General features: G+C 65.6%; 414 protein-coding genes, 1 tRNA gene, 2 rRNA genes, 5 pseudogenes and 3 riboswitches (2 of these 425 only partly in view). Of the genes and pseudogenes, 227 read left to right on the forward strand and 195 right to left on the reverse strand.

The window, feature by feature from the left end:
• Positions 1-1,080: the 5' portion of a ferredoxin reductase gene (locus ACTAQI_RS13365; protein WP_307423376.1), read on the reverse strand. 18 nt of this gene lie to the left of the window's left edge; the window shows 1,080 of its 1,098 coding nt (coding positions 1-1,080); the start codon lies at positions 1,078-1,080; its stop codon lies off the left edge, out of view.
• Positions 1,081-1,223: 143 nt separating this feature from the next.
• Complete coding sequence (locus ACTAQI_RS13370) at positions 1,224-2,249, reverse strand: LLM class flavin-dependent oxidoreductase (RefSeq protein ID WP_457946498.1); 1,026 nt, start codon at positions 2,247-2,249, stop codon at positions 1,224-1,226.
• A gap of 54 nt (positions 2,250-2,303) precedes the next feature.
• On the opposite strand from ACTAQI_RS13370, the gene ACTAQI_RS13375 reads away from it, so the two are divergent.
• The 8 genes from ACTAQI_RS13375 to ACTAQI_RS13410 all read left to right on the forward strand — a co-directional run bounded on the left by ACTAQI_RS13375 (position 2,304) and on the right by ACTAQI_RS13410 (position 6,968).
• Positions 2,304-2,663 (forward strand): YnfA family protein, encoded by a 360-nt coding sequence (locus tag ACTAQI_RS13375; protein WP_457946499.1) that lies wholly within the window; start codon positions 2,304-2,306, stop codon positions 2,661-2,663.
• A gap of 66 nt (positions 2,664-2,729) precedes the next feature.
• Positions 2,730-3,932, forward strand: a complete 1,203-nt coding sequence (gene lhgO, locus ACTAQI_RS13380) for an L-2-hydroxyglutarate oxidase (RefSeq protein WP_457946500.1) — start codon at positions 2,730-2,732, stop codon at positions 3,930-3,932.
• Between the two features lie 327 nt (positions 3,933-4,259).
• The gene (locus tag ACTAQI_RS13385) at positions 4,260-4,805 is read left to right on the forward strand and encodes a hypothetical protein (RefSeq protein WP_457946502.1); all 546 of its coding nucleotides are present in this window, start codon (positions 4,260-4,262) and stop codon (positions 4,803-4,805) included.
• 15 nt (positions 4,806-4,820) lie between these two features.
• The gene (locus ACTAQI_RS13390; RefSeq protein WP_457946504.1) at positions 4,821-5,390 is read left to right on the forward strand and encodes an RNA polymerase sigma factor; all 570 of its coding nucleotides are present in this window, start codon (positions 4,821-4,823) and stop codon (positions 5,388-5,390) included.
• The gene (locus ACTAQI_RS13395; RefSeq protein ID WP_457946505.1) at positions 5,387-5,977 is read left to right on the forward strand and encodes a hypothetical protein; all 591 of its coding nucleotides are present in this window, start codon (positions 5,387-5,389) and stop codon (positions 5,975-5,977) included. Before ACTAQI_RS13390 ends, ACTAQI_RS13395 begins: the two co-directional genes overlap by 4 nt.
• A 13-nt stretch (positions 5,978-5,990) precedes the next feature.
• Positions 5,991-6,173 (forward strand): hypothetical protein, encoded by a 183-nt coding sequence (locus ACTAQI_RS13400; protein ID WP_457946506.1) that lies wholly within the window; start codon positions 5,991-5,993, stop codon positions 6,171-6,173.
• A 108-nt stretch (positions 6,174-6,281) separates the two neighbouring features.
• Positions 6,282-6,632 carry a YidH family protein gene (locus ACTAQI_RS13405; RefSeq protein ID WP_457951058.1) on the forward strand — a complete coding sequence of 117 codons (351 nt, stop codon included), beginning with the start codon at positions 6,282-6,284 and terminating at the stop codon, positions 6,630-6,632.
• A 3-nt stretch (positions 6,633-6,635) separates the two neighbouring features.
• Positions 6,636-6,968 (forward strand): DUF202 domain-containing protein, encoded by a 333-nt coding sequence (locus ACTAQI_RS13410; protein WP_457946508.1) that lies wholly within the window; start codon positions 6,636-6,638, stop codon positions 6,966-6,968.
• Here ACTAQI_RS13410 and ACTAQI_RS13415 read toward each other — a convergent pair.
• Entirely contained in the window at positions 6,965-7,363 is a 399-nt protein-coding gene (locus ACTAQI_RS13415; protein ID WP_457946509.1) for a hypothetical protein, read from the reverse strand. The genes ACTAQI_RS13410 and ACTAQI_RS13415 overlap by 4 nt on opposite strands.
• Positions 7,364-7,448: 85 nt before the next feature.
• Here ACTAQI_RS13415 and ACTAQI_RS13420 point away from each other — a divergent pair, with 85 nt between their 5' ends.
• The 3 genes from ACTAQI_RS13420 to ACTAQI_RS13430 all read left to right on the forward strand — a co-directional run bounded on the left by ACTAQI_RS13420 (position 7,449) and on the right by ACTAQI_RS13430 (position 10,122).
• Positions 7,449-7,685, forward strand: coding sequence for a DUF2630 family protein (locus ACTAQI_RS13420; protein ID WP_141945842.1), 237 nt, complete (start codon positions 7,449-7,451; stop codon positions 7,683-7,685).
• Positions 7,685-8,479: a carbon-nitrogen hydrolase family protein gene (locus ACTAQI_RS13425; RefSeq protein WP_457946510.1), complete on the forward strand. Its 795-nt coding sequence runs from the start codon at positions 7,685-7,687 to the stop codon at positions 8,477-8,479. The genes ACTAQI_RS13420 and ACTAQI_RS13425 overlap by 1 nt, the downstream gene beginning before the upstream one ends.
• Positions 8,480-8,802: 323 nt before the next feature.
• Positions 8,803-10,122: an ammonium transporter gene (locus tag ACTAQI_RS13430; protein WP_457946512.1), complete on the forward strand. Its 1,320-nt coding sequence runs from the start codon at positions 8,803-8,805 to the stop codon at positions 10,120-10,122.
• A gap of 3 nt (positions 10,123-10,125) precedes the next feature.
• Here ACTAQI_RS13430 and ACTAQI_RS13435 read toward each other — a convergent pair whose 3' ends face one another.
• Positions 10,126-10,752 (reverse strand): PadR family transcriptional regulator, encoded by a 627-nt coding sequence (locus ACTAQI_RS13435; protein WP_457946514.1) that lies wholly within the window; start codon positions 10,750-10,752, stop codon positions 10,126-10,128.
• Positions 10,753-10,930: 178 nt separating this feature from the next.
• On the opposite strand from ACTAQI_RS13435, the gene ACTAQI_RS13440 reads away from it, so the two are divergent.
• Positions 10,931-13,102, forward strand: coding sequence for a transglycosylase domain-containing protein (locus tag ACTAQI_RS13440; protein ID WP_457946516.1), 2,172 nt, complete (start codon positions 10,931-10,933; stop codon positions 13,100-13,102).
• On the opposite strand, the gene ACTAQI_RS13445 is transcribed toward ACTAQI_RS13440, so the two are convergent.
• Positions 13,017-14,636, reverse strand: coding sequence for an HNH endonuclease (locus tag ACTAQI_RS13445; protein ID WP_457946517.1), 1,620 nt, complete (start codon positions 14,634-14,636; stop codon positions 13,017-13,019). The genes ACTAQI_RS13440 and ACTAQI_RS13445 overlap by 86 nt on opposite strands.
• 97 nt (positions 14,637-14,733) lie before the next feature.
• Here ACTAQI_RS13445 and ACTAQI_RS13450 point away from each other — a divergent pair, with 97 nt between their 5' ends.
• The gene (locus tag ACTAQI_RS13450) at positions 14,734-15,312 is read left to right on the forward strand and encodes a GNAT family N-acetyltransferase (RefSeq protein WP_457946518.1); all 579 of its coding nucleotides are present in this window, start codon (positions 14,734-14,736) and stop codon (positions 15,310-15,312) included.
• Here ACTAQI_RS13450 and ACTAQI_RS13455 read toward each other — a convergent pair.
• The 3 genes from ACTAQI_RS13455 to ACTAQI_RS13465 all read right to left on the reverse strand — a co-directional run bounded on the left by ACTAQI_RS13455 (position 15,309) and on the right by ACTAQI_RS13465 (position 16,900).
• Positions 15,309-15,902, reverse strand: a complete 594-nt coding sequence (locus ACTAQI_RS13455) for a DnaJ family domain-containing protein (protein WP_457946520.1) — start codon at positions 15,900-15,902, stop codon at positions 15,309-15,311. The genes ACTAQI_RS13450 and ACTAQI_RS13455 overlap by 4 nt on opposite strands.
• Before the next feature lie 155 nt (positions 15,903-16,057).
• On the reverse strand, positions 16,058-16,555 hold the full coding sequence (locus ACTAQI_RS13460) for an SRPBCC family protein (protein WP_457946521.1): 498 nt from the start codon (positions 16,553-16,555) through the stop codon (positions 16,058-16,060).
• A gap of 12 nt (positions 16,556-16,567) precedes the next feature.
• Positions 16,568-16,900, reverse strand: coding sequence for an ArsR/SmtB family transcription factor (locus tag ACTAQI_RS13465; RefSeq protein ID WP_457946523.1), 333 nt, complete (start codon positions 16,898-16,900; stop codon positions 16,568-16,570).
• A gap of 94 nt (positions 16,901-16,994) precedes the next feature.
• Here ACTAQI_RS13465 and ACTAQI_RS13470 point away from each other — a divergent pair, with 94 nt between their 5' ends.
• Entirely contained in the window at positions 16,995-17,723 is a 729-nt protein-coding gene (locus tag ACTAQI_RS13470; RefSeq protein ID WP_457946524.1) for a Type 1 glutamine amidotransferase-like domain-containing protein, read from the forward strand.
• 44 nt (positions 17,724-17,767) lie between these two features.
• Here ACTAQI_RS13470 and ACTAQI_RS13475 read toward each other — a convergent pair whose 3' ends face one another.
• The gene (locus ACTAQI_RS13475) at positions 17,768-18,502 is read right to left on the reverse strand and encodes a GAF and ANTAR domain-containing protein (RefSeq protein WP_457946526.1); all 735 of its coding nucleotides are present in this window, start codon (positions 18,500-18,502) and stop codon (positions 17,768-17,770) included.
• Positions 18,503-18,877: 375 nt separating this feature from the next.
• Here ACTAQI_RS13475 and ACTAQI_RS13480 point away from each other — a divergent pair, with 375 nt between their 5' ends.
• The 13 genes from ACTAQI_RS13480 to ACTAQI_RS13540 all read left to right on the forward strand — a co-directional run bounded on the left by ACTAQI_RS13480 (position 18,878) and on the right by ACTAQI_RS13540 (position 25,684).
• Positions 18,878-19,129: a hypothetical protein gene (locus tag ACTAQI_RS13480; RefSeq protein ID WP_457946527.1), complete on the forward strand. Its 252-nt coding sequence runs from the start codon at positions 18,878-18,880 to the stop codon at positions 19,127-19,129.
• The gene (locus ACTAQI_RS13485) at positions 19,126-19,932 is read left to right on the forward strand and encodes an ANTAR domain-containing protein (protein WP_457946528.1); all 807 of its coding nucleotides are present in this window, start codon (positions 19,126-19,128) and stop codon (positions 19,930-19,932) included. Before ACTAQI_RS13480 ends, ACTAQI_RS13485 begins: the two co-directional genes overlap by 4 nt.
• A gap of 186 nt (positions 19,933-20,118) precedes the next feature.
• Positions 20,119-20,313, forward strand: coding sequence for a hypothetical protein (locus tag ACTAQI_RS13490; RefSeq protein WP_457946530.1), 195 nt, complete (start codon positions 20,119-20,121; stop codon positions 20,311-20,313).
• Between the two features lie 212 nt (positions 20,314-20,525).
• Positions 20,526-21,005, forward strand: coding sequence for an Asp23/Gls24 family envelope stress response protein (locus ACTAQI_RS13495; RefSeq protein WP_457946532.1), 480 nt, complete (start codon positions 20,526-20,528; stop codon positions 21,003-21,005).
• Positions 21,002-21,193 (forward strand): DUF2273 domain-containing protein, encoded by a 192-nt coding sequence (locus ACTAQI_RS13500; RefSeq protein ID WP_457946534.1) that lies wholly within the window; start codon positions 21,002-21,004, stop codon positions 21,191-21,193. Before ACTAQI_RS13495 ends, ACTAQI_RS13500 begins: the two co-directional genes overlap by 4 nt.
• A complete protein-coding gene (locus ACTAQI_RS13505; protein WP_457946535.1) occupies positions 21,190-21,570 on the forward strand; it encodes a hypothetical protein in 381 nt (126 codons plus the stop codon). Before ACTAQI_RS13500 ends, ACTAQI_RS13505 begins: the two co-directional genes overlap by 4 nt.
• A complete protein-coding gene (locus ACTAQI_RS13510; RefSeq protein WP_457946537.1) occupies positions 21,567-22,136 on the forward strand; it encodes a hypothetical protein in 570 nt (189 codons plus the stop codon). The genes ACTAQI_RS13505 and ACTAQI_RS13510 overlap by 4 nt, the downstream gene beginning before the upstream one ends.
• Entirely contained in the window at positions 22,133-22,756 is a 624-nt protein-coding gene (locus tag ACTAQI_RS13515; protein ID WP_457946539.1) for a hypothetical protein, read from the forward strand. The genes ACTAQI_RS13510 and ACTAQI_RS13515 overlap by 4 nt, the downstream gene beginning before the upstream one ends.
• A 36-nt stretch (positions 22,757-22,792) precedes the next feature.
• Positions 22,793-23,023 carry a CsbD family protein gene (locus tag ACTAQI_RS13520; protein ID WP_457946541.1) on the forward strand — a complete coding sequence of 77 codons (231 nt, stop codon included), beginning with the start codon at positions 22,793-22,795 and terminating at the stop codon, positions 23,021-23,023.
• Between the two features lie 90 nt (positions 23,024-23,113).
• A complete protein-coding gene (locus tag ACTAQI_RS13525) occupies positions 23,114-23,698 on the forward strand; it encodes an RNA polymerase sigma factor (protein ID WP_457946543.1) in 585 nt (194 codons plus the stop codon).
• Positions 23,695-24,276: an Asp23/Gls24 family envelope stress response protein gene (locus ACTAQI_RS13530; protein WP_457946545.1), complete on the forward strand. Its 582-nt coding sequence runs from the start codon at positions 23,695-23,697 to the stop codon at positions 24,274-24,276. Before ACTAQI_RS13525 ends, ACTAQI_RS13530 begins: the two co-directional genes overlap by 4 nt.
• A complete protein-coding gene (locus ACTAQI_RS13535; RefSeq protein WP_457946546.1) occupies positions 24,273-24,584 on the forward strand; it encodes a hypothetical protein in 312 nt (103 codons plus the stop codon). The genes ACTAQI_RS13530 and ACTAQI_RS13535 overlap by 4 nt, the downstream gene beginning before the upstream one ends.
• A gap of 62 nt (positions 24,585-24,646) precedes the next feature.
• Complete coding sequence (locus tag ACTAQI_RS13540) at positions 24,647-25,684, forward strand: nitronate monooxygenase (RefSeq protein WP_457946548.1); 1,038 nt, start codon at positions 24,647-24,649, stop codon at positions 25,682-25,684.
• A gap of 85 nt (positions 25,685-25,769) precedes the next feature.
• On the opposite strand, the gene ACTAQI_RS13545 is transcribed toward ACTAQI_RS13540, so the two are convergent.
• The gene (locus tag ACTAQI_RS13545; protein WP_457946549.1) at positions 25,770-26,810 is read right to left on the reverse strand and encodes an NAD(P)-dependent alcohol dehydrogenase; all 1,041 of its coding nucleotides are present in this window, start codon (positions 26,808-26,810) and stop codon (positions 25,770-25,772) included.
• Between the two features lie 154 nt (positions 26,811-26,964).
• Positions 26,965-27,981 (reverse strand): zinc-dependent alcohol dehydrogenase family protein, encoded by a 1,017-nt coding sequence (locus ACTAQI_RS13550; RefSeq protein ID WP_457946550.1) that lies wholly within the window; start codon positions 27,979-27,981, stop codon positions 26,965-26,967.
• A 140-nt stretch (positions 27,982-28,121) separates the two neighbouring features.
• Between ACTAQI_RS13550 and ACTAQI_RS13555 the strand changes: the two genes are divergently transcribed.
• Positions 28,122-29,033, forward strand: coding sequence for a helix-turn-helix transcriptional regulator (locus ACTAQI_RS13555; RefSeq protein WP_457946551.1), 912 nt, complete (start codon positions 28,122-28,124; stop codon positions 29,031-29,033).
• A gap of 13 nt (positions 29,034-29,046) precedes the next feature.
• Here ACTAQI_RS13555 and ACTAQI_RS13560 read toward each other — a convergent pair whose 3' ends face one another.
• Positions 29,047-29,454: a VOC family protein gene (locus ACTAQI_RS13560; RefSeq protein WP_457946553.1), complete on the reverse strand. Its 408-nt coding sequence runs from the start codon at positions 29,452-29,454 to the stop codon at positions 29,047-29,049.
• 58 nt (positions 29,455-29,512) lie between these two features.
• On the reverse strand, positions 29,513-30,259 hold the full coding sequence (locus ACTAQI_RS13565; RefSeq protein ID WP_457946555.1) for a hypothetical protein: 747 nt from the start codon (positions 30,257-30,259) through the stop codon (positions 29,513-29,515).
• A 136-nt stretch (positions 30,260-30,395) separates the two neighbouring features.
• On the opposite strand from ACTAQI_RS13565, the gene ACTAQI_RS13570 reads away from it, so the two are divergent.
• The gene (locus ACTAQI_RS13570) at positions 30,396-30,818 is read left to right on the forward strand and encodes a universal stress protein (protein WP_457946557.1); all 423 of its coding nucleotides are present in this window, start codon (positions 30,396-30,398) and stop codon (positions 30,816-30,818) included.
• A 76-nt stretch (positions 30,819-30,894) separates the two neighbouring features.
• Here ACTAQI_RS13570 and ACTAQI_RS13575 read toward each other — a convergent pair whose 3' ends face one another.
• The 6 genes from ACTAQI_RS13575 to ilvD all read right to left on the reverse strand — a co-directional run bounded on the left by ACTAQI_RS13575 (position 30,895) and on the right by ilvD (position 37,173).
• A complete protein-coding gene (locus tag ACTAQI_RS13575; RefSeq protein ID WP_457946559.1) occupies positions 30,895-31,290 on the reverse strand; it encodes a (R)-mandelonitrile lyase in 396 nt (131 codons plus the stop codon).
• A 45-nt stretch (positions 31,291-31,335) separates the two neighbouring features.
• Positions 31,336-32,571 carry an MFS transporter gene (locus tag ACTAQI_RS13580; RefSeq protein ID WP_457946560.1) on the reverse strand — a complete coding sequence of 412 codons (1,236 nt, stop codon included), beginning with the start codon at positions 32,569-32,571 and terminating at the stop codon, positions 31,336-31,338.
• A gap of 70 nt (positions 32,572-32,641) precedes the next feature.
• Positions 32,642-33,538 carry a DUF817 domain-containing protein gene (locus ACTAQI_RS13585; RefSeq protein ID WP_457946561.1) on the reverse strand — a complete coding sequence of 299 codons (897 nt, stop codon included), beginning with the start codon at positions 33,536-33,538 and terminating at the stop codon, positions 32,642-32,644.
• Positions 33,531-34,349 carry an oxygenase MpaB family protein gene (locus ACTAQI_RS13590; RefSeq protein WP_457946563.1) on the reverse strand — a complete coding sequence of 273 codons (819 nt, stop codon included), beginning with the start codon at positions 34,347-34,349 and terminating at the stop codon, positions 33,531-33,533. Before ACTAQI_RS13590 ends, ACTAQI_RS13585 begins: the two co-directional genes overlap by 8 nt.
• A gap of 83 nt (positions 34,350-34,432) precedes the next feature.
• On the reverse strand, positions 34,433-35,209 hold the full coding sequence (locus ACTAQI_RS13595; RefSeq protein WP_457946564.1) for a hypothetical protein: 777 nt from the start codon (positions 35,207-35,209) through the stop codon (positions 34,433-34,435).
• A 104-nt stretch (positions 35,210-35,313) separates the two neighbouring features.
• On the reverse strand, positions 35,314-37,173 hold the full coding sequence (gene ilvD / locus ACTAQI_RS13600) for a dihydroxy-acid dehydratase (RefSeq protein ID WP_457946565.1): 1,860 nt from the start codon (positions 37,171-37,173) through the stop codon (positions 35,314-35,316).
• An 85-nt stretch (positions 37,174-37,258) separates the two neighbouring features.
• Here ilvD and ACTAQI_RS13605 point away from each other — a divergent pair, with 85 nt between their 5' ends.
• Positions 37,259-38,095: a helix-turn-helix transcriptional regulator gene (locus ACTAQI_RS13605; protein ID WP_457946567.1), complete on the forward strand. Its 837-nt coding sequence runs from the start codon at positions 37,259-37,261 to the stop codon at positions 38,093-38,095.
• Here the strand turns inward: ACTAQI_RS13605 and ACTAQI_RS13610 are convergent.
• From ACTAQI_RS13610 to ACTAQI_RS13620, 3 genes are all read right to left on the reverse strand, one after another.
• Positions 38,092-39,324 (reverse strand): amidohydrolase, encoded by a 1,233-nt coding sequence (locus ACTAQI_RS13610; RefSeq protein ID WP_457946568.1) that lies wholly within the window; start codon positions 39,322-39,324, stop codon positions 38,092-38,094. The two genes, ACTAQI_RS13605 and ACTAQI_RS13610, sit on opposite strands and share 4 nt — an antisense overlap.
• Before the next feature lie 134 nt (positions 39,325-39,458).
• Positions 39,459-40,406 carry a polysaccharide deacetylase family protein gene (locus ACTAQI_RS13615; protein ID WP_457946570.1) on the reverse strand — a complete coding sequence of 316 codons (948 nt, stop codon included), beginning with the start codon at positions 40,404-40,406 and terminating at the stop codon, positions 39,459-39,461.
• 54 nt (positions 40,407-40,460) lie between these two features.
• Complete coding sequence (locus ACTAQI_RS13620) at positions 40,461-42,026, reverse strand: purine-cytosine permease family protein (RefSeq protein WP_457946572.1); 1,566 nt, start codon at positions 42,024-42,026, stop codon at positions 40,461-40,463.
• Positions 42,027-42,132: 106 nt separating this feature from the next.
• Between ACTAQI_RS13620 and ACTAQI_RS13625 the strand changes: the two genes are divergently transcribed.
• Positions 42,133-43,734 carry a PucR family transcriptional regulator gene (locus ACTAQI_RS13625; RefSeq protein WP_457946573.1) on the forward strand — a complete coding sequence of 534 codons (1,602 nt, stop codon included), beginning with the start codon at positions 42,133-42,135 and terminating at the stop codon, positions 43,732-43,734.
• Between the two features lie 212 nt (positions 43,735-43,946).
• Here the strand turns inward: ACTAQI_RS13625 and ACTAQI_RS13630 are convergent.
• Positions 43,947-44,470, reverse strand: a pseudogene (locus ACTAQI_RS13630) (recombinase family protein).
• A gap of 257 nt (positions 44,471-44,727) precedes the next feature.
• Here ACTAQI_RS13630 and ACTAQI_RS13635 point away from each other — a divergent pair.
• Together ACTAQI_RS13635 and ACTAQI_RS13640 are read left to right on the forward strand one after the other, a co-directional pair.
• Positions 44,728-44,952 (forward strand): hypothetical protein, encoded by a 225-nt coding sequence (locus ACTAQI_RS13635; protein WP_457946574.1) that lies wholly within the window; start codon positions 44,728-44,730, stop codon positions 44,950-44,952.
• A gap of 434 nt (positions 44,953-45,386) precedes the next feature.
• Positions 45,387-45,806 carry a hypothetical protein gene (locus ACTAQI_RS13640; protein WP_457946575.1) on the forward strand — a complete coding sequence of 140 codons (420 nt, stop codon included), beginning with the start codon at positions 45,387-45,389 and terminating at the stop codon, positions 45,804-45,806.
• 233 nt (positions 45,807-46,039) lie between these two features.
• Here ACTAQI_RS13640 and ACTAQI_RS13645 read toward each other — a convergent pair whose 3' ends face one another.
• From ACTAQI_RS13645 to ACTAQI_RS13680, 8 genes are all read right to left on the reverse strand, one after another.
• On the reverse strand, positions 46,040-46,708 hold the full coding sequence (locus ACTAQI_RS13645; protein WP_364398761.1) for a hypothetical protein: 669 nt from the start codon (positions 46,706-46,708) through the stop codon (positions 46,040-46,042).
• Positions 46,705-47,283, reverse strand: a complete 579-nt coding sequence (locus ACTAQI_RS13650) for an RNA polymerase sigma factor (protein ID WP_364398763.1) — start codon at positions 47,281-47,283, stop codon at positions 46,705-46,707. The genes ACTAQI_RS13645 and ACTAQI_RS13650 overlap by 4 nt, the downstream gene beginning before the upstream one ends.
• A gap of 169 nt (positions 47,284-47,452) precedes the next feature.
• Positions 47,453-47,938: a hypothetical protein gene (locus ACTAQI_RS13655; RefSeq protein WP_457946577.1), complete on the reverse strand. Its 486-nt coding sequence runs from the start codon at positions 47,936-47,938 to the stop codon at positions 47,453-47,455.
• A 91-nt stretch (positions 47,939-48,029) separates the two neighbouring features.
• The gene (locus tag ACTAQI_RS13660) at positions 48,030-48,515 is read right to left on the reverse strand and encodes a hypothetical protein (RefSeq protein WP_457946578.1); all 486 of its coding nucleotides are present in this window, start codon (positions 48,513-48,515) and stop codon (positions 48,030-48,032) included.
• Positions 48,516-49,283: 768 nt separating this feature from the next.
• Positions 49,284-49,616 (reverse strand): hypothetical protein, encoded by a 333-nt coding sequence (locus tag ACTAQI_RS13665; RefSeq protein ID WP_457946579.1) that lies wholly within the window; start codon positions 49,614-49,616, stop codon positions 49,284-49,286.
• A gap of 162 nt (positions 49,617-49,778) precedes the next feature.
• Positions 49,779-50,642, reverse strand: a complete 864-nt coding sequence (locus ACTAQI_RS13670) for a hypothetical protein (RefSeq protein ID WP_457946581.1) — start codon at positions 50,640-50,642, stop codon at positions 49,779-49,781.
• A gap of 2 nt (positions 50,643-50,644) precedes the next feature.
• Complete coding sequence (locus ACTAQI_RS13675; RefSeq protein WP_457946582.1) at positions 50,645-51,253, reverse strand: RNA polymerase sigma factor; 609 nt, start codon at positions 51,251-51,253, stop codon at positions 50,645-50,647.
• 165 nt (positions 51,254-51,418) lie between these two features.
• On the reverse strand, positions 51,419-51,973 hold the full coding sequence (locus ACTAQI_RS13680) for a GNAT family N-acetyltransferase (RefSeq protein WP_457946584.1): 555 nt from the start codon (positions 51,971-51,973) through the stop codon (positions 51,419-51,421).
• 166 nt (positions 51,974-52,139) lie between these two features.
• Here ACTAQI_RS13680 and ACTAQI_RS13685 point away from each other — a divergent pair, with 166 nt between their 5' ends.
• The 4 genes from ACTAQI_RS13685 (at position 52,140) to ACTAQI_RS13700 (ending at position 54,858) form a co-directional block, all read left to right on the forward strand.
• Complete coding sequence (locus tag ACTAQI_RS13685) at positions 52,140-52,439, forward strand: PASTA domain-containing protein (protein ID WP_457951059.1); 300 nt, start codon at positions 52,140-52,142, stop codon at positions 52,437-52,439.
• A gap of 128 nt (positions 52,440-52,567) precedes the next feature.
• Positions 52,568-52,963, forward strand: coding sequence for a hypothetical protein (locus tag ACTAQI_RS13690; protein ID WP_457946586.1), 396 nt, complete (start codon positions 52,568-52,570; stop codon positions 52,961-52,963).
• Positions 52,964-53,214: 251 nt separating this feature from the next.
• A complete protein-coding gene (locus ACTAQI_RS13695) occupies positions 53,215-54,162 on the forward strand; it encodes an alpha/beta fold hydrolase (protein ID WP_457946588.1) in 948 nt (315 codons plus the stop codon).
• A gap of 273 nt (positions 54,163-54,435) precedes the next feature.
• Positions 54,436-54,858: a GNAT family N-acetyltransferase gene (locus ACTAQI_RS13700; protein ID WP_457951060.1), complete on the forward strand. Its 423-nt coding sequence runs from the start codon at positions 54,436-54,438 to the stop codon at positions 54,856-54,858.
• Between the two features lie 38 nt (positions 54,859-54,896).
• Here ACTAQI_RS13700 and ACTAQI_RS13705 read toward each other — a convergent pair whose 3' ends face one another.
• The 5 genes from ACTAQI_RS13705 to ACTAQI_RS13725 all read right to left on the reverse strand — a co-directional run bounded on the left by ACTAQI_RS13705 (position 54,897) and on the right by ACTAQI_RS13725 (position 57,460).
• Positions 54,897-55,406 carry a hypothetical protein gene (locus ACTAQI_RS13705; RefSeq protein WP_457946589.1) on the reverse strand — a complete coding sequence of 170 codons (510 nt, stop codon included), beginning with the start codon at positions 55,404-55,406 and terminating at the stop codon, positions 54,897-54,899.
• Positions 55,407-55,568: 162 nt separating this feature from the next.
• Positions 55,569-56,306, reverse strand: a complete 738-nt coding sequence (locus tag ACTAQI_RS13710; protein WP_457946590.1) for a Pr6Pr family membrane protein — start codon at positions 56,304-56,306, stop codon at positions 55,569-55,571.
• 213 nt (positions 56,307-56,519) lie between these two features.
• On the reverse strand, positions 56,520-56,663 hold the full coding sequence (locus tag ACTAQI_RS13715; RefSeq protein WP_457951131.1) for a hypothetical protein: 144 nt from the start codon (positions 56,661-56,663) through the stop codon (positions 56,520-56,522).
• On the reverse strand, positions 56,603-56,890 hold the full coding sequence (locus ACTAQI_RS13720; RefSeq protein ID WP_457946591.1) for a DUF2306 domain-containing protein: 288 nt from the start codon (positions 56,888-56,890) through the stop codon (positions 56,603-56,605). The genes ACTAQI_RS13715 and ACTAQI_RS13720 overlap by 61 nt, the downstream gene beginning before the upstream one ends.
• A gap of 69 nt (positions 56,891-56,959) precedes the next feature.
• Entirely contained in the window at positions 56,960-57,460 is a 501-nt protein-coding gene (locus ACTAQI_RS13725) for a MarR family winged helix-turn-helix transcriptional regulator (protein ID WP_457946593.1), read from the reverse strand.
• Positions 57,461-57,550: 90 nt separating this feature from the next.
• Between ACTAQI_RS13725 and ACTAQI_RS13730 the strand changes: the two genes are divergently transcribed.
• Both ACTAQI_RS13730 and ACTAQI_RS13735 read left to right on the forward strand, forming a co-directional pair.
• The gene (locus ACTAQI_RS13730) at positions 57,551-58,483 is read left to right on the forward strand and encodes an NADP-dependent oxidoreductase (protein ID WP_457946594.1); all 933 of its coding nucleotides are present in this window, start codon (positions 57,551-57,553) and stop codon (positions 58,481-58,483) included.
• Positions 58,484-58,568: 85 nt separating this feature from the next.
• Positions 58,569-59,318, forward strand: a complete 750-nt coding sequence (locus tag ACTAQI_RS13735; protein WP_457946595.1) for a VOC family protein — start codon at positions 58,569-58,571, stop codon at positions 59,316-59,318.
• A 36-nt stretch (positions 59,319-59,354) separates the two neighbouring features.
• On the opposite strand, the gene ACTAQI_RS13740 is transcribed toward ACTAQI_RS13735, so the two are convergent.
• The 3 genes from ACTAQI_RS13740 to ACTAQI_RS13750 form a co-directional block, all read right to left on the reverse strand.
• The gene (locus tag ACTAQI_RS13740) at positions 59,355-60,191 is read right to left on the reverse strand and encodes an IclR family transcriptional regulator (RefSeq protein ID WP_457946596.1); all 837 of its coding nucleotides are present in this window, start codon (positions 60,189-60,191) and stop codon (positions 59,355-59,357) included.
• Positions 60,192-60,264: 73 nt separating this feature from the next.
• On the reverse strand, positions 60,265-61,521 hold the full coding sequence (locus ACTAQI_RS13745) for an aminopeptidase P family protein (RefSeq protein ID WP_457946598.1): 1,257 nt from the start codon (positions 61,519-61,521) through the stop codon (positions 60,265-60,267).
• Between the two features lie 91 nt (positions 61,522-61,612).
• Positions 61,613-62,983, reverse strand: a complete 1,371-nt coding sequence (locus tag ACTAQI_RS13750) for an MFS transporter (protein ID WP_457946600.1) — start codon at positions 62,981-62,983, stop codon at positions 61,613-61,615.
• 269 nt (positions 62,984-63,252) lie between these two features.
• Here ACTAQI_RS13750 and ACTAQI_RS13755 point away from each other — a divergent pair, with 269 nt between their 5' ends.
• From ACTAQI_RS13755 to ACTAQI_RS13770, 4 genes are all read left to right on the forward strand, one after another.
• On the forward strand, positions 63,253-63,735 hold the full coding sequence (locus ACTAQI_RS13755; RefSeq protein WP_457946602.1) for a hypothetical protein: 483 nt from the start codon (positions 63,253-63,255) through the stop codon (positions 63,733-63,735).
• A complete protein-coding gene (locus tag ACTAQI_RS13760) occupies positions 63,732-65,480 on the forward strand; it encodes a DUF5671 domain-containing protein (protein WP_457946604.1) in 1,749 nt (582 codons plus the stop codon). The genes ACTAQI_RS13755 and ACTAQI_RS13760 overlap by 4 nt, the downstream gene beginning before the upstream one ends.
• A gap of 51 nt (positions 65,481-65,531) precedes the next feature.
• Positions 65,532-66,992, forward strand: coding sequence for a hypothetical protein (locus ACTAQI_RS13765; RefSeq protein WP_457946605.1), 1,461 nt, complete (start codon positions 65,532-65,534; stop codon positions 66,990-66,992).
• Between the two features lie 135 nt (positions 66,993-67,127).
• Positions 67,128-67,292, forward strand: coding sequence for a hypothetical protein (locus ACTAQI_RS13770; RefSeq protein ID WP_457946606.1), 165 nt, complete (start codon positions 67,128-67,130; stop codon positions 67,290-67,292).
• A 140-nt stretch (positions 67,293-67,432) separates the two neighbouring features.
• Here the strand turns inward: ACTAQI_RS13770 and ACTAQI_RS13775 are convergent, their stop codons facing one another.
• From ACTAQI_RS13775 to ACTAQI_RS13790, 4 genes are all read right to left on the reverse strand, one after another.
• Positions 67,433-67,681, reverse strand: coding sequence for a hypothetical protein (locus ACTAQI_RS13775; protein WP_457946607.1), 249 nt, complete (start codon positions 67,679-67,681; stop codon positions 67,433-67,435).
• A gap of 64 nt (positions 67,682-67,745) precedes the next feature.
• A complete protein-coding gene (locus ACTAQI_RS13780; protein WP_457946608.1) occupies positions 67,746-69,683 on the reverse strand; it encodes an ATP-binding protein in 1,938 nt (645 codons plus the stop codon).
• A 91-nt stretch (positions 69,684-69,774) separates the two neighbouring features.
• On the reverse strand, positions 69,775-70,182 hold the full coding sequence (locus ACTAQI_RS13785; protein WP_457946609.1) for an SRPBCC family protein: 408 nt from the start codon (positions 70,180-70,182) through the stop codon (positions 69,775-69,777).
• Positions 70,179-70,493, reverse strand: coding sequence for an ArsR/SmtB family transcription factor (locus tag ACTAQI_RS13790; RefSeq protein ID WP_457946610.1), 315 nt, complete (start codon positions 70,491-70,493; stop codon positions 70,179-70,181). The genes ACTAQI_RS13785 and ACTAQI_RS13790 overlap by 4 nt, the downstream gene beginning before the upstream one ends.
• 160 nt (positions 70,494-70,653) lie before the next feature.
• Here ACTAQI_RS13790 and ACTAQI_RS13795 point away from each other — a divergent pair, with 160 nt between their 5' ends.
• Positions 70,654-71,610, forward strand: coding sequence for a zinc-binding dehydrogenase (locus ACTAQI_RS13795; RefSeq protein ID WP_457946611.1), 957 nt, complete (start codon positions 70,654-70,656; stop codon positions 71,608-71,610).
• A 164-nt stretch (positions 71,611-71,774) separates the two neighbouring features.
• Positions 71,775-72,482 carry an EAL domain-containing protein gene (locus tag ACTAQI_RS13800; protein WP_457946612.1) on the forward strand — a complete coding sequence of 236 codons (708 nt, stop codon included), beginning with the start codon at positions 71,775-71,777 and terminating at the stop codon, positions 72,480-72,482.
• 18 nt (positions 72,483-72,500) lie between these two features.
• On the opposite strand, the gene ACTAQI_RS13805 is transcribed toward ACTAQI_RS13800, so the two are convergent.
• Positions 72,501-72,809, reverse strand: a complete 309-nt coding sequence (locus tag ACTAQI_RS13805; RefSeq protein ID WP_457946613.1) for a hypothetical protein — start codon at positions 72,807-72,809, stop codon at positions 72,501-72,503.
• 47 nt (positions 72,810-72,856) lie between these two features.
• Between ACTAQI_RS13805 and ACTAQI_RS13810 the strand changes: the two genes are divergently transcribed.
• Positions 72,857-73,216: a VOC family protein gene (locus ACTAQI_RS13810; RefSeq protein ID WP_457946614.1), complete on the forward strand. Its 360-nt coding sequence runs from the start codon at positions 72,857-72,859 to the stop codon at positions 73,214-73,216.
• Positions 73,217-73,306: 90 nt separating this feature from the next.
• Positions 73,307-73,591: a DUF427 domain-containing protein gene (locus ACTAQI_RS13815; RefSeq protein ID WP_457946616.1), complete on the forward strand. Its 285-nt coding sequence runs from the start codon at positions 73,307-73,309 to the stop codon at positions 73,589-73,591.
• A 113-nt stretch (positions 73,592-73,704) separates the two neighbouring features.
• On the opposite strand, the gene ACTAQI_RS13820 is transcribed toward ACTAQI_RS13815, so the two are convergent.
• Together ACTAQI_RS13820 and ACTAQI_RS13825 are read right to left on the reverse strand one after the other, a co-directional pair.
• Positions 73,705-73,848 (reverse strand): hypothetical protein, encoded by a 144-nt coding sequence (locus tag ACTAQI_RS13820; protein WP_457951132.1) that lies wholly within the window; start codon positions 73,846-73,848, stop codon positions 73,705-73,707.
• Positions 73,849-74,123: 275 nt separating this feature from the next.
• Positions 74,124-75,041 (reverse strand): patatin-like phospholipase family protein, encoded by a 918-nt coding sequence (locus ACTAQI_RS13825; RefSeq protein ID WP_457946618.1) that lies wholly within the window; start codon positions 75,039-75,041, stop codon positions 74,124-74,126.
• A 189-nt stretch (positions 75,042-75,230) separates the two neighbouring features.
• On the opposite strand from ACTAQI_RS13825, the gene ACTAQI_RS13830 reads away from it, so the two are divergent.
• Together ACTAQI_RS13830 and ACTAQI_RS13835 are read left to right on the forward strand one after the other, a co-directional pair.
• The gene (locus ACTAQI_RS13830) at positions 75,231-75,704 is read left to right on the forward strand and encodes a GNAT family N-acetyltransferase (protein WP_457946619.1); all 474 of its coding nucleotides are present in this window, start codon (positions 75,231-75,233) and stop codon (positions 75,702-75,704) included.
• 270 nt (positions 75,705-75,974) lie between these two features.
• Positions 75,975-76,202 carry a DUF2188 domain-containing protein gene (locus tag ACTAQI_RS13835; RefSeq protein ID WP_457946620.1) on the forward strand — a complete coding sequence of 76 codons (228 nt, stop codon included), beginning with the start codon at positions 75,975-75,977 and terminating at the stop codon, positions 76,200-76,202.
• A gap of 119 nt (positions 76,203-76,321) precedes the next feature.
• Here the strand turns inward: ACTAQI_RS13835 and ACTAQI_RS13840 are convergent, their stop codons facing one another.
• The 5 genes from ACTAQI_RS13840 to ACTAQI_RS13860 all read right to left on the reverse strand — a co-directional run bounded on the left by ACTAQI_RS13840 (position 76,322) and on the right by ACTAQI_RS13860 (position 81,984).
• Complete coding sequence (locus tag ACTAQI_RS13840; protein WP_457946621.1) at positions 76,322-76,804, reverse strand: SRPBCC family protein; 483 nt, start codon at positions 76,802-76,804, stop codon at positions 76,322-76,324.
• Between the two features lie 177 nt (positions 76,805-76,981).
• Entirely contained in the window at positions 76,982-78,022 is a 1,041-nt protein-coding gene (locus tag ACTAQI_RS13845) for a hypothetical protein (RefSeq protein WP_457946623.1), read from the reverse strand.
• A gap of 174 nt (positions 78,023-78,196) precedes the next feature.
• On the reverse strand, positions 78,197-79,039 hold the full coding sequence (locus ACTAQI_RS13850; protein ID WP_457946625.1) for a hypothetical protein: 843 nt from the start codon (positions 79,037-79,039) through the stop codon (positions 78,197-78,199).
• A gap of 372 nt (positions 79,040-79,411) precedes the next feature.
• On the reverse strand, positions 79,412-80,275 hold the full coding sequence (locus ACTAQI_RS13855) for a phosphatidylinositol-specific phospholipase C/glycerophosphodiester phosphodiesterase family protein (RefSeq protein WP_457946626.1): 864 nt from the start codon (positions 80,273-80,275) through the stop codon (positions 79,412-79,414).
• Positions 80,276-80,538: 263 nt separating this feature from the next.
• Positions 80,539-81,984 (reverse strand): DUF222 domain-containing protein, encoded by a 1,446-nt coding sequence (locus tag ACTAQI_RS13860; protein WP_457946628.1) that lies wholly within the window; start codon positions 81,982-81,984, stop codon positions 80,539-80,541.
• A gap of 294 nt (positions 81,985-82,278) precedes the next feature.
• Between ACTAQI_RS13860 and ACTAQI_RS13865 the strand changes: the two genes are divergently transcribed.
• From ACTAQI_RS13865 to ACTAQI_RS13875, 3 genes are all read left to right on the forward strand, one after another.
• Complete coding sequence (locus ACTAQI_RS13865; protein WP_457946629.1) at positions 82,279-82,869, forward strand: hypothetical protein; 591 nt, start codon at positions 82,279-82,281, stop codon at positions 82,867-82,869.
• A 125-nt stretch (positions 82,870-82,994) separates the two neighbouring features.
• Positions 82,995-84,098, forward strand: a complete 1,104-nt coding sequence (locus ACTAQI_RS13870; protein ID WP_457946630.1) for a type I restriction endonuclease — start codon at positions 82,995-82,997, stop codon at positions 84,096-84,098.
• 64 nt (positions 84,099-84,162) lie between these two features.
• Complete coding sequence (locus tag ACTAQI_RS13875) at positions 84,163-84,441, forward strand: YciI family protein (RefSeq protein WP_457946632.1); 279 nt, start codon at positions 84,163-84,165, stop codon at positions 84,439-84,441.
• A gap of 33 nt (positions 84,442-84,474) precedes the next feature.
• Here the strand turns inward: ACTAQI_RS13875 and ACTAQI_RS13880 are convergent, their stop codons facing one another.
• The 4 genes from ACTAQI_RS13880 to ACTAQI_RS13895 all read right to left on the reverse strand — a co-directional run bounded on the left by ACTAQI_RS13880 (position 84,475) and on the right by ACTAQI_RS13895 (position 89,828).
• Positions 84,475-84,780: a hypothetical protein gene (locus ACTAQI_RS13880; protein WP_457946633.1), complete on the reverse strand. Its 306-nt coding sequence runs from the start codon at positions 84,778-84,780 to the stop codon at positions 84,475-84,477.
• Positions 84,781-84,968: 188 nt separating this feature from the next.
• Positions 84,969-86,996, reverse strand: coding sequence for an ABC transporter ATP-binding protein (locus tag ACTAQI_RS13885; protein ID WP_457946634.1), 2,028 nt, complete (start codon positions 86,994-86,996; stop codon positions 84,969-84,971).
• Positions 86,993-88,741 (reverse strand): ABC transporter ATP-binding protein, encoded by a 1,749-nt coding sequence (locus ACTAQI_RS13890; RefSeq protein WP_457946636.1) that lies wholly within the window; start codon positions 88,739-88,741, stop codon positions 86,993-86,995. The genes ACTAQI_RS13885 and ACTAQI_RS13890 overlap by 4 nt, the downstream gene beginning before the upstream one ends.
• Positions 88,742-88,877: 136 nt before the next feature.
• Positions 88,878-89,828 (reverse strand): GlxA family transcriptional regulator, encoded by a 951-nt coding sequence (locus tag ACTAQI_RS13895; RefSeq protein WP_457946637.1) that lies wholly within the window; start codon positions 89,826-89,828, stop codon positions 88,878-88,880.
• A gap of 136 nt (positions 89,829-89,964) precedes the next feature.
• Here ACTAQI_RS13895 and ACTAQI_RS13900 point away from each other — a divergent pair, with 136 nt between their 5' ends.
• The 3 genes from ACTAQI_RS13900 (at position 89,965) to ACTAQI_RS13910 (ending at position 91,398) form a co-directional block, all read left to right on the forward strand.
• The gene (locus ACTAQI_RS13900) at positions 89,965-90,603 is read left to right on the forward strand and encodes an isochorismatase family protein (RefSeq protein ID WP_457946638.1); all 639 of its coding nucleotides are present in this window, start codon (positions 89,965-89,967) and stop codon (positions 90,601-90,603) included.
• Between the two features lie 115 nt (positions 90,604-90,718).
• Positions 90,719-91,075, forward strand: coding sequence for a DMT family transporter (locus ACTAQI_RS13905; protein WP_457946639.1), 357 nt, complete (start codon positions 90,719-90,721; stop codon positions 91,073-91,075).
• Positions 91,072-91,398: a DMT family transporter gene (locus ACTAQI_RS13910; protein WP_457946640.1), complete on the forward strand. Its 327-nt coding sequence runs from the start codon at positions 91,072-91,074 to the stop codon at positions 91,396-91,398. The genes ACTAQI_RS13905 and ACTAQI_RS13910 overlap by 4 nt, the downstream gene beginning before the upstream one ends.
• 27 nt (positions 91,399-91,425) lie before the next feature.
• Here ACTAQI_RS13910 and ACTAQI_RS13915 read toward each other — a convergent pair whose 3' ends face one another.
• Entirely contained in the window at positions 91,426-92,517 is a 1,092-nt protein-coding gene (locus ACTAQI_RS13915; protein WP_457946641.1) for an SDR family oxidoreductase, read from the reverse strand.
• A gap of 342 nt (positions 92,518-92,859) precedes the next feature.
• Here ACTAQI_RS13915 and katG point away from each other — a divergent pair, with 342 nt between their 5' ends.
• The gene (gene katG / locus ACTAQI_RS13920) at positions 92,860-95,154 is read left to right on the forward strand and encodes a catalase/peroxidase HPI (protein ID WP_457946643.1); all 2,295 of its coding nucleotides are present in this window, start codon (positions 92,860-92,862) and stop codon (positions 95,152-95,154) included.
• A 66-nt stretch (positions 95,155-95,220) separates the two neighbouring features.
• On the opposite strand, the gene ACTAQI_RS13925 is transcribed toward katG, so the two are convergent.
• On the reverse strand, positions 95,221-96,459 hold the full coding sequence (locus ACTAQI_RS13925; RefSeq protein ID WP_457946644.1) for a GAF domain-containing sensor histidine kinase: 1,239 nt from the start codon (positions 96,457-96,459) through the stop codon (positions 95,221-95,223).
• 120 nt (positions 96,460-96,579) lie between these two features.
• Between ACTAQI_RS13925 and ACTAQI_RS13930 the strand changes: the two genes are divergently transcribed.
• Both ACTAQI_RS13930 and ACTAQI_RS13935 read left to right on the forward strand, forming a co-directional pair.
• On the forward strand, positions 96,580-97,098 hold the full coding sequence (locus tag ACTAQI_RS13930; protein WP_457946645.1) for a GNAT family N-acetyltransferase: 519 nt from the start codon (positions 96,580-96,582) through the stop codon (positions 97,096-97,098).
• Between the two features lie 36 nt (positions 97,099-97,134).
• Positions 97,135-97,434: an antibiotic biosynthesis monooxygenase family protein gene (locus tag ACTAQI_RS13935; RefSeq protein WP_457946646.1), complete on the forward strand. Its 300-nt coding sequence runs from the start codon at positions 97,135-97,137 to the stop codon at positions 97,432-97,434.
• A 189-nt stretch (positions 97,435-97,623) separates the two neighbouring features.
• Here ACTAQI_RS13935 and ACTAQI_RS13940 read toward each other — a convergent pair whose 3' ends face one another.
• The 4 genes from ACTAQI_RS13940 to ACTAQI_RS13955 all read right to left on the reverse strand — a co-directional run bounded on the left by ACTAQI_RS13940 (position 97,624) and on the right by ACTAQI_RS13955 (position 101,569).
• Positions 97,624-97,809 carry a hypothetical protein gene (locus ACTAQI_RS13940; protein WP_457946647.1) on the reverse strand — a complete coding sequence of 62 codons (186 nt, stop codon included), beginning with the start codon at positions 97,807-97,809 and terminating at the stop codon, positions 97,624-97,626.
• 103 nt (positions 97,810-97,912) lie between these two features.
• Positions 97,913-99,526, reverse strand: coding sequence for an AMP-binding protein (locus tag ACTAQI_RS13945; RefSeq protein WP_457946648.1), 1,614 nt, complete (start codon positions 99,524-99,526; stop codon positions 97,913-97,915).
• Between the two features lie 71 nt (positions 99,527-99,597).
• Positions 99,598-100,257: a response regulator gene (locus ACTAQI_RS13950; RefSeq protein ID WP_457946650.1), complete on the reverse strand. Its 660-nt coding sequence runs from the start codon at positions 100,255-100,257 to the stop codon at positions 99,598-99,600.
• Positions 100,250-101,569, reverse strand: a complete 1,320-nt coding sequence (locus ACTAQI_RS13955) for a sensor histidine kinase (protein WP_457946651.1) — start codon at positions 101,567-101,569, stop codon at positions 100,250-100,252. Before ACTAQI_RS13955 ends, ACTAQI_RS13950 begins: the two co-directional genes overlap by 8 nt.
• 166 nt (positions 101,570-101,735) lie before the next feature.
• Between ACTAQI_RS13955 and ACTAQI_RS13960 the strand changes: the two genes are divergently transcribed.
• From ACTAQI_RS13960 to ACTAQI_RS13985, 6 genes are all read left to right on the forward strand, one after another.
• Complete coding sequence (locus ACTAQI_RS13960) at positions 101,736-102,839, forward strand: ABC transporter permease (protein WP_457946652.1); 1,104 nt, start codon at positions 101,736-101,738, stop codon at positions 102,837-102,839.
• Between the two features lie 31 nt (positions 102,840-102,870).
• Positions 102,871-103,584: an ABC transporter ATP-binding protein gene (locus ACTAQI_RS13965; RefSeq protein WP_457946653.1), complete on the forward strand. Its 714-nt coding sequence runs from the start codon at positions 102,871-102,873 to the stop codon at positions 103,582-103,584.
• A 135-nt stretch (positions 103,585-103,719) separates the two neighbouring features.
• The gene (locus tag ACTAQI_RS13970; RefSeq protein ID WP_457946655.1) at positions 103,720-104,196 is read left to right on the forward strand and encodes a sensor histidine kinase; all 477 of its coding nucleotides are present in this window, start codon (positions 103,720-103,722) and stop codon (positions 104,194-104,196) included.
• 175 nt (positions 104,197-104,371) lie between these two features.
• The gene (locus ACTAQI_RS13975) at positions 104,372-107,011 is read left to right on the forward strand and encodes an exo-rhamnogalacturonan lyase family protein (protein ID WP_457946656.1); all 2,640 of its coding nucleotides are present in this window, start codon (positions 104,372-104,374) and stop codon (positions 107,009-107,011) included.
• Between the two features lie 249 nt (positions 107,012-107,260).
• Positions 107,261-107,992: a polysaccharide deacetylase family protein gene (locus ACTAQI_RS13980; protein ID WP_457946657.1), complete on the forward strand. Its 732-nt coding sequence runs from the start codon at positions 107,261-107,263 to the stop codon at positions 107,990-107,992.
• A 137-nt stretch (positions 107,993-108,129) separates the two neighbouring features.
• A complete protein-coding gene (locus ACTAQI_RS13985; protein ID WP_457946658.1) occupies positions 108,130-109,098 on the forward strand; it encodes an SRPBCC family protein in 969 nt (322 codons plus the stop codon).
• Positions 109,099-109,171: 73 nt separating this feature from the next.
• Here the strand turns inward: ACTAQI_RS13985 and ACTAQI_RS13990 are convergent, their stop codons facing one another.
• The 3 genes from ACTAQI_RS13990 to ACTAQI_RS14000 form a co-directional block, all read right to left on the reverse strand.
• On the reverse strand, positions 109,172-111,166 hold the full coding sequence (locus ACTAQI_RS13990; RefSeq protein WP_457951061.1) for a rhamnogalacturonan lyase: 1,995 nt from the start codon (positions 111,164-111,166) through the stop codon (positions 109,172-109,174).
• Positions 111,167-111,446: 280 nt separating this feature from the next.
• A complete protein-coding gene (locus tag ACTAQI_RS13995) occupies positions 111,447-112,742 on the reverse strand; it encodes an MFS transporter (RefSeq protein ID WP_457946659.1) in 1,296 nt (431 codons plus the stop codon).
• Between the two features lie 16 nt (positions 112,743-112,758).
• The gene (locus ACTAQI_RS14000; protein WP_457946661.1) at positions 112,759-114,189 is read right to left on the reverse strand and encodes a M20 family metallopeptidase; all 1,431 of its coding nucleotides are present in this window, start codon (positions 114,187-114,189) and stop codon (positions 112,759-112,761) included.
• Positions 114,190-114,316: 127 nt separating this feature from the next.
• Between ACTAQI_RS14000 and ACTAQI_RS14005 the strand changes: the two genes are divergently transcribed.
• Positions 114,317-115,213 (forward strand): LysR family transcriptional regulator, encoded by an 897-nt coding sequence (locus ACTAQI_RS14005; protein ID WP_457951062.1) that lies wholly within the window; start codon positions 114,317-114,319, stop codon positions 115,211-115,213.
• Between the two features lie 4 nt (positions 115,214-115,217).
• Here the strand turns inward: ACTAQI_RS14005 and ACTAQI_RS14010 are convergent, their stop codons facing one another.
• Positions 115,218-115,700 (reverse strand): Lrp/AsnC family transcriptional regulator, encoded by a 483-nt coding sequence (locus ACTAQI_RS14010; RefSeq protein WP_457946662.1) that lies wholly within the window; start codon positions 115,698-115,700, stop codon positions 115,218-115,220.
• 83 nt (positions 115,701-115,783) lie between these two features.
• Here ACTAQI_RS14010 and ACTAQI_RS14015 point away from each other — a divergent pair, with 83 nt between their 5' ends.
• The 3 genes from ACTAQI_RS14015 (at position 115,784) to ACTAQI_RS14025 (ending at position 118,285) form a co-directional block, all read left to right on the forward strand.
• Positions 115,784-116,887: a histidinol-phosphate transaminase gene (locus tag ACTAQI_RS14015; protein ID WP_457946664.1), complete on the forward strand. Its 1,104-nt coding sequence runs from the start codon at positions 115,784-115,786 to the stop codon at positions 116,885-116,887.
• Between the two features lie 53 nt (positions 116,888-116,940).
• Positions 116,941-117,573: a YitT family protein gene (locus ACTAQI_RS14020; RefSeq protein WP_457946666.1), complete on the forward strand. Its 633-nt coding sequence runs from the start codon at positions 116,941-116,943 to the stop codon at positions 117,571-117,573.
• Between the two features lie 70 nt (positions 117,574-117,643).
• Positions 117,644-118,285, forward strand: coding sequence for an NADPH-dependent F420 reductase (locus ACTAQI_RS14025; protein WP_457946668.1), 642 nt, complete (start codon positions 117,644-117,646; stop codon positions 118,283-118,285).
• A 90-nt stretch (positions 118,286-118,375) separates the two neighbouring features.
• Here ACTAQI_RS14025 and ACTAQI_RS14030 read toward each other — a convergent pair whose 3' ends face one another.
• A complete protein-coding gene (locus ACTAQI_RS14030; protein ID WP_457946670.1) occupies positions 118,376-119,290 on the reverse strand; it encodes a hypothetical protein in 915 nt (304 codons plus the stop codon).
• 156 nt (positions 119,291-119,446) lie between these two features.
• On the opposite strand from ACTAQI_RS14030, the gene ACTAQI_RS14035 reads away from it, so the two are divergent.
• Positions 119,447-119,797: a hypothetical protein gene (locus ACTAQI_RS14035; protein ID WP_457946672.1), complete on the forward strand. Its 351-nt coding sequence runs from the start codon at positions 119,447-119,449 to the stop codon at positions 119,795-119,797.
• Between the two features lie 65 nt (positions 119,798-119,862).
• Here ACTAQI_RS14035 and ACTAQI_RS14040 read toward each other — a convergent pair whose 3' ends face one another.
• Both ACTAQI_RS14040 and ACTAQI_RS14045 read right to left on the reverse strand, forming a co-directional pair.
• Positions 119,863-120,795, reverse strand: a complete 933-nt coding sequence (locus ACTAQI_RS14040; protein WP_457946673.1) for a threonine/serine dehydratase — start codon at positions 120,793-120,795, stop codon at positions 119,863-119,865.
• A gap of 2 nt (positions 120,796-120,797) precedes the next feature.
• Complete coding sequence (locus ACTAQI_RS14045) at positions 120,798-121,061, reverse strand: hypothetical protein (protein ID WP_457946674.1); 264 nt, start codon at positions 121,059-121,061, stop codon at positions 120,798-120,800.
• Positions 121,062-121,291: 230 nt separating this feature from the next.
• Here ACTAQI_RS14045 and ACTAQI_RS14050 point away from each other — a divergent pair, with 230 nt between their 5' ends.
• Together ACTAQI_RS14050 and ACTAQI_RS14055 are read left to right on the forward strand one after the other, a co-directional pair.
• Positions 121,292-121,876 (forward strand): thymidylate kinase, encoded by a 585-nt coding sequence (locus tag ACTAQI_RS14050; RefSeq protein ID WP_457946675.1) that lies wholly within the window; start codon positions 121,292-121,294, stop codon positions 121,874-121,876.
• A gap of 107 nt (positions 121,877-121,983) precedes the next feature.
• Positions 121,984-123,471, forward strand: coding sequence for a cation:dicarboxylate symporter family transporter (locus ACTAQI_RS14055; RefSeq protein ID WP_457946677.1), 1,488 nt, complete (start codon positions 121,984-121,986; stop codon positions 123,469-123,471).
• 89 nt (positions 123,472-123,560) lie between these two features.
• On the opposite strand, the gene ACTAQI_RS14060 is transcribed toward ACTAQI_RS14055, so the two are convergent.
• Both ACTAQI_RS14060 and ACTAQI_RS14065 read right to left on the reverse strand, forming a co-directional pair.
• Entirely contained in the window at positions 123,561-124,442 is an 882-nt protein-coding gene (locus ACTAQI_RS14060; protein ID WP_457946678.1) for a hypothetical protein, read from the reverse strand.
• Between the two features lie 116 nt (positions 124,443-124,558).
• Positions 124,559-125,326 carry an IclR family transcriptional regulator gene (locus tag ACTAQI_RS14065; protein ID WP_457946680.1) on the reverse strand — a complete coding sequence of 256 codons (768 nt, stop codon included), beginning with the start codon at positions 125,324-125,326 and terminating at the stop codon, positions 124,559-124,561.
• 242 nt (positions 125,327-125,568) lie between these two features.
• On the opposite strand from ACTAQI_RS14065, the gene ACTAQI_RS14070 reads away from it, so the two are divergent.
• The 3 genes and pseudogenes from ACTAQI_RS14070 (at position 125,569) to ACTAQI_RS14080 (ending at position 129,729) form a co-directional block, all read left to right on the forward strand.
• On the forward strand, positions 125,569-126,864 hold the full coding sequence (locus ACTAQI_RS14070; protein ID WP_457946681.1) for an MFS transporter: 1,296 nt from the start codon (positions 125,569-125,571) through the stop codon (positions 126,862-126,864).
• Positions 126,865-126,922: 58 nt separating this feature from the next.
• Positions 126,923-128,122, forward strand: coding sequence for an N-acetylglucosamine-6-phosphate deacetylase (locus ACTAQI_RS14075; RefSeq protein ID WP_457946682.1), 1,200 nt, complete (start codon positions 126,923-126,925; stop codon positions 128,120-128,122).
• A 95-nt stretch (positions 128,123-128,217) separates the two neighbouring features.
• Positions 128,218-129,729, forward strand: a pseudogene (locus ACTAQI_RS14080) (DUF222 domain-containing protein).
• Positions 129,730-129,814: 85 nt separating this feature from the next.
• On the opposite strand, the gene ACTAQI_RS14085 reads toward ACTAQI_RS14080, so the two are convergent.
• The 3 genes from ACTAQI_RS14085 to ACTAQI_RS14095 form a co-directional block, all read right to left on the reverse strand.
• Positions 129,815-130,642: an MBL fold metallo-hydrolase gene (locus ACTAQI_RS14085; RefSeq protein WP_457946684.1), complete on the reverse strand. Its 828-nt coding sequence runs from the start codon at positions 130,640-130,642 to the stop codon at positions 129,815-129,817.
• Positions 130,643-130,797: 155 nt separating this feature from the next.
• Positions 130,798-131,676, reverse strand: a complete 879-nt coding sequence (locus tag ACTAQI_RS14090; RefSeq protein ID WP_457946685.1) for a Rieske 2Fe-2S domain-containing protein — start codon at positions 131,674-131,676, stop codon at positions 130,798-130,800.
• A 93-nt stretch (positions 131,677-131,769) separates the two neighbouring features.
• Positions 131,770-132,069, reverse strand: a complete 300-nt coding sequence (locus ACTAQI_RS14095) for a putative quinol monooxygenase (protein ID WP_457946686.1) — start codon at positions 132,067-132,069, stop codon at positions 131,770-131,772.
• A 427-nt stretch (positions 132,070-132,496) separates the two neighbouring features.
• Between ACTAQI_RS14095 and ACTAQI_RS14100 the strand changes: the two genes are divergently transcribed.
• Positions 132,497-132,886, forward strand: a complete 390-nt coding sequence (locus ACTAQI_RS14100; RefSeq protein ID WP_457946687.1) for a hypothetical protein — start codon at positions 132,497-132,499, stop codon at positions 132,884-132,886.
• Between the two features lie 94 nt (positions 132,887-132,980).
• Here ACTAQI_RS14100 and ACTAQI_RS14105 read toward each other — a convergent pair whose 3' ends face one another.
• Positions 132,981-134,000, reverse strand: coding sequence for an Lrp/AsnC family transcriptional regulator (locus ACTAQI_RS14105; protein WP_457946688.1), 1,020 nt, complete (start codon positions 133,998-134,000; stop codon positions 132,981-132,983).
• A gap of 137 nt (positions 134,001-134,137) precedes the next feature.
• On the opposite strand from ACTAQI_RS14105, the gene ACTAQI_RS14110 reads away from it, so the two are divergent.
• The 5 genes from ACTAQI_RS14110 (at position 134,138) to ACTAQI_RS14130 (ending at position 140,370) form a co-directional block, all read left to right on the forward strand.
• Entirely contained in the window at positions 134,138-135,394 is a 1,257-nt protein-coding gene (locus ACTAQI_RS14110; protein WP_457946689.1) for a M20 metallopeptidase family protein, read from the forward strand.
• 69 nt (positions 135,395-135,463) lie between these two features.
• On the forward strand, positions 135,464-136,753 hold the full coding sequence (locus ACTAQI_RS14115; protein WP_457946690.1) for an MFS transporter: 1,290 nt from the start codon (positions 135,464-135,466) through the stop codon (positions 136,751-136,753).
• A 440-nt stretch (positions 136,754-137,193) separates the two neighbouring features.
• The gene (locus ACTAQI_RS14120; RefSeq protein ID WP_457946691.1) at positions 137,194-138,144 is read left to right on the forward strand and encodes a hypothetical protein; all 951 of its coding nucleotides are present in this window, start codon (positions 137,194-137,196) and stop codon (positions 138,142-138,144) included.
• Positions 138,125-139,123 (forward strand): JmjC domain-containing protein, encoded by a 999-nt coding sequence (locus ACTAQI_RS14125; RefSeq protein WP_457946692.1) that lies wholly within the window; start codon positions 138,125-138,127, stop codon positions 139,121-139,123. The genes ACTAQI_RS14120 and ACTAQI_RS14125 overlap by 20 nt, the downstream gene beginning before the upstream one ends.
• Positions 139,123-140,370, forward strand: coding sequence for an MFS transporter (locus tag ACTAQI_RS14130; protein ID WP_457951063.1), 1,248 nt, complete (start codon positions 139,123-139,125; stop codon positions 140,368-140,370). Before ACTAQI_RS14125 ends, ACTAQI_RS14130 begins: the two co-directional genes overlap by 1 nt.
• A 5-nt stretch (positions 140,371-140,375) precedes the next feature.
• On the opposite strand, the gene rsgA is transcribed toward ACTAQI_RS14130, so the two are convergent.
• Both rsgA and ACTAQI_RS14140 read right to left on the reverse strand, forming a co-directional pair.
• Positions 140,376-141,431, reverse strand: coding sequence for a ribosome small subunit-dependent GTPase A (gene rsgA / locus ACTAQI_RS14135; RefSeq protein ID WP_457946693.1), 1,056 nt, complete (start codon positions 141,429-141,431; stop codon positions 140,376-140,378).
• A gap of 223 nt (positions 141,432-141,654) precedes the next feature.
• Positions 141,655-142,536 (reverse strand): hypothetical protein, encoded by an 882-nt coding sequence (locus ACTAQI_RS14140; RefSeq protein WP_457946695.1) that lies wholly within the window; start codon positions 142,534-142,536, stop codon positions 141,655-141,657.
• 192 nt (positions 142,537-142,728) lie between these two features.
• On the opposite strand from ACTAQI_RS14140, the gene ACTAQI_RS14145 reads away from it, so the two are divergent.
• From ACTAQI_RS14145 to bcp, 7 genes are all read left to right on the forward strand, one after another.
• A complete protein-coding gene (locus tag ACTAQI_RS14145; RefSeq protein WP_457946696.1) occupies positions 142,729-143,529 on the forward strand; it encodes a hydroxypyruvate isomerase family protein in 801 nt (266 codons plus the stop codon).
• A gap of 51 nt (positions 143,530-143,580) precedes the next feature.
• Positions 143,581-144,459 (forward strand): 2-hydroxy-3-oxopropionate reductase, encoded by an 879-nt coding sequence (locus ACTAQI_RS14150; RefSeq protein WP_457946697.1) that lies wholly within the window; start codon positions 143,581-143,583, stop codon positions 144,457-144,459.
• Positions 144,460-144,628: 169 nt separating this feature from the next.
• On the forward strand, positions 144,629-146,419 hold the full coding sequence (gene gcl, locus ACTAQI_RS14155; protein WP_457946699.1) for a glyoxylate carboligase: 1,791 nt from the start codon (positions 144,629-144,631) through the stop codon (positions 146,417-146,419).
• A gap of 2 nt (positions 146,420-146,421) precedes the next feature.
• Positions 146,422-147,615 (forward strand): glycerate kinase, encoded by a 1,194-nt coding sequence (locus ACTAQI_RS14160; RefSeq protein ID WP_457946700.1) that lies wholly within the window; start codon positions 146,422-146,424, stop codon positions 147,613-147,615.
• Complete coding sequence (gene allB, locus ACTAQI_RS14165) at positions 147,608-148,951, forward strand: allantoinase AllB (RefSeq protein WP_457946701.1); 1,344 nt, start codon at positions 147,608-147,610, stop codon at positions 148,949-148,951. Before ACTAQI_RS14160 ends, allB begins: the two co-directional genes overlap by 8 nt.
• Before the next feature lie 9 nt (positions 148,952-148,960).
• The gene (locus tag ACTAQI_RS14170) at positions 148,961-149,611 is read left to right on the forward strand and encodes a winged helix-turn-helix domain-containing protein (RefSeq protein ID WP_457946702.1); all 651 of its coding nucleotides are present in this window, start codon (positions 148,961-148,963) and stop codon (positions 149,609-149,611) included.
• Between the two features lie 81 nt (positions 149,612-149,692).
• Positions 149,693-150,172, forward strand: a complete 480-nt coding sequence (gene bcp / locus ACTAQI_RS14175; protein ID WP_457946703.1) for a thioredoxin-dependent thiol peroxidase — start codon at positions 149,693-149,695, stop codon at positions 150,170-150,172.
• 54 nt (positions 150,173-150,226) lie between these two features.
• Here bcp and ACTAQI_RS14180 read toward each other — a convergent pair whose 3' ends face one another.
• On the reverse strand, positions 150,227-151,621 hold the full coding sequence (locus tag ACTAQI_RS14180; protein ID WP_457946704.1) for an MFS transporter: 1,395 nt from the start codon (positions 151,619-151,621) through the stop codon (positions 150,227-150,229).
• Between the two features lie 70 nt (positions 151,622-151,691).
• Between ACTAQI_RS14180 and ACTAQI_RS14185 the strand changes: the two genes are divergently transcribed.
• Entirely contained in the window at positions 151,692-152,261 is a 570-nt protein-coding gene (locus ACTAQI_RS14185) for an N-acetyltransferase family protein (RefSeq protein WP_457946705.1), read from the forward strand.
• 12 nt (positions 152,262-152,273) lie between these two features.
• Here the strand turns inward: ACTAQI_RS14185 and ACTAQI_RS14190 are convergent, their stop codons facing one another.
• A complete protein-coding gene (locus tag ACTAQI_RS14190) occupies positions 152,274-153,320 on the reverse strand; it encodes a LacI family DNA-binding transcriptional regulator (RefSeq protein ID WP_457951064.1) in 1,047 nt (348 codons plus the stop codon).
• 312 nt (positions 153,321-153,632) lie between these two features.
• On the opposite strand from ACTAQI_RS14190, the gene ACTAQI_RS14195 reads away from it, so the two are divergent.
• The 5 genes from ACTAQI_RS14195 to ACTAQI_RS14215 all read left to right on the forward strand — a co-directional run bounded on the left by ACTAQI_RS14195 (position 153,633) and on the right by ACTAQI_RS14215 (position 158,803).
• Positions 153,633-154,853, forward strand: coding sequence for a sugar ABC transporter substrate-binding protein (locus ACTAQI_RS14195; RefSeq protein ID WP_457946706.1), 1,221 nt, complete (start codon positions 153,633-153,635; stop codon positions 154,851-154,853).
• A 62-nt stretch (positions 154,854-154,915) separates the two neighbouring features.
• Positions 154,916-155,875, forward strand: a complete 960-nt coding sequence (locus ACTAQI_RS14200; RefSeq protein WP_457946707.1) for a carbohydrate ABC transporter permease — start codon at positions 154,916-154,918, stop codon at positions 155,873-155,875.
• A 9-nt stretch (positions 155,876-155,884) separates the two neighbouring features.
• A complete protein-coding gene (locus ACTAQI_RS14205) occupies positions 155,885-156,754 on the forward strand; it encodes a carbohydrate ABC transporter permease (RefSeq protein WP_457946708.1) in 870 nt (289 codons plus the stop codon).
• 82 nt (positions 156,755-156,836) lie between these two features.
• Positions 156,837-157,625, forward strand: coding sequence for a ThuA domain-containing protein (locus ACTAQI_RS14210; protein ID WP_457946709.1), 789 nt, complete (start codon positions 156,837-156,839; stop codon positions 157,623-157,625).
• A complete protein-coding gene (locus ACTAQI_RS14215; RefSeq protein ID WP_457946710.1) occupies positions 157,622-158,803 on the forward strand; it encodes a Gfo/Idh/MocA family protein in 1,182 nt (393 codons plus the stop codon). The genes ACTAQI_RS14210 and ACTAQI_RS14215 overlap by 4 nt, the downstream gene beginning before the upstream one ends.
• A gap of 498 nt (positions 158,804-159,301) precedes the next feature.
• Here ACTAQI_RS14215 and ACTAQI_RS14220 read toward each other — a convergent pair whose 3' ends face one another.
• Positions 159,302-159,583 carry a hypothetical protein gene (locus ACTAQI_RS14220; protein WP_457946711.1) on the reverse strand — a complete coding sequence of 94 codons (282 nt, stop codon included), beginning with the start codon at positions 159,581-159,583 and terminating at the stop codon, positions 159,302-159,304.
• Positions 159,584-159,850: 267 nt separating this feature from the next.
• Between ACTAQI_RS14220 and ACTAQI_RS14225 the strand changes: the two genes are divergently transcribed.
• From ACTAQI_RS14225 to ACTAQI_RS14260, 8 genes and pseudogenes are all read left to right on the forward strand, one after another.
• On the forward strand, positions 159,851-160,963 hold the full coding sequence (locus ACTAQI_RS14225) for a PP2C family protein-serine/threonine phosphatase (protein WP_457946712.1): 1,113 nt from the start codon (positions 159,851-159,853) through the stop codon (positions 160,961-160,963).
• The gene (locus tag ACTAQI_RS14230; RefSeq protein ID WP_457946713.1) at positions 160,960-162,918 is read left to right on the forward strand and encodes a glycosyltransferase family 2 protein; all 1,959 of its coding nucleotides are present in this window, start codon (positions 160,960-160,962) and stop codon (positions 162,916-162,918) included. The genes ACTAQI_RS14225 and ACTAQI_RS14230 overlap by 4 nt, the downstream gene beginning before the upstream one ends.
• Positions 162,918-163,250 carry an STAS domain-containing protein gene (locus tag ACTAQI_RS14235; protein ID WP_141945622.1) on the forward strand — a complete coding sequence of 111 codons (333 nt, stop codon included), beginning with the start codon at positions 162,918-162,920 and terminating at the stop codon, positions 163,248-163,250. Before ACTAQI_RS14230 ends, ACTAQI_RS14235 begins: the two co-directional genes overlap by 1 nt.
• Positions 163,243-163,671 (forward strand): ATP-binding protein, encoded by a 429-nt coding sequence (locus ACTAQI_RS14240; RefSeq protein WP_457946714.1) that lies wholly within the window; start codon positions 163,243-163,245, stop codon positions 163,669-163,671. Before ACTAQI_RS14235 ends, ACTAQI_RS14240 begins: the two co-directional genes overlap by 8 nt.
• A gap of 167 nt (positions 163,672-163,838) precedes the next feature.
• Positions 163,839-164,336, forward strand: coding sequence for a 2-oxo-4-hydroxy-4-carboxy-5-ureidoimidazoline decarboxylase (gene uraD, locus ACTAQI_RS14245; RefSeq protein ID WP_457946715.1), 498 nt, complete (start codon positions 163,839-163,841; stop codon positions 164,334-164,336).
• The gene (uraH, locus tag ACTAQI_RS14250; protein ID WP_457946717.1) at positions 164,333-164,671 is read left to right on the forward strand and encodes a hydroxyisourate hydrolase; all 339 of its coding nucleotides are present in this window, start codon (positions 164,333-164,335) and stop codon (positions 164,669-164,671) included. Before uraD ends, uraH begins: the two co-directional genes overlap by 4 nt.
• 82 nt (positions 164,672-164,753) lie before the next feature.
• Complete coding sequence (locus ACTAQI_RS14255) at positions 164,754-165,563, forward strand: IclR family transcriptional regulator (protein WP_457946719.1); 810 nt, start codon at positions 164,754-164,756, stop codon at positions 165,561-165,563.
• 245 nt (positions 165,564-165,808) lie between these two features.
• Positions 165,809-166,063 (forward strand): annotated as a pseudogene (locus tag ACTAQI_RS14260) (BCCT family transporter); the annotation flags it as partial.
• 96 nt (positions 166,064-166,159) lie between these two features.
• Here ACTAQI_RS14260 and ACTAQI_RS14265 read toward each other — a convergent pair.
• Both ACTAQI_RS14265 and ACTAQI_RS14270 read right to left on the reverse strand, forming a co-directional pair.
• Positions 166,160-166,441, reverse strand: coding sequence for a hypothetical protein (locus ACTAQI_RS14265; RefSeq protein WP_457946720.1), 282 nt, complete (start codon positions 166,439-166,441; stop codon positions 166,160-166,162).
• Positions 166,442-166,571: 130 nt separating this feature from the next.
• A complete protein-coding gene (locus ACTAQI_RS14270) occupies positions 166,572-167,252 on the reverse strand; it encodes a GntR family transcriptional regulator (protein WP_457946722.1) in 681 nt (226 codons plus the stop codon).
• A gap of 123 nt (positions 167,253-167,375) precedes the next feature.
• Here ACTAQI_RS14270 and purU (ACTAQI_RS14275) point away from each other — a divergent pair, with 123 nt between their 5' ends.
• The 6 genes from purU (ACTAQI_RS14275) to ACTAQI_RS14300 all read left to right on the forward strand — a co-directional run bounded on the left by purU (ACTAQI_RS14275) (position 167,376) and on the right by ACTAQI_RS14300 (position 177,138).
• Positions 167,376-168,281, forward strand: a complete 906-nt coding sequence (gene purU / locus ACTAQI_RS14275) for a formyltetrahydrofolate deformylase (protein WP_457946723.1) — start codon at positions 167,376-167,378, stop codon at positions 168,279-168,281.
• A gap of 50 nt (positions 168,282-168,331) precedes the next feature.
• Complete coding sequence (locus ACTAQI_RS14280) at positions 168,332-170,824, forward strand: GcvT family protein (protein WP_457946724.1); 2,493 nt, start codon at positions 168,332-168,334, stop codon at positions 170,822-170,824.
• Between the two features lie 4 nt (positions 170,825-170,828).
• Positions 170,829-171,455 (forward strand): cyclodeaminase/cyclohydrolase family protein, encoded by a 627-nt coding sequence (locus tag ACTAQI_RS14285; protein ID WP_457946725.1) that lies wholly within the window; start codon positions 170,829-170,831, stop codon positions 171,453-171,455.
• Positions 171,452-172,357 (forward strand): bifunctional 5,10-methylenetetrahydrofolate dehydrogenase/5,10-methenyltetrahydrofolate cyclohydrolase, encoded by a 906-nt coding sequence (locus ACTAQI_RS14290; RefSeq protein ID WP_457946726.1) that lies wholly within the window; start codon positions 171,452-171,454, stop codon positions 172,355-172,357. The genes ACTAQI_RS14285 and ACTAQI_RS14290 overlap by 4 nt, the downstream gene beginning before the upstream one ends.
• 605 nt (positions 172,358-172,962) lie before the next feature.
• Positions 172,963-174,375 carry an MFS transporter gene (locus ACTAQI_RS14295; RefSeq protein WP_457946727.1) on the forward strand — a complete coding sequence of 471 codons (1,413 nt, stop codon included), beginning with the start codon at positions 172,963-172,965 and terminating at the stop codon, positions 174,373-174,375.
• A 255-nt stretch (positions 174,376-174,630) separates the two neighbouring features.
• Positions 174,631-177,138: a GcvT family protein gene (locus ACTAQI_RS14300; RefSeq protein ID WP_457946728.1), complete on the forward strand. Its 2,508-nt coding sequence runs from the start codon at positions 174,631-174,633 to the stop codon at positions 177,136-177,138.
• Between the two features lie 184 nt (positions 177,139-177,322).
• Here the strand turns inward: ACTAQI_RS14300 and fdhA are convergent, their stop codons facing one another.
• The 6 genes from fdhA to ACTAQI_RS14330 form a co-directional block, all read right to left on the reverse strand.
• Positions 177,323-178,537, reverse strand: coding sequence for a formaldehyde dehydrogenase, glutathione-independent (gene fdhA, locus ACTAQI_RS14305; RefSeq protein ID WP_457946729.1), 1,215 nt, complete (start codon positions 178,535-178,537; stop codon positions 177,323-177,325).
• A gap of 128 nt (positions 178,538-178,665) precedes the next feature.
• Positions 178,666-180,066 (reverse strand): ferredoxin reductase, encoded by a 1,401-nt coding sequence (locus tag ACTAQI_RS14310; RefSeq protein ID WP_457946730.1) that lies wholly within the window; start codon positions 180,064-180,066, stop codon positions 178,666-178,668.
• Positions 180,063-181,367 carry an aromatic ring-hydroxylating oxygenase subunit alpha gene (locus ACTAQI_RS14315; protein ID WP_457946731.1) on the reverse strand — a complete coding sequence of 435 codons (1,305 nt, stop codon included), beginning with the start codon at positions 181,365-181,367 and terminating at the stop codon, positions 180,063-180,065. Before ACTAQI_RS14315 ends, ACTAQI_RS14310 begins: the two co-directional genes overlap by 4 nt.
• Positions 181,368-181,722: 355 nt before the next feature.
• Entirely contained in the window at positions 181,723-184,077 is a 2,355-nt protein-coding gene (locus ACTAQI_RS14320; protein ID WP_457946732.1) for an FdhF/YdeP family oxidoreductase, read from the reverse strand.
• A 104-nt stretch (positions 184,078-184,181) separates the two neighbouring features.
• Positions 184,182-184,802, reverse strand: coding sequence for an MBL fold metallo-hydrolase (locus ACTAQI_RS14325; RefSeq protein WP_457946733.1), 621 nt, complete (start codon positions 184,800-184,802; stop codon positions 184,182-184,184).
• Positions 184,802-185,887 carry an S-(hydroxymethyl)mycothiol dehydrogenase gene (locus tag ACTAQI_RS14330; protein WP_457946734.1) on the reverse strand — a complete coding sequence of 362 codons (1,086 nt, stop codon included), beginning with the start codon at positions 185,885-185,887 and terminating at the stop codon, positions 184,802-184,804. The genes ACTAQI_RS14325 and ACTAQI_RS14330 overlap by 1 nt, the downstream gene beginning before the upstream one ends.
• A 325-nt stretch (positions 185,888-186,212) precedes the next feature.
• Here ACTAQI_RS14330 and ACTAQI_RS14335 point away from each other — a divergent pair, with 325 nt between their 5' ends.
• From ACTAQI_RS14335 to purM, 3 genes are read left to right on the forward strand one after another with little or no spacing between them, the layout of a single operon-like run.
• Complete coding sequence (locus ACTAQI_RS14335; RefSeq protein ID WP_457946735.1) at positions 186,213-186,527, forward strand: hypothetical protein; 315 nt, start codon at positions 186,213-186,215, stop codon at positions 186,525-186,527.
• Positions 186,528-186,585: 58 nt separating this feature from the next.
• The gene (gene purF / locus ACTAQI_RS14340; RefSeq protein WP_457946736.1) at positions 186,586-188,256 is read left to right on the forward strand and encodes an amidophosphoribosyltransferase; all 1,671 of its coding nucleotides are present in this window, start codon (positions 186,586-186,588) and stop codon (positions 188,254-188,256) included.
• The gene (gene purM / locus ACTAQI_RS14345; protein ID WP_457946737.1) at positions 188,253-189,398 is read left to right on the forward strand and encodes a phosphoribosylformylglycinamidine cyclo-ligase; all 1,146 of its coding nucleotides are present in this window, start codon (positions 188,253-188,255) and stop codon (positions 189,396-189,398) included. The genes purF and purM overlap by 4 nt, the downstream gene beginning before the upstream one ends.
• A 25-nt stretch (positions 189,399-189,423) precedes the next feature.
• On the opposite strand, the gene ACTAQI_RS14350 is transcribed toward purM, so the two are convergent.
• Together ACTAQI_RS14350 and ACTAQI_RS14355 are read right to left on the reverse strand one after the other, a co-directional pair.
• A complete protein-coding gene (locus ACTAQI_RS14350; protein ID WP_457946738.1) occupies positions 189,424-190,200 on the reverse strand; it encodes a VOC family protein in 777 nt (258 codons plus the stop codon).
• Positions 190,201-190,365: 165 nt separating this feature from the next.
• Complete coding sequence (locus tag ACTAQI_RS14355; protein WP_457951065.1) at positions 190,366-190,599, reverse strand: DUF3073 domain-containing protein; 234 nt, start codon at positions 190,597-190,599, stop codon at positions 190,366-190,368.
• Positions 190,600-190,871: 272 nt separating this feature from the next.
• Between ACTAQI_RS14355 and ACTAQI_RS14360 the strand changes: the two genes are divergently transcribed.
• Complete coding sequence (locus ACTAQI_RS14360) at positions 190,872-191,552, forward strand: septum formation family protein (protein ID WP_457946739.1); 681 nt, start codon at positions 190,872-190,874, stop codon at positions 191,550-191,552.
• Positions 191,553-191,596: 44 nt separating this feature from the next.
• Here ACTAQI_RS14360 and clpB read toward each other — a convergent pair whose 3' ends face one another.
• The 5 genes from clpB to ACTAQI_RS14385 all read right to left on the reverse strand — a co-directional run bounded on the left by clpB (position 191,597) and on the right by ACTAQI_RS14385 (position 197,601).
• Positions 191,597-194,239: an ATP-dependent chaperone ClpB gene (gene clpB / locus ACTAQI_RS14365; RefSeq protein ID WP_457946740.1), complete on the reverse strand. Its 2,643-nt coding sequence runs from the start codon at positions 194,237-194,239 to the stop codon at positions 191,597-191,599.
• Positions 194,240-194,394: 155 nt separating this feature from the next.
• On the reverse strand, positions 194,395-195,453 hold the full coding sequence (locus ACTAQI_RS14370; protein WP_457946742.1) for a sulfate/molybdate ABC transporter ATP-binding protein: 1,059 nt from the start codon (positions 195,451-195,453) through the stop codon (positions 194,395-194,397).
• The gene (locus ACTAQI_RS14375) at positions 195,450-196,337 is read right to left on the reverse strand and encodes an ABC transporter permease (RefSeq protein WP_457946744.1); all 888 of its coding nucleotides are present in this window, start codon (positions 196,335-196,337) and stop codon (positions 195,450-195,452) included. Before ACTAQI_RS14375 ends, ACTAQI_RS14370 begins: the two co-directional genes overlap by 4 nt.
• Positions 196,334-197,194 (reverse strand): molybdate ABC transporter substrate-binding protein, encoded by an 861-nt coding sequence (gene modA, locus ACTAQI_RS14380; RefSeq protein ID WP_457946746.1) that lies wholly within the window; start codon positions 197,192-197,194, stop codon positions 196,334-196,336. The genes ACTAQI_RS14375 and modA overlap by 4 nt, the downstream gene beginning before the upstream one ends.
• Positions 197,191-197,601 carry a TOBE domain-containing protein gene (locus tag ACTAQI_RS14385; protein ID WP_457946748.1) on the reverse strand — a complete coding sequence of 137 codons (411 nt, stop codon included), beginning with the start codon at positions 197,599-197,601 and terminating at the stop codon, positions 197,191-197,193. The genes modA and ACTAQI_RS14385 overlap by 4 nt, the downstream gene beginning before the upstream one ends.
• 117 nt (positions 197,602-197,718) lie before the next feature.
• On the opposite strand from ACTAQI_RS14385, the gene ACTAQI_RS14390 reads away from it, so the two are divergent.
• From ACTAQI_RS14390 to ACTAQI_RS14400, 3 genes are read left to right on the forward strand one after another with little or no spacing between them, the layout of a single operon-like run.
• The gene (locus ACTAQI_RS14390; protein WP_457946749.1) at positions 197,719-198,588 is read left to right on the forward strand and encodes a DUF4031 domain-containing protein; all 870 of its coding nucleotides are present in this window, start codon (positions 197,719-197,721) and stop codon (positions 198,586-198,588) included.
• Entirely contained in the window at positions 198,585-199,394 is an 810-nt protein-coding gene (locus ACTAQI_RS14395) for a 2-phosphosulfolactate phosphatase (protein WP_457946751.1), read from the forward strand. Before ACTAQI_RS14390 ends, ACTAQI_RS14395 begins: the two co-directional genes overlap by 4 nt.
• A 55-nt stretch (positions 199,395-199,449) precedes the next feature.
• Positions 199,450-199,833 carry a VOC family protein gene (locus ACTAQI_RS14400; protein ID WP_457946753.1) on the forward strand — a complete coding sequence of 128 codons (384 nt, stop codon included), beginning with the start codon at positions 199,450-199,452 and terminating at the stop codon, positions 199,831-199,833.
• Here ACTAQI_RS14400 and ACTAQI_RS14405 read toward each other — a convergent pair.
• On the reverse strand, positions 199,830-200,246 hold the full coding sequence (locus ACTAQI_RS14405) for a YccF domain-containing protein (RefSeq protein WP_457946754.1): 417 nt from the start codon (positions 200,244-200,246) through the stop codon (positions 199,830-199,832). The two genes, ACTAQI_RS14400 and ACTAQI_RS14405, sit on opposite strands and share 4 nt — an antisense overlap.
• Positions 200,247-200,372: 126 nt before the next feature.
• Positions 200,373-200,984, reverse strand: coding sequence for a phosphoribosylanthranilate isomerase (locus tag ACTAQI_RS14410; RefSeq protein ID WP_457946755.1), 612 nt, complete (start codon positions 200,982-200,984; stop codon positions 200,373-200,375).
• A gap of 105 nt (positions 200,985-201,089) precedes the next feature.
• Between ACTAQI_RS14410 and ACTAQI_RS14415 the strand changes: the two genes are divergently transcribed.
• The 5 genes from ACTAQI_RS14415 to ACTAQI_RS14435 all read left to right on the forward strand — a co-directional run bounded on the left by ACTAQI_RS14415 (position 201,090) and on the right by ACTAQI_RS14435 (position 204,181).
• On the forward strand, positions 201,090-201,659 hold the full coding sequence (locus ACTAQI_RS14415) for a HutD/Ves family protein (RefSeq protein ID WP_457946756.1): 570 nt from the start codon (positions 201,090-201,092) through the stop codon (positions 201,657-201,659).
• Positions 201,660-201,729: 70 nt separating this feature from the next.
• Positions 201,730-201,795: riboswitch (guanidine-III (ykkC-III) riboswitch) on the forward strand.
• Between the two features lie 10 nt (positions 201,796-201,805).
• Positions 201,806-202,129, forward strand: coding sequence for a DMT family transporter (locus ACTAQI_RS14420; RefSeq protein WP_457946757.1), 324 nt, complete (start codon positions 201,806-201,808; stop codon positions 202,127-202,129).
• The gene (locus ACTAQI_RS14425; protein WP_457951066.1) at positions 202,129-202,488 is read left to right on the forward strand and encodes a DMT family transporter; all 360 of its coding nucleotides are present in this window, start codon (positions 202,129-202,131) and stop codon (positions 202,486-202,488) included. The genes ACTAQI_RS14420 and ACTAQI_RS14425 overlap by 1 nt, the downstream gene beginning before the upstream one ends.
• A gap of 13 nt (positions 202,489-202,501) precedes the next feature.
• Complete coding sequence (locus ACTAQI_RS14430; protein ID WP_457946758.1) at positions 202,502-203,128, forward strand: nucleoside/nucleotide kinase family protein; 627 nt, start codon at positions 202,502-202,504, stop codon at positions 203,126-203,128.
• Positions 203,129-203,167: 39 nt separating this feature from the next.
• Complete coding sequence (locus tag ACTAQI_RS14435) at positions 203,168-204,181, forward strand: aldo/keto reductase (protein ID WP_457946759.1); 1,014 nt, start codon at positions 203,168-203,170, stop codon at positions 204,179-204,181.
• Positions 204,182-204,192: 11 nt separating this feature from the next.
• On the opposite strand, the gene ACTAQI_RS14440 is transcribed toward ACTAQI_RS14435, so the two are convergent.
• The 3 genes from ACTAQI_RS14440 to betT are packed head-to-tail and all read right to left on the reverse strand — an operon-like array spanning position 204,193 to position 209,464.
• Complete coding sequence (locus ACTAQI_RS14440) at positions 204,193-205,788, reverse strand: GMC family oxidoreductase (RefSeq protein WP_457946760.1); 1,596 nt, start codon at positions 205,786-205,788, stop codon at positions 204,193-204,195.
• A gap of 5 nt (positions 205,789-205,793) precedes the next feature.
• Entirely contained in the window at positions 205,794-207,293 is a 1,500-nt protein-coding gene (locus ACTAQI_RS14445; protein ID WP_457946761.1) for an aldehyde dehydrogenase family protein, read from the reverse strand.
• Positions 207,290-209,464 (reverse strand): choline BCCT transporter BetT, encoded by a 2,175-nt coding sequence (betT, locus tag ACTAQI_RS14450; RefSeq protein ID WP_457946762.1) that lies wholly within the window; start codon positions 209,462-209,464, stop codon positions 207,290-207,292. The genes ACTAQI_RS14445 and betT overlap by 4 nt, the downstream gene beginning before the upstream one ends.
• 299 nt (positions 209,465-209,763) lie before the next feature.
• On the opposite strand from betT, the gene ACTAQI_RS14455 reads away from it, so the two are divergent.
• Both ACTAQI_RS14455 and ACTAQI_RS14460 read left to right on the forward strand, forming a co-directional pair.
• Positions 209,764-210,066: a putative quinol monooxygenase gene (locus tag ACTAQI_RS14455; protein ID WP_457946764.1), complete on the forward strand. Its 303-nt coding sequence runs from the start codon at positions 209,764-209,766 to the stop codon at positions 210,064-210,066.
• A 20-nt stretch (positions 210,067-210,086) separates the two neighbouring features.
• Positions 210,087-210,737, forward strand: a complete 651-nt coding sequence (locus ACTAQI_RS14460) for an MBL fold metallo-hydrolase (RefSeq protein WP_457946766.1) — start codon at positions 210,087-210,089, stop codon at positions 210,735-210,737.
• Between the two features lie 87 nt (positions 210,738-210,824).
• Here ACTAQI_RS14460 and ACTAQI_RS14465 read toward each other — a convergent pair whose 3' ends face one another.
• Positions 210,825-212,711, reverse strand: coding sequence for a DEAD/DEAH box helicase (locus ACTAQI_RS14465; RefSeq protein WP_457946768.1), 1,887 nt, complete (start codon positions 212,709-212,711; stop codon positions 210,825-210,827).
• 317 nt (positions 212,712-213,028) lie between these two features.
• On the opposite strand from ACTAQI_RS14465, the gene ACTAQI_RS14470 reads away from it, so the two are divergent.
• On the forward strand, positions 213,029-213,778 hold the full coding sequence (locus ACTAQI_RS14470; RefSeq protein WP_457946770.1) for a class I SAM-dependent methyltransferase: 750 nt from the start codon (positions 213,029-213,031) through the stop codon (positions 213,776-213,778).
• On the opposite strand, the gene ACTAQI_RS14475 is transcribed toward ACTAQI_RS14470, so the two are convergent.
• The gene (locus ACTAQI_RS14475) at positions 213,775-215,217 is read right to left on the reverse strand and encodes an MFS transporter (RefSeq protein ID WP_457946772.1); all 1,443 of its coding nucleotides are present in this window, start codon (positions 215,215-215,217) and stop codon (positions 213,775-213,777) included. The genes ACTAQI_RS14470 and ACTAQI_RS14475 overlap by 4 nt on opposite strands.
• A gap of 9 nt (positions 215,218-215,226) precedes the next feature.
• A complete protein-coding gene (locus ACTAQI_RS14480; protein WP_457946773.1) occupies positions 215,227-216,573 on the reverse strand; it encodes an MFS transporter in 1,347 nt (448 codons plus the stop codon).
• A 137-nt stretch (positions 216,574-216,710) separates the two neighbouring features.
• Between ACTAQI_RS14480 and ACTAQI_RS14485 the strand changes: the two genes are divergently transcribed.
• Positions 216,711-217,190, forward strand: coding sequence for a hypothetical protein (locus ACTAQI_RS14485; protein WP_457946774.1), 480 nt, complete (start codon positions 216,711-216,713; stop codon positions 217,188-217,190).
• Between the two features lie 77 nt (positions 217,191-217,267).
• Positions 217,268-218,191: a tRNA (guanosine(46)-N7)-methyltransferase TrmB gene (gene trmB, locus ACTAQI_RS14490; protein ID WP_457946775.1), complete on the forward strand. Its 924-nt coding sequence runs from the start codon at positions 217,268-217,270 to the stop codon at positions 218,189-218,191.
• Between the two features lie 20 nt (positions 218,192-218,211).
• Here the strand turns inward: trmB and ACTAQI_RS14495 are convergent, their stop codons facing one another.
• Both ACTAQI_RS14495 and ACTAQI_RS14500 read right to left on the reverse strand, forming a co-directional pair.
• Entirely contained in the window at positions 218,212-218,658 is a 447-nt protein-coding gene (locus ACTAQI_RS14495; RefSeq protein ID WP_457946777.1) for a hypothetical protein, read from the reverse strand.
• 5 nt (positions 218,659-218,663) lie between these two features.
• Positions 218,664-220,244 (reverse strand): hypothetical protein, encoded by a 1,581-nt coding sequence (locus ACTAQI_RS14500; RefSeq protein ID WP_457946779.1) that lies wholly within the window; start codon positions 220,242-220,244, stop codon positions 218,664-218,666.
• 296 nt (positions 220,245-220,540) lie between these two features.
• Between ACTAQI_RS14500 and ACTAQI_RS14505 the strand changes: the two genes are divergently transcribed.
• Complete coding sequence (locus ACTAQI_RS14505) at positions 220,541-221,359, forward strand: DUF1206 domain-containing protein (RefSeq protein WP_457951067.1); 819 nt, start codon at positions 220,541-220,543, stop codon at positions 221,357-221,359.
• Between the two features lie 27 nt (positions 221,360-221,386).
• The gene (locus ACTAQI_RS14510; RefSeq protein ID WP_457946780.1) at positions 221,387-221,905 is read left to right on the forward strand and encodes a type II toxin-antitoxin system RatA family toxin; all 519 of its coding nucleotides are present in this window, start codon (positions 221,387-221,389) and stop codon (positions 221,903-221,905) included.
• Here the strand turns inward: ACTAQI_RS14510 and ACTAQI_RS14515 are convergent.
• Both ACTAQI_RS14515 and ACTAQI_RS14520 read right to left on the reverse strand, forming a co-directional pair.
• Entirely contained in the window at positions 221,902-222,558 is a 657-nt protein-coding gene (locus ACTAQI_RS14515) for an anti-sigma factor family protein (protein ID WP_457946782.1), read from the reverse strand. The two genes, ACTAQI_RS14510 and ACTAQI_RS14515, sit on opposite strands and share 4 nt — an antisense overlap.
• A complete protein-coding gene (locus ACTAQI_RS14520; protein WP_457946783.1) occupies positions 222,555-223,058 on the reverse strand; it encodes a sigma-70 family RNA polymerase sigma factor in 504 nt (167 codons plus the stop codon). Before ACTAQI_RS14520 ends, ACTAQI_RS14515 begins: the two co-directional genes overlap by 4 nt.
• Before the next feature lie 252 nt (positions 223,059-223,310).
• Between ACTAQI_RS14520 and ACTAQI_RS14525 the strand changes: the two genes are divergently transcribed.
• Complete coding sequence (locus ACTAQI_RS14525) at positions 223,311-223,880, forward strand: COG4315 family predicted lipoprotein (RefSeq protein WP_457946785.1); 570 nt, start codon at positions 223,311-223,313, stop codon at positions 223,878-223,880.
• A 7-nt stretch (positions 223,881-223,887) separates the two neighbouring features.
• On the opposite strand, the gene ACTAQI_RS14530 is transcribed toward ACTAQI_RS14525, so the two are convergent.
• The 4 genes from ACTAQI_RS14530 to ACTAQI_RS14545 form a co-directional block, all read right to left on the reverse strand.
• Positions 223,888-224,634: a hypothetical protein gene (locus ACTAQI_RS14530; protein ID WP_457946786.1), complete on the reverse strand. Its 747-nt coding sequence runs from the start codon at positions 224,632-224,634 to the stop codon at positions 223,888-223,890.
• Entirely contained in the window at positions 224,627-225,205 is a 579-nt protein-coding gene (locus tag ACTAQI_RS14535) for an RNA polymerase sigma factor (protein WP_457946787.1), read from the reverse strand. Before ACTAQI_RS14535 ends, ACTAQI_RS14530 begins: the two co-directional genes overlap by 8 nt.
• 169 nt (positions 225,206-225,374) lie before the next feature.
• On the reverse strand, positions 225,375-226,076 hold the full coding sequence (locus ACTAQI_RS14540; RefSeq protein ID WP_457946788.1) for a protein tyrosine phosphatase: 702 nt from the start codon (positions 226,074-226,076) through the stop codon (positions 225,375-225,377).
• A 145-nt stretch (positions 226,077-226,221) separates the two neighbouring features.
• Positions 226,222-226,836, reverse strand: a complete 615-nt coding sequence (locus ACTAQI_RS14545; RefSeq protein WP_457946789.1) for a DMP19 family protein — start codon at positions 226,834-226,836, stop codon at positions 226,222-226,224.
• Positions 226,837-227,055: 219 nt separating this feature from the next.
• Between ACTAQI_RS14545 and ACTAQI_RS14550 the strand changes: the two genes are divergently transcribed.
• From ACTAQI_RS14550 to ACTAQI_RS14565, 4 genes are all read left to right on the forward strand, one after another.
• A complete protein-coding gene (locus ACTAQI_RS14550; protein WP_457951068.1) occupies positions 227,056-230,538 on the forward strand; it encodes a DEAD/DEAH box helicase in 3,483 nt (1,160 codons plus the stop codon).
• A gap of 134 nt (positions 230,539-230,672) precedes the next feature.
• Positions 230,673-231,128, forward strand: coding sequence for a hypothetical protein (locus ACTAQI_RS14555; RefSeq protein ID WP_457946790.1), 456 nt, complete (start codon positions 230,673-230,675; stop codon positions 231,126-231,128).
• Positions 231,086-232,138, forward strand: coding sequence for an IS3 family transposase (locus tag ACTAQI_RS14560; RefSeq protein WP_457946093.1), 1,053 nt, complete (start codon positions 231,086-231,088; stop codon positions 232,136-232,138). The genes ACTAQI_RS14555 and ACTAQI_RS14560 overlap by 43 nt, the downstream gene beginning before the upstream one ends.
• A 113-nt stretch (positions 232,139-232,251) precedes the next feature.
• Positions 232,252-233,283, forward strand: coding sequence for a family 43 glycosylhydrolase (locus ACTAQI_RS14565; RefSeq protein ID WP_457946791.1), 1,032 nt, complete (start codon positions 232,252-232,254; stop codon positions 233,281-233,283).
• A gap of 100 nt (positions 233,284-233,383) precedes the next feature.
• Here the strand turns inward: ACTAQI_RS14565 and ACTAQI_RS14570 are convergent, their stop codons facing one another.
• Positions 233,384-234,676 (reverse strand): ammonium transporter, encoded by a 1,293-nt coding sequence (locus ACTAQI_RS14570; RefSeq protein WP_457946792.1) that lies wholly within the window; start codon positions 234,674-234,676, stop codon positions 233,384-233,386.
• 449 nt (positions 234,677-235,125) lie between these two features.
• Here ACTAQI_RS14570 and ACTAQI_RS14575 point away from each other — a divergent pair, with 449 nt between their 5' ends.
• From ACTAQI_RS14575 to ACTAQI_RS14590, 4 genes are all read left to right on the forward strand, one after another.
• The gene (locus ACTAQI_RS14575; protein ID WP_457946793.1) at positions 235,126-238,674 is read left to right on the forward strand and encodes a discoidin domain-containing protein; all 3,549 of its coding nucleotides are present in this window, start codon (positions 235,126-235,128) and stop codon (positions 238,672-238,674) included.
• 186 nt (positions 238,675-238,860) lie between these two features.
• Positions 238,861-239,859 carry a LacI family DNA-binding transcriptional regulator gene (locus ACTAQI_RS14580; RefSeq protein WP_457946794.1) on the forward strand — a complete coding sequence of 333 codons (999 nt, stop codon included), beginning with the start codon at positions 238,861-238,863 and terminating at the stop codon, positions 239,857-239,859.
• 141 nt (positions 239,860-240,000) lie between these two features.
• Complete coding sequence (locus ACTAQI_RS14585; RefSeq protein WP_457946795.1) at positions 240,001-241,131, forward strand: Gfo/Idh/MocA family protein; 1,131 nt, start codon at positions 240,001-240,003, stop codon at positions 241,129-241,131.
• Positions 241,131-241,880 (forward strand): ThuA domain-containing protein, encoded by a 750-nt coding sequence (locus tag ACTAQI_RS14590; protein WP_457946796.1) that lies wholly within the window; start codon positions 241,131-241,133, stop codon positions 241,878-241,880. Before ACTAQI_RS14585 ends, ACTAQI_RS14590 begins: the two co-directional genes overlap by 1 nt.
• Here the strand turns inward: ACTAQI_RS14590 and ACTAQI_RS14595 are convergent.
• From ACTAQI_RS14595 to ACTAQI_RS14610, 4 genes are read right to left on the reverse strand one after another with little or no spacing between them, the layout of a single operon-like run.
• Complete coding sequence (locus tag ACTAQI_RS14595; RefSeq protein ID WP_457946797.1) at positions 241,877-243,784, reverse strand: DUF2264 domain-containing protein; 1,908 nt, start codon at positions 243,782-243,784, stop codon at positions 241,877-241,879. The genes ACTAQI_RS14590 and ACTAQI_RS14595 overlap by 4 nt on opposite strands.
• 17 nt (positions 243,785-243,801) lie before the next feature.
• Complete coding sequence (locus tag ACTAQI_RS14600) at positions 243,802-244,515, reverse strand: ThuA domain-containing protein (RefSeq protein WP_457946798.1); 714 nt, start codon at positions 244,513-244,515, stop codon at positions 243,802-243,804.
• Positions 244,512-245,660, reverse strand: a complete 1,149-nt coding sequence (locus ACTAQI_RS14605) for a LacI family DNA-binding transcriptional regulator (RefSeq protein ID WP_457946799.1) — start codon at positions 245,658-245,660, stop codon at positions 244,512-244,514. The genes ACTAQI_RS14600 and ACTAQI_RS14605 overlap by 4 nt, the downstream gene beginning before the upstream one ends.
• On the reverse strand, positions 245,657-247,615 hold the full coding sequence (locus ACTAQI_RS14610) for a heparinase (protein WP_457946800.1): 1,959 nt from the start codon (positions 247,613-247,615) through the stop codon (positions 245,657-245,659). Before ACTAQI_RS14610 ends, ACTAQI_RS14605 begins: the two co-directional genes overlap by 4 nt.
• A 159-nt stretch (positions 247,616-247,774) precedes the next feature.
• On the opposite strand from ACTAQI_RS14610, the gene ACTAQI_RS14615 reads away from it, so the two are divergent.
• From ACTAQI_RS14615 to ACTAQI_RS14655, 9 genes are all read left to right on the forward strand, one after another.
• Positions 247,775-248,788 carry a hydroxyacid dehydrogenase gene (locus ACTAQI_RS14615; RefSeq protein ID WP_457946801.1) on the forward strand — a complete coding sequence of 338 codons (1,014 nt, stop codon included), beginning with the start codon at positions 247,775-247,777 and terminating at the stop codon, positions 248,786-248,788.
• A 54-nt stretch (positions 248,789-248,842) separates the two neighbouring features.
• Positions 248,843-250,120: an ABC transporter substrate-binding protein gene (locus ACTAQI_RS14620; RefSeq protein ID WP_457946802.1), complete on the forward strand. Its 1,278-nt coding sequence runs from the start codon at positions 248,843-248,845 to the stop codon at positions 250,118-250,120.
• 8 nt (positions 250,121-250,128) lie between these two features.
• Positions 250,129-251,055, forward strand: a complete 927-nt coding sequence (locus tag ACTAQI_RS14625) for a carbohydrate ABC transporter permease (RefSeq protein WP_056330962.1) — start codon at positions 250,129-250,131, stop codon at positions 251,053-251,055.
• A complete protein-coding gene (locus ACTAQI_RS14630) occupies positions 251,055-251,987 on the forward strand; it encodes a carbohydrate ABC transporter permease (RefSeq protein WP_457946803.1) in 933 nt (310 codons plus the stop codon). Before ACTAQI_RS14625 ends, ACTAQI_RS14630 begins: the two co-directional genes overlap by 1 nt.
• Positions 251,988-251,992: 5 nt before the next feature.
• The gene (locus tag ACTAQI_RS14635) at positions 251,993-252,712 is read left to right on the forward strand and encodes a DUF624 domain-containing protein (protein WP_457946804.1); all 720 of its coding nucleotides are present in this window, start codon (positions 251,993-251,995) and stop codon (positions 252,710-252,712) included.
• Complete coding sequence (locus ACTAQI_RS14640) at positions 252,709-254,460, forward strand: glycoside hydrolase family 35 protein (RefSeq protein ID WP_457946806.1); 1,752 nt, start codon at positions 252,709-252,711, stop codon at positions 254,458-254,460. The genes ACTAQI_RS14635 and ACTAQI_RS14640 overlap by 4 nt, the downstream gene beginning before the upstream one ends.
• Positions 254,461-254,630: 170 nt before the next feature.
• Positions 254,631-255,005 (forward strand): cupin domain-containing protein, encoded by a 375-nt coding sequence (locus ACTAQI_RS14645; protein ID WP_457946807.1) that lies wholly within the window; start codon positions 254,631-254,633, stop codon positions 255,003-255,005.
• A gap of 107 nt (positions 255,006-255,112) precedes the next feature.
• Entirely contained in the window at positions 255,113-256,099 is a 987-nt protein-coding gene (locus tag ACTAQI_RS14650; RefSeq protein WP_457946808.1) for an NAD-dependent epimerase/dehydratase family protein, read from the forward strand.
• Between the two features lie 174 nt (positions 256,100-256,273).
• Positions 256,274-256,450, forward strand: a complete 177-nt coding sequence (locus ACTAQI_RS14655) for a CsbD family protein (RefSeq protein ID WP_018770044.1) — start codon at positions 256,274-256,276, stop codon at positions 256,448-256,450.
• 81 nt (positions 256,451-256,531) lie between these two features.
• Here ACTAQI_RS14655 and ACTAQI_RS14660 read toward each other — a convergent pair whose 3' ends face one another.
• Together ACTAQI_RS14660 and gdhA are read right to left on the reverse strand one after the other, a co-directional pair.
• Positions 256,532-257,206, reverse strand: a complete 675-nt coding sequence (locus ACTAQI_RS14660; protein WP_457946810.1) for a DUF1345 domain-containing protein — start codon at positions 257,204-257,206, stop codon at positions 256,532-256,534.
• Positions 257,207-257,295: 89 nt separating this feature from the next.
• A complete protein-coding gene (gene gdhA / locus ACTAQI_RS14665) occupies positions 257,296-258,633 on the reverse strand; it encodes an NADP-specific glutamate dehydrogenase (RefSeq protein ID WP_457946811.1) in 1,338 nt (445 codons plus the stop codon).
• A 199-nt stretch (positions 258,634-258,832) separates the two neighbouring features.
• On the opposite strand from gdhA, the gene ACTAQI_RS14670 reads away from it, so the two are divergent.
• On the forward strand, positions 258,833-259,474 hold the full coding sequence (locus tag ACTAQI_RS14670; RefSeq protein ID WP_457946812.1) for an AmiS/UreI family transporter: 642 nt from the start codon (positions 258,833-258,835) through the stop codon (positions 259,472-259,474).
• Positions 259,475-259,486: 12 nt separating this feature from the next.
• Here the strand turns inward: ACTAQI_RS14670 and purU (ACTAQI_RS14675) are convergent, their stop codons facing one another.
• The 7 genes from purU (ACTAQI_RS14675) to glyA are packed head-to-tail and all read right to left on the reverse strand — an operon-like array spanning position 259,487 to position 268,390.
• A complete protein-coding gene (gene purU / locus ACTAQI_RS14675; protein ID WP_457946813.1) occupies positions 259,487-260,383 on the reverse strand; it encodes a formyltetrahydrofolate deformylase in 897 nt (298 codons plus the stop codon).
• A 3-nt stretch (positions 260,384-260,386) separates the two neighbouring features.
• Complete coding sequence (locus ACTAQI_RS14680) at positions 260,387-261,802, reverse strand: L-serine ammonia-lyase (protein ID WP_457946814.1); 1,416 nt, start codon at positions 261,800-261,802, stop codon at positions 260,387-260,389.
• Entirely contained in the window at positions 261,802-262,452 is a 651-nt protein-coding gene (locus tag ACTAQI_RS14685; RefSeq protein WP_457946816.1) for a sarcosine oxidase subunit gamma, read from the reverse strand. Before ACTAQI_RS14685 ends, ACTAQI_RS14680 begins: the two co-directional genes overlap by 1 nt.
• The gene (locus ACTAQI_RS14690) at positions 262,445-265,387 is read right to left on the reverse strand and encodes a sarcosine oxidase subunit alpha family protein (protein WP_457946817.1); all 2,943 of its coding nucleotides are present in this window, start codon (positions 265,385-265,387) and stop codon (positions 262,445-262,447) included. Before ACTAQI_RS14690 ends, ACTAQI_RS14685 begins: the two co-directional genes overlap by 8 nt.
• On the reverse strand, positions 265,384-265,788 hold the full coding sequence (locus ACTAQI_RS14695) for a sarcosine oxidase subunit delta (protein ID WP_457946819.1): 405 nt from the start codon (positions 265,786-265,788) through the stop codon (positions 265,384-265,386). The genes ACTAQI_RS14690 and ACTAQI_RS14695 overlap by 4 nt, the downstream gene beginning before the upstream one ends.
• A 29-nt stretch (positions 265,789-265,817) precedes the next feature.
• Positions 265,818-267,038: a sarcosine oxidase subunit beta family protein gene (locus ACTAQI_RS14700; protein ID WP_457946820.1), complete on the reverse strand. Its 1,221-nt coding sequence runs from the start codon at positions 267,036-267,038 to the stop codon at positions 265,818-265,820.
• Positions 267,035-268,390 carry a serine hydroxymethyltransferase gene (gene glyA, locus ACTAQI_RS14705; protein WP_457946821.1) on the reverse strand — a complete coding sequence of 452 codons (1,356 nt, stop codon included), beginning with the start codon at positions 268,388-268,390 and terminating at the stop codon, positions 267,035-267,037. The genes ACTAQI_RS14700 and glyA overlap by 4 nt, the downstream gene beginning before the upstream one ends.
• Before the next feature lie 124 nt (positions 268,391-268,514).
• Between glyA and ACTAQI_RS14710 the strand changes: the two genes are divergently transcribed.
• Positions 268,515-269,183 carry a GntR family transcriptional regulator gene (locus ACTAQI_RS14710; protein ID WP_457946822.1) on the forward strand — a complete coding sequence of 223 codons (669 nt, stop codon included), beginning with the start codon at positions 268,515-268,517 and terminating at the stop codon, positions 269,181-269,183.
• Between the two features lie 64 nt (positions 269,184-269,247).
• Here ACTAQI_RS14710 and ACTAQI_RS14715 read toward each other — a convergent pair whose 3' ends face one another.
• The 6 genes from ACTAQI_RS14715 to ACTAQI_RS14740 form a co-directional block, all read right to left on the reverse strand.
• Positions 269,248-269,514 carry a hypothetical protein gene (locus ACTAQI_RS14715; protein ID WP_457946824.1) on the reverse strand — a complete coding sequence of 89 codons (267 nt, stop codon included), beginning with the start codon at positions 269,512-269,514 and terminating at the stop codon, positions 269,248-269,250.
• 123 nt (positions 269,515-269,637) lie between these two features.
• Positions 269,638-271,335: a glycoside hydrolase family 43 protein gene (locus tag ACTAQI_RS14720; protein WP_457946825.1), complete on the reverse strand. Its 1,698-nt coding sequence runs from the start codon at positions 271,333-271,335 to the stop codon at positions 269,638-269,640.
• On the reverse strand, positions 271,332-273,812 hold the full coding sequence (locus tag ACTAQI_RS14725; protein ID WP_457946826.1) for a glycoside hydrolase family 3 C-terminal domain-containing protein: 2,481 nt from the start codon (positions 273,810-273,812) through the stop codon (positions 271,332-271,334). The genes ACTAQI_RS14720 and ACTAQI_RS14725 overlap by 4 nt, the downstream gene beginning before the upstream one ends.
• On the reverse strand, positions 273,809-274,705 hold the full coding sequence (locus tag ACTAQI_RS14730; protein ID WP_457946827.1) for a carbohydrate ABC transporter permease: 897 nt from the start codon (positions 274,703-274,705) through the stop codon (positions 273,809-273,811). The genes ACTAQI_RS14725 and ACTAQI_RS14730 overlap by 4 nt, the downstream gene beginning before the upstream one ends.
• On the reverse strand, positions 274,702-275,547 hold the full coding sequence (locus ACTAQI_RS14735) for a carbohydrate ABC transporter permease (RefSeq protein WP_457951069.1): 846 nt from the start codon (positions 275,545-275,547) through the stop codon (positions 274,702-274,704). Before ACTAQI_RS14735 ends, ACTAQI_RS14730 begins: the two co-directional genes overlap by 4 nt.
• A gap of 65 nt (positions 275,548-275,612) precedes the next feature.
• On the reverse strand, positions 275,613-276,914 hold the full coding sequence (locus ACTAQI_RS14740; RefSeq protein ID WP_457946828.1) for an ABC transporter substrate-binding protein: 1,302 nt from the start codon (positions 276,912-276,914) through the stop codon (positions 275,613-275,615).
• 240 nt (positions 276,915-277,154) lie between these two features.
• Here ACTAQI_RS14740 and ACTAQI_RS14745 point away from each other — a divergent pair, with 240 nt between their 5' ends.
• Positions 277,155-278,150: a LacI family DNA-binding transcriptional regulator gene (locus ACTAQI_RS14745; protein WP_457946829.1), complete on the forward strand. Its 996-nt coding sequence runs from the start codon at positions 277,155-277,157 to the stop codon at positions 278,148-278,150.
• Positions 278,151-278,647: 497 nt separating this feature from the next.
• A complete protein-coding gene (locus tag ACTAQI_RS14750; protein ID WP_457946830.1) occupies positions 278,648-280,762 on the forward strand; it encodes a beta-glucosidase in 2,115 nt (704 codons plus the stop codon).
• Positions 280,763-280,964: 202 nt separating this feature from the next.
• On the opposite strand, the gene ACTAQI_RS14755 is transcribed toward ACTAQI_RS14750, so the two are convergent.
• The gene (locus tag ACTAQI_RS14755) at positions 280,965-282,209 is read right to left on the reverse strand and encodes an ROK family protein (protein WP_457946831.1); all 1,245 of its coding nucleotides are present in this window, start codon (positions 282,207-282,209) and stop codon (positions 280,965-280,967) included.
• A gap of 90 nt (positions 282,210-282,299) precedes the next feature.
• Between ACTAQI_RS14755 and ACTAQI_RS14760 the strand changes: the two genes are divergently transcribed.
• From ACTAQI_RS14760 to ACTAQI_RS14785, 6 genes are all read left to right on the forward strand, one after another.
• A complete protein-coding gene (locus tag ACTAQI_RS14760; RefSeq protein ID WP_457946832.1) occupies positions 282,300-283,574 on the forward strand; it encodes an ABC transporter substrate-binding protein in 1,275 nt (424 codons plus the stop codon).
• A 40-nt stretch (positions 283,575-283,614) separates the two neighbouring features.
• A complete protein-coding gene (locus ACTAQI_RS14765) occupies positions 283,615-284,553 on the forward strand; it encodes a carbohydrate ABC transporter permease (protein WP_457946833.1) in 939 nt (312 codons plus the stop codon).
• Positions 284,550-285,452 carry a carbohydrate ABC transporter permease gene (locus ACTAQI_RS14770; RefSeq protein WP_457946835.1) on the forward strand — a complete coding sequence of 301 codons (903 nt, stop codon included), beginning with the start codon at positions 284,550-284,552 and terminating at the stop codon, positions 285,450-285,452. The genes ACTAQI_RS14765 and ACTAQI_RS14770 overlap by 4 nt, the downstream gene beginning before the upstream one ends.
• 55 nt (positions 285,453-285,507) lie before the next feature.
• Positions 285,508-287,223 (forward strand): glycoside hydrolase family 13 protein, encoded by a 1,716-nt coding sequence (locus ACTAQI_RS14775; RefSeq protein WP_457946837.1) that lies wholly within the window; start codon positions 285,508-285,510, stop codon positions 287,221-287,223.
• Positions 287,224-287,386: 163 nt separating this feature from the next.
• Positions 287,387-289,300: an alpha-amylase family glycosyl hydrolase gene (locus tag ACTAQI_RS14780; protein ID WP_457946839.1), complete on the forward strand. Its 1,914-nt coding sequence runs from the start codon at positions 287,387-287,389 to the stop codon at positions 289,298-289,300.
• A gap of 52 nt (positions 289,301-289,352) precedes the next feature.
• Entirely contained in the window at positions 289,353-290,207 is an 855-nt protein-coding gene (locus ACTAQI_RS14785) for a prephenate dehydratase (RefSeq protein ID WP_457946841.1), read from the forward strand.
• On the opposite strand, the gene ACTAQI_RS14790 is transcribed toward ACTAQI_RS14785, so the two are convergent.
• Entirely contained in the window at positions 290,180-292,102 is a 1,923-nt protein-coding gene (locus ACTAQI_RS14790; RefSeq protein WP_457946843.1) for an FAD-binding monooxygenase, read from the reverse strand. The genes ACTAQI_RS14785 and ACTAQI_RS14790 overlap by 28 nt on opposite strands.
• A 230-nt stretch (positions 292,103-292,332) precedes the next feature.
• Here ACTAQI_RS14790 and ACTAQI_RS14795 point away from each other — a divergent pair, with 230 nt between their 5' ends.
• The 6 genes from ACTAQI_RS14795 to ACTAQI_RS14820 are packed head-to-tail and all read left to right on the forward strand — an operon-like array spanning position 292,333 to position 298,708.
• A complete protein-coding gene (locus ACTAQI_RS14795) occupies positions 292,333-293,802 on the forward strand; it encodes a fumarylacetoacetate hydrolase family protein (RefSeq protein ID WP_457951070.1) in 1,470 nt (489 codons plus the stop codon).
• On the forward strand, positions 293,795-294,454 hold the full coding sequence (locus ACTAQI_RS14800; RefSeq protein ID WP_457946845.1) for a GntR family transcriptional regulator: 660 nt from the start codon (positions 293,795-293,797) through the stop codon (positions 294,452-294,454). Before ACTAQI_RS14795 ends, ACTAQI_RS14800 begins: the two co-directional genes overlap by 8 nt.
• Positions 294,455-294,501: 47 nt before the next feature.
• On the forward strand, positions 294,502-296,013 hold the full coding sequence (hpaE, locus tag ACTAQI_RS14805; RefSeq protein ID WP_457946847.1) for a 5-carboxymethyl-2-hydroxymuconate semialdehyde dehydrogenase: 1,512 nt from the start codon (positions 294,502-294,504) through the stop codon (positions 296,011-296,013).
• Positions 296,014-296,046: 33 nt separating this feature from the next.
• Positions 296,047-297,132 (forward strand): 3,4-dihydroxyphenylacetate 2,3-dioxygenase, encoded by a 1,086-nt coding sequence (hpaD, locus tag ACTAQI_RS14810; protein ID WP_457946848.1) that lies wholly within the window; start codon positions 296,047-296,049, stop codon positions 297,130-297,132.
• Between the two features lie 2 nt (positions 297,133-297,134).
• Positions 297,135-297,920: a 2-oxo-hept-4-ene-1,7-dioate hydratase gene (gene hpaH / locus ACTAQI_RS14815; RefSeq protein WP_457946849.1), complete on the forward strand. Its 786-nt coding sequence runs from the start codon at positions 297,135-297,137 to the stop codon at positions 297,918-297,920.
• Positions 297,905-298,708 carry an HpcH/HpaI aldolase family protein gene (locus ACTAQI_RS14820; RefSeq protein WP_457946851.1) on the forward strand — a complete coding sequence of 268 codons (804 nt, stop codon included), beginning with the start codon at positions 297,905-297,907 and terminating at the stop codon, positions 298,706-298,708. The genes hpaH and ACTAQI_RS14820 overlap by 16 nt, the downstream gene beginning before the upstream one ends.
• An 18-nt stretch (positions 298,709-298,726) precedes the next feature.
• On the opposite strand, the gene ACTAQI_RS14825 is transcribed toward ACTAQI_RS14820, so the two are convergent.
• The 7 genes from ACTAQI_RS14825 to ACTAQI_RS14855 all read right to left on the reverse strand — a co-directional run bounded on the left by ACTAQI_RS14825 (position 298,727) and on the right by ACTAQI_RS14855 (position 304,923).
• Positions 298,727-299,113: a hypothetical protein gene (locus ACTAQI_RS14825; RefSeq protein WP_457951071.1), complete on the reverse strand. Its 387-nt coding sequence runs from the start codon at positions 299,111-299,113 to the stop codon at positions 298,727-298,729.
• Positions 299,114-299,294: 181 nt separating this feature from the next.
• A complete protein-coding gene (locus tag ACTAQI_RS14830) occupies positions 299,295-299,720 on the reverse strand; it encodes a heat shock protein transcriptional repressor HspR (RefSeq protein ID WP_457946853.1) in 426 nt (141 codons plus the stop codon).
• A gap of 15 nt (positions 299,721-299,735) precedes the next feature.
• Entirely contained in the window at positions 299,736-300,707 is a 972-nt protein-coding gene (locus ACTAQI_RS14835) for a DnaJ C-terminal domain-containing protein (protein ID WP_457946855.1), read from the reverse strand.
• Between the two features lie 272 nt (positions 300,708-300,979).
• The gene (locus ACTAQI_RS14840) at positions 300,980-301,678 is read right to left on the reverse strand and encodes a nucleotide exchange factor GrpE (protein ID WP_457946856.1); all 699 of its coding nucleotides are present in this window, start codon (positions 301,676-301,678) and stop codon (positions 300,980-300,982) included.
• A gap of 2 nt (positions 301,679-301,680) precedes the next feature.
• Positions 301,681-303,552: a molecular chaperone DnaK gene (gene dnaK / locus ACTAQI_RS14845; RefSeq protein ID WP_457946858.1), complete on the reverse strand. Its 1,872-nt coding sequence runs from the start codon at positions 303,550-303,552 to the stop codon at positions 301,681-301,683.
• 234 nt (positions 303,553-303,786) lie between these two features.
• The gene (locus tag ACTAQI_RS14850) at positions 303,787-304,083 is read right to left on the reverse strand and encodes a hypothetical protein (RefSeq protein ID WP_457946859.1); all 297 of its coding nucleotides are present in this window, start codon (positions 304,081-304,083) and stop codon (positions 303,787-303,789) included.
• A 93-nt stretch (positions 304,084-304,176) separates the two neighbouring features.
• Complete coding sequence (locus ACTAQI_RS14855; protein ID WP_457946860.1) at positions 304,177-304,923, reverse strand: TetR/AcrR family transcriptional regulator; 747 nt, start codon at positions 304,921-304,923, stop codon at positions 304,177-304,179.
• A gap of 124 nt (positions 304,924-305,047) precedes the next feature.
• Between ACTAQI_RS14855 and ACTAQI_RS14860 the strand changes: the two genes are divergently transcribed.
• On the forward strand, positions 305,048-305,977 hold the full coding sequence (locus tag ACTAQI_RS14860) for an NAD-dependent epimerase/dehydratase family protein (RefSeq protein ID WP_457946862.1): 930 nt from the start codon (positions 305,048-305,050) through the stop codon (positions 305,975-305,977).
• Positions 305,978-305,996: 19 nt separating this feature from the next.
• Here ACTAQI_RS14860 and ACTAQI_RS14865 read toward each other — a convergent pair whose 3' ends face one another.
• Entirely contained in the window at positions 305,997-308,198 is a 2,202-nt protein-coding gene (locus ACTAQI_RS14865; RefSeq protein ID WP_457946864.1) for an MMPL family transporter, read from the reverse strand.
• A gap of 208 nt (positions 308,199-308,406) precedes the next feature.
• Here ACTAQI_RS14865 and ACTAQI_RS14870 point away from each other — a divergent pair, with 208 nt between their 5' ends.
• The 6 genes and pseudogenes from ACTAQI_RS14870 (at position 308,407) to ACTAQI_RS14895 (ending at position 314,704) form a co-directional block, all read left to right on the forward strand.
• On the forward strand, positions 308,407-308,907 hold the full coding sequence (locus ACTAQI_RS14870; protein ID WP_457946865.1) for a MarR family winged helix-turn-helix transcriptional regulator: 501 nt from the start codon (positions 308,407-308,409) through the stop codon (positions 308,905-308,907).
• Positions 308,908-308,943: 36 nt separating this feature from the next.
• Positions 308,944-309,762 carry a methyltransferase domain-containing protein gene (locus tag ACTAQI_RS14875; protein WP_457946866.1) on the forward strand — a complete coding sequence of 273 codons (819 nt, stop codon included), beginning with the start codon at positions 308,944-308,946 and terminating at the stop codon, positions 309,760-309,762.
• 41 nt (positions 309,763-309,803) lie between these two features.
• Entirely contained in the window at positions 309,804-310,427 is a 624-nt protein-coding gene (locus tag ACTAQI_RS14880; RefSeq protein ID WP_457946867.1) for a LysE family transporter, read from the forward strand.
• Between the two features lie 135 nt (positions 310,428-310,562).
• Complete coding sequence (locus ACTAQI_RS14885; protein ID WP_457946868.1) at positions 310,563-311,096, forward strand: low molecular weight protein-tyrosine-phosphatase; 534 nt, start codon at positions 310,563-310,565, stop codon at positions 311,094-311,096.
• A gap of 68 nt (positions 311,097-311,164) precedes the next feature.
• A pseudogene (gene pabB, locus ACTAQI_RS14890) lies at positions 311,165-313,281 on the forward strand (aminodeoxychorismate synthase component I).
• A gap of 151 nt (positions 313,282-313,432) precedes the next feature.
• Positions 313,433-314,704 carry a multidrug effflux MFS transporter gene (locus ACTAQI_RS14895; protein WP_457946869.1) on the forward strand — a complete coding sequence of 424 codons (1,272 nt, stop codon included), beginning with the start codon at positions 313,433-313,435 and terminating at the stop codon, positions 314,702-314,704.
• 30 nt (positions 314,705-314,734) lie between these two features.
• Here ACTAQI_RS14895 and cls read toward each other — a convergent pair whose 3' ends face one another.
• A complete protein-coding gene (cls, locus tag ACTAQI_RS14900) occupies positions 314,735-316,210 on the reverse strand; it encodes a cardiolipin synthase (RefSeq protein WP_457946871.1) in 1,476 nt (491 codons plus the stop codon).
• Positions 316,211-316,304: 94 nt separating this feature from the next.
• Between cls and ACTAQI_RS14905 the strand changes: the two genes are divergently transcribed.
• Both ACTAQI_RS14905 and ACTAQI_RS14910 read left to right on the forward strand, forming a co-directional pair.
• The gene (locus ACTAQI_RS14905) at positions 316,305-317,234 is read left to right on the forward strand and encodes an aminodeoxychorismate lyase (RefSeq protein WP_457946873.1); all 930 of its coding nucleotides are present in this window, start codon (positions 316,305-316,307) and stop codon (positions 317,232-317,234) included.
• Positions 317,235-317,293: 59 nt separating this feature from the next.
• Complete coding sequence (locus tag ACTAQI_RS14910) at positions 317,294-317,758, forward strand: pyridoxamine 5'-phosphate oxidase family protein (RefSeq protein WP_457946874.1); 465 nt, start codon at positions 317,294-317,296, stop codon at positions 317,756-317,758.
• 35 nt (positions 317,759-317,793) lie between these two features.
• Here ACTAQI_RS14910 and ACTAQI_RS14915 read toward each other — a convergent pair whose 3' ends face one another.
• Positions 317,794-318,498: a TetR/AcrR family transcriptional regulator C-terminal domain-containing protein gene (locus ACTAQI_RS14915; protein WP_457946875.1), complete on the reverse strand. Its 705-nt coding sequence runs from the start codon at positions 318,496-318,498 to the stop codon at positions 317,794-317,796.
• Positions 318,499-318,717: 219 nt separating this feature from the next.
• Here ACTAQI_RS14915 and ACTAQI_RS14920 point away from each other — a divergent pair, with 219 nt between their 5' ends.
• Positions 318,718-318,972 (forward strand): hypothetical protein, encoded by a 255-nt coding sequence (locus ACTAQI_RS14920; RefSeq protein WP_457946877.1) that lies wholly within the window; start codon positions 318,718-318,720, stop codon positions 318,970-318,972.
• Between the two features lie 127 nt (positions 318,973-319,099).
• On the opposite strand, the gene opgC is transcribed toward ACTAQI_RS14920, so the two are convergent.
• Positions 319,100-321,568, reverse strand: coding sequence for an OpgC domain-containing protein (gene opgC / locus ACTAQI_RS14925; protein WP_457946879.1), 2,469 nt, complete (start codon positions 321,566-321,568; stop codon positions 319,100-319,102).
• 166 nt (positions 321,569-321,734) lie between these two features.
• Positions 321,735-321,850, forward strand: a riboswitch (SAM riboswitch).
• Between the two features lie 13 nt (positions 321,851-321,863).
• Between opgC and ACTAQI_RS14930 the strand changes: the two genes are divergently transcribed.
• The 3 genes from ACTAQI_RS14930 to ACTAQI_RS14940 are packed head-to-tail and all read left to right on the forward strand — an operon-like array spanning position 321,864 to position 323,755.
• Positions 321,864-322,139, forward strand: a complete 276-nt coding sequence (locus ACTAQI_RS14930; RefSeq protein ID WP_457946880.1) for a DUF1737 domain-containing protein — start codon at positions 321,864-321,866, stop codon at positions 322,137-322,139.
• Positions 322,136-322,546: a rhodanese-like domain-containing protein gene (locus ACTAQI_RS14935; RefSeq protein WP_457946881.1), complete on the forward strand. Its 411-nt coding sequence runs from the start codon at positions 322,136-322,138 to the stop codon at positions 322,544-322,546. Before ACTAQI_RS14930 ends, ACTAQI_RS14935 begins: the two co-directional genes overlap by 4 nt.
• A complete protein-coding gene (locus ACTAQI_RS14940; RefSeq protein WP_457946883.1) occupies positions 322,547-323,755 on the forward strand; it encodes an O-succinylhomoserine sulfhydrylase in 1,209 nt (402 codons plus the stop codon). It begins immediately after the preceding gene.
• A 16-nt stretch (positions 323,756-323,771) separates the two neighbouring features.
• Here the strand turns inward: ACTAQI_RS14940 and ACTAQI_RS14945 are convergent, their stop codons facing one another.
• The 5 genes from ACTAQI_RS14945 to ACTAQI_RS14965 form a co-directional block, all read right to left on the reverse strand.
• Entirely contained in the window at positions 323,772-324,998 is a 1,227-nt protein-coding gene (locus ACTAQI_RS14945) for a glutamate--cysteine ligase 2 (protein WP_457946885.1), read from the reverse strand.
• Between the two features lie 68 nt (positions 324,999-325,066).
• A complete protein-coding gene (locus tag ACTAQI_RS14950; protein WP_457946887.1) occupies positions 325,067-326,590 on the reverse strand; it encodes a UDP-N-acetylglucosamine 1-carboxyvinyltransferase in 1,524 nt (507 codons plus the stop codon).
• 109 nt (positions 326,591-326,699) lie between these two features.
• Positions 326,700-327,500, reverse strand: a complete 801-nt coding sequence (locus ACTAQI_RS14955) for an energy-coupling factor transporter transmembrane component T family protein (RefSeq protein WP_457946889.1) — start codon at positions 327,498-327,500, stop codon at positions 326,700-326,702.
• Entirely contained in the window at positions 327,497-329,044 is a 1,548-nt protein-coding gene (locus ACTAQI_RS14960; RefSeq protein WP_457946891.1) for an ABC transporter ATP-binding protein, read from the reverse strand. Before ACTAQI_RS14960 ends, ACTAQI_RS14955 begins: the two co-directional genes overlap by 4 nt.
• A complete protein-coding gene (locus tag ACTAQI_RS14965; RefSeq protein WP_457946892.1) occupies positions 329,044-329,667 on the reverse strand; it encodes an ECF transporter S component in 624 nt (207 codons plus the stop codon). Before ACTAQI_RS14965 ends, ACTAQI_RS14960 begins: the two co-directional genes overlap by 1 nt.
• 66 nt (positions 329,668-329,733) lie before the next feature.
• Positions 329,734-329,874: riboswitch (TPP riboswitch) on the reverse strand.
• Positions 329,875-329,959: 85 nt separating this feature from the next.
• Between ACTAQI_RS14965 and ACTAQI_RS14970 the strand changes: the two genes are divergently transcribed.
• The 4 genes from ACTAQI_RS14970 (at position 329,960) to ACTAQI_RS14985 (ending at position 332,445) form a co-directional block, all read left to right on the forward strand.
• Positions 329,960-330,502, forward strand: a complete 543-nt coding sequence (locus tag ACTAQI_RS14970) for a heme-degrading domain-containing protein (protein WP_457946893.1) — start codon at positions 329,960-329,962, stop codon at positions 330,500-330,502.
• A 191-nt stretch (positions 330,503-330,693) separates the two neighbouring features.
• A complete protein-coding gene (locus ACTAQI_RS14975) occupies positions 330,694-331,749 on the forward strand; it encodes an iron-containing redox enzyme family protein (protein WP_457946894.1) in 1,056 nt (351 codons plus the stop codon).
• Between the two features lie 46 nt (positions 331,750-331,795).
• Entirely contained in the window at positions 331,796-332,044 is a 249-nt protein-coding gene (locus ACTAQI_RS14980; RefSeq protein WP_457946895.1) for a CDGSH iron-sulfur domain-containing protein, read from the forward strand.
• A gap of 137 nt (positions 332,045-332,181) precedes the next feature.
• A complete protein-coding gene (locus tag ACTAQI_RS14985) occupies positions 332,182-332,445 on the forward strand; it encodes a DUF4235 domain-containing protein (RefSeq protein ID WP_457946896.1) in 264 nt (87 codons plus the stop codon).
• A 9-nt stretch (positions 332,446-332,454) separates the two neighbouring features.
• Here the strand turns inward: ACTAQI_RS14985 and mnhG are convergent, their stop codons facing one another.
• The 6 genes from mnhG to ACTAQI_RS15015 are packed head-to-tail and all read right to left on the reverse strand — an operon-like array spanning position 332,455 to position 338,952.
• Entirely contained in the window at positions 332,455-332,859 is a 405-nt protein-coding gene (mnhG, locus tag ACTAQI_RS14990) for a monovalent cation/H(+) antiporter subunit G (RefSeq protein ID WP_457946897.1), read from the reverse strand.
• Positions 332,849-333,124, reverse strand: coding sequence for a monovalent cation/H+ antiporter complex subunit F (locus ACTAQI_RS14995; RefSeq protein ID WP_457951072.1), 276 nt, complete (start codon positions 333,122-333,124; stop codon positions 332,849-332,851). Before ACTAQI_RS14995 ends, mnhG begins: the two co-directional genes overlap by 11 nt.
• The gene (locus ACTAQI_RS15000) at positions 333,124-333,669 is read right to left on the reverse strand and encodes a Na+/H+ antiporter subunit E (protein WP_457946898.1); all 546 of its coding nucleotides are present in this window, start codon (positions 333,667-333,669) and stop codon (positions 333,124-333,126) included. Before ACTAQI_RS15000 ends, ACTAQI_RS14995 begins: the two co-directional genes overlap by 1 nt.
• Entirely contained in the window at positions 333,666-335,273 is a 1,608-nt protein-coding gene (locus tag ACTAQI_RS15005; protein ID WP_457946899.1) for a Na+/H+ antiporter subunit D, read from the reverse strand. Before ACTAQI_RS15005 ends, ACTAQI_RS15000 begins: the two co-directional genes overlap by 4 nt.
• The gene (locus tag ACTAQI_RS15010) at positions 335,270-335,875 is read right to left on the reverse strand and encodes a Na(+)/H(+) antiporter subunit C (RefSeq protein WP_457946900.1); all 606 of its coding nucleotides are present in this window, start codon (positions 335,873-335,875) and stop codon (positions 335,270-335,272) included. Before ACTAQI_RS15010 ends, ACTAQI_RS15005 begins: the two co-directional genes overlap by 4 nt.
• Positions 335,872-338,952, reverse strand: a complete 3,081-nt coding sequence (locus ACTAQI_RS15015) for a Na+/H+ antiporter subunit A (protein WP_457946901.1) — start codon at positions 338,950-338,952, stop codon at positions 335,872-335,874. Before ACTAQI_RS15015 ends, ACTAQI_RS15010 begins: the two co-directional genes overlap by 4 nt.
• Before the next feature lie 195 nt (positions 338,953-339,147).
• Between ACTAQI_RS15015 and ACTAQI_RS15020 the strand changes: the two genes are divergently transcribed.
• The 3 genes from ACTAQI_RS15020 to ACTAQI_RS15030 all read left to right on the forward strand — a co-directional run bounded on the left by ACTAQI_RS15020 (position 339,148) and on the right by ACTAQI_RS15030 (position 342,283).
• Positions 339,148-340,551, forward strand: a complete 1,404-nt coding sequence (locus ACTAQI_RS15020; RefSeq protein WP_457946902.1) for an MFS transporter — start codon at positions 339,148-339,150, stop codon at positions 340,549-340,551.
• Between the two features lie 62 nt (positions 340,552-340,613).
• On the forward strand, positions 340,614-341,096 hold the full coding sequence (locus tag ACTAQI_RS15025; RefSeq protein WP_457946903.1) for a cation:proton antiporter regulatory subunit: 483 nt from the start codon (positions 340,614-340,616) through the stop codon (positions 341,094-341,096).
• Positions 341,097-341,101: 5 nt separating this feature from the next.
• Positions 341,102-342,283, forward strand: a complete 1,182-nt coding sequence (locus ACTAQI_RS15030; protein ID WP_457946904.1) for a cation:proton antiporter — start codon at positions 341,102-341,104, stop codon at positions 342,281-342,283.
• An 86-nt stretch (positions 342,284-342,369) separates the two neighbouring features.
• Here the strand turns inward: ACTAQI_RS15030 and dcd are convergent, their stop codons facing one another.
• Entirely contained in the window at positions 342,370-342,945 is a 576-nt protein-coding gene (gene dcd, locus ACTAQI_RS15035; RefSeq protein ID WP_457946906.1) for a dCTP deaminase, read from the reverse strand.
• 142 nt (positions 342,946-343,087) lie between these two features.
• On the opposite strand from dcd, the gene ACTAQI_RS15040 reads away from it, so the two are divergent.
• Positions 343,088-344,797: a CAP domain-containing protein gene (locus ACTAQI_RS15040; RefSeq protein ID WP_457946907.1), complete on the forward strand. Its 1,710-nt coding sequence runs from the start codon at positions 343,088-343,090 to the stop codon at positions 344,795-344,797.
• Between the two features lie 15 nt (positions 344,798-344,812).
• Here ACTAQI_RS15040 and ACTAQI_RS15045 read toward each other — a convergent pair whose 3' ends face one another.
• Positions 344,813-345,274, reverse strand: a complete 462-nt coding sequence (locus ACTAQI_RS15045) for an SRPBCC family protein (RefSeq protein ID WP_457951073.1) — start codon at positions 345,272-345,274, stop codon at positions 344,813-344,815.
• A 239-nt stretch (positions 345,275-345,513) separates the two neighbouring features.
• Between ACTAQI_RS15045 and ACTAQI_RS15050 the strand changes: the two genes are divergently transcribed.
• The 3 genes from ACTAQI_RS15050 to ACTAQI_RS15060 all read left to right on the forward strand — a co-directional run bounded on the left by ACTAQI_RS15050 (position 345,514) and on the right by ACTAQI_RS15060 (position 346,999).
• A tRNA-Gly gene (locus tag ACTAQI_RS15050) sits at positions 345,514-345,587 on the forward strand.
• A 105-nt stretch (positions 345,588-345,692) separates the two neighbouring features.
• A complete protein-coding gene (locus tag ACTAQI_RS15055) occupies positions 345,693-345,833 on the forward strand; it encodes a hypothetical protein (protein ID WP_168223187.1) in 141 nt (46 codons plus the stop codon).
• Positions 345,830-346,999 carry a N(5)-(carboxyethyl)ornithine synthase gene (locus ACTAQI_RS15060; RefSeq protein ID WP_457946908.1) on the forward strand — a complete coding sequence of 390 codons (1,170 nt, stop codon included), beginning with the start codon at positions 345,830-345,832 and terminating at the stop codon, positions 346,997-346,999. Before ACTAQI_RS15055 ends, ACTAQI_RS15060 begins: the two co-directional genes overlap by 4 nt.
• Before the next feature lie 34 nt (positions 347,000-347,033).
• Here ACTAQI_RS15060 and ACTAQI_RS15065 read toward each other — a convergent pair whose 3' ends face one another.
• Positions 347,034-348,413, reverse strand: a complete 1,380-nt coding sequence (locus ACTAQI_RS15065; RefSeq protein WP_457946909.1) for an MFS transporter — start codon at positions 348,411-348,413, stop codon at positions 347,034-347,036.
• Positions 348,414-348,552: 139 nt separating this feature from the next.
• On the opposite strand from ACTAQI_RS15065, the gene ACTAQI_RS15070 reads away from it, so the two are divergent.
• Positions 348,553-349,407: a LysR substrate-binding domain-containing protein gene (locus ACTAQI_RS15070; protein ID WP_457946910.1), complete on the forward strand. Its 855-nt coding sequence runs from the start codon at positions 348,553-348,555 to the stop codon at positions 349,405-349,407.
• Between the two features lie 167 nt (positions 349,408-349,574).
• Complete coding sequence (locus ACTAQI_RS15075) at positions 349,575-349,889, forward strand: hypothetical protein (RefSeq protein ID WP_285247974.1); 315 nt, start codon at positions 349,575-349,577, stop codon at positions 349,887-349,889.
• Between the two features lie 119 nt (positions 349,890-350,008).
• Here the strand turns inward: ACTAQI_RS15075 and ACTAQI_RS15080 are convergent, their stop codons facing one another.
• Complete coding sequence (locus ACTAQI_RS15080) at positions 350,009-353,515, reverse strand: bifunctional proline dehydrogenase/L-glutamate gamma-semialdehyde dehydrogenase (RefSeq protein WP_457946911.1); 3,507 nt, start codon at positions 353,513-353,515, stop codon at positions 350,009-350,011.
• 512 nt (positions 353,516-354,027) lie between these two features.
• Positions 354,028-355,491: an amino acid permease gene (locus tag ACTAQI_RS15085; protein WP_457946912.1), complete on the reverse strand. Its 1,464-nt coding sequence runs from the start codon at positions 355,489-355,491 to the stop codon at positions 354,028-354,030.
• A 155-nt stretch (positions 355,492-355,646) separates the two neighbouring features.
• On the opposite strand from ACTAQI_RS15085, the gene ACTAQI_RS15090 reads away from it, so the two are divergent.
• From ACTAQI_RS15090 to ACTAQI_RS15105, 4 genes are all read left to right on the forward strand, one after another.
• The gene (locus tag ACTAQI_RS15090; protein WP_457946914.1) at positions 355,647-356,561 is read left to right on the forward strand and encodes a LysR family transcriptional regulator; all 915 of its coding nucleotides are present in this window, start codon (positions 355,647-355,649) and stop codon (positions 356,559-356,561) included.
• A gap of 85 nt (positions 356,562-356,646) precedes the next feature.
• Positions 356,647-357,072 carry an aspartate 1-decarboxylase gene (gene panD / locus ACTAQI_RS15095; protein ID WP_457946915.1) on the forward strand — a complete coding sequence of 142 codons (426 nt, stop codon included), beginning with the start codon at positions 356,647-356,649 and terminating at the stop codon, positions 357,070-357,072.
• Between the two features lie 51 nt (positions 357,073-357,123).
• Complete coding sequence (locus ACTAQI_RS15100; RefSeq protein ID WP_457946916.1) at positions 357,124-358,050, forward strand: AEC family transporter; 927 nt, start codon at positions 357,124-357,126, stop codon at positions 358,048-358,050.
• Between the two features lie 35 nt (positions 358,051-358,085).
• Positions 358,086-359,231, forward strand: a complete 1,146-nt coding sequence (locus tag ACTAQI_RS15105) for an FAD-dependent oxidoreductase (RefSeq protein ID WP_457946917.1) — start codon at positions 358,086-358,088, stop codon at positions 359,229-359,231.
• Between the two features lie 43 nt (positions 359,232-359,274).
• On the opposite strand, the gene ACTAQI_RS15110 is transcribed toward ACTAQI_RS15105, so the two are convergent.
• Both ACTAQI_RS15110 and ACTAQI_RS15115 read right to left on the reverse strand, forming a co-directional pair.
• Entirely contained in the window at positions 359,275-360,750 is a 1,476-nt protein-coding gene (locus ACTAQI_RS15110) for an MFS transporter (protein WP_457946918.1), read from the reverse strand.
• 1 nt (position 360,751) lies between these two features.
• Positions 360,752-361,741: an LLM class flavin-dependent oxidoreductase gene (locus ACTAQI_RS15115; protein ID WP_457946919.1), complete on the reverse strand. Its 990-nt coding sequence runs from the start codon at positions 361,739-361,741 to the stop codon at positions 360,752-360,754.
• Positions 361,742-361,880: 139 nt separating this feature from the next.
• Here ACTAQI_RS15115 and ACTAQI_RS15120 point away from each other — a divergent pair, with 139 nt between their 5' ends.
• Together ACTAQI_RS15120 and ACTAQI_RS15125 are read left to right on the forward strand one after the other, a co-directional pair.
• Positions 361,881-362,753 (forward strand): aldo/keto reductase, encoded by an 873-nt coding sequence (locus ACTAQI_RS15120; RefSeq protein ID WP_457946920.1) that lies wholly within the window; start codon positions 361,881-361,883, stop codon positions 362,751-362,753.
• Positions 362,754-362,800: 47 nt separating this feature from the next.
• Entirely contained in the window at positions 362,801-363,499 is a 699-nt protein-coding gene (locus ACTAQI_RS15125) for a type 1 glutamine amidotransferase domain-containing protein (protein ID WP_457946921.1), read from the forward strand.
• A 102-nt stretch (positions 363,500-363,601) separates the two neighbouring features.
• Here the strand turns inward: ACTAQI_RS15125 and ACTAQI_RS15130 are convergent, their stop codons facing one another.
• Complete coding sequence (locus ACTAQI_RS15130) at positions 363,602-365,935, reverse strand: chromosome segregation ATPase (protein WP_457946923.1); 2,334 nt, start codon at positions 365,933-365,935, stop codon at positions 363,602-363,604.
• Between the two features lie 324 nt (positions 365,936-366,259).
• Here ACTAQI_RS15130 and ACTAQI_RS15135 point away from each other — a divergent pair, with 324 nt between their 5' ends.
• The gene (locus ACTAQI_RS15135) at positions 366,260-367,237 is read left to right on the forward strand and encodes an ABC transporter substrate-binding protein (protein WP_457946924.1); all 978 of its coding nucleotides are present in this window, start codon (positions 366,260-366,262) and stop codon (positions 367,235-367,237) included.
• Between the two features lie 75 nt (positions 367,238-367,312).
• On the opposite strand, the gene ACTAQI_RS15140 is transcribed toward ACTAQI_RS15135, so the two are convergent.
• The gene (locus ACTAQI_RS15140; protein WP_457946926.1) at positions 367,313-368,011 is read right to left on the reverse strand and encodes a maleylpyruvate isomerase family mycothiol-dependent enzyme; all 699 of its coding nucleotides are present in this window, start codon (positions 368,009-368,011) and stop codon (positions 367,313-367,315) included.
• A gap of 330 nt (positions 368,012-368,341) precedes the next feature.
• Between ACTAQI_RS15140 and ACTAQI_RS15145 the strand changes: the two genes are divergently transcribed.
• From ACTAQI_RS15145 to catC, 4 genes are all read left to right on the forward strand, one after another.
• Positions 368,342-369,712, forward strand: a complete 1,371-nt coding sequence (locus ACTAQI_RS15145) for an MFS transporter (protein WP_457946927.1) — start codon at positions 368,342-368,344, stop codon at positions 369,710-369,712.
• An 80-nt stretch (positions 369,713-369,792) separates the two neighbouring features.
• Positions 369,793-370,737 (forward strand): LysR substrate-binding domain-containing protein, encoded by a 945-nt coding sequence (locus tag ACTAQI_RS15150; protein WP_457946929.1) that lies wholly within the window; start codon positions 369,793-369,795, stop codon positions 370,735-370,737.
• Positions 370,734-371,834 (forward strand): mandelate racemase/muconate lactonizing enzyme family protein, encoded by a 1,101-nt coding sequence (locus tag ACTAQI_RS15155; RefSeq protein ID WP_457946931.1) that lies wholly within the window; start codon positions 370,734-370,736, stop codon positions 371,832-371,834. Before ACTAQI_RS15150 ends, ACTAQI_RS15155 begins: the two co-directional genes overlap by 4 nt.
• Before the next feature lie 29 nt (positions 371,835-371,863).
• Positions 371,864-372,142, forward strand: a complete 279-nt coding sequence (catC, locus tag ACTAQI_RS15160; RefSeq protein WP_457946933.1) for a muconolactone Delta-isomerase — start codon at positions 371,864-371,866, stop codon at positions 372,140-372,142.
• A gap of 28 nt (positions 372,143-372,170) precedes the next feature.
• Here catC and ACTAQI_RS15165 read toward each other — a convergent pair whose 3' ends face one another.
• The 5 genes from ACTAQI_RS15165 to benA all read right to left on the reverse strand — a co-directional run bounded on the left by ACTAQI_RS15165 (position 372,171) and on the right by benA (position 379,543).
• On the reverse strand, positions 372,171-375,002 hold the full coding sequence (locus tag ACTAQI_RS15165; protein WP_457946934.1) for an AAA family ATPase: 2,832 nt from the start codon (positions 375,000-375,002) through the stop codon (positions 372,171-372,173).
• Between the two features lie 60 nt (positions 375,003-375,062).
• Positions 375,063-375,890: a 1,6-dihydroxycyclohexa-2,4-diene-1-carboxylate dehydrogenase gene (locus ACTAQI_RS15170; RefSeq protein ID WP_457946935.1), complete on the reverse strand. Its 828-nt coding sequence runs from the start codon at positions 375,888-375,890 to the stop codon at positions 375,063-375,065.
• A complete protein-coding gene (benC, locus tag ACTAQI_RS15175) occupies positions 375,890-377,461 on the reverse strand; it encodes a benzoate 1,2-dioxygenase electron transfer component BenC (protein ID WP_457946936.1) in 1,572 nt (523 codons plus the stop codon). Before benC ends, ACTAQI_RS15170 begins: the two co-directional genes overlap by 1 nt.
• A 124-nt stretch (positions 377,462-377,585) precedes the next feature.
• Positions 377,586-378,122: a benzoate 1,2-dioxygenase small subunit gene (benB, locus tag ACTAQI_RS15180; RefSeq protein WP_457946938.1), complete on the reverse strand. Its 537-nt coding sequence runs from the start codon at positions 378,120-378,122 to the stop codon at positions 377,586-377,588.
• A 35-nt stretch (positions 378,123-378,157) separates the two neighbouring features.
• The gene (gene benA / locus ACTAQI_RS15185) at positions 378,158-379,543 is read right to left on the reverse strand and encodes a benzoate 1,2-dioxygenase large subunit (RefSeq protein ID WP_457946940.1); all 1,386 of its coding nucleotides are present in this window, start codon (positions 379,541-379,543) and stop codon (positions 378,158-378,160) included.
• Positions 379,544-379,872: 329 nt separating this feature from the next.
• Between benA and catA the strand changes: the two genes are divergently transcribed.
• The 9 genes from catA (at position 379,873) to ACTAQI_RS15230 (ending at position 392,384) form a co-directional block, all read left to right on the forward strand.
• Positions 379,873-380,754, forward strand: coding sequence for a catechol 1,2-dioxygenase (catA, locus tag ACTAQI_RS15190; RefSeq protein ID WP_457946941.1), 882 nt, complete (start codon positions 379,873-379,875; stop codon positions 380,752-380,754).
• A 91-nt stretch (positions 380,755-380,845) separates the two neighbouring features.
• Positions 380,846-382,129 carry a benzoate/H(+) symporter BenE family transporter gene (locus ACTAQI_RS15195; protein ID WP_457946943.1) on the forward strand — a complete coding sequence of 428 codons (1,284 nt, stop codon included), beginning with the start codon at positions 380,846-380,848 and terminating at the stop codon, positions 382,127-382,129.
• A 376-nt stretch (positions 382,130-382,505) separates the two neighbouring features.
• Positions 382,506-383,087 (forward strand): TetR/AcrR family transcriptional regulator, encoded by a 582-nt coding sequence (locus ACTAQI_RS15200; protein WP_457946945.1) that lies wholly within the window; start codon positions 382,506-382,508, stop codon positions 383,085-383,087.
• A gap of 100 nt (positions 383,088-383,187) precedes the next feature.
• Positions 383,188-384,726 carry an aldehyde dehydrogenase family protein gene (locus ACTAQI_RS15205; RefSeq protein ID WP_457946947.1) on the forward strand — a complete coding sequence of 513 codons (1,539 nt, stop codon included), beginning with the start codon at positions 383,188-383,190 and terminating at the stop codon, positions 384,724-384,726.
• Positions 384,727-386,367 carry a GMC family oxidoreductase gene (locus ACTAQI_RS15210; protein WP_457946948.1) on the forward strand — a complete coding sequence of 547 codons (1,641 nt, stop codon included), beginning with the start codon at positions 384,727-384,729 and terminating at the stop codon, positions 386,365-386,367.
• Positions 386,368-386,513: 146 nt separating this feature from the next.
• Complete coding sequence (locus tag ACTAQI_RS15215) at positions 386,514-388,091, forward strand: APC family permease (protein ID WP_457951074.1); 1,578 nt, start codon at positions 386,514-386,516, stop codon at positions 388,089-388,091.
• Positions 388,092-388,234: 143 nt separating this feature from the next.
• Positions 388,235-388,798, forward strand: coding sequence for a hypothetical protein (locus ACTAQI_RS15220; protein WP_457946950.1), 564 nt, complete (start codon positions 388,235-388,237; stop codon positions 388,796-388,798).
• Positions 388,795-391,641 carry an ATP-binding cassette domain-containing protein gene (locus ACTAQI_RS15225; RefSeq protein WP_457946952.1) on the forward strand — a complete coding sequence of 949 codons (2,847 nt, stop codon included), beginning with the start codon at positions 388,795-388,797 and terminating at the stop codon, positions 391,639-391,641. Before ACTAQI_RS15220 ends, ACTAQI_RS15225 begins: the two co-directional genes overlap by 4 nt.
• Before the next feature lie 308 nt (positions 391,642-391,949).
• The gene (locus tag ACTAQI_RS15230; RefSeq protein ID WP_457946953.1) at positions 391,950-392,384 is read left to right on the forward strand and encodes a hypothetical protein; all 435 of its coding nucleotides are present in this window, start codon (positions 391,950-391,952) and stop codon (positions 392,382-392,384) included.
• A gap of 93 nt (positions 392,385-392,477) precedes the next feature.
• Here ACTAQI_RS15230 and metH read toward each other — a convergent pair whose 3' ends face one another.
• The 3 genes from metH to ACTAQI_RS15245 form a co-directional block, all read right to left on the reverse strand.
• Positions 392,478-396,140, reverse strand: coding sequence for a methionine synthase (metH, locus tag ACTAQI_RS15235; RefSeq protein WP_457946955.1), 3,663 nt, complete (start codon positions 396,138-396,140; stop codon positions 392,478-392,480).
• A gap of 247 nt (positions 396,141-396,387) precedes the next feature.
• Positions 396,388-397,506, reverse strand: a complete 1,119-nt coding sequence (locus ACTAQI_RS15240; protein WP_457946957.1) for a hypothetical protein — start codon at positions 397,504-397,506, stop codon at positions 396,388-396,390.
• Between the two features lie 383 nt (positions 397,507-397,889).
• Positions 397,890-398,996, reverse strand: a complete 1,107-nt coding sequence (locus tag ACTAQI_RS15245; RefSeq protein ID WP_457946959.1) for a hypothetical protein — start codon at positions 398,994-398,996, stop codon at positions 397,890-397,892.
• Positions 398,997-399,794: 798 nt separating this feature from the next.
• Between ACTAQI_RS15245 and ACTAQI_RS15250 the strand changes: the two genes are divergently transcribed.
• Complete coding sequence (locus tag ACTAQI_RS15250; protein ID WP_457946960.1) at positions 399,795-403,187, forward strand: hypothetical protein; 3,393 nt, start codon at positions 399,795-399,797, stop codon at positions 403,185-403,187.
• 312 nt (positions 403,188-403,499) lie between these two features.
• On the opposite strand, the pseudogene ACTAQI_RS15255 reads toward ACTAQI_RS15250, so the two are convergent.
• From ACTAQI_RS15255 to ACTAQI_RS15265, 3 genes and pseudogenes are all read right to left on the reverse strand, one after another.
• A pseudogene (locus ACTAQI_RS15255) lies at positions 403,500-404,125 on the reverse strand (ABC transporter ATP-binding protein); the annotation flags it as partial.
• 18 nt (positions 404,126-404,143) lie between these two features.
• The gene (locus ACTAQI_RS15260; protein WP_457946962.1) at positions 404,144-404,599 is read right to left on the reverse strand and encodes a hypothetical protein; all 456 of its coding nucleotides are present in this window, start codon (positions 404,597-404,599) and stop codon (positions 404,144-404,146) included.
• A gap of 96 nt (positions 404,600-404,695) precedes the next feature.
• Positions 404,696-405,727 carry an LLM class flavin-dependent oxidoreductase gene (locus ACTAQI_RS15265; RefSeq protein WP_457946964.1) on the reverse strand — a complete coding sequence of 344 codons (1,032 nt, stop codon included), beginning with the start codon at positions 405,725-405,727 and terminating at the stop codon, positions 404,696-404,698.
• Positions 405,728-405,916: 189 nt separating this feature from the next.
• On the opposite strand from ACTAQI_RS15265, the gene ACTAQI_RS15270 reads away from it, so the two are divergent.
• The gene (locus ACTAQI_RS15270; protein WP_457946965.1) at positions 405,917-406,894 is read left to right on the forward strand and encodes an alpha/beta fold hydrolase; all 978 of its coding nucleotides are present in this window, start codon (positions 405,917-405,919) and stop codon (positions 406,892-406,894) included.
• 111 nt (positions 406,895-407,005) lie between these two features.
• Here the strand turns inward: ACTAQI_RS15270 and ACTAQI_RS15275 are convergent, their stop codons facing one another.
• From ACTAQI_RS15275 to ACTAQI_RS15285, 3 genes are all read right to left on the reverse strand, one after another.
• On the reverse strand, positions 407,006-407,497 hold the full coding sequence (locus ACTAQI_RS15275; protein ID WP_457946967.1) for a nucleoside deaminase: 492 nt from the start codon (positions 407,495-407,497) through the stop codon (positions 407,006-407,008).
• A gap of 118 nt (positions 407,498-407,615) precedes the next feature.
• Complete coding sequence (locus ACTAQI_RS15280; protein WP_457946969.1) at positions 407,616-408,428, reverse strand: IclR family transcriptional regulator; 813 nt, start codon at positions 408,426-408,428, stop codon at positions 407,616-407,618.
• A 38-nt stretch (positions 408,429-408,466) separates the two neighbouring features.
• Complete coding sequence (locus ACTAQI_RS15285; RefSeq protein WP_457946970.1) at positions 408,467-409,300, reverse strand: NAD-dependent epimerase/dehydratase family protein; 834 nt, start codon at positions 409,298-409,300, stop codon at positions 408,467-408,469.
• Positions 409,301-409,400: 100 nt separating this feature from the next.
• Here ACTAQI_RS15285 and ACTAQI_RS15290 point away from each other — a divergent pair, with 100 nt between their 5' ends.
• The 7 genes from ACTAQI_RS15290 to ACTAQI_RS15320 all read left to right on the forward strand — a co-directional run bounded on the left by ACTAQI_RS15290 (position 409,401) and on the right by ACTAQI_RS15320 (position 417,794).
• The gene (locus ACTAQI_RS15290; protein WP_457946972.1) at positions 409,401-410,732 is read left to right on the forward strand and encodes an ABC transporter substrate-binding protein; all 1,332 of its coding nucleotides are present in this window, start codon (positions 409,401-409,403) and stop codon (positions 410,730-410,732) included.
• Entirely contained in the window at positions 410,729-411,676 is a 948-nt protein-coding gene (locus ACTAQI_RS15295) for a carbohydrate ABC transporter permease (RefSeq protein WP_457946973.1), read from the forward strand. The genes ACTAQI_RS15290 and ACTAQI_RS15295 overlap by 4 nt, the downstream gene beginning before the upstream one ends.
• On the forward strand, positions 411,673-412,584 hold the full coding sequence (locus tag ACTAQI_RS15300) for a carbohydrate ABC transporter permease (RefSeq protein WP_457946974.1): 912 nt from the start codon (positions 411,673-411,675) through the stop codon (positions 412,582-412,584). Before ACTAQI_RS15295 ends, ACTAQI_RS15300 begins: the two co-directional genes overlap by 4 nt.
• 41 nt (positions 412,585-412,625) lie before the next feature.
• A complete protein-coding gene (locus ACTAQI_RS15305; RefSeq protein ID WP_457946975.1) occupies positions 412,626-413,915 on the forward strand; it encodes a glucarate dehydratase family protein in 1,290 nt (429 codons plus the stop codon).
• Entirely contained in the window at positions 413,909-415,114 is a 1,206-nt protein-coding gene (locus tag ACTAQI_RS15310; RefSeq protein WP_457946976.1) for a hypothetical protein, read from the forward strand. Before ACTAQI_RS15305 ends, ACTAQI_RS15310 begins: the two co-directional genes overlap by 7 nt.
• 140 nt (positions 415,115-415,254) lie before the next feature.
• Positions 415,255-416,169, forward strand: coding sequence for a 5-dehydro-4-deoxyglucarate dehydratase (kdgD, locus tag ACTAQI_RS15315; RefSeq protein WP_457946977.1), 915 nt, complete (start codon positions 415,255-415,257; stop codon positions 416,167-416,169).
• A gap of 26 nt (positions 416,170-416,195) precedes the next feature.
• Positions 416,196-417,794: an aldehyde dehydrogenase (NADP(+)) gene (locus tag ACTAQI_RS15320; RefSeq protein WP_457946978.1), complete on the forward strand. Its 1,599-nt coding sequence runs from the start codon at positions 416,196-416,198 to the stop codon at positions 417,792-417,794.
• 103 nt (positions 417,795-417,897) lie between these two features.
• Here ACTAQI_RS15320 and ACTAQI_RS15325 read toward each other — a convergent pair whose 3' ends face one another.
• The 4 genes from ACTAQI_RS15325 to ACTAQI_RS15340 form a co-directional block, all read right to left on the reverse strand.
• Positions 417,898-418,812: an intradiol ring-cleavage dioxygenase gene (locus tag ACTAQI_RS15325; protein WP_457946979.1), complete on the reverse strand. Its 915-nt coding sequence runs from the start codon at positions 418,810-418,812 to the stop codon at positions 417,898-417,900.
• A 212-nt stretch (positions 418,813-419,024) separates the two neighbouring features.
• The gene (locus tag ACTAQI_RS15330) at positions 419,025-419,660 is read right to left on the reverse strand and encodes a GntR family transcriptional regulator (RefSeq protein WP_457946980.1); all 636 of its coding nucleotides are present in this window, start codon (positions 419,658-419,660) and stop codon (positions 419,025-419,027) included.
• Positions 419,661-419,701: 41 nt separating this feature from the next.
• Positions 419,702-421,165: an FAD-dependent tricarballylate dehydrogenase TcuA gene (gene tcuA / locus ACTAQI_RS15335; RefSeq protein ID WP_457946981.1), complete on the reverse strand. Its 1,464-nt coding sequence runs from the start codon at positions 421,163-421,165 to the stop codon at positions 419,702-419,704.
• Between the two features lie 129 nt (positions 421,166-421,294).
• Entirely contained in the window at positions 421,295-421,927 is a 633-nt protein-coding gene (locus tag ACTAQI_RS15340) for a GntR family transcriptional regulator (RefSeq protein ID WP_457946982.1), read from the reverse strand.
• Between the two features lie 353 nt (positions 421,928-422,280).
• Here ACTAQI_RS15340 and ACTAQI_RS15345 point away from each other — a divergent pair, with 353 nt between their 5' ends.
• The 5 genes from ACTAQI_RS15345 (at position 422,281) to ACTAQI_RS15365 (ending at position 428,487) form a co-directional block, all read left to right on the forward strand.
• On the forward strand, positions 422,281-423,372 hold the full coding sequence (locus tag ACTAQI_RS15345; protein WP_457946983.1) for a PrpF domain-containing protein: 1,092 nt from the start codon (positions 422,281-422,283) through the stop codon (positions 423,370-423,372).
• A 39-nt stretch (positions 423,373-423,411) separates the two neighbouring features.
• Positions 423,412-424,509 (forward strand): ABC transporter ATP-binding protein, encoded by a 1,098-nt coding sequence (locus ACTAQI_RS15350; protein ID WP_457946984.1) that lies wholly within the window; start codon positions 423,412-423,414, stop codon positions 424,507-424,509.
• On the forward strand, positions 424,506-426,290 hold the full coding sequence (locus ACTAQI_RS15355; RefSeq protein WP_457946985.1) for an ABC transporter permease: 1,785 nt from the start codon (positions 424,506-424,508) through the stop codon (positions 426,288-426,290). Before ACTAQI_RS15350 ends, ACTAQI_RS15355 begins: the two co-directional genes overlap by 4 nt.
• Before the next feature lie 33 nt (positions 426,291-426,323).
• Entirely contained in the window at positions 426,324-427,442 is a 1,119-nt protein-coding gene (locus ACTAQI_RS15360; protein ID WP_457946986.1) for an ABC transporter substrate-binding protein, read from the forward strand.
• Positions 427,443-427,521: 79 nt separating this feature from the next.
• A complete protein-coding gene (locus tag ACTAQI_RS15365) occupies positions 427,522-428,487 on the forward strand; it encodes a serine hydrolase domain-containing protein (protein ID WP_457946987.1) in 966 nt (321 codons plus the stop codon).
• 44 nt (positions 428,488-428,531) lie between these two features.
• Here the strand turns inward: ACTAQI_RS15365 and ACTAQI_RS15370 are convergent, their stop codons facing one another.
• On the reverse strand, positions 428,532-429,437 hold the full coding sequence (locus tag ACTAQI_RS15370; RefSeq protein WP_457946988.1) for a LysR family transcriptional regulator: 906 nt from the start codon (positions 429,435-429,437) through the stop codon (positions 428,532-428,534).
• A gap of 128 nt (positions 429,438-429,565) precedes the next feature.
• On the opposite strand from ACTAQI_RS15370, the gene ACTAQI_RS15375 reads away from it, so the two are divergent.
• The 3 genes from ACTAQI_RS15375 (at position 429,566) to ACTAQI_RS15385 (ending at position 433,491) form a co-directional block, all read left to right on the forward strand.
• A complete protein-coding gene (locus ACTAQI_RS15375) occupies positions 429,566-430,705 on the forward strand; it encodes a PrpF domain-containing protein (protein WP_457946989.1) in 1,140 nt (379 codons plus the stop codon).
• 56 nt (positions 430,706-430,761) lie between these two features.
• Positions 430,762-432,072: a C4-dicarboxylate transporter DctA gene (gene dctA, locus ACTAQI_RS15380; protein ID WP_457946990.1), complete on the forward strand. Its 1,311-nt coding sequence runs from the start codon at positions 430,762-430,764 to the stop codon at positions 432,070-432,072.
• Positions 432,073-432,234: 162 nt separating this feature from the next.
• A complete protein-coding gene (locus ACTAQI_RS15385; RefSeq protein WP_457946991.1) occupies positions 432,235-433,491 on the forward strand; it encodes an SLC13 family permease in 1,257 nt (418 codons plus the stop codon).
• A gap of 19 nt (positions 433,492-433,510) precedes the next feature.
• Here ACTAQI_RS15385 and ACTAQI_RS15390 read toward each other — a convergent pair whose 3' ends face one another.
• Genes ACTAQI_RS15390 through ACTAQI_RS15420 form a run of 7 tightly spaced genes read right to left on the reverse strand, consistent with a single transcriptional unit; the run spans position 433,511 to position 439,789 of the window.
• The gene (locus tag ACTAQI_RS15390) at positions 433,511-433,639 is read right to left on the reverse strand and encodes a hypothetical protein (RefSeq protein ID WP_457946992.1); all 129 of its coding nucleotides are present in this window, start codon (positions 433,637-433,639) and stop codon (positions 433,511-433,513) included.
• Positions 433,639-435,012, reverse strand: a complete 1,374-nt coding sequence (locus ACTAQI_RS15395; protein WP_457946993.1) for an NtaA/DmoA family FMN-dependent monooxygenase — start codon at positions 435,010-435,012, stop codon at positions 433,639-433,641. The genes ACTAQI_RS15390 and ACTAQI_RS15395 overlap by 1 nt, the downstream gene beginning before the upstream one ends.
• A gap of 10 nt (positions 435,013-435,022) precedes the next feature.
• Positions 435,023-436,090, reverse strand: a complete 1,068-nt coding sequence (locus ACTAQI_RS15400) for an LLM class flavin-dependent oxidoreductase (protein WP_457946994.1) — start codon at positions 436,088-436,090, stop codon at positions 435,023-435,025.
• Positions 436,087-436,923, reverse strand: coding sequence for a DUF1684 domain-containing protein (locus tag ACTAQI_RS15405; protein WP_457946995.1), 837 nt, complete (start codon positions 436,921-436,923; stop codon positions 436,087-436,089). The genes ACTAQI_RS15400 and ACTAQI_RS15405 overlap by 4 nt, the downstream gene beginning before the upstream one ends.
• Complete coding sequence (locus ACTAQI_RS15410) at positions 436,920-437,954, reverse strand: transporter substrate-binding domain-containing protein (RefSeq protein WP_457946996.1); 1,035 nt, start codon at positions 437,952-437,954, stop codon at positions 436,920-436,922. Before ACTAQI_RS15410 ends, ACTAQI_RS15405 begins: the two co-directional genes overlap by 4 nt.
• 9 nt (positions 437,955-437,963) lie before the next feature.
• Entirely contained in the window at positions 437,964-438,773 is an 810-nt protein-coding gene (locus ACTAQI_RS15415) for an amino acid ABC transporter ATP-binding protein (protein ID WP_457946997.1), read from the reverse strand.
• Entirely contained in the window at positions 438,773-439,789 is a 1,017-nt protein-coding gene (locus tag ACTAQI_RS15420; RefSeq protein WP_457946998.1) for an amino acid ABC transporter permease, read from the reverse strand. Before ACTAQI_RS15420 ends, ACTAQI_RS15415 begins: the two co-directional genes overlap by 1 nt.
• A 282-nt stretch (positions 439,790-440,071) precedes the next feature.
• On the opposite strand from ACTAQI_RS15420, the gene ACTAQI_RS15425 reads away from it, so the two are divergent.
• From ACTAQI_RS15425 to ACTAQI_RS15440, 4 genes are all read left to right on the forward strand, one after another.
• Positions 440,072-442,006, forward strand: a complete 1,935-nt coding sequence (locus tag ACTAQI_RS15425) for an FAD/NAD(P)-binding protein (protein ID WP_457946999.1) — start codon at positions 440,072-440,074, stop codon at positions 442,004-442,006.
• 21 nt (positions 442,007-442,027) lie between these two features.
• Entirely contained in the window at positions 442,028-442,567 is a 540-nt protein-coding gene (locus tag ACTAQI_RS15430) for a GNAT family N-acetyltransferase (RefSeq protein ID WP_457947000.1), read from the forward strand.
• 45 nt (positions 442,568-442,612) lie between these two features.
• The gene (locus ACTAQI_RS15435; RefSeq protein WP_457947001.1) at positions 442,613-444,364 is read left to right on the forward strand and encodes a helicase HerA-like domain-containing protein; all 1,752 of its coding nucleotides are present in this window, start codon (positions 442,613-442,615) and stop codon (positions 444,362-444,364) included.
• Between the two features lie 155 nt (positions 444,365-444,519).
• Positions 444,520-445,512, forward strand: a complete 993-nt coding sequence (locus ACTAQI_RS15440) for a hypothetical protein (RefSeq protein WP_457947003.1) — start codon at positions 444,520-444,522, stop codon at positions 445,510-445,512.
• Between the two features lie 58 nt (positions 445,513-445,570).
• On the opposite strand, the gene ACTAQI_RS15445 is transcribed toward ACTAQI_RS15440, so the two are convergent.
• The 6 genes from ACTAQI_RS15445 to ACTAQI_RS15470 form a co-directional block, all read right to left on the reverse strand.
• Entirely contained in the window at positions 445,571-446,092 is a 522-nt protein-coding gene (locus ACTAQI_RS15445) for an endonuclease domain-containing protein (RefSeq protein ID WP_457947005.1), read from the reverse strand.
• A gap of 515 nt (positions 446,093-446,607) precedes the next feature.
• Entirely contained in the window at positions 446,608-448,632 is a 2,025-nt protein-coding gene (locus ACTAQI_RS15450) for an NHL domain-containing thioredoxin family protein (protein ID WP_457947006.1), read from the reverse strand.
• Entirely contained in the window at positions 448,632-450,803 is a 2,172-nt protein-coding gene (locus ACTAQI_RS15455) for a cytochrome c oxidase assembly protein (RefSeq protein ID WP_457947007.1), read from the reverse strand. The genes ACTAQI_RS15450 and ACTAQI_RS15455 overlap by 1 nt, the downstream gene beginning before the upstream one ends.
• Positions 450,804-450,918: 115 nt before the next feature.
• Positions 450,919-451,203: an HU family DNA-binding protein gene (locus ACTAQI_RS15460; protein WP_011693739.1), complete on the reverse strand. Its 285-nt coding sequence runs from the start codon at positions 451,201-451,203 to the stop codon at positions 450,919-450,921.
• A 443-nt stretch (positions 451,204-451,646) separates the two neighbouring features.
• Positions 451,647-451,763 (reverse strand): 5S ribosomal RNA (gene rrf / locus ACTAQI_RS15465).
• 170 nt (positions 451,764-451,933) lie between these two features.
• Positions 451,934-453,633 (reverse strand): 23S ribosomal RNA (locus tag ACTAQI_RS15470); it runs 1,430 nt beyond the window's last position.

Here is a 453,633-nt window from a genome sequence, read left to right on the forward strand (position 1 = left end):
GGGTCCGGCGGCTGCCGAGACACACGTTTGGATCAGTTGGCCGGGTTCACCGTGGATTTCACCGGTGCGGAGGTCGCGGACCTGCCCTGCCAGCAGCGGGGTGAGGCAGCTGTGGCAGATACCCATGCGGCATCCGCTGGGCATCAGCACCCCGGCGTCCTCGCCGATGTCCAGGATGGGGGTGTCGCCGTCGGCCTCCACTTCCCGGTCCGAGGCTTCGAAGGTGACCAGGCCGCCGTCGTGCCCCACCCCGGCGTTGAATGTGGTGTTGAACCGTTCGATCATCAGGTTCCCGGCGTCTCCGGCCACGGCAACGTCGGTCCCGGGGGCGCGCGTGGTCAGGGCTGCCCGCTTCCACAACGCCTCGGCGTCATCCAGGAAACTGTCCGGGCCGCAGGCGTAGGCTGCCCGTTCCTTCCAGTCGGGGCAGATTTCGTCCAGTTCCCTGGTGCTGGAGAAGTCCATCCGGCCCTGCTCGCCGGTGTACCAGTGCGCCAGCCGGAAGTTGGGGAACTGGTCCGCGAGCTCCGCAAGTTCCTCACGGAACAGGCTGTCGCCGGGAGTGCGGGCCGAGTGGACCAGCACGACGTCGGCATCCGGACGCCGCGGCACAAGGGTACGGATCATGGACATCACCGGAGTGATGCCGCTGCCCGCGGTGACCATGAGAAGGGGGCGGGGATGCTCCGGCAGTACGAAGTCACCCTGTGGCGGGGCCAGGAACAGGACATCGCCGGGTTTGGTGGTGCGCACCAGGGTGCCGGAGACGGCGCCGACGTCGGTGACGGTGATGGCCGGGTCCTTGCCGGCGGGGGCGCTGAGCGAGTAGGAGCGCCAGTGGCGGACCCCATCGAGTTCGACGCCGATGCGGGCCCACTGCCCTGCAAGGTGGGCCTTCCAGCCGCGGCCGGGGCGGAAGAAGATGGTTGCCGACTGGGCGGTCTCCTGGACCACCCGGGTGACCACGCCTCTGAGCTGCCGGGCCGAGTAGACAGGGTTGAATAGCGAGAGGACGTCTTCTGGCGTCAAAGGCGTGGTGAGTACTGAAGCCGCCTGGGCCAGCTGTCGTAGCCGGATCATGCGTCTAAGCCTAGGGCGGCGCGAGCCATATTTCTCTCTCTCCGTCTTATGACCGTTCAGCAGTCACAGTGTAGTAAGGGCGCGAAGCCCCCACACCGCACTCTAAGAGTAACGGTTCGGTCTCGCAAAAAGTTCCCAGCGTCCTATCGGCTCCATCCCAGGGCCGGCGCCACGAACTGCGCAATGTTGCCCAGGAGCTTGGTGTTGAAGTCCACGCCCAGCTGGTTGGGGACGGTCAGCAGCAGCGTGTCGGCCGCCTGCACCGCGGCATCGGCTGCGAGCTGCTCCGCCAGGAGGTCCGGTGCGCCTACGTAGCTCTTGCCGAACCGGGAGGTCAGGCCGTCAATGACGCCCACCTGGTCGCGGCCGTCACGGAGGGCACTCCCGGCGAAGTAGTAGTTGTCCTCCTCATCCACGATGGGGAGGACGCTGCGGCTGACCGAAATCCTTGGCTGATGGGCATGGCCGGCTGCCTGCCACGAATCCCTGAACAGCTGGATCTGTTCCGCCTGGAGTTCGTGGAAAGGGACGCCCGTGTCCTCGGTCAGCAAGGTTGAGCTCATCAGGTTCATCCCCAGTTCCGCGGCCCAGATGGCGGTCTTCCGGGTGCCCGCACCCCACCAGATCCGTTCCGCCAGGCCCGGGGCCTGGGGCTGGATGGGGAGGAGCCCGGTGGCACCACCGGCGTAGCGGAGGTCGGCCTGGGCCATGCCCGCGCCGCTGATGGCTTTGCGGAAAACCTCGGTGTGCCGGCGGGCCATGTCGGCATCCGTCTCCCCTTCCCCGGGCACATAGCCGAAGGCGGAGGCGCCCTGGCGCGCCGGTTCGGGCGAACCGCGGCTGATGCCCAGCTGCAGCCTGCCGCCGCTGATCAGATCTGCAGCCGCGGCTTCCTCCGCCATATACAGCGGGTTTTCGTAGCGCATGTCGATCACGCCGGTGCCGATTTCGATGCGCCTGGTGCGGGCGGCGATGGCCGACAGGAGGGGGAAGGGCGACGCCTGCTGCCGGGCGAAGTGGTGGACCCGGAAGAACGCGCCGTCCACTCCGAGTTCTTCAGCGGCGACTGCAAGTTCGATGCCCTGGAGCAGGGCGTCCGCCGCCGTCCTGGTGCGGGAGCCCTGGCCGGGGCCCCAGTGGCCGAATGAAAGGAATCCGATACGTTCCATACCTCCCCCAACTGTCCGGCCAACAGCTGCATTCCCGGCTGGGATGATGGCTGCGTGGGTATTCCGGGCGAAACTGTCAATCTTGTCAAGACCATTGTGCTGTTCGTGCTGGCTGCTGCAGCTGAAATAGGGGGCGCCTGGCTCGTGTGGCAGGCCGTCCGCGAGGGCAGGGACTGGTGGTGGGCCGGTCTGGGCGTGGTGGCCCTGGGCGCCTACGGTTTCGTGGCCACGCTCCAGCCGGATGCCCATTTTGGCCGGATCCTGGCGGCCTACGGCGGAGTGTTCGTGGCCGGCTCCCTGGTATGGGGAATGGCCTTTGACGGCTTCCGCCCGGACCGGTGGGACATCGCCGGATCCCTGGTCTGCCTCCTGGGCGTTGCCGTGATCATGTTTGCACCGCGAAGCGGCGGATGAACAGCGGAGTGGAGCGTAAAACAGCAGGCCGTGGCTAAAATCTAGCCACAACGAAAGGCGGGCCCTGTGGAGCGGCTGGACTACTGCGTCATTGGCGGCGGAATCGTGGGGCTGGCAACGGCCTACCAGCTGCTCCAGAAGCAGCCGGGAGCCTCGCTGGTCCTGCTCGAGGCCGCGGCGACCCTTGCTTCACACCAAACCGGGCACAACAGCGGCGTGATCCATTCCGGGATCTACTACGCCCCGGACAGCCTTAAGGCCCGGTTCAGCAAGGCGGGGTCGCAACAGACCAAGGAGTTCTGCCGGGAGCACGGGATCAGGTACGCCGAGCCCGGCAAGCTGCTGGTAGCCACATCGGCCGTGGAGCTGGAGCGGCTCGATCGCCTGGAGGAACGCGCGGCCGTCCACGGGCTGGACTGCGAGCGCGTGGACCAGGCGGAACTCAACCGGCGGGAGCCCAACGTCTCAGGCCTGGGCGCGCTGTTCATTCCCAGCACCGGCATCGTGGACTACCGGGAAGTGGCGCGGAAGCTGGCCGGACTCATCTCCGCTGCCGGCGGCCGGGTCATCACCGGAGCCAAAGTGGACTCCATCGTGGAGCATTCCGACCGCGTGGAGGTTGGCATAGGCCATGCCCTGTATTCCTGCCGCCGCCTGGTGGCCTGTGCGGGCCTGCAGTCCGACCGCTTGGCGGAAATGGCCGGAATGGATATCGACGTCCAGATCATCCCTTTCCGCGGGGAGTATTTTGAGCTGCCGGAAAGCAAATCGGACTATGTCACCCACCTGATCTACCCCGTACCTGACCCGGAGCTTCCATTCCTGGGGGTGCACCTCACTCCCACCATCAACGGCAGCATCACCGTGGGACCCAACGCGGTGCTGGGCCTGGCCAGGGAGGGCTACCCCAAGTTCTCGGTGGACCTCAAGGACGTGGGCCGGTATCTGCGCTTTCCCGGACTGTGGCACGTGGCCAGGTCCAATACCGCCACTGCGGTGCGCGAAGTCCGGAACTCATTGTTCAAGGGAAGCTACCTGCAGGAATGCCGCAAATACGCCCCCGGCCTGGCCAAAGCGGACCTGCTGCCGTTCGAGGCAGGCATCCGGGCACAGGCGGTGCGCCGGGACGGCACACTCCTTCACGACTTTTTGCTGGCCGAGACGGACCGGATGATCCACGTGTTGAATGCCCCCTCCCCTGCTGCAACTGCCGCGCTGCCCATCGGGAACTACCTCGCCGGAAAAGCAATCTTCACCCGCGCCGGCTGATCACCAACCGCGGACGCTGCCGAGGAACCACAAGGCGCCCGTGCTGAAACCGAGTAGCCGGGATACCGGTGACGTGCTTGAGCCGGCCAAATCGGGTACCCGCTACTCGTTCGCCGGCCCTGCTCCCTTCGTAAGATCCGGCTACCGGGCGCGAAGTCCCGCGCCCGGGCATCACGATCAGAAAGGGATCCTGCTCTCGCCGCCTTGATCAAATCTTTCAGGTTCAGCCGCAGTTTTTTTGCTTTCCGCGTCAGGTTCGTCTCCGTCCGGCGATTACTTGGATATGGACCAGACGTCCAGGATCGCCAGTTCATATTGGAGGACTTCATGCCGTTCTTTACCGCATTCGTGACGAGCAAACTAGCGGCCGGGCTTGTGGCGGGCGCAACCATCGCCGCCGGCGGCGCGGCAACCGTGGCCTACACCACGGCACCTCCAGCTCCAGTGCTGCGGGGCGGTCAGGACGCCATTGCACCCCCGGCACCGGCGGCAGCACCCACGACGGCGGAGCAGCCAGATTATGCCCCCACGGGGAAGGAGAAGGCTGCCGAAGCACCGGGTCCGCATCCGGATGCAGCCCCAGTGGGCCCGGACGCCACCGGTCCAGCCGCATTCGGCCTTTGCACGGCGTTCACCGCCGGAGGGCTGGACTCAGGGTCAACGGCATACCAGGCCTTATCAGACGCGGCCAACGGCAGCGCGGGAATTGCCGCGTACTGCACGTCCGTTCCGGTTCCGGGCCAGTCAACCGGAAACCGCCCGAAAACCCCGGAGAAGCCGGGAGCCTCCGGCCCGTCGTCACCGAAGGAGACACCCTCCGCCCAGGCCGGCAAGGGACAAGCACACAAACCTGCCGCGGCAGGGAAACCCTAGAACCGGGGGCACAGGATGTCCTGGGGACCGGGAACGGATCCGAACACCGGCGGCTGGGTGGGAGCATTCCAGGGCGATCATGCGTCACTGTTTACCGCCGTTTACCGATCCCTGTCCGCTGCCGTCGCAGGCTACCTGCGGGCAGGAGGCGTGGAAGATTCCGATGCCGTTACCCACGATGTTTTCCTGGCGCTGTACCCGAGGCTGGTGTCGGTCCATGGCGGACAGGAGGGCTTGCGGGTCCTGGTCTTCTCCATCGCCCACGCGCGCCTGGTGGACCATCACCGGCGCCGCAGCAGGACAGCCGTCCCGATCGAGTACGACCCCGCACAAGACCACCGCCTCAGTGCGTCGGCTGAAGACCTCGTGGTGGACGGTGATGCCGAAGCGAACGCACTGGCAATGCTCGCAGGCCTCAGCGAGGACCACCGGGAAGTCCTTCGGCTGCGCATCATCGCGGAACTGTCCGTGAAGGATGTCGCAGCCATCATGCACAAATCACCGGCGGCCATTATGCAACTCCAGCACCGGGCGCTGGCCAGCCTCCGGAAACAGCTCAAGGTAAAAGAGGGGGTGCCGGGATGACCACAAGCCACACACCTCACGACGAACAAATCATCGAGGATCTGCTCCGTGAAACAAACAATGACGACGCACAGGACCTGAAAGCGGCGCTGCTGGACCTGCACCGCTTCGCGGAGGGGCCAACCGTGCTTCCCTCCGCCGGCCTGGCTGCCCTCATGGGGACAGCTCCGGCAAACATGGACGCGCTCCGGGAACGTAAGCGCCGCCGCACCGCACTTACGGCGCTGGCAGTGGCTGCGTGCATGGGCATCGGCACGGCGGCCGTCGCCGCGGCTGACCCAAACTTTCGCGGGAACGCCGAACAGGTCATCGCCTCCGTTGTGGAAGCGGTCACCCCGGGACATCCGGGAGAGCAGGGGCATCCCGGAGAACACGCACCCGGGCAGGGCCGTGACCCGGGTTCACCCCAGGCACCCGCGCACGTTCCGGACCTGCCCGCACCGGCACAAGGCACACCGGGCCGCTCCGGGGCTGAACCCGGACAACCGGCCGCCAATCCCGTCCCGGCACACAGGCCCGCGCAGCCAGGGCAGGACATTGGCGCTCCTGCCGGCAACGCAGCCCAACCCAAACCCAAAGCGCACTGAAAGGAGTCCCGGCATGGACAACCATGCGGAATACGAGTACATCACCGTCCCGGTGGACAATCGTCCACGGCAGCAGGCCAAGCAGCTGAAGAAACTGTCCAAAGAGGGCTGGCAAGTCCTGTCCGTCCGCCCCGGCACGATGTTTGCGGGCCTGAGCACGAACTCGCTGGCGCTCTGCAGGCGCGTCCTGGGCTGACAGCGGGAAGCTGAGAGCGGGGAAGCCGGAACCGGCCACGGCTAAACTGGCCCGGTGATCAACAGTGAGCAGCCGCCCGGGCCAACCGTCCCGCCGTCGCGCGGAAGAATGGCCGAACGGCTGCTGCCCGGCGGCGAGGAACCGGACCCGCGCTTCACCCTTGCCAACGAGCGCACCTTCCTGGCCTGGATCCGGACGTCGCTTGCGCTGCTGGCAGGTGGCATCGCCATCGAGGCGTTCACCTCCGGCCTCTTCATTGAGCCGGTCCGGAAAGGCCTGGCCGTCCTGTTGCTTCTGCTGGGCATGATGCTCAGCGGTGGTGCTGCGGTGCGGTGGCTCCGGGTGGAGCGGAGCATGCGCACCAAGGCCCCGCTGCCGCTGCCGCTCTTTGTGCCGCTATTGGCCGGGGCAGGCGCGCTGGCTGCCGCCGTCGTACTTGTCTTCATCCTCTGGCGCTGATCTGTGGCATCCCGCACCCCCCGCCCCCACGGCGATCCCGGCCTGCAGCCCGAGCGGACGGCCCTCGCATGGGGCCGGACCATGCTGGCGCTGGTGACCGCGAGCGCCTTCTTCCTACGCTGGCTCCCCACGTACGGGCCACCCATCCTGATGCTGCCGGTGGTTTCCGGTGGCGCAGCCCTCGCCATTTACCTCACGCAGCGCCGCCGGTACCAGGCCAGGTCCCACGGCCTTGCGGGCGAAAGCATCGAAGCCGACCTGCCCGCCGTGCTGTGGACCGCTTTCGCGGGAGTCGCCCTTGGATGCCTGGGCATCATGGTGGTCCTGGTCAGCTAGAACATCGGCAGGACGAAGCCGGCCAGCAGTGCCACCGTGCCGATCGCCGTCAGGCAGCGGCCCAGGACCGACGCCGTCCTGCCGGCTTCCTCCGGCGCGGTGGTCTGCCACTGCGTTGGGCGCTTGGGGTGGTAGTAGATGGGGAGGGTGTCCCCCACAGCCATGTCCCTGATGTCGTAAGGGGACATCGGCGCCTTGTGCACCTGGTGCTTCCGGTCGAACCAGCGGAACCCCACCCCGGTGGAATCCGAATACACCACGGCCTCGGCCACGTCCCAGGGGTGCACGAAGCGGCGGAGGAATCCGGTGTAGAAGAGCAGTCCCAGTCCGGCGGGCAGGCACAACCAGGTGAGCACTTCCAGGATGGGACCTGCCATATCGAGCGCAGTGGGCATGAAGTTGATGGTACAGCGCGGGGACTGGTGGCTTCAGCACCTGATCCGTACGCTGAAGGAGACCGGACCGGAGTAAGGGGAAGCCATGAATGATCAGGATATTTTGACGCACATCCAAGCCCTGGTGGAGGAGGAGCACTCGCTGCGCGAGGGCTCCGGAGACGGGCAGGCGCCAGACCAGGCGCGACTCAAGTACGTGGAAGAAAGCCTGGACCAGTGCTGGGACCTGCTGCGCCAGCGCCGGGCCAAGAAGGATTCCGGGGAAAACCCCAACGACGCCGAAGCCCGCCCCATCAGCGAGGTTGAGGGCTACAGGCAGTAATGCGTATTGCAGTAGCGCAGATCATCAGCAGTGCCGACACCGCCGCCAACCTGGAACTCATTTGGGAATATGCCTCCCAGGCCAAAAACGCCGGTGCGCAGCTGGTGGTCTTCCCGGAGGCCACCATGCGCGCCTTTGGCCATTCCCTGAAGGACATTGCCGAACCCGTTGATGGCCCGTGGGCCAGCGAGGTCCGCAGGATTGCCAATGAACTGGACATCACGGTGGTGGCCGGCATGTTCACTCCGGGGAAAGACGGCCGGGTCCGCAATACGTTGCTGGTCACCGGGCCCGGGGTGGAGGCGTCCTACGACAAGGTCCACCTTTTTGACGCCTTTGGCTTTACCGAATCCAAGACGGTTGATGCAGGGGAAGCGCCGGTGACTTTTGAGCTGGACGGGACCGTGTTCGGCCTGGCTACCTGCTACGACGTCCGCTTTCCGGACCTGTTCACGGCCAACGCCAACGCGGGCGCGCAGGTGAATATCGTGTGCGCTTCCTGGGGCGCCGGTGAAGGCAAGGCAGAACAGTGGGATCTGCTGGTGCGCGCCCGGGCGCTGGACAGCACCACGTTCGTGGTCGCCTGCGGACAGGGCGATCCCGAGACCGTTGGCGCCGGTCCCGCAGGCACGGCACCCACGGGAATCGGCCACAGCGCCGTCGTCACGCCCCTGGGTAAGGCGGTGGTGGCCCTTGGCGGGAAGCCTGAGCTCGCCGTGGTCGATATCGATCCCTCCGCCGTGGACGACGTACGGGCCAAACTGCCGGTGCTGGCCAACGCCCGCAGGTTCTGAGCTGGTGAGGTGCCGTTCATAGCTTCGAAACAGGCGGCAAGAGAGCGTACGACGGCGGGCCTCACCGGCCGCGGCCCGTTCCGGCCTGCGGTGGCGGGGAATTGGACGAGCGGGTGCGCGCGGACCCGGGCGCCGGAGGAGGCGCCGTTTACATGCCCGAAACATGGCTGATACGTGAACTTCACGCAGGACCGATTTGTGTAACGTGGCCGCAACTTTAAGCGGCATTGGCTGAAACACGCGACGCCAAGAATGGATCCCGGGGAAATGCCGCGGGGCCAAACGGGCCCGGCACCACGATCACGTTGCGAAGGGACCCACCGGTGGAAATCACTGCCCAACAAGTCTGGCTGATGATCTCGGCCGCAATGGTTCTGCTGATGACCCCCGGGCTTGGCCTGTTCTACGGCGGCATGACCCGCGCCAAGGCCGCCCTCAACATGATCATGATGAGCTTCATCTCGGCAGGCATTGTTGGCGTGGTCTGGGTCCTCTGGGGCTACTCGATGACCACCGGCAACGGCGTCCTGGGCCTCTTCGGCAATCCCTTCACCAGCTTCGGCCTGCAGAACCTCATGGGTTCACCGGACCTTCTCAAGGCCGGGTACAGCGCTACGTTCGCCATCATCACCGTTGCCCTGATCAGTGGCGCCATCGCAGACCGCGCCAAGTTCGGGGCCTGGGCCCTGTTCGTGCCTGTGTGGATCACGGTGATTTACTGCCCCCTCGCCTACATGATCTGGGGTGGCGGCCTGATGAGTGCAGGCGGCGCCGTCACGGATATTTTCGGACAGGTCATCGATTTCGCCGGCGGTGCCGTTGTGGAAATCAGTTCAGGAACGGCCGCCCTGGTCTTGGCCGTGATCGTTGGCCAGCGCCACGGCTTCGCGAAGGACCCCAACCACCGTCCCCACAACCTGCCCTTCATCATGCTCGGTGCGGCGATCCTGTGGTTCGGCTGGTTTGGCTTCAATGGCGGGGCCGCCACCAGCGTTGAACAGGCCGGCCTCATCTGGATCAACACCCTGGTGGCCCCTGCCGCGGCCATGCTGAGCTGGCTGGTCACGGAGAAGGTCCGCCACGGGCACCCCACCTCCCTGGGCGCCGCCTCCGGCGTTGTTGCGGGCCTGGTTGCGATTACCCCTTCCTGTGCCAACATCAGCCCTGTGGCAGCAATCGGCCTGGGCCTGGTGGCGGGAGCCGCATGCTGCGTGTTCGTGGACCTCAAGTACCGCTTCGGCCTTGATGACTCGCTGGATGTGGTGGGTGTGCACCTGGGTGCCGGCCTCATTGGCACCCTGTCGCTGGGCTTCATCGCCCTCCCCGTGAACGGCCAGGGCGGGGGCCTCTTCTACGGCGGCGGCGTCCAGCAGCTCATCGCCCAGACAGCCGCCGTCGTCATCACCCTGCTGTTGTCTGGCATCGGAACCGCGGTCATCGCCCGGATCATCAACAAGACGGTGGGCTTCCGCGTCAGCCACGAGGCCGAGACCGCCGGCGTGGACCTCTTCGAGCACGCGGAAACCGCCTACGCGTTCGGCGAGATCGGAGCGGGCTTCAATCCCCTGCGCCAGGCAGCGGCCCACATCCGCACCGCCGCAGCTCCCGCAGAGCGGCACGCCAAGGAAGACTCCTTCGCGTAGTTTCTAGTCCGCAAGGATCTTGTAGAGGGCGCGGCGCGTTTCGTCCATCTTTTCAACGGCGGCAGCGCGCTGTTCCTCCGTCACGCCGGTGCGGAACTGATGGATGGCACCCATGAGCTTGCCAATGCTTTGGTGGAAGTCCCTGTCCGCACTGTCCGGTTCAGCGTTCCAGGCGTTCTCCATTTCCTCAGCATGCTCCGCCACATAGGCCTTGCCGGCATCCGTGAGGGCAAACTCAGTCCCGCGGCCTTCACTGAGCGCCTCGATCAAGCCCTCATCCACCAACTGCTGGAGCGTGGGGTAGATGGATCCGGGGCTGGGCCGCCACATTCCGCCGGTCTTGGCGGCGATGGTCTTGATCAGTCCGTAACCATTGGACGGGGCCTCTGCCAGGAGCGAGAGGATGGCGGCGCGGACGTCGCCCCGGCTGGCCCTCCGGCCGCCGCGGCCGAAGCCCGGCCCGAACCCCGGACCAAAACCGGGACCGAATCCAGGCCCGAAACCGGGACCGAATCCGGGGCCAAAGCCGGGACCCCGGTGCCCGTGTGGCCCCCGATGGCCTCTCCCCCGCTCGAAGCGGCCCTTGCCGAACTCAGGGCCGGGATGTTTCTCGTCGAATATGCCTTTCATGGTGGCATCGTCCTTTCAATTTGAAGTACTCGCCTACTACTTCAGCGATAGTTAACGATATGTCGGTAACTATCGCTGGTCAATGGTTCGACGTGACCAAATCCTGATCTCTCCGCCTCTGGTTCGCCCCTCTGCGGAAGCGTATTCTGATGCCACCTCCTAGGACGAGGGCTCAGGAATGGTGAAGAGGCGGAAGCGCAGGCGCAGTTTTGGCGCGGCCTTGGGAGGGATCCTGGGATTCCTTGCAGCGAGTGTCCTGTGCGGCGTGCTGGCGGCCAGTCTTGTGATCCCGGCAGTGGCAGCGGCAGGAATAGGTGTCAGTTCCTCCATTGGCTTCTTCGAAAGCCTGCCTGCCGAGCTGACGGTGCAGCCGCCGTCGCAGGCCACTAGAGTCCTGACCTCCGACGGGCAGCCGATCGCCACCTTTTACGCGGAGAACCGCGTGAAAGTGCCGCTGGACCAGATGTCGCCCTTCATCAAGGACGGCATTGTCGCCATCGAGGACAGCCGGTTCTACGAGCACGCCGGTGTGGACCCGCAGGGAATACTGCGGGCGGTGGTGTCCAACCTGACCAAGGGCGGCGAGCAGGGTGCATCCACCCTCACGCAGCAGTACGTCACCAACATCCTGAACGAAGCGGAGCTTTCCCAGGACAGGCCGGACGCGGTGGTCCTGAACGGGCAGAAGAACCTTGGCGACAAGCTTCGCGAGATGAAGCTCGCCATCGCCTTGGAGAAGAAGTACACCAAGGACCAGATCCTTGAGGGATACCTCAATATCGTGTTCTTCAGCAGCAACGCCTACGGGATCGAAGCGGCAGCACGCTACTTCTTCAGCACCACCGCGAAAGACCTCACTCTTCCCCAGGCAGCCCTGCTGGCCGGCCTGGTCAACAGCCCAACCCTGTACAACCCGGCTACCAATCCGGACAAGTCGATAGTGCGCCGGAACCAGGTCCTGTCCGAGATGCTGCGCCTGCGCAAGATCACGCAGGTCCAGCACGACGAGGCCGTGGCCACCCCCATCCAGCTGAAGATCACGCCGCAACAGCAGGGCTGCGCCAATGCGGCCATGGCGCCGTACTTCTGCGATTACATCTCCCACCTGATCCTGAACAATCCCGCGTACGGGCCTACCGAGCCTGATCGTGAGCGGAGGCTGTTCCGCGGCGGCCTGACCATCGTCACCACCCTGGACAGCAGGCTCCAGGCCGCCGCCCAGGCCCAAGTGGACGGAACTGCGGCCGCCAATCCGGACCGGTGGGCAGCGTCACTGCTGACCATTCAGCCCGGCAGCGGGAAGATCCTGGCGATGGCGCAAAACACTGTGTTCCTCCCGCAACCCGGCAAGTTCGATACAAACCTGAACTTCAATGTTGACGCCAAGGACGCCCAGGGCAATGACCTGAACGGCGCCGGCGGGTTCCAGCCGGGGTCCACCATGAAGCCCTTCACGTTCGCGGAGTGGCTGAACGAGGGCAAGTCGATCACGGCCGAAGTGGACGCCTCGCGCCGGGTCTATCCCCTGGGCTTCGCGTGGAAGGACAGCTGCGGAAAGGTGCTGGGCGCCTACAGCACAGCGCAGGCTAACCCAGCCCTTGGTGCCGCCGATGACCTGCAGAACGCGGAGGACGGCTTCTACCGGCCCATGCCCGTCAATTACGGCCTGTATAACTCGATCAACACCGCCACCTTTGCGTCGGCATCCCAACTCGACTTTTGCGGCATCCAGAAGATGGTGGACTCCGTAGGCCTGCACAGCGGCCTGGACAGCACCCCGGTCAACATGCACCAGCTGGGCAATCTGCTGGGTGGCACCGGCGTGGCCCCACTCACCCTGGCCAATGCCTTTGCCACCTTCGCCACGGACGGCCGCTACTGTGCGCCCATTGGTCTTGTTGACGTTACGGATGCGGCAGGGGCAAAACTGCCCGCCCAGGCCCCCGACTGCCATGACGCCGTCAAACCGGATGTTGCCCGCGGCGTCAACTCGGTACTGCAGGACGTCCTGAAAAAGGGCTCCGGCGTCTGGATCAACCCGAAGGTGCAGGACAAGCTTCCTACCGCTGCCAAAACCGGCACGTCGAACAACAACGGGTCCACGTGGGTGGTGGGATACACCACCGGCCTGGTGACCGCGTCCTTCTTTGGCGATGCGCTGGAAGGCCAAAAGCGGGCAGGACAGAACGTAACCATCAACGGCACCTTCTACCCGAGCCTTGACGGGTACATGATTGCCGGGCCGCAGTGGGCCAACTACATGCTCAAGGTGGCGCCGCTCTATCCCGCAGCCCCGTTCGCGCCGCCGCCCGCTTCGATGATTGGGCCGAACCCGAACCCGAAGCCCTAGACCCGGCCCGTGAGCGCACCAAGCGGGCAGGCCCTGCCCCCGCCTGGGCCCCTTGCTCCCCGCGGTTACGACGGGCATTGAATGCACGACGGCGGTCCCGCGCGGCTGCGGGCACGGTCACCGCTGCTGGGGCACCGGTCCGTGTGCCGGGGAGTGGTGGTGCGGTGGAGTGGTAGGTGTGGCCGGTTGGGGTGGTGGTTGCCACGGTCTGGCGCGGGCCACGCACTGGTGTGGCTGTCCACCCGGGGTTTTCTTTGGTGTGGTTGCAGGCTTCGCAGAGCCCCTGGCCGTTATCGGCGCTGGTGGGTCCGCGATCGTGCCAGCCGGTGATGTGGTCGTGGTGGCGGATGGGTGCGTCGCAGTAGGGGGTGCGGCAGGTATCGTCCCGGACCTGCAGGAAGCGTTTGAGCCCCGGCGGGAAGAATCGGGCTTTGGACTCCATCGCCACCAGCTCCTCACTGCCCGGCGCGGTGTAGAGCCGCCGGACCCACACATTCAGGTCCTGGTGCGACTCGGCCTCCGGCGTTGCTGTTTGGGCGCCGGCCGCAGGGTTGGTGAGGGCAATGTTCCGCGCCCAGGCGGCGGGGATGGTGCCGTAGCCTGGCAGCCTTGCGGGCTCGGCATCGGCCTGCAGGAGGGTGCGGTCGGTCATGACGAGCTGGATCTCCACCCCGGTCACGCCACCCGGGGTGCCGGTGACGCGCTCGACGAGGGTGTCGGCCATGACCTGCCCCCGCGACCGGTCATCCCCGGCCGAGCGTGCCGTGTCGGCATCCTTGGTGAGGGCGGTGTAGGCCGCGACTCCCTGCGCGACCGGCAGCAACGCGGTCAGGTACGTCATGGTGTCCGGGGCCGGGCGCAGGCTCACGGTCCGTTCGGTCACGGCGCGTGCGGCCCGCTTCGCCACCGAGGCAGGGTCCCGCCGGTACGCCGCGGCCCGGACCGCGGCCACAATGGCCTTATCTCCCATCCCGTCCAGGGCGCCGGTGTCGGCTCCGAGTTCCTCATCCACCCCAGCCCGGTCCTCAGGGGTGAGGCAGATGGTTTCCTTCACGACCAGCGTGACCCGCCACTCATTCAACAACCCACTCCGGAACGCGGCGAAGGTGTGCGGCATCCCGGTCAGCGTTTTGGCCAGGCCCAGCAGCCGGGACCCCCGGGCCGGGGACTCCCGCCGGGCCAGCGCGATCTGCGCGGCGACCCCGGCGCCCTGCTCATCGGCCGGGACCCCGGCAACGGCCTGCTCCCGCCGCTGCTGACAATCAAACGCCACCGCGGTACCGGCCTGACGTGCCCCGGCAAAGCACTTCAGATCCTCCAGCCCGCGCATCTGGTCCATCATCCCCGCACCATCGGAAGCCAGCGGAACGGAACGCAACAGGGCCAGCACATCAGCAATCGAAGGCGCAGCAGCCGGGACCGGAAGCGCATCGTTGGCAGCCGGAACAGCAGACACGGATTGCGGCGGATCAGCAGGCGACAGCCTCGGAGGCTCTGCCTCCAGTACCGCCGCCGTCCCCACACCCACTTCCATAACCAAAGTCTTCCACCAGGGTGTGACAGTTACCGCGCACCAAAAGCCCTATGTGGAAAACAACTTTTGGCCGCTACTGTCACCACCCTCTGGCAGCATGGGGACCGTGAAGATCCTCGAGACCAAGCGGCTCATCCTGCGTCCATGGCAGCCGGACGACGCCGCCTTTGTACTGGACCTCTACTCCCGCTGGGAGGTGCAGCGCTTCATCGGCAACCATCCGCGGATCATGACCACTATTGCCGAGGCCCGGGAGCGCATCGATATCTGGCGCAGGCTGGACCATCCCGTCCACGCCGTCTGGGCCGTCCAGCTCAAGGACACTACCGAAAAACCAAAGCAGGACAAAGCCTCAGCCCAGCTCGCCGGGGCCCTGCTCCTCAAGTCCATACCGGCGTCGGGCTCTGAACTGCCCCTCCAACCTTCGGGTGATACGGAAATTGGCTGGCACTTCCACCCGGACCACTGGGGGAACGGCTACGCCACGGAGGCGGCACAGGCGGTTCTCAATCTCGCGTTCAGCAGCGGGCTGCCACGGGTTGTGGCGGTAACAAACCCCGCCAACACGGCATCGCAGCGTGTTTGCACCAGGATCGGGCTGGTTCACAGGGGGCAGACCGACAAGTACTACAACGCCCGCTGTGAGCTGTTTGAGCGGTGGAACCCCTTGTCCTAGGCTGGCCCCTTCCACAGACGCTTCCACCAGGAACGCTCCTGCTCCGGTTCGGCAGGAAGTTCCACAACCCGCGCCGCACGCCGGCTGCGCCAGCGCTCCACTTCCTCCTCCACGTCACGGGTCCTGGTGATCACGGGCGGCCCGCCCTGCAACTGCCGGCGGGCATCGATCACCCGCCGATTGAAATCCTGCAGGATGTCCCGGACCTGCTGTTCGGTGTATTGGGCGTCCAGCTTGGCATCAAGTTCGGCGTCCTCGCCGCGGAGCAGGATGGCCGCCGGGCCCAAGCCGCTGATGTTCTCCCGCTGGATCAGGCCCTTGACCCACCAGTCCGGATCGTAGGAATCGCCGAGGCCGGGAATCGGTTTGCCCGCGTACTTGAGGTTGTCGAACTTGCCCTGTGCCATGGCGTCGCGGACCAGGTATTCGGCACGGGCGGCGTCGCTGACTTTCCTGCGCTTCTCCCGCTCCTGCGCGTCGAGGGCATCCAGCTCGGCTTCTTCCTCGGCGCTGATGCCGGCGCCGCGGTATGAACGGACCTCTGCCGCCCGCTCCAGGCGCTTGCGGAAATCCCCTGCACCGCCGCTCATTGCCGCCACCGCCTTCCCTCGCTTGGTCCCCAGCTTCCAGTATTCAGCGGCGGGCTCGCGCGTTCAACGCCCAAGGTGGGCGTACGACGGCGGGACGTCCCGCCGTCGTACGCCCACCTGGCACAGTGGCAAAGATTGTGACAGCTGCGATGCGATCAGGCGTGGGCGTGCTCGGCCAGGATGCTGTCGATCTGGCCGACGGCCTCCTTGAGGCCCTCTTCCATGCCCATCGCCATGATCTGCTCAAGCTGTTCCTCAGACTCGAACGTGGACAGGATGGTCATGCGGGTCCGCACCCCCAGCGGCTCGAGGTTCACGGTTGCGTGGGAGATGCCCAGCTCGCCCGTGGGGTTGCCGTCGTTGTCCGCAAAACCGTCGTTGAACTCGAGCTGGCGCGGGGCGTCGATGCTGGTGAACTCCCACCAGCCGTGCGCCTTATCCCCTTCCGGCCCTGTCATGTAGTAGCTGGCCCTGCCGCCCGGCACGAAGTCATGCTTGTAGAAGGTCGCCGGATAGGTGGGCGGGCCCCACCAGCGCTCCAGCTGCCGCGGGTCCTCGAAGAGCTGCCAGACGCGTTCCACGCCGGCGTCGAACTCGGCAACAAGGGTAAGGCTCAGGGCCTCGGGGTTCTTTTCCGTACTGATGACTGTCATGGGAATACCTTCCTAACCTTCAGCGAGAATGTCTGCCATCCGGGCGGCGCGCTGCCGCCAGATGTGCTCGTATTCGTCGAGCAGCCGCCGGGCGTTCTGCAGGCCTTCATGATTACCCCGCACGATCTGCTCCCTTCCGCGCTTTTCCTTGGTGACCAGGGATGCGCGCTCCAACACCGCCACATGCTTCTGGACGGCGGCGAAACTCATGGCGTATAGGGCTGCCAGGCCGGAGACGGAGTATTCGCCGGCGGTGACCCGGCGGACAATGTCCCGCCGGGTGGAATCGGCGAACGCCTGGAAGAGGCGGTCAAGTTCGGTCCCGCTAAGCTGATCTACAACCATTTGGTTGTAGATTAGTCCTGCTGCGAGCCCAGGTCAATGGTTTCTTTCCTCCCCTCCCTGCTGGCCGGAGATGCCAGCCGGTATCTTGAAGCCCATGAGCATCTTCCTTGCCGGAGCGGGCCCGGATCCGATGGCTTTTCCGGACATCTTCGACCGGTTTGCGGGTGGCGTCCTGCAGCGTGCCACGCACGGCCGGACTCCCCGTATCGCCGTAGCCGTGCACCACGGCGGCGGAAGCCTGCAGGACCTCGTGGAGGCCTACGCGGGGCCGCTCCGCGCCCGGATTGGATGCGGGATCGTGGCTGTCCCGCTGGCGGCAGGCTGCCCGGCGGATCCCGCTGCCTTCAGCGATGTGGACGGCGTGGTGGTAGGCGGCGGTCTGACGCCGGCGTACTGGGACGGCCTGCGCCCAGCAGCCACTGCCATTTCCCGGGTGGTGACTGAAGGCGCGCCTTATCTGGGGTTCTCCGCAGGAGCCATGGTGACTCCAGGCCGGGCACTGATCGGCGGATACCGGATCAACAGAGTGGAAGTGTGCGGGGAGGAGTGCTCGGAGGGCCTCGATGCAGTGGACATCCGCGACGGCCTGGGGCTGGTCCCGTTCGCGGTGGATGTCCACGCAGCCCAGGCCGGAACGTTGAGCCGCGCGGTGGGTGCCGTGGCGTCAGGCCAGGTGGAATGGGCCGTCGCCATCGATGAGAACACGGCCATGGTGCTGGAATCAGCAGGAGCCAGGGACTACAGGGTCATCGGCACCGGCAACTGCTGGGATATCCGCGGAGTCAAAGGCGAAGCTGTCGTAGCCATCCGGGCAGCCGGCTGACCGCACCGGTCGGCATCCGGACCAATGGCCCCGGCGGTGCCGCGCTAGGAGTCGAAGTGGGTCTGGACGCTGCCGCCGGACAACTGCTCAATCAGCTCCTTGGCCACATCCCGCAGTTTCCGGTTGCGGTTGCTGGAGACCTTGGTGAGGATTTCCATCGCTTCTTCCTGCGAACACCGGTTTTGCGCCATGATCACGCCGCAGGCCAGGTTGATGGCGGTCCGGCTCTCAAGCGCCGCTTCGAGATCGTCGGCCCGGTTCTGCGCAGTGTGGATGCGGACCGAAAGGTGCAGCGTGTTGTGGGCAGCGGCGGCGAAGCCCACCGCCTTGTCATAGACGTCGGCGGTGAACATGCCCTGCTTGGTGGCGAAGAAGTTCAGGGCAGCACTGGCATCGCCACTGATTTCCAGTGGCACACCCAGGGTGCTCTGCACGCCCCGCCGGGCCAGTTCTTCGTTGTACTTGCGCCACCGGGGATCCCTCGCGACGTCGTCAACCAGCACAGGCGCCATCTCCCGCAGGGCACGGATACAGGGGCCATCCCCTATGGCCTGCTCGATTTGGTCCAGTTCAAGGGCGCGGGTACTGCTGCCCGCCGCGGTGGCGGGACGCCGCCGGAGTTTCAGGGTAACCGCGCACTCGATTTCATCGCCGGCAGCTTCGGATACTGCCGCTGCCGCCATTCCTGAGAGTCCAGACAGGAATTCCACGGCGTCTTCAGCACCCACCAGGACCTCCTGGAGGTGCTGGACGGTCTCATTGTCGGCAGGATTCAGCATGGGGTTCATCTTACGGTCACACCAGCGGCCTGCGTCAGCGTGTTGCACCGATCCGCAGCCTTAGCCTTCCAGGCCGGAAAGTCCCGTCATACCGCAAACGTTCGCAGGAGCGTAGTGTCAAAGGTAGGAGATTTCGGGATGGCGACAGGATCCAGGGGTTGAATGCACGGGCTGCCCGAGTTAAGAGCGGCCGCCACCAGCCGGGCACCCAGCGCCGGGCGCAATCCGGGATCGAGGCCTCATGGCCAACAACCGCCCACCGTCAATCATCGATGAGCACCAGAATCTTCCGGTACGAAACGCCGCCAAGGACTCCGGAATTTCAGCGTTGCCCCGCCGTGCGCCTTTCCGCGCACTGCCGAACGGAGGGCGGGGATGAACGCCGATTGGACCGGGGGCCCCGACCAGTTACTGGAAGCCGATGCACAACGGCGGGAAGCCGCCCAGCGTTTCCGTGACGCCCGGGTTCCGCTGATCGAACTGTGGACTTATTACTACGGCCTGGGCGGCGATGCCGACGAGGTGTCCCTGGACGCCTACCTCAACGAGGCACTGCATCTTCCAGCCGCCCAGGTGGGGCTGGTCACTACGGCCATGACGGAACTAACCGAAAATGAGGACGAATGACCGCCAAGGAGGGTCCATTCCAGGAGCCTGACGGCTTGGCTGCGGCAGAGGCGGACATATCGCTGCAGTATCTTGTCCTCGAAAGCCCGGACATCAAGGCGTTCCTCGGGGAACTGGCCACCGTGGCAGCCTCCCGGTTGTCCAGGCCCGGCAACTCCATCCACAGCGGCGTCACCGTCCTCCGGAAGAGGAAGCCCCATGCCGTGGCCGCGAGTGATGCCGCCGCCATGGCCCTGGATGAACTGCAGAACGGTTTTAGCCAGGGCCCGTGCCTCACGGCCCTTCGCCAGAGGAGCACGGTCCTGGTGCCCGACGTCACCGCGGAGACCCGCTGGGGACCCTATATCCGGACGGCGGAAGAGCACGGCGTGTCCTCGATCCTCGCAGTCCCGCTTGACCTCTCGGGGGACGCCGAGGCGGTGCTCAATATCTACTCGGGGTGCAGCAATGGATTTTCAAGCGGGGACGTCGCCGTTGCGGAGACATTCGCGCGGCAGGCGGCAAGCTCCCTGCGGCTGATCCTGCGAATTTCGCAGCTCAGCGAAGCCAGGGACGACCTGTCCGCGGCGACGCAGTCACGCACCGTGATCGACATGGCCATCGGGGCGATCATGGTCCGGAACCGCTGCGACCGGGACACTGCCTTCAGCATCCTGACGCGGACTTCGAGCGCAAGGAACCTCAAGCTCCGCGAAGTGGCCGCAACGGTCATCGCCGCCATCTCCGGCGAGGAAAGTATCACCACCCCTGTCGACGGGCAGGCCGTGTCGCCGCTCACACGTGATGAGAAACACTCGCAATAAATGCGCCATTTGGTTGAGTCGGTTCATTCGGCGCGGGCACTATGGATGTGCAGGGCCGGAACCATTCGCCCTTGACATCCTGGTGACGCAACGAGGCCCACCGGTGAGCACAGGCCACCGACCCTCCGAGCGCGGACAGGCCATTGCCGGACATCAAACCGGCTTGACACAGGAAAGTACTGAACAATGACGTTTAACACTGCCGAATCCGTGACGCTGAAGATCTGGGACCGGACCTCACTCCACGAAACCCTTGATTCCGCGGTCTCCGACCTCTCCTCGCGCCACAACACCACCACCTGCCGCATCGCCGTCACCTGCAGCGGCCCCAACACCTTCACCCTGAGCGTGCGCGGGGACGAGCCGGCACTGGCCCTCTAAGGCGCCCACCCTCTACGAGGTCCACCCCCAAGGGCGCGGACGACGACGGGACCCACCCGGCGTCGTCCGCGTCCTTTTTGCCGCCCCGGAGCAATAACGACGGTCATCACACAAATTCCTGCGTGAGGTTTTCCTTCCCCGCTGCGTCCTTACTTGTGAGGGCGGACAAGGCGCCCTGGAACCCTGTTCCAGAACGAAAGAGGAGCGACGAAATGACCACGCAGACCCAAAACCCCGCAACGGTCCAGCAGGCGAAGGCCGCTGCCGCCCCCACCCACGAGCTTTCCCCTGCCGACGGCAACGACGGCCGGGGACGGACCACCGTGGCAGACGGCGTGGTGGCCAAGATCGCCGGCATCGCCATACAGGAGATCGAAGGCGTGCATGCCCTTGGCGGTGGCGCAGCCCGCGCCCTTGGAAACCTCCGGGAAAAGGTGGGCCAGAAGGACCTCACCCAGGGCGTCAGCGTCGAGGTGGGCCAGACCCAGGTTGCCGTTGACGTGACCCTCGTGGTGGAGTACCCGCACCCCCTTCAGCAGGTGGCCGACAACGCCCGGGACGCCGTCTATTCCGCCGTTGAGGACCTGGTGGGCATGGAAGTCACCGAAGTCAACATCACCATCACGGACATCCACCTCCCGTCCGACGGCGACGACACGGACGACGCCGCCCGCGAACCGAGGGTTGCATGACCCCGGTGGTTGCCGGCGCAGCGGCCGGAACCATCCTGGCGCTGGCCGCGCTGACCTTCGGATTCTGGGGCTTCCTGCTGACGGCGATCTTCATGGGAGCCGGTGCCGCCCTGGGCAGGGCAGCCGAAGGACGGCTGGACCTCGCCGCGGTGCTGGACGCGCTGCGCGGCCGGCGCTCGTCGTCGTGACCGTGCAGGCGCACGCCCGCCGAGGTCACACCCGGATCGCGCAGGCCGCCCTGCGGCACACCATGGAAGCGGTGGCCGCCGACGCATTCGGAGTCAGGCGGGATGACGTCTTTGCGACCCTCAAGGATGACACGGGGAGGCTGGGAGTGGACCTCCTGGTCCGGCTCCCGCCTCCCCCGCTGACCAGACGCGTCCTTGGCGCACAGGAGCAGCACTCTGCATTCGAACGGGCCAGCATCGCAAGGCTGAGGATCTCTTCGATGGGTCAGCAGGTGACCGGCATGGAGTGCGGCCGGATCAATATCCGCCTCGCCGGGGCAGGCCGACCAGTCCCGGAAAAACGCGTGGACCACCGACAGGGCAGGAGGAAGCCGTGAACCAGACCCGTCTCACACAGCGGATCATCCGCCGGGAAACGCATTCATCCCGCGCCGCGCTGTCCGTGGTCACCGCAGCCCTGCTGTTGGCGGCTTGCCTGTGGCTGGGGACCGAAAGCACCCTCTGGCTGTTGGGGCAGCCCGCACTGTTGGCATCCCCCGGCGACGTGGCACGGCTCCTTGTTGGTGTGCCACAGGCAGGCCTGGTGGCAGGAGGTGCACTCCTCGCCGTGGCGGGCGCAGGCCTTCTGCTTGTCGCGGTCAAGGGTGGGCGCCGGGGCCGCCGCTCCATGGGCAGCGACCGCGCCGCGCTGGTGGTGGACGATGAAGCCATTGCCGCCGCCATCGCACGCAAGGTTCGCCTGGCCGCCAATCTTGCCCCGGAGCAGGTGGCCGCGACGGTGACCCGCCGCCGTGCGCTGGTAAATGTCCGGCCGACGTCGGGCGTCACCTTGGAGCGCAACGTCCTGGCAGAGGCGGCCGCGGGAGAAGTTGCCTCCCTCCGCCTCCACAAGAAACTTGCGGTGGAGGTCCGGGTTGCCGTGGAAGGAGCGGTGGGGCGATGAACAACACGAACCGGGCGATGAACCGGCTCTTCCTGGCCGCCGCCGGGCTGGTGCTGCTGTGCGCAGGTGCCCTGGCTGCAGGTGCCGGACTGGTCCCTGGCCTCCGGGAGCAATGGGGTGCCGTTGGCGCTGGCCTGCCGGACACCTGGCAGGCCCTGCTCCGCACGGCCCCGGCGCCCGAACCCCTGGGCAGCTGGTGGGCGCTCGGCGTGCCTGCACTGCTGCTCCTGGGCGCGGTGGTCAGTGTCCTCTGGATCGCCCGGCAGGGCGGCGGACGGACCGGCACTGCGGCGCAGGCACACGATCAGGAAGTCGGGGACACGGCAGTGGATGTCTCCTACCTGGCCGCAGCTGTGGAGGAGGCGCTGGAAGGCAGCCGGGCCGTCGTCGGAAGCTCGCTGACCGCGTGGCACGTCCCGGGAAAGCGGAGCGGATCCCAAGGCAACGGCCTCCGGCTCACGCTGCAGGCACGCAAGGGCGCTTCCCCGCGGGAAGTGGCGGACCTCGCAGAAGAACTGGTCAGTGCAATAGACGCGCTGCTGGGTCATCGCAGCACTGTTCTGGTCCGAATAGGAAGTGGAGCCAGGACAAAGCTGGCCGGCGCACACCGCGCGGGCTAGCGAAGAAGATACGAAACGACTGAAGGGAAAAGCACCATGGGACTCGATGACAAGCTCAACAACGCAGCCACCAACCACCTCGGCGCCGCCAAGGAAGGCGCAGGAAAGCTGACCGGCAACGGGGAACTGGAACGCGAGGGGCAGCGGGACCAGGCCCAGGCCCAGCTGCAGGACGCGGCAGAGAAGGTGAAGGACGCTGCCAAGGGAATCGGCAGCAACCTCAAGGACGCCGCGGCCAAGGTCAAAGAGGGCTTCAGCAAAGAGTAGCCCGTTGCCCCAGCGGCAGGCCTGTGCCGACTCCACGGCGCGGGCCTGCCGCCCGTCAGGCCTTCGCGCCGCAAATGAAAGCAGAATTCGGTGACAGGTTCACCCTTGGTGCGGGACCATCTGGACCTGGTCCCCGATGCCATCCTGGCCGGCAGGGCAGCCGACGGCGATATTGCAGCATTCGAGTCCCTGGCCCGCCGCTACGGTCCACACATGCGGGCATCCGCGCGCCGGCTGACCGGCTCGTACGCGGACGCGGACGACGTGGTGCAGGAGGTGCTGGTCCAGGCCTGGCAGCAGCTGGACACACTGCGGGAGCCCGCAGCCGTGAAGGGCTGGCTGCTGCGGCTCACCGGCAGCCGGAGCATCGACCTGTTGCGCAGGCGCAGGACCCATGCCAGCCTGGACGGTCCCGAAGAAGGCGCACCCTTGGACGCTGTATCCGCGGGAGCCGGGCCGGAAACAACGGCCGTGGCTGGCGCCGGCATCGAATCGCTGAAGGCTGCACTGGGTACGCTGCCCGAAGAGCAGCGCCGCTGCTGGATCCTGAAGGAAATCAACGGCCAGAGCTACGACGAGATTGCCCAGACGCTGAACATCAGCCCAGCCAGCGTCCGGGGGCGGCTTGCCCGGGCCCGGATTACACTGGTCCGCGAAATGGAAGGTTGGCGATGAGCATGCCCGACGACACGTTTGAGTGCGGCCACACGCTCGAGGAACTGAACCTCTACCTGGACACCGGCGAATTCCCCGACCTGCCCCACTTGGGCTCCTGCCCGGAGTGCCGAACCGGCCTCGATTCCCTCCGGCGGCTCTCGGCGGCCGGAGACGAGCTCTTTGCCAGCGACATCGCAGCGGCCGGCGGCGGCAGCGACGACTGGATGAAGGACATCCTGGCCAACCTGGCGCTGGAACTGCGGCCCGGACGGAGCATCCCCCTGCGCTCCGACGATCCTGCCGACACCCTTTCCGAAACCGAGGGTTCGGTCATTGCCCTGGTCCGGTCAGTGGCGGACAGCCTGCCCGGGGCGGTGGCCGGAAAGGTCCGGTTGGAAGGCGATGTCACCGTTCCGGGCGAACCTGTTGCGGTACGCCTGGACCTTGCGGTCCGGTTCGGCCATCCCCTTATGGCCAGCGCGGCCTCACTGCGGCAGGACCTGGCAGGGACGCTGGCCCGCCATACCGAACTGAACATCTCCGCGATCGACATCACCATCACCGACGTCATCGAAGCTCCCCGGGAGGAACTGTGACCACCGCTTTGCAGCAGGCCATCATGGCGGTCGACGGCGTTACTGAAGTCTTTCCCGCACAGAACCTATGGCAGCGCCTCCCTGGGCGTGCGGCCTCGCTGCTGCAGCGGAACAATGCTGATGCCGCGCCGCTGGTGGAAATCCGGGACGAAGGCGGCCGCGCCCAGGCCGTTGTCCGGATCGGCGTCAGCCCGGACGCCCGGACGCCGGAGGTGGTGCGGGCCGTGGCCGTCGCCGTCCGCAGACATTTCACTCCCGGGGAAGTATCCGCCAAGGTCACGGTGGTGCGGATTGCTTCCACACGATGACCCGCCACCTCGGAACGGCGTAGCATTCGTCAGGTATGCGCAGCCGGCCCGGGAGGGATTAGTTGAACAGCGAACGGAAACCACGTCGGTTCAGTCTCCAGTCCCTGGAGCTGCCCGTCATCCAGGCGCCCATGGCGGGTGGCCCCTCCACCGCGCAGCTGGCAGCGGCCGTGAGCGAAGGCGGCGGGCTGGGCTTCGTTGCGGCGGGTTATAAAACCGCGGCAGCCATGCGCGCTGAGATCGACGCAGTCAGGTCCCTTACGGACCGGCCTTTCGGGGTCAACCTGTTCGTCCCCCAAGCCTCTGTCATCAGCCACGCGGCCCTACAGCAGTACACCGAATCGCTGGCCCCGGACGCGGAACGCTTCGGCGTCAGCCTCGGCGAGCCACGGCACGACGATGATGGCTGGGACAAGAAGCTCGAGGTCCTGCTGGACCTGGCACCGGCTGTGGTGTCCTTCACGTTCGATTTTCCCGGCGCAGACGTTGTGGAGGCCCTGAAGAAACGGGGGGTTTACGTCATGGCCACGGTGACCAGCCGGGAAGAGGCCCTCCAGGCACTGACCCGGGGCGCTGACGCCCTGTGCGTCCAGGGCCCGGAAGCCGGCGGCCACCGCGGAACGTTCTCCGCAGCCGAAGCCCCTCCCGAGATGCCCCTGCACGGGATCCTCGGGGAACTGTCCGATCTGGAGATGCCCCTCATCGCAGCGGGCGGAATTGCCACCTCCGGGCACACCCGGGCTGCGCTCGCCGTGGGTGCCGCGGCGGTCCAGGCCGGCACGGCGTTCCTCCGGGCCGATGAAGCAGGAACCAAGCCGGCGCACCGGGCGGCGCTGGCGTCGCCGGAGCATTTCACCACCACCGCCGTCACCCGTGCCTTCTCAGGCCGCAATGCCCGCGGCCTGTACAACGAGTTCATGCGCCGCCACGATGGCGATGCCCCCTACGGCTACCCGGAAATCCACCACCTCACCACTCCCCTGCGTGCCGCGGCAGCGGTTGCAGGGGATCCGCACTGGCTGAACCTGTGGGCCGGCATCAACTACCGGAACACTGTTGAGGGCTCCGCCGCCTCAATCCTGGCGAGCCTTCGGCCCTGAGGCTTGGCCCGCCGTCGTCCGCTTTTTAAAGCCCGACGGCGGGCCGGCCCCTTTCGGAGCCGGCCCGCCGCGCGTGCGTGGTGCCTTAGAGGGTGGCGGTGTCGATCACGAAGCGGTACCGGACGTCCGAAGCGAGGACGCGCTCGTAGGCATCGTTGATCTTCTCGGCCGGGATGACCTCGATCTCGGCGCCCAGGCCGTGCTCGGCGCAGAAGTTGAGCATCTCCTGGGTCTCGCGGATGCCACCGATCATGGAACCGGCGAAGGAACGGCGTCCGCCGATCAGTGCGAAGGCGTTGACCGGAAGCGGCTCGGCGGGGGCACCGACGTTGACCATGGCGCCGTCAAGCTTGAGCAGGCCAAGGTAGGAGCTGATGTCGATTGAGGCGCTGACCGTGTTGATGATCAGGTCGAACTGGCCCGCGAGCTGCTCGAAGGTGGCAGGATCGCTGGTGGCGAAGTAGCTGTCGGCACCGAGGCGCAGCCCGTCTTCCTGCTTCTTCAGCGACTGCGACAGGACCGTCACGTCCGCGCCCATGGCGTGGGCGAGCTTGACGGCCATGTGGCCAAGTCCGCCGAGGCCGACGACGGCAACCTTCTTGCCGGGACCGGCACCCCAGTGCCGCAGCGGGGAGAACGTGGTGATGCCGGCGCACAGCAGCGGTGCGGCGACGTCGAGCTCGATTCCCTCGGGGATGGTGACGACGAAGTCCTCGGTCACCACAACGTGGGTGGAGTAGCCGCCCTGGGTGATGGTGCCATCACGGTCCACGGCGCCGTACGTGCCAACGTTGCCCTTAAGGCAGTACTGCTCCTCGCCCTTCTGGCAGTTGACGCACTCCTTGCATGAGTTGACCATGCAGCCAACACCAACGCGGTCACCAACCTTGTGCTTGGTCACCTCTGCGCCCACCTCAGTGACGATGCCCGAGATTTCGTGGCCGGGCACCAGGGGATACTGCTGCGGGCCCCAGTCGCCGCGGACGGTGTGGATGTCCGAGTGGCAGATGCCGGCGAACTTGATGTCGATCAGGACGTCATGGGGACCCACTTCGCGGCGCTCAATAGTGGTTGCCACCAGGTCCTCCGTGGCGGACGGGGATGCATAAGCCTTGACGGTAGTCATGGTTCTCCTGTGATCTGTTGGGGGATAGCTAAATGCTATAAGGGCTTGCCTGGTGAAACCCTGTGTATGGGCACAGCCAAGGTGGCCCTGTTGTAACTGGTCTTGTGAGTCCTACCCTTGGCGGCCATCGTGACCGGCCACGGCAGGACTGCGGTCACGGGCGGAGCAGCACCTTGATGGCGCGGCGTTCGTCCATGGCCTTGTACGCCTCTGCAGCCTGGTCCAGTGGCAGTTCGAGATCGAACACCTTCCCGGGGTTGATGTCACCACGGAGGATCAGGTCGATCAGCTCGGGCAGGTACTGCCGGACCGGGGCGGGCCCGCCGTGCAGGTGGACGTGCGAGTAGAACAGGTCCCGGCCGGGCAGCGCCACATCATGGGACACGCCCACAAAGCCGACGTGGCCTCCCGCACGGGTGGCATGAATGGCCTGCAGCATCGATTCCTGCGTGCCCACGGCTTCGATGACGGAGTGCGCACCCAGGCCGCCGGTGAGTTCCTTGATCTTCTGCACGCCGGCGTCCCCGCGCTCCTCGACGATGTCGGTGGCGCCAAATTCGCGGGCCAAGGCCTGCCGGTCGGCGTGGCGGGACATGGCGATAATCCGTTCGGCGCCCATCTGCTGTGCGGCCAGGACGCCCAAAAGTCCCACGGCGCCGTCGCCCACTACAGCCACGGTCTTCCCCGGTCCCACCTCGGCCGCCTTGGCGGCAAACCATCCTGTTCCCAGGACATCGGAGGCGGCAAGCAGCGACGGAACCTTGTCGGCGTCGGGCATTCCCGGCGTGGCCACCAGGGTGCCGTCCGCCAGCGGGACGCGCAGGTACTCGGCCTGCGCGCCGCCCACGCCCTGCCGGTGGATGCAGCCGCTTTGGTAGCCGGAGCGGCAGATCTCGCAGGTGTTGTCCGACGCAAAAAAGGATCCGACGACGAACTGGCCCGGCTTGACGTTCTTGACGTCGGCGCCGGTTTCCTCGACGATCCCGACGTATTCGTGGCCCATAGCCCGCGGCTCGTGCAAGGTATCCGCGCCGCGGTAGGGCCACAGGTCGGACCCGCACACGCAGGCGGCAACAACCTTAATGACCGCGTCTGTGGGCTGCTGGATGGCGGGCCTGTCCCGGTCCTCGACGCGCACGTCTCCGGGGGCGTGCATGATTGCTGCGCGCATTCTGGTCCTCCAAATGGTGTGATGGCTGAAAGCGGACCATCCCATCAAACCCCGCCGGCGGACCGTTAGCGAGGGCCCTGCTGTAACTGGTTCTGGCAGAACCTCCTTACGGTTCTGGCATTCGTCGTAACGTGTTCCCTATGGATAACCGAGCCGAGGTCCGGCAGTTCCTCTCCTCACGCCGTGGGCGGATCACCCCGGAGCAGGCAGGCATCGAACCCTACGGCGGCCGACGCCGCGTACCGGGGCTCCGGCGCGAGGAAGTGGCGCGGCTGGCAGGCGTCAGCATTGACTACTACACGCGCCTGGAACGGGGAAACCTCAGCGGCGTTTCGGACAGCGTCCTGGACGCCATCGCCGGCGCCCTGGAACTGGACCGCGCCGAGCATGACCACCTCTATGACCTGGCCCGGGCGGCCAACACGTCGGGCCGCAAGCGGGCCGCGAGCGCCGGCGGTTCCGCACCGTCAAAGGTCCGGCCCGAGCTGCAGTACCTCCTGGACGCCATCACGGACGCGCCTGCTTTCATCGGCAACAACCGCCTGGACATCGTGGCCGCCAACACCCTGGGCTACGCCCTGTACTCGGATATGTACCGCAACCCGTCACGGCCGGCCAACCATTCCCGGTTCATCTTCCTTGACCCCCGCGCGCACAACTTCTACACGGACTGGGACCGGGCGGCCAACACCAACGTGGCCATCCTGCGGCGGGAGGCCGGCCGCAATCCCCATGACAAGGGCATTGCAGAACTTATCGGTGAACTGTCCATGCGCAGCGACGAGTTCCGCACGCTCTGGGCAGCGCACAACGTCCGCCGCCATTACGCGGGGACCAAGTTCTTCCAGCATCCCGTGGTGGGACTCCTCGAGCTGAACTACCAGGTGCTGGGCCTGGAGGAGGACCCGGGACATACCCTCACCGTTTATCCGGCCACGCCCGGCAGCCCCTCGGCGGAGGCCCTCAAGCTCCTGGCCTCCTGGGCAGTAACCGAGAACATCGTGGAAACGGCGCAGGCAAAGGTAGGCAGCCAGAAGTTCCCGGCGGGCTGACTCGGAGGTGGCTCTATGAGTCGGCGCCGGGCTCGTAGCCAATGAGCCAGTGGAGTCCGTAACGGTCGATGACCTGGCCGTCGGAGGCGCCCCAGGGCTTGGCGGCAAGGGCGTCCACCACCTGGCCGCCGGCACTGAGTTTGTTGAACCACTCGTGGAGAACGGCAGGCTCGGCGGTACCGAGCAAGGAGAGCATTACGCCTTCAAGCCGGACGCTCTTGCCGCCCGGCGGGGTATCCGACCCCGCCAGCGCAACGGCGCCGCTGAGTTCGCCGTGCGCTATGGCATCCGGTGCACCATCCGTCCGGCCGAAATCCGCATTCGTGTGGAGGGAAAGCTCGCCGCCAAAAACGCCCGCGTAAAAGCCCAGGGCCTCACGGGCCGTGCCGGGAAAGCTGACATAGATCTGGGGTGCGGTCATGCGGCCAGCCTACAGACACCAAGCTTCGGTGTGACCGCGTGCTGCACAGGCGCGGGGGCTACGGAAGGTTCGACGTCGGCCCGGACGGCTCAGCGTCCGCCCGCCGTCGTCCTGCCAGCTCGCCGAAGCGGTCCACGGTCTGCTGGGCAGCACGGTACAGGGCGGGGTCCGACCACGGCGCCCGCGCCCAGGCGCCCACCGCAGCCAGGGCTTCGGCCAGCACTGTGGCGGCCTGCGGCCTTGCGGGCATTCCCTGCGCCAGGATCGCCGCCCGGTCTGCCTCCAAGGTGTCCGCCATGGTCTTGGTGCTGACCCGCTGCCAGATATCCGGGACCGCATCCACGTCCACCAGCCGATTCCGGAGAGGCCAGTTACCCACGAACCGGGCCACCCATGCCTGGTGCCGCTTTTCGTAATCCTTCCTGCGGTGCCGGTTCCTCCACTGCCGGTAGGCACCGAAGGCGATCCCGCACGGGACCAGGACAGCGAGCCATATGAGGGCCCGGCCGGCGTCCTCCGCCTGGCCATACCGCGCTGCGTCGGAGTACACGCTCAGCAGGCCGCCGGCAATCAACCAGGGCACGATCCAGCTGACGCCCAGGATGGCATGCCGCCGTTGCTGCCCCGTGGTGGCGAACATGGCGGGCGCCGGTTCTGCGGCATCCATTGCCTCAGCTTCGGTAAGGCCGGTGTTCAGCAGCCTGGTGGTGCCGGCACCCGGCATGCCCGATTTGTCCGGCACGTCCACGTAGACCGGCGGCAGGCCCGTCAGGTCCCGTGAAGCTTGGTTGACCAGCTCTCCCATGTTTCCCCCATCACCACCGCGGTTTTCCGTCCACCCCGTCCGGACTTTCAGAGTCTACGGTTACACGGGCTCCAGGCGGGTAGTCCTTAGACTGGCCAGTGGATGTTGTATGCCAGGACTGATGAAGGAGTAGAAAATGAGTGGAGTAGTTGTTGTAGGCGTGGATGCCAGCCCGTCGGCACGGAAGGCTGCAGAAGTAGCGCTGGGCCTGGCGGAGTCGTTGGGGGCGTCCCTGCATGTGGTGACGGCCTTCGAAATGGAGAACGCCGAAACCTTCGGCGTGGGCTCGGACAAGGTACGGATCTCCAACGCGGACAGCTCGGAGATGGTGGCAAAGTCCCTGGGCGCATCGCGCCCGGGAGTGGAGATCACGCACTTCGCTGCCCGCGGCAAGCCCGCTGATGCGCTGATCAAGGAAGCCATCCGCCTGGACGCCCGGGTGATTGTGGTGGGCAACCGCAGGATGCGCGGCATCGGCCGGCTCCTGGGGAGCGTCGCCAACAGCGTGGCGCACAACGCCCCGTGCGATGTCTACATCGCCAACACCTACGAGGACTGACCCCTCCCAAGGGGAAGAGCGGACGACGACGGAACTTCCCGTCGTCGTCCGCTCTCCTTGTCCGGGGCCGGGACGGTCAGGCGCCGTATTCCTCGTCGGTCACATGATCAAGCCAGGTGACAACCTGTCCGTTCGCGTCCGCCTCCTGCATGGCGACATGCGCCATGAACCGCTCCGGGGTGGCCCCGTGCCAGTGCTCCTCCCCCGGCTCGATGTAGACCACGTCGCCGGGACGGATCTCCTGGATGTCCCCGCCGCGGCGGGCTACCAGCCCGACGCCGTCTGTCACGTACAGGGTCTGGCCCTTGGGGTGGTGGTGCCAGGCGGTGCGGGCGCCGGGGGCAAAGCGGACGTGCGCGCACCCAATGGCTGACTGATCATCAGGGTTCCGGATGCCATCAATCTGCACCGTCCCCGTGAACCAGTCCTTCGGCCCGGCTGCTGTCTGCCCGCCGCTCTTGGTGTACTTCATGTTCTCCTCCTGCTGTTTCGGGTTACTGGTGAGTTTGTTGGTAGGTCATAACGTCCCGCGGGTGGCGGCCGCCGTGACCCGGGAGGTCACGAACGCGAGGACGGACGCCACCGCAAGGACCGCTGCGGCCACCAGGAAGGCGCCGCGATAGCCGGCGGAGTCGAACAGCACGCCCCCCAGGGTTGATCCGACAGCGATCGAGGTCTGGACAACTGCCACCATCAGGCCCCCACCGGCCTCAGCATCATCCGGCATGGCTTCCGCGATCCAGCTCCACCAGCCCACTGGCGCAGAGGTGGACATCAGGCCCCACAAGCCCAGGAGGACCACGACGGCGGCGATCCAGCCACCGGTGGGAACAAGGACAGCGGCGATGACCGCCATGAGCGCCGGAATGGTGATCAGCGTCCGGTACAGGCCCTTCCCGAGGAAACGGCCAATCAGCAGGGTGCCCGCAAAACCCGCCACACCGATCACCAGCAACACCAGGGACACCGTGGCCACGTTGACGCGGGTCACCGTCTCCAGGAATGGGCGGACGTAGGTGAACAGGACGAATTGGCCCATGAAGAAGGAGCCGCAGGCGGCCATCCCCCAGGCGATGGGCCGGCTTTTGAAGGCGGCAAAAATGCCGAAGACGTTCCCGGACGCCCGCGTGCGCTTTTCCACCTTCATGGAAGGAAGGCTGATCCATTGCCAGACCAGCGCGATCACCGCCACCGGAACCAGGGAAAAGAACGCTCCACGCCAGCCGATGACGGAGCCCAGGTAGCTGCCCAGGGGTGCCGCCAGCACCGTGGCCAGGGCATTGCCGCCATTGAAGATCGCCAGGGCACGCGGCACCTGGTGGGCCGGCACCAGCCGCATGGCGGTAGCTGCGGACATGGACCAGAACCCGCCGATCACCACCCCAATGAGGGCGCGGCCAACCATGAAGAGCAGGTACCCCGGTGCCAGGGCAACCAAGGCTCCGGAGACAGCCATCACCGCGGTCAGGCCCAGCAGCAGGGTCTTGCGGTTCATGCTGCCTGCGAGCGTGGACACCGACAGGCTGGTGAGGACGGCAAACAGGCCGGAGATCGCAATGCCCTGCCCCACCATCCCCTCGGAGACCTGGAGTTCGGACGCCATCGGGGTGAGCAGGCTGACGGGCATGAATTCGGAAGCGATCAACGCGAAGACGCACAGCGACATCGCGAAGACGCCGCCCCAGTGGGCCGGGCGCTGCACGCCTGCTTTTTGGGGCGCGCTGGTGCTGGTGACGGTTGTTTCGGGGGCCATGCCTTCCATCAAACCGTTCTCCCGGAGCCCTAGCGAGGGCCCTGCTGAAACGGGTTTTGGCAGACCCCCCTTACCGCGGCACTGACGACGCCGGAACCTCCCGCCGTCGTCCGCTATCCGCTTCCGGCGGCTGCGGCTTGTAAACCCAGGCAACCAACACCACGGAGATGATCATCAGCAGGAACCAGGCCACGAGTTTCTCCAGGCCCACAGGGTGCCAGCCGTCCACCTGACTGGGGTAGAGCCAGGCGCCGGACCACGTGGCGATGTTCTCGGCGAGCCAGATGAACAGCGCCACCAGCAGGAAGGACACCACGAGCGGCATCCGGAACTCCCGGCGGAACACGCGGAAGTGCATCACGCACCGGCCAAAGACCAGCACGACGGCGGCGAGCAGCACCCAGCGCAGGTCCCAGATGTAGTGGTGGGAAAAGAAGTTGGCGTAGATGGCCGCGGCGAGGATGGCGGTGACCCAGCGGCGGGGGTAGGCGGCGAACTTCAGGTCGAAGAGCCGGTACACGCGCACCATGTACGAGCCCACGGCGGCGTACATGAACCCGCTGAAGAGCGGCACGGCGCTGATGCGCAGAACGCCTTCGGCCTCGTAGGACCAGGAGCCCATGTCGGTCTTGAACAGCTCCATCACGGTCCCCACCAGGTGGAACAGGACGATGACCCGCAGTTCCCGCAGGGTTTCGAGCTTGAACGCCACCATCAGGATCTGGATGACGACGGCGGCGATGGTCAGGAAGTCGTTGCGCGCCAGCCCCGCGGAGTCCGGGTACCAGAGCCTCGCTGCCATGAGCACCGCCAGCAGCGCCGCGCCGAAGATGCAGGCCCAGCCCTGTTTGAGGCCAAAAACGACGAACTCGGTGAATTTTGCCTTGACGGCCCCGGCCGGAGCTGTGGCCAGGAAGCGGCGGGCGCGCTCGTCGATCCGCTGCTCCACGGGTGTGGAACTACGCACTGATCCCCTGACGCTGGCTAGGCTGGCGGTTCCTGTCCAGGTCCCTGCCGAGTTTGTTGAGGCAGTAGTTCTTGTAGGAATGCCGGAGCCGCTGCGGCAACCGCGGATAGGTGAGGGCAAGGATGCGCATGGTGCGGTGGAAGCGGCGCTCCTGCCTGCCGCTCCAGTCCAGGCCGAAGTCCTGCCGCAGCTGGCCTGGGAGGAGGCCGGCGGTCAGGAACCTCGCCGCGGGCATGATGCCCCGGTACCACCAGGGGACGTTGGCGGGGTGCAGCAGGTCCCTTGCGACCTGCAGCGCTGCCTCGCCTGCGCGCAGGCAGCCCAGCTGCTCTTCCCAGTAGCGGCGAAACGCTGCCCTGTCTTTCGGCCACATGTCCGGCGGCAACTGGAGGGCCGTGCCGAGCCGTGCGTAGTGCTGGTAGATGGCGTCGGCGGCGTCGTCGTCGAGCGGGCCATAGATTTTCCCGATCACGGTACTCGCCGTGTCGTATAGCGTGGCCGCCACCCATAACTGCAAATTGGGATCGAAGGCGCTGTAACCGTTGGAGGTCTGGTTTGCAGCCCGGCGGACGGGTGCGTGCGCGCGGTTGACCCGGCGGCGGACCTCGTTCGCCTGCTCTTCGCTGCCGTAAGTGATGGCGTACACGTACGTCAGCGTGCTGTTGAGCCTGTCCAGCGGATGTGCTGCGAACGTGCTGTTCTCGGCAACTCCGCGGCCTACTGACGGATGGGCGAGCTGCAGAAGGATGGCGCGTCCGGCCCCGGCAAGCAGGATGGCTTCCGCACCGTATTCAACCGCTCCGTCCGCCATGTGAAAAGGGTACCGTCAGGGGCAGGACAGTGGGACGGGGCCTTTGGCCCCTTGTCCCGGCGGACCCCTGCCCGCGGCATCAACTAGCGCTTAACCGGCCGCAGGGAAGTAATCATCTGCTTGATGTCCGAGTACTCGGCCGTTTCCCGGTACTTGCGGGCCAGATCCAGATAGGGCAACGACGGGTCGCCGGGCGTTGCGTTGTTCTCCGGGCTGTAGGAGGCGCCGAACATGGAAGCGTTCGGCGGCCACCGGAAGAACTGGAAGATGGGGCAGGCGTCAGGGCCGCTTGCCGCCGGGCCTGACGTGATGCCATAGCCGGCAGCCGGCGTGCGGTACATCCCCGGCGTCGCGGCGTTTCCGCGGGTTTCGAAAACGAACTGCGGCACCACCCCGCCCTGGACCAATACCGGGATGTCCACCGTGTCCAGGATCTCGTAGGGGTATCTCTCGGTGCACGTGGATCCGGTGGCCATGTTGGTCCGCAGCGTCGCCATCACCTTGCCTGCCTTGTTCCTTACCTCGGCGAAGGCCCCGCCGCCCTCGGCCAGTTCCCCCGCAGGGTCCTTGACGCGCCAGGCGGCAGGAAGGTCGAACGCCATGGTGCCGTCCGCCGTCGTAAACGTGGTCCACTCCGCCGCGGCGGTACTGGCGGGAGGCTTGCCGGAGGCGGAAGGAACGTCCGACGGCGTGGGCGCGCCTGCCTGACCGGCTTCCGTTGCGGAGGGGCTGGCAGGGCCGGACGTCGTTGGCGAGGGCGCCGGACTTCCGGCCTGCGGCGAGCACCCGGCCAGGACCGGCGTGAACAGGATGACGGCGGCCATTGACAGTCCGGGGAAAGCTTTGCTGAGCCTGCGCACCACACCCTCCTTTGGGCCTGACGGTGACCCTTCAAGTGTGATGCGGTATTCCCGGACGGAGGAGGGCCAATGGACCTGTCCCCTCCCCCGCCGGGAAAGCAGCGTTACCGCTCCAGCAGGGACACGTCGCGGACGGCGCCCTTGTCCGCGGACAGTGCCATCGCGGCGTAGGCGCGCAGCGCCGCGGACACCTGGCGGTCCCGGTCCTTAGGCTTGTACCCGCCGTTGACCAGGAGTTTCTCCCGGCGTTCGGCGAGGATCTCGTCGGAGACCTCCAGCTGGAGGGAGCGCTCACTGATGTTGATGCTGATGATGTCGCCGTCCTCCACCAGGGCGATGGCGCCGCCGGAGGCAGCCTCCGGGGAGATGTGCCCGATCGACAGGCCGGAGGTTCCGCCGGAGAACCGGCCGTCCGTGATGAGGGCGCACTTCTTGCCCAGGCCGCGGCCCTTGAGGAACGACGTCGGGTACAGCATTTCCTGCATGCCGGGACCGCCGCGCGGGCCTTCGTAGCGGATCACCACTACGTCGCCTTCCTTGATGGTCTTGTTCAGGATCTTTTCCACGGCTTCGTCCTGGGACTCGCACACCACGGCGGGGCCCTGGAACGTCCAGATGGACTCGTCCACGCCGGCGGTCTTCACCACGGCGCCGTCAACTGCGACGTTGCCGCGCAGCACGGCCAGGCCGCCGTCCTTGGAGTAGGCGTGCTCCACCGAGCGGATGCAGCCTTCTGCGGCGTCGGTGTCCAGGGATGTCCACTCGTTCGACTGGGAGAACGCGGTGGAGGAGCGGACGCCGCCGGGGGCCGCGTGCCACAGGGCCTTCGCTTCCTCGGTGGCCCTGCCGCCGCGGATGTCCCAGTCGTCCAGCCAGCCATCCAGGTCGGCGGAGTGCACGGAGTGGACGTCCTTGTGCAGGTGGCCTCCTCGGTTCAGCTCACCCAGCAGGGCGGGAATGCCGCCGGCGCGGTGCACGTCCTCCATGTAGTAGGTCTTGTCCTTGGCGACGTTCGGCGCCACCTTGGCCAGGCAAGGCACCTGGCGGGACTTCGCGTCCATCTCGGCCAGGCCGTAGTCCACGCCCGCCTCCTGGGCCGCGGCCAGCAGGTGCAGGATGGTGTTGGTGGAGCCGCCCATGGAGATGTCCAGGGCCATGGCGTTGTCGAAGGCCTTGGCGGTGGCGATGGAACGCGGCAGCACGGACTCGTCGTCGCCGTCGTAGTACCGCTTCACGAGCTCGACGACGGTGCGGCCGGCTTTCTCGTAGAGCGCCTTGCGCGCGGTGTGGGTGGCCAGCACGGAGCCGTTGCCGGGCAGCGCCAGGCCGATGGCCTCGGCAAGGCAGTTCATGGAGTTGGCCGTGAACATGCCGGAACAGGAACCGCAGGTGGGGCAGGCGTTCTCTTCGATGAGGTTGATGTCGGCATCGGAGATGGACTCGTCCACGGCATCGGCGATTGCGTTCACCAGGTCAAGCGAGCGCACGGAACCGTCGGTCAGGGTCACGCGGCCAGCCTCCATGGGGCCGCCGGAGACGAAGACCACCGGGATGTTCAGGCGCAGTGCGGCCATCAGCATGCCGGGGGTGATCTTGTCGCAGTTGGAGATGCACACCAGGGCGTCGGCGCAGTGGGCGTTGACCATGTACTCAACGGAATCGGCGATCAGGTCGCGGGACGGCAGCGAGTAGAGCATGCCGGAGTGGCCCATGGCGATGCCGTCATCCACGGCGATGGTGTTGAACTCGCGCGGCACCGCGCCGGCGGCGAGGATCGCATCGGAGACGATCCGGCCCACGGGAGCGAGGTGGGTGTGGCCTGGGACAAATTCGGTGAAGGAGTTGGCCACGGCGATGATCGGCTTGCCGATGTCAGAGTTGGCGACGCCGGAGGCGCGCAGCAGTGCGCGGGCGCCGGCCATGTTGCGGCCGTGGGTGACTGTTTTTGAGCGGAGTGCAGGCATGCTTACCATCCTCTGGCTTCGCAGGCCTGGGTGGAAGACAGCGCTGCTACTAGTAGTGGGAGTACCAGAGTAATAGTATTTTGGGGTGAGTAATCCCGGCCGCCGCAAAGAACTTGGCCTCTTCCTCCGTGCCCGCCGCGACCAGGCGCTGCGGGCGGACTATGGCCTGCCGCCCGTGGGCCGTAGCCGGGAGCGGGGGCTCCGCCGCGAGGAGGTGGCCTTCCTGTCCGGGGTCAGCGTCACCTGGTACACCTGGCTGGAGCAGGGCAGGGACATCAGTCCGTCCCGGCAGGTCCTGGAAGCCATCAGCCGCGCGCTGCATCTTTCAAGCACCGGCCTTAGCTATGTGCTGTCGCTGGGCGGGTACGCGTCAGCGGCGCCGGCCGGACCGGCAGCCGACACTGCCCCGCCCCACATCCAGCGCCTGCTGGACGCGCTGGACCCCAACCCGTCCTTCGCCCTGTTCCCGGACTGGGGCGTGGCCGGTTGGAACAAGGCGTACGCGGCGCTGTACCCCAATATCGCCACTGTGCCGGCGGCAGACCGGAACCTCTTGTGGCTGGTGTTCACCGACCCCTATGTCCGGAACCTGCTTCCGGACTGGGAGACCACCAGCAAGCGGTTCCTTGCCGAGTTCCGCGCCGAAACCGGGCAGCGGCTTGGCGATCCGGACATCCAGTACCAGGTGGAACGCCTCAAGGAAGCGAGCCCCGAGTTCAGGCAGGGCTGGGACCTGTACGACATCCTGGGTTTCGAGTCCCGCGAGCGCCTCTTCCACCACCCCGCCGTGGGGGTGCTCCAGCTGGAACACCACCAGGTGTCCCCGTCAGACCGGCCGGACCTGCACATCGTGGTGTACACGCCGGCCCCGGGCAGCGACGCCGCGGCGCAAATGAAGTCCCTGCTGTCCGTGACCGGCTAAACGGTCCCCGCAAGGAACGCGAGCGCGGCGACTGCCTGGGCCCGGGTGGCCACGCCGAGGGTGGGGTCCACGGCGGGCAGGAACGACGGCGAGTGGTTGGCTGGGACGTCCGCGTCCACCGTGCCGTTCGCCACGGCCCGCCGGTATGTTTCCAGGGGCACGGAGCCGACGATCCAGTAGACGTACGGGATTCCGAATGCGTCAGGGATGCGGCTGAAGTCCTCTGACGCCGTCTGAGGGGCGGTGCGGTAGACAGCGTCCGCGCCGAAGGTCGTGGTGAAGGCCGCAGTGACCCGTGCGTTGGCGTCCTTGTCGTTGCTGGTCAGCGGGTACTGGTCGTAGTACTCAAACTCCGGTTCCTGCGGACAGCCGGCGGCAGCGCACTCGCCGCGCACAATCCGCTCGATCGCGGCCACCATGCCCGCCCGCAAAGCCATGTCGTACGTGCGGAGGTTGAGCAGCAGCTCGGCCCGGTCCGGGATGATGTTGGCCGTGGTCCCGGCCGTCACGGAGCCCACGGTCAGCACCGCGAACTCCCCTGGCATGGTTTCGCGGGACACCACCGTCTGCAGGCGGAGGACAATCGAGGCGGCGAGCACCACCGGATCCACGGCCTTGTGGGGCATGGATCCGTGGGCGCCGCGGCCGTGGACGGTTATCCGTACAGAGTCGCCGGCCGAGAGCACCGGGCCCGGCGTGGTGCCGATGGTTCCCGCCTCGGTGGGCATGACGTGCTGGGCCAGCGCGACGTCGGGCCGCGGGACTCCGGCGGCCAGGCCGTCGTCGAGCATTGCCTGCGAGCCCGCCGCCGTCTCCTCCGCCGGCTGGAACAGGGCAATGTAGGTGCCTTGCCAGATGTTGCGGTGTTCGGCCAGGTACTTCGCCGCGCCCAGCAGAGCCACCACATGCATGTCGTGCCCGCAGGCATGCATCACGCCTGGGGTGGTGGAGGCGTAGCTTGCCCCCGTCGCCTCGGTGACCGGGAGGGCGTCCATGTCCGCCCGGGCCAGGACCCCGGGGCCGGCTCCGTTGGCAAGGACGCCCACCACGCCGGTGCCGCCGAAGTGCCGGACGTCGAAACCCCAGCCGGCCAGGTGCGCCGCAACGGCTGCGGAGGTTTGGTGTTCGGCAAGGCCGAGTTCCGGGTGCCGGTGGAACTGTTCGTAGAGCGGGACCTGCCAGGCCAGCTCCTGTTCGATGCCGTCCGCAGCGCTGTTCGCAATATCCATCGAAGGCTCCTCCCGGCCGGCTGCACCGGCCCTTCCGGCCACCATAGGCAGCGCCGGTGGATGGTGTCCATGGGCAACCAAAAGCGGCCGGTGGCGGGAATCCCCGCCACCGGCCGCGTCCGCGCCCAAGGACGCTAGGCCAGCACCCCCTGCCGCACCATGGCCGGCTGGAACTGTGCACCCGCGCCCGGGAATAGCGGCACCTCGATCCGCGCGTGGGTGTGGACCTCGGTGACCGTGGCCTTGGCGTGCCGGGCGATGTTCTCCATGGTGGTCACCCACATGCCGTCCATTGCCTTCACCCGCTCCATGAGCTGCTCCAGGGCCACCGCCTTGGACGGGCGGCCGGAGATGAACGGGTGGTTGGTGAGGACAAAGCAGCTTCCCTGGGAGTGGTGGGCCTCGGCTTCAAGCGTCCACATTTCCAGGACCTTGGCCGGGCTCTCGATCACGCCGCTGCCGGTGACGCCGGGGTAGAACGCGTACTGTTCCCAGTCGTCAAGGGTCCAGTCCACGGGGATCTCCACGATGTCCCGGGGATCATCCGCGGCCACGGCGAAGCGGTAGGGGACGTCGCCGTCGAGCAGGCTTGAATCGTAGAGGAAGCCGCGGTCCGCCAGCAGGCCCGGTGAGTGCCAGTTCAGCTCCCACCACGGCGCCCGGTACCCCACGGGCCGGACTCCGGCCACCTTGGCCAGCGCCTCCAGGCCGCGGTCAATGTAACCCGCCTCGGTGGCGGCGTCGATGCCCTGCATGGGTTCGTGCAGGTAGCCGTGGTGTGCCACCTCGTGGCCGCCGTCAACAATTTGCCGGACCGTGTCCGGGTAGGACTCGGCGGTGAAGCCGGGGATGAAGAAGGTGGCCTGGATGTCCTGGCGGGCCAGGATGGCCAGGAGCCGGGGCACCGCGATCTTGGGGCCGTAGGACTGGTGGCTCATCAGCGACATGCGCTTGGTGCTGGTGGGATTGTGCGCGATGGTGCAGGACTCAGCGTCCACATCGAAGGTGAAGGACGCGGCGGCTTTGAACCCGCTGGGCCAGGTGATGGGGTGCAGGGGGTCCGCGATGGCGGGCTTGTTCACGGGAAATCCTTTCGGCGGGCGCGGTGCGCCCGCCAGGTTCTGCTGGAAGGGAGGTTAGAGGGCGGGAAGGGCGGGCGTGCTGCCGGCCGTCTGGCCCTCAGCTTCTGGAGCGGTCGCGTCCGGAGCGGCGTCCACCGTCCGGGTGGCGCGGGGCTCCAGGGCGAGGTAGCGGATGTGCTGCCGCGGGCCGAGGATGGCGTACACCCCGGCGCTGGTCAGGCCGCCGGCCAGCCAGGACAGGTCCCAGCCGCCCAGGGCCACGGCGATGGGGCCCTGCATGATGGGGATCAGTCCGTACATGAACAGCCACGTTGCGAAGATGCCGGCCACGAGGGCAATGACGCCGGCCCAGTTGACGCCGGGCAGCCGCTTGGTGCCCACGCCGTCGAACAGGCGCTCCGGCTCACCGGGCCAGCGCTTGTCCAGCCAGAAGTAGTGCACCAGCATGATTCCGCCCCAGGCGGCCACCCAGGCCACCAGGCCGATCAGCCAGGCGTCGAGCACTGCGGCGAAGTCCTCCTGGAAGATGAAGAAGACGACGGCGGCGAGCGAGAAGACGCCGACGAACAGGTTGAGCTTGCGGCGGCTGATGGAGATGTCCAGGGCCTGGGTGGCCACGGAGAAGGTGTAGATGTTCAGGATGTTGGTGGCGATGGGTCCGTGGAGCACCATCAGCAGCACCGGCAGCGCCATGGCGCCGAAGTTGAGGACAATCAGCTTGCCGGGGTCGATTTCGCCGCTGTTGGTGGCCAGGCTGGCGCCCAGGACGCCGAGCCAGACCACGGGGATGAACTGGCCCAGCACGGAAGCCAGGTAGACCTTTTTCTTAGGGACGCTGGTGCTGACGAACCGGGAGTAGTCCGCGGCGTAGGTGAACCAGGTGATGCCCCAGCCGATGCCGATGGCGGTCATGACGGCGCTCATGGCGGCGATGCGCTCCGAGCCTTCGAGGATGGCGCCGGCCGGTCCGGCGTAGCTCCAGTCGATGTCCATGCCGAACCAGGCGACGGCGGACATGACGGCCAGGATGAGGATGGTGGGCGGTACGGTCCATTTTTCGAAAGCTGCGATGGCCTTATAGCCGAACCAGGCGATGGCCACCTGGAGAGCCATGATGAGGGTGGCGACGCCGATCTTCCAGGCGTAGTTAGGGGCTTCGGGGTCAACCCAGCCAAGGGTTCCGAAGAGCGCCATGACCAGGTCCAGGATGATCCAGGTGTTCACGGCGCACCAGCCGATGACCAGCAGGGCCTGGATGGCTGCCGGCAGGTAGTTCCCGCGGCGTCCGAATGCGGCCCGGGCCAGGACCATGCCCGTGGCTCCGGTCTTCTGTCCCAGGAGGACGAAGCAGCCAAAGAGCAGCATGCCGATCAGGTTGCCCAGCACCAGGACGGTGACGGTGTCCGCCAATCCGAGTCCCAGCTGGATCCCGAGTGCCCCCAGCACCCAGTTGATGGGTGCCAGGTTGGCGCCCGCCCAAATCCAGAACTGGCCGGATACCTTGCGTGTTCTCGCTGATTCGGGGATGGGCTGCAGCCAGGCTTCGTGGTCCACGGCGCTGTGGTCCTGTGTGGCCTGGTCAGGTTGGCCGTGCGTGGCTGTTGAAAGCTTTTCTTGCATGGGGGCCTCCGTGAGGTGGATAAGTACCAAAAGGCTATGTGGCCCTGATCACAACTAACAAGATACGATGTGTCGAACAGATCCTCCTACAACGTTACGGAACGTCGTGTCAGTGTTTCTTGGCGAAATACTCGCCCACCCTGCCCTCGCCGCTGCAGATCCCGTGGTCCACCCCTTGGGGGTGGTGGCCGATGCGCAGCCGGTCCGGTGGGTCCACTCCAGCGAGGTGCTGGACATCGCTCCCCTGCTCCGCGGCGGCGAGCTGCTGCTCTGCGGCGGGATCACGCTGGCCACCGCCGCCCCGGCCAGACGCGAAGCCTACGTCCGCGAACTGGCCCAGCGCGGCGTTGCTGCCCTGGCCATCGAGACCGGCGGTGCCCTGCCGGAGATTCCTGCCGACATGCTTCAGAAGGCGGAGGAATACGGCCTGCCCTTGGTGGAGCTGCGCAAAGTGGTCCCGTTTGTGGGCGTCATGCAGGCCATCAACTCCATGCTTGTCAGCGAGTCGGTGGGGCACCTGCAGCAGGCGGATGCCGCCACCCGCGCCATGGCTGCCGAGCTGGCCCACGGGGCCTCGCTGGACAAGATCCTGGGCGTGCTGGCAGGCATCACGGGCTCTGCCGTGAAGCTCAGCTCCCCCTGGGGAGTCACCATGGGCAGTGCAGTGCCGGAGGGCTGGAGCAGTGAGGTGGGCACGGAAGCCGGGGAAGGAGCAGCGGACGACGACGGCTCCGGGCCAAGCGGGCACGGCGGCTTTTACGCGGTGGCCGGGGGAACGGTGATCAGCGTGGACATCGCCGTGCGCGGGGTCCTCATGGGCCGGCTTGAGGTGCATGTCCCGGACGTTGCGGACACGGCGCTGGCCCAGGTGGCCGGGGAACGCGCCGTGGACATCCTGGGCCTGGCGCTGCTGCAGCACACACCTCCCGGGCTGCATGCCCTGGCGGGTGCGGAGCTGATGCGCGCCGTGCTAAATTCCGCCCCGGAGTGGCGCCTTGAGCAGCTCGCTCCCGGCGCCGGCTTTCCCGCTGACTCCCCCGCCGTGGTGGCTGCGATCCACGCAGCGGCACCCCAGGAGCTGCGCGGCGCCGTCGAAAACTTCCTAAGCTCACGCCGGATCCCCTGCGCCGCCTATCTGGATGACGCCGAGCTGGTGGTGATGATCGGCCTGCCCTGCACCGGGACCGCCGGGGAGCGGCGGCGGCTCCTGGAGTCCCTGCAGGGACTGGAGGGAGACCACGATGCCGTGATCGCCGTCGGACCGCTGGCAGGCGGGGTGGCGGAGGCAGCGTGGTCACTGGCGGAGGCCCGCCGCGCCCTGGAGGTCCGCCAGATCCGGCGGCGGAACGCATCGGCGCGCAGGCGGTATCCGGCCCGCGGCCTGGTGGTGGTTGACGCCCAGGACGCCGCCGTGGAAAGCCTGGCCCTGACCTGCCTCGACGCCTCGGCGCGGGAGGCATTCGTCAACCGGCAGCTGCGGGCCGTCCTGGAGCACGATGCACTGCGGCAGTCGCAGCTGCTGGAGACCCTGCAGGTGTGGCTGGATTCCGGCTGCAACACGGCCCAGTCGGCACGCGAACTGCACCTGGAGCGGCAGTCGATGCACCACCGGCTGCAGCGGATTTTCGAGCTGTGTGGTGGCGATCCTCGCGGCACCGGACGGCTCGCTGCGCTGCATCTGGCGGCGCGGATGGCGGGACTGCCCTGACCTGCGAATGGGGCGCGTCGGAGGGGTTAGCTGGTGCGTGGCGAAGTTGTGCGGGCAGAACGGGGCGGGACACCGACTCCCTTGCCTCGGTGCAGCCAATGAGAGGGCACTCCCGGATTCTGTTGGTCCAAGCATGTGACGTTCGACGGTAAATGGCGGTCTTTTTGCGGAGCTATTGGGCGCGTTCCTAGCAGTCGGTGCCGCGTCGGTCTTCAGATGGTGCGCCTTTGGAGCTCGCGGTACACAGTCGTCCGTGACACCCGGAACAGCTCGGCTAATTCAGCCTGCGCATGCTCGCCGGCGTCGTGCAGGGTCAGAAGATGCTTCCGCTGCGTCTTGGACAATTTTGGCTGCTTGCCCTTCAGCCGCCCCTTCGCTTTTGCGACCGCCATGCCCTCGCGGGTGCGCGCCCGGATCAGATCCGCCTCAAACTCGGCCACCATTCCCAGGACGTTGAACAGCAGCCGGCCTACCGGGTCAGCCGGGTCGTGGCTATCGCCGCCGAGACTAAGCACAACCCCCTTGGCTGTCAGCTCATCGGCAATGTCCCTGGCATCAGAAAGTGAGCGCGCCAACCGGTCCAGCTTGGTCACCACGAGCGTATCGCCGCCCCGGCACGCCGCCATCGCTTCACGGAGCCCAGGGCGCACCCGGTTCGCCCCCGTAAGTCCGTGATCGACAAAGATCAGTTTCTCTTCAACACCAAGGGCAAAGAGGGCATTGCGTTGGCGGTCAGGTCTTGGTCGTTCGCCTAGACCCGGGCATAGCCGATCTTCATTCCAGTCATAACAAAACATAGTTGCAGTAATCCCCCCGTCACCGTGCATTTGATCGTGCGGGTCTTACGTACACGGCCTGGGCCAGCAACCGCGCGGAACGTGGCGGTGGACTTCCTCGGAACGGTGATCGACCCTCCATCGGGCCCATCCGAAGTGCTACATCTTGAGCCGGGTTCGTCTCCTCATCTGTTCACGTCTTCGCTACGCTCAGGTCATGAGCACCAGGAACTGGAAGCAGCCAACCAAAGGTGGCGCCGTAATTATGGGCCTGATCGCGGTGATGTGGTTGGCGAACAACCTATACGCTGTGCTGGCCGAGGGATTCCGAGCGACCGTCTGGTACTGGATTATCCAGGTAATGAATATGGTTCTACTGGGCTTCAGCTTCTGGTGGTACCGCCAAGCAGCGAAGAAGGCACCCAAACAAAGCGAATCGTAGAACCAAGTCCGAAAGCCGATCCCCCAACGTGCGCCGCGCTGGTATGAGCCGAGTGGAACACAACGAGCCACGGCGGAGAATATGCGAGACGGGGTAGCGTGGGAGCGACTTTTGGGGCTGTCTGGAATCCGATCTTCAGGGTTAAGCTCGCGGACTGAAGCTCCGGGGGCCCGAAGGCGGCCTTCACGAGTGTGGTTGTCAGTTAGGGTCACAATGATGGATTTGAATAACGCGGCTTGGGAAATTTCACCACCTGCGTCCGAGTTGGGGCGGGGGGGTGCGCGGGTTTCCGCAAGAGATCAGGCGACATTTTCACCCGTCCGGTCACTGATGACATCCTCGGGTGGCTGGGCCTAAATAGGGCCGCGAGCCGCCAGAGTCCTCTCGTTGAGGTGAATCCCGTCGTAGGTGTCCGGCATGTAGCAGTCGAATCGATGGTTGCCGAGTTGCTGGGCGAGAAGCCGCGCGGCTACGCTCCGCCGACGCTCAGCGTCTCCCTCGGGTATGTGATGCCTGCCCGAAGTTACCGGGCTTGGGTGTTCACCGTAGACACGCCCGTTGAATCAGTGGCTGATGACCTAGTTGCGGCGGTCACTGACTATGGCATTCCATACTTTGGGAATCACGACTCGCTGGCTGCAATTGTGCAGGCCATGTCGGAAGGCGCTGGCTTCAGAGAGCACAACGTGTTCCGACTTCCTGTCGGTTATCTCCTGCTCGATGAGTTGGAGAAGGCTCAACAGACCATAACGGCGTCCGTAGACGAGATCGGGCAGCGACAGGATCTAGCGGCACACCGCCTCCGGGCGTTCGCCTCGGCATTTCAGCAAAGGTTGGATCGCTCGAGGGCCTGATCGCCAGGCCATCAACCGTGTGGCAGCGACACCACTAACCAGTTCCGCATCTCCGGGCTGAGCGCCTACTAAACGGGAATCATGAGTAAGTGTGGATCCGGCGGGAAATTGTGTGATTTTGTCACGACCAGGCGTCCGGCTGAGGATCGGGTAAAGGGCACCGAGAGTAAGACGATTCATAGCCTGGCGCCCGGCTACCCCTCAAGGAACCTGCGCAAGCCTAAGCAACGCGATTAGCGATTGTTGCGTACGAGGAAATTTGGGCCCTGCTGCAACCAGCCTCTTTCCTGCTTCACCGATTCGAGGCTTGTCTCTACAGCGGCCGGCACCACTAACCATCCTGCTTCTGTCCGGTCTGGGGTTTCGATCTTGAGTCCGTAAGATTCGAAGGTTTTCAGCAGGGTGCAGCCCAACGTGTCGCTTGCACCCGCGGCGGTGACGGGAATGATGCAGATCGTCTTGCCGGAAGGAGCGCCTGGGGTGGAGCTTTCGGCCCCCGGGGCACCGTAGTACCTGATCGTTGCGCTGTGCCCCAGTAGCCGTGTTTTGGAGGGATCGATTCCTGCCCCGTTCAGGGCCGGAAGCGCTCCAGGGGGAAGCCTGTCTGCATCTTCTTGAGGCTGCGTCAGTGCTGGGATAATTCTCGAAGGGTCTTCTGACCGGTCCTCCGGGGTGAGTCCCAGCGCCAGTGCGCCGAGGACCAGGCCACCTGCAAGAGTGCCGGCCGCCACCCGGAGGCCCCAGTGTTTCCGCCCTGCTGTGGACAGCTCATCCAGTCGGGCGTGGTTCTCGTGGGAGCGAGTGTTTCTTGTTTGCATAGGCTGCGAGGCCGCTGCAGGGAGCTGCACCAGTTGCCGACGCAGCGCGTCGCTGCGGTCCGCCTGGAAGTCGTGGGGAATCATACTGTTCGCCCTTCGGGAAGTGTGCGATCGGCTAGAGACTCGGACGGGATCAGTTCTTTATAGAGTTCGCCCAGCCGGTTCTTGGCCCGATGCAGTCGTGATTTCACCGTTCCTTCCGCGATCCCGAGGGCGGCGGCAACTTGTCCACGATTCAGTCCCTCGATGACGCACAAGGTAAGTACGTCGCGCTCCTGTGGCTTGAGTTGGGCAAACGCAGCCCGTAACGCTCTGGCCTGCTGTTCGCGTTCCTCGGCGTCGGCAATCTCGTCCGCTACATCTTCAGCTGCGGAAGGGGGAGGGAGCTGATCGAGGAAGGCGCTGTAGCGCCTTCGCTGCCTGTTGTGATTGCGGACGGTGTTGTTTGTTGTCACCAGGAGCCAGGCGACAATCGAGCCGTTGACGATGCGTACGTGCTTGCGGCGACGCCACGCTTCGTAAAAGGCAATGGCCGTGATGTCTTCCGCTTGATGAGGTGACCCAACGAGTCTCAGCGCATGGCGCAGTACATGGTCCCGGTGCCGGTCATAAAGCCTGCCGAACGCGTCACCATCACCGTCGATCGCGAGGAGCCACAAGGCCTCGTCTCCACACTTTGATCCCCCACTCATACTCAATAGTGTCCGGACCATCGATTTCGTTCCACGATTCCTTGCCAGAAAGTCTTCCCGGTACATGGCGCCGCGTGTTTACCCCATTACAACTCTGAGATGCCCGGTCAAGGATCCTCCAACGGGCGCTCGACACCTAAGCGAGCTCGACCTGGCACCTTTTGCCGGTCGACTCCCCGTGGAGCGTGAAATCGAGGCTGAGAGTACGAGCATTTTTGGGCGGCTTCGGTAGGAAGGTCCAGGATGCCGCCCATTCAGTCCCGTCCCCGGCAACTTGCCCGGACGCCCAGTGATATTCAGTTCCAGCGTCGTCTGAAACAACCATCTTGATCGGTTCCAAGGCCATCACGCCGGGCATGATCGGCCCGTCCCCGGCAACCTCAGGGCCATGTTCCTTCCTCCGCTCAACCCACCGGAGGCGGGCTTCGACAAAGCTTTGGTCGCGATGGGCGGTCTCATGGCTCCGAACCCCCTCAAGATTGACCCTTATGCCAGGTTCATCTTGCGCCGCTGAGATCTGGTTTGGTGTTTGGTCTGTAAGTTCGACGCCCGCGAAACGCACGGCGATGCCATCGCTTTCGGCAACAATGAGATCAGCGGGAGCAGAGACAATTGTCATCATGAGAGCCAGCCTAGCTTCCGTTAACCCTCATGAAAGCTTCGCGGCCGCGCCAGCAAGCGCGCTAGCCGATCCTCCAACGGGCGCTCGACACCTAAGCGAGCTCGACCTGGCACCTTTTGCCGGTCGACTCCCCGTGGAGCGTGAAATCGAGGCTGAGAGTACGAGCATTTTTGGGCGGCTTCGGTAGGAAGGTCCAGGATGCCGCCCATTCAGTCCCGTCCCCGGCAACTTGCCCGGACGCCCAGTGATATTCAGTTCCAGCGTCGTCTGAAACAACCACCTTGATCGGTTCCAAGGCCATCACGCCGGGCATGATCGGCCCGTCCCCGGCAACCTCAGGGCCATGTTCCTTCCTCCGCTCAACCCACCGGAGGCGGGCTTCGACAAAGCTTTGGTCGCGATGGGCGGTCTCATGGCTCCGAACCCCCTCAAGATTGACCCTTATGCCAGGTTCATCTTGCGCCGCTGAGATCTGGTTTGGTGTTTGGTCTGTAAGTTCGACGCCCGCGAAACGCACGGCGATGCCATCGCTTTCGGCAACAATGAGATCAGCGGGAGCAGAGACAATTGTCATCATGAGAGCCAGCCTAGCTTCCGTTAACCCTCATGAAAGCTTCGCGGCCGCGCCAGCAAGCGCGCTAGCCGATCCTCCAGCGGGCACTCAAGCGTCCACTGAGCCACCGGCTTACGGGCGCGACCCCGTAAGGAATCTCAACGGTGGATGCCCTCGCCTCCTTGCAGTCAGCGCGGGCGTATCCTGTGGACATGGCCATGGGGGCAGGCAAGAGCGATAACGGATACGAGTGGCAATCATGGCCGCCGGATTCCCTGGAGGGAATGCCCCCTAAGCGGAGGCGCTTGGCCGGCTGGGCAATTTTTTGGTTGCTTATCCTGGGATCACTGCTGGGATCGGTCCTCGAGGCATTCGGCGTTCCGGAACCGTGGCGCTCCGCGCTTGTAGCCGCCGTTTTGGCTGCCGTGTTCGTTCCCTTAATCCGGGCGGCAGCTTCGGAGGCTCGACAGCTCCGCGCCGACGGTATCGAGCTGCCTTCCTACCCGGTTACCCGCAAGTCGCTGATCGCCCTGGGCCTCGTCACTGGTGCTCTTTGGATTGCCTTTGCAGTAGTTGCATTAAGCGGGAGGCCCGTTTTCCCGCTAGTGCCGATTGCCGGCACAGCATGGTTGTTCTTTCAGGTCCGGCGGTGGAGAAAGCGATCAGCTGACGAAACCCCAAAGGGGCGCTCCTACCCGCCTCAGTCGCCGAGCTGACCACACCATCGGCTGCCGGTGAAGGATCCTTCACCGAACGCGGCACCGTTGCAGTCGGCAACTTCGGCCGCCGGCATCACGACACTGAGAACACTTCAAGCGCCTTCGGCCAAAGGACCACATAACGTTCTTCACCTACCGGCCTATACGCCGCCCGTATGCTGTCCCATCGCTGGTCAGTGCCCAGTGACGTCCTCACGTGCTGAAAGGCTTCTAGCGGTCGGTCGGTTTCAATAAAGATGTTCATCTCGCCGGCGCCAAAGTCGTGCCCGTCTACGACGCCATATGCATCCAGGAAATCAGACTGAAGCAGATCCTCCATTGAGATAAGCGCATCAAAGTCGCCCTCAGACGCTGCTGGCCACTGCAAAACCAGGATGTACTTCCGGATTCCCTGTCCGCTGGACATCGCACCACCCCTCCCAGTCCATAGCAATAGTGACTCATACCCAGCCTCTACGGGAAGCCTCGCGGGGAAAGGCGATCCCCTTAGAGCGGCGGAGTCCGCTCAGGGATCCCTAAGCGGGCGCTGCGCTATCGCAGAAAATAGTGCCGGTTTGAGAGATCGAGACTAGGGCAGTCTCACAAAACTGCCAAGGCTTTCCCAAGTTTTGGTCTCGTTGTTGAGGATGGTGGTGGCAGCACCGGATCCTTTTACTTCTCGGAAGCCATGCTGGAACCCCTGAATGGAATATTCCTCGGCCGTTCCATCGTTGTACTGCTGGGGCAGCAGGAGTGCGATGTAATCCTTCCCGACTGTGATTTCGGCATCCTCCGCATAGGTTTTTTTGACGTACTGGACTCCTGTTGGCTTCTGACCGCCGTTCAACTGTGCGAACTTGTCCTGCTGCTGGGGATTGAGGCTCTTCCAGTAGTCATCGAAAGAGACGATTCCACCGCCTTTGTTGTAAATCAGCTTGGCGCCCGGCTTCACGTCTCCCTTGTATACCGTTTGGATGGTCATCTTTCCGATGGTCTGGGGGAAGGTATATTGATCGAAAATGGGGCTGTAGGTGCGGCCGCCGTCAATTGAGTCGATATGCACGCGGGCCACGATGGGGAAGGTGTCGTAGCCGTAGTACGGGTTGGTCGCGTCCCAAATGAAGTCAGCGTCGCTTTCGGTGTCCTGAATTTGGTCACTTGGGATGGCGGCGTACGCATCGTGAGGATTTCCGGGTGCAGCCTGTTCCACCTGCTGGTTTAAGCCGTGATCGGCAGGGCTGGGCGGATTGTCTGTGCTGGGCATTTGCAGTGCTACGGCTCCTCCGCTGACGGCCAAGGCAATTGCGACGCCGGATAGCACAATCCGTTTGCCCCTGGCGTTTTGAAAGTGACGGTTTTCCGGGGTCCCGTGCTGCGCAACAGCTGTTACCAGCGCTTCAATGGCTGCGCTCCGGGCCGGTGTGAATTGCGGTGAGTCTGGTTTGTTGGTCATCGTTAGTCCTCTTCAGACGTCAATGCGGTCCGGGGCGGCAGGAGCCCAGCAGGTGGGTTCACCAGCCTTGAGAGTTTGCTCTTTGCGCGGGAGAGCCTGGATTTCACCGTGCCTGGAGGAATTCCCAACAGAGCGCTCACCTGCGACGTACTCATGTCCTCATAGACACATAGCGCGATGATTTCCTGGTCCTGCCGTCCCAGTGAGCGGTAAGCGCTATGCAGAAGCTTGGAACGACGGTCCTCGTCAACGGCTTCTGCGACGGAGTCACTGTGATCCGGCACGGCCGAGCTTTGGGGAAGTTTCCGCAACAGGCGTTCATAACGAAGTGTGGATCTGATCTTGTTCCTGGCAACATTTGTGGCAGTTAGCAATAGCCAGCCGAGCATAGACTCGTCCACCAGTCGCACCTTGGATCTGCAGCGCCATACTTCAAGGAACACCATTGCTGTTACGTCTTCAGCTTCAAATGTGGTCCGCACCAGCCGGAGGCTGTGCACAAAGACCCGGTCTCGGTGGCGTTTGAAAAGAGAAGCAAAAGCAGGGCCATCGCCGTCCGCGGCGCGCTGCCAAAGCTCCTTGTCTGTCGATGAGTCTTTGCTGTCCCCCATGTCTATAAGTGTCCGGCACCCCGGCCTGGGTTCCATCAAAATCGCGAGGCATTTCCAATCGCGCGCTAGCTGCGAGAATTCCGCAGTTGTTGTGGCTCAACGGTCGCCGCTGTGTCCGGTTGAGGATCCTCTACCGGACGCGGGAAGACGCTCTGAGTCATGATGTCACCAGGGCGTCCCTCGAAGATCGATGTCGCCGTCAGGCCACTCACTTGTATCGCAAGTAGACGAGCAGATGAGCGTTGGCCCTTCCTGAGACACGATGACTGATTTCTGGTCTGCGCGGGACAAGCACCGTTCCGTGGCGTGCACCTGAATCCACCCGGCCGACTCATAGAAGGGGACCACCTCCTTCCGGCATCCGAGGAAACCGAAGTGGGCTTCGGCCTCCTCGCGCATCGCCTTCTGAGCGTGTCTCATAGCTCGGCTTCCGAGACCAGTACCGCGAAAGCGTGGATCAACCAGCACTCCTCCCGTGCCAGCCACAAGGACGTCGTCGGCTCCTACTGAGATCACTCGACGCTGAAAGCCCACATGCGCCACCAACACAGACCCCTGGAACGCGAGCACATGGAAATCTGCCGGAGAATAGCCGTAAGGCATGTGCGGGTTCCACCGGCCGTAATCGCTTAGATACTCGGTGTCGAAAAGCTTTTGCATTGCGGCAAGTTCCATCACGCCGAGGTCTTCATGCCTCCGCAGCCTCAGGCCTTCCTTCATCGTTCGACCCTATTCCCTCACATCGATAACATCGGCACGATAGTCGTCCGGTAGCCGATCCCATACGGGACGCACCGAACACCGGCGCTAATCTGATGAATAGACGGTTCAGTTTGCCGTACCAGTTTTCGGGCGCAAAGGAGATGCCGAGGTGGTCGAACACCAGATGCTAAATGTTCCCGATCTGGTTGGGCAGCCTGTACATATCGCACAGGAGACTGCGGCGAACCTTGGGTTCGGTCTCGCAGCCGGGGACCCTGATGGTCCAGGCCTTCGCTCGCGCACGTGGCCAGGGCTATTCTGGGTGACCTCCCAAGATCCTCCGGCAGGGTCGGTCCTTGCGCGGGGAAGCCAAATTCAGATCACCTTCGTTCAGGACGGTCAAGCACGAAGCGACGTGCCGGAGCAGCCGGGCGGGGCGCCCCCCTCATTGCAAACTCATGCGGAGGGCGACACGGAGTCGTGAGTTTTCCGGTAATGGATCCTCCACTGGGCACCGCGGGGTGCCGTCCTTTCGTGTTGAGGGGATCCCTGTATTCTTGGGACTTCGCGGCCTAAATTGGCGCATGCTTGCTGAAGATTGGGGACTTCACAATGGATCACCGTGTCGACGACAGGAAGACAGGCACGGCGCCTGCCGTCCTTCGCGCATCAGCCTACTTTTGGCTGGCAAGCGCGTTGGTGTCCGGTGTCATTCCAGCCATTGTGATGTTCCTGCGGCCGCCGGACTCATCCTCGTTCGCTGTCAGCATGGGAATGCTGGTCCTTCTGACAGCCCTGCAATGCTGGGCGGCGCTCAGGCTTTTGCGGGGCGAACGCTGGGCCAGGTACGTCCTGACTGCCGTGGCTGTCCTGTCCCTTGCTGGTTTGGTTGCCTTGAATGATGTCCTGGTCGTTCTCGGTCTGATCCTAAGTCTTGCTGGTGCCGTGTTGATGTGGCTCCCGGCCTCCAGCGCCTACGTCAGGCGCAGCCGCTCACCCATCGGGTAGGCCAGTGCCCATCCATGAAGAAGGTGGCAGTGATTAATCGGTGCCGGCCGGGGATTCGGTCGTTCAGCCCGTGACTTCCGACGTGCTGGCCGCTTCCTATCACTAACCCAATAGCACAGCGGCCCAGCGGGTTCGTAACCCTAACAGCGCAAGTATCTTCACGTTGTGGGTGATACCTCGAGATGCCCGGTGAAGGATCCCCTAAAGACGCCCCTGCCGTGTGCCCTGCTGAATTCTCGTAGTCTTGGCAGATGGGGACTGGAGATTCACAGACCAGTACCGGTTGGGTGACGGTACCGGATGCGCAAATTTACTGGGAAGCCACCGGAGAGCCCTCAGGCATCCCGGTACTTTACCTTCATGGAGGACCAGGCGGTTCCCTTGGTCAGGGCGGCTACCGTCGGCGGCATGACCCTAGCCGCTTCTGGACCATCGGGCTGGACCAGCGTGGCTGCGGCAAAAGCATCCCCACTGCCCAAGACGACTTGAGCAACCTTTCAGGCAACACGACGCAAGCGTTGATCAACGACATCGAAGCCGTAAGAGTACATCTGGGCATTGAGAGCTGGATTGTAACCGGCGTCTCCTGGGGCAGCACCCTCGCGCTTGCCTATGCTCTGGACCATCCCACGCGTGTTCTCGGTATCGGACTAGTCGCAGTGACAACAAGCAGCCGGCCAGAGATCCAGTGGATCACCGAGGACGTAGGACGGATCTTTCCCGAAGCCTGGGCTGAGTTCAGGTTCGCGGCCTGCGCAGAACCGGGCGAACGTTTGGTCGAGGCCTACGCCCGACGTCTCGCAGGCCAGGACCGCGCCGACGCACGCTGTGCCGCCCTGGCCTGGGACCAATGGGAATCTATCCACATCTCATTGGACCCCAACTGGCAACCTGGGCCATTATTTGCAGACGAACGGGAGCGCATGACGTTCGCTCTTCTGGTGACGCATTACTGGGCCAACGACGGATTCCTGACCAATGAAAAGCAAATCATCCCCAGGATTCACCAGCTCAACGGTATCGAAGGTCATCTCATCCACGGTCGACGCGACATCAGCGGGCCGGCCGCCACTGCTTGGGAGCTAAATCAGCAGTGGGAGTCCAGTCAACTCATCATCGTTGAACACGAAGGGCACGGCGGCCCTTCATCCATGGACGCGCTGACAAAAGCAGTCCAAGAGATAGCCGCAGGCCTCTGAACCCAAACGAATCGATGACGGCGCAGTCCCCCACAACAGTCCGCGCGAATTTCTGGATGGAAGTGCCCGCTTGGGGATCACCTATCGAACGCAGGAGCCCCCGTTAGACCACCGGATTGCGGGGATCGGCGGGCCAACCCATATCCATTGTTTTCGCAGGAGTCATTGAATAATGAGGCGATGGATACCGAGCCTAACTCGCTTACCGTCCGCCCCGCGGATCTCAGCAGCCCTGACGCCAAAGCGGTAAGTCGGCTGGTGCGGGCATACCTGATGCAAACCGAACGTGAGAAAGCGACCTACTTGGGGCACACCTTCACAAACGCAGAACTTCCCGAACGCTATCGCCAGGAAGTCGAACACCCAGCGTGGGCTTACGAGAGGGCTACTGTGTACATCGCAGAACTAGGCTGTTCGCCGGTAGGTGTGGTGATCGTGCAGCAGACAGCAGGGGCACGTGAAATCAAGCGGGTTTGGGTTGACCCCAACGCGCGAGGACACAGGGTGGGCTCCGCCCTGGTCGATGCCGCACTCAGCCAGCTGGATCTGCCTATCCGTCTGACGGTCTGGGATTGGCGAGAGGATGCAATACGGCTCTACCGGAATCGTGGGTTCTTTCCTGTTTCATCCTGGGAAGATCGGCCGCGACTTCTTTGCATGGAGAACCGACCAGCGTCCCCTGAGAGTGCCCCATGAGGAATCCCTTACCGGGCGTGTGTACTTACTGGTGGGAATTAGTCCCAGCCGGCAGCTCGCCGAACAGCCACTGCAAGCTCAGCAGGTGGAATGTCCGATGAATCCAGTACTAGGTCATCTATGTGTGCAGCTTCAAGAATGTCCGAAAGTGTGGCGACTCGATCCAAATGCCAAATCAGTCCTTCAGGATCATCGCGGTAGCGGAAGCGCAAACGCGACTCGAACACGTCGGAACGAGCCACGAGACGACAGACAAACAATTCCTCAGAACCCAGCGCATCAAGGTAGCGAGCTAACTCGGCTTCTGCCTCAATGACCCCTGCGATGATGAATCGCTTTGCGCCCGCAGCTCGGTAGTTGCCCGCGAGGCTTTGGAGATTGAGCAATTCCAGTTCGTGGTTGAACCGATCCGAACTCGGCGCTGGGCGCAGCCTTCGAATCGCGTCCAAATCGATGACGGCGTGACTACCCAGTTCAGCAGCGCTTAGCGCATCGGCGAGGGTCGACTTTCCGACGCCGACTGTTCCATTCACGAAGATCGAATCCACGACCCGATCTTCTCAGGAAGCGCAAAGGATCTCTGTCTGGCATCACATTCATCTAAGGATCCCCTTCCGGGCGGCTTCATGCGTCAAGTCTTTTTTCGGAGGCACCACACGGCAGCTTGCGACGTCGGTGGCCCAGTAAATCTCCCGAGTGTGACGACGCATCTAGCCGGACGGGACTGCCGGCCGGGCAGGGGTTTCCTTTCCGGGTCCGCGGGCGAGACCCGCCCGGGCATTGCCGGCGAGGTGCACGAGTATACCGACCAAGAGAAACGCGGCGAGTACCAGGGCGCTGGTGGCGATGACCGCCGCCCAGCCGCCTTCGAGCCCTGGGTTGAGGAAGTCGTAGGGGTACCAGCCGTCGAAGGCACCGCGCACCCAGGAGAAAGTCAGGAACACCCCCGGGTAGCAAAGCCACACGAGGGGCCGCCGCCACGGGCCTCGGACGGTGCGCGTGACCAGGAGCCAGTCGAGCCCCGCGACCAGCGGTGCGATGCGATGGGTGACCATCCACGGCCAGTACATGTCCAGCGTCCACCACGGTTCGTCAGGCGGAGCCACGAGCACCACATAAATAATGCCCGTCATCACCAGGTAGAACGCGAGGGCACCGAAGAGGTGATCCCACCACTGCGGCAGCCGCGCACGCGGCCGCCCGGCGGACACAAGGAACACGAGCCCGAGGACGAGGTTTGACTGGAACGTGAACTGGGAGATCAGCTGGGGGATGTCGACGGAGTTGCCGGGCTGGGTCGCGTCGTAGAGCTCCTGGCCGAGGGCCGCGAGCATGGCAAGTCCGGCACCGCCGCGTACTAGACGGATCCAGAGACGGTCCGGATGCAGCGCCCGGTTGGCGGCCACGTTGCGTTGAACCGGAGGACTCAGCGTCAGCACGTCGCTCATGGCATCAGCGTAGTGTTGCGCCAAGCCGGGCCCCAGGGCCAAAAGGACCGGGTTGGCAACGAGACCGGCGCCTGATGCCGCGAAGCCATATGCGACGTCCCGGTAAACGATTGGCTTACGGAACTTCGATGTTCCAGGGATTCACTGACAGCCCTGTGGGTGAGGCAATGTCCCCTTCATGCTGTTGGCACTACCGCGAGCAGACGGCCAGGGCTAGGAGACGGGGACCGTCTGGGTTTTGCGAAGCTGGGCGATGCCGATGAGAACGAGTGCGGCCGTGCCCAGCAGGGTCATAATCAACAGCCCCAGCAGCGGGAGCTCATGGATGGCGAGCTGCGGAATGCGACCCGAGGGCACTGCCAGAACGCCACAAGGGCGCCGATTAGACCGAGGTAGCTGCCGGTCATGAAACTGCGGTGCGCCCTGATGTTTCTCTTCCAGATGGCCCACAGTCCCGCTGTCAGTGTGCAGAACGTCAGTACTGATAGGGCGTGAAGCCAATTGAACCCTCCGTCGATGGTTCTGATTCCGAACGAGGTCAGCACCACGACATACACGGAAGCAGCCCAGATTCGGCCCACCATCCGATGGACGCTGCCGCCTTTAGCTGCAATGATCGCTCACGCCGCCGTACACGACCGAAAGTCGCACCTTTACGGTGCCTTCCGCCGGCGGGGTGTGGCTGAGCGTGGCGGAGCTGCGCGGAGATGGGCGGCGGCCTGGCCAAGGATGCGCGCGAGATCGTCGACGTCCCCGTCCGAAAGAGCCGCGAACAGCAAGCTGTGCACGGCGTTGATATGGCCAGGGAACACTGCCGCGAGCACGGCGCGGCCGGCTTCGGTGAGGGTCAGGACGGTGCTGCGTTCGTCCTCGGGCGAGGGTGAGCGGGCGACGAATCCTCGTTGCTCCAAAGATTGCGCTTGGTACGTCAGTCCGCTGCGGCTATAGACCACACCGTCGGCGAGATCCGTCATGCGCCGTTGCCCATCCGGCGCGTCGCCCAGGCGGGCGAGGAGCTGGAACTGGACGTAGCTGAGGTCACCGGCATCGCGGAGCTGTTTCTCCACTGCGTGGCGCAGCAAGCTGCTCACCTCCATGAAAGAGAAGTACGCCCCAAGCTGCGTGGGGGTCAGGGACATGGGCGTTTCGTTCATAACCCCATCATAGGGGGTTGATTCGAATTCGAAGCAATGATAGCTTCATTCCATTGCTTCGAAATCGAAGCAAAAACGAGAGGAAGAATCATGAAGGCAGTGCGGTTTCACGAGGTGGGCGGACCCGAAGTTCTGCAGTTCGGGGAGGTCGAACAGCCAGTGCCCGTGGCCGGGCAGGTCCGGCTGCGTGTTGAGGCGTCCGCGTTCAATGCGGCTGACAACGGAATGCGGGCCGGGTTCTTGCCGATCCCGGTGGTGCTGCCGCATGTGCCCGGCTACGACGTTTCCGGCACCATCGACGCGGTCGGTGAGGGTGTCCAGGGCGCTGCGGTCGGCGACCGGGTCATGGGATTCCTGCCCATGGAACAGGACGGCGGCGCCGCCGAGTATGTGATCGCCCCTGCGGAAGCGGTTGTGGCTGCCCCGACGAGCATCCCGCTGGCCGACGCTGCAGCACTACCCTCGGTGGCGCTGACCGCTTGGCAGGCGCTTTTCGACGACGGCCGGCTCCAGGCCGGGCAGCGCTTGCTCATCGTCGGCGCGGGCGGTGTCGTGGGCAAGTACGCCATCCAGCTGGCGAAACGCGCCGGCGTGCAGGTCGTGGCGACTGCGAGCCCACGCAGCATCGACGCCGTCCGCGCGGCCGGCGCGGACGAGATCATCGACCACACCGACGCCGACCTGCTCAGCGCCGTCCATGGGCAGGTCGACGTGCTGCTCAACCTCGCTCCGATCGACCCGGAGCAATTCACCGCTCTGGTCGCGCTGGTGCGCGATGGCGGCAAAGTAGTCAGCACCACCGCCTTCATGGCGACTCCGGGCGACGAGAAACGTGGCGTGCGCGCCGCCACCGTATTCGTCCGGCCAAACCGCGAACGCCTCACCGAACTGGCGTCCCTCGTCGACGACGGAAAACTAACCGTCGAAGTCACCCGGCGCATCCGTCTCGCCGAGCTTCCTGCCCTCCACGCCGAAGCCAGCGCGGGCCGCGTGCCCGGAAAGGTCATCGTCCTTCCCGCCTGATCCGTGCAGCAAGAACCAGAAGTATGCTTGCCTGGCAACGCTCTATGGCCCGGCCGGGCCAGTCGGATTGGAAGAGGTGCCGTTTATGTCCAAGCGGGATACTTCCTCAGTGGGTGCGCCGTGCTGGGTGGACTCTTGGCAACCGGACCCCCGGGCCGCCAAAGAATTCTACGGCGCACTCTTCGGCTGGAGTTTCGACGAGGCAATTCCGATGTCGGGGTTCGACGGTGAGTACTACCCGGCCCGACTTGACGGACGTTTGGTGGGCGGCGTGGGGCAGTCCCCGCCGCAGTCGCCCGCCGGATGGCTGACACACATCCGTGTGGGTAATGTCGGGAACGCGTTAGCGCAGGTTGAACAGGCGGGAGGCAGGGGGCTCGGGACCTTCAGTGCCCTGGCCCAGGCGGCATTGGTTGCCGACTCCTCCGGCGTGCTGTTCTGCCTGCGGCAGGCGGGGGACCATGACGGCGTTGAGCTTGCCGATCAGCCGAACTCTTGGGCCATGAGTTCCCTGCATACTCCGGATCTGCAAAAAGCCCGGGAGTTTTACCAGGCGATGTTCACCTGGGAGCTGAAGTCACCGCCCGATACTCCCTTTTCACTATGGCTCCGCGAAGGCCAGGTGGTTGCAGTCGCCACCGGCACCGACGGCGTCAGCGTTCCTCCGCACTGGAGCGTGAACTTCGGGGTCACCAACGCAGACAAGACCGCTGACCGGGCCGTTGCTTTAGGCGGCGGCATCGTCATGGCGCCCTCGGATACCCCGGGGTTCAGGAGCGCGGTGCTCAGCGATCCCTGGGGCGGCGTCACCGCGGTCAGCGCGGTCACCGCTTGACCCGCATCCCGTCAGCATTGCCCTGACCAGGCAGCGTCAGCTTGCCGGCCGGCCGCCCAGCCGGGTGGTCACCTTGGCGGCGGCGGCAACGCAGGCCTCACCCAGGCTCTCGAACTGTTCCTTCGACACCCGGAAACGGGGGGCGGGGATCAGGACGGCGGCCACCACGTCGCCGCGGTGGTCGCGGACGGGGGCTGCCACGCCCACCTCGTCCATGGACGATTCACCGTAGTTTCCCGCCCATCCCCGTTGCGCCACGTCCCGCAGCCTTGCCTCATAAGCCGCCAGCCCGGCGTCGTCCAGTCCCGGGAAAGTGATGGTTCCGCTGCGCAGCAGTTCCCGCACCCGCTCGGCGGGCAGGGTGGAGAGGAACACCTGGACGGAGGCGCTCATGGCGTCCCGGTAGCGCGCGCCAAGTGGCGTGGTGTGCTTGATCTGGTGGTGGCTGGCGATCTGCTCCACGCAGATGGCCTCATCCCCGTTCCACAGCATGAGCGCGCTGGTTTCGCCCGTCTGCTCCGTCAACTGCCGCAGGACCGGGTAGGCAACACGGCGCTCCTCCATCTCCGCCAGCAGCGGCCCGGCGACGGCGATCAGGCCCAGTCCCAGCCGGAACCGCTTGGTTTCCGGGTCCCGTTCCACCAGGTTTTCCTGCTCAAAGGTGGCCAGGATCCGGGAGACGCTGCTTTTGTGCATACCCACCCGGTTGGCGATTTCGGTGACGCCCAGCAGCGGCTCATCCGCGGTGAAGGTGCGCAGGACGGCGATGGCATTGACGACGACGGAGGCGCCTTTCGCGTCCGTCCCGCCGTTGGTGCCGGTTCCGTTGCCGTTGCTGTCGGGGGTCTTTGCAGGAGTCATGGTGGACACCATCTTTCCCTATGGTTGGCGGGAGACGCCGAAAGCGGCGCCGTGGTCCACGGCGCCGCTCCGGCTGTTCAGTTGGTTATCCCTCGATGATGTTGTGCTCAGGACCGAACGGGAACTTGGTGATGTTCTCCACGGAGTTGTCCTCGCCGATGACCAGGATGTCGTGTTCGCGGTAGCCGCCGGCCCCGGGAAGACCGTCCGCCACAGTGATCATTGGTTCCATGGACACCACCATGCCGGGCTCAAGGACGGTGTCAATGTCCTCGCGCAGCTCCAGCCCGGCCTCGCGGCCGTAGTAGTGGCTGAGGACGCCGAAGGAGTGGCCGTAGCCGAAGGTGCGGTTGGCCAGCAGTCCATGGCTGATGTAGATCTCGTTGAGCTCTGCGGCAATGTCCTTGCAGACGGCACCGGGCTTGATGAGTTCCAGGCCGCGGCGGTGCACCTCCACGTTGATGTTCCACAGCTCCAGGGAGCGCTCGTCCGGCTGGCCCAGGAAGAGGGTGCGCTCCAGGGCAGTGTAGTAGCCGGAGGTCATGGGGAAGCAGTTGAGCGAGAGGATATCGCCCTGCTGCAGCTTGCGGGTGGTAGCCCAGTTGTGGGCGCCGTCCGTGTTGATGCCGGACTGGAACCACACCCAGGTATCGCGGACCTCGCGGTCAGGGAAGGTCTTGGCGATCTCGTGCACCATGGCCTCGGTGCCGATCAGGGCGACCTCGTACTCGGAGATGCCCTCGCGGATGGCGTTGCGGATGGCCTCGCCGCCGAGGTCGCCGATGCGGGCGCCGTGCTTGATGACCTCGATCTCCTCTGCGGACTTGATCATGCGCTGGCGCATGGCGTCCTGCGAGACGTCCAGGAGCGTAGCGCCCGGGAAAGCGGCGGCGATCTTCTCGCGGGTCAGGCCCGGGAGGAAGTCGTCCTCGACGCCCAGGCGGGTGGCCTTGACGCCGCGCTGGCGGAGAGCCTCCTGCAGGCCGAAGTAGAAGTTGTCGCGGCGCCAGTCGGTGTAGACGATGTTCTCGCCGTAGGAGGTGCGCCACGGCATGCCGGCGTCGATGTTCGCGGTCACGGTGACCGAGTCGTCAGCGGTGACCACCAGGGCGTAGTTGCGGCCGAACGTTGTGTACAGGAAGTCGGAGTAGTACTTGATGCCGTGGTAGCTGGTGAGGATGACAGCATCCAGGTCCTTGGCGGCCATGATCCGGCGGAGGCCGCCCAGGCGGCGCTCGAACTCTGCATCGGAGAACGTGAGCTTGCCCTTGGTGCCGTTGTGCAGGACCTTGAGGCGCTCGAGTTCGGCGATGGAGGAAGCGTTGTCGGCGGTGATAGTCACGAGGGTGGTGCCTTTCTAATGGGTGCAGCTGCCGTTGCGGCAGTTGGGTGTTGGTGCGTGTAGGGAGGTTGGTTTAGGGGCCTCTGGTTGCTCAGAGGTGCTTGAGGGGCTTCCGCGACGTTTCGGCGGCGAACAGCACAGCCACCAGGGATACGGCGGAGGCGGCCACCAGGTACCAGCCGGGGGCCAGCTTGCTTTGCGTCAGGCCGATCAGCAGGGTTGCCATGAACGGCGCGGTGCCGCCGAAGAGCGCGTTGGACAGGTTGAAGCTGACGGCGAAGCCGCTGTACCGGACCTTGGTGGGGAACAGTTCGGCGAGGAAGCTGGGCAAGGTGCCGTCGTTCAGTGTGAGCATGCCGCCCAGCAGGATCTGGACCAGAACGATGACCAGGAAGTTGCCCGTGTCCAGCAGCATGAACGCCGGAACGGTCAGGAGAATGAACAGGACGGACGCCGTGATCAGCATGCGCTTGCGGCCAAACCTGTCGGAGGCAATGCCGGTCAGGAAGATGAAACCGATGTAACTGGCAAGGGCGATGGTGGTGGCCAGGAACGATTCGGTGGGGCCGAATCCCAGTTCCTCGGACAGGTAGGTGGGCATGTAGCTGAGGATGACGTAGAAGCCGACGGCGTTGAGCAGCACCGCACCGCAGGCGATTACCAACTGCTTGCGGTAGGTCCGGAACATAGCCAGCGCGGGAGCTTTGGGCGCCGACTCCTCCTGCTCTGCCAGGGCGCGGAAGGCCGGGGTGTCCTCCAGCTTTGTCCGGATGTAGCGGCCGATCAGGCCCATGGGGGCCGCCAGGAGGAACGGCAGCCGCCAGCCCCACTCGTGCAGCTGTTCGGTGCTGAGCACCGAGCTGAGGAGTGCCGCGATCAGTGAGCCCAGGAGCAGGCCCGCTGCGGTGCTGGCCGGCACCACCGCGGCGTAGAGTCCGCGGCGGTTGGCCGGGGCGTATTCCACCAGGAAAGCTGAGGCGCCTGCGTATTCGCCGGAGGCCGAGAACCCCTGGACCACCCGGACCAGGAGCAGCAGGACCGGGGCCAGCATGCCGATGGTTCCGTAGCCGGGGATGAGGGCGATGCAGAAAGTGGAGACGGACATGATGACGATGGAGAGTGACAGGGCCTTGCGCCTGCCCAGCCTGTCACCGATGTGGCCCCAGAAGAAGCCACCCAGGGGACGGACGAAGAAGGAAACGGCAAAGACGCCGAAGGTTGCCAGCAGCGCGGTCTGCCGGTCCGCTTCGGGAAAGAAGACCGAGGAAATGACCGCCGCGAGGTAGCCGTACACGGCGTAGTCGAACCACTCGACGAAGTTGCCGATGAAGCTCGCCGTGACCACCCGGCGTCGTACATCCTTACTGGCCACAGGATTGCCGGCGCCGTGGCCTGCACCGGCGGGAACATTGTCGTCATTGGCAATGACTCCCGCGACGGGTGAGCTTGATTCGTTAATCATGGAACCACCAGTAAAAGTAGGAGTTGCATATGTTGCAACGCGGTTGTTTCAAGATAGGTCGTGACGCACACCACAGTCAATAGGTTGAGCGAGGATTTTGGAACGGGAATCTGGAGTTCTGGCAAGTTACCCTTGCTGGCTCTCGGGCGATAGGCAATCACCATAGATGTTGCAACCTATGCAACTGCGTTGTTAGCAATGTGAAAACGCTACGGGAAATGGGCCCAAAGGCACGGGCCAAAACGGCCGCGTTGCCCCATACTTGCGCCATGGACGACACTGCCGCCGCGGGCCACACCGGGAGAAAACCAGACCGGATCCTGCTCGCACTGGTGGGCGTGGTGGTACTGCTGGTGGCGGTGGCACTGGCAGTGGTCTTCACCCGCGGCGAGCCAGCCCCGCTGGATGAGGCAAGCCCCGCCGGCGTGGTCCAGCGGTACAGCAAGGCAGTGATCGACGGCGACAGCACCACGGCCCGGTCTTACCTCACGGCAGAAGCCAAGAGCCGGTGCCGCGGCGCCTATTACGGTGAGCCCTCACCCGCCCGCGTCGTGTTGGTTTCGACGACGGAACGCACCGAATCAGCTACCGTTGTGGTTTCAATTGTCCGGTCATCCCAGGGCGGACCGTTCGGCCCGTCGGAGTACGAAATGGAGGATTCCTTCTCGCTGCTCAAGGTGAACGGGACATGGATGATTGACCAGCCCCCGTACCCCCTGATGGCCTGCACCAACGGCCCGGTGAAGCAATGACGTCGCCGGCAACCCCCACGGTCTCCACGCCCACGAGCGCCCTGGCAACCCTCCGCCGGCTGATCCTGTACGTCCTGCTGTTCGCCCTGGTGGTGATCACCGCGTCAGGCCTGAGCGGACTGCTGGAGCGCCTGTTCCGCACCGCATCCACCCTGGTCTCGGGTGACGTCACCGGCCTGGCCCTGTCCCTGGCTTTCACCCTGATCGGCGGCCCCCTGGCCTTGTTGCTGTGGTGGTTCGTCTGGCGGCGCCTGGACGACGAATCAGAGCGCCGTGCGCCTGGATGGGGCCTCTACCTGACCGGGATGTACGCGGTCTCGCTCATCATCGCCACCACGTCGCTGCTGAATCTTGCCACGTCCTTCATCGGCGCGCAGGAACGCCAGTGGCCGTCCCCGCTGGCCAACGGCCTTGTCTGGGCGGCCATCTGGTGGTGGCACCGCTGGATGTGGAAGCACCCCCGCAAACCGTCGTCGCACCTCGACGACGTCCGGGCCGTCGTCGGCTCCGTGTTTGGCCTGCTCCTGGGCGCCGGCGCCGCCATCGCCGCGCTGAGCACCCTGCTGGACGTGGCGATCCGGGCTTTCGCGGCATCAGCTACCTATGAGCCCTGGTGGTTCCCCATCCTGCGGTCCCTGGTGTGGGCTGCCGGCGGGGCCGTTGTGTGGTGGTGGCACTGGTTCCGCGAGGGCGGCCGGCGCTTCCAGACAGGGTTGGTGGACGTCACCATCATTGCCGTGGGCATCTTCGTCGCCGGCATCACCGCACTGGGCGGGCTTGGGGTCATCCTGTTTGTGCTCCTGCGGCTGGCGTTCGACCGGAGCGACCCCTTGAACAACCTGCTCGAACCGCTCGCACCGGCCATCGCCGCCGCTGTCATCGGCGCCCTGGTGTGGCGCTACCACCGCACAGCCTCGGTCCACCGCTCCACCCGGACCCGCCGCGCCAGCCTGCTGGTGACGTCTGCGGTGGCGCTGGCCGCGGCGGCTTCGGGCATCGGCGTTGTGGTCAACGCGCTGCTGGCCGCGGCGGTTTCGCCGCTGGCCGGCGGGGCCACACGCACCCTGCTCCTTGGCGGCATCAGCTCCCTGGCGGTGGGGGCACCGGTCTGGTGGCTGGCCTGGAAGCCGAGGCACCAGCCGAGGACCGCTAATGACATTCCGCCCGGCCGGCGCGTCTACCTGGTGGCGTTTTTCGGCGTCAGTGCCGTGGTGGCCCTCATAACGCTGCTGGTCATCGGCTACCGGCTCTTCGAATTCCTGCTGGGAGAAGTCACCGGCGGAAGCCTCCTTGACCGGATCCGCGCGCCCCTGGGCCTCCTGGTGGCAGCGGGGCTCGTGGCCGGCTACCACTTCGCTCTCTGGCGGCACGACAGGGCACTGCTTGCCGCCGCGGCACCCATGCACAAACGGATGATCGAGCGGATCACCCTGGTCAGCGGGCACCCACCCGGTTCCGTGGATCCCGAGGCACTGGGGCGCCGGATCGCTGACGCTACCGGAGCCAAGGTGACCACTTGGCTAAGGGCGGACGACGGCGGCGCAGGGCTTCCGCCGTCGTCCGTCCCGCCTCCAGGGGTTGAGGAGGCCACCCGGGAGGTGGCGGCGGCCCTGGAAGGCGTCACGGCCCAGCACGTCCTGGTGGTTGCGGGACCGGCAGCGCGCATCGAAGTGATCCCGCTGGCCGCCACCGGCGGCGCTCCCGTCCTGGGCGGCCCTGCGCCGGGGCGGGCCCTACGGCCCTAGCTGGTCCAGCGGCCCGGAGCCTAGCGTTGGTGCTGGCAAAGGAGGCCGGCGATGGCTGCTGGTGGGATCGCGAAGCGTAGCGGCGCTGCTCCTGGAAATACCGGGCGGCGCGGGCTATGTTGCCTGGCGGCCATCCTGCTCGCTTTGGCGGGGTGTTCGTCCGGAGGCGGCGCGCCAAACAGCAGTCCTTCCGGCGGCAAGGAACCTGCTCCCCAAACGTCACCTGCCCAGGGCCCAGGTCCAACGGAATCGCCTTCCAAGGCGTTCACGGACGCGGAGCTCACGGCCATCATCAACGGAGTGGGCAAGACCCGCAACCTGCCATTTCCTGCAGCCCATGATTCAGCGTCCCTGCGCAGCGGCGCCGTAAGCGGGTCATTTCCCTCCACCGCAATGGAAACGACGCCCGGCGATTGCATCGCTTTCGTTCCGCAGGATCCCTTCACCCGATGGGCGGACAAGAACATCAACTTCGCGGAAGGCGGCATGCCTTCGGCCGGCGGCGAATCCGGACCTACCAGCACCATCATGATCGTGCTGCGGAGTGCGGAACGGGATGCCATCGCCAAAGCTGATTTCGGGTACGCAGATGCCCTGGTGTCCCACTGCAGCCAGTTCGACCTTTCCTACACAGAGTCAGGCCGGAGCTCCAGCTACGCTCTCCAACTGCTGGTTGCTCCCCCGATAGCCGACAGGCAGCACGCCTTGGTGCAGGTCACCAAGCCGAAGGGACCGGGGGACTTCGGCTCCGTCGGGTTGCGTGTCCTGAGCGGCACCTTGTCCATCACGCTGAGCCTTTCCGTTGCGACCTTGAATTCGCCGTCCGATGCCCAGCCGGCCCTTGACGCCATGGCTGCATTGGCGAAGGAGCTCATCGACCAGGCCAGGAAGAGCCCTCCGTCAATGGCGCCGCCACCCCCGAATTCCCTGACCCCTGACCAGTTGGTGGCGCTGTTCAACGGCATTAAAGGCCCCAACGGGGAACCCGTGACCCTGCCGCAGGCCACGCTCATCGGAGCGCCCCCGGGCTTCACGCCCGGCGCCTCCTCACAGCCACCGGACTCCCCCTGCACCTTCAACGAAGAGTCGTATGCCGCAGCACTGGCCGGCTCGGTATCCGGCCAAGGGCAGATTCAGGGTGCCAGCAAGATGGACTACATCGACTTCACAGTCATCAGCATGCCGTCGACGGCGGTCCCGCCCTATCCGTTCGACTCCCGGGCGGAGCATCTGCGGGGCTGCAGGAGTATCGAAGATAAATCGTTTGGCGGCCGCAGCCGGCCCTGGTTCCCGGTTTCCGAACTCACCACCGCCATCACCGCTGACTCGAGCTACGCCGTGGCCTACCAGCTCTCCGACGGTACAGGTGCTTGGCATGTCCGGAGCGGTGCGCGCAGGGGAACGCTGTCCATCGAGGCGGCCGGCACCGTGGCATCGCAGCCGGACACACAGGCTAAGGCCGACGCCCTCGAGGCCTTTTTCGGCGCTGTTTTCTCGCGATTCGGAAAGTAGGGCCACCGGTGCGTTCGCAGGGGAAAATCGTCGATCCTCAAGATTTGCGCAGTTTATCCGGCCGGTGGATTAACCCTCTTCCCTTGGCATTCGGTGGTGCCTAGTGTGGGCACACACGCTTTACAAGGGGGATATGTGAAAAGCTCAGTTGAAGGTCTTCAGGACGCCACAAACCAGGACGCGCAGCAGGTTGCAGCAGCGGATTCACTGGACGTACAGCGCAAGGCGGCGGAGTGGACGTCAGACTGCCTCCTCACCATGCGGAGCCCCATCCGCTTCACCCGCGCCGACTGGCCCTAGCCCGGGACACGCGCCGCCGGCCACGCTGACAGGACGGGCCACCTGAACCACCGGTATGACTCATAGAGCCATGCGCCCAACACGGCCAGCGCACTGGTCCAGGTTGTTACCCGCCGTTTCAGGCCCGTCCCGGCGGCTCTTCAGGTGGAGGCGTCCCGCTCGATTTCTTCGGCAAGGTCATCCACTTCTTCGGGCCGGGCCTCAATGCCCGCTTCCTCGAAGCGTTCCTCCAGGACGTGGGCTACGTCGTCCTGGACCTGGCCCAGCTGGATGTCGTGCCGGACATCTTCCGCGATGGTCTCGGGCGTCTCAAGGTGCCCGGTTCCGGCCACCATCTCGTCGCTGCCGTCAAAGGGATCGTTGGCGCCGCCGTCTCCGGTATCAGTCATACTCCATCGTTACCCTTCTCCTTTCGGCAGTAAACGCCCCGGCTTCGATGAGCCCTGCCCGGCCTCAGCCCAGGAAGGTGCGGTGCACTTCGCTGCCGTAGCGGCCAATGATGGCCCGCTTGGCGTTTCTGAAGGCTTCCAGGTCCCCGGCATGGCCATGCTGTTCAACGCGGCGCCTTGCCAGCTCGTCCGAGATCACGTCAAGGAAGAGCTCGGCGAGCAAGAGCCGGGCGGAGTCACGAAAGCGGCCCCGGCCGTCGACGTAGAGCTGGACGGTTGGGGCGGCGGTGTTGATGAGGACTTTTCGTTCCTCTTCGCTGTACACGGCACGGTCCGCGCTGTTGTGGAGGTTGCGGAAGTCGTAGCCGGTAAAGAGGTCCACGCCGTGGTCCCGGCTCGGGTGATGGACCTGGCGGTGCGGAACCGGATGCGTTCCGGCGGCGACGGCATGGTGCGGAGGCTGGTTTGCGCTGCGGCGTGACGCATGCTCGGCAATGACCACTTCGCAAAGCGCCCAGTAGTCCCCAGCCCGGGCGGTGATTTCCCCGTGGTCTCCAGCCCGGCCGCCTGTTGCTGTCCATTCGAGCCGGAGCGTCTCCGCCAAGGTGCTGACGGGAACCGGCGCAGGCAGCGGGTCCAGACGGATCGAGGGCGGAAGATCCAGATCGAACGCCAACGTTTCGGCCTCGGGCAGCTGGCGTGGATCCAGCAGCAAGGCCACGTGGAACGGATGCATTGGCGGACGGTAGTAGAAGGGCGTTGTGAACCGCAGCGCCGCCGGCAGTGGTGGCTCCGGCGCCTGCGAGCCGTCCCCGTTCCGGACAACAGGGCCTGTCTCCAGGCCCAGGTCCACGATGGCGGCCTCACTCATGTGCTGGAGCAGGTGCTCGATCATCCCTGCGGTTCGCCCGGACGTGGTGGCGCGTTCCAGATGGGCGAGTTTTTCTTTCTCGGCCTGGACGGCGGCCGCGATCATCCGGCTGACGGCGCGCGAGAACGCCGCAACGAACGGGTCCTTGGTGTTCAGGCCCTCGCGCTCATCACTGATGATGGCCTTGCCCCGGCCCAGCATTTCAGTGAGCGCCGGGCAGCGTACCGTCCCGAAAAGATACTCGGTGCCCACCTGGTTCTCGTACTCGAACATCTGGCAATCGAGCACGGCCATGCCGGACTCCACCACCAGGCCGGCGGTTCGTTCGTCACCCTTCAGCGTCAGTTCGACATCCTGGGCGCGCTTGAGCGTGACGGTGAAGGCGTACTCCGTACCGTCGACGCCGAAGCTGCCCGGCTCATCGGGGCCTACCAGCGTGATGGCCGGAGGTTCCCGGAACCGGATGCTGTCGCTGCCGTAGTCCTCGGCGCCGGGGTGTCCGTGTACCAGCTCCACGTTGCGCCGGTCCAGCACGTCCCGCAGGTAGACGTTGTCAGCAAGCAGTTGCAGCAGGGTTGCCTGCTGGGTGATGGTGGCATGCGGATTGTCGACGACGATGGTGACCCGGGTGCCGTTGCCGCCGTCGGAAAACCCCAGCCGGGCGTAATCCGCAGGGAACGCCGGGCGGTCAGCGCCGTCGTCGTCGTAAAGATAGCCGCCATTCTCGCCCCGGAAGATGTCGATCCGGGTGAACCGGCCGCTTTGAACGGTCTCGATCCAGCCATGGCCCAGGCCGAAGATGGCCTGTTTGAGTCCGCGCCCAAAGTAGCCGCGGCCTGCGCCCTCCCCGCGGGCCAGCGGGCTGTGGGCGCCGCCGTAGCTGAGGATCCGGCCGGCCTGCTCGAAGGACATACCCTCCGCCTGGTCGCTGACCATCAGCACCGCCCCTGAGTGGTGCCGCTGGTAACCGACCACGATCCTGCCGGTCACGGTGCCGCCGGCCCTTTCCAGCCGCGCGTAGCTGTCATCGCTGTTGGTGATGAGCTCCACGAGCGCCTTCTCAACCGAGGCGAAGCGCCGGGAATCAATCCCGATCACACGCTGGTCCACTTGGATCTGGGCAACCGTCATGGTGGTTCCTTCGCTCACGACTAAAACTGATGGTCAACCCGAAGGCGCAGCGTCGGGCCAACTACGTGGAGCGTAGCAGCAGCCGGAGAGGTCAGGACACCCCGGCAAGCACCCCGTCGATGCGGGCCAGCAGGCCCGGCCAGCCGTTGCCCATGCCTTCGATGGCGTGCCGGCCCATGGGGGTGTCCAGCTGGAAGCGCGCGTGCTCGAAGTGAAGGACGGTGCCGCCGGCCACGGGCTCCAGGTGCCAGGTGATGGTGGTGTCCAGCTGGCCCTCGGAGAAGAGGAAGCTGATGGACCTTCCAGGCTCCACGGCCAGGACCTCGCACTGTTGCTGGCCCCAGGACTCCATATCCATGGTGAAGCGGTGGCCTGCCACGGGTGCAATGTTGCCCGGCGCCCACCAGCGGGCCAGCAGCTCGGGTGTGGTCAGCGCGGCCCAGACCGCCTCGGCTGGGTGCGGGTAGCGGCGTTCCAGCCGGATGGCGTTTTCGGTCATGATGGTTTCTCCTCTTCCAGAAGGTCTCCCAGGGCATCCAGCCGCTGGTTCCAGTAGTGCTCGAAGTGCTTTACCCAGCCGCCAATCTCGGCAAGCCCGGCCGGCTGAAGGTGGTATACCCTGTTCCGGCCCTGCCGCTCCTCCCGCACCAGCCCCACCCCGCGGAGCACGGCAAGATGTTCGGAGGCGGCGGGGCGGCTGAGGTCCAGCAGGCCGGTGAGTTCCCCGGCCGTCCTGGGCCCCTGGCGCAGCTCGTCCAGGATGACGCGCCGCGCGGGGTTGGACACGGCGGCAAAGACATCAGGAAGCACGCTTTCAGTATAGGTCGGAAATATCCGACGCATCACTTCCCGCAGGCATAACATGGCAAGTTCCCCGCGTCACATCAGGGCCACGCTGGACCGAAACAGGCGTACGCTGTAATTGCATGCAAATGCATGAACTTATCCGACGATCCGAAGGAGATGCCCCATGAAGGCATGGCAGTTCACCGGCACCAACAACCCACTCACCCTCAACGAAGTGGCTGAACCGACCGCCGGTCCGGGTCAGGTGGTGGTGACCGTCAAGGCCGCCGGGGTGTGCCACTCGGACGTCACCGCCATCGACGACGCCGGCTGGATGCCGCTGTTCCCGGAACTTCCCCGCACCATGGGCCACGAAAATGCCGGCATCATCACCGAGCTAGGAGCGGGGATGGAGCACTGGAAGGTGGGCGACCGGGTCGGCCTCTCCCCTGTCATGAGCGACGGTGACGCCCTGGGCTATGGCAAGTGGGACGGCGGCTTCGGCCCCAAGCTGCTCGCCACTGACGACAACCTGGTGAAGCTCCCCGACGAGGTCTCGTTCGAGCTGGGCGCAATGGCCACGGATGCCGGACTTACCGCGTACCACGCGATCATGGCGGTGGGCGGGGCCAAAGCTGGCATGAAGGTAGGCGTGATCGGGCTCGGCGGCCTTGGCTACATCGGCGCCCGCGTGGCCGTGCTGGCAGGCGCAGAGGTGTATGGCGCCGAAGTGAACCCGGAGACGCAGAAGCTCGCGGACGAGATCGGCCTCGCCGGAGTGGCCGACTCCATCACGGAATTCAAGGACAAGAACCTGGACCTGGTCGTCGATTACGCCGGCTTCGGCACCACCACTTCCGCGGCGCTCGAGACCCTGGCCGAGTTCGGCACGCTGGTCCAGGTGGGCATGGGCCGTCTCGAAGCGACCATCAACACCTACCCGCTGATCATCAACCAGCTGTCCATCAAGGGCTCCAAGTCGGGTACCAAGGAGGACCTTGAGAACCTTTATACCCTCATGAAGTCCGGTGAGCTGAACCCGCCGATGAAACTCATCAAGCAGGCGGACATCCCGGGCGCCATCGACAAGCTGCGCAGGGGCGGCGTGGTGGGCCGCTTCATCGCGGTCTACGAGGACTAAGTCCGCCACGCACTGTCATAAGCGGACGACGGCGGGCGCGTCCCGCCGTCGTCCGCCGTCCGCCGAGCGCCCGTGGTGCCCTACTCTTGAGTAACCATAGAGAGGACCCCAACTTGGCATGTGACGGCTGCACCTCATCTTCACGGCTGGACTTCGATTTCAGCATGGCCTTCCAGCCGATCTACGACGCCGCAGCCGGTTGTGTTTGGGGCTATGAGGCCCTGGTCAGGGGCCTGTCCGGCGAAGGTGCCTACGACGTTCTGGCCAGGGTGACCCCGGAGCAGAGGTACCGCTTTGACCAGGACTGCCGCGTCAAGGCGATCGAGCTGGCCAGCCGTCTGTTTCCAGCGGGTGAGGATTTGATGTTGTCCATCAACTTCATGCCCAACGCAGTCTACGAACCGGCTGCCTGCCTTCGCGCCACGCTCCTTGCTGCCCGCCGGTGCAGCTTTCCAACGTCGTCCATCATGTTCGAGTTCACGGAAAACGAGGAAATTACCGACACCGTGCACCTGACGAACATCATCACCGAATACCGCAGGCAGGGGTTCACTACTGCCATTGATGACTTCGGTGCGGGCCATGCCGGGCTGGGGCTCCTGGCGGACTTCCAGCCGGACCTGATCAAGATCGACATGAAGTTGATCCGGGGCATCGACACCAGCAAGGCCCGGCAGGCCGTGGTTTCCGGCATCGTGTCCATCGCAAAGGAACTGGACATCGCGGTGCTCGCCGAAGGCATTGAGACCGAGGACGAGTTCCTGGTTTTGAAGTCCGCGGGCGTGCCCTTGTTCCAGGGTTACTGGTTTGCGAAACCGGCGTTCGAAGAACTGCCGGAGGTGCGGGTGCCGGGCGACCGCGCTGCCGGGTAGGTCCGCACTCTCCGACCTTTACTGCGGGCCGGGACTTGCCCGCCGGCCCAGCCGGTACCCCGCCCAGAAGGCGAGCACCAGCAGCCCCGCGACCATGATTCCCAGGCCGGCCTGCGTCCCTTGGCTCATGAACGTGATGCCATTCCCGGAAAAGACCTCGTTGCTCAACGGCGCGTACGCGAACCAACCCACGTAGCTGTTGCGGTTGCTCCACGCGACAAAGCAACCCGCCACCATAATGACGACGCCCAGCAAGGGCACGACGGCGGCGGGTACTTTGGCGCGTTTGGACGGTTGGACTTCATCAGGTGTGCTGTTCTCCCCCATGCCCGCGAGTCTAGCCGGGCTGCAGGGGGCAAGGTTAGGCTGGGCGGATGTTGACCATCGGCACCATTGTCCTCGGCGTCAACGACGTCGCCGCCGCCACTGAGTTCTGGCGTGACGCCATCGGCTATGTCCCCCGGGAACCCGGCGACGACACGTGGGTAACCCTTGTGCCGGCGTCGGGACCCGGCGCGGCACTGTCCCTCCAGCTCAGCGAAACGCCCGTCCAGGACCACCCGCGGATCCACCTGGACCTCTACGCGGATGACCAGGCCGCGGAGGTTGAGCGGCTGGTATCGCTCGGCGCCAAACGGGTGGACTGGGACATGTATCCCAAGGATCCCGACTTCGTGGTCCTGGCGGATCCGGACGGCAACCGGTTCTGCGTCATCGACAAAAGCCCGCGCTAACTCCCCGCTGGGGAACAAGCCCGCTTCCGCAGCCGTTGGCATCCGTACAGCCCGTCACCTTGGCGTGGCGGCAGGGACGGAAGGAACCTTATGGTCAGGGCTATCTGGAACGGAAAAGTCATTGCCGAATCCGCGGACACCGTTGTGGTGGAGGGCAACCATTACTTCCCGCGCGAGGCCGTCAACGCCGACTATTTGCGGGACAGCGGCAAGAACACGTTCTGCCCGTGGAAGGGCCAGGCCAGCTATCACACGCTGGAGGTGGACGGCGAGCTGAACGAGGCAGCCGCCTGGTTCTACCCGGAGCCCAAGCCACAGGCCAAGCACATCGAAGACCGGATCGCGTTCTGGCGGGGCGTCACCATCGAGGACTAGGCGGACAAGAAGGACGACGGCGGGTGGGCGCCCGCCGTCGTCCTTCCTGCGTCACTGCCGATTTTGCCTGCGCGGGCGGCGAGGCCAGACGCTCCAGCCGCCCACTGGCCCGGTCAGCGGGCGTTTTTGCGCGGCTTTACAAAATTGAGTACGCCGCTCTCATGCTTTGCCTTTTTGTCAGCCCGTTTTTCGAGAATTGACTTGCCGACCTTCTTGGCGGCGCTGCTTTTGGGGGATTTTCCGGACATCGGAATCACGCCTTTCCATGCTTGCGTACCCAAAACCCTACGCCCTTTTATTTTTTTGGCCAGTCCTCCGAAATCCGGCCGTCCAGCCCGCCACTCCTGCTACTTGGCTGCTTCATGACATGACAAATCCAGTTGCAAGAAAGTTCCCAGTTGACCCAGAGTCAGCAGTTCCAGGTTTTCTTGTCATTTCCTGACAATAGACAAAAACATTAAAGGAACTACTTTTCTGGATTATGGGCAGCAACGCCCGCTGTGTCCACAATTGACCGCAGGAATAAACGTCGTCAACGCCAGAATTCGGTGAGCTGCCGGGCCAAAAATTCTCCTTGGCTGTAACCCGCCCGGGCAGCTGCCGGACGCAGTGACAGATCCATGGCGTTGGCGCCGAACATGTACTCGGAGCCGCCGTCCGGGAAGACCGTTTCCACCCTGCTCCCGCCTGCCCGGAGCTCTTGCACCTGCGCGGCGAGCTGCATGCACCACTCCACTGGCGTCCTTGTTCTGCCGCCAAAGGGTGAGAGCACCAGGACGCGCCCGCACCCCGACGCAAGGTCGGCGTTCTCGTTACGCCGGTAGCCGCCGTCGATATATCGCCTGTCCCCGATCCAGTATGCGGACCCGCTCGCGCAGCTGGCGGCGACGGCGTCCACCAGGTCGACGCCACTGTTGCGATCGAACACGGCCGGTTCGCCGCTACGGGCATCGACGGCCGTGATGAGCAGCTTGCGCTCCGGCCAATCCAGGCTTGGCAGCCGCGCGGCGACGGTCTCGCGCCACCGTGCGGTCGCGTCATGCGCGGCAGCCAGGTCCAGGGCCAGCGCACCCAACCTGCGCCGCATGTCCGCCGCATCTTCCGAGGAGGCGATGATCCTTCCGGTCCGTTCCAGGTGGTCAGATACCGGCCTGGCAGGAGCGGCTCCGCCGCCTGATCCTGGCGGAGCGGTCCGGCCCTGGGGTGCAGCAAGGACGGCGGCATAGAGTTCGGAGGGCGCTGCGCCGGCGATCTGGGCTGCGGCTGTTGACCCGGCCGAGGTGCCGATGACCACGTCAGCGCCGGTCACGTCCAGGCCGGCTGCGGCCAGCCCGGCGAGGACGCCGATCAGCCATGCGTTGCCCGTTGATCCGCCGCCGCCGAGGACGAATGCGCGACCGGAATCCGCCGTCGGGGTGGCGCGCGGAGTTGAAGAAGGTGTTGTATTCATGGGAGTCGCCTTTCGCGAATAGCCTGTTCAGCGCTCCCGGTGGCGGCTGGTTCAGCCGCGCGATCGTGGACTGCGGGGAGCACCCATTGCGGATACAGCATTCATGGGTCTCACCTCCTGCGGTCGGGTCACGATCACCGGCATTTTGGCACAGCCGTGAAGTGGTACGCAACAGGTAAATTTGGGGCGATGATTTCCATTGACCGGGACAGCCCAACGCGCAACGATGTCCACCGCCTCCTCAGCGAGCACCTGGCAGACATGTTCGCCACCTCGCCCGCCGAGAGCGTCCACGCCCTGGACCATTCGGCGCTGGCCGCCCCGTCCATCACGTTCTGGACCGCCCGCGAGGACGGCAACCTGCTGGGGTGCGGCGCGCTCAAGCTCCTGGACTCCCCTGCCGGACCGGCAAGGCACGGCGAGATCAAGTCCATGCGCACCACGGCAACCGCGCGGGGACGGGGCGTGGCCACCCTCATGCTCCGTCACATCCTCGACGACGCCCGCGCCCGGAACCTTGAGCGCGTCTACCTGGAGACGGGAACCGAGGACTACTTCGCACCCGCCCGCCGCCTCTACGCCCGGCACGGTTTCACCGAGTGCCCGCCGTTTGCCGACTACGTGCTGGACCCCAACAGCGTCTTCATGGAACTACGCCTCTAGCAATGCGCGTCGCGGCCAGCTGGTTTGGCCACGTTTCGGTGCGGATACCGTCCTGCTCCCGCAAAACACAACTTAAGGCGCGAAGGCTCTAGCAGACTTGAAAGTAAGCATGCTTGCTATTATGGTGGAGTTCAGCTTCTCCGCCTGGCCCCCATCAGGCGGAGTGGTTGCCAGGAAGGCCCCGCTGTGCTCCAAGTGTTGCGGGGCTTTTCGCTATCTGCGCTCAGGCAGCAGGTGACCAAAATCCGTGACGGCAGAGGGAGTAACGCAATGGCTCAGGGTGACATCGAGACCTACCACGAAGACGGTGCGTGGAAGAACCGACGTGAGGGCACGAGCCGCGCATTCGGTGCGGGCTATGCCACGAAGGATGAAGCTGTCGCCGCAGGCCGGGCGGCTGCCCAGGCCGACAAGGTGGAGCACGTCATTAAGAACCAGGACGGCCAGATCGGCTCCAAGCACAGCTACGGCAACGATCCCAGCAACGTGGCGGGCTGACCCGACAGCCCAGCTCTTGGCCCCTGTGCACGGGTGAATCAACGAAGGGCCCGGCACACAAGGAATGCGGACGACGGCGGGTAGGCACCCGGCGTCGTCCGCTTCTGTTTGTCAGGTGTCTAGAACTGCCCGGTGGGTCCGCTGTCCTTGACTTCGCCGCGCCAGCTCCCGGTTTCGGTACCGCGCGATTCGATGAAGTCCTTGAACTTCCGCATGTCAGCCTTCACCTGCATCTCGTCGATTTTCAGTGCTGCGCCCGCTTTTTCGGTGACGGTTTCCGGCGCCCACTCGAAATGGACTTTGACCTTCGTGTGGGTGGCATCGAGCGGCGTGAACCGGATGATACCGGCGTGGGATTTTCCGTCGGTGCTGCGCCAGGCGATGCGGTCATCCGGCTCCTGGTCAACTATTTCGGTATCGAATTCCCGCTGGACACCACCCACCTTGGTCACCCAGTGGTTGGTGGTGTCGGTCAACTGGGTCACGGATTCCACACCGGACATGAACTGCGGAAAGGATTCGAACTGGGTCCACTGGTTGTATGCCGTCCGCACCGGGACAGCGACTTCAACGGTCTCTTCAACCTCTTCAACGTGTGCCATTTGCTGCCTCCTCATGATGGACGGCCGCAACAGCGGACCGGCAGAACTAGCCATCTTGTCAGTCAGGCAGCCGCCACCTTTGCACGATAAATCCGGCAGTTACCTGTGTCCAGACCCAAAAGTCCCATGCGGACGACGGCGGGTAGGCGCCCGCCGTCGTCCGCTTTCCATGGGTGCCTACTGGCTGAAGGGGACCTTTTCCCAGCTCAAGACGTCGGCGCCCGGGGCGCTGTTGCCGGCGACCGTGAAGCGGACGTAATCCACGGCGTTATTGGCGCCGTCCACGGTGATGCGCTGCAGGTTGTCAGCGGCCGGAGAGCCGTAGATGTCCAGCCACGGTGAGCCGGCGGCGAGGGGCTGGTTTTCGGCGAAGACGTGGCTGTCGCCGTTGACCAGGTAAACGGGAGCGTCGAATTGGTTGGTTTCGTCCACGATTGCCTGCGCGATGTCGCGGAAGCCCGAGACGGTGGCCGGGTTTGCGGTGGCGTCGGCCAGGAGCGACGGATCGAACATGTCCGCCTGCTGCATGAGCACCACCGCGCGGTCATTGCTGCGCTTGGCATCGGCGAAGGTCTGGTGGATCTGGGCGATGACGGCGTCCGTCCGGTGTTCCACCTCGGCGAGCTGTTCGGGCGTGGGAGCCGTCTTGCCCAGTCCCGTCCATGGCAGGAGGGAGTTGTTGCTGCCCTGGACGTTCAGTACGGAGAAGGCCACCCGGTTCCTGTCGAAGCGCACGTCCTCGGGCAGCCTCAGATTCTCCTGGCTCTTGACGGGCATGGTGGCGCCGAGGGTCTTGCCGGGCTCGTTGAAGAAGACCTCCCTGATCTTGTCCAGGCGCTCCAGCGGGTTGTAGGCCCCGTTGTTGGTTCGGTGGCAGTCCACCCACTCGTTGTCGCCAGGCGTGTAGACCAGCGGGTGGGCGAAGGTGTCGAACTGGGAGCGGATGTAGGAGAAGTACTCGTCGGAGCAGACGGACGAGCCGTTCTTGATATCGCCCACATGTGCTACAAACTTCAGGTCCTTGTCCGCGTTGAGGTCCTGGATGCGGGACTGGAACTTGGCGATCTCGGTGGCGCCGTAGGGGATGTCGCCGATGACGCCGAAAGTGAAGGCCTGGTTGCTGTCGCTGGTGCTGTCCGCCGCCTGGGCGGGAGCGGCGGCTGCTCCGGCCAGGGTGGCGAGGACGGCAAGCGTGGCGAGGGTGGATCTTACGAACACGAAGTACTCCTTGGACGGTAGGGGCCTTCCGCCCGGCTCATCAGGAGGCGCTGGACAGAGGGTGCCCGCCAAGACTGCTGGATCGGGGATAACGGTGAAGGGCTTCCCGGTGGCCACCCGGTAAACGCGGAGGGACGGGGGCGGGACGGCGCCAACTCCCCGCCGTCGACCTGGCTACTTCCCCGCAGGCATCTCCGCCCGTGCCGTCCGGTTTTGTGCCTCCTTTGTCCGGGGCCGTTTTCTTCGTCGCCGCTGGCCCTGAACGGCGAACGGCGGACGGGGCGCGCCCACCCGGGCTCCGGACCAGTACCGGCCGCCGATCAGGATGCCGGCGAGGACCCCAAAACCCCACGAATGGGGAAAGGCTATTTGGTCCGTGGCTCCGCCGATGAAACCAAACACAAAGAAGCCAACGGGTATCACCAGGAGCAGCAAGTTCCTGACCTGGAGGGGCGGGGGGAACCGGAAGAGAGCCCACCCGGCAACGAGTGAACCGGCGAGCACGGCAACGGCAGGGACGGTCGGCGAAAGCAGCATTAGTTGGGCTGCTCCCATGACGAGCAATACGAGCGCGCAGAGCCCGTTGATGACGGCCAGCCGGCGCCCGCCACTGAAACTTCCATCGGCTTCAGGTGTTCGGCGCTTGGCCTGGTTGAATTCCATTCCCGCACGCGGGCCGGACCAGGCATAACCACCCGCAATTGCGCCGACAATGAAGCCTATGAACCACGGACCCGCCGCGGGAATGCCCAAGCGCCCGGACACATCGATCGAGATCAGCGAGTAAAAGATGGCGAAGAATGCCCAGCTCATCACTGTGAATGCGCGGACGGACAGCGAGACCACGCGATACAGCAGGACCGCGTAGGCCACCGCAAGAAGCAGGAATGGTGCCGCCTCCAGGATCCGGCCGCGGGCCAGCCATGCGAAGACCCCCAGCATCAGTGCGATCAACGCGCCGTAGAAAACCCGGCCGCCGGACTCATCAAATTTCTTCAGTACATCCTTAGCCCCCATGGGTTCAAGAGTAGGTGACCAGCGGGCGGCAACCTGCCTGCCCCTCGATGTGGTTCGAGGCCCGTGGCCATAGGCTGGGAGGACGTAGCTTTCTTTGGGGGGACAGATATGAAGCACAGCATCACTTTGGGCGCTGCCGGGGCAGCCCGTCCTTTTCCTGGCGGTGTGTTCTGCTCAAGAACGCGCTCAGCCGGAAGTCGAAAATTCATCCCCTGCAATACAGCAGGAGCTCACCCGGAAGCTCCCTGGAGGGGAACCGGGTTCCCGCCAATGAGGGCGTGAGCATGTGTTTGAACTACGCCAGGCTCTTGTCCGTCGAAACAGCTGCAGTGGGCACCGGAGGCTAGTCACGGCCCCCCGGACCCGAATGGCTTAGGCTCCGCGAGCGGTGAGGAACTGCTGGAGTCCGGCGAGGTCGTCGGTGTTGATGTGGTCCACGCCGGCGTCTGCGAGTTCGGTCCAGACGGCGTCGCGGGCGGCACCGGGCTGGTCCGGGGTGGCCCAGAAGCGGACGCGGTAGCCGTTGGCGTGCGCCGTGGCCACGAAGGCGCGGAGCTTGGTGCGCTCGGCCTCGGGCATGGGGCCGACGCCCTGCCAGGTGAAGAGCTTGGTCCAGTTGTCACTGACCAGCGGCATCAGGGCGGCGGGCAGGCCTGAGGTGAGGTCGGCGGCGCGGCCGTCGTAGAAGCTGAAGCGCTGGGTCTGTGCCTGCATGGTGGCCAGCGGGCGGTTGCCGCTGATGACGGCGGTGACTGGGCCGGTCTTGACGTTGCCGTTGGTGTAGCGGCTCATGATGTCCCGGTGCTCGGACAGTTCCTGCTCGATGGCGGCGTAGGTGGCCTCGCCCTCGCTCTTGATGTCGATCAGGAGCTGCACGCTGCCGCCCCACTTCGGGTAGACGCTGTGGCCGGGCTGGCTGCGGACCAGGTCCTGAAGCGGGTCCAGGTAGAGGCTTTCGAGTGTGACGCCCTGTTTGGCGTCGGCCAGGTCGTGCGCCACCCGCAGTTCGCCGTCCACCAGCCATACGTCCGCCTCGACGCTGGTGAAGCCGCGCTCCAGCGCGTCATACAGGGGGCGGTCATGCTCGTAGTCGTTGTGGGCATGGGTGCCGGCGAGCGGCTGGCCGACGACGACGCCCGGTTTGGCTGCCTCGGCCCCGGCCTGGGCGGGGGCGACGGCTGCCCCGGCCAGGGAAGCGAGGACGGCGACGGCGGCAAGGGTGCTTTTAACGAACACGGAGTACTCCTGGTACCTCGGGGATGTCCTCCCGGCTTCGTGTTACCGCCGGGCGGAGGGGTGCGTGAAAAGACTGCGGGGCGCGCCGAAACGATGCAGGGCGTGCTGATTGCCGGTGGGTGAACGGAATGGGAAGGAACAAAGCGCTCGGACTATCAGCGGCCGTGCCTACAGGGTGCGAGCGTCAGCGAGAAACGCGAACCTACCAACTCACACGCCGGCAAAGTAGCGACTTGCTGCGCCCGGGCATGATCGCGCGACTCCTAGGCAACGAGATAGTCAACGATGAGTGTCTCCAGCGGGCTGCTTCCGTCCGGGAGGAAAGCTGGAGGCCACAGTGTCGGTTCACGGTCCGGTTGTTCGGCGTTGTAATGACGCCCGGTGGGTGAGATCCAGCCGGGTGGCTCATTGCTTGCCGCGGGTCCGGGACTCCAGCCCGTTCGATGCTTGAGCCGATGATGCTTGGGGCACAGCTGGCCCAAGTTGCTGATCCCGGTGGTTCCACCACGTTCCCAGGCCATGAGATGGTCGGATTCGTTGTCCTGACTGTGGTTGCTGCAGCCGGGAAAGGTGCATTTTCCATCACGCATCCGCAACCACCGCTTTAGCGATTCCGGGAGCCGGTAGCTGGTCCGGCCGATTTCCAGCGGCGCTCCGTCCCGCGGGTCCACCAGCACCCGGTAGAACGATCCGGCGCCTTCCGTGACGAGTTTGCGGGCCATCGATGCCGGGATCGGCCCGTAATTATCAAGGTCGGCAGGTTCGTCAGTGACACCAAAGAGGGAGAGGACCGGCACCGTGACCAGGACATCCGCTTTGAGGGATGGTCCGGCCCCGGCATTCTTGCCTGGGGTGCCAAGCAACAATCTGGCGGCCTCGTCGACCTTGATTTGAGTGAGGGTCCGCGTTTCTTCCGGCCCCTGCAGGCCACGGGCCAGGGCAGTGGTCTTGTTCCAAATGGCGCAGGCCTTGTCCGCAGGCATATATAGCGAGACCCACGCCATCCCGTTGCGGTCCGGGGAGTACTCCATCCGGCGCTCCTCAACCGACTTCACATGCCTGATCTCGAGGGATTCGGGATGATTGCGTTCCCGCCAAGCACGTACCTTCCGCCGGAAGCGGCCCGGGACCAGCTCTCCGGCAGATGCACCCCGGGCCGCGTTAGGCGCCTCTGGGTCCAGGAAGTGAGCTTCCAAGGCTGTTGCAGCTGCAGCGTCCAGGCTGCTGGTTTCATCGACCATGATCTGGGCATGCCGCCAGGAGATGGCGCCAGCCTCAATGGCGTTGAGCGTGGCCGGAAGAGAGGTGGTGAGCGCATGGGCGTCCTGCAACAGCGCGGATGCGGCTCCTTCGCCGATGGTGAGCGTGCAGGCGACTTCGGCGACGACACTCATTTCCCGCGCCGATGATTCATAGGCGCTGTCCGCGGGCGCTTCCATGGCGGCTGCGGCCTCCGAATACTCTGTGAGCAGCCGCACTTTCACGGCTGCAGTAGCAGCTTCGATTCGGGCCACGATGCCCAGGCCGTCCAGGCAGGAATCGGCAAGTTCCCGAAGCGGATCATGACTGTCGACACCGTGAGGATTATCCGCAGCTTCCGAAGAACCGCTCAGGGCTCCTGTTAGTTCGTCCACCAGCCCGGCCAGGGATGCGACGGCACCAGCGAGTCCGGCCGGTCCTATCGCATCCACAACCCTTCCGGTTTCCATAACCAAAGCCTGTCACGGGGGTCTGACATTTTGAGTTCGGCCCCAGTCACACCCCCGCAACCGTCATCGCACAGCTTCGGCGCGCCCCACGCACAGGTTTTACATCCCGGAAACTGGACCATCGCCGCGGCTGCCTCAACCCGCACCCACCGTCAACGCTTCACGCAAGCGGCGTATCGCCGTCGTACTTTCACCCGTGTCAGAGAAGTGCGGGCCGGACTCGGACCAGTAACGCGGAGTGCCTGCAATGTACGTGTTCGGGACCCTGTTCGGCGGGTAGCCGAGTCCTCGGCGGTGATCAAGCTGCCGCTATGGCTCTCACTGTCTGTGCTGACGGTTCTGGGTATTGGCACGGCGTCGATCGCCGCGAAGGGGTTCGACCTGACCATCGTGCTGGCGCATGTGGTCCTGGAGGCACTGGTCCTGGTGGGCATCGCTCTGGCGAAGGTCACCCGGAAGATCTCGGCCATCGTGTTCATCACGACCATCGGCGCGTACATCTCCAGCCTGTGGTTCTTCGGTGCAGAGGCGCTGAACGCGGCCGTCAAGACGGCGGACTTCCTGTCCAGCGCCACCGTGATGCTGCCCCTGCCCGGCCTCTCCCTGGGCAAGGACATCCCGCTGCTGAAGAACTTCGGCTGGAAGATCATCCCGGTTGGCTCGTGGCCATTACGGCTTCATTCCTGCTGTCCACGGTCATTGCCGAGTTCGCGCTGGGGCTGTGGCGCTGAGTTAGTTTGCGGCTGGTTCTTGGGCCGCCTTTGCGGCGGCTTGGGCGGAGCGGACGACGGCGGGTGGGCACTCGACGTCGTCCGCTTTCGCTTTCGCCAGGGATGGGGGTCAATTCCCCCGTCTGCTATTCGATTGGGACTGCGTGCAACATGACGGGCGCCCATCAGTCGGTTGCGTGTAAATGTCGCTCCTCGCATGTAAGTTTTGCTGCAGCAGCTTGAAATTGCTGTGGGGCACATGGTGGTGTCCTGCTAAAGAGAACTTACTGGGGGTAGAACATGGAATTCGCGGAGAAGCTTTCAGCTTTGGCGGCAAAGGTGCGTCAGCAGCGGGGTGTTATCCAGACAGAAGAGGCAACCAAGAATGCCTTCGTGATGCCTTTCATCTCAACGATTCTTGGCTATGACGTCTTTAATCCGTTGGAGGTCGTTCCAGAGTTCATCGCTGATGTGGGCCTCAAGAAGGGCGAGAAGATCGACTACGCCATCGTCAAGGACGGCGAGGTGCAGATCCTGATTGAGTGCAAGAAGTCCACGGAACCCGTCAAGATCGAGCACGCATCACAGCTCTTCCGCTACTTTGCTGTCACCAACGCGCGTATCGCCATCCTTACCAATGGCGAGGTTTATCAGTTCTTTACGGACCTCGATGCACCAAACCGGATGGATGCCAAGCCCTTTCTTGTGCTGGATTTGAATGACATTGACCAGTCTCTGATCCCTGAACTGCAGAAGCTGTCCAAGGACGTTTTCGACCTCGACTCGATCATCAGCGCAGCCGGTGAACTGAAATACATCGGCGAACTGAAGCGAACCCTGGCAGCACAGTTCAAGGAGCCTGAAGATGAATGGGTCAAGTTCCTGACAGCCAGGGTCTATACCGGGCCGTACACGCAGAAAGTGCGGGAGCAGTTCACCACCCTGGTCGGGAAGGCCACCAAGCAATTCCTCAATGACCAGGTCAACGAACGGCTGAAGAAGGCCCTCGGCAACCCTGCATTCCCGCAGACCGAGGACACAGCAGTGCCGACCGCTGTCACCAGCGCTCCGGTCGCGGAAGCGGATCTTGCCGAGGCTGATGGCCTGGAGACGACCCTTGAGGAAATCGAGGGCTACCAAATTGTGCGCGCGATCGTCTGCAGCGAGGTAAAGCCAATCCGTATAGCGCAGCGCGATGCCAAGTCCTACTTTGCAGTGCTCCTCGACGACAACAACCGCAAGCCCATCGCGCGACTGCACTTCAACCGAACCCAGAAATACATCGGCATCTTTGACGACAACAAGGAAGAAACCCGGGTCCCCATCAATTCCCTCGAGGAGATCTACGAGCACACCGAAGCGCTTCGGGCTACTGTGAAGAGCTACCTCCAACCGCAAACATAGGTTGCGGCATTGATTGAACAGCTCAGCACGTGAACTGATCTGCTCCCGCTAGGGGATCTTGCCTATGGAATTCGTGGTGTTGTACCGCCTGCGTGAGGGTACCGAGCGTGTGCGACTCCTCGAGGTCTACCCTCGGCACAAGGCCTATTACGAAGCCTTCCGTGCTGCTGGCGGCGGCCTGATCGCACTCGGCCCATTTCAGACACCGGATCCGGGAGGCAGTTCGATGGGGATTTTCAGCTCGCGCGAGGACGCCGAGCGCTTCATTGCCCAGGATCCCTTCGTCACAGAAGGACTTGCCGATCCACGGATCCTGGAGTGGAACGCCGTTCGGTTCGAGTAGGCGGATGACGGCGGGCCACCGTCTATTCTGCGGTCAGCCCGCGCCTTGGCCCTCGCGCGCCGTCTCCTCCAGAATCCTGGCTGAGGGCGCTGCGGTCATCAGTTGCCCTATCACGTCGGGGTTGTCCCACACGTCGCGGCGGAGCCCCTTCAGGAAGCCGTCCGCAGCATCCTTGGTATCGAAGTCAAGGAGTACGGCAACGCTGTTCTGCTCCTGGGTATCCCGGAAAAGCCGGACAGACTTGGCGCCGGAGGAAGCGCGGCCTGCAGGATCACTGTCGAATACCTTCTTGAAGGCCTCGTAATCCCGGACTGGATAGCTGATCTGCAAGGTGAACATCAATGTTCCTTTCCTTCGGGCTGGGTCAGGTAAAGATAGGCCTTCCCGTGTCATCCCGATAGGGCCGGAGGGCCCCGCTGCCCCGGCTGCCTTACCACCGCTCTGCAAGGCCGACCCAGCCGCCGTTGGACGCCAGAATGGGGCCTTTGATATTGATGCCCACCGCCGCGACGAGCGGAAGCGAATCCCTATACCTCCGCAACCGGCGCCGCGAACTGGGCCTCGTACAGCCGCGCGTAAGCTCCGCCGGCAGCCAACAGTGATGCGTGGTTCCCCTGCTCCACGATCTGCCCGTTTTCCATAACCAAAATGAGGTCTGCGTCGCGGATCGTGGACAGGCGGTGCGCGATCACGAAGGACGTCCGGTCGGACCGCAGTGCACTCATGGCCTTCTGCACCAGCACCTCGGTCCGGGTATCCACCGAGGACGTCGCCTCGTCCAGAATCAAAACAGAAGGCCGCGCCAGGAACGCCCGCGCAATCGTCAGCAACTGCTTCTCACCCGCGGACACGTTGGCGCCCTCGTCATCCAGCACCGTGTCGTACCCCTCAGGCAGGGACTTCACGAACCGGTCTACGTACGTCGCCGTAGCGGCCTCCATAATCTCGTCCGAAGAAGCAGCCGGCCGCCCGTACGCAATGTTGTCCCGGATGGTCCCGCCGAACAGCCACGTATCCTGCAGCACCATCCCCATCCGCGAGCGCAGGTCATCCCGGCTCATGGTGGTGATGTCCACGCCGTCCAGCGTGATCCGCCCGGCGTCCAGCTCGTAGAACCGCATCATCAGGTTCACCAGCGTGGTCTTGCCCGCACCGGTGGGCCCCACAATCGCCACGGTCTGGCCCGGCTCCGCCACCAATGACAGGTCGGAAATCAGCGGCTTGTCCGGCGAATACGAGAAGGAAACAGATTCAAACACCAGCCGCCCCCGCCCCGCACCATCAGGGCTCTGCAACGAAGCACCCACAGGATCAGCGGACTGCTCCTCCGTATCCAGCAGTTCGAACACCCGCTCGGCGGACGCCACACCGGACTGCAGCAGGTTGGCCATGGACCCCAGCTGCGCCAGCGGCTGGGTGAACTGCCGCGAGTACTGGATGAACGCCTGCACATCGCCCAACTGCATTGCGCCGGACGCCACCTGCAGGCCGCCCACCACGGCGATCCCCACGTACACCAGGTTCCCGATGAACGTCATGGCCGGCATGATCAGCCCGGAAATGAACTGCGCCCCGAAGCTCGCCTCATACAGCTCCACGTTCTTCTGCCGGAACCGCTCCCCCACCTCGCGCTGCCGGCCGAACACCTTCACCAGCGCATGCCCGGTGTAGGTCTCCTCGATCTGCCCGTTCAGCTCGCCGGTGTTCTTCCACTGCTGCACGAACAGCTTCTGCGAGCGCTTGGCGATCAGCGTGGTGATCCCCAGCGTGAGCGGTATGGTCACCAGCGCGATCAGCGCCAGCGTGGGCGACAGGATGAACATCATCACCAGCACGCCCAGCACCGTCAGCACCGACGTCACCGCCTGGCTGATGGACTGCTGCAGGCTTTGCGAAATGTTGTCCACGTCGTTGGTGACCCGGCTGAGCAGCTCACCGCGCTGGATCGAGTCGAAGTACCGCAGCGGCAGCCGGTTGATCTTCGCCTCGATCTTCTCGCGCAGCCCAAACACGGTCCGTTGCACCACGCCGTTGAGCACATACGCCGTCCCCCACATGAACGCCGAGCCCAGCACATACAGCACCAGCGCCCACGTCAGCACACTGGCCAGCGCCCCGAAATCGATCCCCATGCCGGGCGTCAACGTCATGGCGCTGAGCATGTCTGCCTTCTGGTTCTCCCCCGCCGCCCGCAGCTGCGAAATCAACTGCGCCTGCGTCATTCCCGGCGGCAACTGCTTGGACACCACCCCGGCGAAGATCAGGTTGGTGCCCTCGCCCAGCAGCCGCGGCCCGATCACCTGCAGCACCACGCCCGCCACAGCCATGACCAGCACCAGGATCAGCCACCCACGTTCCGGCCGCAGGGTGGCCAGCAGCCGCTTGGCCGAGCCCTTGAAGTTCATCGCCTTCTCGGCCGGGACGTTCATCCCGGCGAACGGTCCGCCGTGCCCGGGGCCGCCGCGCGGGCGGGGGATGCGTACGACGTCGGCACTTGAAGTTTTGGACGCAGGCCCGGCCTTGGTGCCGGCTTCACCAATACGTTCCCGGCTCATACCGTCTCCTCCGCTGCCAGCTGGGACGAGACAATCTCACGGTACGTCTCGGACGTCTCAAGCAACTCATGGTGCGTTCCGTGCGCAACGATCCTGCCGTCGTCGAGCACCAAGATCTGGTCCGCATCCACGATGCTGGACACGCGCTGGGCGATGATCACCAGCGTGGCGCCGGCAGTGCTGCGCTTGAGCGCCTGGCGCAGCCGGGCGTCGGTGCCAGTGTCCAGGGACGAGAACGAGTCGTCAAAGATGTACAGCTCGGGCCGCTTCACCAGGGCCCGGGCGATGGCCAGCCGCTGCCGCTGCCCGCCGGAGACGTTGGTGCCGCCCTGGGAAATGGACGCGTCCAGGCCCTCCTCCATCTGCTCCACGAAGTCCCGGGCCTGGGCGATCTCCAGCGCCGTCCACAGCTCGTCCTCGGTGGCGTCCGGGTTGCCGTACAGCAGGTTGCTGCGCACAGTGCCGGAGAACAAGTACGGCCGCTGCGGCACCAGGCCGATATGCCCCCACAGCAGGTCCGGGTCCAGCTCCCGGATGTCCACGCCGTCGATCAGCACCGCGCCGGAGGTGACGTCGAAAAGCCGCGGCATCAGGTTCACCAGGGTGGTCTTGCCCGCGCCGGTGCTGCCGATGATCGCCGTCGTCTGCCCTGCCTTGGCGGTGAAACTGATCCCGGACAGGACGGGCTGGTCGGCACCCGGGTAGGCGAATCCGACGTCGCGCATTTCCAGCTCGCCGCGCCGCTGCCTGCCTGCCATGGCCGCGCTGGTGACCGGGTTCGTTGGCGGCCGCACGCTGGACTCGGTGCCCAGCACCTCGCCGATCCGGTCCGCGGAAACCGAGGCGCGCGGGATCATTACGGCCATGAAGGTGGCCATCATGACGGACATCAGGATCTGCATCAGGTAGCTCAGGAACGCGATCAGGGTGCCCACCTGCATGGACCCGTCCTCGATCCGGAACGACCCGAACCAGATCACCGCCACGCTGGAGACGTTCAGGACCAGCATGACCACGGGGAACATCAGTGCCATCAGCCGGCCGGCGCGCAGGGCAACGTCCGTGACGTCCGTATTGGCGCGGGCGAAGCGGGCCGTTTCGATGTCCTCGCGCACGAACGCCCGCACCACGCGGATGCCGGTGAGCTGCTCGCGCAGGACGCGGTTCACGGTGTCGATCCTGGCCTGCATCTTGCGGAACAGCGGCACCATGCGCGTGACAATGAGCCCCACGGCGATCAGCAGCACCGGGACGCACACGGCAATGAGCCACGACAGTTGGGCGTCCTGCCGGATGGCCATGATCACCCCGCCGATGCTGAGCATGGGCGCGGCCACCATGAGCGTGGCGGACATCAGCACCAACTGCTGGACCTGCTGGACGTCGTTGGTGGATCTGGTGATCAGGCTCGGGGCGCCGAAGCGGGTGACCTCCTGCTCGGAGAACTCGCCCACCCGTTCAAAGATGGCGCCGCGCAGGTCCCGGCCCAGGCCCATCGCCGCCTTGGCACCGAAATACACGGCGATGACAGCGCACACGATCTGGACCAGTGTGATGAGCAGCATGACGCTGCCCGTGGACATGATGTAACCGGTGTCGCCCCGGGCCACGCCCTGGTCAATGATGTCCGCGTTCAGCGTGGGCAGGTACAGCGACGCGATGGACTGCGCCAGCTGGAACACCACGACGGCGGCGAGCAGCGGCCGGTGCGGCCGCAGGTATTCGACAAGCAACTTCCAGAGCAAGGCAGGGCTCCAACCTGACGGAGTGTCCACAAACGTGGTGCGAAGGTCAGTGTACGTCCGGAGGCTGGGACTTAACCCGGCCTTCTACGGGAAACCCGGCCAGTTCTCCAAGGGCGTACATCGGGTGCCGTTGCGGCTAGCCGCGCCGCGCGTCGAACCGCCGCCTGTAGTCCGTCGGGGTCGTGGAAAAGGCCGCAGCGAAGTTCTGGCGCAGGGTGACCGCGTTGCCGAATCCGCAGTCGGCGGAGATCTGGTCGATGGACAGGTCGGTGGTTTCGAGCAGCCGCCGGGCTGCGTCCAGGCGGCGGGCGCGGATCCAGGCCGAAGGCGTGGTCCCGGTCGCGGCCCGGAAGGCGCGGACAAAAGTGCGGCGGCTGAGGTGCGCTTGGGCCGCCAGCCGGTCGATGGTCAGCGGCTCGCCCAGACGGGCCAAAGCCCATTCAAGCAGCCGAGAGATTGGGTCGTCACTCGAACGCTGCGGCACGGGGTGCTCTACGTACTGCGCCTGTCCGCCCTCCCGGTGCGGAGCGATGACCAGGCTGCGGGCCACCTGGTTGGCTGCCTCCGCCCCGAGGCGCGCCCGTACGATATGCAGGCAGGCATCCAGCGCGGAGGCGGTTCCCGCAGAGGTCAGCACGTCGCCGTGGTCAATGTAGAGGACCGACTGGTCCAGCGGGACGTCGGGGTGCCGCGCAGCAAGGGAATCGAACGCCTGCCAGTGCGTGACGGCCGGACGCCCGGCGAGCAAGCCGGCGTCGGCTACGGGGATCGCGCCCAGGCACAAACCCAGAATGGTCGCCCCGCGCCCGTGTGCCTCTTGGAGCACCTGCCGCAGCGAATCGCCCAGCATGCGCCCGTCGTCGAACCATGAAGGCACCACCACGATGTCCGCATCCTTTGCGGCCGCAGGCCCGTGCACCTCCCCCAGCCGATAACACTCAGCTGTGGTGATCCCGCCTTCCTGGTCAGAAAAGAGAACCGTCGTCCAGCCGGCAAGGCGCTGGCGCGCCACCTCATCAAAGACCATCTGCGGAGCAGCGAGATGGAACATCGTCACCCCGTCGAAGGCGTACACCGCGATCCTCATCCTGCCCCCTTCCGGTACTTTGGCCCGAATCCATCGTACGTTCACCTTTGTGCCACTGTTGACCCGGATGCGCAGCGGGAAGACTGGAACCGTAGCCAATCGGCACCCGAACCAACCGCCAGGGAGAACCCCGACCATGAGCAGCCCCCGCCGCGCCCTCATCCTCATCGATGTGCAGCAGCAGTACTTCAACGGCCCCCTCGAAATCCAGTACCCGCCGCACCAGGAGTCCCTGCCCACTATTGCGAAAGCGGTTGACGCCGCCACCGCCGCCGGCATTCCCATCGCCGTGATCCAGCACTCCGCCGGTGAAGGCGCGCCCGTGTTTGCTCCCGGCACACCTGCCTTCGAGCTGCACCCGGAGATCGAACGGCGTATGACCGGCGAATGGAAGTCGCTGGTCAAGCAGTACGGCTCGGTATACGCCGGTACGGACCTCGCCGAGTGGTTGCGGAAGCACGACGTCGACACGGTCACCTTGGTGGGCTACATGACCAACAACTGCGTGCTCGCCTCCGCCGTGGAGGCAGAGTTCCTCGGCTTCAGCACCGAAGTCCTTTCCGATGCCACGGGTGCCATCAACCTCGCCAATGACGCAGGTTCCGCCGACGCAAAGACTGTGCACACGACGCTGCTCGCGCTGCTGAACTCGAACTGGGCAGCAGTAGCCGACACGGACACGTGGGCCAACGCCCTGGCCGCGCAGCAGCCACTCACCGGCAGTGACCTCGGCAGCTCCGCCGTGGCCGGGCTGGAACTGGTCCCGCAAACCTAGCCAGCCACCCTCGCTTCCCGCTTGTCCTGTACGGGTGGGAAGCAAGGAACACCTGGAGCAATCCCGGCGTTGCATCCACGGGAACCAGCCCAAACGACTTTCAAGGACTGCTTAGATGAAGTGGATTTTCCTCGCCGGCGCCATCCTGAGTGAGGTGACAGCGTCCCTCGCCCTGAAGGCGGCCCTTGATAATCCTGCCCTCTTCATCGTGGTTGTCCTCGGTTATTCCGCCTCCTTCGCGTTCCTCGCAGGAGTCCTCCGCAAAGGCCTGGGCCTCGGTGTTGCCTACGGCATCTGGGCCGCGCTGGGCGTAACCCTCACCGTGCTGCTGGCGGCCCTCATCTTCGGCGAGGCACTCACGCCGGTGATGATGATTGGCGTTGCCATGGTGATTGGCGGGGTGCTGTGCGTTGAACTCGGCTCACACAAGGTGCCCGCCGAGGACCCAGTGAAGGAAATGGTCAGCCAATGATGTGGCTGCTGCTGGCCGCGGCGATCCTGACTGAAGTCACCGCCACCCTGCTCCTGCGGGTCGCTTCCACCGGGAAGCGGCGCTGGTACGTACCTGTCGGCGTCGGATACGTCCTGGCGTTTACGCTCCTCACTCTGACCCTGGCCCAAGGCATGAGCCTGGGGGTTGCCTACGGCATCTGGGCCGCGGCCGGCGTCGCACTGACCGCCCTGGCCAGCCGCGTCTTCTTCAAGGAGGCAATCACGCCCGTCATGATGCTGGGGCTCGGCCTCATCATCGGCGGCGTCCTGCTCATCGAGCTGGGCGCAGCGCACCAAGCGTGATTTGCCGCACCACGGCGGGCGCCACCATCAGGGAATCAGCTTGTCGGCGCGGTAACGGTCAAAGAGCGCGGTGAAGGAGTCCAGCGTCCGCCGGTATCCCGTGAAGCCGGCGTCCCTGCTCTTGCCCATGTCCGTGACCACCTCGATGCCGCGCCCCAGGTCACCGTCTGTGTGCCACCAGGACGCCACCCGGTCCAGCTCCGGTTCGCTGAGGTTGTGGTCCGCGGCAATCCGCCGCCACTGGTCTTCACGGCCCGCCATGGACTGCTCGAGGGGTCGGGGCTCCCCCTGGTACCCCTCCCACTCGACGCCGAAGTAGGCGGCAAGTTTCGGCCACATCCAGCGCCAGCGGAACACATCCCCGTTGACGATATTGAAGGCCTCGTTCGCAGCTCCGGGAGTGGTGGAAGCCCAGAGCATGTGCTCGGCAAGCAGGCCGGCGTCCGTCATGTCGGTCAGGCCGTTCCATTGGGTTTCGGATCCCGGGAAGACGAACGGCTCCCCGCTGTCCCGGCACAGGGTGGCCTGCGCGGCGAGCGTGAGGCCCATATTCATGGCGTTGCCCACCGCATGCCCAATCACGGTGTGGGCACGGTGCACTGACCAGGTGAACCCCTGCCGCGCTGCTGCCGCCCAGAGTTCGTCCTCCTGGGCGTAATAGAAGTTGGGCACCGGAAGGCGCGGCTCCTCCTCACGGAAGGGCGTGTCCGGCATTTCCCCGGCGGCGTACGCCTCGAACGGTCCGAGATAGTGCTTGAGGCCAGTCATCAGCGCGACGTGGGCCACGTCCTTTCCGCTGAGGGCTGCGAGGAGGTCACGCACCATGCCCGCGTTGACGGCGATGTTCTCTTCCTCGGTGGCCCGCCGCGACCAGGCGGTGAAGTAGACATGTGAAGGGTTCTCCGGACCAAGCACGGCGGCCAGGGAGGACGCCGAGGTCAGGTCTGCGGAGAGCCACCTGACCCCGGGGCGTTCGGCTCCGGGCCTGCGGGACAAGGCAAGGACTTCCCAGCCTTCGCCAGTCAAGGTGTCCACCAGGGCGGACCCTGCAATGCCGGTGGCCCCTACTACCAGGGCGGTCCGTCCGTTGCCCGCTGCTGTTCCTGATCCGTTGGTCATAGTGCTCCTTCTGGTAGGTGCTGGGTGTGTCCGCGCGTCAGCACGGCCTTCCGCTGTGGCGGAAGGCCCGCGCGCTGGCTCGCGCCGGGGCGTTGGGCCGACATGTTTGTGCCTACGACGGCCCTTTAGCGACAAGCCACCGCGTCAGGCAGATATTCCGCCCCTATATCGTGGCCGTTCCTGAAACGTCGGGCCAGGCACGTTCGGCGAGCGCGATGACCGGCGGGTTTCACCCGTCGCGTAGGCGGGTCTTCTGCAGTCACCCGTCCATGTTCAAATAGGAGGGTTGCACCGGCTGCCCGAGTCCAACCGCGGCCTCGGCCCAACGGAAGGAATAAGCACATGACCGATCCCCAAGACCATCCCCCGGTCCCCACTCCCGGGAGCGCGCAGGGCCAGGACCAGAAGGCTGAGGGCGGGTGCCCGGTGGCCCATGGCAGTGCCACTGCGCAGGGAAGTGAAAGCGAAAACCCGGCGATCGATTCGCCGCAACCCAAGGGGACCCGGCCGCGGACCAACCAGGACTGGTGGCCCAACCAGCTGGACCTCTCCGTGCTGCACACGCACGGCCAGGCAAGCAACCCGCTGGGCCCTTCCTTCAGCTACCGCGAGGAATTCAAGAAGCTCGACGTCGAAGCCCTCAAGCAGGACATCAGCCAGGTCCTGACCACCTCCCAGGACTGGTGGCCGGCGGACTTCGGCCACTACGGCGGGCTGATGATCCGCCTCAGCTGGCACGCCGCCGGAACCTACCGAGTCCACGACGGCCGCGGCGGAGCGGGCGATGGCAGCCAGCGGTTCGCACCCCTGAACAGCTGGCCGGACAACGCCAACCTGGACAAGGCACGGCGCCTGCTGTGGCCCGTCAAGCAGAAGTACGGCCAAAAGCTCTCCTGGGCGGACCTGCTGGTCCTCGCGGGCAACGTTGCCCTCGAATCCATGGGTTTCAAGACGTTCGGCTTCGCCTTCGGCCGCGAGGACGTGTGGGAGCCCGAACAGATCTTCTGGGGTCCTGAAGACGCCTGGCTCGGCGACGAGCGCTACACCGGCGAGGGCACCATGGCGGACAGCGTGGGTTCCACCGAGATGGGCCTGATCTACGTCAACCCCGAAGGGCCCATGGGCAACCCGGACCCGGTGGCGGCGGCCGCGTTCATCCGCGAAACGTTCAAGCGCATGGCCATGAATGACGAAGAGACCTTCGCGCTGATCGCCGGCGGCCACACGTTCGGCAAGACCCACGGCGCCGGCCCTGCCGATGCGCACGTTGGCCCCGAGCCGGAGGGCGCGGACCTCGAGGCGCAGGGCCTGGGCTGGCTCAGCACCTACGGCAGCGGCAAGGGCGGCGACACCATCACGTCCGGCCTGGAAGTCACGTGGACTGACAAGCCCACGCAGTGGAGCAACCGCTTTCTGGAAATCCTGTTCGAGTACGAATGGGAACTGGTCAAGAGCCCGGGCGGCGCCCACCAGTGGGTTGCCAAGGATGGTCCCGAAATCATCCCGGACGCCCATGACCCGAACAAGCTGCACCGCCCCACGATGCTGACCACGGACCTGTCGCTGCGCTTCGACCCGACCTACGAGAAGATCGGCCGGCGCTTCCTGGAGAACCCGGACCAGTTCGCTCTTGCGTTCGCCAAGGCCTGGTACAAGCTGTTGCACCGCGACATGGGACCGGTGGGCCCGCACATGCTGGGCCCCTGGGTCCCGGAGGCGCAGCTGTGGCAGGATCCCGTTCCCGTCGTCGACCACGAACTGATCGGCGAGCAGGACATTACCCAGCTCAAGGCCAAGCTCCTTGACTCCGGCCTGACCATCCCGCAACTGGCGGGCACGGCCTGGGCGTCAGCTGCCACGTACCGCAAGACCGACCGGCGCGGCGGCGCCAACGGCGCCCGCATCCGGCTGGAGCCGCAGCGCAGCTGGGAGGCCTCCGAACCGGAGCAGCTGTCCACGGTACTTCCGGTGCTTGAGCGCGTGCAGGAAGAGTTCAACTCGGCACAGTCCGGCGGCAAGAAGGTTTCGCTCGCGGACCTGATCGTCCTCGGCGGCGCCGCAGCCGTGGAAAAGGCAGCAGCCGACGCCGGGTTCCCCGTCACAGTGCCGTTCCGTCCGGGCCGTACGGACGCCTCACAGGACCAGACCGACGTCGAATCCTTCCAGTACCTGGAGCCGCGGGCAGACGGTTTCCGCAACTACCTGCGACCGGGCGCCAAGATCCAGCCGGAGACCCTCCTGCTGGACAAGGCGTACATGCTGGACCTCTCCGCCCCGGAGATGACGGCGCTCGTGGGTGGCATGCGTGCACTGGGCACCAACGTGGCCGGCTCCAGCCACGGGGTGCTGACGGACAAGCCGCAGGCGCTGACCAACGACTTCTTCGTCAACCTGCTCTCGCCCGGCACCAAGTGGAAGGCGTCCGAGTCGGAGGAAAACGTCTACGAGATCACCGACGCTGCCACGGGTGAGCTGAAGTGGACGGCCACCCCGGTGGACCTGGTCTTCGGCTCCAACTCGCAGCTGCGGGCACTCTCCGAGGTCTACGCCAGCGAGGACGCCAGGGAGAAGTTCGTCAACGACTTCGTGGCCGCCTGGACCAAGGTCATGGAGCTGGACCGCTTCGACCTGAACTAGGTGATGTGACCACGCGTCCGGGCCGGCTGCATCCCGCAGCCGGCCCGGACCCTTTTAGGGCGTCTCCTAATGTTGGGCGGGAAAGCTGATCACCGCGCTGGTACCGCCGCCCGGTGTCTCTGTCAGGCTCAGCTCTCCCCCATGCGCTTCAGCAATCCGCCGGCACGTGGCCAACCCCAGGCCCGAACCCTGTCCGTCGCCCTCCCTGTGGAGCCGGACCAGGGGTTCCAGCACGCGCTGCCGGTCCGCCGGGGCAATGCCCTTGCCGTTGTCCGCCACCAACACGGTGGTCCCGTGATAATTGGAGGTGCCGCTGATCCGAACCTTGAGGTCCCGGTCCGGGCTCCGGTAGTTAACGGCGTTGGCCACCAGGTTCTGCAGCAGGATGCGCAGCTGGCCGGGGTCCACCTGCAGCTTCGAATCATCGCTGGCCAGCACCGAGCCAGGTCCGAAGGATAGTCCCAGGTCGTTGGCCACTTCGGCCGCCACAGTGTGGAGGGATACAAGCTGCCGCTGGATGGCGCCGCCCACCCTTGAGTAGTTCAGGACGTCCTCAAGCATGGCGAGCATTCGCTGACCGCTTGCGCCGACGAGCTGAAGGTACTCCACAGCCGGGTGGCCGCCGTCCACTTCATCCTCCGCCATCTCGACATACCCAAGCATGGTGGTCAGGGGTCCGCGCAGGTCGTGGCTGACGCGGCCGGCGAACTCTGCCAGTTTTGCGTTGCTTTCCCGCACTTCATCGAGGGCGCTGTTCAGCTGCAGCGTGCGCCGCTGGAGTTCGAGCAGTTCCACTGCCTGGCGGGCCAGGGTTTCCAGCATGCCCAGCTGGTCTCCGGTGGGGGACGCAGACGAATCGGAGAATACGCACAAGGATCCGATCACGAATCCTGATGAGGTTTCCAAAGGGACAGAGGCGTAAAAGCGTACGGCGGCTATTTCGCCCGTAACGAATGGATTCGAGGCGAACCGCGGGTCCTGGGAGGCATCATGAACAACAGTCGTTTCCCCCGTGAGGAAGACTTTCGCGCACATGGAGTCCTGCCGGGAACAGACGGCGGCTTCAAACCCGACGGCGGCCACCTGACGTTGCTCGTCGGACGTGACAACGTTGATCACGCCGTAGGGTACCCCGCAGAGTTTGGCGGCCAGCTCAACGAGGTTCTGAAGGGATTCCATTGACTGCTCGGCAGCGGTGACACGCACAGCGTCGCCGGTTGGGGATGCCAAACCGTATTCCTGCAGTAGTTCGTCCCGCCCGATCGGATCCCCGAGGGCTGCAGTTGCCGCGAGAGTGCGCACCATAAATTGTCCCCTTCCAGACCGCAACTTGGGTCCGGGGCGATAGTACAGGCCCGCAGGTATTTCCCGGGAATACGCTTCCCGTGCGACTGGCAGCCACCCCGGGCGACATAGGATCCTGTAATGGCCCAGCTCACCGCCCCAAACGTCAGCTTCCACTCATCCTGGCTCGAAGCAGCAGCAGAGTTTGCCGGTACCCGGCAGGACGGTGCGGGCGCAGACGGCTGGTCGGTGGAGGATCTCCAGGATGCCCAGGTGTTCGGCCGCTTCGTCGACGTCCTCATCAAGGACGCCCTGCCGGAGACGGCGCGGAAGCCCGGCTACGTGCCCTGCACCTACCTGTGGATTGTCGACGGCGGCACGTTCCTTGGGTCGCTGGCCATCAGGCACGAGCTTAACGACTACCTGCTCAACGAAGGCGGGCACATCGGCTACAGCGTCAGGCCCTCCGCCAGGCGCCGGGGTCACGCTGCGAAGGCTCTCGCTGACGCGCTTCCCCTGGCGCAGGCCCTGGGGATCGAGCGGGTTCTCCTAACCTGCGATGAGGACAACGCCGGCTCACGGGCAACCATCGAGAAGAACAGCGGCCGGTACGAGGACACGCGCAACGGCAAGCGCCGCTACTGGATCACCACCGATTAGCCAGGCGTTCGCGTGGCCATCTGCCAGACTTGCCGGGTGATCACAGAACATGCGCTGCTTCCGGTCATCCCGGGCCAGGAAGAGCAATTCGAGGCCGCGTTCGGCCAGGCCAAACCGATTATCTCGTCCATGCCAGGCTTCATTTCCCTGTCCCTGTCGCGCTCCATCGAATCTCCCAGCACCTACCTGCTGCTCGTGGAGTGGGAGTCGATGGAGGACCACACTGTCGGTTTCCGGGGATCCCCGGAGTACCAGCAGTGGCGCTCGCTGCTGCACCGCTCCTACGAGCCGTTTCCAGTGGTTGAGCACTACAACCTCGTGGCCACTGCGCGGTAGGGAAATCACGACAAGAGTTGGGGGGAAGCCCCCGCGCGAGTCTCGCTCCAGCGCGGGGGCTTCCAATGCTTCCCGCCGGGGAACTGACGTGGAAGCAAATAAGAAATTACCGGCCAGTAGCTTGGTCAGATGCCCGAAAACAGCGTTTTCGGGCAATCTTGATCCAACCTTGAGGGGCTTCCCGGACGTTCAGTCAGCGGGATCCGCCGCGGCGTCCGGATCTTCTTCGGGTTCAAAGGTGTTGGGCGCGGCACCATCAGAAATCCCGACGCCGTCCTTCCCGCCGGGGATCCCGCCGTCGGCACTGCCTTTACTGGGCGCCAAGCCCTCCTGCGGCTCATCCTCAGGGAGTGAATCAGGTGAATTGATGGACATCGCTCCTCCTTCGTTGGCTGGGCCTCCACGCTAACAGCCCCAAACGCAAAAGGCGCCGGAACAGGCTGAAGATTTCTGCCCGCCGTCGTCCGTACCCGTCCTGCTAACTGCCGGCTTCCGCGGCCCGCTGCTGCCGCAGGATGTAGCGCTGCAGCTTTCCTGATGGCGTCTTTGGCAAGTTCTCCACGAAGTGGATGCGGCGCGGATAGGCGTGTGCGGCGAACTGCGTCTTGACCATGGTCTGGAGTTCGGCCACCAGGGCATCACTGCCGGTGGTCCCGTCCGCCAGGACAACATAGGCCTCCAGCACTTCTCCGCGCAGTTCGTCGGGAGCGCCCACCACGGCAGTTTCCAGGACTGCCGGATGGGTGGCCAGGACGCTCTCCACATCGAAAGGGCCAATCCGGTATCCGGCCATGATGATCACGTCATCATCACGGGAGGAGAAGAAGTAGTAGCCGTCCGCGTCCATCATGCCCGCGTCCCCGGTCAAGTACCACTTACCATCCGGGCTGAATCGTTCGGCCGTCTTATCCGGCGCATCCCTGTACCCCGTGAACCACATCATGGGACTTTCAGCCACGTTGACGGCGACCCGGCCCAGTTCACCGGGCGCGGCCGGTTCATCCGCGTTGTCCTTGAGGACCGCGCAACTCCACCCCGGCAGCGGGCGGCCCATGGAACCTGGCCTGAGCTCCGTCCTCACGTCGTCGTGCCAGGCGTTGATGATCATCATTCCGTGTTCGGTCTGTCCGTAGTGGTCCCGCACCGGGACGCCCAGCACCTCCCGGGCCCAGCTGATCACCTCGGGGGTCAGCGGTTCGCCGGCCGATGAGGCGCGCCGAAGCCGGAAGGGGCCCGTTCCGGCGTCCGTTTTCGCGCGCATGGTGCGGTACACCGTGGGAGCAGCCGCGAAGTTGGTGACGGAAAAGGCCTCCAATACTTTGAAACTGAGTTCCGGGGAGAACCCGGGGCGCAGCAGGAGGTTCCGCCGTCCCGCCGCCATGGGACCCAGAATCCCGTAGTACAGGCCGTAGGCCCAGCCGGGGTCTGCGGCATTCCAGAAGACATCCTCTTCACTGACGTCCAGGCCCAGTTCGACGTACTGGCGGAAAGCCGCCAACGCCCGGAGAGGCACCGGCACACCCTTGGGGGCGCCCGTGGTTCCGGACGTGAAGATCAGCACCAGGGCACCGTCGCCTCCCACAGCTTCGGCCGCGATCCCCGGTTCCTGCCTGGCCAGGAGCGGCGTAAGCGCCAGGTTCGGCGCGGATGCTTCTGCACCGGCAACCACGACGGCGGCCGCGGTTTCCTGGATCTTGGCCCGCTGGTCGGCGTCGGTGATCACAGCCTTTGCGCCGGAGGCTGTGAGGCGAAGTTCGATGGCCGGCCACGCGAAGGCCGTGAACAGTGGCACGTGGACAGCCCCGCGCCGCCAAATGGCCAGGAGCATGACCACCAGGTCTGCCGACTTTCCCATCAGGGTGGCCACCGCATCTCCGGGACCGATCCCCAGCTCTGCCAGGGCAGCTGCTCCCCGTTCCGAGCGCTCCCGGAGCTCGCCGTAGGTGATGTCCTCCGCGGAGAGGTCGGCTGCGACCACCGTGAAGGCAACGGCGCTGGGATCGTGGCTGTCGCACAGGAGGTCGGCCGCGCAGGCGTCGGCCGCACCGTAGGTGGCAAGAAGGGCATCAACGGCTGGAACCGGATGGGACATTCATTCTCCTTTGAACAACGTGACCTTGAAATAACGGCACCTGAAACGCAGTGGAATAAACCTACTGCACCTCAGCCCTTGGCACCCGGCGGCCGGATGATGCGCCGCTGCGTTGCCGCGGCGATGGCGGCGGTGCGGTTGTCCACGCCAAGCTTGCCGTAGATGTGCACCAGGTGGGTCTTCACGGTGGCCTCGGAGATGAAGACCTGCTTGGCGATGGCCCGGTTGGACAGGCCCGTGGCCAGCAGTTCCAGCAACTGCACCTCGCGCGGCGTCAGGGAGGTCCCTGGGTTGCTGATCCGGTCCATGAGCAGCGCTGCGGCCCTGGGCGCCAGGACCGTGCCGCCCGCTGCGGCCTGCAAAACAGCCTGCCGCAGCTGTTCCGGCGGAGCGTCCTTGAGCATGTAGCCGCTGGCCCCGGCCTCCACTGCGGCCAGGATATCCGCGTCGGTGTCATAGGTGGTCAGGATGAGCACCGGCGGCGGCGCAGCGAGCTTCCGGATCTCGGCAGTGGCCGTGACCCCGTCCATCCCCTCCCCCATTTGCAGGTCCATGAGGACTACGTCCGGAGCCTCTTCCAACGCAGTCAGCCGGGCCAGTTCCCTCAGCGCAGCCGCCCCGTCAGCGGCCTCGGCGGCAATGGAAATACCCTCGAATCCGGTGAGCATGGCGCGCAGGCCCGCTCGGACCACGGGGTGGTCGTCCACCAGCAGGACGCGCACTTCACCCACGATGGCCCCCATCCACCGGCAGCCGGATGGCCACCACAGTGCCCTCGCCCGGCGTGGATTCCAAGGCCAGCGAGCCGTTCAACGCGGCCACGCGATCCCGCAGCGAGCGCAGCCCGAACCCGCTGCCGTCTGCTGTGTCCGCGGCACCTGCCGCAGCTGAGGGATCAAAGCCCGTGCCGTCGTCGTAAATGTCCATGGTCACCTCGGTGCCCAGGAAGGCAAGGGTGACGACGGCGGTCGCGGCCCGGGCATGTTCACGGACGTTTGCCAGGCTCGCCTGCGCCGCCCGCAGGAGGGTGACGCGGACCGGCTGGGGCAAATCCTGCGGTTCGCCGTCCACCTCAAGCCGGCACCGCAACGCCACCCCTGAGGCGGCAGCACCAGTCTGGGTGCTGTCGCACAGCCGCCGCAGCGCCTCCACCAGGGTGGTCCCCTCCAGCTGCGGCGAGGACAGGCCGCGGACAAAACTGCGGGCCTCCGCAAGGTTGTCCGCGGCGGTCTCCTGCACCAGCGCCAGCCGCGCCGAAGCTGTGGCTGCATCACCGTCCGCGAGCGACTGCTCCGCTGCCCGGCCCAGCAGCACGATGCTGGACAGGCCCTGCGCCAGGGTGTCATGGATTTCCCGGGCCAGCCGCTCCCGCTCCGCCAGCACACCGGCCTCATGCTGGGACCGGGCCAGCTCCTCCCGCGTCCGGCGCAGCTCGTCCGCCGCACGCCGCTGGTTTTCGGCCTCCCTGTAGAGGGCCGCGTAGGCCAGCCCGGTGATCACCGAGAACACTGCACCCAGCACGGGTCCCACCACAGCCGCCGCGTGCGGCACGGGCGTGCCGCTGGCAGCCCACTGGGACGCGACCACCGCCACGGTCATCAGCCCAATCGCCGGCAGCGCCGCCCGCCGGGGCAGCAGGTGCAGGTGCAGGAAGAAAATGGGAAAGGCCAGCCACGCGAAATCGGCGCTTCCGGCGAGCAGGAAGGCCCACAGGGCAGTGACCAGGCCAAGCCACAGCAGGCCGTAGCGGCGGGGGTTGAAGCCGATCCGGGCTTCGGCATGGCGCTTCTCGAGGACCGTGCCGGCCAGGTACACAGCGGCGAGGACGACGGCGGTGCACGCCCACAGCCAGCTCAGCGAACCGCCAGCCATCAGCATCCGGACCAGGGCCACAGCCAGCAGCACGGCGAACCCCGTGTGCAGGGTGACCCGCAGGACCCGCAGGATGGCCGCCGACGACGCATTTTCCAGGGCGTTCAGCGGTCCCTTTGCCGGGGCGCCGCCAGCTCTCTCAGGTGTTTGCGGCAGGGGCGTGGCGGGCATTTCATCAGCTTATGCCGGGACGGCCTGCCGCGGATCAACCGAAAGGTTGACTCCGGACTCAACCCTTCCATTCCCACGGATCAACCGTCCCGGCGATGCCACGGCCGGCCGCCGCGGGGAGAGTGGAACTACAGAAGAATCCACCCCTGCTGAGAGAAGAAACAACGTGTTCCTGGCAATCCGCGACATCCGCTTCGCCCAAGGCCGGTTCGCCATGATGGGCGGCGTCGTAGCCCTGATCACCCTCCTGCTGGTCATGCTGTCAGGCCTGACCGCGGGCCTCGCCGAACAGTCGACGTCCGCCATTGGCAGGCTTGGCGCATCAGCCGCCAGACCGGTAGACGCCATCGCCTTCGGTGCCCCCGGCTCCAGCACCCCCAAGGCGTCCTACACGGAAAGCTCCGTGACGGCCGGCCAGGTGGACAGCTGGAAGAACCAGCCCGGCGTCCAGTCCGCCGAGCCACTGGGCATCACCCAGACCCGGGCGCAGACGGCCACCGGTTCGGGCACGGCCAACGTTGCCGTCTTCGGTGTCTCGCCCGGCAGCCCGCTGGCGCCCGTCGAGGTCTCCGCCCGCACTGCCGTGGTGGGGACCTCAGTGGCGGAGGCGCTGTCCGTCGGCCAGGGGGACACGGTGTCCCTGGGCGGCGTGGAGCTTTCCGTCGCCGCGGTGGTGCCGGACCAGTGGTACGCGCACACCAGCGTGGTGTGGACGGCGCTGCCCGCGTGGGCCAAGGCAGCGCACGTGTCCGACGGCGGGCAGCTGGCTACGGTCGTTGCCGTTACCTACGCGGACGGGGCACGGGTCGACGAAGCGGCAGCAAACGCCACTGCCAACACGGTCAGCGAGTCCCGTACTGGTTCCTTCCAGGCGCTGGGCTCCTTCAAGAGCGAGAACGGATCGCTGACCCTGATGCAGGCGTTCCTGTACGGAATCTCAGCACTGGTGATCGTGGCTTTCCTGACCGTCTGGACCATCCAGCGCACCAGGGACATCGCGGTCCTGAAAGCCATGGGCGCGCCCAGCTCCTACATCCTCCGGGATGCCATAACCCAGGCCGCAATCGTGCTGCTGGCGGGAGCCGGAGTTGGCGGGGCCGTGGGCGTTGCCGCCGGTGCACTCGCGGCCCAGGCCGCCCCGTTCCAGCTGACCGCAGGCACCACGGTGGTTCCCGTCGTCGGAATCATTGCCCTGGGCCTGGCCGGAGCCGCGCTGGCCGTCCGCCGCGTCACCAAGGTCGATGCGCTCCTGGCGCTCGGCGGCAACTAACCCTCCTCCCATCCCCTGAAAGGAACCCTTCATGTCCACCTCTGCCCCCCTGAACCTGGTCAACGTCACCCTCGAATACCCCGACGGCGGCGGAACCACCACCGCTTTGGACCGCGTCAGCCTCACCGCCCAGGCGGGGCAGCTGGTCTCGCTCGTGGGCCCGTCCGGCTCCGGGAAATCCAGCCTCCTGGCCACCGCCGCCACCCTGGTCCGCCCCACCAGCGGGCAGGTGCTCATCGACGGCACCGATACCGCAGGCCTCAAGGACAGGGAACTCACCGCACTGCGCCGGGACAAGGTGGGCATCATCTTCCAGCAGCCCAACCTGCTCCCCTCGCTCACCGCCGTCGAACAGCTCATCATCAGCGACCACCTGCGCGGAAAGTCCGCCAAAGCCGCCAGGTCGAGGGCAGCCGAACTGCTGGACGTCGTCGGCCTTTCAGTGAGTGCCCGGAAGCTGCCGCACCAGCTCTCCGGTGGCCAGCGCCAGCGGGTGAACATTGCCCGGGCACTCATGGGCAGTCCCAAGGTGCTGCTGGTGGATGAGCCAACCGCCGCGCTGGACCACGAGCGCAGTGCCGCGATCATCGGCCTCCTGCGGCAGGTGACCACGGAGTTCGGGGTGGCCACGGTGATGGTCACGCATGACACCGAGTTCGTGCCGATGACGGATGCGGTAGCCACCATGCGGGACGGCCAGCTCACGGTACCGGTCCTGGCCTTCACCCCAACTGGTGCACCGTGAAACAAAGGCAGAATGCACCCCGTCACGCTCCGCGCGCAGAATTGATGCGATCTTGAGGCAAACCTTGCCCTCCCTAGACATTGCGGGTCCACGCTGGAGCTATCAGCCCAACCAGCTTGTGGGGAGCAGGAAGTCATGGGAAGCAGAACAGCGTTGGACACCGACGTCACAACCGTGGGAGGCGTGCTGACAGACCGGCAGCCGCTGGATTTCCACACGTTGGGGTTGGCAGGCTGCATCGACCGGCTGACGGCACCCCTGCGGCAGCGCGGGACCGCGGTCCACTGGGATACTCCGCACTGGGGCGTCGAGATCCCGGCGGACTGCGCGTCCCTCCTGTACCAGTCCGCGCGGGAGGCACTCAGCAACGCTTTCAAATACTCGGCCGCCTCCACGCTGAACATCCAACTGGCAGCCGTCGACCACGGCATCCGCCTGGTAGTGGCCGACGACGGCACGGGCTTTGACAGCAACCTCGCCACGTGCGGGCGGCACCACGGCTACGGCCTGCGGCTCATGGCGGTCGCCGTGCAGGAGGCGGGCGGGGCGGTGGACATCAGCGCCACCCCCGGTTTGGGCACCAGCGTGACCGTGACTCTGCCACTCGACTGACCCGCAGGCCCGGACATGCAGGCGCCAAGCAGGCCTGCCCATAGACTCGGATGCCCGCCGTTGCTGGGACGGTGGGCATCCGTATGTGGACCGCCCTTGCAGGGAAAGATCCACACGGCTATTTTGAAACGTATCAGAAAGCGTTTTCACTGCGCGGGACAATGGAGTTGGATACATGGCGGACACTCTCATCAGGTGGATCGATGGACAGGCCCCTAGGGAAATCAGCGGCGGAACCACCTGGGGCATGCCGTTCGCCCGCGGCACAGTGCCCGGGGTGGAGGCACTGGCAGTCGCGGATGCCACCGGCACCCACGTGCCCAGCCAGGCCTGGCCCCTGGCCACCTGGCCGGACGGATCCCTGAAGTGGGCGGGCGTCGCGCTCCCGGCCACAGGCTCGCCGCTGGACACCTACCATGTGACGTCCGACGCCGGCACAGCCATCGGAGCCGGCCAGCCGGCGTCGGGCAATGCCTCGGTCACGGTCACCGAAAGTGCCGACGCCCTCACCGTGGACACCGGCGTCCTGCACATGGTGATCGACCGCAGCGGCTCCACCCTGTTCCGCAGCCTTTCGCGCAACGGCAAAGCTGTTGCCCGCGACGCCCGGCTGGTCAGCCTGCTGCAGGACGGCATTCCGGAAGGCGCTGGAACGGTGGGGCGCCAGGCCTTCACCGGCGAGGTCACCGCCGTCGTCCTGGAACAAAGCGGCCCCGTGCGCGCGGTGGTTCGGCTGGAAGGCAACCACCGCCCGGACGCACCTGAGAGCGGCAAACGGAACTGGCTGCCTTTCGTGGTGCGCTTCTACTTCCACGCCAAGGCCCGCAGCGTGCGCATGGTGCATTCCTTCATTTGGGACGGCGACGCGGACCGCGACTTCCTGGCCGGACTCGGCGTCCGCTTCACCGTGCCGCTGGAGGCCGAACTGCACAACCGGCACATCCGCATTGCGGGGGCCGACGGCGGCTTCCTCACCGAGGCCGTCCGCGGCCTGACCGGACTCCGCCGGGACCCGGGCGGGGAAGTCCGGGAAGCACAGATCGCCGGACGCGCCACTCCCCCGCCGGAATCCTGGAACCCGGAGGTCTCCGAACGCCTGCACCTGATCCCCGCCTGGGGCGACTACACGCTGACCCAGCTCAGCGCCGACGGCTTCGAACTCCGCAAACGGACCGCCGCTGGCTACGGCTGGGTGGGAATCTCCGGCGGGACCCGCTCGGCCGGCTTCTGCTCGCTGAGCGATACCCGCGGCGGCCTTGGGGTTGGGGTGAAGGACTTCTGGCAATCCCATCCGGGGCAGCTGGATATCCGCGGCGCCGCCGCCGGCGAAGCAAACCTCACAGCATGGCTGTTCTCGCCCGAGGCGCAGCCCATGGACCTGCGGTTTTATCACGACGGCCTGGGCCAGGACACGTTCGAGGAACAGCTCGAGGGCCTTGAGATCACCTATGAGGATTACGAGCCGGGGTTTGGCAACCCCACAGGGATTGCCCGCACACATGAGTTGACTCTGTTCGCCTACGACGCCACGCCGTCAACGGAAAGCCTGGCAGCCGACGCCGCCTCCGCGTCCTCCCCCGCACTGCTGCAGGCCACTCCCGAGTATCTGCACTCGGCGGGCGTCTTCGGCGATTGGGCCCCGGTGGACCGCACCACCCCGGCGCGGGCACGCCTCGAGGACCGGCTGGACTTCCTGTTCGATTTTTATGCCGGCCAGGTCGAACAGCGGCGCTGGTACGGCTTCTGGAACTACGGCGACGTGATGCACACCTACGACTTCGACCGGCACGTGTGGCGGTACGACGTAGGCGGCTACGCGTGGGACAACTCCGAGCTCTCCCCCGATTTGTGGCTCTGGTACTCCTACCTGCGGTCCGGCCGGGCTGACATTTTCCGTTTTGCCGAGGCCATGACGCGGCATACGGGCGAGGTGGACGTCTACCACCTGGGCCCGTGGAAAGGCCTGGGCTCGCGGCACAATGTCCAGCACTGGGGCTGCAGCGCCAAGCAGCTGCGGATCAGCACTCCCGCATACCGCCGGTTCTACTACTACCTGACGGCGGACGAGCGCACCGGGGACCTCCTCACCGAACTGGTGGACAGTGACCAGAACTTCCTGGGCCTGGACCCGGTCCGCAAGGTCCGCCCGGATGCCGCCACCTACCGGCCCAACCGGGGTGCGTTAGGCGTGGGGCTGGGGACCGACTGGGGCTCGCTCGCGGCCACCTGGCTCACGGACTGGGAGCGCACGGGCAACCCCCGGTCCCGGGACCGGCTGCTGGGCACCATGGCGGACATCGGCGCGCTCAAATACGGCTTCCTCACCGGCGAAGCGTTGTACCACCTGGACAGGGGCCGGTTCGATACCGGCCGGGAGCAGATCTCGGTTTCGCACCTCAGCGCGGTGTTCGGGCTGGTGGAAATCTGCAGCGAACTGGTGGACCTGGGCGCTGATCCGGGGTTTGAGCGGGCCTGGCTGCAGTACTGCCGGCTCTTCCTGGCCACCAAGGAAGAGCAGGTGGAAGCCGTCGGCCAGCCGCTTGAGGGCATCTACCTCACCCAAGCGCACAGCCGCCTCACGGCGTACGCGGCGGCAAGGTTGCATGATCGTGACCTCGCAGCCCGGGCCTGGGAGAGTTTTGCCGAGGGCGGCGAGCACCTGAACCATGAATCAGCGTTCTCGCTGCGGAAGATCGAGCCTCCGTTCGTGCTGCTACCGGTGGATGAGGCGCCCACCGTCTCCACCAATGACACCGCGCAGTTTGGGCTCGCGGTCATCCAGAACCTGGCGCTCGTGGGCCAGTACCTGGACTGACGCAGCGCTCCCAAGCCAGAACCAACGACGGCGGCACCCGGCTTTCGATTCCATGGAGAGCCAGGCGCCGCCGTCGTCCGTTTATCCCCGCCTTGCGGGGCAGAAGGTAACGCCGGGATAACGGCGTTTTTGGGGGTCGAAGAAGTTACCCAGTCGCCGCCTGGCACCTGTTTACACCCGCTTTAAGCCCCCCGTAGGGTGCTACACCTAAACAAGGTTGAAAGCAACCTTGGGAAGGGAAAGAACACCATGAAAAGCAAGATTGCGGTCATGGCCCTGGCTGCCCTGAGCTTGATTCTGGCCCTGATCGCCGGAGGGCCGGCCGCGTCGGCCCAAGCTGCCGACAAACCACTAATCGGATTGACCTTCGATGACGGGCCTTCGGCCGAACGCACCGCTTTTGTCCTCGATGTCCTCAAGGCGAAGGGCGTCAAGGCCACGTTCTTCCTCCAGGGCTCCCACGCCCAGCAGTACCCCGATCTCGTCCGGCGGATCAAAGCCGAGGGACACGTGATCGGCAACCACTCGTGGGACCACGCCAACTTCCCCGACCTGACCCAGGCGAACCAAAAGCAGGAGGTTGACCGCACCAATGCCGCGATCAGCTCGATCACCGGCACCAAACCCACGCTGATGCGCTTCCCGTTCGGCAACAGCACCCCATACGCGCTCAAATACATCAGGAGCATCGGCATGAGCGGCGGCATCCAGTGGCACTGGGAGGTCGGCGAACCCGGCGACTTCGAGTGCCCCGGCGCAGCTGGAGTCCAGAAGTACGTGCTGGATGAGGTTGCCCCGGGTGCAATCATCCTGCTCCACGACGGCAACGACGTCCTGTCCTGCCCCGCATCTCAATGGGACTACCTGTCCAAGACCATCGACGCCATCCGGGCCAAGGGCTATGACTTCGGCGTGGTGGCTCCTTCCAACAAACCAAGCGCGCTCAACGAGGGCTCTTATGGCGTCGTGGTGGCGCCTTAGGTAGGCCGAGGCACCGGTGGTTTTCACCTTTCTCACAACCCGCTCTGGAATCCGAAGCAGCCAAAAGGTATGTTGGTAAGCATGCTGATGATTTTTCCCTGGTCGTCAGTCCCCGGTAACAAAGCGAAGGAGACGTTATGAGCACGAAGGTGGAAAAACGCATTCTGGTGAACGTACCGGTGAGCACCGCATACAACCAGTGGACCCAGTTCGAGGAGTTCCCGCACTTCATGGGCGGCGTCAAGAGCGTCACACAGCTCAGTGACGACAGGCTGGAATGGGTGGCCGAAATCGGCGGCGTCCGCAGGCAATGGGAAGCCAGGATCCTGGAGCAGGTCCCGGACCGCCGGGTTGCTTGGGCCGCCACCGAAGGCGCCACGAACGCCGGCGCCGTCGATTTCGAAGACGTTGGAGGCGGCCAGACCTCCATCCGCCTAAGCCTCGAATACGAGCCCGAAGGCCTCATCGAGAAGGTGGGCGACAAGCTGAACGTCGTTGACCGGCAGGCCGAATCGGACCTGCAGAAGTTCAAGGAATTCATCGAGGATGAGGGTTACGCCAGCGGCGCCTGGCGCGGCTCCGTCAACGCCGGCTCCGCCGTGGGAACGCCAGGTGTTGAGCATGCGGGTGCCTCCCGCGGCGATTCCGGCAAGGCCGGCGTTTCCGGCAAGGTTGCCGCCGGCGTTGGCATTGCGGCGGCTGCGGGCGCAGCAGCGGCGATGGCCGCCAGTGGCAACAAGGAAGAAACTGATCGGCGTGACGTGACGGTTACGGAGACCACCCCGGTGGTCCCGGCAGAGCCGATTGTTCCCGCCGAGCCCCTCACCACAGGCGCCACCACTGGTGCTGCGGACGCGGGCACGGGGATCTCTGGCACCACGGCAGCAGGCACGACGTCGGCAGCCGGCACCTCCGGCTCCCTCGCCGACCTCGATGACGGCAGGATCGGCCACACATTCGACCAGACCAACGGACTGGTAGACACCACCGGCGAGTCCGACGACACGCTGGAGGGCGAGAACCTGAGCGCCGGCGAACGCCGCCAGGACGACCGCCGTACTGACGGCGGACTGCCGCCCGTGGGCGGCAACCTCGGCGGCCACTGACCCGCACCGAACCAAAAGCAAGCGCCGCCCGCCTTCCCCCAAGGCGGGCGGCGCCTTCGCGTCCGCGGTCGGTTTACTTCGTCTTGCCTGCATAGAAGACGGCCGGCATGGCCGGGGCCTGCATGCCCTCGCCGATGAAGAAGCTCGGGTGCGGGGGCTGGTTGTAGCCCACCGTCTCGCGGGCCACGCCGGTCCGGTACATCGGATCATGCATCAGGGTGCGCAGCCGGACCTCGGTGGGTGAGGTGCTGGTGTAGATCCGCAGCTCGGTACTGTCGGTGGACGGGAACACCAGCTCCTCGCGCCAGTCGCCCAGCAGGTCCGCCTGCAGGGACGGGTTGCCCTTGGTGTAGTTGTTGGTCCGGGCACCGGTGGCGGTCTGCAGCCGGTCGCTGGTTTCGGTTTCCCAGTTCCACTTGGAGATGGTGGGCACACCCATGCCGGCGTCGGCGTTGAAGTCATGGTCAACGATCTCGCGCAGCAGGTCGCCGTCCCACCAGGCCATGAAGTTGGCTGCGGGGATTTTGTCCGAGATGCGTTCGCCCTTGGCCGACATCAGATAGCCCACCGAGGAGTTCCAGGCAGCGTCGCCGCCCACGGCCCAGCTCTCGGAGCCGGGGAAGCGGGGATCGATGTCCCCGGTGGCACCGCGTCCGGTGTCCTTGACGGCGGGAATGCTCCACAGCACTTCGCCGGTAGCGGCGTCGCGGAACGTTGCGCCGCGGTTGCCGCTGGCCGACATGCTCTCGTGCACGGCGAAGGTCTCCAGGCCGGGGCGGGAAGGATCCAGGTCGCCGGTGTGGATGGCGTCGCCATGGCCCAGCTTGGTGTTGTACAGGGGCGTGCCGTCGTCGTCGATGGTCATGGAGCCAAAGACAAACTCGTCCTTGCCGTCCTGGTCCACGTCCGCGACGGACAGGTTGTGGTTGCCCTGGCCCTTGTACTCGGCGCCGGCAATGTCGGAATCGAACTTCCAGCGCTTGGCCAGCTTGCCGTCCACCAGGTCGTAGGTGACCAGCACGGTTCGGGTGTAGTAGCCGCGGCTGAACATCATGGAGGGGTGTTCACCGTCCAGATAGGCAACCCCGGCGAGGAAACGGTCCACGCGGTTGCCGTAGCTGTCGCCCCACGCGGAAACGGCACCCCGCGGCGGGTCGTACGGGACAGTGTCCATGATGGTGCCGCTGGCGCCGTTGAACACGGTGAGGAATTCCGGCCCGGACAGGACGTAGCCGGCGCTGGTGCGGTAATCGGCGGCAGCATCACCAATAACGGTTCCCGCCGCATCGGTGGTGCCGTCTGCGGTCTTGAATGCCACCTCGGCCTTGCCGTCGCCGTCGAAGTCGTAGGCCAGCATCTGGGTGTAGTGCGCACCAGCCCGGATGTTGCGGCCCAGGTCGATCCGCCAGAGTTTGGTGCCGTCCATCTTGTACGCGTCAACGTAGACGTTGCCGGTATAGCCGGACTTGGAGTTGTCCTGCGCGTTGGACGGATTCCACAGCTGAATAATCTCGTAGGCGCCGTCCCCGTCCAGATCGGCAACGCTGGAGTCGTTGGCGCTGTACGTATACGGCTTTCCGTCCTTGCTGACGCCGTCGGCCGGCTTTTCCAGCTTGATGGGAAGGTAGTTCTGCGCCAGCGGGCTGAACTGCGCACTGAGCTTGTCTTGCCCGTTGCCGTTGCCCACGGTCTTGATCACGTACTTGGAGTCCGCCGTGCCCGCCGGGTCCACGTACGTTGTGGTGTTCCGGATGGGCTCGGGGGTGATGAGGACGCCGTCACGGAGGACCTGGAAGCCAACACTGTCCTTGTCCAGGCCAAGCATGCGCCAGCCCAGGCTGACGCCTTGGTCCGTCAGTACGGCAACCGGGGCACGGTCCAGGTTCTCCACTTGGCGCGTGAGGCCTGAAGCCGCCGGGGCTGCAGGACCGGCAGGGTTGCCCCGGCCGGGATCAGCAGCTGCCAGCGGGACGCCGGTGAAGGCCAGCGCCGCCGCGGTGAGCGTGGCAGCCGCAGCGGCGGGCGCGGCCTTCCATGCCCTGCCCGCTGGGGATTTCGGGGAACACATTGAGGGGTTTGGCAAAAGAACATCTCCTTTGATGCGGCGGCAGCTGAGTCTGCCGCACGACAGTTTTGGAACGTTTCATTCAAAGCGGCAGCACCCTCCCCGCGAGTGATTTTGAGGAGGTGCAAGCAACGAGGAAGCGCTTTCTGCCCTTTAGATCTATCAGTGCTTTACAAGAATGGTCAAGGGTTTGACCGTTAGTAATTGGGAGTATTTGTTCATCCGCGTTCGTCTGTGCACCCCGACGCCCGCTCACCCGTGACAGTGAGCGGGCGGCGTGAAGCTACCGGATTCCGCGGTATTTCACTCCTGCTGCCAGGGCGGCAAGGCTGATGACGGCAATGACCGCCAAGTAGTATCCGGGCGCCACCGCCTGTCCTGTTTGCTGCACCAGGTAGGCAGCGATCATGGGTGTGAACCCGCCAAAGGCCACCACTGCGGTGTTGTAGCTGAAGGACAGGCCGGTGGCACGGGTGCGGGGGCTGAAGGCGTCGGACATGACGGACGGGAGCGCCCCGAAGTAGGCCGCCTTGAGCAGGCCGAGGACAGCCATGACCACGGCCAGTACCAGGAAGGACCGGGCGCTGATCACCCACAGGAACAGGGGGACGACGGCGAGCAGCAGCACCACCACGGTGGGCACCATGATTGCCATGCGGCCGAACTTGTCCGAGAGGTGCCCCACAACGGGCGTTCCAAAGGTCAGGATGACGCCGGTGATGATCAGTGAGGTGAAGGAGATGCCTGGTTCGAGCCCGAGTTGCTTGATGGCGAACGTGGGCATGTATTGCAGGATGAAATTCAGTGCGGTGGAGACAGCCAGCGCGCCTCCCGCGATCAGCATTCCCACCTTTTGCGTGGCGAACACCTCCCTGATGGGCGAGTGCTTGTCGTCCTCAGCCTTTTCCGGAAGCGGGACCTCCTTCATTTCCTTGCGGATCAGAAAGCCGGCCGGACCCACCAGCAGCCCGAACAGGAACGGGATGCGCCAGCCCCATTCGGTCATTTGGGAGTCGGTGAGGACCGTGGTGAGGACTGCCACGAAGATCGCAGCCAGCAGACTGCCAAGCCCTTGGCTGGCGAACTGGAAGCTGCCCAGGAACCCTTTTCGCTTGCCGTTCTGCGCGATGAGGTAGGCGGTGGCAGCGCCGAATTCGCCGCCGGCGGAAAAGCCCTGGATGAGGCGGGCCAGGACGATTCCGATCGGGGCAAGGATGCCGATGGTTCCGTAGCCCGGCATAAAGGCCAGAAGGGCTGTCCCCAGAACCATGAGCCGGATGGTGACCGTAAGGCCCTTTTTCATGCCGTGCCGGTCAGCGAAGGAACCCAACACCAGTCCCCCGAGCGGACGGATCAGGTAGGAGACACCAAACACGGCGAAGGCCTGGATGAGTTCGACGCCGGGATCCTGGCTTGGGAAGAAGTTCCGGCCAATGTAGATGGCCAGGAGCGCGTAGATGGCGACGTCGAACCACTCAAGTGCGTTGCCGATGGTTGCGGCGACAATTCCCCGGGTGGCGGACTGAGTGGCCTCCGCCTGGACAGGAGCGGGCTGGTTCTTTTGCTGCGGGATAGTCATGGGGACTCCAAAGGATTCAGGAAGCAGGGCTGGCCGGTACGGCACTTTGGGAATGGGCGACGCCCGCGGGGGTTGCAGAGGTGGAAAGGTCGAAGAAGAGGCCGGCGGCAATCTGCAGCCCTTCACGGGCCACCGACTTGAGGAGGTGCTCATCGGGGGCATGCTGCTGGCAGCCGGGATGGGAATGCGGAACCCACAGCGTCGGCAGGCCAAGCACTTCGGCGAAGACAAAGCTCGGCAGCGAGCCGCCGATGTTGGGCAACAGCACGGGGGCCCGCCCGGTGGTGTTCCCCAGCGAAGCCAGCGCCCAGGAAACCCAGGGGCTGCCGGGGTCGAGCCGGCTGGCGGGGAAGGAATGGCCCACCCGGATGTCCACCATGCCGAACCCGGCGGCATCGAGGTGTCGCCGGACGGCGGATTCCAGGTTTGCTGTGTCTGTTCCCGGGACGAACCGGAGCTGCAGGCTGGCGCTGGCTGAGCCCGGTATGGCATTGACGGGCTTGGCCGGGTTGCCGGCTCCGAGCGCCAGGACTTCCAGGGTGTTCCAGGCGTACAAGCGCTCAGCGGGACTCAGGGAAACGTCTCCCCAAGTGGGGTCGGACTCGGGGTCACCGGGGTTGGAAACAACATCGACGAGTTCCAGGGCGGCGGCAACCGAGTCCGGAATTCCAGCTGGCAGCAGTTCCGGAAGCCTGATGATGCCGTGTCCGTCCACAAGGGAAGCCACGGCAGCTGCCACGGTGGTGGCGGGGTTGCGCAGCAGGCCGCCCCAGTTTCCCGAGTGGTAGGAACTGCTGCGCAGGTCTGCCGTGAGATGGAACGTCACGCCGCCGCGGGCTCCCAGGAACACCGTGGGACTGCCGGCTGCCAGGCGCGGCCCATCCGATCCGATGAAGACGTCGGCCTGCAGGGCATCGCTATGCTCACGCGCAAAATCCGCGAGATCGGGGGAACCAATTTCCTCTGCTCCTTCCAGGAGGAACACCAGGTTGAAGCCCAGCGTCCCCCGCTGCTCCAGGAGCAGCCGCAGTGCCACGATGTTGATCCAGTGCTGGCCTTTGTTGTCGGCCGAACCCCTGCCATACCAGCGGTCCCCCTCGTCTCTCAGCAGCCAGGGGCTCCGGCCGTTGGTCCAGGCCCCAGCCTGGCCGTCCACCACATCTGCATGGCCATAACAAAGAACCGTTGGCAGATCGGGGCCTTCGTTCCGCGTCGCCAGCAGGAATGAGTTGTTGCCGCCGCGCCAGGAGTCGAAACGTGCAACGGAGCAGCCCAAGGAGGTAAATGCCGGCTCAATCACCTCATCGAGGTATGACTTCAGCGCAACCCGGCCCTCCGCCGTCGAACTTTCCGACGGGTAAGAGACGATTGTCTCCAGATCCGCCTGGAAGCGGCCGGAGTCCACATACTCCCCTGCCATTGCCGTCAGTTGCTCGCGCTGCTGCATTGATAGCCACCCTCTGCTGTTGGAACGTGAGTTCCAAATTAGGGCCGGGGAGGGCAAACGACCAGTATCATTTTGTCGACGAGCTTTGACTTTTATGCAAACCAGCAGGAATGGGTCTCTATTGAACATGCTCACCCCGGCGCTGCTCTACTTCCATGCGGTAGCGCAGGAGGGCACGCTTACCGAGGCGGCCGGGAAGCTCCACGTCTCCGCCTCCGCCATCAGCAGGCAAATCAACAGGCTGGAGTCCTCTCTGGGCACCCCGCTGTTCAACCGCCACGCGCGGGGAGTGGAGCTGACCGAGGCGGGCCGGCTCCTGCTCGCCTATGTGCGCCGGGCCGAGGCGGAAGGGGCAGCCGTGCGCGAAGAGCTCCTGGTATCGATGCAGCGAAAAACCCGGACGCTGCGGGTGGCGTGCGCCGAAGGATTTGCCCGCATCTGGGTTCCTTCGGCCATTGCAAACTTCAGCCGCCAGCATGACGACGTGGAGTTCCATCTTGACGTCGTCTCCTCCTCTGAGGGCACGCGGCGGGTTGCCGAGGGCGAGGCGGACGTGGCCGCGGTCTTTTCCCTGGGGCCGCAGTCCAAGGTAACGGTGGAGCATTCAATGCCCACGCCGGTCGCCTTTGCCTTGGTTGCACCTGGCCACCCCTTGGCGGCCCAGCCCCGCGCCACGCTCCAGGACCTGTGCCGCTACAAGCTGGCCATCACCGCCCCGGGATCCAGCCAGCGGGAACTCCTGGACCTTGCCATGCAGATCGAAGGCCTCACCCCGTCCATCACCCTTCAAAGCGACCACATCAACCCGGTGATCCAATTTGCCCGATCGGGAACGGGGGTTTCACTGGTCAGCGGCTTGTCCCTGGACCGCCGGGACCGGGAGGACCTGGTGGCCGTGCCCGTTGATCACCCGGTGCTTCGCCAGCGGCAGGGCCAGATCCAGACCATGACGGGCCGGACCCAGCCAGCAATTCTGACCGCATTCGTGGACGCACTCATCGACGCCCTGGAGTTGTTCGACTAGCCCGTCACCGCCCCTTTGCTGCTGCCTGCAGCAGCGGCACCGTGCGGGTGGGCATCACTTCCACCAGGGACATGGCCGTGCTGGTGCGGACGACGCCGTCAATCGCCAGCATGGCGTTGGTGATGCGGTGAAGGTCGGCCGGGTCCCTCGCGGCCACCTTGGCGAGTAAGTCGGCATCGCCGGTGGTGGCGTGCATTTCGATGATCTCGGGGATGGTCTGCAGCGCTGCCACGGCAATATCGCTGGAGGACTGGCTGATGGAAATCGAGATGAACGCAATCAGCGGCAGGCCAAGCGCCTCGGTCCGCACCCGCTGGCTGAAGGGTGCCAGGCTGCCGTCGTTCGCCAGGCGGCGGAGCCGGGCGTGCACGGTATTGCGGGCCACGCCCAGCGTCCGGGAGAGGGACAAGACGGTAGCCTGCGGATCCCGGTCGAGTGTGAGGAGGATCTCTGCGTCAAGGGCATCAATGAGGTGCATAGTGAGCATTTTGCCACTTCATGGCGGCGCAGGGCCTTGATCTGTCCTGCACGTTTCCGTCCTGTTGCGCAGACGTCCTGAAGTCCCGCACCATGCTGTGCATGACCAGCACCCTTCCCGAAGCCGCAGCCCCAGAGGTCCGTGCCGCCGTCGCCCAGCTTCCCGCCTATGTGGCCGGCAAGAGCGCCCAGTCGGACCTCACGGCCGCACTTGCTTCGAACGAAAGCCACTTCACTCCCCTGCCATCCGTGATCACAGCGATTTCAGCTGAAGCAGGGAAGATCCACCGGTACCCCAGCATGGGCGCGGTGGAGGCACGGGAAGCGATCGCCGGGCATTTCGGCGTCACTGCGGACGAAGTTGCCGCCGGGCCGGGCAGCTCGGGGGTGCTGCAGCAGATCATTTCGACCGTTTGCGGGCACGGCGACGAGGTGGTGTACGCCTGGCGGTCCTTCGAGGCCTATCCCATCCTGGTGGCGGTGGCCGGCGCCGTTTCGGTCCCCGTGCCGCTGCTGGCGGACGAGCACCACGATCTTGCCGCAATGGCAGCAGCCATCACGGCCCGCACCCGGCTGGTGATCCTGTGCTCGCCCAACAACCCCACCGGCGTCTCCATCAGCCCGGCCGCACTGGAAGAATTCCTGAAGTCCGTACCGCCGCGGGTTCTGGTGGTACTCGATGAGGCCTACATCGAATTCCAGCGCGGGCCCGGTGTCGACTCGATGGGCTTCTACCGCCGCTACCCCAACCTCTGCATCCTGCGGACCTTCTCCAAGGCGTACGGGCTGGCAGGCCTGCGGATCGGCTACGCGATTGCCCGGCCGGAGATCGCCGAAGGCCTCCGGCGCACAGCCGTTCCGTTCGGCGTCAACAGGATGGCCCAGGCCGCCGCCGTGGCGTCGCTTGCTGCCGGGGACGAGATCCTCGAACGGACCGAGGCAGTGGTGCAGGAACGCAGCCGCGTCATCGGAATCCTCCGCGGGTACGGCTGGGACGTCCCGGACAGCCAGGCCAACTTCTACTGGCTCCGCGCCTCCGATGGGCTGCGGATGCAGCTCCTCGACGCGTTGTCCCAGGCCGACATCCTGGCCCGGGGCTACGCCGTTGACGGGGTCCGTATCACCCTGGCGGATGCGGCCACCAATGACCGGGTACTCGCCGTCCTGGCGGACCGCGAGCGGTTTGCTGCCCTGTGAGTACCGACGTAACTGCCCCGACCGCCGCAACCAGCGCCGACCCAGCCATGCACATGGAAGGCCCGACGGCGGCACCTTCAGCGCCGCCGTCGGCCGTCCGTCATTCCATGCTTGAGGACGTCCTGGGCATCCTCACGGGAACCTTCGCGGCCTCGCTGGGGCTGTTCCTCCTCAAGTCGAGCGGGGCCGTCACTGGGGGCACCGCAGGCCTGGCGCTGCTGCTCAGCTACTCGGTCGCGCTGCCGTTCGGCGTCATCTTCTTCACGGTGAACCTGCCGTTCTTCGCGCTTGCGGTCTGGAAGAAAGGCTGGAACTTCGCACTCCGCACGGGCGCCGCGATCACCCTGGTGTCCCTCATGGCCAGCCTGCACCCGGCTGCCCTTGGGTCGCTGCACCTTGACCCGGTGTATGGCGTGCTGGGCGGGAACCTGCTCGCCGGCGTCGGCCTCCTGATCCTGTTCCGGCACCAGTCCAGCCTGGGCGGCTTCAACATCCTTGCCCTGATCCTGCAGGAGAAGCTGAACTGGCGCGCCGGGTATGTGCAGATGGTGCTGGACGTGGCCATCGTCCTGGCATCGCTTGTCCTCGTTTCGCCGCTGATGGTGCTGCTGTCCGCTGCCGGCGCCACCCTCCTGAACCTCATCCTTGCACTGAACCACCGGCCCGGGCGGTACCTCGGAAAGTAGGCATGTACCCGGCCTTTTATTCCCCACAGCCACCTGAAATATCTGCGCCGAGGCCGGTGTTGCCGCCCATATGACAACAATCGGAATCATCGGTGCAGGACATATTGGAAGCCAGGTTGCACGGAAGGCCGTGGAGCTTGGCTACGACGTAGTGATCAGCAACTCCCGCGGGCCGGAGACCCTCCAGGACCTGGTGGCGGAGCTTGGCCCGAAGGCACGCGCGGCAACAGCAGCTGAAGCGGCAGCCGCCGGCGACTTCGCCGTGGTCACGGTGCCGCTGAAGAACTACAAGGACGTCCCGGCTGAGCCCCTGGCCGGCAAGATTGTGATCGATACGAACAACTACTACTGGGAGCGGGACGGCAGGATTCCGGCCCTGGACAACGGCGAGGCCACCACCTCGGGGCTGCTGCAGGAGCACCTGCCCCAGTCCAAGGTGGCCAAGGGGTTCAACCACATCATGGCCGCGGACATCACCACTGACGGGTCACCCGCCGGCACCGAAGACCGTCGCGCCCTGGCCACCGCCAGCGATTACCCGGAAGCTGCCGAACTGGTGACCCGCCTCTACGACGAATTCGGATTCGACACCGTCAATGTGGGACCGCTCTCCGAGAGCTGGCGCGTGGAGCGGGACCGTCCGGCCTACGTGAAGCGCCAGACCGCCGGCCAGCTGAAGGACAACCTGGCCAAGGCGCCGCGGACCCTCTGAGCCGCAGTACCCGTTTCACCCGCGCAAACAAGAAATTGGCTGGCAGTCGCTACTGCCAGCCAATTTCTTGTTTACTGCGCCACTGCGGCGCTACTTCCGGGCCGATACCAGCACCACTTCGAACGGGCTGGGCGGCTGGTTGAACTGGGCGTTCACGGCCGCCAGGGTGTTCCCGAACAGGGCAACGGTGGTGGGGACATTGAATGCGTCGCTCTTGATGGTGTTCTCCACCTCGCCGGAGGACAGGTCGCTGGACAAATCGACGCGCGCTATCTGGTTCAGCTGGTTCTGGACCGCCCAGAGGGTGTCACCGCGCACCAGGATGCCGTCCACGAAAGGAACGCTGACACCTTCAATTGCCGCGCTCTCCCCGGTTTCCGGGTTGACCGTGTACACCGCGCTATCGGCTGTGTGCGCCACAATCAGCACCTTGCCGTCATGTGCCGAGGCAATGCCGTTGAGGTTGAAGCCCGGGGTGAGGTCCGCTGCCGGGCCGCTCAGTTTCAGGGTTTTCACCATGCCCAGTTCGCCGTCTTCTCCCACGGGCAGGAAGTAGAGTTCCGCCGCGGACGAGTTGGTGAACCAGGCGCCCTCACTGGTGAGCGTGACGTCATTGATGAATCCCTTGGCCAGGTCAAAGTCGGCAACGGGTTTTCCGGTGTCGGTGTTGTAGACGAATGCCTTGCCGGTGCCGCCGCCTGCCACGAACAGCAGGTCATTGCAGGTATCGGCCTTCATTCCGACGGCGGCGCGCCCCTCGGGCGCGTGGATGAAGCGGGTGGCGGTGCCTTTGCGGATGTCACCGCGGAAGATGTCGCCGGTAGTGAGCTCCCCGGCATAGAAAGTCTTGCCCTCCCCTGCCGCGATGCCCTCGGCGGAGGTGGCGCCGTCGAGCACTATCTCCCCTGTTGGGGGCCCGGCCTGCGCCGGAAGGGCTGTGGGGAGGAGCAGTGAAAGTAGGGCGACAAGTCCTGCTGCGGCACGGCGGCGTACTGTTCGGCGCATGCTGGATCCTTAGTATGGGTTGATGCGCGCGGGGCCCATCTGCGGAAGCTCCGCACGATTGGTACTGCCAGTTTAGGCGCAGGTATTTGGCATGCGAAGGCATCCGGCTACCCAATCTGCTTACAATCGAAACCTCTGACCACTACCGAGGGACCCATGAAGAAATTCGCCACAGCCCTGTTTGCCGCCGGCCTCATCGCCTCCGCTACGGCGTGCACCGCCACACACCAACTGACCACCGCTGAAACCTGCGAGCGGATCCAGGCCGTTGTGTCGAACCCCGCCAACAACGCCGGCAAGACGGGCATGAACAACCTCGCCAACCAGATCCGCCCCATCCACGCCGTTGCCTCGGATGACCTCAAGCCCGCCCTCGCCTCGATCCTCGCGTACACGGACGAACAGGCCAAGGAAAACCCGGACAAGGACAAGCTGGCCGATCTGCAGTCGGGCTACCAGGAAGCCGGCAGCACCTACAGCAAGTTCTGCGGCCAGGCCGGCGGCTAGACACTTCGTTGAGGGGACCGGCCGCCTGTGGGACAGGCGGCCGGTCTTTTTTCGCGTCCGGGTGCCTAGAGCGTGGCCGGATCCGTGTTGGCGCCGCAAAGGATGACGGCAACGCGTTCATCCCTTCCCGGCACATACGCGCCGGAGGTCAACGCAGCGTAGGCGGCCGCGGCGCCGTGTTCCACCACCATCCGGTAGTCGTTCCACAGCGCGGAACGGGCTTGGATAATGTCCGCGTCCCTGACCAGGACGCTTTCGACGCCGCAGCGGACCGCCACGGAAAACGCGATGTCGCCTGCGCGCCGGGCACCCAGGGAATCGGCTGCGATGCCCGATACCGCGACATCCACCGGCTCACCGGCAGCCAGGGCAGCGTGCAGGGTGGGCGCGGTATCGGGTTCCACGGCCACAACTTTGGCAAAGCCTTCGACGGCGGCGGCTACTCCTGCCATCAGGCCGCCACCTCCCACTGCCACCAGGACAGTGTCCACATCCGGCACCTGCTCCAGCAGCTCGGAACCCACGGTTCCGGCACCCGCGGCGATTTCGGGCTGGTCGTAGGCGTGGCAGTAGACCGCGCCGGTCTCCTCTGCATGAGCCACGGCGGCCTGGTAGGCGGCCGCGTACTCGGCACCGCCCTGGACCACCGTGGCGCCGATGGCCCTGAGCTTGCTGACCTTGACGGCCGGCGCGGCTTCAGGAACGAAGACGGTTGCGGGTACCCCAAGCTGCTTCGCCGCATAGGCGTTGGCCAGACCCGCGTTCCCGCCGGAGGCCACTACTATGCCCACGTCTGCCCGCAGTTCGCCGCGCTCCTTGCTGGCCAGGATCCGGTTGAGTGCGCCCCGGGCTTTGAACGTGCCGGTGTGCTGCATGAACTCGCACTTGAACCAGACCGGGCCGTTGAACATGCCGGGGTCCGCCTGCATGACCGGCGTCCTGCGAATGAGGCCGGCGGTCCGGCGCGCCGCCTGGTCGATATCGGCGTGGCTGATCATGCCTAGACTTCGCCGTCCCAGGTGCCCGGCTCCTCCAGCGCCTCTTCCGGCTTGTGCTCCCGGGCAGCTTCTTCGCCCCCCACGTAGGACGCCGGCACAGTTCCGGCGGCATGGGTCTGCTGTTCTTCACGGATGTTCGCCGCGCCCGGCTGTTCCGGGTGCTGGCCGGCCTGCGGTGCCTTTTTGGCTTCGTCCTTGGCCTCGTCCGGGTCGCCCGGACCGCGGAGGTCTGCGGTGTTCTGGGGATCGTCGCTTGAAACGGTCATGGTCCTGCCTTTCACCTTGGGAACTGCTGTGCCGGATCGGGGAACTCCCGCCCGGCCTCCAGCCTACGGTCTGGAGGTAATCGCCGGCCCGTTCCCACGCGATTTCCAGCAGGGTTGCGTGACGGCCAGCTCCGATGGGAGTCCAGTCCTGTTTCCGGGCTGTGAATTGCGCCAGGGCCGGGACGTTGAGCCTGCACCGGGCGTTAAACGGAGCGGCGGAAGGAGGCAGGATGATCATTGTGCTGACGGGCATCGACGGCTCGGGGAAGTCGACGGCGGCCCGCGCCCTGGTTTCGTCGGTGCGGGCCCAGGGCGGCAGGGCGCTGCTCTTGAGCAACCATGCAGGCCGGCGGGTCATGTCCCTCCTCGCTGAACGGCTGGGAGTGCGGCTGCCCGCCCGGGTGGCGGACGCCGTCGAAACCGTTCTTCGGGTGGGCAACGTGCTGGTCTCGCACCTGCGCGCCAGCCGGTTCGACGGCCTGGTGGTCATGGACCGGCACCTCCACTGCCAGCTGGCACTGCGGCGCGCGAAGGGCCTTCCCCGCGGCCGCCTCCTTCCCTGGCTGCTGGCCCGCCTGCCCCAGCCGGAAGCCGTCTTCCACCTGGACCTGGACCACGCGGAGGCGCACCGGAGAATCCTTGCCCGCGGAACAGATTCCGAGAGCCTCGCCCACCTCGCCGCCTTCGACGCGGGATACCGGGAACTGCCGGAGTACGGGCGTTTTATGCGGGTTGATGCAACCGTCCCCGCCAATGAGGTGGCCGCAGAGCTGGCGTCACGGCTGGCCAGCGTCCCAGTCACAAAACCCAATTGACATTCCGCATTGTGGAAACTCATTTTCCTCTTGCGGAATTAGTGTGACGAGGATTACTTTGGAAATGGCCCCGTACACGGGCTGCTCCCAATTGATAGGCAAGGTCAATGAAGATCCCAAACCCTGAGGCACTGAAGGCGAGTTCGGTGCCCGCGAAGAGGAAGCCACTGTACAAGTCGCTCTTCTTCCAGATTCTGATCGCCGTCGTGGCAGGTGTCCTCATCGGGCATTTCTGGCCGGACCTCGGCTCCCAACTGAGGCCGCTCGGGGATGGCTTCATCAAGCTCATCAAGATGATCATCGCGCCGCTGATCTTCCTGGTGATCGTTACCGGAATTTCGGCCGTAGGCGACGTCAAGGCGGTTGGAAGGGTTGGCGTCAAGGCGCTGCTCTACTTCACGGCAGCAACGCTGTTTGCCCTGGTTTTTGGGCTGATCGTGGGAAATATCGTCCAGCCCGGGGCCGGCCTCAACATCGATCCGTCAACGCTGTCCCAGGCGGATCTGGACGCAAAGACCGGGACTGCGGTGCCCAAAGATGCCGCATCCTTCATCCTCGACATCATCCCCGCCAGCGTCATTGGGGCGTTCGCCAGTAACAGCCTCCTGCAGGTCCTCTTCTTCTCCGTCTTCTTTGGTGCTGCCATCGTAGTGATTGGGCGCGAGAAGTGCCTGCCGGTCATCAACGTCATGGAAACCGTCCTGGAACTGATCTTCAAGATCATGGCCTGGATCATGAAGGTTGCCCCGCTCGGCGCATTTGGCGCCATGGCGTTCATCATCGGCCAGTACGGACTGGATACCCTAAGCACCTACGCCGTCCTGATCGCAGCATGCTACGGCGCAGCATTGGTCTTCATCGGCCTGCTTTTCATCGTGGCGTGGGGGTTTGCCCGCGTGCCGCTGTGGCAGTTCCTGAAGTACACCCGGGAGGAATTCCTCCTGGCCCTGGGCACGGCGTCAACCGAGGCAGTGATGCCCAGGATCATGACCAAGCTGACCAATGCGGGCTGCTCCCGCGCCACAACGGGCCTGGTGGTTCCCACCGGATACTCGTTCAACCTCGACGGAGCGGCGATCTACCTCTCGATCTCCCTGCTGTTCCTGGCCCAGGCCTTTGGCCACCATCTTGACCTCGGCCAGCAACTGGCGGCCCTGGGCGTGCTGCTGCTGACCTCCAAGGGTATGGCCGGGGTCCCCGGATCGTCGTTCCTGGCCCTTTCGGCCACGGCCGCTGCGCTGGGCATCTTCCCAGTGGCCGGCGTGGCGCTCCTCCTCGGAGCAGACCGGCTCATGGACTCAATGCGCGTGGTGGTCAACCTGCTGGGCAACTGCGTGGCTACCTTCATTGTCTCCAAATGGGAGGGCCAGTTCGACCACAGCGTCATGGTCCGGGCCTTCAAGGGTGAGATCACCAACCATGACTCGGCCATCCTGCTGGGCAAGGAAGAGGATTTTGAGGGGCAGGAGCTGCAACGGCTCACCGAGGGCCAGGACCCCTCGCCGAAGTTCCGCGGCGCCCCCACCAGGGATGTCGTCTCAGAGCTTCCGGCAGATGACACTGCCCGCGTCGGATTGAGCGGTAAAACGAAGTAGGTTCCCGGCCACCTGCGGGACCTAAAACGGGGCGGTCCAGGACTCTATAGTCCTGGGCCGCCCCGGTTTAGTTACGGGAGTAGTTGCCGCTACCGCGAGGCGCTCGGAGAGGCCGACGACGAAGCGCCGCTGCCCGAGGACATGGTCGCCGACGACGTGGATGAGGCAGTTGACGAGGCCGAACTGCTCGGCGAGGACGTGCCTGCTGAACCGGACGAACGGGTGGAGGACGGGCTGGAAGTTGCGCCGCCGCCGTCGGCCTTCTTCAACACGTCGTTGATGAGGCCCTCAAGTTCCTTCTGGTCCTTGTCGCCCAGGTCGGTGCCGCTCTTGGTGGCCACCACCAGCAGGCGCCCCTGGGCAGCGGAAACCTGCATCAGCTTCTGCTGGTTGTCCCCGCTGCGGGTGCTGACGGTGGCGAACGTCTTATCCGCGTCAGTGTCCGCCTGAAGCTCCTGGCTGGAAACGTCGTACTTCTGGCCCAGTGCGGAGACCGAGAACTTTGCGCACTGATCCATCTTGCTGCTGATGTCGCTCAGCGTCTTGACGGCGTCGGGACCGTCGCTGCCGGACTGGGCAGACAGGGTGCGCGGCTGGTTACCCTCGGAAAGCGCCACGGCCACGTCACCGTTTTCAACCTTGTCCAGCAGGCCTGCGGTGGCGATATCCTTGCAGTCCTTGGGGTCGATGGTTGCCGTACTCATGAGCAGGTTGGCGATGTTTCCACCCTGGCTGACCTGCTCCTTCGAGTAGAGCTTGAGCTCGTTGCCATCGGCGTCCTTCATGCCCGAGATGAGGTCGCGGAGCTGGTCTTCCGAATACACCTTGGCGGCGGCGGTCTGGCTGGCCGAGGCTGTCGCAGACGTAGTTGCCGTGCCTGACGGGCTGGCAGTGCCGCCGCCCCCTCCGGAGCAGCCGGCCAACGCCAGCATCGCCGCAGTCACTACTCCAAGCGCAGAAACTTTTCGCATCAGGTTACCCTCCGAAATAGACAGCATACTTAGCACTTCCACTGTAGAGGTTCCCACTGGGAGTGAAAAATAACGTGCGGGACATTTGCGGGTGCCGGGCTTTTTCAGCCCTGCCCTCATCCAGGCTCCTGCTGCTGCGGGTGCCGCCATGCTCCGCTGGCTTTCGCCTGGTGGCCAAGGCTCCGGGAGATGGCGCGGGCGGCCGCGCGGACCAGGGGCACCAACTCGTGGGCCGGTGTTTCAGCGTCCGGGACCACGATAGACAGTGCGGCAACCACTTCGCCGTCGGCCCCGTGGATGGGTGCGGCAACGGAGACAGTGCGGGAGGGGCGGCTTCTACGGACTACCGCGACGCCGGACTGCTTTACATTTGCCAGGACAGCGCGGAGCCTTTCGACTGGAAGGGTTCCCGGGCCTGCTTCAGGTTCGGGGGGCCGGGCCAGCAGCTCGTGCAACAGTTCCGGACCGGCATGGGCAAGCAGGACCTGCCCGACGGCGGTGGTCCGCAACGGCATGCGTCCTCCAACGCGGTAGGCCACCTCAGTTGCGGTGCGGGAAGAGAGCCTGTCGATCAGAACCGCGTCCTTGCCTTCAAGGACTGAGAGCAGCACGTGATGCCTTGTCACCTCATACAGGTCTTCAAGGTAGGGCAGTGCGATCTGCCGGACCCCGTGGCCGCGCGGCGAAAGCGACGCGATTTCCCAAAGGCGCACTCCCACCACGTAGCGGCCGTCTTCGAGGCGTTCCAGCGCTCCCCACTCGGTCAGGTGCCGCACCAACCGGAGGGCAGTGGCGGGGGCGAGTCCAGCCATGCGGGACAGTTCGGACAGATTCAACGCCCTGCGCTGTTCGGTGAACTGGGCCAGCAGGCTAAGGGCCCGCACCACGACGGGCTGCCCCGGCAGCCCAGGGGCGGCAGCTGAAGGCGCGGATCGCGCCCTGCCCGGTCCGGACACCTACGTCTCCATCTGTTGTCTCCTATCAAGGCTCGTCGATGTGGACTGCGCCAAGAAGAGGAGTTTCACTGAGTGAAAAGACGGCTCACAAGGCTGTTGCCGGGGGCCAAGCTGGTGGACGTCCCCGCCGGCGGGTTGCCTGCGGTTCCCTGACCCGATTGGAATCAAAGATGACCTCCAATGCCTCCCGTAAGTCCCTTGCAGGCATCTTCGTGCTGTGCTGGCTCGGCCTGCTCGCCGACGGCTATGACCTCTATGTCTACGGCGCCACCCTTCCGGCCCTGATCGGCCAGCCCCCTTTCAACGCCACCCCTGCAACCGCCGGTGCCGTCGGTTCTTTAGCGCTGGTAGGAATGCTGCTTGGCTCGCTCATCGTGGGAACCCTGACGGACCGGCTGGGCCGCCGCCGAATCTTCGTCAGCGCCCTGGCTTTGTTTTCTCTGGCCATGCTGGCCTGTGCCCTGGCACCAACGTGGGAGGTCTTCGCGGCTTGCCGGTTCATCGCCTGTTTCGGTGTAGGTGGCCTGCTTCCTACCGCGGTGGCCCTCACCAACGAGTTCGCTCCGCCCGGCAGGAAGTCACTGGTCCTGGGAGCCGTCCTCACCGGACCGGCAACGGGAACTGTGGCCGCCTCCCTAACATCGCTTGCCCTGCTCGAATCCAGTGGCTTCCGCCCGGTTTACGCTATCGGTGCCGCCGGAATCCTTCTAACGCCCTTCGCATGGTTCCTGATGCCAGAGTCGCCGTCGTTCCTGCGAGCCCAGCTCCGTTCGGCCGAGGCGGACCGCGTTGAAGCGGCCTACGGCCTTCCGCAGACTTCAGAGATTTCCGCCGCCGTGAAGGTGTCCCCCACGCGTGCCCTTTTCGCCGACGCCACCGCCGGGACCACCGTCCTGCTGTGGGCCATCACCGCCCTGAGCCTGCTGACTATCTTTGGCGTCAGCACCTGGCTGCCTCAGATCATGCGGACCGCCGGGTTCGGCGTCGGATCCTCCGTGTCATTCCTGCTGGCCTACTCCGTAGGTGCAGTGGTGGGCACGGTGCTCGCATCTGTCGCCAGCCAAAAGTTCGGTCCAAGGCCGCTGGTAGTGGTGGGCTTCACCAGTGCGGCGGCTGCCCTGGTTCTAATGTCCCTCAATCCGCCCGCCGCGCTCATGGCGGTGCTCGCCGCCGTCGCCGGCTTTGGCGGCCTGGGCACGCAAAACATGATCAACGACTACATTGCACAGTTCTACCCTGCCGCCACGCGGGCAACAGGACTGGGCTGGGCACTTGCCGTCGGGCGCATAGGAGCCATCGCAGGCCCAACCTATGGAGCCTTGCTGGTGAGCTTCGGAGGTGGCGTCCCCGCGGCCGCCACGGCGTTCGCGGCACCCGCATTGCTCGGTGCCTTACTCATGCTTGCCCTGCGGACCAATGCCCTGCGCGGGCCTGCCCTGGCCCAGGACGCAGAACTGGTGGGCTGACTCGCCGACTTCTGGGTGCGCCCCTGTGGAATAATCCGTGGCGGGAGGCGAGTGAACCGTGAACAGCGAGTTGGTCCTCCGCGGGCGGATTGTCTCCGCCACCTTGGACGTTCCGGACGGTGTTGTAGCGGTCGACGGCGGCCTGGTCACCTTTGCCGGGCCAGCGTCCGAATTCCCGGGGGTTCTTCCGCACAGCGTTCCGGCCGGCAGGATTCTCTTGCCGGGCCTGGTGGACCTGCACTGCCATGGGGCGTCCGGTTCTGACTTCTCCGAAGGCGACCTGGCGGGTGCTGCCCGTGCCATCCGCTACCTGCACCGCCGCGGGACCACCACCCTGCTCGCCAGCCTGGTGACGGGCAAGCCGGCAAACCTGGTGCGCACCCTTGAAATGCTGAAGGAGCTGGCAGACCAGGGATTGATTGCCGGCTCGCATCTAGAAGGACCTTTCCTCTCCGGCCAGCAGTGCGGCGCCCACGATCCCGCACTGCTGCTGGAACCCGATCCCGACCTGCTGGCCCAGCTGCTGGCGGCGGCAGGACCCTCCCTTACATCCATGACGCTGGCAGCGGAACTTCCGGGCGCCCTGGAATCGGTTGATCAACTCACCGCCCGCGGCATCATTCCTTCCTTGGGGCACACCGCAGCAGACCATACGACGGCGGCTGCTTTCCTTGCGCGCGCGGCTGCCGGCCTGGGTTCTGCGGTTGATTCATCCGGCGGGACACGCCCCACGGTTACGCACCTATTCAATGCGATGCCTCCTCTGCACCACCGCTCCCCCGGCCCTGTTTCGGCCAGCCTCAGTGCGGCAAGGGCTGGAAAGGCGGTGCTGGAGCTGATTGCCGACGGTGTGCACCTGGCCGCGGAAACTGTGAAGTTGGTATTCGACCTGGTGGGTGCGGAGAACATCGCCCTGGTTACCGATTCGATGGCCGCCACTGGCCTGGATGACGGGCAATACCGGCTGGGTTCGCTCTCTGTGACAGTAAACGAAGGCGTGGCCCGTGTGGACGGCACGGGGGCCATTGCCGGCGGAACCAGTACGTTGCTTGACGTTGTCCGAACCACTGTTGCTGCCGGTGTTCCGCTGCGCCATGCCGTAACTTCCGCCACCGCCGTCCCCGCCGCCGTGCTGGGTCTTTCAACAAAGGCAGGCGACCTGCGTCCCGGGATGCCTGCCGACGTCGTGCTGGTTGATCACGACCTGAACCTGGCGGGCGTGCTGCGCAGGGGTGCCTGGGAATCCGCACCAAGCTGAGTGCCTGGCTGCGGCTTCTCCCAGCCGCCCCCGAAATTGTCAGTGCCTCGTTGGATGATGTTTCCATGGGAATCAGCAGCGGTGGCGGGGTGGCTATGGCGGGTGTTCGCGCCTCTGTTGCTGCCCTCGATGCGCTGGACCGTGAGGACGCTTTCCTGGCTGCCGGGGCAGGTGTCAGTGCTGATGTGGATGTGTTGCAGCGGCGGTATGAAATCCGGCTCGAGCGGCTCGAGGTCTCGTCCGGCTAAGGGCGCAGCTTGCCGCTGGGGAAGCCCAGGACGCGGTGGAGTGCATCGGGTTCCAGCAGGCCATGCTCGCCCCGGACGCGCCGGTGCATGAACGCACGTATGCGGAGATGTCAGCGGTGGAGGAGATCGCGGGGGTCCTGACCATCAGCTCCGGCGCTGCCGGGGCGTTCGTGGAGCAGTCCCGCCAAGTGTGTTCCCTGCCGCCGGTGACGGACGCTTTGGCCGCCGGGACCATTTCCTGGCAGCACGCGAAAATTGTTGCCGACGAAACCGAGGGCCTCACCCCGGCCGGTGCCGCCGCCCTGGCGGTGCACTTCTTCGACCCCGGTGCGCCCGACCCCGCCCGCGGCGCAGCCCCCGGCGAACTCGTTCCCTCCAGGTTCCGCGCCAAGGTCCGCGCCTGGCGGGAACGCCACCACCCCGAGACCCTTGAGAAGCGCCACGCCAAAGGCGTCGCGGACCGGCGGATGGAATACACCCCGGACCGGGACGGCATGGCCTGGATCTCCCTCTACCTCCCCGGCGACACCGCGTGTGCCATCTGGAACCGCAGCACCGCCATCGCCCGAGGCCTCCAAGGCCCCGGGCGAAACCCGCACCCTCACCCAGCTCCGCCCCGACATCGCAGCATCACTACTCCTCGGCACCGGAACCACTGCGGGCCACGCTAACCGAAGCACCGGTGAGATAGGCAAAGTCCCCACCCCGCGGGCCGATGTCCTGGTCACCGTGCCGGTCTGCTCCCTGCTCGGCCTGACCGACGAGCCCGCGGTACTGGACGGGCTCGGCCCCATCCCGGCATCGATGGCACGGCGGCTGGTCGCCGACGGGGCGGAGTCGTTCTACCGGGTCCTCGTCGACCCCCGCGACGGCGCGCCACTCGAGATCGGCCGGAAGAATTACCGGTTACCCGAGACCATCAAACGCTGGATCCGGATGCGCGACGGCAAGTGCACCTTCCCCGGCTGCAGCAACCGCACCCTGGACAACGAAACTGACCACCTTACGGCCTGGGAACACGGTGGAACCACCGGCACCAGCAACCTGGCACAGCTCTGCCCAAAACACCACCGGCTCAAACACGCCCGGCCCTGGCTCCCCACCCCAGCGGCGAAGAACGAGCCTCCCGGCTGGACCTCACCCGCAGGCCGCCACTACAAAGCCGAACACCCCGACCCCCAACCAACCCACTGGCCGCAATGGCTCACGCCCGCAGCAACCCTGGGAGAAGACCCCGGACTGGAAGAACTCCCCCAATGGGAACCAGACAACGACACCCTCATAGACCTCAACGACCTCTCACCAGAAGACCCCGCATGGGCAGAATTCTTCACAAAACCCTTCGTGCTATCCGGCTAACGCCCCCTCGCCCTGCCCCTGACACCACCATTTCGCCCGGCGGGATGACTGGGCACCCAGAGCGCGTAGGGAGAACTGCGCCTGGCTAAACCGCCGTAGGTGAACCCCCAGGCCGGCGTCGAAGTGAGGTCAGTTGCGGGCGCTCCCTGGTGGCCAAGGCCCTAAGCCGGGGAACAACTCCCATAGCCAAAGGTGGCCCATGACCGGGCGCCAGCAGCCGGGGGCCCAACTCCGCCAGGCGCACAGCCGAGTCCATGGACAGCTTCCAGTTCCACGTGGTGAACCTGGGCGGCCCGGACAAATCCGGCACCCCGAACAGGATGCCGCGGATGGAATTCATTTTGACCGTTACAACCGCATCGCCAGTGATCAAGACCCCGTCGCTGGAGCGCCAATACGCTACATGTCCGGCAGTATGGCCGGGCGTGGGAACGGCAGCCCAATCGGGTAAACCCGGCACCTTTCCGTCTCGAGGGAGGCTCTGCACCACGTCGGTGATGTCGCCTGCTGCTTCGATCCGTCGGCGTGCACGGGCCGGCAGGGACCACAGGAACGGTGCGATAATCCACCGGTCCAACGGCATGGAAAACTCAGGAACATACCTCCCCGCCGCCATAGGCAGGTCCGCCTGGTGGACATACACCGGGATGTCCCAAAGCCGCGCAAGGGCACCAGCAGAGCCAGAGTGGTCCGGATGGATGTGCGTCAGGAAGATGGCGGCGGGCGCGCTCCCGGGCCCGAGTATCTTCTCAACCGCCCCAAGGACCGGTTCCGCGTTGCCCGCCCAACCGCAGTCAACCATCGCCCAAGTGCTACCGGACCTGACCAGATAGAGGTTGGAGGCCATCGGCCCCGTGCCGGCGGTCACAAGCACAACGCCGGCAGCAATCTCCTGCGGTTCCGAAACGCGCATCACCGTACAGTCACACCGCCGGGCACACGCTCAACGTGCAGAACTAATCCAATGCACTGAAGCGAGGAGTGCCGGGACGGTTTCACACCACTGAACCTCGCCATGGACCCAGTTTTCCGCCAGCCAACACTGCCCGGTAGGGCCGAATGTCCTCTCTATCCGTCCGCCCCGGGCAGGCATACTTCCACCAGTTCCCCCGTAACGCGCGTCTCGAAAACCGGCTGCCGGGACGTGGCGGGGCCGGCCTTGACTTCGCCCGTCCGCAGCGCAAAAGTGCTCCGGTGCCACGGGCAGACGACGCACGCTTCCCCGCCTACGTCCTTGATCTTGCCTTCGTGCAGCGGCCCGGAAAGGTGGCTGCAGACGTCGGACAGCACGTTAACGGTGTCGCCCTCGCGGTGGACCAGTAGCGGGATGCCGCCCACGTCGCGCTTGTGGAGGCCGCCCTCGGGCAGTTCGGCCAGCGGTGCCAAAGGGTGCCAGCCGGACGGGAAGCGGTGTGGAATTTCCTCGCTGTGATTGACCCCCGCGGCCTGGCGGTAAGTGAGGTGTCCGCCAAGGAAGCCGCCGGCACTCACCGTGGCGAGCCCCAGGTACGCAAGCACCTTGCCGCTGCCCTGGCTGCCCCTTGCCCGCTGCACCAACGACGCAATGTAGAGGCTCGTTGCGGTGACATTGGCCGCCGCGTGCACCAGGCCCACCCGCTGCTGCTGCGGGTGCAGCTGCGACCAGTCCGTGAACCCGGCCAGTGCAGAGGGAAGCACGCTCGCGGTGCCCACGCCGATCAACAACCGGGCAGCCTTCTCGCCCCCGGGAAGGGCATCAAGCACCCCGGCGGACAGCCAGGCGCCGATTGGCACCTGGACGGCAAGCGGGTGCACCGGGTGGCCGATGGGAACGCCGTGCAGGATGTCCCGGGCCCAGCGGGCCGGGATGATCTTCTTAACGGCTTTCCGGACGCTCTTGGCCAGCGGGTCAAGCCATTCGGCTTCCTCGAGGCGGGTGACAAGCTCAAGTGCGGGCAACGGTTTCATGTGTCCTCCCTTACCCCAATCACCGGGATCCACTCGTCACAGAACACCCTGTTTAGGGAGCAGTTGTTGGGGCAGGCTCCCTCCGGCGCAGAATCACTGCAGCGGTGAACCCAGGACCGTGAACCGGTGGCCTCCCATCTCGCCTGACAGCAGCGGCATGGCCTCGGCGATCGCGGCCCTGGTGCTCGCCAGCTGCAGGGACGACTGGTGCGCCTCCGCGGATTCCCAAAGTTCGGAAACAAAGACTGTGTCCGGCATGTCATCGTTGATGCCCACTTCATACATGAGGCAGCCTGCTTCCTTCATCCCCGGCTTGGGACGGAGCAGGATGGCCACGAGTGCGTCGCGTTGGCCGGGCTTGGTTCCGAGCATTCCCAGGTTGGCAAAAGTCATAGGGACAGTGTGCAGCAGAGGCTGGCGGTCGGGAAGGAGCCGGCAGGAAACCGCATGCGCGACGGGCGCCGCAAATAACGCAGCGGCCTACCCCTTGATAAGCCGGCAGGCAGGGTACTTGCAACCCTTGGCGCGCCCTGGACACAGGCGGATGATTAAACCACCAGATCCCAGTCAACGAAAGATTTGGAGTCGAAAGCGCCCGCTCGACGGACGCGCTGTTTGAAAGAATGCAGGCAGACTGCTGCCGCCACACTGATCCACCTCAACACGCTCATCGATGACGGCCTCAGGCTGCCCACAAAGGTTAATCGCACCCTTTGAGGAGCAACAGGAGATGTCCAACAATTCAATAAGCCGCCCAACCCGTGCAAAGGCTGCCTTAGTTCCGGTCCTTTCACTGGGTTTGCTCGGGGTTTCCCTCGCAATGGCTGTACCGGCCCAAGCCGAAACCAGCAAGTACGGCTGCACCGTCGACCCGCGGGATCCGAAGGATCTCCGCGGCAACAAGGTCGACTTCAGGATCAAGGTGGACTGCAACGGCGAAAAGACCGTACAGATCCGCCAATTGCGCTACGAAGACGATCGTGGTCCGCGACGCACGGACGACTTCCTTGGCAAGACAGTCTTCACCGAGATGTTTGAACGCCACGACAGTTCACGGACCATAAGCAGCATTGACCGCGTGCCCAACCTTGACCGCAGGGGCGCAGAAGAGGTCTACCAGCTCGTCTCATTCCGTGTTGAGAACAACGGCGGACACTGGTCAGACTGGACCCCCTGGGAGAAGAGCGCCGTAGTGGAAGTCCACCGCTAAGGGAACAGACCCCCAGGATCCGCATGGGGAGGCACCAGGGGCAGGGCCCCTGGCGCCTCCCCATGTCCGGCACGCGGCCATGTCTTCATCCATATCACTCTGCGGCACCAAGACTGCCGGCATGCACCACGGCGCCACTCGCCGTCGTATCTTCCTTCAGCATCCAGCCCACCCGCTTGACCGTCCGCAGCATCACCGCGCTCTCCACGATGTCGATCCCGGGCACCTTCTGCTGCAGTGCAAGCTCGGCGGACATGACGTCCGCCAGCGTGTGCAGCCACATGATGATCACGAAATTGGTGGGTCCGGTAGTGGAGGCACTCAGCCGGACATTGCTGATGGTGCGGATCTCGGCTGCTGCTGCCTCATGCTGGCCCGCCGGGACGTTCACGAACCACTGGCACGTCACCGGGAACGATGAATAGCGCTGGGCGATTTCGCAGCGGAAAGACAGGATGCCGCTGGCCAGCACCCGGTTCAACTGGCGCTGCACCGTGGCCGGATGGCGGCCGAGGGCGCGGGCAATATCGGCCGCAGTGGCCCGTCCGTCCCGCGCCAGGAACGGCAGCAGGTCAAGGTGGCTCTGCGGCAGCTGGGCCGCCGGCGCTGACTCCTGTCCAGCCTGGGGCGCAAGCGTCCGGAGCGTAGCCAACTGGGAACGGTTCAGGACATTCAGCCGCCAGTCGTCCCCGCTGCTGTGCAGGCGGGTGCACAGGGCCACCTGGTACTTGGTGAGCCCCTCAACTGCCTTCAGCCGGGAAACGATCTTCTCGCTGAATTCCTCCAGCGAGCGCGTGATGACGGTCAGCATGAGGTCACGGTTGCTGGCGGCCTCCTCGACCGTGACGATCTCCGGGACCGCAGCAAGCTCCGCTGTGACGCTGTCCCGCCGGTTCATCTCGCAGTCAACGGCCACGTAGGCCAGGAGCATCTGCTTTGGGTCTCCCGCCAGGTGGGCCGTCACCCACGCCGCTCCGCTTGAGGTAAGACGTTCCCAGCGGGCGGCCAGCGTGGTTGGATGCACATCCAGCACTTTCGCAGCATCAGCCCAACCAAGCCGGGGCGAGGATTGCAGCACCTGGATCAGGGCAAGATCGTCCTCGCTGAGCTCCACCGAAGCCTCCTTCGTTCTTGCATGAATCCTGCTGTAAACCGGCAGTTGAAGAATAATTCCAGCGCTTTCCAGAAGTGTGAACCACGCCACTTCAGAATAGTCCACAAGCCCTGATGCCGATTGCCAAGGAGTTACGCGTGCCCATTACCGATGACGCCAAAGACCTGCAGGAGGATCTGGTCCGCCTGCGCCACGATCTTCACCGGCAACCGGAAATCGGGCTCCACCTCCCGCGCACCCAGGAGAAGGTCCTCGAGGCGCTGGACGGGCTCCCCTTCGAGATCACCCTGGGCAAAGAGACGACGTCGGTCACCGCGGTCCTTCGTGGCGGCCGCCAAGGCGCCGGTCAACGGAGCGCCGGGCAGCCGGGCGGCGACGACAACCAGGCCCGGCCGGCCATCCTACTCCGCGCCGACATGGACGGGCTGCCCGTCCAGGAGAAGACCGGTGTGGACTTCACCTCACAGGCCGACGGCGCCATGCACGCCTGCGGCCACGACCTGCACACCTCAATGCTCGCCGGAGCCGCCACCCTCCTGGCCGAGAAGAGGCACCAGCTGCAGGGCGACGTCGTCCTCATGTTCCAGCCGGGCGAGGAAGGCTGTGACGGGGCCAGCTACATGCTCCGCGAAGGCGTCCTGGACGCCGCCGGACCCCGCGTCCAGGCAGCCTACGGAATGCACGTCTTCTCCGCACTGGAACCGCACGGCACCTTCTGCACCAAGCCCGGCGTCATGCTCAGCGCCTCCGACGGCCTGGAAGTCACGGTGCTCGGCGCCGGCGGCCACGGTTCCGCACCGCACTCTGCGAAGGATCCCGTCACAGTGGCCGCGGAGATGGTGACGGCACTGCAGGTGATGGTCACCCGGCAGTTCAACATGTTCGACCCCGTGGTCCTGTCCGTCGGAGTTCTGCACGCCGGCACCAAGCGGAACGTCATCCCCGAGTCGGCCCGCATCGAGGCCACCATTCGGACGTTCTCTGAAGCATCGCGCCTGAAGATGATGGACGCCGTGCCGCGCCTCCTCAAGGGGATCGCGGCCGCCCACGGGGTGGACGTCGCCGTCGACTACCTCCAGGAGTATCCCCTCACCATCACCAGCGAGGACGAAACACACACCGCCGAAAAGGTGATCACCGGGCTCTTCGGCGAGCACCGCCTGGCACGTTGGGCAACCCCGCTCAGCGGCTCGGAGGACTTTTCGCGGGTGCTGGCCGAGGTGCCCGGCACCTTCGTGGGCCTCAGCGCCGTGGCCCCGGGCGGTGACCCGGACGCCTCCCCGTTCAACCACTCACCGTACGCGACGTTCGATGACGCCGTGCTGGCTGACGGGGCCGCGCTCTATGCGGAACTCGCCATCTCCCGGCTGGCCGCACTCTCCCAAACATCCTGAAAAAAATCCTCAAACCGGCAGCAGCGCCGCTGCCTCCTCTCCCAGACCCAACCGACCAGGAAGAAGACCATGTCCGTTGCAGCAACCAAGGCACAGACTGGACGCATGTCCACCGCCAAGACCGTCATCGGCACCGGCATCGGCAACGCCGTTGAGTGGTACGACTGGGCCATCTACGCCACGTTTACCCCCTTCATCGCCAACCAGCTGTTCAGCAAGGAGGACCCGGCGTCGGCAGTGTTGTCCACCCTGGCGATCTTCGCCGTCGGCTTCGTCGCCCGGCCCTTCGGCGGTTTCCTCTTCGGCTGGATCGGCGACCGGGTAGGCCGCAAGACGTCGATGACCTTCGCCGTCGGCCTCGCGTCGCTGGGCAGCCTGATGATCGGCGTCGCACCCACCTTCGCCAGCGTCGGGGCGTTCGCTTCCCTCATGCTGCTGGTGGCCCGGCTGGTGCAGGGCCTGGCGCACGGCGGCGAGCTGCCGTCGTCGCAAACGTACCTGTCCGAGATGGCACCCAAGGAGCACCGCGGCTTCTGGGCCACTCTGATCTACACGTCCGGGACTGTGGGCATCTTGTTTGGCACCCTGCTGGGCGCCGTCCTGAACATGGCGCTGAGCACGGAGGCAATGAACGCGTGGGGCTGGCGGGTACCGTTCCTGATCGGTGCGGCGATGGGCCTGTATGCGCTGATCATGCGGTCGCGGCTGCACGAAACCGACGCGTTCCAGGGCGAAGCAACCACCGAAAAGCGCGCCCCCATCTGGCCGCAGATTGTCCGTTACCGTAAGCAGGCGCTGCAGGTGATCGGGCTGACGGTGGGCCTCACGGTGATCTACTACATTTGGGGGGTCGTGGCTCCGAGCTATGCCACCACCGCCTTGAAGATCGACCGCGGCGAAGCACTCTGGGCCGGGGTAATCGCCAATATCGTGTTCATCGCCGCGCTGCCGGTCTGGGGCAAGCTGTCGGACCGGATCGGCCGCAAGAAGGTTCTCTGGGCCGGTGCCATCGGCTCCGCCGTGCTGCACTTCCCCATGACCTGGCTGCTGAAGGATTCCGCCTGGCAGCTGGCGGTCAGCATGTCCGTGATGCTGATTTTCGTGGCGGCGAGCGCCGCAATCGTGCCCGCGGTCTACGCCGAGCTGTTCCCGACGTCGATCCGCACCGTTGGCGTGGGCGTCCCGTACTCCATCTGCGTGGCAGTGTTCGGCGGCACCGCGCCCTACCTGCAGCAGTGGCTGGGGTCCTCGCTTGGCGCACCGCAGGTGTTCAACATCTACGCGGTGGCGCTCCTGGTGGTCAGCGCTGCGTTCGTCTTCACCATCCCTGAGACCAAGGGCAAGGACCTTACGCATTAGGCCGCCGGCAGCCACGTCAGGCAGCTGAGTTTCGACCATCCCCTGGGCCCAGCCCAGGGGATGGTCGCCGTTAAGGGAGTTGGACGAGCCGGGGCGGGCCATTTCCCACAACCCGCCTTGCTGTACTTTCCTGCATCCAGCGTTCAGCGCCAGTCAAATTTGACTTGACAATTCAGTCATAGTGTTTACTGCCAGATTAAATAAATCAATTTGACAAACTGGTATATAAGGCCGGTATTCTCGCAGGGGTAATGTATCTGCCGAAAAAAGGGGGAAAATGGAAAACGAAACCACTGTAGGCGACGTTGATTCATTGTTTGAGGTTGTTGTTGAAGAGGCGCCCGTCGTCTCTCCTCGGCAGGACGTAGGCCACTAACCGAATGGTGGGTTCCGGGCTTGCGTCCGGAACCCACCAGACCGTGCAGAACCATTGGGGAGTTTTGAGCCTTACAGACGAACTCAGGGTTGCGATCGACAGTGCCCTGACCTCTCAAAAAGCCGAGCCTCGGTACCGCGTGTTCAGGGACGGCAACCTTGACTACCGCGCTTGCGCGGACGTGGCCAAGCAGTGGCGGCAGGACGCCGGAAAGCCCCAGGACCAGTTGCGGGAGATTGCCGGGAGCGGCTCCGTACTGGCCCTCAACGACGTTGCTGCGTGGAACGACGGCATCCGTCGGCACCTCCTTGAAGACCAGCGGATTCTTCCCCCCGCAGTTTCCGGCGGCAATATCGAAGCTACCGACGTCTACGCGTTCATTTCGGCCGGTCCGGGCTGGACAGCTTTCGGGGCCCACGTTGATTTTGAGCACTCGATCATCCTGGATGCCGACGGAGCCGGGCGGGATGTCCTGACGTGGCCCGAGGGTGCGCAGTACGGGCAGAGAATGAACGAGGCAAAGTCCTTCTTCGGTATCTCCTTCGATTGGGAAAAGTACGCCGGAGAATCGACGCGCAACCGGCTCAAGCCTGGAGAGGTCGCCGTCATACGGTCCAGGCAGCCGCATATCTTCCACGCCAACGGACCCGGCCTGTTCCTGGGCATCAGCACCGAGGGGCAGAACGGGACGGGGGCGGGGTCCCCCATATCCCAGCTGGCCGCCGGCAAGGCATGGGTCCCCAAGCACGATTCAGCCCTCGTTCAGGCAATCATGACCTCACCAATTCCGCCGCCAATTAGTCTTTCGGCGAAGTCGGGAATTCACCATTCCAGCACAGGAATACACTTTCACGGCAATTCTGTGGCATTGTCGGCCCAAGAACACCGGATTGTCGAGTCTCAGACAATTGCGGGCATCGTTGCCTCCTACGGAACCGGTTCAAGCCCCGCCGTCCGCGCCCTTACCGCCAAGCTCGTTATGATCGGAGCAGCAATTGTCCCAACAGGTTCGTGAAAAAGATGAGCTCCTCGGGGCCCTCGATGACTTAGGCCTAGTCCACGACGGCGGCACGTACACCTCGCTGCGCCAGGCCCTCACCCCGGAAACATGTTCGCGGCTCGCTGGCGTCTTCTTCAAAGCCTTGGGCAACGTCGGCACGTCCCGGTTCTCGGTGCGCGTCATCCACGCAGGAAAAGATCTTCATCCGGCCCAATTCCTTGAAAGCCGCACCGGCGATGGCCTGATTGACCATGTGACCGTCAAGGACCGGGTCCTGCACCATTACCTGGAGCAGGGCGCAACGGTGGTTTTCGACCATGTGAACGACCACGTACCGTTTGTGCAGGCCATCCAGGACAGGGTTGAAGCCCTGACGGGGTCAAAGTGCTGGGTACAGTGCTACATCACCCAGGCCTCGAGCTCCGCTTTTGACATGCACCGGGACGATCACGCCTTCGTGATCGTCCAACTAGTCGGCAGTAAGGAGTGGCGCCACGCTGTCGAAACGGTACACGCGCCCGAGGCCACAGTGTACTCACCGGGGACGTTGTCTTTTTACCCCAAGGGAACTCCGCATGATGTCCACGGCCTCGGTGAAATCTCCATGCACCTCACCATCGCGTTTGAAGGATTCGACGGCCAGAGGTTCCAGGAACTTCCCGAGCAGAGCGCTGAAGCATTGATCGTCCGCCGCCGCGGGTCGGGGCTGCCTTACTCCATCAATACCGCTCTCATCAGCGAGGAGACGCCGGCACGCCTGGCGGTGAGCCACGTCCCTGACAAAGCGGAAAATTCGGCAGCCCTCCACATATGGTCCGGCGCCGGCAAACTCGCCGTCCCGGCAAAATTCGAAACGCTCCTCCACCATCTGGCAAGGCAACCTGCGCTGACGCCGACGCAGGCGGCAGAGTGGTCCGGCATCGGCCTTGGCGAGATCATGAATTTCTGGACCTTCGGGTTCAAGAACGGTCTTCTCCACAATCCGGCGCAGTGATGCTGCCAAAGCTGCTGCAGACTGCCGAACCGTTCAGGATCCACGGATTTCCCCGGCTCTTCTTTGCCACCTTCGTCTCAGGACTGGGCGGATCCCTCGTCCCCATTGCCTTCGCCCTGGAGAGCCACAGGATCGAGCCATCCGGCTGGGGACTTACAGTTGTGTTGCTCTCGCTGTGGTCCGGCCGGTTTGCAGGGATGTTCATCGTCCAGCGGAGCCGGCCCGCCCGCAATCCGCTGCGCGTCATGATCTTCTCGGACCTTGCACGCTTCGCCGCGCAGGCGGGCCTGCTGGCCTGGCTGCTCATCACGGGAAGCGGGGGAACGCCGGGCGAGACCATCACCGCACTGTCCATCTCATCGGGGATCTATGGCGTGGCCCTGGCCTTTTTCCAGCCGGCACGGTTCACGGCAATTCCTCGCCTGATCCCGGTTGCGCACCGGGGCCAGGTCAACGCCTGGCTTTCCGTTCTCGGCGATGCCTTCGCCATCATCGGGCCGCTCATGGGCTCGCTGATCTTCCTGTCGTTTGGGTTCCAAGCCATCCTGCTGATCGACGCGGCCGGATTCCTGCTGGGCATCGCCGTCCTCTCCGGCATCCGCCTGTCCGCCGGTTCCGGCGTACCGGCTGCCTCCTCCGAGGCGCCGTCCCCGGCCAAGCCCAGTCCCGGCCTGCCGCCAGGGACCAACATAGGGCTGCTGACATGGCTGTTTGTGGCCCTGACGATCGGTTTTCTGGGAACCGCCGGACCCACCCTTGTGATTGAGCAGAACTCGCCGGCAACCTGGGCAGTCACGGCGGCGTTCATGGCCGCCGGATCCCTGCTCGGTTCAGCATCATCCTTGATCGGGGTCCTTCGGAAAGTACCGTGGAAGTACCTGCACCTGTTGTGCTGCGCGGGTATCGCGGGCCAACTGCTCTGCTTCCTGTTTGTCCCCGTTCCAGCGCTGCTCTGGGCCGCGGGGTTCCTGGGGGCTGCACTGACCACGGCATCCGGGATCCATTGGGACACGTTGGGCCAGTCCCTGGGGGATGAACCGGAAGTGCACGCGTTTGCCGCGCGTGACCAGATCGTCAACACCGTGGGAGTCCCCGCAGGCATGTTGCTGTTCGGTGTTGCCGGCGCTTCAGGAGCCACGCTGTTCATTGTGGTAGCCGTTGCGGGCACCGTGGCGCTGATGGGCCTGCTGATCGTCTTTACCCGGCAACCGACGGTTGGGGAGGTCCATCCCGTCCCCGCGGGATGAGCCGCCTACCTGCGCTTCCTGCTCATTTTGGTTGCCTGTTTCCACTGCTTCCGCTGTTCGGCCATGGCCGCGGGGTTGTTCCGCCGTTCCTGGAAGGACAGCTCGCGCTGAACAGCCAGCCAGCTCTCCAGCCGCCGCGCAGGAATTTCCCCGTCAGTGATTGCAGCGGCAACTGCGCATCCGGCGATGCCGTCGTGGGTGCAGTCGCCGAACCGGCAGTACCGGGCAACGCCGGCGATGTCCTCGAACGTATCCGCAATTCCGTCCTGGGTAGCGTGCAGTGACAATGACCGGATCCCGGGAATGTCCAGCATGACGCCGCGTGGCCGCATAAAAAATAGGCGCCTCGTGGTGGTGGTGTGGCGGCCCTGCCCATCGCGCCGGACCGCCGCCACCGCCGCGTCAGCTCCGTCAAGGGCGTTGAGAAGCGAGGTCTTTCCAGCCCCTGAAGCGCCGAGCATTGTGGTGGTCCCATGCTGGATCAGGCCGCGCAAGTGGTCCAAGCCGCGCCCGTCGGCGCTGCTGCTCACTACTACCTCAATCCCGGCACTAACCGGCGCCACATAGTCCAGCAGTTCCTCGGGGTCCAAGCATTGGTCAGCCTTCGTCACAACCAATACCGGCTTGGCACCTGAGTCCCATGCCATAACCTGCATGCGTTCCACGGCCCTGAGGCTGGGCCGCGGAACGGCGGCAACAACTATCAGCACAACGTCGATGTTGGCCGCCAGCACCTGTGTCCGGTTGCCGTCCGGATCGGGGCGCTCCACCGCCGTCCTGCGGCTGGCCAAGCCCAGGATTTTTCCGTCCCGGACCGCCGCCCAGTCTCCGGCTACCGGAGTCGCGTCCAAAGCGGAACTGAACGTGACAGTCTCACTGGCCATGTCCCCGTCCGCAAGGAACATCACCTCTGCATATCCCCCATGGACAATGATCACCCGGGCGATCTGGGCGCCTTCATGCGCCAGCGCAAATGAGGAGTCGTCGTCAGGGGTCCAGCCAAGCCGTTCAAGCTGATGTCCATGCGAGGGCAGAGGGAGTTGGGGGAGGTCTTCCGACACGTTTCTTCCTTCGGCCTTTCAGCGGGGCCGGCAGACCGTTGACGGGCGCCGGCCTTCGGACGTAGATCCGATCCTATCGGCACGGTTCGGATACTTGGCTTCAACAATTGAGCGATGGCACCTTCCAGAAAGCAGCAGCCGGCTGGCGGTACCGGCTGCTGGTCCGGGGCAGGAAGGAAGTACCCAGCAACCACGGGCCTGAAGCTCCGGAGGGATATATGTCCTAACCCTTGGCAGCGACGGGCAGCACCAGCAGGTAGCCCGCAGCCAGGCCGCTGCTCCACCGGCGCGGCTCGCGGATCACGAACTGGGTGGCCAGCTGGTCTGGCGTGACCAGTGCATTGGGCGCCGGCGACGGACCCCACTGCCCGCTGCCATACGGATACAGCGGATCGAGGACGCGGATGCCGGTCACGGAGAATTCCGGGAACTGGCGGGGATCGCCCAGCGACTCGAATCCACTCATCACCCAGGCGTGCCGCCCACTCCACATGACCAACCCCACCGGCCGTCCCGTGTCAGCGATAGCCCGGGCAGCCGCCTTCAGGGCCTCGCCATAGTCGGGAATGCTGACCACCCGGTACGGCCCCATACCCGATTCAGTGAGCACCTGCGCCCAGCCAAACGGGTTGGCACCATTGAACGAGTCGGAGGAGCGGGCACGGGCCATCTCCCACAGTTCATTCTGCTGCGTCCGGTCGGCCCAGGTGCCCCCGCCGGTGTCGTCGATGAGGTTGTGGGCCATCTGGATGCTCGCCGCCACGCACCAGTCGAAGGTGTACTGCGGAACGAAGTCCCCCTCCCGGTACAGGTTGAGCGCGAACGGCTGTGGCGCGGCAACGGGAGCCGGTGCTGGAACGGGAGCCGGTGCCTGCTCGGGCGCCTGCGTGGGGACCGCGGTTGCCGGCTCAATGGGAGCCGGCGGCGCAGCAAGTGCCGTACCCGCCGCTGCCGGGCTGGCGCCTGGTGAGCCCGCATCAAGAGTGCCGGCAGTCGACGCGGGAGCGGTTGCGGTTTCCTGCAAGCCCGCCACGGGAACACAGGCCGTGAGGAATCCGGCCAGGGCCAGGAGCCAGGCCAAGAGGCGGAGGCGGGCAGCAGTCATGATCGCTCGGGTCCAATCCTGTAGAGCGGGCTTACCTGATACCAGTGTCCTGCCCACGCCTCCCCTTGACTACCCCGCCCCACCTTCCCTACACTTTTCATAAAGCAGAATCTAAATTCCACAAAGCGGAAACGGTGAGGAAGCCGGACGCAAGGGAAGATAGATCAAAGCCCCTCCTCGGAAGGACCTACGATGACGTACACAGTGAACTGCTCCATCCTCCTCACGGAGCTGCCCCTGCTTGAGCGCCCCGCCGCCGCAAAGGTAGCCGGCTTCGACGCCGTCGAGTTCTGGTGGCCCTTCGACACCTCCGTTCCGGCGGACAGCGAAATCACCAAGTTTGAGAACGCCATCACGGACGCCGGCGTGCAGCTCACCGGCCTGAACTTCAATGCCGGCAACATGCCCGGCGGTGACCGCGGCCTGGTTTCCTGGAAGGGACGCTGCTCCGAATTCAAGGACAACATCGAGGTTGTGGCCGGCATCGGCGAGCGCCTCGGCTGCAAGGCCTTTAACGCCCTCTACGGCAACCGGCAGGACGAATTCACCCCTGAAGAGCAGGACGAGCTCGCCGTCAAGAACCTGGCGGCAGCAGCCGAAGGCGTCGGCCGCATCGGCGGCACCGTCCTCCTCGAACCGGTCAGCGGCGCACCCAAGTACCCGCTCCTCACCGCTGATGACGCACTCAAGGTCATCGCCCGCGTCAAGGCGGAGGCCGGCGTCGGCAACATCAAGCTCCTCGCCGACTTCTACCACTTGTCCGTCAACGGTGATGACGTCGAATCCGTCATCGAAAACCACGCCAAGGACTTCGGCCACATCCAGATCGCCGACAACCCCGGCCGCGGCGCCCCCGGTACCGGTACCCTCCCGCTCGGCGAATGGATCGCCCGCAGCCGCGAACTCGGTTACGGGGGCTACATCGGCCTCGAATACAAGGAACCGCAGGAGACGGCCTTCAGCTGGGCCATCCGCGAGCGCATCGCACGCTGACCACAGAAGCACACCGGCAAGACCACAAAAGACTTCAGAAAGAGAACCATCATGAGCAACGTTGCAGTCATCGGCCTCGGAATCATGGGCCTGCCCATGGCCGTCAACCTGGTCAAGGCCGGCCACACCGTCACCGGCTTCAACCGCAGCCAGGACAAGATCGACAAGCTAGTCTCCGAAGGCGGCAAGGGCGCCTCCAGCATCGCTGACGCCGTGAAGGATGCCGACGTCGTCATCACCATGGTGCCGGACTCCCCGGACGTTGAGGGCGTCGTCAGCGGCAAGGACGGTGTCTTCGCCAACGCCAAGCAGGGCGCCCTGTGGATCGACGCCTCCAGCATCCGGCCCGATGTCGCCGTCCGCCTCGCCGCAGAGGCCAAGGAAGCCGGCATCCGCCCCCTCGACGCACCCGTCTCCGGCGGCGAACAGGGCGCCATCGACGCCGTCCTTTCCATCATGGTTGGTGGCGAAAAGGCAGACTTCGACGACGCCTCGGACGTCCTGAACGCGGTCGGCAAGACCATCGTCCACGTGGGCCCCTCCGGCTCCGGCCAGACGGTCAAGGCCGCCAACCAGCTCATTGTCGCCGTGAACATCGAGGTCCTCGGCGAAGCCATCGCCTTCCTCGAGGCCTACGGTGTGGACACCGACGCAGCCCTCAAGGTCCTCGGCGGCGGCCTGGCCGGCTCCAAGGTCCTGGACCAGAAGGGCCAGAAGATGCTGGACCGCAACTTCGACCCCGGCTTCCGCCTGGCCCTGCACCACAAGGACCTGGGCATCGTGACCTCCGCCGCCCGCGAAGCCAACGTCGCCATCCCGCTGGGCGCCGTCGTCGCACAGCTCGTCGCCGCCACCGTCAACCAGGGTGACGGCGCGCTGGACCACTCAGGACTCTTCAAGCAGGTCCTCCAGCTCAGCGGCCGCAAGTAACTCAGGCAGCAGCTAAACCAGCCGCCCCAAAACGGGGCACATCGACACGGACACGCCGGCCGCCGTCGTCAATTACGACGGCGGCCACCCCCAAAGTGCCCCACGACGGTTCGTGGGGGTACTTCAGCACACCCAAAAACAGACTTCCCAAGCTTGCAAGGAGCACCCCATGAGCAAGATGCGTACCGTTGATGCAGCGGTGGCCATCCTGGAAAAGGAAGGCGCCATCGAGGCGTTCGGCCTGCCAGGCGCCGCCATCAACCCCTTCTACTCCGCAATGCGCGCCCACGGCGGCATCCGCCACACCCTGGCCCGCCACGTTGAAGGTGCCAGCCACATGGCCGACGGCTTCAGCCGTGCCAAGGACGGCAACATCGGCATCTGCATCGGCACCTCCGGCCCCGCCGGCACGGACATGATCACCGGCCTGTACGCCGCCTGGGCAGATTCCATCCCGATGCTCTGCATCACCGGCCAGGCGCCGGTGGCCAAGCTGCACAAAGAAGACTTCCAGGCCGTGGACATCGAGTCCATCGCCAAGCCCGTCACCAAGATGGCCATGACCATCCTGGAGCCCGGCCAGGTTCCCGGCGCCTTCCAGAAGGCCTTCCAGCTGATGCGGTCCGGCCGCCCGGGACCGGTTCTGCTGGACCTGCCCATTGACGTGCAGATGGCCGAGATCGAATTCGACATCGACACCTACGAGCCGCTCCCCGTGGAAAAGCCCAAGGCCTCCCGCAAGCAGCTGGAGAAGGCCCTGGACATGATGCTCGCCGCCAAGCACCCGCTGATCGTGGCCGGCGGCGGCATCATCAACGCGGGCGCCTCCGCGGAACTGGTGGAACTGGCCGAAACCCTCAACGTTCCGGTCATCCCCACCCTGATGGGCTGGGGCACCATCCCGGACGACCACCAGCTGATGGCCGGCATGGTGGGCCTGCAGACCAGCCACCGCTACGGCAACGAGAACTACCTGCAGAGCGACTTCGTGATCGGCATCGGCAACCGCTGGGCCAACCGCCACACCGGTGGCCTGGAAACCTACACCGCCGGCCGGAAGTTCGTGCACATCGACATCGAGCCCACGCAGATCGGCCGCGTGTTCTCGCCGGACCTGGGCATCGCGTCCGACGCCGGTGCGGCGCTGGCCGGGCTGGTTGAGCTCGCCAAGGAGCGCAAGGCGGCCGGGTCCCTGCCGGACTACAGCGCCTGGGTTGCCGAATGCCAGGACCGCAAGGCCTCCCTGCACCGCAAGACCCACTTCGAAAACATCCCCATCAAGCCGCAGCGCGTCTACGAGGAGATGAACAAGTCCTTCGGCCGCGACACCACCTATGTGTCCACCATCGGTCTGTCCCAAATTGCCGGCGCCCAGATGCTGCATGTTTTCGGCCCGCGCAAGTGGATCAACGCCGGCCAGGCAGGACCCCTTGGCTGGACCGCCCCGGCCGCCCTCGGCGTCGCACGGTCCAACCCGGACCAGACGGTGGTGGCCCTCTCCGGCGACTACGACTTCCAGTTCATGATCGAAGAACTGGCCGTGGGCGCGCAGTTCAACCTCCCGTACATCCATGTGGTGGTGAATAACTCCTACCTGGGCCTGATCCGCCAGTCCCAGCGCGGCTTCAACATGGAGCAGAACGTGTCCCTGGCGTTCGAGAACATCAACAGCGCGCACCTGTCCGAGGACACCCGGGGCTACGGCGTGGACCACCTCAAGGTGGCCGAGGGCCTGGGCTGCAAGGCCGTCCGCGTGGAGGACCCCAACGACCTCGCCGCCGCGTTCGACAAGGCCAAGGCCCTGATGGGCGAATTCCAGGTTCCCGTGGTGGTGGAAGTGATCCTGGAAAAGGTCACCAACATCTCCATGGGTGTGGAAATCAACGCCGTGAACGAGTTCGAGGAACTGGCCGAAACCGCCGCGGACGCGCCCACCGCCATCCTGGCCCTGCAGGCATAACCATGCGCGTGGTTATTGCCCCGGACAAGTTCAAAGGTTCGCTGTCAGCCCCGGAGGTGTGCAGCCACCTGGAAAAGGGCCTGCAGCGCGGTGCCGGCGGGAACCTTGAGGTGGTCCGGATTCCGGTGGCCGACGGCGGCGAGGGCACCCTCGATGCCGCCGTCGGCTCCGGCTTCACCCGCCGGACGGCAACGGTCACCGGCCCTACCGGCCAGCCCGTGGAAGCGGACTTCGCCGTCCGCGGGCACGAGGCCGTCATCGAGATGGCCACGGCGTCCGGGCTGGCATTGGTCCCCCGGGTGCAGAACGGCGGCCTCCCTGACTCTGGGGATGCCACCACGGCCACCAGCCTGGGTACCGGCCAGCTCATCCGTTCCGCACTGGACGCGGGCTGCCGCCGGATCGTGCTTGGGGTTGGGGGCAGCGCGAATACCGACGGCGGTGCGGGGCTCCTGCAGGGGCTCGGCGCCAGGCTCCTGGACAGCAGGAACAACGAACTCCCACCTGGCGGGGCCGCGCTGGCGAACCTGCACAGCATCGACTTCACCGATTTCGAGCCCCGCCTGGTGGACACCCGATTCGTGCTGGCGTCCGACGTGGACAACCCGCTGCTCGGCGCCCAGGGCGCCGCGGCGGTTTTCGGTCCGCAAAAGGGCGCCGCATCACAAGACGTCGGCATGCTCGACGCCGCCCTGGCCAGGTTTGTCGAAGTCCTGGCCAGGGAAATCGGATTCCGCGCCGTCAAGGCTGCCGAGGCTCCCGGAGCCGGGGCAGCCGGCGGCGTGGGCTACACCGCCATCGCCGTCCTGGCCGCGACGCGGCGGCCGGGCATCGACGTCGTCCTTGAATTCACGGGACTGGCGGACCGCCTGGGCGGCGCGGACCTGGTGATCACCGGCGAAGGCAGCCTGGACGAGCAGAGCCTGCTGGGCAAGACGCCCATGGGCGTTGCCCGTGCAGCGGCGGCACAGGGTGTCCCGGTCGTCGCTGTCTGCGGACGGACCACCCTTGATGCGGACCAGGCGGCGGCTGCCGGGTTCGAGGACATTTATGCTTTGACGGCACTCGAAACCGATGTAAACAGGTGCATAGCAGAGGCAGGGCCACTGCTGGAGCAGCTGGGCACCCAAATCAGTGCGGGGCTGGCGGCCAACAGGCCTGCCGCCGCAAGTACCAAGGAGGACCTCCGTGTCTGAAGAACGTTTTGACCTCGTCATCCGGGGCCAGCGCATCCTGACCACCGCCGGCATCGCCCCCCGCGAGGTGGGCGTGCGCAACGGCAAGATCGTGGCCATCGAGCCGCTGGGCAACGGCCTGGCCGGCACCGAGGTCATTGAACTCGCCGACGACGAGACCCTGCTGCCCGGCCTTGTGGACACCCACGTCCACGTCAACGAGCCCGGCCGCACCGAGTGGGAAGGCTTCGCCTCCGCCACCCGCGCAGCCGCAGCCGGCGGCGTGACCACCATCATCGACATGCCGCTGAACTCCGTCCCGCCCACCACCACAGTGGAAAACCTCAAGCTCAAGCGCGAGGTGGCGGAGGACCAGGCCTTCATCGACGTCGGGTTCTGGGGCGGCGCCATCCCCGGCAACAAGGCAGACCTGCGCCCCCTCCATGACGAGGGCGTCTTCGGCTTCAAGTGCTTCCTCCTGCACTCCGGCGTGGATGAGTTCCCGCACCTGGACGCGGACGAGATGGAAGAGGACATGGCTGAGCTGAAGTCCTTCGATTCGCTCATGATCGTCCACGCAGAGGACTCGCACGCCATCGACCGCGCCCCCCACCCCGGTGGCGACCACTACTCCACCTTCCTGGCCTCCCGCCCCCGCGGCGCCGAGAACAAGGCCATCGCCGAGGTCATCGAACGGGCCCGCTGGACCGGTGCCCGTGCGCACATCCTGCACCTGTCGTCGTCGGACGCGCTGCCCATGATTGCCAGTGCAAAGCGCGACGGCGTGAAGCTCACCGTGGAGACGTGCCCGCACTACCTCACCCTGATGGCGGAGGAAATCCCGGACGGCGCCACCGCCTACAAGTGCTGCCCGCCCATCCGCGAGGCCTCCAACCGGGAACTGCTGTGGCAGGGCCTGCAGGACGGCACCATCGACTGCATCGTCTCGGACCACTCCCCCTCAACGCTGGACCTCAAGGACCTGGAGAACGGCGACTTCGCGGTGGCCTGGGGTGGCGTCTCGTCACTGCAACTGGGCCTGTCCCTGATCTGGAGCGAAGCCCGGCACCGCGGCATTCCGCTGGAGCAGGTGGTGTCCTGGATGGCGGAGAAGCCCGCCGGCCTGGCCCGCCTGACCAACAAGGGGCAGCTGGCCCTTGGCTACGACGCCGACTTCGCCGTCTTCGCCCCGGACGAGGCGTTCGTGGTGGACGTGTCCAAGCTCAAGCACAAGAACCCCATCACGCCATACGACGGCAAGACCCTCTCAGGCGTGGTCCGCAAGACTTTCCTCCGCGGCGCCGCAGTGGACGGCCAGACCCCCACGGGCAGGCTGATCCGCCGCGGCGGCGTATAAGGACGCGCCATGGCAGTGGAAGCCCACCATCCACGGGCGGCGGCGAGATTTGTTTCACACAAGGCCGCTGCCCGCGGTCTCGCCGTGTGGGTTGTTCCCGAGGAAGGGACCAGCCCCGAAGTCCTGCGCCACGCCGCCCAAATGGTCCTAGCCAGGGCCCTCGAAACTGCTCCGGAGGCGGAAGTCCATTGGCCTGCCGCCGGAGCCCCCACGTCCGGGGTCTCCGCCAATGCGGAAGGAGCCGCAGCCGACTCCTCTCGCGTTCCTTCCACGGCGGAGGACCCCGGCGCAACCGCGGCCGACGGCGGCACCCGCCTGCCGCCGTCGGCCGGCCCCGTCAGCAGGGTCGCCGTGGACCTCGCCGCCGACTCCGTCCTGCTGGACGGCAGGCCGGTGGCGCTGACCGGCGTCGAATACAAGGTGCTGCGCTACCTGGTGACGCACCTGTCCCGCACCGTAGGCCGCGAGGAACTGCAGGAGTTCCTGGAATCGCTGGATTTCCCCGGCGCCACCGCCCGTTCCATCGACGTTTACGTGGGCAGGATCCGCAAGAAACTGGGCAATGCCCGCCATGCCGTGGCCACCGTGCGCGGCGGCGGGTACCAGTTTGTGCCGGGTCCGCACGCAGCCGTTCGTGGCCCCGCGGAATACTGCATATGACGCGCTGGTTTGTATCACTAAGCGGCAACCCGCTTCACTAGATGTTTGGCCATCACTGACCGAGTCTTACAAAGGAACGCCATGAGCCCCACCCTGACCACCAAGCTTCAGCCCGGCACCCCGGCTCCTGAGTTCACCCTCCGGGACGCCCAGGGCCGCGAGACCTCCTTGGCCGATTACCGTGGCAAGAACGTCATTGTCTACTTCTACCCGAAGGCCGCCACCCCTGGCTGCACCACCGAAGCCTGCGACTTCCGCGACAGCCTTGCATCCCTGCAGGGCAAGGGCTACGAGGTCGTCGGCATCTCCCCGGATGCCCAGGAAGCCCTGGCCGGTTTCAGCGGCGACTTCTCCCTGACCTTCCCGCTGCTCTCCGACCCCGACCACGCCGTGGCCCTGGCCTACGGCGCCTGGGGCGAAAAGCTGGTTCACGGCGAAATCCACGAAGGCATCGTCCGCTCCACGGTTGTGGTGGACCCCGAAGGAAACGTCACCCTGGCCCAGTACCAGGTGCAGGCCGACGGCCACGTCGCCAGCCTCAAGGAAGCCCTGGGACTCTAAGACTTCCCCGCCTGTTCCCGGCGCCCCGGCACTTCCTGCCGGGGCGCCGGGCGTTTAACCGGCCGCCTTCGCGTCAACCGCAACCCGCGCATATGAAGCTGACACGCGGCGGTAGACCGGAGTCAGGAAGGCCAGCAGCGCGGCCGCGATCATGATGATCCCGGCCACCAGGAACACCAAGGCGATTCCGCGGGAGGTGCCCTCACCCAGCAGCGGTGCCAGGAGGGCGGTGCCGTCCGCGGACCGGGCGTAAGGGATGATCCAGAACTGCGCGATGGGGGCGATGAGGAACGCCGTGACAGGTGCGGCGGCGGACTCGAATGCCATGGCGAAGCCAAAGACGCGGCCCTGCCGTTCCAGCGGCACCACCCGCTGGATAACGGTTTGTTCGGCCGCCTCCACGAACGGGACCAGCACCAGGTACAACCAGATTCCAAGGATGTAGAGCCACGCCCACTCCCGCAGGGTGAAGACCGAGCCGAGCACCCCCATGGCCGCCACCGCTATCAGCAGGGTGCGCAACGGGTTGGCGCCGAGCCCGAACTTGCCGATCAGGGCACCGCCGAGGATGAAGCCCGTGGATCCAAGCGCAAAGACGGCACCCCACATCTCCACGGAGAACATCTCCAGCCCGTACGGATCCATCAGTGCCATGTAGACGCCGCCGATGAAGTTGTTGAACGTGGAAAACAGGATCAGCGCGAACAGCCCCGAGATGGCCAGTACGGCCGTGAACGAGCCCCGGAGGTCGAACGCGCCGTGGGCGTCCGTTGCCGCCACGCGAACTTCCTCAGGCATGCGGAGGGTCAGCAGGTGCGCGAAGGCCGCGGCCGTGAGCACCAGCGCGACGACGATGGTCCAGCCCATGCCCAGCAACCCGACCGACAGCCCGGACAACAGGGAGGTGACGATGAACATCAGCCCCTGCACCATCCCCACCAGGCCATTGGCGTGGGCGCGCCGGTCCGGCTCGATGAGAATGGTGACGGTGGTGGACAGCGCGATGTTCCGCATGTTCTCCACCACGGCGCCGACGAGGATCACCAGGGTGAAGACCCAGAACCACGGGCCCGCGAGGTCCAGCAGGGACGTGGCCGGCGTCAGCAGGAACATCACCCCGGACAGCACGAACATCACCAGGGTGAAGCCGGCAGCGAAGCGCATCACCGCCAGCTTGCGGCATCGGTCCACGAACGTGCCAAAGCTGACACTGGACAGGGCAATCAGCAGCATGTAGGCGCCACCCACCACCCCGGTGGCGATCACGTTCCGCGTCTCCAGGTACAACCAGAACGTCAGCGCGAACCACAGATAGCTGGTGGTGATGTTGGCCAGGGCAGTGTTGACCAGGATTCCGGCGAAGGTGCGGGCGCGCTCTGCCGGCGTTCGCAGGGAGGCGGCGGCGGTATCCGGATCCGCGGCAGCACTGCCCGGTTCCTGCTGGGTCATGCGTCCCAGTGTAGTGAGGGCGCTTCCCTTTTTGTCCCCCCGGTTTCGGCAGGAGTGACAGGATAGTGCCATGGCCATCGAGATACGTCCGGCAACAGTGTTCGAGGACGTGAAGACACTGGTGGGGCCCAAACGGCCGGACGCCACGGTCTGCTGGTGCCTGAGCTACCGCATTCCCTCGAAACAGAACCTGTCTTTGCGGGGGGAGGAGCGCGGGGAGTTGGTCAGGGAGTTGGTGGCGCAGGACCCGCCGCCCGGCGTTGTGGCGTACGACGGCGGCGAAGCGGTTGGGTGGGCAGCGGTCCACCCGCGTGCCGACACCAGTTTTGCCCGCAACCGGAAGATCCCGCACGTGGACAAACAGGACGCCTGGTCGGTCTGGTGCCTCCGTGTCCGTCCGGGCCACCGGGGCAAGGGGATCTCGCACCACCTGCTGGCCGGCGCCGTCGCCATGGCCAGGTCCTATGGGGCGCCCGCGATCGAGGGCTATCCCGTGGACAACGCCGGCAGCAAAGTAGACCTCACCATGGCCTACGTGGGCACCCGCAAACTTTTCGAGGACGCAGGCTTCACCAAGGCGGCGGACACAACCTCGGTGCTGAACGGCTTCCCCCGGGTGTTGATGCGGCTGGAGCTTTAAAGAAGGCCTCGCCTATCCCAGTTCCCCCTGAGCATCAGCGTCTTGCAAGTTCCAGTTCCGGGCAGGGCCCGTCGACTGTCCCTCTTCGAACGAGCACTTCACCAAAGCGTGCTGCATAGGCGCGCCCCGCTGCTCGAGTTGATCAATGAGCGTTTCCACTCCCATCCTGCCAAGCTCGGTACTGGGAAGGCTCATCACGGTAAGCCTCGGGTCCGTCGTCTCGGCAACGGCGGGCGACGCACCGATCAACAGAACCGATACATCAGTGGGAACCTCCAGGCCGTGTTTCAACAGCCCGTTGATCAAACCAAAGGATGCATTGTCATTCATCAGTATGATCGCGGTGGTATCCGGAGCGGCGGCGAGCAGGTGTTCAACAGCGGCCTGTCCCGAAATCGGCGAGTTCTCGCAGGAAATTTGTGCAGCGCTGTATCCGCGCCGCTGCATTTCTGCAGCGAAGGTTTCCCTGGTCCGGACCAAGGGACCGTACCCGGTGAGCGCGTACTCAACGTCGGCGCTGTCCACGAGGCAAAATGAGCGGTGGCCCAATCCTTCGAGATACGACACTGCCTCGACCACGGCATTTTCGAAGTCGACGTCGACGTACGGCACACTCCCCGACTGCCGGACCCGCCCAATCAGGGCAAACGGCATCGTGGAGTTTTGAAGGCACTTCACCCGGGGGTCGTCCAACTGCACTTCCATGAGCAGGACACCGTCAATGAACCCGCTCGATATGAGTTCCTCTACCTGCTCCGCCTCGTTGCTGATCGGCCACAGGACCAGGTTGTAGCCAAGCTCGCGGGCCCTCTGCGTCGCGCTGGTAAAGAACTTGACGGCAGTCTCAGTGAGCCGCCGCTGCAGCGCCGGGTACAGCAACGCAATGATTCGCGTCCGTTTACTCGCCAAGGCGCGGCCCAGGGCATTGCGGCGATAGTCGAGTTGGCGCATGGCATCCTCGACGCGGGCCTTGGTGGCAGGCGTCACCGGCTTGCTGCCATTGATCACGAAGGACACCGTCGCGACGGAGACGTTAGCCAGCCTCGCAACGTCTCTCATCGTTGGCACGGGTGCCCCTCCTCTGGTCTACCGGGGTTGGCTACCCCTTCAGTAAACCGGTTAAATTTTTCCTTGACAAGCCTTATTTCGGGCATGCAGAGTTGTTCCCAACAAACCCCTTCACCCTGAGGGAGTCAAACAGCAGCGGTGGTTAAGCGGTTAAATATCGATGCCGCCATCCTCGACAGCATCGGGTCTCTACCCTGGACCCGATTGCCCGGGCACGCACACGCAACCCCCGTTCCCCAGCACGGCTGCGCGAAAAGTCAAGCCGGCTTCAGTGGCACCACATAAGCAAAGGAGCTTTTGAACATGAAAACCAAAGGGAGAATTACGGCCGCTTTGGCGATGGCAGCGGTCCTGCCCCTGACGTTCACCGCCTGTTCAGGCGGGACTTCGAGCGCCGGCGGGGACGTAAAGACGCTCACGGTACTGGACAGCTACAACAACGAACCGGACAAGAGCATTCTTCAGGACTCCATCGACAAATGCGCCGCCGCTGTTGGGGTGACAATCGAACGCACCACCGTACCCGGCAAGGACAGAATGCAGACTGTGCTCCAGCGGTCGTCTTCCAAGACACTGCCTGATGTGCTGATGCTCGACAACCCGGAAGTTAAGGACGTCGCAGCCACCGGCGCCCTCGCTCCCCTGGGGGACTTCAATGTGGATACCTCACCCTTCGCCGGCAACAGCCTCGATGCCGTCACGCAGGACGGACAGGTCTACGGTCTACCCCTTCCGGCCGACACGTTGGGGCTTTTCTACAACAAGGAGGTCCTCGCGGCTGCCGGGGTGCAGCCGCCCAAAACATGGGACGAGCTTAAAGCTGCCGCTGCCAAGCTGACCAGCGGCGACCGGTACGGATTGGCGCTTTCGGCAGCAGCCACCTACGAAGGTTCGTGGCAGTTTCTGCCCTTCATGTGGACGAATGGCGGAGACGAGACGAAGCTGGACTCACCTGAGGTGAAGGAAGCCCTTCAGCTTTACGTCGATCTTGTCAACAGCGGCTCTGTGTCCAAGAGCATCGTCAACTGGACCCAGGCTGACGTTAAAGACCAGTTTGTGGCAGGCAAGGCGGCCATGATGATCAACGGGCCGTGGCAGATTCCCGCACTTGCCAAAGCACCCCAGGTGCAGTGGGACTCGGTCCAGATCCCGGTGAACAAGCCGGGCCAGACCGCCACCGCCCCGTTGGGGGGCATGGTGTGGACTGTGCCCCGGACCGGCGATGAAGCCAAGGAGAAAAAGGCAGCAGAGTTCGTGGCATGCACCGGCAGCGAAGACAGCCAGATGTCGCTGGGCAAGGCACGCAACACGGTACCCGTACGCGCCGGCCTGCAAGAGAAATACATCCAGCAGGTCCCGGCCATGAAGGCGTTTACCGAGCAGGTTGAAAATGCCAGGGCACGGACGGGAAAGCTCGGTACGGAGTGGCCGAAAGCGGCCACCACCATCTACACCGCGGTTCAACTTGCACTGACAGGCGGCGCGTCTGTCGATGAAGCATTCGCGCGGGCAGCAGCGGGCTAAGCCGTGACAGCGTGCTGGCCGGGTTGTTTTCGATTGCTGAGCCGGAAGGGCCGGTAAAACATATGCCAACCATTGAGCGTTCGCCGCTTCAGGCACCAGAAGTATCAAGCGTCGGGAACAAGAAGGCTGGCCGGAGGCGGTTCTCAGAGGAGAACATCTCCAAGGTTCTCTTCGTGGTTCCGGCCGGGATTTACCTGGCCCTGTTCTTTGGCTACCCGGTGCTGAAGAACGTCAGCATGAGTTTCCAGGCCTACACAACCAAGACTTTCTTCACGGGGGCTGCCCCCTGGGTGGGCCTGGATAACTACACCACGGTCCTTCAAAGCAACCTGTTCACGCCGGCACTGGTTAACACCGCGCTGTTCACGGTGGGATCGATTGCCGGCCAGTTCGTCATCGGCCTGGCATTGGCCTCATTCTTCAGGCGCCGCTTCCGCCTAAGTAACTTTCTGCGGTCGATGCTTCTCCTGCCATGGCTGCTGCCGCTCATCGTGGGCAGCGCCACCTGGCGTTCAATCCTCGACCAGGACAGCGGCATCCTCAACCGGTTCCTCGAGGCAACGGGGCTGATCCATGACCCGATACCGTGGCTTACAAGCCCGGCGGTCGCCCTCTCGGCAGTGGTCCTCGTCAATATCTGGGTCGGGATCCCCTTCAACGTCACCATCCTGTATGGGGGCCTGCAGGACATTCCGGAGGAGTTGTACGAGGCGGCGGCGCTTGATGGGGCCACCGGATGGAAAGCATTCCGCCATATCACCTGGCCCAACCTGAGGCCTGTCGTCAGCGTTGTTCTTGTCCTGGGCGTGGTGTACACCCTCAAAGTTCTGGACATCATTTTGGGCCTGACCAACGGCGGACCCGCAAACGCTACCCAAACGCTGGCCGTCCGCTCATACCAAACGTCCTTTGTCGACTTCCAATTCGGTGTTGGCGCCGCCTACAGCAATATCCTCATTCTCATTTCCCTGCTGTTCGCAATCATCTACCTCCGCGCCAATCGGCGAGCAGTTGACGAATAAGGGGTACCAGTGACAACCACAGCACCAGCCAAGCTTCGTCCTTCTATACGCGGGACTTCACCGGGCCCCGGCCGGGCCATGCATCAGAACCTCTTCACGGGGCTGGGGATCCTGTTCCTGGCCATCATGCTCTTTCCGGTCTACTGGATGATCAACGCCTCACTCCAGCCGTCCGGGAATACCCTCACGGCTGATCTCTTTCCGTCGAATCCCAGCTTTGCCGGCTACGAAACGGCTATCTCCCAGCAGGGGAAGAACCTGCTGACCAGCCTCATCGTTTCGGCGGGAACAGTGTTCTTCAGCCTGGCCATTGCAGCACCCGCGGCCTACGCCTTGGCACAGTTCCGGTTCAAATGGATCAACATCGCGCTCCTGGCCATCCTCGTGTCCCAGATGATCCCCGGGATCGTGATAGCCAACGCGCTGTACACCGCTTACAACGACCTGAAAATGCTCAACACTATTCCGGGGCTGATCCTCGCCGACTCGACGCACGCCATCCCTTTCGCCATCCTCATTTTGCGCGCTTTCATGATCGGCATTCCCCCTTCCCTGGTTGAAGCTGCGCGGGTGGATGGCGCGGGATTGGTAAGGGCATTCGTTTCGATCGTTCTTCCCATCAGCCGCAACTCGCTCATTACGGCAGGGTTGTTCTCCTTCCTGTTCTCCTGGAGCGATTTCCTGTTTGCACTCACCCTCACCACCAAGCAGGATGTCCGTCCGGTGACCCTTGGCATTTACCAGTACCTGGGCTCGGAGGTATCAAACTGGAGCGCCGTGATGGCCACCGCCGTACTCTCCTCGCTGCCAGCCATCGTCCTGCTCCTGATAGCCCAGAAGTACATAGCCGCCGGGGCAACAGGCGGCGCCGTCAAGTGAGCGCCTCGCCCTCCAACCCGTTCTTCGTCAATAAACCTCAAGCCACTTCCCCCTTTAAAAGTGCACAACAGTTAGGAATGCAATGTCGGAGCTCGAATCCCCAGCAGGACCAGTCAGGGTCGTTGTCTGGGGAGAAAACCGTCACGAACAGCTGCAGCCGGAGGTAGCCAAGATCTACCCCGAAGGCATGCATAACGCCATCCGCCAGGGAATCGAAGAGAACCTGGGCCATAAGGCCCAGGTGACCACGGTAACTCTCGACGACCCGGAGCATGGCTTAACGGAAGAAGTCCTTTCAGCAACAGATGTACTGGTGTGGTGGGGTCACGCCGCGCACGCAGAAGTCGCGGACGAAGTGGTGGACCGCGTCCATTCGCACATCCTGGCCGGGATGGGCCTCATTGTTCTGCACTCGGGGCACTGGTCGAAGATTTTCGGGAAACTCATGGGCACCAGCTGCACGCTTCGCTGGCGCTCCGAGCGGGACCGCGAAATCGTTTGGACGGTGGATCCAACCCACCCCATCGCACAAGGCGTCCCCCACCCGTTCATCATTCCCGAGCAGGAAATGTACGGTGAGTTCTTTGATATCCCGGCCCCTGATGAGCTGATTTTCCTCAGCTCATTCTCGGGGGGCGAGGTGTTCCGCAGCGGCTGCACATTCAAGCGCGGGTTCGGGAAGATCTTCTTCTTCAGCCCCGGTGACCAGGACTACCCCGTCTATCACCACAAGGACGTCCGCCGGGTCATCGCCAACGGTGTTGGGTGGGCAAGGACTGACCGGCCGGAACGGACCAGCCCGGTCCTTCTGCGCTACGAAACAGAAGACTTCTACAACGGGCACGGCTACAAGGGAGCGATGCACAGTTGAGATCCTTCGAAACACTCAAGGAAGACAATTCACCCATCCGCGTGGTTCTCATCGGCGCCGGGCTGATGGGCAGAAAGTGGATATCCGTCCTGACGGCATCCCCTGACGTTCACCTGGTGGGCCTGGTTGACATCAATCTGGAAGGGGCCAAAGAAGCACTGCGCGAAGCAGGCCTTGAAGGTGTGGCTACGGGGACAAGCCTGACGGAAGTAGCAGCCGCGACGTCGGCACAGGCTGTTGTTAATGCGACTGTTCCCGTGGCGCACCACGCTACCAACGTCGAGGCCCTGCTGGCTGGCCTGCCTGTTCTCTGTGAAAAACCCCTGGCCCCAACCGTCAGCCAGGGGCTGTCCCTGGCAGCCACGGCTGAGGTGAGCGGGCAACTGCTCATGATCAGCCAGTCCCGGCGCTACTACCGGAACCTCGCACACCTCAGGCAGCAGCTTCCATTGCTCGGTGATGTCGGGATCGTAACAACAGAGTTCTTCAAGGCACCCCATTTCGGGGGTTTCCGGGAAGAAATGGACCACGTGCTGCTCGTCGATATGGCCATCCATGCCTTCGACGTTGCCCGCTACCTGCTGGACCAGGAACCCACGTCTGTCTACTGCGAGGAGTACAACCCGAGCTGGAGCTGGTATGCCGGGGACGCGGCCACTACAGCCCTGTTCGAATTCAACGGCGGAGCACGCTACATGTTCACGGGAAGCTGGTGCAGCCCGGGCCTGGAAACATCCTGGAACGGCAACTGGCGAATCAGCGGAGCGCGCGGCACCGCAAGCTGGGACGGTGAGGGCCCAGCCCTTCTGGAGCTTCCAGGCCAGCCCCAACCGGCCGATAAGGGCGGGCAGCCGGGGAGCCGCCAGGATGCCGAGGAAATCGCCGGCTCACTTGCAGAGTTCGTCAATGCTCTCCGGACAGGCGCTACCCCTGCCAGCGAGGTGCATTCGAACGTGCTCAGCCTGTGCATGGTGGAAGCCGCAGTACTGTCAGCCGAAAAGAAGGAACGCATCGATATCGAGCACGTCCTGGCCTCGGCCTATGAAAATGCCCTCAACGAGGAGACCATCCCGGCCGTCAAGGCAACACTGCGCGCGTGGGGTTCCCCGTCAGCGTTGCTTGCCGATGCCGCCGGCAAGGGATCCCTGGCAACAGCCACCGGCAGCCCTGCACGCTAGCCTCAGCGGCGTCACCCACCTCGTTAGTTCGGACTTGCCCCGAGTTGCACGGCAGCGGTCAATCCAAGCAACAGGAAAGCGAAACTGGACGTCGTCGCGTTCAGCCAATCTGCGCCAGTCGGTATCAGTGTCTGCCCAACTCTGGCTTCGACTTCGAGGATATGAACGTGCTTCACTTCTACGGCGGAAGCGACGGTAGGCAACAGTCGGTTTACGCCGGATCATCGTCACGGAGCCGGAGCACCCGTACGTCGGGCGTTGGTGGGCGTGGAAACAAGCGCGGGGGCGGAATCGCGGTGGGAGCGCGTCTGACGCGCGCTTCCCCCAGATCTACTTCCGGCGCCAGTACTTGCCCCAATCGACTTCCATGGCCCACAGCGCCAGGAGCAACGCGTCCATGGTCATCAGCCCTGCCAAAAGGTACGCCCAACCTGCCAAAGAACCCACCGCAATCTCCTGACTATCCCCCAGCCAATCGATTGCTGCTAAGTGTGGCACCTAAAGCGCCGCTACGGAATGCCCTCCACCCGCAGTCTTGAAAAGGACTTCGAACCTGTGGTGCGCCTCGGTCTCCAGCTTGAGCCGCCGGGTCAGTCTCTCCACGTGCCGGGACATCTCCTCCCCCACCGGAAGCCGGTCTCCCGGCCAACTTGATACCTCCCGGGATTCGGCGAGCGCGTGCTCCAGGTCCCTGGCCGCTGCCCGCACCTTTCGTGAGTGGAAGTAGAGGCGGAGCAATGCTTTGGCTTTGTCCGTCCCATGCCTTTTAACCTGTTCCATCTGGCTTCCCCGCCTTCCGCATGCCGTATAGCTTCCGCGCGGTTCGTCGTCGGACCCTGATTCCTGGAAGCTGCTGCGTTCCTTCGAGTGTGACCGGCGTTCCTCAACGTCCTGGCAAGCAGATGCAAAGATTGCCGCAAGATCTGCTGTGTGGCGGGAGTCTCCTGGACGCATAGACAGGGCGGGCGGAACTTCTGTCAGCGAAGTCACCGAAAACTGTGAAGCCTAAGACATGCCCTGTGCGCCTTAATACGGTAGAAGTAGAGCATGGTCTCTCCCCCCGAATCCCGCCGTGCGGTGGTCATCGAAGATGACCCGGACATCCGCGGACTGCTGGTCCGCGTCCTGGTCAAGCAAGGCTTCGACGTCACCCAGGCCGGCGCGGGCCTGCCGGGCGTGGAGGAGGTCCGCCGCACCAAGCCGGACCTGGTGACGCTGGACCTGAACCTGCCGGACCTTGACGGGCTGGAGGTGTGCAAGCTTCTGCGGGAGTTCTCGGACGCGTTCATCGTCATGCTCACCGCGCGTGCGGATGAACTCGACAAGCTGACCGGCCTGGACAACGGCGCCGACGAATACATCAGCAAACCCTTCAGCCCGCGGGAACTGCAGTCCAGGATCAATGCCCTGTTCCGGCGCCGGCCCTCCGCCGCGGCGGAATCGGCTGCCCGGGGCGAGCTGGAACGCGCAACGGAGGTGCAGCAAAGCCTCCTGCCCAAAGAGGATATCCGGGTTGAGGGTTACGACGTCGCCGGCCTCTTCCGCCCGTCCCGCAGCGTGGGCGGGGACTTCTACGACTGGTACCAGACGCCGGAAGGTCTCCACCTCACCTTTGCCGATGCCATGGGCAAGGGCATGGGCGCGGCGCTGATCGCGGCAACAGTCCGCGCAGTGATGCGCTCCACCGGCCTGCGGCAGGACCTCGACTCCGGGTTCGCCGCCGCAAGCAAGGCGATCGCCGCGGACCTGGACTCCTCCAATTCCTTTGTCACCCTGTTCCACGCCCGCTTGGACGCGGCGTCCGGCAAGGTCAGCTATGTCGACGCCGGGCACGGCCTCGCGCTGCACGTCCAGCCAAGCGGCCCGGCAGACCGCCTCCCCTCCGCCGGACCGCCGGTGGGCGCGTGGCCAGGGACGCAGTGGCCGCAGGCGGACCTGGAGCTGGCCCCTGGCGATTCGCTGGTGGTGGTCAGCGACGGCGTACTGGATGTGTTCGAGTCAGTGGAGGACTTCACCGGCGCCGTACAGCAGGCAACGCAGTCGGCAGGTTCGGCGCAGGAAGCCAGCAACGCCATCCTGGCCCTGGCCCCGGCAGAGTCCGCCGAAGATGACGTCACGGTGGTTGTGGTCCGCCGCCTGCCCCAGGAGCTGGCCGCATGACCCGCTTCTGGACCCGCGTGGTGGTGGTCCTGACCGTCCTGACCGGCCTGAACTACATCGCCTGGCGCTGGGCCGCCTCCCTCAACTGGGACGCGTGGTGGATCGCCCTGCCCCTGGTGGCGGCAGAAACCTACAGCCTCATCGACGTCATGCTCTTCGGCATGACCGTGTGGAAACTGAAGATCCGGGAGGGCGCCCCTGAACCGCCTCACGATGCAACCGTGGACGTCTTCATCACCACCTACAACGAAGACCTGGACATGGTCCTCACCACGGCGCTGGCGGCGCAGAAGATCCGGCACCCGCACAGCACGTGGATCCTCGACGACGGCGCGCGGCCCGAGCTCAAGGCACTGTGCGAACAGCACGGCCTGGGCTACGTCACCCGGAGCGAGGACTGGACCAAGGACCTCCCCCGCCATGCCAAGGCCGGCAACCTGAACAACGCCCTCATGGTCACCCACGGCGAATTCCTGCTGATCCTGGACGCGGACCAGATCCCGGAGCCGGACATCCTGGAAAAGACCCTGGGCTACTTCAACAACCGCCGCGTGGCCCTGGTCCAGACGCCCCAATACTTCAGCAACGTCCCCGCCTCCGATCCGCTTGGGAGCCAGGCGCCGCTGTTCTATGGTCCCATCCAGCAGGGCAAGGACGGCTGGAACGCAGCCTTCTTCTGCGGCTCCAACGCGATCCTGCGCCGTGAGGCCCTGATGCAGCTGGGCCTGGTGGGGTACGTCAAGGAAACCGAGAAGAGCATCCGCCGCGCGCTGGCCGCATCCCGGGCAGCAATCAAGCAGGCCCGGAAGTCAGCGGATGTGGAGTCACCCCTGGTGGCGGAGGTCCTTGACGAGGTGGAGGCAGCCACCCGCCAGGCCCAGGAGGAAGTGGACGCCGGCCGGCCCCTCAGCGAGGTCACCTACCGGGTCCGCCGCCGCGTGGACGCCGCCGTGCAGACCCTGGTGATGGCCGACGTCGAAGCCCTCCAGGCGGACTTGGAAGAGATCGCTGCCATGGAACTGGCCCACGTGGGCGAGTCCGGCGTCCCGGTTGTGGCAGACGACGCCGTCCAGCGCATGTCCGCCCGCGACTGGTCGCCGCTGGGCGCCCTGGAGTCCGTCCAGGCCGTCCTGGATGCACTCACCGTGGAACGCAGCAACGAGGCCCAACCGGTCATGCCGCTGGCCACCATTTCCGTCACGGAGGACATGGCCACCGCCATGCGCATGCACGCGATGGGCTGGGAAAGCGTCTACCACCACGAGATCCTGGCCTACGGCCTGGCGCCGGAGGACCTGAAGACCATGCTCACCCAGCGCCTCCGCTGGGCGCAGGGCACCATCCAGGTCCTGCTCCGCGAGAACCCACTGGTCCAGAAAGGCCTCAAGCTCGGCCAGCGCCTCATGTACTTCGCCACCATGTGGACCTACCTCAGCGGGTTCGCCGCGGTCATCTACTTCGCGGCACCCATCATCTACCTGCTGCTGGGCATCCTGCCGGTCAGCAGCCTGAGCTGGGACTTCTTCATCCGCTTCATCCCGTTCATGGTGGTCAACCAACTCTTGTTCGCCGTGGCCGGCCGCGGCATCCCCACCTGGCGCGGCCAGCAGTACAGCCTGGCGCTGTTCCCCACGTGGATCAAGGCATGCACGACGGCGGCCCGCAACGTATGGTTCGGCCGTCCCCTCGGGTTTGCCGTCACCCCCAAGGCGCGCCAAAGCGGCGGACCCAGCTGGAGCCTCATCCGGCCCCAGATCGTGGTGTCCATCCTGCTGGCCGTCGCCGCCGTCGTCGGAATTATCCGCCTGGCCACCGGTCTGGCGGAACCGCTGGGCACCCTGGTCAATGTCGTCTGGGTGGTCTTTGACTTGGTGGTCATGAGCATCCTGGTCCGCGCCGTGCTCTACAAGGGGTACGAACCGGCCGCAGAACCTGCAAACAGAGAGGAATCCTGATGGAGTTCAGTTACGAGGTCAAAGATTCGTACGCGGAGGTCAAGGCGGACGGGCGGCTGAACATGGTCTCCGCGCCCAAGCTGCGCGAATTCGTCACGGACGTCATCGCCGGCGGGTCCAACCGGATCGTGGTCAACCTGGAAAACACGGCCTTCATGGACTCCTCCGGGCTGGGCGCACTGATCGGCTGCCTCAAGGCCGCCCGCCAGGCCGGCGGCGACCTGCGCATCGCCGCCGTGCAGCCGCAGGTGAACATGGTCCTGAAGCTGACCAGCATGGACAAGGTCCTCACCGCCTACCCCACGGCCGAGGAGGCGTTCAGCAATGACTGAGGTCCTGGCCTCGCGCAGCTTCCGCGGACCGGCTGCCGAAGACGCGATCGAAGCGGTCCACAACGATCTGGACAGCCTCTGGCTGGACGTCCCGTTCGTCAATGACATGGACCAGATGACGTTCACCACCGCGGTGATCGAGTCCGCGTCCAACATCGTCCAGCACGCGCAGCCTGCCGGGGAACGCGAGGTGGAGTTGGGCGTCGAAACAACCGTGCAACCTGCGCTGCTGCAGGCCCGGGTCAGCGCTTACCACGCCAAGCCGCCGTTTGGCCCCATGGAGCCTGCCGTTCCTGGCGAAGACGCCGAGTCGGGGCGCGGCCTGGCGCTGATCGAGGCACTGGTGACCACCGTGACCTTCGAACGCCAGGACGGCACCAACACCTGGGTCCTGTCACGGACGTCATCGCAGGACCAGTGAGCCCGCATTGCTTGACAGTGCCACGGGTCTACTCTTGAATATTACGTATGCTGAAATAACAGTTCCATGATGCGGAAGCCTGCGTAGCATTCGCAGGTGCCGGACAGTCTGGCATCCGCATAGCCGTCACCATGGATGCCAGCATGACCCCAAGGATTACGACCAGCATGAAGCTTGCCGAATTCAACAGCGCGGATCCCGCCGCCGCCCAGGCCACCCTCCGGCCGTGCATCGACATCAGCCGCTGGGTGGAGGCGGTGGCCGGAGCCCGGCCCTTCGCCGGCCGCAATGAGCTCTTGGAGTTCGCCGCCCAGGCCGCCATCCCGTTCACACCGGCCGAGGTGGAATCCGCCATGGCCCACCACCCCAGGATCGGGGAACGCCCGACGGCGGCCAGCACCGAGGCGTCCATGTCCCGTTCCGAGCAGGCCGGGGTGGACCCGGCAGATACTGCTGTCGCCGACGCCCTGGCACGCGGGAACCGGGAGTACGAGGAGAAGTTCGGCCGCGTCTTCCTGATCCGGGCAGCCGGACGCAGCGCGCAGGACATCCTGGCGGCGCTGAACCAGCGGCTCACCAACTCCCCCGAAGAAGAAGACAGCATCGTGGCCCAGCAGCTGCGCGAAATCGCCGTACTCCGGCTTGAAGGACTGATCAGCGAATGAGCGTCTCCCATGTGACCACCCACATCCTTGACACCGGTGCCGGTCGCCCGGCGGCGGGTGTCGCCGTCGTCCTTTCAAGGAACGACGCCGGCACCTGGCGTGCGCTGGCAACTTCCAGCACCGACGCCGATGGCCGGGCCAAGGACTTGGGACCGGAGCAGCTGGAACCCGGAAACTACAAACTGAACTTCGCCACGGGCGCCTACTACGCGGGCCTGCAGACGCAGACATTTTTCCCGGAAGTGGACCTCGTCTTCGAAGTCACCGGCCCCGAGCACTACCATGTGCCCCTGCTCCTGAGCCCGTTCGCGTACTCCACCTACCGCGGCAGCTAGCGGGCCCTCCCGGACTGCCGCAGCCCAGCCGGCCTGCCCCAATGTCACGGCCATCACATTAACCGGCATAGGATCAGGAAGTATGGCTTCGAATAAAGACACTGAATCCGATACCGAGGCGGAAGGCGGACAGTCCGGCGGCGTGCAGTCCGTGGAGCGGGCCCTGACCGTCCTGGAGATCCTGGCACGGGAGGGACACGCGGGCGTAAGCGAAATAGCCGAGGAAATGGGGATCCACAAGTCCACCGTGTCCCGGCTGATGGGTTCGCTGGTCACCCGCGAGATGGTCCATCAAAACAGTGAACGAGGCAAGTACCAGCTCGGTTTTGGAATTCTTCGCCTGGCCAGCTCCATTCCTGGCCGCCTGAGCCTGGTCCGCGAGGCGAGGCCCGTCCTGGAGAGCCTCGCGGAAGAGTTCAAGGAAACCGTCAACCTGGCTGTCCTGCGCTCCAACTACGCCGTGAACGTGGACCAGGCCATGGGCCCGTCCACCCTGGCCACCTACGACTGGGTGGGAAGCCTGACCCCGCTGCACGCGACGTCCAGCGGCAAGGTCCTCCTGGCGGCGCTGGAGGCTGACGACCGGGACCGTATTTTGAAGGAGACGGGCCTGACTGCCCGCACCGCACGCACCATCACCTCCCGCAAGGAGCTGGACGCACAGCTGCTCGAGGTAGCGGCCAAGGGGTACGCGGTGGTGCGGGAGGAGTTCGAGATCGGCCTGAATGCCGTGGCAGTGCCCGTCTACAACCACCAAGGCGTCGTGATCGGTGCCCTCAGCATTTCGGGGCCGGCATTCCGGTTCGACCCGGAGCAGATCCCGGGCCTGCTGGAAACCCTCAAGGACGCGGGACTCAAAGTCAGCGCCAACATGGGTTACACACAACGCTGAAAGCCCTCAGAGTTAACACGGCAATGACCCCGGGTCCGTTGGGACCCGGGGTCATTGCCGTGTTAATGGCGGCCTGCCCCTCTCCGCCCGCCTGAAGAATCCCCTTTCGCCGTGCACGGCGCCCTTGACTTTGCAAGTGACGTACAGCACTCTTGTTGCTTAGCGCGAACTCTGTTGATCTTTGCGGAACACCTCCCCCATGGGACTCAAGGCCGTGACCCCGCTGGCGACCGGCCAGGCGGCAATTCCTCCCCGGATTGCTGTTGCTCTGTTTTGCCATCACCAAGGACCTGCGCAGGGACCCTCTTTCCCTGCGCCGCCGGCTGGCGGACTCTGTGGTGGAGCGGGCTATCCGGACCGGCGTCGAGCAGCACCGGGGTGTCCAGTTTGAGCTTGTGACAAAGCATGAATGTGCCGAGGGCTGCGCCCAGGGCGCAAACTGCACCGGCGCAGGTTCGGACGTGGAAGAGCCGGAGCCGGAAAAGGCAGCCATGCGGTAGCAATATGGAACGGATGGAGCCCCGGCGCATGAAGCGGCGGGGCTCCATGATTATTGCCTGCATCGGGAACTGCAACTCCCAGGGCGCCAGGGAGGGCTAAACCCAGATTTGGTAGCCGGATGACTTGTCGAAGATGCGCCGGGTGCTGATGCCCTCGGCGGCTATCCAGAGCACCGAGCCGTCCTCCGCAGCCTGGTCCACCACCCCGCTGGCCACGCGCTCCCCCTTCAACCACACTTCGACGCTCCTGCCGGGCAGGCGCGCCCAGTCGGCCCGGAGCGCTTGAGCCTTTTTCGACGCGCCGCCGCCCTCCCCATCTTGGTCGAGGTCGAGGTCGGTGGCCCCGCGTCGGGCTTCAAGGGTTGCCTGGGAATTCACTGGTCACTCCGATCGCCGGCACCGTCGCCGCTCGAATCCATAAATGATATTTGATTGATATATCAATCTCGACTCAGTGTATGGTCCAGGTCACATGGCATGTCAACAGGCGCCCCTGGCACACCTGACACTAGGCCTTGAAAAGCGCCTCCCGGACCGCACGTTCGAATCCGCTGACGTGGACGCGGGCAAGCTCCGCGGCCCGCTCCTCATCCCCATCGATGACGGCGCGGAGCAGATCAAGGTGTTCACGCACATGGTGGGACAGGTCCGGCAGCCGGTCAATGACCATGCACCAGATGCGCGTTGCCAGGTTGTCATAGCGGATCAGGATGTCTTCCAGGTGCGGGTTGGCAGCGGCGGCGTAGATGCCCTGGTGCACTTGGGCATCCAGCTGCAGCGTCTCCGTCACGGTTGCCGACGACACGTCGAACGCCTCAACCTTTTCGAGTGTGGCACGCAGCCCGTCCCGGACCGCGGGGGAAGCCACCCGTGCGGCACGGGCCGCCGCGAGGGGCTCAAGCTGGGCGCGGATCTCCGAAATAAAGGAAAGGTCGGTCACGTCCACCCGGGTAGCGAAGGTGCCCCGGCGCGGGTAGGTCTTCACCAGCCGGTCCAGCTCCAGCCGCTTCAGGGCTTCGCGCACCGGAGTGCGCCCCACACCTAGATTCTTAGCCAGGAGTTCGTCATTCAGCAGCTCGCCGGGTTTGATTTGAAGGGTCAGCAACCAGTCGCGGATGGTCTCGTACGCGACGTCCGCCAGGGATTTCCTCCCCATGTCGTCCGCCACCGCTAAAGCTTCGAATGCCACGCTGAGCCCCTTCTTCCCCGACCAGAAAAAAACTATTGACCTCGCCTATGGACCAGTATACGCTGGCACCCAATCTAATATATCAGTCCGTAGCTTTTGAATATATCTAGAAGGAGGAGGGGCATGACCCTCATCGAAGCAGCCTCAGCAACCATCACCCTGCCGGCGCTCAAGGAAGAGCAGGCGCAGAAGTTCGTGCTGACCCTGTCCTGCAAGGAGCAAGCAGGAATTGTGCAAGCCGTCACCACGTTCCTGTTCGAGCGTGGTTTCAACATCGACGAGCACCAGCAGTTCGACGACAGCCTGCGCGAGACACTCCACCTGCGCACCGCGTTCTCCGGCTCCCCCGACTACACGGCTGCCATGCTCGAGGAAGAGTTCGCGGGCATCGCCAGCCGGTTCGACATGAAGTTCAGCTTCCACGACCAGACCCCCAAGCGCGTCCTGGTCATGGTGTCCAAGTTCGGCCACTGCCTGAACGACCTCATCTTCCGGTGGCGCGGCGGCAGCCTGGGCGGCGAACTGGTGGCAGTCGTTTCCAACCACGAGACCCACCGCGCAATGGCGGAAGCCGCCGGACTCCCCTTCATCTACGTCCCCGTCACCCCGGACACCAAGGCCGACGCGGAGCGCCGGCTGCTGGAACTGGTGGACGAGTACGAGGCAGACCTCGTGGTCCTGGCCCGCTACATGCAGGTGCTCTCGGACGACCTTTGCCGGGCACTGGAAGGACGGGCCATCAACATCCACCACTCCTTCCTTCCCGGGTTCAAGGGCGCCCGCCCCTACCACCAGGCCTACGACCGCGGCGTCAAGCTGGTGGGTGCCACCGCCCACTACGTCACAGCGGACCTGGACGAGGGCCCGATCATCGAGCAGGAAGTCATCCGCGTGGACCACACCTATGGCCCGGCGCAACTGTCCACCGTGGGCCAGGACGCCGAGGCGCTGGCCCTCTCCCGCGCCGTCCGCTGGCACTGCCAGCACCGGGTGCTGAAGGACCAGACCAGCACCGTGGTGTTCCGGTGAGCACCGGCGCCCACGCAGACAGAACCCGTAAAGCAGCAGGAGAGACCCCCTTGGAATCGTCGCCACGCATTGTCATTATCGGAGCCGGTATCGTCGGCACCAACCTCGCGGATGAACTCGTCACGCGGGGCTGGAAGAACATCACCGTCCTTGACCAGGGACCGCTCAACATGCCCGGAGGATCCACCTCGCACGCCCCGGGACTGGTCTTCCAGACCAACCCTTCCAAGTCCATGGCGCTGTTCGCCAAGTACACCGTGGAAAAGCTGCTGTCCCTGACTGAGGACGGAACCAGCTGCTTCAACCAGGTCGGCGGCCTCGAAGTTGCCACCACCGAGACCCGACTGGCGGACCTGAAGCGCAAGCTCGGCTACGCCGCCGCCTGGGGCATCGACGGCAGGATCCTCTCGCCGGCTGAGTGCAAGGAGCTTTACCCCCTTATTAACGAGGAGGAGATCCTGGGCGGCCTGCACGTCCCGAGCGACGGCCTTGCCAGCGCGGCGCGGGCCGTACAGCTCCTGATCAAGCGCACCGAGGCCGCCGGCGTAAAGTACATCGGCAACACCGAAGTCACCGGCATCGAACAGGCCGGCCGCCGGGTCACCGGCGTCCAGACGCCCGACGGCGTGATCCCGGCAGACATCGTCGTCTCCTGCGCCGGATTCTGGGGCGCCAAGGTCGGCGAGCTGATCGGCATGTCCGTGCCGCTGCTGCCGCTGGCGCACCAGTACGTCAAAACCACCCCGGTCCCGGCGCAGCAGGGCAAGAACGAACTGCCCAACGGCGCTTCGCTGCCCATCCTCCGGCACCAGGACCAGGACCTCTACTACCGCGAGCACGGCGACCGCTACGGCATTGGCTCCTACGCCCACAAGCCCATGCCCGTGGACCTGGACGAACTCGGGAGCTTCAAGCCGAACGAGATCAGCGAGCACAACATGCCGTCCCGGCTGGACCTCACCCTCGAGGACTTCCTCCCCGCCTGGGAGGCCACCAAGCAGATCCTGCCGGCCCTGCGCGAAAGCGAGATCGAGGACGGCTTCAACGGCATCTTCTCCTTCACCCCCGACGGCGGCTCCCTGGTGGGAGAGTCCAAGGAACTCGATGGCTTCTTCGTCGCCGAAGCCGTCTGGGTCACCCACTCGGCGGGCATCGCCCGCGCCGTCGCCGAACTCCTGGTGGACGGCAAGTCCAGCATCGACCTGGGCGACTGCGACATCCACCGCTTCGAGGACGTCCAGCTGACCCCCGAGTACGTCAGCGAAACCTCGCAGCAGAACTTTGTGGAGATTTACGACGTCCTGCACCCGCTCCAGCCCAAGCTCTCCCCCCGCAACCTGCGCGTGTCCCCCTTCCATGCCCGGCACAGGGAACTCGGCGGCTACTTCCTCGAAGGCGCCGGCTGGGAACGGCCCTACTGGTTCGAGGCCAACGCCGACCTGCTCAAGGAAATGCCTGCCGAATGGCAGCCGCCCGCCCGCGACGCCTGGTCAGGCATGTTCAGCTCCCCCATCGCCGCCGCCGAGGCATGGAAGACCCGTACCGCCGTCGCCATGTACGACATGACGCCCCTGAAGCGCCTCGAAATCTCCGGACCCGGCGCCCTGAAGCTGCTGCAGGAACTGACTACCGCGGAAATGAACAAGAAGCCCGGAGCCGTCACCTACACGCTCCTGCTGGACGAGCAGGGCGGGGTCCGAAGCGACATCACCGTCGCCCGCCTGGACGAGCAGACCTTCCAGCTCGGCGCCAACGGCAACATCGACACCGCCTACTTTGATCGGGCAGCCCGGCACCAGACAGCAAGCGGCAGCGCCGAAGACTGGGTCCAGGTCCGCGACACGACCGGTGGCACCTGCTGCATCGGCCTCTGGGGCCCGCTGGCCCGGGAGGTTGTCGGCGCGGTCAGCAGCGATGACTTCTCCAACGACGGCCTGAAGTACTTCCGGTCCAAGAATGTCGTCATCGGTGGCGTCCCCGTTACTGCCATGCGCCTGTCCTACGTCGGTGAGCTGGGCTGGGAACTGTACACCAGCGCTGACAACGGCCAACGCCTCTGGGATGCGCTCTGGAAGGCCGGCCAGCCGTTCGGCGTCATCGCCGCCGGGCGTGCCGCGTTCAGCTCCCTCCGCCTGGAAAAGGGCTACCGCTCCTGGGGCACGGACATGACCACCGAGCACGACCCTTTCGAGGCCGGCCTCGGCTTCGCGGTGAAGATGGCCAAGGAGAACTTCGTCGGAAAGGCGGCGCTGGAAGGCCGCACCGAGGAGAACTCCGCGCGGCGCCTGCGCTGCCTCACGGTCGACGACGGCCGCAGCCTGGTGCTGGGCAAGGAGCCTGTGTTCTACAAGGACCAGGCGGTTGGCTACGTCACCAGCGCCGCCTACGGCTACACGGCTAAAAAGCCGATCGCCTACTCCTACCTGCCCGCAGAAGTCTCCATCGGCGACTCCGTGGAGATTGAGTACTTTGGACGCCGGATCGTCGCCACGGTCACCCAGGACCCGCTGTACGACCCCACCATGACCCGGCTCCGCGGCTAGCAGCATGATCAGTTCAGAGACAGTCAGCAGCTACCTCACCCGGCTGGCCGCAAAGCAGCCCACGCCAGGCGGTGGTGCTGCCGCGGCCCTGCACGCCGCCCAGGGTGCAGCCCTGGTGGCCATGGTGGCGCGCTACACCACCGGCGCCAAATACGAACAGCATGCACCGCTGGTCCAGCGCATCGCGCAGGCCGCCGACGACCTTGTCGCCGAAGCACTGAGCTTGGCTGAAGCAGATGAAGAGGCCTTCCAGGCAGTCATCGACTCCTACAAGCTTCCGTCCGGCACTGATGACCTCAAGGCCGCCCGGGCGGCTGGGATCCAGTCCGCGCTCATCCAGGCGGCACAGACGCCTGCCCGGCTCATCAAGCTGTCGGGCGCAATCGTGGACCTTGCCACCGAACTGTTCGACGTCGCCAACGCCAACGTCATCAGTGACGTTGCGGCGGCCGCTGACGCCGCCCGCGCAGCTGCCACCACGGCGCGCGTCAACATCGACATCAACGTCGTAGCGGTCAAAGATACCGAGGCACGCGCACTGCTTGCCCAGCAGACAGACGGCATTGAAGAGAAAGTGGTCCTGGCGGCGGATGCCCTCTCGGCCCGCGTGAGGGAAAGGATCCTGGGTTGAGCACCGCAGTACTTTCCGGAAAGCCTTTGGCCGCTTTGATCCAGCAGGAAGTCCAGGACCAGGTCCGGTCGCTTGAACGGGACAGCGTCCGACCGGTCGTGGCAGTGGTCATGGCGACCGCCGATGAGTCAACGCGCTGGTACGTCCGTTCCATCGAGCGGGCAGCGGAGCGCGCCGGAGTCGGCTGCCGGATCATCGACCTGGGCCATGATGCAACGGAGCCGGTACTGGCCGGCGTCCTGCGGGACCTGAGCGCCGAACCGTCCGTGAACGGGATCATCCTGCAAACCCCACTGCCGCCCGGTGTCCGGACCGACAACCTCGTGGGCCTCATCGCCCCGGAAAAGGACATTGACGGCGCGAATCCGCTGAGCCTGGGACGCCTGGCCGTCGGGCAGCCGGCCTTTGCGCCCGCTACCGCGCGCTCCGTCGTCGAAATCCTGGACCATTACCGGATTCCCGTCGCGGGCAAGGCCGTGGTGGTGGTGGGCCGGTCCGCCGTTGTGGGCAAGCCGCTGTCCCTCCTGCTGCTGGCACGCGATGCCGCCGTGACGGTCTGCCATTCCAGGTCGGGCCCGCTGGAGCGGTACACGAAGGATGCCGATGTGGTGGTGGTCGCCGCCGGGCGCGCCGGGCTGCTGGCAGGCAGTCATGTCTCCTCCCAAACAGTGGTGGTCGACGTCGGCACGAACGTCCTTCCCGACGGCTCGCTCGTGGGTGACGTGGACGCAGCAAGTGTCACCGGGACGGCAGCGGGGCTCACCCCCGTTCCCGGCGGCGTCGGCTCAGTGACCACCGCACTGCTGCTCCTGCACACCGTGGAGGCCGCGCGCCGGCAACCGTCCTCCCTGCCGCTGGAGGCCGACGCCGTGGAGGCCCAGGTCCTGGAAGCGACGGGCTAGGAAAGGCACAGCGTCAGCAACGGGTGTCCCGTTTTTCGTAAAAGGTGCTTCGGTGGGCCTAAGACCTGGGGAGGTATTCCTCATCGAAGCACCGTTTTCGGAAAACGGGGCCCCGCAGCCGGCGTTTGCCGGTGAATCAGCAAGGAGGGGGCGCGGATGCCTGCCCCGGAGCACTAGGCAGGAACGCCTACATACTCTGCCTTCCACGGGTCACACTCTTGACATTGAGTGTGACCTGGCGCACGATTCTGTTGCATAGAGCGAACGTTGTTGATCATCACGGAACTAAGATCGCCCGGATATGCTCCTCCAGTCCCCCGATTCCACCCGTGATGGCCTTGGGAAAAAGACGAACGAATTCATGATGGCCGATCCGAAAGGGCCCTGGCCCGCGCATCGGCCGCTCAACGTTGCCAGCATCCATGCGGCAGCGCTAGATGACCAAAGGAAACTGTCTATGACTATCAGGGATGGCAGCACCATCGATCAAAGCAGCGCGGGGCGCCGGAACCGGGGAACGACGCCGAAGTCTGTCCGTGGGTCCAGGAAACAGCGCTCCGGCGCCTTCAGCGGTTTGCGCTGAAGCCAGAAGGGAACGAATCTCCATGATCAATCCGACCAGGACGACGGCCCCCGTCGGCACCTCCACATCAAAAGAGACCAGCTCCAAGTTCAAACGCCGCTTCATGGTGCGGCTTGTCGCGGTCTTCATCGGCGGGATGTTCCTCGACGGTTACATCCTCGGAATCATCGGCCCCGTCACCGGACCCATGCGGTCAGATCTCCAGCTCGACGCACTGTCGCTGGGCATGATCGCTGCAGGCCCCCTGGCAGGTATCTTCATCGGCTCCCCGCTGGCCGGCTGGGCTACTGACAAGTTCGGACGCAAGCCCATGTTCCTCGTGGACATGGGGCTGTTCCTGGTGGCCTCAGCTGCCCAGTTCTTCGTAACCTCCGGAGACGGCGCCGTAATCCAGCTGGCGCTCATCCGATTCCTGATGGGCGTCGCGATTGGCGGCGAGTACTCAATCGGCGGCCCACTGCTGTCAGAGTTCTCCCCTCCAAAGCTCCGCGGGCGGTTGCTCGGGCTGACCCTGATCGCCTGGTACGTCGGTTTCATGATGGCATTCATCATTGGCACCCTCCTGCACGACGCCGGCACCCCCTGGCGCCTTGTCATCGGCACGAGCACGATACTGGCATTCGTTCTGCTCATCGCCCGCATAGGCCTCCCCGAATCACCGAGCTGGCTCATCACGAAGGGACGGCGTGAGGAAGCACTCGCGATCGCCCACAAATACGTCGAATCGCCACAGATGCACAACAGCATCACCGAGGAGATCGATCTGAGGATGCTCCAGGAGGCCCAGGCCGCGAAGGGCAGGACCAAGATCAAGAACGCCTCCTTTGGAATGTTGTTCTCGAGGGAGCACTGGCGGACCACCCTGTTCACCGCGGGTTTCTGGTTCTGCGCGGTCACTCCGTACTTTGCGATCGCGACCTTCGCCGACGACGTGCTCAGCCAATTCGGCTTCGGCGGCGGCTGGGCAGGTGGAGTCGGCCTGTCCGCACTTGCGGCCGCGGGTGTTGTCACCACCGTGCTTCTGATTGACAAGCTGGGCCGCCGAATCCTCACCGTGCCCGGACAGTGGCTCTGCGCAGGCATCCTGCTGGTCATCGGCGTCTGGGCGGACGCACCGGCGATCCTCGTGCTCGCCCTGTTCCTCGCATTCTCCTTCTTCAATGCCGGCTACACCACATTGACCCAGGTCTATCCGGCCGAGGTATTCCCCGCCCCCCTGCGCGGCATCGGCATGGGCTTCGCCGCGGCTTTCAGCCGCATCGGAGCCGCACTCGGCACCTTCGCCCTGCCGTGGGCAATCAGCAACATCGGCTTGGGCCCAAGCATGGTGGTGGCCGCCGTCGTCGCATTGCTCGGCGCAATCCTCTCGCAATGGCTCGCGCCTGAGACGAAGGGGCGCACCCTTGCCGAGATCTCAGCAGACGTTTCCCACTGACCCCGGGACCGGACGGCCAAACGCCGCCGGATAACCGGAGATGCACCAAAGAGGCCTTCGCCGCACCAGCGGCGGGGGCCTCTTTGCCGCCTGCGGACACAGCGCCGCCCATCCCCGCAACAAAGCAGGAAACCCTTGACATCCCATGTGAGCTGAGACACCCTGTTGCATATAGTGATGCGCGTTGCTCATAGCGAAGCAAATTCCATCACCCGGTCAGGCGGATTCCAGCAGCAACCAGGAGAACCCAACATCATGAGCGCATCACCCCGCGTCGTCATCATCGGAGCCGGCATCGTCGGTACCAACCTCGCCGACGAGCTGGCAAGCCGCGGCTGGAACGACATCACCGTCGTCGAACAGGGCCCGCTGGAGCTCGCAGGCGGCTCCACGTCGCACGCCCCCGGCCTCGTGTTCCAAAACAATCCGTCCAGGACCATGACGGAATTCGCCACGTACACAGTGAACAAGCTCCTGGCCCTGGGCAAGGACGGCGAGTCATGCTTCAACCAGGTGGGCGGCCTGGAGCTGGCAACCACTCCCGAGCGCCTGGCCGACCTCAAGCGCAAGATGGGCGTCATGACCTCCTGGGGTGTCGAAAGCAGGATCGTCGACGCCGACGAATGCGAAAAGATCTACCCGCTGCTGAACACCGGCAAGCTCACCGGCGGCCGCGAGGTCCTGGGCGGCCTGCTCATCCCCACCGACGGACTCGCGCTGGCGGCACGGGCCGTGCAGCTGCTGATCGAACGCACGCGCGAGCGCGGCGTCACCTACCGCGGGTCCACCACCGTCACCGGCATCGCCCAGGAGGGCGGCAAGGTCACCGGCGTCGAGACCTCCGCGGGCGTGATCCCTGCCGACATCGTGGTGTCCTGCGCGGGGTTCTGGGGCCGTGAACTCGGCCGGATGGTGGGCCTGGAGGTGCCCCTGCTGCCGCTGGCCCACCAGTACGCCATCACCACACCCCTTGCCGAACTCGAGAACGTCAACGAGCTTCCGAACGGCGCCAGCAAGCCGATCCTGCGCTACCAGGACAAGGACCTGTACTACCGCGAATGGGGCGACCGCATCGGCATCGGCAGCTACGCACACCGCCCTATGCCCGTTGACATGTCGGCACTGCCAAAGGTCTCTGCCGAGGACATGTCCGACCACCGCATGCCCTCCCGCCTGGACTTCACCCTCGAAGACTTCGTGCCCGCATGGGAGGACAGCCGGGACCTGCTGCCGGCACTGCGCAGCACCGAAATCCAGGACGGTTTCAACGGCATCTTCTCCTTCACCCCGGACGGCGGCCCGCTCATGGGTGAGGCACCGGACCTCGAAGGCTTCTTCGTGGCCGAGGCCGTCTGGGTCACGCACTCGGCCGGCGTTGCCAAGGCCATGGCAGAGCTGATCATCGACGGCCAGCCGCAGACCGACCTGCACGGCTGCGAGCTGACCCGTTTCGAGAAGGTGCAGACCTCCGACGCGTACGTCAGCGAGACTTCACAGCAGAACTTCGTGGAGATCTACGATGTCATGCACCCGCTGCAGCCCCGCGAATCGCCGCGCGACCTGCGCGTCAGCCCGTTCAACGTCCGCCAGAAGGAACTCGGGGCTTTCTTCCTGGAGTCCGCCGCCTGGGAACGCCCGCACTGGTTCGAGGCCAACCGCGGACTCCTGGCCGAACTGCCGGAAGAATGGCAGGCGCCCGAGCGCGACGACTGGTCCGCCATGTTCCACTCCCCCATTTCCGCCGCCGAAGCCTGGAAGACGCGCACCGCCGTCGGACTTTTCGACATGACGCCCCTGAAGCGGCTCTCGGTGGTGGGCCCGGGCGCGCAGGCACTGCTGCACCGGCTCAGCACGGGCAACATCGCCAAGAAGCCGGGTGCCGTGACCTACTGCCTGCTGTTGGCGGACGACGGCGGCATCCGCAGCGACGTGACCGTGGCCAGGCTCGCGGAGGAAGAGTTCCAGCTGGGCGTGAACAGCAATGTGGACTTCGATTACCTCCGGGTGGAGGCCCGCCGGCAGTCAGCTGCCGATCCCGCCCAGTGGGTGCATGTCTCCGACATCACCGGCAGTACCTGCTGCATCGGCCTGTGGGGCCCGCTGGCCCGGGAGGTGATCGGCAAGGTCTGCCTGGATGACCTGACCAACGACGGCCTGAAGTACTTCCGGACCAAGGAGATCTCGGTGGGCGGCATCCCTGTCACGGCGATGCGGCTCTCCTACGTAGGCGAACTCGGCTGGGAGCTCTACACCACCGCCGAATATGGGCTCAAGCTCTGGGACCTGCTGTTCGAGGCCGGCCGGGAGCACGGCATCATCGCTGCAGGACGCGGCGCCTTCAACAGCATGCGCCTGGAGAAGGGCTACCGGCTGTGGGGCACGGACATGACGTCCGAGCACCACCCGTACCAGGCCGGCCTGGGCTTCTCGGTGGCCAAGGACAAGACCGGGTTCGTAGGCGCCGAGGCACTTGCCGGACTCAAGGATCAGCCGGCTGCCAAGACGCTGCGCTGCCTGACGGTCGACGACGGCACGTCAGTGGTGCTGGGCAAGGAACCGGTATTCGTGGCCGGGGAAGCCGTCGGGTACGTCACCAGCGCGGCCTACGGCTACACCGTCCGCAAGCCCATCGCCTACGCCTGGCTGCCCTCCGCGGTGGAGATCGGTGACTCCGTGGAGATCGAGTACTTCGGGCGCCGAGTGGCCGCCACCGTTTCCGCCGAGCCGCTGGTGGACCCCGGCATGGAGCGCCTCCGCGGCTGATCTGCCCCACCCACACCAGGTGGTTGAGCCTGCTTGAGACCGGCAGGCCCAACCACCTTTTTGTGCCCGCGAACACCCCTATGCCGAACCGCCCTATTGGCCCCGGCATGACAACGGCGGCACCCCGGACAGAGCGGGGTACCGCCGTTGGACCTTGCCGTTCTTCACAAACGGGAACCAGGCATCAGTTGTTGAGGTAGCCGTTCGGATCAAGGACATACTTCGTGGCAGCTCCGGCGTCGAACTCTGCGTACCCGCGCGGGGCATCATCGAGCGAAATGGCCGTGGCGTTGACCGCCTTGGCGATCTGGATCCTGTCGTGCAAAATCGCCATCATCAGCTGCCGGTTGTACTTCATCACCGGGCACTGGCCCGTGGTGAAGGACAGGGACTTGGCCCAGCCGGTACCCAGTGACAGGGACAGGCTTCCCTTCCGGGCGGCCTCGTCCGCAGCTCCCGGGTCGCCCGTGACGTAGAGGCCGGGAATGCCCACAGAGCCGCCGGCAGTGGTGAGGTCCATCAGCGAGTTAAGCACCGTGGCCGGTGCTTCCTGGGCGCCGTGGCCGTGTCCGCGGGCCTCGAAGCCGACCGCGTCGATGCCGGAGTCGACTTCCCGGACGCCGAGGATCTGCTCGATCTGGTCGGCGGGGTCGCCGTTGGCCACGTTGACGGTTTCACAGCCAAAGGACCGGGCCCGGGCCAGGCGGTCTTCGTTGAGGTCGCCCACGATGACCACCGCGGCTCCCAGCAGCTGGGCGCTGGCGGCCGCGGCAAGACCCACGGGTCCGGCGCCGGCAACGTACACGGTGGATCCAACGCCGACGCCAGCCGTGACGGCACCGTGGAAGCCGGTGGGCAGGATGTCGGAGAGCATGGTCAGGTCCATGATCTTCTCCAGCGCCTGGTCCCGGTCCGGGAACCGCAGCAGGTTCCAGTCGGCGTAGGGGACCAGCACGTATTCGGCTTGGCCGCCCACCCAGCCGCCCATGTCGACATAGCCGTAGGCGGAGCCGGGACGGTCCGGGTTCACGTTCAGGCAGATCCCGGTCTTGCGCTCTTTGCAGTTCCGGCAGCGCCCGCAGGAGATGTTGAAGGGGACCGAGACGATGTCCCCGACCTTGATGAACTCGACGTCAGGCCCGGTCTCGATGACTTCGCCGGTGATCTCGTGTCCCAGGACGAGGCCGGCAGGGGCGGTGGTCCGGCCGCGGACCATGTGCTGGTCGGACCCGCAGATGTTGGTGCTCACGGTGCGCAGGATGACGCCGTGCGGAACCTTCCGGCCAACATTGGCGGGATTGACGCCGGGGCCGGCTTTCAGTTCAAACGTGGGATACGGGGTGTCGATGACCTCGACGACTCCGGGCTCTTTGTAGGCAACGGCTTTGTTTCCTGACATGGGCATGGCTCCTATGGTTGGTCTTCGGTTGCCACGGAAGGCCTGACGCTGTGTGCCTCAGGCCTTCCGTGTGGTCTTACTTTTCACTTGCGGTGAATCTTGGGTGCGCCCACCGCTTGAGCGGGTGGCTACGCGTCGATCACCATGTCGGTGCGCGCTGTGGAGCAGCAGGGAAGGAACTTGCCGGCATCAATTTCCCGTTTGCGGATTCCGCCCTGGTGGTTCATGTCAATCTCCCCGGACAGCTTGACCACCTTGCAGGAGCCGCACATGCCTTCTTTGCAGTTGGCACCGATCCGGACACCGGCGCGCTGGGCGACCTCAAGGATGTGCTCCTCCGGGTCGATCCGCACGTTGATCCCGGTGCGCATGAAGGACAGGGTAAGGCTGCCCGTTCCCACGGTGTCGAAGCTTGAGGCGTCGGGGGTCTGCGCCTCCGGGGCCACAGCCGGGGTGCCGGCGGCGGCTTCCGGGGTGGCGGCTTCCAGCGCGAGTCCCGTGGCCTGCAGGGTTCCATCCTCGTCGTAGCCGGGCTCGTACATCCCGAACGCCGCAGGCTGGCTTTCGAAGTAGTCCTCGGCGGACTCGGCAATGTCCTCGGCGATCTCCCCGGCGATGTCCGCCGCCAGGGCGAGCTCGGCCTGGTATTCAAGGAGGGTCTGCCGGTCCCCGGAGAAGAACTCCATGTAGATGGAAGTGTCGTCGACGCCCACGCTCGCGAGCAGTTCAGTGGCGGTGTTCAGGTACCCCTCGGGTCCGCAGGCGTAGACCTGGCGGCCGTTGGCGTCGGGCGCCACCTCATCGATCATGGCTGAGGTCAGCCGTCCGCTGAAGCCTTCCCAGTCCTCGGGCCTGCCGCGGTCGCCCAGAGCGTAGAAGACCTTGATGCGCGAGTCCACGGAAGCGATGTAGGCCAGCTCCCGGTGGAAGGCAAAGCCGCCGGCTTCCGCGCCGTGGTACAGCACCACCACGTCGGCCGTTCCCGGCAGGGAGTGGATGGTCCGCACCATCGACATGATGGGCGTGATGCCGGCGCCGGCGGCCAGGAAGAGGTACCGGGCGCGCCGGTCGGCGTCAGGCAGGTGGAATGCCCCCACAGGTCCCAGCATGTCCAGGACGGCGCCGGGCCGGACATTCTGGTGCACCCAGGGTGAAACCAGCCCGCCGGCGTCGCGCTTGACGGTGACGCTGAAGGTCCACGGTTCCGTGGGCGAACTGGACAGCGAGTAGCTGCGGTCCACCGGTTCCTGGTCCTCGCCGTATACGGGGAAGGCGATGTTCACGTACTGGCCTGGACGGAACGCCAGCGGGGCACCGTCGCAGCGGCGGAACACGAACGTCATCATGCCGCCCGCTTCGGGAACGGTCTCGACGCATTCGGCCATGAACTCCTGCGGATGCCACGGGCCCAGGGCCTTGGCCGCGCTGGCCGGTCCTTCGATGCTGCCCATCACCCGGTTCCACGGCATTTCAAGGCCGCGGATGCGCTGTGGTTCCTGGACGGGCGTCTCAGTGAGGACCTCAATCATGCCAAGTGCTCCTGCACCCGCTGGACGTACCAGTTGATGAAGGCCTCCACCTGGTATTCGCTCTTCATGTAGGGGCCAGGTTCGTAGGCGGGGCTGGCGGCACCCTGCTGGCACAGCTCAACGAATGCCTTGTCCTGGATGTTGGTCTGCTTCCAGGTGTAGGTGAGCTTGTCGAGGTCGTAGTCGACGCCTTCCTCGGCGTCGTCGGCCACAAGCCAGGTGGTGCGGACCAGGGACTGGTGCTCGTTGATGGGGAAGACGCCGAACGTGATGACGTGGTCGCCCAGGAAGTGGAACCAACTGTTGGGCTGCAGGTGCATGGAGCAGCGGCCCAGGCGGAAGTCCCGCAGGTCCCCGAGCAGCTTCTTGGAAAGCCTGCGGCCGTCGGCCGAGAACGATTCGCCTTCTCCGTCAAGGGATTCCCGGGAAATTCGGATGCCCGCGATGCGCGTGTCCAGTTCCTCGACTACCTCGTAGGGGAGGCCGTAGCGGCGGCACCGCTCCTCGAGCGAGGACTGGGCTTCCTTGTTGCGGTCCCACACCTCTTCGAGGTGGGTGGGGATCAGGCCTTCCGTCAGGCCCCAGGTGGGGAAGAGGGAGCAGGCGAGTTCCGGGTGCCCGTCGCAGTGGTAGCACTCACGGTTGTTCTCCATGACCAGCTTCCAGTTGCCCTCTTCGATGATGTTCTGCTGGTAGGCAATCTTCGTCTTGGACAGGTCGTGGGGTGCGAGGTAGGGCTCGAAGATCTTGGCGGTCTCGTCGAAATCTGCGGGGGGTTGGTCAGCGATGCAGACGAAAATGAGCCCGGCAACCTCGCGGCTGTGGGCGCGCTTGAGCGCAAAGCAGTTCTTGTCGAACTTGGCTTCGCCGGGGGCAGAGGCGTGGATCAGGTTGCCCTCGGGGGAATAGGTCCAGGAGTGATAGCCGCAGACCAGGTTTCCGGTGGAACCGGCAGCTTCGGTCAGGACACGTGCACCGCGGTGGCGGCAGACGTTGTGCAGGACGTTGACGTCACCCTCGTCGGTTCGCAGCACGATCAGGGAGTAGGGGCCGTAGTCGACCGTGATGTAGTCGCCCGGCTCCGGCAGCTCGGCAACGCTGCCGGCAAAGATCCAGTGCTGGCCGAAGATGGCCTCCATGTCGAGCTTGAAGATTGTCGGATCGGTGTAGAACGGGGCATCGAGGGAGTAGCCAGTGCGCCGCAAGGCGAACAGCTCGGTAATTTCAGCCAGCTGCTCGGCAGGCATTGCTGAGGCGAGCTTTCCGCGTGCGCTGAGGGGCGCGTTCACTGAGGTAGTCATTGTGTTTCCTCCCGGTAGGGCTGGGTAATGAGCGATTTGCGGTGATTACGGAGCAGATGGGGCAACACGGGGTGTCCAAGACGTTCTGTTCCTGAATGTGGGGAGGTCCATCAGCAACAGAAGCGACGACTCCAGAAGGAAACTGGAAGCACCTAACGCAACACCGATCACCATATGCAACAGTGTGACTCCTGCCACGCTGGGCTGTCAATCAATTTCGGATATGACGAAAAAGCGTCGGACCGCGGCGCCCCACGCCACAAAAACCGCCACCCACCAGCATCAGAACGGCGGCACACCGGGCTACCGGTGTGCCGCCGTCGCGGGCCCGTTGTTGTGGAATGTAATCGCGCGGCTAAGCCGGCGTCCCTGCCAGCTCCCCTGCTGACGCCCGGGCCACCGCCGCGGCAGCCTTGTGGGGCTCGAAGCGGACGAACATGGCCTTGAAGCCGGGGGTGTTGGACACGCGGGCCACGTTCTCCTTGTGGACCAGTGCGTTGGCCTCCGGGAAGTACGCGGCGGCGCAGCCCTTTGCGGTGGGGTACGCCACCAGGCGGAACTTGTCCGCCCTGCGGTCCACGCCCTGGAAGGTGCTGACCACGTCCACCAGTTCCCGGTCCTGGAAGCCGGATTCGGCGAGGTCCTCGGGGTGGATCAGGATTACGCGGCGGCCATCCGAGATGCCGCGGTAGCGGTCGTCCAAGCCATAGAACGTGGTGTTGTACTGGTCGTGGCTGCGGATGGTCTGCAGCACCAGGTGCCCGGGCGGCGGGGTGAGGTATTCCAGCGGGCTGACGGTGAACCGGCCGCGCCCGATGTCCGTGGCGAACGAGCGGGTATCCCGGGGCGGGTTGGGCAGCACGAACCCGTTCTTCGTGCGGACCCTGGCGTTGAAGTCTTCGAAGCCGGGCAGGACGCGGGCAATGTGGTCGCGGATCACATCGTAGTCCTCGGCCATGCCCCGCCAGTCCACGGAGTGGTCCGGGCCGAAGGTCGCCTCCGCCATCCGGGCCACGATGACCGGCTCGGCAAGCAGGTGCTCGGAGACCGGTGTGAGGCGCCCCTGGGTGGAGTGGACCACGGACATGGAGTCCTCCACCGACAGGAACTGGGCGCCCTTGGGGTGCTTGTCGTCCTTGTCCGTCCGGCCGAGGGTGGGCAGGATCAGCGAAGTGCGGCCGTGCACCACGTGGGAGCGGTTCGGCTTCGTGGAGATGTGCACGGTCAGCCCAATTCGCTGCATCCCGGCTTCCAGCGCCTCGGTGTCGGAGCAGGCCAGCGAGAAGTTGCCGCCCATCGAAACGAACACGTCCACCTCGTCGCGCTCGAACGCCTCCATGGACTCCACGGCGTCGTAGCCGTGGTGCCGCGGCGACGAGATCCCGAACTCTGAATCCAGTGCCTCCAGCAGCCATTCCTTGGGCTTCTCCCAGATGCCCATGGTCCGGTCGCCCTGGACGTTCGAGTGCCCGCGGACGGGGCACGCGCCGGCGCCGGGTTTGCCGAAGTTGCCCTGCAGCAGCAGGACGTTGACCATCTCCTTGATGGTGTCCACCGAGTGCGGCTGCTGGGTGACGCCCAGCGCCCAGCAGAAGATGCTGGCTTTGGATGCCACCAGCATCCCTGCCACCTTTTCGATCTGGGTCCGGGTCAGGCCGGTGGCCCGCTCGGTCTCGTCCCAGTCCAGGGTGGCGCGCGCCTCGCGGTAGGCATCGAACCCGTCGGTCTGCGCGGTAATGAAGGAATGGTCGACGACGGTCCCCGGGTTGGCTTCCTCGGCCTCCAGCAGGAGGTGGCCGAGCGCCTGGAACAGCGCCAGGTCCCCGCCCACCTTGATCTGCAAGTACTCGTCGGCCAGCGGAGTGCCGCCGCCCACGACGCCCGAAACGGTCTGCGGGTCCTTGAAGTTGAACAGGCCGGCCTCGGGCAACGGGTTCACGGCCACCACCTTGCCGCCCTTGTCCTTGCACTCCTTCAGCGCGGACAGCATGCGGGGGTGGTTGGTGCCGGGATTCTGGCCCACCACGAAGATGAGTTCGGCGTCATGGATGTCATCCAGGGACACCGTGCCCTTGCCGATGCCGATGGTGGGGTTCAGCGCGGAGCCGGAGGACTCGTGGCACATGTTGGAGCAGTCCGGCAGGTTGTTGGTCCCCAGCGACCGTGCGAACAGTTGATAGAGGAACGCGGTCTCGTTCGCGGTCCGGCCGGAGGTATAGAAGACGCAGCGGTCCGGGGTGCTGGCGCGGATGTGTTCACCGATCAGCCCGAACGCGTCCGCCCAGGAGATGGGCGAGTAATGCGTCTCCCCCTCCCGGATGACCACCGGTTCAGCCAGCCGGCCCTGGTTGCCCAGCCAGTACTCGGTCTTCCCTGACAGTTCGGCAATGGAGTGCCTGGCCCAGAATTCCGCTCCAACGGTCCGCAGGGTGTTCTCCTCGGCCACGGCCTTGGCACCGTTCTCGCAGAACTCGGCCGTCTTGCGCTTCTTGTCCGACTCCGGCCACGCGCAGCCCGGGCAGTCGAACCCGCCGCGCTGGTTCAGCCGGAGCAGGGAATGTGCCGTCCGGGCAACCCCCGCCTGGGCCACCGCGCGTTCCAGGGCCACCATGACGGCCTTGACGCCGGCCGCCTCGGTCTTGGGCTTGTGGACTACAAGCTTGTCCTCATTGATGTCCGCGACGGGGGCGGGCTGTTTCCCGAACTTCATTGTCCATCTTCCTTACCGGCTTGCGCTGTTCGACAGCCAGTGAAAGGCGCGCCGGGTGTTCCCGGCGCGCCTTTCACTGGCATATTCCATAGATCTTCTGCTGGCTACTGCGGAACCTTCGCCAGTGTTTCCTGCTCCGCGGCGATGGTGGTGCTGTCACCGTGGCCGGTGCGGACCACGGTGCCGGCCGGCAGGGTCAGCAGCCGTTCCCGGATGGACTTCAGGATGGTGGGGTAGTCGCTGTAGGACCGTCCCGTGGCACCTGGTCCGCCGTTGAACAGGGTGTCCCCGGTGAAGACGGTGCCTTCGCTTTCCAGGTAGAAGCAGGTGGACCCCGGCGAATGGCCGGGAGTGTGGATGGCCTCCAGGCTTGCCCCGCCCACTTGGAACACGTCGCCGTCAGCGTGGTAGTGGTCCGGCTTGGCATCCAAGTACACCTGCTCCCACAGCACCAGGTCCTCCTGGTTCAACAGGATGGGAGCACCCACGGCATCCGCCACCTCACGCGCGGCACCGATGTGGTCGTTATGGGCGTGGGTGAGCAGGATGGCCTTGACCTTGCGGCTGCGGACCTGGTTGATGATCGCGGCGGCGTCGTGGGGCGCATCGATGATGATGCATTCTTCGTCGTTGCCCACGATCCAGACGTTGTTGTCAACGTCCCAGGTGCCGCCGTCGAGCGAAAACGTGCCCGAGGTGACCAGGTTCTCAATGGTGACCGCCATCAGATTTCCACCACGGAACGCAGCACCTTGCCCTCGTGCATCTTGCCGAAGGCCTCCTCCACCTGGTCGATGGTGATGCGCTCGGACACGAACGCGTCAAGGTCCAGGTTGCCCTGCTTGTAGTGCTGCACCAGCATGGGGAAGTCACGGGACGGCAGGCAGTCACCGTACCAGGAGGACTTCAGCGAGCCGCCGCGGCCAAAGACGTCCAGCAGCGGCAGTTCCAGCGTCATCTCGGGCGTGGGGACGCCCACCAGGACCACGCGGCCGGCGAGGTCGCGGGCGTAGAAGGCCTGCTTGTAGGTTTCAGGGCGGCCGACGGCGTCAATCACCACATCCGCCCCGTGGCCTCCGGTGAGGGCGCGGATGGCTTCCACCGCGTCCTCCTGCCGGGAGTTCACGCCATGGGTGGCGCCGAGGGACTTGGCCATCCCGATCTTGTTGTCATCGATGTCAACGGCGATGATCGTCGTCGCGCCCGCCAGCTTGGCGCCGGCGACCGCAGCGATGCCCACGCCGCCGCAGCCAATCACTGCCACGGACTCGCCGCGCTTGACCTCACCGGTGTTGATCGCGGCGCCAATGCCGGCCATCACGCCGCAGCCCAGCAGGCCAACTGCGGCAGCGTCGGCTTCGGGGTCCACCTTGGTGCACTGCCCGGCAGCCACCAGGGTCTTCTCCGCAAAAGCACCGATACCCAGGGCAGGCGAAAGCTCGGTGCCGTCCTCGAGGGTCATCTTCTGTGTGGCATTGTGCGTATTGAAGCAGTACTGCGGCTGGCCCTTGGCACACGCCCTGCACTCACCGCAGACGGCACGCCAGTTCAGGATGACCCGGTCACCCGGCGCCACCGACGTTACGTCCGGGCCAATGGCGCTGACAACGCCGGTGGCTTCGTGGCCCAGCAGGTAGGGGAAGTCGTCGCCGATGCCGCCCTGTTTGTAATGCAGGTCCGTGTGGCAGACGCCGCAGGTGATGATGTCCACCAGGGCCTCCCCCGGACCCGGATCCGGCACCAGGATGGTCTCCAGCGACACCGGGGCGTTCTTCTCCCGGACGATGACGGCTTGTACTTTGTGGACCATGGTTCTTGTGTTCCTTTCCTGGATCCGGCCGGATCCGGTGAGTCGGCACCAAGTGCCAATCTAGCTGACATGCCCTGCCAGGGGACCACATCATGCCGCCACGCTGGACGCTGCCAATTGCGTAATACACAACAAGATGCACATAGCGCCTACGGGAAAATATGACAGTGGCCACACTTTGGGTCAATAGATATATCAGTTGTGGCCCAGAGAGGGCATCAGCCCCCGGCCCCTTTCCCGGTGGAGTTTTTGGCCGGATAACTGGACTTCGCGGGGCCCGGCGTCCCGTTATGCGCCCAAAAACGCGGGCAGTAGGCTGGATGGCATGGCTTTTGAAGAAACCCCTGCCGAGCGGCGCGAAGTGACCGTCCGCCGTGCGCCCAAATATGTTCCTTTTTTGATTCTGGGTGCACTGGCGGGCATTGTTGCCGCCGCAGTGGTTGCTTATGCGGTGCCTGGCGATGCCACGTTCGACCCCGGGGCCGTCTTCGGATTCTTCCTGGTGATGTTCGCAGCCGCCGGCGCCCTCCTTGGCGCCGCGCTGGCGCTGGTCCTGGACCGGCGCAGCGTGAGGCGGCAGGAGCGGGCCGTCGTGGAGGCCGTCCCGGATTCGGAACCGGATACCGATCCCCAGGGCTAGCCGGGTCACAAACTGAAGCGGGGGAAAGTCATACCCCACAACGTGCGATAATCGATCAGTGGCACGCGGCGATGGAAAACTTTCCCATGATCTTCTTCCCGGCGAAAAAGGACCCCAGGACGCTTGTGGCGTCTTCGGCGTCTGGGCACCCGGTGAAGAAGTAGCAAAACTTACCTATTACGGGCTGTATGCACTGCAGCACCGCGGTCAGGAGTCGGCTGGCATAGCCACCAGCGACGGCAAGCGGATCAACGTCTACAAGGACATGGGCCTCGTGTCCCAGGTCTTCGACGAGACCACGCTCAACACCCTGACCGGGCACCTGGCCGTTGGCCACTGCCGCTACTCCACCACCGGTGCCAGCCACTGGGCCAACGCGCAGCCCACCCTGGGTGCCACCTCCACCGGCACCGTGGCCCTGGCGCACAACGGCAACCTCACAAACACCGCCGAGCTCAACGCAATGATCACCGAGCGCAACGGCGGCCAGCTCACCGGCGAAATGAAGCAGGGCAACACCTCGGACACCGCCCTGGTCACCGCCCTGCTGGAAGGTGAACCGGGCAAGACCCTCGAAGAGACCGCCACCGAACTCCTGCCCAAGATCAAGGGCGGCTTCTGCTTTGTCTTCATGGATGAGGGAACCCTCTACGCCGCACGCGACACCTTCGGCATCCGCCCGCTGGTCCTGGGCCGGCTGGAGCGCGGCTGGGTTGTCGCCTCCGAACAGTCCGCACTGGCCACCGTGGGAGCCAGCTTCATCCGCGAGATCGAGCCGGGCGAGTTCATCGCCATCGACGAGGAAGGCGTGCGGTCCAAGAAGTTCGCGGAGCCGACGCCGGCCGGTTGCGTTTTTGAATACGTGTACCTCGCCCGCCCGGACGCCGCCATCGCCGGCCGTTCCGTCTACGAGTCCCGCGTGGAGATGGGCCGCCAGCTGGCCCGGGAAAACACCCACGAGGCGGACATCGTCATCCCCGTCCCGGAGTCCGGCACCCCCGCAGCCGTGGGTTACGCCGAGGAATCCGGCATCCCGTTCGCGCACGGCTTCGTCAAGAACTCGTATGTGGGCCGCACCTTCATCCAGCCCTCACAGACCCTCCGCCAGCTGGGGATCCGGCTGAAGCTCAACGCCCTCGAGTCCGTAATCCGCGGAAAGCGCGTTGTGGTGGTGGATGACTCGATCGTCCGGGGCAACACGCAGCGGGCCATCGTCCGGATGCTCCGGGAGGCCGGCGCCGCCACGGTCCACGTCAAGATCTCCTCCCCGCCGGTGCAGTGGCCCTGCTTCTATGGCATCGACTTCGCATCCCGCGCGGAGCTGATCGCCAACGGCGCCACCATCGAAGAAATCTCCCAGGCCATCGGCGCCGACTCCCTGGCCTACATCTCGGAGGACGGCATGATCGGGGCCACCCGACAGCCGCGGGAACGCCTCTGCACCGCCTGCTTCACCGGCAAGTACCCCATTAAGCTTCCGGATGCGGACAAGCTGGGAAAGAACCTGCTGGAGCGTACCGACCTGGGCGGCCTCAAGCCCTCCCCGTCGGCTCTTCCCGGCGAAACCGCAGCCCTGGCCGTTGACGCCACCGAGGACCCCGCGGAGAAGGCCGGCGCCACCGGCTGCGATCCGGGCCCGGACTCCGAATTCGAGAACCTGCTGACCGAAGCCGACCTCGTGCCCGACGTACACGCCGCCACCCGCGCCGACAAGAAGGACTCCGTATGACTTCCGCCAACACCGCCGCAGAGAACTCCGGCATCACCTACGCCTCCGCAGGCGTGGACGTTGAAGCCGGGGACCGCGCCGTCGAGCTCATGAAGGATGCCGTCAAGGCAACCCACAACTCCTCGGTGATCGGCGGGGTGGGCGGCTTCGCCGGCCTCTACGATGTCTCCAGGCTGCTCACCTACAAGAGGCCGCTGCTGGCCACGTCCACGGACGGCGTGGGCACCAAGGTTGCCATCGCCCAGGCCATGGACATCCACGACACCATCGGGTTCGACCTCGTGGGCATGGTAGTTGACGACATCGTGGTGGTAGGCGCCGAGCCGCTCTACATGACCGACTACATTGCCTGCGGCAAGGTGGTCCCGGAGCGCATCGCCGACATCGTCCGCGGTATCGCGGCCGCCTGCTCCGTGGCCGGCACCGCCCTGGTGGGCGGCGAAACCGCGGAGCATCCGGGGCTGCTGGGTGAGCACGAATACGACGTCGCCGGTGCAGCAACCGGTGTTGTCGAGGCCGATGCACTGCTGGGCCCGGACCGCGTCCGCGCGGGCGACGTCGTGATCGGCATGGCCTCCTCCGGCCTGCACTCCAACGGCTACTCCCTGGTCCGCCGCGTCATCAACCACGCTGGCTGGGCGCTGGACCGCCAGGTGTCGGAACTGGGCCGCACCCTGGGTGAGGAGCTCCTGGAACCCACACGGGTCTACGCAGCCGACTGCCTGGACCTGGCCCGCACCTTCCCGGTCAGCGCCGGTGCGGCCGTCCACGGCTTCAGCCACGTCACCGGTGGCGGCCTGGCCGCCAACCTGGCCCGCGTCCTGCCGCAGGGCCTGGTGGCCACGGTGGACCGTGCCACCTGGGAACTGCCCGCCATCTTCAAGCTGGTGTCCGAACTGGGCAACGTTCCGCTGGCCGATCTGGAGCGCACACTGAACCTGGGCGTGGGCATGGTGGCCATCGTCTCCCCCGACGCCGCGGATGCCGCCGTCGCGCGCCTGAACGACCGGGGCCTGCCGTCCTGGATCATGGGCACGGTCACCGAGGATTCAGACTCCATCTCCAAGTCCGGCCCGGACTACGTCCAAGGCGCCAAGGGCGTGGACGGCGGCGCTGTCCGCCTGGTCAACGCCTACGCCTAAGACTCGATGTGTTTATGCGGCCGAATCAACCCCATGCCTGGATGAGGTTGAGGACGCCGCCCTGCGGGTCCTTGATGGTGGCCAGTGAACCGTCAGCGGGACGTTCGTCCGGCTCCACGACCACCTGGCCGCCTGCTGCCTGGGCGGCCGCTGCGGCCGCGGCAACATCAGCCACACCGTAGTAGATCTGCCAGTCCGCCTCCTCGCCGTCATCGGCAGGAACGACGCCGGCCACCTCGTTGCCGTCGATGAGCAGCGTACTGTAGCTGCCGCCGTCGTCCTGTGGATACTCAGTGACCCCGTGCCCGAAAAGCTGCTGGAAGAAGCCGACGGCGGCCTGCGGCTCGGGCGTGATGAGTTCCGCCCAGGCCAGCGCGCCCGGCTCGTTGTACAGGTGGCTGCCGTAGTGGCTTCCCGCCTGCCAAATACCTGTAGTTCCGCCGCCGGGAGGGGCGAGGAAGCCCAGCACACCGGCGTCGCCCACCTTCTCCGGCCCGAAGTGGGCTGTGCCGCCTGCATGGCCCGCTTCCGCAAGCAGGTCCGCAGCGTCCCCCGCGGAGAAATAGATGTTCCACTTCGCGGAGATGCCGGCCTGCAACTGCAGGGGGCTTTGCGGTGCAATGGTGGCCACCAGCTGCCCGCGGACAAAAGCCTGCGCATAGCTGCGTCCGTCCGGGGTGGGAAAGTCCTGGTAAGCCCAGCCAAAGAGCCGGTTGTAGAAATCCTTGGCGGCGGCAACATCAGGGGTCTGTAGATCGGCCCAGCAGGGCTCTCCGTTGGCATACGTGGTCCGGACACTCATGCGGTCACGTTACCAACCCGGGGCCCAAAGAAACACGGAAAGCCCGTTGCCTTACCGGTAATCCGGTACGGCAACGGGCTCCGTGATGTAAGCGGTCACCCGAAACCGGGTTACAAAAAGGAAATCACAGCAGCCGGGCCACTGGCCACGGCAAACTTGCGACAACTAGCCGATGCGACGGTTGTCAACCTCGTCGTCATCGTCATCCAAATCATCCGCGTACTTATCCACATAAGCCGAATAGTCCGGTTCGACCGGTTCATTCGAGTAATGGCTCGTTAAACGGCTGCCCGGGCCCGTCAGCTCCCGCTGAAGTGCCGAGTAGTCAGTGTTCGGGGAGTAGTACTTAATGTCCCGAGCCTGCTTGGTAGCTTTTGCCTTTTGACGGCCGCGCCCCATGGCGTGACCCCCTTTTGTACTTGGACCGGAGGTGGTCACCTTGGCGATCGGTGAGGCCCCGGAATGTTTGGTCAATTTGTCGTACACCTAGATTACATGCTTTCGGCGGGCCCCGCTTGCCGCCTGCCGGCCCCGACGGCCACGTGGGGTACCATGACGCACCTCCACCCGCAGGATTCCGGGTTTTTTCTTCGGTAGAGTCACTTAAGAACTGCCGATTTTGTGTGGCCTTTGGCGAGCCGCGGAACCAAAACCCAGGAGGATGCGCACCCGTGAACCACCAGGACATCCCGCCGAAGCCGGCCCTGCCACCGAGGACCGGAAGCCTCCCAGTAGTCCAACGCGGGGACAGTGGTTCAGCCCCCGCCCCGGAGTCCGTCACATGGGCCCGGCCGCGCCAGGACCCCGAGCCGGAAAAGCGGGCTAACAGGAGGCCGGCGTTCTGGAAGGCGTTTCTTGTCGTCGTCATCCTTGCCGTTGCAGGCTCACTGGTGTGGCTCGCCGTGTGGCTGAACTCTGGTCCTGGCACCGATACGGCGAAGAGCGCAACGCCGGGCGTGCTGCAGACCTCCGTCACCCCGCCCGCCACACCCCAGCCCCTGCCCAGGGAAGGGGTTGCACCCGCGGCGTACGCGGTAGGTGACTGCTTCAAGGACTTCGATCCCCAGGCCCTGACCTCCACAGTGGTGCCGTGCGACACGGGCCATTCAGCACAACTGGTAGCCACCCTCCATTACCCGGACAGCGCCAAATATCCGGGAGCCGACCCGCTCAAGTCCAAGGCGCTGGAAGTCTGCCAGGCAGCGAAACTCAGCCCGGCGGCAAAACAGTTCCAACTCAACTACCAGCGCAGTTTCCCCAGCAACACAAGCTGGGAGTCCGGCGACCGCAGGGTGGATTGCTACGTCACGGCCGATGGCGGCAACGTGATCAACGCAAGCGTGCTGCCCTGACGGTTCACCCGCCAGGGCAGCACATCTCCGGCCACGGCAGCCTGTTATTCCTTCCGCCGCACTGAGAGCCCGGAGCTCGGGGCACCCGTCAGCGCGTCGACATTGCCCTCGGTGAGTTCGCCAAGGTCCGCGGCGGTGTCAACAACCACGGTGTCGCCGTCGCTGATCCCACCGGCAAGGATGGCCTTGGCAAGCCGGTCGCCGATCTCACGCTGCACCAGGCGGCGCAGCGGCCGGGCGCCGTAGGCGGGGTCGTAGCCGGACAGTGCAAGCCATGCCTTGGCGCCTTCGGTGACTTCAAGGGTGAGGCGCCGCTCGCGCAGCCGCCGTCCCAGCTCTTCCACGTGCAGCTCCACGATGTGGGCCAGTTCGTCCACCGTGAGGGCGTCGAACAGCACCACTTCGTCGAGCCGGTTGAGGAACTCCGGCTTGAAGGAGGCGTTCACGGTGGCCATGACGGCGTTGCGCTTGGCAGTGGCGTCCAGGGTCTGGTCCACCAGGAACTGGCTGCCCAGGTTGGACGTCAGCACCAGGATCACGTTGCGGAAGTCCACGGTGCGGCCCTGACCATCGGTGAGGCGGCCGTCGTCGAGCACCTGCAGGAGGATGTCGAACACCTCGGGGTGGGCCTTCTCCACCTCATCCAGCAGCACCACGGAGTACGGCCGGCGGCGCACGGCCTCGGTCAGCTGCCCGCCCTCTTCGTAACCCACGTAGCCCGGAGGCGCCCCGACCAGCCGGGCGACGCTGTGCTTCTCGCCGTACTCGGACATGTCGATGCGCACCATGGCGCGTTCGTCGTCGAACAGGAAGTCCGCCAGCGCCTTGGCCAGCTCGGTCTTGCCCACGCCGGTGGGGCCCAGGAACAGGAAGGAGCCGGTGGGCCGGTTGGGGTCGCTGATGCCGGCCCGCGCGCGGCGGACGGCGTCGGACACTGCGGTGACGGCCTTGGCCTGGCCAATCAGGCGCCGGCCCAGCTCCTCCTCCATGTGGAGCAGTTTCTGGCTTTCGCCCTGCAGCATGCGGCCCGCCGGGATGCCGGTCCATGCAGAGATGACCTCGGCAATATCCTCCGCGGTCACTTCCTCCGCCACCATTTGCGCGGACTTGTCCGTCACGGCGGCCTCGGCCTCGGCAGCGGCGTTCAGCTCGCGCTCAAGCGCCGGGATTTCCCCGTACAGGATCCGGGAGGCAGTCTCCAGGTCACCCTCGCGCTGGGCCTTGTCCGCGGTGGAGCGCAGCTCATCCAGCTTGGCTTTGAGGTCACCCACCCGGTTGAGGCCGGCCTTTTCAGCCTCCCAGCGGGCGTTCAGGGCCGAGAGCTCCTCTTCCTTGTCCGCCTTGTCGGCCCGGAGTGCGGCCAGCCGCTCCACGGAGGCCGGGTCTGATTCGCCGGACAGGGCCAGTTCCTCCATGGTGAGCCGGTCCACCTGGCGCCGCAGCTGGTCAATTTCCTCCGGTGCGGAGTCGATTTCCATGCGGAGGCGGGACGCTGCCTCGTCCACAAGGTCGATGGCCTTGTCCGGCAGCTGGCGGCCCGAGATGTAGCGGTTGGACAGCGTGGCGGCGGCCACCAGTGCGGAGTCGGCGATGGACACCTTATGGTGTGCTTCGTAGCGCTCCTTCAGGCCGCGGAGGATGCCGATGGTGTCCTCCACGCTGGGCTCGCCCACGTACACCTGCTGGAAGCGGCGCTCCAGGGCCGCGTCCTTCTCGATGTTTTCGCGGTACTCGTCCAGGGTGGTGGCGCCGATCAGCCGCAGCTCGCCGCGGGCCAGCATGGGTTTGAGCATGTTGCCGGCGTCCATGGAGGAATCCCCGGTGGCGCCGGCACCCACCACGGTGTGGATCTCGTCGATGAAGGTGACGATCTGGCCCTCGGAGCCCTTGATTTCCTCCAGGACCGCCTTCAGCCGCTCCTCGAACTCACCGCGGTACTTGGCGCCTGCAACCATGGAACCGAGGTCCAGGGAGATGAGCGTTTTGCCGCGCAGGCTTTCCGGGACGTCGCCCGCCACCATCCGCTGGGCCAGCCCTTCGACGACGGCGGTCTTGCCCACGCCGGGTTCGCCGATGAGCACCGGATTGTTCTTGGTACGCCGGGACAGGACCTGCACCACGCGGCGGATCTCCGAGTCGCGCCCGATCACGGGGTCCAGCTTGCCGGCACGGGCCATCGCGGTGAGATCCGTGCCGTACTTCTCCAGGGCCTGGAAGGTGTTTTCAGGATCCGGGCTGTCCACCTTGCGGTCGCCGCGGACCCCCGGCAGCGCCGCGAGCAGCGCCTCACGGGACGCGCCCGCATCGCGCAGGAGGCGTGCAGCAGGATCGTTGCCGGCGGAGAGGCCAACCAGGAGCACCTCGGTGGACACGAAGGAATCACCCAGCCGGTCCGCTTCCTCCTTGGCGTGCTGGATGGCCTGCAGGGCGGGCCGGCTCAGCTGCGCCTGCTGGCTGGAACCGCCGGAAGTGGCGGGCAGGGCCTTGATGGCGCTGCTGGCCTGGACGCTGACGGCGTCCGGGTCCGCGCCGGTGGCCCGGAGGAGCGCAACGGCGACGCCCTCGCGCTGGTCCATCAGTGCTTTAAGGAGGTGCGCCGGCTCCACCTGGGGGTTGCCGGCCGTCGAGGCGTTCATTGCCCCCGCGGAAAGAGCCTCCTGGCTCTTGGTGGTGAATTTGACGTCCAAAGAGAGCTCCTTTCGGGGGCTGGTTGACTAAGTTGAGTGTACTACGCTCAACTTTGCGCCGCGAGGTTCTTTAGCCATGTTTGCCCACGGCGAAACGGCTGTCCAGAGCCGGAGGTCCCGCCGTGCACCCAACCCCGCACCGTACAGAACCGGCGCTACGTCCCGTATACCGACACAGCGGCCGCCTTGACCACGAAGTGCACCGTCATGCCGGGAACAAGGCCAAGGTCCGCTGAGGCTGCCGGGGTGATGTCGGCGGCCAGACTGCCGGCCCGTACCCGGATTTGGTCGCCGTGCGGCTCGAGGTCGGTGATGGTGACGGCAAACGAGTTCCGGGGGCTTCCGTGTGCGTCGTCAAGGAACACGGAAACGGCCGACGGCGGGAACACGGCAACGCCCGGACCACTAGGCGTTGGCAGCTGGCCGGGTTCCTCGTCGTGCCCGGCGATCCTCAGGCCCTGGCTGGTGCGCACCCCCGCGCCATCCAGGGCGCCAGGAATGAAGTTCAGGCCGGCGAGTCCGGCAGCAAAGGAACTGCGTGGACGTTCCAGCACGGCCCGCGTAGGCCCTTCCTCGGCGATCCTGCCGTCTTCCAGGATGACCACACGGTCCGCGAGCATCAGGGCGTCCAGCACGTCGTGGGTGACGATGATGGCCTGCCGTCCGGCAAGGACCCGCTTGAAGAGGCGGCGCAGGAGCGGGGCGGAATGGATGTCCAGGGCGGCCAGCGGCTCATCCAGCAGGAGGAGCGCGGGATCGGCGGCGAGCGCACGCGCCACGGCCACACGCTGGGCCTGCCCGCCGGAGAGTTCGGCGGGACGGCGTCCGGCCAGGTGCTCCGCTTCGACGTCGGCCAGCCAGCGCAGGGCCTGCTCCTTGGCGGCCCGCTTGGGGACACCGGCGCTGCGCGGCCCGAAGGAGACATTGTCCACCGCGCTCAGGTGGGGAAAGAGCAAGGGTTCCTGGGCGAGCAGCGCGGTGCCGCGGTGATGGGGCGGCACCCAGGCACCCTTTCCGCCGTCGAGGTCAAAGAGGGTTTTGCCGTTGAGTCCGGCGCGGCCGCTGTCCGGCCGCAGGAGGCCCGCGATGCTTGACAGCAGGGTTGATTTTCCGGCGCCGTTGGGCCCCATGACGGCCACGGTTTCGCCCGGCCGGACGGCCAGGTCCACGTCGAAGCCCCGCCCGGCCACGACCGCCTGGAAGGAGAGCGTCACCGGGCGTCCCCTCCTGCCGTTGCGGGCGGCGCCGTCCGTTTTCCGGCTCCGGTTCGGCCCGCTGCCGGTTGCCGGTACGCGAGGGCCACCACGGCGACGGCGACCGCCACCAGCACCAGGGACAGGGCGACGGCGGCGTCCGGGTCCGTTTCCCGCTGCAGGTAGATCTCCAGCGGCAGGGTCCGGGTCACCCCCTGGAGGCTGCCGGCGAAGGTCAGCGTGGCACCGAACTCGCCCAGGCTCCGGGCGAAGGAGAGGACAGCACCGGACGCCAGGCCCGGCAGGACGAGCGGCAGCGTGACGCGCCGGAACACGGTGCCGGGCCGTGCCCCCAGCGTTGCCGCCACGGCCTCGTAGCGGGAGCCCGACGTCCGCAGCGCCCCTTCCAGGCTCACCACCAGAAAGGGCAGCGCCACGAACGTCTGCGCCAGGACCACCGCAGTAGTGGAGAAGGCGATGCGGAACCCGAGCACTTCCAGGGTCTGCCCCAGCAGCCCCTGCCGGCCGAACGTGTAGAGCAGGGCGATCCCGCCCACCACCGGGGGAAGCACCAGCGGCAGGAGCACCAGCGAGCGCAGCAGCCCCTGGAAGCGGAAGGAGTCCCGGGCCAGGACCAGGGCAAGGGGGACCCCCAGCACGATGCACAGCAGGGTGCTCGCCGCAGAGGTCCGCAGGCTCAGTCCCAGCGCCGTCAGGGACGGCTCCGACGTCACCAGCGGAATGAACTGACCCCAGTCAACGCGCAGCACCATTGCCAGCAGCGGGAGCACCACGACGACGGCGGCCAGGACTGCCAGCGCGCGGACCCAGGCGGGGACGCCGGAGTAGGCCGCGGCTTGCGTGCGCGGCCGCGCCTGGGGCGGCGTCCCTGGCCGCCGTATCACTTGCTGCCTGAATGGGCATTGGCAGGGCCGAATCCCGCCACGGCAAGGACTTTCTGGCCCTCCGGGCCGGTGACCAGGTCCAGGAAGGCCTGGGCGGTGGCCTTGTTCCGGCCGCCGGCCACACCCGCAATCGGGTACGTGTTGACCGCACTCCCCGATTCCGGGAACTGGATGCCTGCCACCCTGGTTCCCGCGGCCTTAATGTCTGTTCCATAGACCAGCCCCGCGTCCGCCTCCCCGGAAGTGACCTTGCCCAGGACGTCCGTGACCGCGTTTTCCTCGCTGACCGGGCTCAGCGTAAGCCCCGCCGCCGCCGCCACCCTGGCCGTGGCAGCCCCGCAGGGGACCTGGCTGGCACAGGTCACCAGCTTGATGCCCGGCCGGGCCAGGTCCTTCAGTGCTGCAACCCCGGCCGGGTTGCCCGGCGGCACTGCGATGGCCAGGGTGTTGGTGGCAAAGTCCTTTGGCGTGCCGTCGGCGAGGCCCGCGTCCTGCACCTTCTTCATGTTGGCCGTGTCCGCGGATGCGAAGACGTCGGCCGGTGCACCCTGGTCGATTTGGCTGGCCAGGTCGGAGGATCCCGCGAAGCTCAAGGTGACCGAGGTGCCTGGATTTTCCGCTTCGAAAGTGCGGGCGAGTTCGGTAAAGGCCTGTTCAAGGGAGGCAGCCGCGAAAACGGTGATGGCGCCTGCCGGCTTGGTGCCGGAACCGGTGGCGGTGGCGCCGCCGGAACCTGTTCCCGCGTCCGGGCTGCCCGCCGGGGCACAGCCGGACAGGACGGCCAGCAGCAGCGCGGCCAGTGCGACGACGGAGGCCCGGAGGGTGGAAGCCGCGGATCGGAGGGGTTGCCGGCTCATGCCGTGACCCGGCCCTTCGGGGATTCGATGATGACGGTCGTTGCCTTGACCACGGCGGTGGCCACCGCCCCCGGTTCCAGGCCCAGCTCGCGCACGGCTTCGCTGCTCATCAGCGAGACCACCCGGAAAGGTCCGCACTGCAGTTCCACCTGTGCCATGACCTTGTCCGTGATGACATTGGTTACCAGGCCCACAAACCGGTTCCGCGCCGAACTGCTGCCGCTTTTCGGGTCGTCGGGGAGCTGGGCGAGCTTCTGGGCATGGGTTGCCAGTTCCAGGCCGTCGACTGCGAGGCGGCCGGAGGCGTCCCGGAGCGCGGTGAGGGTTCCCTGCTCCGTCCACCGGCGGACGGTATCGTCACTCACGCCCAGGAATCGGGCGGCCTCAGAAACGCGAATAAGTGCCATTCGCCGATTCTAGTCCGCAAATGCGGGACTATGTTGGCCCGTGGAGGCGCCATGGAGGTGGTGGCTTCTCCCCGCACTGCGCGGCGTGCCGGCGAAGGACAGCACTAGACTCCTTCCATGGCCATCTACATCGACCCGCCGCTGTGGCCTGCACACGGAACACACTTTTCGCATCTGGTCTCGGACAACTCCCTGGACGAGCTGCACAGGTTCGCTGCCGCCGCGGGGATCCCGGAACGGGCGTTTGACGGCGACCATTACGACGTGCCGGAACGCCGCTTCGATGGCCTGGTGGCGGCGGGAGCGGTTCCGGTGGAGGGCAGGGTGCTGGTCCGCAGGCTCATTGCAAGCGGGCTGCGGATCCCGGCCCGCCGGCGCAACAAATCGCTGAAGGTCCCGTTGCTGAACCGCTGGGAGGCCATCATGCCCGGCCACGACGCATTGTTCCTGGACCTGCTGGACCGGTGGAGCGAACCGCACCGCCACTACCACGGCTGCACCCATCTGCTCTCCGTGCTGGAAGCGCTGGACCTGCTCACCGAACCGGGAGAGCCGCCGCGGACGGTGCTGCTGGCGGCCTGGTTCCACGACGCCGTGTACCGCGGCGCGGCGGGCCAGGATGAGGAGGAGTCGGCCCGGCTCGCAGAGAGGCGGCTTGCGGAGGCCGGCCTGCCGGAAGCAGAGGTGGCGGAGGTGGCGCGGCTGGTCCGCCTGACCTCGGACCACCGGCCGGAGCCGGGTGACGACGACGGCGCCCTCCTCTGCGACGCGGACCTTTCAATTCTCGGCGGCGAACCGGAGGAGTACGCCCGCTACGTTGCTGCGGTGCGGAAAGACTACGCGCACATCGGCGACGCCGACTTCGCGGCCGGCAGGTCCGCCGTCGTCCGCCAACTGCTGGAACTGGACCCCATCTTCCACCACCAGCGGGCCAGGGAACTGTGGCTGGACGCCGCACACCGGAACCTTGAAGGCGAACTGAAGTGAACGCGCCCGGTTCCAGCCCACGGCACACGTACTCGGCCAATGCAGCGCACCGGCAGCTCCCCTTCACCGTCAGGATGGACTGGGGGCTGGAGGGGGCCAGGACCGTGGCGTCCGGGGCCGATATCGCCGTGGTGGTGGACGTCCTTTCCTTCAGCACCTGCGTCAGCGTGGCGCTGGACCGTGGCGCGGAAGTCTTCCCCTACCGGTGGCGGGACACCACCGGGGAGGACTTCGCCGCCCACCACCGCGCCCAGCTGGCCGGGCCCCGCGGGGGCGGCGGCCTGAGCCTGTCCCCCGCAAGCCTCCGCGCTGCGGAATCGCTGGAAAGGGTGGTCCTGCCCTCCCCCAATGGTTCCGAACTGTGCCACGCGCTTGCGGAGGAGGTGCCACTGGTGGCCGCGGTGTGCCTCCGGAACGCGGCGGCCACGGCGGACTGGGTAGCGGCCAACCTGCCTGCGGACGCCGTGGTGGCGGTGGTTGCCGCGGGCGAGCGCTGGCCGGACGGCTCACTCCGTCCTGCCGTGGAGGACCAGGTGGGGGCCGGAGCTTTCATCGCAGGGCTGGCGGCTGCCGGCAAGGGCGGTTACGAAGCCGGGGACGGCAGGCACGGCTACGCGCCGGAGGCGGCGGCAGCCATGGCTGTTTTCGAATCCGCCGAACCGCGGCTTCGCGAAATACTGCAGCACTGCTCCAGCGGCCGGGAGCTGTCCGGGGCGGGCTACGCAGCGGACGTGGACATCGCCGCTGAACTGGACCAAAGCGACTCGGTGGCCATCCTGCGGGACGGGGCGTTCCGGCCACTTTGAGGGCTGCGGCTGTGACGGGTTTACGGATCCCGGAACCGGATGCAAAACTGCACGGATGAGCCTGCGTATCCAAGCCCTCGCCATTGATTCGACCGACCCCCGGGTTCCTGCAGCCTTCTGGGAAAAGGCGCTCGGCTGGCGCCGCACCCATGAAGAAGGCGACGAGATTGTGCTGGAACCGCCGGCAGGCAGCGCCGAAGACGGCGTGCTGCCCGACCTGCTCTTCCTTCGGGTCCCGGAGCAGAAGGAACTCAAGAACCGCCTTCACCTGGACCTCCGCCCGGAGGACCAGGACGCCGAGGTGGCCAGGCTGGAAGAACTGGGGGCCCGGCAAATCTCCGTGGGACAGGGTGCGGCGGCAACGTGGGTTGTCATGGCTGACCCGGACGGCAACGAGTTCTGCGTGCTGCGCGCCCTGCGGCCCGATGAATCTGCCTAGCGGTAACGGCTGACGGGGTAGTTGCTCACAAAAGGCGTGCTGGTGGGCACGATCTGTTTGCCCAGCGGCATCAGGGATACCGGTATGAGCTTGAGGTTGGCGATGGCCAGCGGGATGCCGACGATGGTCACGGCCATGGCAAACGCGGTGACCACGTGGCCAATGGCAATCCAGATCCCGGCCACCAGCAGCCAGATCACGTTGCCCAGCAGTGAGAAGACGCCTGTGCCGCCGGGCTTGTCCACCACCATCCGGCCAAACGGCCACAGCGTGTAGGCGGCGATCCGGAATGAGGCAATGCCCCAGGGGATGGTGACGATCAGCAGGCAGCAGACCACGCCCGCGAGGAAATAGCCCAGGGCCAGCCAGAAGCCGCCGAAAACCAGCCAGATGATGTTCAGAAGTGTCTTCATGCACCCATTGTGCCCCCACCCCTCAGACAAAAAGCTGGGGGACATCCCTGATCCTGCCCTGATCCCGCTCCCGCGGCGGCCACTCAAGGCAGCGGCGGCCAAGCCGCGGCCGCTAAACCACGGCGGCTAAACCGCGGCGGGCGCCTTGGCAGCCTGGACGAAGGCGCGGATCTTGGCCAGGTCCTTTACGCCGCGGGACGCTTCAACGCCGGAGGAAACGTCCACGCCCCAGGCGTGCGCTGCGGCTGATGCCCGGCCCACGTTCGCCGCTTCGAGCCCGCCGGCGAGCAACCAGTTCCGCCCCTGGAGCACGGGCAGGGCCGCCACGGAGGCGTAGTCCCAGGACTCACCGGAGCCCGGCACGGCGGCATCGATCAGGAGCAGGTCCTCACCCCAGTCGTCGAACTCATCCTGGCCGGCACCCATGGTGATGGCCCTGACCAGCTTCATGCCGGCGTCGTGCACTGTTGCCACGTCTGCGCGTGACCGGTTTCCATGCAACTGGATCCATTCCAAGCCCGCGGCGCGGGCAATGGCAATGGCATCGGCGGTGGGCTCGTCGCGGAAAACCCCGATCGGGGAAACGCTGTCCGGAACCCCGGCCAGCAGGGAGGCTGCCTGCGACGGTGTGACAACCCGGGGGCTGGCGGTGAGGACGAATCCCACGGCGTCAGCGCCGGCGTCCACCGCTTCGCGGACCGATTCGGGCGTGCTGAGACCACACACTTTGACGAACATTCCCGGGCTCCTTCAGGCTGTTTTCGTGTTGACCCCCCGGAGGAGAGTAGCAGGGACGGGACACAACTGCGACGGCCGGCCCTGGTGGGGAACTAGGCTGGGCTGATGCAGATCATCCGCTTCGCAGAGCTCAAGGCCGAACCATGGCGCAACGGCGGCGGGGTGACCAGGGAAATAGCGCGCCAGGGCTCGGAAGATGGCGGCTGGGACTGGCGGGTGAGCATCGCGGACGTGGCCAAGGCAGGGGACTTTTCGGCGTTTCCCGGCATGGAGCGCGTCCTGACGGTCATTGAGGGGGAACTGCTGCTGCTCGCCGTGGACGGCGCAGAGCATCCCCTCGAGAAGTACCGTCCCTTCAGGTTCGACGGCGCCGCTGCCACCGGGGCCAAGCTGCCCACCGGGGATATCCGGGACCTCAACGTCATCACCCGCACGGCCGCCTACAGGGGCTACACGTCCATCATCGAGCTGTCCAAGAAGCGGGCCCACCCGGTGTTTGAGGGGCAGCTGGGGGTGCTGCTGCAGGGACAGGCGAAAGCCGGCGGGAGCGGCGCAGAGCCACTGGAACTGGACCGTTATGACGCCGTAGTGGGATCCGACACGGACTCCCCCGAGATCCTGGGCCGCGGCTTCCTGGCAGTGGTTTCCATCGACCGAGTGGATCCTTCACGCTAAGTACCTGGGCAGGCGGTGAGGTTGGGCACCAACGGTGGCCACCCGGCGTCGGGCGTTGCTACCTTGGAAGCCAAGGCTCCGCATCGGGGCCTCCGGACGACGGTTCAGTACCCGGTACGCGACAAGACTGGCCAAAGGATCTGGTCATGTCGTGGTTAATCCTCATTCTTTCCGGCGCGCTGGAGGCCGTCTGGGCAGCTGCCCTGCACCGGGCGTCCCGGGCTTCCGGACGCCGGCGCCTGGCCCCTGCAGCCCTGTTCCTGGTGGCCGTGGCCGCCAGCACCGGCGGACTGGCCGTGGCCATGCAGTCCATTCCCACGGGCACGGCCTACGCCGTGTGGGTGGGAGTGGGCGTGGTCCTGACCTCCACCTACGCGATGGCCACCAGGGTGGAACGTCCGACGGCGGCGCGCCTGCTGCTGCTCTCCGGCATCGCCGCGTGCGTGGTTGGCCTGAAGGTGGTGGCGTGATGCTGAACCGGTCTGCTCCGTGGCTGGTGCTCCTGGCCTCTGCGGTCCTGGAGGCGGTCTGGGCCACTGCCCTGGGCCTGTCGGACGGATTCAGCCAGCCCCTGCCAACCACCATCTTCGCCGTCACCGCAACCCTGAGCATGCTGGGCCTGGGCATGGCCATCCGGAGCATTCCGTTGGGCACGGCCTACGCGATCTGGGTGGGCATCGGCGCCGCGTTGACGGTCAGCTGGGCCATGGCCACCGGCGTGGAGCCCTTCAGCGTGGTGAAGCTGCTGTTCATCGCCGGGATCGTGGGTTGCGCCGCGGGCCTGAAGGCCCTCCCGGGCGGAAAAGACGCACCGCGCGCGCAACGGTGACTAGGCTTTTGCCATGGACTCCCCCGAGATCACCATGGCCGTGGACGCCCTCCGGCGCCGGCTGGTGCCCGGAACGCGGACCATCCTGGGCATCGCCGGGGCGCCGGGGTCCGGCAAGTCCACCTTTGCGGCCTGGCTGCAGGAGCAGTTCAGCCCAGGGACGTCGGTTGTGGTCCCCATGGACGGCTTCCACCTGGGCAACGCGATCATCGAGGGGACACCGCTCCGGCAGCGCAAAGGCGCCATCGATACGTTCGACGCCGGCGGTTACCTGTCGCTGCTGCGCCGCCTGGCGCGCCGGGACGAGGCAGTGGTCTACGCGCCGGAGTTCCGCCGCACCCTGGACGAGCCCGTGGCCGCCTCCATCGCCGTCCCGGCCGACGTCCCGCTGGTCATCACGGAGGGCAACTACCTGCTGGCGGAGCAGGAGCCGTGGAAAGAGGTGCGGGCGCAGCTGGACGAGGTGTGGTTCCTCGAAACGCCGCCCGCGCTCCGGCTGCAGCGCCTGGTGGACCGGCACGTGTCGTTCGGGATGGAGCGCGGGGCTGCGGTGGCCTGGGCCTCCGGTCCCGACGAAGCCAACGCCCGCCTGATCCAGGCCACCCGCCCGGCCGCGGACCGCATCATCCCCTGGCTGTAAACAACCAATTTCAAGAGCAGGAAACGAACAGGAGCACCCATGGCAAACGCACCCACCAACGCTGGCGGCACTGTCCAACTCGGCGACGGCCTGGCCGTCAGCCGCCTCGGTTTCGGCGGCATGGCCCTCACCCCCGTGTACGGCGACGTTGACCCCGTCGAGGCTCTGCGGACCCTGCACCATGCGGTCGACGCCGGCGTCAGCTTCATCGACACCGCGGACATCTATGGCGGCGGCAGCAACGAGGAGCTGATTTCGCAGTTACTCAAGGAACGGCGGGACGAGGTCCAGCTGGCCACCAAGTTTGCGCTGGTGGGCACCCCGACTGACGGCTACACGGACATCCGCGGCGATGCCGGGTATGTGCGTGAGGCCGTTGAGCGGAGCCTGCAGCGGCTGGGCACCGACGTCATCGATCTGTACTACATGCACCGCCGCGACGTCCGGGTCCCCATCGAGGAAACCGTGGGTGCCATGGCGGAGCTGGTGAAGCAGGGAAAGGTCAAGCACCTGGGCCTGTCCGAGGTGACAGCCCAGGAACTGCAGGACGCGGCAGCGGTCCACCCGATCGCCGCGGTCCAGAGCGAATGGTCCATTTGGAGCCGGGACGTGGGACGCAACGTTGTTCCCGCCGCCGCAGGCCTGGGCGTGGGCTTCGTCCCGTACTCCCCGCTGGGCCGCGGCTTCCTCACCGGAACCGTCGACACCGCAAGCCTGGGCGAGAAGGACTTCCGGCGGAACATCCCCCGCTTTGCCCCGGACGCCGCAGGCGCCAACCAGGCCGTGGTGGACGCTGTCCGGTCCGTGGCAGAACAGCTCGGCGCCACACCGGCGCAGGTCGCCCTGGCCTGGCTGTTCGCGCAAGGCACGCGGCTGGGCCTGCCGGTTGTCCCCATCCCCGGCACCCGCAAGGCCGCGCGGATCGATGAAAACCTTGGCGCACTGGCCCTGGACCTTACCCCGGCGCACCTTGAGGCCCTGGACGCGGCGTCGGACGCCGTCGTTGGTTCCCGTTCCGCGGACCCCAACTGGGTGTCCGAAGGGCGGGAATAGCACGCCACCGCCTACCTGACGAGGTCGGCGGTGCGTGCTTCACGGACCAGTTCGGCGCACCGTTCGCCGATCATCATGGTGGTGATGTTCGGGTTCACGGTGGTCAGCTCAGGCATGACGGACGCGTCCGCCACCCGGAGGCCGGTGACACCCTTGACCCGCAGCTCCGGATCCAGCGGTGACATGGCGTCGTCGTCCGCCCCCATCCGCACCGTCCCCGCGGGGTGGTACACGGTGTTGTGGGTCTTGCGGATGTAGTCCGCAATCTCCTCATCGCTCTGGATGGCCGCGCCGGGGTACAGCTCGGTGCCCACCCACTCAGCCAGCGCGGGCTGGGCGGCGATCTCACGGGCCTTGCGGATGCCCGCGGTCATGACGCGCATATCGTGGCCGTCGGGATCGGTAAAGTAGCGGGGATCCACCTTGGGCTTGTCGCGGAAATCCTTGCTGCGCAGCTTGACAGTGCCGCGGGAGCGGGCGTGCGTGACGTTGGGTGTCAGGCAGAAACCGTTCTCCGTGGTGGGGAAGCCCTGGCGCAGGGTGTGCATGTCGAACGGGACCGAGCCGTAGTGGAACATCAGGTCCGGACGGTCCAGGCCCTCTTCGGTGGTGGTGAAGATGCCGGCCTCCCACCACTGGGTGGAGGTCTGGGTCATGGGCTGCTTGGCCTCCCACTGGATGACGCCCTCGGGGTGGTCCTGCAGGTGCTCGCCCACGCCGGGGGAATCAACGTGCACGGGGATCCCGAACTCATCCAGCTGCGCGGCCGGGCCGATCCCGGACAGCATCAACAGCTTGGGTGAATCGATGGCGCCGGTGGAGACGATCACCTCGGACCTGGCGGTGAGCTGGTGGGTTTTGGCGAAGGCGTTGTCCACCACGGCCACGCCGGTGCAGCGGTTGGCGTCGTCGAACGTCAGTTCCTTGGCGCGCAGCCCGGTCAGCAGGGTGAAGTTCTTCCGGTCCATGACGGGGTGGATGTAGGACACGGAACTGGAGGACCGGGTGCCGTCAGCGCGGCGGTTGATCTGGAAGAAGCTGGCACCGTTGATCACGGTGTCGCCGGTGTTGAAGTGCACCTTGGGAATTCCGGCCTGTTCGCAGGCTTCCAGCATGGCGCGGCCGGTGGGATCCGTGGCCGGGACATTCATCAGGTGGACGGGACCGCTGTCACCGTGGTGCGGCGCGTCCGGGCCGGCGTCCTCGTTGGTCTCCAGCTGCTTGTAGAGGCGGTAAGCCATGTCCGAGTTCCAGCCGGCGGCACCGAACTTCTGCTCCCACTCGTCGATGTCTTCACGCGGCGCCCAGAAGGCGATGCAGGAGTTGTGGCTGGAGCAGCCGCCCATCACCTTGGCCCGGGCGTGGCGCATGAAGGAGTTGCCGTTTTCCTGCTCCTCGATGGGGTAGTCCCAGTCGTAGCCGGACTCCAGGAGTTCCATCCAGCGGTCCAGCTTCAGGATCTCGGGCAGATTCCGGTCATCGGGCCCTGCTTCCACCAGGGCCACCTCCAGCGAGGGGTCCTCGCTCAGGCGGGACGCCACGGCAGCCCCTGCGGACCCGCCGCCGATCACGATGTAGTCGAAATCAGTCTTCGTTCCGTGTGCCATGTGTCCTACTTCCCTTCTGCAGGTGCGGCGGAGTGGTCGCTGAACCAGCCGGTGACCTGCGGGTCGATGTTCTGGTAGATGTGTTTGGCTTCCTGGTACTCGGCCAGGCCGGAGGGCCCCAGTTCGCGGCCCACGCCCGACTGGCCAAAGCCGCCCCACTCCGCCTGCGGCAGGTAGGGGTGGAAATCGTTGATCCAGATGGTTCCGTGGCGCAGCGACCGGGCAACGCGCTGGGCCTTCCCGGCATCCTGGGACCATACGGCACCGGCCAGGCCGTAGTGCGTGTCGTTGCCGGTCTTCACGGCTTCGGCCTCGGTGGTGAAGGTCTCCACGGTGACCACGGGGCCGAAGGCTTCATCCACCACCACGGACATGCCGCTCTTCACCTGGTCAAGGACGGTAGGCAGGTAGTAGAAGCCCTTTTCCAGCTCGCCTTCGCCCCACTTGCCGCCGCAGCGCAGGCGGGCACCTACAGCAATGCCCTTCTCCACGTAAGCGGTGACTTTATCCCGGTGGACGGCCGAGATCAGCGGTCCGGTTTCGGCGTCGGGATCGAACGGGCCGCCCAGCCGGATCTGTTCGGCGCGGCGGACCAGCTCATCCACGAATTTCTCCGCGATGGACTCCTCAACGATCAGGCGGGCACCCGCGGAGCACACCTGGCCGGAGTGTACGAACGCGGCGTTGAGCGCGTTGTCCAGGGCGGCGTCGAAATTGGCATCCGCGAAAATGATGTTCGGGTTCTTGCCGCCGAGCTCCAGCGCCACCTTCTTGACGGTTCCGGCGGCCGAAGCCGCGATGGCCTTCCCTGTCTCCAGGCCGCCGGTGAAGGACACCAGGTCAACCTCCGGATGGCCGGACAGGACCGGGCCCACCACCTTGCCGTCACCCAGGACCAGGTTGGCGACGCCGTCGGGCAGTCCCAGCTCCTGGAGGACTTCCATCGTGAGGATGGAGGTGTGCGGCGTCAGTTCGCTGGGCTTGAGGACGAAGCTGCAGCCGGCTGCGAGTGCGGGCGCAATCTTCCAGGCGGCCTGCAGCAGCGGGTAGTTCCACGGTGCGATGAGGGAGCACACGCCTACGGGTTCGTACTCGATGCGGCTGACCACGGTGGGGCTGCCGGCGTCCACCACCCGGCCTGAGTCCTGGCCGGCCAGCTTGCCGAAGTACTCGAAGCAGTTGGCGATGTCATCCATGTCGATTTCGCTTTCCACCAGGCGCTTGCCGGTATCGAGCGTCTCTGCACGGGCGAAGTCGTCCTTGCGTTCACGCAGCCGGTTGGCCACCTGAAGCAGGAAGGTCCCACGCTCCAGGGGAGACTTCCCGGCCCACTCGCCGGCGTCGAAGGAAGCCCGTGCGGCGTGCACCGCGCGCTCAGCGTCCGCCGCTGTGGCTTCCGCGACAGAGCCAACCAGCTTTCCGTCCGCAGGGCAGTGGATGTCCCGGGTGCCGCCGTCGGACGCTGCGGTCCAGCTGCCGCCGATGAAAAGCGTAGACGTGCTCACTTTGTTTCCTCCTGCATGTCGAAGTCTGATTCCCAATTGTCTTTTGCCACCTGGTCCTCAACCAGCAGGGTGGTTCCCGGCGCAGCACGGTTGAGGTGCAGGAATTCCAGGTGCTGCTCGTAGTGGTCCAGGACGTCCGTGATGACCTGCTCCTTGGTGTATCCCATGAGGTCGTAGCCGTGGCTGCCCTCCAGGGAAAACACCTCCATCCGGTAATAGTGGTCGTCCGGGTCGGCGCGCCGGGTGGCGTAGCTGGGGGTCTCGTACTGGACCGGATAGATCTGGTACTTGAAAGCCCGCTCCTCCCCCATGGCCAGCTGCAGGTCGATGCTCGGAATCCCGCAGGCCTCCACCCTGGAGATGGCCAGTGTGGTCTCGGCGCCCTGTTCGCGCAGCTCCGCTTCCACCTCCTGCAGCGCCGGAACGGCGACGGTTTCGGCAAAGCGGGTGGTCTGCTTCCTACCGGGATAGCTCATGGCGCGGGAGAGCCGCTGGCGCCAGGTCCGGCCGGCGCGCTGGTCCGCTGCACGGCCGGTGATGATGCCGGGAAGGCTTGCGCGGTAGCTGTCGTTGAGTGAGTTCTCCACCCGCAACGCCTTGTAGAGGCCCAGCATGATCAACACCAGCAGCAGCGACAGAGGCAGCCCCATCACGATCGTGGCATTCTGCAGCGTGGTCACGCCGCCTACGGTCAGCATGGCCAGGGTCAGCAGGCCGGTGGCCACGGCCCAGAAGACCCGCATCCACTCGGGGCCGTCCGAGTCCGCATCCTTAAGGTGGGAGGTGAAGTTGGACATGACCAGCGCGCCGGAGTCCGCGGATGTCACGTAGAACAGCAGCCCGGTGAAGGTTGCCACCGCAGCGGTGACGGGAACGGCCGGGTACTGCGCCAGCAGGCTGTAGAAGCCGCGCTCCGGGTAGTTCATGGCCGTCTCGCCGAATGCGGCGTTGCCGTTCATGATCAGGTCCAGGCTGGAGTTTCCGAAGATCGAGATCCAGAGCACGATGAAGAGGAAGGGAACGGTCATGGTGCCCAGCACGAACTGCCGGATGGTGCGGCCGCGGGAGATGCGGGCCAGGAACAGGCCAACGTAGGGGGCCCAGGCGATCCACCAGGCCCAGAAGAACAGGGTCCAGGCGTTCATCCAGTCGGTTGGCCGGTCGTAGGCGAAGGTGTCCAAGGTCATGGCGGGGAACCGGCTCATGACGTCGCCGATGTTCTGAATGATTCCGTCCAGCAGGAAGTTGGTCTTGCCGGTCACCAGGATGAACAGCATCAGGGCCACGGCCAGGATGACATTCAGTTCAGACAGCCGGCGGATTCCCTTTTCGACGCCGGACACTACGGACACCGTTGCCATCACCACGGACAGCACGATCAGGCCGATCTGCACTGCGAGGTTCTCCGGGATGCCGAACATGAAGTTCAGCCCGTAGTTGAGCTGGACGACGCCGATGCCCAGGGACGTGGCGATGCCAAAGATGGTGCCGAGCAGGGCAGCGATATCGACTGCGTGCCCCATGGGTCCTTCGATCTTCTTGCCGAAGATCGGATACAGGGCCGAGCGGATACTCAGCGGAAGGTTGTGGCGGTAGGAGAAGTACCCCAGCGCCAGGCCCATGAGGGCGTAGAGCGCCCAGCCGGTGATGCCGTAGTGGAAAAGGGTCCAGACCAGCGCCTGCCGGGCTGCTTCGGCCGTTCCGCCTTCACCCTGCGGCGGCGCGAGGTACTGGCTGACGGGTTCGGATACGGAAAAGAACATCAGGTCGATGCCGATGCCCGCCGCGAAGAGCATGGCCGCCCACGTAAACATCCCGAACTGCGGCTTGGAGTGGTCCGGCCCCAGCTTCGTCCTGCCCACCCGGGACAGCGCGGCAATCAGGACGAAGATGACCACAGCGGTGACGATCAGGAAGTAGTACCAGCCCATATTGGTGGAAACCCAGCCCACCATGGCGCCGATGACGGCATCGGCGTTGTCCTTGGCGAGCATCGCCCACAAGGCGATGCCCACCACTCCGACGGCCGAGCCGAGGAAGACGGTCTTGTTCACGCGGGTTTTGGCTTCCGGGGCAGCCACGGAAGGGCCGGCTCCAGCGGCAGCCGGAGTCTTGCGTTCTGGTGTTTTAGGCCCCGCGGTGCCCGCAGGGGGTGCTGCTTTTTGGCTCATCGGATCCCATTTCAGTTTTGAGGCTGTGGTCCAGACGCCGGTCTCACGCGCCCCTTCGGGTACGGGCAAAAGCACTCAGCCCGGCGTCATGAAGAGTCTGGCTTGACTTTCGACGCTAGCAACTGGGTCAGCTAAAGGCCCACTTTTATGAATCTCCTCACTGCTTCTCCAGCCCAGGTCACAGCGGCTCCAACTGATTCAGCCGGGGGAAGAAAGCGCAGCGCGGCCATGTTGCACGCAGTGGGTACGGGTCAACCGTCCCTGATCCAACCACTGCCCAGCACATGCCAAGGAGCCCCATGACTGCCATCGTCCACTTTGAAGTCCAGATCGATCCCGCCCACCGGAAAGACGCCGCGAGATACCTCTCCGAAACGCTCGCCGCCACCCGCGCATGGCCCGGCAACCAGGGCATCGAAGCACTTGTTGATGACGCGGATCCCTGCCACATCCTGGTGGTGGAAACCTGGGCCACCACGCAGGACCATGACGACTACGCCGCCTGGCGGGCCACGCCGGAAGGCAGAAGCGGCCTGCATGAGATCCTCGCCGGCCCGCCGTCCAAGCAGGTCTACTCCACCACCATGCCGCTTGACCTGTAACCCGTCCCTAGACTGGGCCCATGGACTCTCTTCTCTACGACCTGCCGGCCCTGACCATCCGGAGCATTTCCATCAGCGAAATGGACAACAATGTGTACCTGCTGACGGCCAAGGACAGTGGTGCGCAGTTGTTGATTGACGCCGCGGACGACCTTCCGGCCATCGAGCGGTTGCTGGCGGACGGGGCTGCGGACACCTCGGCCGCGCCGCGGCTCGCGCTGATCGCCACAACGCACCAGCACTGGGACCATGTGCGGGCGCTGAAGGAACTGGTGGAAGCCACGGGGGCGCGGACCGCTGCAGGGGTGGACGACGCCGACGCGTTGCCTGTACCCGTCGACGTCCGGCTCAGCCATGGCGACGTTGGCAACTTCGACGGCTTCGATGTGACCGCCGTGCACCTGCGCGGCCATACGCCGGGCTCGGTCGCCTTCGTGTATGAGGACCCTGAAGGTCCTGCGCACATTTTTTCCGGCGACTCGCTGTTCCCCGGCGGCGTGGGAAACACGCAGAAGGACCCGGAACGCTTCGCCCAGCTCCTGTCCGACGTCACGGAGCGGCTGTTCGGCGCCTACCCGGACACCGCCGTCGTCCACCCCGGGCACGGCAAGCCCACCACGCTGGGTGCGGAGCGGCCGCACCTTGAGGAGTGGCGAGCCCGCGGCTGGTAGCCGTTAAAAGCACCGAGTGCTCCATACCTGTCGTTATGACGCGTCTAAACGACAGGTACGGAGCACTCGATAGGGAGCCAGTGGGGATTAGCGGCCGCGGCGTTCGTTCGACGCCGGGGCGGATGCGCGGCGGGGGCCGCTGCGGGCGGGACGGCCGGAACCGCCGTTGCCGGAGGCGCCGCTGCCCGAACCGTAAGAACCCCCGGAGGTTCCGCCGGTGTTGGAGGACCAGACGGCCTTGCTGCCGCCGGTCGCACCCGCGGAGCGCTGGCCGGACGTACCTGCTGCTGCGCGCTGGCCGGTTGCGGGACGCCCGCTGCGCTGGCCACCGCCCGAGGCAGGGCGTCCGGTGCCGCCGCGGGGAGCGTCGCTGCGGGTAATCCGGGAATCGCTGCGGCCCTCGGCTGCACGTCCGTTCGATCCGCGGCCGGCCGATGAGCGGCCACCTGCTGCGGGAACGTCGTTGCGGTGCGTGGAAGCCGTGCCGCGGCCACGTGCGTTGCGGCGGGCAGCGGCTGCTGCCACGGCGCGGTCCTCGTTCTGCTCTGCATTGCGGTCGAAGGCTGCGCGGGCTTCCGTGCGTCCTTCGAAGGCCGCGGCCCGGCGCTCGGCGCGGGGAACATCGGTGCGGGACGGTTCGGCGGAAACCTTGCCACGTCCACCACGGCCGCCACGCCCACCGGCAGACGGTGCAGCCTGGCGGCGTGCACGCTTGCGTTCGGCGTTGGCACCGGTGGAGGTGCCGCCGCCCTGCCTGGGGGCCTTGGCCGCCATCAGTGCGGCGCGGGTGCGGGGGTCCACCTTGTCGGCGATTTCGCCCACCAGGTCGGCCACGATCGGCGAGTTGGCCGTGACGCGCTCGAAGTTCACGTCGACGCCGGCGGCCTTCATGAGCTTCTTCACGTCAGCCTGCTGCTCGGGCAGGGTCAGCGTGACTACGGTGCCGTCGGAACCGGCACGCGCGGTGCGGCCGGAACGGTGCAGGTACGCCTTGTGCTCGGTGGGCGGGTCAACGTGGATGACCAGTTCGACGTCGTCAACGTGCACACCGCGGGCGGCGACGTCAGTGGCCACCAGGACGCGGACGTCGCCGTTGGAGAACTCCGCCAGGTTGCGGTCACGGGCATTCTGCGAGAGGTTGCCGTGCAGGTCGACGGCCGGAATGCCGGCATCGGTCAGGGTCTTGGCCAGCTTGCGGGCGTGGTGCTTGGTCCGCATGAAGAGGACACGGCGTCCGGCTCCGGAGGCCAGCTCCACGATCAGCTGCTTCTTGACGGTCTGGTCGTTGACCACCAGCACGTGGTGCTCCATGGTGGTCACCGCTGCCTGCGGGTCATCCACGGAGTGGGTGAGCGGGTTGGACAGGTAGCGCTGGACGATCTTGTCCACGCCGTTGTCCAAAGTGGCGGAGAAGAGCAGGCGCTGGCCCTGGCTGGGGGTCATGTCCATGAGCTTCTTGACCACGGGAAGGAAGCCGAGGTCGGCCATGTGGTCGGCCTCGTCCAGGACGGTGATCTCCACGGCCTCAAGGCTGAGGATGCGCTGGCGGATCAGGTCCTCCAGGCGCCCGGGGCAGGCGATGACGATGTCGACGCCGGCGCGCAGCGCCTTTTCCTGCCGGGCCTGGGAGATGCCGCCGTAGATCACGGTGGTGTTCAGGCCGGCGGCCTTGGCCAGCGGCTCGATGGTGGCGTTGATCTGGGTTGCCAGTTCACGGGTGGGTGCCAGGACCAGGCCCATGGGGCGGCCGGGCTTGCGGAAGTACTTGGCTTCCCGCTCAGCGAGTCTTGCTACAAGCGGGATGGCAAACGCAATGGTTTTTCCGGATCCGGTCCGGCCACGGCCCAGGACGTCACGGCCGGACAGCGTGTCCGGGAGGGTCTTGACCTGGATGGGGAACGGTTCAACGATTCCCTGCGCGGTGAGGGTGTCTGCAAGGGCCTTGGGAGTACCGAGGGCAGCAAAAGTAGTCATGTAGTTTTTTACGGTCTTTCTGGCGGTATCCGGGCGGATATCGGCCCCCGATGCCGGTTGGACCAGGGGTTTCGCCGAAGAAAAGTCAGGTGATCAAACCGGGCGCTGTAAATAGGGACAGCCGGCCGGGACCAAATGGAACGCGTTCATCGACGCAGGATGTGCCTCTCACATGAAGAAAGCCCACTCCCTGGAAAGGATCTCCAGTCAGGAGCAGGCGGCATCACTGCACATCAAGTTCCTCCAGTCTAGCATCCCGCCGCCCCACACCCGTCCGCGGCGTTGCCTTTGGGCACATGGCGGGGCAGTGTTGAGGCATGAGCGAAGACCCGGGGCGGCACCAGGACGCGCACCAGCACGAAGATCACGCGCACGACGGCGGCGGCCCACCGGAAGTGGTTGGCGGCGGCATCGATGCGGCATCCGCCTGGGACGGGCGGTACCGCACCAAAGCGAGGCTCTGGAGCGGGAAGCCGAACCCGCAGCTGGTCCGTGAGGCCGGTGGACTGCGGCCCGGAAAGGCGCTGGAACTGGGATGCGGCGAAGGCGCCGACGCCATCTGGCTGGCCCAGCAAGGCTGGTCCGTGACCGCCGTCGACGTTTCCGCCGTTGCCCTGGAGCGGGCCCGCTCCCACGAGCTGGCCGAGCTGGCGCGGGAAAGCGTGCACGCGTCCAACGGCGACATCAAAAGCCGGATCACCTGGCAACAGGCGGACCTGACACAGTGGCAGCCCGGTACTTCCTACGACCTGGTGACGTCGCAGTTCCTGCATTCCCGGGAGCTGGACTGGCGGATCCCGCTGCGCACGGCCGCCTCAGCCGTCAAGCCTGGCGGAACGCTGCTGGTGGTGGGCCACCACCCGGACCGGCTGCCGCCCTGGGGCAACGACCACCACAACCACCGGGAAATGTTCTACACCGCTGACGACCTGGTCCGCGAACTGGGGCTTGATGCTCCCGGGTGGCAGCTGGAGGTCCTCACCAGCCGGGAGCGGCCGGTGACCGGGCCGGACGGGCAGGAGGCCACGATTGCCGACGTCGTCCTGCGCGCCACCCGCCTGCCCTAGTTCCGTAACGGCTCCTGGGTGGTGACGCGCGGCGCCACCAGGGCCGCGGCGACCCCGATGGCCGCGGTAAAGGCGAAGACCCCTGCGAAGGACTGGACCGGCGTCGTAAATGCCGCGAAGACGATTCCTGTGGTGGCCAGCGACAGCGCGCCGCCCAGGGAGTCCGAAATGGACATCGCTGAGCTGTTGAAACCTTCATCCGCCTTAGTGGACAGTGCCAGGGTCATCACGCTCAGGCGCGGGTAGAGCAGGCCCATGCCGCCGCCTGCCAGGACCCAGCCGGCGATGGCGATGGCGGCCGGCCAGTGCAGCGCCGTGGTGGCCAGGGCCAGGAGCACGGCCGCCAGGACCATCAGCGACCCGGTCTGGACCGCACTTCGGTGGGGCAGACGTGAACCCAGCCGGCCCTGCACCGCGGCAGCACCGGCCCAGGCGAGCGCTCCGCCGGTGAGGGTCAGGCCGGCCAAGGTTGGCGGGAACCCGTACTGGTCGATCAGGAGGTACGGCAGATAAACTTCGGCGCCGAAGAATGATGCCGAGGCCAGTCCCCGCGCCAGGATCACGCTGGGCAGCCCGCGCCGGGCGGTGAGGGTACCTGCCGGCACCAGGGGCCGGACAGCCACCAGGGCAAGGACGACGGCGGCGACCGCCAGCAGTGCCGTGGCGGCGGGAAAGTCAGGGATGCTGGCGTCCGCGGAGAGGTTGAGCCCCAGCACCGCCAGCGCGGCAAGCACTGCCCAACCCAGCCGGCCCAGGGCCCACGGCGTCGCTGTGTGTCCAGATGCGGCGGTGTCTTGCGGCTGGCCTTTCTCTGCCGGAAGGCTTGTCTCTTCGGGCTCGTTCAGGCCGCGCAGCACCGGCACGATCATCACCAGCGCGGGAATGACCAGGCCCACCACTCCCAGGAACACCCAGTGCCAGCTGAAGACCTGGGCCACGACGCCGGCCGCGAAGGGTCCCACCAGCGACGGGATCACCCAGGCGGCCGAAAACGCAGCGAAGATCCTCGGATGCAGCGGTCCGGGGAAGAACCGCGCCACCAGCACGTAAAGGGCCACGGTGAGTGCGCCGCCGCCGAGTCCCTGCACCAGGCGGCCCCCGACGAGCATTGGCATGGACACCGACGTGCCAGCGATCAGCAACCCCAGCACGAACAGGGCCACGGAGCTGTACAGCGGCATTGCGGGCCCGCGGCGGTCTGACCAGTTTCCGGCCCCCACCATGCCGATCACGCCGGTGGCCAGTGGTCCCGCAAACGCCAGGGCGTAGAGGCTTCCGCCGTTCAGCTCCCGGCTGACCAGGGGCATGATGGTGGTCACCGCAAGGGATTCGAAGGCGGCAAGGAACACCAGGGCGCAGGTTCCCACGGTCACCCAGAGGTACGGGGGACTGAAGATCCCGGCAGTGGGGTGGGCGGCCGGAAGGGTGGAGTCCCGCACAGCGTTTCCCTACTCCACGAACCGGTTCCGGCCGGACCGGTAGCCGAAGACCGCCGCCAGCAGGCCCACCACCGTGAACAGGACTCCGGCAGGAACAAAGGAGCCTGTTGCCTGGTGCAGCTGCCCCACCATGAGCGTGCCCGTGGAGCCCACCCCGTAGCCAACACCCTGCATCATGCCGGAGAGGTGCGCGGCGGTGTGCCCGTCTCGGGTGCGGAGCATGATCAGGGTCAGGGCAGCGGCGGTGAGGCTTCCCTGGCCCAGTCCGAGCAGCCCGGCCCACACCCAAATGAGGTCCAGCGGGCCCAGGATGCTCAGCACGAACCCCCCGCCCGTCATCAGGGCCACCACGGTGTTGATGGCGCGCTGGTCCTGGAACCTCGCGGCCAGGGCGGGGGCGAACAGGGACCCCAGCATCTGCAGCACGATGCACACGGCAACAATCAGCCCTGCGGTGGCCCCGTCCACGCCCCTTTCACGGAGGATGGGCGCCAGCCATGCGAAGCCGCTGAAGGACATCATGGCCTGCAGCACCATGAAGATGGTGACCTGCCAGGCGACCGGTGAGCGCCACACGTTCACGCCGTCCCTGACCGCCTGGTGCCGGACAGTCCCCTGCCGCAGGGCCACCGGCAGGAACAGGAGAAGCACGACGGCGGCGGGCAGCGCCCAGACCCACAGCGCCCTGGTCCACTCCCCCGTCGCTGTGTAGACCGGGTAGGTGAAGCCCGCACCCAGCGCGGCTGACGCGCAGATGGCAGTGGTGTAGAGGCCGCCCATGAGTCCCAGCCGGTGGGGGAAGTCGCGTTTCACGAGGCCCGGGAGAAGCACATTGCACAGTGCGATCGCCGCGCCGCAGGCTGCCGTGCCAGCCAGGAGGGCAGGCAGGTGGCCGGAACCGCCCGTGACCGCCCCGGTGTCCACAGGCCGCAGCAGCAGCCCGGCGGTCAGCAATGCCATGGCCCCCAGCAGCACCCGCTCCGCCCCGAACCGGCGGGCCAGGACCGGCGCCAGCGGTGCGAACACACCCAGCAGTGTCACGGGAACGGTGGTCAGCACCACCACGGACCAGCCCGGCAGCGCCGCTTGGGAAGTGACCTCCGGCAGGACGGCGGAGAGGCTGGAAAAGACGCTGCGCAGGTTCAGGCCGATGAGGACCAGGCACACGCCAAGGTAGGCCAGGGCGCGGCGGCTGCCCACCCGGGTGGGTTCAGGTGCCGGAAGCTCATCGATTTCTGCATCCACCAGGGTGCTGATGTCCACCAGGCTGCTGCCCGTCCGGGTCCGGCCATGGGCGTCCCCGGAGGCAGCCGTTCGCTGCTGCTTCCCCGCTTCCGCATTCGTTGCGTCGGTCATCCGCCCATTCTTGCAGGCGAGCGCCGGACTGGAGTTTTCCACATACGGGAAGCGCTGCCTTCCGGCGATGCACCCGCCTTCGTACGTTGTTACCAGCCGCAGCCACGCACCTGGCAGCACCAACCAACGGGAGCAGCATGGAAACCACACCGTCACAGGACCCCCGCCCCACCCGGCCGGAGAGCCGGGCGCTGGAGGGTGGACCGCTGGAGGACGCATCGCCGGAAAATGCGCCGGCGGACGGGACGGGGCCGCCCCCCTCCCAAGCCGGGCCGGCCCAGCCGCCGGGAGCGCCCAGCCATAAAGCGACGAACAGCCTGGTCCTGGCGATCCTTGCCCCGGTCAGCATGTTCCTGACCGGGCCGTTCGCCGGGCTGGCCATGCTCCTGACCTATTCGGACAACGGCTACTCCCGCACCCCTTGGGCAGCTCCCTTCGTGCTGTTCAGCCTGCCTCTCCTCTTCGCCTCGCTCAGTCTCCGGCTGGCACTCCCAGCGCTGAAACAGTTGCCATGGGGATCGGGAAGCCGCGCCGCGGCGGCAGTTGCCCTCTGCATCTGCGGTGTTGTCTTCGCCTTGGCACTCGGTCCGGCACTCGACCTCATAGGCGTGTTCTGAGCGTCAGCGTGCTCCGGGCACACACTGTTCCGGGCGCTCCGATCTTCCGCGGTCCCTGCGGCGCTATTCTGGAAGGGATGAGCGAATCCCCTGAAAACCCCCAGCAGCCGCATGTCCCGCGGCCTGTCACGCCCGGCACCCAGGCCTCCTTCGGCACGTACGGCGGCCGCCCGGTCAGCTTCGTGCGCCGCGGTACCCGGCTGCAGGGCCGGCGGCAGGCTGCCTGGGCTGAACACGCCGAGCGGTGGGCAATCAACGTTCCACGGCACGTAGCCAACACCTCTGTGCACCCCGAGTACACCTTCGACGCCGCGGCGGAATTCGGCCGCGAGGCCCCGCTCATCGTCGAGATCGGCTCAGGACTTGGCGATGCCATCTGCCATGCGGCCGAACAGAACCCGGACACGGACTTCTTGGCCGTGGAGGTGTACACGCCCGGGCTGGCCAACACCATCATCAAGATCAACAGCCGGGGCTTGAACAACGTCCGCGTGGTGGAAGCGAACGCGCCTGAGGTGCTGGCCACCATGTTGCCCGAAGGCTCGGTCAGTGAACTGTGGGTCTTCTTCCCGGACCCGTGGCACAAGTCGCGGCACCACAAGCGCCGCCTCATCCAGCCCGAGTTCGCCGGCCTGGCGGCGCGCGCGTTGAAGCCCGGGGGCCTGTTCCGGATCGCCACCGACTGGTCAAACTATGCCGTCCACGTCAGGGATGTCATGGCGGGTTCAGAGGACTTCGAGAACCTGCACACCGGGGAGCGCCGCGGACCGGAAAGTCCGCTGACCCAGGTGTGGCAATCCGGCGTCGAATCCGTGGTGGGCGGGGCACCTGTGCGTGAGGGACGCGCGCCGGTGAGCACGGAACACACCGGGCCCAACGAAGGCGTGGACGAAACAGGCGGCTGGGCTCCCCGCTTCGAGGGCAGGATCCGGACCAGCTTCGAGGCGAAGGCCCACGAAGCCGGTCGGCTGATCTTCGATCTCTGCTACCGCCGCCGCTAAGCGGCGAGCCGGGAAAGCCCCTAGCCGACGTTGATGGCGGCCACGATCTCCTTGAGCATGTCCAGGCGCGGTTCCGCTTCGGGGTTCAGGTAGGGCCAGACCACCACGACGCCGATGAACCGGCCGCTTTCCCACACGCCCACTGTGGCGGCCACCTTGGCCGGCCCGCCGTCGTCGTCATATCCCACAACCACGGCGTAGGCGGCCTTGCCGGGCAGGTTCAGCTCACCCTCCGCCAGGAGGGTGCCGCCGCGGTCCTCAAGGTAGAAGTCCGACATCAGGTGGGCCCAGCCGTTGGCCTGCGGCGCATCCTGAACGGAGGTGTCGTCCTTGATCACGGTGACCAGGACGCCACCCAGCAGGCCGTACTGCTCGCTGTTGGGTCCGGCCGTGGAATCGTCCAGGACCTGGGTGTGCTCGGGAAAGTCTGCGGTGAAGCCCAGCGGGGATTCGATGTGCACTGACATTGGTTTCAGAGCCTCTCGAGCTTGGTGTCGTTGGGGACTTTATAGTACGTGGACACGTTGGTGGTGGCCTGGTTCTCGGTCTTGACGTCCACTTCACCCACCTTGACGTTGAACCCCGCCTCGTTGGTGGCCGTCACCACGGAGTTCACCTGCACGGTAGCGGAACCGGCCTCGTACAACCTTGCGGCATCACGCGCGGCGCCCGCGTCATTCCCCAGTGCCACGTTGCGCAGATAGCTGTCGATGACCGGGCGGTTCTCCGGGGAGTAATCGACATCGATCTTGACCGTGCCCTGGGTCCCTGCCGTGACTGTGGAATCGAACTTCGCCGCCTCCGTCTTCACACCCGACGTGACACCCTGGGCCACGGTCCCGTCCATGGAGACGGAGACGGAATCGATGTTGTTGTCCTTGTCCATATTGACCTGCAGGCCGCCTTTGCCGGAGGCCTCGAAGACCCGGCCGTCCAGCTTGAGCTGTCCCTGGGCAGAGACTTCGCCGCTGGCTGTGGAGGTACCGTCCGTCAGGTTCCGCTCGTAGGCAAGGTCCAGCTTCGCCCCACCGGACGCCGTGCCGGACTCGCCGCTGGCATCAAGCGAGAACGTTCCCTTGGCCTTGTCCGTCTGTCCGGTGGAACCGTTGTCCTTCGCCGCGTCATTAATGGTGTCCAGGATGTATCCGGGCGGGTTGCCGGCCACGTCCTTGATCTCACCAATGCTGTCCGGCGGAAGGTCGCGGTACATCTGTTCGCGGGCAGCCATGGCTTCCTCCACGCTGGCGAAGGTGTACTCGCGGGAGACTTCACCGGTCAGCGTGGCCCCCGCCGTGCCGGTTGTGTCATTGACGCCCAGGCCCATGTTTCCGTACACCTTCATGGTGGCGGAGCCGTCGGCGTTCTTCACCACTTCGGTCCCCACTTCGGCACCGCCGTGGACCCACGCAACCCGGGCTTCGATGGAGGCCTTGCCCGTTTCCGTGTAGACCGGAATGTCCGCCTTGGCCAATTCATGCAGGTGCTGCTTTGCCAACTCCTGCGCGGACGCGGGAATGCCGCCGTCCATGCGCATGAGGTCCTCCGCGAAAGGGCCATCGCTGCCCTCGCCCTGGATCAGGTAGCTCCGGTCAGCATCGGAGAGGCCGGCCCACCATTTGGCCTGCTCTTCCGGGCTGGCGTTGAGCATCCGGTCCAGGCCGGCCTCCAGCTCCCGGCGGTGTTCGGCGGCCGCCCTGGCTTCTTCGGCCCTTTCCTTGAACCACTCCTTCGCCTGCGTGGCCATCGAGGTGAGCCGGTCCCAGGTGCTGCTGCCGGCCCCACCGGTTCCGGCAGTCGACGCCTTTTCCTGCTCGTCGGCCTGCTTCATCAGGATTCTCGAGTTCTCCCGCAGGCTTGCCACCACTTTGTCCAGGCTGGGGCGGTGGCTGGCGCTCCACTCCTGGCGAAAGCGTTCACCGTCCCGGCCCTTCCATGGCGCGGCCAGGATCTGGCTGTGCAGGGACCCGGCGCGGCTGCTCAACAGCGTCGCTGCCTGGTCCGCGGCCTTGGCCAGTGCCCGCAACTGGCTGACGTCTGCGCCGTAAAAAGTCATGGTTTCCCCCGGAAAGAGTGCGGTACGTATCAATCGCTGGTCCTTATGGTTGCACAGGTATGAAAGCGCGGCGATGGGGATCCCTCCCCATCGCCAATGGACCTGACGCGCGACGCGGGACCAGCGAGCGGGACCAGCGCGGGCCCAAACGCAGGACCAACGCCGCATGAACGCTGGAGCAAGCCGGGGCCAACTGTTCGGGGCCCGCGCGGCGTGGCACGATTGCTTTTGTAAGAAGGGCACGCATCCCAGCGCACTACCGCGCCTGTCCAAAAGGAAAGACGATCAAAGAAGAACTGAAACAGGTGGCGGACAAGGCCGAGGACGTGACCAATTCGCGCGTCCTTGAGATCCTGGCCCGGTCAGGGTTTGCGGCCAGCGGTATCCTGCACCTGCTGGTGGGCGCCATATCCATCCGGCTGGCGGTGGGCGGCACGGGCAGCGCGGATTTCAGCGGCGCGGTGGCGGAGCTGGCCACCATGGCTGTGGGTCCGTTCCTGCTGTGGGGCAGCTTCGCGGCCTGCGCAGCGTTGTCGCTCTGGCAGGCGGGCGATGCGATCTTCGACTTCAACCACCAGGCCACCAAGACCAAGGTCAAGAACAAAGCCAAGGCCACCCTGCAGGCCATCGTGTACGCCGTCCTTGCCCTGACCCTGTGGCACTTCGTCACGGGCACCGGGACGGGCGGTGACAACCGCAAGGCCACGAGCGACTTCACCGTTTCCATGATGCAGGCCCCGGGCGGCGTGGCCCTGCTGGTCCTGATCGGCCTGGCGGTCGCCGTCACGGGCGTGGCCTACGGGATCCGGGGACCAAAAAAGTCCTTCCAGAAACAATTGCGGATGCCGGCTCCGGGGCCGGCCAGGACCGCCGTGACAGCACTGGGAGTGACGGGTTACCTGGCAAAGGGAACGGTGCTCCTCCTGGCCGGCCTGCTCATTGCCATCGCCACAATCAAGCAGCATCCTGAGGATTCAACCGGGCTGGACGGCGGCCTGCGGGCCCTCCGCGACCAGCCACTGGGCCCCTATCTGCTGGCCGCGGTGGGAGCCGGGCTGGTCTGCTACGGCGCGTACATGATCATGCGCGCGCGGCTGGCCAAAATGACCAAGTAGCAGTCATCCGCGTGGTTAGGTGGAGGCATGCCCCAGGTACGCGCCGAACGCTTGATCCGCATCGACCCGGAGACTGCGTTCGCCTTCTCCCAGACCACGGGGGACTTCCGGCTCAAGTGGGACCCCTTCATTTCTGCCCAGGGCTTCCTTGACGGGGCGCAGGCGCCGGGCAAGGGTGTCCGCACCCGCACCAGGTCGCGGCTGGGCTTATCCATGGTGAGCCAGTACGTCTCCTACGCACCGCCCCGGAACGTAGGGATGACCATGGTGGACGGTCCCTGGTTCTTCACGAATTTTGGCGGGGGTTGGCGGTTCACCGCTGACGACGGCGGCACCCGGGCAGTGTGGAAGTACACCTTTTCATGCCGCCCGGCTTTGCTCCGGCCCATCATGGAGCGGATCGGCAGCTGGCTGCTGGGCCACGAGATCGAACGGCGCATCGACGCCTTCGCGCGCGCCTGCGAGAACGAAGCCCTGGTGGCAGAGTTCAGGGCACTGGGTAACGCCGGGGAAGCACTCAACCAGGACGAGGCCCCGAAAATCTAGGGAACCGTAATGACCGCCACGGCCCGCTGGGCACCGTCGCGCAGCTCGACGCTCGAGATGCTGCCCAGCTGGATGGGCGTGGCGCCGGTGACCTTGACCTTTCCACTGGGGGTGGCGGTCCATGCGCAGGCGCGGTCCTCAGTGCCGGCACGGTCACGCACCCACAGCGAGAGCGTTCCTTCCGCCGGCAGGCTGCTGCCGCTCACCGCGAGCTCGGTTCCCCAGGTTTTCCGGGCCATATCGATGTTCACCTGCAGCCCTCCCCCGGATGCCACGGAATAGGTGGCATCCGGCTGCGGCGGCCTGACGAGCATGGGCCCCACCGCCAGGCCTATGGCCAGGCACGCAGCGGCAACAGCCCCCGCCAGCGCCGCCCACCGCCGTCGTAATGTCCGACGGCGGTGCGCCAGTTCGTCAAACAGGCGGCCGGGGACGCCCGCGTCGGCTGCCTCGCTGCCGCCGGGAGCGCCGCTGAGCGCCAGTGCGTCAGGGACGGGAAGAGCGTCCAGGAGCATTGGCACTTTCTCCAGCACCGCCAGTTCCTTCCGGCAGCCGGCGCAGTCCTGGAGATGGGCCTCGAAAAGGGTGAGATCGGCGGCGTCAAGGCCGCCGAGGACATAGGCGCCCAGCAAGTAGTGCGGGTTGGTGTTCACCGTTCCACCCCCATTTCGTCCAGGATGGTGCGTAATGCCCGGAGAGCGTAAAAAGCGCGGGATTTGACCGTGCCGCTGGGGATATTGAGCTGGACGGCGGCCTCGTTGACAGTGAACCGGCGGTAGTGCAGGGCCACCAGGACGTCCCGGTGTTCCTTGCTGAGCCGCAGCAGCGCTTCCTCCATCAGGACACGATTGAGCAGTTCGTCGACGCGGCCCATCACCTCGGCGGGTTCGGTGGGGCTGCTTTCCAGGGCGGCCTCATGCGGGCGGCGCTGGCTCCGGCGGTAGTTGTCGATCATGATGTTCCTGGCTGTGCGGTACAAGTAACTGCGGAAGCTGCCGTTGATCTCCGGGGCGTGCTGCCAGACGCGGAGCACGGTTTCCTGGACCACGTCCTCTGCAAGCTGCGGATCCCGGGTGGCGCTGAGCACGAAGCGGCGCAGCGCGCCGCCGTGTTCACGGTAGATGGCTTCCACCACGTTGTCGTCGAGCGGCATCCCGGTCCTCCCGCCACTGCCCTGTCCGCGATCACTGCCATGTCCACGTCACTGCCCGCGGGAACGCCACGGCATCCTGCGCTCCCGGCTGTTACCACGACAGGAATCAGGAATCGGTTCAATCGCACGGCGCCACAGCGTTCCTGTGAACCATTCTTTACCCGGAGGCGTCGTAGGGGTTAGCGTCCCGTGTTCCAGCGCGGGGCGCCCGCCAAATGGCAGCCAAGAAAGCACACAGCCAAGGAGCACACCATGAAACAGCATCTCGGGGCAGGCCTTGCCATCCTGGCCCTGGCGGCAGCCCTCACGGGTTGCGGCAGCAGCACCGGGACAACGCCGGCAGCCTCCAGCCCGGCCGCGGGCGGCTCCACCAGTGCGGCCGGCAGCACGGCCGGAACCTCTTCCGGGTCATCATCCTCAAGCCCCTCCGCCTCATCCTCGCCGGCAAGTTCCGCCGCCGAGCTTAAGACGGCGTCCTCCTCGGCGGGCAGCATCGTGGTGGATGCGAAGGGAATGAGCCTCTATTTCTTCACCAAGGACACCAAGGACTCCGGCAGCAGCGCCTGCACTGGCTCCTGCCTGGTCCAGTGGCCGCCGCTGACCACCACCTCGGGTTCGCCCACCGCCCAGGGAGTGACCGGGAAGCTGGGGACCATCACCACGCCTGACGGCAAGAAGCAGGTGACCTTGAACGGCATGCCCCTCTACTACTTCGCGAAGGACACAAAGGCGGGAGACGTCCTGGGCCAGGGCGTGGGTGGCGTCTGGTACCTGTCGGACCCGTCGGGCGCCATGATCAAGGCAGCCGGCCAGGGCTACTAGGTCTGGCCTACTTCAGGGGAACGTCCGGAGCCTTGCCCGGGAGCGGGACTTCCGTGGGCAACGGAACGGGCAGCTTGGGGCCCTGTTCCAGGCCCTTCCTGACCTCCCCTGGAACACCCGTAGGCAGTGCCGGTTCTGCGGGAACCTCCACATGCTTCTGCGAGGGCGCCCCGTGGGTGGGAGTATTTCCCTGCCGCGCCGGAACGCTCGACGGCGCCACCGCGGCAGGTGCCGAGGCGGGCGCGGGTGCCGCCGGAACGGCATCCGCGCTGCTGGTTGCCGACGGCCGGGGCGCTGCCGGCACGGGCACCGGAACCTGCTTGGTGCCGTTGCCGGCGGGAGCCACGGTGGAACCTGTCACGAACGAGGCGACGGCATGGTGCAGCTGGGTAATGGAGTCGCGGAACCCTTGGTCAGAGGCGGCAGCCACTGCGCCGCCGGCCGCGAGCGAGGCCGCCACGGAGAGCGTGGTGAGCGTGATGCGGCGCTTGGCCTTGCGCCGGGCTGCCAGCTCATCGGCCGGTCTTCCCGGGGCAGTTCCCGGGGCGGGTTCGACCGCGGGGAGCGGGGTGGTGGCGGCCGCTGACGGGCCTGCCATCAGCGCTGCGATTTCGGCGGAGGGTGCCGGGGCCTCTGCTGCCAGGGCACGCAGGTTGAGCAGGGCGTGACGGAGCTGGCCATCGTCGTCCACGCCTGCCTCCAGCAGAAGCTGGTCAACGGCCCCGTCGTTGCGGGATCCTGCGGTGTCACTCATGATGTGCCTGGTTTCTCTTGAGCGTTTGTGCCTTCAGGTTCTGCAGGGCGCGGCGCTGGAGCTGCTTGATGGCTCCGGCGCTCTTGCCCATGATGGCGGCCACCTGGTCGATGGAGAGGTCCGCCACGACGCGCAGGGCCAGGACCTCCTGGTGTTCCTCACTGAGCCCTTCCAGCATGGCTTCGGCTCCGCCGGTCAGTTCCACGGCGTGGTCCTCCGCCGACGGCGTGGTCCGGCCGTCGTGCTGGGGGTCGTACGGTGTCAGCTGCGGCCTCCGTTCCAGCCTGCGGTAGTGGTCCACCATGCGGGCGTGGGCGATCGAGAAGATCAGGGACTTTGCGCCCTGCCGGCCGCCGGTGAGGGTGCTGATCCTGGGGTAGAAGGCCATGAAGACGTCCTGGGTGACGGCCTCGGGGTCATCGAGTCCGCGCGCTTTGAGGTACCCCTGCACCGGGCCCGCGAAGGTTCGATAGGCAGCAGCGAACAACACGGCCGGATCAGTTCCGGCTGCGTTGTCGAATATGTCGATCTCTTCTTGGGCCAAAGTGTCCAGCACCAGCGGCTCCTCCATCCCGGGATCCGGCCCGCGCCTTGTCCCGGTTTCCGGTTCGGGCTACCGGTCTCCGTGGTCTTCCAACTGCCTGTTCGCGGGTCTGCCAGGGGCGCTCTTTCAGAGCTGCGCGCCCCGCCCGGCTGCCTGGACCGCGGCCGCAGCCGCAGTCCAGACTAGCCAATGTTCCTTAGCGCGCCGAAACTGACGGCGTGTGAACGGTGTTGCCGCCCACAGCGGGAACAGCAGGAACAGCAGGAACGGTCTTCGCGCCGTCGACACCCGGAACTGCCGGAACGGCGGGCACTGCCGGAGCGGACGGGACCTCGGGCTTTTCAGCCTCAACGGAAGCGGAACCCTTGGTTTCGGCACCGGCCTTGGCTGCGGCGTCGGCCTTGGCCACGACGTCGGTGCAGTAGCTCTTGATGTTCGTCTCACCGTGGGCCGCGATGGACAGCGAGGAGAACGCCTTGGAGGAAGCGTCCAGGCCGCCGTGGGTGAAGGCGGTGCAGAGGCCCAGGGCTGCGGGACCGGCAGCGTCAACGGCGGTGTTGGCCTTTGCGGACTCGGTTGCGTCGGCGGCGACCTTCTCATCGGAAGCCTCAGCCGTTGCGGAACCCTTGGCAGTGGCCTCTGCGGTGGCGTCGGCGCCCTTCAGGGCGTCTTCAACTGCGGCGGTAGCGGTAGGGGCCGGGGTGGCCTGGGCATCAGCTGCTGCTTCGGCTGCGAGCTTGGGAGCCGGTGCGCCGAAGGCGTCGTGCGCGGCCTGCTGGGCCTGCGTGGGGAGGACACCCGAGACGGCGGCGGCGCCGGTTCCTCCTACTGCCAGGGTTCCGGCAGCCAGGACTCCGGCGGCGACTTTGCTGGTGGCGAGAACGGTGAACACAGACATCTAACTTCTCCAAACCTAGACAACACATCAGAGAGGGCCCGCCGGGCGGACCCATCACGGACTACATCGCCTGCAGTGGGGGAAAGGTTACGGGTGTCCCGGAATTTCTTTTCCTGCCCTCAAACAGCTGGTGGCCGCTGCGCTGCTACAGCGTATGCGCTGTCCTGCGGGCCGGGGACATCCCGGCGTCTTCCAGGGCCGCGGCCGCCAACCGCTGGATGTACGGGCCCACTTCCTCGTCGTCCAGCACCAACAGGTCCGGCTGGCCGCGCAGCCAGCGGGCGTTGAGGGCCGTGATGTTCTCGTGTTCCAGCAGCTCCTCGAACTCGCCGTCGAGCTCCTCGACCCGGAGGACGGCGCCAGGAACGGCCCCGCTGTCGCCCGCACCGCCGTCACCGCCACCGGTGACCAGGTAGGACGCCGGAATCCCGGCGGACAGCACGCCGTAGGCCTCCACGGCCCGGTTGAACAGGTCCAGGTGTGCGGTGGCGCCCATTCCCGCCATGCCCTCGCGGACCAGCGGGTCCGTGGCGATCCGGCCACCGGCCATGACGGCATACTGCGCGAAGCCGCCCTCCAGCGCCTGGGAAAGGTAGAAATCCACCAGGCAGCTTCTGACGGCCACCGGGGACATGTCCTCCAGCCGCAGCATGGCCTTGCGCATGGCGTCGATGATGGCCGCGTTGGCCTCCACCACCTCCTCGTCCCTGCCTCCGATGCTGCTGCTGGTCAGGACGACGGGCGGGTGCGTAATGGTCATGGCGATCCTTGCTGGGCGGTGGTGTTGGTCCGGACGCTTTCACGCTACGACGGCCGGTTCACGGCAGCATCGCGAAGGAAATGAACGTCAAGCGAAGTTTTCGGGACTGCCAGGGAGGGCACCCGGCGGCGTGGGGCTGCCGCCGGGCGAACTAAGATGGATCAGATAACCACCCACCGGACCCGGCCCCGCCGCGGCCTGCTGAAAGTAGTGCGCACCATGCCATCCCAACCGGACGAAAGTGCGGAACTGGCAATACAGACACCCGCCATTAACGACCGCTCCCTGGCGGCCGGGCTGGCGTATGCCATGGCAAGCAGGGTGTCGGGCATATCGTTCGACGGCGGCACGGGGCTCATGCTGGGAAAGGTCCGGGGCGGCGCGGAGGTTCCTTACTCCACCACAGCCAAGCTGGTCCGGAGGGGCGGTGGCTGGAGCTGCACCGTGGGCGTGTGCAGCTGCCCGGTCCGCAAGGACTGCAAACACGTGGCCGCCCTGCTCTTCGCGGCCGAGGACAACCCGGCCATCCGGGTGCAGCTGCTGACACCGTCCACCTCCACGCAGGTGTCCCGCGCACCGTCGGCGGCCCTGTCCGACTGGGAACAGGCCCTCAGCCCGCTGATCTCCCAGCCCGGTGCCGCCCCCTCCACCAGCGGTGTTCCGTTGGCCCTGCAGTTCGAGGTGGAGGAACCGCCGCCGCACTTCTCCTATACAGGCCGCCGGGACCCGGTGCGCGGCGTCCGGCAGCTGAAGGTCCGGCCCGTGATCATGGGGGCCAAGGGCAAGTGGATCCGCGGCGACGTTTCCTGGAACACCCTGAGCTACCTGAACTTCCGGCGCGAATCGAACCAGGCGCATGTGGAGTGGCTGCAGGAGTTCCTGGCCGGCCATTCCTCCTCCGCCAGCCGGGTGCACAACTCCGCCGGCCTCTGGCTGGGCCTTAACGCCTACGCGGGCAAGAACCTGTGGAGCCTGCTGTCCGATGCCAGGAAGATCGGGCTCGCACTGGTCCACTCGCGCGGCGATGAGCCGGTCCGGGTCGCCGAGTCCCCTGCCGCCGTCGGCCTTTCCCTGAGCCGGTACGGCACGCCCGTGGGCGGCCCCTCAACGGCGGATCCCGGTGTAAAGGCCAGGGACGGGGAGTCCGACGGCGGCCTGGAGCTTTCGCCCACCATCACCGTTGAGGGTAACGAGGTTGATCCGGCTGCGGTGGGCACCATCGGCAGGCCCGCGCATGGCCTCTTTTTCACGGCCGGGGACGCTGCGCTGCCCGGTGTCCCCGACCCCAACGGGACGATTACGCTGGCGCCCCTCGAAAACGGGCTGAGCGAGGAGCTGCTGGCGTTCGTCACCGCGGGAAGCACCCTGCACATCCCTGCCCGGGACGAGTCGCGGTTCCTCACCGGCTTCTACCCGAAGCTGAAGCAGACGGCCCGGGTGACGGCGCGCGATGAGTCCGTGGAACTGCCGGAACTTGCCGTCCCCAACCTGTCACTGCTGGCCAACTACGGGGCGGACCACCGGGTGCGGCTGCACTGGGAGTGGCACTACAAGACCGGCAAGCTGGTCACCGCGCAGCCGTTGTGGCGGCACCCCGGCGATGCCGGCTACCGCGACGACACAGCGGAATCGCGCATCCTTGAGGGCATTGGCCGGCCGTGGGACGTGGTGCCCGCGCTGGGCGAATCCGCCACCGGTGGCTGGGGCACCCCCCGGCTGGCCGCCTCTGCCGAACTGGCGGGCCTGGACACGCTCGCCTTCACGGAGGAAGTGCTGCCCCGGCTGCGGGAAGCCCCGGACGTGGACGTGGAGACGGTGGGCGACATCGCCGACTACCGTGAGGCCGAGGAAGCCCCGGTGGTGTCCATCTCCACCAAGGCCACCGAACAGCGGGATTGGTTCGACCTGGGCATCCAGATTTCCCTGGAAGGCCAGCCCGTCTCCTTCGCCGCCGTATTCTCCGCCCTCGCCGCCGGCCAGACCAAGATGCTGCTGCCCAGCGGGGCCTACTTCTCCCTTGACCTGCCCGAGCTGCACCAGCTGCGGGCGCTCATTGAAGAGGCACGGTCGCTGCAGGACAACAAGGACGCGCCGCTGCAGATCAGCCGGTTCCAGGCGGGACTGTGGGATGAGCTGGCGCAGCTGGGGATCGTGGACGAACAGGCCGCCGCGTGGCGCTCTGCCGTGGGCGGGCTTTTGGAAGGCGGCACGGACGGGCTGCCGCTGCCGTCCACCTTGAACGCGGAGCTGAGGCCGTACCAGCTGGAGGGCTACAACTGGCTCAGCTTCCTGTACAAGCACGGGCTGGGCGGCATCCTGGCCGACGACATGGGCCTGGGCAAGACCGTCCAGGCGCTGGCGCTGATGTGCGCGGCGAAGGAGCTCGCCGTTGAGGCGGCTGCGTCCCTGGAAACGTCCGACGGCGGAGCTGCCGCCGGCCCTGGAGCCCGGCCGGCCGCCGTCGCGCCCTTCCTGGTGGTGGCGCCCACCAGCGTGGTGGGCAACTGGGCCCTCGAAGCGGCACGGTTTGCCCCGGGCCTCACCGTGCGGACCGTCGGCGAGACCTTTGGGAAGAGCGGCCAGGACGTGGCGGAGGCAATTGGCGGGGCCAACGTCGTCATCACCTCCTACGCCCTGTTCCGCATCGACTACGAGGCCTACGCCTCCCGCACCTGGAACGGGCTGGTCCTGGACGAGGCGCAGTTCGTGAAGAACCACCAGTCCAAGGCGTACCAGTGCGCGCGCAAGCTGCCGGCTGCGTTTAAACTGGCCATCACGGGCACCCCGCTGGAGAACAACCTGATGGAGTTCTGGGCCCTGACGTCCATCGTGGCTCCCGGCCTGTTCTCCAGCCCGAAACGCTTCGCGGAGTACTACCAGAAGCCGGTGGAGAAGAACGGCGACAAGGGGCAGCTGGAGAAGCTCCGGCGCCGGGTCCGGCCGCTGATGATGCGGCGCACCAAGGACCAGGTGATCAAGGACCTGCCGCCCAAGCAGGAGCAGATCCTTGAGGTGGTGCTCAATCCGCGGCACCAGAAGGTGTACCAGACGCACCTGCAGCGCGAGCGGCAAAAAATTCTTGGGCTGATCGAGGACGTCAACAAGAACCGGTTCACCATCTTCCAGTCGCTGACGCTCCTGCGGCAGCTCAGCCTGGATGTCTCGCTGGTGGACCCGGCACTGTCCGCCGTCCGGTCCAGCAAGCTCGATGTGCTGTTCGAACAGCTGGAGGACCTGGTGGCCGAGGGGCACCGGGCGCTGATTTTCAGCCAGTTCACGGGCTTCCTGGGGAAGGTGCGGGAGCGGCTGGACGAGGAGGAGATCGAGTACTGCTACCTCGACGGCGGCACCCGGAACCGGGCCGACGTGGTCAGTGAGTTCAAGAACGGCAGCGCGCCGGTGTTCCTGATCTCGCTGAAGGCCGGCGGTTTTGGGCTCAACCTCACCGAGGCCGACTACGTCTTCCTGCTTGATCCCTGGTGGAACCCGGCCTCTGAAGCCCAGGCCGTGGACCGGACGCACCGGATCGGCCAGGCCCGGAACGTCATGGTGTACCGGCTCGTGGCCAAGGACACCATCGAGGAGAAGGTGATGGCGCTGAAGACCCGGAAGTCGCAGCTGTTCGCGGATGTCATGGAAGGCGACGCCCTGGCCGGCGGGGCGATCACGGCCGAGGACCTGGCGGGGCTGTTCAAGGAGTAAGCTCCCCCGGCTTCGACGCGCAGCTGAAATTCCGACCCGCAGCTGCAATCTCGACGCGCAGGTTCCCTGGCGCATCCCATATTCCCTGTGTGTCAGCCTGTTGTGTGACACTTCGGGGCGGGGAAGGAACGCCCATGGAAATTCCGACTCGTCCCACAAAGTTTCATCGGTTCTCGGCCCAGCAGAAGTGGGATTTGTTGCTGGAATACGACAAGTGCGTGGACTGGGGTTCCAAGTCCGAGTTTTGCCGCCGGGTTCAGGTGCACTCCGCGACCTTCCGTGATTGGCTTGCTGCCCGGGATGAAGGGCGGCTCCTGCCGCCGGGGGTTCAACCCGGGACAGGTGAGGGGAAGACATGGATGACAGCGCGTGACAGGGATGAACTCAAACACCTTCGGACAGAGAACGAGCGGCTGAAGCAAAAGCTGGAGAAGTCGGAGGCCGCGGTGGAGATCCTGGGAAAAGCTGCCGCGCTCCTGGACGCTATGGCCCGGAGCGCGGCAGCAACAGATCCCCACTTGGACGAACCGGAACCAGGCCGGCCAGAGTGGCTGAAGAAGCCCGTCGACGGGACGTCCTCCTCGGAGTGATCACCGCGTTGAGTGGTGTCGGCTACGGAGTCCGCAGGGCCTGCAGCCTGCTGGGGCTCTCCCACGAGACCTGGTACCGGTATCGCAGAGGCACCAAACGCCCCGGTGTTGTCGTTGCACACCGTGACCGGTCCTATCCGAACAGGATCAGCCCCGAGGACGAAGAGAAACTGCTCCAAACCATTAACAACGAGGAGTATTCCGGGCTCTCCGTCACACAAGCCGTGAGGAGGATGGCTGATGCCGGGGACATCTATTGCTCGATGGCATCTGCCCACCGGATCGTCCGTCGGCATGGCCAGAACGGGGACCGACGCCGCCGAAGATCCGCTGGCGCCGCAACAACCTCCCGCGCGAAACCAGTCCTCCAAGCCACAGCGCCGAACCAGCTATGGTCCTGGGACATCACGATGCTTCGGGGACCCGGCAGACAACACCTCAAGCTCTACACCATCATTGACGTCTTCTCGCGGAAAGTCATGGGCCACCGAGTCGAGCAGGTCGAGGACACAGCACTCGCCCAGGACCTCATCCGCAGCGCAGTCCTGGCTGCCAGGACAGCCCCGAAAGTGCTCCACGCGGACAACGGAGGACCCATGAGGTCCGCCCGGACATGGGAACTGCTGCGCACCTTGGGGATCCGTCCCTCGCATTCCCGCCCGAGAGTCTCCAACGACAACCCCTACATCGAATCCCTCTTCAAGACCGTGAAGTACTCACTCGAATTCCCCGAGCGCTTCGAATCGCTCAAACAAGCTAGAGACTTTGCGCGCTGGTTCTTCGATGACTACAACAACAACCACCTACACAGTGGCCTGAACTGGTTCACACCCACTTCAGTGCACGATGGCAGCGCAGCAGACATCCGGAACCACCGCCAACACGCCCACGAGGCCTACTACCGCCGACACCCCGAACGCTTCCGCAGCCCCCCGGTCACTCCGGCACCGCCCGGGGAAGCCTGGATCAACCAACCCAACCAAACACCCAAACTGTCACAGACAGCTTGATTTATTCCGTATTTCGGTAGCGGCGATGAATGCGCACAGCGCGAATGCGTTTGCGCGGCGCCAACGGCGGCATATGCTGGTCACCAACCGAAAACTACAACGTTGGAGAAACTGTGCCGCACCGGTTGTCCGCCACGGAAAAATCCGCATCAACGCCCCTGCCGCCCCTGCGGCCGGACGCATTCGCCACTCCGTACCGTGACCCGGTCTGGGACGGGCCCACCGACCCGATCCTCGTCGCCGACCACCTCAAGGGCGAGTGGGTCCTCCTCTACACCCAGCGCCGCGCCACGGCTCCGGGGCTGGCCGGGGTGGAATGGGTGCACGGCACCGGCATCGGTGTCGCGAGATCGTCCGACGGCGGCGCAACCTGGCGCTACCAAGGCACCGTGGAGGGACTCATCCCGCCCGGAACGGAACTGCCGGCAACCCTCTGGGCGCCCGACGTCGTACGCATTGGCGGCCGATGGATCATGTACCTGACCGTCCTGGGCGGCAGGCGCACGGACTGGACCGGGAAGGCGGAAATCGTCCAGTTCGCCAGCACCGACCTCGAAAAATGGGAGTACCTGGGCCGCATCGACCTGGACTCCCCGCGGGTGATTGACGCTGCCGTGGCCCTGTGCGGGGACGGCCGCTACCGGCTCTGGTACAAGGATGAGACCCGCGGCTCCAACACCTACAGCGCGGTGAGCGACACCCCTGACGACCCGGCGTCCTGGACGATGGAAGGCGTCGCAATACCCGGCCGTCCCCACGAAGGACCAAAGGTCTTCCGGCTGGGCGGCAGCTACTGGATGATCGTGGACGAATGGCGCGGCCAGGCCATTTACCGCTCCCCCGATGCAACAGGCAACTGGATCCGGCAGGAGCACCTTGGCGGGCTGATCCTCACGGCGCCGGAATCGGTGGACGGAAGGGCCGTCGTCGGACGCCATGCTGACGTGGTGCCCCTTCCGGACGGGAAACCCGGAGAAACGTCCGACGGCGGCACGCAGAACGCGCTGTTGGTTTACTTCACGCATCCATACTGGGGCGGCGAGGACATCGATACGATGGCGCCGGACCCGCGCACCCGCCTCAGCCACATCCGGGCCGCCGTGCTGGAAGTGCGCGACGGAATCCTGGTGTGCACCGGGCACTAAGGCGGCCACGGAGAAGGGCCAAACCCCGGAACTATAAGCCGGCGGCTGCCGGCACCGGTCCAAGGTTTGGCCCTGATCCGTGCACTGGGAAGTGCCGGGGCTAGACCCGCTGCGGCGACCCCAGCTCCACCGGGTCCTCGTCCGTCAGGTACGCCAGTTCGGAGTGGGCCGCGAGGTCGATGCCGCGCAGTTCATCCTCGGGCTTGATGCGGAGGCCGCCCATGGCCTTGTCCAGGATCTTGGCGAGGATCCAGGTGATGCCGAAGGAGTACACCAGCACTGAGACGGTGGCGATCGCCTGGACGCCGAGCAGGTCGAACCCGCCGCCGTAGAACAGACCGCTGACGCCGTTCGGGGCCTTGTCCGTGGCGAAGAGGCCGATCAACAGGGTGCCCAGGATGCCGCCCACCAGGTGGACGCCGACGACGTCGAGGGAATCGTCGAAGCCCAGCCGGAACTTCAGCTCGATGGCCAGCGAGCAGACGGCTCCGGCGATGGCACCGATGGCCAGGGCACCCAGCGGGCTGACTGCGCCGCAGGCCGGGGTGATGGCAACCAGCGCGGAAATCAGGCCGGAGGCGGCGCCCATGCTGGTGGCAGCGCCATGGCGGACCCGCTCAACGAGGGCCCAGGCGAGCAGGCCGGCGGAGGCGGCCACGGCGGTGTTCAGGAAAACCACCGACGCCGACTGGCCGGCGGAGAGGGCGGAGCCGGCGTTGAAGCCGAACCAGCCAACCCACAGCAGGCCTGCGCCCAGCAGCACCAGCGGCCGGCTGTGCGGCTTGGCATGCTCTACCTTGGGCCAGCCGGAGCTCTTGCCCAGGACCAGTGCGAGCGCCAGTGCCGCGGCGCCGGCGTTCATGTGGACCGCGGTGCCGCCGGCGAAGTCGATGGCCTTGATGCCGTTGGCGATCCAGCCGCCAACGCTGCTGCCGTCCGCCGAGTTGAACGCAAACACCCAGTGGGCGATGGGGAAATAGACAACCGTGGCCCAGATGCCCGCGAACAGCATCCAGGCGCCAAACTTCATGCGGCCCGCGGCGGCACCGGCAACGAGTGCAGTGGTGACGCAGGCGAAGAACAGCTGGAATGCGGCAAACAGGATGACCGGAATGGACGCGGAATCGTCTTTGGCCAGCAGCTGCCCCATGCCGGGGAACTCGGTGACGTCACCAATGATTCCCAGGCCGCCCACGGAGTTTCCGAAGGCCATTGAGTAACCGAACAGTGCCCAGAGCACGGCGACCAGGCTGGCACCGCCGACGCACATCATCATCATGTTCAAGATGCGGCGGGACCCCACCATGCCCCCGTAAAACAGGGCCAGGGCTGGGATCATCATGCACACCAGCGCCGAGCTGGCCAATATCCAAGCGACATTTCCCGAATCCATGGGAAACCCCTTTCAAGATGCGAAGAGAGAACGGTTAATTGCCGTCAGAGCCGTCCGTGGGAGGGACGTGGACGGAGGGGCCACGTTCAGCGGAGGGGCGGCTGGTGCCGTCTGGTTCCAACTGTATGGCGGCTGTTTTGGGGTGGGTTTCCGGTGTGTTAAATGATCGTTTCGGTCATCCGCCACCGAGTTTCAGGCGTCCCACTGATCGCTCCCAAGCCCGTCCCACGCGTCGCGGGAATGGTGCAGGATCGCTGCCGGAGCACAGCAACAGGCGCTCGAACGGTGCCTCCTGCGAGCAGCTTTGGTCGAACACGAACGAGCGTGTTCGAGTGCCTTGTTGAAGAGGCCTGCCGCCCATAGTCTCGCTGTGCCGCAGCTTCCCGCTCCTTGCCTTCCGGAGCGGGCGCCGGCGCAAGCACCGCTTCTTCAGACTGCGAGGTACAACAATGACGTTCTCCCCCCGACCACCACGACGGCTGCGAAGGCCGGTGGCCGCCCTGGCAGCCGCCGTCACGGCAGCAGCCGGGCTGGTGCTGTTACCGGCAGGGCCGGCGGCAGCAGCCGAAGCCACTCCCGTGACCATCTCCCCCAACCCGGCCAGCCGCGGCGAGGCCTTCGAAGGCTGGGGCACCAGCCTGGTGTGGTTTGCCAACGCGACGGCTGGCTACTCCCCCGAGCTGCGGGAGGAGCTCTACCAGAAGGTGTTCGGCGAGGACGGGCTCAACCTCAACATTGCCCGCTACAACGTGGGCGGCGGCAACGCCTCCGACGTTACCAACTACCTCAACGACGGCAGCGCGGTGGAGGGATGGTGGAAGCCGGTCACTGAACCGGGCGTCGGCGAAGCGGCGTCCAACCTGTACAACCCGGACGGCTCGGTGGACCCGACGCAGGCCAACAAGCTCGCGTTCCTCAACCAGTGGAACCCGGATGACCCCGCGTCCTACAACCCGGACGCGGACCAGAACCAGCGCTGGTGGGTGGAACGCCTCGCGGCCGACCAGCAGATCACCCATTGGGAAGCCTTCAGCAACTCCCCGCCCTGGTTCATGACCAAAAGCGGTTACGTCTCAGGCCAGGTCAACACCAGCAAGGGGGAAAACCTGTTGCCCCAGGCGGAAGCCAAGTTCGCCGCCTACATGAAGCACGCGGTAGAACTCCTCGAAGACGGCAGCGGCATAACGGTGGACACCATCGATCCGTTCAACGAGCCCAACTCCGGCTACTGGGGCACGGACATCAACGCCGCTACCGGCAAGCCGCCCACCACCTATACCCAGAAGCAGGAAGGTGCACTGATCTACCCCGCGGCGCAGGACCGGGTGACCAAACTGCTCGCCGGGGAACTGGCGAAAGACGGCACCACCACGGACGCCGTCATTTCGGCTATGGACGAGACCGACCCCAGCAAGTTCATGACCAACTGGAACGGCTACAGCCAGCAGGCCAAGGACGCCGTCTCCCAACTGAACGTCCACACCTACGGCACCAATGACCGCCGCCGCGTCCGCGACCTGGCGAACTCTACGGACAAGCCGCTCTGGATGAGCGAAGTGGGCGGCTTCTGGACGGGCAACCCGGCGCTCGGTGACTCCACCAGCGGCTGGGACCGTTCCAACATCACCAACGGCCTGGGCATCGCCGGCCGCATGGTCAACGACCTTCGGGAACTCGAACCGGATGCCTGGGTGTTCTGGCAGCCGGTGGAGGACACCTACAAGCAGGAAAAGGCGGACAAGGGCTGGGGCTCCATCTACGTGGACTTCGACTGCAACTACGAGGGCCGCGAAGGCTTCTCCAACCGCCGGCTCAACGACGGCGCCAGCCCCCAGGACGCCAAGTGCAAGGTACTAACCAACCAGAAGTACAACACCACCCGGAACTTCACGCACTACATCCGCCCCGGTGACTTCCTCATCCAGAATGACAACGCCAAGACCGCGAGCGCCCTGGACGCGGACGGCAACGGGGCCACGCTGGTGCACTTCAACGACACCCCGACGGCGGAGAAGGTCACCATCGATCTCAGCCGGTTTGGCAGCATCGCTTCCGGCGCCACCGTCACCCCGGTGGTCACCACCAAGTCCCCGCTGGACGACATCGAACGGAACGCCCTCGTCAAGGGCGCTCCGGTCGCCGTCGACACCGCGGCCAAGTCAGCCACGCTGGAAGTTCCCGCCGCATCCGTGGTGACGTTCGTCGTCGACGGCGTCAGTGGGGTGGCGGGTGAGGCCGCCCCGGTGCAGGACGGCCACACCTACCACCTGACCGGCGAAGCCAGCGGAAAGTACCTGGCCGGCAAAGCCGACGGGTCCGCTGCGATCCAGGACCTGGGCAGCACGACGGCGGAGGTCACGCCGCAGCTGTGGACGTTCACCGCGGCGGGAGGCAAGGAGTTTGGGAACGACCGCCGCTGGGTGGTCACCAACAAGGACGGCCGCATGCTGACCGGTACTGGCGGCGTGCTCAACGCCAGCCAAACCGGCAGCGCGTCCCTGGCCACCATGTCCCTGGAGCAGGCCAAGTCTGATCCGGCGGCGCAGTGGATCGTCACCACTGAGAACGGAAAGCAGTGGTCGCTGGTCAACGCCGGAGCCGCCATTGCCCTGCAGGTCTCAGGAAACCAAACCGCTGCGGGAACGGGAGTATCCCTTGGATCCTCCACCGGAACCACGGCAACGGCAACCGCCAGCCCGCACCAGGCTTGGGGTTTCACGGACCTCGCTGACCTCAAACTGCTCGGAACCAAGCCCGTGGAACTGGCCACACCCATCGGGACAGCACCGTCCCTGCCGGCCACCGTCACCCCGCTGTATGTAAAGGGTGAAGGGCGTCCGGCAGCAGTCCAGTGGGACGCTGTGGATCCTGCCGTCTGGAAGAAGCGAGGCACGGTGACCATCACGGGGTCAGGCACTGATGTCTACGGCCAGTCCTTCACCGACGCCAAAGCCACCGTGACCGTTGGCAAGTACACGGCGACGGACCCCGTCTCGGTAACGGTCGGAGCGGGTGCCTCCCTGGACGAAGTAAAAGCGGCCGCGCCCGCCACCGTTCCCGGCCAGGTGGGAGCGGCAACAGCGCGGAACGATCTCGCTGCCACCTGGGACTGGAGCACCCTTGACCAGACGTCACTGAAAACGCCGGGAACCGCCACCGTCCGGGGCAAGGCCAGCACGGGTGTGGACGGCGACAAGCCGCTCGATGCCCTGCTGACCGTACTCGTGGTGGACCGCGTCCCGAGCAGCAACATCTGCAAGGACGATCCCGCCACGACGGTTTCGGCCACCTACACCGAGGGTTCATACGTCGCGAAAAACACCTGTGATGGCAACACCTCCACCAGATGGTCCAACTGGGTGAGCGGCGGACGCGGCGGCGACACCCTCACGTACGGCTTCAGCCGCGACTACACGGTGGACTCAGTGACGGTGACGCTGGCCGAGAAGGCAGCCCAAAGCCTCAAGGTCCAGTACCAGGATGGGGCCGGAGCATGGCAGGACACCTCAGCAGGAACTGTGACGGGGCTAAGCCTCACCGCGCCGGTCAAGGTCGTCTTCAACCCTGTCACCACGAGCGGTATCAGGGTTGTCCTGACCACCGGCGGCTCCTACACCAAGGTGGCCGAAGTGGCCATTGCCGGCACACGGCTGGGTGAAGCAGGCCTTGCCGATCTTGGCCGGTTGCTGGTGGACCAGAAGTCCGTGGTGGGCTTCGGTTCCGGCACAGGTGACTACACAGTCCTGACGACGTCGACCGTGGCGCCCACCGTTGCCGCCTACCCGCTGGACACGAACGCGAAAGCAGCGGTTGCCCAGGCCACAACCGAGCAGCCGACGGCGACAGTCACCGTGACTGCCCCGGACGGCACCACCCGCGAGTACACGGTGACTTTTGTAACGGGCAAGGCAGCCTGTGCCGGCGGCGGCTGGACCACCAACGTGGAACCGGGCTTCGCCAATGAAGGAGAGTGCGTGAGCTACTTCGCCTCAAAGTAGCCCACATATCAGTCCCCCACTTGCGGGAATCACGCGAACGGCCGTTGCGGCCGCCGGGCAACTGGCGGCTGCAACGGCCGTTCCGTTTTTGGCCTCCGGGCTAAGCTGGGGAAACCCGCCACGGCATACCCCCACTCGGCGATGCAGCGGGGACCTACGCCAGTGGCCGCGGAAGGACAAACGAAAATGGCTCGAGCAACCGTGCAGGACGTCGCCAAAACGGCGGGAGTGTCCGTCGGCACGGTGTCGCGCGTCCTGAACGGCAGCCCGGCAGTGAGCGCATCGAGCAGGGAAAAGGTTGCGGGCGCCATCCGGCAACTCAACTACCGGCCACTGGCGTCCGCCCGCGATCTTCGCCGTGACCGCACCATGCGCATCCTGGCCATCTCGAAGAACCTTGAATCCCCCGTCATCAGCGAGGCCTTCCGCGGGTTCGGGGATGCCGCCGCAGAAGCCGGCTATGTCAGCCTCATCGCCCCCACGTCCGGGGACCTGGAACGCGGACAGCAGCTGGTGGACATGCTGCGCAACGGATCAGTGGACGGGTTGATCCTGTTTTCGCCCACCATGCCCGATGAGGATGTTGAAGCGCTGGCGGAGCAGCTGAGCGTTGTCCAGGTCTGCGAAATCGTCGATTCCAAAGCAGCATTCGGTGTATCCATCGACGACCGGCAGGCGGCCTACGACATCACGCGGCACCTCATCAGGACCGGCGCCCGGCGGCTGGCCATGATCGGCAACCAGGCCGCCCGCTCCGGCCGGCTGCGCGAACAGGGGTTCCGCGACGCCCTGTCCGAGGCCGGCCTAACCGCGGAACAGACCCTTTTCGTCAGCGGCACTTTCGACTTCCACGCCGGCCGGCGCCTCACCCGGGAACTCCTGGCCATGGACCGGCTGCCCGATGCCGTGTTCTGCGGCAGCGACACGGTGGCGGCGGGCTGCGTCCGGGAAATCACCGACGCTGGCCTGCGCGTGCCGGAAGATCTTGCCGTTGCCGGTTTTGACGATTCCATCCAGGCAGAGATGTGCGTCCCGGAACTCACCACCATCCGGCAGCCCGCCTACGACATCGGCCGGGTGGCCTTTCAGGCACTCTTGGAACGGATGACCGGACCGGGGGCACACCGCCGGGGCCGGACCTTCCTCCCGCATGAGCTCGTTATCCGGGATTCCACAAAGAACTAATAAGGGGTTGACGTCACCCAGTCATGCCTGAAAGGATTTTGGAATCGATTCCAAATCTAGAAGCGCATTGTCTTTCGACACCGATGGAATCGATTCCAGAAGGCCTCTCCCCGACCCCCATATGAAAAAGGAAGCATCCCTTTGAACAACCAGCAGTCCATCGCCCGGCAGGCACCCACGCCCGGAGACAAGTCCCAGGACCTGCGGGTGGGTGTGGTCGGCATCGGCTGGGCCGGCCAGCAGCACCTGAAAGCCTATTCCGAGCTGGACGGTGTACGCATCGCGTCGCTGGCGGGAATGGAGCAGGAACTCCGTGACTCCCTGCAGGCCGAGTACGCCATTCCCAACGGTTTCGCTGGCTGGGAAGAGATGCTGGACCACGGCGGCCTGGACGCCATCAGCGTGGCAGTGCCCACCTTCCTGCACGCCCCCATCGTCATCGCCGCCCTGGAAAGGGGAATCCACGTGCTGAGCGAGAAGCCCATCGCGCGCAACGCCGTCGAGGGCCAGGCAATGGTGGATGCAGCCCGGAAGGCCGGACGCGTCCTGGACGTGGCCTTCAACCACCGCCGCCGCGGTGACATCCAGGCCCTCAAGGAAGTGATCGACGACGGCGGGCTGGGCCGGCCCTACTATGCCAAAGCATCCTGGCTGCGCCGCTCCGGAATCCCCACCCTGGGCAGCTGGTTCACCAACCCGGAGCTCGCAGGCGGCGGACCGCTGGCGGACATCGGCGTGCACGCGCTGGACTACGCCCTGCATCTGCTCGGCGAACCGAAGGTGGTGGCGGTTTCGGCCGCGACCCACTCAGAGCTGGGCCCGCAGGGCAGGGGCGGCGGAAGCCGGTATTCGGCCCAAGCCACCAGCCACGCGTTCGAGGTGGAGGACTTCGCGTCAGCGTTCCTCCGGCTTGAAGGCGGCGGGACACTGCTCATCGAGGCGGGCTGGGCCACCTACCGGGAAACGGATGACCTGCTCGACTTCACGGTCTACGGCACCGACGGCGGTGCAGAACTCAAGGTGCATGGGGCACCCTTCCCACCGGTTGGCAAGCTGCGGGTGTTTACGGACAAGGACGGCGAATCCGCCGATTACGTGCCAACCGTGCTGCCGGGCCGCGCCCATGACGCAGTGGTGGAAGACTTCGTAACGGCGGTGCGCGGCGGCGAAGCAGCGTGGGCCGGGCACGACGGTTCCCTGGCCCTGTACCGTGCACAGATCATTGACGCGTGCTACCAGTCCGCGCTGGAGCAGAGGGAGGTTCGACTCTAATGAACGGAAAACTGAGGATCCGGGTGTGGAACGAGGGCGTCCACGAGGCCATCAACGAGCCCTCCCATATCGGGGAGATTTACCCTGATGGCATCCACGGTGCCATCGCCGCAGGCCTTCGTTCCTACTTTCCGGACGCAGGGATTACGACGGCGGTCCTGGCCACCGACGATGAACACGGCCTGGACGAGGAGGTGCTCGCGGAGACGGATGTCCTGCTCTGGTGGGGCCATATCGCCCACCACGAGGTGAGCGACGCCGTCGTCGAACGCGTCCACCGGCACGTGCTCGGCGGAATGGGACTGATCGTGCTCCATTCCGGACACTTCGCGAAGATCTTCACCAAACTCCTGGGCACCAGCTGCTCGCTGGCCTGGCGCAATGACGGCGAGCGCGAGCTGGTGTGGACCGTCAAGCCATCGCACCCCATCGCCGAGGGCGTGGACAGCCCCATCGTCATCCCCGAACAGGAGATGTACGGGGAACTGTTCGACATCCCGGACCCGGACGACCTGATCTTCATCAGCTCGTTTGCCGGTGGTGAGGTTTTCCGCTCCGGCGTCACCTTCACCCGCGGCAAGGGCCGCATTTTCTACTTCAGCCCGGGCGACCAGGAGTACCCGGTGTACCACCACCCGCAAATCCAGCGGGTGCTGGCCAACGGCGTGAAGTGGGCCGCGCAACCGGGGCTGCACCGTTCAGCCCCGGAAGTGACCAACCCTGCCCGGGAGTGGTTCGGGAAAGCCTAGAAACTGTCCAGGATGTCTGCGGGGTTTACCGGCGGGCCGTCGGAAAACGCAAAGCGCCCGTCCGGCAGGAAGTGCGCGCCGTCCAGTTCAGCGTCCAGGCCTTGTCCGCCGAGGCCGACGACGGCGGCATAGTCGCCGTCTTCAACCCCGCCCGAAGTGCCGATCCAGGGGATGGTCAGGTGTGATCCCGTAGGGTGCGGTGCCTGCCGGCCCCAGGTCCCGCAGTTGTCGAGCGTCCCTCCCCAGGGGACGGGCCTGACCTCGGAGGCAAGCGCAGAGCCGGCCTCGATGGGCCACCCGCCGATCCTCATCCTGGCGGCAAGGCCGGCGCCGCCGCGCACCCGGACCAGCCGCAGCTCCACGGCACCGCGCGTCAGGGACACCACCGTAGCTTCGGGGCCTGGAGTTGCGGTCCCGGCGGCGCCGCTGCCGTGGTCGGGACCGCCGTCGGGATCAAGGGCGATCCAGCTGGTGGCGGCCCGGGAGGCTCCCACCTGGATACCGTCCAGCGTGAGCTGCCCCAGGAATTTAAATCCCGTGCGGTGCGTCAGCCGGCCGCCGGCATCTTCGAAGACCACCGCGTTATCCAGTGACTCCGGCTCCAGGTCCGGAAAGGTGGCGGTGGAATAGCCCAAGCGGGCATACAGCGGCGAGTCGGCTACCCGGACGCCGGTGTTGGCGTGGTCGGTTCCGTGGTTGCGGACCCGGACGACGCCGTCTGCCACGGTCCCGTCCACTTGCCAGCCCGGCGCAGCAACGAAGCGCTGCGTGTCTCCAACCTCCACCGGCAACGGCTCCTCCACTGCCGTCCAGACCGGATGGTCTGCCGGCAGGGCCAGGCCAATCATCCCCTTGGCCGCCCAGTAGGGCGAGCCGGCCCCGGAGTAGGCCTGCTTCATTCCGGGGAACTCGCCGTGGAACCCGATGGTCAACAAACCCTCGCGGTTCACTGCCCCGCGTTCGAGAAAATAGCCCAGGATCCCGGACGCGGCCCGCCGGGAGACGCCAGGGCTGAGCCGGGTATGGCCCAAAAGCTGGCCGGACCAGAACGGCGCCGCCGCCGCAAACCGGTAGATCAGGCTCCGGCCCTGGACCAGTGGAGCGCCGTTGGCCCCCACCAGGTGCACGGCGTCGTCGAGGAAATCGGCAAGGCGCTCGCCGTCAGGGGCACTTCTGGCCCGGACGCGGGGATCCTCCGGCGCCATCAGCTGCAGCAGTTGCGGATACACCTGGAAGGCCCAGCCCACATAGTGGTCGTAGGCCCGCTCCGGGCCGTCGGCGAACCAGCCATGGCCCCGGTACAGCGAGTCGTGGATGGCCAGCCCTGCGTCGATGTCTGCGTCGGAGAACCGGCCGCCCACGCTGGCCAGGAACATCTCCACAACGATCTGGAACCAGACCCAGTTGATGGGCGGGTACTGCCCGCCGATCACGGTTTCGAACCAGGCAATCAGCTGCTCCTGGACCCGCTGCGGCAGCTTGTCCCACAGCAGCTCCCGGGTAAGCGCCAGGCCCACGGCGAGCGAGGCGGCTTCCACCTTCGCCTGGCCCAGCTCCCCCGGCGTGGGCCAGCGGTCAGGGTTGGCAGGGTCGGTTCCAGCGTCAAGCCCCTGCGCGTACCACTCCACAAGCCATCCGGTGTCCTCCGGGCTGCCGGCGATCCGGAAAGACGCCAGCAGGAACGTCCGCGCGAAGGCCTCCAGGGAATCGCTGCTGGGGCCATAGTTGCTGGTGGCGCCGGGCAGGTACAGGTTGGCATGATCATCAGTGGCGTAACGGTGGGCGGCCCGCAGCAGGTGGTCGGCGCAGGCGCACCAGTGCTCACGGGTCAGGCCGGTGAACGGGGAGAGCTCGCGGTCCAGCGGCGGAAGGACCAGGGCAGCGGGAAGTGCGGAAGTGGTCATGGGTTCCTTGGGTTGTCTCAGTTGCCACCGAGCCAGGCGATGGCCCGCAGCAGGATGGCGCGGTGTTCAGGGGACCGGTACGAGGCGGCGTCGTGGCCCAGGGCGTCATAGAAGGTCCGGCCCCGCCTGCCGCCCGTGCCGGTCCCCCGCTGCAGGGACCACATCAGCGGATGGTCGCGTCCGTCGTGGCTGTGGGTGGCGTGAACGGTGATGCCGCGGCCGGTACGAAGATAGCTGTAGCGCTCATCCGGAAGCACGAAATCCGGGATGCCGGAAACCACCGGCCCGGAGCCGTGAAGGAGATGGACGGCAGCCGGGCCGTAATCCGGGTGCATGGACGTGCCCCTCACCCAGCGGCCGCCCATCCCGTCCTCCCAGGCGGCCAGGTCAACAAAACTGGTGGAGCTTGAATGGGCAACCAGCAGTGGCCGGTCCGAGCCCAGCCACCGCGCCAGCCCTGCCGAGGCCTCCGGCGTTCCCGGCGATGGGCGGCCGTCACGGGGCAGGCCCACGTTCACGGCCAGTAAGGAAGGAAGGCCGGCGGCATCCGCATGGGCAAGGCCAGTCAGGGCGCCGTCAACATCGCCGGACATGACGACGTCGAAGCCCGCGTCCCGCAAGAGGCCCGCCAACGCACGGGAGGTGTCAGCGAACGGATGCCACGGATCCTCGTAGCGTCCCTCACCGGTGAGGAGCAGGGCGGTGGGCGCACCGCCCTGTGGGGCGGTCACAGCGAATCCTGGAGCACGCCCATGGCAGGTAGCCGCGGAGCGCCTATGGAGGAGTCCCGCAGGATCAGTTCGGGGTTGAGCTCCACCCGGTGAACCGGACGCATGCGCCCTTCGGCAAGCCGGGCTGCCATGAGCTGCACGGCCACCTTGCCCACGTACTGCTTGGGCGGACGGACGGCAGAGATGGCGGGCTCCGCCAGGTAGGCCACCTCGTCGTCGTAGCCCACCACGGCAATGTCACCGGGAACTGCCAGTCCCCGGTCCACGCAATGCTGCACAAAGGCCACTGCCTGGGTGTCCGAATGCACCAGCATGGCCGTGGTTCCGGTTTTGCGGCAGAGCTCCAGGACATGGTCGAAGTGCGCGCTGCGCCCGCCGTCCACCTGTTTGACGGAATCCTCGTGGACGGTTTCCTGGAGCGGAATTTTCAGCGCCGCCAGGGCCTGCTGCCAGCCGCGCACCACATGCGGGCTGGTGGGGCTGGACGAGTCGGTCAGGCAGCCGATCCGCCGGTGCCCCTCCTGCCACAGGTGGCGCACGGCCATGCCGGCACCGAACGCGTGGTCCGTGGCCGCCCATTCCAGGCGGTGGGCGGGAACTTCTGCGGGTGCGCGCCGTTCGGCCAGGACCACGGGAATGGGAAGCGCGTTCAGCCACCGCAGCAGTTCCTGGCCGTGTTCCCCTCCCATGTCGGGCGCCACGATCAGCCCGTCGATGTTCTGGGTGTCCAGCAGGGCCTGTACCTGGCGGCGGTTGTCCGCGGCATCGTACGTCGAACCCCGGACCATGATCCGCAGGTTCTGCTCTTCCGCCTCGGCACGGGCGCCGCTGATGACTTGCGGCCAGTAGTAATCCAGCGACGGCACCACCATGCCGATTGAGTAGCTGTGGGCTGCTGCGCGCCCGGCCGCGGTCCGGTCCAGCGGGCTGGGGAGGGTGGCCCCGCCGTGCACGCGGGACACCAGGCCCTCATCTGCCAGGAGGTTGACGTCGCGGCGGATGGTGAGTTTACTGACGCCCAGCTTGCCGGCGATGTCCCGGACGGTGATGGCGCCGTGGGCCCGCAGTTCCTCCATGAGCCGCTCCCTGCGCTGAAGCGAGAAGAGTGATTTTCCTGCGGGCTCGGCGGGTTGGTCAGGACTCATGATGCTGCCTCCACGGTGAGGGTGAATGCGCCGTTGGCGCGGGTTGCTGCGGGCATGCGGAAGCGAAGCCGGGTCAGGGACTGTCCCCAGATGTCCGCCAGCAGCGGATCGTCCAGGTGCCATTCATCCACCAGCACGACGGCGGTGGCCGGGTCCCAGCGCAGTACGGCTCCGCGGCCCGCCGGTTTTCCCGGGGGTGCGGCGGTGGGGATTCCGTCGGGATGCACAGTGGCCGTCCCGTCCGGTCCACGGCGCAGGGTGCCGGCCGTGAGGTAGGTGATGTCGACGTCGGCCGTCCCCGGTGGCGCGGACACCGGAAGGTCCCAGCGGTCCCCGATGGTGACGCGGCGGGTATTCCTGTCCAGGTGGGAGGTGCGCACCCACTGCCCCGAATCGAAACCGTACGCGGCGCCGAGGGCCAATTCCAGCCGCGGCTGAACGGCCGTCGGGTGCTGCAGGACGTGGGCGGTGAACTCGCAGCCGGTGCCCTGCTCAAGCCCAAGTGGCGCCGGGACGCTGTGCCACGCGCTCTGCATGGCGGGGATGTCGTAGCGGTCCGGGCCGAAGGTCTTGGCCGTGTAGGTGGGTTGGCCGGCGTCCACCAGGAGGGGTACGCCATCCACGGCCACCACCACAGAACCAACATCCCGGTGGTTATGGTGCTCGCCGTTGTGGCCGCCCTTCGCCGCCAGGAGCAGCCCCTCCGCGGACCCTGCCTCCTGGCGGGCCACCATGATCTGGACGGACGGGAGGTAGGTGAAGGAAACCAGTGGCGGGGTCCCTGCGGGCCTCGGCGAGGCGGCGAGGAGCGAGTGCAGGACGCGGCCCAGCCCGGCGGCGGCCGCGGGCTCCCGGGCGAGCATCGACGCTGCATGGTCCGCCGCATCCTGGTCCCCCAGCCGCTTCGCCCAACCGTGCAGCATGTCCCAGGGGAGGGCGTCCGCCGCCCGCGCCGGCCCGTCTGCCACGTTCAGGAACCAGGAACCTCCGACGTGCATGCGATGCGGGAAGGCCACCAGTTCACGGACCACTGGCAGTCCGGCGTCGAGGACTCCTCCGGTGGCCTCCTCCAGCAGCTTGAGCCCCTCCAGCGCCCGCCCCGCGCCGTTCCACCAGTAGGCGAATCCTTCATCGATGGCGCCGTCAGCCGGGATTGAGGCCAGGAAGCGGTCCAGGCCCTCGATGCACCGTTCCATGATCCTTGCCTGGAGGTGGGGATCCTCCACCAGGAACAGTGCGGCGGCGACCAGGTTCGAGTGGATCCATGGGTTCCAGTTGTGGACGTCCCCGTCCAGGCCCAGCCAGTGCCAGTCCAGCCGCTCAAGGAACGGCTGGAAGACGCGTGCGGCCGCCTCATCGCGCAGGCGCCGCCGCAGGCCAGGGGCTCGCGCGTCGAGTTCACTGCCCAGCACGTGGTCCAGCCAGCCCAGTTGGGCAGCCACCTCGCCGGCGCCCAGGTCCAGGAAGGGCCTTGCCAGGTCCGGGATGACTTCTCCCGAGCGGCTGTGGACATCGTCATGGGCCGCCCAGCTCCAGGAACTCTGTTCGCACAGGAGGTAGGCACCGTCGATCACTTCGTCGAGCCACAGGTCGGCAGCCTCACGGTCCGCTGCCGTCAGGGCCATGACCACCGCGCGGGTGAGCCTCTGCTGCCGCGCACCCACCAGGTTTTCGTACACGGTCCGGTTCCCGTCGCGGAAGAAGCGCGCGTAATGGGACACCAGGGGCTGCGGCCACGGGGTTCCCCGTTCCCTGCCGGCCTGCTCCCGGATCATGCCAAGAGCGTCACCTGGAACTCCACTCCATGCGGACGCCTCAGCGGGCGGGACGGACAGGCGCTTAGTTGCGCCCTGAAGTGACGTGGCCAACTCCGCACTGGTGGCAGCCTGGGCCCACGCGGAGATGAGCGGGGATGAGCGCTCGGAAGCGAGGGAATGGCCAGCGCTGTGTGACATGGAAAACCAGTTCTCTTGTTCGATTACGATCGTTTTAGACCGATTAGGAGCAGTTTGGATGTTCTGTCTTGTTCATGAGTATCTACTGATTGTTAGATGTGATGCAAGACATGGAACGCGGATTCCCGCATTTCGCTTCACGGAAGAAAGGAGGCCCGGATGGGGCGGAAACCCAAGGCCCTGCTGGTCATGAATCAGGGAACATTTGCCGACCAGTTCGATTCCACGCGGCTGGAACGCTTGGCGGGCCTGGTGGACCTCGGCCAGGAACCATGGACCGAATCCCTTGAAGGGCCAGCGATGGCCAGGCGCCTGGCCGATGTTGAAATCCTGCTCACAAGCTGGGGCGTGCCGCGGCTGGACGGGGCCACGCTGGAACGCATGCCAAAGCTGCGGGCAGTGTTCCATTGCGCCGGCACCGTGCGCAGCTTTGTCACTCCCGAACTGTGGGAACGGGGCATCCTGGTCACCAACGGGGCAGATGCCAACGCCATCCCGGTTGCCGAATTCACCTTTGCGTCCATCGTGCTGGCCGGAAAAAAGGCACACGTGCTGGCCAACGATGCCCGCATCTACCGGGACGACTGGAGCTACAGCACCCAACGCGGTGAGCTGGGCAATATTGGACGGGTCATTGGCGTCATCGGGTTCTCCCGCATTGGGCGCCGTGTGGTGCACCTTGTCCAGCAGTTGCAGGATGTCCGGTGCCTGGTAAGCGATCCCTACGCTGATCCCGCCGCCGTGGCAGCGGCGGGAGGGCAGCTGGTATCCCTTCCGGAGCTGATGGCCACTTCGGACGTGGTGACGGTGCATGCACCTGCCCTCGCCGAGACCAGGCACATGATCGGCGCGGCTGAACTGCGTGCCATGAAGGACAACGCAACCCTGATCAACACGGCCAGAGGATCGCTTGTGGACACCAAGGCCCTCGAAGCCGAATGTGCCACCGGACGCATCCAGGCCCTGCTGGATGTGACCGAACCCGAACCGCTGCCCGCGGATTCGGTGCTGTACGACCTCCCCAATGTCGAGATCACCCCACATATCGCCGGTTCACTGGGCACCGAAACCCGCCGCATGTCCGACGCCGCCCTGAACGACCTGGAGCGGTACCTGACCGGTCAACAGCTGGCAGCCCAAGTGGTGTCCGCGGACCTTTCACTCAGCGCCTGACAACGTAACCGCCGCAGCCCGCGGCACATTTGAAACCCTAGTAAGGAGACCGCAATGAAGCGCACAACCCTCGCCGCCATCGCCCTGGCAGTGACTGCCGGCCTTGGACTCACCGGCTGTGCCGGGGCTGCCGGCCCTGCCGAACCGCAAGGACAGGAGGGCAAGACCCGCTTGACCGTGTCCGTGTGGAACTACGAAGGAACCCCCGAGTTCAAGGCGCTGTTCGACAGCTATGAGGCGGCCAATCCGAACGTGAACATCGAACCGGTGGACATCCTCGCGGACGACTACCCCCAGAAGGTCACCACCATGCTGGCCGGCGGTGACACCACGGACGTCCTGACCATGAAGAACGTCATTGATTACGCGCGCTACGCCAACGGCCAGCTGCAGGAAATCAACACCGTGGTGGACAAGGTGGGCAAGGACAACCTGGCCGGCATTGATGCGTTCGATATCAACGGCAAGTATTTCGCCGCGCCGTACCGGCAGGACTTCTGGCTGCTGTACTACAACAAGGACCTGCTCAAGGCCGCCGGCGTGGAGAACCCGGCAGACCTGACCTGGGACGAGTACACCGCGCTGGCCAAGAAACTCACCACCGAAGCGGGCGGCAAGAAGGTGTATGGCACCTACCACCACATCTGGCGTTCCGTGGTGCAGGCCATCGCCGCCGCACAGAACAACGCCGACCAGAACAGCGGCGACTACAGCTTCTTCAAGGACCAGTACAACACCGCACTGGACCTCCAAAAAAACGGTGCCACACTGGATTTCGGAACGGCCAAGAGCCAGAAGACCAGCTACCGCACCATGTTTGAAAGTGGCCAGGCTGCCATGATGCCCATGGGCACCTGGTACATCGCAGGAATTTTGCAGGCCAAGAAGGACGGAAAGACGAACGTCAACTGGGGCCTGGCACCCATGCCCCAGAAGAGCGACGGCGGAAAGGTCACCACGTTCGGCTCCCCCACGGCTTTCGCCGTGAACAAGAACGCTGCGCACTCGGACGAGGCAAAGAAGTTCATTGAATGGGCAGCCGGTGAGGAGGGCGCCAAGGCGATCTCCAGGATCGGCGTTGTTCCAGCCCTGCAGAATGATGCGGTCAAGGACGCGTACTTCAAGCTCGACGGGATGCCCACCGACGACCTCTCCAAGAAGGCCTTCACCCCGGACCAGGTTGCCCTGGAAATGCCGGTCAGCGACAAGTCCGCTGCGACAGACAAGGTCCTGAACCAGGAGCACGACCTCATCATGGTGGGTGAACGCTCGGTGGACGACGGCATTGCCGAGATGGGCAAGCGCGTCAAGAGCGAAGTCCTCGGTCAGTAACAGCAGTCATGACTACTGAAACCATTCCTTCAAAGGTTGCCCCGGCCGTTGGCCGGGGCAACCGGAAGCAGGCCAGGCGCAACACCCTGATCGGCTGGACGTTCATCCTGCCAAACTTCCTGGGGTTCCTGGCCTTTACCCTCATTCCGGTGCTGGCCGCATTCGCCCTCTCCTTCATGGAGTGGACCTCCTTCACCGCCCCCAAATGGGTGGGGCTGGCCAACTTCCAGCGGATGATCGCCAGCGACTCCTTCTGGGTGGCACTGCGGAACACCGTGGTCTACGCCATCGGGCACGTTCCGCTCACCATGGCCCTGGCCCTCCTGCTGGCCATGCTGCTGAACCGCAAACTCAAGGGTATTGGCTTCTTCCGGGTGGCCATCTTCTTCCCCTACATCACCTCCCTGGTGGCAGTGGCAGTCGTCTGGAACATGCTGTTCAGCCCGGACAACGGCCCCATCAACCAGTTCCTTCACACCATTGGCATCGCCAATGCACCGGGCTGGACCTCCAGTTCCGACTGGGCACTGCCCGCGGTCATCATCACCAGCGTCTGGCGGGACATGGGCTATTACATGGTCCTGTACCTGGCCGGGCTGCAGGCCATCCCTACCGAACTGTATGAAGCGGCCGAAGTGGACGGCGCCAGTGCGTGGCAGCGCTTCTGGAACGTCACCATCCCGTCCCTGCGGCCTACCACCTTCTTCGTGGTGGTCATGCTGACAGTCTCCAGTTTCAAGGTCTTCGACCTGATCGTGGTCATGACCAACGGCGGACCGGGACGCTCCACCACCGTGCTGTCCCAGCTCATCTACCAGGAAGGCATCGGTGAAGGAAAGTTCGGCTACTCGTCCGCCATCTCCCTGGTGCTGTTCCTCATCGTCCTGACGGTCACCGTCCTGCAGTTCAAGATCCAACAGCGGAGGGAACGCTGATGACCAACATGGCCGAAGACCTCAAGGCCGAAGCTCCCCTCGCCGGCGCCGGCTTGGCACCCGCCACGGAAGACCGCCGTCGGATGGACCGCAGGCGCTCCACCCGGGAGCGGAAGAAGCGCATCAGTGACCTGGTCATCTACTCCGTGCTCGCCGTCCTGGTGGTGGCACTCATGGTGCCGTTCATCTGGATGGTCTCCTCATCGCTGAAGGAGAACAACCAGGTCCTCACGGTTCCCATCCAATGGATTCCCAGCGAATTCGTGTGGAGCAACTACACGGACATCTGGACCCGCATTCCCATGATGGGCTACCTGCAGAACTCGCTGTACCTGGCCGTGATCATCACGTGCCTGCAGGTGCTGACGGGCTCCCTGGCCGCCTACGGGTTCTCGAAGGTCCGTTTCCCGGGCCGGGATGTCCTGTTCCTGGCCTACATCGGCACCATCGCCGTGCCGTGGCAGGCCTACATGGTGCCGCAGTACATCATGATGCAGAACCTGGGCCTCACCAACAGCTTCAACGCCCTGATCCTGCTGCAGGCGTTCGGCGCGTTCGGCGTGTTCCTGATGCGCCAGTACTACATGACCATCCCGGATGAGCTGTGCGAGGCCGCCCGGATTGACGGGCTGAGCGAATACGGCATCTGGGCGCGGGTGATCCTGCCGCTGTCCAAGCCGGCGCTGGCCAGCCTGGCACTGCTGACGTTCGTGAACACGTGGAATGACTACATGGGCCCGTTCATCTACCTCACGTCCAACCGGCTCTGGACCGTCCAGCTGGGACTGCGTTCATTCGTGGGACAGTTCGACGCGGAGTACGCCATGATCATGACCGGCTCGGTCATCTCGGTGATCCCCATCCTGGCGATCTTCCTTCTCGGCCAGCGGTACTTCATCCAGGGCATCGCCACGAGCGGCATGAAAGGGTGACGGCGGTGCGGGAGCAGGCAGCACCACGGCGCGGCCTGGCAAGCCGGATTCCAAGCCCGGGGTTCGAAACCTTTGGGGGCATCTTCGGCTTCATCTACACCTTCCTGGCCGGGAACGTGCTGATGGCGGCGGCCAACGCCCCGCTGGTGCTGTGCCTGGCCCTGGTGGCGGACCCTGTTGCCGCCTGGCCGTTCTTCCTGGCACTTTCGGCCACCGTCCCGCCGTCTCTCGCCGGCCTGTTCGCCGCCTTCCAGGCTTTGAACGACGACGGCACTGCGGTCAAGCCGGTCGCCTCCTTCCTGCGGGGCTACCGGCGCGGCTTCCGGCGGTCAGCCCTGCTGGGCCTGGCCGCCGTGGCGGTACTGCTGTTCCTTGGCGTGGACCTGGCCATCGTCCAGTCCATGCCGGCCGCGGCGCTGCTGGTGCCGGTGATCGCGGTGGCCGCAGCCCTGACGGTGGCCGTTGCCATGATGGCGATTGCCGGCGTCGTACTCTTACCGGCCGCCAGCCTCAAGGGCCTGCTCAAGGCCGCCCTATACCTGTCCGTGCAGCGCTGGTACCTGAGCCTGGCCATGCTGGTGCTGCTGGCAATCATCGCTGCCGCCGCCCTGCTCCAGCCGGTCCTCGGCGTGGCGTTGGCCCCGGCGCCGCTGCTGTTCGTGGTGTGGAGCAACTCCGCTTACGCCTTCTCCGCCGCACTTCGCACTCCCCGGGACACCCATTGACCTCTTTTGCCGTCGGCGAGCGCGACTTCCTCCTGGACGGCGAGCCGTTTCGAATCCTTTCCGGCGCCATCCACTACTTCCGGGTGCATCCTGATTCATGGGCAGACCGGATCCGCAAGGCACGGCTGATGGGGCTCAACACCATCGAAACCTATGTGGCCTGGAATGAACACGCCCCCAGCCCAGGTGTTTTCCGGACTGATGGCGGCCTGGACCTTGGCCGCTTCCTGGACCTCGTGGCGGCCGAGGGCATGCGTGCCATCGTCCGGCCCGGCCCCTATATCTGTGCAGAGTGGGACAACGGCGGGCTGCCGGCATGGCTGTTCACGGACCCCACCATCGGTGTGCGCAGCAGTGAGCCCGGCTACCTGGCCGCCGTGGATGCCTTCATGGACCAGCTGCTGCCCATCGTGGTGGAACGGCAGGTCACCATGGGCGGTCCTGTCATCCTGCTCCAGATCGAGAACGAGTACGGAGCCTACGGCGCGGACAAGGAATACCTGCAGCACCTCGTGGACGTGGCCAAGCGGGCGGGCGTGGAGGTTCCGCTGTTCACCTGCGACCAGCCTTTCGGCACCATGATCGAGGACGGTTCGCTCCCCGGGCTGCACAAGACCGGCACCTTTGGCTCGAGGGCGGATGAACGGCTGGCCTTCCTTCGGGAGCGGCAGCCCACCGGGCCGTTGATGTGCGCCGAGTTCTGGAACGGCTGGTTCGACAACTGGGGAACCCACCACCACACCACCGATGCTGCCGCCGCTGCAGCGGAACTGGACGCCCTGCTGTCCGCCGGGGCATCGGTAAACATCTACATGTTCCACGGCGGCACCAATTTCGGTTTCACCAACGGCGCCAATGACAAGGGCATCTACGAGCCCACCATTACGTCCTACGACTACGACGCCCCCCTGGCCGAAGACGGCTTCCCTACGGACAAGTACTTCGCGTTCCGCGATGTCATCGCTAAACACTTCCCGGTTCCGGCCGAAGTACCAGGCCGCCGGCCTGTTGCCGCCCATGCCGCGGTGGAACTGACGGAAAGCGTGCCGCTGCTGGATGTCGCATGGCTGGGCAGGTCGGCGCGGGTGGTGGCCGGAGCGGTTCCAGCCACCGAAGCCACCGGCCAGTACCGCGGATTCTTCCTTTACGAAAAGGGCCTTCCCCGCAGCGGTGTCCTCTCCTTCACCGAAGTACGTGACCGGGCGCAGTTCTTCCTGGACGGCTTTCCGCTGGGAACGCTCAGCCGCGAACTCGGCGAGCGCTCCATAGTCATCCCCCGGGAAGGGCTGTTGCAGGTGCTGGTGGAGGACCAGGGCAGGGTCAACTACGGGCCCAGGATCGGCGAAGCGAAGGGGCTGGTCGGCCCGGCGCTGCTGGATGGGGCCGAGGTGATTGACTGGAGCATCCGCCCGGTGGACCTTTCCCTGATGGGTGAATTCCGTCAGGCGGCCAGTAAGCTCCACGGTTCCGGTGGCGTCGCAGGCCCATCCGTGTCCTTCGGGTCGTTTACTGCTGACGGCCCCGGCGACCGTTACCTGCGGCTGGAAGGCTGGACCAAGGGCAATGCCTTCATCAACGGGTTCAACCTGGGACGATATTGGAGCCGGGGCCCGCAACGCACCCTCTACGTGCCCGGGCCGCTCGTCCGCAAGGGCGTCAACGAGCTCGCAATCCTGGAACTGCACGGCAGCGCCACACGGCTGGTGAGGTTTGTCGGTGCCCCGGACCTGGGACCGGACGAAAAGTAGGCTGACTCACAAAGCGTCATTGACACGGGCTGTACGCAGGAGCAGATTGAGAGCGTTGATCCATAAGTCCGGCAGGCTCTGGACGGGCACATCCCTCCCTGGCGGACCGTCTCCCGGCGCCGCCCAGGCCGCCGGATGAACTGAACAACCACTCCTTCCGGGAGCCAGAAATGCCCGCAGTAACGGTCAAGGACCTTGAATCAAAATCCTTCAATGAGCCGGACGAAAAGCGCCGTCCACCCAAGACCCAGGTTGACGTTGTCAGCGTTGGCGGCGCTACCTTGGGCCGCTTCACCTTCGAGCCCGGCTGGCGCTGGTCTGAAACCGTCAAGACCGTGGTCAAGACGGACAGCTGCCAGAACAACCACCTTGGTTTCTGCACCTCCGGCACCCTCACCGTCCAGATGGACGACGGAACACGCCGGACCATCCATACCGGTGACGCCTACTCCATTCCGGCAGGCCACGACGCCTGGGTGGAAAATGACGAGACGTTCGTTGGCTATGAAGTCATGAGCGCGGCTGAGTACGCCAAGCCCGCCTGATCACGCGGAAGACCGAAGGTGAACCAGCAGTTAAGGGAGGCCTGCCAGGACCTCCCTTAACTGCGCCAGCGGCCCTACGGTGGAGGGAACACAACGATCGGAGAGCAATGAAAGTCACCGTCATCGGCGGCAGCGGCCACATCGGTTCGTTCCTGGTCCCCCGGCTGGTCCGCGCCGGCCACGACGTCACCAACATCAGCCGCGGCACCAGCAAGCCCTACACGGACGCGCCGGAATGGCATCAGGTGCACCAGGTCAGCGCCGACCGGCAGGCGGAGGACCGGGACGGAACGTTCGCGGACCGGGTGGCCGCCCTCAAGCCGGACGTGGTGGTGGACCTGGTCTGCTTCACCCTCGAATCGGCAGCGTCGCTGGTGCAGCGGCTGCGCGGCGAGGTGGAGCACCTGCTGCACTGCGGCTCCATCTGGCGGTACGGGCAAAGCCTTAAGCTGCCCATCAGGGAGGGATCGGATTCGGCCGCCGAGCCCTTTGGCGAGTACGGCATCCAGAAGAACAGGATCGCCCTGATGCTGCAGGAGGAAACCGCCCGCGGAGGGCTGGCCACCACATCGCTTCACCCCGGCCACATTGTGGGACCGGGCTGGCAGCCCGTGGGCCCGCTCGGAAACCTCGATCCCACCGTCTGGCAGACGATCTCCGCCGGGCAGCCCCTCAGGATCCCGGGCAGCGGCGCTGAACTGATGCACCACGTGCACGCCGATGACGTGGCCCAGGCCTTCGAGAAAGCCATCGCCCGGCGGGAAGCGGCCGTGGGTGAGGACTTCAACATCGTCGCTCCAACAGCGCTGACGGTCCGCGGCTACGCGGACATCGCCGCCGCCTGGTTCGGGCACGCCGCCGTGCTGGAAACGGTAACGTGGGACCGCTTCCGCGAAAACACCCCGCCGGAGTACGCAGAGTCCAGCTGGAACCACCTCTACCGCAGCCAGTGCTTCAGCATTGAGAAGGCCGCCTCAGTGCTGGGTTACGCGCCCCGGTACGAGCCCGAGCAGGCCGTTTTCGAGTCAATCCAATGGCTGGTTGACCACGGCCAGCTGCACGTCGCCCGCCCGCTGGGCGTCCCGGCCGGCTGAGCAGTCCTCCATCGTCCAACGATGACTCTTGGCAGGCCCAATATGGGCGTCACCAGGGACCGCTGGGGAGAAATTCCTGGAATAAGGCAGCACTAAACTCGAAAGTATGCTTACTATTGAGGTGTCAGATTCTGGTGCATGCCGGAGCGAGCACGAACTGTAAGGAGTATCTCCATGGGTTTGGATGACAAGATCGGCAATGCCGCAGAGAAGCTTGGCGGCAAGGGCAAGGAAGCTGCCGGAAACGCCACGGGCGACGAAAGCCTGAAGGCTGAAGGCCAGACCGACCAGGCGAAGTCGGACCTGAAGCAGGCCGGCGAGCACGTCAAGGACGCCTTCAAGAAGGACTAATCGACGCTACTAATGGGTGCAGCTCCAACTGGAGTTGCACCCATTGTCGTCTTCAGGACCGGTTGTCCCAGCCGCTGCGGCTTAATGAATAAGTCCAGAGACCAGGTTGATGGTGGTGGCCAGGACGATGGCGCCCAGCAAGTAGGACAGCAGCGCCTGCCGCAGGACGGTGGAGCGGATTGCATTGGTTTTCAGGTCGGTGTCCGATACCTGGAAAGTCATGCCGACCGTAAAGGCAAGGTAGGCGAAGTCTGAGTACCGGGGCTGGCTCTCCTCATTGAAATCGACGCCCGTGCCGTCCCTGTAGTAGATGGCCGCGTACCGAAGGGTGAACAAGGTGTGGACCAGGAACCACGACAGGGCAATGCTGCCCAGGGCCATGGCCACGGTGGCATCCTTGGCCCCGCCCTGCTCACTGGAGGCATCAAGCAGGATCAGGGCCACGCCCGCGAAGCTGGCCACCGTGGCACTGAGCACCAGGGCGTCCGAGAAGACCCGGCCGGGATCCTCCCTCCGGGCATGGGCAGCAGTGGCGGCCGGGCCCAGGTGCCCGATCACGCTCCAGACCCAGATGAGGTAGGTGGCCGAGGCGGCAGCCCAGCCCAGGGCGGGCGCGTAAGCCCAGTTACCGAACGCACCAACCACCAGCGCCGCCACCAGCCCGACGGCGAGCATCACCAGCATCCGGAGCCGGGAATGGTGCGCGCGTGAGTTGAAGTTGCGGCGGTGGTCCATGGCGGCCGGCATGGTATTCATTGCCCGATCATGGCACGCGAGGCTTGGCCTTGGCTGGAAGAACAAATCCATCTTTTCGCCGGCCGGTGGAAAAGACCCGGCGGGTCCCGCTAGATCAAGCCCTGCGCCAGCATGGCATCGGCCACTTTGACGAACCCACCGATGTTCGCGCCGAGCACGTAGTTGCCGGGATCACCGTACTCCTCAGCCGTGGCGGCACAGCGGTCGTGGATGCCCACCATGATCTCCGAAAGCCGCTCCTCCGTATGCTCAAAGGACCATGAATCACGGCTGGCATTCTGCTGCATCTCCAGGGCCGACGTCGCCACCCCGCCAGCATTGGCCGCCTTGCCGGGCCCGAACAGCACCCCCGCCTCCTGGAACACTGCAACGGCGTCGCGCGTGGAGGGCATGTTGGCGCCTTCACCGACGGCAAGCAGGCCGTTGCGCACCAGCCGGGCGGCAGCACCGCCGTCGAGCTCGTTTTGGGTGGCGCAGGGCAGCGCCACCGCGGCGTCCACGTCCCACACGGAGCCGCCGTCCACATAGGAGACGCCGCCGCGGCGTTCCGCGTAGTCCTTCAGGCGGCCGCGCTCCACTTCCTTCACTTCGCGGAGAAGTCCGACGTCGATGCCCGCCTCGTCCACCACGTAGCCTGACGAGTCGGAGCAGGCCACCACGGTGGCGCCCAGGGTCTGCGCCTTGGCGATCGCGTTGATGGCCACGTTGCCGGAGCCGGAGACCACCACGCGCCGGCCGTCGAAGGACGTGCCACGGGTTTTCAGCATTTCCTGGGTGAAGATCACCGTCCCGAAGCCGGTTGCTTCGGGCCGGACCAGGGAGCCGCCCCAGGAGATGCCCTTGCCGGTAAGGACGCCCGACTCATAGCGGTTGGTAATGCGCTTGTACTGGCCAAAGAGGTAGCCGATTTCGCGCCCGCCAACGCCGATGTCGCCCGCCGGGACGTCCGTGTATTCGCCAATGTGGCGGTAGAGCTCGGTCATGAAGGACTGGCAGAACCGCATCACCTCGGCGTCACTGCGCCCGCGGGGGTCGAAGTCGGAGCCGCCTTTGCCGCCGCCGATGGGCATGCCGGTGAGGGCGTTCTTGAAGATCTGTTCAAAGCCGAGGAATTTGACGATGCCCAGGTACACGGACGGGTGGAAGCGCAGGCCGCCCTTGTACGGGCCCAGTGCCGAGTTGAACTCCACCCGGAAACCACGGTTGATCTGGACGCGGCCGGAATCGTCGGTCCATGGAACGCGGAAGATGATCTGCCGTTCGGGTTCACAAAGGCGTTCCAGGATGGCGGCCTCCAGGAATTCCGGGTGCCTGTCATGGACCGGGCCAAGGCTTTCGAAGACCTCCACCACCGCCTGGTGGAACTCCGCTTCACCGGGATTCCGTGCGAGGACGGTGTCCTTGATGGCATCGAGCCGTGCGTCCATGAACTGTTCCTTACCTCTGCGTGAAACGAGGAACAGCGGTAAGCAGCGCTGCCCCATAGGTTTACTCTTCAACCTATACGATTGCGACCAGGGACCAGTAGACGGACGGGCACGGTTCGGCTAATCTCCGTAATGTGACACATCTATTCCGCAATGCGAGAGAGAATCATATTCAGTCCGCCCGGGGGGAGACGCACTGATGCCATTTATCTGCCTCCTCCTCTCCGGCGCCGCACTGCTGGTCAACGGGCTGGCGACGCTCGGGCAGCTCCCCCGCCGCGACGCCGCTGCCTTCAGCCTGGTGCTCGGCGGCACCCAACTAGTGCTCGGCGTCGTGCATCTTTCCGCGGGCGGTACCGGCGCTGACGCCCTATTGACGGCCGCCGGCATGTTCCTGTTCGGGCTGACGTACGTCTATGCCGGGCTGGATGGACTGCTGGGGCTGGGCTCGAAGGGCCTGGGCTGGTTCTGCGGCATGGTGGCATTTGTTGGCCTGCTGCTGGCGGGCGCCTGGATTGGCACGGATCCGCTCCTCGCCGTGCTCTGGGTGTGCTGGTCGGTGCTGTGGGGGCTGTTGTTCGCCTCCGCCGCGTTGGGCGCCGTGCGGCTGGAACCGTTCACCGGCTGGGCGCTGGTCCTGGCCAGCCAGGTCACGGCCACCGTCCCCGCGTTCCTGGGCCTTGCCGGTTGGTGGCCCCGGAGCACCGGGCCGGCCTGGCTGGCAGCGGTCCTGGTGGCCGGACTCTTCGCTGCGGCACGGGTTCTGGCCCGGCGCGGAGTTGGTTTTTCGCCCACGGCCGGCCGCCCCGGGAAGGGGCAGCCAGCCGCGCTTTCGCGATGAAGTTATGTTCCGCTACCGCAGCACCACTGTGCGGTTGCCCTGCAGGATGACGCGGCCTTCGCAGTGCCATTTCACTGCGTTGGAGAGGGCCTTGCATTCGGTGTCGCGGCCGGCGGCCACCAGGTCCTCGGGGCCATACGTGTGGTCCACGTCCACCACCTGCTGGGAGATGATGGGTCCCTCGTCCAGCTCGGCGTTGACGTAGTGCGCGGTGGCGCCAACGGTCTTGACGCCGCGTGCGTACGCCTGGTGGTAGGGCTTGGCGCCCTTGAAGCTGGGCAGGAACGAGTGGTGGATATTGATGGCCCGGCCGTCCAGCTTGCGGGTCAGGTCATCGCTGAGCACCTGCATGTACCGCGCCAGCACCACGAGTTCGACGTCGAGCCCGTCCACCAGTTCCATCAGCGCAGCTTCCGCCGCGGGCTTGGTGGCGGCCGTGACCGGGATGTGGTGGAACGGGATGCCGTGCCACTCCACCAGCGCCTGGTGGTCCCGGTGGTTGGACACCACGGCCACTACGTCAACGGGCAGTTCGCCGATGCGGGCGCGGAAGAGCAGGTCGTTGAGGCAGTGCCCGAACTTGGACACCATGATCAGCACCTTGCGCTTGGACCCGTGGCGTTCCAGCTGCCAGCGCATGCCGAACTTTTCGGCCACCGGGGCGAACGAAGACCGCAAAACGTCCAGCGTGGACTCATCGCCTTCGGAGACGAAGTGCACGCGCATGAAGAAGTGGCCTTCGGAACGCTCACCGAACTGCTTGTTGTCGATGATGTCGCAGTCGTGCTCCAGCAGGAACCCGGACACGGCGTGCACAATGCCGGGCCCTTCCGGGCAGTCCAGGGTCAGGACGTGTTCCACGGTGGTGGGCACTTTTGATGCGGGGATATGGGTTTCAGTAACAGTCATGGCTCAGCACTCGATCACATTCACGGCGAGGCCTCCTCGGGAGGTTTCCTTGTACTTGGTTTTCATGTCGGCTCCGGTGTCACGCATGGTCTTGATCGCCTTGTCCAGCGAGACCTTGTGGCTGCCGTCCCCGTGCAGGGCCAGCCGGGCTGCGTTGATCGCCTTTACGCTGGCGATCGCATTCCGCTCGATGCACGGGATCTGCACCAGGCCACCCACGGGGTCGCAGGTCAGGCCCAGGTTGTGCTCGATGCCCACCTCCGCGGCGTTTTCCACCTGCGCCGGCGTTCCGCCCAGCACCTCGCAGAGCCCGGCCGCAGCCATCGAGCAGGCGGAGCCCACCTCGCCCTGGCAGCCCACTTCGGCGCCGGAGATGGAGGCGTTGGTTTTGAACAGGATTCCGACGGCGGCCGCCGCCAGCAGGAAGCGGACCACGCCGTCGTCGTCGGCTCCCGGAACAAACTTCACGTAGTAGTGCAGGACGGCCGGCACAATGCCTGCGGCCCCGTTGGTGGGGGCGGTGACGATCCTGCCGCCGGCGGCGTTCTCCTCGTTCACGGCCAGCGCGAACAGGTTCACCCATTCCATCGCCAGCAGCGGATCCGCCGGCGCCTGGACGGGCGACGGCGACGCTGCCGCGGCCTCGGCGGTGGCGGCCGAGGCCGTCAGGGTGCGGAACAGGGCGGGCGCCCGCCGGGTGACGTTCAGCCCGCCGGGCAGGATGCCCTCGGCGTTGCAGCCGTTCTCCACGCATTCGCGCATGACGGCCCACAGCCCCAGGAGCTGCTCGCGGAGTTCCGCTTCGCTGCGCCAGGTGAGTTCGTTGGCCAGCATGACGTCGGAAATGGACATCCCTTCGCGGCTGCAGATCTGCAGGAGTTCGTCGGCCGTGGAGAACGGGTAGGGCAGCACGGTGTCATCCGGCACCACCTTGTCCCCGCCCTCGGCGTCGCCGTCCACCACGAAGCCGCCGCCGATCGAGTAGAAGCTCCGCTCGCTCAGCACCGCTCCGGTATGGTCCAGGGCGCGGAAGGTCATGCCGTTGGGGTGCGCGGGAAGGGACTTGCGCCGGTGGAGCACCACGTCCTCTTCCCAGTTGAAGTCCACCCGGTGCGCCCCGGCGATGTGCAGTTCAGCGTCCAGCGCGGCGGCTGCCACCTGGTCGTCGGCGGTGGAGGTGTCCACCGTTTCCGGGTCCAGGCCCTTCAGCCCCAGGACCACTGCCTTGTCCGAGCCGTGGCCGCGGCCGGTGGCGCCGAGTGACCCGAAGAGTTCGGTCTGGACCCGGGCGGTGGCGGCCAGCTGGCCGTCGCCCTTCAGCCCGTCGGCGAACAGCTTGGCCGCCCGCATCGGGCCCACCGTGTGTGACGACGAGGGCCCGATGCCGACGGAAAAGAGGTCAAGGACGCTGAGCGCCATCAGGGGACCTCTGGCGAGGCGTACTCCCGCATGGCGTCCAGCAGCCACCGGCCCAGGAACTCGGCGAAGGAAGCGCGGGGGAAGATCCGGAAGGACTCGTCACCGGTCTTCCACAGGATGGCTGGAATGTTCGCGATTTCCGTGGAGAAGGCGGTGCCGGACTTGAAGACCCGCGGGTGCAGGTCCAGCGAGCAGCCCTTTTCCAGGACGGAGCGGGCCCGGGGGCCCGTCAGTTCGAACGTGGTCCGGTTGGCGGACAGGTCCACCACCTGGCCCGCGTCGCCGCCCAGCGCGTCCCGGAGCGCGGGGATGAGGTTGCCGCCCAGGGATTCGTGCGCCTCGGTGGGGGCCACCACCAGGAACTCGGCGGGGCCAAGCCACAGGACGGACACGTCGCCGCTGCCGGCCACGGCACCGGACCCGGCGGGGAGGCCGCCGGTGACACCGGCCAGGCGCTGCGCCGCGTCCGATCCTGCCAGTGCCCGGAGCCCCACCATGGTCAGGAAGGGCACCTCGGAGATCTCAACGGTGCCTGCGAGGGAGCCGGCCGCGAATTCGTCAGCCAGCTGACGCGCCGGGCTGACGCGGGCGGCGAGGTTTTTCTCGGCGTTGGTCTTTGCGGAGGTCGGGGATGCTGCTGTTTCAGCCATCTTTACGGGTCCCTTCAGAGTCAAAAAGCACTGTTTCTGCGACAACCACGTCCACCAGCTGGTCGCCGGCGGCTGCCACCAGCGTTTCGCCGATGCGGTTGCGTCCGTTCTTGATCAGGGCCAGGCCGAACGACCGGCCCAGCGCTGCGCTGTGGTAGCTGGAGGTGACGAACCCTTCCATCGGCACGGGGCCGTAGGCGGGGTTGGTGGAGCGTCCCTTTTCCACCAACTGGGTGCCTTCGGGGAGGCGCAGCGTACCGTCCACGGGGAGGACGCTGACCAGGTGCTTGCGGTCCTCACGGCTGGCGTCCGCCCGTGAGTACGAGCGCTTGCCGATGAAGTCCTTGGCCTTGGAGACGATCCACTCCATGCCGGCGTCCTGTGGGGTGACGGTGCCGTCGGTGTCCTGCCCGACGATCGGGTAGCCCTTCTCGGCGCGCAGCACGTGCATGGTTTCGGTGCCGTAGGGGGTGATGTTGAACTCCGCCCCGGCGGCAGCAACGGATTCCCACGTGTTCAGCCCGTACCAGGCGGGAATGTTGATCTCGTAGGCAAGTTCACCGGAGAAAGAGATCCGGCAGATCCGGGCGCGTACGCCGGAGGCCAGGGTGGTTTCGCGGAAGGTCATGAACGGGAAGGCTTCCGCGTCCAGCCCGCCGTTGGCAGCCAGTTCGGGGGCCACCTTGGCGATGACCTCACGGGACTTGGGCCCGACGACGGCGATGGTGCTCCACTGCTCCGTCACGGAGGTGCACTGCACGTCCAGTTCCGGCCACTCGGTCTGCAGCCACTCCTCCAGCCAGTCCAGCACCTTGGCGGCACCGCCGGTGGTGGTGGTCATGAAGTAGGTGTCGTCGTCGACGCGCAGGGTCACGCCGTCGTCGAAGATCATCCCGTCCGGGGTGCACATGACGCCGTACCGTGCCGAACCCGGCGCGAGTTTCTTGAACGCGTTGGTGTACATCCGGTTCAGGAACTCCCCCGCGTCCTTGCCGCGGATTTCGATCTTGCCCAGGGTGGTGGCGTCCATAAAGCCCACGGACTCGCGGACGGCGGCGCATTCGCGCAGCACGGCAGCGTCCATGTCCTCCCCGGCCTGGGGGTAGTACCAGGGTCGCTTCCACTGTCCAACGTCCTCGAACAGCGCGCCCTTGGCCACGTGCCAGGGGTGGATGGACGTGACGCGGGCCGGGTCGAACAGTTCCCCGCGCTGGCGTCCCGCCAGTGCCGCGAAGGCCACCGGGGTGAACGGGGCGCGGTAGGTGGTGGTGCCGATGTCGCCGATGCCGCGGGAGGCTTCGCCCGCGGTGCGGAGCGCGGCGGCGATGACGCCGATGGCGTTCACGCCGGAGGTCTTGCCCTGATCGTTGGCCGTGCTGATGGAGGTGTACCGCTTGATGTGTTCCACCGAGCGCATGCCGGCACCCGTGGAGCGGAGGACGTCCGCCACGGACTGGTCGCGCTGGAAGTCCACGAAGTGGTGGTGCCAGTCATCCGGGGTGCCGCTCTCGCCCGGTACCAGCCACAGCTGGCGGGTGGGGGCGGAGGCCTTCGGGTCGCCGAACACGGAGGGCTCGACGGCGGAATCGAAGCCTGTGGCGGTGGCCGCCTTGGCGCCGGCGGAGATGCCCTCCGCGACGCAGTCTTCGGTGGCGAAGGAGCCGCGGCCGGCACCAATCGTCTGCTGGGCGGGGACCTCGGTGCTGGGCACGAAGGCTGCCAGCTCTTCGTCCCAGCGCAGCTTGCCCTGGCGCTGGGAGTGCAGGTGGACCAGCGGGCTCCAGCCGCCGGACACAGCCAGCAGGTCTGCTGCGATCTGCTCGACGCCGGAGGTGAGCTCGCCGTCGTCGTTGATGCTGCGGACGGTCACGCCGTCCAGCCGGCCGTCGGCGCCGGCGGAGGTGTTGGCCACCGCGCTGCCAATCAGCACCCGGATCCCGGATTCGACGGCGGCAGTCGCCGCTGCGGTCAGGGCCGGACGGGCGTCCACCACGGCGGCGACCTTGACGCCGGCGGCGGCGAGGTCGGCGGCGACGGCGTAGGCGCTGTCATTGGTGGTGCTGATCACCACGCGCTTTCCGGCGGCCACCCCGTAGCGGTTCAGGTAGCTGCGCACGGCTGAGGCCAGCATGATGCCGGGGCGGTCGTTGTTCTCGAACACCAGGGGGCGTTCGTGGGCGCCCGGGGCGACGACTACCTGGCTGGCACGGATGTGCCAAATACGCTGGCGGGACACACCTGCGGCTGCGGGGCTGGTGAGGTGGTCGGTGCGGTTCTGGACGGCGATGACGTAGTTGGCGTCGTACGCGCCGAACGCGGTGGTGCGGTTCAGGACCGTGGATTCGGCGCCGGACACCAGCTCGGCTTCGACGTCGGCCACCCACTCCAGGGCCGGCTTTCCCTCGATGGTCTCGGCAAGGCCGGGAGCCGTGGAACCGGAGAGCAGCGAGCCGCCCAGTTCGGGCTGGTCATCGAGCAGCATGACCCTGGCACCGGTGCGGACAGCCTCGCGGGCCGCGGCAAGCCCGGCGGGGCCGCCGCCGATCACCAGGACGTCGGTGTGGACATACTTCTTGTCATATTCGGCGCGGTCGTCCTCGGGGTCAAGCTTGCCCAGGCCGTTGAGCAGGGTGGCCTGAAGACCGTCCACCAGGGAAACGGTGGTGGCGGGAAGCATGGATTCAGCCACGTGGCCGGGGAAGCGGGCTTCCACGCGGACCAGGGCGTTGGCCTCTTCCACACCGGCGGACATGATGCCGCGGGGACGGTCCTCGTAGAGGGAGTTGCCGGCGGCGATGCGGCCGTTGGCCAGCAACGCCGAGGCCAGGGTGTCACCGGGGTGTCCGGTGAACTCCTCGCCGTCCACGGTGAAGCGCCATGAGATGGTGCGGTCGATGCGGCCGCCGGTAGCCAGGCGGGCGTTCTGGGAAGTCACTTGGTCGCTCCTTCCGGGGCGGTCGTGCTGAGGATGCTCGTGGTGGAGGTGCTGGGTGCGGCACTTCCCGTGGTGGTGCTGTCAGGGCCGGTGCTGGCGGTCCCGGTTTCGGGTGCGCCGTCCGGGGAGCGGTCAGGCCGCTTCGACCCCATGGGGTAGACAGCCTTGATGTCGTAGCTCACGGTGTCGCGGAGCATGTTGAACCACTGGCGGCAGCCGGTGCTGTGGACCCAGCGCTCGGCGAAGATGCCTTTGGGGTTCTCGCGGTAGAAGAGGTAGCGGGACCACTCCGTGTCGCTCAGCTCGTTGGGGTTCTCCGGGTACGGGACGTGGGCCTGTCCCCCGTAGTGGAATTCGGTTTCGTCCCGCGGGCCGCAGTTGGGGCATGGGATCAGCAGCATGTGCGTTAGTCCTTTTCTGGTGGCGGCGGCTAGTGGGCCACGGCGGCGGCGCCGTGTTCGTCGATGAGGGCGCCGGTTTCGAAGCGGTCCAGCGAGAACGGCTGGTTCAGCTTGTGCGGGGCGCCGGTGGCGATGGTGTGCGCGAAGGTCATGCCCGCGGCGGGGGTTCCCTTGAACCCGCCGGTTCCCCAGCCGCAGTTCACGAACATGTTCTCCACCGGGGTGGTGCCCACGATCGGCGAGGCGTCCAGGGTGGTGTCCACGATGCCGCCCCAGGTCCGGAGCACATGGGCCCTGGCGAAGATGGGGAAGAGTTCGACGGCGGCCGCCATCTGCTGCTCGATCACGTGGAAGGAGCCACGCTGGCCGTAGCCGTTGTAGGAGTCCACGCCGGCGCCCATGACCAGTTCACCCTTGTGCGCCTGGGAGACGTAGACGTGCACGTGGTTGGACATGACCACCGTGGGGTGGACGGGCTCGTGCAGTTCCGAGACCAGTGCCTGGAGGGGGTGGGACTGGATGGGCAGCTGGAATCCGGCCATCTCGGCCAGGACCGAGCTGTGGCCGGCGGCGCAGAGGCCCACCTTTTCGGTGTTGATGGTGCCGCGGTTGGTCTTGACGCCCACCACGCGGTTGCCGTCCTTGAGGAAGCCGGTGACTTCGCAGTTCTGGATGATGTCCACGCCCATTTCGTCGCACTTGCGGGCGAAGGCCCAGGCCACGTGGTCGTGCTTGGCGATGCCGGCGCGGGGCTGGTAGGTGGCGCCCATGACGGGGTAGCGGATGTTGTCGCGGATGTTCAGGATGGGGCAGAGTTCCTTGACCTGCTGCGGGTCCAGCCATTCGGCATCCACGCCGTTGAGCTTGTTGGCGCCCACGCGGCGGATGCTTTCGCGGACGTCGCCCAGGGTGTGGGCCAGGTTCATCACGCCGCGCTGGCTGAAGAGGAAGTCGTATTCGAGTTCCTCCGGCAGGATCTCCCAGAGCTTGAGGGCGTGCTCGTAGATGGCCGCGCTCTCGTCCCAGAGGTAGTTGGAGCGGATGATGGTGGTGTTGCGGGCCATGTTGCCGCCGGCCAGCCAGCCCTTTTCCAGGACGGCGATGTTGGTCATTCCGTGGTTCTTGGCCAGGAAGTAGGCGGTGGCCAGGCCGTGGCCGCCGCCGCCGACGATCACGGCGTCATAGGAGGACTTGGGTTCCGGGTTCCGCCAGAGGAAGTCCGGGTGCTCCGGAAGGTGCTGGGTGCTCACTGGGCGGCTCCAATCAGGTCTGCTTCTGCTTCGGCCAGGCCGGCGTCGGCGGAGAGGTGCGGGTAAAGGGGGAACTTTTCGGCCAGGGCCGTCACGCGGGCGCGGAGTTCGACGGCGGTGTCCCCGGGCAGCGTCCCCGTGCTGTCTGTGCCGGAAGCGGCAGCCGCGATCAGCGCCGTGGCGATGATGTCCGCAACCTCGGTGAATTCGGCGGCGCCGAAGCCGCGGGCGGCCAGGGCGGGGGTGCCGATCCGGAGGCCGGAGGAAACCATCGGCGGGCGGGGGTCGAAGGGGACGGCGTTGCGGTTGACCGTGATACCGATCTGGTGGAGCGCGTCCTCACCCTGCTGGCCGTCGAGTTCGGAGTGGCGCAGGTCCACCAGGACCAGGTGCACGTCGGTGCCGCCGTTGACCACGGAGATTCCCGCGTCCTGAACGTCTTCCTTGAGGAGACGGTCTGCCAGCAGCTTGGCGCCCTGCAGGACGCGCTCCTGGCGTTCCTTGAATTCGGGGGCGGCTGCGAGCTTGAACGCCACGGCCTTGGCGGCGACAACGTGTTCCAGCGGACCACCCTGCTGGCCCGGGAACACCGCACTGTTGATCTTCTTGGCGTATTCCTCCTTGGCCAGGATGACGCCGCCACGGGGACCGCCCAGGGTCTTGTGGGTGGTGGTGGTGACCACGTCCGCGTACGGGACCGGGTTCGGGTGCAGGCCCGCGGCGACGAGTCCGGCGAAGTGCGCCATGTCCACCATGAGGTAGGCACCCACGAGGTCGGCGATGCGGCGGAACTCGGCGAAGTCCAGCTGGCGGGAGTAGGCGGACCAGCCGGCCACGATCAGCTTGGGCTTGTGCTCCAGGGCCAGGGCTTCCACCTCGGCCATATCGATCCGGAGGTCTTCTTCGCGGACGTGGTAGGGAACCACGTTGTAGAGCTTGCCGGAGAAGTTGATCTTCATGCCGTGGGTGAGGTGGCCGCCGTGGGCCAAGGAAAGGCCAAGGATCGTGTCGCCCGGGTTCAGGAGGGCAAACATCGCGGCGGCGTTGGCCTGGGCGCCGGAGTGCGGCTGCACATTGGCGAACTCCGCGCCGAAGAGTGCCTTCACGCGGTCAATGGCCAACTGCTCAATCACGTCGACGTGCTCGCAGCCGCCGTAGTAGCGCTTGCCGGGGTATCCCTCGGCGTACTTGTTGGTGAGGACCGAGCCCTGGGCCTCCATGACGGAGGACGGAGCGAAGTTCTCCGATGCAATCATTTCAAGGGTGGACTGCTGGCGGTGCAGTTCCCGTGCCACAGCGGCGGCGACGTCGGCGTCGACCGTGGCGAGCGAGGCGTTGAGTACGTCCTGCATTGTTCTCCTTTTGAGCCCTTCGGGGTTACTGATCCATAACTGATCTGTAACTGATATATTAGAACTGACGTAATAGTATGTTGTAGATCACGTGGCAGTCAATAGCTACCTTGGGAGAGCTCGGATGAGCGTAATGCTAGAAAACCAGCTGGCCGGTGAAGGCGATCTCTCGCTCGCCGAGCAGGCCTACCGGCACCTTCGGGATCGCCTGATCATGCTGGATATCCGGCCGGGCGAGGCGATCAACGACGGCAAGCTTGCCGCCGAACTCGGGATCGGACGCACCCCGGTCCGGGAAGCGCTCAAGCGCCTGGAAGGCGACCACCTCGTCGTGTCGTACCCGCGCCGCGGGACCTTCGCCACCGTCGTCGATATCACCGAACTCGCGGACGTTTCGGAGCTGCGCGAGTCGCTGGAACCCCTGGCCGCCCGCCGGGCCGCCAAGCTGGCAACTCCTGCCCTGCGCAAGGAAATCAGGGAAACCGCCGCGGCGATTGCGGACATGGGGGCGGATGACGATCCCTACGACCTCATGCGGTACGACATCAAAGTCCACCGCCTGATCTACCGCGCTGCTGCCAATACACACCTCGAGGACGTCCTGATCCGGTACGACAACCTGGCCACCCGGATCTGGTGCATGGTGCTGGAAAAGGTGCCGTCCGTGGCGGCGCACATCGCCGAGCACGTGGAACTGCTGGAAGCAGTGGCCGACGGCGATTCGGACCGGGCGGGCAAGCTCGCCCTGGAGCACGTGACCAGTTTCGAGCAGGCCATCCGCAGCGTGCTTTAGGCCTGCCGGGGCGCTTCGGACAAAGGGCCATCAACCAGGCATGGCACTGCTGAGCCGACGGTCCTCAGCTGTGTTGTTGTCGGATGAGGCCGCAGGGCACGGCCGGATGCGCTCGGACGATGTAGCTGCCTGGACCTGTTCTGGTAACCAGGACGCCGACCCCGTGGTTTGTCGCTGTTTTTGTGACGGTGGAAATGGCCTCTTCCAGCGCCTGGTCAAGGTCCTGTTTCCCGGTTACGTTGACTTCGACCATTCCGGGGAGGCGTTCCCCTTCGCCTTGCCCCGGTGCGGGGCCCGGCTGGTTTGCCGGGATCGTGTTGGTGGTTTCCATGGCGTGCTTCCTGGTCGGGAGGCTCTTCCAGATGGCGAATCCGCAGGTAGCTGATGCGCCGGCTGGCCGAACGGGGTAGTAGAACCGATTTAGTCAGCCGGCACGCACCTGCTCCTGTCTGGACTACCCGTTGAGGTGGGTTAGGCAGAAGTTGCGGAATGTCGCGGTCTTGGTCTTTCGAACGCCGTCTGTGGCGGCGATGCCGACGAAGGTTCCTGTGAATCCTCCGGCAGCCTCATCGGACAGGTGGGTGATATCGATGGGTGCAGCGAGTGGTTCCCACTGGTTGACCTGCCAGGAGACGCGGAACTGGACTGTGCCGCTGCGAATTTCGGCGCGGATCGTGATGTTTTCCGCCGCCCTGGGGACGGCTTTTTCGGTGAGGGGGAACTCGATTTTTTCGCCGTTCCGGGCCAGCATCACCCCGAGCATACGGCTCCCCCGTTCTTCATCCCATGTCAGCCGTGCGTAGGCGAAGTTCAGGTTGTCGTAGTAGACAGCGAGACCTGCTGTTTGGGAGAAGTGCGAAGGGTCGAAAGAAAGAGTGGTCTCTGCGTCGGCATCGAATTCGGTGAGGCGGGTCGCGATAATCGAGGGATCGAACCTTGAGAACAATGAGTCGCGCCCCACGATCCGGAGACCTTCTTTCCCGGTCCTGCACCATGCCGTGGACATGGGACCGCGGAGCGAGGCGAACTGTCGGTTCAGACCTGCATCGAAGATGGTCGTCACATCGTTGTCGGCTGCAGGTGCTGCTGTTCCCCTGATGCTGTATGTTTCGCGGGCCAGGTTCCCTCCTGCTGTAAGCCGCAGCCATCCGTCATCGGTCCACTTGACGTTCTGCAGTGACGTCTCGCGTCCAAGAACGGAGAGTTTGGTGCCGGGGAGGGTCCGTGAGGACAGGTGGGCGACGTACCAGTCACCGTCGGGGGTGTCGACCAGGCTGCCGTGACCGGCTTTCTGCACGCTTGTGGCGGGGTTGAAGTATTCCTCCCGGAGGTAGGCGCGGTTGTTGCGTCCGAAGTACGGGAGTGGCCAGCTGGTGATGAATGGGCTGCCGGGGTCGGACTCGTAGGGTCCTTCGATGTTGGAGGAGCGGGCCAGGCAGACGCCGTGGCCGAACCCGGTCCCGCCTTCGGCCGTCATGAGGTAGTAATTGCCGTTGTGCTTGTAGAGGTGTGGGGCCTCGACCGCTCCGCGGTCTGTGATGCCGTGGTTGATGCGGATGGGGTCGCCCACCTCCCCGTTGGCAGGGTTGAAGGACTGGATGACGATCCACCCTGGGTGTTGGTGGCCCTCTCGGGTTTCCCATTCCAGGGTGACCACCCATTTGGATCCGTCATCGTCGTGAAAGAGTGAAGCGTCGAAGCCGACACTGGTGAGGTACTGGGGCTGGGACCAGGGTCCGGTGATGTTGTCTGCCCACATGACGTAATTGTCGACGTCGAACGCTTCGGCGACCTGGCTCTTCATGATGGAGAAGACGAGGTAGAAACGTCCCGTGGCCGGGTCCACGCTCAGGCACGGGGCCCAGACACCTCCCGACGCCGGGACTCCCCGGAGGTTGATCCGGTCATCGGTGATGCCGTGGCCGGCCAGGGACCAGTTGGCGAGGTCTGTCGAATGATGGATTTGGACAGCTGGGAACCATTCAAAGGTGGAGGTTGCGATGTAGTAATCGTTGCCGCGGCGCACGATGGACGGGTCGGGGTTGAATCCCCGCAGTACGGGGTTGTTGATGTGGGTCGCGGCTTCTTCGGAGAACGGGCTGGGATTTCCGTCAGTCCGGGTTGCGATGCCGGGTTCGTGAGCGACGCTCATACTTCCGCCTTCCTGGCGTTGGACAGATCAACGCTCAAACGGATGTCGTCATGGGATTCCCCCACCCAGCACTCCCACTCCGGCGAGAATGCATCGTCGCCTGAGTGCATGTGTTGGCGCAAACGGGCTGGCGGAAGTGCAATGGTTACCGCGCGCGTTTCCCCGGGCTGCAGGTGGAAACGGCCGAATCCAGCGAGAGCCCGTTCCGTGCCCGTGCTTGCGGTCTTGGCCGTGCCGATATAGATCTGCGGCGTGGCGGTTCCGGGCCGGGATCCAGTGTTCCGGACGGTGAACTGGACCTCCATGTCCTCGTGTCGGGTCTCAATGGACAGCGCGCTGTAGTCGAACGTGGTGTATTCAAGGCCGTGTCCGAACGCGAACAGTGGTTGAACCCCGGCCCGATCAAACCACCGGTAGCCCACATGGGTGCCTTCGGTATAGTCCACGGCACCGGCTCCCGGCACGGGAAGGGTTCCGGCTGCCACGTCCACGTCTTCGGAACGGGGGAAACTGACCGGAAGCCGTCCCAGCCCCTGCACGTCCCCGAAGAGGACTGCGGAGATGGCGGCGCCGAACGTCTGCCCTGGGTACCAGGCTTGGACCACGGCTGCCACCTCATCGATCCAGGGCATGAGAACGGCCCCGCCGGTGTTGAGCACGACGATTGTTTTCGGGTTGACTGCCGCGACAGCGTTGATCAGTTCGTTTTGGTCTCCAGGCAGTGCCAGGGAATGCCTGTCCATTCCTTCTGATGCCACAAAGTTGGCGAAGACGATGGCCACGTCCGAATGTGCTGCCAATTCGGCGGCCTCGGCGATTCCAGAGGCGCTGGGGGGTTGCCAGGTGAGGGAGATCGATGGGGTGTGGAAGCCCGCCGCTTCGGTGCTGTATTCGACGACGACCTCGACTGGTTCACCCGCGGTCAGGTCGGCATAACCGGAGAGGGGCAGCTGCGGCCCCGCGAGGAAGACAATTTCCTCGCGTTCGCCGGCGGCGATCTCCGTTCCATCAATGAGGAGGCGGGCCCTTCCGCTGAACAGCAGGGTGAAGTAGTGCCGCCCTGTCTCATCGGGCAGGAGGGTGGTGCTCCAGCGCGCCGAAAAGTCCTCCCCCATGTTTTCGGGCAGTCCCTCATGGAAGATCTGCTTCTCGACGCGGGTAACTGTCGGGTCCCCATGGCGCTGGATGGTGCTCCAATAGCTGGCACTCCATCCCTGCTGGCCCTTTTCACCGGTCCGGGTCAAGTGGGTTTCGACGCTGCCCGGATAAGGGGCATCGCCGCGGCTGCCCTGGGCGTGCCGCACTGTTATGCCAGGTCCGAAACGGGCGTGAATTGCATCCAGAGGTGTGCGCAGCTCTTCCACCGGGGTTGTCACGGCCGCGGAACCACCGATGGTGTAGACGGCGTCAAAGGCAGCGGGACCGATCACGGCAACCGTTGTCCCGGACACGGGTGCGAGCGGCAGCGCAGAGTCGTTCTTGAGCAGAACGGAACCCTCTGCTGCGATCCGGGTGGCGAGCTCACGGTGTTCGAAAGTGCTCACCTCGTCGCGGGGCGCGGTGGGAAGAGGGTTGTCGAACAGGCCGGAGTTGAAGACCATGGCGAGGATTCGACGGACACTGTCATCGAGGCGTTCCTCGGTGACGAGGTCCGAGTCGAAGACTTCACGGTCCCGGCCGCCGTTTCCCTGGTCAAACTGCGGCAGGTCCACTCCCGCTGCGGCCGCAGCCACCTGGTCACGAACCGCCCAGCGGTAGTCAGGGGTTACGACCCCGTCCCAGCCGGATTTTATGAGGTCGAGAAGAGGTTTGTTTTCGCACGCCTGCACCCCGTCCAGCCGGTTGTAGGAGCACATGACGGCGTCAGCGCCGCCGTCGCGGATGGCTTCACGGAAAGGCTGGATGTAAAGCTCCTCCAGGGCTTGCTCGCTGACCCGCACATCAACGCCCGGCGTCCGGCCGCCGTCTTCGCGGCGGTAGCCGATGCGTTCCGTTTCCTGGTTGTTGGACACGAAGTGCTTGACGGTCTGGATGGTGTGGGTGGACTTGGCTCCCAGGATCGCTGCCCGGGCCATCTTTCCGGAGAGGACGGGGTCTTCGCCGAATGCCTCGGTTTGGCGCCCGGCGTAGGGGGAACGGGTGATGTCCACGGCGGGACCGAGCCACACGGCGCGGGCCTTTCCCCTGAGCTCGGTTCCGATGGCTTTGCCGAAGGACCACGCAACGCCCTCGTCGAAGGTCGCGGCCAGCGAATAGCCTGAGGGGAAGGAGGTTGTCCCAGGAAGTGTTAGGCCGTTGGGTCCGTCCTGGGACAAAAGAACGGGAATCCCGTACTTGTTCAGCGGTTCCAGGTCTCCGATGGCGGCGCTGATCTTCTCCTCGCGGGTGAGTACTGCCAACAAGGCTGTGGCACGTTCGCTCGCTGGCTTGTCCCTTGAGCGCCAGGGGCCGTCAATCTGATCATGTTCCTGCGTCATTTTCCGAATCCTGCTGTCAGGCCGGCCACGAGGTAGCGGCGTCCGAAGATGTAGGCTGCCAGCATTGGCAGCGCGGAGAGGACAACGGCGGCGAGGATGGCCGGCACGTTGACCGAGAACTGGCCCTGGAATGTCCACAGCGAGAGCGGGAGGACGCGGTTTTGGGGGCTTTGGGTAAGGATCAGCGGGAACAGGAATCCGTTCCAGACGCCGAGTGCGTTGTAGATTCCCACCGTAACCAGGGCCGGCTGCACGAGGGGCAGGACGAGGGACCGCATGATGCGCCAGTCCCCTGCACCATCCATACGCATTGATTCGAACAGTTCCTGGGGGATGTCCCTGAGGAAGTTCACGATGATCAGGACGCTGATGGGAACCGCGAAGGCCGCCGCAGGGAGAATGATTGCCCACAGTGTGTCATAGAGGCCAAGCCGTGTGATGAGGAGGTAGACGGGAATGATCGTAGCCTGCAGGGGGATCGCCAGGCCCAGCAGGTAGAGCGACATCGTCCCCTTCGCGAAGCGGCTGCTGCTGCGCACGATCGGGTAGGCCGCAAGAAGTGACACCACCAGTGTCAATGCTGTCGCGGCTACTGTAACGACCAGGCTGTTGGTGAAATACCGGACGAAATCGTTCTGCAGCACGAGCGCATAGTTTTCCAGCGTAGCGTTGGCCGGCAGCGCGAGCGGGCCGTCCGCATAAACGTCTGCCTGGGTTTTGAGGCTGGTGATGATCACGTAGTAGACCGGGACGATGATGATGGCGAGCCAAACGAAACCGCCCAGCGCTCCAAGGATGTTCGGGCTGTTCCGGCCGCCCAGGGTGCGGCGCCGCTGGGCTTTCGGTTCCGGCGCCGTCGTTACGGTGTTGTCCGCAGTTACTGCAGTCATCATGCACCTTCCTTCTGGCTTGTCATCCGGTTGGATCCGCTCAGGCGGCTCAGCAGCAAGGCGAGACCGACCCCCACCACGGCCAGGATGACGGCGATGACGCTGGCGACGCCCATGTTGTATGACCGGAACCCTCTCAGGTACATGTCGAGGGCGAGCACGCGGGTCGCTGTTCCCGGGCCGCCCTGGGTGAGCACGAAGATCAGGTCGAAATAGGTGAGGGAACCGATCAGGATCAGCGTCGTTGACGTGATAAGTGTGTGCTTCAGCTGGGGCAGGGTGATGTACCAGAACTGCTGGAATCTGCCGGCCCCGTCCAGCGTGGAAGCTTCATACATCGACGCCGGGATCTGCCGGACGCCGGCGGCAAAGAGAAGTGTGTGGAAGGGCACGAACTGCCAAGCGATCACGAAGACGACCGTCGCCAGGGCCAGCACAGGATCTCCAAGCCAGTTCTGCGAAAGGATACCCAGGCCCTTGATGGAACCAAGACCGAAGGTCGGGTCAAGCAGTGCTTTGAAGGCGATCGCGATGGCCGCAGAGGACAGCAGAAGCGGGACGAAGTACAGCACGGACAGCACCGCCCGGTACTTCTGGTGCCCTGCCGTGAAGACACCCAACAGCAGGCTCAGCGGCGTCTGGACGATCCAGCTCACCACCATGACCAGCAGCGTCAATCGCAGCGCGTTATAGGTCATGGGATCCGCGAACGCCTTGGGCCAGTTGCCGAAGCCAACCCAGGCCGGCGTTCCAAGGCCGTCCCACGATGTAAGGCTCAGAAACACCACTGCGATCAGCGGAATGATAGCGAAAACGCCGAAGAGAATGAGTGCGGGAGCGGCCATGACGAAAGTGGAACCGGCGCGGCGGGGGACGCTGCGGATTCCTGTGGTTATTGCAGTCACCGGGATCACGAACCCAGCGTTGCATTCATCGCGTCGACAAAGCCCTGCGGCGTCATCTGACCAAGGAAGACCTGGTCCAGGTTCGTCAGCAGGGCCTGGGCCTGAGCGGCCGGCAGGGCTTGGTCCCAGGAGAGCTGGAAACTCGGAGCGTCAACCGCACGCTTGTAAACCCAGCCCAAGTAGCCGGCGTCGTCGAGCTTGGCGATCTTGTCCTCGATCCCCTTGATCGGGGGAACAGCGCCGCCCTTCAGCAGGCGGTCGACGTAGGCGTCGTCCAACACGGCCTTGTTCAGGTAGCTGGCGGCCGCGTCCTGGGCTTCAGGGCTCGACGCGGCTGAGACGGACCAGAAGTTGGCGGGGTTGCCGACGATATTCGCAGGGTCGCCCTTGCCACCGCTGACGGACGGGAAGTTCACGTAGCCCACGTTGCCCGCTGCAACGAAGTCTTTCGCGTCCTTCTTGTAGTTGGGGTATACCCACGACCCCTGCAGAACCATGGCGGTCTTGCCCGTGTAGAAGGCTGCGATGTCGGCGTTTGCGTCTGACGTGGTGGATTCGTAGCCCTTCATGAAGCCGTTGGCCTTCACGAGATCCTGGATCTTCTCGAGGGATTCCTTGAACGCCGGGTCTGACCAGGCGTCCTTCTTGCCGTCAACCACTGCCTTGAACGCCTCCGGGCCGCCGATGCGGTCGGCAAGGTATTCAAGCCACATCAGCTCCGGCCACTTGCTTGCGCCGGCGAGGGCGAACGGGGCGATGCCCTTGTCATTGAGTTTTGAGACCAGGCCCATCAGGTCATCCCAGGTCTTCGGGGGCTGCAGACCTTCTTTCTCAAAGAGGCCTTTGTTGTACCAGAGCACAACAGACTGCATGGAGTTGTTCGGTACTGCATAGGTTTTGCCGTCCACCACGCCGTTGGCGGCGACGGACGGGAGCAGGCGGGAGGTCAGATCCTTGGTCTTATCCGTGATGTCAACGACGTTCTTGTTCTTCACATAGTCCGCCAGAGAACCCCCGGCCCAGGAATAGATCAGGGTCGGTGCATTCCCGGATCCAACCGAGGAACGGACCTTTTCCTTGAAAGCATCCGTGGCAAAGAACTGGGAATCAATCTTTTGGTTGGGGTTCGCCTGGTTCCATTCGTCGAGTGACCCCCGGAACGTCTGCTCGTCGCCTCCGGTGAGGGCCCAGGCGGAAGCCGTCTTGGACTCTGCGCTTCCCGCGCCGGCTCCGCAGGCCGACAGGCTCAGCGCTCCGACAACGGCAAACGCGATCGCAGTGCGGCGGGTTACTGGGGCAAGCTTCATTGCTTCATCCTTTTCTGGGAGATGGTGGCCTGACAGATTCGAAAAAGTTTCGAAGTAGACCGATAATTTGTCGCAAGAACATTAGGTGCACCGGCCGATTGAGTCAAGGACTTTTTTCTTTGGCCCTAGCGATATAGTTGCTCTTGTCTACGAAAAAGTTGCGGTACCGATTTTGCCAGGGAGATGAGCTTGGGCGAGAAGCAGCAAGCGGGGAAACAACGACGCGCAACCCTCAGTGCGGTGGCAGCCCATGCAGGCGTCTCAATAGGCACCGTGTCCAAGGTCCTGAATCTTCGCCCCGACGTTTCAGAAGAAACCCGTCAGCGCGTTATGCAGGCGGCCAAGGCCCTTGAGTACTCTCCGACCACGTTTCGCTCCGACGTGCGCGACCCGGTCGTGGACATCGTCTTCGACAGCATCGTCAACCCTTATTCGACGCAGATCCTGGAGGGTGTCATCGCCGCCGGCACGGAGCTGGGGGTGGACGTTGTGGTCCGCATCATTCCCAGGGACGCCGAGGAAGATGCCGGCTGGGGCCGCGAGGTACGGGCCAAAGGCCGCACCGGAATGATCGTCGTAACCTCCCAGATGACCAGCCAGCACCTTCGCGCGCTGGCCCGGGCATCGGTGCCGCTGGTGGTAGTCGACCCGATCAACTTCGGCCGCCCGGACATCGTCAGCGTCGGCGCCACGAACTGGGCCGGGGGCCTGGAGGCGGCGCGGCACCTCATCGACCTGGGTCATGAGCGGGTCGGTTTCATCGGCGGGCCCAAGGCGTCCGGGTCGAACCAGGAGCGGTACCACGGTTTTCGGGCTGCCTTGGAAACAGCCGGGCTTGAACTGGATCCCGCCCTGGCATCGTGGGGCACATTCACGTATGAGTCAGGCCGGGATCTTGCCATCAAACAACTGTCACTCCCACGCCCGCCCACCGCCATCTTTGCAGGGTCCGACACGATAGCTTTGGGCGTCATCGAGGCCGCCCGGTCCCTCGGCCTGACAGTACCCGACAGGCTAAGCGTGGTGGGCTTCGATGACACGCGGCTGGCGTCGTGGTCCTCCCCCCAGCTCACCACAGTCCGGCAACCCCTGGAAGCGATGGGGCGTATGGCGCTTCGGACCGTCCTGCAACTGCACGACGGGCAGGAGCTGGACTCCAAGCATATTCAGCTCTCCACCTCGCTGGAGGTCCGGAACTCCACTGCCGCTCCGGGCCGACAACAGCCCGGAAACTGACAGTAGTTTCCGTCTACGCCCCACGCTCGAAAGAATTTCGTTTTCGAGGCTCCCCCTTCGGCTATTGACACCGCCAGCCGTGCCTCTCTAGGGTTACCGGGCCGAGCGGAGCTGAAGCTTCGAAAACTTTTCTGGCGGTAGGGGTACTTCCCCTGCGGCAGCCTTCCTGTGTTGCCCAGCAGTCACTCTTTCCTGGATACCTCCTGCCCTGAAAACTCGAGCGCCGGCTCCCGGTTGCGGCCGAAACCCATTCAAAGGAGAATTTCATGAGGTATTCCAAGCGAGGACAACATCGGAAGACACCCGCTGCACCACGCGGTTCGCTTGTCCGGCGCAGGATGGTATCCATCACTGTTTCGGGGATTGCTGCCCTGGCTTCCGCCGGCGTGATGCCGATCCTGCCGGCTTCGGCCGCAGAAACATGGCAACCGTATACAGGGTCCGATATCACCACGTTGACTGCAGCCTGGACAGCCGATTGCGCCACGGCGCCCTGGATGGACCGGTCAAAGACACCGGAGCAGCGCGCAGATGCCTTGCTGCACTACAGCGGCAAGAAGCAGATGTACCGCTGGCTGAACGAATTCGGGGCGAACTACCCGACAGAGCAGAAGCACGGCGCCTCGGGTGCCGACTACGGCTCGCTGCAACTGCCCTGCACACCAACGGTCGGGCTAACGGACGGGCCCGACGGCATCCGTCAGCCCAACTCGACCGCATACCCGGCCCAGATCGCTCTCGGCGCCACCTGGGATCAAAAGCTCGCATATGAGAAGGGGGCATTGCTGGGCCAGGAGGGCTACGCCAAGGGATACCAGGGTGTCCTTGCCCCGGGCGTCTCATCCGGCCGTTCCGTTCTTGCTGGCCGGACCCCGGAGTATTTCGGTGAAGACTCCGTCCTGTCAGGGACCATGGCGGCCCAGCAAATCAACGGGTTGCAGAGCAACCCCGGAGTCTTTGCAACCCTGAAGCACTACGTCGCCAACGAGCAGGAAACCAACCGGACAACCGAATCCTCCAACGTGGACGAGCGGACCCTCCGCGAAGTCTACGAGCGGCCCTTCGAAATCGCGCTTTCCCTCAGCGACCCCGGCGCCGTGATGTGCTCCTACAACCAAATCAACAGCGTCTACGCCTGCGAGGATCAGGACACTCTCGGCGCCTTGAAGAACAACATGGGCTTCAAGGGCTTTGTTCTGTCCGACTCAGGCGCCAAAATGACCACCGTTGGAGCGGTCAAGGCCGGACTGGGTCAGGAAATCAACCGCCCCTCCCACACCAGCCCGGCGCAACTGGACCAGGCAGTGGCAGCAGGAAGCCTGACCCTGCAGGACATCTACGAATCCGCCTACAGCGTGGTTCGGTCCTACATCGCCCATGGCGTCTTTGACGCGCCCATCAGCGCGACCAAGGCAACCAATCCCTCGGCCAGCAAGGCGGTCAACACCCGCACCCCCGAAACAATAGCCGCAGCACGCGAGATTGCCGAGAAGGGCGCAGTCCTCCTGAAGAACGACAGCAATGCCCTGCCTTTAAACACCTCAAAGCAGACCGTCGCAGTCATCGGGTCACAAGCCAGCGCTGATACCACGGTCACCCCGAACGCAGTCACAGTCTGCAGCCAGTCGTTCTTCGGGCCCGCACTTGAGTGCGGCGGCGTGGTGGCGCCCGCCGATTCCATCCGGGACAAGGTCAGCGCCGCCGGCGGTACCTTCATCTACGACAACGGCAAGGACCTCAACAGCGCCAAGGCGGCCGCAGCAAGCGCGGACACCACCATCGTGTTCGCAAGCAAAGTCACCGGAGAGTTCGCTGACGCAACGTCAATGTCTCTCGACAACGGTGGCGACACCCTCATCCAGTCAGTTGCGGGTGCGAAGAAGGCCGGATCCAAGGTCATTGTTGTCCTCGAAACCGGAAGCGCCGTCACCATGCCATGGCTCAACGACGTTTCCAGCGTGGTGGAAGCCTGGTACCCGGGTGAACAGCAGGGACCGGCACTTGTGAACCTTCTCTGGGGTGACGTGAACTTCACCGGTAAATTGCCGATGACCTTTCCGAAGTCTTTGGCGGAGACACCTACCGGCAACGACATCAAGCAATTCCCCGGCGTCGTCGACAATAAGGGCATCCGGCAGGTTGACTACACCGAAGGACTTGAAGTCGGCTACAAGTGGTACGACGCGCACAACGTCGCTCCCCTCTTCCCCTTCGGCCACGGCTTGTCCTACTCAAACTTCGAATACAGCAAGCTGCACGTCAACTCTGCAAACAGCGCCAAGGGCGGCAAGATCCACGTCACCTTCGACTTAAAAAACACCGGACAGGCCACGGGCAGCGAAATAGCCCAGATCTACCTGACCCTGCCATCTACGGCCGGAACGCCCGGCAAGTCCCTGGCTGCCTACCAGCGCACTTCCGAACTCGCACCTGGCGCCAGCCAAACAATCGACCTCTGGATCGACGGTTCCTCCGCAGCACACCCGCTCTCCACCTGGGACACCGCAGCGAACCAGTGGGTTCAGAAGTCCGGAACCTTCACCGTGAGCGTTGGAGCCTCCGACCGCGATATCCGCGGGAGCGACACCGTGGAGATCCAGGCGAAGCACTGACAACTTCCAAGGCGTCCGGAAGGAGCGGTACAGGGTCCAGCCTTTGCAGCGCCGAAACTTAGAGCGCACTGCCCGTTCACGTATCAACGTGAACGGGCAGTGCGCTTTCTTGGCTGATGGCGAACAGCACCAAGTGCCATGTCGCAGGCAAGCTCGCCCTGGAGCACGTGACCAGTTTCGAGCAGGCCATCCGCAGCGTGCTTTAGGCTCCCTGCGTGCCCTGCTTCCTATGCGTCCCGGCATCAGGAGCGGCCACCCTCGGGAGAAATGCCGCTGGTTCGCGCTTGATCTGCATCAGTGCGGACTCGATGGCGCCCTGGACAACGGCTTCTGCCCCGAGAGTACTCGCAACGAGGTGCGGGAGCGGTAAGCCCGAGTCCGTAGGCAGCAGGCTTCGAGCGTGCTGGAGAACAGGTTCGATGGCACGTGAAATACCGCCTGCTATGACTACACGCTCGATGTCCAGGAGACTGGAGAGCACCACCGCAATTCGCGCCAGCCGGGTACCAAGCCGGCCGATGATGTCTTTCGCCAGGGGATCCCCCTGGCTGGCTGCCTGGAAGACATCTTCGGCCTTGATTTCCCCGCCGGGTACCTGCCGCAGCGTGGTGGCTCCGTCATAGGAATTGATTCGGGTACGTGCCCATTTCCGCGCAAGCGCCCCGAGCCCGTCCGACCCTCCCTCTTCCGATACGGACTTGTTGTCAAACACGTCCAGAAACCGCATCTCGCCGGCTCCGCCCTGGCGCCCCCGCAGCAGGTGACCGTCAACGATCAGGCCGGCACCAAACCGCTCGCCCGACAGCAAAGTGGCCACATTGGCTGACGGCTCCTGCGCCTGTTCGGCAATAGCGGCAAGGTTGGCGTCATTCTCGACGATCACCGAGCCCTGGAGGCCGGAGGTGAAGCCGGAATTCATCAGCTGCCAGAAGTCCCCTCCCTCCGGAGACATGCCGTCGGCATCAACCGGCGCGGGAACGCCGACGACCGTCAGCAGGACATCGTCGGCGTCGCATGCGGCATCGGCAAGCGTCCGGCCGATCAGCTCCCGCGCGCCCGCAACGCGCCCGGCACGCCCCAGGACATGCGAGTCGATGCTTTGGCGACGTTTGCCAAGCTCGCGGCCCCGCAGGTCCGCCACGAGCGTTGTGAGGTGGGTTTCGCCGGCATCCACGCCCACAACGACACCGGCAGCCTCCCGGAGCCGGTAGCGGCGCGCCGGCCGGCCCTTGTTTATGCGGCCGGTGTCAGCGCCGTCAGTCACTTCCTCCAGCCAGCCCGCGCCCACCAGACCGTCACAGACGCCGAGCACGGTGGCACGCGTCAGGCCGGTCGCGCCCATGGCCTCCCCCGCCGTAAACACCTGCTCCTGGAGGGCGAAGCGCAGCAGCGCCTCCGAGTTGATCTGGCGTAACAGTTGGGTCGAGCTCGCCGTAGTTCCGTCCACCCCTTGACGATATCCCCTGTATACCCCATCCTCGTATAGGACCTAAATATAAGATCCAAATAAAATCTTTTCGAAAGCCCTTAGGAGCCGATGTTGCCACCTTTGACGCCTGCAGGGACGCGAGTCTCCCGCCGTACTTTCCTTGCGGCTGCCGGAGCGCTGTCCGCGTTCGGTTTGGCCGGATGCGCCCCGGCGGGGACCACGCCAACCATCACGTTCCACCAGTCGAAACCCGAAGCGGTTCCCTACTTCCGCGATCTGGCAGCGAAGTTCACCGCTTCACAGGACCAAGTCCGCGTCCTGCATGACATGGCAACGAATCTCTCGGCCAGCTTCGTCCGGAGCAGCCCGCCGGACCTGGGCTGCCTCAACTACAACCTGGAAATGGCCCGGTTCATGGAGCGCGGTGCACTCTCGGACCTTTCCGACCTCCCCGAAGCAGCCTCCATCCGGGACGACGTCCTGGACCTGACCAATTGGTACCCCACCTACGCCGGCCGTACGAGCGTTATCCCTTACTCGGTCATGGCGGCGTCCGTGATCTACAACCGGCGCATCTTCGAGGCGAACGGGCTCTCAGTCCCCACAACCTGGGATGAACTCATCGACGTGTGCGAACGGCTCAAGGCAGCGGGGATCACTCCGATCTACGGCACATTCCGGGATCCCTGGACCATCGCGCAGGGCCTGTTCGACTACACAGTGGGCGGCATGGTTGACGTGCGTGGCTTCTATAAGTCAATGCATGAGGTCGGCGAGAAGGCCGGGCCGGATTCCGAAGTGTCATTCCAAAAGACGTTGCTGGAGCCAGTGCAGCGGATGGTCAAACTGACGAAGTACGTCAACCCGGACGCGTCCAGCCGTGGCTACGGCGACGGCAATACTGCCATGGCACAGGGCCAGGCAGCCATGTATTTCCAGGGACCGTGGGCATTCGGAGAGATCGAAAAGGCCGGCACGGACGTGGACCTGGGCACTTTTCCCCTGCCGATGACCGACCACCCCGCCGACCTCAAGGTCCGCGTCAATGTCGACCTCTCGCTCTGGGTTCCCGAAGCCTCGAACGGTCAGCAAGGGGCGCGCGCCTTCCTTCAATACCTCATGCAGCCGGAGGTCCAGAACCCCTATAACGCCCAGTTCCTGGGATTCGGGACGGTAAAGAACGCACCGCCGGTAACCGACCCCCGGATCACCGAAATGCAGAAGTACTACGACGAAGGCCGCTTCTACATGGGTGCTTCCCAGTTCATTCCGAACACAATTCCCGCCGCCAACTACATCCAGTCGATCATCGGTGGCGCCGACGCCCAGGCCACGCTGCGCCGGATGGACGCCGACTGGGCCCGCCTGGCTTTCAGGGCGTAATTCCACCTTCCGATCCGACGGACGAAATGAGGACCCATCCATGTCATCAATGACGAGACCTTCCACCAGAACGGTGGTGGCGGTTCCGGCAGCGGCCAAGGCGACACGTGCGCGAAAGAGCCGGGTCGACCCCCTCTACTACTTTTTCCTCTTCCCCTCGCTGGCCATTTTCACGCTGGCCGTCACACTGCCCGCCGTGCTCGGCTTCGTGTACAGCTTCACGAACTCCGTTGGCTTCGGCGACTTCGAGTTCATCGGCATCCGGAACTTCATCGCGGTCTTCCGTGATGACGGAATCCTTGGCTCCTATGGGTTCACCCTGACGTTCTCGCTGGTGACGGTCATCGTCGTGAACGTCCTGGCCTTCCTCCTGGCCCTGGGACTGACATCCCGTGTCCGCTTCCGGGCGGCGCTGCGCACCGTGTTCGTGATCCCCATGGTGATCTCGGGCATCGTCATCGCCTTTGTCTTCCAGTACCTCTTCTCGAATTCCCTGCCGCTTGCAGGCAAGGCCCTGGGGATTGAACCGCTCACCACGAGCATTCTCGCCAACCCCGACCTTGCCTGGCTGGGAATCGTCTTTGTCACGGCGTGGCAGTCAATCCCAAGTGCGATGCTGATCTACATCGCAGGGCTCCTCACGGTGGCCCCGGAGGTCTACGAGGCCAGCTCCATCGATGGCGCAACGCCCTGGCACAACCTGCGGCACATCACCTTGCCGCTCATCGCCGGGTACGCCGTGATCAATACGGTGCTCGGCTTCAAGAACTACCTCAACGCGTACGACATCATCGTCGGCCTTACCGACGGCGGCCCCGGCGTCGCCACCCGCAGCGTCGCCATGGCCATCTTCCGTGGCTTCGAAGGCGGCGACTACGCCTATCAGATGGCCAATGCCGTGATCTTCTTCCTCATCAGCATCGCCATTGCACTCATCCAGCTTCGCTTCACTCGCGGCAAAGGAGGGATCGCAGCATGAGCAACGCGACCCGCACCATCCCGGCAGCACCAGCCACCGCAGCACCAACCACTGCAGGAAAACGCCGGATCCGTACCGGCCAGGAACGCACAAATTGGCCGGCCACCACCATCCTCATCCTTTGTACGCTCGGCGTGCTGATCCCGCTGTATGTGACCATCAGCATGGCATTCAAAACCACCGGGCAGGCGGTGGACGGCAACGCTTTCTCATTGCCTGCACCGTTGACTTTCGACAGTTTCACCCAGGCATGGACCCTCACAAACTTCCCCCGCGGCTTTGCGATCTCCGTGTTCATCTCCGTGACCGCAGTCATTGGGGAAATCGTCGTGTCGGCGCTGGCAGCCTATGCGATTGTCCGGAACTGGGACCGCCGGCTCTTCCGTTGGTCATTTTTCTACCTGCTGGCGGCAATGTTCATTCCGTTCCCCGTGGTGGCGCTGCCGCAGATCCAACTCACTGGCTTGGTGGGACTCGACAATCCACTCGGCGTCGCGATCCTCCACATCGTCTTTTCCCTGGCGTTCAACACGATGCTTTTTACTGCCTTCCTGCGCTCGATCCCCCTCGAACTGGAGGAAAGCATGCGCATGGACGGCGCCGGAACGTGGCAGGTGTTTTGGAAGCTGATCTTCCCCTTGCTCGGACCCATGAGCGCGACCGTTGGCATTTTCGCCTTCATCGCGTCGTGGAACGACTTTATGATGCCGTCACTCATCATTTCCGACCCGGAACTGCAGACCATCCCGGTGCTGCAGAAGATCTTCCAGACGCAGTTCAGCAACAGCTACAACGTCGCCTTCGCCTCATACCTGATGGCGATGGCGCCCGCCATCGTGGTCTACCTGTTTACCCAGCGCTGGGTAATGTCCGGCCTTACCCAGGGCGCCGTCAAGTAATTACCGGCCCGAGCCACGTCATCGATAGACCACCACAGAACTGAAGGAACCAGACTTGCCCACCACCGCCACCAAGGCAGCCCGAACCGACCCCGCACCAATGGACGATCCCAACTGGTGGCGCCAGGCCGCGGTTTACCAGATCTACCCCCGCAGTTTCGCCGATTCCAACGGCGATGGCATCGGCGACATCAACGGCATCACGGCCAAAGTCCCGTACCTGAAGAGCCTGGGCGTCGACGCCGTCTGGCTGAGTCCTTTCTATCCCTCCGCCCTTGCCGACGGCGGCTACGACGTGGACGACTACCGCGACGTGGACCCCCGGCTGGGCACGCTTGACGATTTCGATGCCATGGCCGCCGCCCTGCACGCCGCCGGCATAAAGCTGATCGTGGACATCGTGCCCAACCATTCCTCGGACCGCCACGAGTGGTTCCGGGAAGCCCTCGCATCCCCCAAGGGATCAGCGGCCCGTGACCGCTACATCTTCCGGGACGGGCTGGGCGACGACGGTGACCTTCCGCCGTCGGACTGGGACTCTGTGTTCGGCGGTCCTGCGTGGGAGCGCATCACCGAACCTGACGGAACCCCGGGTCAGTGGTACATGCACATCTTCGCCAAGGAACAGCCCGACCTTAACTGGGACAACCCGGAGGTCCGCGAGGACTTCCTGCACACCCTGCGCTTCTGGTCGGACCGGGGCGTGGACGGCTTCCGCATCGACGTCGCCCACGCGCTCACCAAGAACCTCGAAGAGACCCTGCCCTCAAAAGCGGACCTCGACGCCCAGGGCGAGGCGCTGTACCTTGCCGGCCAGCACCCATACTGGGACCGCGACGAAGTGCACGGGATCTACGCCGAGTGGCGCAAACTTTTCAACGAGTACAACCCGCCGCGCACGGCCGTGGCCGAGGCCTGGGTGCACGCGGACCGCCGCGCCAAGTACGCCAGTCCGGACGGATTGGGCCAGGCCTTCAACTTCGATCTCCTGCAGGCGGATTTCGACGCCGGGCAGTTCCGCGGGACCGTCACCAGGAACCTCGCCGAGGCCGAGGCGTCCGGCGCTTCATCCACCTGGGTGTTCTCCAACCACGACGTCGTCCGGCACGCCACCCGCTACGGGCTCCCCGTCTCCGGTACGCCGGCGGAAGGGGACATCATGGCCGGCCAGGCCGGGAAGCGCTGGCTGCTTGAGGGCGGCAGGCAGGAAGATGTCGACGTCGAACTCGGCCTGCGCCGCGCCCGCGCCGCGTCCTTGCTGATGTTCGCCCTGCCAGGCTCCGCGTACCTGTATCAGGGCGAGGAACTGGGGCTGCAGGAAGTAGGCAGCGAAATCCCCGATTCGGAACGCCAGGATCCGGCCTTCTTCCGCAACAAGGGCGTGGACATCGGCCGCGACGGCTGCCGCGTCCCGCTGCCGTGGGCCTCCGGGGGCGATTCCTTTGGTTTCGGCCCGGGCGGCTCCCACTTGCCGCAGCCGGAGTGGTTTGCGGGCAGCTCGGTGGAGGCCCAGGAAGCGCAGGGGGACTCAACCCTGTCCCTCTACCGGCATGCCCTGGCCCTCCGGTCGCAGCTCCAAACAGCCGAGGAGCTGGAGTGGCTGGCAACCGGCCGCGATGATGTCCTGGCCTTCCGGCGCCCCAACGGCTGGATTTCCGTGACGAACTTCGGCACGGAGGATTTCAAACTGCCCGCCGGCGAGCTGTTGGTTTCCAGTTCGCCGGTGAAGGCCGGGTCGCTGCCGGGAGCTGCCACTGCGTGGCTCCGGTGACCGCAATCATCCAGTCCCCGGGCCAGCGAACGGGCCGGTGGGCGCCGCACTGCGGGCAATCACCAGCTGGAAATAAATCATTCAAAATCCCTGAAGTGTGACGTGGAATACTTCAGTACAACCGCCGCCGGACGTCCCGGCGGCGGCCGGAAGGGGCTGTGGCATGCAGGGAACCGTTAACGAGGACGAAGAAGCGCGCCGGTATGTGCTCTCCGCGTTGGCAGGGGAACGGCACCCCGGCTCCGCAACGGATCCGGAATTTGACCGGCGCCTCGACGAGCACTTTCCTACCCTGCGAAGCCTGTTCCATTCCCTGTATGGCAACCGGACGGACTGGCTGGACCAGCTGTCCGCCCTGGTGGTCCAGAGCGCACGGTCCTGGCAGGAGCGGTCCCCTGAATTGAAAGCCCTCGACGCCGAGCGGGAAGGCAACCCGGACTGGTTCCAGTCCAACCGGATGCTGGGCGGCGTCTGCTACGTGGACCGCTACGCCGAAAGCCTGGAAGGAGTCCGCGCCCGCATTCCGTATTTCAAGGAACTGGGCCTGACCTACCTGCATCTCATGCCACTGTTCCTGGCACCCGAGCCCCACTCGGACGGCGGGTACGCGGTCTCGAGCTACCGGGAAGTCAACCCCAAGCTGGGCACCATGGAGCAACTGCGGAGCCTCGCCGCGGAATTGAAGGCAAACGGGATCAGCCTGGTGGTGGACTTCATCTTCAACCACACCTCGGACGAGCACGAGTGGGCCCGCAAGGCAGCCGCCGGCCACCCCGAGTACAGCGACTACTACTGGATCTTCCCGGACCGGACCTTGCCGGACGCCTTCGAGGCGAACGTCCGGGAAATTTTCCCCGAAAACCACTCCGGATCGTTCATCCAGATGGAGGACGGCCGGTGGGTGTGGGCCACGTTCCACACGTACCAGTGGGACCTGAACTACTCCAACCCGGACGTCTTCCGTGCCATGGCGGGCGAGATGCTGTTCCTGGCCAACCAGGGCGTGGACATCCTGCGGATGGACGCGGTGGCCTTCATTTGGAAACAGCTGGGCACCCCCTGCGAAAACCTGCCCCAGGCGCACACGCTGCTCCGGGCCTTCAACGCCGTGTGCCGGCTGGCGGCGCCGTCGCTGCTGTTCAAGTCCGAGGCGATTGTGCACCCGGATGAGGTGGCGCTCTACATTGACCGCGCCGAATGCCAGCTTTCGTACAACCCACTGCAGATGGCGCTGATCTGGGAATCCTTGGCCACCCGGGACGTCTCGCTCCTGGCGCAGGCACTGGAGCGACGGCACAACATCCCGGACGGCACGGCCTGGGTGAACTACGTCCGCAGCCATGACGACATCGGCTGGACCTTTGCCGATGAGGACGCCGCGGAACTGGGCATCAACGGCTTCGACCACCGCCGTTTCCTGAACTCCTTCTACGTCAACCGTTTCCCGGGCAGCTTCGCCCGCGGTGTCCCCTTCCAGGACAATCCCAAAACCGGTGACTGCCGGATTTCAGGCACGACGGCGTCCCTGTGCGGCATGGAGGTCGATCCGGCTGAGGCGGTGGAACGGATCCTCCTGGCCCACTCGGTGCCGTTCAGCACCGGCGGCGTCCCGCTGCTGTACCTGGGCGACGAGGTGGGGCAGGTCAACGACTACGGCTACGCGGCCGAGCCCGGCCACGAGGAGGACAGCCGCTGGGTGCACCGGCCGCACTTTCCCAAGGAGCAGTATGCCCGGCGGGAAGACCCCGCCACGCCCGAAGGAGCCGTGTACGCCGGGCTGAAGCGGATGATCGAGGTGCGGGCCGGCACTCCTGAATTTGCCGGGACCACACTGGTCGATTTCAACCCGAACAACCGCAGCGTCCTGGCCTACCAGCGGCCCGGCGACGGGGAGGGCGGTCCCACCATCCTGGCCCTGGCCAACTTCAGCGACTCCGCCCAGACCCTCCCGGCTGATACATTCGGCGGATTCTCCCCTGCCGCCGTCGACCTTCTCTCCGAAGAAGCCATGCAACTGGACCACGGCGTCACCCTCCTCCCCCGGCAATGCCTCTGGCTGCGCGTCACGCCCGCGTAGCATCGCGGGCCTGTTTTCCCAACGGACCCGCGCCCGTGAAACCATACGGATCATGGCCTCCAAGATTGCGTACCAGGGTGAGCCCGGCGCCAACTCCAATATCGCGTGTCAGCAGATGTTCCCGGACATGGAAAGCGTGCCGTGTGCCAGCTTCGAGGACGCGTTTGAGCTGGTGACCAGCGGCGAGGCGGACTTGGCCATGATCCCCATCGAAAATTCCATCGCCGGCCGCGTGGCAGACATCCACGTCCTGCTGCCCCAGTCCAACCTGCAGATCGTGGGCGAGTACTTCCTGCCCATCCACTTCGACCTGCTGGGCATCCCGGGCAGCACCATCGAAGGTGCCACCGAAGTGCACAGCCACATCCATGCGCTGGGCCAGTGCCGGAAGCTGATCCGCGAACACGGCCTCAGGCCGGTCATCGCCGGTGACACCGCCGGATCCGCACGCGAGGTGGCGGAGTGGAACGATCCCCGCAAGCTCTCCCTGGCTCCCCCGCTGGCAGCACAGATCTATGGTCTTGAGGTCTTGGCCTCGGGCGTGGAGGACGACCCCTCCAACACCACCCGGTTCGTAGTGCTGGCCCGCGAGACGGCGCTGCCGGCCCGGGACGAACTACCCGGACCGGCAGTCACCAGCTTTGTGTTCCGCGTCCGCAACGTCCCTTCCGCCCTGTACAAGGCGCTGGGCGGCTTCGCCACGAACGGGGTGAACATGACGCGGCTGGAGAGCTACATGGTGGGCAACGAGTTCGCCGCCACCATGTTCATGGCCGATGTGGAAGGCCACCCCGAGGACCTGCCGCTGAAGCTGGCCCTCGAGGAACTGGACTTCTTCACCACCGAGGTACGGATCCTCGGCGTCTACCCGGCGGCGGACTACCGGGCGGCAGCAGCCACCGCCTGACGCGGCTGCGCGGGTGCCGCCTTGAGGAGAGGTCCGAAGAACGCGGCGAGCTCCGCAGTTGCCGTCAGCGGCAGGACGTTGGCCACATACTGGTCCGGGCGGACCACCACCACGGCACCGGCACGGTCAATGCCGCGGAGCTCGAAGATGTCCGCCTTGGGATCCGTGGCATAGGCCTTTTCGTAGTCCGTGAGCTTGAACGGGCCCACCTGCGGCTTGAAGACGGCGGGAACGGCATTGATGTCGACGGCGGTGTGCGGCTGCTGGTAGACGACCTTCAGGTCGAACCACGCGTCCGGGTCAGCGCCGGCAGGGGTGGCGGCAAGCGGGGACTCCGGCGCGTTGGCGAACCACTCGGCGAGCTTGTCCGTGGCCGAACCGGTGCCCGGCAGGGCGGGGTCCGCGAAGACATAAATCCTCCAGCGGCCGTCAGCCGTGGCGTGGTGGCCCAGGTGGATGGGGTTGGTGTCCCCCACACGGACCACGGGTGCCGATTTGAACCGCTTGCCCACGGGGAACCCGGAAGCGAGGTCCTGGTGGTCGCTGCCGCCAACAATCAGGGACGGCGTGTACTGGGTCATGAAACCGGCGGGGAACTCGGCGGTTTGGACGTAGAAGTCCTCAAGGTCGGACGGGTGCTCGAACTCCTCGGGCTTCTTGGCCATCATGGTTGACCACTCCTTGTCGAAGTCGATCAAGTTCTTGGCCACCACCTGCCGCTCCTCCGAGTACGTGGCCAGCAGGCTTTCCGGGCTCCGGCCTTCCAGGACATGTCCCAGCTTCCAGGCGATGTTGAACCCGTCCTGCATGGACACGTTCATGCCCTGGCCCGCCTTGGCGCTGTGCGTGTGGCAGGCGTCGCCGGTGATAAACACCCGCGGGGTGCGGGTGCCGCGCTCCGCCGGCAGGACGTCGTCGAACCTGTCCGTGAGGCGGTGGCCCACCTCGTAGACGCTGTGCCATGCCACGTTCCGCACATCCAGGGTGTACGGGTGCAGGATTTCGTTGGCCTTGGTGATGATCTGCTCGATGCTCGTGTTGCGTACGTCGTGATGGGTGGCAGGATCCACTTCACCCAGGTCCACGTACATGCGGAACAGGTAGCCGCCTTCCCGCGGAATCAGCAGAATGCTGCCCTTTTCGGCCTGGATGGCGCACTTGGTGCGGATGTCAGGGAAGTCGGTGACGGCCAGGACGTCCATGACGCCCCACGCGTGGTTGGCCTGGTCCCCCGCCAGGGTGCAGCCAATTGCAGTGCGCACTTTGCTCCGGGCGCCGTCGGCCCCCACCACGTATTTGGCACGGACAATCCGCTCCTGGCCCTCGTTGGGTCCGGCGGTGTGGAGCAGCGTCACGGTGACCGGATAGTCGCCCTCAGCGGCGACGGTGAGGCCCTGGAAGTCGTAGCCGTAGTCGGGCTTGAGGCGGGTGGGGGAGTTTGCGGCAAACTCGGCAAAGTAATCCAGCACGCGTGCCTGGTTGACGATCAGGTGCGGGAACTCGCTGATGCCCATTTCATCGTCCACGGCACGGGCGGCGCGGATGACGTTGCTGTGGTTGGCGGGGTCCGGCTTCCAAAACGCCATCTCGGTGATCCGGTAGGCCTCGGCGATGATCCGCTCCGCGAACCCGAAGGCCTGGAAGGTCTCCACACTGCGGGCCTGGATCCCGTCGGCCTGCCCGATGGCCAGGCGGCCCGGACGGCGGTCAATGATGCGTGTGGTGACATTGGGAAACATGGACAGCTGCGCGGCGGCGAGCATTCCAGCGGGGCCGGTGCCGACGATGAGCACATCCACTTCCTCCGGGAGCTCTTCGGGGCGGCTAAGGCCGACGCCGGCGGCCGGCCGGACGCGGGGGTCACCGGATACGTATCCGTGGTGGTGGAACTGCACGGGCTTTCCTCACTTCGTTGTGGATGACTCTCGGTAGATGTGTTCTATATCAGAACAAGAGATTCGATAATCGAAAACAAATAATTTGATTTCCACTGTACGCCGGGTGTGACGCGGGCGACAAGTGGCAGCGATGGGGCACCGGGACCAGCGGAAAACAGGGGTTGACGGACGCGCCAAATGGAGCGATAGTGATCGTATACGATTTCGTACCTGATGAGGAGAAGGCTTTGGAGCAGGTCAACGGCGACACCCTGGCAGCAGCACGCAAGGTGATCGCGGTGCACATCAACTACCCCAGCCGGGCTGCCCAGCGGGGCCGCACCCCGGCCCAGCCGTCCTACTTCCTCAAGCCTTCCAGCTCCCTGGCACTCAGCGGAAGCCCTGTTGAGCGCCCGGCGGGCTGTGAACTGCTGGGTTACGAGGGCGAGATCGCCCTGGTGATCGGCAAGGCCGCGCGCCACGTTTCAATGGAAGACGCGTGGAGCCATGTTGCCGCCGTGACCGCCAGCAACGACCTCGGCGTCTACGACCTCCGCTGGGCTGACAAGGGGTCAAACCTCCGGTCCAAGGGCGGAGACGGGTTCACCCCGGTGGGCCCGGCACTTATTCCGGCAGACGCCGTCGACCCTTCCAAGCTGCGGATCCGCACGTGGCACAACGGCGACCTGGTCCAGGATGACACCACCGGGGACCTGCTGTTCCCGTTCGCCCGGCTGGTGGCGGACCTGTCCCAGCTGCTCACCCTCGAGGAGGGGGACATCATCCTCACCGGCACCCCGGCCGGCGCTTCGGTTGCCAAGCCGGGTGATGTCCTGGAGGTGGAAGTCTCCGCAGGTGACCGCACCACCGGCCGCCTGGTCACCAACGTTGAGGAAGGCACGACGGCGTTCGCAGACTATGGTGCCCAGCCCAAGGTTGATGACCTGCAGCGGGAGGAAGCCTACGGGTCCCGTGAAGCCGCCGGGCTGGCACCTATCGCGGAAGCCGCCGCCGTCCCTGCTTTGGCTCCGGAACTGAAGGCAAAACTCGAGTCCGTTGCCACGGCCACCCTGTCCTCGCAGCTGCGCAAGCGCGGCCTTAACAACGTCAGCATCGACGGTCTGCAGGCCACCCGCCCGGACCGCCGCGTTGTAGGGCTGGCCCGGACCCTCCGCTACGTGCCAAACCGTGAAGACCTCTTCAAGACCCACGGCGGCGGGTTCAACGCCCAGAAGCGTGCCATTGATTCCGTCACCGAGGGCGAAATCCTGGTGATGGAGGCACGCGGCGAAAAGGGCACCGGCACGGTAGGCGACATCCTCGCCCTGCGCGCGCAGGTCCGCGGCGCCGCCGCCATCATCACCGACGGCGGCGTCCGCGACTACACCGCCGTGGCCGGCCTGGAGATGCCCACCTACTTCGCCAACCCGCACCCCGCCGTGCTGGGCCGCCGCCACATCCCCTGGGACACGGACATCACCATCGCCTGCGGCGGTGCCACGGTCCAGCCCGGCGACATCATCGTGGCCGACTCCGACGGCATCCTGGTGATCCCGCCGGCCATTGCCGAAGAACTGGTGGAGGACTGCATCCAGCAGGAAAAGGAAGAGACATTCATCTTCGAGATGGTCAAGCAGGGCAACAGCGTGGACGGCCTCTACCCGATGAACGCCGACTGGCAGGCACGGTACAAGGAATGGGAAGCAGCCAATGACTGAGACAGTGATGGTTGCCGGCAGCAAGTCCGAGCAGGCGTACACGGCCGTCAAGGCCCGGATCGTGGAGGGTGCGTACACCCCCGGCTACCGGCTGGTCCTGGGCGCCATCGCCAAGGACCTCGGCTTCAGCGTGGTTCCGGTCAGGGAAGCCATCCGACGGCTGGAGGCAGAGGGGCTGGTGACATTTGAACGGAACGTCGGTGCCACCGTGGCCGGAATCGACCCCACCGAGTACCTCTACACCATGCAGACTCTCAGCATTGTGGAGGGTGCCGCCACCGCCATGTCCGCCCCGCTGATCGATGCCGCTGCGATTGCGCGCGCCCGTGCCGTGAACCAGGAGATGCGGGAATGCCTGGACCACTTCGATCCGGTCCGCTTTACCCAGCTCAACCAGGACTTCCACAGTGTCCTGTTCGAGCACTGCCCCAACCCGCACATCCTGGACCTGGTGCACCGCGGCTGGAACCGGCTCGCAGCACTGCGGTCCTCTACCTTCCGTTTCGTCCCCGGCCGCGCCCGTGGCTCGGTCGAGGAACACGAAAACCTGCTGCAGCTCATCGAAACCGGAGCCGATGCCGACACGATCGAAAAAGCGGCCCGCCGGCATCGGACTGCCACCTTGGACGCTTACCTCGCCCAAACCAATTAGTACGCACTGACCACTCGCACCAAAAGAACACAGTAAGGACTTCAACGATGACTGCCTCTGTAGAAACCGCCAAGCACTACGTCCCCGAGGACCTGCCCACCCACATCCAGCATTACATCAACGGCCAGTTCGTTGACTCTGTAGGCGGCAAGACCTTCAACGTCCTGGACCCTGTCTCCAACCGAAACTATGCCACCGCCGCGGCCGGCCAGAAGGAGGACATTGACCTCGCCGTCGCCGCAGCCCGGGAAGCGTTCACCAACGGCCCGTGGCCGAAGATGAAGCCGCGCGAACGCGCACGCGTCCTGAACCGGATCGCCGACGCCGTCGAAGCCCAGGAAGCCCGGCTCGCCGAACTGGAAACGTTCGACACCGGCCTGCCCATCACCCAGGCCAAGGGCCAGGCGCTGCGCGCGGCTGAGAACTTCCGGTTCTTCGCGGACCTGATCGTGGCGCAGTTCGATGACGCCATGAAGGTTCCGGGCTCGCAGATCAACTACGTGAACCGCAAGCCGATCGGCGTCGCAGGCCTGATCACCCCGTGGAACACCCCGTTCATGCTGGAGTCCTGGAAGCTCGCCCCGGCCCTGGCCACGGGCAACACCGTGGTCCTCAAGCCGGCCGAGTTCACCCCGCTCTCCGCGTCCCTATGGGCAACGATCTTCAAGGACGCGGGGCTGCCCGATGGTGTCTTCAACCTGGTCAACGGCCTGGGTGAGGAAGCCGGCGACGCCCTGGTCAAGCACCCGGATGTCCCGCTGATCTCCTTCACCGGCGAGACCACCACGGGGCAGACCATCTTCCGCAACGCCGCCGCCAACCTCAAGGGCCTGTCCATGGAGCTCGGCGGCAAGTCCCCCTGCGTCGTCTTTGCCGACGCCGACCTGGACGCCGCAATCGATTCCGCCCTGTTCGGCGTCTTCTCCCTCAACGGCGAGCGCTGCACGGCCGGATCCCGCATCCTGGTGGAGCGCGCCATCTATGACGAGTTCTGCGAGAAGTACGCCGCCCGCGCAAAGAACATCGTGGTGGGCGACCCGCACGACCCCAAGACCCAGGTGGGCGCCCTGGTCCACCCGGAGCACTACGAGAAGGTGGCGTCCTACGTGGAGATCGGCAAGTCCGAAGGCCGGCTCCTGGCCGGCGGCGGCCGCCCCGACCACCTGCCCGAGGGCAACTACATCGCACCCACGGTGTTTGCCGACGTCGCCCCGGACGCCCGGATCTTCCAGGAGGAAATCTTCGGACCCGTCGTGGCCATCACCCCGTTCGAGAACGACGACGAGGCCCTCGCCCTGGCCAACAACACCAAGTACGGCCTCGCCGCCTACATCTGGACGCAGAACCTGACACGGGCCCACAACTTCTCGCAGAACGTCGAAGCAGGGATGGTGTGGCTCAACAGCCACAACGTCCGCGACCTGCGCACCCCGTTCGGCGGCGTCAAGGCCTCCGGCCTGGGCCACGAGGGCGGCTACCGCTCCATCGACTTCTACACGGACCAGCAGGCCGTGCACATCACGCTCGGCACCGTCCACACCCCCAAATTCGGCGCCTAGCCACTAAAACCCTTTCAAAGAAGAGAGACTCCAATGACCAACTTCGTTCCCACCCCTTCCGTCCCGGCACCGGACATCGTCCGCTGCGCCTACATGGAAATCGTCGTCACCGACCTTGCCAGGTCCCGTGAGTTCTACGTGGACGTCCTGGGCCTGCACGTCACCGAGGAAGACGAAAACAACATCTACCTGCGCTCCCTGGAGGAGTTCATCCACCACAACCTGGTGCTCCGCAAAGGCCCCATCGCCGCCGTCGCAGCCTTCGCCTACCGCGTGAAGTCCCCCGCCGAGGTGGACGCCGCCGAGGCCTACTACAAGGAACTCGGCTGCCGCGTGGAGCGCCGCAAGGAAGGCTTCACCAAGGGCATCGGCGACTCCGTCCGCGTCGAGGACCCGCTGGGCTTCCCCTACGAGTTCTTCTACGACGTTCAGCACGTGGAGCGCCTCACCCAGCGCTACGACCTCTACTCCGCCGGCGAACTGGTGCGCCTGGACCACTTCAACCAGGTCACCCCAGACGTCCCCCGCGGCCGCGCCTACCTCGAGGACCTGGGCTTCCGCGTCTCCGAAGACATCAAGGATGCCGACGGCGTCACGTACGCCGCGTGGATGCACCGCAAGCAAACCGTGCACGACACCGCCCTGACCGGCGGCAACGGCCCGCGCATGCACCACGTCGCGTTCGCCACGCACGAGAAGCACAACATCATCCAGATCTGCGACAAGATGGGCGCCCTGCGCATCAGCGACCGGATCGAACGCGGCCCCGGCCGGCACGGCGTGTCCAACGCCTTCTACCTCTACATCCTGGACCCGGACGGCCACCGCATCGAGATCTACACCCAGGACTACTACACCGGCGATCCCGACAACCCCACCATCACCTGGGACGTCCACGACAACCAGCGCCGCGACTGGTGGGGCAACCCCGTGGTCCCCTCCTGGTACACCGAGGCCTCCCTGGTCCTGGACCTGGACGGGAACCCGCAGCCGGTCATTGTCCGCGAGGAAAAGTCCGAGATGGCGGTGACGGTTGGCGCCGACGGTTTCTCGTACACGCGCAAGGAAGGCTCCGCCGAGGGTGACCGGACCGGCTTCAAGCTGGGAGTGCAGGTCTGACCATGCTGGAGCCAAAGACGATTGAGGCCATCGCGGACGAGCTGGTGGAGGCTGGCCGTTCCCGCACCCCCGTTCCCCGGCTGACGGCCCGCTACCCGGAGATGACGGTGGAGGATTCCTACGCCGTGCAACAGTTGTGGCGTCGCCGGAACGAGGACGCCGGCCGGACCCTGGTGGGGCGCAAGATCGGCCTCACGTCCAAGGCAATGCAGGCCGCCACCGGCATCACCGAACCGGACTATGGCGCCATCTTCGACGACATGGTGCTGGAGACCGGCTGCTCCGTGCAATGGGACCGGTACACACACCCACGGGTGGAGGTGGAGCTGGCGTTCGTCCTGAAGGACGGACTGAAGGGCCCGGGCGTGACCATCTTCGATGTCCTGAAGGCCACCGACTACGTGGTGCCGGCCCTCGAGATCCTGGATTCCAGGATCGAGATGGAGGGCCGGACCATCGTGGACACCATCTCGGACAACGCCGCGATGGGCGCCATGGTGATCGGCGGGAATCCGGTGAAGCCGGATGCCGTGGACCTGCGCTGGGTCTCGGCCATCCTGTACAAGAACCAGACCGTGGAGGAGACCGGTGTGGCCGCCGGCGTCCTGGACCACCCCGCCAACGGGGTGCACTGGCTGGCCAACAAGATCGCCGCCCACGGCGACTCGCTCAAGGCCGGGGACATCATCCTGGCCGGATCCTTCACCCGCCCCCTGTGGGTCTACAAGGGCGACACCGTCCACGCCGACTACGGACCACTGGGGAGTGTCACATGCCGCTTCGAATAGAAGACACCTTCCGCACCGCCCTCGCTGCTGCCAACCGGCCGCTGGCCGGGATGTGGGTGTGCTCCGGCAGCCCGCTGATCGCCGAGCTCTGCGCAGGGTCCGGCCTGGACTGGCTCCTGGTCGATGCCGAACACAGCCCCAATGGGCTCGAGTCCATCCTGGCGCAGCTGCAGGCGATCCACGGCTACCCGGTGCACACCGTGGTCCGGCCGCCGGTCAACGACACCGTGGTGATCAAGCAGTACCTGGATCTGGGCGTGCAGAACCTGTTGATCCCCATGGTCAACTCGGTGGCGGAGGCTGAAGCTGCCGTTGCGGCCACCCGCTACCCGCCGCAGGGCGTCCGCGGCGTTGGTTCGGCGCTGGCCCGCGCCGCCCGCTGGAACCGGGTCCCTGATTACCTGGCCCGGGCCAATGAGACCATCAGCGTCACCGTCCAGATCGAGTCGACGGCGGCCGTCGAGGCAGTGGAGGACATCCTCAAGGTCGACGGCGTGGACGCCGTCTTCGTCGGCCCCTCCGACCTCGCCGCGTCCATGGGCCTGCTGGGGCAGCAGGAACACCCCGAGGTGCGCGCCGCCGTCGAACACTGCCTGGCAGCTGCGAAGGCGGCCGGGAAGCCTGGCGGCGTCAACGCCTTCAACCCCGACACGGCGGAGCACTACCTCAACAGCGGCGCCGCCTTCATCCTGGTGGGGGCCGACGTCGCTCTCCTGGCACGCGGCTCCGAAGCCCTCGCTGCGAAGTACATCCCCCAAACCGGCGGCGACACCCCTGCCAGCTACTGACAAAAGGTGCGGGCGTCGCTACCCCATCGCAGGGGCGGTGGACGTCCGCCCGGCGAACTGTTTGCGGGCCCACCGGGCGAGCTTCTTGCCCTTCCCCTTCCACCAGTTGTCCTCGTCCTTGTTGTAGTGGAACCGGAAGACGATGGCCACCAGCACGAACATGCCCATCACCACATCAACCCAGGACGACACCACCAGGGCGATGAAGACTGTCAGGGCGTTGGCCATGATCGAGGGGATGGCCAGGGTGCGGAATACGGTGCTGGCCACGTAGCGCCGGTGCGACCTCGGGACGGACAACTCGCGGACCATGTCGAAGCAGACGCAGGCCACCACAATGGTCTGTCCGATGGCCAGCAGGACCTGGCCCGGCACGGAGCCGCTGAAGGCGGCCACGGCTTCCATTCCCGGGCTCATGGCCGGGCCTTGCTGTTGAGACCTTTGCTGAGAACCTTAAACACGGAAAACCCCCAGAACTTGCGGAACCATCGCCGCTGATCCGGCGATGGTTCCATTCAAGTTTCAGGGGGCTTTTCCGTCACGAGTAGTGGGTACTCTATTTTCGCGGAACGCCGGAATGCGGTACTTACTGCCCGATTGCCCGCGGCCGCCACACCACCACGGCCTGCGACCTCGGCCGGGGCCGCTGCCCGCGCGCCAGGCTCACCACGTCACCGGCTGCACCGGCAGCAAAAATCCGGGAGTCCACCGCACGCGGACGGCGTCCGAGTTCCTCGGTAAGTTCCGAGATCCGGCTTTGGAGGGCGGCCACCTGGTTTTCGAGTTCCAGGATGCGCTTGATCCCCTCCAGCGACACGCCCTCGTGGGACAGCCGCTGTACCTCCCGCAGCGTGTTCACGTCACGCTGCGAGTAGCGCCGGGACTTGCCCGGGGCACGGCTGGGCTTGACGATGCCAAGCCTGTCGTACTGCCGCAGGGTCTGCGGGTGCATGTCCGCCAGCTCGGCCGCCACGGAGATCACGAAGATCGGTTGGTCAACACTGATGTCCACGGCTCACCTCCGCTCCTAGAGCCGGGCCTTGGCTGCCAGGCCCTCACGGACATCCGCCGACGACGTGGCCTCGGCGAACGCCTTGACCGCAGCTTCGGCATCCTTGTTGAGATTCTTGGGAACTGCGACGTCGATGGTCACCAACAGGTCTCCGGTCACCTTGGACGTCTTCACGCCTTTGCCCTTGACCCGCAGGGTACGGCCCGACGGCGTGCCCGCCGGGACACGCACCTTCACCTTGTCGCCGTCGATGGTGGGAACTTCGATGTCCGCTCCCAAAGCAGCCTCCGGGAAGGTGACGGGGACGTGGATGCGGAGGTTGTCGCCGTCGCGCGTGTAGAACGCGTGGGGCTGGACGGCGACGGACACGACCAGGTCGCCGTTGCCGGCGGCACCGGGCTGGCCTTTGCCGCGCACCCTGACCTTCTGGCCGTCCTTGATGCCGGCCGGAACCCGGACGTCGATGACCTCGCCGCTGGGTTCGCGCAGTCCGATGGTGGTCCCCCGGATGGAACCGGCGAAGGAAATGCTGGTGGACGCGGTGCGGTCCGCACCCTTCTGCGGGGTGCGCTGGAAGCCGGGAGCACCGCCAAAACCGCCAAAGAGATCTGCGAACTCGGGCGGGATGCCGCCGCCCGCGGGGTTGAAGCCGCCCGCATGGCGCCCGGTGTTGCCCGTGAACAGGCCGCCGAACATATCCTCGAACCCGCCGTTGGTAGCGCCCGCGCCACCGGGGGCGAAACGTGCCCCGCTGCCCATGGCCCGGATGGCGTCATACTGCTGGCGCTCGTCGGGATCCGAGAGCACCGAATAAGCCTCGGAGATGTCCTTGAACTTCTTCTCGGAAGCAGCGTTCCCCGCATTCGTATCAGGGTGGTGCTGCCGCGCAAGCTTCCGGTAGGCCTTCTTGATATCGGCTTCGGAAGCGTCCTTGGCAACACCAAGGATCTTGTAAAAGTCCTTGTCCACCCAATCCTGGCTAGCCAATGGCGTTTCCTTTCAAAGTCTTCTAACTAACAGCTCTCCGCGGTACAGGGGCCCCCGCCCCTACGCGTGGTGGCTTGGTCCTCACGGACCAAGCCACCACGCTCCGGCAGGCCCGATGCCACTCCCGGGGCCCCTGTACCGCTGCGAGCTTTGTGGTTACCTCACCTTAGGCGAGATCACCCCCGGCGCGGAGGCCGGATATGGGGCGGCGGTGTGGAGGGCGCCGCGAAGCGGGCACCGCCCCATATCCGGCGTAGCGCCAAGTACCCCGACTAAGCCGGGACCGCGACGATGACCTGGGCTGCGCGGAGCACGCGGTCGCCTGACTTGTAGCCTGAGCGGAGCACCTGGCTGACGGTGTCAACCTCGATGTCCTCGCCAGGCTGCTGGATCAGGGCCTCGTGGATCGTGGGATCGAACTCCACGCCGGTCTCGTTGATGCGGACCAGGCCGTAGGTCTTCAGCGCGTTCTCCAGTTTGGTGGCGATCGCGGCGAAGGGACCGTCGGTCAGGTCACCGTGCTGCCGTGCGGCGTCGACGTCGTCCAGGACCGGAAGCAGGGAGTTCAGGACGCCGATGACGGCCATTTCCCCTGCCACGGCGCGGTCGCGTTCAACGCGCTTGCGGTAGTTGACGTACTCAGCCTGGAGGCGGAGCAGGTCATTGCGCAGTTCGGCTGCCTCGGCGTTGCCGGATGATCCTGCCGGAGTCCCCTGGGCCACGGATTCCTCGGCCGGCACGTCCACGCCGTTGAGAATCTCCTCGGCCTGGGCCAGCGCGTCGCCGTCGGAATCCGCTGCTCCGGCCTGGGACCCGGCCCCGGGGGCGGAGTGGCCGCCCTCGGGGTGCCGGGCCTGCCCGGTCACGGGGTCAACCTTGCGGTTGTCCCGGATGACCGGCTCCCCGTTGCCCTGCTTGGCGTCCTGGTTCGCGGATGAGTTGTGCTCTTCCTCGTTACCGTGGTGCGGCATGGCTACTTCTTCGCTTCGTCTTCGTCGATGATCTCGGCGTCGACGATGTCCTCGTCAGCCTTGCTGCCCGCCGAAGCTCCGGCGGCACCTTCAGCGCCGGGAGCGCCTGAGCCGTCCGGGGAACCGGCCTGGGAGTAGATGGCCTCGCCGAGCTTGGTCTGGGAAGCCTGCAGCTTCTCGAACGCGGACTTCACAGCGGCGTCGTCGGTGCCTTCGAGGGCCTTCTTGAGGCTGTCGACGTCGGCCTGGACCTCGGTCTTGACCTCTTCGGGCAGCTTGTCCGCGTTGTCGGCGATCAGCTTGTCCACGGAGTAGGCGAGCTGTTCGGCGGTGTTGCGGGTGTCGGTCGCCTCGCGGCGGGCCTTGTCCTCGGCTGCGTGCTCCTCGGCGTCACGGACCATGCGGTCGATGTCTTCCTTGGAGAGGCTGGAGCCGCCGGTGATGGTCATGGACTGTTCCTTGCCGGTGCCCTTGTCCTTCGCGGAGACGTGGACGATGCCGTTGGCGTCGATGTCGAAGGTGACCTCCACCTGGGGAACGCCGCGCGGTGCCGGAGCGATGCCGGTCAGCTCGAACGTGCCCAGCGGCTTGTTGTCCCGGGTGAACTCACGCTCACCCTGGAAGACCTGGATGGCCACGGACGGCTGGTTGTCATCCGCCGTGGTGAAGGTCTCGGACCGCTTGGTGGGGATGGCGGTGTTGCGCTCGATCAGGTGCGTCATCACGCCACCCTTGGTCTCGATGCCCAGGGACAGCGGGGTGACGTCGATCAGGAGGACGTCCTTGCGCTCACCCTTCAGCACACCGGCCTGCAGGGCTGCGCCGACTGCCACGACCTCGTCCGGGTTGACGCCCTTGTTGGGCTCCTTGCCACCGGCCAGTTCCTTCACCAGCTCGGACACGGCGGGCATACGGGTGGAGCCACCCACCAGCACGATGTGGTTGATGTCGGAAAGCTTGATGCCGGCTTCCTTGATGACGTCGTGGAACGGCTTCTTGGTGCGCTCCAGCAGGTCCTTGGTGAGGTCCTGGAACTTGGCGCGGGTCAGCTGCTCGTCCAGGTGGACCGGGCCGTCGGGGGTGACGGACAGGTACTGGAGCGAGACGTTGGTGCTGGACGAGGAGGAGAGTTCCTTCTTGGCCTGCTCGGCTGCTTCGCGGAGGCGCTGGAGGGCGATCTTGTCCTTGGAGAGGTCGATGCCCTTGACCTTGAGCTGGTTCAGCAGGTAGTCAACGACGCGCTGGTCCCAGTCGTCGCCGCCCAGGCGGTTGTCACCGGCGGTGGCGCGGACCTGGATGGTGGAGAAGTTGTCTTCGTCCTTGCCGACTTCCAGCAGGGAGACGTCGAAGGTACCGCCACCGAGGTCGAAGACCAGGATGAGTTCGTCTTCCTTGCCCTTGTCCAGGCCGTAGGCCAATGCCGCGGCGGTGGGCTCGTTGACGATGCGCAGGACGTTCAGGCCCGCGATTTCGCCGGCCTCCTTGGTGGCCTGGCGCTCGGCGTCGTTGAAGTAGGCCGGGACGGTGATGACGGCGTCGGTGACCTTTTCACCCAGGTAGGACTCGGCGTCGTTCTTCAGCTTCATGAGGATACGAGCGGAGATTTCCTGCGGGGTGTACTTCTTGTCATCGATCGCGACGGTCCAGTCAGTGCCCATGTGGCGCTTGACTGAAGCGATGGTGCGGTCGATGTTGTTGACGGCCTGGCGCTTGGCGATCTCGCCGACCAGGACTTCGCCGGACTTGGAGAATGCAACGACCGACGGCGTGGTGCGGCCACCCTCGGCGTTGGCAATAACGGTGGGCTCGCCACCTTCGAGAACGGAGACGACGGAGTTGGTGGTTCCGAGGTCGATACCTACTGCACGTGACATGTGTTGCTTCCTTCTTTCCTTGGAAACTGGCTGGCGCCCTAAACATTGAGCGTTCTGCACTCAACTCTACTCAGGGCGCCAGCGATGTCAATCCAAAGTTGAGTGCAGTCCACTCAACTTTGCGTGCAATACGGGATACCCGCCTCGGGATTCCTTGATTTTCCAGGGTTCCGGGCGCAGAATCACGACGGCGGCAGGCCAGTTCGCTTTGGGAGAACGTGCCGCCGGGCTGCTTTAGCGCTCCGGGTTCCGGTCACCGTGGAGCGGGCCACGCTGTTCGGCAGTGGCCTGCACCTGGCCGTCGGTGAGCCCTTCACGGATGGCGTTCTCCGTCCGCGCCCGGCCCGTGGCACCGGCGTCGCCGTAGTCGCCGTCCTCATATTCGCCGTCCGGCGCATCGCGATCGGGCTCGTTGATGGTACCGGCGTCACCGTAGTCCCCATCCACGTACTGGCCGCCTTCGCCCTCCAGTCCGGGGGCGCTGCCACCCTTGCGGGGCTCCTCGGCTGCAACTTCAGGATTCTCAGTCATGGTGCATCTCTCCTTCGAGGCTCCGCGTCCGTGCGGGCGCACTGGCAGTCTATCGACGGGGGCGGCGGACCAACAGGGCCCCGGGGGCACCTGTCAGGAGGCCTGGAGCGGCAGGCCGGCGATACCGGCCAGGACGCCAAGATGGTGGTCGAAGAGCTCCGCGGGAGCCTTGAAGGTGTCCTGCCCGTACTGGTTGAACACCTCGAAGCTGACGGCACCGAAAAGGGAACTCCACACCAGGACGCCCCGCGCCACGAGCTCCTCCGGAACGGCCAGCCCAAACTCCGAACGGATGGCCGCAAGGTCTGCGGCAAGAACTGGCGGCAGGGCCGGATGCCCATCAGGAACCACAAGTTCTCCGGCGCGGGCAGCGGCATCCAGGATGCCAATCAGGCTGACGATAACGCGCGTCCCCGGGCCAGTCGTGCGCTCGGCGGGGGCGTTGTAGCCGGGAACGGGACTACCGAACAGGAGCGCGTAACTGGCGGGTTCGCGCATGGCCCACGCCCGGACGGCATGCCCCAGTGCCAGGAAGCGGCCAACGTGGTCCTTTTCGGCCACGGCTCCGACGGCGGCGTCCACCTCATCCCCAAGTTCGCCGAAGGCATCGATCAACAGCAGCGTCAGCAGCTCGTCCCGGCTCTCCACATACCGGTAGACGGCGGAGGACACCACCCCGAGGTCCCTCGCCACGGCCCGCAGGGAGAGCGCCGCCGCGCCCTGGGTTGCCAAATGCTGCCTTCCCAGCCGGACGATGTCCGCCACGGTTTGCGCCCTGGCCCGCTGCCGGGGCGTCACGGGACGGCCAGCACCGGCGGGCTTACTGTCAGCTTCATTCACGGGTCCAGCATGCCACAAAAGAGAGCAGGAGCATCAAAAGAGAGCGCTGCTCTTGACATTGGCCGGGACGCGTCCCATGCTGTTCCTGAGAGCAGTGCTCTCTCAATCTGACGAGGAGACAAAAGTGTCCAATGTATATGCAGTGACCGGAGCGGGACCCGTGGGCTGGACGGTGGCCGAACAACTGGCGGAGCAGGGCCGGCAGGTGCGCGTCCTGACGCGCTCCGGCAGCGGGCCCCGGCATCCGCTCATCGAGTGCATTACAGGGGACGCCAAGGATCCTGCGATGCTGCGCACCCTCTTTGCCGGCGCCCAGGCGGTTTTCCACTGCATCCACGGATCGGCGTACACCGCCGCGGCATGGAAGGCGGAGCTGCCTGCCGCTGAGCATGCAGTACTCAGCGCCGCGCAGGAGGCGGGCGCCGTCGTCGTCTTCCCGGAAAGCCTCTACTCCTACAGCGAGCCGGACAGCGTCATGACGGAAAGCAGCCCGCGCCAGGCCACTGGTGGCAAGCGGGGCGTGCGGACCGCGTTGCTCCAGGCACGCAGCGCCTCAGCAACGCCAACCGTGAGCGTGGTGGCAGGTGATTTCATCGGGCCCCGGGTCCGGATGGCGCACGGCGGCGAACGCATGGTGGCGCCGATCCTTGCGGGGAAGAACGTCAGCGTAGTGGGGAGCTCCCGGCAGCCGCACTCGTTCACCTACGTCCCGGATCTTGCCGGCGCCATGATTGCGGCAGCTGACAGGCCGTCCGCCTGGAACGCGGTGTGGCATGCACCCACCGGGCCTGCGATCACCCAAAAGGAACTTTCCCACGCCTTCGCGGCGGCGGCGGGGCGGCCCGCCCCCAAGGTGCGCGTCCTTCCAGGCTGGACGCTGAGGGCGGCCGGGCTGGTTTCAGCCGATGCGCGCGAGCTGGCAGAGATGCTGTACCAGTTCGAGCGGCCGTTCATCATGGACTCAAGCGCCTCCGAGGCAGCCCTGGGCATCAGCCCCACCCCACTCCAGACGGCAGCTGCCGCCACCGTGGAGTGGTGGCGGCAGCAGGTTTAGCCCGGGCGGAACGCAGGGGCTAGCGGCTGGGGACCTCTTCCAGCGGTTCGACGCCGGGCTCCCGCGGCTGCACGGCATCACGGCCATCGGTCCGCCCCAGCTTGCTGGGCCACCAGATCTTCGGCCCAATGTCGTAGGCCAGGGCCGGCACCAGCAGCGAGCGCACCAGGACGGTGTCCAGCAGCACGCCGAACGCCACAATGAAGGCCAACTGCACCAGGAACATGATGGGGATGACGCCAAGGGCTGCGAAGGTGGCGGCCAGCACCACACCGGCGGAGGTGATGACGCCGCCGGTCACCACCAGACCGCGGAGGATCCCGGGCCGGGTGCCATGTTTGAGCGATTCCTCGCGGACCCGGCTCATCAGGAAGATGTTGTAGTCCACGCCCAGCGCCACCAGGAAGACGAAGCCGAACAGCGGCACGGTGGCATCCGCTCCGGGGAACCCGAAGAGGTTGTTGAACACGAATGCCGACACACCGAGCGCAGCCGCGTAGGACACCACCACGGAGAGCACCAGCAGGACCGGGGCCACGATGGAGCGCAGCAGCAGCATGAGGATGAAGAGGATGACCACCAGGACCACCGGGATGATGACCACCAGGTCGTGCTGGGCGGTGGTGTTCGTGTCCAGTGCGGTAGCCGTCACGCCGCCCACCAGGGCGCCGGGATCTACGGCTTTCACCTCGGTGCGCAGGGCCTTGATGGTCTCCTCCGCTTCGAGCGAGTCTGCCGCGTTGTTCAGCGTGGCGTTGATGAGCACCTTCCCGTCCCGGACGTCCGGGGCGCTGGGAGTCCCCGGGGCTCCGGTGATGGGCACGCTGCCCTGGCCGAGCAGGTAGGCCTCGCCCACGCCGTCGTCCGCTTTCACCTTGGCCAGCACCTCGGCCGCCTTGCCTTGGTCGGCGACCACGACGGCGGGGCTGCCGCTGCCTGCGTCGAAGTGGCGGGCCAGCGCATCCTGGCCGTCCACGGCATTGGAGGCGGTGAGGATGACGTCCGTCTGCGGCACGCCGTTGGCCTTCAGCTGGAACAGGCCGCCCGCAGCAACCAGCAGCAGGAGGACCGAGGCAACCCAGACGGTCCGGGGCCGCCGCGAGACCAGTGAGCCGGTGGCGCGCCAGAGACCCTTCTGGCCTTCCAGGCCGGTGACCAGCTCGGGTTCGCGCTCGTCGGCAGGGAGGAGCTTGGGCCGGAAGGGCCAGAACGCGGCCCGGCCCAGCAGTGCCATGAGGGCGGGAAGCAGGGTCAGCGCCGCGAACAGGGCACAGAGGATGCCTGCCGCGGCAACGGGACCCAGGGCCTTGTTGGAGTTGAGGTCGGAGAAGAGCAGGCACAGCAGCGCGATGATCACGGTGGCACCGGACGCCAGGATGGGCTCGAAGGATGCTTTCCAGGCGGTCAGGACGGCTGCCGTGCGGTTGGTGGTGTGGGTGAGCGCTTCCCGGAAACGTGCCACGAAGAGCAGGGCGTAGTCCGTGGCCGCGCCGATCACCAGGATGGAGAGGATGCCCTGGCTTTGGCCGTTGAGCTGAATCCAGCCGGCCTTGGCCATGCCGAACACCAGCAGGATTGCTGCGCAGAGGGCAAACACGGACGTCAGCAGCACCATGATGGGCAGCAGCAGGGACCGGTAGACGATCAGGAGGATCACGAACACCGCGGACAGGGCCACGAGAAGGAGGATGCCGTCAATGCCGCCGAAGGCTGCGGTGAGGTCGGCGGCCAGACCGGCGGGGCCGGTCACGAAGGTTTGGGTGCCCTCCGGCGCTGCTTCCTTTACCGTGTCCCGGAGCTCCTTGACGGCGTCCTTGACCTCGGCTGAGGACCCGATGGGGACCACGAACTGGACTGCCTTAGCGTCCTTCGAGGGAATGGGGCCGATCACCGTACTGCCCAGCTTGAGGTCTTCGATGCCGGCTTTCAGGGTAGCCAGTTCACCGAACTGGGCAGGCGTGAACGCCTCATTCTTTTCGATGACGATGATCCCGGGGACCTCGTCCGAGTCGCGGAACTTCGCCTGCCAGTCCTGCGCCTCCGTGGCCTCAGCGCTGGCGGGCAGGAAGGATGCCTGGTCATTGGAGGAGACCTCTTCCAGGCGGCCGAAGGTGGGGCCGCCTACCCCGGCCAGCCCCAGCCACGTCAGCACCAGGACAGCGGGGACCAGCCAGCGCAGCCAGAACGGGACACGTTCCCTGGCAACTTTTGTGCGTTTCATGATGCCTTCCATGGGTGGTCAAGGGGAGTAGTATTTGTTCCAGCATAGATTATCTCCATCACAGAGATAAGTGCCAGTCGAGCTTTTTCTTCCAACGCGGGGAGGCAGGCACGTACCTGAGGGCTCAGGGGGCCACCGCCGCTGGAGTAATATCCGTCAGTACGCCTGGGCAAAATCGCTGGCGCGGAACCGGAAACAGGAGGTGGAGATGGCGGAGGACAACAGTCCGGACGTTTCCCCCTTGGCGCAGTCAGGCCCGGAGTTCGGCCACCCGCTGCTGAGGATCCTGCAGGAGTTCACCATCGAGGCGAACCGCTACGTGGACGCCGCCGGCGACCGGCAAGACATGCACCGCACCGACATGAACGCCCTGGCCGTGATCATGCGCCACACAGCAAGGGGCAATATTGTGACCCCCGGTCTGCTGCGGAAGGAACTCAACCTGAGTTCTCCCGCCACCACGGCCCTGATCGACCGGCTGGACCACTCCGGCCATGTGGTCCGCGAGCGCCACAGCACGGACCGGCGCCAGGTCCAGCTGAAAATGACCCCCAAGGCGTTCCGGGAAGGCGGGGCAATCTTCGCACCGCTGGCGCAGCACATGGGCAGCGCCATGGCCGGGTTCTCCCAGGAGGAACTGGAAACCGTCACGCGCTTCATGACGGCGATGATCGACGCGACCGTCGCGGCAAGAACCGAACCCAGGTAACGCCGGGCGGCCCGCAACTGGGGGTAGCGTTTGTTTATGAGCGACCAGCAGCCTGCAGACGACGTCTACACGCACGGCCACCACGAATCGGTGGTCCGCGCCCACGCCTCCAGGACCGCCGAAAATTCCGCGGCGTTCGTCCTCCCGTACCTCACTCCCGGGGCGACGCTGCTCGACGTCGGCTGCGGGCCGGGCACCATCACGTGTGACTTCGCCGCACTGGTCAGCCCCGGCAAGGTCACCGGCCTGGACCGCGCACCGGACATCATTGCCCAGGCGCAGGCCCTCGCCGTCGAGCGGGAAGTGCCCAATGTCGAATTCGTGGCGGGCAATATCTACGACCTGGATTTCGCCGACGAAACATTCGACGTCGTCCACGCCCACCAGGTGCTCCAGCACCTGACCGACCCGGTCGAGGCACTCCGCGAGATGCGGCGCGTGGCGAGGCCAGGCGGCATCGTGGCCGTGCGCGACGCCGACTTCCATGGCATGAGCTGGTACCCCGACGTCCCCGAGCTGGACGAGTGGATGGACCTCTACCAGCGGATCGCCCGCCGCAACGGAGCGGAGCCCGACGCCGGGCGGCGGCTGGTCAGCTGGGCCCAGGCTGCGGGGTTCACCGACGTCGCGCCCACCAGCAGCAACTGGCTTTACGCCACGGCGCAGCAGCGCCGCTGGCAGGCACGCGTCTGGGGCGAGCGGGTGCTGCATTCGGCCTTCGCCGAGCAGGCACTGGAGTACGGATTTGCCAACCCGGCCGACCTTGCCCGGATCTCGGCCGGCTGGCACCGCTGGGGCTCCACGGATGACGGCTGGTTCCTGATCCCGAACGGTGAAGTCATCGCCCGGGCCTAGCCCTGAAGCGGGCCCCGCTATTGCCCCCGTAAGATTGTTCAGTGCAATTTTCCCTGTGGCTGGCCCTTGCGGGCGCCGGCGCCCTGATCAGCTTCACCCCGGGCGCCGGGGCCATCAACACCATGAGCAATTCCCTGAATGCCGGATTCCGGCGCTCCATCTGGGGAATCCTGGGCCAGCAGGCTGCCCTGGTGGTGCACGTCCTGATCGTCGCCCTGGGCGTTGGGGTGCTGGTGGCCAGCTCACCCCTTGCCTTCAACGTCATCCGCTACGCAGGCGCGGCCTACCTGGTGTACCTGGGTATCCGGCAGTTCCTCAGCAAGCCCACCGTGGCCCAGGAGCAGGCCGCCACCCTTCGCAACGAACCCGCCTGGTCCATCTTCCGGCGCGGATTCTGGGTCAACCTCCTGAACCCGAAGGCGATCGTGTTCTTCCTCGCCTTCACTCCCCAGTTCATCCGCCCCGAACAGCCCCTGTTCACGCAGTACGCCGTGCTGACCGCCACCATTGTGGTCATCGACATTTTGGTGATGTGGTTCTTCTTTGCCGCAGCCGCCCGGTCATTCCAGCGCTTCACCAACACGGAGCGGGGCCAGCTGGTCCTCAGCCGGGTGTTCGGCGTCCTGTTCGTCGGCGTGGGCATCCTGCTGGCTTTGATCCACTGACAGCGCAGCTCCCGACCTTTTGCACCAACGCAGGAGGTACCCATTTCACTTTCAGTAATGCATCTTTACAAGTTAGTAAAACTTTGTGAACAGGCGGCTAGCCAAAGGTGATCGGAAGCGCGCATGCTTATGTCCATGACCTCAACGTCGAGCGCCTACCGCGTCATCACTGTCTGCACGGGCAACATCTGCCGTTCCCCCATGGCCGAGTTCATGCTCCAGGCTGCGCTTGAACGCGAGGGCCTGGACGGGCTGGTGGAAGTGGACTCCGCAGGCATCACGGGGTACGAGGCCGGCAGGCCCATCGATCCCCGCGCGGCGCGCCGCCTTGCGGTGACCCAGCTGGCATCGGAGCATCACGTGGCACGCGAGTGGGAGCCTGGGTGGTTCCGCGAGCGCGACCTGATCCTGGCATTGGACATTGACCACTACGCCTGGCTGAGTGAAGCGGCCCCGGACCAGGAATCCCTGGACAAGATCCGGATGCTCCGCAGCTTCGATCCCACCATGGCGGAGCGGGACCGGCTGGACCAGGGCATCGAGGACCCCTGGTACGGCGGCCATGCGGATTTCGACGCCGTCTGGCACCAGATCCACGCGGCAATTCCGGGCCTGGTCCAGCACATCAGGGCCGCGGTCCTGCAGAACACCCAACTGCAGCCGAACTAGCAGCGGAGCGTGCCACTGCAGCGGCGTGACTTACGCGGTGCAGGTACTGAAAAGGTACGCTCTAGTCCATGATCCCAGCCCCCGTCATCATCGCCGTGGATGGGCGCTCCGGCGCAGGGAAGACCACCCTCGCCGTCGAACTTGCGGCCCGGCTCCGCGCCCACCACAAGGTCTCACTGTTCCACCTCGAGGACATCTACCCGGGATGGGACGGGCTGGCGGCCGGCGTGGAGCGCTATGTCACCACGGTCCTTACGCCGCTGAGCCGGGGCGAGGCAGCCACCTGGACCAGCTGGGACTGGGAGAACCACTACGACGGCGACGCCCGGGTCACGCTGCCAGCGGAGATCGTCATCGTGGAGGGGGTGGGGGCCGCCGCCGAGGCCGCCCGGCCCATGCTTGGCGCTGTCATCTGGGCCGAGTCCCCGGACGATGTCCGCCGGACCCGGGCTTTGGACCGCGACGGCGCAACCTACGAGCCGTACTGGGACCAGTGGGCCGCCCAGGAGGAAGAGTGGCTGGGCCGTGATGACGTGCCCGGCCGTGCTGACCTCCGCATCCAAAACCTCGCGGACAGATCGGCCCCGGCGGACGTGCTGCAGCTCCTCCCCTACCTGCCGGCGCTGGCGCCGGTCCTGGCCCCCGAGCTGTCAGCACGCCGCGGCCTTCGGCTTCATGCCGAGCGCCTCCCTTCCCTCCCGGACGCACCGGCACTGTTCCAGTCGCTGTACGGCCGCTCAGCCAACGCCGTCTGGCTGGACTCCTCCAACGCGGCCACCGGCCGGCCTGGCGCAGGGCAGGACGGCGCAGGACAGGACGGCGCAGACCCGGCGCGGACTGCCGCGGAGCGCAGCCGGTTCAGCATCATGGCGGACGACGGCGGCACGTTCGGACAGTTTGTGACCCACCGTGCGGGTGTGAGCCTGGTCAGCACCGGATCCTCCACCGCCAAAGTCCCCGGCCCCTTCTTCCGCTGGCTGGACACCGTCTGGGGCCGCCGGGCCGTACGCACCCCGGATGGCTATCCCGGCGAGTTCACCCTGGGCTGGCTGGGCTGCCTGGGCTACGAGCTGAAGCGCGAAACGGGCGGCAGCGACCTTTCGGCGCACACCCCGGACGCCGCCCTGATCTTCGCGGGCCGGGCAGTGGTCCTGGACCATGCCGAAGGCACCACCTGGCTCCTGGCACTGGAGGCACCGGACGCCGGCGAGTGGCTGGCAGAGGCCCGGCCAGCCGTGGAAGCCGCTAACGCCGCCGCCCGGCTTGCGGCGGATGACCCCGCAGCGCACGCCGGCGCCAGCACCGGCGTCGTACGCTCAACACCGCCCATCTTCCGCAGCCGGGACACGGGCGCCCGTTACCGGGAAAAGATCGAAGCCGCCCAGCACCAAATTGCCCAGGGAAACACCTACGAGGTCTGCCTGACCACCACCCTCGAAGCCCGCACCCCGGCAAGCTCGCTGGACCCGTGGACCACCTACCTTGCGCTGCGCCACAGAAACCCTGCCCCATTCGCCAGCTACCTCCGGCTGGGAAACCTTGCAGTGGCCAGCACATCGCCGGAGCGGTTCCTGAAGATAGCGTCCGACGGCGGCATGCGCGCCGAGCCGATCAAGGGCACCCGGCGCCGGGCTGCCGACCCGCAGGAGGACGGCCGGCTGCGCGCAGACCTGGCCACGTCCCTGAAGGACAGGGCCGAGAACATTATGATCGTGGACCTGCTGCGCAACGACCTCAGCCACTTTGCAGAGCCTGGCTCCGTCACGGTCAGCCGGCTCTGCGCGATCGAGAGCTACGCAACGGTCCACCAGATGGTCAGCACCATCGATGCCCGCCTCCTCCCGGGGCATCCCGGGCGGAGGCGGTGGCTGCGTGCTTCCCGGCGGGATCCATGACCGGGGCCCCCAAGATCAGTACCATGGCCATCCTGGACCAGCTTGAGGCAGGGCCGCGCGGGATTTACTCGGGCGCCATCGGCTACTTCTCGCTCAACGCGGCGGCTGACCTCGCCGTCGCCATCCGGACGCTGGTGATCAGCACGGACGGTAACGGAGAAGCTGAACTCTCGCTCGGCGTCGGCGGTGCCATTACCTCAGACTCTGTTCCCGACGACGAATATGAGGAAATCAGGACCAAGGCCTACGGGGTCCTCTCCACCCTGGGCGCCGTTTTCCCCGAAAACTGACGGCCCACCCCGCGCGGCGGAGCGGCCATCCACACTGCGGACACCCGTTTAGGAAGACGCGGCCGGGGGTACGCCCCTGACCTCAGCTGAACCGCCCAAGCCAGGCGGCGGACCCATCCCTGGTGCTTCCAAACAAGTTAGGTTTTGCCGCGTGACGGATCCGTCCCCTCCCCAGAACACCAGCAAGGCACCACGCAGCGTCAAGTATGTCCTCATGCTCGGGGCCCTGGCCGCGCTTCCGGCCCTCACCACGGACATGTACCTGCCCTCCCTGCCCGTCGTGGAGGCCGATCTCCACACCACCCAGACCGCCGTCCAGTTGACGTTGTCCGGGACACTTGTGGGAGGCGGGATCGGCCAGTTGGTCATCGGCCCGTTCTCGGACCGGTTCGGACGGCGGCTGCCGCTGGTCATCGGCATCTCGCTGCACGTGGTCATCTCGCTGTTGTGTTCCATGACGCCGAACATTGAAACGCTGACAGGCCTGCGCGTGCTGCAGGGCTTCTTCAACGCCGCCGCTGCCGTGGTGGCACTCGCGGTGATCCGTGACCGCTTCGTCGGCTCCGCCGCCGCCCAGTTGCTGTCCCGGCTGATGCTGGTCATTGGTGTTGCTCCGCTCCTGGCCCCCACCGTGGGACAAGCCATCGCCGGACTCTGGAACTGGCGCGCCGTCTTCTATGCGCTGGCGCTCATCGGGGTGGTCCTGGTGGCAATCGTCTGGAAGTTCATGCCGGAAACACTGCCGGAGGACAGGCGCAGCCCGGGCCACCCCCGGCATGTGGCGGGCGCCTACTGGTCGCTGCTGCGGGACAGGCACTTCATGGCCCTTGCCGTCATCCCCGGTCTTGGACTGGCCCTGATCATGAGCTACGTGGTGGGTTCGCCCTTCGTGTTCCAGAACGAGTACGGCTTCACCGCCCAGCAGTTCGCCCTGGTCTTCGCCCTCAACGGCGCCGCGCTGGTCCTCTCGGCCCAGCTCAACGCCGCCCTGGTCCGGAAATTCCCGCCGGTCCGCCTGCTGCGCACCGCCCTCCTGGTCCAGTTGTGCTTCGCCCTGCTGCTGCTGGGAGTGGTGGCCACGGGTGCCGGCGGCGCGATCGGCCTGGTGGCCGGCCTGTGGCTGGTCCTGTCAGCCCAGGGAATGATCCCGGCGAACGCGTCCACGCTGGCCCTGCACAACTACGGCCACATGGCGGGAACGGCAGCAGCAGTCATCGGCGCCCTGCAGTCCGGGGTCGCCGGACTTGTGAGCCCCCTGGTGGGGCTCCTGGGCGGAAATTCCCTCTCCATGGTCACCGTCATGATCGGCAGCTGCACCCTGGCGGTGCTGGTGCTTGCCCTGGGAACGCCTGCCTACCGGAAGGGCGGCTGGCCTGAGCACGCCGGGCACGACGACGGCCGGCGGGTCAGTGCCGACGAATAGGTAGGTGCGGCCGCGGGCGGCTGGGCAGCCTTACTGCACCGTGGCCGTCAGCCGCGCCACGTTGTCGACGTACCGTGCAGCGAGTGGCCGGTTGAGCCAGTCCGCGAGCTTCAGCTCATGGGAGATATCCCGGTAGGTGTCCTCCACGGCCCGCATCTTGTTCACAATGCCCTCACCCAGCAGCATCACGGACACCTCCATGTTCAGCGAGAAGGACCGCATGTCCATGTTGCTGGAGCCCAGCACAGCCACCTCATCGTCGATGGTGAAGTGCTTGGCGTGCAGCACGAACGGGGCCTTGTACAGGTAGATCCGCACACCGGCCTCAAGAAGCGCCTCGTAGTAGGACCGCTGGGCGTGGTGGACCAGGAACTGGTCACCCTTCTCCGAAACGAACAGTTCCACGTCAACGCCGCGCTGGGCAGCGGTGGTGATGGCGTAGAGCAGTGAATCGTCCGGAACGAAGTAGGGGCTGCAGATGGAGATCCGGTGCTGCGCCGAATAGATGAGGGTGTTGAAGAGCCGCAGGTTGTTTTCCGTGATGAACCCTGGGCCGGAGGGCACTACCTGGGCCGTGACGTGGCCGGGCTCCGGGTTCGCCGGGAGCTGCAGCTGGTGTTCCAGCGACTCGTCGGTCTCGCTCAGCCAGTCGGTGGCGAAGACGACGTTCAGGGTGGTCACGATGGGGCCGCGCAGGCATGCCATCAGTTCCACCCATTCGCGCCCCGCCTTGCGGTGCCGGGGGTTGTTGTAGGAGGGCTCGATCAGGTTCTGGGACCCCGTGAAGGCGATCTCGCCGTCGATCACCATGATCTTGCGGTGGTTGCGCAGGTCCGGCCGGCGCCACTGGCCGTGGATGGGCAGCAGGGGCAGCATCCGCTTCCACTGGATCTTGCCCGCGCGGAGGCGCTTGAGCAGCTTCCGGTAACCCTTGATCCGCAGTGTGCCGATGTGGTCGAACAGGAGCCGCACTTCCACTCCCCGTTCGGCGGCTTCCTCCATGGCAGTGAGCAGGTCGTTGGTGACGTGGTCCGAACTCATGATGTAGAACTCGGCGTTGACGAACTTCTTCGCCTTCCGCACCGCGTGCGTCATTTCCAGGATGGAGTCCGGGTAGCCGGGGATGAGGTCCACCGTGTTGCCATCCACCATGGGCAGTGACCCCAGGGTGCGGTTGAGCTCGGCAGCTGACTTGACCCATTCCGGGCCCGGGTAGTCGCTTTCCGCGTCCGAGAGCGAGGTGATGCCGGCCTGCACCCGCTCGTTGACCAGCTGCTGCTGTGCCCGGCGGCGGCTGGAGAGCTGGAAGTTGCCGAACAGGAGGAACAGGACAATGCCCACGAACGGGATGAAGAAGATACCCAGCAGCCACGCCATTGCCGTGGTGGGGCGCCTGTTGCCGGGGATGATTCCCAAGGCCAGGACCCTGATCACCAGGTCAACAAAGCCCAGGAGCACCACAACCCATGTCGGCGCGGTACCGGCAAGCGAAAAAGGCCACAACACGTTACAAACCCCCGGAGAGATAGGGCTCCGGAGGACGGCTTCCGGCCGGTGCACTCTGCCCAGCTTATCCGCGGCACAGCACTAAGCTGGTGCCATGACCTCTCCAGCCCCCGTGGTTCTCGCCTTCCTTGATCCCGCCTTCCCCGACGGCAGGATGGCCGATGCGTCCCAACCCCAGCTGCTGGTCACGGACCTTGGGGTCACGCGCGGCGACGGCGTCTTTGAAACCATGCTCGCCGTGGGTGGAACGGTGCGGAAGATGCAGGCGCACCTGGACCGCCTTGCGGGTTCCGCCGTGGCACTGGACCTAACCGTCCCGGACCAGGACGCGTGGCGGCGGGCCATTGCTGCTGCGGTTGCCCGGCACCGGTCGGAGAACCCGCCGGCAGACCCGGGCGCAGATGAACTGGTGGTCAAACTGGTGGTGACCCGCGGCGTGGAGAGTGCGCCCAGCCCCACCGCCTGGGTCCAGGTCTCGCCGGCCGGGGCTGCCGGACGCCGGCAGCGGGAAACCGGCATCGACGTGATCCTCCTTGACCGGGGCTATGACAGTGACGTGGCCGAACGGGCGCCCTGGCTGCTGCTCGGGGCGAAGACGCTTTCCTATGCCGTCAACATGGCAGCGCTGCGCCATGCCCACAAACAGGGCGCCGACGACGTCATCTTCACCTCCTCCGATGGCCGCGTCCTGGAAGGCCCCACCTCCACGGTGCTGCTGGCGCATGTGGAAAAGTCCGACGACGGCACAACAGTGAAGCGCCTCATCACACCACAGCTGGACAGTGGCATCCTGCCCGGAACGTCCCAGGGGGCACTCTTTGCTGCAGCCAAGGCGGCCGGCTGGGAACTGGGCTACGGGCCGCTGGAGCCGCAGGACCTCCTGGACGCCGATGCGGTCTGGCTGATCTCAAGCGTCCGCCTGCTGGCGCCCGTGAACCGGATCGACGGCAAGGAAATCGGCACCCCGTCCCTCCAGAAGGAACTGACCGCCGAGTTGAGCGGACTTTTCGCCGGCATCCACTAATCCGCAACAAGCGGGCCTATCCCTTTTCCCGCTCCCGCATCGCCCGTAAGGTGTGCACCATGGACTCGCGAAACCTGCCGATCGAAAACCTGTCCTTCGACGACTGCTGGGAACTCCTTGCCAACAACATGGTGGGCAGGCTGGCCATCGTGGTGGACGAACATCCCGAGATATTCCCCGTGAACTACGCTGTCCACCTGCGCAGCATCGTCTTCCGCACCGCACCCGGCTCCAAGCTATGGGGCGCCAGGATGGAACGGCCGGCGGCACTGGAGATCGACGGCTACGATTCCGCCTCGGAACAGGCCTGGAGCGTGGTGGTGCGGGGCGAGACGGAGATCATCGAGGACCAAGGCGTGAAGGATGCCGTGGACGGGCTTGGCCTGGAACCGTGGCAGCCAGGCGAAAAGGCCAACTACGTCAGGCTTAACGCCAAAGCCCTGACGGGACGGCGGTTCCGGGTGAACCGGCCGGATGTCTGGAACACCCGCCTGCAGGACCCGCGGCGGGCGTCCTTCGAATAGCGTCGCGCCAACCAGGACCCCTCACGGAAGGCCCGTCAGGCCCCGGATCCTGCCAGCTGCCGTGAAAGCTGCGTTTCCAGCCCGGACAGCAGGATGGTGAGTCCCTGGTCAAGCTCCGTGGCGCCGTCGTACTCCACCAATGCCGGCGCCAGGGCACGCAGCCGGGGGAATTCCTTTGCGGGCAGGCGGTGGAGCCCCAGGCGCAGCAGTACCTCGTTCTCCTCCGGGTCCACCACGTACTCCTGCAGTTCGTTCAGGATGTGCCCGTAGAGGAAACCGTAGTAGGCGCGGTAGACGTGGAGCGCATCTGCCGGTTTGAATCCTGCCGCCACCAGCAGGTCCAGGATCTGTTCAAGGGGCCGCAGCGTGCCCAGCGGACGCAGTCCCAGCGGCGTGGAGAGGGGCCGGGTTACCAGCAGGGGGACAACGTTGGGGTGCCGGAGCGCCAGCATCCGCAGGCTGTGGGCGATCTTCCGCAGCTGGGCCTTCCAGTCCGGGTCCTCCGGATGAATCGGGAGCTGATCAAGGACCAGCTCAGAAACCCCGTCCAGCAGCGCGGCGCGGTTCTCGGCGTAGCGGTAGAGGCTCATGGGGTCCCGGCCAAGCTCCTGCCCCAGGCGGCGCATGGTCAACGCTTCCAGCCCGTCGGCGTCAACCAGCTCGAGGGCCTTGGCCAGCACGCTTTCCCTGCTCAACCGCGCCTTGACGGGTGGGCGGTTGGAAGCGTGCGGGGAATTCATGATGTTGTCCTAGCTGGGATACGTCCGGGATAAATCGAGACGGTTGCCTCATATGTAGTCTACGAGTAAAGTCTACAACGTAGACAGGCGCTGACAACGCTGAGGTCCCAATGCATCCCAAGGGACTCAACCTATAGATCCGATGGCCACGTGCAGGGCATCGAATCTTGCTGCTGTAGCCGAACGGCGGCGCCGAGCACTTAGCGAAGGGGAGCCATCATGGCACATTCGCAGTTCGATATTTTTCTTAACGAAGCCACCTACCCCGACCAAGCCTCAGATTCCAGCCTGGACCGCGACCGTCTCTACGGGCTGTATACCAGCTGGTGCCTCATCAATGAGCAACAGCCCGGCACCGAGTCCAGTTTTTGGGCGGCCATGAAGCACCGGATTTCGCCGCGCCGCAACGGGCTGCGCATGAAGGGCCCTGCCGCTGCCGACTACATCCTTACCAGTTACCCGGGCCTGGTCTGAGACCCGTCCCAATTTTCGGAGAAACCACCGGATAACCAGTGGTAAATGATTAAATGCTGTGGCTCTTTTGTGCCGCAGCATTTTTCATGCCCTCTTCGGCCTGCAAACGAAAGCCCTCCAGCCCCGGCTAGGTGGGAATGATCCGGAAAAGGAACCTGGTGCGGACCATCACCCACAGCAGCCCCAGGACCACGGCATAGGCCGCGGTGTTCAGGAGGATGCTCTGCTGCTGCAGCACCGGAATGTTGGCCACGACGGCGATCAACACCACATGCATGATGAACACGTAGAGCGTGGCGCGCCCCAGCGGAATCAGGAACCAGCCCAGGGCACGCTGCACCGGTTTCCAGTAGGCGCTGAGGAACACGTAGGCGGCCACCACCAGGACCAGGACGTTGAGGAGGCGGCCCGGCGCCAGGTACGTGCGGCCGAAGAGTGCGTCATACATGGCCCGGTAGGCCGCGTCCGGCAGAAGCGCCAGGCGGACGTCATAGTTGTTGGCAAGGTACGGATTGCCCCAGGACAGGAATGCCAGCGCGAACGCTGCCGCAGTGCAGGCGGCCACCACCCAGGTATGCGCCGACAGCCAGGCGACGATGCTGCGGCGGTGGTAACCGACAACCAGCCCGAGCACGAACAGCACCTGCCACACCAGCAAGGGGAACGAGTCCTCGAACTGCGACGGCAGGAGCCTGAACCTGGTCACGGCCCCCACTGCGTACACGGCGAGCGTTGCCAGCAACACCCAGACGGCCTTGCCGCGGTTGAGCGCCGCAAGGATCAGCGGGCTGACCAGCAACAGCACCACGTAAAGACCCATCACGTTGAACTGCCAGGGCCCAAACTGCAGCAGCACGATGGCCGGCAGCACCTGGGGCGGCACGGGGAACTGGAACAGCGATGACATGCCCGCATAGAGGTCGTAGGTCCGGCCGGCACCAGTATGCCCGGCGCCGCCGGTTCCCTGGTCTACGAACGTGGTCAGGGCCTCGGTGTGGAAGAACGGGAGCAGGGACAGAAGGAAAACGCCGATCAGCACGGCCAGTGAGGTGACGTAGAGCTTCCCGGCCCGGCGGGACGTGAGGTCCACAACCCGGCCGAAGTCCTCCTTGGCCTTGGGCCCGTACACCATGCCCACCACCAGGCCGGAGAACAGGACGAACAGTTCAGCGCCTGACACGAAGCCCACCGCCTCCTGGGTGAGCAGCTGGAACAGGGAGGCCATACCCAGGTGGTTGACCACGACGAAGACAATGGCCATCCCGCGGAGCAGGTCGACCCGCGAATCCCTGCTGGAGGGGTCCTGGTAACTCCAGGATGTGGCGGCGTTGATCCGGCGGGGAACCTGCCATAGGGCCACCAGGAGGATGGCCATGGCGGCAGCAACCGTCCAGGCTGCCGCACCGGAGAGGGTGTTGGCCCGGACATAGGTGCTTCCCGAGGCCACATCGGTGACAGGGCCGGTGACCAGCGGCGACGCCTTCAGCCTGTCCAGCGCAGCCTTGGCGATATCCGGACTTCCCGTGAGCAGCCAACTGATGCTGGCCACGCCGGTATCCCTGGTGCTGGTGCGCTCGTCCCACACAACGGCGGCCGTTCCCGCGAAACCCGGGGACGTGGCAGTTGCCACGACCTGGTCCCACCAGCCCGTCTTAATGTCCAGCTCGGACGCGCCACCGGATGCTGGGCTGTAGAACGCCGCAGTCTGGAGGAGGAACGGCTTCTTGCGGGCCTCGGCGTAGGTGCCGTAGAAGTTTTCGCTGCCGGAGGCCGTCAGCATCTCCTGGAGCTCGCCGGCTCCCGGGAGGGAGTTGACGGCGGCCCCGCCGGCAGTGTCGTCGTGATAGGCGGTCAGCCCCACCCAGTCCACGGCGTCGTCGCCGGGGTAGTACGGGGCATAGGCGCTGTCGCTTCCGTTCCAGGTCCCGTCCCCATTCGTATCCAGGAGGGAAAACCCATCGCTTCCCGGCTGCGGCGCATTCCGGTTCCGGTCGAAGGGGTAGTCCTTGCCCAGGTACGGCGCCCACACCATGGTGGCCCGGCCGCCGTCGTACTTTTTGAACGCTGCCGCCACGGCCTGGAAGGCCTGCCGGTAAGTGGCCGGCTGTTGGCCCCAGGGCACCCAGCTGGCGTTCATATCGGGGGCGAACCGGACCAGCAACTGCCCCTTGAACCCAGTGGTCAGGTCGCGCACCTGCGCTGCGAACGCTTCCGCTTCCTGGGCCCCGAGCTGGTCCAGGGGAACCGACGGCTTCACCGTCAGCAAGGCATGGGCGCCCTTCGCTGCAGTCTGCTGCAGGAACCCGTCAATGTCATTCCGCTCCGAATCGCGGTAGGGAATGGTGATGTCGTGGCCGAAGACCGCCGGGCTGGCGCCGAGCCGGTCACTGAAGCCCGCAGCGGTATCCTCCCCCCACTCGAGCACCGCCCCCAGCCAGGGCTTGCCCTTGTCCGGCGCAGCGTCCTCCGCATGAGCCGGCCCCGCCGGGGCCGCCAGAACCAGGAGGCCAACGAGGGCCGCTGCCAAAAAGGCGGCGACGGAACGCCGACGGCTCCTGCGGGTTACGGCGTGGTGCTGCGATGTGTGTGCCCGCATGCTGACAAGGACCCCCCGGTGCTCTTTGCTCTGGCGACGGGGCGGCGCCCCGGTATGAACTTTATCGGCCCGCGGCATCACCCGTGGCGTGTTGCCGGCAGCTCAATTACGGAACATGACGACGGCGGCGGTGCGGCTCGGCGCGGCAGATGTTACGTTTTTGGGGAGTAATGAGTACCGGTGCCAAGCCCTGACTTGCCGGTCGGCAACCCTCCCTTTCGCGGCGGGGTGCCTCAGGTGAATACTCGGCATATCGACCGATTCGAGCTGCAAGCGTGAAAGAAGGAGATCCGTCGTGTCCGACGCACCTGCCCCTGACGAAAAATTGTCCTACCGCCTGATCACCGGCCCGGACGACCGCGCATTCTGCGAGCGGATCTCCGCTGCCCTGGCGGAAGGATACGTGCTGCACGGCAGCCCGGCGGCCACCTTCAACGGCACCCGCGTCATTGTGGCGCAGGCAATTGTCCTCCCGGCTGCGATCGCCTCGGCGGACGCCGCTGTGGCCACCGCGGTGGACCAGCTGGACGCCGAATTTGAGGGCGAGTTCGACGGCGAGGGCCACGCATGAGCTACGCGGGAGACCTCACGCCCCAGGAAGCATGGGCAAAGCTGGAGCGGGGCGCCATCCTGGTGGACGTCCGCACCGAGGGCGAATGGGCCCACATCGGGATTCCGGATACGAAAGCCACGGACAACGATCCCCTGTTCATCCAGTGGACCTTCCCGGGCGGCATCCCCAACCCGGACTTCATCAAGGACCTGTCGCAGCAGGCACCGGAGGACCCCGGCGCGGAAGTGGTATTCCTCTGCCGCTCCGGCAAGCGTTCCATCGCCGCGGCAACTGCAGCCACCCAGGCCGGATTCACCGCCTACAGCGTCCTGGAGGGCTTCGAAGGCGACCCCGACCGCTATGGCGAGCGGACCGTGAATGGCTGGAAGAACCGCGGCCTCCCCACCAACCTCGGAAAGAACTAAGTGACCTTCAACCCAGACGCCCAAGGCTGGAACCCCGACACCCAGGCCGTCCGCGGCGGCCTGGACCGCACCAACTTCCAGGAAACGTCCGAGGCCATCTTCCTGAACTCCGGCTTCGTCTACGAATCCGCCGCGGCAGCCGAACGCGCCTTCACCGGCGAGGACGAGCGCTTCGTCTACTCCCGTTACGGCAACCCGTCCGTGGCCACCTTCCAGGAGCGGCTCAGGCTGCTGGAAGGCACCGAAGCGTGCTTTGCGACGGCGTCGGGCATGTCCGCGGTGTTCACCGCGCTGGGTGCCCTGCTGGCTGCCGGCGACCGCGTGGTGGCTGCCCGCTCGCTGTTCGGTTCGTGCTTTGTAATCCTGAACGAAATCCTGCCCCGGTGGGGTGTGGAGACGGTCTTCGTGGACGGCCCCGACCTGGACCAATGGCGCGAAGCCCTCTCCAAGCCCACCACCGCCGTCTTCTTCGAGTCGCCGTCCAACCCCATGCAGGAGATCGTGGACATCGCCGCGGTCAGCGAACTGGCGCATGCGGCCGGGGCCACCGTGGTGGCGGACAACGTCTTTGCCACTCCCCTGCTGCAGCGCTGCGGCGACCTGGGCGCTGACGTCATCGTCTACTCCGGCACTAAGCACATCGATGGCCAGGGCCGGGTGATGGGCGGCGCCATCCTGGGCACCAAGGAGTTCATCGACGGCCCGGTGAAGCAGCTGATGCGCCACACCGGCCCTGCACTTTCCGCTTTCAACGCCTGGGTCCTCACCAAGGGCCTGGAAACCATGGGCCTGCGCGTCAACCACTCGTCTGCCACCGCCCTGCGGCTCGCCGAATGGCTGGAGGAACAGCCGGCCGTGAGTTGGGTGAAGTATCCGTTGCTGAAGTCGCATCCGCAGTACGCGCTGGCGGCGAAGCAGATGAGTGCCGGCGGCACGGTCCTTACCTTCGAGCTCGCTTCTTCCGGCGGGCGCTCCGGCAAGGAAGCGGCTTTCGCGCTGCTCGACGGGCTGCGGATCATCGATATCTCCAACAACCTTGGTGATGCAAAGTCCCTGATCACCCACCCCGCCACCACCACGCACCGCGCCATGGGGCCGGAAGGGCGTGCCGCCATCGGCCTGAGTGACGGCGTGGTCCGGCTCTCCGTGGGACTCGAGGACCCCGATGACCTTATCCGCGACCTGGAACAGGCACTGAAGCAGATCTAGCGGCCGACGCACACAGTCAACTCTGGCGGACCCGCAGCAGCTCCGGGGTGGCCTCCACGTCCGAAAGGTCCAGGCCGCCGCGCATCGTCACGTACACGGCCTGGCGGACCACCGCACCGAACCCCATGTCCTCAGGTGGTGGTCCCGCCAATGCCTTGTCGCGGGCACGGCGCTGTTCAGCGGCCCCTGGTCCCCTGGCGATGATGTCCTCCACTCCCTGCCGGGCCAGCGCCAGCTCGCCTTGTTCGGCGAGGACGGGGGCCAGGTAATCCACCAGGGAACGGACCACGTCCGCAGCTGGTGCAGGCCGGAAGTTGCCAAAGTCCAGGAGTTCGCCGCTGAGTCCCGCGCTGCTGGCCTGCCAGGACGCCATCCGCAGAAGCACCGTGGGCACGGGGGCAGGATCCACACCGGCACGCCACTCGCGGCTGGCTGATTCCACCAGCGCGCGGACCAGCACGGCAATGAGGGCGGCGTCCTCGGCCCGAAGGCATACGTCGGCCACCCGCACTTCCACCGTGGGGTGGTTGCGGGACAGCCGGGCATCGAAGTACAGCATGCCTTCATCGAGCATGACCCCGGTTTCCAGCAGCCGCGCAACCACCCGCCGGTATGCAGGGTAGGTTCCATAGATGCCGGTTGGGCCAGCGGTGGGCCAGCGGTTCCATGCCTGGGTGCGGTAGCTCTCGAATCCGGTGGGCACACCGTTCCAGAACGGTGAATTGGCGCTCAGCGCGGTCAAAACCGCCAGCTTGTCCCGGATCCGGTCCAGGACGGCCACGCCTTCTTCCGGCGATTCAATGAACGTGTGGACGTGGAAGCCACAGGTCAGCTGCTCCTGGGCCGTCAGCCCGAAACGTTCCAGCATCCTGGCGTAGCGGGGGTCGGGAGTGGTGTGGCTGGTGGACGCCAATGGCGAGGTGGCCAGTGCCGCCACCCGGGCATCATGCTTCCTGGCGGCCTGGTCCGCCAGGGCGCGTCCCGCCCGGATCTGTTCCAGCAGGCCCCCGTGTTCCAGGCACGGCCTGGTCTGCGTCTCGATCTGCTCAAGCTTGAGCTCGGCACTCAAGCCCATCTCGTCGTCGTAATCCGCTTGTTTTCCGGCATGGTGGACATCCGGGTCCAGGGGAAGATCATCCGCCGCAATGCGATGGCCGGCAAGGAGGGCGTCCGCCAAGGCAAGCGGCTCTCCGGACTCCGGATCAACAATCAGGAGTTCTTCCTCAACGCCGAATGTACGCATACGAACATTCTGCGGCAGCGGGCAGGCATTGGAACCGTGGCCCGCCGTTCATGACGAAGCATGAATGATCAGTCCTGGAAGTACTCCACCTTGGCGCCGATGGTGTTCAGGCGCTCAGCCAGATCCTCGTATCCACGCTCGATCACATAGATGTTCCGCAGCTCGGATACCCCGCGCGCGGCGAGCATGGCCAGCAGGAGGCAGGCGGCCGGCCGGAGTGCGGGCGGGCAACCCACCTCGGCGGCACGCCACTTGGTGGGCCCGTTGACGTAGATCCGGTGCGGGTCCAGGAGCTGCACCTGTGCCCCAAGCCGGTTCAGTTCCGTCAGGTAGATCGCCCGGTTCTCGTAGACCCAGTCGTGGATCATGGTCTGGCCATGGGCGTTCGCCGCGATGACCGCAAAGAACGGCAGGTTGTCAATGTTCAGCCCGGGGAACGGCATGGGGTGGATCTTGTCCTCGGGGGCGCGCAGCTCGGAGGGCTTGGTGGTCACGTCCACCAGGCGGGTGCGGCCATTCCGGGCCATGTACTCGCCGGAAATTTCCAGCTTCTGACCCATTTGCCCCAGCGTGGCCAGCTCGATTTCCATGAACTCGATGGGAACCCGGCGCACCGTGACCTCGGAGTTGGTGACGATGCCGGCCGTGATGAGGCTCATGGCCTCGATGGGATCCTCGGAGGGGAAGTACTCGATGTCGGCGTCAATCTCGGGCCGGCCCGTAATTTTCAGGGTGGTGGTGCCCACGCCCTCGATGGTGACGCCAAGCATCTGCAGGTAAAAGCACAGGTCCTGCACCATATAGTTGGGACTGGCGTTGCGGATCACTGTTGTTCCGGGCCGGTGTGCCGCCGCCATGATGGCGTTCTCAGTGACGGTGTCCCCGCGCTCGGTGAGGACAAAGGAGCGGTCCCGTGTATCGGCAGGCGGTGCCTGGACGGTGTAGAAACCTGCCGTGGCCTCCACCGAGAGGCTGAACTCGCGCAGTGCCTGCATGTGGGGTTCCACGGTGCGGGTGCCAAGGTCGCAGCCGCCGGCGTAGGGCAGCCGGTACTCCCGCGACTCGTCCAGCAGGGGGCCAAGCAGCATGATGACGCTGCGGGTCCGGCGTGCCGCGTCCACGTCCATTGCGTCCAGGTCCAGGACGGCAGGACGGCGGAGGCGGAGGTCTGTGTCGTTGAGCCAGGTGCACTCCACGCCGATGCTGGTCAGCACTTCGACAATGCGGTTGACCTCCTCGATCCGGGCCAGGCGGCGGAGCACCGTGGTGCCCCGGTTGATCAGGCTGGCGCACAGCAGGGCGACGCCGGCATTCTTGCTGCTGTTCACATCCACGGCGCCGGACAGGGTGCGGCCGCCCTCCACGCGCAGGTGGGTCATCTGGGGTTTTGCCACATTGACGATGCTGCGGTCGAAGATGTTTTCCAGCCGCTGGATCATCTTCAGGCTCAGGTTCTGCTTGCCCTGCTCCATCCGGGCGACGGCGCTCTGGCTGGTGCCGAGCTCGGCGGCCAACTGGCCCTGCGTCCAGCCCTTCTCGCTCCGGGCATCCCTCAACATGGCGGCAACGTGGCCGGCGGTCTCCTGCGTCATACCGCGAATATATCATAAATGAGCTATGCGGCATCGACTCGAGCGATTAGGAGGCTGAACAGGAAAGGGTTTACCCACTACATGCGATAGAAGGAGTGGGAGGTCATTTTCAGCTGCCCAGCCACACCATGTTCCACGTACCCGCCGTCACTGCCGCGAAAAGGGCCAGCCCGGCCACCAGCACACCACCGGCCACCACCCAGAGATCCAGCAGGCTGAACGTGGACACCCGGGCCCAGGTCCGCGGGCCGCCGCCGAAACCCCGCGCTTCCATGGTCACGGCGAGCCTGGACGCACGGCGGATGGCCTGCACCAGCAGCCCGAAGCTTTGCCCCAGCGTCGCCTTCACCCGCTGGCCTACGCTGCCACGGGCGCCTACGCCGCGGGCACGGCGCGCCATCCCGATGGTCTGCCATTCTTCGGCCATCAGCCCCACCAAACGCATCGCGGCCAGGGTTCCCAGGACGAACCGGTGCGGCAGGCGGGCTTTCTGCGCCAGCGCGTCCGCGAGGTCCGTGGGATCGGTGCAGCTCATCAGGAGCACCGCCGGCAGGGCAATGGCAAAGCCGCGCAGCAGGAAGCCGATGCCCAACTGGAGGGAACCTTCGCTCATGGTCCAGATGCCGGCGTCGAGCAGGATCCTTCCGCTGTCCGGCGCCAGGATGGAGGTGCTCCAGCCACCGACGGCGGCGGCGAGGATCAGCGGCCACCCGCGCTGCCACAGCAGGAACAGGGTGAGCCCGGCCAGGGGAAACAGCAGCAGCTCGAAGACCAGGGCCACGGAGGCCGACACCCAGTCGATGGACAGGGCCAGGACCGCAGTGATGAGCAGGACGGCCGCAAACTTGCTCAGCGGATTGGCACGGGCCAGGAGGGCATGGTTGCCGCTCAGGGTGAGCTCCTGCCTCATGGCGCCACCGCTTCCGCCGCAGCCATCCGCAGCTCCACCCCGCCCAGGGCCTCCGTGAATTCGGCATCATGGGTCACGGATACCACCGCAGTGCCGGCGTCCAGGAGCTCGGACAGGAATGATGCCAGTTCGGCCCACGTGTTGGCGTCCTGCCCGAAGGTGGGCTCGTCCAGGATCAGGACCTGGGGGCTGGCGGCAAGGACGGTGGCCACGGACAGCCGCCGCTTTTCACCGCCGGAGAGGGTGTAGGGGTTGGCGTCCACCAAGGCGGTGAGCCGCAGCCGCTCCAGGAGCTCGTCCACCCGGTCCTCGCCGTGCCCCAGATGCCGGGGGCCGAAGAGCAGCTCGTCAAGCACCTTGCCGGTCACGAACTGGTGCTCGGGCTCCTGGAACACCGTGCCCACGCGCGAAATCAGCTGCTCGGCCTTCCACTTGTAGGGATCGATGCCGGCGCCGCGGCTGAGGTCCAGCGTGGCGGAGACCTTTCCGGACACCGGTTCCAGCAGCCCGGCGAGGGTCAGCGCGAATGTGGACTTTCCGGCACCGTTGGGGCCGGTAATGGCAAGGGCCTGCCCGGCGCGGACCTGCGCGGCCAGGCCTTCCTGGACCGGCACCGGCGGGATCTTCCGGAAGCCTTGGCGGCGGGGACGGTCGCGGGAGACGCCCAGCTGCTCCGCTGCCAGCAGCAGGCTGCCCTCACCGGTTGGCGGGACGGCGGTGCGGGCGCGGGTCGCCTGCACGTAGCCGGGCACCCATACGCCCGCAGCAGCAAGAATGGTCCGGGCCTCATTGAGTACGCGGTCCGGCGGCCCGTCCAGGAGCACGGCAGGATCGGCGGCGGAACCGGGCTGCAGGACCACGATCCGGTCCACCAGGTCCTTCCATACGGACACCCGGTGCTCCACCACCACCAGCGTTGCCCCGGTCTTGTCCAGGGAGCGGGCCACGGCGTCACGGACCTCCAGCACACCGTCCGGGTCAAGGTTGGCGGTGGGCTCGTCCAGCAGGATCAGCCCGGGGCGCATCGCCAGGATGCCCGCCAGCGCCAGGCGCTGCTTTTGCCCACCGGACAGGGCCGACGTCGGATGGTCCAGCGGGAGGTGGGACAGGCCGACGTCGGCAAGCGCCTCGTGCACGCGGGGCCAGATTGCATCGCGGGGCACCGCAAGGTTTTCGGCACCAAAGGCGACGTCGTCCCCCACCCGTGACAGGACCACCTGCGTCTCGGGGTCCTGCTGCATGAGCCCGGCGCGGCCGCGCCGGGCGCGGGGCAGGGCGCCGTCCACCAGCAGCGAACCGGACTCGTCGGCATCGCCTGCCTCGCCGTCGTCGTTGATGTCTCCCAGGACGCCGGCGAGCGCGTGAAGCAGCGTGGACTTCCCGGCTCCGGAGGGTCCCAGCAGGAGCACCCGCTCTCCGGGGACGATGTCCAGGTCAAGGCCGTGGACGGCGGGTTTCGCCCTTCCGGCATGCCGCCAGCCCCAGCCACGGGCGCTGACGGCGGCAGGGCGGACCGTGCGGGCGGCATCCTGGGAGGGTGCCATCAGGAGAAGACGGGCTCCGTGGCAGCCTTGCGGGAGGCGAAGGAGCTCAGCACGCCGGTGCGGGCCAGGCCGCGGGTGGCGAGCCAGGACAAAGCGCCGGCCAGGACGGCACCGGAAATGGTGGTGAGGACGATGTAGGCGAGCTTGTCCGCGCCGGAGTAGGCGATGTTCCAGCCCCACGGCGCGAATGAGTCGTTGAGGCCGCAGAAGAATCCGGCCGCGGCGCCGGCCAGCAGGGATACGGGCAGGTTGAACTTGCGGTAGACGAAGATCGCGAAGATGATCTCCGCCCCCAGGCCCTGGATGAAACCGGAAAACAGGACCGAGGCACCGTACTGGGAGCCCATGAGCAGCTCTCCAGTGGCGGCCACGGTCTCGCAGAACAGGGCCGCCCCGGGCTTGCGGATGATGAGCATTCCCAGCACTCCGGGAATCATCCAGCCGCCGGCGAGCAGTCCGGTCAGCGGCGGGTAGGCGGCGTTCATGGGGGCAGACAGTGCGGCGGCCCCCTGGTCCCAAGCCCAGAAGATGACGCCACCCGCGATGGCCACCAGGGCGGCGACTACGATGTCCACGACGCGCCAGGACTTGCTGGTGGTCTTCTTGATTGCTGCAGTACTCATGTGATCCTCCTGGAAACAGGAGGGGAAAGTGGACCCGGCCGCCGGCCCGTTGCCGGGCAGCCGCGACACTTCGAGAACTCGACTCCCTTGCGCCGGTACTAACCGGATCAGGTTCGAGGGTCTGCGGCTGTCCGCACTCTCAGCGCCCACCTGCGGTGCCCGGCTTGTGCCAGGATCCCCGACGGCGGCGCTCCCCTGTCGTATTTAGTGTTGCTTTTGGTTGGGTAACGCTCTTTATTTGCCCGGTTCGGGCGTGGTCAAGTTTACACCTGGCAGGGGTAGATTGAGGGCCATGACCGCCAATCCACCGGATGTGACCGGGTTTGATCCTGATTCCAGCGACGCCCAGCCGGAGGGTTGGCTGGAGGCGCTGATTGTCCGCATCGAGGCGGAGGTCCGGGAGCTCCAGTTCCCCGGCTTCTCGCTGGATGATTCGTTGAACCTGGGCCTGCTCCTCGTGGAGCTGGGCAAGGAGCGGGGGCTGCCCATCGCAATCGATATTGCGAAGGGCGACCAGGTGCTGTTCCACGTCGCGCTGCCGGGCGCAACCCCGGACAACGGGCACTGGATCCGCGCTAAACAGCGCACTGCCGCCCGGTACGAGGTGCCGTCCCTACTGGTGGGACTGCGCGGCCGGCTGGGTGGTGGCCGGATCGAGGACAACGCCTGGTTCGACCAGTCCCGGTATGCCGCACATGGGGGCGCGTTTCCGATCTACGTCACGGGAGTGGGCGCGGTAGCCACGGTGGCCGTCTCCGGGCTGCCGCAACTGCAGGACCATGACCTGGTGGTTGAGGCGCTGCGCGGCGTCCTTGGATCGGCGCTGGCTGATTAGGCGCTGGCTGATAAGACGCTGAGGGATCAGCGGCGGGACATCCGAGGGGCAGGCATTCAGGCTGCTTAGCTTTTATTAGTAATCATGCTTACTATGTTGTCTCCCGGGGTTAGCGGAGGACAGGGCATGGGAGTCACCATGGGCGGTCCCGCGTTCGTTCCCGTCACCAGCGCGGCAGACCAAGGAGCACCATGAGAATTCCGGACACCAGGGGCCCCGTCAGCAGCGCACTGTTTGATGTCCTTGCCCAGGCCCCGGACACCGCCGGCCCGGACGTGGACCGCCTGTACCGCCTGGCGGCAGGGCATGTGGCCGCAGCCGGAGACATCATCGGCGACGAGGACATCCAGTTGACCCTCTTCTGCCTTTACGAACTCCATTACTCGGGCCTGGACGGTGTCCCGGACACGTGGGAGTGGGAGCCGGACCTGATCAGGGTCCGGCGGCTGATCGAGGAACCGTTTGAGAAGGCCCTCCGCACCGCAGCACACCAGGCCGCCGGCACCTTCGAACTGCCCGCCGGCACCACCATGACCAGCGATGCCATGGCCAACGTCCTGTTCGGCCTCGCCGCCACGGACACGGGTCCCAGCCTGTCCCGCTACGTCGCCAGGAAGGCAAGCCTGGCGCAGCTCAAGGAGTTCCTGGTCCACAAATCCATCTACCAGCTGAAGGAAGCCGACCCGCACACGTGGGCCATTCCCCGCCTCAGCGGAAGGCCCAAGGCGGCCCTGGTGGAAATCCAGGCGGACGAATACGGCGGCGGACGGCCCGGGCGGATGCACAGCGCACTGTTCGCCAGCACCATGCGCGGCCTGGGCCTGGACGACAGCTACGGCGCCTACGTCGATGCCGTTCCCGCCGTCTCCCTGGCATCCGTGAACCTCATGTCGCTCTGCGGCCTGAACCGGCGGCTCCGGGGTGCCATCACCGGCCATCTGGCAATTTATGAAATGACGTCCTCCCAGCCCAACCGGTTCTACGGGAACGGATTCCGCCGTCACGGCTTCGGCACGGACGTCACCGGCTACTTCGACGAGCATGTGGAGGCCGACGCCGTCCACGAACAGATCGCGGGCCGGGACCTGGCCGGCGGCCTGGTGGAGGCGGAGCCGCCCCTCCTGGCGGACGTGTTGTTTGGGGCGACTGCCGCCATGGCCCTGGACGCCCGCCTGTCCGCCCACCTCATGTCCTCGTGGGACGCCGGAGAGACTTCGCTGCGGACATCGATGCCGGCGGCAGCGTGACAGCTCAGGACCTGGCAAAGCAGCAACAACGATGAATGCGGCAGGCATGAACCCCGAACAGCATGGAACAGGAGCCCACCCGGACCCGGAACCAGCGGCGAGCTCCATCGTGGTCTGCCCCGACGGGCCCCTGATTATCAGGGGTGAGTTCGAGATTGTTACCCCGTCCGGCGACGCCGTACCCCGGGACCGGAAAACCGTTGCCTTGTGCCGGTGCGGGGCGTCCGCCATCAAGCCCTACTGCGACGGCACGCACAAGATGATCAAGTTCCGCACCGGGCCTCCGTCGGGCTAATCCAACAACCGTATTAATCCACCAGTCCGTATCAGTCCACCAGGCCGCCCCCAGCCGGCCACGCCCTTGCCCTGACCGGGACGGGTGTGAGGCTAGGCTGGAGGCAGTCCGTTTTCCGCCCGCAAGGAGTACTACGAATGAACCTTCTCATCAAGCTGCTCGGGACCGGTGTGAGCCTCGGCGCAGGCCTGGCCGGCACCAAGCTGGTCAACACCATCTGGGAAAAGACCACCGGGCAGAAAGCGCCCACCGGCAAGAACGAGGATGTGCCCACCAGCCTGCGGTCGGCCTTGACCTTCGCGCTGATCTCGGCGTCGGTCAGCGCCATCATCCAGGTCCTGGCAAACCGAGGCACCCAGCGCGCCATCACCCGGTTCGCCAAGACGCAGGACATCGTCTAGCAGCGAGCGCTACCGGCCGCCGTCGGGGTTGTCCTTCAGGGCAGCCTCGGCGGCGGCTTTTTGCACCACGGCTTCCAGCTCGTCGGCCGTGAGCAGCTCCCGGTGCAGGTGCTTGGTGCGGTACCCCGCGCGGCCCACCATGTGGGCGGACACCGGCACGGTGAGGAGCTGGAAGATCCACGCCACCACCAGGACGGGCCACACCCACCACGTCCGCATCTGCAGCCCGATGGCCGCCAGCAGCAGGAACAGGCCCAGGACCTGGGGCTTGGTGGCGGCATGCATGCGGCTCAGCAGGTCGGGGAAGCGCAGCAGGCCAACGGCGGCGCCCAGGGACATGAGCGCCCCCACCACCATGAGCACCGCTGAGACGGCGTCGATCCACCCGTCAGGTCCGGAAAAGTCAGGATTCATCAGGCTTTACCCTTCGGTCCGCCACAAATCGGGCCACGGTCACGGATCCGATGAAACCGATGATGGAAATGGCCACCACCAGCATGAGGTTGTTCAGGTGCCGGTTCACTGCCATGTCGATGCACAAGGCTCCGGCCAGGATGGCCAGCAGCACATCGGTTGCCAGCACGCGGTCCAGCAGTGACGGGCCGCGGGCAATCCGCACGATGGCGCCGGCCGCAGCAAGCGAGAAGATGACGGCTGTAACAGCCAGGACAATGTGCATCACGCAGCGGCCTCCGTTCGGACGGCTTCGAGTTCCTCCGGGCTGCCCATGATGCGGATCAGGCCTGCCTCGATGGACCGCACTTCGTTCCGCAGGCCCTCGACATCCTGCTTGGAGGCGATGTTGAGCGCGTGCAGGTACAGGGTGGACGTGGAGCGGTCCACCTCGACCACCAGTGACCCCGGGATCAGGGAGATCACATGCCCGGTGGCGGTGACGATCAGGTCCTGGTGGCTCCGCAGCTTCACCGCGACGACGGCGTTGGTCACCTTGGGGCCGCGGACCGCGGCCAGGTACAGCACCTGGGCGCTGGCCACCACCACTTTGCCCACGAAGGCCAGCGCAAAGGGCACGGCATAGAGGATGTTGAACCGGCCGCTGAGCTCCACCGGCGGAAGGTAGAAGAGCCGGGCCACACCCACGGCCAGCAGGGCGCCGAACAGGAGGTTACCGGGACTGAAATCCTGCCACAGGGCGCCCCAGACAATCACCAGCCAGACCAGGAGGGGCAGCTCCTGGCGCAGGGAAATGCGTTTGCGGCTCATCGCACTCCTCCCACGGCCGGGGTGGCCGGAACGGGGACATCGCTGCCCAGCACCGCCTGGATGTACGGTGTCCGGTCAAGCATGTCCCGGGCCGCCCGGTCCGAAAGACCGAACAGCGGCCCGGCAAAGACGGTCAGGGAAACACCGAGCACCACCAGGCCCGCCGTGGAGCCCACCATGGTGCGCGGCAGGAGCGTCACGGGGTTTTTGACCTTGGCGCCCGGACCGGAAACCCTCGCCGCAGGAGTGGCGAGGAGCACGGGATCCGGATGCTCGGCGTCGGTGGGGCGGCGCCAGAATGCACGGTTCCATACCCTTGCGATGGCCAGCAGCGTCAGGAGGCTGGTCACCACCCCGCCGATCACCAGTGCGTAGGCCAGCGGCGTGCCCAGCTGCACGCCGGCCTGGAGCAGGCCAACCTTGCCGAGGAATCCGGAGAAGGGCGGGATGCCGGCCAGGTTCATCCCGGGGATGAAGAACAGCAGGGCCAGCAGGGGCGAGAGCTTGGCGAGTCCGCCCAGCCGGTCCACGGACGAGCTGCCGCCGCGGCGCTCAATAAGGCCGGTCACCAGGAAGAGGCTGGTCTGGATGGTGATGTGGTGCGCCACGTAAAACACCGCCGCCGCCAGCCCGGCAGCCGAAGACATGGCCAGCCCGAACACCATGTAGCCGATGTGGCTGACCAGGGTGAAGGAGAGGAGTCGCTTGATGTCACTTTGGGCCAGGGCACCAAGGATGCCCACCACCATGGTCAGCAGCGCCACCACCATCAGGGGCGTGTTCAACGTATCGCCAGGGAAGAGCAGCGTCTCGGTCCGGACCATCGCGTAGACGCCCACCTTGGTCAGCAGGCCTGCGAACACGGCCGTGACAGGTGCTGGCGCCGTGGGGTAGGAGTCGGGGAGCCAGAAGGACAGCGGGAAGACGGCCGCCTTGATGCCAAACGCCACCAGCAGCATCACATGCAGCAGGGTTTTGGTGCCCTGGTCCAGTTCACCCAGCTTGATGGCCAGGTCCGCCATGTTGACCGTTCCGGTAGCCCCATACACCATGGCGATGGCGATCAGGAACAGGACCGAGGACACCACGGACACCACCACGTAGGTGACGCCGGCCCGGATGCGCGGCCCGGTGCCGCCCAGGGTCATCAGCACGTAGCTTGCCGTCAGCAGGATCTCGAAGCCGACGTAGAGGTTGAAGAGGTCCCCGGAGAGGAACGCGTTGGACACCCCTGCCACCAGGATCAGGTAGGTGGGGTGGAAGATCGAGACCGGAGCGTCGTGGTCGCCGTCGGCCATGCCCTGCCCGGTGGCGTACACCAGGACGGCAAGGCTCACTGCGGAGGACACCACCAGCATCAGTGAGGAGAACTGGTCCACCACCATGACGATGCCGAATGGCGGCAGCCAGCCGCCGATGGTCACGGCAGCGGTGCCGCCGTTCCAGGCGGCTGCCAGCAGCAGGCATTCCAGCGCCAGGGTCAGCGAGAGCAGGGCGATGCTCACCGCGCGCTGGGCCCGGGTATGCCGGATCAGCAGGAAGGTCAGGGCGGCGCCCAGGATGGGAAGTACGACGGCGAGCGGGGCAAAGCTTGCGATGTTCACTTTCCGCCTCCTTCCGGGCTGGGGTCGATGTTGAGTGAGCCGGGCTTTTCCTCCGCGGCGGCATGTTCAGCGGGCATCTCCCGGCCGCCAGCCACGACGGTGGCCACCGGCCGGTCCGTTTCCGGGCCCCCATCCCCGGCGGACGCTTGGTGGTTTGAGACGTCGCGGCCGTCCGAACCGAGCATGGTGAGCGGGAACTCGGAGGTTTCCGCCGGAACTTCGGCGTCGTCCTCGGCGTCGAAGCTGGGGGTTGCCGCCACGCGGCGGTCTTCCAGGTCGTCCTGGATGTCGTCCTGGCGCGCCAGCACCCAGGTGCGGTAGATGATGCCGAGCATGAACGCCGTGACTGCAAAGGAAATCACGATCGAGGTCAGGATCAGGGCCTGCGGAAGCGGATCGTTGTAGTCCTGGGCCGGTGTGTCCTTTGCGAACAGCGGAGCCAGCCCGGCGTATCCCCCGGTGGACAGGATCAGCAGGTTGGTGGCATTGGCCAGCAGCATCAGCCCCAGCAGCACCCTGGTGAGGCTGCGTTCCAGGATCAGGTAGATGCCGCAGGCATACAGGGCACCCATGACGATCAGCAGGGTCAGGTTGACGCTCATGCGTGGCCCTTTGCGGTGGTCTCGGCGGGGACGGTGTGGGGCTCCAGCGGCGGCTCCATGTCCCGTTCGGCTTCCAGTTCCGGCTGCCCGGGACGGTCCTCGTTCGGTTCGTCCTGCTGCGCGGCGGCCGCCGACCGTTCCTCCATGTGCTCATCAATCTCGGCACCGAGGCTTCGCAGCACGTCAAGGACCAGGCCCACCACCACGATGTACACGCCGATATCGAAAATCGTGGAGGTGACGAATTTGATGTCGCCGAATACGGGCAGCCACACCTGGATGATGGCGGACTGGAACACCTGGCCGCCCAGCAGGAGCGGCACCACGCCGGACACGGCAGCCAGGGCCAGGCCTGTGCCCAGCAGCGCACCGGCGCTCAGCGGCGCAGCCTCCCGCAGCTCGAAGCGGCCGCCTGCCAGGTAGCGGATGGTCAACGCCAGCCCGGCGGTGAGGCCCCCGGCGAAACCGCCGCCCGGCAGGTTGTGGCCGGCCAGCAGCAGGTAGAGCGAAAAAATGATCATCGAGTGGAAGATCAGCCGGGTGACCACCTCGAAGATGATGGAGCGCCGTTCGGGGGCGAGCGTCCGGCCCGCCACGATCCAGGGATCACGGGCAGCGGCAGCGAACTTCCGGCTGATGGCCAGGGCCGCGCCGTCGCGGGAGCCGGGATCCACGCCGTGGCGGCGCCCCACCGTGCCTTCGGCAACGGACGCGGAGGCCTGCAGGCGGTCGCCGCGGCCGCGGACGAAGATCAGGCTGGCGACGCCGGTGGCGGCGAGCGCCAGGACGCTGATCTCGCCGAAGGTGTCCCAGGCGCGGATGTCCACCAGGGTCACGTTGACCACGTTGAGGCCGCCGCCGCCCTCGTATGCAAGCTGCGGGAACTGCAGTGATACGGGGATGGCGGTCCGGGCACCCATCGCAAAAATCGCCGCGAACACCATGGTCACGCCGAACCCAAGACCGATGATGACGCGCACCACCCGGTATTTACCGCCGGTCCGGTCCCGGAGTTCGGGCGGCAGGCTGCGCATGGCCAGGACGAAGGCCACCAGGATGATGGTTTCCACCAGCATCTGGGTCAGGGCAAGGTCCGGAGCACCCTGCAGGGCGAACACCAGTGCGATGCCATAGCCGGTCACGGACACCATCAGCACTGCAAGGAAGCGCTTGTTCGCCTTGACGGCGGCCAGGGCGCCGATCACGATGCCCACCCCTGCCACGAGCTGCAGCGGGGAGTTCGGGTCCACCAGGTACACGTCCTGCGGCAGGGCGTTGCCGCCAAGCAGGATGGCGGCGAGCGGCAGGACGAACGCCACGCTCAGGATCACGGCAAGGTAGAAGTACAGTGAGCCGCGCTGGGTCCGGCCGGTAATCCAGACGGCCGCATCGTCCAGCGCACCGATGGTCAGCTGGTAGGCGCGGTCGCCGTCCACCCATGCCGGGACCAGGGACTGGGCCCGGGCCACCGCGTTGCGGCCGACGTACATGGCAGCGCCGAGCACAAAGGTGAGCGTTGTCAGGCCCAGCGCGGGGGTCAACCCGTGCCACAGCGCAAGGTGCCCTGCCTGCGACGCCGGAGTGCCGGCGTCGGGCGCGGTTGAAGCGAAGAGGGCGGCGTACGGCTGGATCCAGGCGTCCACCGGAACCGGCCAGAGGCCGTAGGCGATGGTCAGGATGCTCAGGATCGCTGGGGCGGCCAGGAAAGAGGGCCTGATGGCCTTGAAAGGGGTGGGGTCCACACCGGGCTTGGCCGCGAACGCACCCCACATGAAGCGTGCGCTGTAGGCGAAGGTGAAGATGGAGCCCACCACCAGCCCCACCAGGACCACAGTGCCCCACGGGCCGGAGTGCGGGTCCGTGGCGTGGTGCACGAACGCTTCCAGCACCGATTCCTTGGCCACGAATCCGGCCAGCAGCGGAACGCCGGCCATGGACGCGGCACCGATGCCGGCCACGATGCCCAGCGCACGGGAGGAGCGGAAGACGCCGGAGAGTTTGCGTACGTCGCGGGTTCCGGACTGATGGTCGATGATGCCCACTACCAGGAAGAGCGTGGCCTTGAACAGGCCGTGGGCCAGCAGCATGGCCAGGCCTGCCAGCGCGGCGTCGCGCGTGCCCAGGCCCACCACCATGGTGAGGAAGCCGAGCTGGCTGACGGTGCCGTAGGCGAGGATCAGCTTGATGTCGGTCTGCCGCAGTGCCCGGTAGCCGCCCACCAGCATGGTGGCCAGGCCCAGCCCCAGGACCACGGGCTGCCAGTACGCCGTTTCCGAGAATCCCGGAGCGAGCCGCGCCACCAGGTAGATGCCTGCCTTCACCATCGCCGCGGCGTGCAGGTAGGCGCTGACGGGGGTGGGCGCGGCCATGGCGCCCGGGAGCCAGAAGTGGAACGGGACCAGCGCGGACTTGGTGATGGCACCCACCAGGATGAGTACGACGGCGGCGCTCACCACGCCGCCGGACGTCCCGGCAGCCAGCGCGGGCGCCTGCTCCAGGATGCCGGAGATACGGTACGTGCCGGCGGTGTAGCCCAGCATGATCAGGCCCACCAGCATGGCCAGGCCGCCGGCGGTGGTGACCATCAGTGCCTGGAGGGCGGAACGGCGGGCGGCAAGCCTGGTCCGGGCAAAGCCAATCAGGAGGTAGGACAGGATGGTGGTCAGTTCCCAGAAGATGAACAGCAGCAACAGGTCATCCGCGGTGACCAGGCCGAACATGGCCCCGGCGAACGCCAGCAGCTGGGCGCCGAACGCGCCAAGGTCCTGGTCCTTCCTTTTGAAGTAGCGGCCGCAGTAGACCAGCACCAGGGCGCCGACGCCGAGCACCAGCAGGGACATGACCCAGGCCAGCGCGTCCATGCGGAAGGCGAATTCCAGATGGAGGCTGGGGATCCAGTCGAAGACCTCCGTGACCGCCCCGGGTCCTGCGTAGATGGGGTTGTGCTGGAACATCAGCCAGCCGAAGGAAACCGCCGGAACAGCAGCCAGCGCGTAAAAGGCGTTGCGGCCCCAAAGCCTGAAGAGGAGGGGCGCGAGGACAGCCACCGAAAAGTGCACGGCAAGGACTGTGATCACTGTATTCTCCGCAACGTCAGGAATTCGATTGTCAAAAGTTGGAGCAGGCGGCCAAAAGTAAGGTTCGGGAGGGTTCAGTTTACCAAGGCCCGTCCGGTATCCTTTCCCGTTTTACGGACCGCAAAAGCCAGAATCCCCGGCATCAAGGGCCCGCTCTCCACCGGGTGTTCGCCACGGGCGGATACGATGCATCGTATGAACAGCGCCAGCGCTCCAGGGGCGACGCAGCCCGCCTCGGATCTTGTTGCCGGAACCGGATCCTCGAGCAAAGGCCAGGTCCTGGCCTGGGCTTCCTGGGACTGGGGCTCAGCGGCCTTCAATGCAGTGATGACCACGTTCGTCTTCACTGTCTACCTGACCTCCCGCGCCTTCGGCGGCGAGGACAGCGCCTCGGCAGTCCTCGGCGCTGCCTTGGCGGTTGCCGGGTTCGCCATCGCACTGCTGGCCCCTGTCACCGGCCAGCGCTCTGACGCGGGGGGCCGGCGCAAGCTGTGGCTGGGAGTCAACTCGGCCGCCGTCGCCATTCTCACGGCCCTGTGCTTTTTCGTGTTCCCGCACCCGGAATTCCTGCTCCTCGGCGTGTCCCTGATCGCGCTGGGCAACGTCTTCTTCGAATTCGCCGGCGTCAATTACAACGCCATGCTGGCCCAGGTGTCCACGCCGCGGAACATCGGAAAGGTCAGCGGTTTTGGCTGGGGCGCCGGCTACCTGGGCGGCATCGTGGCCCTCCTGATTGTCCTGCAGCTGTTCGTCCAGCCCTCCTTTGAATGGTTCGGCGCATCCACTCAGGACAGCCTCAATATCAGGCTGGTGGCTGTCTTCTCCGCCCTGTGGTTCTTTGTCTTCGCGCTCCCCGTCCTGTTCGCGGTCCCTGAACTGCCCCGCTCCGTGCAGGCAACGCGCCTGGGATTCCTCGCCAGCTACGGGCTGCTGTTCCGGCGTATCAAGGCCATCCACGCCACCAGCCCGCACACCATCTACTTCCTCCTCGCCAGCGCCGTGTTCCGGGACGGCCTCGCCGCCGTCTTCACGTTTGGCGGCGTCATCGCTGCCGGCACCTTCGGCTTTGCCCTGCCGCAGGTCATCTTCTTCGCCATCTTCGGGAACGTGGTGGCAGCCATCGGCGCGGTGATCGGCGGGTTCCTGGACGACAAGGTGGGACCCAAGGCCGTCATCACCGGCTCCCTGGTGGGCCTTCTGATCGCCGGGAGCGCAATCCTGGCCCTGGGGAACGGCAACTATGCCTTCTTCGGCATGGAATGGGCCGGCAGCACAACATTCTGGGTCTTTGGACTTTTCCTCTGCCTGTTCGTGGGTCCCGCCCAGTCCTCCTCCCGCGCCTACCTGGCCCGGCTCGCGCCGCACGGGGAATCCGGCGAACTCTTCGGTCTCTACGCCACCACCGGCCGGGCTGTCAGCTTCCTGGCGCCGGCCCTGTTCACGCTGTGCATCGCCGTGGCAACCCCGCTGGTGCCTGCCGGGCAGGCGCAGCGGTGGGGCATCCTGGGCATCATGGTGGTCCTCCTTGCAGGGCTCCTGGTGCTGCTGCCGGTGAAGGCGCCGGAGAAGGCACCCATCGCTGTAGTACCCGCCCACTGAAACACCTTCCCGTCCTGTTCCAGGGCCCGGCCGGGTGTTGCCAGGCAGACTAGGCTGGAGTCATGAACGTGGACGAAACGAACCTTCCCGGCCTGGGCCGCCGGAAGGATTTCATGACCGCCTCCGGTCGCCGCATCGGCGTTGTGGAACTCCGGGAAGGCCAGACGGAACTCATCGTTTCCACCTGGGACGATCCCGATACCTGCCAGGCTTCCATTCCGCTCACCAGCGACGAAGCAGCCACCCTGGGCAACCTCCTGGGCGGCCAGCACCTGGCCATGAAGCTCGCGGAAGAGCACAAGGACGTTCCGGGCATCGTCACCCGACAGTTCTCCATCGCGGCGGACTCCCCGTTCCAGAACCAGCCCATGGGCAAGGCGTGCATCCGCACCCGGTGCGGCGTGTCAATCGTGGCCATCATGCGCGAGGGTGAGGTGCTGCCCTCGCCAGGACCCGACGTCGTCCTCCACCCCGGCGACCTGCTGGTGGCAGTGGGTACCCAGGAAGGCCTCGACTCGGCGGCCGACATCCTGCGCCGCGGCTAGTTTCGATGGACCCGTTGGCCCAGACCCTCGTTGAACTGGGGGCCGTTGTGTTCTGCCTCGGCCTCCTGGCCAGGCTGGCGGGACGGATCGGCATGTCGCCCATCCCCTTCTACCTGCTGGGCGGCCTGGCCTTTGGCGCCGGAGGCATCGTCAAGCTTGAAGGCATGCACGAGTTCGCACATCTCTCCGGCGAGATCGGCGTGATCCTCCTGCTGCTTATGCTCGGGCTGGAATATACGGCTGCGGAGCTCTTTACCGGCCTGCGACGCTCCTGGCAGGCCGGCGTCCTTGACCTCGTCCTGAACTTCCTGCCCGGCGCCGGACTTGCCCTGCTCCTGGGATGGGGCGGGGTGGGCGCCATGGTGATGGGCGGCGTCACCTACATTTCCTCGTCAGGCATCGCCGCCAAGGTCATCACGGACCTCGGGCGCCTTGGTAACCGAGAAACCCCTGTGGTGCTGTCCATCCTGGTTTTCGAGGACCTGGCCATGGCCGTGTACCTGCCCATCCTCACGGCTACGCTCGCAGGCGTGAGTTTCCTCGGCGGGCTCACCACCGTGGGTATCGCCCTGGCCGTTGTCAGCGTGGTCCTCATGGTGGCGCTGCGGCACGGGCACCATGTTTCCAAGGCAGTGCACAGCGAGAACTCCGAGGTCTTCCTGCTCAATGTCCTCGGGGCGGCCCTGCTGGTGGCGGGCGCTGCGTCCGCCATGCAGGTGTCGGCGGCCGTGGGCGCCTTCATGCTCGGCATTGCCATCTCAGGCTCCACCGCCCACAACGCCACCCGGATCCTTGAGCCGCTGCGGGACCTGTTTGCGGCCATCTTCTTCGTGGCCTTCGGTCTCAACACGGACCCTTCGTCCATCCCGCCGGTCCTGGGGTGGGCACTTGTCCTGGCGGTGGCCACCGCAGCAACCAAGATGGCGACCGGGATCTGGGCGGCGAAGCGGGCCGGAATTGCCCGGCCCGGCCGCTTCCGCGCCGGTGCCGCGCTGATTGCCCGCGGCGAATTCTCCATCGTGATTGCAGGCCTGGCCGTTGCTTCAGGCGCTGTCCCGCACCAGCTCGCGGCGCTGGCCACCGCCTATGTGCTGCTGATGGCGGTGATGGGCCCGCTGGCCGCGCGCTACGTGGAACCCTTGGCCAAACCATTTATCCGGAGGCCGGCGGTCGCACCACAGCTCTAGCCTGGCGGCGCAGCTCTAGCGTGGGCGCGCAGCCCTAGCGTGCGCGCCTGGCCGGCACCGGTGGCCGCGTGCCGGCTTCCGACGCGCTAAATCCTGGTGCGGTGGAAGTTCAGGTGGCTGCGGCTGGCGGTAGGACCGCGCTGGCCCTGGTACCGGTTGCCGTATTCCCCCTGGCCGTACGGGTACTCCGCGGCCGAGCTTAGCCGGAAGAAGCAGAGCTGGCCGATCTTCATGCCCGGCCACAGCTTGATGGGCAGGGTGGCCATGTTGGACAGCTCAAGGGTGACGTGGCCGGAAAAGCCTGGGTCAATGAAACCTGCGGTGGAGTGCGTCAGCAGGCCCAGCCGGCCCAAGGACGACTTGCCTTCCAGGCGCGCTGCAATGTCATCAGGCAGCGTCACGGTTTCGTAGGTGGACCCAAGGACAAACTCCCCCGGGTGCAGGATGAAGGCTTCGTCCTGCTCCACTTCCACCAGGCGGGTCAGCTCGGGCTGCTCCTGCGCGGGGTCGATGTGCGCGTACTTGTGGTTGTCGAACAACCGGAAGAATTTATCGATCCGGACATCCACGGACGACGGCTGGACCATCGCGGGATCGAACGGTTCCAGCACAATCCGCTGGGTATCAATTTCGGCACGAATGTCGCGGTCAGAGATCAGCACCGTCCCAAATTACCGTATCGGTTATCCACAGCTGCACTTTCCCGTTGTTGCTGTGGCCTCGTGGGGCTAATGTTGCCAATGAAAGCCGCCGGAATGGTCTCCCGGACGGCGTAACAGAGCTGGGGATGTTGTGAATAAATTAGTGGCACCGTCTTTTCTTGGCGTGCTCTGCGCGTTGGCGCTGGTCTCTTCGTCCGCCACCGCGCCTCCCGCGCCACCGTCCTTTAATCAGGCGGGGGCAACCGGCATCTCGCTGGCAGCTCCCCTGGTGCGCCACGACGGTGCGGCGGACAGGGGGGACGGTTCCGCCGGGAGCCTTACCCCGGCCGTGGACCCGGACATCCGGGTCGCTTCACCCCTGCCCCAGGCCACCCCCGCGCCGGCTCCCGCGCCCGCGCTTACCACTGCAGTTCCTTCCACGGTTGCGGTTGCACCCGCCACGGAAACGGCGCCATCGCCTGCACCGGCTGCCACCTCCGCCGAACCCGCCCCGCAGACGGTGTCCATCCCTCCGCTCTGGGCGCCGGACCAGGACCTTGCCACACCATCAACAACACAACTCGCGGCTCCCGAATCTGCTGCCGCCCTTCCTTCCACGCAAGCCCTGGTCCCGGACAGCAATTCGTCAGCCATCCTCACCGTATTCACCAAAATCAACGAGTACCGCGTGGCCAACGGCCTGAACAAGGTGAAGTACCACCCCACGGTGGCCGGGATGTCGCAGGAGTGGTCGGACAACATCGCCACCCGTGAGGTAATCGAGCACCGGGCCAGCTTCTGGACCGATCCCCGCGCCCTGAATCCCACCAGCGCCGGTGAGGTCATTGCCATCCGCACCGACCGCGACGCCGCCCAGCTCGTGGAATGGTGGAAGGGATCCCCGGGCCACAACGCCATGCTCCTCGACCCTCGTTTCAATGTGATGGGCGCAGGGATCTCCTACACCAACTCCACCTACCAGATCTGGGGTGTGGTGAACTTCTTCGGTTACACCACGCTCCCGGCCGGTACCCTCGATTCCCCCGGCGGCGGATCCGGGGGTGGCTTCCCGCCGCCACCGCCAAGCCTGTGCGATGCACCTGTCAAGCACATGCCACCCACCCTCAACCTTGCCGCCGCCGCAATCACCGGCCCGGCCGACCTCGTCTCCGTCGACTCCGCCGGACAGCTGCTCAACCGGGCGTCCACCGGGCCCCGCACCTACGCCGCTGCCAAGGTGATCGGCTCGGGCTTTGGCGGAGCCAAGGAAGTCTTCGTCACTGACTGGGACCGCGATGGCGCATACGACGTCCTGACCCAGTGGGCCAGCGGCAACCTGACGCTGCACCGGGGCATCGCCGGCGGCGGCTTCCAGGCGCCCATCACCCTGGGCGTTGGCGGATGGGACACGCTGACCCTGGCGGTGGGAGGCTGGTGCGCCAACAACCGGATGCCGCAGATCCTGGCCCTGGACGGGACTGGAAACCTGTTCCTCTACGGCAACAAGGGCACCGGCGATATCTCGCAGCGTGTCAGCATTGCCACCGGTGTCTACGCCTCCCGGCTGTCCATGGTGGACTACGACGGTGACGGTTTCCAGGACATTCTGGGGCTGAAGACGGACGGCACCGTGCAGCTCTACCGCGGGTGGGGTGCCACCGCGCTCCGCGCAGAGACCCGGCCCACCGTCGCCAGCGGCTGGACGGACGTCACGGGTATCCGGGCGCTGCGCAATGTCACCGGGCTGAACTCCACGGGCGTGGCGCTCCGCCGGGCCAATGACGCAGTGCAGTACTGGGACCTGAGCTCCGGAAGCCTGGCGTCGCCGTCGAACATTGCCGGGCCCTGGACCGGGCAGCGGCTGGCACAGTAACCCGGGTGGACTGACTCAGACGGCCGGCTGGAGTTCCAGCACGTTCTTCAGCCGGTCAAGCTGGGCCACGTCGGAATTGACGCGGCGTTGAAGCATCCCGTTAAAAAAGGTCAACCTGCTGAGGAACCCGAACCGTCCTTCGCGCTTCGCTTCCATGGCAAACCGGACCCGGGTCCCGGCGTCTTCGGTGCTGAGGTAGTAGCCGCCCCAGCGGGTGGCAGGCCCGGAAACGATGTGGAACTGGATTTCAGCACCGGGCCGCACATTGGTGATCTCCAGCTCGGCGGGAATGCTCAGACCGGAGCGGCCGGCAACCATTTTGCGGTACACGGCGCCCTTGGTTTCGGCCGGGCCCTGCACGAGCTTCACGCTGCGGACATCGCTCCGCCAGGCGGGAAGATTGGTGGCGTCAAGGAGGTACTGGTAGACGGCCACGGCGTCGCGTTCTATGAGGACCTCGTGCTCTGCGATTGCCATGAAGAAATTCCTGTGGTTGACGTCGGCTGCCGCAACAGCTGCCTCCCCCAACGCGGCCGCTGCCCGGATCAGGTTAGCCACCGCCCAGCGCCCGGACCTAGCCGGCACCGCGGACGTTATTGAAGAGTTACTGGATGACGTCATGCGTGTGGGGACACGGAATCGCCGTGTAGCCGGGTTGGCAGGGAGCCCGCGGATCTGCGCTAAGCTAAGTTTTGCCCCGCGCGAGCGGCGGCGCTGCGGCTGTAGCTCAATGGTAGAGCGCTAGCTTCCCAAGCTTGATACGCGGGTTCGATTCCCGTCAGCCGCTCCAGTCCTCCCGCCTCCCCGTACAGAGCAGCCTCCCCCGAAGCCCATTAGGTGCACGGGTGTAGTGTCGGTAGCCAGGAACCTTTTCGGTTCCGCTACAGGAGCAATCATGGCTGATAAGTCCCCGCGTCAAACGGCATCAAAAAAGTCCGGCAAGTCCATCAAGGAAAAGCGCGCAGACAAGAAGGCCGCCGCCGCGCCGGCCAGCTCCCTGGACATCACGTCCACCAAGGCCGCTAAAAAGAAGTGAGTGGCCAACAGTCCCAGCTGAGCCTGGGCGTCCTGGCCTCCACGCGTAAACCGGACGAGCTGCGCGTACCCATCCACCCCCTGCACTTCGAACGGATTCCACGCGAAATCCGCGGGCGCATCATCCTGGAGCAGGGCTACGGCAAACGTTTCGGTGTCCCGGACAGCCACCTCTCAACCCTGGTGGGTCGGATGGCGGCGAGGGAAGAGCTGCTGGCCGCGGCCGACGTCGTACTCCTGCCCAAACCCCAGCCGGAAGACCTTGCCGAGATGCGCGATGGGCAGGTCCTCTGGGGTTGGCCGCACTGCGTCCAGGACCGTGCCATCACCCAGCTCGCCATCGACAAGAAACTCACCCTCATCGCGTTTGAGGCCATGAACCACTGGGCAAGCGACGGCGGTTTCGGCTTGCACGTGTTCCACAAGAACAACGAGCTGGCCGGCTACTGCTCCGTCCTGCATGCGCTGGCATTGACAGGTTCCACCGGGGACTACGGGCGCCGGCTGAACGCCGTCGTGATCGGTTTCGGCGCCACGGCCCGTGGCGCTGTGACGGCACTGAACGCGCACGGCGTCCACGACGTCCAGGTGCTTACCAACCGCGGCGTGGCCGCGGTGGGCGCACCCATCCATTCCGTGAACATCGTGCAGTTCGACCACGACGCCGAGGCCCCCTACCTGAGCCAGGTCATCACCGAACGGGGCCGGGTTCCGCTGGCACCGTTCCTCGCCGAAAGCGACATCGTGGTCAACTGCACGTTGCAGGACCCGAACAATCCGCTGACATACCTGCGGACAGAGGACCTGGCGGCATTCAGTCCGGGCAGCCTCATCGTTGATGTTTCCTGTGATGAGGGCATGGGCTTCAGCTGGGCCCGGTCCACCTCATTTGCCGATCCGATGTTTACGGTGGGTGACCACATCAACTACTACGCGGTGGACCACAGTCCCTCATTCCTCTGGAACTCCGCCAGTTGGGAGATCAGCCAGGCCCTGCAGCCGTTCCTCGAAACGGTCATGGGCGGTCCGGCCGCTTGGGAAAGCAATGACACCATAGCGCGGGCCATTGAAATCCGTGACGGCGTCATCAGGAATGACGCTGTGCTGCGGTTCCAGGAGCGAGGGCCGGAGTATCCGCACCAGGCGCCGCAGATGGCAGGCCTTTAGGCACCGCGTCTATGCAAGGTGCCTGGGTACGGTCCTAGGCACCTGCGTGGCGGCTGACGATCCTCACCGGGCGGCGGCCCTTCAGATCCATCCGAAGCTGCAGTGAGCCCTTCCGTGCCAGGATGGCAGCCACGGTTATCGCCGCGAGTGCGGGCACCCCGCCGGAGACCAGCAGGGCAACATGCGGATCGGCGTGTTCCGCGATCCAGCCCAGCATGGGGCCGCCCAGCGCCTGGCCCCCGATCAGCACCATGATGTAGAGGCTCATCACCCGCCCGCGGATCCCCATGTTGGAGCTGACCTGCACCAGCTGGTTGGACCCGGTGAGGAACATGAGGCACCAGAAGCCGGACAGCACCATCACCACCCCGAACCACACCATGGACGGGGCGAGGACTGCCAGGCAGAGCATCAGGCCATACATGCCGGCGCAGAACACCACGGACCGCAGGCGCAGCTGCCGGCGGCGGGTGGACGCCACGGCACCGGCCAGCGCGCCGAGCGCCACCAGGGCGTTGAGGAGACCGTACCCGCCGGCGCCTACCTTGAAAACGTGGTCGGCGAACGCGGCCAGCAGCACCGGCAGGCTCATGGCAAAGACAGAAATGAAGCCGGCCATCAGCCACGGCCAGTAGATGGTGGGCTTGCTCAAGGCATAGCGCAGCCCCTCCCGCAGCATTCCCTTGCTCTTGGGGGTAGGGGCGTTGACGTACAGCTGGTCCTTGCGCAGGATCAGGAGCATCGCAACCGTGGAGCAGCAGGCTGCGGCGTTGGCCGCGAACGCCCAGCCGGCGCCTACCGCGGTCAGGAGCAGGCCAGCGATGGCAGGGCCGATCAGGCCGCCCAACTGGAACGTCGTCGAGTTGACGCTGATGGCATTCCGCAAATACTTGGGGCCAACGAGCTCATTGACGAACACCTGGCGTGCCGGCTGGTCAAGGACCGTCACCAGGCCCAGGACCAGGGCGATGGCGTAGACGTGCCACACCATGATGACGCCGGTGAGGGCAAGGGTGGCCAGCAGTGCCGCCAGGATGGCGGCCACGCCCTGGCAGAGGATGAGGATCTTCCGCTTGGCGAACCGGTCGGCAATCATGCCGCCCCACGGACCCAGCAGCAGTGACGGCATGAACTGCAGCGCCACGGTGAATCCCACCGCTGTCACCGAGCCCGAGAGCTGCAGCACAAGCCAGTCCTGGGAAATCCGCTGCATCCAGATGGCGATGACCGCGATGAAGTGGCCGGCGGCGAAAATCCGGAAGTTGGGCACCTTCAGGGAGATGAAGGTGTGCTTCCAGGGGAGCCGCTCCGTGGTGACGGGAAGCGGCTGGGTTTGATTGTCGGGCGGCGCCGAGCCTGCTGCGTCGATGACTGGTTGGGAGACGGAAGCCGACGAAGGCGGAGGCGGTGCCACAGGGAGGTCCTCAAAATTGCGGGCGGTCTGGGATGTCCTTAACGCTAGGCTGGCCGAGGAGATTATGGAGAGGTATGGTCCCTATAACTCGTATTGCAGAACGTAATACGCCCAGCCACGGGAGACTCCGGAGTCCACAATGTTCGAACCAGCCCAGCTCCGCTCCTTCCTGGCGGTGGCCGACACCCTGAGCTTCACCAAGGCCGCGGAACGCCTGGGGCTGGCACAGCCCACCATCAGCCAGCACATCCGCAAACTCGAAGCGGCCGCCAAGCGCAGCCTGATCACCAGGGACACCCGCGACGTCAGGCTCACGGACAACGGTGACGCCATGGCCGGTTTTGCCCGCAGCATCCTGTCCGCGCACGACGCCGCCGCCCGCTACTTTTCGGGATCGGCAATGCGCGGACGGCTGAGGTTCGGCACCGCTGACGACCTCGCCATCACTGGGCTCCCCCGGATCCTGCGTGAGTTCCGGCAGATCTACCCGCAGATCAACTTGGAACTGACGGTGGGGCAAAGCGACCAGCTGTACCGCAAGCTAAACGCCGGCCAGCTGGACTTGGTTTTCGTTAAGTGGGTGGCCGGGGCAAAGGACGGCACCGTGGTCCAGCATGACTCGTTCTCCTGGGTGGGCCTGGAACAGACCATGCTTGAACCGGGGACGCCCGTACCGCTGATTGCATACCCGGCGCCCAGCCTCAGCCGGAAACTGGCCATCGATGCGCTGGAAGCCCACGGCAGGACCTGGCGGATCACCTGCGCCACCCGGCAGATCAGCGGGGTGCTCGCGGCGGTCCGCGCGGGCATCGGCGTGGCCGTCATGCCCACCTCACTGGTACCCGAAGACCTGAAGATCATCACCCGGCGCTTCGACCTTCCCCCTGTGGGGGACGTGGACTTCACCCTGATCCGCAACCCGTTGGCCAACGCTGAGGTGATCGACGCCCTCACCCAGTCGATCGTAGGCAGGACCATTAACCGCCAAACTTAACCCTCCGGCACCTCGAATTCCAGCATTTAGGGTAGTTAGGGGGTCCGTGTCCATTGATAGGGGAAGTGGCATCACCTATGCTCTATTACCAAGGTCAAGCAGCAGGCCGCGTTCACTAACCACAAACGCGCTTCCGCATGCCGGCCCGCGTTTGGGACAGGCAGCCAATGACGACAGCCAGGAACACCCATCTCAACTCTGCGCACGCTCGCCCGTACGCCGAAGCCCGGCCTTCCACCCGCCAGAACACCCTGGGCAGCGGACGGGCCTCCGTTGACACCGGATACGTCGGGAAGCCCACCTGCGACAAGTGCCGTACGGACGAATTTGTCTACCTTGAGTCCTACATCCCTCCCACGTACCGGCGCGATGGCAGCGTGGCGGCACTTGGCGAAGTGGCTTACACCTGCACCCACTGCGAGGAATTCTCGGCCCACAACGTCCCGGTTACCTGGACACCGCCCGGCTGGTACCTGGGGTAAGAAAGCGGCCAGGTCTTACGCTGCGCAATAAGCGCGGAGGTTAACATCAGGAAGGCCGGGCAGCCACTATCAGGTGGCTGCCCGGCCTTCCGTTTGCCGGCGGGCTTGGACCCGCCGGCCTAGATCAGCGCGTCCGAAAGGTGGTTCGGGGTGCCGAACCGGTGCGCGGTGACGCTGACGGCCTGCTCATGCAGGAACGGCAGCAGTTCCACGCGGCCTGCCTCCGTGACGGGGTGGGCGTAGATGGCCAGGTCGGGCCGGCCTCCGGTGGCTTCGGCGAGCGCCGATGCCTCGCCGCCGATCAGGCGGATGCGGGCGCCGGACAGCTTGCCCGCCGCGGCGAGGCGTTCCGCGGAAGCCAGCCAGCCGGCGTCGGACTCCACCGTCACGTCGATGTCCTGCGCGGTGAGCACGGAGCGCAACTGGGCGGGGAGTTCGACGGCGGTGGACACCGTGAGCGCCGAGCCCGCCAGTATGCCGGCCGCCACAGTCCGGACGAGGTGCGCCAGCGGCGCGCCTTCGGACAGCCGGATGGTGACCGGCAGGCTGCGGTAGCGGAAGATGTTGCGTTCCGCGCTCAAACCCGAGACGTCCTTTGCGGTGCCGAACTCCCCAGCCCATGCCTCGGCGTCGGACGCCAGGGCCCGCTGGACGGACTCGAGCTCGGCGGCCTGTAGGGCGGGACCGGCCGCGTTGAGGATGCGGCGCACGCTGGAGTCTGTGATTTCGGCTTTGGCGGATGCCTCCGCGGGGGCCCAGTCGCCCAGGCCGGCCAGGTAGTTGGGGCCGCCCGCCTTGGTACCGGCACCCACGGCCGACTTCTTCCAGCCGCCGAACGGCTGGCGCTGAACGATGGCGCCGGTGATGCCGCGGTTGATGTAGAGGTTGCCGGCCTGGATGGACTCCAGCCAGATGCCGAGCTCCTCGGAGTTGAGGGAGTGCAGCCCCGCCGTGAGGCCGTACTCGATCTGGTTCTGGATGGCGATGGCCTCCTCCAGGGTCTCGGCGGTCATCACGCCAAGGACAGGGCCGAAGAACTCGGTCAGGTGGAAGTAGGAACCGCGTTTGACGCCGTAGCGCACGCCCGGGCTCCAGAGCCGTCCGGTATCGTCCAGCTTCTTCGGCTCCACGGCCCAGTTTTCGCCGTCACCCAGAGTGGTGAGGGCGTTGAGGAGCTTGCCGTTGGCGGGTTCGATGATGGGCCCCATCTGGCTGGTGGGGTCCTGCGGGTAGCCCACCTTGAGCGAGGTGACGGCGTCGATCAGCTGGTTGTGGAACCGCTTGGATTTGGCCACGGAGCCCACCAGGATCACCAGCGAGGCGGCGGAGCACTTCTGGCCGGCGTGGCCGAACGCGGAGTAGGCAACGTCCTTTGCTGCCAGGTCCAGGTCGGCGCTGGGGGTGACGATGATGGCGTTCTTGCCGCTGGTTTCGGCCAGCAACGGCAGGTCCTTGCGGAAGGACCTGAACAGTTCGGCGGTTTCGTAGCCGCCGGTGAGGATCACGCGGTCCACGGCCGGGTGGGAGATGAGTTGCTTGCCGAGCTCCCGCTCCCCCAGTTGCACCATGGTCAGCGCGCCCTTGGGCACGCCGGCTTCCCACAGGGCTTCGACCATGACGGCGCCGCTGCGGGCTGCCTGCTTGGCAGGTTTGATGACGACGGCGGAGCCGGCGGCAAGTGCCGCAAGGGTGGACCCTGCCGGGATGGCGACCGGGAAGTTCCACGGCGGGGTGACAACGGTGAGCTTGGCTGGAACGAACGTGGCGCCGTCGACCGTGTCCAGCTTGCGCGCGGACTCGGCGTAGTAGTGGGCGAAGTCCACCGCTTCGCTGACCTCGGGATCGCCCTGGTCGATGGTTTTGCCTGTCTCGCTGGCCATGACCTCCAGGAGGTCGGCGCGGCGGGTTTCCAGGATCTCACCGGCGCGGTGCAGGATTTCTGCGCGCTCGTTGCCGGAGAGGTCACCCCAGGCCTTGCCCTTCTCCACGGCGTTGGCAATGGCCGAGTTCAGCGTTTCCTCGTCGTTGATGAACGCGGCCTTCACGGAGGCGGTGCCCAAGGTGGAGCCGGGGACGCGCTCAAGGATGGCCCGGCCCCAGGTCCGGTTGGCCGGCAGCGCGGGGTCGGTGTCCGGGGTGTTCCGGAAACCGCTCTGCGGCATGGCCGCGGGGGGAAGGCTGCGGTCCTGCCGGCGGTTGGGCAGCGGGACGCTGTTGTCCAGGGCCTCCAACGAGGAGAGGAAGCGCTGCTTTTCGCGCTCGAACAGCCCTTCGTTTTCGCTGAGCTCGAACACGGCCGACATGAAGTTTTCCTGGCTGGCGCCCTCTTCCAGGCGGCGGATCAGGTAGGCGATGGCGACGTCGAATTCGGATGGGTGCACCACCGGGGTGTACAGCAGGAGGGAGCCGACGTCCTTCTTGACGGCCTCGGCCTGGCCCTGCGCCATGCCCAGCAGCATCTCGAATTCGATGCCGGATTCCACGCCGCGCTGCTTGGCCAGGAGCCAGGCGAAGGCGATGTCGAACAGGTTGTGGCCGGCAACGCCGATGCGGATGTTTTTGATCCGCTCCGGGTGCAGCGCGTAGTTGATGACCCGCTTGTAGCTGGTGTCCGAGTCCTGCTTGCTGCCCCAGGTGGCCAGCGGCCAGTCGTGGAGCGAGGCTTCCACCTGTTCCATGGGCAGGTTGGCGCCCTTGACCACGCGGACCTTGATACCCGCGCCGCCGTTGGCGCGGCGCACAGCTGCCCAGTCCTGCAGGCGGATCATCGCGGAGAGCGCGTCCGGGAGGTAGGCCTGGAGCACGATGCCGGCCTCGAGGTTCTTGAACTCAGGCTTGTCCAGGATCCGGGTGAAGACCGCGATGGTCATGTCCAGGTCCTTGTACTCCTCCATGTCCAGGTTGATGAACTTGGCCTTCTTTCCCGGGCCGGCGAAGGAGGCCGCGCGCTGGAAGAGCGGCGTGAGCTTTTCGACGACGTGTTCCACGGCTTCATCGAAGGCCCAGGCCGAGTGCGGGGCCACGGTGGAGGAGACCTTGATGGAGACGTAATCGACGTCGGGGCGCGCCAGCAGCGTGTGCGTGCCCTCGAGGCGGCGGGACGCCTCGTGCTCGCCCAGCACCGCTTCACCGAGGAGGTTGACGTTGAGCTTGATGCCGTCCTTCCTGATCTTGGCGATGGCGGGGCCCAGCTTGGCGTCGGTGGCGTCAACGATCAGGTGGCCCACCATTTCGCGGAGCACCTTGCGCGCGACCGGGATGACTACCTGCGGCAGGACCGGGGCCATGGTGCCGCCAAGGGCCACGGCGCTGCGCATGTACCAGGGCAGGAAGGCCGGAACCTTGGGTGCCAGCGCTGCCAGGTTGCGGGCGGCGACGTTCACGTCCTCGGGACGGACCACGCCGTCCACGAAGCCCACCGTGAAGTCCAGGCCGTTGGGGTCCTTCAAAACGCCCGCCAACTGCTCAGCGGAGGCGTCCACCGGAACCTTGGCGGCCTCGGTAAGCCAGCGCCGGACCAAGGCCACCGCTTCATTGGCGAGGGACTTTGCCTGGGGGACGTCGACGTCGACCGTCTGCGGGGTGGCCGCTTTGGCAACTGCCGGTTCCATTGCAACGTGGGTCATTGTTTTCCCGATCTTTCTGGTGTTCTGGGAGGTCTTTCCACCAGTATGAGCTTCAACTCACATAAGATAAAGCGATCTTTTCCAACCAATACAGATTAGAAAAACCAATGTTTTAACCACCTCCCAACGCCCCATCACCTACCGCCCTAAAACCACCGATGCCCCATCACTTTTCGCCGCCAACGCCGAAACGCCCCATCACCTCCCGCAGCCAAACCCGAAACGCCCCATCACCTCCCGCAGCCACACCGGCAACGCCCCATCACCTCCCGCAGCCACAACCGAAACGCCCCATCACCTCCCGCAGCCACAACCGAAACGCCCCATCACCTCCCGCAGCACACGAAAACCCTTTCGCACCGCCTAAACAACGAACCCTTCCCCACGGACTGTGGGAAAGGGTTCATTGAGGAGGCGCCTTATGTGATGGGGCGTCTGGAGAAAAGGCGCCTTATGTGATGGCGCGTTGGGGAAAAAGACGCGGAAGGTGATGGCGCGTCGGGAGGGACGGGTTAGGGAAGCGGGCGGTGCACGTCCTCGAGTTCCTGGTGGCGGGGGCTGTCGGGGTTCATCAGCGAGTGCTTGCGGCCGTAGCTGAAGTAGATGACCAAACCGATGATCAGCCAGACGACGAAGCGCAGCCAGGTTTCCCAGTGCAGCTGCAGCATCAGGAAGGCGGAGGCCAGGACACCGAACGCCGGGATAAAGGGCATCAGGGGGAGGCGGAACGTACGGGGAGCATCAGGCCGCTTGTAACGGAAGATGATCACGGACAGGCAGACGACGACGAACGCAGCCAGGATGCCGATGTTGGTGAGGTCCGCGACTGCCTTGATGGGGAAGACGCCCGCCAGGAAGGCGGATGCGATGCCGCCGATCCAGGTGACGCGCTGCGGGGTGCCGTGCCGGTCGGTCTTGGCGAACCAGCCGGGGAGCAGGCCGTCACGGCTCATGGAGAACCACACGCGGGTGACGCCGAGCAGGAAGGTGAGCATCACGGTGAGGATGGACAGCACGGCGAAGACCGAGATGATGGTGGCGATCACGGGCAGGCCCACCGAGGTGAAGGCGGACGCGAAGCCGGCCTTGGGGTCGATGTCCTTGTAGTTCTGCATGCCCGTGAGGACCAAAGTGGCGGCAACATAGAGGAGCATGGCAATGATGAGCGAGAGCACGATGGCCTTAGGCATGTGCTTCTTGCCGTCCTTGGCTTCCTCGGCCGCGGTGCTCATGGCGTCGTAGCCGAACACTGCGAAGAACACCGTGGCGGAGCCTGCCACCACAGGGCCGAACCCGCTGGGCATGAACGGGTTGTAGTTGTTGGTGTCGATGTAGAAGACGCCCAGCCCGATGATGAACAGGATCAGGACGACCTTGATGGCCACGGCGACCAGTTCGAACCGGCCGAACGCCTTGGTGCCGCGGGACAGGATCCAGGTGACCAGGAGGCAGACCAGGATGGCCGGGATATTGACGATCCCGCCCTTGCCCTCGTCAAAGGTGGAGGTCATCCAGGTGGGCAAGTGGATGCCGATGCCGGCAAGGAAGGCGTCAAGGTAGCCGGAGATGCCGATGGCCACCACGGCCACAATGGCGATGTATTCCAGCAGCAGGTCCCAGCCGATGAACCAGCCGATCACCTCGCCGAGCGCCACGTAGCCGTAGGTGTAGGCAGAACCGGCACGGGGAATCATGCCTGCGAATTCCGCGTAGGACAGGGCCGCCGCGGCGGAGGCCAGGCCCGCAATAAGGAAGGAAATCAACACCGCGGGCCCCACTCCCGGGTTGCCTTCGCTGCCGGCGGCCACCAGTCCCGCGAGGGAGAAGATGCCGACGCCGATAATGCCGCCAACGCCAATGGCGGTGAGTTGCCACAGTCCGAGCGACTTGAACAGCCCGCTGTGCTTGCTCTCTTCTTCGATGTCATCGATGGGCTTGCGCCGCATGATCGATTGGCTTAGATCTTTGCTGCTCATCAGGAACTCCTGGTTGGGGTGCGACCCCGCCGCGGCACGCCAAGGAACCTGGCTGTGACGGGGGTAACTCGGTTTCAACAGTATGCGTGCGCGATTGCGTTAGATAAAGTGGCTACTTCTAACCTATATTCGTTAGTTTCAGTTAGGAATCCATCATGCTTGATGTCCGCCGGCTGCGGCTGCTCCGCGAGTTGAGCATCCGCGGGACCCTCGCTGAGGTGGCGGAGGCACTGCAGTACAGCCCGTCGTCGGTATCTCAGCAGCTCGCGCTCCTGGAGAAGGAAGTGGGCGTTGAGCTGCTCCGGAAGACCGGGCGCCGGGTGCAGCTGACGCCCCAGGCTGAGGTGCTGGTGGCGCACACCGCGCAGCTGCTGGAAACCATGGAGCAGGCCGAGGCGGACCTGGCTGCCTCCCTGACCACGGTCACGGGTACGGTGCGGATGGCGGTCTTCCAGTCCGCGGCGCTCGCCCTGATGCCGGACACCTTGACGCGCATGGCCGCCGCCTACCCCGAGGTCCGGATCGAGATGATCCAGCGTGAGCCCGAGACCGCGCTGCACGAAACCTGGGCGCGTGACTTCGACCTGGTCATCGCGGAGCAGTACCCCGGGCACGCGGCGCCGCGCTACCCCGAGCTGGACCGGGTAAAGCTGACCACCGACGCCATCCGGCTCGCCGTTCCCCCGGCGTCCGACGGCGGCCCAGCCATTCGCACGCTCGCGGACACCGCGGAGCTTGCCTGGGTCATGGAACCGCGGGGTGCCGCATCGCGCCACTGGGCGGAACAGGCGTGCCGCAGCGCAGGCTTCGAGCCGGATGTCCGCTTTGAAACCGCCGACCTGCAGGCCCAGGCCCGCCTGATCGAGTCCGGCAACGCGGTGGCCCTGATGCCGGACCTGGTATGGACCGGCCGCGGCACCACAGCCCAGTTGCTGGAGCTTCCCGGCAAGCCGTTCCGCACCATCTTCACCTCGGTCCGCCGCTCCAGCGCCCAGCGCCCGGCGATCCTGGCCGCCCGGGAAACCCTCGCTGCGGCCGCCGCCGCAGTGGCAAGGGACGACGCCGGGTGACCGGCCGCCGTCGTACGTCGTCCTAAGGCGTTGTGTTTCCTGCGTCACTGCGGGTAAGGGGCCGCAGGTCTAGACTGGGTCCGTTATGAATCGAACAATGTTCAAGTCCAAGATCCACCGCGCCACCGTCACGCACGCCGACCTGCACTACGTAGGGTCGGTCACCGTGGACCTTGACCTGCTCGAGGCCGCCGACATTCTGCCCGGCGAGCTGGTGTCCATCGTGGACGTCACCAACGGTGCGCGGCTTGAAACGTACACCATCGCCGGCGAGCGTGGTTCCGGCGTGATCGGCATCAACGGTGCAGCGGCGCACCTCATGCACGAGAACGACATCGTCATCCTGATCACCTACGCCGCGATGACCACCGAAGAGGCCAAGGCCTACGACCCGCGGGTGGTCCACGTGGACGCAAACAACCGGATCATCCAACTGGGCAATGATCCCGCCGAGGGCCTCACCGCCGGCATGATGCGCCCCCCTTTCGCGCTCAACAACGCCACCCTGTAACCGGAGCGTGTGTCCCGGCCCCTGCCTCCGCCGTGCCCGGACGGGTGACCCTTGCTAGGGGTGCTGGCCGGATTCTTCGTGGTCTGGTGCATCATCCTGGTGGGATGGTTCGTGGGCCGGCAGCGGATCCTGGGCGATAACGCCCGGCCGGTCCTCAGCGGCCTCACCTTCTTCGTCGCCAGCCCGGCGCTGCTCTTCGAAACCCTGAGCAAGGCCCGCCTGCAGGAAGTCTTTGCCGAACCGCTGCTGGTCACCGCCGTGGCCGCCATCACGACGGCCGCCATTTTCTTCGCCATCGCGAGGTTCTGGTTGAAGCGGGCGCTCCCCGAATCGCTGATGTCTGCCATGTCCGCGTCGCTCGCGAACTCCGCGAATTTGGGTATTCCCATCGCGGTATATGTCCTGGGCGACGCCAGCTACGTGGCTCCGCTGCTGATCTTCCAGCTCGCCTTCTTCACCCCGATGTTCCTGATGATCCTGGATTCGAGCACCAGTACGCACCGCACCACGCCCGTGGGCTTCTTCCTGATGATCCTGCGCAACCCCATGATTGTTGGCTCCGGCCTGGGGCTGCTGGTGGCCGGCACCGGCTTCCAGGTTCCGGCGCTGGTCATGGAGCCGATCCACCTCATTGGCGGCGCAGCGATTCCCGCCATGCTGATCGCGTTCGGGATGAGCCTGAACGGCACCCGCCCGTTGCAGGCCTCCGCCGGCCGCCGCGTGGACACCCTGCTGGCGAGCGGCTTCAAGCTCGCTGTCCAGCCGGCCCTTGCCTATGTCTTTGCCCGCTTCGTGCTGGGAATGGACGGCCACGCGCTGTTCGCCGTGGTGGTCACGTCCTCCCTGCCGACCGCCCAGAATGTGTTCGTGGCCGCCAGCAGGTACCAGACCGGCCTGACCGTGGCCAAGGACACCGTGCTGATCACTACCGTGGTGGCAGTGCCGGCGATGATCGGCGTCGCGCTGTTGCTGGCATGACTGTTGACCGCAACCAACCGCACCCTGGAGGGCTGATGAATACTGTGCTGGATACCGTCGTGATCGGCGGTGGCGCCATGGGCTCGGCCGCCGCGTGGGCGCTGTCCCGCCGCGGCCGGCAGGTGACGCTGGTGGAGCAGTTCGGTCCCGGGCACAGGATCGGTGCGTCCCACGGCGCCACCCGGAACCTTAATCCGGGCTACCACCGGCCGGAGTACGTGGCCATGCTGGCCGAGGGGCTGGCCCTGTGGGACGAGCTGGAGCAGGAAAGCGGAGAGCAGCTGCTGGCGCGCACCGGCATCGTCAACCACGGCCCGGGCGGGGACCTCCAGAAAGTCGCCGCGGCCCTCACCGATGCGGGTATCCGCGCAGAGTTCCTGGACCCGGCCGAGGCCGGCGAACGGTGGCGCGGCATCCGGTTCGACCAGCAGGTCCTGCACATGCCCGACGGCGGCCAGCTCAACCCGGAAGCGGCACTGCCGGCGTTCCAGCGGCTGGCCTCCGCCCGCGGTGCCGAGATCAGGCACCACACCAGGGTGGTGGACTTCCAGGCGTTCGACGACGGCGTGCGGCTGACGCTCGAATCGGCTGCGGGCACGGAGGTGGTCACCGCAGCGCAGGTGGTGGTGACCGCGGGCCGCTGGACCGGGAAGCTGCTGGCCAGGGTTGACGGCAGGGACGCCGCTGGTAATAACGCTGCCTTGCGGCTCCCGGAGCTGAGGGTCACGCAGGAGCAGCCGGCGCATTTCCGGGTGGCGGACGCGGGTGCGGTGTGGCCGGGCTTCAACCACTACCCCGGCCCGGACTACCGGAACTGGTACTCCCCCGTTTACGGAATGCAGACCCCCGGTGAAGGCATCAAGGCCGGCTGGCATGGGGTGGGCCCGGTGGTGGACCCCGACCACCGCGATTTCCTGCCGGAACCAACGCAGCTGGCCGCGCTGCAGGAGTATGCCCGGCAGTGGCTGCCCGGCGTGGACCCCGACTCCTTCGAGGCCATCAGCTGCACCTACACCACCACTCCGGATGAGGACTTCATCCTGGACCGCATCGGTCCGGTGGTGATCGGCGCGGGCTTTTCCGGGCACGGTTTCAAGTTCACCCCGGTGGTGGGGCGGATCCTGGCTGACCTTGCCACCGGGACCCGGCCCGCGCCGTCGATCTTCCGTGCGTCCCGCTAGCCGCGTTTCCCGCTAGCCGCGCGTCGTACCAGCAGCGTTTCCGCTAGCTGGGGCTGCCTTCAGCGCTGCTGGGGACCGGCTCCGCATCTGCCTTGCCAGTGTTTTCGGGCTTCACGGCGGGCATGGCCAACACCGCGGCAACGGTGAGCAGCCCGGCCACCAGGGCCGCCAGGAACACGGCCCCGGAAGCGCTGATCACTATGGCGGGATCGGCGTCGCCGCCGTTGCTGCCGCCGTAGATGGAGTTGGCCACGGCACCGAACACGGCCACGCCGAGGGCGCTGCCGATGGACCGGGCAAACATGTTGGTGCTGGTCACCACGCCGCGTTCGTTCCAGGGCACGCTGGACTGGGCGGCGATCAGGGTGGGGGTGGCCAGCAGGCCAAGGCCAAGCCCGACGACGAAGCAGCTGACCGCGATCAGTGCCACGTTGGGTGAGGAGGCCGTCAGCGACAGGATCAGCAGGCCCACAACGGCGATGGCAATGCCGATCAGGGCGGTGGACTTGAACCCGATCCGCAGGTAGAACTTTCCGGCCTGCGAGGCGCTGAGCGGCCAGCCGAGAGTCAGGGCTGCGAGCGCCAGGCCGGCGACCAGCGGCGAGGAGGACAGGGCGCCTTCCAGGAAGGTGGGCACGTACGAGGTCAGCCCGATCATCATCGCGCCGACGCCGAAGGACACCAGCGCAGTGGTGGCCAGGAGGCGGCGGGACACCACCCAGGCCGGGAGGATGGGCTCGGCCGCCCGCCGCTCCACCAGGAGGAACGCAACCAGCAGCACTGCGCCCACGACGAATACGCCAATGCTGATGGGCGAGTTCCATGCCCAGGCCTGGCCGCCCTGGAGTGCGCCGAGGATGAGCAGGCCGAGCGATCCGGCCAGGAGCACGGCCCCGGCGTAGTCAACCTTGTGCGTGGCCCGTTCCACGTTTTCGTGAAGGGTGCGGATCAGCATCCACCCGGCCAGCAGGCAGAGCGGCACGTTGACCAAAAAGATGCCGCGCCAGATGCCCAGCGCGGAGAAGACGCCGCCCAGGCTGGGGCCCACCACGGAGGAGATGGCCCAGACGCTGGCCAGGTAGCCCTGCACCTTGGCACGCTCCTGCAGGGTGTAGATGTCCCCTGCAATGGTGACGGACACGGGCAGTACCGCGCCGGCGCCGAGTCCCTGCAGTGCGCGGAAGGCGATCAGCGAGGGCATGCTCCAGGCCACGCCGCAGAGCACCGAACCGAGCAGGAACAGGCCAATGCCGGTGAGGATGATCGGCTTGCGGCCTGCCATGTCGGAGAGCTTGCCGTAGATGGGGACGGACACCGCCTGCGCCAGCAGGTAGGCGGAGAAGAGCCAGGGGAAGGATGAGAAGCCGCCCACGTCCTTGACGATCGACGGCACCGCCGTGGCCACAATGGTGGAGTCGATGGCCACGAGTCCGGTGGACAGCATCAGGGCGATGAGGATGGGCCCGCGGTCGGACCGGAACCCTACGCCTTCTTTTGCGTTGGCTTTTGCGTTTGCCATGTCAGACCCGCACCAGCCCTGCGGCCTGCGCCAGCAGCTCGACGGACCGCAGGCGGTCCTGGGTGCCGGGGCTCTGGTGCGCCACGATGAGTTCGTCGGCGTCAGCGTGCTTGCCGAAGCTGTCCAGGTAGTCGATGACGACGTCGGGTGTTCCCACTGCGGAGTACGTCATCATTTGCGCCATGTGGCGTCCCTGCGGCGAGTCCAGGATCATGTCCGCCTCGTCGTCGGTGAATTCGCGGCCGCCGCCGAAGAACAGGGAGACGCGGGCGCGCTTGGTGGCCTGGAACATGGCCTGCGCTTCGGACGCGGAGTCCGCGGCGATGACGTTGACGCCGGCGATCACGTGCGGGGCATCGAGTTGGGCGGACGGCTTGAACTCGCGGCGGTAGATGGCCACCGCCTCCTGCAGGGCCGCCGGGGCGAAGTGGGAGGCAAACGCGTACGGCAGGCCCAGCTGGGCGGCCAGGCGGGCGCCGAACAGGGACGAGCCCAGGATGTACAGCGGCACGTTGGTCCCCTTGCCCGGGGTGGCCTCGACGCCCTGGATGCGGGTGGGGCCGGTGAGGTAGCCCTGCAGTTCCAGGACGTCCTGCGGGAAGCTGTCCGCGGACATGGGGTCACGGCGCAATGCCCGCATGGTGTTCTGGTCGCTGCCCGGGGCCCTGCCCAGGCCCAGGTCGATCCGGCCCGGGTGGAGGGTTTCCAGGGTGCCGAACTGTTCGGCGATGGTCAGCGGGGAGTGGTTGGGCAGCATGATGCCGCCGGCGCCCAGCCGGATGCTCTGGGTATGCGCGGCCACGTGGGCGATCAGCACGCTGGTGGCGGAGGAGGCAATGGAGGACATGTTGTGGTGCTCCGCGTACCAGATGCGCCGGTAGCCCAGCTTCTCGGCGCTCTGCGCCATGGCCACGCTGCCCGCAAAGCTCTCCGCCGCCGTCTGGCCTTTGCCGATGGTTGCCAGGTCAAGGATGGAGAGGGGAAGAGTCACGTCGGGTGCGGCCTTTCAGGAACGTTACGTAGGAGTCGCCGGCCGGATCGCGGCGGGCACTTGATGCATAACGACGACGGGGCCCGGGTTATTTCGTCTTCGACGGAATACTCAGCACACTGATGATGTTGCCGCCCCTATGAGCCATGATTCAACGAACCAGCTGGAACTGACCGCAACGATCCACCTCAAGGACCTGGGAACCGTGCACCGGCTCGGTTTCGGTGCCATGCGCATCGTGGGTGACGGTGTCTGGGGTGAGCCCGCAGACCGCCGGGCGGCCGTGGCCGTGGTGCGCCGCGCCGTCGAACTCGGCGTGGACTTCATCGACACCGCCGATTCCTATGGCCCCAACGTCAGCGAGGAAATCATCGCCGAGGCCCTGCACCCGTACAAGGAGGGGCTGAAGATCGCCACCAAGGTGGGCTTCACCCGCACCGGGCCCAACAAGTGGATTCCCGTTGGCCGGCCGGAATACCTGCGCCAGCAGACCGAGCTGAGCCTGCGCAAGCTGAAGGTGGACACCCTGGACCTGCTGCAGCTGCACCGGATCGATCCCAAGGTGGACGCCGAAGAGCAGTTCGGCGTGCTGCGCGAGCTCCAGGACGAAGGCAAGGTCCGCGCCCTGGGCCTGTCCCAGGTGAGCGTGGCGGAACTGGAAGCGGCCGGGAAGCACTTCACCGTGTCCACGGTCCAGAACCGCTACAACCTGACCGACCGCAGCTCCGAGGACGTGCTGCGCTACTCGGAGGAGAACGGCATCGGATTCATCCCCTGGGCGCCGATTTCCGCGGGCGAGCTGGCCAAGCCGGGCGGCCCGCTGGACGAGGCCGCCAAGCGCCTGGGCGCCACCACGTCCCAGGTGGCCCTGGCCTGGCTGCTGCGCCGCTCCCCGGTCATGATGCCCATCCCCGGGACCGGCTCCGTGCAGCACCTCGAAGAGAACATGGCCGCAGCGGGCATCACGCTCGACGACGCCACGTACGCTGAGCTGGAAGCAGCCGGCAAGTAGCAAGCGGCTTCCAGCCACTCACGTCACTAAAGACAGGAGAAACACCAATGGCAAACATCCTGATGGTCGTATCGGCCGCAGATTCCCTCACCATGAAGGACGGCAGCGAACACCCCACCGGTTACTGGGCGGAGGAACTGGTGGTGTCACACCAGACCCTCATCGAGGCCGGCAACACGGTCCACATCGCAACGCCCGGCGGCAGGAAGCCCACCGTGGACCAGGTCAGCCTGGCGGCAGAGTCCGCAGGTGGCGAGGAACGGGCGCAGGGCTTCCGCGACTACCTGGCCAAGATCGACGGCGAGCTTGCGCACCCGCTGGTCCTTGCCGACGTCGACATCGCAACCTATGACGCCGTGGTGATGCCCGGCGGCCACGGCCCCATGGCCGACCTCTACAAGGACGCCGACCTGGGCCGCCTGCTGGTGGCAGCCAACAAGGACGGCAAGATCATCGCGCCGTTCTGTCACGGCCCCGCCGGGCTGCTGAGCGCAACGGACGACGACGGCGGGTTCGCTTTCAAGGGCCGGCGCCTCACCGTCTTCACCAACGAGGAGGAGCTTGGCGGCGGGACCGGCGAGAACACCCCATGGCTGGTGGAGGACGCGCTCAAGGAGAAGGGTGCGGTGATCGAAAACGGTGCCGCCTGGACCTCCAACGTGGTCCGCGACGGCAACCTCATCACCGGGCAGAACCCGCAGTCCAGCGAGGACGTGGCCAAGGAAGTCCTGAAGGCCCTGGGCTAGGCAACGACAGCTTTTAGGCAATAGCAGAGGGGACCAGTTCGCAATGAGCTGGTCCCCTCCTTGCGGCGCACGTCATTGGGCACCGGTCTTCATACCGTTGGGTTAGACGGCGCAGCCCCCGTTCCCGATCGTGGGATCGATCGCCGAGATCTGCTTCTGGATGTCCGCCAGCTGGGTTTGCAGTCCGGCCACCAGCAGCTTCTGTGCCTTGATTGCGTCCGTGTTGTTCCCCTTCTTTGCCTGGAGGGTCCGAAGAGTGTCCTGGGCGGCGGTTAGCTGGGTGTCGACGGTGGTCAGCCGCGATTGCAGGGATGCCAGGTTGGCCTCTGCTGCGGTGATCTGTCCGTTGAGGCTGTTGAGCTGGTCCAGCAGGGGCTTCACCCGTCCCTGCAGGTCAAGGACGTTGGTTTCAGCGGTGGCGATCTGGGTATTGAGTGCCGAGATCTGGGTTACCAGGCTGTCACCGATCTGGTTGAGAGAGTTGATTTCCCTGGTCTTCGTGGCTACAGCTTCATTGGCCCCGTCAAGCGTTGCCTGAAGTGCCGGAAGCTGGGCCTGCAGGTCGGAAATCTCGGCATTCTTTTCATGCACCGCGGTGTTGGCCGCAGCCAGGTCATCCTTTGCCTGGGCCAAGGCGCCGTTCAAGCCGTCGAGCACTGCCTTCTGGTCTGCAATGGCCTTTTGGGCCTGGTCCACGTTCCCGCTGAGGGTGGGCAAGGCAGCTTCGAGGTCTGCCACCACCTGCTGCTGGGCCGTCACCGCGTCAGCAGCGTCCTTCGCGGCCTGTTCCAGTGCCGGGAGCTGGCCCTGGAGCGTGGCGAGCTCGGCCTGCTTGGTGGCCACCGCGGCATTGGCCTGATTCACGGCGTCCTGCAGGGCGGGCACTTGGGTTTTGAGGGTTGCGATGTCGCCCTGTTTTGCAGCGACCGCTGCATTGGCGGCGTCGAGCGCTGCCTGAAGGGTTCCGGCTTTCTGCTGCAGGCTGCTGCTTTCTGCCTGCTTGGCCTCCAGTTGGCTGTTCAGCGAATTGACCTGGGTTTGGAGCCCAGCGAGGTCACCCTGGAGCGCGGCGATGGTAGCGGTCTTGTCAGCGATCTGGCTGTTTACCGTCACCAACTGGGCTGCGGCAGCGTCGCGCTGGTCCTGCAAAGTCCGTTTTTCCTTGGAATTGCCGTTGATCGCGTTGATCTGGCTGTTTAGGCCAGCGATTTGTGTCTCCAGGCTGCTCTTCGTTACCTGCAGCGCAACCAGGTCCTTTTGGGCCTGGGTCAGCGCGGCCTGCTTCGTGGTGATCTGGCTGTTCAGCGTGGAGATCTGGTTCTGGAGGTTGGTTATGTCAGCGTTCACGGCAGTGATCTTGGCGTTGTTGTCGCTGACAGCCTTGGCGGCTGCCGTTGCATTGGCCTGAAGGGTGGACAGGTCCGTCTGGGCCGCGGCGATCTCCGCATTCTTGGCGTCGAGCGCCGCCTGGGCGGTGGAGGCCGTGGACTGCAGGGCCGTGAGTTCTGCCTGCGCCGCCGCGATCTGATCCTTCTTGGCGATTACAGCTGCGTTGGCGGCTGCGGCCGCGTCCTGCAGACCGGCCAGAGTCACCTTGGCCTCATCCACCTTCTCCTGCTGCGCCTGAAGGTCCGCGGCCGCGGTGGTTCCTGCAGCTTCAAGTACCTTCAGCTGATTTTCGGCGTCAGTGACTGCCGTCTGTGCAGCATCCACCGCTGTGGCAGCCTGCTGTGCTTGAGCGGTCAAGGTGCCCAGCTGGTCCTGGGCCTGCTGGATTTGGGTCTCCTTGGCCGCGAGGTCGGAGGCAGCCTGGTCCGCAGTCTTCTGCAGCGCGGCGCGCTCCGTCTGGGCAGCCGCAATGGCCGTGCTGTTGGCCACCAGCTCTGCACCGAGCCTGTCCGCCTGGTCCTTGAGCGAGGCGGCGGCAGCCTGGGCTGTTGCGAGTTCATCCTGCAACTGCCCCACCTGGCTCGCCACGCTTGCCTGCTGGTTCTGTAGGTCGGTGAGGGCGGCATTCGCGGCCTCCACCTGGGAGCTTAGGCTCTTTTGTTCGGCAGTAAGCTTGTCCACCTCCGCCTGTGCTGCTGCTTCCTGGCTGTCCAGCTGCGTCTCCTGGGCTGCAAGGTCAGCCAGCGCCTTCTCCGCGTCAGCCTTCTGCGCGGCCAATGCATCCGCCTGGGCCTGCAACGTGGCCTTCTCCGCCTGCCGGGCAGCAATGGCGTCAGCGTTCTTCTTGGCCGCGGCCTTCAGGAGGTTTTCCTGGACCGCGCCGCGGTGCGCCAGCTGGTTCACCACGCCGTTACAGATTCCGGGGGACGTGCCGGTTCCTGCAACGGCCGGCTGGACCAGAACCAGGCTGGTGGTGAGCAGCCCGGGCAGGACCACGGCAGCAGCGAGGCGACGGGTAAGAAGGGACTTGGACGGGGAAGTGCGCATGCGAGCTCCTGTTAAGACCGTTGCAGCGGCCCACTCTGGCCGCCTTATAGCCCAACCGTAGGAGCCGGCATGGGCGGAGAACACGCGTACCCACCACCTGTCTTTTTCGCCCGGGTACTCGCTTTCTGCTGAATCTGTGTCACGAGGCCCTGTGGCGAAGCGTCCGCGGACGGGCTGAATATGACCGCCGCGGTCCTCCGGTTAACCGCCGTTACTCCCTGTATCCCAGCGTTTCGAGGGCTTTGCTTCCCCTTCCGGGGCTGCCGGATAGTTGCTGCAACGCGCACATTCCGCCGCATCCCCACCCACCTCCAAGGAGGAACCATGGCCATCAAACCCAAGCCGGCCGCCGTCGTGGCCCTTACCGTTTCAGCGTTGCTGGGACTGGCTGCCTGCGCCGACCCCGGCGCCTCGGCGGCGACAGCACCGTCGTCGTCCGCCACCAACTCCGCCGGCAGGACCTTCAACCTGTCCCCGGAACAGGACCGCTTCAAGGTCCCGGCCGATCCCGCCGCGGCTGCGCTCGTGCCGGAAGCCATCAAGGCCGACGGCAAGCTCACCGTGGTGACTACGGGCGGCGCCGCCCCGCTGAGCCTGTTCGCCACGGACAACAAGACCCTGATCGGCAGCGAGGTGGACATCGCCTATGCCGTGGGTGGGGCGCTGGGGCTGGACGTCGAGGTGCTGCCCGTGGCGTGGGCGGACTGGCCGCTGGGCATCGAATCGTCCAAGTACGAGGCCGTGCTCTCCAACGTGACCGTCACGGAGGCGCGCAAGGAAAAGTTCGACTTCGCCACCTACCGCAACGACCTGCTGGGCTTCTACGCCAAGGGCGACTCCACCATCGGGGAGATCAAGGAAGCCAAGGACGTGGCGGGCAAGAGGATCATCGTGGGCTCCGGCACCAACCAGGAAGCCATTTTGGTGCGCTGGGACGAGGAGAACAAGAAGAACGGCCTGGCACCGGTCGAGTTCCAGTATTACGACGACGACTCCGCCTCGAGCCTGGCACTTCAGTCAGGCCGTGCGGACCTGACGTTCGGACCCAACGCGGCCGCCGCCTACAAGGCGGCGCAGGACGGGAAGACGAAGCAGGTGGGCACGTTGAACGGCGGCTGGCCGCTCACCGCGCAGATCGCCTTCACCACCAAGAAGGGCAACGGTCTGGCCGTCGCTGCGCAGGCCGCGTTGAACCACCTGATCGAGGACGGCACCTACGCCAAGATCCTGGACCGCTGGGGCCTCTCCTCCGAGGCCATCCAGAAGTCCGAACTGAACCCGGCGGGCCTGCCCAAGAAGTAGGCGTCCCGCCGACGAATGGATCCCCGCCGGATGCGCCAGCGATTCGCCAGCGCCCGGCGGGGATTTTCTTTGGCTTTACCAGGCCGGCAGTGCGGGAACCGGGCCCGTCGCTTCGAGGTCCGCGCCGTCGCCGCGTGCCAGCCATTTCAGGAGGCCCTCCCGGTCCGACTCAACCCGCAGGGCGCCGTCACCGATGACCCATTCATCGCGTTCCTCAGTAACCAGCGTCATCCCTGGCGCCCCCTTGGCACGCATGGCACGCACCACGGCCTCGATGGCGTTCAGCAGCGAATCGGGGTCGGCCTCCTCAATGGTCCAGGCGGTTTCCAGGTCATGGTGGTGCACCACCACCTCGGCAATCCGCAGCGCCACAATCGACGTGGCCGGCAGGTCCCGCCCGCCCACCTTCACTTCCGGGGCCGCAAGTTCTCCGGTCAACCGCTGGGCTTCACTGGCGAAAGCGGCAGCCGAGTCCTGGACTTCAGCCAGGAGTTCCTCCCGCGGCAGGGCAGCAAGGGCGGCAATAGCCTCCGAGCGCGCTTCAGGGGACGCGTACAGCTGGCGTTCCTCCCCGGACGTGGCCCAGTCGATCAGCCCAACCAGGGCACGTCCGCTGGATGCGACGTGCGCGATGACGTGGGCCCGGGTCCACCCTTCACACAGCGAAGGAGCCGCCAGCTCTTCATCGGACAAGGAGGAGACCGTGGCAAGGAACATATCCGTCTCCCGGCCCAGGCGGGACAGGTCTGAGTGCAGCCGTGCTGGATTGATCATTCCGCCAGCCTAACCGCGTCGCCGTGACCCCGGCCATGGTTACGGGCCGCCTGGTTCATACCGGCCGCGTATGGACTAAGACCGGCCCTCCCGCCGCCGCCGGGATGCCCCTGCTGCCGGGTGCATTTGGCCTGTTCCCGCTGGATCCATCGCAATAACAACCCCTTTGATATGCGGAAACGGCACAATGCACCCCCGGCGGGAAACCGGGTATTTACCTCATATGCCCTGCGTCACATTGCCTGTCAGGCTGGGTTCCCGAGGCCCCCGTGCGGATCAATCCAAATGACCACAACGCCTCCACACCCGCCCCCTGAAAGGACATGCGCCATGACGCTGCCGCACCCCCAATCCACGATCTCCGGAAACCCGGGAAAGGAGGCCCGGACAGCCAACTGGGTGGCTTTCGTCATCTGCGCCGCCCTCCTGTTTGATGGCTACGACCTGGTGGTCTACGGCACCGTCCTTCCGGGACTGCTCGCGGACGCGGGCCAGATCGGTCATTTCGATGCGGCCACCGCCGGACTCCTGGGGTCCTGGGCCCTCATTGGCGTGCTGGTGGGGTCGCTGGCCTGCGGCGCCGTTGGCGATTTCTTCGGCCGCCGCCGGCTGATGCTCGCCGGCATCGCCTGGTTCTCCCTGGGCATGTTCGCCACCGCCCTGGCCACGGATGTCACCGCCTTCGGCACCCTCCGGTTTGCCACGGGCCTGGGCCTGGGCGTCGTCATCGCCAGCGCCGGCGCCACGATGGCCGAGTTCGCACCCGCGGGACGGCGGCAGTTCTATAACGCGATCGTGTACTCCGGGGTCCCCGCGGGCGGCGTGCTGGCGTCCGTCCTGGGCATCGCGTTCCTGGACAGCATCGGCTGGCGCGGTCTCTTCATCATTGGATCCCTGCCCCTCCTGGTCATCCTGCCCATTGCCTGGCGGAAGCTTCCGGAATCCCCGCGATGGCTGTTGGCCCGGGGCCGGGAAGAGGAAGCCCTGGCCGCTGCCTGGCGCACCGGGGTGCCGCTCGCCGAAGAGCAGGTGATCCGGCAGGCCGGTGCCGCCCCGCAGAAGTCCGGGTTCGCTGCCGTCTTCTCCCGCCAGTTCGCCGTGGCATCCATCCTGCTGGGCCTCATGTCCTTCTGCGGGCTCCTCCTGACCTACGGGCTCAACACCTGGCTGCCCAAGATCATGGAGGGCTACGGCTATGGCCGGACCTACGCCCTCTTCTTCCCGCTGGCCCTGAACCTCGGTGCCGTGGTGGGCGGTTTGTTGGCCTCCCGGATGGCCGACCGGAACGGACCGCAGCGGGTTATTGCTGCCACGTTTGCCCTCGCCACCATTTCCCTGGGACTGATGACGTTCAGTTTTCCGTTGCCGCTGCTCTTCACCTTCATCGCCACCGCAGGGGTGGGAACGCTGGGCACCCAGGTGCTGGTCTACGGCTTCCAGTCCAACTACTTCACCACCAATGCCCGTGCAGCCGGCGTTGCCTGGTGCGCCAGCGTGGGCCGGCTGGGCGGGGTGCTGGGTCCGATCATCGGCGGCTGGCTGGCTGCTGCGGGGATCGGCGGGGCAACAGCCTTCTACATCTACGGGGCGGTGGCCCTGCTCGGCGGCGCCGTCACCATCCTGGTACCGCGCCAGCACAAGCTGGAGGAAGCCATACCCGCGGCGGTGGAGCAACAAGATTACATCGAAAAAGTATCTTAGTAGTGCCTTTTATGGTTACTCTATGAATCAATGAGGCTGCATCGCGCCTCACCCCGAACGGTTGGAGAGGCGGCACCGCAATGGAGATCCGGCAGCTGAACTACTTCATTGCGGTCGCGGAGGAGCGCCACTTTGGCAGGGCGGCCAAGCGCCTGCACATGGCGCAGCCACCCCTGTCCCAGCAGATCCGCCAACTGGAAGACCAGCTGGGCGTCCAGCTCCTCAACCGCACCACCAGGCGGGTGGACCTGACGGCGGCGGGCCAGCTCCTGCTGGACCGCGGCCGCCAGATCGTCAACGACGTCGAGACCCTCCGGGCGGATGTCTACCAGGTGGGCAAGGGCGCCACCGGCGTCCTCCGGGTGGGGTTCTCCGGATCGGCAACCTACGGCGTCATGCCCCGGATCGCGCGCCTTACCAAACAAGTCCTTCCCGGCCTGTCCCTGGCGCTGAACGGAGAGATGCTGACGCCGTCCATGGAAGCCGGGCTGCGGAACGGGACCCTGGACGCGGCACTGCTGCGTCCCCCCGTCGCGTCCGAGGAGATCGACTACCGCGTGGTCACCCAGGAGCCGCTCGTCGTCGCGCTTCCCTCCTTCAGCGCCCTGGCGGTGGACCGCCCCGTGGCCATGCACGAACTGCAGGACCAGGACTTCATCGCCTACTCACCGGAGTCCGTGCTGAACCGCATTACCTCGGACCTCTGCCGCCAGGCAGGCTTCCAGCCCCGGATCACCCAGGTAGTTGGCGAGACCTCAACAATGCTGGCGTTCGTGGCCGCGGGCGGTGGCATCGCCGTCATGCCGTCCAGCGTGCGGGCCTTCCAGCTCGACGGCGTCGCGTACCGGGAAATCGACAATGTTCCCCCGGTGGAACTAGCTGTCGCCTGGCTGCGCGGCCACCGCTCGGCCCTGCTGCAGAACTTCCTGGACATCGTGGCCACGGCAACCGCTGACGCCCCCGCCCCTGCCGGCACCCCCACTCCCCACCCGGCTCCCGCTGATGAAAGGCTCCCCCCATCATGAAGATCGCAGCCATCGAGGCGATCCCCTACTCGATCCCGTACCGCCACCCGCTCCATTTCGCCTCCGGCTCCGTGCACGAGGCCGACCACGTCCTGGTCAGGGTCCACACCGATGACGGCGTGGTGGGGACCGCAGACACCCCGCCCCGCCCGTATACCTACGGTGAGACGCAGAAGTCCATCGTTGCGGTCATGCAGGACGTCTTCGCCCCGCAACTGGTGGGCATCGACGTCTTTGACCGGGAAAAGATCCAGAGCGTGCTGGCGCGGACCATCCATAACCAGACGGCCAAGGGCGCGGTGGACATTGCCGTGTGGGACGTCATCGGCAAGACCCTGGGGCAGCCTGTCACCAAACTGCTGGGCGGCTACACCGACTCGCTGCGGGTCTCCCACATGCTCGGATTCAAACCCGCCCAGGAACTCCTGGCACTGGCACTGGAGTTCCGGGAAACCTACGGCATCAACACCTTCAAGCTGAAGACCGGCCGCCGTCCACTGAACCTGGACATCGAGGCCGCCAGGGTGCTGCGGGAAGGCCTGGGCGAAGACGCCGAGCTGTACATGGACGCCAACCGCGGCTGGACAGCCAACGAGGCCGCCGAGGTGCTGCGCCGCACCGCCGACCTCGGCCTGCAGTTCCTTGAGGAGCCGGACGACGCCCGCGAAGTCCTGGGCCGCCGCCGCCTGGTCACGAACTCACCCATCCCCATTGCGGCGGACGAGTCCGCCGCCAACCTCGGCGAGGCTGCCCGCGAAATCCTCACCGGCGGGGCCAACCTCCTGTCCGTCAAGACGGCCCGGTCCGGCTTCACCGAAGCCGCCAAGATCGTTGGCATGGCCGAGGGCATGGGCATCGACGTCTACATCGGCAACCAGATCGACACCCAGGTGGGCACGGTGGCCTCGGTGGTGTTCGGCGCAGCTTTCGCCCACACGGCCAAGCGCGCGGCGGAGCTGTCCAACTACCTGGATATGACCGATGACCTGCTGGCCCAGCCGCTGGCGATCACCGGCGGCCGGATCCGCGTTCCTGAAGGTGCCGGTGCGGGCACCGATGTGGATGACGACAAGCTCGCCCACTACCGCACAGACTGACACCCATCCCTTCCACCGAGAGGTCATCCATGAAGTACCTGGTCCATATGGACGTCAACCTGCCCGCCGGCATGCCTGCCGAAGAAGCCGCCGCAATCAAGGCCACGGAGAAGGCCTACTCCCAGGAACTGCAGCGCTCAGGGAAGTGGCCCGAGATCTGGCGCGTGGTGGGTGAGTACGCCAACTACTCGATCTTCGACGTCGAATCGAACGACGAGCTCCACGGGATCCTGCAGGACCTTCCCCTGTTCCCGTACATGGACATCACTGTGGTTCCGCTGGCCAAGCACCCCTCGGACGTCAAGTAGCAGCCGGTTAGCGCTGGGGCGTTCCGGGTCAGTCCTTGGCCCGGAACGCGGCCGCGAGTTCGCTGCGCGACCGGATGCCCATCTTCCGGTACAGCCGCGTCAGATGGTACTGCACCGTCTTTTCGGCCAGGAACAGGGCCCGGGCCGCCTCCTTGTTGGTTGCCCCGGCAGCCACCAGCTCGGCCACGGCCTGTTCCTGGGCCGTGAGCTGTTGATGGTGGCTGCCCACTGAGGAGAGCACCGGGTCCGCCGGGTCCGGCAGGTTCCCCACGTCCAGGCCGGTCGCTTTCAGCTCGCGGTCGCACCGTTCCACGTACGTGGCCGCACCGAGGGTGTCATACAGGTCCCGTGCCGCCCGCAGCACTGATGACGCCAGGCGGCGCTTTCCGGCCCGGCGCATGCTTTGCCCGAACGCAAAACTAATCCGCGCCCGCAGATAGGGGCGGTTGAGCCCGCGAAGGTGTCCCAGCGCCGCCTCGAAGTACTCCCTTGCCGTGTCCGGGTCCCCCTGCGCGGCCAGCAGCCGGCCCCTGGCCCACGCCACGCGGGCCAGGTCGGAGGGGACTTCCCGCTCGCGGTGCACTCCTTCGAATGCGGTGAGGAACGTCTCTGCGGCGTCGAGCTTGTCGGTCATGACCAGCGCATTGACGTAGGTGTCCTGCCACGGCCAGAAGGACACCCGTTGATCGGTCCAGGGGTCCAGTTCGGCCAGCGGCTGCAAAGCAGCCAGGGCACTTTCGTAATCCGCCCGTGCCTCGTGGAAGCGGGCGCGCGCCAAGCTGGCCGGGACCTGCATGGCCCGGTAGGTTCCCGGCTGCACCGCGGCCTGCGACACGTAGTAGCGTGCCCGGTCCCAGTCGCCCCGCATGGACCACAGCTCGGCGGCGGTCCAGTACAGCAGCGGCCGGATCAACGGCATCCGCGAGGTCTCCAGCCGGACGCTTGCCCGGGAGATGGTGGCGGCGGCCGCGTCCCAGTTGCCCAGCACAAGGTGGGTGCGGGCCAGCCAGGCCTCGGCCCACAGGGAGATCCGCAGCGATCCCCCGCGGTACTCGGTGGGGGCGGCCGACTCAAAATTCACCAGCGCGGACTCGGCGTTGTCCAGGCGCAGGGCCAGCCAGCCGGCGCCCATCTGCACGCGCTGCTTCTGGGCATTCTCGGCCGCCTGGGCGGAGGCCCGCTGGTATGAGGCCTCGGCGTCGGCTATCCGGCCCTGGGCATAGAGGCCCAGTCCGTAGATGGCCTCTGACTCGATGTGCGCCGGAGTTCCGGGCTCCGTGAGCGCCATGGCCCGTTCGGCCCAGCCGGTAATCATCGGACCGTCCCAGGAAGCTACCCCGTGGAGGACAAACCGCTGGGCCACCTGCGCTGCCGCGGCGGGTTCACGCTGCGGATTGCTGGTGCGCCAGGCCATCTCCAGCTGGCTTTGGGCGCTGTCATTCTGGCCGGACACCGTAGACAGGTACCCCAGAACCGAGGAGCGCAGGGGCGACGGCGGCAGGGCATCCACTGCCCCGGCCCAGGCCTGCGCCTGGGCCACGTTGCCGGAGCCGACCAGGGCGTCGACGGCTTTCAGGAGCCGGAGGTTCCGGGCGCGGATATCAGGGGACAGCCGCGAGGCGGAGAACAGCGCGGTGGAGGCATCCTGCCACGCCCCAACCGTGGCCTGCCGGCGCGCGAATTCTTCCAGTTCCGCGGCCAGGGTTTGGTCTGCGGCCGGGGTGGCCGCAACGCGGTGGCCCAGCTGTTCGCCCTCGGACTGGACAACCTCGGCGGCCTTCCGGTGCAGGGCAATGCGCCGGCTGGGGACAATCTGTTCGTACACGGCCTCCGCGGTGCCGGGCTCCAGGAAGGCGACGGCGGAGCGGGACTGGTCCACGGACAGTCCCAGCAGCCCCGCACGGTGCCCCTCATCGAGCGCCGGCATGACGGATTCCAGGCCGCCCACCCTGGCCACCTCAGCCAGGCCCGCGCCGGGGCCGAGCACCGCTGCGGCCTCCGCGGCGGCGACCAGGGCGGGGGACGCGGCGGCAAGGATGCTGCGGACCCTGGCACGAACCCGGGAGGTGGGCGGCAGGGAAGGGAACCACGACTGCCAGGTCTCCGGGGGCAGTTCACGGAGCAGCTCCACGATGGACTGGGCAATCCCGCCGGTGTGCGTCACCAGGCCATGGGCCGCCGTCGCGTTGAGGTCCAGGCCGAACAGGCTCCGGGCCAGGTCCTGGACCTGCTGCGGCGAGAGGGGTTCCAGCGGAATGCGGGCCACCTGGTGGCCGGTGAGGAAGTCGAGGACACCGGCAGGGACGCGGGGCGCGTCAACAGGGTTGAGGGTCAGCAGGAACAGGACCCGCTTGTCGTGCAGCCTGCGCATGACGAAGGTGAGGATGCGCAGGCTCTCCTCGTCGAGCTTGTGGACGTCGTCGACGGCGACTACCACGCTGCCGTGCGTCTGCAGGCCTTCGAGATGGGTGCTGAGGGTGGAGGCGTAATTGACCACCTGGTCGGGGGTCAGGGAGGCGACGGGCCCCGGCGCCAGGGCCGGGCCGCCGTCGTAATCCTTTGCCGTACGGAGCGGCAGGGTCCGCATGAGCTGGGAGTAGCCTGCCAAGGCGAACTGCGCCTCCCAGTCGTCCCCCATGGCGGACAGCACGCGGACGCCGCGCGCGGCCGTGCGGCAGTGGTCAAGGAAGAGTTCCAGAAGCGCGGTTTTGCCGGACCCGGAAGGGCCGGAGAGGACAACGGTTCCCACCTTTCCCTTGCGGACGGTGCGGAGGATTTCCAGCAGCTGCTCGAACGCCGCGGCCCGGCCCGCCAGCGGGAAGTCCTCCGCCATCTCGCCCTGGGTGGAGCCCGCTGTCATGGCCGCAATCCTACCGGAGCGGCCCGGGCGCCCCTGGTGCCGCGCGTCCAGCACCGGCCCCTACCCCAGGTCGCCGCCGGCCACCGGGAGGATGCTGCCGGTCAGGTAGGACGCCTCGTCCGAGGCGAGGAACACGATGGGCGCGGCCTGCTCGTCCAGGGTTCCGTAGCGCTTCATGAAGGACGATTCCACGGTCTGGTCAACGATGGTTTGGTACCAGTCCTTCTCAGTCGCGGATTCGGCCTCCGGCCCGCGCTTGACCTTCCGCGGCGGGGCTTCCGTGCCGCCCGGGGCGGTGGCCACCACGCGGATGCCGTGCCCGGCCACCTCCATGGCCAGCGACTGGGTCAGGGCGTTCACGCCACCTTTCGCCGCGGCATAGGGCACCCGGTGCATTCCCCTGGTGGCTACCGAGGAGACGTTCACGATTGTGCCCGTGCCCTGCTCCATCATGGCCGGCAGGACGGCCCGGCAGGTCCAGAGCGTGGGAAAGAGCGAGCGGCGGATTTCCTTCTCGATCTTGTCCTCGTCGTACTCCTGGTAGGGGCGGGCCCAGATGGTGCCGCCCACGTTGTTGACCAGGACGTCCACCCGGCCGTGGGCTGCGAGCGCGGTCTTGATGGCCTGGGTGGCGCCGGCGAAGGTCTCCAGGTCTGCTGTGACGGCCGTGGCCGACCCGCCCGAGCCCGACGCTTTTGCGGCCTCGTCGATGCCGCGGGCAACGTCGTGGACCAGGTCCGCGCGGTCCACCAGGACCACGGCGCCGCCTTCGGTGCCGATGCGCTCGGCCACCTTCTGGCCGATCCCCTGGGCTGCACCGGTGACGACGGCGACCTTCCCGCCAAACCTGCCCGGGGTCACGTATTGCCCGGCGTACGGCGCAGCCATCAGAGGGCGGCCTTGGCGTCGATGGCACCGGCCATGGTGTCCTTCGCGTCCTGGGCATGGGCGGTGATGACGGCGCGCAGGTGGTCCTTGTCGCCGCGTTCGAAGGCGTTCACGATCTCAAGGTGGTCCTGGGTGACGCGTTCGAAGATCGGCGTGCCGGCTTCGAAGGCCGCGGCCATCTGGGCGTGGACGTCCAGGCGGCGGTAGGACTCCAGGAGCATCGGGTTGTCGCAGACCATGAAGAGGTACTCGTGGAATTCCTCGTTGGTGCGCGCGAACTCCTCGGGGTCGGTGATGTTCCCGCCCTGCACCGAGCCGGTGGTGGCTTCCGCGAGCCGGCGGAACTGGCGAAGCTGCTGTTCGCTGAGCCTTCCCAGCAGCAGTTCGCTGACCGCAAGCTCCAGGCCCATGCGGGCGTCCAGTTGGGCGAAGCTGTCCTCCTTGCGGAAATCCAGCCGGCCGGTTTCCAGCGAGGACACGGCCTCGCCGCGGCTCATGGTGTCGCCTTCGGCCTGGATCTTCCCGACCGGTGCGGGGGCCCCGGTTTCGGCGTCGCCCCCGGTGGTCTCCTTCGGCGCGAAACGTTCGAAGTAGAAGTTGGCGGGCTTGACGCCTTCGGTATCCAGCCACTTGGAGACGGCGTTGACCATGGGCGGCGGGCCGCAGAGGTAGATGTCCACGTCGCCGTCGTTGAGGTGCTTCGGTTCGATGATCTGGGTGACGTAGCCGGTGTGCGGGGCGGAGGTGCCGGGCTCGGAAGCGATGTAGTCCCAGGTGAAGCCGGGCAGTTTCGCCTCGTAGGCGCGGAGCCAGTCAAGGCCCACGATGTCCGCCTCGCGGGTGAGCCCGTAGATCAGGTGGACCGGGGTGGAGGGCGGGTTTTCGGCGAGCTTTTCCAGGATGGACAGCAGCGGGGCCAGTCCGGTGCCGCCGGCCAGGAGCAGCAGGGGCCGCTTGGGCTCGCGCAGGAAGAAGGATCCGTATGGGCCGGTGAACTCGATGGCATCGCCTACCGCGGCGCGGTCGCGCAGGTACTCGGACATGGCACCCTGCGGGGTCACACGGACCATGAAGGATGCGTCCTGGACCTCGGGGCCGCTGCTGAAGGAGTAGGAACGCTCGGCGTCGGTACCGGGGACTTTGAGGTTGACGTACTGACCGGGCAGGAAGGCCAGCGCGTCCCGGTTCTCCACCTCGAGGGTGAAGGAGACCGTGGTGTCGGTGTGCCGGTTGAGCTCCTTGATGGTGGAGCTGAAGGTGGCGGCCGCCGTCTTAGCCGATTCGGACGTGGCCGGGATCTGGATGGCAAGGTCGGACTCCGGGACGGCCTGGCAGGTCAGCAGGTAGCCCTTTTCGAGCTCCTCTTCGGTCATGGCGTCGTCAATGAAGTCGCCCGGGTCGAAGGAGCCGGAATCGCAGAACGCCTTGCAGGTGCCGCAGGCGCCGTCGCGGCAGTCCGACGGAATGTTGATGCGCGCCTTGTAGGCGGCATCCATGACGGTCTCGTAGTCGCCGACCTTGATGACTTTGGTGACGCCGTCTTCGAAGCTGAGGGCTACTTTGTGGCCCATGGGGTCCTCCTGACTGGGGCGGGCGCGTCGTCGCGTCCGGGGAAAAGTTCTGGCGTGCCCGGCGGGCACGGAATGGGACCTGCCGTGCGGAGCCCGTACGTACCGGGCGCCGGCTGGGGGCAGGTCAGATCATGTAGACGTCCACCACGTGGTGGATGTAGTCGTTCTTCAGGACGACTTTCTTCTTCAGGATCACCGGCTGCGGGCCGGAAAGGTCCACCGTGTAGTAGCTGGTGCCGAAGTAGGTGTCCGTCGTGTTGTAGCGGAAGTAGAGGGTGAACCAGTTGAAGCGCACGTCCACCTTTCCGCCGTCGTTCGCCACAACCTCGACGTCCGTGATGTTGTGGCCCGTGCGCGGCTCCGGGAGGGAGGTGGCCGATGACCTGTCGGTCTTGATCCGGAACACCCGGTCCTCAATGCCGCCGCGGTTGTCGTAGTAGATCAGGGAGATCTCGTTCTGGGGATCCTGCGTCAGCTGGTCGTCCACGTCCCAGGCCGGCATCCAGAATTCGGAGTCCGGGTGGTAGCACTCCAGCCATTCATCGAACTGGCGGTCATCCAGCAGGCGGGCTTCCCGGTAGAGGAACGCCCGGACGGTTTCGAGGGTTGCGATCTCCTCCGCGGTCTGCAGGACCGGGGCGGTGTGGATCAGGTTGGTCATAGGTTCTGCGCTCTCTGTGGTTCCGGCGGGCTCTCTCAGGCGGTGACGGGAACGGATTCCAGGGTGGAACGCTCCTCTTCCTCCGCCAGGGCCCGGTCCATGACTTCCTTCCAGTACCCGTGCTGGATGGGGTAGAGCCCCTCGTCTTCGGTGCGCACGCCAGAGGCGATCACCCTGGTCATGCCCAGGGCCTGCGCCTGCTCGTCCGGGCCGGCGATCTCGTGGGTGGATCCGCGGGTCATGTCGTTCCACGGGGCGCTGGTGGCCCAGTAGGTCTTGTTGCAGGAGCGGAATTCCTCCAGGTCGTCCGGGGTGGCCATGCCCGTGGCGTTGAAGAAGTCCTCGTACTGGCGGATGCGCTTGGAACGGTTCTCCTGGGACTCCCCCTTGGGGGCGATGCAGTAGATGGTCACCTCAGTCTGGTCCGCGGAGATCGGCCGGAAGTGGCGGATTTGCGAGGAGAACTGGTCCATGATGTAGACGTTCGGGTACAGGCACAGGTTGCGGGAGATGTTGATCATGAAGTTGGCCATCTCCTCGCCGTACTTGGCCACAAGCTCGTCGCGGCGGTCCCAGAGCGGGCGGTCCTGGGGGTTGGTCCATTCCTGCCACAGCAGCAGGTGCCCGTGGTCGTAGGAGTAGAACCCGCCCTTGACCTTGCCCCATTTGCCGGCGTCCATGGCCTTGGTCTTGTTGGCGGAGTCTCCGGCGCTGCGGCGGGCCGTGGTGGCTGCGTAGTTCCAGTGCACGGCGGTGACGTGGTAGCCGTCGGCGCCGTTCTCGGCCTGGACCTTCCAGTTGCCGTCGTAGGTGTAGGTGGAGGAACCGCGCAGCACTTCCAGGCCTTCGGGTGATTGGTCAACGATCGAGTCGATGACCTTGGTGGCGTCCCCGAGGTGCTCCACGAGCGGGAGCACGTCAGCCTTCAGCGAGCCGAACAGGAAGCCGCGGTAGGACTCGAAGCGGGCCACCTTGGTGAGGTCGTGTGAGCCTTCCTTGTTGAAGGTCTCCGGGTAGCCGGCGTTCCTGGAGTCCTTGACCTTCAGCAGCTCGCCGGAGTTCTTGAAGGTCCAGCCGTGGAACGGGCAGGTGAAGGTGGTGCGGTTGTCCGTCTTGCGGCGGCACAGCATGGCGCCGCGGTGCGAACAGGCGTTGACCAGGCAGTTCAGGTTCCCGTCCTTATCCCGGGTGATCATCACGGGGGTGCGGCCAATGTAGGTGGTGAAGTAGTCCCCCACGTTGGGGATCTGCGACTCGTGGGCGAGGTACACCCAGTTGCCTTCGAAGATGTGCTTCATCTCAAGTTCGAAGATCTCCTGGTCGGTGAAGATCTCGCGCTTGGCCCGGATGACGCCGTTCTCTCGGTCGTCGATCACGGCGTCGGCAAGGACCTCGCGGGCATGGATCAGGTTCTCGGTCATGGCGTGCTCCTTCATTGGAGATTGCTGGACGGATGGGCGGAGGTCCACTCGGGAAGAGGCTTCGGCGGCGGACGTTGTCCAGCAATTCTTGCCGCTGGTGACTGCCCTCACATCAGGCAAATACCTAGGTTCCACCAAGGGTGTATTTATGTACTGATAATGACTCAAAAGACGCCTAGTTGATATTTGTAGCGTCCTTATCTGCGGGCCTACGCTTGAGATCGAGATCACGCGGTGCCGAGCAGGGCAGGTGGAACGTCCCGCCCCGCAGGCCGCGTGGGGAGCAGGAGCCCTTCCTGTCCCATTCAATGAAGAAGGTGGACATCGTCATGACCCAAACCCCAACGGACAGCCGCACGGAAAACGAAGGCACCGCCGTCGAAGCAGGCTCCAAGGCGACCGAGCGGTTCGCTGCGTCAGGCAAGCTCTCCCGCGTGGATGTATCCAAGGAACGGGTGAGCCTGCTGGCCGGCGCACTGATCAAGGCCGCCAACGACATCGTCGTCGAGCACCAGGTCACCTATGAGGAATACAACGCCCTGAAAGCATGGCTGATCAAGGTGGGCACGGACGGTGAATGGCCGCTGTTCCTCGACGTCTGGCTTGAACACACCGTTGAGGACGTGAACTCCCAGGACCGTCCCGGCACCGTCGGCACCATCGAGGGTCCCTACTACGTTCCCGGCTCTCCGGAACTCCAGACGCCCGCCACCGTGGAAATGCGCGACGACGAAGAGGGCACCCCGCTGCGCTTCACCGGCCAGTTCACCGACACCGACGGCAACCCCATCCAAGGTGCCCAGGTGGAGATCTGGCACGCGGACGCCGCCGGATTCTACTCCCAGTACGCCCCGGGCATGCCCGATTGGCTGTTCCGGGCCACCGTCAAGGCCTCCGACGACGGCCGTTTCGAGATCAACACGATGCGTCCGGCGCCCTACCAGATCCCCACGGACGGCGCCTGCGGGCAGCTGATCAACGCCGCGGGCTGGCACGCCTGGCGTCCCGCGCACATCCACATCAAGGTATCCGCGCCGGGCTACGAGCCGGTCACGCAGCAGCTGTACTTCCCCGGCGACCCCCACAACGCGGACGACATCGCCTCGGCCGTGAAGCCTGAACTGATGTTGGACCCCCGCCCCCGTACCGACGGGAAGGGCGAGGAAGTAGTTTATGACTACGTCCTGGCAAAGCAGGGCCAGAAGAAGTAGCACGCAAACTGGGAGACACCCCCGCACGGAGGCGCTCCGGAGCTGATGCTTCGGAGCGCCTCCGGTTTTTCCGCCCCAGCCAGGAGCCCCGATGAGCCATCCCCGCCACCACCCGCCCGCCACGTCCGTCGGGTCAGCCCCGCCGGCACCGGCGCCGGAACCCTTGCTGGAACGCCCCGGCGTCCGGCCCGCGGGTCCGCGCCGGATCCTTCGCGACATGGGCCTGTCCTATGTCTCCAACGGGGCTATCGGACTCATCTTCGCGGCGTCCGGACCCATCGCCGTCACCTTGGCCGTCGGGACGGCCGGTGGCCTGACGCAGGGCCAGCTGTCGTCCTGGGTTTTTGGCATTCTCTTTTCCGGCGGGGCGGCCACGCTGCTGATGTCGCTCATTTACCGGCAGCCCCTGGGCTTCGCCTGGTCCATCCCCGGCACGGTGCTCCTGGGACCGTCCCTGCAGCACCTGGCCTTCCCCGAAGTCGTCGGGGCCTTCTTCACGTCCGGGGTGCTGATCCTCGCCCTGGGCGCCACCGGGGTGGTGCGCAAAGCCATGGCGCTGGTGCCCATGCCGCTCGTGATGGCCATGGTGGCCGCGGTGTTCCTGAAATTCGGTACGGACATCGTTGCCTCGACCCAGGAGAACCCGGCAGTGGCTGCTCCGATGGTGGCCGCGTTCCTGGTCCTCACCGCAGTTCCCATGCTTGGCAGGTTCCTGCCGCCGGTCCTGGGCACCCTGGTGACGGGCTGCATTGCCGTGGCGGCCAGCGGCCAGTTCCACCTCCCGCCCGGCGGACCGCTCCTGGCCACCCCGGTTTTCACGGCCCCTGAATTCACCTGGGCTGCCCAGCTTGAGCTGGTGGTTCCGCTGGCCATCACCGTACTGTTCGTTCAAAACGGCCAGGGCATTGCCGTGCTCCGCGCCTCCGGCCATCAGCCGCCCGTGAATGCCTTCGCTATTGCGTCCGGCGCGTTTTCGGTGCTGAACGCCGGGTTCGGCGCCGTTTCCGCGTGCGTCACAGGTCCCACCAACGCCCTTTTGACGTCGTCGGGGAGCCGCCAGCGCCACTACACGGCGGCGGTGGCGTACGGCGTACTGGCCCTGGTGTTCGCAGCATTTGCTCCCACGCTGACGCGGCTGATGCTGGCAGCGCCCAAGGAATTCGTCCTGGCACTGGGCGGCATAGCGATGCTGCGGGCCCTCCAGCAGGCCTTCGTGACGGCCTTCGCAACCAGCTTCACCCTGGGTTCGCTGGTGACGTTCGTGGTGACCATCTCCGGCCTGAACCTCTTCAACATCCATGCAGCCTTCTGGGGCCTGGTCATCGGCTACGGGGTGTCCCGCCTGCTGGAGCGCGCGGACCACGCCGGGCAATAAGCCGGACCGGCGTTTGCGCGTGCCACAGCGCCCGGCAGGGATTTATCTGCATCAGCGCGGGTCTGGTTCTACCGCCCAGGCCAGCCGGTGCAGGAAAGTTGCAGTCCTGCTCCTGAACGCCAGCCACGCGGGCCGCTTCCACCCGGGCTTCGCACTGATTTGCGGCGCGTGGGGCTGCGCGCTATCGCCCGCGCGGATGGGGCCGGCGAATAACAGGGCAATGAGGCTTGCGCTTTCCATCGTTCTCCAAGCTGTCCAGATACATCAGAGTGTGCAAAGAATGTGCCCTGCCGAAGAAGCCTTCAAACACTGTCAGCAGGCAGGGGCCAAATTTCGAAAAATGGGTTCCCGGCCGGTTAGGCAATAGTCTGGCCGGATGGGGACCAGTGCCGTGAACTCCGGCGAACAAGTGGACAGACAGACCCGCATCCTCGAAGCGGCGATAGATCTGCTGTCCCGCCACGGCATCTCGGGCGTTAGCATGCGCGCCGTGGCACGGGAAGCCGGCGTGGCGCTGGGCCTGGTCAACTACTACTACGACGACAAGACCACCCTCATTCGGGCCGCCCTGCGCCGGGTTGATGAGCATGACCTGCTGCTCGTTGCCCCGGACCCCTCAGTGGCCCCCGACGAACAGCTGCGCAAGGCCCTCCGGCGCGTGGCCGCCGCCGACCTGCTGACCACGCGGTACCTGTCCCTGCGCCTGCACCTTTGGGCCCTGGCCCAGGCCGACGAGGACTACGCCCAGATCAACGCCGCCGCCTTCGACCGGTACATCGACGGCCTGGCAGCGCTCGTCTCCAACGCGAAACCCGCGCTGTCATGGGAGGCGTGCAGGGAGCGGGCTGCGGACATCGTGGTCATCCAGAACGGCATGTGGCTGACCGCGCTGCTCGGCGTGGACAAGGCCTCCATCCAGCGGAGCATCGAGCGCACGGAGCAGATCGCTTTCGCCTGAGACGGCTGTCTGCAAGGCAACGGTAACCCCACCAAAGTCATTGAACAAGTGTTCAAGAAATGTATTGAACACTTGTTCAACGTGCATTACTGTCCTTCCTATGACTTACGCCACACCGGTTCGGGATGCAGCCCCCACCGAAGAAACTGAGACAGCTTCCTCCCTGTTCATCAACGGCGTGTGGGAGCCGGCGGCGTCCGGCGCTGTGCGCCGGATCCACAACCCGGCGGACGGCGAGCTGGTGGCCACGGTCTCCGAGGCCGGCCGGGAAGACGCCGAACGCGCCATCGCAGCGGCCCGTGCCGCCTTCGATTCCGGCGTCTGGTCCTCCGTCCCGGCTCCTGAGCGCGGCACCTTCCTCCTGAAGGTTGCGGCGGAACTTCGCGAACGCCGCGAAAAGTTCGCCCGCGCCGAGTCCCTGGACACCGGCAAGCGGATGGTCGAAAGCCGCATCGACATGGACGACATCGCCGCGTGCTTTGAATACTTTGGCCGGTTGGCCGGGCAGCAGGCGGGCCGGGTGGTGGACGCCGGGGACGCCGCCGTCGTGAGCAGGATCGTCTACGAACCCGTCGGCGTCTGCGGCCTGATCACGCCGTGGAACTACCCCCTGCTCCAGGCCGCGTGGAAGATCGCCCCCGCACTGGCTGCCGGCTGCACTTTTGTCCTCAAGCCCTCCGAGCTGACCCCGTCCACCAGCATCCTGGCCATGCAGCTGCTGCAGGACCTCGGCCTGCCGGACGGGGTGGCCAACCTCGTCACCGGCGCCGGCGCCCAGGCGGGCGCACCGCTCTCTGAACATCCCGACGTCGACCTCGTCTCCTTCACCGGCGGCCTGGAAACTGGCAAGCGGATCGCCGCGGCCGCCGCGGGCACCGTCAAGAAGGTGGCGCTGGAGCTGGGAGGCAAGAACCCCAACGTCATTTTCGCCGACGCTGACTTCGACGCCGCCGTGGACAACGCCCTCAACGGCGCGTTCGTCCACTCCGGACAGGTCTGCTCGGCAGGGGCACGGTTGCTGGTGGAGGAAACCATCGCCGAGCGCTTTGTGGCCGAGCTGGTCCGTCGCGCCCAGGACATCCGGCTCGGCGGCCCGTTCGATGACGACGCCGAAACCGGGCCCCTGATTTCCGCAGCGCACCGGGACAAGGTGCACGCCTACGTCCAGCGCGGCATCGCGGAAGGTGCGCGGCTCCGCACCGGCGGCGAGGCACCGGAAGGCGAAAAGTACGACGCCGGGTTCTACTACCAGCCGACCATCCTGGACCAGGTGCAACGCGGCATGTCCGTGGTCACCGACGAGGCGTTCGGCCCCGTGGTCACCGTGGAAACCTTCCGCACCGAGGACGAGGCCGTGGCCACCGCGAACGACACCATCTACGGCTTGGCCGGCGCGGTGTGGACCCAGGACGCCGGAAAGGCGCAGCGCGTGGCGAACCGGCTGCGGCACGGCACCATCTGGATCAACGACTACCACCCCTACCTCCCCCAGGCCGAATGGGGCGGCTTCGGCCAGTCCGGCGTCGGCCGCGAGCTGGGCCCCACGGGCCTGGCCGAGTACCAGGAAGCCAAGCACATCTACCAGAACACCAACCCCCAGGTGACCGGCTGGTTCGCTGACAACGGCAAGGAGAACTAGATGCACTTCGACAACATCGAGGACCTCAGCGAGCGCTCGTTCGATTACATCGTGATCGGCGGCGGATCCGCCGGCGCCGCAGTGGCCGCACGCCTGAGCGAGGATCCGGACGTCACCGTGGCCCTGGTGGAGGCCGGGCCGGACGACCGCAACATCCCGGAAATCCTGCAGCTGGACCGCTGGATGGAGCTGCTGGAATCCGGCTACGACTGGGACTACCCGGTGGAACCGCAGGAGAACGGCAACTCCTTCATGCGCCACGCACGCGCAAAGGTCATGGGTGGCTGCTCCAGCCACAACTCCTGCATCGCCTTCTGGGCGCCGCGGGAGGACCTGGACGAGTGGGAAGCCAAGTACGGGGCTACAGGCTGGAACGCGGACGCTGCCTGGCCGCTGTACAAGCGGCTGGAAACCAACCAGGACGCCGGCGCGGACGCACCCCACCACGGGGACTCCGGCCCCGTGCACCTGATGAACGTGCCCCCGGTGGATCCTGCCGGCGTCGCGCTCCTCGACGCGTGCGAGCAGTCGGGCATTCCCCGCGCAAAGTTCAACACCGGCACCACCGTGGTCAACGGTGCCAACTTCTTCCAGATCAACCGGCGCGCAGACGGCACCCGGTCCTCCAGCTCCGTGTCCTACATCCACCCCATCATCGAGCGCCCAAACTTCACCCTGCTGACCGGCCTCCGCGCCCGCCAGCTGGTGTTCGACGCGGACAAGCGCTGCACCGGCGTCGACGTGGTGGACGGAGCATTCGGCCGCACCCACCGGCTCTCCGCCAACCTCGAGGTCATCCTCTCCACCGGCGCCATCGACTCCCCCAAGCTGCTCATGCTGTCCGGCATCGGTCCGGCCGCGCACCTGGCCCAGCATGGCATCGATGTCCTGGTGGACTCCCCCGGCGTGGGCGAGAACCTGCAGGACCACCCTGAAGGCGTGGTCCAGTTCGAGGCCAAGCAGCCCATGGTGCAGACGTCCACGCAGTGGTGGGAGATCGGCATCTTCACCCCCACCGAGGAAGGCTTGGACCGCCCGGACCTGATGATGCACTACGGCTCCGTCCCGTTCGACATGAACACGCTGCGGCACGGCTACCCCACCACGGAGAACGGCTTCAGCCTCACCCCGAACGTCACCCATGCCCGGTCCCGCGGGACGGTCCGGCTGCGCAGCCGCGACTTCCGTGACAAGCCCATGGTGGACCCCCGCTACTTTACGGACCCCGAAGGCCATGACATGCGCGTCATGGTGGCCGGCATCCGGAAGGCCCGCGAAATCGCCGCCCAGCCTGCCATGGCGGAATGGACCGGCCGCGAACTCTCGCCCGGCGTCGAAGCGCAGACGGACGAGGAACTCCAGGACTACATCCGCAAGACCCACAACACCGTCTACCACCCGGTGGGCACCGTCCGCTTGGGCCCGGCCGACGACGACATGTCGCCGCTGGACCCCCAGCTGCGGGTCAAGGGCGTCACCGGCCTCCGCGTCGCCGATGCGTCCGTCATGCCAGAACACATCACCGTTAACCCCAACATCACCGTCATGATGATCGGCGAGCGCTGCGCCGATCTGATCCGCGCCGACCACTCCGGCGCGGACACCCTGGAAGAGAAGGAGCTCACCGCGTCCCTCGCCTGAGCGGCGGGTTATAAGGGGCCGCATTCCCAACAATGACGGCCCCCGCAGAACGTTATTCCGCCGCACCCCAGGGCGGCCGTTCCCATCGTGCTTTTCTGATCTAGGAGTCCATATTGGAACCCAGCAAGAGTATTGATTCAAGCGGCATGGACGAATTCGGCTACACCCAGACGCTGGATCGAAGCATCGGCAAGTTTGCCAGCTTCGCCGCGGGTGTCAGCTACATCTCCATCCTCACCGGTGTTTTCCAACTGTTCTACTTCGGCTTTTCCATGGCCGGCCCGGCGTACGCCTGGTCCTGGCCCATCGTGTTCGTCGGCCAGCTGATGGTGGCCCTCTGCTTCGCCGAGCTGGCCGGCCGCTACCCCGTGGCGGGATCTGTCTACAACTGGGCCAAGCGGCTCGCATCCGGGACCTCGTCCTGGCTGGCCGGCTGGCTGCTGCTGCTGTCCTCCATCATGGCGCTGGGCTCGGTGGCGCTGGCCCTGCAAATCACCCTGCCGCAGTTGTGGTCCGGCTTCCAGTTCGTGGGTGACGGCACCGGCCCCTACGACTTCGCCATGAACGGCGTGGTGCTGGCCACCATCATGATCACCATCTCCACCCTCATTAACGCGTTCGGCGTGAAGCTGATGACCAGGATCAACAGCATCGGCGTCTTCGTGGAGCTGATCGCGGCAGTGCTTCTGATCCTGGCCCTGGCCTGGCACGTGGTGCGCGGGCCGGAGGTCTTCTTCCAGACCAACGGGTTCGGCGAGGGCCACGATCTGGGCTTCTTTGGCGTCTTCCTGATCGGCGCCATGGCCTCCGGCTACGTTATGTACGGCTTCGACACCGCCAGCTCGCTCGGGGAAGAAACCAAGGATCCCAAGAAGACCGCCCCTAAGGCCATCCTGCGCGCCGTCACGGCCTCCTTCCTGCTGGGCGGCGGAATCCTGCTGTTCGGCATCCTGGCCGCGCCGGACCTCACGGACCCGCAGATCGGCTCCCCCGACGGCGGGCTGCAACACATTGTGCTCTCCGTCCTGGGCGGACCCTTCGGCAAGGCCTTCCTGGCCTGCATCGTGGTGGCCGTGGTGGTCTGCACCCTGGCCGTCCACGCCGCCGCCATCCGCATGATGTTCGCCATGGCCCGCGACAACAACCTGCCCTTCAGCCGGCAGCTCAGCAAGGTGGATCCGGCCTGCCGGACCCCCACGGTGGCGGCAATCGTCATCGGGATCTTGGCCGTCATCCCGCTGCTGGTCAACGTCATGCAGCCGGCCATCTTCACCATCCTGTCCAGCATCAGCATCGTGCTGATCTACCTGTCCTACCTCCTGGTCACGGTTCCGCTGCTGCGCAATCGGCTGCTGAAGAAGTGGCCCCTCGTCGCCGACGGTTCCGAACCCGGATTCAGCATGGGCAAGTGGGGGCTTCCCGTGAACATCCTCGCCGTCCTCTGGGGCGCTGCCATGACCGTGAACCTGGTCTGGCCCCGCCCGGAGATCTACAACTCGGTGCCGCCGTTCGAGTGGTACCTGCAGTGGGGCGGAGTGATGTTCGTGGCCGCCGTGGTGGTTGGCGGCACCCTCCTCTACCGGCTGAAGATCCGGCACCAGACCGGGGTGCTGGCCGAGCACGCCGCGGCCGTGGCCGCGCATCCGTCGTCAAACGACCCGCGGTACGACGCGCCGGAGGAAGCAGTGCCGGCCAACGCGGTCATGGCAACCGAGGCCAACTAACGCTGCATCTAAGGGTCGACGACGGCACTCACCCGGGTGCCGTCGTCGGCCTTTCCGCGTCGCCAGCCCCGTCATGTTGAGAACCGGCGTCACACAACGGAACGGCCAGCTGCTCCGGACCGCCAACGCCCTACCCTTGACAGGTGACATTGACTACGATCCGCACCGCCGCCGCGGGCTCCCTCGCCGCCGCCGGTCTCCTGCTTTCCCTCGCCGCCTGTTCCACGCCGGCCGCCAACCAGCCCAGCGCATCTGCGCCCGCTTCTTCATCGTCGGCTTCGTCCAGCGCTTCGACCTCTGCCGGCCCGTGCGCCGGCGTGAAGGTCATCGTCGATTCCGGCGCCCTGAAGCAGTCCGCCGCCGATACCTCCACCTGCGTATCCGTGGACGGACCCACCGTGGCCGCCAAGGTTCTCGAACAGGCGAAGATCAAGACCGAAGGCACCACGCAGTACCCCAACGAACTGGTGTGCCGCGTGAACGGCGTTCCCGCGGCCGACTTCGACATCAAGCACAAGGACGGCACCTACCGCGAGGAGTGCAAGGGCATGCCCGCGGCCTTCGCCTACTGGTCACTGTGGGTCAAGCCGGCCTCGGGTGACTGGGCCTACGCGCAGGAAGGCGCGGCAACCCAGCAGGTCAAGCCGGGCGAGAGCCTGGAACTGCTCTTCACGGTCGACGGCGAGCCGGCCGCCCCCGCGGCATGACCTTCCGGCCCGCGCCGATGCGCGCAGCGGCAGTCCTCGCCGCTGTGTTCATCGCGGCGCGGGTCGCCTACCGCGTCCTCTTCAATGGAGCGGGCACCGGCAGCCCGGTCCTGCTCAATCTTCCGCCGCTGCGCCTGCCCGCCCCGTACGCCCACGTGGTGCTCCTCGGCCCGGTCACCGGACCCGGGCTCTGGCAGGCTGTGCTGTCCGCTCTGCCCATTGCACTGACCATCCTCGGCTTCGGTCTGCTCAATGCCTGGGTGGATGTGTCCCGAGGCTTCGTGCGCCTGGCCCGCGGCGGCCCCCTGCAGGGGATCGCCCGAATGCTGGTGGTGGCGTGGGCTGCGCTCCCTGCCCTGTCCGACGCCGTGGCATCCGTGCGCCTGGCGTTCCGGTTGCGGGGCGAACGCTTTGGACCCCGCGCGCTGGTGCCCGTGCTGGAACGCACCCTTGAACACGCCGGCAGGGTTGCCGCGGCCCTGGAGCTGCGCGGCTTTGGCAGCCGGGCAGGGCATGCACAAGGGTTCGACGGCGCCGCGCCGCTTGAGATCCGGGACGCACGGTTCCGGATCGCTGACGTGCGCAAAGAGGTGGACCGGTTTGTGCCGCAGGCCGGGTCCGTCACGGTCATCACCGGGCCGACCGGCTCCGGCAAGTCCACCATCCTGCGGGGGATCGCCGGCCTGCTCTCCCACGTGGACGGTGGAGAGATTTCAGGCACGGTACGGGTCGGCGGACTGGACCGCGCTGCTGCGCCGCCGCGTGACACCGCCCGCCTTGTCGGCGTCGTGCTGCAGAATCCCCGTGCAGCCTTCGCCACCACCCGGGTCCGGGACGACATTGCCCTGGCCCTTGAGCTGCGCGGCGTACCCAGCGCTGCCGTGAAGGCGCGGGTGCTGGAGGTGGCGGAACGAATCGGGGTCACCGCGTTGCTGGACCGTAACGTCAGCACCCTCTCGGCCGGTGAGGCGACGCTGGTGGCCATCGCCGCCGCCGTCGTGGATCACCCCAGGCTGCTCCTGGCTGACGAGCCCCTGGCCGACCTCGACGCAACCGCTCGGGCCCGCGTCATCACCGTGCTCAGCTCCCTGGCCCGGGAGGAGGGGGTCTGCGTCGTCGTGGCGGAGCACCGGGCGGCGGCGCTGGTCCCCATTGCTGATTCGTGGTGGACCATCGAGCGCGATGCCCTGGTGCCTGGCGCTGCGCCGTCCGCGGCTCCTGGCCATCCGGAGCCCGGCCCGGCCCGGGAGCTGGCGGACTCCGTGCCCGTGCTGACCGCGGCCAACGTTTCGGTGCACCGCGACGGCAAGCCGCTGGTGCGTGACGCGTCCCTGGCCCTGCACCCCGGTGAGATTGTCGCGCTGGTGGGCCCGAACGGGGCCGGGAAGTCGTCCCTCCTGGTGGCGCTGGCCTTGGGTGAGGGAGCTGTTGAAGGCAAGGTCGACGGCGGCCGGGTGGCCTTGGTGCCGGACGCCTCGGACGACCTGTTCACTAGGGACACCGTTGCGGGAGAGCTCCGCGCCGCCGAGCGGCGCCTGGCTCGGGGCAAAAAGGGTGGGCCGATGGCGCCCGGCTACGCGGCGTCGCGGCTGGCCCTCCTGCGGGGAGATGCCCCGATTCCCATTGGCCACGAACACCCCCGGGATCTGTCCGCCGGCGAGCGCCGGATCCTTGCCATCGCCCTGCAGACCATGAACCGTCCGCAGGTCCTGCTGATCGATGAGCCCACCCGCGGCCTCGATCCCACGGCCCGGACAGCCGTCTCGGCCGCACTCCGGGCAGCAGCGGACGACGGCGCAGCAGTGCTGATCGCCACTCACGACCGCGAGTTCGCCCACGGCTTGGGCGCCCGGATCCTGCCGATGCGGGAGGGCGTGGCCCCGGCGGCCGAAGTAGCCATCAGCCCCGAGCTGCTTGTCCTCCCACCTGCGCAGATTGTCCCGTCGGCCGCGCCGGCAGTTGCAGGGCCTCAGCCGGCGGCCCTCAACGAGCGGGCTGACTCCCGGGACACTGTAAAGCCCCGCCACGTCCGGATGCCGCGTGCAGTCGAGCTGGCCGTCCTGGCAGCCGCCAACCTGCTGGCCCTCGCGGCGTTCTGCTGGCCGCTGCTTGCCGCGGCCCTCCCTCAGGACGCCACCGCTGCCCTGCCCTACGCGGCGCTGGCCATCGCACCCGTGGCGGCGGTCGCCGTCGTGGTGTCCCTGGACGGTTCGGTCCGCTCGGCACACACGGTGGCACTGCTCGGCGTGCTGGCTGCCGTCGGTTCCGCTGTGCGGGTGGCGAGCACCGGCGTCGGGGGCGTGGAGGCCGTTTTCATCCTGCTGATCCTGGCCGGCCGGGCGTTCGGTCCGCGATTCGGTCTGCTCTTGGGCGCGGCAACGATCGCCGTCTCCAGCGTGCTGTGGGGTGGCGTTGGACCGTGGACGCCGTTCCAGATATTCGCCTGCGCGTGGGTGGGCGCGGGGGCCGGAATGCTCCCCCGCCGGGTGCGGGGCAAGGCCGAACTGTGGATGCTGGCCGGCTACGGCGTCGTGGCGTCCTATGTGTTCGGGCTGCTGCTGAACCTGTGGTTCTGGCCCTTCGGGGTGGGCGGCGGCACGGGCATTTCCTACGTTCCGGGCGCACCGCTGGCCACCAACCTCAGCAGCTTCCTGCTCTACTCGCTGTTGACCTCGACGGCGGGCTGGGACACCCTTCGCGCAGTCACCACGGTGATCGGCGTCGCCGTGGTGGGGCGTGCCGTGCTCGCCTCGCTCCGGCGGGTGAAGCCGGTCTCCAGCACCGGCAGAAGCGCCGGCGGACATGCTGCGCAGGACAGGAACCAGCTACAACTCAGGGTCTGAGGACATCCGAAACCCGATGAATCCGACGGCTCCCCGTCGTTTGGGCCTGTCCGCCCGGAAGGCCCGGGTTTTCCCCGACCTCCGCCCACCGCAGGTAAATGCCTTCGCCAGATTCGGGTACCTGCTACCCGGGTGCCCGTTAGACCGCGGCCGTACCGTGGACAGCGGAGCCGGCGGCGAAGGTGTACGGCTGAGACCACGTGCATCTCCCCCAGTCGCCGCCGGCCCCATCCCCGGTGAGAGAGGCCTTGCTGCGGTCCCTACGCGTCGGAGCGCAGTGGCAAGACATTTGAAGGAGAACGGCCAGCATGAGCCCTCGCGAAGCACCAACCTACGAGCCGACGCATTACGAAGCTGGCTGGCGGTTGAAGCCGCGCCCGTGGCCTGTCGGGCCCAGCGAGAGCTACGGAAAAGTGGACTTTGATGACGGTGAGGGAAAGGCCGTCCTCACCCTCTACATTCAGCGCACGCCCGAAGAAGGTTATGTCCTGCACGTCGAGCACTTAACCGCGCCGCTGCGGGTGGATGGCACGCTCCTTCGCCTGAGCCCGGCTCCTCACGTGGACAGGGAAGCCGCGGACTTCCGCAGGATCTCCGCTGCCCGTACGGCCGCCGCGAAGGCTGCGGCCGAGCTGGACGCCGCCGTCAGCGCCGCCCGCGCGAAGGGAGACTCGTGGGAGGTTATCGGTGCCGCCCTCGGCACATCCGCTCGAACTGCCCGGGAGCGGTTCGGACACCACTGAGACGACCGCGAAATCTGCTGTCGACGCGTATACAACGGCGGCTAAGCGGCCAGCCGCGAAGGCGCATTCCGCACACAAAAGACCGGCGCCAGCTCACACCTTGAAGTACTTGGCCTCCGGGTGGTGGAACACGAATGCGTCGGTGGACTGTTCGGGGTGCAGCATGAGCTCGTCGCTGAGGACCACGCCCATCCGCTCCGGCTTCAGCAGCTCCGTTACCTTGCGGCGGTCCTCCATGTCCGGGCAAGCGGGGTAGCCGAGCGAGAACCGCGCACCGCGGTAGTCGAGCTTGAAATACCCTGCCGTGTCCTTGGGCTCCTCGGCCGCAAAGCCAAGCTCCTTGCGGATCCGGGCATGCCAAAATTCCGCGAGCGCCTCGGTGAGCTGCATGACCAGGCCGTTGAGCTCGTAGTAGTCGCGGTACTGGTTGGCCGCGAACATCTTGGAGGTGAACTCCTCGATCTTGGAACCGGCGGTGACCAGCTGCACGGGCAGCACGTCGATCTGCCCGGATTCGCGGGACTTAACGAAGTCGGCCAGGCACAGGTGCCGGTCACGGCGCTGGCGCGGGAAGTCGAACCGCAGGCGGTCGGTGCCGATGGGGCCGCCTGAACCACCGTCGGGGGCGAGCAGGCCTGCCTGGCCCAGGACGCCGTCGGGATCCTCGCCGTGGTGGAGGACCACCACCTGTTCGCCCTCGGAGACCACGGGGAAGTAGCCGTAGGCCACGGAGGCGTCCAGCATGCCTTCGCCCAGGATGCGGTCCAGCCAGTAGCGCAGGCGCGGGCGCCCCTCGCGTTCCACGAGTTCCTCATAGGAGGCGCCGTCCTCGCCGCGGCCTGGCTTGAGGCCCCACTGGCCCATGAAGGTGGCACGCTCGTCGAGGAATGCGGAGTATTCGTGCAGGGAGACGCCGCGAACAATGCGGGTACCCCAGAACGGCGGCGACGGAACGGGGTTGTCGCTGGCGACGTCGGACCGGCCGGGCATGGCTTCGGGCTCGGTGATCGTGAACTTCGCGCCGCCCTTGTGGATGCGCTTCTTCAAAGGCGGCAGGCCGACGTCGTCCGGCGACTCGCCGCGGGCAACGCGCACCAGCGGTTCCATGAGGGAAAGGCCCTCGAAGGCGTCCTTGGCGTACCGGACCACGCCGTCGAACTGCTCCGCGAGGTCCTGCTCCACGTAGGCGCGGGTCAGGGCTGCGCCGCCGAGGATGACAGGCCACTTCTTGGCCAGGCCGCGGGACTGCAGCTCGGCGAGGTTTTCCTTCATCACCACGGTGGATTTCACCAGCAGGCCGGACATGCCGATCACGTCCGCGTTGTGCTCCTCCGCGGCGGCGATGATCTCGGCAATGCCCTGCTTGATGCCGATGTTGATGACCTTGTAGCCGTTGTTGGTGAGGATGATGTCCACCAGGTTCTTGCCGATGTCGTGCACGTCGCCGCGGACGGTGGCGATCACCATGGTGCCCTTGCCGGACGAATCCGACTTCTCCATGTGCGGCTCCAGCAGGGCCACTGCGTTCTTCATGACCTCGGCGGACTGCAGCACGAACGGCAGCTGCATTTCGCCGGCGCCGAAGCGCTCACCCACCACCTTCATGCCCTCGAGCAGGTGGTCGTTGATGATGCCCAGCGGGGTCATGCCCTCGCTGCGGGCCAGGTCCAGGTCCGCTTCGAGGCCCTTGCCTTCGCCGTCGATGATGCGCCGTTCAAGGCGCGCGCCGGTGGGCAGCGCCGCGAGTTCGGCGGCGCGCTGGTCCTTGAGGGCAGCGGTGTCGACGCCGGCGAACATGTCCAGCATGCTGGCCAGGGGGTCGTACGTGACGTTGCCGTCGGCGTCGTATTCGCGGCGGTCCCAGACGAGGTCCAGCGCCACCTTGCGCTGCTCCTCCGGGAGGGAGGCGAGCGGGACGATCTTGGCGGCGTCGATGATGCCGCTGGTGAGGCCCGCCTGCACGGCCTCGTGCAGGAACACGGAGTTCAGGACGACGCGGGCTGCCGGATTCAGGCCGAAGGAGACGTTGGAGACGCCGAGCGTGGTGTTGATGCCGGGGTACTTGGCGGTGATCTGGCGGATGGCCTCGATGGTTTCGATGCCGTCCCGGCGGGTTTCTTCCTGGCCGGTGGCGACGGGGAAGGTGAGGCAGTCGACGATGATGTCCTCGACGCGCATGCCCCACTCGCCCACCAGGGCGTCGACGAGGCGGGAGGCGATGGCCACCTTGCCTTCGGTGGTGCGGGCCTGGCCCTGTTCGTCGATGGTCAGGGCGATGACGGCGGTGCCGTGTTCCTTGACCAGCGGCATGATGCGCGCGAAGCGGCTGTTGGGGCCGTCGCCGTCCTCATAGTTGACGGAGTTGACCACCGGGCGGCCGCCGATGAGTTCCAGGCCGGCCTGCAGCACGGGCGGTTCGGTGGAGTCGATGACCAGCGGGAGGGTGGAGGCGGACGCGAACCGGCTCACCACTTCCTTGATGTCGGCGACGCCGTCGCGGCCCACGTAGTCGATGCAGACGTCCAGCAGGTGGGCGCCGACGCGGATCTGCTCGCGGGCGATGTCCACGCAGTCGTCCCAGCGTTCTTCGAGCATCGCCTGGCGGAAGGCCTTGGAGCCGTTGGCGTTGGTGCGCTCACCGATGGCGAGGTACGCGGACTCCTGGTCGAAGTTCACGTGCTGGTACAGGGAGGCGACGCCGGCTTCGCGTTCTTCGGGGACGCGGGCGGGTGCGGTCTTGCCGTTGGCGGCTTTCGTGTCCGTGGTGACCACAGCTTTGGTGCGGAAGGGCGCAAGACGTTCGACGACGGCAGCCATGTGTTCCGGCGTCGTACCGCAGCAGCCGCCAACCAGGCCCAGGCCGAATTCACGCACGAACTGTTCGTGCGCGGTGGCAAGTTCGGTGGGTGAGAGCGGGTAGTGGGCGCCGTTGGCGCCCAGCACCGGGAGGCCGGCGTTGGGCATGCAGGCGATGGCGACGGAGGACTGCTTGGAGAGGTGGCGGAGGTGTTCGCTCATCTCGTCCGGGCCGGTGGCGCAGTTCAGGCCGATGGCGTCGACGCCGAGCGGTTCCAGTGCGGTGAGCGCGGCGCCGATTTCGGAGCCCATGAGCATGGTTCCGGTGGTTTCGACCGTTACCTCGACGAAGATGGGGAGGCGGATGCCGCGGTCCACGATGGCCTGCTTGCAGCCGTTGACGGCGGCTTTGGTCTGCAGGAGGTCCTGGCTGGTTTCGATGAGGAAGGCGTCTGCGCCGCCGTCGATCAGGCCCTGGGCCTGGAGGGCGAAGGTCTGCTTGAGGTAGTCGTAGCTGGTGTGGCCCAGGCTGGGGAGCTTGGTGCCGGGGCCCATGGAGCCGAGGACCCAGCGCATGCGGCCGTCTGTTTCTTCTGCTGCTTCGGCGCGTTCGCGCGCGATCTTGGCGCCCTTGCGGGCGAGTTCCTCGATCCGGTCGTCGATGCCGTAGTCCGAGAGGTTGGACCAGTTGGCGCCGAACGTGTTGGTCTCCACGGCGTCGATACCCGTAGCGAAGTAGGCGTCGTGGATGTCCGCGATGACGTCCGGGCGGGTGTCGTTGAGAATCTCGTTGCAGCCCTCCAGGTTCTGGAAGTCCGTCTCCAGCTGCAGGTCCCGGCCTTGGAGCATAGTGCCCATGGCGCCATCGGCAATGACGACGCGGTGGTTCACGCCATCCAGCAGCTCCTGCGAGCGGGCGGGGCGGGGGACGGACTCGATGTCCAGTGCGAAACGAGGCATTTAAACAGGTTACGGGCGACACGCCGAAACATTGCTTCGTATGTCAGTGTGCTACGACGGGGGCGGGTGGCAGGAAGTTCCGCGACGCTAAAGCGGCTCTTGGCGTATGACTTTGCAAAAAGACGTACCTCTGCAGGACTAGCTGGTTGTGAGTAGTCGTTGAGACAACAATGTGGGGTCTGGTGGATAACTGAACCCGAATCGTTCATCGAACCCTTTGAGTACCTGCTACTTGGACACCCAACAGCTATTGCTGGTCAAGGTCGCCGAGTCGTTGAGCCGACTGCAGTGCTGCAACAGCCACATATCGTTGCCGACGCACCCATGCATTACCTCGGCCACTACGCTGGCGCTGAAGCGGAGATTCTAGTGTTACGTGCCCCTTGGTACGGCCTTCGTCGTCAGCACGCGTAAGTAGGAAGAGTTGGTATTCATTGTCCGTCCAACCAAACTCGCGCCCGTGTTTGATGATCTCAGCGATTTGCCGATCCTGATCATTCTTCGTGCTCATTCTGCGCCCGATCTCATCAGGCGTCCAAGCTACATAATCGATGCGTTCGAGAACCTTCGCTACATCAGTTTGCACGGCAGAGTCTGCATAAAAACCAATGTGGCTAATTTGCCTGAAGAAACGTCCTGGCTTACAGATATAAGCACCGTACTGCTGGTAAAACGGCCAAGCTTCGCGTGCCGAAACGATAGCAGCTATTGACTCAGCTGCTTGTGGCCGGATGTCCAACAAAGCTGGAACACGGCAGAGGCCCCTCACCCATAATTCGAGGTCCACATTTATCCACCGAAGAAGATCCATCGCCTGCTCGAACCGTTCCTCAAGCGGAAGATCAAAGACCGCCTGATGATGCGCAATTCTATTTCGTAGATTCCTCAAAGCAAGGACACTCTTGTGGACAGTGTCTCGCTTGAAGCCCGCGCCTCTATTTGGAAACGCATAAACCAGATGCCGTCGAAACAACTCCTCGTACGAGGGACCAAAAATCCCTTCCCATATGCCGAAAGTCATTGCCGAAAAGACTTTGTCTCGAGAGGCGCCCTCCGCCCGAGTCCCCAGATGCTTCACGGCCGTCTTGTAAAAATTCAATTCATGTTCAGTCAGGAAAGTTGAACTCGAGAACCACCAACCATTCTGGACACGCACGCGCGCCGTCTCTTTCACCTCGAGCGGCTCAAGAATCCCGTCCACGGCGTTCCGCAGAGCGACTTCAACATGTGAGATTAGCTCGAAGAACGCAGCTGCCACGGATACGTTCCACTCGTAAAGCTCGCGCGCTGCCGTTGGGTCGTAATTAGCCGCCACCATGTACTCATCGAAGCGGCGCTTTGTGATCCACGCGGTCAGGTCCTGCATGCTTCCCCTCGATCAAGATTGCTCACAGCGCTATACTAGAGGAGCGCCCCAGATCGGCCTCTGGTCCATAGCAGATTATGCCGCTGGGGCGCACTTCTGACGACAGCCTTCACGCTTCGCATACGAAACGCCCGATCAAAGCGTTACAGGACAGTAGTAACGAAACCAGGCATTTTGGGCACGACGGCCGGGCGGTGTTGCCTGCATGGCGAAGACATAGGACTTAAAATGGCGCTGCTGCCAGGCGTCCTCGCTGCTGAGACACGACGAAAAAGGGCAAGTCGCTCCATCGACGACTTCACGTCGCCCCCTAGCTTAAAGTTGAGTGGCTCTCGCAACACCTTGCCCGGAATCCAAGAAGCTACACCTGGGCAAGGGGCTCGCTAGAGAGCTTCAGCTCTGTTCAACTTCTCCTCCATGAGACTTCGAGCTCTTGCAAATTCAGAGCGCAGAAGCTCGATTATTCCGGCTGTATCAAGGACCGAGACGGTGGTTTCCTGAACAGCTGCATTTAGCGATCTCTCCATATTAGGCAGCCCAATTAGTACTTCTGCAAAGCCGGTTACGCTCGTGTGGGCTTCCTCAAAGCGAGATTCGGCTGTAGTTAACGATTCAATCTCACTGCGGAGCCGCTCCATTTCGTCGGGGGAGGCCGTACTTCGAAGACGGGCCAAGGAGTTAGTAAGGTGCCCAATTTTGCTGCCGGATTCGCGCAAAAGTTCATTCTGAGGGACTAACTCGGCATTAAATTCCTTGAAGTCCTTGGCGGTATCCTTCATCAATTGGCGCAACACTGGTGCAGCCTTCGCCCCGAGGTTCTTGTTTGTCTTTTCAATCTGCTTTGACCGAGCAGACACGATCTCGCCTATCTTGACAGTAGCTTGGGATATCGCCTCTGTACTTTCCTGCAGCCGCTCCCCCTCTTCGGATAGTTCAACAACGACGTCCAGCAAGCCAGGCGGCGGTGGTTCAGCGACGGCCTCGAAGCTGGCCTGTCCCCTCTTGGGCGTCCTGGGAGCTTGGGGAGGCGCAGATACCTGCTCAGATTTTCCAAGGACGTCTGGGGCAAAGTCCTGAACCGGGTTGCTAAACTCTGCTGATCCATCCAGCACCCCTCTCGCAACGGACTCAATCAGTTCAGTCAGTTTCGGGGCTTCATCAAACTCCGTCGAGTACTGGGTTGCACGGTAAGCGCGCAGATCAAACGGCAAAGACTCGATGTCGCGGGTGATCATCACCGTACGCCGACCCATTGCATGCGCGAGCCCAAGTTCGTACATGACGTTTCCATTCAGGTCGGTCACATCGGCTATAACAATATCCGCCTCTGCAATCCCAACCACAATGTCTTTGAGGATCTGATGTTGGTTGATGGTGAGATCGGCGCGGCTAACTTCAAACCCGGCAGCCTCCAGTGGAGGGGAAATCAACTTCTTAAAGACAGGGTCGAAGCGAGCACCAAAAGGCATGATGACAAAAGCAGTAGGCACTGTGTTCCCCCGTAGCGTGAGTCTTTTATGTGAGTTTAGAGCATGTGGTGTTGTGGAACAGGACTCAAGGTTTTTAGAGCTGCTTGCTACTACCCGAGAGCACGTCGGGCACACCAATTCACACTAGAGCCTCGCGTCCCTTCCGGTTATCGGCACGTCATGCGCCTCGATTTTGGAGTAATCCTGCAGTAGTTGTGCGTGCCAGTTTTCCACAAACCGCGGAAGATTCTATTGGATCCGTTATGAGCGGGAATGCAGTGCTAAGGGAGCCACGGAACATTGGAAGCGCGCCCCTGGTGCGACAAATCAATGCATGCAGAAACCGGAGAGGCGCTCGCACGCAACAGTTAGACCTCCGCCGCAGGAGCCGGAACTGGGCCTCATACAGCCGCACGTAAGCCCCACCCGCGGCCGCTTGAGCGCTCCTTCTGGAGACCGGAAGTGAGGACTACTTCGCTGAAGCCACGGCCCCCGTATGCCCGCCACGGCTTCAGCGAGTGCCTGCCCTTGCAGACTACGTCCTGGATCCGAACAGCCTGGTCATGACGCTTCGCGTGTAGTGCAGGGACCCGGAGCCTAGCCGGCGGCGCAATCGACGATAAGGGAAGTTTTTAGCCTATGTTCCCTTGATGCCTCATCATCGTGCATATGGGTCATCTCGATATCACAGTAGGCCAATCGGGCGAGCAGGGTAGTGTTCGCTCCAGCTCAGTGGGGATGTGGACCGCAGAACGTGAAGACCTGCGTGTAGCGTTGTCGAACCAGAGCCCCCTGTGCGGGGATCTATATCGACTCGCTGTGAACGCCCTGAGCGAGCACCCCGTGACCGAAGGGGCCCTCGTCGTAGCGGCACATGCACTCCGGGAACTTGTGAACATGTTACCAACGGTATTGGCTGATGTGAGTCTTCCGGAGAGGGTCAGAGACGCCGACGTCCGAGAAGTCCTGATTGATGCATGGTGTGAGGTGATGGGCACACCGGGCTTCTCCGAGAGTGCAAAGGAGGCAAGTGTCCCGCACGCGTTCATTGTTGCTATGCGTGAATACGTAGAGGCACAGCAGCAGATTCAAGAGAACGCCGAGGCTCGTCGCAGCGCTCTTGTTCTTGGGAACCCGGCAGGACAGCGAGATGATGCCACCGTTGCGCTGGTGCGAGCCGCCATCAACCGCATTGAGCGGTTCCGGCACCCGGCAGGTGACACGACAGGCTGGCTACCGACAGGAGTCCAGCGCTTCAAATCCGATCTTCAGCTGATTGAACGAGCTCTCCTGGGCCGTGTCGGTAATTTCTTCGACGTCGTGGATCAACTTCAAACACTGCTCGGACAGGCTAACGAAACAGGCGCGGGGGCGCATGGTGAGGGCGGATGGCGAAGGCCCAGCAGAGAGCTGGTGGAAGCGGCGATGTCCCGATTGGGTGATCTGCAGCACCGTCGAGTGTTTTTCGATGGACTCAAAAATCCACTCTGGCTACCCCTTCTCGATGAAGTTGGCGTTTTCAACCATCCACCCCTGGAGCAGGTTGGCGAAGACGGCCGTATCCAATGGGTCCCTTGGCCACAAGGCGACTATCTGGTTGCGATTGCTCGCCAAGTCCCGGGTCAGGTCGCGGCGATCCTGCTGCGGAAGGTTGGCCCTGAAGCGGCTCCTTGGGTTAAGGAGCAAGTAGTCTTGGCCGCGCTGGAAATGTCCCCGGAATCGGCAGCCCAGCTGACCAACAGGATCGCGTCGTTCCTGGATCAGCGGCAAGGTCCCTCATTCGGGCTTGAGATCGTCAGCCTCATCGAACACTTGGCTGCTGGCGGTAGGTCTCGACAGGCCGAGCGCTTAGCACATGCATTGCTGCGCCCCGCTCCCGTTGAAGAGGAAACTGGCCATGGAGAGCATGCAATCAGGGCGGGTATCGAGGAGATTTGGTACGGCGAGGCCCTCAGCAGGGTCGTGGCTGCACTCGCGAACCATGAAAAGCTCCTTTCCATGCTCACGGCATGGCTGGAGGAAGAGCAGCTGATCACAAAATGCTGGGACGAAGAGAATGGGGATGACTTCAGCTACATCAGACGACCTTCAATATCCGACCACTCTCAGAACTACGGGACTAACGAGATGGATGAAGCGCTCATCGATGCCGTGAGAGACGTAGCTCTCCAACGCCTGAGGCAGGGAAACGACCCGCATGCCGTCATCGAGGTTCTCAACAGGTCGCGGGTGCCCCTCCTGCGGCGCATCGCCTTCTATGTGGTCTCGAAACGCCTCCCCGACGACCACCTCCTACGACCTCTCGCAACGGCATGGCTGCTGGATCCGCAGTCCATGGACAGTCCAGCAGTCCATCGTGAGTACCTCCAATTGGCAGCCGCGGCATTGCCGACCCTGGGCGAGGGAGACTACCAAACTTGGGAGCGAATGATCCTCCGAGGTCCCAAACTTACAGAGGACCAGATGCAGCGGATCATCGCAATGGGAGGCGAGAGTGGGACGAGGGATCAAGCCGTGTCGCGGTATATACAGGACTGGCAACTGACGCGCCTAAGCAGTCTTGGAGCAGACGCGCTGCGGGGCGCGGCAGAGGAACGACTGCGAGAACTCGTCGCCCTCTATGGGGAACCAAAGCACCCCTCGTTCTTGACATGGCACTCGATTGGCACTGGCCAGACAAACCCATTCTCACTCGAGGACCTTCTTTCAAAGAATCCACAAGAGGCTATCGAGCTTCTGCGCACGTGGCAGCCGGAGGACGACGCCGCGAGGATATTGGGCAGGAGCGATCTAGCAGACGTTTTCGCAGCAGTCGTGGCCCGACGGCCTGCGGACTACTCGGCCCTGACGCACCTGATAATGACCCACTCACCGAACTATCTCGGTGCGTTGCTTTCCGGACTCAGGGTAGCTCTAAAGGAAAACTCCCGGATCAACTGGGAGGTGTTGCTGGCTGCAAGCGCAGCTTTCGATCAGGCACACGACTCCGCCGGGGCCCAATCAGGTCGGCGGACGAATTTCCGCCGACAACTCTGCGGCCTCCTCGAGAACGGGGCGGTACGTTCTGGCGCCGGCATACCCGACCACCTACTTCCGGCTGCGGCCGAGTTGGTCATACCATACCTAAACGATTCAGACCCTACGCCAGACTACGAACGGAAGCACGGCGGGTCCCAAGGGGATCCACTGCATCTGTCGCTTAACACTGTGCGGCCAGTAGCGATACGTACCCTCGTGCAACTGGCAGCCGCCGAATACGAGATTACGCCGGACGAGCAACGCCCCGGAACGATAACACAGCGGGTAATCGATGCCTTTGCCCGGTTGCTGACCCCCGAGAGGGATTCCAGCGTTGCCGTAGCCGCAGCTTTCGGAGAAAGCACTGGATGGCTGCTCCGGCTCGCACCTGATTGGTACAAAGCGAATTCCAAGCACTTCCTCACCAACGACACGTTCGGAGATATAGTCGCCACTACGGCCCTGGCTTTCCACCCAACATCCCGCCATCTCATGGAAGCCCTTGAAGGTAAGGTCACAAGAATGATCGCTTCAGCTCTCGATGGCACAGAAATAGCCGACAGCGTCCGGTCAAACAGGTCGCCCCTCGAACGGATCGGCGACCACCTCATCATCCTGCTCATGTGGGGCACGTATAGCTTCGAGACACCGCTCGTGACGAAGTTCTTCAAGCAAGCTCCAGTAGAAGCTCGCGCCTCCTCTCTTGGCCACTTGGCGTGGCTATTCATGCAGACGGAGGAGGGGATCCCAGACGAAGTGCTACATCAGGCTCAGAGCCTGTGGGATAGCCGGAGTAAAGCCGTCAAGGACGCTGGAGTCGAACCGAAGGAACTTTCTAAATTCTATTGGTGGGTGCACTGCGGCAAGTTCCCCGTTGCCTGGTGGTTGCCTCGACTCGAGGAGGCCTCTGCTGTTACCGATCTCGATGGCATCGTCTTCCTGGCTAAACATCTCGAGGAGGCATCGGAAGCGTACCCCGAGCAGGCCATAGCCATACTCGATCGACTAATCAGGTCGGGCCAAGAATCGCACGTGCGGCATAGGCTGACAAGAAATGCCCCTGTAGTCATCGCGCGCGCTCTAGACTCCAGTGACGCCCAAGCCATACTAACTGGCCGCGACCTCATGAACTGGCTCGGACGCCAGGGCAATCTGCAGATTGCTGAGCTTGTGGCCCAAGCCCGAACAAACTAGGACGGCGCCAACATTGGCTAAGGATAACGATTGGAGTGAAGCGGAACCTCACTTGCGGTGTCCGATGTGCAGGACGCGTCGTCATTAGGAGTTCCTTTGGCTGGTCATCCGAGCGCTAAAAAGCCTCCAGGGCACGCTTTCTGCCTTTGTTTGGCCGGGGGGAAGTTTGAAGTTTGTCGTGAGTGTACGCGGCATCGGCCGTAGATGAGATGGAGCCTTTACGGCTGTACCGGACGCTTCGGTCGTTCATGGTGCCGCATATCAGGATGCCAGCTGACGTAGAAGCGATCGGGATGGTCGATCCCACGATAACTAAACCTCCGCCGCAGGAGCCGCGAACTGGGCCTCATACAGCCGCGCGTAAGCCCCGCCCGCAGCGAGCAGCGAAGCGTGCGTCCCCTGCTCCACGATCTGGCCGGCCTCCATCACCAGGATGAGGTCGGCGTCGCGGATCGTGGACAGGCGGTGCGCGATCACAACCGAGGTCCGGTCGGACCGCAGCACACTCATCGCCTTCTGCACCAGCACCTCGGTCCGCGTATCTACCGATGACGTCCCTCGTCCAGGATCAACACAGAGGGCCGCGCCAGGAACGCCCGGGCGATCGTCAGCAGCTGTTTCTCCCCCGCGGGCAGGTTCCCACCCTCGTCTTCAAGAACCGTGTCGTACCCCTCGGGCAGTGACCGCACGAACCGGTCCACATACGTCGCCCGCGCCGCTTCCAGGATTTCGTCTTCGGTAGCCGAAGGCCGCCCGTACGCGATGTTGTCCCGGATGGTCCCGCCGAACAGCCACGTATCCTGCAGCACCATCCCCAGCCGCGAGCGCAGCTCGCGCCGCGGCACCGAGGTGACGTCCACGCCGTCGAGCGTTATCCCCCCGGCATCTAGCTCGTAAAACCGCATCATCAGGTTCATCAGCGTCGTCTTCCCCGCCCCGAGGACCCGACATTTCTGTCATATTGTTCTTGACGCAACTTCAACATCTGCCCGAGCCATTTCAACGAAATTGTCTAGCTCCTCACGGCAATCCTCGCCCAGACGGTTCAGCTCCTCCCGGTTTGCTACGTCCTTCAGCGCCGTGATTCTGTCCAGAATTTGCCGCCCCGACTCACCCAGGCGCTTATCGCCGGTCAAGAGGCGCACGCCATAGTAGGCCGACCATGCTGAACTTCGCGCCCGGTGAACTTCATCATCCTCCGTCCACTTCTGCAGTTTATGGTCCTCAAACCACTGATCCATGACTGCCCGGCGATACTCCATGGCAGTAGTGGCAAAGAGCTTGTAAGCCTCTATTCGCGACTCGTGCAGCCGCACGGACACGGCCTTCCTGCGATCAAGAACATAGGTCAGGAAGGCACCAAGTAGCACACCGGCAAGGCCCCCGATTAGGCCGATAGTGGCAGCGTCCATCCAGTCAAACTAACAACAGAATCTCGGGTAAAAAAGGACTCGACAAGATCGCATTGCCCTGGCCCGCAGCTCTGAAATGCACGGCGGCACCTCGACTTATACCGGAGCCCAACCGAGGGCCGGCCCCAGCTTGCCCGCAACGTCGGTGAGGATCTGGACGTACTCCTCTTGGTCGAAGCTGAAGGGCAGTGCGAAGGCCACCTCGTCCACTTCCTGGAAGCCAGCGTGGGCGTACAGCTGCTCGGCGATCTCCTCACTGGTGCCGATCAAATCCTGAGCGAACATCGTGCCCCGCGGCCCCTGCGGAGCAGCAGTGCGCGGCGTGCGTTCGTCGACGTACCGCTGGTATTTCTCCCGCTGGGCCGGAGTCGCCGAGTCCGTCGGGATCACCACCAGGCCCTGCGAAACCCGCGCCCCGGCATGTCCGGCCCCTGCCGCAGCTTCCCGGAACGCCCGGATCTGCGACTGCTGGACCAGGGCGAAGTCCGGTTCCTGGTCCTTGTCGGGGAAGATAACGCTGCTGGACAGCAGGTTGAAGCCGTTCGCCCCAGCCCAAACAGCCGACTTCGTGCTGCCGGCCCCGTACCAAAGGCGGCCCCTCAGGCCGGGTGAGTGCGGCTCTACGCGGTTGGAGAACTCCTCCACCACCCCCTGCCTACCGGAGAATTCCCGCACAGGCTCCCCCGCGACCAAACGCGCAAACCGCTCCACGCGGGCATAGCTGAAGTCCTCCGTGTCCGCGGTATCGGGATACAGCTCATGCTTCACCGTGCCGTACTGCATCGGCTCACCCACGCTCACGCCGGGATTGATGCGCCCTCCGGCGAGCAGGTCCACGGTGGCCAGGTCCTCCGCCAGGCGCAGCGGGTTCTCCCAACCCAGCGGCGTCACGGCAGTGCCGAGCTCAATCCGCGAGGTGCGCTGGCTCGCGGCGGCCATCACCGCCACAGGAGAAGAAATGCCGAACTGCAGATGCCGGTGGCGCAGCCAGGCGCTGTCGAATCCCAGCCGCTCGCCCAGTTGGATGATCTGCAACGTGGACTCGTGCCCGGCTGCGGGATCAGCGGGATCGAACAAGCCGATCGTGAGGAACCCCAGCTTCCGCAGGGGACGGGTGGGATGCGGCATCGGCTTCCTCCAAACGCGGGGACGTGGCTGATTTTCAGACTAAGCGGTGGGCCATCGGATGAACCAGCCTGTCCCACGGACCTCGAATCGCTACCGAAAAAGCGCCCAGCAACCTTGACGGCCTTGTCCTGACTAGGGTTAGGCTCGCCTCAAGCCAGCGACGGCGCCGGCACGGGAGGAACGGTCTTAATGTCACTGCAGGAAATCGAGTTCACGTCCGCCAACGGCCGGGACACCATCCAGGCGTGGGTCTACGAGCCCATCGGTCAGCCCAAGGCCATCGTGCAGCTGATCCACGGGCTCGGCGAGCACTCCCGCCGCTACCTCCACCTCATCTCCACCCTGGTGGACGCGGGCTTCATCGTGGTGGCGGGTGACCATTCCGGGCACGGGCGCACGGCAATGCAGCAGGGCACCTGGGGCGATGCCGGCGAGGACGCCGCCGACGTGGTGGTCGCCGATGAGGTCACCCTCCAGGCCAAGGCCCGGGAAGCACTCCCCCAGCTCCCGTACGTGGTGTTCGGCCACAGCTGGGGGTCCATGATTGCCCGCGGCATGGCCGTCGATCCGAGAACACAGCTTTCGGGCTTGATCCTTTGCGGAATCGCCGCCCAAATGCGGGGCATCGAGACAATGATCAACCGGCCCGAACTCGCCCGGCTTGCCTCCGGCGAGCGCGCCACGGAGCCCGCGCCCGAGGAACTGGTGGGCCAGTTGTTCGACGGTTTCCTGGGCCGCTTCGGCGAAGGTGCCGGCCCAACTGCCTGGGTGGCGCTGGACGCCGACGTCGTTGCCGACCACGGGAGGGATCCCTTCAACAACTTCGGCGCACCGCTGAGCGCGCGGTTCCTGCAGGGCTTCGTGGACCTCTACGACCAGGTCAACTCCGACGACTGGTACAAACAGCTCCCCTCGGAACTCCCCGTGCTGATCCTCGCCGGCGACCAGGACCCCGTGACCAACTACGGCGAAGGGGCCTACCACGTGGCAAACCGCCTGGCTGATTCGGGCCACGCGGACGTCCGCACCCGCGTCTTCCCCGGCGTCCGGCACGAGGTGCACAACGAACCCACCACCCGCGCCGAAACGGAGCGCGAGACGCTCGAGTTCATCCAGCGGGTCTCGCACCAGCGGCAGGACTCCCCCACGCCGTCAGCTACAGCCTGACGGTTCCGGAGGAAAGCACCTCCCAAGGAAGGGTCGACGACGGCGCCCGCCCCGCCGCCGTCGTCGCCCCTTCCAGCGTGGCCGGCCAACAGCGGCCGGCTCTCTGGGCTGCTAGACGGCGTCCTCGGCGATGTCCTCCGCCCACAGGTCCGGGTTGTCTTCCTGGAACGCACGCATCATGTCCACGCAGCGCGGATCATCCAGGACCACCACCTCAACACCGTGTGAGCGCAAAAGGTCGAATTCGCCGCTGAACGTGCGCGCCTCACCCACCACCACCCGGGGGATCTTGAACTGGATGACGGTTCCCGTGCACATGGCACACGGGGCCAGCGTGGTGTACAGCGTGGTGTCCCGGTAGCTCTTCTGCCGGCCGGCCGCGCGAAGGGCGGACATCTCCCCGTGCGCTATCGGGTCACCGTTCTGGACACGCTCGTTGTGTCCGCTCGCGATGACCACACCGTCACGGGCGAGTGCTGCCCCGATCGGGATGCCACCCTCTTTAAGGCTCTTCTGGGCGGCCTGGTAGGCGGCCTCGAAAGCGGAGTCATGGGTCGCTTGCCCCTCTGCTGTGGCGGCAAAAGGCGTCGGCTCGTGCGTCATGCGGCCATTCTCGCATGATGCACGCCGTCATCTCTGGACCGGGCATTCCGAGCCATCAGGCAGATCCAAGGCCAAAAGCGCCCTCGTAACTGAAGCGCCAGCGTGGCAGCCACTACGACTACCGGATGCCTGCCGCCCGCAACGTCCTGGCCAGCTCTGCGGCAGCCGCTTCGAGTGTGGCCACGGTGTTCGTGAGAACCTCCTCGGAAGCGAGCTCCTTGGGTATGGAACAACTCATTGCATCAGTGCCCGGAATGCGGTACGGAACCACTACGCTGACGCAGCAGAGTCCCACCGTGTTCTGTTCCCACTCAATGGAGTGCCCCATTTGGCGGAAATTTGCCAGTTCGAGCTGCAGGGCATCGAAGTCCCGAACGGAATTCGGAGTGAGCTGGGAGTAGGGTCCCGCTCCGAGGCGCTGCCGGACCTCCGCATCCGTGTACTCGGAGAGGATGGCCTTCCCCAGGGCGGTCACCTGGGCAGGCAGCTTGCGGCCCACTCGGGAGGACAGCCTGCGGCGGTCCACGGCCTGCCGCGTTGCCAAGTAGATCACGTCCGAGCGGTCCAGCCGGGCGTAGTGGGTGGTGAACGTGGTGGCGTTCCTGACCTTCTCCAGGACCGCGGAAACATGTTCCATGACCGGGTCCCTGTCCAGGTAGGCCGTCCCGCAAAGAAGTGCATGAGTGCCAATGCGGTACGCCCCCTCGGGGGTCTGCTCGATCCAGTTGAGCTCCAGCAGTGTCAGTAGCAGCCAATGCAGGCTGGACCGGGGATACCCGGTCAGCTTGAAAATTTCCGCCGTGGTGAGCGGCTGGGGTGCGCCGGCCAGGAGCTCCAGGATGGCTATGGTGCGCTCCGCCGATTTCACCAGCTTGACGTCCCCGGACGCGCCCACACCCGGACCGGACTGTACCTCCACCGGCGTCGCCATCAACGTTCCCCCTTCTGCCACTGCCCCGGCCTGCAATGTCACTTCACTGCCAGGTGCGGGTAGTTGTCTACTCCCACCCTATGGCCATCGCTGGCCCAGGCGCCGCCCAAAAGTTCCGCCCATTCGTCCGGAGCCGTGGTGTCAACACCCGCGGCGAAGGCCTCGGCGTCATCCTGCGGGTCGAATCCAATGCGCTTCCCCGCATCCAGGTTGGCCCAGCCGCGCGTGTTCGCCGAGACGGCCCACACCACATGGTGCCCGGGGGCGCCCAGGTTGTTCAGGGTGGCCTCCACCAGCCGGAATGAGTCTGAGGGAGACAGCCAGGACCCCAGCGTCCGCAGGTTCCCGGGCCGTTCACCGCCGGTGCCAATGCGTGCACTGACCACCTTCATACCGTACTTATCCGCGTACAGGCTTCCCAGCGCCTCCACGGCCGCCTTGCTGACGCCGTAGTACGTGTCCGGACGCGGAATCAGCACACGGTCCTCCGCGGCGGCCACGGTGGGGTGGAAACCTACGGCGTGCGTAGAACTGGCCAAAAGGACACGTTCGACGCCGTTAAGCCGGGCCGCTTCCAGCGTCACCTGGGTGCCAGTGATGTTGGTGGACACCAGTTCCGCCCAGGTTTTCTCGCGGTGCAGCCCGCCCAGGTGGATGACCGCCGTGGCCCCCTTGAGAGCGGTAGCCATGAACTCCGGATCCGTCACCGACCCTACATGCAGGGATTCGCGGGGTTGGGGATCCGGGGCGGCCGCAAGATCCACCAGCCGGACCGCATAACCGGCCCCAGCAAGGTAGGGCCTTAGCAGCGTGGCCATCATTCCCGCCCCACCGGTGAGGGCGATGGTCACTGTATGTGGTGCTGCAGACAAGGTTCCTCCGACGGTTGACAGCCTGTGATGCTGATCATACTCTCATGAAGTACGTTTCATATAGTAACAGCGTTTTATATATGTAAAAAGGAGAATCAGAGTGGATTCGAAGTTCACATCACGCTCCCGCGGAGTCCTGGCCTTTTCCGTTGCCGCTGCCGCCTTGCTGAGCGGCTGCAGCGGCGGCTCAGCAACGCCTGCGGCCACCGATGACGGCCAACCCATAGAGATCTGGGCCAGGGCCGGCACCGATGCAGCAACCACCTATGCCGCGATGTTCAAGGAATTCACCGCCAAGACGGGGGTGAAGGTGAACTTCCAGGGCGTTCCGGACCTGGACCAGCAACTCCAGACCCGAGCCGCTTCGAAGAAACTTCCCGACATCGTGATCAACGATTCGGCAGCCTTGGGGAACTACACCGCCCAGGGCTACTTGGTGAAGGTGGACAAATCGACTGTTGAGGGCAATGCCAAAATTGCCGATTCCCTCTGGGACGAGGCCAAGGGCTTGGACGGGGCAACGTACGGCGTCCCGTTCTCACGACAGACGATGGTGACGATGATCCGCAAGGACTGGCGGGAAAAGCTGGGACTCCCGGTTCCCAAAACCCAGGAGGACCTGGAAAAGCTCGCCACCGCTTTTGCCACCCAAGACCCTGACGGCAACGGTCAGGCCGACACCTACGGCATGACCGTTCCGGGCTCCACGGAACGCGGCTATCTGGGGTGGTGGGCGTCGTCATACCTATGGCAGGACGGTGGCGCCTACCTCAAAGACGAGGGCAACGGGAAGTTTGCGGCCACCGCCTCCACTGCCGAAACCCAGAAAGGCGTCACTTGGATCAAGCGGCAGTTCTGCACCCCGGGCAACACCCAACCAGGGGCGCTCACCGCCGCCACAAGCGTCGCCTCGCCCTTCTTCCAGACCGGCAAGACCGGCATCATCCTCACCGGCCCGTACAACTTCTCCTCCTTTGACACGTCGCTTGGCAAGGACAAGTACGAGGTCATCGAAACTCCAAAGGGATCCGCGGACAATACCGTCCTCGCGGAAGGCGAAAACATCTATGTCACGGCCAGCAACGGAAAGCCCGAGCAGACCAAGCAGGTTATCAACTACCTGGTGTCCGCCGATGGCCAGAAGGCAGGCATGACGGCGGGTAAGCAGCCGATCGTTCGCGTTCCGGTCAACAGCGACGTGGATGCTGCTGCCGTATACAACGATCCCCGCTGGAGTGTGGTCCAGAACGCCCTGAAAAACTCCTCCAAGGCGTTCCCGGCCGCGATCAACTTCGTACCCATCAAGCAGGTTGCTGCAGAGGCGCTGAACAAGATCGTCTCCGACTGCGGTGCAGACAACGTGGCATCAGGCCTGAAGGACCTTGACACCGCCATCAACAACGAGTTGACGAGCCAGAACGCCAAGTCATGACCGCGGCACCAACAAAGCCGGCGGCAACGCCGGTCCAGGCCAAGCGATCCAGCCCGCCCCCGCGCCGCAAGAAGGGCAACCCGGCCCAGGTGCTGGCCATCTGGGTGTTCCTGCTCCCCGCAGCCGTCCTGGCCCTGTACTTCAAATTCATTCCCATGGTGGAGGGCATCCGGCTGAGCCTTTTCAAGGTCCAGCCCTTCCTGGGGGACGTTTTTGTTGGCTTCGCCAACTACGCCAGTGTCCTCACCGACGCCCGGTTCATGGAAGCCCTGGGCCACACCGTGATCCTGGGGCTCACCCAGACCATCGGCGCACTGGTGGTCGGCTTTGTCCTGGCCCTCCTCCTCGAGGGCCAGGCAAAGTCCCTGTGGTTCCTGCGCACCGCCATCTTCCTGCCGGTGGTCACGGCGCTGGCCGTGGTGGGTGAAATTTGGCGCATCCTCTACTTCCCCACCGCCGACGGGCCGCTGAACAACATCCTCAGCTGGGTGGGCCTGGGACCGCTGCAGTTCCTGAACGGCACCGACACGGCACTGTCCTCCATCGCCGTCGTCGGCATCTGGAGCGGCGCCCCATACAACATGGTGATCATCCTGGCCGGCCTGGCGGGCATTGACCGGGCGCTGTACGAATCGGCCGGCGTGGACGGCGCCACCGTCTGGCAGCGCCTGCGCTACATCACCCTGCCGGCGCTGCGTCCGGCGATCGTGATCGTTCTGACACTGGCCGCCATCCGAAGCCTCAGAAGCTTCACGGAAGTGTATGTCCTCACCGGCGGCGGGCCGGCCGGATCCACCGAAGTGTGGATGACCCGCATGTATTCGCTGGGCTTCCAGCGCAACGACATCGGTGTGGCCTCCGCCGCGGCGGTCCTGCTGCTGGTGGTCACGCTCCTGCTGACAGTGGGCACCCAACTCCTGGCCAGAAGGAAGGCAGAACGATGAGCACCACCACAACCCGTACGCGGGCACGGGCCAAGCGGCCGTCGTCGTCCTCCCGCTTTGACTCAGCCCTTGGCTGGTCCCCCGGCTTTGGCACCAACATGGTGCTCCGCATCGTGCTGTGCATCCTGGTGTTCTGCATCTTCGCACTGCCGTTCGCCGCCATCATCTCCGGCGCGTTCGACAGGAACAGCAGCCCCACCGAGATCACGCTGCTGCCCAAGACGTTCACCCTTGCCAACTTCGAAGCAGCTACACAGCAGGGGCTCTGGGGCTACCTGCTGAACTCCCTGGTGATCGCCGGCGGCGGACTGCTGCTGCAGATGACCGTGTCCGTTTTCGCGGCCTACGGCCTGAGCCGGAAGAAGTTCCGCGGGCAGGCGCTCCTCCTGCTGCTGGTCCTGCTGACCATGATGCTGCCGGAGGAAGTCATCGGCATCCCGCTCTCCCTGGTGCTCGGTGACCTCCCTCTGCTGGGAATCAGCCTGCGGGGAACCGTGCTGGCCGTCATCCTGCCGGTTGGCATCTGGGGTTTCTCCATCTTCATCATGAGCGAGTTCATGAAGGAGATCCCCGCCGAGATCGAGGAAGCCGCCCGGCTGGACGGCGTGGGCGAGTTCCGCATGCTCTTCACCATCATCCTTCCGCTCTGCAAGCCCGCCCTGGGCGTCATAGGAATCTTCGGCTTCATGATGGTGTGGGACCAGTACCTCCTTCCCCTCATCGCCGCCAACGATCCGAGCGACTACACGCTGACGGTGGCGCTCTCCGTCCTCCGCAATGACACCACGGTTGGACCCGGCGTCCTGCTCGCCGGCGCCCTCATGGCGATGATCCCCAGCCTGTTGGTGTACCTCTTCCTGCAGCGCTCCATGATCCGCGGCATCACAGCTGGCGCCACCAAAGGTTAGGGCAGGCCCAGCCCGTCCGCCCACCCCACGAAAGAAGTCCAATGAAAACCAGCACCATCCTCCCGGCCGCCCATGCTCCGACCGCGGCCGATCTGAAAATCACCGAAATTACCATCACCCCCATTGCGTTCTCCGACCCGCCGCTGCTCAACGCCGTGGGTGTCCACGAACCTCTGGTGCACCGCGTGGTGATCGAGGTCCGCACCGCCAATGGCCTGCTGGGCCTGGGCGAATGCGCCGGCGGGCAGAGGCGGCTGGACAACCTGGCGGTGGGAGCCAGCGCCATCAAGGGCCTGGGCGTCTTTGACACCTCCATGATGGAGCAGCTCATCAACGAGGCCCTTGACCCCGCGCTGTCCCCGTTCGAAAAGGCGGCCGTGTTCTCCGCGTTCGAGGTGGCGGCGCTGGACATCCAGGGTCACGCCACCGGCCGCACTGTCAGCGAACTCCTGGGCGGTACCGTCCGGGACGAGGTTCCCTTCAGCGCCTACCTGTTCTATAAGTGGGCCGAGCATCCCGCCATGGACGGCAAACCGGCCATCACGGACGAATGGGGCGAGGCCCTGGAGCCGGCGGGCATTGTGCGGCAGGCGCAGAAGATGATCGCCGAGTACGGGTTCAAGTCAATCAAGCTCAAGGGCGGCGTCTTCCCGCCGGCGCAGGAGATTGAAGCCATCGAGGCACTGCGTGAAGCATTCCCGGACCTGCCCCTCCGGCTCGACCCGAACACGGCCTGGACCGTGGAGACCTCCCAATGGGTGGCCCGGGAAACCGACGGACTGCTCGAGTACCTGGAGGACCCCACCCCGGGCCTGGAGGGAATGGGCGAGGTGGCGGCAACCGCTGCCATGCCGCTGGCAACCAACATGTGCGTTGTGGCGTTCGACCACATCAAGCGGAGCGTGGAACTGGACTCGGTCCAGGTCATCCTGGGCGATCACCACTACTGGGGCGGCCTGCGGCATACGCGGGAACTGGGCACCATCTGCCAGACCTTCGGCATAGGGTTGTCCATGCACTCCAACTCCCACCTGGGGATCAGCCTTGCAGCCATGGTCCACGTTGCAGCCGCCACGCCCGCCCTCACCTACGCCTGCGACACGCACTACCCGTGGAACGGACACAATGACGTGGTCAAGCCGGGCGTCCTGCGCTTCGTTGACGGCAGCGTCCGTGTTCCCACCGGAACAGGCCTGGGCGTGGAACTGGACCGGGAGAAACTGGCAGAACTCCACCAGCAGTACCTGGACGCCAGGATGACCGCCAGGAACGACACCGGCTACATGCAGCGCTTCGTGCCGGACTACACGGCGGACCTCCCGCGGTGGTAAAGCCGCAGGTCACCGGGTATCTCTATCCCTGGGACGTCCTGGGCGACCCCGCCGCGGCCTCCTGGGTCAAGGACACTGGCGTCCACCGGGTGGCACTGGCCGCCGCGTACCACTCGGTGCGGGCCGCGACACCGCGGCATCCTGGGCGCCGGGTGGTGGACGCCGGATCCGCTGCCCTCTATGTGCCAGTAACCGGGGCGTGGGATGGCAATGTCCCCACCCCCGGGGATGCCGCTGAGTGGACCGGGCGCGACGACTCGTTTTCCGAGGCTGCGGAGATCATCCGCCGCGCCGGCCTCCCTGTGGACGCGTGGATGGTTTTGACCCATTCAAGTGCTGTCGGGAAAAAACATCCTGGCCTGTGCGTGCAGAATGCCTTCGGCGAGATCTACCGCCACGCACTGTGCCCGTCACATCCTGCCGTTCGCGAGTACGCCGCCGCGCTGGTGGCCCAGGTCATGGAGCTTGGCCGTCCCGACGGCCTGGTCCTGGAAGCTGTTGGGCCGCTCGGGTTCAGCCACCAGAACCAACATGAAAAGACGGCAGGAGCCGACTACTCACCCTGGGTGCAAGCCATGCTCTCCCTCTGCTTCTGTGACGCCTGCTGCCGCACATACAGCTCACGCGGGATTGCCACGGAAACAGTGCGCAGGCGGATCCGGGACGCCATCCTGCGTGACGAAAACGCTGCAAGCGTGCCGGATACCGCCAGCGGTTCCGCTGATTTCAAGCCACTGCTCCAGGCGCGGTGGGAAGCCACCGCAGTGCTCCTGGACGCGTGCCTGCGCTCCGTGGCCAACAGCGGTTTGAAGCCGAAGATCTCATTGCATGTTTCGCCAGACCCTTGGTCCACAGGCCCGTTCATGTCCGTGGACGCGCTACACAGGAGCAAGCTATGGCCTGGCCACGACGTGACCGCCGTCGTTCCCTGCTGGGAAGACGCAGCGCAAGGCGCAGCAACGATAGACAGCATGCAGGCAGCCGCCCCGGAGGCGAAAGTTGGCTCCTACGTGCTGGTACTGCCTCCGAAAGCAGCCAGTGCCAGTTCTCTGGCACAGGAATGGGGCGAGCTGGTTGGCGCCGGGAGCAGGGAACTGCACGTCTACCATCTGGGGCTCGCTTCCACTCAACGCTTGGACGCTGCCGCGCGCGTCATCCGGAAGCTGGGTGACCCCGGGCGAGCGGAAGCACCCACATAATTCCAGATCAACGGGACTCTCGTGGGTTCCGACGCCTCAAGGCTGCCTCTGCCGGCCGCCGAACAAATCCTCGCTCCTAGTCTGCGAAGACATCATCGCCCCTGCCGCTATGCGGCGGACACACCCAAAAAGGAACCACCGTGGCTAAATACACACCTCAGGAACTGGCGGAAATACTTAAGGAAGGTCTGCTGTCCTTCCCCGTAACCTCGTTCGATGCGAACCTGCAGTTCGATGAGGAGAACTACCGCAAGCATCTGGCGTGGCAGGCAAGCTTCCCGGTGGCGGGACTCTTCGCAGCCGGCGGTACCGGCGAAGGCTTCTCGCTGACTCCCGCGGAGTCCGAGCGGGTGGTCCGCACCGCCGTCGATGAAGTAGGAAGCCGCGTACCAGTCCTCGCCTCGGCCGGCGGATCCACCGCCCAGGCCATCGAAAACGCGAAGGCGGCAGAGGCCGCCGGCGCCGAAGGCATCCTCCTGCTGCCCCCATACCTGACCGAAGCCGACCAGGCCGGCCTGATTGACCACGTCAGCGCCGTCTGCAGCTCAACGTCGCTGGGCGTCATCATCTACAACCGCGCCAACGCCATCTACAAGGACACCACAGTGGCCACGCTGGCTGACCGCCACGAAAACCTCATCGGCTTCAAGGACGGCGTGGGCGACCTCGAACACGATGCCCGCGTCTACGCCAAACTCGGCGACCGCCTGTTCTACCTGGGCGGCCTGCCCACAGCCGAAACGTTCGCCCTTCCGCTCCTGCAGCTGGGCATGAGCACCTACTCCAGCGCCATGTACAACTTCGTCCCGCAGTTCGCCCTGGACTTCTACCAGGACGTCCGCAACAACAACCGCGTCGCCGTCAACAAGAAGCTCAACGAGTTCGTCATCCCGTACCTGGACATCCGCGACCGCGTGAAAGGCTACTCTGTGTCCATCGTCAAGGGCGGACTGGACGCCATCGGCCGCCCAGCCGGCGGAGTCCGCCCGCCGCTGCAGAACCTGGCACCCCAGGACCTGGCGGACCTCAAAGCCCTCATCGCCACCATCTCCTGATCCACCCTCGCCAAGGAGTAACCACAGTGACACTCACCGGACATTCCCTCATCGCCGGCCAGACCGTCGTCGGCAGCGGCAAAACAGCCTTCGGCTTCAACCCCGCCACCAACGAACAGCTCGAGCCCGCTTACTCGCTGATCACCGAAGAGCAATTGACGACGGCGACCTCCGCCGCCGCGGCTGCCTACCCGTCGTTCAGCACGCTGGACCCCGCAGCCCACGCAGCGTTCCTGGACGCCATCGCGGACAACATCGAGGCCATCGGCGATGAGCTCATCATCCGCGCCGGCCAGGAAACCGGCCTGCCCGCCGCCCGCCTGACCGGCGAGCGGGCGCGCACCACCGGCCAGCTGCGCCTTTTCGCGGATGTTGTCCGGCAGGGCGACTTCCGCGGCGTGCGGATCGACCCCGCCATCCCGGACCGCACGCCCCTGCCGCGCACTGACATCCGCCAGCGCCAGATCCCGCTGGGCCCGGTGGCCATCTTCGGTGCGAGCAACTTCCCGCTGGCATTCTCGACGGCGGGTGGGGACACCGCGTCTGCCCTCGCGGCAGGCTGCCCGGTGGTTTTCAAGGCACACAACGCCCACCCGGGCACCGGCGAACTCGTGGGTCAGGCCATTGTTAAGGCAGTTGCGGATGCGGGCCTGCACCCGGGCGTCTTCTCCCTGATCTATGGCCCCGGTTCGAGCATTGGACAGGCCCTCGTGGCAGACCCCGCCATCAAGGCCGTCGGCTTCACCGGCTCCCAGTCAGCCGGCATCGCCCTGATGCGCACCGCCGCCGCCCGGCCCGAGCCCATTCCCGTCTATGCGGAAATGTCCTCACTGAACCCGGTGTTTGTGTTCGACGGCGCCCTGCGCGGTTCCGCCGAAGACATCGACTCGTTGGCACGGCAGTACGTCAGCGCCGTCACCGGGAGCTCAGGCCAACTCTGCACCTCCCCCGGACTCCTGTTCGCCCCCGCCGGCGAGCTGGGCGACAAACTCGCCGCCGCCGTCGGCCGCGCTGTTTCCGCCTGCGCGGGACAGACCATGCTCACGGAGGGCATCGCCGGCTCCTGGAACGCCGGGGCAGAAGCACTGGGTTCCGCCGACGGCGTCACCGTGGTGGGCCAAGGCACCGCTGGCCCCACCGAAAACGCCCCCGCGCCCACCATCTTCGGCACCGAGGTCAGGGACTTCGTCACAAACCAGGTGCTGCACCAGGAAGTCTTCGGCGCCGCGTCGCTGGTGATCCGCTACTCCTCCACAGAGGAGCTCCTCAAGGCCATCGCCCGGCTCGAGGGCCAGCTCACCGCGTCGCTGCAGCTCACCGAAGCGGACTACGCGACGGCGGCGCCTCTGATCCCGGCGCTCGAGCAGAAAGTGGGGCGCATCATCGTGAACGGCTGGCCCACCGGCGTCGAAGTCGGCCACGCCATGGTCCACGGCGGCCCCTTCCCTGCTACCTCCGATTCACGCACCACCTCCGTGGGCACCCTCGCGATCAACCGCTTCCTCCGGCCCGTCGCCTACCAGAACCTGCCCCAGGAACTCCTCCCCGCACCCCTCCAGGACAGTAACCCTTGGCGAATCGACCGCCGCATCAACGGCTACCTGGTGCCGGAGATGTCGCAGTGACGGGAATCCAGGCCAAGGACCCGGGATGCCCCGTACTCACGCCCGTGTTCGTGGTCAACGGGCGGATTTCGCCCGGTTTCAACACGGCTCCCCGGCGGCCACGCTAGATGGTCACGTTGAGCCCCGCGGTGTAGCCCTCCGCAGCTGAGCCTGTCATCGTCGCCAGCTGGTAGATGCCGCCGTCGTCGCCGAACACGTTGTCCGACTTGAGCGTGGTGCGGGTCATGTTGGTAATACTGCGCTCATATCCGGGCGTGGCGTAGACGTCGTCGCAGGCCGCTTTCGGCAGCGCGATCTGGGAGACCGCCAATACCTGACCGGCTGCCGTTGCATTGTTCATGGACTCAAAGACCTCGAAGTGGATATGCGGCCAGCGCCCGGAGTAGGCGGCGGGGAAGATCGACGTGAAGGTGACCTGGCCGTTGGCATCCGCTTCCTGCACGCCCCGCAGGTAGTTTTCGTTCTTCAGGCTCGCGTCATACATCGAGTACTTCCCGTCCCGGTCGCAGTGCCAGGCGTACACCGCGGCACCGGCCATCGGGGTGCAGCCGTTGGCGTTGTCCAGGAGGGTCAGCATGAACGTCAGCGGAACGCCCTCCGCCTTCGCGGACGCAGTGCCGAAGCTTGAGGTGATGTCCCGGCGGACCACTCCGGACGCTTCCAGGACGTTGGGCCCGTTGGAGCCATCGCCCGGATAGGGCCCCGCTGTTTCCTGCGGAATTTCCACGCCGCACTCAGCGATGGCCCGGGTCAGCGTTGGAGTGGCGGTGGCGGCGTCCGTGGCCGTGGCAGTAGCGGAGGACGTGGCGGCGGTCGCCGTGGTTGCTGCCGGGGAGGCAGAGCCCGTGGTTCCGGCGGGTGTGCAGGCGGCGAGCGCGGCCACCGCACCGCCTGCGCCGAGGAACAGTCCCAGGGACCTGCGGCTCACCAGGGTGTTCAAGTCGAACTCCAGCCCCCGGTCGTGGTCGGGGTGCGGCTGGTCAAAGTCGGGCTGGCGGGGTGTGCGTGAAGTGGTCATGATGCAAGGAAACCGCATAGGGCTATGCGGTGGGCCGGTTGCTGCTGTGCCGTTGCTGTGGAAAAGCGAGGAGGGGCAGGCCCATTGGAGCCTGCCCCTCCTCTTTGCACCGGCTGATGCCCTGCGCCCGACTTTCGGGTTTCCTGTTGCGATGGAGTATGCAGGAACATCTGCCGGCGGGCTTGGAATGGACGCCCGCGGCCGTCGGCGGCCTAGAGCGTCCTGGGATCTTCGGCGTACATCTTCAACCTGATGCCCAAGGCGTCCGACATGTGGCGGGCGGCGATATTCCCCGCACGTTCGGAGTCGCCGTCCTCGATGGCGGCCAGCAGGTCGGCGTAGTCCGCCAGCACCACCGGCCACCTTCCCGGGTAGGTCAGGGTGGTGAGGGTGTAGCGGCGCACCTGCTGGTCAAGGCGTTCCAGCAGTCCGATGAGCGACGGGCTGTGCGTGGCGTGCCACAGCTGGGCGTGGAAGGCGCGGTTGGTTTCCGCGAGCGCCCGGCCGTCGCCGGCATCCAGTTGCTGCATCTGCGTCAGCAGCCCCGTGAGCAGCTGGCGGTCCAGGGCTGTTGCCTTGACGGCGGCCTTCGCCGCTGCGGCCTGCTCCAGGATGATCCTCGACTCGTAGATGTCAATGATTTCCTCAGCGGAATGCGTGCGGACAACAACGGCCTTGCCGCGCCGTTCCACCAGCCCGTCCTGTTCCAGCCGCTGGAGCGCCTCACGCACCGGTGTCCGGGATGCCCCGTACCGCTCCGTGAGTTTGGCCTCCGTGAGCGGCTCGTCAGGTGCAAAGACACTCGCGAGAACATCCTCGCGGAGCCGCTGGTGGATGGGACTGGCCACTTTTTCCTCTTTTCCGTTGCTGGTGGGGGCTGCTGTGTTGCCTAGGCGATGGAGCCTGCGCGGCGGCCGAAGACGGCGCCCGCCGCAAGCCCGGAGCCGCCCGGGTAGTTTCCGCTGAACAGTCCACCCAATGCTTCCCCGCAGGCATAGAGCCCTTCAAGCGGCTCCGCGTCTTCGGTCAGCACGCGACCCCAGGTGTCAGTCTTGAGGCCACCGAAGGTGAAGGTGATGCCGCAGGTAACGGGGAACGCGTAGAACGGGCCGGTGGCGATGCTGCGGGCCCAATTGCTCTTGGGCGGCTGGGTGTCGGCACGGCGTCCGTCCTTGACGTTGGGGTCGAACGGCGCACCCTCGGTGATCGAACCATTGAAGCTCTGCACCGTCTCCTCCAGGCCTTCGGGGCTGATGCCGGCTTTCTGGGCCAGCTCGGCGAGGGTCGGTGCGGTGACCACCGAGACGCCCGGCATATCGTACTCCTCGGCCCGCAGCATGGGGCGGGAGGAGGCGTCAAAGATCTGGAAGGCGGCTGACCCCGGCTGGGCAAGGATGTCCCGGCCGTACCGCGCGTACGTGTAGTTGCGGTAGTCGGCGCCTTCGTCCACGAACCGCTTGCCCTCAGTGTTCACCACGATGCCGAGCGGGTACCCGCCCCGGGTGAGCTGGTTGGTGAGCTCAAGGTTGCTCTCGTTCTCTGGATGCCAGGCGTCCCAGGCCACGCTGTGGCATGTGGACCAATCGCCGCCCCTGGCCGCCCCGGCGTCGAGCGCAGCGAGGATCATCTCCCCCGTGTTGCCCGGCGTGCCGCGTACTTTCGCGTTCTGCCAGCCCTCACCCAGATGCTGGCGACGCAGTTCAGGTGAGGCTTCGAAACCTCCCGAAGCGAGGATGACCGACTCGGCCCGGAGCTCACCTTCTTCGGATGAGGTGCGGTACCGGACCCCGCGTACGCGGCCGTCCTCCTGGACCAGTCCGGTGGCTGCCCAGTCATAGATGACCTCCACGCCCATGCGCTCCGCGGCCGCCCGGTGGTCGGCCATGAGCCCCTTGCCGCCTCCCACGTTCCCGACGTGGAGCCCGCCCCAGAACAGATACCCGCCGTCCTGGGTCCGGTACGCCTGGCGCTCATACATCAGGCGGTATTTGAGTCCCAGGCCCTGAAGCCAGCGCAAGGTCGGGTTGCTTTCGCTGACCAGGACCGCGGACAGTTGGGGGTCGTTGCGCCCTTCAGAGACCTTGGACAGATCGGCAAGGTATTCGGCAGCAGTGTAGGCGGGGACTTCGCTGGCGGCGTGCCGCTCGTCCGGCTCCACGAATTCGATGAGCTCCTGGAGCCCGTCATGGGAGATGCGGGTGGCACCGGCGGTGTAGAAGCTGTTGCCGCCCGATGCGGTTTCCTGAGCTTTTTCCAGCAGGACCACTTTGCGTCCGCGCTCGGCAGCCGCAAGTGCTGCCGCGAATCCGGCGTTGCCGCCGCCCACTACCAAAACGTCGCTCTTGATCATCATCAATCTCCTCAGCTCCATCGCTGTACACGATTGTATACATAAGTATGCCGTCGCATGCAATCGGTTTTCCGCGCATGCTTTTCAGAGCGGAGTGGCGGCGGAGTGGCGGCGGAGTGGGGGATTCTCCTGCTATCCCAGGCGCGGGTTGATCTCCTGCGCGTCGATGTACATCTGGATGCGGATGTTCTTTGCCTCGTCCATGTGGGCGCTGGCGATGCGGCCAGCCTCCTCCGCGTTCCGTGCGCGGATGGCCACCAGCAGCTCCTCATGCTCCTTCAGCACGCGGTTCCAGCGCTCCTTGGTGGAGAGCGTGGTGCCGGGGTAGCGGATGAAGTGGACCAGGATCCGGTCGAGCAGATCAAGGAGGGCGGCGCTGTGGCTGGCAGCCCAGATGCGCTCATGGAAGGTGCGGTTGGCGGCGGCCAGTTCAGCCGGAGTGGCAGCATCAAAATCAAGGGTGACCATGGCCTGGTGCGCGCGGTCGATCAGCATCAGGTCCATGTCCGTGTGCCGGAGAGCCGCGGTTTTTGCGGCCGCCTCTTCCAGGAAAGTCCGCACCTCATAGAGGTCCAGCATCTCCTCCGGGCGGTACTCCCGCACCTGCATGCGTGAACCGTAGCGCTCCACGAGCCCCTCGGTTTCGAGGCGCCGCAAGGCTTCCCTGATGGGCGTCCGGGAGACGTTGTACTTCTTGGCCAGGGCGCTCTCGACGAGCTGGGCACGGGGAGGCAGCTCCTGCGAGATGATGGCGTTCCTAATCATCAGGTAGGGGCTTGTCTCTGGTTGCGACGCCACGGGCGGCCTCCGGTCTTCACGAAAACAAGCGGCAGGGCGCACCGACGCCATACCTTTAGCCGCAATTCTAACGCACTGCATACCGTTTCGGCGGCCTGTGAACACCGTGCCGATTTTCCGCACACCCACCGGAGCGGACAGGCACCCAAACTCACCTATCTGTATTCATATTCCAAGCACTGTTGCTTAAGTCATACCAACGGTATACCGTTTGTGACCAACGCCATACAACGCAGCAAATACCGGATTCCGGTTTGCCTAGCTTTGAACATTTACCCGGCGGCTGCACACGGTAGCGGCAGGGTATTCCAGGAGAACCAATGACGCTTCTATTCAGGGAAGAGCCGCAGGCCGGCACCCTCCCGGTCACCCCGGTCCCGGCCACCCTCGTCCGTGGCGGCACCAGCAAGTGCTGGATATTCCGGGACGAGGACCTTCCGGCTGACGCCCTGGAGAGGGACCGCCTCCTCATCCGCACCTTCGGTTCGCCGGACCTGCGCCAGATCGACGGAGTAGGCGGCGCCTCATCCACCACCAGCAAGGCGATCACCGTGGCCGGCACCGACCGGGACGGAACGGTCCGCTACCGGTTCGCCCAGGTGGCCATCGACAAGCCGGCCGTCGAGTGGGCCAGCAACTGCGGCAACTGCGCAACAGCGCTGGGCCTGTACGCGCTCCACGCCGGACTGGTCGCTCCCACCGGGGAAGTCACCCGGGTCCCCATCCTGAACACCGTGACCGGGCTGCGCCTGGTTTGCGAGATCCCTACACCGGGGGCGCAGGTACCGGCCTACGGCGGGCGGCGCCTCGACGGCCAGCACTACCCCGGCGTCCCCATCGACGTCATCTTCCAGAAGGCCTCTTGGTCCAGCTATGGGGCACAGTTCCCCACAGGCAACGCCACGGATGACATTGAGGTCGACGGGCAGCGGTACCAGGTGACACTGATCGACGCCGGCGCCCCGGCTGCACTCTTTGCCGCACAGGATCTGGGGCTGGACGCAACCGGCAGCGAGGAAGCCTTGGAGGCACTGGTCCGGATCGCTCCTCAGTTGCGCGCTGCCGCTGCCCGCAGGATGGGCCTGCCGCAGGATCTCAGCTCCATTCCAAAGGTTGGCGTCGTGGGGCCTCCGCCCGCAGGCGCAACCGGCGTTTCGGCCCGGATGATCTCGATGAGCGCGCTGCACCCCGCCATCGGCCTCACCAGCGCCGTCGCCGTCGCTGCCGCCTCGGGCACAGCAGGCAGCGTGGTGCAGCGCAGCGTGGTTCCGGCGGCGGAGGCCGGACTCTTTATCCACTTACTGAAAGGCAAGACGGCGCTGGCATTGGATGCAGCCGATCCCGCAGAAGTCTCCTTTCAACGCTCGGCCCGCGTCATCAGCGAAAGCACCATCCTGGTGCCCAGCGACTGAAGAAACCCCTACCGGAAAAACCCAGCCAAGGAATCAGCCATGAAAATCAGCATCCAAAACCTGCAGCTGAAGTACGGAAGCTTCACTGCCATCGAAAACCTCAACCTCGACGTCGAAGACGGCGAGGCACTGGTCCTCCTGGGCCAGTCCGGCTGCGGCAAGACCAGCACCATGCGCTGCATTGCCGGCCTGGAGGAGCCCACCTCAGGGCGGATCATCATCGACGACGTTGTGGTCTTCGACTCCGAAAAGGGCATCGACCTGCCCCCGAACAAGCGCAACGTCGGCATGGTCTTCCAGTCCTACGCCGTGTGGCCGCACATGACCGTGGCCCAGAACGTTGCCTATTCGCTCAAGCAGAAGAAGCTCTCCAAGAGCGAAATCGATGAGCGCGTCATGGAGGCCCTCACGCTGGTGGGCCTGGAGCCCTACGCCGACCGCGGCGCCAGCCTGCTCAGTGGTGGCCAGATGCAGCGCGTTGCCCTGGCGCGCAGCCTGGTCATGCGGCCCAGCGTGCTCATGCTCGACGAACCGCTCTCCAACCTTGACGCCCGCCTGCGTGACCGGCTCCGGGTGGAACTGCGTGAAATCCAGCTCCAGCTGGGGCTCACCTGCGTGTACGTCACCCATGACCAGCACGAAGCCTTCGCCCTGGCCGACCGCATCGCCCTGCTCCAGGGCGGCCGGATTGTGCAGATGGGCGCCCCGCAGCACATGTACGAGGCACCCGCCAGCGCCTCGATTGCCCACTTCCTGGGCGTCTCCAACATCATGGACTGCACCCCGGAGGGCACGGCCACCGGCGCCACCGCCGCACGCATCACCGACAGCGAGCTCACCGTCCAGTCGGCGCAGCAGGCCAGTGACGCCGGCGCATCCCCCAAGGTGTGCATCCGGGCCGAGGACCTGCAGATCACCGCGATGCCCACCGAACACCCCAACTCGTGGCCGGGAACGGTACGCGTGGCGGGCTTCCAGGGGAACGACATCCGGTACGCGATCCAGCTGGAATCCGGACCCGAGCTGGATGCCCTGGGCGGACTCCGCCGCGGCGAACAGCACAAAGTGGGAGACCGCGTGTGGGTGACCGTCAACCCCCGCGAAGTCCAGATCCTGCCGGCTGAGGTCCTCGCATGAGCCTCAAGACCACCGAAGCGGCAAGCCGCGCCGAGGCCCGCATCGCACCAAAGCCGGCGCCCCGGGACTACCGCGCTGCCCGGACCCTCTCTGGCCTCCGGAAGAATACGCCGGGCCTGATCGTCCTGGTCATCCTCGGTGTCCTCATCGTCCTCCCCCTTGCCCTGGTTTTGCTCGCGGCCTTCTCGGACAGCGTTCCCCGGCCCGGCAGCATCTCCCTTGGTGGCCTGACGCTGTCCAACCTGGCGCTGCTGGCCACCCCCGAAGCGCTCGGGGCCCTGGTCAACTCGCTCATGGTCGGAGCAGGCTCGGCGATCATCGCCCTGCTGATCGGGGCATTCCTGGCCTTCGTCTGCGCCCGCTCCGATGCGCCGTGGCGGAAGTTCATCTTCTTCATCGGCATGGCACCAATGTTCATCCCTGCCCTGGTGGGCGCCTTGGCCTGGTCACTGCTGTGCTCGCCCAGCGCCGGCTACATCAACATCTTCCTCCGCGACCTGGGCATTGATGCCGCCATCAACATCTACAGCCTGCCGGGTCTGGTGTTCGTGCTGGGAATCTTCTACGCCCCGTACGCTTTCCTGCTGCTGCACAGCTCGCTGTCGATGATGAACGCCGACCTCGAAGAGGCTGCCACCGTCCATGGGGCTCCGCTGCGCACCATGCTGCGGACCGTCACCCTGCCCCTGGCCCTGCCGGCCATCCTGGGCTCCGCCGTCCTGGTCTTCGCGCTGACGATGGAAAATTTCCCGGTGGCCCAGGTCATCGGCAACCCGGCCGGTGTGGACACGCTGCCCACCTATATCTACCGCCTCATGAGCGCCACGCCCGCCAAGAGCAACCAGGCGGCCAGCGTCGCCGTGATCCTGACCGTTGCGCTGATGGCCGTGACCCTGATCCAGCAGCGCATCATCAACAAGCGCAAATTCACCACCATGACCGGCAAGGGCAACCGTCCCCGGCAGGTGCCGCTGCGCAAGATGCGCTGGCCCTTCACGATCATCGCACTGGCCTACTTCGCGGTCTCCGTCGTCCTGCCCATGCTCGCCCTGCTCGCCGCGTCCATGCAGGCCACCCCGTTCGTGTCCTCGATGTCGCAGCTGCTCGAGGCCAATTCCCTCAGCTTCGCCAAGCTGATCGAGGTCCTCGGATCCAACGACTTCCAGCTGGCCCTCAAGAACAGCGTCCTGGTGGCCCTGATCGCAGCCTTCGCCGGCACCACCCTCAGCTTCATCGCCTCCTACATCCGGTACCGCACCAAGTCCAAGGTGGGGCGCCTGATCGAACTGGTCGCCATGACCCCCCTGGCCGTCCCCGCCATCGTCATGGGCATCGGACTGCTCTGGACCTGGCTGCTGCTGCCGCTGCCCATCTACGGCACCCTGGCGATCCTCGCCGTCGCCTGCGTTGCAGTGTTCATGCCTCAGGGCTACCGCGGCGTCTCCGCGTCCATGCTCCAGATGGACCAGGACCTCGAGGACAGCGCGGTGATGCTCGGCGCCGGGCGGACCCGGTCCGTCCTGGATGTCACCCTGCCCCTGATGCGCGTGGGCATCATGTCCTCGTTCCTGCTGTTCCTCATGCTCTCCATGCGTGAGCTCAGCGCCTCCATCTTCCTCTTCACCTCGAACACCCGGATCCTGTCCATCCTCGTGTTCGACAACTTCGACAACGGCCAGAGCCAGGCAGCTGCAGCCGTCAGCGTCCTGTACTGCCTCGTCATCGGAATCCTCGCCGTCATCGCCCAAAAAGTCGGCGGCGAACGCAAGACCAAGAACTGACCTCACACCCCACCTTTGAAAGGGACACCCACAATGAAGTTAGCGTCCAAACTGCCCGCTTTCACCGCAGCCGGAGTGCTGCTCGCCCTCAGCCTGGCCGGCTGCGGAAGCGCCGCCCAGAGTGCCGGCGTCGTCACGGCCAGTGCGGCGGTGAAGACCGACGACGGGCTGGTCATCAACGGCGAGTCCATCGCGGACAAGGCCACCTACGAGAAGGCCAAGACCCAGACCCTGTCCCTGTACTCCGGATATACCGACTCGTCGGAGAGCGCCCTGGTGGACGCCTTCACCAAGGACACCGGCATCAAGGTCAACGTTGTCCGGCTCACCCCGAACAAGCTTTCCGAACGCGTACTGTCCGAACAGGGTGCCGGCAAGCTCAGCGCCGACGTCATCCGCACGTCCGACTACCGGATCGCCAAGTCCATGGAGGACGCCAAGGTCTGGAAGGCCTATGACGTCCCCGGCGCCTCGGCACTGAAGGACGTTTCCGTGGACGGCGGCCAGTTCACCCGCATGTTCAACTCCGTGTACACCCTGGGCTACAACACCCAGCTGGTAAAGGAAGCCGATGCCCCCAAGTCCTGGGCGGATGCCGTCGGCGGCAAGTGGCAGGGAAAGCTGGGCATCGTCCAGGGCGGCTCGGGCGGCAGCACCGCGGCGCTGAACAGGTTCATGGAAACCAAGATGGGCGGCGACTACTTCGGTAAGTACGCTGCGCAGAAGCCCAAGATCTACGACTCCCTGGGCGCTGAAGCCACCGCGCTGGCCCGCGGTGAAGTAGCCGTGGGAACGGTCACCATCAGCGGCACCAACATCTCGGCCGTCCAGGACAAGGCTCCGGTCAAGTTCATCGTCCCGGAGGAAGGCCTGGTCTCCTACGACTACTACCTGGGCATGACGGGCACCGCCACGAACGTGGAAGCCGCGAAGGTCTTCATGAACTACAACCTTTCCAAGCAGGGCCAGCAGGTCTTCGCGCAGATCGGTGAATACCCGGTCCGCACCGACGTGGCACCGCCCACCATCATGGGCGTGACCCTCCCGGCCGTCGACTCCGGCAAGGTCTACCGCATGCAGAACACCGACGCCGTGACCTACGGCAAGGACGATCTTGCCAAGTGGAACCAGGTCTTCGGCTACACCAAGTAACCCCCAAATCCCATGCCTGGGGACCCGGCCTCCGCCGGGTCCCCGGGCTTTTTGGTTTTACCCGCCACCAGGAGGCCCCGTGACCGCCGCCCCAGAACTTCCGCTGCCCCGGAACACCTCGTCCCTGCTGGTCCTCCAGGACGGCAGGACCGTCGTCGAACTGGGCGACACCGCCAGCGCCAGCTACGTCGCCTCAGTGCGCAAAAGCCTGCTCTCGATCCTTTTCGGAATCCAGGTGGAAGCCGGCACGGTCAGCCTCGACGCCACCCTCGGTGAGCTCGGTGTTGATGACGTGGGCGGCCTGCTGCCGATCGAAAGGACGGCCAAGCTCCGTGACCTGTTGACGTCGCGTTCGGGAATTTACCATCCGCCCTCCAGCCCGGGCAGTGACGAGCATGCCTTCCCTCCACGTGGCACAAAAGCACCGGGGCAGTATTTCCTCTACAACAACTGGGATTTCAATGCCGCGGGCGCGATCTTCGAAAAGGCCAGCGGCCTGACTGTCTTCGAAGCGTTCGAGAAGCATCTGGCCGGTCCGCTGGGGTTTGACGATTACGATCCCACCCGCCAACTGATGCTCGGGGACTCTGGAAAGTCCGCTTTCCCGGCCTACCACCTCTTCCTCTCCGCACGGGACCTGGCAAAGATCGGGCTGCTGATGGCTGCCGGCGGACAGTGGGAAGGACGCCAGCGTGTACCCCTGGAGTGGGTCAGGGAAAGCGTGGCCCCCCACGTCAGGCGTACGGACATGGCGGCGGCCACCGGTTTTGGCAACTGCGACTACGGCTACCTTTGGTGGCTGCCCCGGGAATCCGGCCCGCAGTGGGACGGGGCGTTCCTGGCTGCGGGCAACTTCGGCCAGTTCCTGCTGGTCCTGCCGGCAATCGGCAGCGTCATGGTGCATCGGCGCTTCGTCAGCGACAGCTTCGCCATCGCCCGGAACACCCGCAAGGCGGCTCCCTCGACGGCGCCCCCGGCTCCGGTGACCCACGCTGAGTTCATGGACCTTGCCCGCGCGCTCGTGGCCGGGCCCCTGGCCTCGTAGGGCAGCAACGGGGAGGACAGCGCACGACGCCGGCCCCTCCTTTGTCAGGAAGCCGCGCCCTTGGCGATGGACCGGAACACTTTGGTTGCCTGCTGCGCCGCGGGGCTGAGCCTCCGGTTCGCCAGATGGGCAAGGAGGATCCGGCGCTTCGGGGAACCAGCGAGCGGAACAGCCACGACGTCGGGGCGCAGGGCCGTCAGTGCCAGCCGTGGTGCCAGGGCAATCCCGATACCTGCCGCCACCATGCCCTGTGTCTCCTGGTAATCGTTGGCTGCGAAAGCGATCCGCGGCTCGAAACCTGCGTCGCGGCATACCCGGCTGAGGACATCGGCCACGGGGTGTTCGTCGCGTACAACCCATTCCTGGTCACTCAGTGAGCCGATGCGTACCGACCCGAGTCCCGCAATCGGGTGGTCCCGGGGTACCAGCAGCACTGTTGGATCGTTTGTCAGTTTGACCAAGGCCAGGTCAGGGTCCTCAATTTGCTGCCAGGGATAGTCCCACAGCAGCGTCAGCTCGATTTCCCGCCGCCGCAACCGCTCCAGCAGGCCGTCCCGGCGGGCGCTGACAACCGTCACTGCCACCTCCGGGTGGCGGGCGCGGAACGCCAGCACAACGTCCGGCATCAAAGAGGCTCCGCCAGTGGGAAAGGTTCCCAGGCGGAGCTGGCCCCGGCGAAGGCCCGCGAACTCCCCCATTTCCGCCCGGGCGGCTTCAACGGTCCTGTCGATGTCGTCAGCGTAGTGCAGCAGTGCGTGCCCCGCTTCGGTCAGGACCACGCCCCGCGGATGGCGCTCGATGAGGACCACGCCCATCTCCTGCTCAAGTTTCGCGATCTGCTGCGAGACCGCCGAGGTGGTGAAGGAAAGGGCGGCAGCAGCGGAGGTCAGGGAGCCGGAACGGCCCACCTCGCGGAGCACATGGAGCCGGTGGAGATCAAGGATTGCCATGCACTCAGTTTAGCAAAAGTAGATAGTCGTCCATTTACTTTTGATTGTGCTGAAGGCTCGGATCCCGGATCGTAGAAGTACAAGGTGCTGTGAAGTAGAGCACCTGCAAGTTACGAGGGAGAAATACAGTGGGACTCAAAGGACATTGGTACCGGGGCGGCACCAGCAAATGCTGGCTCTTCGATGCCAGGGACGTGGCCCTCCACGCCCCCACCCGCGAGGAAATCCCCGCACTGCTGTCAGCCGCCTTCGGGGCAGCGGACGCACGGCAGCTGGACGGCGTCGGGGGCGGAACGTCCACTACGTCAAAGGCTGCAGTCATCTGGGCAACCCCCGGCGCTGAGGCAGACCTTGACTACCTTTTCGCCCAGGTGGGGATCGGTGACCCTACCGTTGAGCTGGGTTCCAACTGCGGCAACTGCGCCACCGCCATTGCCCTGTTCGCAGTACAGACGGGCATCGTTGCCGCCCGGGACGGCATGACCAAGGTCCGCATGCGCCACGTCACTTCCGGCGCGGTCCTCAGCGGAGCGGTTCCCACTCCCGGCGGACACATTCCCAGGTCCGGCCTGGCCCGGGTTCCGGGCAGCAGCGCAGCCGGTGTTCCCGTCAGCCTCTCGTTCCACGGCCCCTGGGGCCAGAACACCGGTGCACTCCTGCCCACCGGCAACACGGTGGACCAGCTCCAGGTAGACGGCAGGACCCTAAGCGCAACGATGGTGGACGCCGGCGCCCCTGCCGTGCTTCTCGCAGCCGAGGAGGCCGGCGTCGATCTTTCCTCGATGACGGACAACCTCACCGCGCAGCTGCCTACCCTCATCGCGGCACGGGCGTCAGCGGGCCTCATCATGGGGCTGCGGAAGCCTGAGGATCCGCCGCAGAATGCTGTACCGAAAGTCGGCGTTGTGGCGCCTGCCGGCGATTACACCGCCGCGGACGGAACAACCATCACTGCCGGCAGCCACGACGTACGGGTGCGGATGCTGTCCATGCTCGCGCCCCACCCTGCCATCGGCCTGACCTCAGCCGTGGCAGTTGCCCTTGCAGCGTCGCTCCAGTCATCGGTCGTAGCCAGCGCAGCAGGCCGCGCCGCCACGGGCGCCGGAACTCCCCGCTTGCTGCGGGTCGGGACGCCCGCCGGCGTCATCACCGCCGAAATCATCTCCAATGACGCAGGCACCGTCAGCGAAGTGGCCCTCCACCGGGCAGCCCGCCACATCGCCACCGCAGACATCGACGTGGCCCCGGCCGCCGAGCTGTCCGCCTAAAACCCCTATCTCTTTGCCCCATCATTAAGGGGCCGCACCAAGCAGGAAGTTGTTCAATGAAGATCAAATCCATCCTCGGACACCTCTATGTCCAGGTACTCATCGGAGTCGCGCTCGGCGTCGTTGTGGGCGCACTGTGGCCGGACCTCGGTTCGTCCCTCAAGCCCATCGGCGACGGCTTCGTGAAACTCGTGAAGTTCATGATCGCCCCGATCGTGTTCTGCACCATCGTCGGAGGCATCACCTCCCTGCGGGACACCAAGAAGGTGGGCCCCACCCTGATCCGGTCGCTTGGCCTCTTCTACGCACTGACGGCACTTGCCCTGGCCCTGGGCCTGGCCGCGGTGACGCTGTTCCAGCCCGGGGCGGGGATGCACATTGACCCCACGCACCTCGACTCTTCGGTGGCCCAGAAGTACACCACGCAGCTGCCCAGCAGCAATCCTGTGGACTTCATCCTGAGCATCATCCCCACCACTTTCGTTGGCGCCTTCGCCGACGGTGAAGTCCTGCCCGTGCTGGTCATTGCGCTGCTGTGCGGATTCGCCTTCAGCAAGCTCGGCGCACCGGGCCAGCTGGCCCTGAACGTGGTCAACAGCTTCAACAAGCTGCTCTTCATCATGTTCGGCTACATCATGAAGGTGGCTCCGCTGGGCGCGTTCGGGGCCATGGCATTCACCGTTGGCAAGTACGGCGCCCACTCCATCGGAAACCTCGGCATGCTGATCCTTGCCTTCTACGCCGCCTGCATCGTCTTCGTGGTGGTTGGCCTGGGCATCCTGGCCAAGATCACCGGCTTCAGCCTGTGGCAGATCCTGCGCTACTTCAAGGATGAATTCCTGATCGTCCTCGCCACGTCCTCCAGCGAACCTGTCCTGCCGCGCCTGCTGTCCAAGCTCGAACGGATCGGTTGCGACCGCAGCGTTGTGGGGCTCGTGGTCCCCACCGGCTACTCCTTCAACCTCACCGGCACCGCCATCTACCTCACCCTCGCTTCCATGTTCATTGCCCAGGCCTGCGACATCCACCTCAGCTGGGGCCAGATCCTGCTGATGCTCGGCATGATGCTGCTGACCTCCAAGGGCGCGGCGGGCGTCACCGGCAGTGGTTTCGTGGCCCTGGTGGCCACCCTGACGGTCATGCCCACCCTGCCCGTCGCCGGCGTGGCCCTCATCGTTGGCATTGACCGCTTCATGAGCGAGGCCCGCGCGCTGACCAGCACGGTCTGCAACATCGTCTCCTGCGTTGCAATCGCCAAATGGCAGGGTGAGCTGGATATGGGCAAGCTCCGTTCCGAACTCCAGGCCGGCTTCGTGCCCACCGAGGCAGAGAAGGTGCAGCTCGCCGAGCCGGCCATGGCGCACTAGCCTGCCGGCAGGCCACCGCCACCATCGTTTGCCCGGGATCCCATCAGGGGTCCCGGGCAAACTTGTTAACGGCGCCGGATCGATATGCTTGCCCTTGACGGCGGCCGGCGCAGGGAACTCCGTGACCGGGGCTCCGGCCCGCACGGTAGATCGGAGCCAGCCATGACAGCGACCCAAATCCTCCCGCTGGTGATCCTCGTGGTGATGTTCATTGTTGCCACAAAGTGGCCGCTGAACATTGGCGTGATGGGCCTGGTGGCCTCATTCGGCGTCGGCTACTTCATGCTTGGCCTGACCGACAATGAAATCCTCGCCGAGTTTCCTGCCGCCATCGTCCTGACGATTATCGGCGTCACGTACTTCTTCAGCATGGCCCAACGGAACGGCACCATCGACATCGTTGTCCAGACGTGCGTGCGCCTGGTCAGGGGGCGGACCATGCTGCTGCCCTGGGTCTTCTTCCTTATGGCCGCGGCGCTGACGTCCCTGGGCACTTTCTCTCCCGCCGCCGTCGCGCTCCTCGCCCCCGCGGCCATCGGCTTCGCCTACGAGTCGCGCCTCCACCCCGTGCTCATGGGGGCGTTCATCATCAACGGTGCCCATGCCGGCGGCTTTTCCCCGCTGTCCGTGGCCGGGGTGCTGGTCCACAACATCGCGTTGAAGAATGGCTTCCCGGTTTCACAGACGGCGCTGTTCGCCGCCAGCTTCGCGCTCAACCTCATCCTGTCCGTGTTGACCATCGTCGCCTTCGTCCTTCTGCGCAGGCTGCATGATTCCCGCGGCGGGCGTGATGCGGTGCAAGGCCCCGCCACACCCACCCGGCCCCACGGCCAGCAGGTCCTCACCCTGGTTCTGATCCTGGGGCTGCTCGTGTGTACTTTGGGCTTTCACCTGCCAATTGGGTTCGTCGCCCTCTCCGCCGGCCTCCTGCTGGCCCTGGTCAACATCAAGGAGCACCGCACCTTCATCGGCGGCATCTCCTGGTCCACGGTCCTGCTCGTGGCAGGAATGATCACCTACGTCTCGCTGCTCCAGCGCATTGGCGTCATCGACACGCTGGCCAAGCAGGCGCTGGCCTTGGGCGCACCCCTCCTCATCGCGCTCGTCCTGTGCTACGTCATCGGCGTCGGCTCGGCATTTGCGTCGTCCACCGCGCTGCTGACGGCGTTCATCCCCATGGCCGGCCCGCTCCTTGCCACCAGCAGCCTTAGCGCCTCCGGAACCGTCGCGTCCCTGGCGATCGCCGCAACCGTGGTGGATGTTTCGCCCTTCTCCACCGATGGCGCCCTGGTAGTCGCCAACGCCCAGGAAGACGACAGGCAGCGGGTCTACCGCCAACTCATGTTCTATGCCGGGGCGGTTGTCCTGGTTGCCCCGGCAATGGCCTGGGCGCTGCTGGTCCCCACCGGCATCCTGTAGCCGGCCAAGCGTCCAACGGCTACACCCACTGCTCCCCCACCGTCAGCAGCAACCTGACGGTCCCGGAGGAAGCACCCCCGGAAGGGTCGACGACGGCACCCGCCTCGCCGCCGTCGTCGTCCCTTCCAGCAAAACCGGCCCAGCGCATCAGGCGCGGACCGCCTCGACAGCCTGGTCCGCGGTGCGCACGGGTGCCTCCAGCCCCAGGTGCTCGCGGAGCGTGCTGCCGCGGTATTCGGTGGGGTACACGCCGCGTTCCTGCAGCTCCGGCACCAGGTGGTTCACGATGTCGTCCAGGCCCGTGGGGATCAGCCAGGGCGAGATGTTGAACCCGTCCACGGCCCCCACCCGTGCGTACTCCGCCAACTGGTCCGCAACCGCCGTGTAGGAACCGCTAAAGGTGGAGTCGATGCGGGCGGTCTTGGAGGTGACGAACTGGCGGATGGACAGGCCCTTGTCCTTGGCTTCGGCCCGCCACTGGTCCGCCAACTGCCGGGCCTTGGCACCGTGGAAGCCGCTGCCGCGGGTCTCGGACGTCTCCTCCACCACCGGATCGATCTCCGGCAGCGGGCCGTCCGGATCGTACCCGGACAGCTCGCGGCCCCAGAACTGCTCCAGGTAGGCGATGGCCTGCTGCGGACCGATCTGCAGGCTCCGCACCCATTCCTTCTTTTCCGCCGCCCCGGCAGCGGTGGGCGCCAGGATGAATTCGCTGGCCGGCATGATCTGCACGGCGTTCGCCCCGCGGCCCGCGGCGAGGGAGCGCTCCACGAGGTCCTTGCGGAACGCCACGGCGTCGTCGAACTTGGGGTGCGCGGAGAAGATCACGTCCGCCTGCCGGGCCGCGAAGTTGCGGCCCTCCGGCGAATCCCCGGCCTGGAACAGCACCGGGCGGTACTGAGCGCTGCGCGGCAGCCGCGGCGTCACGTCCACCGTGTAATGCTGGCCTTCATGGAGCACCCGGCGGGCGGGACCGGCCGGCGTCTCCCACGAATCCCAGATCCGCTTGGCCGTCTCTACGAACGCTTCGGCGTGCTTGTAGCGGTCCGCGTGGTCCAGGTAGCCGCCGCGGCGGAAGTTCGCCCCGGTCCAGGCGTTGTCAGTGGTCACGATGTTCCACGCGGCGCGGCCGCCGGAGACCAGGTCCAGCGACGCAAGCCGGTGCGCCAGATCCGCGGGATCGTTGTAGGTGGTGTTCTGGGTGGCCACCAGGCCGATGTTCGTGGTCACCGACGCCAGGGCGGCCAGCACGGTCTGTGCGTCCGGGCGGCCCACCACATCCAGCGCGTGCGGGCGGCCCAGGTGCTCCCGCAGACGGAGCCCCTCACCCAGGAAGAACGCCGCGAACAGGCCGCGCTCTGCTGTCTGGGCGATCCGGCGGAATGACTCAAAGTCGGTCTGTGACCCGGACTCTGCCGCCTTCCAGATGGTGCCGGAGTTGACGCCCTGGAAGAAGACGCCGAACTGGATCTGGCCGGACGGCACAAAGACGTCGGATTTAGCACGGATGTGCTGTGTCATGGTTTTCCCCTTACTTTCCAGCGCCGGCGGGCGCAGCGGTTGCATAACGGCTCACCGGGCGCGGAAGCCCCAACAAGTCGCGGAAGGTTCCGTCCTGGACGGCGGGACGGAGCACTCCGCGGCGGCGCAACTCCGGAAGGACCAGGCGGCCCAGCTCCTCAAGCTCCACAAAGAGCGACGCCGGGTGCAGCCGCACGCCGTCGGCCTCCGTCAGGAGGTCCGCCAGGAAGTCCGTGAGACCGGTTGCGGAACCGGCGTAGACGGTCTGGCCGCCATCGCCAGCCGGAACGAAGCCGGCCACGCGATCCACCGCAGCCTGCCCGCGGGCGTCCAGGACGACGTCGAGCTCGGCGATCACCGCAACGGACGCACCCACCCGGGCCCGGACGTCGCGGACTTCGGCCGCCAGCAGTTCCACGGTGGGCGCGGACACCAGCACGGCATCCACAGCGTCAGCCGGCACTTCTCCCAGCAGCGACACCGGCACCAGCACGGGCAACTGCCCCTGAAGCGGCCGCGGAATGATCGATGGCCCCTTCACCGAATAGCCAGGACCGGCAAAATCGGCAGGCGTTTCAAAGTCCACATAGTGCAGCTTGTCCACATCGATGTACCGGCCGGTAGCAACATCGCGGATCACGGCGTCGTCTTCCCAGGAGTCCCACAGCCGGCGGGACACCTCGATGGACGCGGCGGCTTCCTGGCCCAGGGCGTCACCGGTCACGGCAGCCCGTCCGACGGCGGCAGCAGCCTCAGGGGATTCCGTTGCCGTGACGATCCAGCCGGCCCGGCCGCCTGAAACGTAGTCCAGGCTGGCCAGCTGGGTGGAGACGTGGAACGGCTCGGTGTAGACGGTATCCACCTCGGGGACCAGGGCGATGGTGCGCGTCACGGGCCCGGCGAAGGCCGCCCGCTGCAGTGCGTTGGCCCGGCCGGGAGCGGGCGCGTCGGTGAACGTGGCGGCATGGAAGCCGGCGGACTCGGCGGCCAGCACGGCGCGGGTGATGTCGGCACCCTCCCAGCCGGCGCCGTCGAGCTCAATGGCAAGAAACCCGGGCTTGATTGCAGAGGTGCTCACTGCTGGTCCTGACGTTCGTAGGGAGTCTTCTCGCCGGCCTCGATGGCCACGGGCAGGCGGTTCTCCGCCGGCGGCAGCGGGCAGGTGGCCAGGTCGGTGTAGGCGCACGGCAGGTTCACCGCCCGGTTGAAGTCCAGCAGCACGGACCCGTCCGCGGCGGGCACCACCGAGAGCGACCGGTTGGCCGCGTACGTGGTCGTGCCGGAAGTCTGGTCCGTGAACAGCACGGACAGCGAGCCGGGGACGTGGCCGTTGAACGCGGTCAGCGCCAGCTCCTGGCCGGCCAGCTTGAAGCGGATCTCGCCCGGCGCCTCGTAGACATGCTGGATGCCTTCGACGGCGGCGCCCACCGTGGTGGGTCGCGGCGCCTCAAACGGCACGAAGGTCCCGCGGACGGCATACGCCGCATCCGGCGAGTAGGCGGGCGTGCCCTGGTACTCCTGCAGCAGCCGGTTTTCGGGATGGCGTGGCCGAACGATGTATTCGCCGCCGCGCTTGGCCAGCTCAATCACCGTGCCGCCGGACACCAGGTTGATGCCGCCGCGCTCCTCGATGGGGCCCAGCTCCACGGCAGCACCGGGCGAAGTGTTCAGCTCGCTGCCGTCCTGCTGCAGGCTCTCGCCCGGCTCCAGAACGACGCGGACGACGTCGGCCTCCACACTCCAGGTGCCCGGCGCACCATCCAGCCGCGCGGGTTCGCTGCCCAGCCAGTGCAGGTGGGTCACCGCCAGGAAACCGTGCGGGTGGACGCGCTGCTGTTCGTGGGCGGCGTGCCATTCCTGCCAGTCGGCGTCGAAGGACTCAAGGGCGGTTTCGGTGTGGATCGCGTTCATGATGCCTTCCCTGAAGGGGTCGCTGATGGGGTGGCCTGCGTGGCCCCGTAGTTTTCCTCGGTGATGGTCTTGGACTCGGGCAGCGCTTCCTCTGACAGGCCCCAGCGTTCCAGCACCTTCCCGTAGGAGCCGTCCTTGATGACGGAGTTGAGGGCCTCGGAGATGACCGGCGCCAGGCCGTTGCCGCGCAGCGTGGTGGCGGCCACCAGGGTTTCGGACGGCCACCCGGCGTTGACCTTGCCCACCACCTTCAGGTCATCCCGGGTGTTCTCGCGGTAAACCGTGGACGGGTAGGGGGCGATGTTCAGGTCCGTGCGGCCGGAGGACAGCGCCAGGATGGTGTCGGCGTCGGACGAGTAGTACTGCAGCGTGGCCGGCGCCTTCCCCTTGGCCTCGAGTTCCTTGTTCCAGGCCAGCAGGATCTTCTCCTGGTTGGTCCCGGACCCCACGGAAATCTTCAGGCCGGAGATGTCATCCGCACCCTTGATGTCATACGTGGACGACTTCTTGGCCTCAAAGCCCATGTACGCGGCCCGGTAGCTGGCGAAATCGAACAGCTTCACCCGGTCCTTGTTCACGCCCACGTTGGAGAACACTGCCTCGAAATCGCCGGACTGGGTCTTCAGCGGCCAGTTCTCCCAGGACGTGACCTGGACATCGAGTTCCAGGCCCAGCTTGTCCGCCACCAGCTGGGCGATGTCCAGCTCGGAGCCGATGGGCGTCTTGTCGTCCGTGGCGTGGAAGGACAGCGGGATGGAGCCGGCGGTGGTGGCCACGGTCAGCTTGCCGTCCTTGCCGATCAGCGCGGGGACCTTGGCGGCGAGCCCCGCATCCTTGTCAGCCCGGATCCGCTGCTGGTCCGGGGAGGTGTTGTAGACGACGCCGTTGCGGGCCGCCGTCGTCTGCGCCCCTCCGCTGGGGTTGCCGGCGGCTGAGGCGCCGGGGTCGGCGCACCCGGCGAGCGCGGCGGTGCCAAGAAGTACGACGGCGGGAAGTGCGGCGAGTGCGCGGCTGCGGGTTGGGAAAGCCATGGGAGGTCCTTAGATGTTGAAGGCCGGTTCCAGCACCTTGGAGAAGAAGCTCCGGGTGCGCGGTTCCTGGGGGTTGCTGAAAATGTCCTTGGGGGTGCCCTGTTCCACGATCTGGCCCTGGTCCATGAACACCACGGTGTCCGCCACGTCGCGGGCGAAGCCCATCTCATGCGTCACGATGATCAGCGTGGTGCCGGACGTGGCCAGTTCGCGGATCACGTCCAGCACTTCGTTGACCAGCTCGGGGTCCAGGGCGGAGGTGGGCTCGTCGAACAGCAGGATCTTGGGGTCCAGGGCCAGGGCGCGGGCGATGGCCACACGCTGCTGCTGGCCGCCGGAGAGCTGGCGCGGGTAGGCGTCCGCACGGTCCTTGAGACCCACGCGGTCCAGGAGTTCCAGGCCGCGGCGGCGGGCGTCCTCTCTGGAGCGACCCTGCGCCACCACCGGCGCTTCGGCCACGTTTTCCAGGGCGGTGAGGTGCGGGAACAGGTTGAAGTTCTGGAACACCATGCCGATTTCGGTGCGCTGCTTGAGGATCTCCTTTTCGCGCAGCTCGTGCAGCCGGTCGCCGCGGATCTGGTAGCCCACCAGCTGGCCGTCGATGGTGATGTGGCCGCCGTCCACCTTTTCCAGGTGGTTGATGGTGCGCAGCAGGGTGGACTTCCCGGAACCGGAGGGGCCCACGATCACGGCCACGCCGCCGGGTTCCACGGTGAGGCTGACGCCTTTGAGGACTTCGGTGGCGCCGAAGGACTTGCGCACACCGGTGATCTCCACCAGGCCGCGGGTGGCTGCCGGGGCGGTAAGGGTTGCAGTCATCAGATGTTCCTCCGGTTGGGCACTGCCGCGTGGGTGGCGAAGAATTTGCGGGCCTTCTGCAGGGGCGTCAGCGGCAGGTTCCGCACGGCGCCCTTGGAGTAGTGCCGCTCGATGTAGTACTGGAAGACGCTCAGCACGGACGTGATCACGATGTACCAAAGCGTGGCCACCAGCAGCAGCGGCAGGACCTGCTGGGTGCGGTTGTAGATGACCTGGACGGTGTAGAACAGCTCGGAGTAGGCCAGGACGTAGACGATCGAGGTGCCCTTTACCAGGCCGATGATCTCGTTGAACGCGGTGGGCAGGATGGCGCGCATGGCCTGCGGCAGCACGATCCTGGTGGAGCGGCGCCACGCCGGGATTCCCAGCGCGGCCGCCGCCTCCAGCTGTCCCTGGTCCACGGACAGGATGCCGCCGCGGATGATTTCGGCCGAGTAGGCGGCCTGGTTCAGGGTCAGTCCCAGCACTGCTGCCGCAAACTGGCTGATCAGTGTGGTGGTCTGGACCTCGAAGAACCGGACGTCGGTGAAGGGGATTCCCAGGCTGATTTTCTCGTACAGGTAGCCCAGGTTGTACCAAAGGAGCATCTGGACCAGCAGCGGTGTGGAGCGGAAGATCCAGGAGAACGTCCAGGACACCGAGACCAGCAGCGGCGACGCCGAGAGCCGCATCAGGGCCAGGATGAAGCCGAGCACGAACCCCAGGACGCCGGAGATGGCAGTCAGCTTCAGCGTTTCCACCAGGCCGTTGACCACGGACTGCGCGGTGAACCACTGCGCCACCACGCCCCACTCCCAGCGCGGGTTGGTGGCCAGGGACCAGGCCACCGCAAGGACACCAAGCGCGACGACGGCCGTCCCCACCCAGCGCCACGGATGCCTGGCGGCCACCACCCGGTAGGACGAATAGTCGATGGCCCGCCGGAATGCCGCACCACCCTCAGACGGCGGCAATTCCGCCGGCGGTGCCGGCTGCTGCTGTTGTGACTGCGCCACCGTCGTTGCTGCTGAACTCATGTGCCACCTCGCTTCTCGTCGTGGGTTTCCGGTTGGGCCGCAGCCCCGGGTCGGGACCGTTTGGCCCGTTGCTGGCTGCAAATCTAGGACCGGCCGGAACAGGGCAGCAAGGCGGCAGGTTGCAATAGTTCACGCGGCTTCGCACGGCGTCATGAGTCGGTTTTTTGCGTCCCGTAACGTGCCGTGACGCGGGGTTAACGGCCGTGACCAGGCGCTCGACCGCCGTCGTCACGGCTGCCTAGCATGGGCACTCAATTCCCCGTCCTGCCGTCAGGAGTACCCATGCCAGCCACCATCCCGGCAATCGTCTTCATTGGCGGCGGGCCGCGCACGGCCGGTGTGCTGGAACGGATCGCCGCCAACCGGCCGGACGTCTTCGCCGGACCGCTGCAGGTCCATGTGGTGGAGCCGCACATCCCGGGTTCGGGCCGCATCTGGCGGTACGAGCAGGACCCCGGTCTTCTGCTGAACTCGATGGCCGCGGACATCACCATGTTCACGGACGGGTCGGTGGACTGCGAAGGACCCGCAGCGCCGGGACCGGGGCTGGCCGAGTGGGCCGGTGGCGTGCTGGATGCCTCCATCATCGACGTTCCGGACTTCCCGCAGCCGCTGTGGGACCAGCTGCGGGCTCTAACGGGCACCACCTTTCCCACCCGCCAGCTGCAGAGCCAGTACCTGGAGTGGTTCTTCCGCCGCGCGGCGAGGTCGCTTGGCCGCAGCGTGACGGTCCACCGCACCACGGCCGTGGGCATCACGGAGCAGGCGGAGGGCGGCCATCAGGTTGAACTGGCCAACGGCCGGACCCTGCACGCGGACATCGTGGTGACCGCCCTGGGCCACACCGACTCCCGCCCTGACGCCGTATCCGCCGGCTTCTCGGACTTCGCCGCCCGGCACGGCGGCTACCACGCGGCACCGGGCTACACCACCGACGTCGACTACTCCCCCATCGCCGCCGGACAGGACGTGATCGTCTCCGGGATGGGCCTGGCCTTCGTGGACCTGCTGGTCCTCCTTTTTGAAGGGCGCGGCGGCAGGTTCCAGGAAACGTCCGACGGCGGGCTGCGCTACCTTCCGTCGGGACGGGAGCCGCGGCTGTGGGCCGGGTCGCGGCGGGGCGTGCCGTACCACTCGAAGGTTTCTGCAGCCCTGCGGGGCCAGGCTCCGGGGCCGTTGCAGTTCTTTACGGCCGCCGCGGTGGAGGCCCTCCTGCAGCAGCACGGCGAACTGGACTTCCGCCAACACCTCTGGCCCCTGATCGCCAAGGAAGCCGGGCACTACTACTACCGGGAGATCCTCACCGGCAGCCCGGAGCACAGTGCGATGGGGTGGGACGAGTTCGCCGCCCGCTACGCAGAACTGGACTGGTACAGCCCGGCTCGCGTGGACCTGGTTGCCGCCGCCGTCCCGGATTCCGCCCTGCACCTGGACCTGGAGCGGCTGGACCGTCCCTTCGAGGGCCGCCGCTTCCGTGACCACGCGGAGGTGCAGGACGCGGTATCCGGTTATATCGAGAATGACCTGCGGTTGCGGGACAGCGCGGACCACCCGGAAACGCTTGCGCTGTTCCTGGCCCTGCTGCATGTCTACATGGAGGTGGGCCGAGTGGTTCCGCCGGAGCGGCTGAACGCCCGGTCGCAGCAGGTCATCCATGGCTGGTGGCACGGCTTCTTCAGCTTTGTTGACTCGGGTCCGCCGCCCCACCGGCTCCGCCAGATGCTGGCACTCCACCGGGCCGGGCTGCTGCAGTTCCTGGGTCCGGGCCTGCAGGTGTGCGCCGACGAAGCCACCGGGTTGTTTGTTGCTTCGTCACCGCAGTCGGGGGTTTCCGTTACGGCCACTGCCCTGATCGAGGCGCGGCTGCCGTCCACGTCCGTGGCCCGCTCGCTAAATCCTGTGCTCTCCGCCCTGCACTACAGCGGGCTGGGAAGCGAGCAGCAGCTGCTGACCACGGACGGCATCCACTCCACCGGGAAGCTGCTGGTCTCAGCCCGGCACCAACTGGTGGGATCCGACGGGAACCCTCGGCCCACCCTCTTTGGCATCGGTCCGGGAACATCCGGTTGGGGCGCGGGCGCCTTTGCCCGGCCCAACACCAACGCCGCGCCGTTCCGCGAGAACGACGCCCTGGCCCGCACCATCCTCGGCGTTGCCCGGGACCTGGCCGGCCGGGCCACAATTACTCCAGAACCAGCCGCCGCCGGAAAGAACTGAACCAGTGACAAGGAATGACCAGTGACCGCAGAACCCCACCTTCGTCCCAGGGCGCTTGATCCCGCCGGACTGTCGGTCCTCAGCCTCCCCATGCACGATCCGCGCGTCCGGCCGCTCCTGGACGAACTCGCCGTCGAATACGACACCCGCTACGGGGACCTGTTCGGCCGCACCGCTGCCGCGGACGAGCTGAACCGCTACCCGGCGGCGGAATTCGAGGAACCGCACGGCGCCCTGCTGATCATCCAGGAAGACGGCGAGTCGATCGCCGGCGGCGCGTTCCGCCGGTACGACCCCACCACGGCGGAACTGAAACGGATCTGGACGCACTCAGCCCACCGCCGTCGTGGTTTGGGCCGGGTGGTGCTGGCCGAGCTCGAGTCCCTGGCCGCCGCCCGCGGCTACACTCGGCTTTACCTCACCACCGGGCCGCGGCAGCCGGAAGCCAGGCACCTCTACCTCAACACCGGCTACCAGGCCCAGTTCGACCTGGCTGCGGACCCGGAAACCATCGGGCCGCTGGCCTTCACCAAAGAGCTGCCCGCCCGGCAGCAAATCTGACGCGGGTCGCGCCACATCCGGGGCAGCCGCCGCTAAGCTAGCGCCATGGCCACCAAAACCACAGCAGAGAAGCTTGCCACCATCCAAAAGGGCTACACGCTGGAAGGTGCCACCATCGAGCTGGGAGCCGCCATCATCGACGGCGAGCTCCACAAGGACGCGCCGGTGCGGCTGCCGCTGGCCATGATGAACCGGCACGGGCTGGTGGCCGGCGCCACCGGTACGGGCAAGACCGTGACCCTGCACATGATGGCCGAACAGCTGTCCACGGCGGGCGTCCCCGTGTTCCTGGCCGACATCAAAGGCGACCTTTCCGGCCTGGCCACTGCCGCCGTCGGCAACGACAAACTCACCGCCCGCACCCAAAGCATTGGCCAGCCCTGGCAGGGCAAGACGTTTCCCGTTGAGTTCCTGGCGCTGGGCGGGGACGGCAACGGTGTCCCGGTCCGCGCCACGATAACCTCGTTCGGGCCCATCCTGCTCTCGCGGATCATGGAACTGAACGACACCCAGGAATCCAGCCTGCAGCTGGTGTTCTACTTCGCGGACAAGAACGGCCTGGAGCTGATCGACCTCAAGGACCTTCGCGCCGTCATCCAGTTCCTCACCTCGGACGAGGGCAAGGACAAACTCGAGGAACTCGGCGGCCTGTCCAAGGCCACCGCCGGCGTGATCCTGCGGGAAATCGTCAACCTCGAGGCGCAGGGGCTGGAGAAGTTCTTCGGTGAGCCGGAGTTCGATACCGCCGAGCTGCTCCGCACCGCTCCGGACGGCCGCGGCGTGGTCACCTGCCTGGAACTGCCCACCCTGCAGACCAAGCCCATGCTGTTCTCCACGTTCCTGATGTGGCTGCTTGCAGACCTGTTCGAGGACCTCCCCGAGGCCGGCGACCTGGACAAGCCCAAGCTGGTGTTCTTCCTGGACGAGGCCCACCTGCTGTTCAATGGGGCGTCCAAGGCTTTCCTGGATGCCATCACCACCACCGTCCGGCTGATCCGGTCCAAGGGCGTGGGCATCTTCTTCGTCACCCAGACGCCCAAGGATGTCCCCGCCGATGTCCTGGGCCAGCTGGCCAACCGGGTCCAGCACGCCCTGCGCGCGTTCACCCCCGAGGACGCCAAGGCGCTCAAGGCCACGGTGTCCACCTTCCCGGTCAGCGACTATGACCTCGAAGAGACGCTGACCTCCGCGGGCATTGGCGAGGCCGTCATCACCGTCATGAACGAAAGAGGTGCGCCCACTCCCGTGGCCCTCACCCGGCTCCGCGCACCGGAATCCGTCATGGGCCCCAGCGAGAACGCCCTGGTCCGCAGCACGGTGGCGGGCTCCGCGCTGCTGGGCAAGTACGGCACCACCGTGGACAACCCCTCCGCCTACGAGAAGCTGTCCGGCAAGGCTGCCGCGCCCACGGGTCCGGCGGCTGGATCTCCTGCCGGCGCACCTGCCACCCCTGCCGGGTACGACGTTGACGCCGAGGCCCGGCGGATCGAGGAGGAAATCCTGGGCAGGCCCAGCAGCAGGCCCGCGCAGGTTCCTGAACCCCAGTACAGCGCGCCGGAGTACAGCGGACCCGATTACAGCGAGCCCAAACCCCGGACCAAGGCACCGCGGACCCGACAGCCGGAGACCCGTCAGCCGGAGCCTCAAGCGGGCGGCATGATGGGCGACCTGGGCGGGGTACTCGGCGGCGCCCTGGGCGGCGGCCTCAAGAGCATGGCACGATCCATGGGCACGCAGCTGGGACGCGAACTGCTGCGCGGAGTGTTCGGCACGTCGTCCCGCCGCCGGCGCCGCTGACCCTGCACCCGCTGACCCGGAAGGCTGCCCAAGGCCCCTGTTGACGCTGTCCCGGCGCCCCGCCGTCGGGCGTTAACCGGGTGTTGCCCGGCAGATTAGGGGGGACGCCAACTTTAGTGTGCGTCCGCACTGACGTTACTGTAAGGAACGTGCAGATGAGTCAAGCGTTGGTGAGGATCGCGGCCGGATGGCTGCTGGGCCTCATGCTTGCCGTCGCCGGAGCCATTGTGGCCATCAACGTTGTGAACAATACCGTGGCCAGTCCGCAGCAGCCGGTCAGGGAATACCTGGATGCGCTGAAGAGCGGGGACGGCGGCCGTGCGCTGGGGATCCTCCGGGCCGCGGTTCCGCCCAGCAACGCCGCCATGCTGGACGGCACCGGATTGCAGACTGCGGCATCCCGCGTCACCAATGTGGCCATCGGCGACCCCGAGGAACGCCCGGGAAACCAGGTGATGGTGCCCATGGAATACACCATCGACGGCAGCCGGCTGCACACGGAATTCCTGCTGCAGAAGACCGGCACCGAGTGGCTGTTCTTCAACACCTGGGCATTTGTCCCGTCGCGGCTGCCCACCGTTGATATCACCGTGGTCAACGGCAGTGAGGCCGCGGTGAACGGGGTTCCGGTGAACATGCCCAACGGCCGCAATTCCTTTGCCGTGTTCTACCCCGGCGAGTACGAGGCCTCCCTTGACGGGCAGTACTTCTCGGCTCCCGCCACCCGGGCCACGGTCACCTCCAAGGACGCCCCGGTGGCACCGCTTAACCTGCTGACCCAGGCCACGGACAAACTGAAAAGCGACGTTTCGGCCAAGGTCAGGGAATTCCTGGACGGCTGCGCTGCAGAGGCCGTCAAGGAACAGAAACTCCAGCCGGACTGCCCCTTCTACTTCGCCAGCAACAACAGGGTCCAGGACGGCAGCATCCGGTGGACCGTGACCGAGTACCCGGGTGTATCGGTGGAGCCGTTCGACGGCCGATGGGTGGTGCCACCGCTGGACGGCAAAGCGAAGGTGGAGGCGCTCCAGCAAAACTCCTTCACCGGGGCCTGGTACCCGCTGGACGCCGAGGTGGACTTCAGCTTCACCACCCGCCTGGACGTAGCGGGTGACACGGTGAAGGTCACCCCGATGCTGAGCTTCTAGGCCCGTATCGCCGAACTGGCCCAGTTTTCGTCCCCTAATTGAAGTGCTGTTTGCAGCTTTAGACCCAATCCTGCCGAAAAGTGGGCTGGTCCGACCGCGGCCAGCGCAGCGACCCTCGAGCCAGCACCTCCCTGACCTGCGCCAGGACGGATTCAGGCGCGTAAACCACGTCATCGTAGAAGAACCTGAGTACGGGCAGGCCTCGCAGCATTGCCGCATTGTCGCGCCGGCGGTCCTTCTTGAACTGCCGTGGTTCCAGGTGGAAGGCCAAGCCGTCGATCTCCACGATGAGGAAGCCTTCCAGGAGGAAGTCCACGCGTCCGATGCCCTCGATCCACACCTGGGTCTCGGTGGCAATGCCGGCATCCCTGAACAGCACCCGCGCCAGGGTTTCCGGGAGAGAGTCTGCGCCACGTTCAACCTTGGGCAGAACGTCCCGTGCCTTGCCGGACCGGTGGCCATTCAGATGGCGGAACAGAGAGGATGGCTTGATGTCCCCACGGTTGCAGGCGCACTCCACCATTACTAAGGACTCAAGTTCGGGCAGGCACAGCAGCGCGTGAAGCAGGACGTCAGGCAAGGCAGCAAGGGTTCTATGGCGAGGCGGCTGCGTGAGCGGAGTCCGGTGACTCATGCAACGGACTGCGTTCCGTCCGTTGCTCTGCCAATAGTGCGGCTGTTCAGGTGGCCGGAGCTGCCACAGTCCGTAGAGGCGTGCGGCCGACGCGCAGGTGACGAGGCCGCGGGCCCGTCCGGCGGCGATCAGTTGAGGGTCGGCGCCCGCCACGGCGAGAAGCCCTCTGTCCAGTCTCACTACTTGGCCGCTCCGGATAGCCCGGCGCAGCTCCGCCTCCCGGGCGCCCGCGGAGAGCACATCGCGCGTCAGTGAAACGCCGCCAGCAGATCTGAGAATTTCCTCAGGCTCCATCCCGCCACCATGCCCCCAACCGTGCAGTGACGGCAGTGCTGGGCGTGGCTATGTGGACAGGAAGTGCCGTCAAACTGGCCCAGTTTTTCCAGCAGAAGTAGCAGAAATGGCCCGGTTTCCGCTCCCAACGAGTCGAAAACCGGGCCAGTTCAGCAACCAGCGGCGGGTCAGTCCATACCGCGCAGGTCCAGGACCAATTCGGTGTCGCCGTCGGCCTGCATGACCACCGGGATGCCCCAGTCCTGCTGGTAGAGGTGGCAGGCTGCGTGGTCGGGGATCTCGCCGTCCTCGGTTTCCGGCCCGTCGCAGGCGGCCGCGCGGGCGGTAATGTGCAGCACTCCCTCAGGAACGTCCGGGGACAGCTCCAGGGTGCGCAGCAGTCCCACGGAGGTTCCGCCGCCGGACAGCAGCAGCTCGGGCGGGGTGGAGGAGATCTTCAGCTGCGTGGGATCGCCCCAGCGGTCATCGAGCTTCTGCCCGGTGGGAGCCGTGAAGCGGACGGTCAGGTCCAGTGTGCCGGGTGCAACGGGGCTCTTGGGCCGGTGGGTCTGCGACGCCCCCTCATCCACCTGCTGCGCCTCCTTGGGAATGGGGACGTAGACCAGCTGGTGCTTGTTGGCCTCCACCACCACCAGGAGGGGCTCCGAGCCGGCGGACTGGGTGTGGTCCACGATCACGTCGGAGGGCTCGGCGAGGCCGCGGGCAAGGGTGGACACCGTGCCGGACGCGGGGTCATAGCGGCGCACGGCCCCGTTGTAGGTGTCAGCGATGGCCACGGAGCCGTCCGGCAGGACAGTTACTCCCAGCGGGTGCTGCAGGCGGGCTTCGGCGGCGGGTCCGTCGCGGAAGCCAAAGTCGAACAGGCCCTTGCCCACGGCGGATTCCACGGTGATGGCGCCGTCGTCGCCAACCACCAGTTTCCGGAGGGCCGAGGTCTCGGAATCCGCTACCCAGATGTTGCCGTCCGCGTCTTCGGCGAGGCCGGAGGACTGGGCAAACCAGGCCTCGTGGGCGGGGCCGTCGAGGAGTCCTTCGAGGCCGTTGCCGGCGATGATCGCCACGGCGCCCGTCACGGGATCAAAGCTGAAGATCTGGTGCGTGCCGGCCATGGCCACCACCACCGCATTGAGCTTGCGCGACCACACCACGTCCCACGGCGAGCTCAGGGCAACTTCCAGGGGATCGTTGCCCAGCGAGCCGCTGAAGCCGGCGCCTTCCTCATCCACGCGGGCGGGGCCGGTTTCCAGCAGGCGCTGGATGCCGTTGCCGGCCAGGGTGGAGGCCTTTCCGTCCGTGAGCGACAATCCACGGAGGCGGTGGTTGACCGAGTCGGCAATGACGACGTCGTAGCCCGCCTTGGCTGCCACATCTTCCGGCAGCAGGACCAGGCCCTGGGGCTCGTTGAACTGTGCACTGGCGGTGTCCCCTGCGGCAGGCCCATCGGCGTAGCCCTTGATGCCGGAACCGAAGGTGGCCAGGACGGTCTGGAAGTCGGTGCCCAGCTCCACCAGGCGGTGGTGGCCAGTGTCGGTGACCAGCCATGAGCCCTTCTCCGCAGCATCCTGGACTGCGGCACCTGCTGAAGTGCCGTCGTCGGCCGTTCCAGCCAAAGCGGTGGAACCGCGTCCCGGCGGCAGGAAGAGTGCCTTTCCCGGGAAGCGCAGGGTGCCCGACGTCGCTTCGGGCGCCACGTACGGGCCGGAGCCGCGGTGCAGGGTGCCCTTGGCCTCGTGTTCGGCGATGAGTTCGGGGATCAGCACGGCGAGCCCGTCCGCGTGGCCCTCACCGGAGAGGTGCGCCACGATGTAGCCCTCAGGGTCGATGACCACCAGGGTGGGCCAGGCGCGGGCGGTGTACGCCTTCCAGGTGTCCAGTTCGGGATCGTCCAGCACGGGGTGGTGGATCTCGTAGCGCTCCACGGCGGCGGCCAGGGCCACCGGATCCGCCTCGTGCTCGAACTTGGGCGAGTGCACGCCCACCGTCACCAGCACGTCCGAGTACTGCTGCTCGAGCGGCCGCAGTTCATCCAGGACGTGCAGGCAGTTGATGCAGCAGAAGGTCCAGAAATCGAGCAGCACGATCTTGCCGCGCAGGGCTTCGAGATCAAGGGACTTGCCGCCGGTGTTCAACCAGTTGCGGCCCACCAGTTCGGAGGCCCGGACCCGGGCATGCGTGCGTACGGTTTCGCTCATCAGCGTCCTTCCAGCTTGTTGCGTTCAGCCAGCTTGGCGTCGCGTTCGGCCAATTTGGCAAACATATCGTTGTAAGCGGTCAGATCGGCGTCGTTATTCCTGTCCGCCGCGCGGTCCACCCGTTTGGTCTCCCGCTGGTCCGACCTGGACCACATGATGGCGACGCCGATCGCCACCAGCAGCGTTGGCACCTCGCCGATTCCCCAGGCCACCGCGCCGCCGGCCTGCTGGTCAAGGAGGGCCGACGGTCCCCAGGCACGGCCCAGGTTGCCGAAGTAGTCCGCGGCCATCAGCCCCGTGCCGCCCATGATGGAGACGCCGAAGAAAGCATGGAAGCCCATGGTCGCCAGCAGCAGGAGCAGCCGCATGGGGTACGGCGCGCGGAGCGGCAGGGGGTCGGTGCCGATCATGCTGAGCACGAAGATGTATCCGGTGAGCAGGAAGTGCAGGTTCATCAGTTCGTGGCCCACATGCTCGCGCATGGCGAAGCCGAACAGGTCCGAGTAGTAGAACAGGATGATGGAGCCAGCGAAGTTCGCGGCCGCGAACAGCGGGTGGGTGACCAGCTGCGAGAACTTCGAGTGCACGAAGACCAGAAGCCACTCGCGGGCGCCGCGTGAGCCGTCACCGCGGGCGGGCAGCGCACGCAGGGCCAGGGTCACCGGCGCGCCCAGCACCAGGAAGATCGGGGCCACCATGGTCAGGGCCATGTGGTCCACCATGTGCGCGGAGAACAGGATGCGGCCGTATACCGACGGCGGCCCGGACGTGATGTACGTCAGCACCACCAGGCCGATAACCCAGTTCAGGGACCGGAACCACTGCCACGAGTCTCCCCGGCGGCGGACCTTGGCAACGCCCAGGAAATAGGTCACCAGGCCGAAGAGCGCCACGCCAACCCAGATCCAGTCCAGCCGCCATTCAGTGAGCCAGCGTTCGGGTGTGAGCTCAGGCGGCAGCTCGTAGCCGCTGAGGATGAAGGCGGGTGAAGCGTTGGGTGCCAGTTCCGTTGGCTGCGGCGGGGCCGAGCGGCCCAGGGCCACGGCGATGCCCGAGGTGGCACCCATGACCAGCAGCTCGGCCAGGACCAGCTGCCACAGCACCCGCCGTGAGGACAGCGTGGCGCCCTTGCGGCCAAGCTGCGGGATGACCCACTGCCGGTGCATGAAGCCGATCCCGCCCAGCACCACTGCGGCGGCCGTCTTGGCCAGGATCAGCTGCCCGTAGGCGGAGCCGAAGAGATCGGACCAGCTGGTGACGCGGATACTGGCATTGATGATGCCCGAGGCGAAGACCAGGACAAAGGCGAAGCCGGCCAGGGTGGAGAACCGGCGGAGTGTGGGTTCGGTGATATCCGGGGCTGCCCCGGCCTTGGGCCCCGTCAGGATCCCGGACAGCAGGGCCAGGATGATGATGCCGCCCACCCAGGTGCTGACTCCCAACAGATGCAGGCCAAGCGAGTTGATGGCGCCCTCGTGGTCCGACGAGCTTGAGGAGTGACCGATCAGGGCCGTGGGGACCAAACCGATGAGGGCCAGGATGAGGGTGAGGGCCAGGCCGCCGAGGGACCTGACGCCGAACAGCGCCGTCGTCACCACCGCGGCGATGATGGTGACGGCGAGCCATGCGCGGCCTGTGTCGATGTCCGTCATGAAGTACACGAGGGCCTGGGTAAAGGCGGGATCGCCCGACAGCCCCTGCCCGGCCACGTCGGCGTAGGTGAGCACCAGGACCGCGATGGCGGACAAGGTCCACACAGCACCCGCGACGGCCGCCACAGCGAGGACGCGGGCAAAGGCGGGATGTTCGGGTGCCGCGTTGTCCCTGGGCGTTTCCCGGTCCCGGTTGCGTGCGTTCCGCACGTTGAGGTTCTTGGGAAGAATGCCGACGGCGAAGATCAGTCCTCCGACAACCGTCGCCAGCGAAACGTTGTGGATGGCCTTGCTGATGGGCAGTCCCCAGCGGACCAGGGCTCCGGGGTCGGCCACGCTGCGGGCCGCTGCGGCGCCGGAGAAGATCAGTGCTGCCGCGAGGCCCAGGAAGAGGGCTGCCAGGCCTGAGAGCTGCCAGGGCACCGGGATCCCCTGACGACCGGCGTCCCGGACCGCAGCTCCCTTGCCAGGACTGGACTGGGGCGGGGTGGAACGTGGTTTTGCGGCAGAAGACACCATTCCATTGTCCGCTACGCCTGCCCGGGCGGCGAATCCGGCCTTAAATGCCAAGGAGCGGCAACCCGGGGGTTGCCGCTCCTTTTCCATCCGGCTGCATGCCGGACAGGAATAAGCTCTACTTCTTGGAGACTGCAGCCTTCAGCTTGGAGCCGGCGGTCAGCTTGACGCTGTGGCCTGCTGCAATCTGGATGGTCTCGCCGGTCTGGGGGTTGCGGCCGGTGCGTGCTGCACGGTCGGTGCGCTCGACGGCGAGCCAGCCCGGGATGGTGATCTTCTCGCCGGCGGCGACAGAAGTCTCGAAAACCTCGAACAGTGCGTCGAGGACGGAGTTGACGGCAGCCTGGCTGGTGCCGGCCTTGCCAGCTACCTCTGCAACAAGTTCACTACGGTTCTTAGCCATTGATGTCCTCCTGGACGGTTCTGATTCTGGAGCCTGCACGCGGCGTGCGCGCAGGCCACTGTTCGAAAACTTACCAGCTTGGGCGGTTACGGACCGCAAATTCCGCGTGTTTCCGCCACTTTTTGAGGTTAATCACCGATTCCGGGGCATATTCCACGCCTCCAGCACCCCTTTGCCCTCCCGGCCCCGGTGTCCTAACGACGCGCCATCATGTCCTGCAGTCTTACTTGGTACGCCCCACCACTCCCTGCGGCATTCCGAGGACGCGGCATCACATCCTGCGGGCGTGGGTGGGAAGCGCCACGGGAGGTGGTGGGGCGTTCGCCGTTTCCCCGCGGGAGGTGGTGGGGCGTTCGGGGAGGACTAGTGGGCCTGGACCCTGTGGTTTGTTTGTTAAAGCGGTAGGGCCCTGACGTTCCTTGTCAGGGCCCTACTTAATGTGTGTCCGGCGGTGACCTACTCTCCCACACCCTCCCGGGTGCAGTACCATCGGCGCTGTGGGTCTTAGCTTCCGGGTTCGGAATGGGACCGGGCGTTTCCCCCACGCTATGACCGCCGTAACCCTTTTACCCGGTCCCCCGGTGATGCTTTGGGGGGTGGGAAGACTGGTGGTTACAACATTTGTGGTGTTGTTATTCAGTTGTTGGTTCCGTGTAACCGTTTCCCCGTGGCGGGTTGTTGGTTGGGAACCACATAGTGGACGCAAGCACAGTGTTTTGTATGTTTCTGTGTGGTGTAAGTTGTTGGCCTATTAGTACCGGTCAGCTTCACGAGTCGTTAGTCCTCGCTTCCACATCCGGCCTATCAACCCAGTGGTCTGGCTGGGGGCCTCTCACACATAAAGTGTATGGAAATCTCATCTCGAAGCGAGCTTCCCGCTTAGATGCTTTCAGCGGTTATCCCATCCGAACGTAGCTAATCAGCGGTGCACTTGGCAGTACAACTGACACACCAGAGGTTCGTCCGTCCCGGTCCTCTCGTACTAAGGACAGCCCTTCTCAAATTTCCTGCGCGCGCAGCGGATAGGGACCGAACTGTCTCACGACGTTCTAAACCCAGCTCGCGTACCGCTTTAATGGGCGAACAGCCCAACCCTTGGGACCTACTCCAGCCCCAGGATGCGACGAGCCGACATCGAGGTGCCAAACCATGCCGTCGATATGGACTCTTGGGCAAGATCAGCCTGTTATCCCCGAGGTACCTTTTATCCGTTGAGCGACGGCCATTCCACAATGTACCGCCGGATCACTAGTCCCGACTTTCGTCCCTGCTCGAGATGTCTCTCTCACAGTCAAGCTCCCTTGTGCACTTACACTCGACACCTGATTGCCAACCAGGCTGAGGGAACCTTTGGGCGCCTCCGTTACTTTTTAGGAGGCAACCGCCCCAGTTAAACTACCCATCAGGCACTGTCCCTGACCCGGATTACGGGCCGAAGTTAGATGTCCAAAGTGACCAGAGTGGTATTTCAACGATGACTCCACCCGAACTGGCGTCCGGGCTTCAACGTCTCCCACCTATCCTACACAAGCCACTCCGAACACCAATACCAAACTATAGTAAAGGTCTCGGGGTCTTTCCGTCCTGCTGCGCGTAACGAGCATCTTTACTCGTACTGCAATTTCGCCGAGTTTATGGTTGAGACAGCGGGGAAGTCGTTACTCCATTCGTGCAGGTCGGAACTTACCCGACAAGGAATTTCGCTACCTTAGGATGGTTATAGTTACCACCGCCGTTTACTGGGGCTTAAATTCTCAGCTTCGCCCTTACAGGCTAACCGGTCCTCTTAACCTTCCAGCACCGGGCAGGAGTCAGTCCGTATACATCGTCTTGCGACTTCGCACGGACCTGTGTTTTTAGTAAACAGTCGCTTCCCCCTGGTCTCTGCGGCCCCGATCCCCTCCCGGACGCGTAGTCCGTTCAAGGTTGGGGCCCCCCTTCTCCCGAAGTTACGGGGGCATTTTGCCGAGTTCCTTAACCATAATTCTCTCGATCGCCTTAGTATTCTCTACCTGATCACCTGTGTCGGTTTGGGGTACGGGCGGCTAAAACCTCGCGTCGATGCTTTTCTCGGCAGCATAGGATCACCAAATCCCCCCAAACGGGGGTCCCATCAGATCTCAGGCACAATGAGTGGCGGATTTGCCTACCACTCGCCCTACATCCTTAGACCGGGACAACCATCGCCCGGCTCGGCTACCTTCCTGCGTCACACCTGTTAATACGCTTGCCTCCCAGGATCAGGTCCCGCGCTCCACCAAAAACCTCACACCACAAGGGTGATCGGTCAGGTCTCGGGCGGTTAGTATCCCCTGTTCAACATGGACGGTTTTTCGCCGGTACGGGAATATCAACCCGTTGTCCATCGACTACGCCTGTCGGCCTCGCCTTAGGTCCCGACTTACCCAGGGCAGATTAGCTTGACCCTGG

The sequence above is a fragment of the Pseudarthrobacter sp. alpha12b genome (assembly GCF_054130495.1).

Excerpts from the sequence above, each read along its gene's own strand:
- ACTAQI_RS15075 (WP_285247974.1), top strand. The coding sequence starts at position 349,575 with ATGACGACAGCCAGGAACACCCATCTCAACTCTGCGCACGCTCGCCCG.
- ACTAQI_RS13370 (WP_457946498.1), bottom strand. The coding sequence starts at position 2,249 with ATGGAACGTATCGGATTCCTTTCATTCGGCCACTGGGGCCCCGGCCAG.
- ACTAQI_RS14715 (WP_457946824.1), bottom strand. The coding sequence starts at position 269,514 with ATGGAAACCACCAACACGATCCCGGCAAACCAGCCGGGCCCCGCACCG.
- ACTAQI_RS13635 (WP_457946574.1), top strand. The coding sequence starts at position 44,728 with ATGAGCACCAGGAACTGGAAGCAGCCAACCAAAGGTGGCGCCGTAATT.
- ACTAQI_RS14920 (WP_457946877.1), top strand. The coding sequence starts at position 318,718 with ATGGCACATTCGCAGTTCGATATTTTTCTTAACGAAGCCACCTACCCC.
- ACTAQI_RS14185 (WP_457946705.1), top strand. The coding sequence starts at position 151,692 with ATGGCCATCGAGATACGTCCGGCAACAGTGTTCGAGGACGTGAAGACA.
- ACTAQI_RS14150 (WP_457946697.1), top strand. The coding sequence starts at position 143,581 with ATGAGCAACGTTGCAGTCATCGGCCTCGGAATCATGGGCCTGCCCATG.
- ACTAQI_RS15145 (WP_457946927.1), top strand. The coding sequence starts at position 368,342 with ATGACGCTGCCGCACCCCCAATCCACGATCTCCGGAAACCCGGGAAAG.
- ACTAQI_RS13480 (WP_457946527.1), top strand. The coding sequence starts at position 18,878 with ATGAACGCCGATTGGACCGGGGGCCCCGACCAGTTACTGGAAGCCGAT.
- ACTAQI_RS13710 (WP_457946590.1), bottom strand. The coding sequence starts at position 56,306 with ATGAGCGACGTGCTGACGCTGAGTCCTCCGGTTCAACGCAACGTGGCC.
- ACTAQI_RS13815 (WP_457946616.1), top strand. The coding sequence starts at position 73,307 with ATGGTCAGGGCTATCTGGAACGGAAAAGTCATTGCCGAATCCGCGGAC.
- ACTAQI_RS15420 (WP_457946998.1), bottom strand. The coding sequence starts at position 439,789 with ATGAGTTCAGCAGCAACGACGGTGGCGCAGTCACAACAGCAGCAGCCG.
- ACTAQI_RS14330 (WP_457946734.1), bottom strand. The coding sequence starts at position 185,887 with ATGGTCCACAAAGTACAAGCCGTCATCGTCCGGGAGAAGAACGCCCCG.
- ACTAQI_RS13445 (WP_457946517.1), bottom strand. The coding sequence starts at position 14,636 with ATGGAAGTGGGTGTGGGGACGGCGGCGGTACTGGAGGCAGAGCCTCCG.
- ACTAQI_RS14025 (WP_457946668.1), top strand. The coding sequence starts at position 117,644 with ATGACAACAATCGGAATCATCGGTGCAGGACATATTGGAAGCCAGGTT.
- ACTAQI_RS14480 (WP_457946773.1), bottom strand. The coding sequence starts at position 216,573 with ATGACCGACGCAACGAATGCGGAAGCGGGGAAGCAGCAGCGAACGGCT.
- ACTAQI_RS15260 (WP_457946962.1), bottom strand. The coding sequence starts at position 404,599 with ATGGACGCTGCCACTATCGGCCTAATCGGGGGCCTTGCCGGTGTGCTA.
- ACTAQI_RS15360 (WP_457946986.1), top strand. The coding sequence starts at position 426,324 with ATGAAGTTAGCGTCCAAACTGCCCGCTTTCACCGCAGCCGGAGTGCTG.
- ACTAQI_RS13420 (WP_141945842.1), top strand. The coding sequence starts at position 7,449 with ATGAATGATCAGGATATTTTGACGCACATCCAAGCCCTGGTGGAGGAG.
- ACTAQI_RS14915 (WP_457946875.1), bottom strand. The coding sequence starts at position 318,498 with ATGAATTCCCCGCACGCTTCCAACCGCCCACCCGTCAAGGCGCGGTTG.
- ACTAQI_RS13750 (WP_457946600.1), bottom strand. The coding sequence starts at position 62,983 with ATGATTAACGAATCAAGCTCACCCGTCGCGGGAGTCATTGCCAATGAC.
- ACTAQI_RS15000 (WP_457946898.1), bottom strand. The coding sequence starts at position 333,669 with ATGAGCCGCAAACGCATTTCCCTGCGCCAGGAGCTGCCCCTCCTGGTC.
- ACTAQI_RS15215 (WP_457951074.1), top strand. The coding sequence starts at position 386,514 with ATGGACGAATTCGGCTACACCCAGACGCTGGATCGAAGCATCGGCAAG.
- ACTAQI_RS14935 (WP_457946881.1), top strand. The coding sequence starts at position 322,136 with ATGAGCTACGCGGGAGACCTCACGCCCCAGGAAGCATGGGCAAAGCTG.
- ACTAQI_RS14575 (WP_457946793.1), top strand. The coding sequence starts at position 235,126 with ATGACGTTCTCCCCCCGACCACCACGACGGCTGCGAAGGCCGGTGGCC.
- ACTAQI_RS14420 (WP_457946757.1), top strand. The coding sequence starts at position 201,806 with ATGTCGTGGTTAATCCTCATTCTTTCCGGCGCGCTGGAGGCCGTCTGG.
- benB (WP_457946938.1), bottom strand. The coding sequence starts at position 378,122 with ATGACCAACCTGATCCACACCGCCCCGGTCCTGCAGACCGCGGAGGAG.
- ACTAQI_RS14170 (WP_457946702.1), top strand. The coding sequence starts at position 148,961 with ATGGCAGTGGAAGCCCACCATCCACGGGCGGCGGCGAGATTTGTTTCA.
- ACTAQI_RS15355 (WP_457946985.1), top strand. The coding sequence starts at position 424,506 with ATGAGCCTCAAGACCACCGAAGCGGCAAGCCGCGCCGAGGCCCGCATC.
- ACTAQI_RS14435 (WP_457946759.1), top strand. The coding sequence starts at position 203,168 with ATGGCAAACGCACCCACCAACGCTGGCGGCACTGTCCAACTCGGCGAC.
- ACTAQI_RS14945 (WP_457946885.1), bottom strand. The coding sequence starts at position 324,998 with ATGCGTACATTCGGCGTTGAGGAAGAACTCCTGATTGTTGATCCGGAG.
- ACTAQI_RS14140 (WP_457946695.1), bottom strand. The coding sequence starts at position 142,536 with ATGACTGCTGCCCGCCTCCGCCTCTTGGCCTGGCTCCTGGCCCTGGCC.
- ACTAQI_RS13730 (WP_457946594.1), top strand. The coding sequence starts at position 57,551 with ATGAAGGCAGTGCGGTTTCACGAGGTGGGCGGACCCGAAGTTCTGCAG.
- ACTAQI_RS15055 (WP_168223187.1), top strand. The coding sequence starts at position 345,693 with ATGGCTGATAAGTCCCCGCGTCAAACGGCATCAAAAAAGTCCGGCAAG.
- panD (WP_457946915.1), top strand. The coding sequence starts at position 356,647 with ATGAATCGAACAATGTTCAAGTCCAAGATCCACCGCGCCACCGTCACG.
- ACTAQI_RS14385 (WP_457946748.1), bottom strand. The coding sequence starts at position 197,601 with ATGGCACTTATTCGCGTTTCTGAGGCCGCCCGATTCCTGGGCGTGAGT.
- glyA (WP_457946821.1), bottom strand. The coding sequence starts at position 268,390 with ATGCAGGACGTACTCAACGCCTCGCTCGCCACGGTCGACGCCGACGTC.
- ACTAQI_RS14975 (WP_457946894.1), top strand. The coding sequence starts at position 330,694 with ATGAGAATTCCGGACACCAGGGGCCCCGTCAGCAGCGCACTGTTTGAT.
- ACTAQI_RS14350 (WP_457946738.1), bottom strand. The coding sequence starts at position 190,200 with ATGAGTGTCCGGACCACGTATGCCAACGGAGAGCCCTGCTGGGCCGAT.
- ACTAQI_RS13515 (WP_457946539.1), top strand. The coding sequence starts at position 22,133 with ATGAACAACACGAACCGGGCGATGAACCGGCTCTTCCTGGCCGCCGCC.
- purU (WP_457946723.1), top strand. The coding sequence starts at position 167,376 with ATGACCCTCATCGAAGCAGCCTCAGCAACCATCACCCTGCCGGCGCTC.
- ACTAQI_RS14100 (WP_457946687.1), top strand. The coding sequence starts at position 132,497 with ATGGCTGTACCGGCCCAAGCCGAAACCAGCAAGTACGGCTGCACCGTC.
- ACTAQI_RS13565 (WP_457946555.1), bottom strand. The coding sequence starts at position 30,259 with ATGGGAGAGCTGGTCAACCAAGCTTCACGGGACCTGACGGGCCTGCCG.
- ACTAQI_RS15090 (WP_457946914.1), top strand. The coding sequence starts at position 355,647 with ATGCTTGATGTCCGCCGGCTGCGGCTGCTCCGCGAGTTGAGCATCCGC.
- ACTAQI_RS13550 (WP_457946550.1), bottom strand. The coding sequence starts at position 27,981 with ATGCGCGCAGCAATCATGCACGCCCCCGGAGACGTGCGCGTCGAGGAC.
- ACTAQI_RS13590 (WP_457946563.1), bottom strand. The coding sequence starts at position 34,349 with ATGGCGGACGGAGCGGTTGAATACGGTGCGGAAGCCATCCTGCTTGCC.
- ACTAQI_RS14985 (WP_457946896.1), top strand. The coding sequence starts at position 332,182 with ATGAACCTTCTCATCAAGCTGCTCGGGACCGGTGTGAGCCTCGGCGCA.
- ACTAQI_RS13405 (WP_457951058.1), top strand. The coding sequence starts at position 6,282 with ATGGCCGAACGGCTGCTGCCCGGCGGCGAGGAACCGGACCCGCGCTTC.
- modA (WP_457946746.1), bottom strand. The coding sequence starts at position 197,194 with ATGAGCCGGCAACCCCTCCGATCCGCGGCTTCCACCCTCCGGGCCTCC.
- ACTAQI_RS15140 (WP_457946926.1), bottom strand. The coding sequence starts at position 368,011 with ATGATCAATCCAGCACGGCTGCACTCAGACCTGTCCCGCCTGGGCCGG.
- ACTAQI_RS13975 (WP_457946656.1), top strand. The coding sequence starts at position 104,372 with ATGGCGGACACTCTCATCAGGTGGATCGATGGACAGGCCCCTAGGGAA.
- ACTAQI_RS14950 (WP_457946887.1), bottom strand. The coding sequence starts at position 326,590 with ATGACGCAGGAGACCGCCGGCCACGTTGCCGCCATGTTGAGGGATGCC.
- ACTAQI_RS15225 (WP_457946952.1), top strand. The coding sequence starts at position 388,795 with ATGACCTTCCGGCCCGCGCCGATGCGCGCAGCGGCAGTCCTCGCCGCT.
- ACTAQI_RS14315 (WP_457946731.1), bottom strand. The coding sequence starts at position 181,367 with ATGACTACCTCAGTGAACGCGCCCCTCAGCGCACGCGGAAAGCTCGCC.
- ACTAQI_RS14695 (WP_457946819.1), bottom strand. The coding sequence starts at position 265,788 with ATGCTGCTGATCCCATGCCCCAACTGCGGCCCGCGGGACGAAACCGAA.
- ACTAQI_RS14825 (WP_457951071.1), bottom strand. The coding sequence starts at position 299,113 with ATGGAAGCCGTGGCCGCCTTCAGCGGCTCCGTGCCGGGCCAGGTCCTG.
- ACTAQI_RS14750 (WP_457946830.1), top strand. The coding sequence starts at position 278,648 with ATGGACCGGTCAAAGACACCGGAGCAGCGCGCAGATGCCTTGCTGCAC.
- trmB (WP_457946775.1), top strand. The coding sequence starts at position 217,268 with ATGAGCGAATCCCCTGAAAACCCCCAGCAGCCGCATGTCCCGCGGCCT.
- ACTAQI_RS14405 (WP_457946754.1), bottom strand. The coding sequence starts at position 200,246 with ATGAAGACACTTCTGAACATCATCTGGCTGGTTTTCGGCGGCTTCTGG.
- benA (WP_457946940.1), bottom strand. The coding sequence starts at position 379,543 with ATGACCGAGAACCTGATCCATGCCCGCGAGGTCCTTGCCGACGCCGTG.
- ACTAQI_RS13690 (WP_457946586.1), top strand. The coding sequence starts at position 52,568 with ATGGATCACCGTGTCGACGACAGGAAGACAGGCACGGCGCCTGCCGTC.
- ACTAQI_RS14535 (WP_457946787.1), bottom strand. The coding sequence starts at position 225,205 with ATGGAGGAGCCGCTGGTGCTGGACACTTTGGCCCAAGAAGAGATCGAC.
- ACTAQI_RS15210 (WP_457946948.1), top strand. The coding sequence starts at position 384,727 with ATGCACTTCGACAACATCGAGGACCTCAGCGAGCGCTCGTTCGATTAC.
- ACTAQI_RS13870 (WP_457946630.1), top strand. The coding sequence starts at position 82,995 with ATGGAATTCGCGGAGAAGCTTTCAGCTTTGGCGGCAAAGGTGCGTCAG.
- ACTAQI_RS13475 (WP_457946526.1), bottom strand. The coding sequence starts at position 18,502 with ATGCTGAATCCTGCCGACAATGAGACCGTCCAGCACCTCCAGGAGGTC.
- ACTAQI_RS14440 (WP_457946760.1), bottom strand. The coding sequence starts at position 205,788 with ATGGCACACGGAACGAAGACTGATTTCGACTACATCGTGATCGGCGGC.
- ACTAQI_RS15025 (WP_457946903.1), top strand. The coding sequence starts at position 340,614 with ATGAACGTGGACGAAACGAACCTTCCCGGCCTGGGCCGCCGGAAGGAT.
- ACTAQI_RS14020 (WP_457946666.1), top strand. The coding sequence starts at position 116,941 with ATGGAAGGCCCGACGGCGGCACCTTCAGCGCCGCCGTCGGCCGTCCGT.
- ACTAQI_RS15120 (WP_457946920.1), top strand. The coding sequence starts at position 361,881 with ATGAGCCATGATTCAACGAACCAGCTGGAACTGACCGCAACGATCCAC.
- ACTAQI_RS13925 (WP_457946644.1), bottom strand. The coding sequence starts at position 96,459 with ATGGTGCGCACTCTCGCGGCAACTGCAGCCCTCGGGGATCCGATCGGG.
- ACTAQI_RS14055 (WP_457946677.1), top strand. The coding sequence starts at position 121,984 with ATGAAGATCCCAAACCCTGAGGCACTGAAGGCGAGTTCGGTGCCCGCG.
- ACTAQI_RS14060 (WP_457946678.1), bottom strand. The coding sequence starts at position 124,442 with ATGCGAAAAGTTTCTGCGCTTGGAGTAGTGACTGCGGCGATGCTGGCG.
- ACTAQI_RS14875 (WP_457946866.1), top strand. The coding sequence starts at position 308,944 with ATGAGCGACCAGCAGCCTGCAGACGACGTCTACACGCACGGCCACCAC.
- ACTAQI_RS13640 (WP_457946575.1), top strand. The coding sequence starts at position 45,387 with ATGGTTGCCGAGTTGCTGGGCGAGAAGCCGCGCGGCTACGCTCCGCCG.
- ACTAQI_RS13780 (WP_457946608.1), bottom strand. The coding sequence starts at position 69,683 with ATGACGGTTGCCCAGATCCAAGTGGACCAGCGTGTGATCGGGATTGAT.
- ACTAQI_RS14980 (WP_457946895.1), top strand. The coding sequence starts at position 331,796 with ATGAACCCCGAACAGCATGGAACAGGAGCCCACCCGGACCCGGAACCA.
- ACTAQI_RS14425 (WP_457951066.1), top strand. The coding sequence starts at position 202,129 with ATGCTGAACCGGTCTGCTCCGTGGCTGGTGCTCCTGGCCTCTGCGGTC.
- ACTAQI_RS15395 (WP_457946993.1), bottom strand. The coding sequence starts at position 435,012 with ATGACACAGCACATCCGTGCTAAATCCGACGTCTTTGTGCCGTCCGGC.
- ACTAQI_RS14010 (WP_457946662.1), bottom strand. The coding sequence starts at position 115,700 with ATGCTCACTATGCACCTCATTGATGCCCTTGACGCAGAGATCCTCCTC.
- ACTAQI_RS13795 (WP_457946611.1), top strand. The coding sequence starts at position 70,654 with ATGAAGGCATGGCAGTTCACCGGCACCAACAACCCACTCACCCTCAAC.
- ACTAQI_RS13785 (WP_457946609.1), bottom strand. The coding sequence starts at position 70,182 with ATGACCGAAAACGCCATCCGGCTGGAACGCCGCTACCCGCACCCAGCC.
- ACTAQI_RS14865 (WP_457946864.1), bottom strand. The coding sequence starts at position 308,198 with ATGAAACGCACAAAAGTTGCCAGGGAACGTGTCCCGTTCTGGCTGCGC.
- ACTAQI_RS14995 (WP_457951072.1), bottom strand. The coding sequence starts at position 333,124 with ATGCACATTGTCCTGGCTGTTACAGCCGTCATCTTCTCGCTTGCTGCG.
- ACTAQI_RS14255 (WP_457946719.1), top strand. The coding sequence starts at position 164,754 with ATGGCTTCGAATAAAGACACTGAATCCGATACCGAGGCGGAAGGCGGA.
- ACTAQI_RS13825 (WP_457946618.1), bottom strand. The coding sequence starts at position 75,041 with ATGAATACAACACCTTCTTCAACTCCGCGCGCCACCCCGACGGCGGAT.
- ACTAQI_RS14630 (WP_457946803.1), top strand. The coding sequence starts at position 251,055 with ATGACCAACATGGCCGAAGACCTCAAGGCCGAAGCTCCCCTCGCCGGC.
- ACTAQI_RS15425 (WP_457946999.1), top strand. The coding sequence starts at position 440,072 with ATGCCAGCCACCATCCCGGCAATCGTCTTCATTGGCGGCGGGCCGCGC.
- ACTAQI_RS14740 (WP_457946828.1), bottom strand. The coding sequence starts at position 276,914 with ATGAAGCTTGCCCCAGTAACCCGCCGCACTGCGATCGCGTTTGCCGTT.
- ACTAQI_RS13680 (WP_457946584.1), bottom strand. The coding sequence starts at position 51,973 with ATGAAGGAAGGCCTGAGGCTGCGGAGGCATGAAGACCTCGGCGTGATG.
- ACTAQI_RS13620 (WP_457946572.1), bottom strand. The coding sequence starts at position 42,026 with ATGCAAGAAAAGCTTTCAACAGCCACGCACGGCCAACCTGACCAGGCC.
- ACTAQI_RS13395 (WP_457946505.1), top strand. The coding sequence starts at position 5,387 with ATGACCACAAGCCACACACCTCACGACGAACAAATCATCGAGGATCTG.
- ACTAQI_RS14355 (WP_457951065.1), bottom strand. The coding sequence starts at position 190,599 with ATGGGGCGCGGCCGTCAAAAGGCAAAAGCTACCAAGCAGGCTCGGGAC.
- ACTAQI_RS15440 (WP_457947003.1), top strand. The coding sequence starts at position 444,520 with ATGAGTCAAGCGTTGGTGAGGATCGCGGCCGGATGGCTGCTGGGCCTC.
- ACTAQI_RS14545 (WP_457946789.1), bottom strand. The coding sequence starts at position 226,836 with ATGACCATTACGCACCCGCCCGTCGTCCTGACCAGCAGCAGCATCGGA.
- ACTAQI_RS14195 (WP_457946706.1), top strand. The coding sequence starts at position 153,633 with ATGAAAACCAAAGGGAGAATTACGGCCGCTTTGGCGATGGCAGCGGTC.
- bcp (WP_457946703.1), top strand. The coding sequence starts at position 149,693 with ATGAGCCCCACCCTGACCACCAAGCTTCAGCCCGGCACCCCGGCTCCT.
- ACTAQI_RS14235 (WP_141945622.1), top strand. The coding sequence starts at position 162,918 with ATGGAGTTCAGTTACGAGGTCAAAGATTCGTACGCGGAGGTCAAGGCG.
- ACTAQI_RS13955 (WP_457946651.1), bottom strand. The coding sequence starts at position 101,569 with ATGCCCGCCACGCCCCTGCCGCAAACACCTGAGAGAGCTGGCGGCGCC.
- ACTAQI_RS13470 (WP_457946524.1), top strand. The coding sequence starts at position 16,995 with ATGAGCATCTTCCTTGCCGGAGCGGGCCCGGATCCGATGGCTTTTCCG.
- ACTAQI_RS14650 (WP_457946808.1), top strand. The coding sequence starts at position 255,113 with ATGAAAGTCACCGTCATCGGCGGCAGCGGCCACATCGGTTCGTTCCTG.
- ACTAQI_RS14885 (WP_457946868.1), top strand. The coding sequence starts at position 310,563 with ATGACCTCAACGTCGAGCGCCTACCGCGTCATCACTGTCTGCACGGGC.
- ACTAQI_RS14465 (WP_457946768.1), bottom strand. The coding sequence starts at position 212,711 with ATGACTACTTTTGCTGCCCTCGGTACTCCCAAGGCCCTTGCAGACACC.
- ACTAQI_RS14115 (WP_457946690.1), top strand. The coding sequence starts at position 135,464 with ATGTCCGTTGCAGCAACCAAGGCACAGACTGGACGCATGTCCACCGCC.
- ACTAQI_RS14655 (WP_018770044.1), top strand. The coding sequence starts at position 256,274 with ATGGGTTTGGATGACAAGATCGGCAATGCCGCAGAGAAGCTTGGCGGC.
- ACTAQI_RS14765 (WP_457946833.1), top strand. The coding sequence starts at position 283,615 with ATGTCATCAATGACGAGACCTTCCACCAGAACGGTGGTGGCGGTTCCG.
- ACTAQI_RS14090 (WP_457946685.1), bottom strand. The coding sequence starts at position 131,676 with ATGAAACCGTTGCCCGCACTTGAGCTTGTCACCCGCCTCGAGGAAGCC.
- ACTAQI_RS14040 (WP_457946673.1), bottom strand. The coding sequence starts at position 120,795 with ATGATCAGCCACGCCGATATCGACCAGGCGGCGCGCCGGACCGCCGGC.
- ACTAQI_RS14145 (WP_457946696.1), top strand. The coding sequence starts at position 142,729 with ATGACGTACACAGTGAACTGCTCCATCCTCCTCACGGAGCTGCCCCTG.
- ACTAQI_RS14735 (WP_457951069.1), bottom strand. The coding sequence starts at position 275,547 with ATGGCCGCTCCCGCACTCATTCTCTTCGGCGTTTTCGCTATCATTCCG.
- ACTAQI_RS13400 (WP_457946506.1), top strand. The coding sequence starts at position 5,991 with ATGGACAACCATGCGGAATACGAGTACATCACCGTCCCGGTGGACAAT.
- uraD (WP_457946715.1), top strand. The coding sequence starts at position 163,839 with ATGAAGCTTGCCGAATTCAACAGCGCGGATCCCGCCGCCGCCCAGGCC.
- ACTAQI_RS14190 (WP_457951064.1), bottom strand. The coding sequence starts at position 153,320 with ATGAGAGACGTTGCGAGGCTGGCTAACGTCTCCGTCGCGACGGTGTCC.
- ACTAQI_RS13995 (WP_457946659.1), bottom strand. The coding sequence starts at position 112,742 with ATGACTATCCCGCAGCAAAAGAACCAGCCCGCTCCTGTCCAGGCGGAG.
- ACTAQI_RS14500 (WP_457946779.1), bottom strand. The coding sequence starts at position 220,244 with ATGACTTTTTACGGCGCAGACGTCAGCCAGTTGCGGGCACTGGCCAAG.
- ACTAQI_RS15205 (WP_457946947.1), top strand. The coding sequence starts at position 383,188 with ATGACTTACGCCACACCGGTTCGGGATGCAGCCCCCACCGAAGAAACT.
- ACTAQI_RS14070 (WP_457946681.1), top strand. The coding sequence starts at position 125,569 with ATGACCTCCAATGCCTCCCGTAAGTCCCTTGCAGGCATCTTCGTGCTG.
- ACTAQI_RS14085 (WP_457946684.1), bottom strand. The coding sequence starts at position 130,642 with ATGCGCGTTTCGGAACCGCAGGAGATTGCTGCCGGCGTTGTGCTTGTG.
- ACTAQI_RS14850 (WP_457946859.1), bottom strand. The coding sequence starts at position 304,083 with ATGACTGAGAATCCTGAAGTTGCAGCCGAGGAGCCCCGCAAGGGTGGC.
- gcl (WP_457946699.1), top strand. The coding sequence starts at position 144,629 with ATGAGCAAGATGCGTACCGTTGATGCAGCGGTGGCCATCCTGGAAAAG.
- ACTAQI_RS13930 (WP_457946645.1), top strand. The coding sequence starts at position 96,580 with ATGGCCCAGCTCACCGCCCCAAACGTCAGCTTCCACTCATCCTGGCTC.
- ACTAQI_RS15010 (WP_457946900.1), bottom strand. The coding sequence starts at position 335,875 with ATGAGCGTCAACCTGACCCTGCTGATCGTCATGGGTGCCCTGTATGCC.
- hpaE (WP_457946847.1), top strand. The coding sequence starts at position 294,502 with ATGACTGCCTCTGTAGAAACCGCCAAGCACTACGTCCCCGAGGACCTG.
- ACTAQI_RS14570 (WP_457946792.1), bottom strand. The coding sequence starts at position 234,676 with ATGGATTCGGGAAATGTCGCTTGGATATTGGCCAGCTCGGCGCTGGTG.
- uraH (WP_457946717.1), top strand. The coding sequence starts at position 164,333 with ATGAGCGTCTCCCATGTGACCACCCACATCCTTGACACCGGTGCCGGT.
- ACTAQI_RS15230 (WP_457946953.1), top strand. The coding sequence starts at position 391,950 with ATGAGCCCTCGCGAAGCACCAACCTACGAGCCGACGCATTACGAAGCT.
- ACTAQI_RS14430 (WP_457946758.1), top strand. The coding sequence starts at position 202,502 with ATGGACTCCCCCGAGATCACCATGGCCGTGGACGCCCTCCGGCGCCGG.
- ACTAQI_RS14960 (WP_457946891.1), bottom strand. The coding sequence starts at position 329,044 with ATGGCACCCTCCCAGGATGCCGCCCGCACGGTCCGCCCTGCCGCCGTC.
- ACTAQI_RS14615 (WP_457946801.1), top strand. The coding sequence starts at position 247,775 with ATGGGGCGGAAACCCAAGGCCCTGCTGGTCATGAATCAGGGAACATTT.
- ACTAQI_RS13495 (WP_457946532.1), top strand. The coding sequence starts at position 20,526 with ATGACCACGCAGACCCAAAACCCCGCAACGGTCCAGCAGGCGAAGGCC.
- ACTAQI_RS13965 (WP_457946653.1), top strand. The coding sequence starts at position 102,871 with ATGTCCACCTCTGCCCCCCTGAACCTGGTCAACGTCACCCTCGAATAC.
- ACTAQI_RS14520 (WP_457946783.1), bottom strand. The coding sequence starts at position 223,058 with ATGCCGCTCGACGACAACGTGGTGGAAGCCATCTACCGTGAACACGGC.
- gdhA (WP_457946811.1), bottom strand. The coding sequence starts at position 258,633 with ATGGACGCACGGCTCGATGCCATCAAGGACACCGTCCTCGCACGGAAT.
- catC (WP_457946933.1), top strand. The coding sequence starts at position 371,864 with ATGAAGTACCTGGTCCATATGGACGTCAACCTGCCCGCCGGCATGCCT.
- ACTAQI_RS14050 (WP_457946675.1), top strand. The coding sequence starts at position 121,292 with ATGATCATTGTGCTGACGGGCATCGACGGCTCGGGGAAGTCGACGGCG.
- ACTAQI_RS14780 (WP_457946839.1), top strand. The coding sequence starts at position 287,387 with ATGCAGGGAACCGTTAACGAGGACGAAGAAGCGCGCCGGTATGTGCTC.
- ACTAQI_RS13570 (WP_457946557.1), top strand. The coding sequence starts at position 30,396 with ATGAGTGGAGTAGTTGTTGTAGGCGTGGATGCCAGCCCGTCGGCACGG.
- ACTAQI_RS15085 (WP_457946912.1), bottom strand. The coding sequence starts at position 355,491 with ATGAGCAGCAAAGATCTAAGCCAATCGATCATGCGGCGCAAGCCCATC.
- ACTAQI_RS13485 (WP_457946528.1), top strand. The coding sequence starts at position 19,126 with ATGACCGCCAAGGAGGGTCCATTCCAGGAGCCTGACGGCTTGGCTGCG.
- ACTAQI_RS15370 (WP_457946988.1), bottom strand. The coding sequence starts at position 429,437 with ATGGCAATCCTTGATCTCCACCGGCTCCATGTGCTCCGCGAGGTGGGC.
- ACTAQI_RS13895 (WP_457946637.1), bottom strand. The coding sequence starts at position 89,828 with ATGAGGATCGCGGTGTACGCCTTCGACGGGGTGACGATGTTCCATCTC.
- ACTAQI_RS14095 (WP_457946686.1), bottom strand. The coding sequence starts at position 132,069 with ATGACTTTTGCCAACCTGGGAATGCTCGGAACCAAGCCCGGCCAACGC.
- ACTAQI_RS15460 (WP_011693739.1), bottom strand. The coding sequence starts at position 451,203 with ATGGCTAAGAACCGTAGTGAACTTGTTGCAGAGGTAGCTGGCAAGGCC.
- ACTAQI_RS15045 (WP_457951073.1), bottom strand. The coding sequence starts at position 345,274 with ATGGCAATCGCAGAGCACGAGGTCCTCATAGAACGCGACGCCGTGGCC.
- ACTAQI_RS13755 (WP_457946602.1), top strand. The coding sequence starts at position 63,253 with ATGGACGACACTGCCGCCGCGGGCCACACCGGGAGAAAACCAGACCGG.
- ACTAQI_RS15350 (WP_457946984.1), top strand. The coding sequence starts at position 423,412 with ATGAAAATCAGCATCCAAAACCTGCAGCTGAAGTACGGAAGCTTCACT.
- ACTAQI_RS14035 (WP_457946672.1), top strand. The coding sequence starts at position 119,447 with ATGAAGAAATTCGCCACAGCCCTGTTTGCCGCCGGCCTCATCGCCTCC.
- ACTAQI_RS14310 (WP_457946730.1), bottom strand. The coding sequence starts at position 180,066 with ATGATTGAGGTCCTCACTGAGACGCCCGTCCAGGAACCACAGCGCATC.
- ACTAQI_RS13800 (WP_457946612.1), top strand. The coding sequence starts at position 71,775 with ATGGCCTTCCAGCCGATCTACGACGCCGCAGCCGGTTGTGTTTGGGGC.
- ACTAQI_RS13900 (WP_457946638.1), top strand. The coding sequence starts at position 89,965 with ATGAGCAGCCCCCGCCGCGCCCTCATCCTCATCGATGTGCAGCAGCAG.
- ACTAQI_RS13560 (WP_457946553.1), bottom strand. The coding sequence starts at position 29,454 with ATGACCGCACCCCAGATCTATGTCAGCTTTCCCGGCACGGCCCGTGAG.
- ACTAQI_RS15270 (WP_457946965.1), top strand. The coding sequence starts at position 405,917 with ATGTCACTGCAGGAAATCGAGTTCACGTCCGCCAACGGCCGGGACACC.
- ACTAQI_RS13885 (WP_457946634.1), bottom strand. The coding sequence starts at position 86,996 with ATGAGCCGGGAACGTATTGGTGAAGCCGGCACCAAGGCCGGGCCTGCG.
- ACTAQI_RS13555 (WP_457946551.1), top strand. The coding sequence starts at position 28,122 with ATGGATAACCGAGCCGAGGTCCGGCAGTTCCTCTCCTCACGCCGTGGG.
- ACTAQI_RS14005 (WP_457951062.1), top strand. The coding sequence starts at position 114,317 with ATGCTCACCCCGGCGCTGCTCTACTTCCATGCGGTAGCGCAGGAGGGC.
- catA (WP_457946941.1), top strand. The coding sequence starts at position 379,873 with ATGACCCAAACCCCAACGGACAGCCGCACGGAAAACGAAGGCACCGCC.
- ACTAQI_RS15195 (WP_457946943.1), top strand. The coding sequence starts at position 380,846 with ATGAGCCATCCCCGCCACCACCCGCCCGCCACGTCCGTCGGGTCAGCC.
- ACTAQI_RS14610 (WP_457946800.1), bottom strand. The coding sequence starts at position 247,615 with ATGTCACACAGCGCTGGCCATTCCCTCGCTTCCGAGCGCTCATCCCCG.
- ACTAQI_RS13835 (WP_457946620.1), top strand. The coding sequence starts at position 75,975 with ATGGCTCAGGGTGACATCGAGACCTACCACGAAGACGGTGCGTGGAAG.
- ACTAQI_RS13685 (WP_457951059.1), top strand. The coding sequence starts at position 52,140 with ATGCTAAATGTTCCCGATCTGGTTGGGCAGCCTGTACATATCGCACAG.
- ACTAQI_RS14130 (WP_457951063.1), top strand. The coding sequence starts at position 139,123 with ATGCTGCCAAAGCTGCTGCAGACTGCCGAACCGTTCAGGATCCACGGA.
- tcuA (WP_457946981.1), bottom strand. The coding sequence starts at position 421,165 with ATGATGATCAAGAGCGACGTTTTGGTAGTGGGCGGCGGCAACGCCGGA.
- hpaH (WP_457946849.1), top strand. The coding sequence starts at position 297,135 with ATGCTGGAGCCAAAGACGATTGAGGCCATCGCGGACGAGCTGGTGGAG.
- ACTAQI_RS13450 (WP_457946518.1), top strand. The coding sequence starts at position 14,734 with ATGGGGACCGTGAAGATCCTCGAGACCAAGCGGCTCATCCTGCGTCCA.
- purU (WP_457946813.1), bottom strand. The coding sequence starts at position 260,383 with ATGACTGTTACTGAAACCCATATCCCCGCATCAAAAGTGCCCACCACC.
- ACTAQI_RS14525 (WP_457946785.1), top strand. The coding sequence starts at position 223,311 with ATGAAACAGCATCTCGGGGCAGGCCTTGCCATCCTGGCCCTGGCGGCA.
- ACTAQI_RS13500 (WP_457946534.1), top strand. The coding sequence starts at position 21,002 with ATGACCCCGGTGGTTGCCGGCGCAGCGGCCGGAACCATCCTGGCGCTG.
- ACTAQI_RS13775 (WP_457946607.1), bottom strand. The coding sequence starts at position 67,681 with ATGACTGATACCGGAGACGGCGGCGCCAACGATCCCTTTGACGGCAGC.
- ACTAQI_RS15200 (WP_457946945.1), top strand. The coding sequence starts at position 382,506 with ATGGGGACCAGTGCCGTGAACTCCGGCGAACAAGTGGACAGACAGACC.
- ACTAQI_RS13840 (WP_457946621.1), bottom strand. The coding sequence starts at position 76,804 with ATGGCACACGTTGAAGAGGTTGAAGAGACCGTTGAAGTCGCTGTCCCG.
- ACTAQI_RS14485 (WP_457946774.1), top strand. The coding sequence starts at position 216,711 with ATGGAAACCACACCGTCACAGGACCCCCGCCCCACCCGGCCGGAGAGC.
- ACTAQI_RS14770 (WP_457946835.1), top strand. The coding sequence starts at position 284,550 with ATGAGCAACGCGACCCGCACCATCCCGGCAGCACCAGCCACCGCAGCA.
- ACTAQI_RS13520 (WP_457946541.1), top strand. The coding sequence starts at position 22,793 with ATGGGACTCGATGACAAGCTCAACAACGCAGCCACCAACCACCTCGGC.
- ACTAQI_RS13720 (WP_457946591.1), bottom strand. The coding sequence starts at position 56,890 with ATGGTGGGCCGAATCTGGGCTGCTTCCGTGTATGTCGTGGTGCTGACC.
- ACTAQI_RS15390 (WP_457946992.1), bottom strand. The coding sequence starts at position 433,639 with ATGCGCTGGGCCGGTTTTGCTGGAAGGGACGACGACGGCGGCGAGGCG.
- ACTAQI_RS13970 (WP_457946655.1), top strand. The coding sequence starts at position 103,720 with ATGGGAAGCAGAACAGCGTTGGACACCGACGTCACAACCGTGGGAGGC.
- ACTAQI_RS13490 (WP_457946530.1), top strand. The coding sequence starts at position 20,119 with ATGACGTTTAACACTGCCGAATCCGTGACGCTGAAGATCTGGGACCGG.
- ACTAQI_RS14410 (WP_457946755.1), bottom strand. The coding sequence starts at position 200,984 with ATGTTCGTCAAAGTGTGTGGTCTCAGCACGCCCGAATCGGTCCGCGAA.
- ACTAQI_RS13645 (WP_364398761.1), bottom strand. The coding sequence starts at position 46,708 with ATGATTCCCCACGACTTCCAGGCGGACCGCAGCGACGCGCTGCGTCGG.
- ACTAQI_RS13695 (WP_457946588.1), top strand. The coding sequence starts at position 53,215 with ATGGGGACTGGAGATTCACAGACCAGTACCGGTTGGGTGACGGTACCG.
- ACTAQI_RS14625 (WP_056330962.1), top strand. The coding sequence starts at position 250,129 with ATGACTACTGAAACCATTCCTTCAAAGGTTGCCCCGGCCGTTGGCCGG.
- ACTAQI_RS13875 (WP_457946632.1), top strand. The coding sequence starts at position 84,163 with ATGGAATTCGTGGTGTTGTACCGCCTGCGTGAGGGTACCGAGCGTGTG.
- ACTAQI_RS13385 (WP_457946502.1), top strand. The coding sequence starts at position 4,260 with ATGCCGTTCTTTACCGCATTCGTGACGAGCAAACTAGCGGCCGGGCTT.
- opgC (WP_457946879.1), bottom strand. The coding sequence starts at position 321,568 with ATGCGGGCACACACATCGCAGCACCACGCCGTAACCCGCAGGAGCCGT.
- ACTAQI_RS13740 (WP_457946596.1), bottom strand. The coding sequence starts at position 60,191 with ATGGTGTCCACCATGACTCCTGCAAAGACCCCCGACAGCAACGGCAAC.
- ACTAQI_RS15405 (WP_457946995.1), bottom strand. The coding sequence starts at position 436,923 with ATGAACGCGATCCACACCGAAACCGCCCTTGAGTCCTTCGACGCCGAC.
- ACTAQI_RS15300 (WP_457946974.1), top strand. The coding sequence starts at position 411,673 with ATGAGCACCACCACAACCCGTACGCGGGCACGGGCCAAGCGGCCGTCG.
- hpaD (WP_457946848.1), top strand. The coding sequence starts at position 296,047 with ATGACCAACTTCGTTCCCACCCCTTCCGTCCCGGCACCGGACATCGTC.
- ACTAQI_RS15280 (WP_457946969.1), bottom strand. The coding sequence starts at position 408,428 with ATGGCGACGCCGGTGGAGGTACAGTCCGGTCCGGGTGTGGGCGCGTCC.
- ACTAQI_RS14550 (WP_457951068.1), top strand. The coding sequence starts at position 227,056 with ATGCCATCCCAACCGGACGAAAGTGCGGAACTGGCAATACAGACACCC.
- ACTAQI_RS14000 (WP_457946661.1), bottom strand. The coding sequence starts at position 114,189 with ATGCAGCAGCGCGAGCAACTGACGGCAATGGCAGGGGAGTATGTGGAC.
- ACTAQI_RS13575 (WP_457946559.1), bottom strand. The coding sequence starts at position 31,290 with ATGAAGTACACCAAGAGCGGCGGGCAGACAGCAGCCGGGCCGAAGGAC.
- ACTAQI_RS15455 (WP_457947007.1), bottom strand. The coding sequence starts at position 450,803 with ATGGTGTCTTCTGCCGCAAAACCACGTTCCACCCCGCCCCAGTCCAGT.
- ACTAQI_RS13670 (WP_457946581.1), bottom strand. The coding sequence starts at position 50,642 with ATGACCAACAAACCAGACTCACCGCAATTCACACCGGCCCGGAGCGCA.
- ACTAQI_RS13915 (WP_457946641.1), bottom strand. The coding sequence starts at position 92,517 with ATGACCAACGGATCAGGAACAGCAGCGGGCAACGGACGGACCGCCCTG.
- ACTAQI_RS14595 (WP_457946797.1), bottom strand. The coding sequence starts at position 243,784 with ATGACCACTTCCGCACTTCCCGCTGCCCTGGTCCTTCCGCCGCTGGAC.
- ACTAQI_RS13460 (WP_457946521.1), bottom strand. The coding sequence starts at position 16,555 with ATGACAGTCATCAGTACGGAAAAGAACCCCGAGGCCCTGAGCCTTACC.
- ACTAQI_RS15155 (WP_457946931.1), top strand. The coding sequence starts at position 370,734 with ATGAAGATCGCAGCCATCGAGGCGATCCCCTACTCGATCCCGTACCGC.
- ACTAQI_RS14320 (WP_457946732.1), bottom strand. The coding sequence starts at position 184,077 with ATGAAGTTCGGGAAACAGCCCGCCCCCGTCGCGGACATCAATGAGGAC.
- ACTAQI_RS14200 (WP_457946707.1), top strand. The coding sequence starts at position 154,916 with ATGCCAACCATTGAGCGTTCGCCGCTTCAGGCACCAGAAGTATCAAGC.
- ACTAQI_RS13455 (WP_457946520.1), bottom strand. The coding sequence starts at position 15,902 with ATGAGCGGCGGTGCAGGGGATTTCCGCAAGCGCCTGGAGCGGGCGGCA.
- ACTAQI_RS14970 (WP_457946893.1), top strand. The coding sequence starts at position 329,960 with ATGACCGCCAATCCACCGGATGTGACCGGGTTTGATCCTGATTCCAGC.
- ACTAQI_RS14800 (WP_457946845.1), top strand. The coding sequence starts at position 293,795 with ATGACTGAGACAGTGATGGTTGCCGGCAGCAAGTCCGAGCAGGCGTAC.
- ACTAQI_RS15165 (WP_457946934.1), bottom strand. The coding sequence starts at position 375,002 with ATGACAGCGGGCTCCACCCAGGGCGAGATGGCGGAGGACTTCCCGCTG.
- ACTAQI_RS14285 (WP_457946725.1), top strand. The coding sequence starts at position 170,829 with ATGATCAGTTCAGAGACAGTCAGCAGCTACCTCACCCGGCTGGCCGCA.
- ACTAQI_RS14785 (WP_457946841.1), top strand. The coding sequence starts at position 289,353 with ATGGCCTCCAAGATTGCGTACCAGGGTGAGCCCGGCGCCAACTCCAAT.
- ACTAQI_RS14870 (WP_457946865.1), top strand. The coding sequence starts at position 308,407 with ATGGCGGAGGACAACAGTCCGGACGTTTCCCCCTTGGCGCAGTCAGGC.
- ACTAQI_RS15415 (WP_457946997.1), bottom strand. The coding sequence starts at position 438,773 with ATGACTGCAACCCTTACCGCCCCGGCAGCCACCCGCGGCCTGGTGGAG.
- ACTAQI_RS13810 (WP_457946614.1), top strand. The coding sequence starts at position 72,857 with ATGTTGACCATCGGCACCATTGTCCTCGGCGTCAACGACGTCGCCGCC.
- ACTAQI_RS13465 (WP_457946523.1), bottom strand. The coding sequence starts at position 16,900 with ATGGTTGTAGATCAGCTTAGCGGGACCGAACTTGACCGCCTCTTCCAG.
- ACTAQI_RS14905 (WP_457946873.1), top strand. The coding sequence starts at position 316,305 with ATGACCTCTCCAGCCCCCGTGGTTCTCGCCTTCCTTGATCCCGCCTTC.
- ACTAQI_RS14225 (WP_457946712.1), top strand. The coding sequence starts at position 159,851 with ATGGTCTCTCCCCCCGAATCCCGCCGTGCGGTGGTCATCGAAGATGAC.
- ACTAQI_RS13830 (WP_457946619.1), top strand. The coding sequence starts at position 75,231 with ATGATTTCCATTGACCGGGACAGCCCAACGCGCAACGATGTCCACCGC.
- ACTAQI_RS14910 (WP_457946874.1), top strand. The coding sequence starts at position 317,294 with ATGGACTCGCGAAACCTGCCGATCGAAAACCTGTCCTTCGACGACTGC.
- ACTAQI_RS14555 (WP_457946790.1), top strand. The coding sequence starts at position 230,673 with ATGGAAATTCCGACTCGTCCCACAAAGTTTCATCGGTTCTCGGCCCAG.
- ACTAQI_RS14710 (WP_457946822.1), top strand. The coding sequence starts at position 268,515 with ATGAGCGTAATGCTAGAAAACCAGCTGGCCGGTGAAGGCGATCTCTCG.
- ACTAQI_RS13675 (WP_457946582.1), bottom strand. The coding sequence starts at position 51,253 with ATGGGGGACAGCAAAGACTCATCGACAGACAAGGAGCTTTGGCAGCGC.
- ACTAQI_RS13760 (WP_457946604.1), top strand. The coding sequence starts at position 63,732 with ATGACGTCGCCGGCAACCCCCACGGTCTCCACGCCCACGAGCGCCCTG.
- ACTAQI_RS13440 (WP_457946516.1), top strand. The coding sequence starts at position 10,931 with ATGGTGAAGAGGCGGAAGCGCAGGCGCAGTTTTGGCGCGGCCTTGGGA.
- ACTAQI_RS14725 (WP_457946826.1), bottom strand. The coding sequence starts at position 273,812 with ATGACGCAGGAACATGATCAGATTGACGGCCCCTGGCGCTCAAGGGAC.
- ACTAQI_RS15450 (WP_457947006.1), bottom strand. The coding sequence starts at position 448,632 with ATGAGCGAAACCGTACGCACGCATGCCCGGGTCCGGGCCTCCGAACTG.
- ACTAQI_RS14720 (WP_457946825.1), bottom strand. The coding sequence starts at position 271,335 with ATGAGCGTCGCTCACGAACCCGGCATCGCAACCCGGACTGACGGAAAT.
- ACTAQI_RS15170 (WP_457946935.1), bottom strand. The coding sequence starts at position 375,890 with ATGGCTGCGCCGTACGCCGGGCAATACGTGACCCCGGGCAGGTTTGGC.
- ACTAQI_RS13415 (WP_457946509.1), bottom strand. The coding sequence starts at position 7,363 with ATGCCCACTGCGCTCGATATGGCAGGTCCCATCCTGGAAGTGCTCACC.
- ACTAQI_RS14400 (WP_457946753.1), top strand. The coding sequence starts at position 199,450 with ATGAGCCTGCGTATCCAAGCCCTCGCCATTGATTCGACCGACCCCCGG.
- ACTAQI_RS14220 (WP_457946711.1), bottom strand. The coding sequence starts at position 159,583 with ATGGAACAGGTTAAAAGGCATGGGACGGACAAAGCCAAAGCATTGCTC.
- ACTAQI_RS13610 (WP_457946568.1), bottom strand. The coding sequence starts at position 39,324 with ATGGATATTGCGAACAGCGCTGCGGACGGCATCGAACAGGAGCTGGCC.
- ACTAQI_RS15080 (WP_457946911.1), bottom strand. The coding sequence starts at position 353,515 with ATGACCCACGTTGCAATGGAACCGGCAGTTGCCAAAGCGGCCACCCCG.
- ACTAQI_RS14955 (WP_457946889.1), bottom strand. The coding sequence starts at position 327,500 with ATGAGGCAGGAGCTCACCCTGAGCGGCAACCATGCCCTCCTGGCCCGT.
- ACTAQI_RS15325 (WP_457946979.1), bottom strand. The coding sequence starts at position 418,812 with ATGACCACTTCACGCACACCCCGCCAGCCCGACTTTGACCAGCCGCAC.
- ilvD (WP_457946565.1), bottom strand. The coding sequence starts at position 37,173 with ATGCCTGCACTCCGCTCAAAAACAGTCACCCACGGCCGCAACATGGCC.
- ACTAQI_RS14540 (WP_457946788.1), bottom strand. The coding sequence starts at position 226,076 with ATGTCTGTGTTCACCGTTCTCGCCACCAGCAAAGTCGCCGCCGGAGTC.
- ACTAQI_RS15275 (WP_457946967.1), bottom strand. The coding sequence starts at position 407,497 with ATGACGCACGAGCCGACGCCTTTTGCCGCCACAGCAGAGGGGCAAGCG.
- ACTAQI_RS15130 (WP_457946923.1), bottom strand. The coding sequence starts at position 365,935 with ATGCGCACTTCCCCGTCCAAGTCCCTTCTTACCCGTCGCCTCGCTGCT.
- ACTAQI_RS14230 (WP_457946713.1), top strand. The coding sequence starts at position 160,960 with ATGACCCGCTTCTGGACCCGCGTGGTGGTGGTCCTGACCGTCCTGACC.
- ACTAQI_RS13880 (WP_457946633.1), bottom strand. The coding sequence starts at position 84,780 with ATGTTCACCTTGCAGATCAGCTATCCAGTCCGGGATTACGAGGCCTTC.
- ACTAQI_RS15435 (WP_457947001.1), top strand. The coding sequence starts at position 442,613 with ATGGCCACCAAAACCACAGCAGAGAAGCTTGCCACCATCCAAAAGGGC.
- ACTAQI_RS15240 (WP_457946957.1), bottom strand. The coding sequence starts at position 397,506 with ATGCAGGACCTGACCGCGTGGATCACAAAGCGCCGCTTCGATGAGTAC.
- ACTAQI_RS14160 (WP_457946700.1), top strand. The coding sequence starts at position 146,422 with ATGCGCGTGGTTATTGCCCCGGACAAGTTCAAAGGTTCGCTGTCAGCC.
- ACTAQI_RS13735 (WP_457946595.1), top strand. The coding sequence starts at position 58,569 with ATGTCCAAGCGGGATACTTCCTCAGTGGGTGCGCCGTGCTGGGTGGAC.
- ACTAQI_RS13905 (WP_457946639.1), top strand. The coding sequence starts at position 90,719 with ATGAAGTGGATTTTCCTCGCCGGCGCCATCCTGAGTGAGGTGACAGCG.
- mnhG (WP_457946897.1), bottom strand. The coding sequence starts at position 332,859 with ATGAATCCTGACTTTTCCGGACCTGACGGGTGGATCGACGCCGTCTCA.
- ACTAQI_RS15265 (WP_457946964.1), bottom strand. The coding sequence starts at position 405,727 with ATGCCGCATCCCACCCGTCCCCTGCGGAAGCTGGGGTTCCTCACGATC.
- ACTAQI_RS13850 (WP_457946625.1), bottom strand. The coding sequence starts at position 79,039 with ATGGGGGCTAAGGATGTACTGAAGAAATTTGATGAGTCCGGCGGCCGG.
- dnaK (WP_457946858.1), bottom strand. The coding sequence starts at position 303,552 with ATGTCACGTGCAGTAGGTATCGACCTCGGAACCACCAACTCCGTCGTC.
- ACTAQI_RS13580 (WP_457946560.1), bottom strand. The coding sequence starts at position 32,571 with ATGGCCCCCGAAACAACCGTCACCAGCACCAGCGCGCCCCAAAAAGCA.
- ACTAQI_RS14645 (WP_457946807.1), top strand. The coding sequence starts at position 254,631 with ATGCCCGCAGTAACGGTCAAGGACCTTGAATCAAAATCCTTCAATGAG.
- ACTAQI_RS15125 (WP_457946921.1), top strand. The coding sequence starts at position 362,801 with ATGGCAAACATCCTGATGGTCGTATCGGCCGCAGATTCCCTCACCATG.
- ACTAQI_RS14325 (WP_457946733.1), bottom strand. The coding sequence starts at position 184,802 with ATGGCGGTCACCATTGAGAACCTGGTCACCTCGGGCACGTTTTCGCTC.
- ACTAQI_RS13980 (WP_457946657.1), top strand. The coding sequence starts at position 107,261 with ATGAAAAGCAAGATTGCGGTCATGGCCCTGGCTGCCCTGAGCTTGATT.
- ACTAQI_RS14210 (WP_457946709.1), top strand. The coding sequence starts at position 156,837 with ATGTCGGAGCTCGAATCCCCAGCAGGACCAGTCAGGGTCGTTGTCTGG.
- ACTAQI_RS14470 (WP_457946770.1), top strand. The coding sequence starts at position 213,029 with ATGAGCGAAGACCCGGGGCGGCACCAGGACGCGCACCAGCACGAAGAT.
- ACTAQI_RS14240 (WP_457946714.1), top strand. The coding sequence starts at position 163,243 with ATGACTGAGGTCCTGGCCTCGCGCAGCTTCCGCGGACCGGCTGCCGAA.
- betT (WP_457946762.1), bottom strand. The coding sequence starts at position 209,464 with ATGAGCCAAAAAGCAGCACCCCCTGCGGGCACCGCGGGGCCTAAAACA.
- ACTAQI_RS13985 (WP_457946658.1), top strand. The coding sequence starts at position 108,130 with ATGAGCACGAAGGTGGAAAAACGCATTCTGGTGAACGTACCGGTGAGC.
- ACTAQI_RS15105 (WP_457946917.1), top strand. The coding sequence starts at position 358,086 with ATGAATACTGTGCTGGATACCGTCGTGATCGGCGGTGGCGCCATGGGC.
- ACTAQI_RS13940 (WP_457946647.1), bottom strand. The coding sequence starts at position 97,809 with ATGTCCATCAATTCACCTGATTCACTCCCTGAGGATGAGCCGCAGGAG.
- ACTAQI_RS14660 (WP_457946810.1), bottom strand. The coding sequence starts at position 257,206 with ATGAATACCATGCCGGCCGCCATGGACCACCGCCGCAACTTCAACTCA.
- ACTAQI_RS15410 (WP_457946996.1), bottom strand. The coding sequence starts at position 437,954 with ATGGCTTTCCCAACCCGCAGCCGCGCACTCGCCGCACTTCCCGCCGTC.
- ACTAQI_RS13765 (WP_457946605.1), top strand. The coding sequence starts at position 65,532 with ATGGCTGCTGGTGGGATCGCGAAGCGTAGCGGCGCTGCTCCTGGAAAT.
- ACTAQI_RS14965 (WP_457946892.1), bottom strand. The coding sequence starts at position 329,667 with ATGAGTACTGCAGCAATCAAGAAGACCACCAGCAAGTCCTGGCGCGTC.
- ACTAQI_RS15110 (WP_457946918.1), bottom strand. The coding sequence starts at position 360,750 with ATGGCAAACGCAAAAGCCAACGCAAAAGAAGGCGTAGGGTTCCGGTCC.
- ACTAQI_RS13435 (WP_457946514.1), bottom strand. The coding sequence starts at position 10,752 with ATGAAAGGCATATTCGACGAGAAACATCCCGGCCCTGAGTTCGGCAAG.
- ACTAQI_RS13725 (WP_457946593.1), bottom strand. The coding sequence starts at position 57,460 with ATGAACGAAACGCCCATGTCCCTGACCCCCACGCAGCTTGGGGCGTAC.
- ACTAQI_RS14495 (WP_457946777.1), bottom strand. The coding sequence starts at position 218,658 with ATGTCAGTGCACATCGAATCCCCGCTGGGCTTCACCGCAGACTTTCCC.
- ACTAQI_RS15150 (WP_457946929.1), top strand. The coding sequence starts at position 369,793 with ATGGAGATCCGGCAGCTGAACTACTTCATTGCGGTCGCGGAGGAGCGC.
- ACTAQI_RS14030 (WP_457946670.1), bottom strand. The coding sequence starts at position 119,290 with ATGCGCCGAACAGTACGCCGCCGTGCCGCAGCAGGACTTGTCGCCCTA.
- ACTAQI_RS14335 (WP_457946735.1), top strand. The coding sequence starts at position 186,213 with ATGGCTTTTGAAGAAACCCCTGCCGAGCGGCGCGAAGTGACCGTCCGC.
- ACTAQI_RS15135 (WP_457946924.1), top strand. The coding sequence starts at position 366,260 with ATGGCCATCAAACCCAAGCCGGCCGCCGTCGTGGCCCTTACCGTTTCA.
- fdhA (WP_457946729.1), bottom strand. The coding sequence starts at position 178,537 with ATGTCAGGAAACAAAGCCGTTGCCTACAAAGAGCCCGGAGTCGTCGAG.
- ACTAQI_RS15345 (WP_457946983.1), top strand. The coding sequence starts at position 422,281 with ATGACGCTTCTATTCAGGGAAGAGCCGCAGGCCGGCACCCTCCCGGTC.
- ACTAQI_RS14415 (WP_457946756.1), top strand. The coding sequence starts at position 201,090 with ATGCAGATCATCCGCTTCGCAGAGCTCAAGGCCGAACCATGGCGCAAC.
- ACTAQI_RS13805 (WP_457946613.1), bottom strand. The coding sequence starts at position 72,809 with ATGGGGGAGAACAGCACACCTGATGAAGTCCAACCGTCCAAACGCGCC.
- ACTAQI_RS14510 (WP_457946780.1), top strand. The coding sequence starts at position 221,387 with ATGCCCCAGGTACGCGCCGAACGCTTGATCCGCATCGACCCGGAGACT.
- ACTAQI_RS14605 (WP_457946799.1), bottom strand. The coding sequence starts at position 245,660 with ATGAGTCCTGACCAACCCGCCGAGCCCGCAGGAAAATCACTCTTCTCG.
- ACTAQI_RS14760 (WP_457946832.1), top strand. The coding sequence starts at position 282,300 with ATGTTGCCACCTTTGACGCCTGCAGGGACGCGAGTCTCCCGCCGTACT.
- ACTAQI_RS13545 (WP_457946549.1), bottom strand. The coding sequence starts at position 26,810 with ATGACTACCGTCAAGGCTTATGCATCCCCGTCCGCCACGGAGGACCTG.
- ACTAQI_RS14460 (WP_457946766.1), top strand. The coding sequence starts at position 210,087 with ATGGACTCTCTTCTCTACGACCTGCCGGCCCTGACCATCCGGAGCATT.
- ACTAQI_RS15030 (WP_457946904.1), top strand. The coding sequence starts at position 341,102 with ATGGACCCGTTGGCCCAGACCCTCGTTGAACTGGGGGCCGTTGTGTTC.
- ACTAQI_RS14685 (WP_457946816.1), bottom strand. The coding sequence starts at position 262,452 with ATGGCTGAAACAGCAGCATCCCCGACCTCCGCAAAGACCAACGCCGAG.
- benC (WP_457946936.1), bottom strand. The coding sequence starts at position 377,461 with ATGGGCCACAAAGTAGCCCTCAGCTTCGAAGACGGCGTCACCAAAGTC.
- ACTAQI_RS13425 (WP_457946510.1), top strand. The coding sequence starts at position 7,685 with ATGCGTATTGCAGTAGCGCAGATCATCAGCAGTGCCGACACCGCCGCC.
- ACTAQI_RS14820 (WP_457946851.1), top strand. The coding sequence starts at position 297,905 with ATGCCGCTTCGAATAGAAGACACCTTCCGCACCGCCCTCGCTGCTGCC.
- purM (WP_457946737.1), top strand. The coding sequence starts at position 188,253 with ATGACTTCCGCCAACACCGCCGCAGAGAACTCCGGCATCACCTACGCC.
- ACTAQI_RS15340 (WP_457946982.1), bottom strand. The coding sequence starts at position 421,927 with ATGATTAGGAACGCCATCATCTCGCAGGAGCTGCCTCCCCGTGCCCAG.
- ACTAQI_RS14295 (WP_457946727.1), top strand. The coding sequence starts at position 172,963 with ATGATCAATCCGACCAGGACGACGGCCCCCGTCGGCACCTCCACATCA.
- ACTAQI_RS13910 (WP_457946640.1), top strand. The coding sequence starts at position 91,072 with ATGATGTGGCTGCTGCTGGCCGCGGCGATCCTGACTGAAGTCACCGCC.
- katG (WP_457946643.1), top strand. The coding sequence starts at position 92,860 with ATGACCGATCCCCAAGACCATCCCCCGGTCCCCACTCCCGGGAGCGCG.
- ACTAQI_RS13660 (WP_457946578.1), bottom strand. The coding sequence starts at position 48,515 with ATGATGACAATTGTCTCTGCTCCCGCTGATCTCATTGTTGCCGAAAGC.
- ACTAQI_RS14580 (WP_457946794.1), top strand. The coding sequence starts at position 238,861 with ATGGCTCGAGCAACCGTGCAGGACGTCGCCAAAACGGCGGGAGTGTCC.
- ACTAQI_RS13530 (WP_457946545.1), top strand. The coding sequence starts at position 23,695 with ATGAGCATGCCCGACGACACGTTTGAGTGCGGCCACACGCTCGAGGAA.
- dctA (WP_457946990.1), top strand. The coding sequence starts at position 430,762 with ATGAAGATCAAATCCATCCTCGGACACCTCTATGTCCAGGTACTCATC.
- ACTAQI_RS15070 (WP_457946910.1), top strand. The coding sequence starts at position 348,553 with ATGTTCGAACCAGCCCAGCTCCGCTCCTTCCTGGCGGTGGCCGACACC.
- ACTAQI_RS14670 (WP_457946812.1), top strand. The coding sequence starts at position 258,833 with ATGCCATTTATCTGCCTCCTCCTCTCCGGCGCCGCACTGCTGGTCAAC.
- ACTAQI_RS15385 (WP_457946991.1), top strand. The coding sequence starts at position 432,235 with ATGACAGCGACCCAAATCCTCCCGCTGGTGATCCTCGTGGTGATGTTC.
- ACTAQI_RS13655 (WP_457946577.1), bottom strand. The coding sequence starts at position 47,938 with ATGATGACAATTGTCTCTGCTCCCGCTGATCTCATTGTTGCCGAAAGC.
- ACTAQI_RS14045 (WP_457946674.1), bottom strand. The coding sequence starts at position 121,061 with ATGACCGTTTCAAGCGACGATCCCCAGAACACCGCAGACCTCCGCGGT.
- metH (WP_457946955.1), bottom strand. The coding sequence starts at position 396,140 with ATGCCTCGTTTCGCACTGGACATCGAGTCCGTCCCCCGCCCCGCCCGC.
- ACTAQI_RS15295 (WP_457946973.1), top strand. The coding sequence starts at position 410,729 with ATGACCGCGGCACCAACAAAGCCGGCGGCAACGCCGGTCCAGGCCAAG.
- ACTAQI_RS14730 (WP_457946827.1), bottom strand. The coding sequence starts at position 274,705 with ATGATGACTGCAGTAACTGCGGACAACACCGTAACGACGGCGCCGGAA.
- ACTAQI_RS14680 (WP_457946814.1), bottom strand. The coding sequence starts at position 261,802 with ATGGCGCTCAGCGTCCTTGACCTCTTTTCCGTCGGCATCGGGCCCTCG.
- ACTAQI_RS14300 (WP_457946728.1), top strand. The coding sequence starts at position 174,631 with ATGAGCGCATCACCCCGCGTCGTCATCATCGGAGCCGGCATCGTCGGT.
- ACTAQI_RS13700 (WP_457951060.1), top strand. The coding sequence starts at position 54,436 with ATGCAAACCGAACGTGAGAAAGCGACCTACTTGGGGCACACCTTCACA.
- ACTAQI_RS13990 (WP_457951061.1), bottom strand. The coding sequence starts at position 111,166 with ATGTGTTCCCCGAAATCCCCAGCGGGCAGGGCATGGAAGGCCGCGCCC.
- ACTAQI_RS13665 (WP_457946579.1), bottom strand. The coding sequence starts at position 49,616 with ATGTCCAGCGGACAGGGAATCCGGAAGTACATCCTGGTTTTGCAGTGG.
- ACTAQI_RS13860 (WP_457946628.1), bottom strand. The coding sequence starts at position 81,984 with ATGGAAACCGGAAGGGTTGTGGATGCGATAGGACCGGCCGGACTCGCT.
- ACTAQI_RS14620 (WP_457946802.1), top strand. The coding sequence starts at position 248,843 with ATGAAGCGCACAACCCTCGCCGCCATCGCCCTGGCAGTGACTGCCGGC.
- ACTAQI_RS13390 (WP_457946504.1), top strand. The coding sequence starts at position 4,821 with ATGTCCTGGGGACCGGGAACGGATCCGAACACCGGCGGCTGGGTGGGA.
- ACTAQI_RS15305 (WP_457946975.1), top strand. The coding sequence starts at position 412,626 with ATGAAAACCAGCACCATCCTCCCGGCCGCCCATGCTCCGACCGCGGCC.
- ACTAQI_RS14180 (WP_457946704.1), bottom strand. The coding sequence starts at position 151,621 with ATGACCCAGCAGGAACCGGGCAGTGCTGCCGCGGATCCGGATACCGCC.
- ACTAQI_RS14530 (WP_457946786.1), bottom strand. The coding sequence starts at position 224,634 with ATGAGTGACACCGCAGGATCCCGCAACGACGGGGCCGTTGACCAGCTT.
- ACTAQI_RS14015 (WP_457946664.1), top strand. The coding sequence starts at position 115,784 with ATGCTGTGCATGACCAGCACCCTTCCCGAAGCCGCAGCCCCAGAGGTC.
- ACTAQI_RS14590 (WP_457946796.1), top strand. The coding sequence starts at position 241,131 with ATGAACGGAAAACTGAGGATCCGGGTGTGGAACGAGGGCGTCCACGAG.
- ACTAQI_RS15020 (WP_457946902.1), top strand. The coding sequence starts at position 339,148 with ATGAACAGCGCCAGCGCTCCAGGGGCGACGCAGCCCGCCTCGGATCTT.
- ACTAQI_RS14840 (WP_457946856.1), bottom strand. The coding sequence starts at position 301,678 with ATGCCGCACCACGGTAACGAGGAAGAGCACAACTCATCCGCGAACCAG.
- ACTAQI_RS14390 (WP_457946749.1), top strand. The coding sequence starts at position 197,719 with ATGGCCATCTACATCGACCCGCCGCTGTGGCCTGCACACGGAACACAC.
- ACTAQI_RS14455 (WP_457946764.1), top strand. The coding sequence starts at position 209,764 with ATGACTGCCATCGTCCACTTTGAAGTCCAGATCGATCCCGCCCACCGG.
- ACTAQI_RS13945 (WP_457946648.1), bottom strand. The coding sequence starts at position 99,526 with ATGTCCCATCCGGTTCCAGCCGTTGATGCCCTTCTTGCCACCTACGGT.